The sequence below is a fragment of the Spirillospora sp. CA-142024 genome, assembly GCF_050942325.1.
Lineage (GTDB): Bacteria > Actinomycetota > Actinomycetes > Streptosporangiales > Streptosporangiaceae > Spirillospora.
In genome coordinates this window covers 56,956-496,964 of the sequence record NZ_CP192077.1, presented here as the reverse complement: position 1 = coordinate 496,964, position 440,009 = coordinate 56,956, and the positions used below count along the sequence as shown (strand labels likewise).

The window sequence follows — 440,009 nt, the reverse complement described above, 5'->3', positions numbered from 1 at the left end:
TCAACGACTCCTCCACGGGCTCTTCGGTGAAGTAGGACCCGCCCAGGCGCAGCCACCCCGTCATCGGATGCTCGGTGGACAGGACGACGGCTCCGCGAGGGGTCAGGATGCGGCGGAATTCCTTCAGCAGGGCCACCCGGTCGTCGATGTAATGAATGGCCAGGGCGAGGACGACCATGTCGACCGAGTCGTCCGCCAGCCACGTCAGCGGTCGCGACAGGTCATGGAGGCGCAGGTCGGCGCGGCCCTCGGTGCGTGCGCGGGCCATTTCGACGAAGGTGGGGCTCACATCGCAGCCGGCGACACGGGCGCCGCGGTCCAGTAGTTCCCGGGCGTAGAGGCCGGGGCCGCAGGCGGCGTCGAAGACGTCGAGGCCGGCCACGTCGCCGGCGAGGCCGAGCACGGCGGGCCGGTCGTAGAGAGCGTTGTAGGCGCTGTCTTCGGCATGGTTCGCATACTCGTGGGCGAAACGCTCGTACATGTCCACGATGGTGCCAGAAAGATCAACTGGTCGTGTCAGGAGGACGGCCGGTCTGGGTCAGATCCTCGGGAACGTCCGGGAGAACGGACGCGAAGTAGTCGCGCGCCGCCGCCGACGTACCGACGTCACGGCCCGACTTCTCGGACAGGAACCAGCGGTGTTCGAGGACCTCGTGGAACAGTTCGACGTCGTCCAGGCGGTCGCGCAGGCCGGGCGGAACCGCGTTGATGACCGGCTCGTACACCTCGGCGAGCCATTTGTTCGACGCGACCACCTCTGGAACGGGCTCGCCCCGGACACGTTCCAGATGGCCGCGGTATCCGGCGATGTCGTTGAGGAGGCGGCGGGCCTGGTTCTCCTGGGCGTCCAGCCCGGTACGGGCCATGAGGATGCGGCGGTGGTGGCCGGGCTCCGCCACACGTGTGCGGACGCGCATGCGCGCCCCGGACGGCCCCGCGTCCACCAGCTCCACCTCGTCCACGTCGAAGCCGAGGGAGTTGATGCGGCGGAGCCGCTCGGCGATGCGGTAGCGCTGGTCGGTGGGGTGCAGGACCTCCTCGCGGGTCAGTTCGTCCCACAACGCCCGGTACCGCCGGACGGTGTCGTCGGCCACCTCGATCGGGTCGGCCCCGGCCGGCAGAGTGCCCGCGGCCGAAAGGTCGAAGAGCTCACCGGCGATCCGCTCGCGGGCCAGGGACACGTCGTAGCCGCGCTGCCCCTCGGTGAGGGACGGGTGCATTTCGGCGGTCTCCGCGTCCACCAGATAGGCGGCGAACGCCCCCGCGTCCATACGGAACAGGACGTTCGACAGCGAACAGTCACCCCACATGAAACCCGCGAGATGAAGCCGGACGAGCAGTTCCACGAGTGCGTCCAGCAACCGGTCCGTGGGGTGACCGTAGCGGGCGTTGGCGAACAGCGAACGATAGGACGAGGAGTGGTCCAGGAAACGCGTGACGAGAATGGCGTCCAGGCCGGGACGGTCCACGACCACACCGATGACCTCGACGGCAGGCAGGCCGAGGGAGCGGAGCTTCCGCAGCAGCCGGTATTCGCGGCGCGCGAGCCGGGCGTCCAGCTCCTTCAACGCGTAGACGGCGCCGCCTTCGGCCACGAATCTGACCGTGTGCCGGGAAAGGCCGCGCTGCCGGATCTCCACGAGCCGCTCGTCGTCCCATTCTTCGAGCGGCCGGGTCCACGACAGGTCGAGCAGCCCGGCCGCCGACTCCCCCGGCGGGGTGAAGACGAAATGCATCGGCTCACGGTTCCGCCACGGACGCCCCGTCGGCGCCCTCGGCCGCCGGCTCGCGCTGCGCCTCCCGCTGGGCGGCGCGCGCCTCCTCGGCGATGGCGCTGAGCTTCTCGACGCGCTCTTCGTCGCGGGTGAGGTTCTCGCCGCTGGACGGGTCGAAGATGTGCACCCTCGTGGTGTCGATCCACAGCTCCGCTTCGCGTCCGGGCGAGATGAGGCTGGCCGCGTCCAGCGCCACGACGGCCTGGGTGCGCAGCTGGTCGCTGTCGAGCTCCCGCGAAAGGTCGCGCAACTGGGCGGTGAGGTCCTCCGGGGCCTCGTAGGGAACGTAGGCGTACAGCTCGTTGCCCAGCCATTCGGTCACGTCCACCCGGGCCCGGACGATGCTGCCCCGCGCCTTCTTCTCCTCGCCGACCAGCGACGCGTCCTCGAAGTGCTCCGGACGGATCCCGACGAGCACGACGGAACGGTCACCGATGGCAGCGGCCTTCCGCTCGTCGCGCAACTCGAACCGTCCCAGAGGCGTGTCGAGGAACGAGCCCTCCACGGACGCGGGCAGGAAGTTCATCGACGGCGACCCGATGAACCCCGCCACGAACAGGTTCACGGGCTCCTCGTACAGCTCGCGCGGGCTGCCGACCTGCTGCAGGACGCCCTTGCGCAGCACCGCGACCCGGTCGCCGAGCGTCATCGCCTCCGTCTGGTCGTGCGTGACGTACACGGTGGTGACGCCGAGACGCCGCTGCAGGCGCGAGATCTCCGTGCGCATCTGCCCGCGCAGCTTCGCGTCCAGGTTCGACAGCGGCTCGTCGAACAGGAACGCGTCCGCCTGCCGGACGATCGCCCGGCCCATCGCGACCCGCTGCCGCTGGCCGCCGGACAGGTTCGCCGGCTTGCGCTCCAGGTGCTCGGTCAGCTCCAGCAGGTCTGCGGTCTCCTTGACGCGCCGCCGCACCTCGTCGTCCGACACCTTCGCCAGGCGGAGCGGGAACGCGATGTTCTCGAACACCGTGAGGTGCGGGTAGAGCGCGTAGTTCTGGAACACCATCGACAGGTTCCGCTGCCGCGGCGCCACCCGGTTGACGACCTTGTCGCCGATGAGCATCTCGCCGGCGGTGATGTCCTCCAGCCCGACGATCATCCGGAGCAGCGTCGACTTCCCGCAGCCGGACGGGCCGACGAGGATCATGAACTCGCCGTCCTTGACGTCCAGCGACACGTCGTTCACGGCCGGGAAACCGTCGCCGTACTGCTTGACGATGTTCTTCATCGTGATGGCGGCCATGGTCTACCCCTCAGCCTTTGACGGCGCCGGACGTGAGCCCGGCCACGATGCGGCGCTGGAACGCCAGGACGATGACGACGACGGGAATGGTCACCACGACCGCCGCCGCGGAGATGGCGGTGGTGGGCTGCTCGAACTGCGACGCGCCGGTGAAGAACGCCAGCGCGGCCGGGACGGGACGGGCGTTGTCGGACGAGGTCAGCGAGATCCCGAACACGAAGTCGTTCCAGCAGAAGAAGAACGTCAGGATCGCCGCGGTGAACACCCCGGGCGCCGCCAGCGGGACGATCACCTTCCGGAACGCCTGCCAGGTCGTCGCGCCGTCCACCTGCGCGGCCTGCTCCATCTCCCACGGGATCTCGCGGAAGAACGCCGACAGCGTCCAGATCGCGAGCGGCAGGGCGAACGAGATGTACGGGATGATCAGCCCGGGCCAGGTGTCGTACAGGCCGATGTCGCGCCACAGGTCGAACAGCGGGCCGACGAGCGACACGACCGGGAACATCGCGATGGCCAGCGCGAACGACAGGATCAGCCTCTTGCCGGGGAACTCCAGCCGGGCGATCGCGTACGCGACCAGCGTCGCGAACACCACCCCGACGAACGTCGCGATGATCGAGATGCCGATAGAGTTGATCAGCGCGGAGGTGAACAGGTCGGTCTTGAAGACCGTCTTGTAGTTCACCCACGTCCAGTCGGCGGGGAGGAAGCTCCTCTTGTTGCCGATCTCGCCGGGCTGCTTGAACGACAGCATCACGATCCACAGGATCGGGAAGACCGTCCAGACGAGGATGAGCAGGGACGCGACGGCCCACAGCCATTTCGAGCGGGTGCTCTCCATCACTTGTCACCTCTCACCTGGGACAGGTCCACCCGGAACCCCTTGATGAACACCACCGCGATCAGCAACACGGACAGGAACAGCAGCACCCCGACGGCGTCCCCGAGCCCGATCGCGGTCCGGGTGATCGTCTGCCGGTAGGTGAGGAACGACAGCGTCTCGGTCCTGTTCTGGCCGGCCGTCATGATGAACACGTTGTCGAAGATCCGCCAGGCGTCCAGCGTGCGGAACAGCACGGCGACGAGGATCGCGGCCTTCATGTTCGGGATCGTCACCCGGCGCAGCCGCTGCCACGCCGTCGCGCCGTCCACCGTCGCCGCCTCGCCGAGGTCGCGCGGCACCTGCGCCAGCCCGGCGAGCAGCAGCAGCGACACGAACGGCGTCGTCTTCCAGATCTCCGACAGGATGATCACGAACAGCGACGACCAGCGGCCGGAGAACCAGGCGTAGTCGCCGAGCCCGAACCAGGAGTTGACGAACCCCGACTGCAGGTCGAACGCGTACTTCCAGGCGAACGCCGAGATGACGGTGACGATGCCGTAGGGCAGCAGGATCGCGGTGCGGACGGTCCGCCGCGCGAACAGAGCCCGGTGCATCACCATCGCCAACGCGAACCCGATGACGAGTTCCACGGCGACCGTGACGAACGTGATGAAGAACGTCGTGAGGACGTTCTGCCAGAACAGCGGGTCGGACAGCGCCGTCCCGTAGTTGGCGAGCCCGACGAACTTGCGGTCCTCCGGCGCGGTGAGCCGGTACCGGAACAGCGACAGGTACAGCGCGTTGATCAGCGGGTACGCGGTCACCACCAGCATGACGAGCACAGCCGGGGCGGACAGGATCAGCCCGAGGCGGCGTTCCGCGCGGCTCCGGTCGGAGATCTCCGCGCGCCCGGCCCGGTGCCGTCCGGTGGCCGGGGCGGTCTCCACAGCGGTCATCGTCCGTCCCTTCAGAGCAGCGCCTGGTCGTGCAGGACCTGGCGGATGAACGTCGCGGACCGGCCGGGCGTCGTGTTCGGGTTCACCGACGCGGGCGGGTGCCACCGGCTCTGCACGGCGCCCGACACGTCGGTGTAGTACGGCGTGATCGGACGGGGCGCGGCGGCGTTGATGGAGTCCCGGATCAGCCCGGCCATCGGGAACTCCTTCTTGATCTGCGGGTCGTCGTAGACCGATGCGCGGGCCGCCGGGTTACCCGAGTCGATCATGTACTGCTTCATGTGCTCGGTGGAGGTGATGCACTTGACGGCCTCCACGGCGAGGGTGTTCTTGTGCTTGCCGTACGCGCCGATGCCGAGCTCGATGCCGCCGAACGGGGGCTTGCTGTCCTGCCCGGGGCTCACCCTCGGGTACTTCGCCCAGCCGAGGTCGGCCGGGATGTTCTTCGGGATCACGCCCGCTTCGGCGTCGCCGTTCTCGGCCCGCCAGATGTACCCCCAGTTGACCATGAAGCCGCCCCGGGAGCCGTTGAGCAGGAACCGGGCCCGCTCCTCGTCGTCGGTCGACATGCTCGGGCTCGCCGCCTTGGAGTGCGCGAGCCTGGAGATGATCGTCGCGGCCTGTTTCCCGGCGGGCGAGCCGATGTCGATGGTGGCGTCGTCGCCCCGCTGCGCGTTGCTGATGATCTGTCCGCCGGCGGACTCGACGAGGGCGTTGATCCACACCATGTAGCCCTCGTACTTGTTGGCCTGGACCCCGACGGTCGTCCCGGTCCGGACGGCCGCGTCGATCATCTTGTCCCAGGTGAAGTCGGGCGCGCTGGGATCGACGCCGGCCTTCTGCGCGACCGACTTGCGGTACCAGAGCAGCTGCGTGTTCGCCCAGAAGGGCGCCGCGTAGAGCTTGCCCTCCCACGTCGAGTTCTCCACGGCCGCGGGGAACACGCCCTCGGTGAACTGGCCGGCCTGGTCCGCGGGGAAGGGCCGCAGGAACCCGGCGTTGGCGGCCTCGGCCACGAACACCGGGTCCAGGCTCATCAGGTCGATCCCGGAGTCCTTCGCGGCCAGCCGCCGGACGAGCTGCTCACGCTGCTGCGTCGCGTCCTGCGGCAGCACGGACGTAGTGATCTTGTACTTGCCGCCGGACGCCTTCGAGCACGCCGCGGCGAGCTTGGCCTGCCCGCCGTCGTCGGGGTTGATGTACCAGTTGAGGGTGGGGGTCCCGCCGCCGCCTCCGCAGGCCGTGAGCCCCCCGGCCAGCATCGTCAGCGCCACCGCGGCCCGCAACCGCCCCCGGGGACCGTGCCGTCCGGTCGCCCGCCCCCGCGGCCGGGCGTGTCCCGGTTCGTTCGACTCCGCTCGTCCGACTCGCTCGACCATGGGGCCTCCCGAAGCCTCCCACCAGGCTGCGGGCACTTCGCCGGGCCGCACCCTCGGCGGAACGGATCTCCATTCGATCACCGAACCGGGTGACTGTCGAGATCCAGAGAGCAATCGGACGGCAAAGCCGGACCCATGGAGAACACAAGCAACACAGGCCACTCATAACCAGCCGGGCTCATAGAGGTATCCGGCATACCGAATTCCCTTGATGACTGTTCTGACCTGGGAAAAATGCGCGGGCGGCAACGCGCAGAGCCCGCTGTCCACGACGTCGCGGAAGATCTGGTCAGAAACGATCAGCGCGACGTTCCGCTCCGGATGGACGTCCAGATACCGGCGGACGGGGCGGGCGTCCACGAGGCGGCTCACCACGACCGGCGCGTGCCCGGCCGGGCCGAGCACCGCCGGCCATCCGATGATCATCGCCCCGTGGTGCAGCGCGAGGCGCACCCGCACGCGGCGTTCCGGGGCGGCGGTCTCCGCCAGCGCGGCGAGCGCGTCTTCGAGGGCCGGGGCGAAGCGTCCGACGACGAGGACGATGTCGGCGTCGTCCGGCAGCACGGCCAGGACACCGTCCCCGGTGACCTGCTGGGACCACGAGTCCCGGTCGAGCCCGGCGGCCTCCGCGGCCCGCTCCATGGCGTCCAGCAGATCGAGCTGCGCCGCCACCTGCAGGCCGGGCGTCCGGCGGCTGTAGCCCTGGACGTCGACCGCGAGCAGCAGCCGGAACGTCAGCCGGAGGCCGGGGCGTGTGCCCTGCGGTTCGGGGAGCGATGCTGGAACGACCGTCATGATGCCCTCGCCTCACGAATGGCCCGCTGCCGCGGTTCCCCGGCACCGCCGGGTTGCATTCAGAATGGCATCGTGGGGAGGCTTGTAAAAGCTGCGCTAATAGCGCTTCAAAGCAGAAGACCAGATGGCGGTTAGCAATACGGCGGATTGCGATGAGGCAAACTGAAATACGTCTCGCCGAGCGGCGGAGAACCGCCTGCCAATGAATTTCCCTGCACCTGCGACCCGACGTTCTGCAAGGTGGCAGAACGGCATCTCAGGGGAACCTGTCGACACCGCCACACTTTTGTCGTGGGTGAGGTGAAGAAGGCGCGGAGGGATCGCGGACCCCGACCGACCCGCGAGCCCTCCGCGCCTTCGCCTGTGGGGCGGGTGTGGCGCGGTGGACGGTCTAGTAACCGCCCGACCCGTATCCGCCGCCCCCGCCGCCGCCCCCGTCACCGGTGCCCGAACCGGTGCCGGCGGCCTTCTCGCCGGTCGGGGTGGTCGCCCACCAGACCCCGCCGACGCCCTGGCCCTTCGTGTCGCCGGGCTGCTTGTCCTGCTCGTAGTAGTACATGGGCCAGCCGTTGATGGTGAGCTGGCATTTGCCGTCGTCCTTGCGCTCGATGAAGTCGACGACCTTCTTGTTGACGCCTTCGAGCTTGAGGTGCTTCCAGCCGTTGAAGACGGCCGGCGGCCACGCCTTCTTGCACGAGCCGAAGCAGTTGGTCGTCGGCGGCTTGTTGGTGTCCTTGTCGTAGCGGTAGAGGGTCATGCCCTTGCCGTCGGTCAGGATCAGGCCGAGCTTCGGGTCCTTCTTGGCCTTGACGACCGTCCAGCCCTTCCAGCGGTTGTTCGTCTGCGTGGCCGGGGCGGCCTTCTTGCCGGTCGGCGCGGCGGCGTACCAGGTGCCGCCGACGCCCTGCCCCTTCACGTCGCCGGGGCTCTGGTCCTTGGCGAACCGGTACAGCGGCCATCCGGCGAGGGTGACCTGCCAGTTGCCGTCCGGCCGCTTCACCTTACCGACGAGTGACTGCTGGACGCCCTTGACCTCGGTCTCCCCCTGACCGGTCAGCACCGGCGGCCACGCCTTGGCGCACGCGCCCGCGCAGGTGGACGCGGGCGGGCGGGCGGTGTCGTTGTCGAAGCGGTAGAGCGTCTTGCCGGTGCCGTCGGTGATGACCTTGCCGAGTTTGGTGACGCTGGCGACCTCCAGGGTGGTCGGCTCGGGGGCCGGCGACGCCGGCGCGGACGGCTGCGCCTGTGCCTGGGAGCCTGCGGCGGCGTTCTGCTGCTTCCCTCCTGCCTTCTCCTGTCCGCACGCGGTCAGCACCAGTCCCGACGCCGTGAGGGCGGCCGCAGCGGGGATCGCCCAACGTGGGAATTTCATGTGGTTGTCCTCCATGTCGTCCTGGACCCGGCTCCGGACCAGGCCCCGCACGTCGATCGAGAAGGAGCTGCCGCACCGCTCTCCCTGATCGACGAGCAGTACGGTGAACCCCGCGGACCGGGTTCAACCCCCGGGAACCGGACGCCCGCGGACGGAGTCGGATCACCGGGACGAACGACTAAGGAAGGCAACGGTGACCACCGGAAACGACGCAGGCGGACCCGTCGACCTGACCAAGCGGCGCCCTGCACCGCGCCCCGGCCCCGCACCGCGCCCCGGCCCGGCGTGGATCGTCGTCCCCGCACGGGTGATCGCACTGATCGTCGTCGTACCGCTACGGCTCCTGCACGACCTGCTGGTGCTCGTAGGCCGGGGGATCCGGGCCGTCTGGAACGGTTTGACGCGGGTCCTGGCGGCCATCGGACGCGCGATCGGCGCCGTGCTCGATCTCCTCGTCGTCCGGCCGCTGCGATGGCTCGCCGTGGTGGTGATCCTCGGCTTCCTGCGCTGGTTCGGGCGCGGCACGGGACGGCTGGCCCGCTGGTTCCACCGCGTGCTGATCGTCCCGCTGGGACGCTTCCTCGCCCTGATCGGGCGCGGTCTCGGGCGCATCCTCGACTTCCTGCTGCTGCGTCCGCTCCGGATCCTCGGACTCGGGCTGGCGTGGGTCCTCCGCCTCCTCGGCCGCGGGTTCGCGCTGCTCTTCCAGGGGATCGGGCTGCTCCTCGGCGTGCTCCTGGTCATGCCCGCCGTCCTGCTGTGGCGATACGTCCTGCGCCCGCCGCTGCTGGGCCTGGTCTGGCTGGCGCGCGGCATCTGGAGCGGTCTCGCCTGGCTCGGACGCGGCGGCCTGCTCGTCCTCGCGTCGCTGTGGGCCGCGCTGGTGGCGGCCGCGGTCCTGACCGGGCGGTGCCTGGCCTGGCTGGGGCGCGTGCTGATCGTCGCGCCCGCCCGCGCCGTGTGGCGTTACCTGCTGGCGCCGATCGTCGCGGCTCTCGTGGGGACGTGGCGGCTGGCCGGCCGCATCCTGCGCTGGCTCTGGCGGACGCTCGTCGTCATCCCGGTGCGGATCCTGGTCGTCGTGCCCGCCCGCTGGGTGCGGGCGAACGTCCTGCGCCCGGTGGGGCACGGCATCCGCGGAGCGTGGCGGGTCACGGTGCGCGACCCGGTCCGCGCCGCGCGCCGGACGATGCGGGAGGCGGCCCGCGACGTCCGCCTCCAGCTCCGCCGCACGTTCCGCGGCTACTGAGTGCGACGCCGCGGAGGCCGGCTGAGATACTGACGGGCGATGTATCGACTTCTGTTCGCACGTGTCATCAGCCGTGTTCCGGCGGAGAGCGTCCACCACGCGACCCTTCGCGCGCTGCGCGCGATCCAGGCGACGCCCGGGGCCGCCCCGCTGCTGCGGCGGCTGCTCGCGCCGCGCGACCCGGCGCTGGCCGTGCGCGCACTCGGGCTGGAGTTCCCGGGGCCGCTGGGGCTCGCCGCCGGGTTCGACAAGGACGCCGTCGCCTACGAGGCGCTCGGCGCGTTCGGGTTCGGCCATGTCGAGATCGGCACGGTCACCGGACGTCCGCAGCCCGGCAACCCGAGCCCGCGGCTGTTCCGGCTCGTCCCCGACCGGGCGGTCGTCAACCGGATGGGCTTCAACAATGAGGGGTCCGAGGCCGCCGCGCGACGCCTGCGCGGCCGGGCGACGGGAACGATCGTCGGCGTCAACATCGGCAAGACGAAGGCCGTGCCCGAGGCCTCGGCGGCGGCGGACTACGTGGCGAGCACCGAGCGACTGGCCCCGCACGCCGACTACCTCGTCGTCAACGTCAGCTCCCCCAACACACCCGGCCTGCGGAACCTGCAGGCCGTCGAGCATCTGCGCCCGCTGCTGACGGCGGTGCGCGAGGCCGCCGACCGGTCGTCGCGGCGCCGCGTCCCGCTGCTGGTCAAGATCGCGCCCGACCTCGCGGACGACGACATCGACGCGGTCGCCGACCTCGCCCTCGAACTCGGCCTCGACGGGATCATCGCGACCAACACCACCATCGGCCGGGACGCACTGCTCAGCCCGCCCGCGCTGGTCAAGGAGACCGGCGGGCTGTCCGGGGCCCCGCTGAAGGAGCGCTCGCTGGACGTCCTGCGCCGGTTGCGGGCCCGCACCGGCGGGCGCCTCACGCTGGTCTCGGTCGGCGGGGTCGAGACGGCCGACGACGTGTGGGAACGGATCCGCGCGGGCGCGACTCTCGTCCAGGGCTACACCGGCATGATCTACGGCGGCCCCCTCTGGGCGCACCGCGTCAACCGCGCCCTGTCCCGCCGCCTCCGCGCCAGCGCCTTCCGCACCCTGGACGAAGCCCGCCGCTGACCCTGCCGCGCAGGGCTTTGCGCGCCGCTTGCCTTGAGGGCGGGCACGGGGGGCAGAGTGCCGGTATGGCCGGCGAGCTGATCCCGCGCGAGACGCTGCTCGTCCGGGTGACGCTGACGCTGGTGATCGCGCTTCCCGCGGTCGTGACGCGGATGGCCGGGCTGGATCCGCCCGCGGTCGCCGCCATGGTGATCTTCGGAGCCGGGGTGCTGGCCGCGGCGATCCTGCTGATGTGGGCGGCGGAGACCGCGCGGGCCGACATGTCGGGCGCGCTCGCGCTGGCGGTGCTCGCCCTCATCGCGGTGCTGCCCGAGTACGCGGTCGACGTCTACTACGCCTACGCCGCCGGGACGAAACCGGCCTACACCGCCTACGCGGCCGCCAACATGACGGGCGCGAACCGGCTGCTCGTCGGTGTGGGGTGGGCTCTGGTGGTGCTGGCCTTCGCCCTGGGCGTCCGGCGGCTCTCCCGGCGCGGCGGGAGGCATGCGACGCGCGGCCCCGGCCGGCGGGACGTCCGGCTGACCTCGCTGCACCGGACCGAGCTGGGGTTCCTCACGCTCGCCGCGGTGCTCGGCTTCATCCCCGCGCTGACCGGCGAGATCGGCTGGTACATGTCGATCTCGCTCATCGTCGTGTACCTCCTGTACCTCACGCAGATCGCGCGGCGCCGGGAGGCGGACGTCGAGGAACTCGCCGGCGTCCCCGCCTGGCTGGTCACCCTGCCGAAGCGGGTACGGCGGACCGCGACCTGGGGCGGGTTCGCGCTCGGCGGCATCATCGTGTTCGTGTCGGCGGAGCCGTTCGCGAACGCGCTGGTGGACGCGGGCGCGTCGCTCGGCATCGACGAGTTCCTGCTGGTGCAGTGGCTGGCGCCGCTCGCCTCGGAGGCGCCCGAACTGCTCGTCGCGGTCATGTTCGCGTGGCGGCTGCGGGACGCCGACGCGATCGGGACGCTACTGTCCAGCAAGGTCAACCAATGGACGCTGCTGATCGGCACCCTCCCGCTCGCCTACCGGGCCGGCGGGGGCGCCTGGTCGCTGCCGTTGGACTCCCGGCAGACCGAGGAGGTGCTGCTGACCGCCGCGCAGACCGTCCTCGGGCTGAGCCTGCTCATCGACCTCGTGTTCAGGCGGTGGGAGGCGGCGGTGCTGTTCCTGCTCTTCGCGGTGCAGTTCGTCCTGCCGGGTGAGGACGTCAGGCTGTACCTGTCCGGCGTCTACCTGGCGATCGGCTTCTCCGTGCTGATCGCGCGGCATCGCGACCTCGGGCGGGCGATGGCGACGGTCGTGCGGCCTAGATGAAGAAGCCGTCGGCGATCAGCTCGGGGAGGACGGCGTCGGCGTGCGCGCGGACCTGGTCCGGGTCCATGCCGGTGAGCTCGGCGATGGCGTCGAGCAGCGGGGCGAGGGGCAGGGTGCCGTCGCACACCCCGGCGAGGGCGGCCTCGACCGTCCCGACTCCGGCGGCGCGGCGAAGGCGGCCGGGCTGCCGCAGGACGATCCGCTCCGGGTCCTCGGCGCCGGGCGGGCCGATCTGTTCCTGGACGAGACCGGGCGCCGCCGCGAGCGTGCGTCCACAGCCTGTGGAAAACTCGTCGGCCTTGGCGAGGCCGTCGAGCACGTCCCGGACGTAGGCCCCGACGGGCTCCTCGACGGCGTGCCGCAGCTCCTCGATCCGGACGGCCGGCCGCTCGCTGCGCCGCAACGTGATCCACCCGAACCCGATTCCGGTGACGTTCCGCCGCTCGAAATGATCGAGCCACTCCGCGTACCGGGCCTGGTATTCGGGCGTGCCCGCCTCGCAGGAATCCCGCAGCCACAACTCCGCGTACTCGGCCGGATCCTGGACGTCACGCTGCACGATCCAGGCGTCGCAGCCGTCCACCCAGCCGCCGACCCGCTCCTCCCATGGAACCCCGTCGACGTGCAGCCAGTTGGCCAGGAGCTGGCAGTATCCCCCCTCGTTCAGGTAGTGCGCGGCGTTCTCGACGAGGCCCCGGCAGAAGTCGTCGCCCGGCATCCCCGACTCCCGGTACACGAACCGCCGGCCACCGGACGGCGCGACGACGAACGGCGGATTGGACACGATCAGGTCGAACCGGCGCCCCTGGACGGGCTCGAGCAGTGACCCTTGGAGCAGTTCCGCGCCGTCCACTTCGGAGAGCGCGAAGCTCATCGCGGCGAGTTCCAGTGCCCGCGGATTGACGTCCGTCGCGGTGATGTGCGCGGCGGGCGACCGACCGGCGAGATGCACGGCCTGGACACCGCAGCCGGTGCCGAGATCGAGCACGTTGTCCACAGCCCTGTGGACAACCAGCCGGGCCAGATTCCCGGACGCGCCGCCCGCGCCCACCACATGATCGTCCGCCGGGACGACGCCCGACCCGGGGCGCACCTTTGGGTCGGACACGACATATCCGGCATGCCCGTCCCCGTCCACGGCCTCCAGCGGCTCGACGCGCAGCAGCGCCCGCAGTTCCCCGCCGGACATCTCGGCGAGCCCGGCCGCGACCAGATCGTCCGCCGCGATCGCGCGCGCGTCCACCGCCACCTGCAGCCAGAACAGCCGGATCAGGACCTCGACCGGCGACCCGCCCCGCGTCGCCCGCAGCGCCGGCACGATCTCGTCGCGTGCCAGTGCCGCACCCGCGACGGCCCCGAGCGCCTCCCGCACGCCGGCGACGGTGTAACCGGCCCCGAGCAGCATTTCCCGCACACGACGAAGATCAGGCATCCGCCCATCCTGCCCGCTCCGCGCCCCGGCCGGGGCCGGGCGCCACCGGGGTCAGCCGAGGTAGGTCTGGAAGCCCTCGGCGAGGGACTCGGCGATGCGCTGCCGGAAGGACGCGCTGGACAGCTTCGCCGCGTCGCCCTCGTTCTGCATGTTGCCGCACTCGATGAAGACCTTCGGGACCGTCGACATGTTCAGGCCGCCGAGGTCGTCACGCCGGTCGATGGCGTTCTTGCCGAGGTAGTTGGAGTACGGGATGCCGGTGCCCTCGTGGTAGGCGGCCCGCAGCGCGGACCCGAGCTTGGCGGAGCCGGACACCATGCCGGAGTTCGGGCCGATGGAGACCGGCTCGATGATGTGGAAGCCGTGGCCGGACGCAGACGCGCCGTCGGCGTGGATCGACAGTGCGGCATCGGCCTTGAGCCGGTTGCCGAGCGCGGCGCGCTCGGTGACGCACGGGCCGACGCTCTTGTCGTCCTTGCGGGTCAGCGCGACCTTGGCGCCCCTGGACCGCAGGATCTTGGCGAGCCGGTTCGAGACGTCCCAGGTGAACGCGTGCTCGCCGTAGCCGGCCTTGGTCTCCGTGCCGGTCGTGTCGCAGGCCTTGCTGCCGTTGCCGATCTTGACCTGCTTGTTGATCTCGGACGGGTGGTCGGCGTTCCCGCCGTTGTGCCCGGGATCGATGACGATCACCTTGCCCTCCAGCGACGCCGCCTTGCCAGTGGCGGACGCGGGCGACTGGCCGCCTTCCAGCGACCCCGGGGACGACGCGCCGGCGGTCGGCGGGGCCGCGGCCCCGCCTCCGCCGCCGGACGTCCCGGAGGAACCGTTGCACGCGGTGAGCGCGCCCAGGCACAGCGCGATACCGGCGACCGCGGGGCCGCCTCGATGGATTCGCACAGGCCGATTCCTCCGTGATGACTTCGTTACCGACCCTGACAGTCTGCACACCGGCGGAGGTTCGTCAAACGAAGTCCGGGAAATCAGCGCAGGGGGTCCTCCTTGCCCAGCAGCGCGGCGAGGGCGCGGGCCTCGTCCGCGTCCAGGCCGAGGACCACGCGGGGGCGGCCCCACGGGTGGTCGATCGAGTGGGCCACATAGCTGGCGACGGACTCCGACACCTGCTCGGCCAGGCCGCGGGCGTGCCGCCACTCCGACCACGCGCGTTCCAATTCGCTCGCCGCGCGTTGCGCGCACGACACCAGTTCCGGATCACGCACGAGCTGAACCCCCCTGGGTAACACGACCCTTTGTCAGCCCGTCCGGCGGGTCCCCGGCCCGGGCGGCCTCCCCCGAGGCCGCCCGGGTCTGCCCGTCGGACGGTGAGACACATTAACCACCTGGCCGTGGGCCGCGGGCCGGCGAATGCGACAGGTTTGGCCGGCCCCTTACCCGGCGGGGACCCGTTCGAGGAATGATCGACCGTCCGCGTACCCCTGCCATAACCGGCCACGGACGCGGCGTCACGGATCAGGGGCGTGCGACGGCATCTGCGGGAGCGAGACGAGGGGAGGTCCTGCGGCCCGAACAGGGGCGCGCCCGCGAGGTCACAGGGAGGGAGCCGGCCCCGTCGTAGAGCGGACCACCAGGTGCGGGACGACCAGGTTCTGCCGCGCGACGCGGGACGGGTCGCCGATGCGCGCGGTGAGCAGTTCCGCGGCCACCCGGCCCATGTCGCGGCGCGGCTGATCCACGCTGGTCAGTGAGATGTGCCGGATCGCCGCGAGGTGGGTGTTGTCGTACCCGACGATCGACAGGTCGCCCGGCACCCGCATGCCGAGCTCGTCGGCGGCCGACAGCGCGCCGGTCGCGACCAGGTCGTTCGGCGCGAAGATCGCGGTCGGCCGGCCGTCGCGGCGCAGCAGCGAACGCGCGGCCCGGTGGCCGCCGTCCTCGGTGAAGTCGCCGGGCTCGACGATGATCTCGGCGGTCAGCCCGTGCCGGCGCATCGCCTTCTCGTAGCCGGCGCGGCGGTAGCGCGCGGTCGTGGAGCGCGCCCCCTCGATGTGCGCGATCCGGCGGTGGCCGAGCTCGACGAGATGGTCGACGGCCAGGCTCGCGCCGAGCTCGTCGTCGTCCACGACGATGTCGACGCCGACGACGTCGCGCTCACCGACGACCACCACGGGGACGCTGGCCGCGGCCTCCTTGAGCGACTCGGGAACGACGCTGAGCAGCACCAGCCCGTCCACGCGCATCTCCAGGAACGCCTCGACCGCCTCCGCCTCGAACAGCGGGTCCCAGCGGCCGCTGCCGACCAGCATCCGCAGGCCCGCGCCGTGCAGGCTCTCCTGCAGCCCGTCGAGGAACTCGGCGAAGAACGGGTTGTGCAGGTCGGCGACGATGGCGCCGATCAGCCGGGTGCGTCCCTCGACCAGGCTCCGCGCCACGGCGTTCGGCCGGTAGCCGAGTTCCCGGGCGGCCTGCAGGACGGCCTGCCGTCGCCGTTCGCTCACGTGCGGTGACCCCCGCATCACCAGTGACACGAGCGATTTGGACACTCCGGCACGCTCGGCGACGTTGCGGATCGTCGGTTTCGGCGCGGGCACCGCCCTCCCCTCGCCGCCCAGGGCCGGAGAGGGCTCGCTGCGCGGCCGGGGCACCGCGCCCTCTCCCAGCCTGTCGTGCGGGGGATTTGCTTCATCAGCTGACATGGCACTCCGTCCAGGGGGACCTGCAGGACCTGCCGCGAAGGCGCGCCGATCGGGGGATCCGGCGCGCCGCCCTCCGCTCGGGAGGAGATGCCATGATGCCGCGCCTTCCCCCCAAACCGCCGCAACAGTGAGTAACGGGCATCCGACAATGGTGGTTCGGGTCTGTGGTGTTCCGGATCACAGCCGCGCCGGGGGAGGATCACGACCCGGTGAAGAGCCCGCTCCGGCCCCGCTCCACGGGGCCTGCCGCGGCCCCGGCTCGGATACGCTGCCCAGGTGGGAGATCGTGCGGTGGCCGGTGACAAGGCGCGGAGCCGGCCGAGCGGCGGACGGGGCCGTCGCCGGCTCAGCGTGGACGAGCGCCGGGACGAACTGATCGAGGCGGCGCTGCAGCTGTTCAGCACGCGCTCGCCCGAGGACATCTCGATCGACGACGTCGCGGCCAAGGCGGGCGCCTCACGCGCGCTGGTCTACCACTACTTCGGCGGCAAGTACGAGCTGTACATCGCGGCCCTCGGCAGCGCCGCGAAGAAGCTGTCGGTGCTGCTGGAACCCCCCACCGAGGGCAAGCCGCTGGACCGGCTGCGCATCTCGCTGAAGCGGTACTTCGACTTCGTGGAAAGCCACGCGGCCGGTTACACGGCGCTGCTGCGCGGCGGGCCGGCGGACCGGTCGGGCGAGGCCGGCGAGATCGTCGACGGCATCCGGCAGCTGCTGCTGGACCGGATCCTGCACTCGCTGGACGTCGACGTTCCGCCGCCCATCCTGCGCATCACGCTGCGCTGCTGGATGGCGACGGTGGAGACCGCCTGCCTCGACTGGCTGGAGAACCGCGACGTGCCCCGCCCCGACCTGGAGCGGCTGCTGGTCGACCAGCTCGTGGTCATCATGCAGGTCGCGGGCCGCCATGACCCCGGCACGGGCGCGCTGTTCGACCGCCTGGCCCAGGAGGAGATGAGCTCCTGAAGCCGCGGGGGTCTCGTTCCATCTCGGCTCGCTGTCCGATTGTGGACGCACAAGCCTTAGATGTCCCAAATTCCCCTCAGGTCAACGCAGCGCTCAGCCGACGTGCGATGCCGGCGGTCGCCGCGTTGTTCTGGGTGTCGGGCGCCCCCCGGCGCCCGACACCCAGAACAGCGCGATGAATACCTCCGCTACTCCGAGCGCTGCTGCGGGATCCCCGCGAGCAGCGCCCGCACCTCCGCCTCGCGGTAGCGACGGTGCCCCCCGAGCGTGCGGATGGACGTGAGCTTCCCCGCCTTCGCCCAGCGCGTGACGGTCTTGGGGTCGACGCGGAACATCGTCGCCACCTCCGCCGGCGTCAGCAGGGGCTCGGCCTCTGGCGTACGTGCTGACATGTTTGCGGCCTCTCCTCCGTGGACCGATGACAGCGATCCTGCGATTGATCCTCGCGTGGTCACTGATGTCCCCTATGGCCCGAAAGAGCCACTATGACATCACAACGTGTAACCTTGCCACCACTCAGCGCAACAAGCAAGTTCCTGGCGGTAGTTGCGTGCAAACATCCCCGCGAGTGCGGGGAGCGGTGCGTGTCCGGTGGCCGCTGGGTCACGCTGCGTGATTCTAGCGACACGTATAGTCGTATCGCGCGCGGATTCGGGAAATTTGTTTTAGTTCGCCGACTCAAGTGCCCGGATGGGCCGCCAGCGGGCGAGGAGCCGCTTGTACATCGCGACGGTCAGCTCGGCCTCTCCGCGCTCCATCCCGGTGATGGCCACGGTCATCTCGGCGACGGACTCGTCCGTCCGGAGGGACTCGTCGTCCAGCAGGTGGACGAGCCCGCCGTAGTCGAGCTCCACGAGCCCGCGCGGATGGAACTCGCCGAGCCACCGGCCGAGCGTCTCCAGCCGGCCGGCCGACAGGAGGTAGACCTCCTCCGTCCCGTCGCCGAGGTTCTCCCGCACCACCGGGAGGGCGGCCGCCACCCGGCGGCGCGCCTCGCCCATGGAGGTGACGTAGCTGAGGGTACGCGTGGGCGCGGCCGTCGCCGGGCCATGACCCGCGTGTTCCTCGGACGCGTCGTCCGTCCGGCCGTAGCCGGTGCCCGGCGTGCCGAGCGTCAGGCACCGCTCGCCGCGCGCGAACGGCACGAACCAGTCCAGCGGGACGTGCCAGGTGCTCGTCAGGATGTGCGGGCGCAGGGTGCGGCCGGACCGCTTCCACTGCTCGAAGTCGCCCATCACCCGCTCCGACAGCGGCGGCGGGACGAACGCCGCCGCGACCCCGGCCGCGTGCTCGTTCCGGAACCGCTCGAAGGCCAGCCATGACCGCAGCCGGGTCTCCCACGGGCAGACGTAGATCATGTCCTCCAGGCGCCGTACGTAGGCGTCCCTGCTCTCCCGTTCGGGAACGACCTCGGGCGGTGAGCCCGTCAGCCTGAGCGCGGCCTCCCGGTGCTCCACCCCGAGCGCGTGGGTCCGCCTGGGACGCCGCCTGGAGTCGGCGTAGACCGTCCACAGGGTCCGCGCGGGCTCCGGGAAGGCGGTCACCGGTTCATAAACCCGTAGGTACGCGGCGTACGGAAGCACGACCGCATCGTTACACGAGATTCGGTCGGGCGTGGCGCCATCACGCGTCCTAGGCTGATCTTAGAGACAGAGAGGAGGGCACTACCGTGCCTAATGTCTTCGGGGCGCCCCACAAGGGCACTGAACCCCGACACGAGCAGGTCGTCTTCTGCCAGGACGAGGCCAGCGGTCTGCGCGCCATCATCGCCATCTACTCCACCGCGCTGGGCCCGTCCCTGGGGGGTACGCGCTTCTACCCGTACGCCTCCGAGGAGGACGCGCTCGCCGACGTACTGAACCTGTCCCGGGGCATGGCGTACAAGAACGCCCTGGCCGGGCTCGACCTCGGCGGCGGCAAGGCCGTCATCATCGGCGACCCCGCGGTGGACAAGTCCGAGGCGATGCTGAGGGCCTACGGACGGTTCGTCCAGTCGCTGAACGGCCGGTACTACACGGCGTGCGACGTCGGCACCTTCAGCGAGGATATGGACATCGTGGCGCGCGAGTGCCGCTTCGTCACCGGACGGACGGTCGCGCACGGCGGCGCCGGCGACTCGTCCATCCTCACCGCCTTCGGCGTCTTCCAGGGCATGCGGGCGGCCGCGGAGACCGTGTGGGGCACTCCCACGCTGCGCGGCAAGCGGGTGGGTGTGGAGGGCGTCGGGAAGGTCGGTCACCGGCTGGTGGAGCACCTGCGCGAGGACGGCGCCGACGTCGTCGTCTGCGACGTGAACGAGGCCGCCGTGGACCGCGTCCGGTCGCTGCACCCGGAAGTGGAGGTCGTCGCGGATGCCGACGCGATGATCCGCACGGAGCTCGACGTCTACGCGCCGTGCGCGCTCGGCGGATCCCTCAACGACGACACGGTGTCGGTGCTGAGCGCCAGGGTCGTCTGCGGGGCCGCGAACAACCAGCTCGCCCACACCGGCGTGGAGAAGCGCCTAGCCGATCGCGACGTTCTGTACGCGCCCGACTACGTGGTGAACTCCGGTGGCGTGATCCAGGTCGCGGACGAGATCGAGGGCTTCAACTTCGAACGTGCCAAGGCCCGCGCCGCCGGGATCTACGACACCACCCGGAAGATCTTCGCGCTGGCCTCCGACGAGGGCGTCCCGCCCGCGGTGGCCGCCGACCGGCTCGCGGAACGCCGGATGTCCGAGATCGGCAGGCTCCGGGGCATCCTCCTCTGAGTCACGGGCCCACGGGTCTGAAGGGTGAGCGGCCTAGGCCGCTTTAGACCGTTGCAAAACCGTTGTGAGGGCCACCGTGGGACGCGTACGACCGTCCCACGGTGGCCTTGGCACGTACTCGTGACCACCGGATACACTGCTGTTATCAGCAACAGGGGCGCCGCCACGTACCGTCGATGTACCGAGCCAGGCGCAAAACGGGTACGGTTGTACCCGTGACTGACGCATGGCTCATCAGGCACCGGTTCGTGTGGTACACGCGCGCGTTGATGGGCCCACGAAAGCCCTGACCATCGAGGGGGTCGAGCCAATGGGTCGCGGCCGAGCCAAGGCCAAGCAGGTGAAGGTTGCCCGGCAGCTCAAGTACAACTCCGGCAACACAGACCTCGACCGCCTGAAGGACGAACTGGGAGTCAGCGACTCCGACGATGACTCGTATGACGAGCTCGCCGAGAAGTACGCGGACTACGCCGATGAGTACGGCACGGAGACCCGCAAAGACGGCACCTCCGGTTGACCGGCAGACAGTACGCCACCGCCCGCATCGCCGGGCGGTGGCGTTTGTCATGATCTTGCCGAGCGAGCCCCTGGGGCGCGTTCGGCGTCCGGCGGTTCACCCTGTGACGTGAGTGGCCTGTGAGGCGCTCAGCGGGCCGCTCAGGCCCGTCGGCGGGCCACGGCCGGCCGACGGTCAGAGCAGGGTCGCCGTACCGGTGCCCTCGGTGATCTCGCCGAGCCGCCAGGACGGCACGCCCCGCGACGCCAGCAGGCGGAGCGCCGCGTCGGCGCTGTCCGGGCCGACGATCGCGGCCATGCCGACACCCAGGTTGAAGGTCTTGTCCATCTCGGCCTGCGGCACGTCCCCATGGGCTTGCAGGACGCGGAACAGGGGCGGGACCTCCCAGGAGGAGCGGTCCAGCACGGCGTCCACGGTCGGTGGCAGAGAGCGCGCCAGATTCGCCGCGAGGCCGCCGCCCGTGATGTGCGCGAACGCCCGCACTCCGCCTGCCTGGGTCAGGGCCAGGCAGTCCTTGGCGTAGATGCGCGTCGGGGTGAGAAGTTCCTCACCGAGCGGACGGGTCAGGTCGGCCGACCGGGTCTCCAGGGTGAGGTCCGTCGTCGCCAGGATGTGGCGAACGAGCGAGTACCCGTTCGAGTGGATGCCGGACGACGCCATGGCGAGCACGACGTCGCCCACCCGGACACGCTCCGGCCCCAGGATCTCGTCGGCCTCGACGACGCCTGTCCCGGCGCCCGCGAGGTCGAACTCGTCCGCCTGCAGCAGCCCGGGATGCTCGGCGGTCTCGCCGCCCACCAGGGCGCATCCGGCCAGGGCGCAGGCGTCCGCGATGCCGCCGACGATGTCGGCGATCCGTTCCGGGACGACCTTGCCGCAGGCGATGTAGTCGGTCATGAACAGCGGCTCCGCGCCGCACACGGCGAGGTCGTCGACGACCATGCCGACCAGGTCGTGCCCGATCGTGTCGTAGACGCCGAGACGCCGCGCCAGGTCGACCTTGGTGCCGACACCGTCCGTGGACGTCGCGAGCAAGGGCCGCTTGTAACGCAGGAACGCCGACGCGTCGAACAGGCCCGCGAACCCGCTGACGTCGTCGACGACCTCCGGGCGCCGCGACCGCGCCACCCGGGACTTCATCAGCTCGACGGCGCGTTCGCCGGCCTCGATGTCGACGCCGGCGGCCTCGTAGGAGGTCGCCGGGCGGTCCGTCATCGGCCGACCTCCAGCAGGTGCTTGCCGCGGGCGCCCTGCTCCACCGGGATGGGGTAGACGCCGTCGAAGCACGCCCGGCACAGGTTGTCCTTGGCGATCTGCGTGGCGGAGATCAGCTCGTCCAGGGAGATGTAGCCGAGCGAGTCGGCCCCGATGGAGTCGCGGATCTCCTCGACCGACAGGTTCCCGGCGATCAACTCGGCCCGGGTCGCGAAGTCGATGCCGTAGAAGCACGGCCAGGAGACGGGCGGGCTGGAGATGCGGACGTGCACCTCGGCGGCGCCCGCGTCCCGCAGCATCGACACGATCGCGCGCTGGGTGTTGCCGCGCACGATCGAGTCGTCCACCACGACCAGCCGCTTGCCCTCGATCGTCTCGCGCAGCGGGTTCAGCTTGAGCCGGATGCCGAGCTGCCGGATCGTCTGGGACGGCTGGATGAACGTCCGGCCGACGTAGGAGTTCTTCACGAGGCCCTGGCCGTAGGGGATGCCGGACGCCTCGGCGTAGCCGATCGCGGCCGGGGTGCCCGACTCGGGCGTCGGGATGACCATGTCGGCCTCGACGGGATGCTCGCGGGCCAGCCGCCGCCCGACCTCCACGCGGGTGGCCTGGACGCTGCGCCCGGCGATCGTCGTGTCGGGCCGCGCCAGGTAGACGTACTCGAACAGGCAGCCCTTGGGGCGCGCCTCGGCGAACCGCTCGGACCGCACGCCGTCGCCGTCGATCGCGACCAGCTCGCCCGGCTCGATCTCCCGGACGAAGCGGGCGCCGACGATGTCGAGACCCGCCGTCTCGGACGCCACCACCCAGCCGCGGTCCTCCAGGGCACCGAGGACGAGCGGCCGGATGCCCTCGGGGTCGCGGGCGGCGTAGAGCGTCCCCTCGTCCATGAAGACCAGGGAGTACGCGCCGCGCGTCGCGGGAAGGATCTCCCGCGCCGCCGCCATCGGGCCGCCCTTGTCATTCGAGGGGGGGCGACCCCCCGCACCCCCCGGAGCCCCTCCGGCTCCGACCATGCCATGGGTCGCCAGCAGGGCCGTCAGGACCTCGGTGTCGCTCGTCGCGGTCAGCACGCCGGGCTCCAGCCGGGCGGCCAGTTCCGGGGTGTTGATCAGGTTGCCGTTGTGCACGAGCGCCAGGCCGCCGTCGTCCGTGGACCGGAACGTGGGCTGGGCGTTCTCCCACGTGGGCGACCCGGTCGTGGAGTAGCGGCAGTGGCCGACGGCGATGTGGCCGCGCAGGGTGTTCAGCACCGACTCGTCGAAGACCTGGGCGACGAGGCCCATGTCCTTGAAGACGACGATCCGGGAGCCGTCGCTCACGGCGATCCCCGCCGACTCCTGACCGCGGTGCTGGAGCGCGTACAGGCCGTAGTAGGTGAGCTTGCTCACTTCGGCCCGGGCGGCCTGCTCGGCCGGCACCCAGACGCCGAAGACGCCGCAGGCGTCCTGCGGAGCACGGTCGGAGGGGTCGATGTCGTGGCTCAGTCGTCCGTCACGGAGAGGCACGCTTGCCAGTCTAGATGCCCGGTTCACCTGCTCCGATCGGTGGCATCTCCTTAACGGACCTTTACTCGCCGGAACCACGGGCATCACTTGGTGACGGGGACTCTGGGGACGACCACATGGAGGAGACCCATGACGCTGCCCGGGTACCGGACTTACCCGCCCCCTGCCCCGCCCAGGCGGAGCACTCTGGCCCGGACCTCGCAGTTGCTCGGAATCATCGGTCTGGTCGGGCTCGCGGCGTGCTTCGCCGGGGTGATCCCGGCGCTCGTCGGCCTCGTCCTGGGAGCGGTCTCGCTCGTGCGGCGTGACCCCGACCGGCGCCCGGCCCTCGTGGGTGTCGCCTGCTCGGCCGTCGCCGTCGTCATAGGCGCGGGGACACTTTTCTGGCTGCTGGGCAAAGCGGCCCAATGCGGGGACGAGGCACGCTACCCGGACGATCTGTCCCGGCGAGGCTGCGTCGAGCGCGAGTTCCCCTTCGCCGAGGCGAACACCTGACCCAACGCACCCACCCGCTCTACTCCGCCAGTGCGCGGACGGCTTCCTCGCCGAGCGGGGAGGCGTACACACGTAGATCGGCGATGAGCCCGCCGAAGCCGGGCTTGGTGGGTTCACGGCCCAGGTAGATGGGGCCGGCCGGTGTGACGACAGCGTGTTCCAGGGACACGCCTGTGTCCTGCTTGCCGTTGACGTAGAGGAACATCCCCTGGGTGTCCACGACGAATGCGACATGCGCCCATTCGCCTACGGTCAACCTGGTGCGGCTGTCGACGTAGTCGGGGCCTTTGACGGTGAAGAGCTGGACGCGCAACCTCATCGCGTCCGGGTACAGCCACAGCCCGAGGCCCCGTGCGTCGTTCTCGGCGACGGGCTTGTAGACGAGGCTGCGCCACTCCCCGGTCGGTTCCTCGGTGACCTGGACGAAGAAGGCGACGCTGAACCCGAAGATCTGGCTGAGGACGAGTTGCGGCGCGGCGGGGACCACGGCGCGGTCGTGCCCGCCGAGCGACAGCGCCCGCCCGTTCCGTGCGGGGACGATCCCGGTGTTGTCTCCCAGCTCGACGGCGGGTGAGGCCCCCGCCGTGTCCAAGACCCGGCGGCCGTCCACGGTGTCGGCGTCGAACGTCCAATGCGCGATCAGCACGGGATCACCTCCGGTAAGGCGGAGGCTAGGCGCACCGTGCCGCTCAGTCGAGGGGAATGGGGAGATATGCCGACAGGTCCGCGCGCGCGCCACTCGCACGGACTCGTCCATCCGCTGTCGCATCTGCCCAGGCCAACCGGCCGGTGGCCAGAGCGATCCACGTGGCGGCGTCCATCTCCACCACATTCGGGGGTGTACCCCGGGTATGGTGCGGGCCGTCGATGCACTGAACGGCGGCGTGCGGAGGGACGCGGACCTCCACGGAACGGCCTGGTGCCAGCTCGGCGAGCCGGTCGAGCAGGAACCGCACCGCTCCCTTGACGACCGGCCGGGACGGTTCGGCGCCTCCCGTCCCCATACCGGCGAGGACCGTGTCCAGGGCCGCGCGTCGCAGCTCGGCGGGCTCGTCCGCGCCGGTGTACGGCGGCAGGCCGAGCGCGGCGCGCTGCTCGTTCAGGGCGGCGGGTGAAAGCGGTGTACGCGGCATCGCGGACGACGCTACCGGGTCCGCCGCGGTGCCGAGCAGGCGGTAGAAAGGACGCCGTTGCCAGGCTGGGTGGAACAGAACGGGGAGGCCGGGGACGCCGTCCCCGGAGGACACGGAGGTTCGTCAGATGCCCGAGGCGCTGCCCCTGCAGCCGGGTGACCCGCGAAGACTCGGCTCGTTCGAGATCACGGGACGGCTCGGCGTCGGCGAGCAGGGCGCCGTCTTCCTCGGCAGGGACACGGCCGGCGGCCCCGTCGCCGTGAAGGTTTTGCATGTGCGGCTGAGCGGCGAGCCCGTCTCGCGGTCGCGGTTCACCGACGCGTTCTCCTCCGCCCGGAAGGTCTCGGGTTTCTGCACGGCCGCGATCCTGCACGCCGACGTCGAGGGCGACCGTCCCTACGTGGTGAGCGAGTGGGTGGACGGGCCGTCCCTCCAGCAGCTCGTGGACGAGGAGGGCCTGCGCGGCGGCACCGTCGTCGAGCGCGTGGCCGCCGGGATGGCGGTCGCCCTGGCGGCGATCCACCGGGCCGGCGCGCTGCACCACAACCTGAAGCCCGGGAACGTTCTCCTGGGCCGGAACGGGCCGAGGATGAGCGACTTCGGCATCGCCCGCGCCTTGGAGGCCGTCAACGTCGGCTTCGGCGGGCACATGACCGAGGACCCCGCCTACAAGTCCCCCGAGCAGTTGAGCGGACTGGGCATCGGCCCGGCCGCGGACGTGTTCGCCTGGGCGTCGACCCTTCTCTTCGCCGCCACGGGCAGGCCGCCGTTCGGGGAGGGTTCGCCGTCCGAGGTGATGCAGCGGATCGTCTACGACGAGGCCGACCTGTCGGACGTCCCCGATTCCCTGCGCGACGTCATGGCGAGCGCCCTGGCCAAGTCTCCGGCGGAGCGTCCCACGGCCAGGGAGGTCCTCGAACGGCTGCTGAGCGAGGACGACACGCTCGCCGGACGCCTGCCCTCCTCGGTGGTGGAGGAGGGTCGCGCGCTGGCCGCGGGCACCGTCCCCCAGCGCCCGGTGCCGCCACCGTCACCACCACCGCCGCCACCACCAGCAGCGGCGCCACCGCCGCCCCCCAGGGTCGACCCGCCGCGTCCGCCGGCGGACGATCTCGACCCGTCGGCCTTCGAGGCGACCGCGGCCTTCGACGCGGTCGGCTCACACCGGCCGGAACCGGGCGGCCACGCGGGCGGCCGCGACCACGAGGAGCAGACGGCGAGGTTCGACGCCGTCCGTCCCGAGCGGACGGCCACCTTCGACGCGGTCGACCTGGAGCACCACGCGAACGCCGGCGAGCCCATGCCGCACTTCGTCCCCGGGCTCCGGCACGGGCGCGACAGCGGCGGGCACCGCGCCTCGCCGCTGGCCTCCCTCGCCAAGATGCGGCGCCCCGGCAACCACGTGCTCGGAGTGGCCCTCTCCATGTTCATCGGCGTCAGCGTCGGCATCGCCATCATCGCGCTGGTGCTGTGGCCTCAGCTCAAGGCGGACGACGACGGACCCCCGTCCGACAGCACCAACTCCTCCAACAACCGCCCGGTGACGACGATCCCGGCCTCGTTCGCCGGGACGTGGAAGGGGACGGTGGTCAACACCGGCCGCAACGCCTCCTTCCCCGTGGAGATCACGTTCGAGGCGGGCGGCACGACCGGGCAGGCCCTGTACCCGAGGGAGAACTGCACCGGCAGCCTGACGCTCACCCGGGGCACCGAGAGCGCACTGAAGATGAACCTCGACATCGGTAAGCCGTGCACGTCCGGGACCGTCCAGGTCACCCGGCAGCCGGACGGGACGCTCCAGTACACGTGGACCAAGGCGGGGACGAGCCTCGGCTACGGGGGCAGGCTCACCCGGAGCTGACCCCGAAGTGAAGTTTCGGGGCCACATTCCGTAATTAGTCCAGTTTGTCGTCTCATAACTGGAAAGTTCCGCTAAGGTTTCCCCTCGATCGAGACCATCGATCATGTGACAGGGTCCGCCGCGCGGTCCCCCGGCGGAAGGAGAAGCCTTGCGGGCTGTCCACCGAAGGCTGCTGCTGGTCGGCACGGTCGCGACCTGCGTCGGCGCCGCAGCGGCGTTCCCGGTGCTCGCCGACGACTCCGCCTCCCTCGTCAAGGTGACGGCGGCCGAGGGCACCCCGGTGCCCGGCAGCTACATCGTCACGCTCAAGTCCGGAGCGTCCCCCGATGCAGCCGCGAAGAACGTCAAGGCCACCGGCGTCAAGCGCTTCGACGGCGTCCTGAACGGCTTCGCCGCACGGCTGAACACCGACCAGCTCGGCAAGCTGCGCCGCGACCACCGCGTCGCCGCGATCGAGCAGGACCAGGTCGTCAAGGCCGACACGACCCAGCGCGCACCGCTGCCCTGGGGCCTCGACCGCATCGACCAGCGGTCCGCGAAGCTCTCCAAGACCTACTACTACAAATCCTCCGGTCTGGGCGTCAACGCCTACGTCATCGACACCGGCCTGGACGTCAGGCACACGGAGTTCGGCGGCCGCGCCTCGATCGCCTGGACGGCGTCCAGGTTCAACGGCGACGGACGTGACTGCGCCGGCCACGGCACCCACGTCGCGGGCATCATCGGCTCCAAGACCTACGGCGCCGCCAAGTCCGTCAGGCTGCGGGCCCTGCGCGTCCTCGACTGCCAGGGCGAGGGCTCGATGTCCGACGTCGTCGCCGCCGTCAACTGGGTGCGCACCCACGCCGCCAAGCCGGCCGTGGCGAACCTGTCGCTCGGCGGACCCAAGTCCACGGCGCTGAACACGGCCGTCATGAACCTGTCCAAGTCCGGTGTGTTCACCTCCGTGGCCGCCGGCAACGAGAACGCCGACGCGTGCAAGACCTCGCCGGCCGGCGCGGGCTGGGTGATGGCGGTCGGGGCGACCACCAAGTACGACAACCGCGCCTCGTTCTCCAACTGGGGCAAGTGCGTCGACATCAACGCGCCCGGCTACGGCGTCTACTCCACCTGGCCCGGCGGCGGCCACAAGTCGCTGAGCGGCACCTCGATGGCCACCCCCTACGTCAGCGGCGTCGCCGCCCTCTACCTGTCCACCCACAGGACGGCCACCTTCCCGACCGTTCAGAAGTGGCTGAACGACAACTCCACGCACAGCCTCAAGAATCTGCGCTCGCAGCCCAACCGGCTTCTCTACAAGGGCAAACTGTGAGTCCTGTCACGTAGGATGGCCCGGCTCCCAGCAAGGGGGCCGGGCATCTCGCGCTTCGCCCCGTCTCACCCACCCCAGGGGTTTACTCTTGGCGGGGCATAGACGGTTCTTTAACGTTCATTGACCTTCGGCCGTGACGAGAGGAGAACACGTGGAGACCCCCGCCTCCACCCGCCGGCCCGCTCGGCGCCGGGGCGGCCGACGCGCCGCCGCGGCTCTCGTGGCCGTCGCCGCCGTGCTGCCGCTGATCGGCGCGGCGACGCCGTCCGCCGTCGCCGCGCCGCCCGCGTCCCTTCCCCTGGACCCGGGCGACAGCGGCAAGTTCGCGAAGCTGAACCGTCAGATCGAGCAGCTCGACAAGGAGTTCGGCGGCGACCTCGCCAAGCTGAAGGACGCCAAGTACGCCGCCGAGAAGGCGCTTGACAAGTCCAACGACCTGCAGCGCGACCTTCAGGAGGCGCGCAGCCTCGTCGCACAGCTCGCCGCGAACCAGTACATGATGAACGGTGAGGACCCCACCGTCACCTTCCTGTCCGACGCGGATCCTTCGGAGCTGCTCAGCAACGCCACCCTGGTCAACCATCTCGCGCAGAACAAGGCCGCGAAGGTCGCGCAGATCCAGAAGCTCGTCCAGGACCAGCTGCAGGCCCGCAAGCAGGCCCAGCAGAAGATGGCGGAGCTGAACAAGGAGATCAAGGATCTGAAACGCCGCAAGGCGCAGATCCAGACTCTGGTCAAGAAGTACAAGCCGGAGTCACCGAGCGTCGGCATGGGCGGCGTGACGCCCCGCATGCTCAAGGTCAAGAACACCATCGACCTGGAGATGGGCCCGTTCCCCACGATCGGCTGCGTCCGGCAGACCGGCGACCCTCAGGACCACGGGACCGGCCACGCCTGCGACTTCATGGTGACGACCGGCGGCGTCATGGCCACCGGCAGCGCCCAGGCCCTCGGCGACCGCACCGCCGCCTACGCCATCGCCCACGCGAGCGCCCTGGGCATCAAGTACATCATCTGGCGCCAGCGCATCTACGACCTGCGCAGCCCGGGCTGGCGCGCCATGGAGAACCGCGGCGGCGTAACCGCCAACCACTTCGACCACGTCCACATCTCGGTCTTCTAGTGACCCGGTGGTCGAGCGGCGCGTGCGCCGCCCGACCACCGGGCTAGTGCGTCAGGCCAGGAACCTTACTTGCCGTTCCAGACCCTCATGAACGCCTCGCCGATCTTGCTCGCGTCCGACGAGCCCGACGAGCCCGACGAGGAGCCCGACGAGGAGCCGGACGGGCGCGAGGAGCTCGGAGTGGAGCTCGTCCGCCCGTGCGGGGTGGAGTCGATCCCCGCGCTGGTCGGAGTGGAGTCCGTCCGCCCGTGCGGGGTGGAGTCGATCCCCCCGCTTGTCGGAGTGGAGTCCGTCTTATTGTGCGGAGTCACGCTGAACCTGCGCGAATGCGGCATGGTTCTTCTCCGTTTCCTGTTGATTGGCCATGTCCGACTAACGACCAGTCGGACCTTTCGGCCACTGACCGTCCGGCGCCAGGCAAGATCGGCAACTCGACCGTGTCGGTCAATTTGAGTAGAGCCAGACCAAGGCCGCTGCCGCGGCGATGAGCGTCGCCACGATGAGGAAGCGTCCGATGGGGTTTCGCCAGTTGAAGACGTAGTGGTTGGTGCCCCATCGGGAGCGGACGAAGATCGGCTCGTCTGGGTCTCCACGCATCCAGAGAGCATAGGCACGAAAACGGCGCCCTTCGAGGGGCGCCGTTTTCGCGTGCTGGGGTCCCGTCAGTCGGCGTAGCTGGGGAGCATGCGCTCGTGGGCCTCGCGGAGCTCGGAGAGGCCGATGCTGAACAGCTCCTGCTGGTCGCCTTCGGGGCCGCGTCCCGTCACCTGCAGCGAGTCCCCGCCCGCCACGCCGATCTGCGTGACCGGGACGCCCGCCGACTCGCACAGGGCCGCCAGGCGCGCCTCGGCGCCCGGACGGACCGCCACCATGGCGCGGGCCACCGACTCGCTGAACAGCGAGACGAACGGGTCGCCGTGCAGGGTGATGCGGGCGCCGAGCCCGCCGCGCAGGCACGACTCCACCAGCGTCTGCGACAGGCCCCCGTCCGACAGGTCGTGGACGGCGGTGACGAGCCCGTCCCGGACGGCGGCGACCATCACCGACGCCAGCGCCGCCTCGGCCTTCAGGTCCACCAGCGGCGGGAGGCCGCCCAGGTGGCCGTAGACGACGTGCGCCCATTCCGAGCCGCCGAACTCCTCGCGGGTCTCGCCGAGCAGGGCCAGCGTGGCGCCGTCCGAGGTCAGCGACATGTTCACGCGGCGGCGCACATCGTCGTGGACGCCGAGGACGCCGATGACCGGTGTCGGGTTGATCGGGGTCTCGCCCGTCTGGTTGTAGAAGCTGACGTTGCCGCCGGTGACCGGGATGCCGAGGTACTGGCAGCCGTCCGCCAGGCCCTCGACCGCGCGCGCGAACTGCCACATGACGCCCGGGTCCTCCGGGGAGCCGAAGTTGAGGCAGTTGGTGACGGCCAGGGGCCGCGCGCCCGTCGAGGCGACGTTGCGGTACGCCTCGGACAGCGCGAGCTGCGCGCCCGAGTACGGGTCGAGGCGGGCGTAGCGGCCGTTCCCGTCGAGGGAGAGGGCGATGCCCAGCCCGGACTCGTCGTCGATCCGCACCACGCCGGCGTTCTCGGGCATGGCCATGACGGTGTTGCCGAGGACGTACCGGTCGTACTGCGACGTCACCCACGTCTTGCCGGCGAGGTTCGGCGACCCGGCCAGCCACAGGACGGTCCGGCGCAGCTCGTCGCCGTTGGACGGGCGGGTGAGCCGCCCGGGCGTGTCGGACTGCAGCGCGCCGAGGTCCTGCGGCGGCTCCAGCGGACGGTTGTAGACCGGGCCCTCGTCGGCGGCCGTGACCGGCGGGATGTCGACGATGGTCTCGCCGCGCCACGTCATGACCAGCCGGCGCGTGTCGGTGACCGTCCCGATCACGGTGGCCGGGATCTCCCAGCGCGCGCAGATCTCCATGAAGCGGTCCACCTTGGCGGGCTCCACCACCGCCATCATCCGCTCCTGCGACTCGCTCATGAGGATCTCCTCAGGGCGGAGCGTCTGGTCGCGGAGCGGGACGAGGTCGAGGTCGACGTGCATGCCGCCGGTTCCGGCCGCGGCCAGCTCCGTCGTCGCGCAGGACACGCCGGCCGCGCCGAGGTCCTGGATGCCGACGACGAGGTCCTCGCCGAACAGCTCCAGGCAGCACTCGATGAGCAGCTTCTCCATGAACGGGTCGCCCACCTGGACGGACGGCCGCTTCTGGTGCGACTCCTCGTCGAACGTGGCCGATGCCAGGACGGACGCGCCGCCGATGCCGTCCGGGCCGGTGAGGGCACCGAAAAGGATCACCTGGTTGCCGGGGCCGGGGGCCACGGCGCGCTTGATGTCCTCGTGCTTCATCACGCCCACGCACAGCGCGTTGACGAGCGGGTTCTGCTCGTAGCAGGCGTCGAAGACCGTCTCGCCGCCGATGTTGGGCAGGCCGAGGGAGTTCCCGTAGCCGCCTACGCCGGCCACGACGCCGGGTAGGACGCGCTGGGTGTCGGGAGCGTCCGCAGGGCCGAACCGGAGCGAGTCCATGACGGCGATGGGGCGTGCGCCCATCGACATGATGTCGCGGACGATCCCGCCTACGCCGGTGGCGGCTCCCTGGTACGGCTCAACGTAGGACGGGTGGTTGTGCGACTCGACCTTGAAGGTGACCGCCCAGCCCTGGCCGATGTCCACGACACCGGCGTTCTCCCCCATGCCCACTAGGAGCTTGTCCGTCTTCGGGGCCTTGTCGCCGAACTGGCGGAGGTGGACCTTGGAGCTCTTGTAGGAGCAGTGCTCGCTCCACATGACCGAGTAGATGGCCAGCTCGGCCGACGTGGGGCGGCGTCCCAGGATGCTGCGGACGCGCTGGTACTCCTCCTCGTTCATCCCCAGCTCGACGAACGGCTGTGAACGCTCGGGGGACGCGGCGGCGATGGCGACCGTGTCCGTGCCGTGGTCGACCGGCGCGGACGCCCCGATCGCCGCCTGCGGACCGGTGCCGACCGCGGGCAGCGGGCCGGTCCCCGGGCCGACCGCCGGCAGCGGACCGGTACCCGTCCCGACAGCGGGCTGCGGGCCCGTGCCGGGGCCGACCGGAGGCTGCGGGCCGGTCCCGGGGCCCTCGGCGCGGACGGGCGCCAGCGAAGCGGCGTTCAGCTCGATGAGGGGCTGCGGGCCGGTCCCCGGACCGCCGAGCCCCAGCGCGGGCTGTGGCCCCGTCCCAGAGCCGATCACCGGCTGCGGGCTGGTCCCCGGCCCGACCGCGGGCAGCGGCCCCATGTCGGGCCGCACAGCGGGCTGCGGGCCCGTCCCGGCGCCGACCGCGGGCAGCGGCCCGGTGTCAGGCCGCACGGCGGGCTGCGGACCGGTGCCGGTGCCGACCGCGGGCAGCGGGCCGGTCCCCGGGCCGACCGCCGGCAGCGGACCGGTACCCGTCCCGACAGCGGGCTGCGGGCCGGTGCCGGGTCCGGCGAAGGGCTGAGGGCCGGTGCCGGGTCCGGCGAAGGGGTGAGGGCTGGTGCCAGGGCCGGGGAAGGGCTGAGGGCTGGTGCCAGGGCCGACCGGAGGCTGCGGGCCCGTGCCGGTTCCCACGGCGGGCTCGGACGACGCAGGCGGGGCGATGTACTCGCTCAGGTCGGGCATCGTCAGCGAAGGATCGACCACGGTGGACGTGGGATCGCTGGACGAGCGCTCCTCCTCCAGTGCCCGGGCGAACTCCTGCTCGGGGCCCTCCAGAGGCTTTCCGAGGACGGGCTGCTCGTCGTTCAGCACCGGGATGGGCCCGGTGAAGGGCCCCGGAGCCGGCTCGGCCACGGGCTCCTGCACGACCGGCGGGGGCGTGGCCAGATCCTCGTCGACGATGGCCTTGAAACCCTGCGTCACCGCGGGGTTGACGGGCTGGAGCTCGGGATCGTCGGCATCGGATTTGAGCTCGCCGAGCCACTCCATCGAGGGCTCGTCGGAGTCGCGGGTGGCTCGCCCGGAGGCGTGGGGCCGTTGCTCGCTCATGCGTTGACCAGTCTCTTGACGATCGAGGTGAAGAAGCCCAGGCCGTCGGTGGACGGCCCGGTCAGTGACTCCACGGCGTGCTCGGGGTGGGGCATGAGCCCGACCACGTTGCCGGCCTCGTTGCAGATCCCGGCGATGTCGTCCAGGGAGCCGTTGGGGTTCAGGTCGAGGTACCGGGCGACGATCCGGCCGGTGTCGGCCAGTTCGATCAGGGTCTCCCGGTCGGCGGTGTAGCGGCCGTCCCGGTTCTTGACCGGGATCACCAGCTCCTGGCCCTCGCTGTACTCGCTGGTCCAGGCGGTGCTCGCGTTCTCGACCCGGAGCCGCTGGTCGCGGCACACGAAGTGCAGACCCGCGTTCGGGAGCAGGGCGCCCGGCAGCAGGTGCGACTCGCACAGCACCTGGAAGCCGTTGCAGATGCCGAGCACGGGCAGGCCGTCCCCCGCGGCGGCCACCAGTTCCTTCATCAGCGGCGCGAACCGGGCGATCGCCCCGGCCCGCAGATAGTCCCCGTAGGAGAACCCCCCGGGCAGGACGACCGCGTCGACCCCTTGCAGGTCGTGGTCGCCGTGCCAGAGTGCCACCGGCTCCGCGCCGGCCAGCCGGACTCCGCGTGCGGCGTCCTTGTCGTCCAGAGAACCAGGGAAGGTGATGATCCCAACCCGGGCAGCGTCCATCTCTTCTGTTCCTCCGAAATGAGGTGCTCCGGGACGGTCGGGATCTCCTCCGCCGATCACCCCGCTGCGCGCCGCAATCCCCCCGCGCGCGTACCAATCTACCCGGCGTTGTGCATGAGGCTGCGGTCGAGTCGCCGGACCAGGGCCCCGTCGCTCCAGGTCAGGCGCTTCCGCAGGTGAACGACCGTGCCCCTGTCGGGCGAGGAGTCGATGTCCAGATCGTCCACCAGCGCACGCATGATCCTAATCCCGCGTCCGGACTCACTCAAAACCCCCCGGTCCTCGGGGGCCGGCCGGGGCCCGCCGCCCCAGTCCATGATCTTGAGCATGCACGCGCCGTCGTCCACATGCCCCGTCACCTCGTACTCCCCGGTCGCGCGGGCGTGCTGGACGACGTTCGTGCACGCCTCGGAAATGGCGACGAGGAGGTCGTCGACGCAGTCCTCGGAAACGCCCAGCCCCCGCAGCGCGTCCCCTGTCACCCGCCGGACCACCGGGATGCTCAGCGCGTCGCGCGGCAGCGCGAGCGAGAACCTCATATCCACCCGGACACCTCGTGTCATGCCCCGGGCGTCCCGACCGTTTCCCCCGGCCCCGGAGCGTTCTCGACGACTCGACGCAGCTAACACTTCCCCGGCGGAAACTTCCGTAATCGCCATACTCGCGGGCGCGCGATTTGGAACGCACCAAGCATCGCCCGGATACCGAACGGCATTCCACGCCATTTCCGGCAAGGCCGACCGGCATCTTCCGGCGCCGCCTCGACATCGGCCGGAGCTAGAGAACGCGAACCTCGTAGTTCTCGATGACCGGGTTCGCCAGCAGCGTCTCGGCGATCTTGCCGACCTGCTCCAGGGCCGCTTCGTCGGCGTCCCCCTCCAGCTCCACCTCGAACCTCTTGCCCTGCCGGACGGCGACGACCCCGTCGAACCCCATCTGCGGCAGTTTGCGGGCGATCGCCTGCCCCTGCGGGTCGAGAATCTCCGGCTTGAGCATGACGTCCACGACGACACGCGCCACGGTCGCCCCCTCACTGATCTGCGCTTTTGCTTACGATCCTGAAGCGTACGGCACCATTGCCCATCACGAGCCATCAGCACCCCCGGAGCCATCCGATGAACATCGAGGACCTGAGCCCTTCGGAGCGCCGCCTGTGGGAGGCGTTCCCCAAGGGCGAATCCGTCGACCTGTCGTCCGGCGACCCCGCATTCGACGACATCGGGCAGTCGGACCGCTGGGGGCGCGACCGGGTGGTGAGAGCGGAGGTCCTGGTGGCGCTGCTCGTCGGCGCCGTGGAACCCGAACCCGGGCAGGTCGCCGCCGTCCGGCTCGGCGGGGCCCGCATCACCGGCTCGCTGAACCTCGGGCACGCGGAGGTGAGCGTCCCGCTGGCGCTCACCGGCTGCGCGTTCGACGAGGCGCCGCACCTGTACTGGGCGAGCATGAACAGCGTTCATCTGATGCGCTGCCGCCTGCCCGGCCTGATCGCCTCGGGGACCCGGGTGGACGGGCACCTCTGGCTGGAAGGCAGCCGCATCAGCGGGGGCCTGTGGCTGGACGGCGCGAACATCACCGGCATCCTCAACATGTCGGGCGTCCAGCTCACCAACCCGGGCGGGGACGCGCTGCTCGCGGACCGCCTCACCGTCGAGGCGAACGTCTACTGCGACCAGGGCTTCGCGGCGAGCGGCGAGGTCCGGCTGCCCGGCGCCCGCGTCGGCGGCCAGCTGATCTTCCGCGGCGCGCGGCTGCACAACCCGTCCGGGGCCGCCCTGTACGCCAGCCGGCTGGACGTGGCCGCGAACGTGTTCTGCGACGGCGGGTTCTCGGCCGAGGGCGAGGTGCGGCTCCGCGGCGCCCGCGTCGGCGGCTACCTGTCGTTCGTCGGCGCCCGCCTGTCCGCCCCGCAGCGGACCGCGCTCAACGCCGACGACCTGGCCGTCGAGACCGACGTCTACTGCTCGGACGGCTTCACCGTCCTCGGCGCCGTCAGCTTCTCCGGGGCCCGCGTCACCGGCCAGCTCAGCCTGCGCGACGCCCGGGTCCGGCACGACCAGGGGACGGCCCTCAGCCTGCAGCGCGTCCAGGCCGAGGAGCTCCTGCTGCGCACCGCCGAGCCGATCAAGGGGACCGCGGACCTCTCCTACGCGCGCATCAACCTGCTCCGCGACGACGCCGCGTCCTGGCCGGAGCGGCTCCAGCTCGACGGCCTGCAGTACGAGACCCTCGAACCGCCCCTCACCGCCCGCGAACGTCTCGGCTGGCTGCGCCGCGACACCGACGGCTACGCCCCGCAGCCCTACGAGCGGCTCGCGCAGACCTACCGTTCCCTCGGGCTGGACGCCGACGGGCGCTCCGTCCTGCTCGCGAAGGCCCGGGACCGGCGCAGGACCCAGGGTGTCCCCCGCAAGATCGTCGGCTATCTGCAGGACGTCCTGATCGGCTACGGCTACCGCCCGTTCCGCGCGGCGAGCTGGCTGATCGGCCTCCTCGCCTTCGGGACGATCGTCTTCTCCCTCCACAAGCCGGACGTTCTGGATACCGGCCACAAGCCGCACTTCAACGCGTTCTTCTACACGCTCGACCTCATCCTGCCGATCGGCAACCTCGGCCAGGAGATGGAGTTCGCCCCCACGGGGGTCTACCAGTGGATCGCCAACCTCATCGTCGCCGCCGGCCTGGTCCTCGGCCTGACCGTCGCCGCAGGCGCCACCCGGGCCCTCTCCCGCGAATGACCCCGGTGGACCCGGGTGGCATGCGTCACGTTTGCGTCAGGGCGCGGGGGCGCGGGTAGGGACGTCGATGGCGGGACTTGCATCGCAGGGTGTGATGTCTGCCACGATGGCATTGCGGCTTTTGTCCCTTACCGGGGGCTCTAGGCCGTTGACATCGGCCGGCAGCGCGGCGATCCCGTGTTCCGGCCCCGAACGAGGAGTGTCATCGATGACGATCGACTCCGTGCGTGGCGCGCCAGACACCCCCGGGCTCGGCGAGCCCGAGCTCATCCAGCTGCTCACCCCCGAGGGCGAGCGCGTCGAGCATCCCGACTACCCCCTGGACCTCAGCGCCGAGGAAGTACGCGATCTTTACCGCGACCTGGTGATCGTGCGGCGGATCGACCTGGAGTCCGTGGCCCTCACCCGGCAGGGCGAGCTCGGCATCTGGGCGTCGCTGCTGGGCCAGGAGGCCGCGCAGATCGGGTCGGGCCGGGCGCTGTCCGAGCACGACATGGTGTTCCCGACGTACCGGGAGCATGGCGTCGCCTGGTGCCGGAACGTGGAGCCGCTGAAGCTGCTGGGGCTGTTCCGGGGCGTCAACCATGGCGGGTGGGATCCGGCGGAACACGGCTTCCACCTGTACACCATCGTGATCGGCAGCCAGACGCTGCACGCGACGGGGTACGCGATGGGCATCCAGCGGGACGGTGTGCTGGGCACGCCGTCGGCGGGCGCGACGATCGCCTACTTCGGGGACGGGGCGACCTCGCAGGGGGACGTGAACGAGTCGTTCGTGTTCGCGTCGGTGTTCAACGCGCCGATCGTGTTCTTCTGCCAGAACAACCAGTGGGCGATCTCCGAGCCGCTGGAGCGGCAGTCGAGGATCCCGCTGTTCAAGCGGGCGCAGGGTTACGGGTTCCCGGGTCTGCGGGTGGACGGGAACGACGTGTTCGCGTGCCTGGCGGTGACCCGCAAGGCGCTGGAGAACGCCCGGACGGGTCAGGGCCCGACGCTGATCGAGGCGTTCACGTATCGGATGGGCGCCCACACCACGACCGACGACCCCACGCGGTATCGGCTGAAGGCCGAGGAAGAGGCGTGGAAGCTCAAGGACCCGATCGAGCGCGTCAAGGCGTACCTGGTCCGGGGTGAGCTGGCCGACGCGGGGTTCCTGACCAAGGTCGAGGACGAGGCCAAGCAGATGGCCAAGGAGCTGCGGGAGGCGTGCCTGGCGTTGCCGGACCCTGAGCCGCTGTCGATGTTCGAGCACGTGTACGCGGGCGAGCACCCGCTGATGACGGAGGAGCAGGAGCGCTTCGCCGCCTACCTGGACTCGTTCGAAGGGGAGGCGAAGTGAGCACCCTGACGCTCGGCAAGGCCATGAACGAGGGCCTGCGCAAGGCCATGGAGAGCGACCCGAAGGTCCTGGTCATGGGAGAGGACGTCGGGAAGCTCGGCGGCGTGTTCCGGATCACCGACGGGCTGCAGAAGGACTTCGGCGAGGAGCGGGTCATCGACACCCCGCTGGCGGAGTCGGGCATCGTCGGGACGGCGATCGGGCTGGCGCTGCGCGGCTACCGGCCGGTGGTGGAGATCCAGTTCGACGGGTTCGTGTTCCCGGCCGCCGACCAGATCATCACGCAGCTGGCGAAGATGCGGATGCGCTCGCTGGGCGCGGTGTCGCTGCCGGTCGTGGTGCGGATCCCGTGCGGCGGCGGCATCGGCGCGGTGGAGCACCACTCCGAATCGCCGGAGGCGTACTTCACCCACACCGCCGGGCTGCGGGTGGTGGCGTGCTCCAACCCGGTGGACGCCTACGCGATGATCCAGCAGTCGATCGCCTCCCCCGACCCGGTGATCTTCTTCGAGCCCAAGCGCCGCTACTGGGAGAAGGCCGAGGTCGATCTTGATGCGGGGGTCGACTCCACCGACTGGGCGCCGCTGCACCAGGCCAAGGTCGTGCGGCCGGGCGAGCACGTCACGGTGCTGGCCTACGGGCCGTCGGTGAAGACCTGCCTGGAGGCCGCGGGCGCCGCGGCCGAGGAGGGACGCGTCCTGGAGGTCATCGACCTGCGGTCGCTGAACCCCCTCGACATCGCCACCGTGACCGAGTCGGTGAACCGGACGGGACGCTGCGTCGTGGTGCACGAGGCCCCGGTGTTCAGCGGCTACGGCGCCGAGCTGGCCGCGCGGATCACCGAGCGGTGCTTCTACCGGCTGGAGGCGCCGGTGCTGCGGGTCGGGGGGTTCTCCACCCCGTATCCGCCGTCCCGGATCGAGGACCATTACCTGCCCGACCTGGACCGCATCCTGGACGCGGTCGACCGGACCTTCGCGTGGTGAGCCCGGTGAACCCGACGAGCCCGGTGAGCGGGCCGAAACTGTTCAAGCTGCCGGACGTGGGCGAGGGCCTGACCGAGGCCGAGATCGTGAAGTGGCACGTGCAGCCCGGCGACACCGTCGAGGTGAACCAGACCATCGTCGAGATCGAGACGGCCAAGGCGATCGTGGAGCTGCCCTGCCCGTTCGAGGGTGTGGTGGCCGAGCTGCTGGTCACCGAGGGCCAGACCGTCGACGTCGGCGTCCCCATCATCTCGGTGGACACCTCGGTGGACACTGGAGGCCAGGGCGGCGTGGCGACGCCGGTGTCCGAGCCCCCGGCGCAGGCCGCCGCGATGCGCGAGGAGGGCGTTCCGACCCTTAGCGAGCCGGGCATGGTGTCGCCCGAGCAGCCCGCCGAGCAGCCGGCCGAGCAGCCGCCCAAGCGCCAGCCCGTCCTGGTCGGCTACGGGGTCAAAGAGGGGACGACCAAACGCCGCCCCCGCAAGACTCCGAACGGCACGGCCACGGGCGGCACGGCGCCACCGGCACCGCCTCGGACGCAACTCCCGGCTCCTCGTCCACAGCCTGTGGAAAACGGGCTGCCGCTGGCCAAACCGCCCGTCCGCAAGATGGCCAGGGACCTCGGAGTGGACCTGACGTCCATCACGGGGTCGGGTCCGCAGGGCTCGATCACCCGCGAGGACGTCCTCGCCGCGCAGGCGGGACCGCCAGCGCCCGCCGTGCCGGTCCAGGCGGGCCCGCGCGAGGAGCGCGTGCCGGTCAAGGGGGTCCGCAAGGCGACCGCCGCGGCGATGTCCGGTTCGGCGTTCACCGCGCCCCACGTCACCGAGTTCCTCCAGATCGACGTGACCCCGGCGATGGAGACCGTCAAGCGGCTCCGCGACCTGCCCGAGTTCGCCGACGTGAAGGTGTCGCCGCTGCTGCTGGTGGCGCGCGCGGTGCTCACCGCCGTGGCGCGCAACCCGATGGTGAACTCCACCTGGGTGGACGGCCCGGACGGCGCGGAGATCGTCGTCAAGCGCTATGTGAACCTGGGGATCGCGGCGGCCACCGACCGCGGACTGCTCGTCCCCAAGGTCAAGGACGCCCACGACCTCGACCTGCCCGGCCTCGCGCGCGCGTTGAACGAGCTGACCGACAAGGCGCGCGCGGGCAGGGCGTCCCCGGCCGACCTGTCCGGCGGGACGATCACGATCACGAACGTGGGCGTGTTCGGCGTGGACACCGGGACCCCGATCCTCACCCCGGGTGAGGCCGCGATCCTGGCGTTCGGGCAGGTCCGGGACATGCCCTGGGTGCACGAGGGCGAGCTGGCGATCCGGAAGGTCACCACCCTGTCCCTGTCGTTCGACCACCGCATCGTGGACGGCGAGCTGGGCTCGCGGTTCCTCCGCGACGTCGGCGACATGCTCGAGGACCCCATCCGCATGCTCGCCTGGAGCCGATAGCCGACGACCGTTCCGAGGGGCCGGTGGCGACACCGGCCCCTCGGGGCGTTCTCAGGGCCGGGGCGGGTTGTCCCCGTCGTACATGCGCTCGTCGCGCCGGTTCTGGAAGCGCGGGCCGCGCTGCTGCATGCGCGACATCATCAGCAGCTGGAGTGCGAAGCTCACCCCGCCCACGATGATCAGGATGACGCCGATGATGTGGATGTCCACCGGGTCGGTCATCGCGTCCGGCTTGATCGCGAACTTGAGGATCAGCCCGAGCGTGATCGTGAAAACACTGACGCCGACACCCATGCGCTGACCTCCGCCGGACGATCCGATGCCGTGTTCTTTAACTATCCGTTCGGATCGCCCGTCACACGTCGGAGGCGCGGCCTACGAAACGGGAACCTTGTCGACCTTGCCGAAAGGACCGGCGTTGAACGCGACGGACGTGGCCCCGCCGGGCGGTGCGGGCAGGTAGACGAAGCCCCGTACGGGCTGGCCGACCGTGGTGCGGAAGACGGCCCGTCCAGGATCGAGGTAGTTGCTGGGACTGCCCGGCGTCGCGGGGCCGACGCGGACGGCGCGGTAGACGTCCTTCTTGTCCGGCACCTGGATGGAGAACGAGCCGAACACGCCTCCCGGGTAGCCGGTGTCCGGGTAGGACGCGTCCGGCGGCGTGGTTCCGGGCCCTTCGTTCACGATGTCGAACACGGCGACGACGTAGGCGCCGTCCCGGTAGAAGGGCTTGACCTCCAGGCGCCGCTTGTCCTTGCCGAAGGTCGCGGTGCGGGTCGCCACCGTCTTCCCGTCCTGCGCGCGGAAGGCGGCCGCCGAGGTGGCACTTTGCTCGGCGCTCTTGAGCCGGTAGGTGAGGTCGACGCCGTTGCCGCCCTGCTTGCCGGTCGCCGAATAGGTGAAGGCGTCGCCGAGCCGCGACTTCATCTCCTTCTGGACGGCCTCGGCGCGCTCACCGGACAGCTTCTGGTCACCGGCGTGCCCGTCGATCGTCAGCGTGCCCGTGGCGGTCGTCTTGATCCGCTGAGCCGCGCCGTCCAGGACGGCCTTCGCCCCGCTCGACAGCTTCGCCGTGTTGGTCTCGAACAACGCGTCGCCGCCCAACGCGACCGTCGTGCCCGCATCGCTGGACTCGACCTTCCCGATCTCCGCCTCGACGATGCCGTACAGGTCCACGGGATTCCCACCCGGCGTCGTGGACGGTGTCGTGGAGGACGTCGTGGGCGGTGTCGTCGACGGCGAGGTCGGGGCGAGCGGCCTTGCGGCCATGAACGGCTCCGCCCCGAACCCGGGAGACGACGACGGCGGGCTCGACGGTGCGGACAACGTCGGAGTGGAGGAGGACGTCGCGTTCGTCACGGGAATGCCGGTGAATTCACCGGCCGTGCCCGGGGTGATCGCGGTGACCTTCTGGACGTCCGAGGGGATCGGCGGGTACTCGGCGGCCATCTCCCGCGTCGCGCCGGGCGTGAAGGCCGCGCCGCTCGTCGTCCCGGTCGGCTTGTAGAGCCGGCGTCCCACCGGATCGACCAGCGCGATCTCGAACGGGACCGACTTCGCCGACGAGTCCATGGATGTCACGCTGTAGCGCAGCACCGACTTGGAGCCCTGCCGCTCGACGCTTCTGATGTCCAGACGCGCGTGCAGGCCGTCCGCGCTCCCGAACCAGCCCTCCTTCGAGTACGCGCTCCGGACCTGGTCGGCGGGACCGGGGCCGCCGCCCGCCGTGACCGTCGGCGGGGCGACGCTCTCCGCCTTGCCGGCATCGGCGCACCCGGCGGCCAGCAGCACTCCGGCGAGGGCGACGGCAAGAGGCAAAGGGCGCATCGGCCATCCGGTCGAATGGAACGGGCGAGGGACGCGGCTGATAGTAGTCAAAACGCGACACCCCCCGCCATAACCCGCACCCATGCACCGAACGCGCGGGGCTCTGGAAGGGACGGCCGTGGTTTCGGAACGGGCATCCGGCCTCCTGACCAACGAAGCGTGCAATTCTCCAGCAATCACGCTTATGTGGACGGGCGATATGACCGGGCGTCAGGCCGCGCGTCAGCGGGAACATCCCTGCAGAACACAAGAAGAACGCAATGGCCGCAGTGCGGTCGTCTTACGGACTCAACCGATCGGGTCCGGCATTCTCTGGGGGCGTGGATGTGTGGCCGTGCCGCACGGGAGGCGGTGATCAGCCGCCGGTGCGCGCCGCCGGGCGGACGGCGTACACGGTCGGCCGTTGAGCGGCTCGCACAGGTATCGCCGGGCCGTTCGGAGTGAGAGAAGGCTGAACCGTTCGCGCCCGAACCAAACGCCCCGAGAGGCGACGCACCGGTCGTGACACCGGCGTCCGTCGACTGCGCCGCAAGCGGCCGTGGTTGATCGGCGAGTTGGTGATCGCCTACGTGCTACTCGAGGTCTACCGCGATGTCCGAAAGCTGGCCGACACCCGGTACGGGGCGGCGCTCGCCCATGGCCGGGACGTCTTGGGCGTGGAAGACCGCCTCGGCCTGGACGTGGAACTCGGCGTCAACCGATGGCTGACCAGGCATCATGATCTGTCGCAGGTGTCCGTCTGGATCTACCAGCACATGCACACCAACCTCACCATGATCATCTTGCTGCTCTGCTACCTCACCGGCCCGGACGTCTACAGGCCCGCACGCAACGCCCTCGTCCTGACGAACCTGGCCGGGCTGGTGGTGTTCTTCGTCCTGCCGGTGATGCCGCCGCGCCTGCTCCCGGGTGAGGGGTTCGTCGACTCCGTGGCCGGTGCCGGGTTCGGTACCACCCACAGCCCACCGCTGCCCGCCAATCAGTATGCGGCCATGCCGTCCCTGCACATGGCATGGGCCTTATGGGTGGCGCTGGTCATCATGGCGCTGCTGCGGCGCTATCGCGTGCGATGGGTCGCCGTACTGCATCCGGTCACCACCGCTGTCGTCGTGGTCGTGACCGCCAACCACTATGTCCTGGACGTAGTGGCCGGGGCTGCGGTGGCCATGGCGGCACTGTCGGCGACCGGCCTGGTCTGGGCCGGCAGCGGCACACCGTACGCCGGCGGCCAGTTGATCGCCCGCAAGAGACCCGCCCCGGTGCCGGACGCCGACACCGCGGGGGGCGGGGGGCCGTATGCACCGGCCGGCAACGACCCCGTCAAGCCCGGACCGGCGAGAAGCCGCGGAGAAAGCCCCTCCTGAAGCCCGCCCCGTAACAGCGGACGATCACCGCCTCGTCCAAGAACTACCGGTACTCGGTGAACCTTCGCGCGTCCGTGGCGGACCAGGCGAGTAGCGCGAGCAGCGGGAGCGCGCCGCCGACGACGCTGACCGCGCCCCAGCCGCCGGAGTGGTAGGCGAACGCGCCGAGCTGCGAGCCGATCGCGCCGCCCAGGAAGATCGTGGCGAGGTAGGCGCTGTTGATGCGGGCCCGTGCCTCCGGGGCGAGCGCGTAGACGGTGTGCTGGCCGAGGATGAACGAGCTCTGCACCGCCATGTCGACGAGCACGGCCGCGACGGCGAGGAGCAGGACGTGGTCACGACCGAGCCCGCCCACGACGAACGCCAGCACGCCCGCGCCGTAGGCGACCGCCGTCATCGGCAGCGTGAGGCCGCGGTCGGCCCAGCGTCCGGCCGCCGGGGCGATCACCGCGCCGCCCGCGCCGACCAGCGCGAAGACGCCGACGCCCAGCTCCGAGTAGTGGAACGGCGCGCCGGTCAGCACGTAGGACACGGTGGTCCAGTACGCGGAGAACGCGCCGAACATCGCGGCCTGGAACAGTGCGCGGCGCCGTAGCGGCGCGTGGACCCGGAGGAGCCGGGCCGTGGAACGCAGCAGCCGCCCGTACGGCTCGTTCGTCGTCGGGGCGCGCGACGGAAGGGCCGACCGCAGCGTCACCGCGAGAACGGCCATGAACACGGCGGAGGCGAGATAGACGACGCGCCATCCGGCCACCTCGGCGATCAGGCTGCCCACGGTGCGCGACAGCAGGATCCCGGCGAGCAGCCCGCTCATCACCTGGCCGACGACGCGGCCGCGTCGGTGGTCGGGTGCGAGGTTGGCGGCGAAAGGCACCAGGATCTGCGCCACCACCGACATCGCGCCGATGACCAGCGCGGCGGCGAGCAGCACCGGGAAGTACGCCGCCGTCCCGGCCACGACCAGCGCGGCCGTCACGACGCCCAGCATCACCGAGACCAGGCGGCGGGTCTCGAACCGGTCGCCGAGCGGGACCAGCAGCACCATTCCGGCCGCGTAGCCGATCTGGGTGACGGTGACCAGGCTCCCTGCTGCGACGTCGCCGACGTGGAACGCGTCGCGCAGGGCGGCCAGCAGGGGCTGGGCGTAGTAGAGGTTCGCGACGGTCAGCCCGCAGGCGACCGCCAGGAGCAGGACGATCCGGCCCGGCGGAGCCTGCCGGGCCTCGGTCGCCGTCTCGGATTGCGCGTCGACGGGCACGAACACCTCTCGGAATCAGGAACCGGTTTAACTGGTGCTCGGAAGGTACCAGTTAAACCGGTTCCTTGGTTAGGGTGGGGGTATGGCCACACGCTTCCGCCAGGGGGCCGGGCGCCTCAGCCTGGACTTCGTCAGGACGTTCCGCTTCCGGGGTACGGACCACCCCGTCGAGGAGCTGCCCGATCTGGCGGCGGTGGCCGCCTGGATCGACCAGTGCGTCCCGCACGCTGAAGGCCCCGCGGGCGCGACCGGCGCCGCCGAGGCCCGCGCCGCGCGCGAGGCGATCCACGAGCTGATCATCGCGGCGTGGCGCGGCGATGCGATCTCCGCCGCCGCCCGGGACCTGGTCAACGGCGCCGCCGCCCGGCCCGTGCCCGTACCGCGGATGGACGCCGACGGCGTGCGGTGGCACGCCGGCGACCTCGTCTCGGCCGCCCTCGCGCTCCTAGCCCGCGACGCGCTGGAGCTGGTCGCCTCGCCGCACCTCGCGCGCCTCCGCGAATGCGCCGGAACCGGCTGCTCGGCTCTGTTCCTCGATCTGTCTCGGCCGGGCACGCGGCGTTGGTGCTCCATGGACCAGTGCGGCAACCGCGCCAAGAAGGAGACCCTGCGCCGCCGTGACGGACGGCCCTGAGCCGCGCCGCCGGCGCAGCCCGTACGTCCGCGTCGCCGTGGCCGTCCGCCGGACAGCGCTGTAGCCCTGCCCAGACTGGGCAGGGCTACAGCGCTGCTTGCTTTGGTGTCCGGAGGGCTTAGAACGCCTCTTCGGGGAGTTCCATGACGTCCAGGTTGGTGGCCTCGGTGATGGCGCGGTCGGACGCGAGGCGCGGCAGGACGGTCTGGCAGAAGAACTGCGCGGCCGCGACCTTGCCGGTGTAGAACGCCTTGTCGGAGTCGGACACGCCACCGCCGCCGAGCGCGTTCAGGGCGACCTCGGCCTGGCGGCACAGCAGCCAGGCGACGATGAGGTCGCCGAGGCCCAGCAGCAGGCGGGACGAGTTGAGCCCGATCTTGTAGAGCTCCTTCGGGTTCTCCATCGAGCCGAGCGCCCACCCGACCATCGGGTCGAGGATGCCCTGCACGTCGTCGAGGGCCCGGCCGAGCATGGCCCGCTCGTTCTTCAGCCGGCCGTTGCCGGCCTCGGACTCGGCGAACGCCCTGATCTCCCCGGCCAGCACCTTCAGCGCCTCGCCGTTGTCGCGAAGGATCTTGCGGAAGAACAGGTCCTGGCCCTGGATCGCGGTGGTGCCCTCGTACAGGGTGTCGATCTTGGAGTCGCGGATGTACTGCTCGATCGGGTAGTCCTGCAGGAACCCGGACCCGCCGAGGGTCTGCAGGGACTCCGCGCCGAGAAGGGCGTACGCCCGCTCGGAGCCGAAGCCCTTCACGATCGGCAGCAGCAGGTCGTTGACCTTCTCGGCCTGCTCGTCCTTGCGGCCCTCGTGCTCGGCGATCTGCACGGCGTCCTGGTAGGACGCGGCGAGCAGCACGAGCGCGCGCATGCCCTCGGCGTACGCCTTCTGCGTCATGAGGCTGCGCCGGACGTCCGGGTGGTGGGTGATCGTGACGCGCGGAGCGGACTTGTCCGTCATCTGCGTCATGTCGGCACCCTGCACGCGCTCCTTCGCGTACTCCAGCGCGTTCAGGTAGCCCGTGGACAGGGTGGCGATGGCCTTGGTGCCGACCATCATCCGGGCGTACTCGATGACGAGGAACATCTGCCGGATGCCCTGGTGCACGTCGCCGACCAGGTAGCCGACGGCCGGCTGCTTCTCGCCGAAGGTCAGCTCGCAGGTCGTGGAGACCTTGAGGCCCATCTTCTTCTCGACGTTGGTCACGTAGGCGCCGTTGCGCTCGCCCAGCTCGCCGGTCTCCAGGTCCACCAGGTACTTGGGGACGAGGAACATCGACAGGCCCTTGGTGCCGGGGCCTGCGCCCTCGGGGCGGGCAAGCACCAGGTGGAAGATGTTCTCGGCCATGTCGTGCTCGGCCGAGGTGATGAAGCGCTTGACGCCCTCGATGTGCCAGGTGCCGTCCGGCTGCTCGACGGCCTTGGCGCGTCCGGCGCCGACGTCGGAGCCCGCGTCCGGCTCGGTCAGCACCATCGTGGCGCCCCACTGCCGCTCCAGGGCCAGCTCGGCGAACCTCTTCTGCTCGGGCGTGCCGATGTGCCAAAGGATCTGGGCGAAGCCGGGACCGGAGGCGAACATGTAGACGGCCGGGTTGGCCCCCAGTACCTGCTCGGCGACGGCCCAGGTGAGGGAGCGCGGGGCGCCGCTGCCGCCGAACTCGGGAGCGAGGTCGAGGCGGTACCACTCGGCGTCCATCCACGCCTTGAACGACTTCTTGAAGCTCTCCGGCATCTCGACCGTTCCGGCGGCCGGGTCGAACGCCGGCGGGTGCCGGTCGGCGTCCTCGAAGGAGTCGGCGAGCGGGCCCTCGGCCAGCCGGTTCACCTCGTCGAGGACGCTGCGCACGGTGTCCTCGTCCAGCTCGGCGTACGGGCCGCTGCCGAGGAGGTCCTGGCGCCTGAACACCTCGAAGAGGTTGAACTCCAGGTCCCGGAGGTTGCTCTTGTAGTGCCCCATTCGAGACTCCGTCTGATCCGGCGGCGCCGGCGGCCCCGCTTAATACTGGTCGGTAACTCACCATCATGCTACCCGCTGGTAACCCGTGACAACCACCCGAATCAGCCGGATCCAGGCGATGCAGGCCACACCGATACCACGCCCGGGCGCCCTGGGTGAGCCAGGTCACCGACCACGAACGGGCGCAGCCTGGGCCACACGCCGCCGACCGGCGCCTTTGTCCCACGCGGCACACCCGCCTACACGCACCCCACCCGTGGTGGCAAGATCGAGCAGGCGCGAAAACACCGGTGTACGAAGGAGGTGCGCATGAAGCAGGTGGACGCGGAGGCCCCGAGGCTCACCGTCATCGGGACCGGCTACCTCGGCGCCACGCACGCGATCTGCATGGCCGTGCTCGGTTACGAGGTCGTCGGTGTGGACGTCGACCGGCGCAAGATCGACCGGCTGGCGTCCGGCGAGGTCCCGATCTTCGAGCCCGGGCTGCCGGAGCTGCTCACGAAGGCGCTCGACTCCGGCCGGCTCCGGTTCACCACCTCGTTCGCGGAGGCCGGCGAGTTCGGCGACGTCCATTTCCTGTGCGTGGGGACGCCCCAGCAGGCCGGGTCGGACGCCGCCGACCTCAGCTACATCGACGCCGCCGTCCGCTCCCTCGCGCCGCATCTGCGCCGCCGCTCCCTCGTCGTCGGCAAGTCCACGGTGCCGGTCGGGACGGCCGCGCGCCTCACCGGTCTCGTCCAGGAGCTGGCGCCCGCGGGAACCGACGTCGAGCTCGCGTGGAACCCGGAGTTCCTCCGCGAGGGCTTCGCCGTGGACGACACCATGCGTCCCGACCGGCTGGTGTTCGGCGTCTCGTCCGACTGGGCGGACGAGCGGCTCCGCGCGGCGTTCAAGCCCGTCCTCGACCTCGGCACCCCGGTGGTCCGGACGGACCTCGCCACCGCCGAGCTCGTCAAGGTCGCCGCCAACTCGTTCCTCGCCACCAAGATCTCCTACATCAACGCCATGGCCGAGGTCTGCGAGGCAGTCGGCGCCGACGTCAAGGACCTCGCCGACTCCCTGGCGCTGGACGACCGGATCGGCGGCAAGTTCCTGCGCCCGGGCCTCGGCTTCGGCGGCGGCTGCCTGCCCAAGGACATCCGGGCGTTCGCGCACCGCGCCGAGGAGATCGGCGTCGGCCAGGCCGTGTCGTTCCTGCGCCACGTGGACGACATCAACCGGCGCCGCCGCGCCCGCACCGTCGACCTCGTCCGGGAACTGCTCGGCGGCGACTTCGCCGGGAAGCGCATCGCCGCGTGGGGCGCGGCGTTCAAGCCCAACTCCGACGACATCCGGGACGCGCCCGCGCTGGACGTCGCGCGCACCATGCACGGGCTGGGCGGGGACGTCCGCGTCTACGACCCGGCCGCACTGGACAACGCCCGCCGGGCGTTCCCCGAGCTGCGTTACGGCGACAGCGCGTTCGACGTGGCGAGGGACGCCGACGTCGTCGTCCTGCTGACCGAGTGGTCCGACTTCCGCGAGGTCGACCCGGAGGCGCTGGCCCGCGTCGTCGGGCACAAACGCGTCGTGGACGGACGCCACGCCCTCGACGCCGCGCAATGGCGCCGAGCGGGCTGGGAGTACCGCGCCCTCGGCCGCTCCTGACGGGGGAACATCCCGCGGTGCGGGGCCGTTGTCGCGGGTGAGGGCCACTGGTCCTCCCGGACGAGGTGCGTCGTACCCGGCAGGCGAAGACGACGCGTGACAGTCGTCGTCTCGTGTACCGGGAGCGGAACCATGGCCTGGATCCTCGTCATCGTCGCCGGCCTGTTCGAGGTCGCGATGGCCTTGTGCCTCAAGGGCAGCAAGGGATTCACCGAGCCGCTGCCGTCGGTGGGCTTTCTCGTCTTCGCCGTGACCGGTTTCGGCCTGCTCAGCCTCGCGCTCAAGAACCTCGACGTCGGCACCGCCTACGCCGTCTGGGTCGGCATCGGGGCTGTGGGAACGGCCGCGCTCGGCATGCTCGTCATGGGTGACCAGGTCTCCGCCCTCAAGATCACCGCACTGGCGTTCATCGTCGCCGGGGTCGTCGGCCTGAACCTGGCCGGGGGCGGCCACTGACGTCGGCGTTCGCAGGTCACCGAGGTCTCGCGGAACGTAGTCTCCCGTGACAGCGTCTATGGGAGAGAGCGCGGGGAGTCGCTCGGACACGGGAGGACGGACCTTGGTCTTCAAGAAGTTGCGTCAGGCGATGGGCATCGGCGGGCCCTCGATCGAGACGATCCTGCACGACCCGAACACCACGCCGGGCGGCGTCGTCACCGGCGAGATCACCATCATCGGCGGCCAGTTCAACTCCGACATCAAGTCGGTGAACCTCGCTCTGCGCACCAGGGTCGAGGTCGAGTCGGGCGACAACGAGTACAACTCCAACCTGGAGTACGCCAAGATGCCCGTCGCCGGCGGATTCAGCCTCCAGGAGGGTGCGCGGCACAGCGTCCCGTTCCAGCTGCCGATCCCGTGGGAGGCGCCGCTCACCCACATGTACGGGCGCCCGCTGCACGGCACGACGGTCGGGGTCGCGACGGAACTGGAGGTCGCGGGCGCGCTCGACCCGGGCGACCTCGACCCGATCGCCGTCCACCCGCTGCCCGCGCAGGAGCGCATCCTCGCGGCGTTCTCCAACCTCGGCTTCCAGTTCCGCAACGCCGACTGCGAGAAGGGCCGGATATGGGGCGTCCACCAGGAGCTGCCCTTCTACCAGGAGATCGAGTTCTACCCTCCCGGACAGTACGCGCGCGGCATCAAGCAGCTTGAGGTGACGTTCGTGTCCTACCCGCAGTCGATGGAGGTCGTGCTGGAGCTCGACAAGCGCGGCGGGGTCTTCACCGAGGGGCACGATGCGTTCAGCCGCTTCACCGTCGACTACGCGAGCGTCGAGCACACCGACTGGGAGCGGCAGCTCGACGGCTTCCTGCAGGACGCCGGCCGCCGCCGGGGCTTCTTCTAAGCCCCGAGCCCGGAATCCCCTCCGCGATGTTGATCGCGGAGGGGATTTCCGCGTAGAAAGAGGTTCCGTGCCCCAGCCCCCCGGCCTGAACGACGCGGAACGACGCCTCTGGAACGCGTTTCCCACCGGCGCGACCGTCGTCCTGGGCGAGGACCGTCCCGCCGGCCCGCTCCCCGAACGCATCGTCCGCGCCGAGATCATCACGCGGCTGCTGCTCGGGGCGGGCGAGTCCCGTACCGGCGCGGTCGCGGCCGTCCGGCTGCGCGGCGCCTACGTCACGGGAAAGCTGGACGTCTCGGGCGGCGTGGTCGAGCACGAGCTGCTCCTGTCGGACTGCCGACTCGTGGACGAACCCGACTTCTCCAACGCCGAGACACGGCAGCTGCGGCTCGCCGCATGCCGGATGCCCGGCTTCGACGGCGGCGGGCTGCGCGCCGACGGCTACCTCAGCCTGTCGGACTCGGAGATCGAGGGCGAGATCCGGCTGCCGAGGGCGCAGCTCAGCGGCGGCCTGCGGATGAACCGGACGCGCGTCACCGCGTCCGCGCCGGACAAGTGGGCGGTGTTCGGCGGCGGCCTCGTCGTGGACGTCGGCGCGTTCATCCGGGACGCGGAGATCACCGGCGGGGTGCGGTTCGTCGGGGCCCGCATGAACGGCGGGCTGTTCATGGAGCGCACCACGCTGTCCAATCCGGGCCGCATCGCGCTGGACGCGCAGAACATGGTCGTCGAGGACGCCGCCGAGTTCAGCAACGGCTTCAAGGCGTTCGGCACCGTCCGGCTGCGCAGTGCCCGCTTCAACGGCATCCTGTCGTTCTCCCGTGGGCATCTCGACGCCACCGAACCGGCGCGGATGGCGCTGCACGCCAGCCACATCCAGGCGGACGAACTGATCCTTTGGCCGGAGGAGAAGATTCGGGGCCGGGTGATGCTGTCGTACTCCCGGATCGACATGGTCATGGACCATCCGTCCATCTGGCCGGACGAGCTGCTCCTCAATGGCCTGACCTACCAGACGCTGCGCGGCGGCGAGTTCAAGGACCGGCTCAGCTGGGTGGCGCGGGACAAGGAGTTCCATCTCCAGCCGTACGAGCAGCTCGCGGCCTGGTACCACAGCATCGGCCACGACGACCTGGCCCGGAAGGTGCAGCTGGCCAAGCTGCGCGCGCGCCGCCGCCGGCTCAACCCGGTCGGGCGGGCCTGGAACCACCTGCTCGACTGGACGGTCGGGTTCGGCTACCGGCCCTGGCTGGCGTTCGCGTGGTTCGCCGCCCTGCTGGCCGTCGGGACGACGGTGTTCTCGATCGAGCAGCCCCGCCCGGTCAAGCCCGGCAACGAACTGCCCTCGTTCCACGCGCTGATCTACACGCTCGACCTGCTGATCCCGCTCGACACGTTCGGGCAGCAGCTCTCGTACGACGCGGTGAACTGGTCGCGCTGGGTGGCGTACGGTCTCGTCACGACGGGCTGGGTGCTGGCCACCGCACTGATCGCGGGCGTCACGCGCGTCCTGCGTCCGAACTAAGGCGCCGCCCCGGGCGTCCATCCGGGGTAGGGGATCGACGAGAATGGGGCCTCATGGGCACGTATCTGATCACGGGGGCGACGGGCGGCATCGGCACGGCGGTGGCCGAGCTGCTGCGCGAGCGGGGCCATGACCTCGTCCTCACCGGCCGCTCCCCCGAACGCCTCGACAAGCTCGCCGCGACGCTGCGCGGCGGCGCGAACGCCGCCACCCAGGTCATCAACCCGGGCGCGGTCGCCTCGCCGCCGCGGGCGGCGTCCATCTCCACGATCCCGCTGGATCTGACGAAGCCGCGCCGCATCGAGGCGGCCCTCGCGATGGCGGGGATCCCCGCGCGGCTGGACGGCATCGTCCACGCGGCGGGCATGGTCCATCTGGGGCCGGTCGCCGGCACGGAGGCCGACGAGTGGATGGAGCACCTGTCGGTCAACCTGGTGTCGGCGGCGGAGATGACCCGTCTGCTACTGCCCGCGCTGCGCGCCGCCGGAGGCCACGTCGTCTTCGTCAACTCCACCGCCGGCCTGCGCGCCAACCCCGAATGGTCGGCGTACGCGGCGAGCAAGTTCGGCCTGCGCGCCCTGGCCGACTCGCTGCGCGCGGAGGAGCCGTCCCTGCGCGTCACGACCGTCTACCCAGGACGGACGGCGACGGAGATGCAGCGCAGTGTCCGCGCCCAGGAAGGCCACCCCTACGCCGAGGACGACTTCGCCGCCCCAGGAACCGTCGCGCGTGTCCTGGTCGCCGCGCTGGAGACGCCTCGGGACGCCGTGATCTCGGACGTCACCGTCCGGCCGAGCTGACGGCGTCTCCCGCTTCCTCCTTTCCGCAGGCCCCGTGGCCCGCGCTCTCGGCGTGATGGTGGCGAGGCGCCGCCTCGCCGACGTGCCCGGCAGGACGACCGCCCGGCTGCTCGCCGCCGGAACAGGGGTCCTGTGGGTCGCTGTGACGGTGGCCGGGGATCCTCTCGGTTCCGTCCGTATCGGGGATTACTGGCTCAACGTCGCCATCGGCGTCGCCTGCTGCTTCGGCGGCTTCCTCGCCGCCCGCCGCCGGTGACGTCCACCACCCCGCAAGGGTCCGCCGGCCGACCGCCGGCGGACCCTTCTACTGGTTCAGGCCCCGGGCTGTTGTGGCGCGCCGGCCGCCCGTCGTCCGGGCGAGGCGGTGTCCCGACGCAGGAACCATGAGGCGAGGAGGCCGCCGAGCAGGCCGAACAGGTGGCCCTGCCAGGAGATCCGGGGGTCGCTCGGGATGACGCCGAGCAGCATCGTCCCGTAGACGGCGACGACGGCGACCGCGATCGCGATGTCGACCAGCCGCCGCTCGAAGATGCCGCGTCCCACCAGGTAGCCGAAGAACCCGAAGATCAGGATGCTGGAGCCGAGCGTGTTGGCGGAGCTGAGGAACCACACCCCGAGGCCGCCGACCACGATGATGATCAGGCTGGCGGCCAGGAACTTCGCGATCCCCCGCGCCGCCGCGACGAACCCGAGGACGAGGAACGGGATCGTGTTGGCCATCAGGTGCCCGAAGCCGGCGTGCAGGAACGGCGCCGTGAAGATGTCCGGAAGATCGCTCACGTCCCTGGGCTGGATCCCGAACCGGTCGAGCCACCCGTCGGTCGTGTAGTCGAACGCCTCCAGCACCCACATGACGGCGGTCACGGAGAGGATCAGCACGGCCGACGACAGCGCGCGGGCGCCGTGCTTGGCGAGTCCTTCGGAACGCTGCCGGTCGGGGGTATAGCTCATGTCAGCCACCGTATGTCTGGACGTCCCTGCGTGGTCAACGAGCGGGACGACCGGAAGGTGCCACGGGGCCTTTCCGGCATAGTGGGCGGATGCGCGCTGCGATCTGCGAAGAGCTCGGTTCGGTCGTCGTCAGGGAGGCCGAGCCTCCCGTCCCCGGGCCTGGCCAGGTCCTCGTCACCGTGCGGGCGGCGGGGGTCAATTTCGTGGACGCCCTGTTCGTCCAGGGGCGGTACCAGATCAAGCCGCCGCTTCCGTTCGTTCCGGGGAGCGAGGTCGCGGGGACGCTGCCGGCCGGCGAACGCGTCCTCGTGATGTGCGGGCTGGGCGGCTTCGCCTCCCAGGTGGCGGTGCCCGCGGCGTCGGCCGTCCCGATCCCGGACGAGCTGGACTTCCCGCGGGCCGCGACCTTCACGCAGAGCTACAGCACGGCTCTGTTCGCCCTGCGCGACCGCGCGGGGGTCCGGCCGGGCGAGACGGTGCTCGTGCTCGGCGCCGGCGGCGGCGTGGGCCTGGCGGCGATCCAGGTGGCGAGGACTCTGGGCGCCCGGGTCCTGGCGGTCGCGTCGACAGACGCCAAGCAGGAGGCCGCTCGGGCGGCGGGCGCCGAAGCGACGCTGAACAGCGGCGAGGACGTCAAAACGGCCGCCCGCACGTGGTCGGACGGCGGCGTGGACGTGGTCTACGACCCGGTCGGAGGCGCACTCGCCGGCCCCGCCCTGCGCGCGCTGCGCGAACGGGGCCGCTACGTCGTGATCGGTTTCGCATCGGGGGACATCCCGTCCCTGCCGCTCAACCAGGTGCTGCTGCGCAACCGGACGATCGTGGGCGTCGACTGGGGAGCCTGGTCGATGACGAACCCGCGGGACCAGCGCGTCCTCCTGGACGAGCTTCTCGGCATGGTCGCCAAGGGAGACCTGACACCGGTGGCGCCCCGGACGGAACCCCTGTCATCCGCGGCCCGGGTCATGGACGACCTGCTGAGCCGCCGGGTGGTGGGCAAGGTGGCCCTGCTCCCTTGAGCGGAGCGTTCCCTAGGCGGCCGACGCGTGCTCCGACTCGGAGGCGTCGCCGCGCACCACGATGACGGGCAGCGGCCGGCGCGCGGGGGCGTCGGCGGTCCGGCGAAGGTAGCGGCGCTCCTCCGGGGTCGTCCCGCCCCAGATGCCCTCCGGCTCGCCCACCCTGAGCGCCCACGCGAGGCAGTCGGCCTTCACCGGGCAGTTGGAGCAGATCTCCTTGGCCGCGTCCTGCTGCGCCCGGAGCACGGGCGCGGAGTAGCCGATCGGGAAGAACAGGTCGGGATCGGCACCGCGGCAGATGGCGTGGTCGGTCCAGTGTTCCTCGTTCTCGTTGTTGTGCATTGGTTCTCCCTGCGCGGCGACGAGACCACCGTGCGGTGGGGGTGGTCTCCACTCAGCGTAGTACTACAACCCGTAGTACTACAAGGCATACGAATTTCGCAAGGTAGCGCCCCGATAACCTGGGAGTGTGCAGAGTGATCAAGAAGTGACCTTCCGCGAGGCGACGGTGGACGATCTGCCCCAGATCGTCCGACTTCTCGCCGACGATCCCCTGGGAGCGACCCGCGAAACACCCGCCGGGGACGAGATCCCGGAGGCCTACTTCACCGCTTTCGCCGCGATCGCCAAGGACCCCAACAACACCCTGGTCGTCGCGGAGGTCGCCGGCCGGGTCGCCGGCACCCTCCAGCTGACCTTCATCCCCGGTCTCACCTACACCGGCGGAGAGCGCGCCCAGATCGAGGGGGTCCGCATCGCCGCCGAGCAGCGCGGCGCGGGTCTCGGCCAGCAGATGATCACCTGGGCCATCGAGCGGGCCCGCGAGCGGGGCTGCCGCGTCGTCCAGCTCACCACCGACCGCCAGCGCCCGGACGCGATCCGCTTCTACCAGAAGATCGGCTTCCGCCCGTCCCACATGGGCATGAAGTACCACCTCACCTGAGCGCCCTCCCCGGCGGCCCGTACCGTGCGGGCAGCGGTGTCCGCGACGTGTGCACGGTAAGCGTCACGAAGGTTTCTGTTGCCGTTCATCTTGGCGTGAAATGCTTGTCACCTGGGTGTGCATGCCGTATGCCGACCGTCACTGGGGAGTGAAGCGTGGCCGAGAGGCATCTTGAGATAGAGCAGAAGTACGACGCCGCGGCCGACTTCGTCCTGCCGGAGCTCGACGGGCTGCCGGGCGTGGCGTCGGTCGGGGAGCCCGAGGTCCACGAGCTGCACGCCACCTACTTCGACACCGCCGACCTGCGGCTGGCCGCCAGCAAGATCACGCTGCGCCGCCGCCGGGGCGGCGCGGACGCGGGCTGGCACCTGAAGATGCCGGCCGGCGCGGACCGCAAGCAGGAGCTGCGGGCGCCGCTCGGGCGGCCGCTGATCGTCCCGGCGAAGCTCGCGGGGCTGGTCGCGGCGTACACGCGGGGGGCGGAGCTGCGGCCCGTCGCGACGCTGGAGACGCGGCGGACCGTCGTGCGGCTGCTCGGGGCGGACGGCGACGAGCTGGCGGAGGTGGCCGACGACCTGGTGACGGGCCGCGGCCAGGACGCGGAGCCCGCGCGGTGGCGGGAGATCGAGGTCGAACTCGGCAGCGGGACGCCGGACCTGCTGAAGTCGGCCGGCAAGCGGCTGCGAAAGGGCGGCGCGAAGAGGGCCAAGTCGTCGTCCAAGCTGGGGCGGCTGCTCGGGGGCGCGGTGCCGGCCCCCGAAGCGGCGGCGGCGCGGGCCGCGGCCAGGTCGCGGATCACCGCCGCCACCTGCAACGGGAAGGCGCCGGCGATCACGACGGGCGAGGTCGTGCTGGCCTATCTCGCCGAACAGGTGGACGCGATCATCCGGTTCGACCCCAAGGCGCGGCTGGGCGAGGAGGACGCCGTCCACCGGATGCGGGTGGCCGTGCGCAGGACCAGGAGCGCCCTGCGCAGCTACCGGCCCGTGCTCGACGCGGAACGGATCGCGCCGCTCGGGCCGGAACTGCGGTGGCTGGCGCAGGTGCTGGGCGAAGTGCGCGACCTTGAGGTGCTGCGCATGCGGTTCCAGGGCGCGCCGGCCTTTCTGCTGAGCGACCTCGAAAAGCGGGAGCGGGCGGCATACCGGCGCCTCAACGCGAGCCTCAAGGAACAGAGGTACTTCACGCTGCTCGACGATCTCGACAGGCTCGCCGCCGATCCGCCGCTCGGGGCCGGGGCGGAGAAGAAGGCCCGTAAGGAACTGCCCGGGCTCGTCACACGGGCCTGGGACCGGATGGCGAAGGACTACGCGTCGATCAGGACGTCCGGCGATCCCGATCTCGCGCGCCACGACACCCGGAAGGCGGCCAAGCGCGCCCGGTACGCGGCCGAGCTCTCGGTCCCGGTGCTGGGCGTGGCGGCGAAGCGGGTGGTCAAGGACACCAAACGCATCCAGGAGGTGCTCGGCGCCCACCAGGACGGCGTGATCGCCATGGAGCACCTCGACGCGGCCCGGAAGCGCGCGCGGACGACCGAGGAGGCGTTCATGCTCGGCGTCCTCTACGGGACGGAGCGGTGCGAAGCCGAGGACGCGAGGGACCGCCTGGCGATCACCTGGTCGCAGACGCTCGGGCCGTCGTTCTAGGGCTGTGGCGTTCCAGGGCGGCCATCGAGCCGTCGGCCAGGTGCGCCGTCCAGAACTCGCCCTTGCGCAGGCTCGGGTCGTCGGGCACCTTCTCGCCCAGTTCCCTGCACAGACCGGTGATGAGTTCTGAAACGACCTCGCCGTGCGTGCACACGACGGTCGGCGCGCCGGCCATCGAGAGCAGCTTCTCCAGGGCCAGTTCAGGCTCGGTGTCGCCGACCGTGAACACGGCCTCCGTGCAGGCGGAGGCGCGCACCAGCCGCGCGTAGGGCAGGACGGTCTCCAGGCAGCGCGCCGTCGCCGAGCTCACCACCCGCATGGGCCCGTAGGAGTGCAGGAGCACCGCCAGTTCGGCCGCCTCGGCACGGCCGGCGTCGTCCAGGGGCCGCAGTTCGTCGGCGTGCCGCCACGCGTGCTTCTCCCCCGCGGTCGCGTGCCGGAGGATCACGAGCGGGGACGTGGCGGCGGGCCCGCCGAGGAACTCGTGGAGCAGTTCGATGTCGTGCCCGTAGCTGAGCCGGGCCTCGGCCTCCCCGGCCGGCAGCCAGACCAGCTCGTCCACCTCGTCGTTGGGCCTGAACGCGCTCTCGGCGGCGGGCCGGGCGGCCCAGTAGTCGACGTGCTTCGTCCCCTCCCTGACCGGGTACGTGACGGTCGGCAGCCGGCGCCCGAGCCGCGGGACGATCCCCGTCTCCTCCTCGATCTCGCGGACGGCGGCCCGCAGCACATGCTCGCCCCGGTCGACCTTCCCCTTGGGGAACGACCAGTCGTCGTAGCGGGGGCGGTGGATCAGTGCGAACTCGGGGCCGTCCCGCCGCAGCAGCGCACCGGCGGCCCGGATGGTGGGCTCAGCCATCGACCGTCCTCCACCGGCGGCTCTTGACCAGGTGGGTCTGGATGTCCTGCAGGGTCTCGCCTGGACGCGGGGTGCTCCGCGTCCAGGTGCCGTCGCCGGCGAGCGTCCACGCGTGGGTGCCGTCGTCCATGGCCCGGTCGAGCAGGGCGAGCAGGTCGTCGCGCTGGGCCCGGTCGGTGACGGTGACGAGCGCCTCGACGCGCCGGTCCAGGTTGCGGTGCATAAGGTCGGCGCTGCCGATCCACACCTCGGGCTCGCCGCCGTTCTCGAACGCGAACACCCGGGAATGCTCCAGGAAGCGGCCGAGGACGCTCCGCACCCGGATCACGTCCGACAGGCCGGGCACGCCGGGACGCAGCGCGCAGATGCCGCGGACCCAGACGTCCACCGGCACCCCGGCCTTCGACGCCCGGTACAGCGCGTCGATGATCACCTCGTCCACCAGGGAGTTGCACTTGATCCGGACGCGGGCGGAGTGCCCGGCCCGCCGGTTGTCGATCTCGTGCTCGATCCGCTGGACGAGCCCGGACCGCAGGTTGTTCGGCGCCACGAGCAGCCGGTGGTAGGAGCTCTGCCGCGAGTAGCCCGTGAGGTGGTTGAACAGGGCGCTGACGTCCTCGCCGACCTCGGGGTCGGCGGTGAGCAGCCCGAAGTCCTCGTAGAGGCGGGCGGTCTTCGGGTGGTAGTTGCCGGTGCCGATGTGGCAGTAGCGGCGCAGCTGGCCCTCGGCGTCCTGCCGGACGATCAGCGCGAGCTTGCAGTGCGTCTTCAGCCCGACGAACCCGTAGACGACGTGGCAGCCGGCCGTCTCCAGCTTGCGCGCCCACGCGATGTTGGCGCGCTCGTCGAACCGGGCCTTCAGCTCGACGACGACCACGACCTGCTTGCCCGCCTCGGCCGCGCTCATCAGCGCGTCCACGATCGGGGAGTCGCCGCTCGTCCGGTACAGCGTCTGCTTGATCGCGAGGACGCGCGGGTCGGTCGCGGCGTCCTCGATCAGCCGCTGGACGGTCGTGGTGAACGAGTCGTACGGGTGGTGGACGAGGACGTCCCGCTCACGGATCGCGCTGAAGATGCTCGCGTCCTCGGGCAGCGCCTCCTTCGACGGGACGAAAGGGGGGTACTTCAGTTCCGGCCGGTCGAGGTCGGCGATGGCCGCGAGCCCGCCGAGGTCGAGCGGCCCGACCACGCGGTAGATCTGGCCCTCGTCCACCGCCAGCTCGGAGGTGAGCAGCTCCAGCACGCCGTCGGAGATCGACTCCTCGACCTCCAGCCGGACGACCGGGCCGAACCGGCGGCGCAGCAGCTCGCGCTCCAGTGCCTGCAGCAGTCCCTCGCTGATGTCGTCGTCGATCTCCAGGTCCTGGTTGCGGGTGACCCGGAACGCGTGGTGCTCGACGACCTCCATCCCGACGAACAGCTGCCCGAGGTGCGCGGCGATGACGTCCTCCAGCGGCGTGAACCGGTCGGGGGACGCCTCGATGAAGCGCGGCAGCAGCGGCGGCACCTTGACCCGGGCGAACATCGTCGCGTCGGTCTCCGGGTCGCGGACGATCACCGCGAGGTTGAGCGACAGGCCGGAGATGTAGGGGAACGGGTGCGCCGAGTCGACGACGAGCGGGGTCAGCACCGGGTAGATCCGGTCGCGGAACAGCCGCCGCAGCCGCTCCTGCTCGGTCTCGGCCAACTCGTCCCAGCGCAGGATGTCGATGCCCTCGTCGCCGAGCGCGGGCCGGACCTCGTGCCGGAAGCAGGACGCGTGCCGCAGCATCAGCTCGTGCGCGACCTCGCCGGTGCGTTCCAGCACCTCGCGGGGCTGCCGGCCGCTGGCGGACTGGACGGCGAGGCCGGTCGCCATCCGGCGGGCGAGGCCGGCGACGCGGACCATGAAGAACTCGTCGAGGTTGCTGGAGAAGATCGACAGGAAGCGGACGCGTTCGAGCAGCGGCAGGTCCGGATCCTCGGCCAGCTCCAGGACGCGCTGGTTGAATCTCAGCCAGCTCTCCTCCCGGTCGAGGAAGCGGTCGTCGGGCAGCGCTTCGGACGCCTGGGGGAGTTGTCCTGGGTTGACGGTCATGCCTTAATTGTCCCTGACGAACATGAACAAATGTAGAACTCGCGTGTCGTATCGAAGTGTTGAACACCTCGATCCTGCCCGGGGTTCCCGCAGATCACTCCGGCATGGCCGGCCGAGCCAAGCCTGACCCGCGGGTTGTAACGACCTGACTACCGGGAGACCTTCACGGCGGGGGCCCGCGTGGGTAGAACGAAGACCGTGACCCATCACGAGCCCCGCCATCGCCCGGCCGCGCCGCCCACGGTGTTCTGGCCACGCTGCACGGCCGTCCACGGCTGCACCGGACGCGCCTCAGGAGAACTCGGGAGCTGCGCGGCCCATCTGCGTCCCCGCGAGTTCGAACGGTTCGTGGCCGCGCTGCGCCCCGGCGCCGACGTCGACCTGCGCGGCGTCACCGTCCCGGCATGGCTGCTCGACGCCGTGCTCGACGCCGTCACCGGTCCCGACGGCCGCCCGCACCTCGGCCGGACCCGCTTCGACGGGGCGGTGCTGCCGTCGGACGCGGCCCTGCGCGGCTTCTGCGTCGAGGGGGACAGTTCCTTCGACGGCGCCTGCTTCCTCGGCGGCGTCTCGTTCTACGACGCGCGGTTCTTCGGCAACGTCTCGTTCCGTGGCGCACGGTTCGGACGCAACGTCTCCTTCCACGAGGCCCGCTTCCACCGGCACGCGTCGTTCGAGGAGGCCGTCTTCACCGGGGACGCCGTGTTCGGCGAGACGAGATGGCACGCCGACGCGTCGTTCCGGAACGCCGTGTTCATGGGCGCGGCCTGCTTCGACCGCGCGCGGTTCGGCCGGGACGCGGCGATGCAGGCCGCGTGCTTCGGTGGATCCGTGTCGTTCAAGCGCGTCCGGGTCGCCCGGCACGCCCGGTTCGAGCGGACCCGGTTCCGGCACGGCGTGTGGCTCGGCCCGCTGGTGGCGGGCGGCCGGATCGGGCTGACGGACGCGACCGTGCACGGCGGCCTGCGGGTGCACGCGGCGGCGCCGCTGGTCACGGCCCGCGGGGCGACCGTCCACGGGGAGGCGGACTTCCGGCTGCGGCACGCCGAACTCGACCTGGAGGACACGCTGTTCGAGGGCCCGGCGGCCGTCCGGTCGCTCGCCCACCAGATCCAGGGGCTCGCCGAGCCGGCGTGGGCGGGCCCGCCGGCCGTCCGGCTCACCTCGCTGCGCAGGGCCGACGCGACCGGGCTGCTCCTCGCCGACGTCGACCTGAGCCGCTGCGGATTCCTCGGCCTGCGGACGGACGCGCTGCGGATCACGGGCGACTGCCTGTTCGCGACCGTCCCCGGCCGGCGCCGGCTGCGGCCGGGGCACCGAGGCGGCCGGGCCGTGCTCGCCGAGGACCTCGCACGCGGCGGCGACGCGCCCTACGACGACCGCCTGCGGGTCCTGTACCTGGCACTGGCCCGAGCGACGGCCGACGCGGACCGCGGCCGCGTGGCCAGGGACTTCCGCTACAGCGCGCTGGAGATGCGGCGGCACGGCGAACGCGACCCCTGGCGGCGCGCGGGCCTGCACCTCCTCTGGATCACCTGCGGGTACGGGCTGCGCGCCGGACGCGCCGTCGCCTGGCTCGCCGTCATCGTCGCGCTGGTGTGCTACGGCGCGTCATTCCTCCGGCACGATGCCCAGGCCGACAGCGTCCACGCCGCGCACGTTGGAGGCCGGAACACATAACCGTTCGGCGGGCGCCCAAAAGCGCCGGGGTTGTTTTGTCAGACCCTTGCGTAATGATTCTTGTTATGAGCAGAGACACCCATCCGGGGGTGCAGTGCCCGCACTGCCAATCGCATCTCGCGCTCGTCCCCGTGACTGGAAACCCCGTGACTGGAAACCCCGTCTCCGGAAACTCCGCCGCCGCACCCGTGCCCGTCCTGCCGATCGTGCTGAAGGAGGAATGGCAGCCTCCGCCCGTCGCCGAGGTCCTCGCCGTTTACGCCGGGCGTGCCAAGGACACCGTGACCGCTACGCGCGGCGCCGCCAAGGTACGGGAAAGCCTGAACCGTGCCAGGGCCGCCTCCGCACAACGCAGGGCCGCGCAGAAAACCGCGCGCCGAACACCCAAAAGCGCCTGATCACATCTCGGCCACTAACGCCGGGAAGGGACGGCGCCGCCCTGTGGCACCGTCCCTTCGTCAATGCCGTCAGCGTGGCTTCGAATCCGTCCATTCGGTGCCGACCGTGACGGTGGAGTCCATCGTCCGCCCGGCAGGGATCGGCGACCCGGCCGCCGGTGCCGCCATCACGTTCATGCTGGCCAGCGCGGTACCGGACGACATATCAATGATCATTTCGTGCCGGATGACACCGACCGGCGTCTTCTCCTCCATCGCGATCGCGTTTCCGGCCCGCCCCTCGGGGTCGGTGACCTTCCCGAGCGATCTCACGGTCGGCAGCCCGGCCAGCATCCGGAACCCGGCCGCCCGCACCTCGGGCTTCACCGGCATGTCCATCACCAGGCCGCGCGCCACGGTGTAGAGCCACTCGTCCGCCGCCATCGGCCGGTTCGACTCGGTGTCGTGCCCCTTGTACCAGCGCATCAGCTCCGCCTTGAGCCGCTTCGGGTCGGACGGCAGCGACCGCAGGTCCTTCATCGTCACGTTCCGCCCGAGCCAGAACACCTTGTCCCCGTCGACCAGCGGCGAGCCGTTGAAGTGGCGGCGACCGGGCGCGGTCGTAACCGTGAACGGCTTGAGGCGGCCCTTGGCGCCCGGCGCGACCGGAACTTTGATCTTGAACGTGGTGGGCGCCCCCGCACGCCGCCACGCCTCCTCGTCCGCCTTCGTCGCGGGCCGCGCCCCGAGGTCCTGCTGGCCGGCCCACTGCTTGCCGCCCGGCCTGCTCGGCGTCCAGCCCTCCGACCTGCTCCGGAGCGTGATGTCGTAGCGGTCGCCGCCCGTCCCCACCGTGTAGGTGCTGGACGAGATCGTCACCTGGTGCCAGTACGCCCGCATCGTCTCGCTCTGACCGTCCGCCTTCTCCGCGGCCGCGAGCAGGACGGTCCTCGCGTCCAGCGTCACGGTGGGTGCGCCGCTCCGGCCGGGCCCGGTCCCGTTCCCGCCGGTGGCGCCGCCGCCGGTCGTGATGACGGCGGCCGCGGCGACCGCGCCGGCCGTGACCGCCCCGGCCAGCCCGAGACCCCACACCGGCCGCATCCGCCGCCGCGCCGGCACCGCCGCCGAGGACGGCACCGAGGGCGCGGCCGCCATGGCCCGCGCCAGCTCCGCCTGCCGGACTCCCTCGTCGACCGGCACATCCGGGTCCAGCTCGGCGGGCCGCGCCTCCCGCAGGGTCCGCAACACGTCGCTCATGACATCTCCTCACTGATGATCCCCACCTGCGGACGCGCCGCCTGCCCCGCCCCGCCGCCCGCCGGCTCCGCTTCGGCGGCGCGGAGGAGACGGCGGCGGGCACGATGGAGGCGGACGCGCAGCGCGGCGGGCGAGCAGCCGACGACCTTGGCGGCCTGGCGCGGCGTCAGCCCCTGCCAGGCGATGAGGATGAGGATCTCCCGATCCCCCTCGGGCAACGCCGCCATCGCGCGCACGACCGCGAGCCGCTCCGCCACATCGTCGGCGATGTCGCCCGCCGGTCGCGGCGCCCACCGCCTGAGCTCGGCCGCGAACGACTCGCGCCGCACCTCCGCGCGGTGGCCGTCGCGCAGGACGTTCCGCGCGACACCGAGCAGCCATGGCAGCGCGGGGTCGGGGACGTCGGCAAGCCGCCGCCACGCCACGGCGAAGGTCTCGCTCACCACCTCGTCCGCGATCTGCCCGCCGGCGCGGGCGGCGGCGTAGGCCCACACGCGCTGGCGGCATTCGTCGTAGATCGCGGTGAAGCGCTGTTCATCGGGGGCTTCGTCTGCCACCGCGGGCTCCTCCGTCCGTCCAGGTGTTCCTGTCACGAGGTAGTGGTCCGGGAGGCGGCATCGTTACGCGCGACACGCGTAGGTTGAGTGGCCGAAGACTCCGTTGCGGGTGTTCGCCGTGCAGCCCGGCGAGCGGGTGCCCTTAACATTTGCTGGACGACAAGGGACTCCCCGCCGTCGTCCCCGGTTGCGCCCGACCGAAGGAGCTGAGACATGGCCGCGATGAACAGTCGCGGTGCGGAGCGGCTCCTCGGTGTCGCCGGTTCCCCGCACCTCCTTCTCGTCGAGGACGATCCGGGCGACGCGTTCCTGTTCGAGGAGCTGCTGGCCGAGGCCCAGCCCGGCGTCCGGATCACCGTGGCGACCACGCTGGCCGAGGCCGTCGCCGCGCTGCGGCCGGACATCCAGTGCGTCATCGTCGACCTCTCCCTTCCGGACGCCCGGGGCCTGGACGCCCTCCACGAGGTCCGGGCGCACGCGCCCGCCACGGCCGTCCTCGTGCTGACCGGCCTCGCCGACGCGCACGTCGGCGTGGCGGCGGTCGCCGCCGGCGCCCAGGACTACCTCGTCAAGCAGGACGTGGACAGCGCGCTGCTCACCCGGGCGATCAGCTACGCGATCGAGCGCAAGCGCGCCGACGAGTCCGAGCGGCAGCTCGTCGAGGCCCGGGCGCTGAGCCGGGAGAACGCCCGGCTGGAACGCGGCCTGCTCCCGGTCCCGATCCTGCACGACCGGTCGCTGCGGCACCATGCCCGCTACCGGCCGGGACGCGACCGGGCCCTGCTCGGCGGCGACTTCCACGACACGGTGGAGACCGCCGACGGCGCCGTCCACGTCGTGATCGGCGACGTCAGCGGGCACGGCGCGGACGAGGCGTCGCTCGGGGTCCGGCTCCGCATGGCGTGGCGCACGCTCGTCCTCGCCGGGCACACCGGCCCGCGGCTCCTGGACACGCTCGACGCCGTCCTGGAGCACGAGCGGTGGGGCGAGGAGATCTTCACGACCGTCTGCATGCTGACGATCGCGCCCGACCGGCGCACCGCCCGGCTGCACCGGGCCGGGCATCCGCGGCCGCTGTTCTTCGGGCCCGCCGGCGTCGAGGCGATCCCGGACGAGCCGCACGGCCCGGCCCTCGGGCTGATCCCCGGCGCCGGCTGGCCCGCCGTCGATCTGGAGCTCGGCGACTCGTGGGGGCTGCTGCTGTACACCGACGGGCTGATCGAGGGCTACACAGGCGACGACGGCGAGCACCTCGACCTGTCCGGCCTGATGCGGCTGGCCAAGACCGCGCATGGGACCGGGCAGCGTGGGGACGTGCTCGTCGACGGGCTCATCGCGGAGGCGGAACGGCTGAACGGGGACGTGCTGTCCGATGATCTGGCCGTGCTGCTGCTGAGCCGCGGAGACGGCTGATGACCCCGCGATCGGGGGACACCGAACTCGCGCGCGAACGCGGCATCACCGGGCCGGGCGTCGTGCTGCCGGAGACGGAGATCCCCGAGGGGCACGGGATGGGCCGGGTGCGGCTCGTCCAGATCTACCGGATCGGCTCCCTCGTTCTCGGCGCGCTGCTGCTGGCGGCGTTCGTCCAGGCCGGATTCGCGCTGTACGGGAACGACCAGGCCCGGGACGTCCTCCTCAACAGGGTCGATCCGGCGACGCTGGAGCAGTTCCGCCTGACCACGGCCATCACCAACCAGGACGCCGCCATCCGCGACTACGCGCAGGACGGCGGGGCCGGGCACGTCGCGCAGTACCGGGCGGCCGTCCGGCAGGAGGCGGTGTCCGCCGCGCGGATGCGGCGGCTCCTCACCGGGGTGCCGGGCCGGGCGGACGTCGACCGCCTGCTCGCCAAGGCCACCGCCGACTCCCGGGCGTGGCGGACCGAGTTCGCCGACGAGGTCGCGGCCGGACCGGGCGGTCAGGGCCTGGAACCCGACCAGAGCCGGCGGGCTCGGCGGCTGCTCAACGAGGCACGCGGCGATATGACGCCCCTCCAGGCCGGCCTGACCAGGCTGCACGACCGGGCCGCCGCGAAGCTCACGTCCCGGGCGAAGACCGCCCAGTGGTCGACGGTCGCCGCGCTCGTGGTGGTCGTCGTGGCCGCGCTGCTGCTCGCCCTGCTGTTCCGCCGGACCGTGCTGACCCCGGTGTCGTCGCTGACCGGACGCGTCCGCGCCGTGTCCCACGGCGACTTCGGGCACCGCCTCGACGTCCCCGGCCCGGCCGAGATCAACGAGCTGGCGGCGATCATCGACGCGATGCGCACCCGGATCATCGAGGAGTGGCGGGCCAGCGAGGCGAAGACGCGCCGGCTCGACGAGCAGACGCGGGCGCTCAACGAGCAGACCGAGGAGCTGCGCCGCTCCAACGCCGAACTGGAGCAGTTCGCCTACGTCGCGAGCCACGACCTGCAGGAGCCGCTGCGCAAGGTCGCCAGCTTCTGCCAGATGATCGAGCGCCGGTACGGCGACCAGCTGGACGAGCGGGGAAGGCAGTACATCGCGTTCGCCGTCGACGGCGCCAAGCGCATGCAGGCCCTGATCAACGACCTGCTGAGCTTCTCGCGGGTCGGCCGGCTGTCGCGTCCCGAGGAGTCCGTCGACCTGAACGACGTCGCCCGGCGGGCCCTCGACAACCTGGCGACGCTGCGCGAGGAGACCGGCGCCGAGGTGGACGTGGCGGACCTGCCGGAGGTCTCCGGCGACCGCACGCAGTTCACGCAGCTCTTCCAGAACCTCATCGGCAACGCGATCAAGTTCCGCCGCGAGGGCGTGCCGCCCCGCGTCACCATCGACGTCCGCGGTGCCGGCGACGAGTGGGAGTTCCGCTGCGCCGACAACGGCATCGGCATCGAGCCCCGCTACGCCGACCGGATCTTCCTGATCTTCCAGCGGCTGCACCCGCGCGACGAGTACACCGGGACGGGCATCGGCCTGGCCCTGTGCAAGAAGATCGTCGAGTACCACGGCGGCCGGATCTGGCTGGACACCGGCGACTCCGGCGGCGCCCCCGGCACCACCTTCCACTGGACGCTGCCGGTGCGGCCGTCCACCGGCGACGGAGAGGACGGATGATGAACGAAGGCCCCCGCCCCATCGAGGTCCTGCTCGTCGAGGACGACCCCGGCGACATCCTGCTGACGGTCGAGGCGTTCGAGCACAACAAGGTCAACAACACGCTGCACGTCGTCAACGACGGCGAGCAGGCCATGGCGTTCCTGCGCCGGCAGGGCGAGTACGCGGACGTCCCGCGTCCCGACCTGGTGCTGCTCGATCTGAACCTGCCGCGCAAGGACGGCCGCGAGGTGCTCGAAGAGATCAAGAACGACGACGACCTGCGCCGCATCCCCGTCGTCGTCCTCACCACGTCCGAGGCGGACGAGGACATCCTGTGCAGCTACGACCTGCACGCCAACGCCTACGTCACCAAGCCGGTCGACTTCGACCGGTTCATCTCCGTCGTCCGCCGTATCGACGACTTCTTCGTCACTGTGGTCAAGCTTCCCCGCTGACGTCCGCGGCGTCCGGCCGCGCCCCGAGCCAGTCGATGCACACGATGACCGCGTCGTCGACCGGCTCGGTGCCCTCGTGGTAGGCGACGAAATGCCGGATCATCGTGCGGACGGCCTCTGCCGGGTATTGCAGCCGGGTCGCGCGCAGGGCCTGGAGCAGCGCGGACTCCCCGTACGGGATCCCGGCCGGAGACAGGGCCGCGTGCACCCCGTCGCTGACGATGACCAGCCGGTCTCCTTGGTCGACGGTGAACTCCTCGGTCGTGTAGCGGGTGTCGCCGAACATCCCGAGCGGCATCTGCGCCTCGAACCCGACCTCCTCGGCGGCGCCGTTCCGCATCCGGTAGATCCTCGGCGACCCCGCGTCGATCACCCGGACCCGCCCGGTCGCCGGCTCGAACTCCAGCAGCAGCGTGGCCACGTGCCGCTCGCCCCGGTACCGCGCGAACAGCGCCTCGTCGGCGAGCGCCGCCTGCTCGGCGATGTCGCCCCCGGACCGGCGAGAGTTGCGCAGGGCGCTGATCGCCAGGTGGGTGAGCGCGGCCGCCTCCGTCCCCGACCCCATCCCGTTGCTGACGGTCAGCGTGAGCCGCTCACCGGACGCGGACCAGTCGAAGTTGTCGCCCCACACCGCGTACGCGGGTTCCAGCTGGCCCGCGAACCGGAACTCGGCGGAGTCGAAGGCGAGCGCGGGCAGCAGGTCCCACTGCATCTCGGCGGCGAGCGTCAGCCGCGTCCGGCGCCGGACGCGCCGGTACAGGTCGGTGCCCTGGTCGGCGATCTTGAGGGCGCGGGCGAGGGTGGCGGCGAAGCCGTCCAGCCAGGCCGGGCCGCCGTCCGGGAGCCGCACCGACAGCACCCCGAGCCGCTCCCCCCGAACGGTCAGCGGCAGGTGGACGAGCCGGCCGCCGTCCTCCCGGACGGTCCGCTGCGACGCGAAGGCCCGCCCCGGCCCGGTGTTGTCCACCGGCACGTCGTCGCCACCGGAGATCGTCCGGACGAGGTACGCCTGCCGGTAGTCGATGAGCAGCACCTCGGCGCCGGCCCCGTCCGCGTACCGTCTGAGCAGGTCGTCCGCCGCCGTGAGCAGTTCGTGCGGCCGCGCCGTCCAGATCGCCTCCTCGACCTTCTCGAACGGGCCGTCGTGCCCGGGTTCGCCATGCATCGTCGCTCCTCGCCGGTAGCCGCGCAGCCACCCCGCGGCACCCGGGATCCACGGATCCCGGTATGCCGTGGGCGACGTCGTGTGTAACAGTGGAGGGCATGGTGGCCACGTCGGGTGATGGCGCCGCGGAGTCCGCGGCCGCGCTCGACGACGCGGCCTCCACCCTGATGAACGTCTGGTCGCGCGCCAACAATGCCCCGGACGTCCCCGTCCCGTCCACGCAGCTCCGCGCCCTCTTCGTGCTGGAGCGCGGGCCGGTCAACATCAGCAACCTGGCGGGCGAGCTGGGCGCGCTGGTGTCCTCGGCGAGCCGGCTGTGCGACCGGCTGGAGGCCGCCGGGCTGCTCAGCCGCGACATCGGACGCGACCGCCGGGAGGTCACCGTCCGGCTGAGCGCGGACGGGCGGGCCCTCCTCGACCGGCTCCGGCTGCGGCGGCGCGAGGATCTCACCCGCGTCCTCGCCGAGATGCCGGCGCCCGCGCGGGCCGCCCTGCTGTGGGGGCTCGCCGAGTTCCACGACGCGGCCTCCAGGCCGGACGACGAGGACGGCTCGCTCTCCATGCTCGCCTGAACCGTCCCGTGAAATCCGTTTTTCCCGGATAAGCAGCGACATTCCACAGAGAGCCCACCAAATCGACGATTATCGACATTTAGAGTCGGGGTTCTGCTGCATTTTTCGCCATTCCCGATGCGAACGTCTTCACCACTACTAACATCCCGCCCCATGGCGACAAAAAATGCCCCATGGCATTCCCTCCGCGCCGTCACCGCCGGCGGGCTCACCACGGCCCTGCTGCTGTCGCTCGCCGCGTGCGGCGGCTCGTCCCGGCACGGCACCGCGTCCGCCGAGGGCACCGGCGGGAGCGCCGGCTCCGCGAAGGTCCCGGAGGCGACCACGTACGGCACCGTCTCCGGCGCCCCCAAGGACGCGACGCCCTCGGGCGCCACCGACGGCCTGGTCGCGCACCCGACCAGCCCGGCGCCGGTGCTCGACCGGCCGGGCGGACGGCGCGTCGCCACCCTCCCCACCACGGAACTGGGCGGCCCCACCTGGGTGCCCGTGGTGGAGACGTCGGGCGGCTGGCGGCGCGTCCTGCTGCCGAGCCGTCCGAACAAGGCGAGCGGCTGGGTCTCCGGTGCCGGGCTGAAGACCGCGCACACGCCCTACACCGTCCGGGTCGACCTCGCCCGCCGGCGGCTCACGCTGGAGAAGTCGGCACGCCGGGTGGGCCGATGGAACGTCGCGGTCGGCGGGGCCAAGACCCCGACGCCGCCCGGCCGGACGTTCGTCATGGCCAACCTCGCCCCGGCGAAGAAGACGCCGAGCCCGATCGTCCTGCCGCTCGGCACCCACTCGGCGACCCTGGACACCTTCGGCGGCGGCCCCGGCACCGTCGCCCTGCACGGCTGGCCCGACACCTCGGTGTTCGGCAAGGCCGTCACGCACGGCTGCGTCCGGGTGCCCGCGGACGCGCTGAAGGCGCTGTCCCGCGTCCCGCTCGGGTCGCTGGTGTTCATCACCGCCTGACCGGCCGCCGGAACCGCCCCCAGATCTCACGAGAATCGGAGTACGTCCATGCGTCACACCCATGTCATCAGGCGGCTCGCCACGGCGGGCCTGCTGGCCGGCGGCCTCGCCGCGGCCGCCACCCCCGCACTCGCCGCCACGCCCGGGAGCGAAGGCTCCGCGTACGGGCTGACGGTCACCGGCCCGATCGCCGTCCCGCCCGTGCCCGCCGTCTCGTCCAGCACGGGCACGGTCAGCAAGAGCCTGCTGCGCGAGGACCACACCAAGCTGGTCAAGGCGTCCGCGCTGGACGTCAGCGCCTCCGCCGCGCACGCCCGCTCGTCCGTCGCGCACCTGTCCGTCCCCGCCGCGCGGCTGCTGGCGAGCGCCGTCACCGCCAAGTGCGTCGGCGGGCAGGGCTCCGCGCACCTCGCCCGCGCCGTCCTCGCCGGGAAGCGGCTCGACTCCTCGCCGCCGCCCAACACCACCGTCCCGGTCGACGTGGACGGCCTCGGCCGGACGGCCGTCGTCCTCAACAAGCAGCAGCGCACGGCGGACGGCCGGCTCGCCGTCACCGCCATCGAGCTGACCCTGCCCGGCGGCAAGGGCGCGATCCGGATCGCGTCCGCGACCTGCGGCCGCGCCGCCGCGCCGTCCGGGGGCCCGTCCGAGGCGCCCGCGCCGAAGCCGGTCGAGCACGACCTCCCCGTCACGGGCTGACCCGTCCCCGATACGCGGCCCGGCGGGCGATCGCCCGCCGGGCCGTCAGCTCGCCAGCGATTTCTCGAAGTGCACGATCGAGCCGTTCCGGTGCACCCGGCCCGCGATGTGCAGTTCCTCCGTGAACGCCCGCATCAACTGCAGCCCGCGCCCGCTCTCGGCCAGCGGCGGCGCAGGCGCGCCCTCCCACCCGTTGGCCCCGTCCACCGCGTCCTCCGTGCCCCCGTCGATGACGTCCACGACGCATCTCGCGCCATCCATCCGCGCCCGTACCTCGTACTCCATTCCGGCCGCGGCATGCTGGATGACGTTCGCGCACGCCTCGCCCAGCGCGAGCGCGATATCGGCACGGATCTCGGATCCCACCCCGAGCCCGCGGAGGGAGGCGTCGAGAGTGTGCCGCACCAGCGGAGCACTCTCGGCGTTCCTCGGCAGGGTCATTTCGAGAACGACCTCCATGCCAATCGCCTCCGTTCCCTCTAGCAGCCAGATTTCCCCTTGCTCCCCAAGGGAAACTCAAGCCAGGGGTGTTAACTGCATTCTCTCCTCCTCGGGCCCGGGACCTGCGGGCCTATTCGTCGGCGCGGCCGGCGAGTCTGCGTAGGCTTTCCACCTGTTCCTCGTCCAGGCCCTGGTAGTCGCTTTGGCGGTGTTGTTCGGCCTGGTCGTCGATCCACTTGCCGTGCGCCTCCCACGCGGCCTGCTTGCTCACCCCGATCGCGGCGCCGATCTGTGCCCACGACGCCCCGGCCCGCCGCGCCGACCGCACGGCCAACTGGCGTCCGTACACCGCCTTACGCGCGATCACCTCCCCGAGCGCGAGCATCTCCAGCACCTCCTCGCGTCCGAGAGGTGATTCCCCGACCGCGTCCCGGACCCACAGGTCGTCGTAACGCGCGGCCGCGCTCGTCAGCGTGATGTCCCGTTCGATCCCATCTGGAGTGACCATGCTCCGAGCATGGGCGTCAGGTTCTCCTGACGTCAAGTGCTCTTGACGTCTTTCGCGTTCGGCGGAGAGCGCTTTACGTGGCGTGGGTCATTTGACCCGGTGAGGGGGACGGGCAGACTGGGGTGGTGGTCAAGTCGTTGCGTCCTCAGAACTACAACGAGGTCCTGTACGTCGGGCACTTCTTCCGCAAGGGCGTGCCCGTGCTCATGGACCTGACGGATCTACCCGACGGAGACGCCAAACGCCTCGTCGACTTCGCCACCGGCCTGGTCTTCGGCCGCGGCGGCGCTCTCGACCGCGTCGACCGGAAACTGTTCCTCCTCCAGCCCTGAGATGCCGAAGGACGAGCACTGGCCCGGAATGTGCGCCCGCTGCGGTCGCCGTCAGGAGTATTCGGAACCCTTCGACGCGGCGTTGTGCCCGTACTGCGATGAGTGGCGCGAGGACGCCTGCGGTGATCCCGGCTGCGAGTTCTGCGCACGCCGTCCGGCCCGGCCGAGCCTGGGACGCGAGGTGTATCCCAAGGACGCCGCCCTGCGCCGCGCCGCACGTCTTGCCGCGCGACGCCCCCGCACCACCGATCATCCGAGGTGATCAGCGCGACGTGCTCATGCCATCGCCTTCAGGATCCGTCGCGCGGTGCTCTGGATGTGGACCTCGTCCGGGCCGTCGTAGATGCGGCCCTCGCGGGCGTGGCGGTACATGCGGGAAAGCGGGAGGTCATCGGTGAGACCGGCGGCGCCGTGGACCTGGATGGCCCGGTCGATGACGTTGTGCAGCATGCGGGCGCCGACGACCTTGATCGCGCCGATCTCGATGCGCGCATTCGCCCCAAGGCTTTGGTCGCCCGCGTCGATCTGCTCGGCGGCCTGGAGGGTGAGCAGGCGGGCCGCCTGGATCTCGGTGTAGGAGTCGAAGACGTGCTGCTGCATCAGCTGCTTCGCCGAGAGCGGCTCCCCGAACGCGACGCGGGTTCCGAGCCGGGCGCACATCAGCTCGAAGGCGCGCTGAGCCTGGCCGAGCCAGCGCATGCAGTGGAAGATGCGGCCGGGGCCGAGCCGTTCCTGGGCGATGACGAAGCCGTGCCCGCGCGGGCCGAGCAGGTTGTCGGCCGGGACGCGGACGTCGTCGTAGGCGACCTCGTAGTGGCCGCCGTTCAGGCCGAGGACGGGCGTCTCCCGGACGATCCGGTACCCGGGCGTGTCCGTCGGCACGACGATCATGCTGAAGGAGCGGTGCGGAGCGGTCCCCTCGGGCTCGGTGCGGCACATGACGGTGGTGTAGGCGGCGTCGGCGGCGCCCGTGGTGAACCACTTGCGGCCGCTGATGACCCAGTGGTCGCCGTCCAGGACGGCCTTGGTCTGCAACTGGGTCGGGTCGGAGCCGGCGTAGGCGGGCTCGGTCATCGCGAAACTCGGCGAGACCTCCCCTGCGACCATGGGGGCCAGATAGCGCTCACGCCAGCGGGGGCTCGCGTACTTGTGCAGCATGAGCGAGTCCTGGAGCGTGAACGTGCCGAGGGCGAGCTGGCCCCATTCGCTGCGCCCCTGCACCTCGTTGACGTAGACGTAGTCGAGGAAGGGCATGCCGCCGCCGCCCAGTTCGGCGGGGTGGCCGAGCGCCCAGAGCCCCTCGTCCTCGGCCTCCCGGCGGAGTTGCCGGAGTTTCCCGCGGTCTCCGGCGTTGAGCTCGGGCTCGGCCGGTTCGACGCGTTCGGTCATGAACGCGTGGACGGCGTCCCGGACGTCCCGGACGCGGTCGGGCACGGGGAAGAGCATCAGCCCTCCCCGGTCAGGTCGGCGGCGATGTCGCGGGTGCCGTAGCCCTCGGGTGCCGCGACCTCGACGACAGGCTCGGGACGGTCGTCGAACTCCAGCCGCAGCGCGCGGGACATCGTCGCGTGCATGTCGTACATGCAGGTGATGTAGGTGAGCTGAAGGATCTCCTTGTCGGAGAGGTGCTTCTTCAGCACCTCGAAGACGGCGTCGGGGACGCGGCCGCCGTCCAGGACGAGGCAGTCGGTGTAGGCGAGGACGGCCCGTTCCAGCGGCGAGTAGCAGTCGGCCGTCTGCCAGTGCGGAATCGCCTCGATCTTCTCCTCGGCCATGCCGAGCGCCCGCATCTGCTTGCAGTGCTGCGAGAAGACGAACTGGCTGCCGCGCGCCCAGCCCGCACGGCACTGGCCGAGTTCGCGCAGGACGGGGTCGAGCTCGGCGTTCCGGTACAGCGCGAAACCGCGGACGGCGTGCCGGAACACGTCCGGGGACTGGGCGAACACCGTCCACCAGTCGCCGGGCGACCCGGTCGCGGTGCCGTGGTCGGCCGCCGGGTCGCGGTCGGGGGCGAAGAGGTGGTCATAGAAGAAGAGGATGCGCTCGTCGGTGACTTCGGCGCGGGGAACCTCACGCAGTCGCGGCATGCTTTTCCTTCCGGACGGCCCGGTCGGCGGCGTCAAGAGTTGACTTGACAGTCATATCAACTTGCCCGATGCTCGGATACTGTTCCTGCGCACATCCGGTTGTCAACCGCCGGCGAAAGGGACCACGGCGATGCGGAGCGGCGACGATCCCGGCGGGCAGCCGCTCACCGAGCGCGGCGCGCGGACCAGGGAGCGCCTCGTCGCCGCCGCCCGCGAGGTGTTCGAGGAGCGCGGCTTCCCGGAGACCCGCGTCGCCCACATCACCCGGCACGCGGGCGTCGCCTACGGGTCCTTCTACACCTACTTCCCGTCCAAGGAAGCGGTGTTCCTGGAGGTCGCCGACCGGCTGTTCCAGGAGATGACGCACCACGACCTCGTCCCGTCCGCCGGCCCGTCCCCCGCGGACCGCGTCCGGCGCGCCAACCGCGCCTACTACGAGGCGTACCGGCGCAACGCGAAGATGATGGCGATCATCGAGCAGGTCGCGACCTTCAACGAGGAGTTCCAGGGGTTGCGGCGCAAGCACCGGGCCGCGGCGGTGGGACGTTCCGCGCGGGCGATCACGCGCTGGCAGCGCGAGGGGCTCGTCCCGTCCGACCTCGACCCTGAGATGACCGCCCGCGTCCTCGGCGCGATGGTCGACCACTCGCTGTACCTGTGGCTCGTCCAGGGCGACGATCCCCCGGGCACCGAGCGCCTCCTGGAGACTCTGGACACGCTCAGCGTGCGCGCCCTCGGCCTGCAGTCCTGACGAAGGAGACCCGTGGAACCGAACACCCTGGAGCGAGCGCTCGCCGACCGGGTGGGCGCGGCCGTCACCGGGCTCCGCCGCCTGTCGGGCGGCGCGAGCCGGGAGACCTGGTCGTTCGACGCCGGCGGCCGCGCCCTGATCCTGCGCCGCGACCCGCCCGCGTCCCCCGACCCGGCCGCGATGGCCCGCGAGGCCGGGCTGCTCGCCTCCGCCGCGGACGCCGGCGTCCCCGTCCCGCGCCTCGTCGACCACGGCGACGACCTGGCCGGCTCGCCGTACATGATCATGGAGCGGCTGTCCGGGGAGACGATCCCCCGCCGCATCCTGCGGACGGAACGTCCCGGCCTGGCCCGCGAACTGGGCGGCATCCTGGCCCGCCTGCACACGATGCCGCCGGTCCCCGGTCTCCCCGGCGACGACCCGCTGACCGCGCTCACCGCGCACTATTCGGCGTTCGAGGCCCGTCCCGCGGTCGAGCTCGCGCTGCGCCAGCTGGCCGACCACCGCCCGCCCTCGTCGGGTCGCCGCACGGTCGTCCACGGCGACTTCCGCAACGGGAACCTGATGATCGCGCCCAGCGGTGTGACCGGCGTCCTCGACTGGGAACTCGCCCACCTCGGCGACCCCGCCGAAGACCTCGGCTGGCTGTGCGTCAAAGCATGGCGCTTCGGCTCTCCCCATCCCGTCGGCGGCTTCGGCCCACGCGAAGAACTCCTCGCCGGCTATGCCGCCGCAGGCGGTACCCCGCCCACGCCGGAAGAGCTCCACTGGTGGGAGGTCTACGGCACGCTTCGCTGGACGATCCTGTGCCGCCACCAGGCCGAGCGCTACCTGAGCGGAGCCGACCTCTCGATCGAGTACGCGGTCCTAGGCCGCAGAGTCTGCGAACAGGAACACGACCTTCTCCTGGCCATGGGCCTGACCGAACCCACGCTCGTCCAAGACCCACTGGAGAACGCGGAGACCCCGGATACGTCCCCTCACGACAGACCGGACGCACACACTCTCATAGACGCCGTGGGCACTTTTCTCGCAGAAGCCGAACAGCCTGACGACCGTCTACGCTTCCATGCCCGCGTGGCCGCCTCCGCCCTTCGCATAGCGCGCCGGGAACTCCTTCTAGGCGAGACCCACAAGATCGCCCACCAGAACCGCTTGACGAGCCTCGGCTGCGAAACCGACACCGACCTGGCGAAAGCCATCCGCGACGGCGTCCTGGACGACCGCATGGACGAGGTCGTGACCGCCGTGCGCGCCTCGGTGACCGACAAGCTCACCGTCGCCAACCCCCGTCACCTCTCGCTGCCCGCCTGACGCCGGCGCGCGTTTCATGGGGAACCGAAGGGCGGGCCGATGCATCAAATCCCCCAAAATCGCTCAATCAGGGGGTAATGGTGAAGCGTTCGGTTCCGGTTCTCTCGGTGCTCGCGCTCGGCGGGGTGTTGCTGGTCACCGGCTGCCAGAGCAACTCGCACAGCTGCGTCAACGGGAAATGCCATGTGACGGTGAGCGGTGCCGGTCAGACCGTGGAGGTCAACGACGTCGACGTCACGGTCTCGCAGATCAACGCTCAGGGCATGACCGTCTCGGCCGGCGGGTCGGCGCCCACCACGATCGGCAACGGGGAGAGCTCCCAGGTCGGGCCCGTCATGATCAAGGTCACCTCGATCGACGGGCAGAAGGTCAAGTTCGATCTGAACTGACGCTTGACCCTCACATCGATGTGAGGGCGTAGCGTCGTCCCCGAGCGAAGGAGGCCGGGGATGGCAGGCGCGTTGATCATCGGGGTCGGTCCGGGGATCGGGCGGGCGGTGGCCCGCCGGTTCGCCCGGGAGGGGCTGCCGGTCGGGCTCATCGCGCGGACCGAGGGGACGGTTCGCGCGGCGGCCGAAGCGGTCGAGGGGGTGCCCGTGGTCGCGGGGACGGCCGACGCCACCGACGAGGTCGCGCTGCGCTCCGCGCTGGACGAGGTCACCGGCAAGTTCGGCACGCCGGACGTCGTCGTCTACAACGCGGCGCTCATCAGGCCCGACGCGCCGGGAGAACTGTCGGTCCAGGGCCATATGGACGCCTGGGCCGTCAACGTGGTCGGTGCGATCACGGCGGCCGCCCACGTCGCGCCCGCGATGGCGGAACGGGGCCGTGGAACGTTCCTCATCACCGGCGGGATGCCGGAGCCGAAGCGCCGGTACGTCAGCCTGTCGCTGGGCAAGGCGGGTGTCCGAACGCTGGTCGAGTTGCTCGACCAGGAGTACGGGCCGTCCGGGGTGCATGTCGCGAGCGTCACCGTCGCGGGCGCGGTCGAGCCGGGGACGGACTTCGACCCGGACGACATCGCCGAGCACTACTGGCGGCTGCACACGCAGGAACGTCACGAATGGGAGCGCGAAGCGTTCCACGGGCCCTAGAACGCGCCCGCACGCCCCAGAAGTGCGGGGGCCGGCCTGCCCAGGAGGCCGGCCAGCCACGTCCCCGTTTTCGCCATCCGCTCCAAGTCGACGCCCGTTTCCACCCCGGTGCGGTGGAGGGCGTAGAGAAGGTCTTCGGTGGCGATGTTGCCGGTGGCGGCGGGAGCGAAGGGGCAGCCGCCGAAACCGCCGGCGCTCGCGTCCAGGGTTGCGGCTCCCTCGTCCAGCGCGGTGAGAGCGTTGGCGTAGCCGGTGTTCCGCGTGTTGTGGAAGTGGAAGCGCAGCGGTGTGCCGGGGGCCGCCTCGCGGGTGCGGCGGGACAAGTCGCGGACCTCCGCCGGGACGCCGACGCCGATCGTGTCGGCCAGCCCCACCTCGAAGGCCCCGGCATCGGCGGCGCGGCGGGCGATCTCGGCGACGCGGGCGGGCGGGGTGTCGCCCTCGAAGGGGCAGCCGAAGGCGGTCGCGATCGTCATTCCGATGGGGACGGCGGCGTCGGTGGCGGCCGCGGCGATGCCGTCCCAGGCGTCGAGCATGTCGGACGTGGTGCAGCCCTGGTTGCGGACGCAGAACGTGTCGGAGGCCGGAACGGCGACATTGATCTCGTCCACGCCCGCTTCCATCGCGCGGTCCAGGCCGCGGCGGTTGAGGACGAGCCCGCTGTAGGAGACGCCTTCGAGGCGGGGCACTCCGGCCATGACCTCCTCGGCACCCGCCATCTGCGGGACGCGTCTCGGGTCGACGAAGGAGACGGCCTCGACGCGGCGGGCACCCGCGTCCACGCACCGCGTGATGAAGGCGATCTTGTCCTCGGGTGAGAGCACGCGATCCTCGTTCTGCAGGCCGTCACGCGGCCCGACCTCCAGGACCGTTGTATGCAAAACGTCCTCCATTTGGCCTTGACTCACCTCTCTAGGACTATATTGCATGCAATCATCGCCAAGGAGGGACGATGGGGCGTGCCACCGACACGGCGTACGATGCCGTCCGGCAGATGATCCTTTCGGGCGCGGCGGAGGCGGGCAGCCGGCTCGGGGAGGCCGAGCTCGCGGAGACGCTCGGGCTGTCGCGCACGCCGGTGCGCGAGGCGCTGCAGCGGCTCGGGTCGGACGGCCTGGTGGAGGTTCTGCCGCACCGCGGTGCCCGGGTCGTCCAGTGGACGCGCGAGGACATCGAGGAGATCTTCGAGCTCCGGGCGCTGCTGGAGCCCTACGCCGCCGCACGGGCGGCGAGCCGGGCGCCCGGCCCGGACGTCCTCGGCGACCTGCACGAACGGTGCGACGCGATGGAGCAGGCCGCCTCGGCGGGCGATCTCGGGCGGGTCGCGCGGCTCAACTCCGCGTTCCACGCGGCGGTCATCGAGGCGTCCGGAAACCGGCGGCTGCCCGCGATGCTGACGTCCGTCATGCACGCTCCGCTGATCGTCGGGACGTTCCGCCGCTACGACGCGGACGAGATGTCACGAAGCATGCACCACCATCGCGAACTCGTCGCCGCGCTCGCCGCCGGCGACCCCGCCTGGGCCGAGTCGGTGATGCGCGCCCACATCCGCGCCGCAGCTGTGAGCCTGCGAGGAGAACGATGAGCATCCGGCAAGGGAACGATGACGCCGCCGCGCTCGGCGACTTGCGGGTCGTCGAGATGGGGCAGCTGCTGGCCGGGCCCTTCTGCGGCCAGCTCCTAGGCGACTTCGGCGCCGAGGTCGTCAAGATCGAGCCGCCGGGCACCGGGGACCCGATGCGCGAGTGGGGCCGGGAGAAGCCGCACGGCATGTCGCTGTGGTGGCCGATCCTCGCGCGCAACAAGAAGTCGGTGACGCTGAACCTGCGCACGCGGGACGGTCAGGCGCTCGCCCGGCGCGTCATCGCCCAGGCCGACGTCCTGGTGGAGAACTTCCGTCCCGGGACGCTGGAACGCTGGGGTCTCGCGCCGGGCGACCTGCGGGCCGAGAACCCGAGGCTGATCATCACGCGCGTCACCGGATACGGGCAGGACGGCCCGTACGCGCCGCGCGCCGGGTTCGGCTCGATCGGCGAGGCCATGGGCGGCATCCGGTACGTCACCGGAGATCCGGACAGGCCGCCGTCCCGCGCGGGCATCTCCCTCGGGGACGAGCTGGCCGGCACGTTCGCCGCCCTCGGCACCCTCGTCGCGTTGCACGCCCGCCACCGGACGGGACGCGGGCAGATCGTCGACTCGGCACTGTACGAGGCGGTCCTGGCGATGATGGAGTCACTCGTCCCGGAGTGGGAGATCGCCGGTTACCAGCGGGAACGCACCGGGTCGGTGCTGCCGAACGTCGCGCCCAGCAACGTCTACCCGACGAAGGACGGGCCCGTCCTCATCGCCGCGAACCGGGACACGATCTGGCGCCGCCTGGCCGCGCTCATGGGACGTCCCGAACTGGGAGACGACGAGCGTTACGCCACGCACGGCGCACGCGGCGCCAATGCGGACGAACTGGACGACCTCATCGCGGCCTGGACCGCCGGCCAGGACTCGGCGCCGCTGCTCGGCCTGCTCCACGAGAACGGGATCCCCGCCGGGCTCACGTACCGCGCCAAGGACATGCTCGCCGACCCGCACTACAAGGCGCGCGAGGCGATCATCCGGCTGGCCCATCCCGACTTCGGCGACTTCCCGATGCACAACGTCTTCCCGAAGCTGTCGGACACACCGGGCGGGGTCCGCACGCTCGGCCCGGCCCTCGGCGAGCACAACACCGAGATCTACGAACGACTCGGCCTGGCTCCCGAGGACATCGCCGGCCTGGAAGCCTCGGGCACGATCTGACGAGACCATCGCCGACAGGCGTGTGAGAAAGACGAACGCGCTCGCCGGGGGTGGATCTGTCCGCGCGCCCGAGCACCGTGCCCGATATCGGGCCGGGGGTGGCCCGCCGGAGGGGTCTGGACGGCGTCGGCCAAACGACGTAGGGGCCCGGCATGGCCGGGCCCCTCAGTGCGCCGTTCCGGTGGCCTACGCCTGGTGGCGGGTCACCGTTCCGGCGTCAGTGCGCAGTCGAGCGTTGCCCTCCGGCACACCGTGCGTGGTGATGTCGCCGCCCTTGAGGCGGACGTTGATCCTGAGGTCGAGGGGAATCCTGAGGGTGACCGTCAGGTGGCCTTCGACCTTGGCCGGAGCCGGGGTAGCGCCTCCGATGTCGACTCGGCCACCATCGAGCGTCACCGGTCCGTTGACGACGGCGGCGGCGATGCTGCCCTGGTCGGCTGAGAGATTGAAGTCGCCGTGCACGTTCATGCCCGCCGGGAGCCCACCGGAGCGGGTCACCACCGGGAAGAGCCCCAGTTCGAGTTCGTTCATGAACGGCATCAGCTCTGCACGGTCGGCCTCGGTCTCGAACTCGCTGCCGATGGCCTCGATGTGGGCTTCGAGCCCTTCGCGGCCCTCTTCGGCGTAGACGACGACGTTGATGGCCTGGCCAAGCACCATGAGCTGGTCGATGTCGTCGAGTTCTGCGGTGAGGCGGCGTTCCATGGCGCGCTCCTTAGGAATCTAGTTTTCGCGTCTGTTCATGCCGACGTGCGACACATAGGAGACCGTCCAGGCGACTCCCCTGTCCGCAAAGCCGCAGACAGCGACCTGCCACGCACTCTGTCCACGTCCCTGCCCAACCCTGATCCGCTCGGCCTTCTCCGCCCCGGCCACCTTGATCAGGGAGTGCCGCCGGACGCCGTGAAGTAGGCGGCGCTCTCGGCGTCGGCCGGGTAGTACGACTCGATCGCCACCTCGTCCAGGGTGATGTCCATGGGGGTTCCGAACGTGGTGATGGTCGAGAACAGCCGCAGTTCCCGTCCGCCGACGCGAATGATCATCGGGATCGCGACGTCGGACTCGATCGAGCGGTCCGCCGCGTCCTCCGATCCGGGCGCCAGCAGTTCCTCGTAGAGCGCCGTGAGCTCGGGGTCGGGCGCGGTGGCGAGCTGGCGCGTGATCCGGGAGCGGAACATCGCACGCACGTCCGCCAGGTTGACGACCAGGGAGGCGAGCCCGCGCGGGTCCAGCCCCAGGCGCACAAGGTTCGGCCGCGGCCGCAGCAGGTCCGGGTCGACGTCCGCGAAGAACGGGTCGACGGCGCGATTGGTCATCAGGATGTTCCATCGGCGGTCGAAGACCAGCGCGGGGTACGGCTCGTGCGCCTGGAGCACCCGCTCGACCGCGCCGCGGGCTGCCGACAGCGCGTCGCCGTCGAGCGGGCGCTCGGGATACCGGGGCGCGAAGCCGGCGGCGAGCAGCAGCCGGTTGCGATCACGCAGCGGCACGTCGAGCTGGTCTGCCAGCCGGAGGACCATGTCGGCGCTCGGGTTGGACCTGCCGGTCTCGACCAGGCTGACGTGACGGGCCGACACGTCGGCGGCGATCGCCAGATCGAGCTGGCTGAGTCGGCGGCGGTGCCGCCACTCCCTCAGCATCTCCCCGACCGTGTTCACGATCATCGAGGGTACTCATCGTGGCGCCGGACGCCATGACATGCCATTTCATCGACAACCATCGCGACCGCGGAAACACTGCGACCCATGACCGAAGACAACAAGGACATCGTCCAACGGGCACTGGCGGAGCTGATCGGGGCGGGCGGCGTCGACGCGATCGAGCCGTACCTGAGCGACGACTTCGTCCATCACAGGCCCGACTCGACCTCGTCGACCAAGGAGGAATGGCTCGCCGCCGTGCGCGCGGCGCTCGGCCCGCTCGCCGGAATGCGGGTGGACGTCCGGCATGTGCTCGGCGACGCTGATCACGTGGTGGTGCACTCGCAGCGCCGGCTGCCGAGCGGCGGACCGGAGATCGCGGTCGTCGACATCGTGCGGGTGGCCGAGGACGGGCTGATCGCGGAGGCGTGGGAGATCATCGAGCCGGTGGACCAGGCGGCCGCCAACCTGCGCTGGTGGGAACCCGCCGGCCGCTGACCGGCCGGTGGACCTGCCCGGCCCGCGCGGCCGGGCAGGTCGTCGCCGGTCAGCAGTACTTCGAGGAACCCGTCCGACCCCACGAGCACTTGTCAGCCACCCGGCCGCTCGCGTAGAGCAGGTAAGCGGTGTCGCCGGTGTTGTTCCAGACGTACCACTTCTTGCCCCAATAACGGTGCGTCGCGGTGCTGGAGCCCCCGCCGGTGTGAACGTAGACCGACTTACGGCCCTTCAAGGTGAAGGAGCCGAAAGTGAATGTGTATCCGGTCTTGTCGCGGAGCTTGACGCCCTTCAAGTTCTTCGACGATCTCGACGTGTTGAAAAGCTGCACCCATTCGGCGTTCAGCGATTTGTTCGAGCCCGTGTCGCTGCCGGGCGAGTTGTAGTACACCCGGTAGATCTGGACCGGGCTCGCGGCCTCGGCGGGCGTCGCCACCAGCACTCCGGCTCCCGCCGCCGCGATCGCGGCGGCCCCCGTGACGAGAAGCTTCTTCACCCCTGTGGATCCCTCCTGGTCGAGCGGATCCCTAGATGTACCGGTATTCACTGATCAATAGAGGTTTCTGGCCATGTTTGGGCTCGACGCCAACCGGGGGCCGGGACCACGCGTCCAACTATCCGCGTTTGCCCAGGTCATCCGGGAAAACACGGGGTCGTCAGAGCTCCTCGGGGTCGCGGCCGACCGCGTGGCGCCCACCGTCCACCGGGACCACGACCCCGTTGACGAAACTCGCCTCGTCCGAGAGCAGATAGGCGACGGCGGCGGCCACCTCGTCCGGACGCCCGACGCGGCCCAGCGGGTGAAGCAATCGCATTTCCTTCTCTATTCGCGCCGCCTCTTCCCGGGGCTGGTTTTCGAGAAAGGTCTCGTACCGGTCGGTGGTGATCGAGCCGAGCGCGACGACATTCGTCCGTATGCCGTGCGGGCCGTAATCGACGGCCAGTGCGCGGCTCAGCCCCTCGACCGCGGCCTTCGCCGTCGCATAGGGCAGCGAGCCGCGCACCGGACGCTGCGCCTGATGGGACGAGACATTGACGATGGCGCCACCCGTTCCGGCGTCCAGGAAACGGCGGACCGCGGTCACACAACCGACCACGGCCGGATCGAAGTTCAGCGCGACCAGATCCAGAAGCTCACGGGCGGACGGGTTCACGACGTCCCGGAAAACGGCCGCGTTGTTGACCCAGCCGACGAGATCTCCCGCCTCCTGCGCCGCATCGGCCGCACGCTCGGCGACGCTCTCATCGGCGGCGCTTCCGGCGACCGCGGTTATGTCCGGGTGGTCATGCGTCCATTCGAGAACGGCCGGGTCGAGTTCGATCACGACGACGCGTCCGCCGTCCGCCGCCAGGCGCTCGACCACCGACCGCCCGATCCCCCGTCCGCCTCCGGTCACGACATACGACTTCCTCACCCGCACATCATGAATCATCTGCCGCACAGGGCCATGGGGAGGGCATCGTCCATGGCGTCGTCCAGGGTCGGCCCGCCGCCCGGGTTGAGGTTGACCATGACGGTGGCCTGCCTTCCGTCCATGGTCGCTCCCGTGCGGGCGCTGAAACCGATCATGTCGCCGTCGTGCCCCCAGAATCCGTCGCCGCAGGCGGGCAGATCCTTGGCGGGGAGCCTCTCCAGCCCCAAGCCGTACTTGGATCCCGACGCGCGTCCCGTCGGACGGGCCCGCAGCATTTCCCGCAGTTGCGCCGGCCTCAGCAGGCGTCCGCGCAGCAGCGCCCCCAGAAAGCGATTGAGGTCCGAGGCGCTGGAGATCATTCCGCCCGCGGCGCCGCCGACGGTCGGGTTGAGACGGGTGACGTCCACCAGATCGGACTCCGGCCGCACGTATCCCCGCGGGTGCGGCCCGGGAATGCCGGGCGCGTCGCTCGGCACGAAGGTGTCGTGCAGCCCGAGGGGAACGAGCACCCGCCGCCGGATCTCCTGCCCGTAGGGACGCCCGGTCACCCGCTCGATGATCATTCCGGCCACCAGGTAGTTGGTGTTGGAATAGCCCCAGCCTTCGCCCGGGGTGAACTCCCGGGGATGCGGAAGGGCGATGTCCACCAGGTCACGCGCCTCCCAGTGCCGGAGCGGGTCCTTGAGGACGTCCATCGGAGTCAGGTAGTCCAGAACGTCCGGCAGCCCGCTGGTGTGCTGGAGCAACTGGCGGACGGTGATCTCCCGCCCGTCGTTGTCGGCCCCGCGCACCACCCCCGGCAGGTACCGCTCCACCGGGGCGTCCAGCCGGATCCGCCCCTCGCCGACGAGTTGGAGCACCACGGTGGCGGTGAACGGCTTGGTCAGGCTGCCGATCCGGAACCGGCTGCGCGGATCGACCGGCGCCCCCGTCCGAATGTCGGCGACGCCACCGGTCGCCACCCGCCGGCCGTACCGATCGTCGACCTCCGCGAGCGCCCCTGGCGCCCCGTCCGGCCCGGTGAGCCGCTCCACCACCGCCCGCAGCCCACCATGCCCGGCCGCCTCCGCCGGGCCGGCCGCACCCGTCCCCGCCAAGGCCAGAACCGTGGCCACCGCACACCAGAGCGCCGCACTTCTCATGATCATGGACCGAACGATAGGAACCGGCGCACCGACCGCACATCCACCGTGCTAGCCATACGCCCCCTCACCCCCAAAGGTGAGCCACCCGGTACAAGAAGGTGGGGCCCGGCATGCGCCGGGCCCCTGTGTCGGCGCGCCTGGATACGGCACGCATCCCATGGCCTCACGACCGAATGGGTGGGTTGTTCAGGAACCAGCACCGGCCGGTTCACCGGCCGGCTCGCATCGCTGGTCTAGATCTTGCTGGAGACGATCTTGAAGCTGATGACCGTCTTGATCTTGTCGGGCACACCCGAGGTGAAGCCCTGGTAGAGCATCTCTCGGGTCGCTCCGCCGGGGGCGTCCATCCTCGAAGCCCGCCCCGGGATCGTCTCTTTGCGGGACGAGCCCGAGTTGGTGGACCGGTCGTTGTAGAACCTGATCCCCTTGTCCTCGGGCACGTCCTTGTCCAGGTCCTCGGTCACGTAGACGGCGAACACGTAGGCCTCGAACGCTTCGCCCGCCCTGCTGAGCCGGTTGGGTTCCACGGAGGAGTACACGACAGCCTTCATCCCGGAGCATTCCGGGATGGCCGAGACCACTGCGCGGCACCGCTCCGTGGCCTTCAGCTTCGTGTCGAGGTGCACCGTCTCCGCGAAGGTCTTCGGCCCATCCTCGGTCACGTAGTTGACGATCGCGAAGTACTCGGTCGTGTGGGTGGCCACCGCGGCTGCGACCACGGCTTCCACCACGCCTGCCGCCTCGGCTTCCACCGAGCGCCGGCAGGGAGTTTCGTTTGACATGATCCGTCCTTTGACTTTGCTTCGTCCGCGCATGCGACGCGGGAGCCCTGTGGAGAGGGCTCGCAAAGGACAGTCCTCCCTCACCGAGACCCGGCAAGCTCACGGCCCGGCCGTCCGGATGTGGACGAAGGAAACGGCCGTCTCGTCAGCGGCTGAGCGCGGCGTCGCGTGGCCCGCCCCCCCGACGGGCCACGCGACGCCGGCGGGAGTCAGCCGGCTCCTGGGTCGTCCATCGACTCGCACAGCTGGACGAGTTGCTCGCACGCCTCGGTGATGTCGCTGATCGGGAGGCGGCCGGCCTCCGCGGAGCGGACGCGCCAGCGGAACGTCGCCGCCTCGCACCAGACGGTCACGTCGCCGCGACCGGACAGGACGGTCATGCCGAGCTCGTCCTTGGGCGTGAGGTGGATGACGCCTCGCTGGACGAGCAGCGCGTGCAGGTCCTTGGTGGCGTGGGGGCCGTCCACGCGCCAGACGTGGCGGCGCCGCACGGTGTGCGGGAGCGGCAGGGCGAACCAGGTCGCCTTGCCCGGGACGGCGGGCGCCGCCAGCCGGGACCGGGACGCGTGGTGCCCCCACCGTCCCTTGGTCAGCAGTTCGATGATCTCCAGCCCGCGGCCGTGTTCGAGCATCGGGCCGGCCTTGTCCGGGCGGTGCCGCCAGGTGCGGAGGGTGTCGAACGCCTTGACGACCAGCTCGTCCCGCCCGTGGCCGTCCGTGCGCTGGTAGACCCAGAGTTCGGCGCTGGGGCCGCCTTCGCAGGGCGTGGCGTGCTGCAGGACGTTGGTGGCCAGCTCGCTGACCATGAGCGTGATGTCGTCGGAGTCCTGAATGGAGAGCCCGAGCGCGGGGAGCAGTCCTTTGACGTGGGCGCGCGCGACCTTCGCGATGGAGTCGTCGGCGGGCAGGGGCAGGGCCGCGCAGCCGCCGTTCTCCAGCCTCCAGGGAATCCCGCACATCGTCGCGGCCTTCGTCATGGCGCCCACCCTCGGGGGTTGCGGAGACATTCGCGATTCAGACATTCGCGACATGAAACTCGATGGTTCGCGACTCGCTATGTGTGAATCACAGATCAAAGCTTCGCACATTTCTGGCCTCTCGGCGCACGACATCGCAAGGATCATGCGTTCACAGCTGAGACGTTCACCGAGGCACCCGAATGCGTACAAACTTCATCCACCCGGGGTACCGAAAACGTGTACCGGCGGACACGGGACCGCCCCGAGGGCGGCGCTGTAGCGTGGACGGCGCCTGAGAGAGGGCCGCACACATGAAGATCCCCCAGGGGTGCAGCCCTGGGGGATCCTGTGTGCGGCCCGGTCAGCGGTCGTACCGGCCCGCCCGCACATCGTCGAGGAACGAGGCGAAGACGGACCGGGCGACGACGTGCGCCCCGGCCTCCGGTGTCCTGCTGTCGCGCAGCCCGGTCGCGGTGCCGAGGTCGGCGACCTCGACACAGCCCCCGTTGCTGCTCGCACTGGCGGTGGCCTTGAACCACCGTGCCTGAGAGAGGTCCATACGTCCTACTCCAGTGTCGCGATGAGTTTCTCCAGGTGGTCCGCGGTGTCGGCGGGGCTCAGCGCCGCCTGGCGGATCTGTTCGAAGATCGCGTCATACGCCTCCACTTTTCCGGGGGTGTCGATTTCCTGGATGTCCGCGTCGTTCTCCAGGAAGACCATGGACGGCTCGCCGGCGGGGAACCGGAAGATGTTGACCAGCGTCGACATGCCCGGATGCAGGCCGTCCGACAGGCGCAGCAGCCGCAGCTCGACGTTCGGGCGCGCGGCCATGGTCAGCATGTGCCGGTACTGGGCGCGGCGGTCCCCGGGGTCGCCCCACTCGTACATCAGGGACGCCTCGGTGATCAGCGCGGTGAGCTCCGGCGCCGTCCCGTCGTCACGGTCCAGGATCTGCTGGCGCCGCAGCCGGGCCCGCAGCGCCTGTTCCCGCCACTCGGGCGACTTCGTCCCGGACGACAGCAGCGCCTGCATGTACGGCAGGGTCTGCAGCAGGCCGGGCAGTACCAGCGGCATGACCACCCGGATGCTCGACGCGTCCCCCTCGTAACCGGGGAACTCGTTGTGGAAGACATCCGGGTAGTCGCGCCACCAGGCCCGCTTCCGGGCGCGCGTCGCCAGCTCCTCCAGTTCCCCGAGGTCGCTGCCCTCGTAGATGCGCGCCAGATCGCGGATGTCACTGAGCTCGGGACGGACCCAGTTGTTGGCCTCGAACCGGCCGACCTTGCCCCGTCCCCAGTTCAGCCGGTCGCAGACCTGGTTGGCCGTGTATCCCGCCTCGACGCGCAGGTCCCGCAGCCGGCGCGCCAGCCCCCGCTTGGCAATGGTGGCCCCGTACGCCTCGCTCATCGGAGCCACCTCCCTTGACATACGGCCGGCATCAGCATACGCCTTCCGAATTTGTGAATCACAGATCTGGCCGGATCAGGATGCCGCCTGGTCGAACTCGCCCTTCTTCACGCCGTCCAGGAAGCAGGCCCACTCGTGCTCGTCGAACACCGAGATCAGATCTCCGGACGTGCGCAGCAGTGTCCACTCGCCGACGAACGCGACCTCGATGCCGCCCTCGTCCGTCTGAGAGCGCTTCCAGTCGATGGCGTCGGGGTCGACGCCCAGTTCTTCGATGGTCGGTTTCCTCATGCCTTCTTCCTCCCAACAGCGCAGTAACCCCAGCGCGATCCATCACTATCGGCGGCGTCAGGATCGTCGGCGCCCCACTGCCCAACGTAGGAGAGTTCCGCCGGTGCCCCCTCATACGCCGGGACGATCTCCAGCCCGGTGAAGAAACGGTCGATCGCCGCGCGGGTCCGGACACGGACGGCACCGGTGGACGACTTGGAGTACACGGCCTGCACCGTGTCCACCGCCTTGTCGGGCTGGCGCTCGCTCGTGATGGAGGACAGCGCCAGATAACTGCCCGGCGCCAGCCGGCTCATGTAGCGCCCGACGACCCCCCACGGGTCGTCCTCGTCCGGCACGAAGTGGGTCACCGCCACCAGCAGCAGCCCCGCCGGCTTCGAGAAGTCGATCAGCGCCATGGCCTCCTCCTGCCCGAGCAGCCCCTCGGGATCGCGGAAGTCCGCCGTGATGAACGCCGTTCCGGACGACCCCGCCAGCAGGGTCTTCGCGTGCGCCGCCACCATCGGATCGTTGTCGGCGTACAGGACCCGCGCGTCGGGCGCGACCGCCTGCGCCGCTTCATGCGTGTTGTTCCGCGTCGGGAGGCCCGCGCCGATGTCGATGAACTGCCGGATGCCCTGCTCGGCCAGCCAGCGCACCGAGCGCTGCAGGAAGCCGCGGTTCGCCCAGGCGGCGTCCTCCAGGTCGGGCATGCTCGCCCTGACCGTCTCCGCGGCCTTGCGGTCGATCTCGTAGTTCTCCGTGCCGCCGAGGATGTAGTCGTACATCCGGGCCGGACTGGGGCGGGTGATGTCCACCCCCGGCGGAGCCTGCTCGATGTCGCTCACCGTTTCGCCTCCATTGCCGCAACTTGTGATGCACGAATTATGAAGCAACGCCCGCCGCCCACGCGATGCCCCCGGCCTGCACATTCATGGTTCGGCGGGCGCTGGCGGGGCATTGCCGGAACGAAGGGGGCAGACCATGAAAACCGCACCAGAACTCGCGCTACGCCAGGTCACGCTGCAATTCATCGGGAATGCAACGACGTTGCTGCGCTGCGGGCCTTTCACTCTGCTGACCGACCCCAACTTCCTGCACCGCGGGCAGCGCGCCTATCTCGGGCACGGGCTGACGTCCCGGCGGCTGACCGAGCCCGCCCTTCAGGTCGGCGACCTTCCGCGGCTGGACGCCGTCGTCCTGTCCCACCTGCACGGCGACCATTGGGACCGGGTCGCCCGCGCGAAACTCGACCGGGGCCTGCCGATCATCACCACACCGCACGCGGCCCGCCGCCTCCAGGGCTGGCACCGCTTCCGGCATGCGATCGGCCTGCGCACCTGGGAGTCGCACACCATGGTCAAGGACGGGGCGGTCCTGCGCATCAGGTCCATGCCGGGGCGGCACGCGCCCGGCCCCGCACGGCTGCTGCTGCCTCCGGTCATGGGCAGCCTTCTGGAGTTCGGCCCCGCCACCGGGGACGTGCAGTTCCGCCTCTACATCACGGGCGACACCCTGATGTTCGACGGCATCCAGCAGATCGCCCGCCGCTACCGCGACATTGACCTCGCCGTCCTCCATCTGGGCGGCACCAAGCTGCCCGGCGGGCTCCTCGTCACGATGGACGCCGGCCAAGGAGCCGACCTCATCGAGACGATCCGTCCGGCGAACACGGTCCCGGTCCACTACGACGACTACACCGTCTTCACTTCGCCCTTGGAAGACTTCCGCCGCGAACTGGAACGCCGTGGCCTGTCCGACCAGGCCACGTATGTCGCCCCGGGCCAGACCCACACCTTCACACCGACGTAGGCCGTGCATATGCGGCGTGAGCTGGGTAAATGCAATGGTGAACCTACGGCGGTTGGACAGGACATGTTCGAAATCGAGGACATCCGGGACTGGCGGGGCCGGAACGTGATCGACGAGTCCGGGAGCAAGATCGGCGAGCTTGAGGCCATCTACGTCGACACCTACACCGACCTCCCGTCCTTCGCCACGATCAAGGTCGGCCTGCCGACCCGGCAGCGGCTGGTCTTCGCGCCTCTGGCCGGCTCGACGATCGGCCCGGAGTACCTCCGTGTCGCGCACACGAAGAGACAGGTCAAGGACGCGCCCGCGATCGACACCGACGGCGAGCTGTTCGCCGAGGCCGAATCCGAGGTGTTCGCCCACTACGACCTCCCCTACGAGGCCGGCCCGAACGAGCGCCGCCTGGCCCGCCGCTGACCTCCCGGTCAGGCCGCGGACGCCGGTCTCTCGGCCAGACCGTGATCGGCCTTGGAAGTTGCCCAAGATCGCGAACCGCGAACGGTCCATTCGTGTGTGCGACCGTCCCGGTCGCCCCAACCGAAAGGAACACCGACATGGTTCTGCGCTACGGCAAGGAGCCGGAGCCCGGTCCGGCGCCCCAGCCCGAAGGCCCCATCCTGGACCAGCCCCCCCGGGGCCCGGGCCGGGTGAGCCTGGCGGTGCTGTTCTAGCCGCCGGCCGCACCGAACTCAACCCTGATTCGGGGATCCGCCTGGCGGGTTCCTGATCGACCGGTCCCGGCGGGGTGTGGTTCTGAACCACATCCCGTCGGGACGCCTTTGTTTGGAGCCGGGGCATCGTGGATCACACTGTGATCATGACGGTGGTGGAGACCGAGCGGCTGATCCTGCGCCCGCTCACCGGTGACGACTTCGACGACTACGCGGCGATGATGGCCGATCCGCAGGTCGCGGGCGGGCTGGCCGAGCCCGTCGGACGATCGCCGGCCGACGCCTGGCGGAGCCTGGCGCTGTTCATCGGGCACCGGGAGATCCGCGGCTACTCGCACTGGGCGGTGGTCGAACGGGCGACGGGACGGTTCGCCGGACGGGCGGGTCCCTGGCGGCCGCACGGGTTCCCGGGCCTCGGGGTCGGCTGGTGCCTGGCCCGCGAGCACTGGGGCAAGGGCTACGCCACCGAGGCCGCTCGCGCCGCCGTCGCCTACTGCTTCACCGAACTCGACGCCGAAGAGATCATTTCCGTCATCCGTCCTGGCAATGAGCGCTCGGTGTCGGTCGCCGAGCGCATCGGCCACCGACTGCTCCGCGAGATCGACTACAAGGGCGGACCAGCACTCCTCTACGGACAACAACGCCCCTGCCCCTGACACCCGACGTGGGCCCCGCGACCGCGTGACGGAAGATGGAAGGGGAGCACGATACGAGAGGAGGCCGTGATGGGGATCGTCTCGCCCGGGTTCCACGGCCGGCGGCGTGAGTCCGCCGTCGAGCTGCCACCCGGCCAGTACCTGACCGAGGACTTCCCGGTCCTGTCGGCCGGCCCGACTCCGCGGGTACCGACGGACGACTGGGAGTTCACCGTCACCACCGAGACCGGGCGCGAGCACCGGTGGTCCTGGCGCGAGCTGCTGGAACTGCCGTCCGACACACCGCACGTGGACATCCACTGCGTTACCAAGTGGTCCAAGCTCGGCACGGACTGGCAGGGGGCCTCGCTGGACGTCCTCCTGGCCGACGTGGAGACCGCGGCCGATTTCGCACTCGTGTCCTCCTACGGCGGATACACCACCAACCTGCCGCTTGAGGATCTGCTGGACGGGCAGGCCTGGATCGTCTACCGCTACGACGGCGACGATCTCGCGCCGGAGCACGGGGGCCCGGCGCGGCTGCTGGTGCCGCACCTCTACCTCTGGAAGTCGGCGAAGTGGGTGCGCGGCATCGACCTGCTCACCCAGGACGAGCCCGGCTTCTGGGAGACCGCCGGCTACCACGACTACGGGGACCCATGGCGAGAACAGCGCTACCAGGGCGACTGACATGGCGGGTCGCACGGCTCACCGAAGCTCGCCGGGAGACCGGGACCGCCCGCACGCTCGTCTTCGACGTGCCGGACTGGCCGGGGCATCTGGCCGGTCAGCACGTCGACGTGCGGCTGACCGCCGGCGACGGCTACAGCGCGCAGCGCAGCTACTCCCTCTCCGCACCCGGCCGGGTCGAGCTGACCGTGCAGCGGGCTCCGGACGGTGAGGTCTCCCCCTATCTCACCGACGTGCTCGGCCCCGGCGACCCGGTCGAGATCCGCGGCCCGGTCGGCGGCTGGTTCGTCTGGCGTCCCGATGCGGGACGGGCGGTCCTGCTGATCGCGGGCGGTTCCGGCATCGCGCCGCTGATGGCGATGATCCGCGCCCGCCGCCTTTCCGGGAGCGACGTCCCGTTCCGCCTGGTGTACTCCACGCGCACACCCGCCGACGTGTTCTACGCCGACGAGCTACAGCACCCCGACCCGGGCGTGGACGTCACCCACATCTACACCCGCAAGGTCCCCGACGGCTGTCCGCGCCCACCCGGCCGGCTGACCCCCGCCGACCTGGAGGGCGTCTCCACGGACGTCGACTGCTTCATCTGCGGTCCGACGGGATTCGTGGAGGCGGCCGCCGACCTGCTGCTCGCCCGCGACCACGACCCGCGCCGCATCAAGACCGAACGGTTCGGCTGACCGGAGGCTGACATGACCGTGCGCTCTGGAGACCACGACCACCTCGACGGCAACGCCCTCGCGGGCCCGCTGAGCGAGGTCTTCGCCGTGGACGTCACGGCGGCCACCGGCCGCTGCGTCAACTGCGGCCGGACCGGCCCGGTCGCCGCCCTGCGGGTCTACGACCGCGCCCCCGGCCTGGTCGCCCGCTGCCCCGGCTGCGACCACGTCGTGCTGCGCCTCGTCCGCACCCCGGACGCCGCCTATCTCGACCTGACCGGCACGGTCTCCCTGCACATCCGGCTCCCGCCCGCCGCAGGCGAGCCGGGAACGTAGCGCGACTGCGTCCGAAGACGCAGATCCGGACGATCACCCTCGCTAGGCTCTCGCCAAACAGACACCATTGTTTGACAGACCTGAGGCAGGTGGGATGTCCGGCGCAGGACTCAGAGCGCTCAGGGCCGGTGACCCGGCACGGGTCGGGCCGTACCGGCTGCTGGCACGGCTGGGGGCCGGCGGGATGGGGCAGGTCTACCTGGGCCGCTCCCAGGGCCGCCGGCTGGTCGCGGTCAAGGTCGTCCACCCGCATTTCGCGGACAACGCGGTGTTCCGCCGCCGGTTCACGAAGGAGGTCGCGGCCGCCCGGCGCATCGGGGGCTTCTACACGGCGCGCGTGATAGACGCCGACACCGACGCGGACCCGCCGTGGCTGGCGACGGAGTACATCGCCGGCCCCTCGTTGCAGGACGCCGTCGACGAGAACGGCGCGCTGCCCGAAGTGTCGGTGGCGGCGCTCGGTGCGGGGCTCGCCGAAGGGCTGCGGGCGGTCCACGACCAGAACGTGATCCACCGTGACCTCAAGCCGGGGAACGTCCTGCTGGCCCAGGACGGCCCGCGGATCATCGACTTCGGCATCGCCCGCGCGATGGACGCCCCGTCCCAGAGCATGTCCCTCGTGGGCACGCCCGGGTACATGTCGCCCGAACAGTACGTGGGCGGCTCCATCGAACCGGCCAGTGACATGTTCTGCCTGGCCGCCGTGCTGGCCTTCGCGGCGACCGGCCGCCACCCCTTCGGGGAAGGGCCGCCCGATGCCCTCGGCTACCGCGTCCGCCACGAGGACCCGGACCTGACCGGCGTCCCGGCGTCATTGCTGCCCCTGATCGCGGCCGGCCTGGAGAAGGACCCGGACGACCGTCCGCCGGCCGGGGAGTTCCTGGACCGCTGCTCCGCGCTGACCGTGGACGAGGGCATGTCCCTGCCGAAGAAGGTCAGCCGGATGATCGCGACCCGGGTGGCCGAGACCGAGGTCTTCGCGAAGGAGGCCGACACGGGCGGGCGGCAGGCGCCCCCGCCGCAGAACCCGCCCCCGCCGCAAGACCCGCCACGGCCGCGACCGGCGCCCGCACAGGCGCGGCCTCCGCAACCGCGTCCCCAGCCCAAGCCGGGCGTCGCGGTCGCGGTCGGGGTCGTGGGCATCGTGCTGATCGCCCTGCTCATCGCCCTCACCGACAAGAGCGGCTCCAAGGGGGTGAACGCCGCCAATGCCACGTCGACCCCGACCGAGACGCCGTCAACGAGCGAGACGACCGGCCTCACGAGCGACGACCCGAGCACTCCGAGCCCGACCCCGACCCCGGACCCGACGTATGAGGCGTTCGACGCGATCTCGCCCGGTGACTGCCTGGACGCGTACGAGGACCCCTACGACTCCTCCGAATGGAGCGAGGACGAACCCAACGCGGTCTCCTGCGGCGGCGGCAACGCCTACGTGAAGGTGACCGCGGTTGAGGAGGACGCCAGTTCGTGCGACTCCGAGGCGCTCGACGGAGAGTCGTGGTGGCGGTCCCCCACGTACGACGGGGACACGATCTATCTCTGCCTGCGCCGGGAGTTCAAGGAGGGCGAGTGCTTCCTGGGCAAGAAGGGCAGCGAGGAGGGCAAGGTGGCCATCACCGGGCACGGCCTCATGACCTCGTGGGGATGCAACAAGAACACGGTCCCGAGGGAGTTCGACTACATCCTCCAGTTCACCGGCTACTACGAGAGCCAATGCCCCAGCGACTCGAAGAGGTGGGACGACTTCCGCCTGGGCGTCCTGTGCGCCCGGGTCGTCTAGCGGATCCCCGCGCGCTAGTGGAATGAAGCGTTCCGTTCTGTTAGAGTGAGAGCAGAACGTTCCGTTCCGCATAGTTAGGGGTTCGATCATGACCTTCCTCGTCGCAGGTGCCACCGGTACCGTCGGCCGTTTCGTCGTCGCGGAGCTCCGCGCGGCAGGGCGGCCGGTTCGCGCCCTGACCAGGAATCCCGCCAAGGCCGCATTCCCCGAGGGTGTCGAGGTCGTCGCGGGCGACCTCGCCGACCTCGACTCACTGGCCGGTGTCTTCGACGGCATCGAGGCCGCACACCTGATCAACTTCGCGGGCGACGACTACACGCCCCTGCCCAACGGTGCCGGTCTGGTGAAGCTGGCCGCCGAGGCGGGCGTACGGCGGGTCACGGTGCTCGGCGGGCGCGCGGACGGTGAGCTGGAGGAGGCTCTGGCCGCCACCGACATCGAGTGGACGCTGCTCGAGCCGGTCGAGTTCATGTCCAACACGCTGCGCTGGTGGGCACAGACGATCAAGGCCGAGGGCGTCATCAAGGAGCCGTTCGGCGACCGGCTGAGCGCGCTGGTGCACGAGCGCGACATCGCCGCCGTGGCCGCCACGGTGCTGGTCGAGGGCGGGCATGGCGGCGAGACCCTCACCATCACCGGCCCTGAGGCGATCATGCTCAAGGACAAGGTCGCGATCCTGAGCGCGGCCATCGGCGCGGACATAGGGTTCGTGGAGCTGACCGTGGACCAGGCGCGCGCCAAGTGGCGCAGCGATGGCATGGGCGAGGAGACCATCGAGTTCCTCGTCAACGCGCTGGGGAACACGCCAGAGGCCGGCTACACCGTGGTCCCGACCGTCAAGGAGATCACCGGCCGCGACGCGCGCAGCTTCGCCCAGTGGTCCGCGGAGAACGCCGACGCCTTCCGCTCCTGATCGGTAACCACGGGGGAAGGCGGCGGGACGGGCGCGCGGCGTCCGTCCCGCCGCCTTTCGCCTCCCCACCCCCTTGATCAACCCCCAGTCCGTCACGAGAAGTATTCCTTGACACGAATATTCTTGGTAGTGAATACTTCTCTGCATGGACGCACTCCTCAGCGCACTGGCCGATCCGGCCCGGTGGCGGCTCGTGAGCCTGTTGGCCGAGCGGCCCCGCTCGGTCGGCGTCCTCGCCCGGCTCGCCGGGGCACGGCAGCCGCAGACGACCAAGCACCTGCAGACCCTTGAGCGCGCCGGCGTCGTCACGTCCCAGCGCACCGGCCAGCGCCGCATCTACGCGCTCCAGCCCGGTCCCCTGCGGGACCTGGCCGCCGCACTCGGCCGGCTCGCCGACACCGCGGACCAGCTCGGCGGCTCGCGCGAGACCTACGACCGCTACGGGCTCAGCCTCCAGGCGGAACGGCTCGCGGCGGAGGAGCCGGGGTGGGCCGACGGCCGCTCGTTCGGGTTCCGCCGGTCGCTGGACGGACGCCCCGAGGCGGTGTGGCGCCACCTGACCGAGGCGTCCCTGCTCGCCCGATGGTGGACGCCCGACGACCTCCGCGTCTCCGAGCTCGTCTTCGAGGCGCGACCGGGCGGGCGGGTCGTCCTGGAGTACCGCGATGCCGAGGACTCCGACGGCTCCGACCTGGTCGCCGGACGCGCCGAGGGAGTCGTCGATGACGTGCGCCCCGGCGAGCGCCTCGCCTACCGGAGCTCACCGCTGCTTCCCGATGGCGGCCGCGCTTTCACCGCCCACGTGGACCTCGTCCTCCGGCCCACCGACACCGGAACCGACCTCGACGCCCGCTACCGGATCACCGGCAGCACCGTCGACTCCGCGGACTTCATCGCGGGCATCGAGATCGGCTTCGGCCAGAGCCTCGACAAGCTCGCGGCGAACCTCGCCGCGTTCTCCGACAGCACCGAGCACGACATCGACACAGGGAGCACGAAATGACCGAGCAGACCGGCGGCCGCAGGGTCGTCACCAACATGAGCCTTTCCCTCGACGGCCACTACGCCGGGCCGGACGACCCTCAGGACATGAGCTGGGTGATGCCGTACGCCATCACCGACGTCGCCCGCGACCACCTGGCCGGCCTCTGGGAGACGGCGACGACCGCCCTGCTCGGACGGGTCAACGCCGAGGGCTTCCTCGGTTTCTGGCCCACCGTGATCGGCATGGAGGGTGCCGACCCGCGCGACGAGGGCTTCGCGAAATGGCTCGTCGACAGCGACAAGGTGGTCCTTTCCTCCACCCTCGGCGAGGCGCCGTGGGAGCGGACGACGATCGTCGACAAGCCGACCACCGAGGCGGTCGCCGACCTCAAGGCGACCGCCGGCGGCGACATCCTCGTGCTCTCCAGCGCGAGTGTCATCAAGGCGCTGCTGGCGGCCGACCAGGTCGACCGGCTTGCGCTCAACATCTTCCCGGTCTTCCTCGGCGGCGGCCCGCGCCTCTTCGACGACGGCCTGCCCGCCGGGAAGTGGACGCTCGTCAGCCAGGCCGCGGGCGAGCACGGAACGCTGGCCCTCGTCTACGACCGAGTCCGCTGAACAGTCCGATCAGCGCCACAAGGTTTCGGGACGAGAACGGCCGCGGCCGCCGGGGCGTAGGGACGGTGTCCGTCCGGCCACCCCGGCGACCGCGGCCGCGATGTTGTGAAGAGCCGCGGCTCCTGCGGATCAGTAGCGCTTCCGCATACCGAAGTACGTACCGCGCTCTTGATGTACGACATTGAAGCTTCCCGGGTTCTCGGGATCTTCAGTCCGGATCTCCAGCCGTCCGTCAGGGGTGACCGTCAGGTTGCTGTCGTCGTGCGACTCGACCTGCCAGTCACCATCAGAGTCCTGGCGACTGATCACCCACGGTTCATCATGAGCCATGAGTCGTTCCTCTCACTTGGTTGCGTCCGGCCGTGATCGACCGGGCGGCCTTCGCCATGAACTGTCCGGCGCTGAAAGTGTTGTCAAGAACGTTCACAAGGGGTGACACGGCCCGCAGTCGGCGTCTCAGCCGGAACCACGGCCGCGGATGATCCGTTCGAGTTCTGGGCGTCTCATCGGGCCGGAAGGAGAGATTCGCAGTTGGTTACCACTCTGTCGTATCACGCACCCACAACCGGGCGCCGGAAGAAGGGCTCTGGGCATGAGAGCGCGCCCGACTTGCGGGAGGTACGCATCGGTGACCAGAACAGCATGCGTGCTCTCGCATACGTCGAGGCGGACCCCGCGCTCGGAAGCTCCGCCGACGGCGCGAGCAAGCAGCCGAAGAACGCGCGGAGCCTGGCCCTCTGGGAGGATCCGCACCGGTCGCGGCGGCTCGCCGTCGTCACCACGAAGGCGGCCACCAGCCGCCGGTGCACCGAATATGAGGTGTGGGGGCCGTCCGGCGAGGCGCTCGGAACGATACGTCTGGACAAGGCGTCGCTGTTCCCGCCCCGACGTACCCGCTGGAACCTCCGGCCGGCCGTGGGCCCGTCCGTCGAAGGGGCCAAAGGCCGCCTGTTCTGGTGGTGGGTCTGGTGGTCGCTGTCCCCGCTTTGGCTGCTCATCATCCTGGGCAGCTTGATCTCCGCCAGCGGCGACATCGCACGCATGCCCCGCAGCGTCGAATGGCGGTTGAACGGTGAGAAGGTGCTGAGCTTCGACGCTTCGACCGAGGGCTATCGGCTCTTCGTTCCGTGGCTTGACCTGCGCCTCGTGGCGGCGATGATCGCGCTGCACAAAAGCCACCCAGGCATCCTGGCGTAGAGCCGCCGACGACCAGTGGCCCTCGGAGTCTCACCTGGCGTCCTCGAAAACCCGCAGGCCGTGGAAGCCTGTGGAACGCGCTGCGGAAGCCGGATCACGGCCTGTGGGGGTGCGTGAAAGTCGCGGGCGTCGAGGATGACCAGGTCGCGGTAATGGTGGTCACGCTTACTCCTTTGGTTCGCGGCGGGCCGTGATGTCGGCGATGACGGCCGGGGCGAGAGCCTGAACGGCCAACACGAGCTGTCCATGGAGGCGGTGGATGTCGGCCTCCTCCGGCTCCAGTTGCAGCGCGAAGAAGCCCGTCGGAGGCGGCCACCGCGAAACGTGACAACTCGGCTGCGGCCGCGCTCGCGATCTGCGGGTCGTGGTCGAGCGCCAGCAGCCTCTCGACCGCCTCCTGGAAGTAGGTGAAGGCACGGGCCCGGACCGTCCGCACCGCTCGCCCACCTGCGCGTCGCCCCCGTTGTCGAGGGCCCGCAGGTAGAACAGCCGCAGAAAGCCCGGATGACCCGCCACAGCCTGGGCGCCCGCTGTCACCAGTGCCTCGACCCGATCGGCCGGATCGCCTTCCAGGTCCTCCCAGGGCGGCAGGGCGGCGAACCATCTCCGAGCGCCCCGGTCCATGACCGCCGCCAGCAGCCCCTCCTTGCTGTTGAAATGCCAATAGATCTTCAGCGCCGGCGCGCGAAGTGGCCGCCTTAGTCGTGGACGCTGCATTCGAAAGGCATCCTTGAACGCATTTCTGCCGCCATTGATAGCCGTCTGCACCTCGCTACGAACCGACCCCTCGAACACCCGAGATCAGCCGTTGCGTTGACACTCCTGGAGCGAAGGGTTAATAGCTGGTAACGGTGACGTTAACCCTTAATGAAAGGTGGTGCGGCCGTAGTGGAAATGATCGGCCACAGTTTGACGGGCGTCCCATCGTCCGGACTGTAGCGGGTGGCCTTACCAACCGGGTGAGGTCGGCCACGGAATATGGCCGGAACCCAGATCCGAGAGGAGCGGAGATGTGGCGCATCCTGCGGGGCCTCATCTTCTCTAAGAAGTTCTGCCTCAACAGCCCGACGGGCAGGCACGACCTGAGGCGTGCGGCCAAAAATGTCGCTCGGTACGAGTGCCAGTACTGCGACTACTACCAGAAGCGCGACTAATCGCCAGAGTCCCACTCAACGCCATAGTGGGCCTCCGGAATATTCCGGCGCTTCCGGTCGGCTGGTCCGACCGGAAGCGCTGCGAACCAGGTCTGGACGCCTGTGACGGCGCCGTGGGGCAGGCACGCTTGCCCCGCGGCGCGAAGAACGCCATGATCGTGGCGTCATGTCCGATTACGCTCGGGAGCGTTCATGGTGGGGTTCAGGCCCCTTGTTCTCGGTCTGTTGGTAGTGCCCGTGCTCGGCCTGGCGGCCTGCTCGGGCGGGGGTGAGGACGGCACCTCCAGCGGAGGAAAGGGCGAAGGGTCACAGCGTCCGTCGCCCGCGTTGCCCTCCTTCAAAGGAAAGACACTCGACGCCGTCAGCGACGAGCTCGGTGGCTCTTGGCCCGCCTACACCAAGGCGTTCAGGGCGCTGACCGACGGTCATCTGTTCGACGGTGAGTCCTACTCCGGTACCTGGATCGTCTGCACGCAGGTCGAGGACTCTCAGGCGAAGAAGGTGGAACTCGGCTTCCTGCCCCCGCAGGTGCCCTGCCCGCCCGACGGCCGCGTCACCAACTGGCCCGTGGTGCCGAACTTCGTCGGCAAGACCGGCAATGAGGCGAAACAGGCCGCCTTGCAGCTCGGCTTCCCGTACGTGAGCAGTGAGCCCCTCGTGACCGAGGGATACGACGACAACTCGCACCTCGAACGCACCGTCTGCACCCAGGACCCGCCCGCCGGGCAGAGCATGAGCAAGTACTACGGCTCGGCGCTGAACCTGCGAGTCGCCGACAGCAAGGGGTCGTGCAGCCGGTAGTCGCCCTCTTCCGGTCATGTATCAGCGCGAAGCCCCTGGATGGCTACGGAGATCCCTTTCTTGTCGTAGGCGCTGGTGGGCATGGTGGCGCCGTGAGCGTGGCGGATGATGCCCTGGGAATCAATGAGCACGCTGCCTGACTGCTGCAGGGAGCCGAAGACCTTTCTGCTCAGGCCGAGCATTTCGTGCGGGGTGCCTCGGCGGCCCACGAGGACGGGGAACGGGACACGGCGCTTGTTCTTCCACGCGTGCGCTTCCTGACGGTCCGCGGGAACCGCGACAAGCACCTGAACATCGTCCTCTGCGAACTCCTCGCGGCGCCGGACGAGGTCCTGGACGTGCCTGTTGCAGACCGGGCACGACGTCGACCGCATGAAATAGATCAGCACGGCATGGTCGCCCTTGTGGTCGGACAGGCGGACGGCCTGGCCGTCGGTGTCCTCCAGCATTACGTCAGGCGCAGGCGATCCGTTTTCGAGCATGGCTGAACTCCCCTTCGAACTCGGGTGATGGAAATGCGGTCTACACAGGTCGGATGCCGATGGGCCCGGGGTCTTACGGGCTTTCGGCGGGGCCGGTCATGTCGGCGAGGCTGAGCCGGAGCCTGCCGCGGGCCCGGTGCAGCTGGGACTTCATCGCGGCGTTGCTCAAGCCGAGCGCCTCGGCGACTCTCCGCCCCGGGTGCCCCAGTACGTCCCGCATGATCAGTACTCTGCGCTGAACATCCGGCAACTCCTGGATCGCCCGCGCGACGAGCTCGGCTTCCAGGTGCCGGATGGCCTCGTCCTCGGCCGACGTCGCCAGCCGGGTCTCGGCCTCTTCACGAGGCTCCAGCAGCAGTCGGGCGCGGCGCAGGCACTCGTTCCGGACGATCCGGAACATCCACGATGCCAGCGCCCCGGTGGCCCGCAGTGAGCCGATCTTCCGGTAGAGGATGATCAGCGCTTCCTGCGCGGCGTCTTCGGCGTCCTGCGGCGACGCGCAGAGATGCTCCGCGAAGCGCCGTACGTGGGAATGGGCGCCGGAGACCACCGCGGTGATCGACTCGCGGTCACCGGCCTGTGCCGCCTCGATGAGCTGCGCGCTCACCCAGGAGCGGTCAGCCACGCCCGCACCCTTGCCGCCGGAACGAGGTCCCGAAGAGCGCCTGCGGCACCGCCGGCATCACGAAGTCGCCCATCACATCTCCTCCCCAGTGTTCGCCGTCACCCATAAGAGGCCCGCGGACCGCGAAAGGATTCAGCGGTATCAGAGCGTCAGGGCTTCTCCCGGTCAGGGCTTTCTGCCCAGGCCGCAGAACTGGTAGACCGGCGTCGGCGGCCGGTCGACGTCTCTGACGTCCGCACGCCATTGAGAGCACGAGACCACGCCGGGCTCCAGCAGCTCCAGGCCGTCGAAGAAGCGCTCCAGCTCCGCACGGCTGCGCAGGCACATGGGCGCCACGCCGGCGTCGTTGCTCATGTCGACCGCCTGCTGCGCGGCCTCACCGTTGACCTCTCCGGTGGGATGGGCGATCGCCAGATGGCTGCCGGACGGGACGGCTTCGAGAAGCCGGCCGACGACCTGGTGCGCCTGGGTGTCGTCGGTGACGAAGTTCAGGATTCCCAGCATCATGATCGCGACAGGCTCGCCGAGATCCAGCGTCGCCGCGGCCTGCTCCAGGATGAGGCCGGGGTCGCGCACGTCCGCCTCGATGTAGTCGGTGGCGCCTTCGGGCGTGGACGTCAGCAGCGCTTGGGCGTGCCGGAGCACCAGGGGGTCGTTGTCGACATAGACGATGCGGGCGTCCGGCGCGATGGCCTGGGCGACCTCGTGGGTGTTGCCGGCGGTGGGCAGCCCGGTCCCGAGGTCCAGGAACTGCCGGATTCCGGCCTCGCCGGCGAGATGGCGGACCGCACGTCCCAGAAACCCGCGATCGGCACGGGCCGAGGCGACGATGTCGGGGATGACCTCCTGGATCTGGTCGCCCAGTTTCCGGTCGACGATGTAGTTGTCCTTGCCGCCCAGCCAGTAGTTCCATACCCGGGCCGTGTGCGGCACGGAGGAATCCACATGCTGCGGCCGGGTCGGGTCTTGAGGGGTGGAGTCGCCTGTCACGTCGGGCCCTTCCATATGCGCTGTACACGCCAGATACAGGTGCCGAGCGGGTGAAAGCGAGCCTAGCCATTTCCCCAGGCCACCGGCGGCTGGAAACGGTCAAATGTCATTCCATTCCCGCCTCGCCGTACTCTGCGGAGATGTCGATCAACGCTCGGCCGGAGCCGGGCCCCTCCCGAAGAATCCTCCGCCCCTGGCGATGGCGGCGACGATGGCGGTGGCTCGTCTCCTTGATGCTGGCTCCCGTTCTCGCGGCATCGGCGGCGGTCGTGGTCGCCTATGGGATGGGCGGCTGGTACGCGGTCAACGTGATGCTGCGCCGCGGCGCCAACATCTGGGTCGACGTCGACCCGGACGATCGCCGGCTGTCTCCGGGGATCCGGCTGTCGCTGGCCGGGCGGCGCACACCCGACCCGGCGGAACCGGTTCGCTGGCGACAGGTCGCCGCCGGGCTGGACGTCGCCGAGTTGCCCGTCCGGGTCGGCGGGCGGCCGGTGGACGCTCTGCTGCTCAGCCGGACGGACCCGGCCCGCTACCGGTTCCGGGTGCTCAACCGTCCGGCCGGGGACCGGGACGTCGGCGACTGGATGACGGCCACCGGAGCGTCGCTGGTCGTCAACGGCAGCTACTACTCCCGCGACGCCGTCCCGGACACCCCCGTGGTCAGCGACGGCCGCCGGCTCGGTCCCGCCGCGTACCAGGCCACGCACGGGGCGTTCGTGGCCGGCGGGACCGCCGGACCGGACGGTGCGCGGCTGGTGGATCTCGCCGGTCACGACTGGCGGCAGGTCACCGGCGGCGCGCGGCAGGCGATGGTGTCGTATCCGATGCTGCTGGGAGCCGACGGGCACGGCCGCACCCCCGGCGCGGACGAGCGATGGCTGGCCAACCGCAGCTTCCTCGGCCAGGACGGCGCGGGGCGGATCATCGTCGGCACCACCCGCGACGCCTATTTCTCGTTGCCCTCGCTCGCGGCGTTCCTTCCCCGGGCCGGGCTCGACCTGCGACTGGCCCTGAACCTGGACGGCGGGCCGGTCGCCTGCCAGAAGGTGTCGGCGGGCGGATACCGGCGGGACTTCTGCGGACGGTACGAACTCGCCGTGCACGGCGACCGGCTTCAGATGCTGCGGCCGCTGGTGGATTTCCGGCGCTCGTCCCTGCCGATGGCGCTGGTCGCCGTCCCGCGCTGAACGCATGGGCCAGGCAGAACGTCATCCGCTAGGACGCCGGCTCTCGCCGGGAGTGCGGCCTGGCCCGGACGTGCACGCGTTCCCCCTGGCGGCCGAACAGGTTGAGGACCTCCACGGGTGAGTCGCCCGCGGAGCCGAACCAGTGCGGCAGGCGGGTGTCGAACTCGGCGGCCTCGCCCGGTCCCATGATCAGGTCGTGGTCGGCCAGGACCAGCCGCAGGCGCCCGGACAGGACGTACAGCCACTCATAGCCCTCGTGCGTGATCGGCTCGGGCCGGTTCTGTTCGGCCGGGATGATCGATTTCCAAGCCTGCAGGGGTCCCGGGTGGGGTGTCAGGGGGATCACCGTGCGGCCGTTGTGGACGCGGGGTTTGGCGCGAATGCGCGGGTCGCCGACCTCCGGCGCCCCGACCAGCTCGTCCAGCGGCACCTGGTGGGCCTGTGCGATGGGCAGCAGAAGTTCCAGGCTGGGGCGGCGCCGGCCCGTCTCCAGCCTGGAGAGCGTGCTCTTGGAAATGCCGGTCGCCTCGGCCAGCGCCGCCAGGCTCACACCCCGCCGGGTGCGGATGCCCTTGAGGCGGGGACCGACCTGGGCCAGTGCGGCGGCGATCGGGGTTCGCTCGTCCATCCGCTCATCTCACCTCCTGCGTCCCAGAATCGGCAACAGAAGTTGTCGGTTCATCGCCGCGGTCCGCACCATCGGCCGCGGAGGTGATCGCCATGATCAAGGCGACGAACGACCTGGCCGGCGGGCCCGTGTTCAAGGCCCGCCGGATCCTGGTCGCGACCGGGCTGCGGGACGAACTGCCCGACATCCCCGGCCTGCGCGAACGGTGGGGCAAGGACCTGCTGCACTGCCCCTACTGCCATATCTACGAAGTCCGTGACCAGCCACTCGCCGTCCTCCGCACCGGCCCGGGCGCCGTGCACCAGGCCCTGCTCCCGCGCATCGTCGAGGGCCGGATCGGACATGTGGTGACCGAAGGCGACCGGCTACAGGGCGTCGCTCTCACCGACGGCCGGAGCGTCCCCCGCGCCGCCGTCTTCCTCTTCCCCCGCATGGTCCCGCAGGACGATCTGCTGACCCGGTTGGGCTGCGCCAAGGACGGCAGGGTCACCACCGACCGCACAGGCCGCACCAGCGTTGACGGCGTCTGGGCCGCCGGCAACGTCATCGACCCTCGTGCGCAGGTCGTCACCGCCGCAGGCATGGGGTCGGCCGCCGCTTTCGCCATCAACACCGACCTGCTGGAGGAGGACGTCGACCACGCCGTCCAGCGGCGTCGTGCCGAGGCGCGGGGCGACGGCCGATGAGCGTGGAAACCGTACGGCGGCAGGCGCCGGTCTCTCGCGGGAGGCTGCCGCTCGGCGTCTACCTGCTCGCGTTCAGCCTGTTCGCGATGGGCAGCGCGGAGTTCCTGCTGGCCGGAGTGCTGCCGGAGATCGCCGCCGACCTCCGGATCAGCCTGTCCTCCGCGGGCGCGCTGATCTCCGCGTTCGCCGTCGGCGTCGTGATCGGCGGGCCTCCCTTCGCCATCATGACGCTGCGCTGGCCGCGGCGCGCCACACTGGTCGGCGCGCAGGCCGTCTTCGCCGTCTCGGTGGCGGTCGGCCTCCTGACCGGCGACTACACGGTTCTGCTGGCGACCCGCTTCATCTGCGGCCTCGCCTACGCGGGGTACTGGGCGGTCGCGGCGGTCACCGCGATCGGCCTCGTCACCCCCGACCGCACCGCACGCGCCTCCGGCGTCGTCGTCAGCGGGCTCAGCATGGCGATGATCGCCGGGGGTCCGGCAGGCGCGCTGCTCAGCTACTTCACCGGATGGCGGGGCGGATTCTGGGGCGTGGTCGCCCTCACCACCGCCGGCGCGATCCTGTGCATGCTCATGGTGCCGGCGACTCTGGCGGACGCAGAGCCCAGCGTGCGGCGGGAGCTGGTGACGATGCGGCGGCCGCAGCTGTGGGTCGTCTACGCCGCCACCATCCTGAGCACCGCCGCCTACATGATCTCGTTCAACTACCTCGCGGCGCTTCTGACCGACGTCGCCGGCGTCCCCGGCGTGTGGGTCCCCGCGATCCTCGCGCTGTTCGGCGTCGGCGCCTTCATCGGCCTGTCAATCGGTGGCAGGATCGCCGACAGGGAGCCCACCCGGGCACTTCTGACAGGGGCGCTCGGGATAGCGGTCAGCTCCGTCCTGCTAGCGGCCCTCGCCCGTCATGCGTTGGCCGTCGTCCCCCTCGTGCTGCTTCTCGGGGTCGCCGGCTTCGTGCTGAACCCTGCCATCTACGGGCGGGTGTTCACCATCGCCGCACAAGCACCGACGCTCTCCGGCGCCACCACCGTGTCCGCGTTCCAGCTCGGTATCAGCCTCGTCCCGGCCCTCGCCGGGACCGCCCTGAACGCCGGCTTGGGCCTCACGTCCGTCACCTGGATCGGCGCCGGCATGGCCACGGCCACCGCCCCGGCCGTCCTGCTCGACCGGACGCTGTCGCGCCGCCGTCCAAGGTGACCTCGCCGAACCGCCGTCGGGTACGGCGCACGCTGTACCCGACGGGACACCATTTCCTTCAGTTACTGCTTGAGGCGCGGTCGAGGCCGGCCTTCTGGGCCAGCGCGTCGGCCTCCGCAGTGCCCCGCGCGGCCTTGCCCTTCGCCCGGCGCTGCCGGTAGAGCAGCACCGGGAGTCCACCGCCCACCGGGGAGGTGACCCCGCCGAAGCGCCGGTCGCCCGCGAACCACACCAGCTCCGGGTGCGCCCGCCGAGACCGGGCCTTCGGAGAGCGGTTCAGCAGGCCGCCGCCGAACGGGGCCGTGTGCCCCCGCGCGAACTCGATCGTCACTCGCTGCCCGACGCCGCCGGAGATCATGTCGAAGGACGCGGGGAAGGCCTCCCAGCCGTACGTCCGGAGAACCCGCTCGGTGCGACGCAGCGCGACCATCGCCGACGCCTCCAGTGGCAGCGCCAGCAGCACGAGCAGCAGCTCGGCCACGAAGATGAGCGCCGGTACGCCGAGCAGCACACAGATCGGGACGACCGCCACGGCCGCCGCGCCGGTGGCGATGAGCCACAGCCGAAGCCGGCGCGCCCGCCCGCGCACGTTCTCCCTCGTCGGGGCGTGCTCCCAGGCGGGTCCAGGCGGCGGGGGGACCTCGATCATCAAGGCGTGATGCTAGCAGGGCGCCATCGGTCGCCCGTGTGCCCGGCTGCCAGGGCCGGATGCTCCCGGAACCGCTTGCACGACGACCGGGGCGCTGGAAGCTTGATCGTCATGACCGCGCCCCCGCCTTGGGTGGACGACCTGTTCCCGTTCCCCACGCCGCCCGCGCTCTCCAAGCTGATCGACATCGCCTGGGAGCACGCCTTCACCGAGGAGGGCCTGTACGACGACGGCCTCCTGACGACCCACTACGACTTCATGTTCGACTTGGAGGCGGCTCCCGGCGCACCCGACGGCTGGGAACCCGTCCATCCGGAAATGCGACAGAACCACGTGCCGCATGTTCCGTTGTTCGCGATACCCGAGTTGTGGCAGTTCGGCCACCTTGGCACCGGCACCTGCGTCGGATGGGTGGTGCCCGCCCCGGAACTGCACGGAAGCGATCACCCCGTCGCCCTTTTCGGTCAGGAACCCGGCGCGCGCAGCATCGGCGGGGACACCCGGGCCGGTCTGGAATGGATGCTCTCCCTCGGCCTCCGCAAAGGGAACCTCCGGGACGACGACCGCACCCTGATCGCCCGCCTCGCCGCGGAACTCGGCCTCCACCCCGCCCCCGAGCACGGCATCACTCCGGACGGTTTCGACGCGGTGGTTCCCCTTGAGCTGACCGTCCCGGCAGGGTGGAGACACGAGCCCGACGTCAACGGGGCCGGAGTGGGCGTGCTGGCCCCTGCCGACGCGTTCACAGACCGCAGCTACGTGTACGCAGGCGGATGGGTGGATGAGATCCTCGCCCATGCCGATCGGCTGTTGGACGCGGGATTCCCGGCGACCGCCCTGCTGGAGCTCACCGACGCCTTCCACGACGACCACGACCGGTTCGCCCACCTGCACCCTCTATGGGCGCGCGCCTACCACGACCTCGGCCGTCCACAACTCGCGGCCCGACTCGAAACGATGCTCCCGATGTATCAACGCCTCCAACGCTGAGGACCATGACGCCATCCTTCGGGGCACCCCTGCGATGTGTGGCGCAGGGTCATAGGACGGCGGAGCTGCGGCGTTCGAGTAGGACGACGTCGCGCCACTGGCCGTGGAGTCGTCCGAGGCGCCGGCGGGTCCCGACAGTGCGGAATCCGGCTTTGGCGTGCAGGCGGAGGCTGGGGGTGTTCTCGGGGAAGACACCGGTCTGGATGGTCCAGATGCCACCGGCCTCGGTGGCGGCGATGAACGCGGTCAGCAGCGCGGCGCCGATGCCTCGGCCACGGGCGTTGGGGCAGACGTAGATGCTGTGCTCAACTACCCCGGCGTAGCAGCATCGGTCAGAGACGGGGCTGGCAGCGATCCAGCCGAGCACGTTGTGACGCGGGTCTGCGGTGGGGCCGGTCGCGACGTACCGGTACTGGTCGAGTTTGGCGGCGTCGAACGCCTGCCAGGTGGGGGCGGTCGTCTCGAAGCTGGCGTGTCCGGTGTCCAGGCCGTGCTGGTAGATCGTCAGCACCTGGTCGGCGTCCGGGTGCCGCATGGCGCGGATGGTGATGCCGGGGTCCTGGTGCTGGTGAGCCGACATGGTGCCTGGCGGCGAACAGTTCGCGGCGGTACTGGAGTCGGGCATCAGGTGTTTCCCTCGGGCGGACAACTCGGCGTGATGGGGGCCGGGAGTCCCATGACGAGATCGGCGGCGGTGGGGAAGCACCGCACGCACGCCTGGTTGATCCGGTAGTAGCGGGCGGTGCCGTGCTGGTCGACCAGGACGAACCGCACGTCCGAGAGCACTTTGAGGTGCGCTGAGACGGTCGACTGGCCGACATGGACGGCGTCAACGATCTCGCCGACGTTCATCGGCCGTCCCCGGCGGGCGAGGAGGGACACGATCTGGATGCGGGTCGGGTCGGCCAGCGCCTTGAACCAGGACGCGTACTCGGTGGCGGTCGGCCGATCGAGCGGCCCTTTCCCTTCATTCATCGTCCATCGACGTTAGACGATAAAGCTTGCCTATGGAAGGGCGGCGGTAGGTGCCGGGAATCGTCAGGCGTCGGTGGGCAGGAGTTCGGCGAGCAGGGCGCGAACGCGGGCGTCGATCTCGTCGCGGATGGGGCGGATCTGGTCGGCGGGCCGGCCGGCCGGGTCGGGAAGCCGCCAGTCCAGGTACCGCTTGCCAGGGAGGACGGGGCAGGTATCGCCGCAGCCCATGGTGATGACCACGTCGGCGGCCTGGACGGCCTCGCCGGTCAGCGGCTTGGGGAACTCCTTCGACAGGTCAAGCCCCACCTCGGCCATCACCTCGGCTACGGCGGGGTTGATGGAGTCGGCAGGCGCGGATCCGGCCGAACGGACTCGGACGCGCCCGGCGGCATGGTGGTCCAGCAGCGCGGCGGCCATCTGAGAGCGCCCGGCGTTGTGGACGCACACGAACAGCACCTCGGGCACGGCGGATGCAGCGCCGGTCATGACGCCGCGGGAACGGGCACACGCGAACCCAGAATCGCCGACAACCGCTCCAGCACCCCCCGGTCGAGCCAGTAGTAGACCCAGGTTCCGCGCCGTTCGGAGTCGATCAGACCCGCCTGCCTGAGCACCTTGAGATGATGACTGACCGTCGGCGCGGTCAACTCGAACGCGTCGGTCAGGTCGCACACGCACGCCTCGCCGCCCTCGTGGCAGGCGATCAGCGACAGCAGCCGCAGCCGCACCGGATCGGCGAGCGCTTTGAACAGCGGCGCCAGCTCACCTGCCGCGGCTTCGCTCAACGGTTCACTCGCCAGCGGTGTGCAGCATGCCCCCTCGCCGTCAGCGGCGGCCCGGCCAGGATTCAAGATCGGCAGCTGTTTAGACATGCCTCTAATTTGACATCCTTCTATCCATGGATGCAAGCTGAGGTCGATGGCTGATTAGACGTCCATCTAAGCAGCATTCGACAGGTGGAGGCTCCGCATGTCTCGCGTTCAGCTCGCTCTGCGCGTGTCCGATCTGGAGGGCTCGATCGCCTTCTACTCCAAGCTGTTCGGCACCGAGCCGGCCAAGCTCCGGCCCGGCTACGCCAACTTCGCCGTCGCCGAACCGCCCCTCAAGCTCGTCCTGATCGAGGGCGAGGACGGCGAGCCGACCCGCATGGATCACCTTGGCGTCGAGGTGGAGGACTCCGGCCTCGTCCACGACGCGACCAAGCGGCTCGCCGACGCCGGCCTGGCCACACTGGAGGAGAACGACACCTCCTGCTGCTACGCCCTTCAGGACAAGGTCTGGGTCCACGGCCCCGGCGGCGAACCCTGGGAGGTCTACACGGTCAAGGACGACACCGACACCCTCGGCAAGAGCACCGCCGCCACCAGGGAAGGCGACGCCTGCTGCGGTACCTCGGCATGCTGCACACCCGACGAACAAGCCCTCGACCCCGCCCAGACCCCGGCTGAGGCCAAGACCGCAGCCGGATGCGCCTGCACGGCTTGATCATCACCAGCAGCCACCCACGGAGCCGCCTTCCAGGGGCTGGCATCAGCCTCCTGGCACGCTCACGCCCATAATGTTCGCCCTCGACACACGGAGGGTTCTAGCGTTCTGGCAGCGTCGCGTGTGGAGATGTGGGCGCGATGTCGATCATGGTGTTCGTGATCGCCCATCGTTCGTGGTCTCCCCAGGCTCCATCGATGTAGAGCAGTTCGGGCGAGCAGCCCTCATATCGGAAGCCGACTCGTTGGACCAGTCTGAGGGAGGCGTGGTTCTCGGGCTGTATCTGGGCTTCGAGCCTATGAAGCTGCAACTGCTCGAAGGCGTAGCGCACGACCAGCGCGAGTCCTTCTGTCATGTAGCCCTGTCCGGCGGTGGGCGCGAAGGCGGCGTAGGCGATGGACCCGGATTGAAACCGTCCCCGGATGATGCTGTTGACGTTGACCACACCAGCGATGGCTCCACTGTCGCGCGCGCAGATCAGCACCGATTCCTCGTCGGGCTGCTCGTATCGGGTGAGGTAGGCCTGGAACTGCTCTGATGTGGACGGCAGGGTCATCCACGGGCGGTGGAGTTCCGTACTGGCACTCACCAGCTCAAGGAACTCCTTCTCGTCATTCCCGGCGAGGTGGCGCAGGGTCACCCGGCAGGACGCGTCCGCTTGGTTGCCCAGAAAGGCTTCGATCGCCGCATCGTTCACGGACGGACGGTACCCGGCGCTTGGAGAGATAGACGACCATTGCCCCTGCCTCGAACAAACCGAGCAAGCGACACACCGGAGTCGACCTCGGGACCCACACCAGCCGCAAAGAAGCCGGGACGGCGGCCTGCGTGCTGAAAAATGGCATCGACGACCGTCCACAAGACTGACGGCCTAGCGATGAGAACGCCTGCGGCTCGGTACCGGGACCATATCGCCGGCCTGAGGCGTGCAACTGCGGGCCACCACCGGGCGGCGGGCCCCGCGGCGGCGCCCCCGGCCCTGCGGTTGCGGCGGCCACGCGGGCGGCCCTCGTCCACTCCCGTACGGACCCTGCCCAGCGCCCATCCGAGGGTCGCGGTGAGAAGCTGGGCGCGCTCCGATCGTGAGGGAGCGCCGATGGCCCGGATGACCAAGATGGAGTTGTCCGCCGCGATCCGGTGGGACGCGCGGCTCGAAGGCACGGGCGTCCGCGCCCTGGCCCGTAAGTACGGGGTGCACCGGCGAACGGCGCGTGAGGCGCTGACCTCGACATGGCCCCAGCCGCGCAAGCGGAAGCCGCCGCGGTGGTCCCGACTGGACCCGTTCAAACCCGTCATCGATCGGATGCTGCGGGCGGACCTAGACGCACCGCGCAAGCAGCGTCACACGGTCAGAAGAATCGTCGACCGGCTCACCTTCAACGCCACCATCATCGAAACCGGCACCCAGTCCTACCGGCTCAGCCGCATCCAGGCCCGGCAAGCCGCAGCCCAACCCTGATCTCATAGGTCAGGCCGAGTCGAGGAATCGGCTTCACCCTCGCCGCCGGCAGGGAGCCGTTCGCAGACCGGCACATGGCGGTCCACACCGGTCCTGGCCAGCAGTTCGGGCACCTGCCGCCCGGGCCGCAACAGGACCGTCTGCCCGCCGGCGGCATCGACACCCTCGCGTTGCGCCGGAGAGATGGGCGGGGCCCGGCATCGCCGGGCCCCATCTTGGTGAACGGCGAACCGTCAGGTATCCGCGGCTCCGCGGTCGGCGGAGCCGGTGTGGCGCTGCCGGTCATGGCTCACGCCGTGCCGCCGAGCCGGTCGGGCTCGGCGTAGAAGAACGAGATGTTGCCCTTCCGCCAGCGCTTCGAGAGTCGGGTCATCGCCAACTCCAAAAGGTCGTCGCGGCTCGTGTCGGGCGTTGCCCATGCGGTGAACTTGCAGGTCACCACCCGGAAGCCGAACAGCGTTGGACGCTGGAGGGTGAGGATCACCAGGTAGGCAGTCTCCTCCTCCGGGCTGGGCGCGGTGGTGCCGTTCTCGGCGGTCTGGGTTGTCACGGTGTCTCCTTGGCCTTGTTTGACCGCACGTGGTGCGGGCCTTCCTGGGGAGGCTGGCCTCAACAGACGGCATGCCCCGGCGCCCGGTCGGGTGCCATGAAGACCTAGAACTCCTGAGGGCCAGGCGAGGGGCAAGGTTGATGGTCAGTCCTGTTCGGTGACCAATACTCGCGAGTAGGGCCCGGCCTCCTATCTGGCTGCTGGAAACACGTTCGGGGGCGGAGGGCCGGGTCGGCAACGACCGTCACGACCGCGAAGGGAAGATCACAAGCCCAGGGTGGAACCAAAACTCACTCGTGATCAAAGCCACCAAGATCGGTAAGCTGCCAGAACTCGTCCGAAAGCGGGGCCACATTTCGTTCTTGGAATGAAGCTTGTGCGGTCAGCGAGGAAAGCACTTTGCGCACTTACCGCGAGTCCCCGTTAATTCTCCTGGTTCACCGTCGCCACGGGCACGTGCGGGGTTACGACTGGGGCGCGCCAAAGTAGCCGTGAGAAGCCCCGTTTTCCTCTCTCTCACGCAATGCTGCGGTCCTTGACCGCGACGCGACCCGAAGGCCGTGCTCCTGGTGGGGCCAGCAGGAACTGGCGTGGACGATTCGTCGCATCGGTGTCGGCGGGTGGCCGACGGCATGCATGCGTGTTCCTCCCGGCTCGGGACGGTAGAGCCCGAATCGAGTCGCGCGTACTCGCGCGTGCCACAAACCGGGAGTCATCCAATGACGAAGTTCATGTTCATCCGCAGTGCCGCCCTCAACCGCAGTGTTGTCATCGGCGCTGTCCTTGCCATCGCGGGCGCCATCATCGCCGGCGTCTGCGCCGCCATCATGAGCAACGGCGACCCAAAGAGCATCTTCAGCTTCTCGGGCGCCGTCGCCCTTGTCATCTGCGCCGTCGTGGGCGCCGTCATCGTCGTCGTTGTCAGCGGCATCGTCAACGTGGTCGACGGCGTCGGCTTCCTCTGGCCCCGCGCGCTCACCCCCATGGACGTCGCCGTCACAGTGGGCCTCAACCTCGTCGTCGAGATCGTCGTCGGGGGTGTCTGTGGTCTTGCGTTCTTCGACCGCACCCTCCCTGGCGATCTCTTCTTCAACATCTACACCGGCGGTGTGTTCGGCTTCGGTTGTGCCATCACCATGACCATCGGCTGCATCGCGGCCTGGTCCTCGATCGACCGTTAGACCACCCGCAAGGGCCCGGCGGCACGCCGCCGGGCCCTTGCTCCTGTCTTACGCACCCCCGGCGCATGCGTCGTGACGTGTTCCTGCTTGGCGGCCCTTCACGTTGAACAGGACTCGCATGGTCTCGGCTGACGTGACGCAACGAAAGCCGGTGTCGTCGTCGAGCATGTGGCTTGGCCGCCGATGGTTGTGCCCGCTGGCAGGAGGGTTGCTAGGGCCGTCGGCATCAACGGTCTCCGTGGGCGCCTCTGCTCCTGGCGGAGGCTCCTCGTCCACCTGATGGCCGCGCCGCTCTCGCGCGAACGAGTGTCCCGGCCCGAGGCCAGGGCGCGGCCTCAGCCCTGGTTCAACCACGCGCAACCACCCGGGCCCTCATCTGGGACTGAGCATCCCACTTGCCGTTAGCGGCGACACCACGACGGTCTTCTCCGAAGCATGCCTGACGGCATCACCACAAAGGAGAAACCCGAAATGCTATACACCGCGTACCTGGTTGCCCTGTCGGCGTTCTCGGCAGGGTGGCTGACGAAAATCAACAAGGCGGCCTGCGTGATGGCCGTCGCCGCGATCCTGTTCCAGCTGTCACTGGTCGGGAACCCGTGGGGCGTGATCATCGCCACCCCGCTGGCCTTCGTGGCAGGGTGGCTTGCGAAGAAGCACAAGGCGATTTGCATCGCGGTCGTCGTACTGATCCTGGTCGTGCTGCACCTGGCCAGGATCCCCCTGATCCTGCTCATCGTCGCTGCGCTGATGTTCCCGGCAGGGTGGCTGGCGCTGAAGGGCTCAACGCGGCTGGCGCTCAAGTTCCCGAAGAGCCGGCTGGCAAAGAACGACACGGTGGCTTACATCGTGACCGGCCTCTTGGCCGCGGCCGTGCTGCTGCCGCGGCTCTGAGCCATAGCGAAACCCGGGGTGTTCCGGCGGGCTCTCCCGCCGGAACACCCCATTTCGCTGTTTCCGAGGCAAGGCAAGATCACCAGCCCAGAGACGCGAGACGGGGCCGGACGAAACAGGCCGCACGCCCGGCGCTCCGGGGCAGGCGGCCTCCGGCGACCACGAAGCGGGCGCCCTTGATGCGCTGGTCCAGCCCGAGCAGGGCAAGGCCGACGGCGGCGCGGCCCCGGATTGTCAGCCCAGGTCGTGACGTGTGTGACCGTGAACCGTGGCGCCGGAGCCGGTCGGGGTAATGCTTGACCAGGTCAGGAGCTACGCCTACTCCCGGTGCCAGCGACTGTGCGTCGCTTGCCGGGTCTTACTTGTCGGCTGGCACGTACACCAGTTCGAGGACTCCGGACGGGAAGGCCGTGCTCTTCACCAAGCGCAGGTTCACGGCCTGATCCAGCTCGGGGAACAGCGGCGCGCCCTTGCCGGTGACGGCGGGCAGCACCCAGAGCCGGTACTCGTCGACCACGCCGAGCTTGATCAGGGAGTGCATGAACTCGGTGCCGCCGGCGGCGACGAGGTCCTTGCCGGGCTCGGCCTTGAGCTTGGCGATCTCTTCCCTCGTGTCACCGGCGGCGATCCGGGTCTCGGGCCAGTCGTCGGCCGACTTGAGGGTGCGGGAGAAGACGACCTTGGGGATCTCGTTCATGGCCTTTGCGGACGGGTGGTCGGAGTTTGGCCAGTATCCGGCCATGGCCTCGTAGGTGTTGCGGCCCATGAGGAAGGCCCCGGCCTCCCACAGCCGGCTGACAAAGTACTTCTCCTGCTCGGGGTCGTCGATGCTCATCATGACGTCCCGGATTCCGTTGTCCCCGTCAGCGCTCTTACCGTCGAGTGAGACGTAAAAGCCCAGAATCAACTTCCGCATCCGGTGCCTCCATGTGTGTCTTCCCCCGCCGGGACGGTCCCAGCGTCCACCGCTCGATCAACTCGTGCACAGTGGCTGATCACTCGCACAGTCAGACCGCCGGTCCATCCAAAACTCATCGCGCTTCGGGCCATCGACATGATCCGAAGGAGGCAACGCGATGGCCGTGAACACCAGCGTGGACCCTGACGCGACGAGGGCGCGCGTGGATCACCCTGGCGAATGCCCGCCGATTGCCCGCCAGATCTCCGCTGAGCTGGTCCCCTGGCATTCCCGTCACCCGTCCCTTGGCCGCGACGCTTGGCCGGCGGAGTCTTACAGGCATACGTGGTCTGGCACCCGCACCGCGACCGTCCGCCTTTGAAAACTCGACCTCGAACGGGTCGGCGTCGTACTCGATGAGGCGGCTGAGCGCCTTTCAGTCCTGCTCGACGGTGGACGACGCCGGACCTCCGCACGCCATGCTCGGCTGCTGACCTCTGCCGAATCCATCCATTGACCGTACCGGGCCGAGATCAGCAGGGTGTCTCCAAGCGGCGGGCGCAGCATGCGGGCGGTCACCGAACTCTCCACCCCGGACTTCACGATTCCCCAGGTCAACTGTCTACGGAATCCCCAACACACCCCGATACTCGTCGCCCCATGGCCACGATGGCGGTCCTGCTCGTACGGTCACGGGCATGAGGCGGATCGCTGCGTGGACTGTTGTGATCACCATCGTGGTGGGTGTCGTGCTCGGCGGGTGTGTCGCGTTTGCTCCTGGCTGGATCGTCCGGCATGACCTTGGTGCGCACGGTCTGGCCGCCCTGTCGGCCGCCGATCGGTTGAAGGCCATGAACGACGTACGGGCGACCGTACTGCAAGGCTTGGCGGCTCTGGTCGCCCTGGGCGGGGTCGGGTTGGGGGCCGCCGTGACGTTGCGTCAGATACGTGTCAGCCGCGAAGGCCAGTTCATCGACCTGTTCACCAAAGCCCTTGAGCAGTTGTCGAGCGAGGAAGTGGTCACGCGACAAGGCGGTGTGTACGCCATGGAGCAGATCGCCGGTGCCGCCCCGCACTATCGAGGCCACGTCGCGGCGCTGCTGGCCGGCTTCGTCCGGCAGCAGGCCCCGTGGCCGCCGTCCCGGCCGTTGGAGGAGCTAGAGGCTGAACGGCAGAACTATACCGGTGGACTGCGCGATGACATCGGAGGAGCCATGGCGGCTCTCAGCCGCCGGACGATGATCCTGCCGGGAACCGGCATCGAACTGGAAAAGGTCGATCTCCGGGGTGCTGACCTGGCCGGCCAGAACCTGAGCAGGTTCTGCTTCGTGGGCTCCAACCTTGAAGGTGCCACGCTCGCCAGATGCGATCTGTCCCACACAACCCTCGCCGACACCGTCCTGAAGGATGCCGACCTTTCCGGCGCAACGCTGACCGGAGCGGATCTGACCGGAGCCGACCTGACCGGGGCCATAGGTGTCGACCAGACTCGATCGTGAGATCCCTGTACGCACTGCTGAACTGAGGTCACCTGTGATCACCAGAGGCGGTCGAGTTGACCCACGCCGGGCAACAGTCCGGACCGTGAAAGCCCCTTGATCACACTGGCCAATGTCCCACCAATGGCCCGCCACCATAGCCGCTGAACTGCTCATCCTCGGCCTGATCGGAACGGACAGCACCCTGGATCACCCGAGGGCAAGTGGACCCGGAGCACAAGGCCGGCCAGCGCCAGAACACCGGAAGCCGCATGGCAGCCATCGCCCCCAACCGCGCAACCACCCGTGCCGACCAACCCGCGCCTCGACGGCCCGAACCTCATTTCGATCTCGCTCAGCAACCGCCACCGTGCGTGATCTTTAGGGCTTCCCATTGGTTGCCGCGCAGGCCGATGGCCGGGCCGTCCTCGGGTAGAGGGCGCTGGGGCCGCACGGCTGAGCGTGCCTAGACCTGCGATGTCCTCGCCCGCGCGACGTCGCACACTCGGCACCGGTCCGAGGTAGGGGGGCGGCAGCCCCTGGTATTGCCCGTCCACCGCCGGTGCCAACGGGCCGTTAAGGGCGCGTACTCGGCGTTCTCCCCGTGAGTGACCGTACACGAGCGTGATCGTCCGTTCTGACCGGCACGCAACGGGCACGGGGTGAAGGAGACTCCGAGGATGAGCGATCAAAGGTATGTCTTCCTTGATCCGGACGGAACGCAAGGTCGCGACTGGTTCTACGTCATCGTTCAGGCCCCAACGGGGATCTTCTACGAGCAGCAGTACGGCGGGACAGCGACCCGTCTCAGCCATGTCGAGGGGTACTTGGTGCCTGTGCAGGGTGATCAGGCGCTGGTCGAACTGCGAGCCATCTTCGAACGGGATCTTCGAGGAAGCGGCGCGGAGGGCTACTCCTGGTCGGCTGATCTCCTGAAACGGCTTCACAGCGCAGTCGCGACGGTCGTCTTCTGGGGATCGGCCGCCACGTCGGAGGGCCTGAACTTCAGCAGTCCACAGAAATTGCACGTGGATGAGGAACGTCTTCGCGAACTGGACGAGGCGTGGATTCCCGTTGTCACTGCCGACGGTCCAGGCATGCTCGTCTGGCAGAACTCCGATTAGCGCGGCGCGCACAGCCCCAGCCTGGTCAGAAGAGCCAGACCGTCAGCCCGTCCGGCCGTAACCGGCACCCCCCATGGCAGTCCTCCGGACACTCAGGGCACACTCACCCCATGGCGATGACCGGCCCCGAACACTACCGAGAAGCCGAGAAGCTCCTCGACAACATCCGATACGAGAGGAACGAAACCGAACGTTCAATGATGCTCCAAGAAGCCCAAGTCCACGCAACCCTCGCACTCGTCACGGCCACCCTCCAAGGAGGACAGGTCGACGAAAAGCAGCTCCAGGACTGGCGAGCCCTCGGCAAGATCAGGCTCTAGCCGGAGCCGAGGCGTCCCCAGATGTTGTCCATCTGGTCGTCGTAGGAGACCTTTACTCGTTGCTCCCAATGCCCATGGCCTCGCGGTCCGCCCTGACCGTGGATCAAGGAATCGATCACGAACTGCATCGGCCCATTCATCCGGGGCGCCGGTCGGAAGCGCGAACTCTTCCAGGGATACGCCTGTTCTTTCTCGTCTGCCTGCCGGTCGCCTCGATGTCACTCAGCCGTGCCGCCTCATCCGCAGAGCGGCGCGCGCTCACCGCCGGGAGCCGCTAACTCGATCCAGTCCGACGACTCCATGCCCGTCCTTCTCCCCCAGCCGCGGACACGGCCGACGCCTTGCCTGCGCGTAGACACCTCTGTGAACGTCATCTCAGTGCTCGCGGCCGTCTAACCGAAGATGCCGCTCTAGCCGCTCGTACTGCTCCCGCCGGACCACGCTTCCATCATCGGTGAAGAAGCTCGGCTGTCAGCCGGCCGGGGCAGGAAACTGGGCGATGTACCGCAGAGCCCGCTCCCACGGATCGAATGCAAAGAACTGCCGGGGGCGGTGGTGGTGGCGCACGCAGAACGTGTCGAGATCCGTGTGGATCGGACGCGGCCGGAGGTCGCTCAGCGGTTCGGCGGCGCGTGTGACCCTCAGGAGTTCGGACTGCAGGGTCCACCCGTCGTGATCGAAAGCCCAGGTGCCATCCGTGACGTAGACATGGCCGGCGTCCCTCGCCTCGCGCGCCCAGAGCCCAACGGGTCGGAACCCGGCATCCGGGTAGGTCTCCATGAACGCGTACGCGAGAATGTGGCAAGCTCCAGCGGCGAAAAACGCCACGTCATCCCGGTTCCACGAGAGCAGTTGATCCTGCCGCTCGGCCTCGGTACGTCTGAAGCACGCGCTCGGACGGTACATGCCTTGGAAGGTTACGGGGCTAGAAAAACGGCAGCGCCTCAACTCGCGTCCACGTCAAGCCTCTTGACGGTCAAAGTGGGGGCAAGGCGGGACCGAAACAGCCGCCAATCCTGAAGCTGACACGTAGGTCGGCACTTCAAGCTCCCGTGCTACACTTCCCACCTTTCGGCGCAATCCTGGAAGTGCCGAGCCGAGTACGGGTAAACGTGCAGAGCGTGTGAGCTGTCAAGCTGAGCATGTTGCGATCCTCGTATCTTGGAGGTTTCGATGCGTGCAGGCGTCGTGGTCACCGCACAGCCCGGTCTGGAGGACCTCGCCGTACAGGCCGAGGAGTTGGGCCTGCACAGTTTCTGGGTCAACGACACCCCAATGGTCCACGGCGATGCCTTCGTCGCCTTGAGCCTGTGCGCGAAAGCCACCAGCCGCATCAGGCTCGGCATCGGCGTCACCTCACCGGCGCTGCGCTCGGCCCCGGCCGCCGCGAGTGGATTCGCCAGTCTCAACGCGCTGGCACCGGGCCGCATCATCTGCGGGATCGGGACTGGAAACACCGCCCGGCGCACGCTGGGCATGCGGCCGACCACGGCGGCCGCGTTGGAGACCTTCACCGCCGCATTGCAGGACCTATGCGCCGGACGCACCATCGAATACCGCGAAGGTGACCGGGTTCGCGACGTCCGTTTCCTGCACGCCGAAGGGCAGGTGAACACGGCCGACCCGATCGAGTTCGTCGTGGCCGCGCTGGGACCGAAGGCCGCCGCCGTCGCCGGCCGCTGCGGCACCGGCCTGATCTCCTTCGGCCTGCTGGACCCCACCGCCTGGCACGCGCTGCACGACGCCCGCCGTAACGCCGCCCGCGCGACACCCCGCGCCCCCGGCTCCCTCACGGAACCTCGGGCGGACTCCTATGTGGTCACCGCGCTGCACATACTCGACCAGGACGAGGCCCCCCACAGCGACGCGGCCCGGGACGCGACCGGCCACCTCGTCCTGTCGCTGCTGGCCTTCGCCGCCGACACCGCCGCCGACACACCCGCCTTCGCCGACCAGCTGGGCCCCGCCGAACGCCAGACGGTGCAGCGACTGCTGGACCGGCGCGGCACCACCGCCGACGCACCCGACCGGCACACCAAGCTCTACCCCAACTACCTCGGACGCATCGCACCACAGGACCGCGACCTGATCCTGCCCTCGCTGATGAACACCCTGGCCTTGGTCGGCACCCGCGACGACCTCCGCGCCCGCATCACCACCCTGCAACAAGCCGGCATCGACGAACTGCTCATCCAGCCGGTGATCGACCCACCCACCGAGATGGCCCAGCTAGCCAAACTCCTAACCTGAGCGGACCCGAACCCGTTCCGCTGAATAAGACAGATCGGTTAGCGGGGTCTCGCTGATCAACTCTGCACGTCTACTCGCACATGGCTCTGCAAGCCCACGCGCCGCGATCCGCAGTGCTTGCCGCAGGGTGGAAGGGCCAGATCGACGAGCAGCGCAATGACCTCAGTGCCGTACCGGTGCGCCATGGCCGCGCTGGCTCCGAAGCCCGCGGCCAGTACTGCGAAGCTCTAGTAACGGCGCAAGTGCACCATCACCGGTAGCGCTCGGCGGCCCGGCAGCAGCTGTACCCGTGACCTGCCAAACCCTTCGGAGGCACTCGTAGGGCGAACTTGCTCGTTGGCCCGGCGATACTGGCAGACTTCAGGTGTGGCAAAGGACGTCTACATCAATCTGACTGGATACGGCCTTCGCGTCACCCCGGAATGGCCGTTCGCGTTCATACACCCGGCGGACCTGGGCGAAGCCACGGACAACTCGGTGGACTTTGGTGTGATCCGGTGCGGCGAAGGTGGCCAACCGCGCGTGACGGCCGGCCCGGACCGTCCGGGCTGGCGAGTTGAGACACAGCTGTACTCGGTCACGTGGCCCAGCGGATTCACCCTGGAGTGTGCCGGGGAAAGCGATCCATTCGCCCCGTTCCTGCTGTGGGGCCCAGAGAGGTCGCTGATCTGGGTCCAGGGACCGATCCTCCGGACGCGAATCACCAGGCCCTCGGACCTCGTGGGACCAGGGCAACGCGTCGTCGAACAGCATGCGAACTCCGTCGAACTCGCCTACAACGAACAAGGCGCTCCATGGCGGCAGAGCCACCACATGGTCGGTCTTGACCCAGACCAGCTAGCCATCGTGACGTCCCAGAGCCCAGTCGCCCACGCTGAGGCGACGCTGCGGGCAGGCGAAGAGTTGGCTCGTTCCCTGGAGCCGCTGCCACAGCCCCGCGGCCCTGCGACCAATCCACGATGACCCTTGTCAGCGGCGTGAAATCGTGGCCTCCGCCGGCCAGGCGACACGGCGGGGCGTCGCCGATGCGTGACCGGGCGCGCGCCGCCGCCCCTTGATCCATAACAGCCGATTTCGGCAGACGACTTCGCGCGGGCGTGCCCGACGAGATGAATTTAAGTCGCAAGGCCGAAGTTCAGCCTCGCCTAACCATGCGCTTGTACGCCATCCTGGAGTGCGCGGCTGCCAGTAGTACTTTTATAGGATCGCCGGTCCATAGGGCGTGTCACCCGAACGGTTGCGGCGCCATTAGGTGGAGCGCCCTTCTGGACGAACGAAGTGCGCCCCCCTGGCCCGGGTCTGGCAGATCTCCGATCGGGACGGTGACAGACGGGAGACTCAGGCATCCCCGAACACCAACGACCGTCACGGGCGCTGCCTGGAGCCATTCCACATGCGTCCGTTCGATCGTCCTTGTCTCGCCAGCACTACGAAACCTTGAGAATAAAAGCGCGGCCCCTCCGTTTGGAAAGGCCGCTATTGCAGAAGTCCGCCGCAGTGGGGCGGCAGACCTTGGGTATGGGGTCCGCTTCGCTGGGGGCCGGCTTGGCGTTGCAGTCTTCGGCCAGCTTGCCGTCGAACGCCACAGGCTCCATCTCCTTGTGGCGATCGATCGCCCAAAAGGTCTAGCGGTAGTCCCAGCAGCGCTGCACGCGGTTCCAGTGAGAATCCCAGTGGGAACCCACGCGGTAGTCCCAGCTTCGAGCCGCTTTGAGAGCGCTTCGCTCGGCGCACTTACTCCCACAGGTCGAGATGGTCAGAGAGAGTGCGGTACCGGTACCGTTCTTGAGCAGGTACGCGATCAGATCGTTCAGATTGTTCATCAGAACTCCAATGACTAGACGGGACAGCGCAGCAACTGGGCAGCACCATCCACCCGGTTTGTATGGTTCTTGAGCTGGACCGTCCACCTGAAAAGCGTTGCCGCAACCCGCCTGGCTGCCCCGCGCTCGTGTCAGCTTCCGACGCCGAATCTGCTTCCTTTCCTGGCTTCCTCCCAACCACGCGGCACGGCCTGGTGCTCGTCGACGAATGCGCATTGACGCTACGGCGGCCGTTGGTCCAGGCGGCGGCGCGACCCCGGGCGGACCGGGCGGCCGGCAAGCGCGCCGGACTGCACGCCGATGCGCGGCTGGGCGCGCACGGCCGGGGACCGGAGCCCACGCCGCACGCCCCGGAGAACTCTCGGTGAGAGCACATGCGAGACGAACGGTGAACGTCTCTGAGTTGCGCTCGGACGGTGGCGCAGTGACCGTGATCCCTTGATCAGGCTCGGCGGTGGCCGGCCCTCCGCCTTGAGATCAGGTGGCCGACACCCCACAGCAGAGAGGCTTGGAAGTACCCGGCCACAACGTCCATGGCGAGCATGAGGTTCTGATCGCCCTCCGGCGGCTCCACGGCGTCATGGAGAGGCGAGGCGATCAGGGTGGTGGGCGAGGTGAGCAGGACGAGATAGATCGAACTCATCCCCGACGCATCATTCCGCAAAGCAATCTTCGTCGCGACGGCCACCCCGGTCACCAGAACGGCATAGCCGATCGCCATGCCCTTGAAGGCCCGATCAACGGTCATATCTCCACCCTGACCCCCGCCGACGATCCCCGCCTGAGGACTCCAACTCAAAGACCCCTGAGCACACAGACCCAAGGCCCCACGTCGTCGAGACCGCCAGGGCCCACCGCAGGCTGGTCGGCGTCGTTCGCTGCTGTTGCCGTCAGCGTTGCCATCACTCGCTCCGACGCTACCTAGGAGTCTCTGCAGCGGGTTGGGGGAGGATCTGAGGGGGGTCTGCGGCGAACTCGGCGACCAACTCGAAGCGACCGCCTGCTTGTGATCCGGCCTTGAGTCGGCCCCCGGTGCGTTCGGCCAAGCCGGTCAGTCCCGATCCGCCGGGGCCTGGTTTCGGAGTTGCGGTCGGGGGTTCGGCGGCGCCGTCGTTGACGACGCGCAGTCGGACCGTCGGGCCCGCCGGGGTGATCGTGATGAGACAGGTTCGGGCGGTGCTGTGTCGTACGACATTGGTGACCGCCTCACGCAACACCGCGGCCATCGCAGTGTCCACCTCGGGTGGCAGGGGGCCGGTCTGGACGGTGATGGCGGCTTGTATGCCGGCGGCGTCCAGGACGGCGTACGCCGCGGCCAGTTCCTGGCCAAGGGAGAGCCCCACGGTGGCGTGGGCTACCGAGTCCAGTTCGGCCAGGGCACGTTCGACCAGTTCGGGCAGCGCGGCCAGTTCGGCGCGGGCGCGAGCGGGGTCGGTCTCCAGCAGCCGCTCGCACAGCTCGCCCTTGAGCGCCACTGCCGAAAGGCTGAAGGACAGCAGGTCGTGCAGGTCACGGGAGACACGGGTGCGCTCGCGGGTGAGCGCTTCGCGGGCCAGGTCCCGCTGGGTCTGGTGCAGCAGGACCACGAGATTCGACAGCCGGATCAGACCGTAGGAAACCCATGTGAGGATGGCGATCGATACCAGATACGCCGCCATCCCCGCGAGGTTGGGCAACGGCGGCGGGTAGAAGAAGAAGGTGACGTACAGCGCCACCGCGGCGCCAGTGATCAACAGGGAGCGCGGTGGCCGCATGCGGGTGAGTACCAGGCCGAAGAAGAAGGGCCACATGTTGCTGATGCCGCTGAGTTCCCAGACCAGCCAGCCGAACGGCATGGCGGGGACTCCCAGCAGCAGCCCCAGGAGGACCATCTGCTTCCGTGACGGCTTCATCAGCAGCAGGACCGCTCCGGCCGCACATGTCAACGGCACCGTCAAGAGCAGCGTCCATGGCCGGTGGTAGACCATGACCGACCCGGTCAGCTGGAGTGAGGCATCACAGGCGAACACCGCGGCGAGCGTGAGGCGCGCCACCTTCGGCGATTCGATCGGCGCCGGCAGAGGGGGCGAGATGCGGTAGTCGGCGGCCGTCGCGCGGATGTCGGCCAGCGCCTGCCGGACGGTGTCCACGGCCACGCCGAGCCGGTCCCGCACGACCTCCCGCTCGGCGTCGACGGTTTGTGCGAGCTGCTCCAGGAGCGCCCGCAAGTGCGCGCCGACGACCGTGCGCAGTTCTCCGCCGAGCCTCAGCCGTTCCCGTACCAGCTCCAACCGCGCAAGATCCCCACGTGCCGCGTCCAGCCTGGCCACCATCACCGACAGGGCGTACAGCCCGAAGATGATCAGGCCGTCGTTGGCGGTCTTCTGCGTCCTGGTGATCGCCAACAGCACGTCGTCACCGGCCCACATCCCGGCCACGCCCGTGGCGACCAGGACGAGCCCGAACAGCGGCCAGGCCACCCGCCCTCGGAAGGAGCACAGCGCCGCGACCGCCAGCGGCCACGGCAGCCAGTCCCAGTGCATCCCCGCGACGGCGAACGGCACCGTGTACAGCAGCACGAGAACCACCAGCAGGCCGTCTCGGACTCGGCGGCGACGCGGCCCGGCCAGCAAGGCCACCAGCGGCGGATAGGGAGCCATCGTGACGAGCGCGACCGACCACGCCAGCCCCTGCTCCCGCGCTGCCAGCAGTCGGTTGGCCATGATCAGGCCGAGTGCGGTCCACATCATCAGCCGCACCAGGCGCATCTGCGAATCCCCGGTGTCGTTCAACCCGTCGTCTACCGGATCGTCCTCCACCGCCGCAGCAGCCGAGATCCCCAGCACCGTGTCTCCCATGCCGCTGACATCCCAAAATGGGGGAAGGCCGACATTACTGGCGGCGGCATCCCGTCGCCACATGCGGTTCGCCGCTACTCCGCCCCGGTCTCGAACGCCCTGGAAGGCCGGACGACGAGATACTGTTCGGCGTGATCAGGATTCTGCTCGCCGAGGACGTCGCGCTGCTGCGTTCGGCGCTGGTGGAACTCCTCTCATTGGAAGATGACCTCCAGGTGGTCGCGGAGCTCGCCACAGGCGCGCTCATCGTGCCGACCGCAGTGGAAGTCCAGCCTGACGTGGCCGTGCTCGACATCGACCTGCCTGAGGTGGACGGCTTGGCGGCCGCTGAAGAGCTCCGCGAGCGGCTGCCCGGGTGCCGCGTGCTGATCCTGACGGGTCTGAACCGGCCGGGCCAGCTCCGCCGGGCGCTCGCCGCTCAGGTAGCGGGATTCCTGCCCAAGGATGTACGGCCCGCCGAGCTGGCCGGTGCGATAAGGATCGTCGCCTCAGGCGGCCGGGTGATGGACCCGGCGCTCACGGCCGCGGCGCTGGAGGCGCCGGCAAGCCCCCTGTCGCAGCGGGAAACGATGGTGCTCCGCATGTCGGCCACGGGCGCCTCCCCAATCGAGATCGCCGAACACCTCTTCCTCACACCGGGGACCGTCCGCAATTACCTCACGTCGACGGTGATGAAACTGGACGCCCGGAACCGCGTCGACGCCATCAGGATCGCAAGCGAGGCGGGCTGGATCTGAGTCCGGAAGGGGCACCTCCAACAGGTGGTCGCTGCTGAGCGTGCCCTCGCGCATCAGGCGATCCCCATGAGAAATTCACATCCCAACAGATGATGCACGCGCTATCGAGCGGCATGTCGGTCTTGAAAATCTTCTCCGCAGCGGCAACAGCCGCGGCGGCAAGCCTCGCGGCGTTCTGAGCATGGTGCGGTCGAACGCGTCGATTACGAGGGGCAACGCCGGCTTGGCACGAGCGCAAGGGGATTTCGCGATGCCGATTGAGAAGGTCGAGTTCAGTGCCGACGGGTACCGGCTGACCGGTGACCTCCACCTGCCCGAGCCCGGAGCCGAGCGCGGCGCGGTGGTGCTGACCGGCCCGTTCGCCGGAGTGAAGGAACAGGTCACCGGCTACTACGCGGAGCGGTTCGCGCAGCGCGGATATGTCGCCTTGGCCTTCGACCACCGCAACTGGGGCGACAGCGAGGGCGAACCGCGCCAGCATGAGGACGCGTCCGCGAAGGTGTCCGACCTGCGCAACGCGGTCGGCTTCCTGGCCGCACGGCCAGAGGTCGACGCGGAGAAGATCGCACTGTGCGGGGTGTGCCTCGGCGGGATCTACTCGGTGCAACTCGCCGCGTTCGACCCCCGGGTCAAAGCCGTGGCCCTGATCGCGGCTGCCTACAACAACCCCGGGCTGATCCGTGATCGGTTCGGTGCGGCGAACTTCGCGGCGCTGATGACCCAGTTCGCGCAGATAGCGCAGCGGCAGTCCGCCACCGGCGAGATCGAGTACTGGCCCGCGGTCAATCCCGAGGGCATGCCCGCGGGGAACCCGGGCCCGGAACCGTTCGAGTACTACGGGACGGAGCGAGGGGCCCGCCCCGGTTGGCAGAACCGCTGCACCGCGCTGTCGGTGCTTCAGGAGCTGACGCTGGACGTCGACTCCTACCTGCCGCTCGTCACCGCTCCCCTGTTGATCGTGCACGGGAGCGGCGACCAGGCCATTCCCGTGACCGACGCCGAGGCCGCCTTCGCGGCAGCGCCCGAACCCAAGGAACTCCTGCTGCTGGACACCGGCAACCACATCGAGTTGTACGACGACGAGGGCTACGTACTGCCGGCCATCGACCGAGCCGTCTCCTTTTTCGACAGGAGCATGTGATGCGATACCGGCTGCTCGGTCGCACCGGACTACGGGTGTCCGAAGCGTTCCTGGGCACGATGACCTTCGGGGAGGACTGGGGGTGGGGCGCCTCCGTCGAGGAGTGCCGCAAGATGTTCACCGCCTACGCGGAGGCGGGCGGGAACGTGATCGACACCGCCAACCGGTACACCGAGGGCAGCAGTGAGCGGATCGTCGGGGACCTGCTCGGTGCCGACCGCGACCGCTTCGTGCTCTCCACGAAGTACACGCTGACCATGGACGGCACCGACCCCAACGCGAGCGGCAACCACCGTAAGAACCTGGCCCGTTCGGTGGAGGCCAGCCTGCAAAGGTTGGACACCGACTACATCGACCTGCTTTGGGTGCACATCTGGGATCCCAGCACTCCCATCGAGGAGACCATGCGGGCCCTCGACGATCTCGTGCGGGCGGGCAAGGTGCTGTACGTCGGGATCTCCGACGCGCCCGCCTGGCTGGTCGCCCGCGCCAACACCATCGCAGAGTTCCGCGGGTGGACGCCGTTCGCCGGTCTCCAACTGCCCTACAGCCTCATCCAGCGCGACATCGAACGGGAACTGCTGCCCATGGCCGCGGCTCTGGAGCTGTCGGTGGCCGCGTGGTCGCCGCTCGGCGCCGGCGTCCTGTCGGGCAAGTTCACCCGGTCCAGCGCCGACGGCCCCTCCCGGGTCGGCCGCTCCACCGTCTCCGAACACGACCTGACCATCGCGCGCACAGTGGACGCCGTGGCCGACGAACTCGGTGCGTCCTCCTCGCAGGTCGCCATCGCCTGGACGCGAGCACGCCGGCCCTCGATCCACCCGATCCTCGGCGCCCGCAATCTGGACCAGTTGACTGACAATCTCACCGCGATCGATTTGGAACTACCCGAAGAGGCGGTGACTCGGTTGGACGAGGCCAGCGCAATCGAATTGGGCTTCCCGATGGAATTCATCACGGACACCACGACCGACTTCGTCTATGGGCCCAGCGGAAAGCAGGTCGACGGCCGCCAGGCCGGATGAGTCTGACCGGCCAATCCGGCCGGCCCGCCGACTGAGGCAATGAAGAGGAATTTCCACATGAGGTCCATTCGTCATGCCTTCCTGACGAGAGTCCGCCGGCTGTCGGCGGCCACCGCGGTCGGTGCCGTCCTGACCACCGTGCCTGCCGCCGGCGCGCACGCCGACGACTGCGACCAGGCCTGCCAGATCGACCGGGCCTGGACCGCGCAGCGGCAGAACTCCCTACCCCGCACCCCCTTCTACGACGCACCCAGCCCGCTGCCATGGGCTCCGCTCGGAGCCCTGATCCGCGCGGAGGCCACCTCCGACTACGTCGTGGCGAACAAGCCGGTCAAGGCCATCCGCGTGCTCTACCACTCCCGTACCTCTCGGGGCCGGGACGTGGCGGTCTCCGGCATCGTCCTGGTGCCGCAGGACCGCTCGCGCCCGGCGGGCGGTTGGCACGTGGTCGTAGACGCACATGGCGCGAGCGGTATCGGGGTCGACTGCGCGCCATCGCTGATGCGCAACCTGTACCACGGCGATCAGATGGTCCGGTTCCTGGAGCAGGGGTACGTGGTCGTCGCCCCGGACTACGCAGGCCTGGGCACAACCGGCCGACCGGAACTGGTGAACAAGACCGCCGAGGCCGAGGACATCGCCGGGGCGGTGCGCTCTGCGCGCCAGGCGGTGCCCGGTCTGTCAGGCGACTGGGTGCTTTGGGGACACTCTCAGGGCGGCGGTGCCGCACTCGGCTTTGCCGAACGCCGGCTGAAGCGCCCGGAGCCCGGCTACCGGGGCGCCGTCGTCACCTCGCCCGCAGCCGACCTGCCTACGCTGGCCGCCCACGTCGCCACGACCCTCCCGTACGGCGGGTTCGCCCCGCTGCTCGCCCAGGGCGCCGCCGACAGCAACCCGAAGATCGACGTCGGGCACCTGCTGACCCCGGTGGCCCTGGCCCGCCTGGACGCCGTCCGGGACGGCTGCCTGGGCGTGGTCACCGCGGTGTACGGAGATCTGACCAAGTCGACGCTGGTCCAGCCGGGCTACTACAGCGACCCGCAGTTCACCCGATACCTGCGCGACAACAGCCTCGGCCGGCAGCGCGTCGCAGGCCCGGTGCTGTTCCTGCAGGGCGGCGCGGACACCGTCACCCCCGCATCGGTCAACGCCGAGGTCGCCGCCGGACTCCGCCGTGCGGGCTCCAAGGTCACTTACCGCGTCTACGACGGCCTCGAGCACGACACCTACGGCGCTGCGACCGGCATCGACGACGGCGCAATGCCTGACATCCTCGCTTGGGTAGGTGCCCGCTTCGCCACCCGCTGAAGTACGCCGCTTGGTGGGGCGCACGACGCCCCACCGGCCTCTGCGGCGGAGCGGGTTCAACGAGGTCACGCGCTGCCGTCATGTGGTGGAGGCTCTCGGGTTGCAGCGGCGCAAGGCGAAGGGGCCGGGCACGTAGCGGGCACGGTGGCCGAGGAACGAAAGAGGCCCAGCGTCAGTGATGAGTCACTGGCCTGGGCCTTCGCCTTGGGAGCACCCGAAGACCCCGGTGGCAAGCGGCACCGGAGCGCAGGGCTGGTCACGGCCCGAGCCGCGCAGCAACGATCGCTCCAACCGCGCAAGCCACCTCAGCCGCGCTCTGGATCCCGAACGGTGGAAGCCGGCAGTGAGCATCTGATCACAAGAAGCGGGCGCGACGAGTCGGACGTTGCAGCCCAGGTAGAACCACGTGCGGGTGGTGGTCGAACCGCAAGGACGGACCGCTGATCGTAGACAACGCTGATTTGGGAAGACGGGGCGGTGCTCGGGCGGAGTGCACCAGCAGTACCCCTAGAAGGTCAGGAACTTGGAGCGGCACACCCGGCGGCGGGCGAACAGGGGGCGGCCATGGCCAGGGCAGCCGAACGAGAAGGGCGGCCTGTTCACGGCCGGAAGGTCATGAGCCGGCTGCCGAAGGTGTTCGAACCCAACCCCGCGGGCGTCAACTGGCGGCGGGCAGTGGTGCTCCTGGACGTCGGGCTGGTGCCGCTGTTCGTCATCTGGGCGATCGGGCACGAGCAGTATCTTCTCAGCGCGTTGGTCGGCCTGCTGTTCGCGGCGGTATGCGACCCGGGCGGCGGCTACAGGGATCGCGTGTCGCGCATCTCCGTCTTTGCGCTGATCGGCGCAGCGGTGACCGCGCTGGGGTTTGGAATCGGGGCAGAAGCCTGGGGCTGGTCGGCGCTTGCGGCCTTCGGGGTCACGCTGGTGGCCGGACTGGCCGTCGCATTCGGAGTGCGCAGATTCGTCAACGCCCTGCTTCTCAACATCTGGTTCATCGTCACCCTCGGACTCGGGTTCAACCTCCATCAACACGCCCACATCACCAGCTACGTCTGGGCGCAGGTGCTGGCCTGGACCGGCGGGGCAGCACTGTGGATCGCGGTGACGGTCGTCTGGTGGCTGACCCGCGCGACCATGATCGCGATGAAGCCGAGCCTGGAGCAGGCACGCTCATAGCCGCGCAGTGCCTTACCGTCGCCTTGATCGGCACCGCCGCGGCCGCACTGCTGCTGCTGGTGCCCACAGGCGAAGATGGACTGAGGCTGTTCGCGGTGGAGCGTGGACTCGAAGTGGTGGCGCTCGTGTTGTTCATGCACGGGGCAGGGATTCGGTTCTGGAATTACACGCTCTACAGTGCGGCCATCGCCGCGGGAGTGCTCATCCTGGTGGATCTTCCGCAGCCCTCCGACTGTTCGGCCGAGGGCTACCGGGTGCTGTGGACGTTGTGCGGTGTGGGAATCGGACTGCTCGTCATGTCGCTGGCAGGCCTGCTCGCCAAACGGGCCACCAAAGCGCCGCCACAGCCGACCTGAACATGTCCCGCCATCGGCCCGCAGCCGATCACGAGGAGTTCCTCGTCGGCGAGAAGTGGCGGGCCACGGAAGACGGCTACGTATTCGCTACCGGGTGGGGTGACCCGATCCATCCGGACTCAGTCGGCGCGCTGATGACCAAGACCATCCGGGCGCACAAAAACTCAAGGAGGGACCGCGTCCGGCTGAGCCGCTCCCCCATACTCGGGTCCGCGTCCCGCACCACATCCACGGGACGGCTCTTCTCCTAACTCAGCGGGCGTGTCCGGGCGGCGGCCGGGCGGCGTGTACACACCGTGACCTGTACAGAACCCCCCGCCTTGGCCCAAGGGACGTGTTCGGGAGAAGACCGCCGATCTATTTTGGTCTGTCCTCTGGCTTGCCGTGCGCTGGGTTGCGCCGACAGTCTTTGCCGTGGCGTTCAAAGGCGCCACGGCAAGACCACACAAACGAAAGGAGGAAAAATAATGTCCAATATTTCGGGCGCGGATGGAGCTGACTCCGCAAGCGGGGGCCCGCCAGGCGGCGATCCCGAAGCGGCTCCGCATCTGTTCCGCTCGCTGCGGAACCATCGCAACTACCAGCTGCTCATGCCAGGTCAGATCATCTCCGGTACCGGCAGCTGGATGCAGGTGACTGCCCAGCTCTGGCTGGTGCTGGACCTGACGCATGGCAGCGGTACTGCAGTCGGCATCACGGCCGGCCTGCAACTACTGCCGGTGGTGCTGTTCGGCCTGTACGCCAGCGTCCTGGTCGACCGGTTCCCCAAGCGGCGCATCCTCATGATCAGCCAGGCGGCGATGGGCACGCTCGCGCTGGTGCTCGGCCTGCTCACCGTCACCGGTTCGATCAGGGTGTTGGAGGTGTACGCTCTGGCGTTCGGTCTCGGCCTGGTCCTAGCGCTGAACCGGCCGGCCTGGAGCGCGTTCACCTACGAGGTGGTGGGGCCCGGTGACGTGTCCAACGCCGCCGGCCTGAACAGCGCGACAGTCAGCATGACGAAGATTGTCGGCCCAGCCGTCGCCGGCGTACTGATCGCCGCCGTCGGCACTGGTCCGATTTTCCTCATCAATGCCGCGTCGTTCGGCGTCATGGAACTCATGCTCTACCTCATGCGTGAGGACGAGTTGTATGACAGGGATCCGGTGCCACGGGCAAAGGGCCAGCTGCGCGAGGGCCTGCGCTACGTCCGGAAGGACCGCGACCTGGTCATGCTGATGACCATCTTGCTGTTGGTCTCCGCGTTCGGCATGAACTTCGCGGTGACCGATGCCCTGATGAGCCGAGAGGTCTTCCATACCGAAGCCTCGTCATTCGGCGTTGTCACGGCGATGATGGCCGTCGGCGGGCTGATCGGCTCGCTGCTCTCCGCCCGCCAGAGGCAGCCGAGTATGCGGGTCATGCTGGTCACAGCGGCAGCCTTCTCGGTACTCGTTTTCGCGACCGGACTGATGCCGAACTATTGGGCGTTCGCGGTCATGCAGCTACCGACGGGCATGGCGATGACGGCGTACACCACAACGGCCTACTCGATCACGCAGCTGCGCGCTCCAGACGAGATGCGCGGCAGAGTGATGGGCCTGTACTTGCTGGTGTTCACCGGGAGCGGCCCGATCGGCTTTCCCCTGATCGGCTGGCTGGCCGAGACCTTCGGGCCACGTTCGACCCTGATCACCGGCGGATTCGCGTCCCTGGTCTCGGTGGTGGGCACCGTCGCTTTCATGGCGCCGGTGGCCACACGCAAAGCAGAGGCGCGGACCTGAACAACACCGCCGGCACATTGTGCCAGCAACTCACACTCAACGAGTGCTCTCGATTAAGGGCCCGGCGTCAGCCGGGCCCTGCCCATTTGGGTGCAATGTCAGCAGCCTTGATCTCGACAGGGCCGACGCCGGTGAGCACGCTCTTGGCCGTGTCCCGTTGCGGCTGTTGCCGCCGCCCCGCCCGGACGCATCGTGCTTGTCGTAGCCGACGTGGCCGATGAAATCGCCAACCAGAGCGGCCTGAGATGAGCGACCCTACGTTAGGACGTGCGATGGGAACGGGTGCGCACAACGATGGCCCGGCGCTGCGTCGGCTCGGGCACGTAGCGGGCACGGTGACCGAGGAACAAAAGAGGCCCAGCGTCAGTGATGATTCACTGGCCTGGACCTTCGCGTGGGAGCGGGTGACGGGAATCGAACCCGCGCTGTCACGATCGCCGAGTCCGAGAAGTCCCCCGCCGTCGCCAAGCTGCACGACCTCGCCGAGTCGGCGCTGACCCGCATCGCGGCCGACACCGACGAGCGGCAGGCCACCACCCGGCGGAACCTGGCCGGGTTCCGCACCACCGACAACGTTTCCATGATTGGCGGCCGGACCTGATCCCGTCCGCGTCCGCACAGGAGGGCGCCCCTCATGCACTTTCTGAACGTCCCGCACTCGGTTGAGTCGGTGGGCGGCTGGTCCGGGCATCGTGGGGGTGCCCATCCCAGCCTGCCCACCCTCAACACGCCATACCGCGAGGTCCCCACACATATGCGGCCGCTCGCGCCCTCTCGGGCCGGGGTCTCGATCACGTACGAGGATGGCCACTGGGGCACGTACCTCCAGGAAAAACAGGTCTTCGAAAGCATCTTCGTCGAGCTTCAGGAGACGGCTCAGGACACATGGACTTCGCGGTAACGCTGGTCCACGAATGCCCCATCTCAATCTGTTCGTGCTGGATGCGGTCTACGGGCTGTACGAGCTACCCACAGCGCTCTCATGGATGCCTTCGCGGAGTCTCTCGCGGACTGCTGCAACGGCCTGGAGGCCAAGCGCCACCTCTTCACCCCGTACGAACCGGTCCTGCTGGATGAGCTGGCGGAGTTCGCGCGAACGCTCGACTACGGCCCAGTAGAGAAAGCGTTCACCCGTACGGACATCGGGGCCTAGTCCTCGATCACGATGCCCATCGCTGACGCCAGGGCGAACAGCAAACCCTGAGCGTCGGCGGTGGGCACGATTGCTCCCTGGAAGCTCTGAATGCCATTGACCCCGTTGAGGTCGCATTCAGAAAGCCGGGTGCCTTTCATGTTGGCGTTACTGAACTGTGCCCCGGTTAGCTTGCAGCGCTCAAAACGAACGCCGCCAAGCTCCGCACCCTGGAAATTCGCATCTGTGAGATTGCAGTCGCGGAACACAACGTTCTTGAACCTGCCGAAACGAAAAGACGACAGATCCGCCCGGCAACTGCTGAACAGCACGTCTCGTAGCCCGCACTCAGTCAAAGACGTACCGGTCATGCGGCTGCCGTCAATCGCCGCGTTAAAGATCCGCGAGTCGGAAAGCCTCAGATTCGCCAGGTCACACGATGTGAACTCGACATCCTCAAGGCTGGCGCGCCGCAGGGTCGTCCCCGAAAAGCGCGTCTCCTGGAAGCGGCAGCGCTCGAACTCGACGTCTTCGACGTCCTGTGCTGACATATCGAGGGCTCCGTACCGCGTGGACAGGTACACGCCATCATCGGCTAGTTCGGCCTCGGAAGGCATCGCTTCGGCCAACAACTTGGGGAGTTTTGGAGCTACCGGTTCTTTGAGTCGCCTTGTGCGTGCCTGAACGTTGTTGACTGCCACAACTCCAACCCTACTCTTCCGAGGTGCGGACCGCTGGCAACTGGCCGTGATCGCAATCCCTCAATGACGATAGAAGAAGCACCCATTGCGCACGCGCACTGACGGCGCCGCAAGTGCACGGTAACGGGTCGGCGTGCGCCCGGTCGGCAACTTCCGGGCGCTATGGAAGCTGACCGAGGACGGGCACGCCGACGCGATCCGGGACGAACGGCTACGCGCGTTCATCCACCTCGCTACCTTCATAAGTCTGCGGTGGGGCGAGGTCACGGCACTGCGGCGCAGCGACATCGACACCGTGAGTCGCACCGTCCGGGTACGTGGTGCCTACGTCGAGCGGGCCAACGGGGAAATGATCCTCGGTGCCACCAAGTCGCGAGCGGGCATGCGCACTATCTCCGTCCCGTCCGCGATCGTTCCCAACCTGGTCGCCCACATGGACAAGAACGTCAGGCGGGCGCTGATGCCCTCGTCTTCACCGGCATCAAGGGCGGGCCGCTGCGGCGCAGCGGCTTCAACAAGCTCACCCGGTGGAGCCACGTCGTCAAGCGGAACCCGATGGCGCGCATGGGCACGACGACGAGCGGGCCGCGCTGCGGTACCAGCACCGATCGGCCGAGGGCGACCGTGCCATCGCGGACGGGCTGGACGCGCTCGTCCAGGCCGACCAGAAGCGGAACGGAGACGACGGGGCGGCGGGATCACTGGTCCCGGTGGCCTAATTGCACGTTAATTGCACGGCGGCGTTCTGAGCCAGAAACGATCAAGGCCCAGGTTCGGGGATCATGTCCCTGGCCTGGGCCTTCGTGTGGGAGCGGGTGACGGAATCGAACCCGCGCTGTCAGCTTGGGAACCAAACCGATCCCGGCCGTCACAGCGGCTGACCTGGCCTCCGCCCGAGGAAGGTCCGCCTGACACAGCGGTCTCCCGCACAGGCGCACGACGTTCCAGGGTTCTCGTCGCGCGTGCGGTGCCCACCCCGTGACAGGCCGTTTCGCGCGAACGAGTGCTCCGGGTCCAGGAGGGGACTGGGGAACCACGGGTTCCCCAGTCACGCACGCTCGTCACAGTCGGAATTAGAGTACCGGGATGACGTCCCCCTACGAGGGCCTCCTGGGCCACGCCGAAAGCTACCTCGGTCCAGTTACCCATGCCGAGCCGCCGGACGTCCTTGGGTACAACCGCGGCTTCGCGATCGGCTTCCACCGCCACCCCGAGCACGACATGGTGTCCGCGGCCAGCACCGGCCTCCGGTTCCAGGACCTGGAGTTCCAGATCCCCGAAGAGATCGTGTGCTCCGCCCGTCCGGGCCAAGAGCAGGAGGCGAGTTACCTCGTCCACTTCGCCGCCACGAGTGCTCTGAAGAACGGAAAGGGGCACAGGTACGGGGGTGGATACCGGAATGCGGAGCCACTGATCCCTGAGACCCAGATCTCCAGTCTCGCCTACTCCACGCACCCCTACCTACCGCATGAGTTCGACCACTTCCACAACGCCGACGGCGAGGCCGTGCTCAGGTTCATCACGGTCCTGCCGATGACCGACCTCGAGTTCCGCTTCGTCCTGGACGAGAAGGACGGCTTCCACGGCCTGATGGAGGTCTGGCGACTCAACCGCACCGACATCCTCGACCTTCACCGGAAGTCGGCCGTCTGAGCTCGCGCGACAGGGCGGCAAAATCACGGCGGCGAGCGCCGTCATCAAACGCACGGTTTGAGGCATTGCCAAACCCGCCTCAACCGGCGATAGCGAGATCACGAACTCGGACTGCCGTACTAATGCCCATCGCCGAGACGAGCAGATGTCGGGTCTCGCCAACGCGGCAAGAGGGCCTTCGCCGGCCGTGCTGGCCTGCTCTCGGCTCGGCTGTCAGCTTGGGAATCAGTCCAGTCCACCCCGATAGGGCCGCTGACCTGGCCTCCAACCGTCCCGCGAGTGACCGTGATCGACCCCTGATCACTGCCCTTAATTGCACGCTAATCGCACAGTGCCATGCCGTTGATCTCGGCGAACCTCGCGGCGGCGCGGGCGAAGTTCTCCGTGGGTGCCTGGACGGGTTCTCTCGTGAGTGCCTGGACGGCCGATCGGTCTCTGACGACCTGCGCATCAGCCAAGCCGTGCCGTCGGCATGCCAGCCCAGATCAGCAGCAGTGCGGAAGAGACCGGAGCCCTGACCAGCAGGAATAGAACCGCGTGCTGGGGGCAGCAGGGTCAGAGGGCTGTCCACGAGCTCCGGGAGACTTTGATGACCAGCACACCCCGATCCGGAAGCGCACTGCTCGTCCGGGCTGGCGAGGCGAAGATCCTCGGCCTGCCCTCTGGCGGGGGGTTCGGGCTCCTGATTGACAGCGAGGATACCGGCGCGGCGTTGAGCGCCAGCCGTCTCACTCTCGTTGACGGCGCCGACGGTGCGCTGCCGCATCGTCACCTGCGCTCGTCAGAGTTCTTCTACATCCTCGACGGCGCGGCCGAGTTCCTCCTCGGCGAAGGGATCCAGTCCCTCCACAAAGGAGACTTCCTGGTGATCCCGCCGGGCCTGCCGCATGCCTTCGGAGCGGCGCGAGGTGCCGACACCGACCTACTGATAGGGATCACACCAGGCGTCCAGCGCTTCGACTACTTTCGAATGCTGCAGCGCGTCGCCGAAGGACAGGACTCCCCGGACAGCCTGCGTCCGGTACAGGAACAATACGACGTCCACCTGCTGGACAGCGAGCCCTGGCAGACCGCCCGCAAGAGCCGCCCGCCCGCGGACTAGAAGTTCCCGCGCAAACGGTGAGCATCCCGAGTGCCGGCATCCCTAGATCCAGCTCGAACTGCACCCGCCACCAGCACCCAAAGAGCCTTCCTACCAGGCGAAACGCGCCAAAGAAGCCGGGAGAGAAGTCCGAGGAAGCTCCCGAGCGTCCTGTCCTGGCTGAGGACGGGCATGCGGACGTGATCAGGGACGAACGGCTACGCGCGTTCATCCTCCTCGCTGCCCTCGCAAGCCTGCGGTGGGGCAAGATCACTGCGCTTCGCCGCTGCGATCTCGACCTGACCGCGCGAACCGTCAGGGTTCGGGCGGCCTACGTCGAACAAGCCAACGGGCGAATGCTGCTCGGGCCTCCCAAGTCCAAGGCGGGCGTGCGAACAGTCTCGATCCCGGCCACGATCGCCCCCGACCTGGTCACCCACCTGGGCAAGTACACGAACGAGGAGGCTCACGCCCTGGTCTTCACAGGCATCAAGGGCGGGCCGCTCCGCCGTAGCGGATTTCAACAAGGTCACCAACTGGAAGCACGTGGTCAAGGCGCTCGGTGTTCCGAACCTGCACTACCATGACCACCGGCACACGGGCAACCAGCTCGCGGCCGACATGGGCGTCTCGACCAAGAACCTGATGGCCCGCATGCGCCACGACAACGAGCGCGCCGCGCTGCGGTACCAACACAAGTCGGCCAAGGCGACCGCGCCATTGCCGATGGTCTCGATGCGCTGGTCCAGGCCGAGCAGGGCCAAGACGACGAAGGCGACGACGGCGCGGCCGAGGCGCTGGTGCCGGTGGCCTCATGGCACGCTACACGCGGGCCAGCGAGCCCTGAAAACGATCAAGGCCCAGGCTGGGATTCGTTCCCTGATCTGGGCCTTCGTGGTGGGAGCGGGTCACGGGAATCGAACCCGCGCTGTCAGCTTGGGAACCATTGCGAACTCGGCTGTCACCAACTCTGACCTGGCGTTCGTCCGCTCCGCAAGTGACCGTGAGTACCCCTTAATGACCGCCCCTAATGGCACGCTAATGGCACGGCGCCGTAGCCGCTGACCTGCGCCCCTCGGCCTGATCAGAACGGCGACGGCACCCGAATCATCCGAGGGCAAGCGGACCCGGAGCGCAGGGCCGGCCACGGCCCGAGCACCGGAAGCCGCGCGGCAGCGATCGCCCCCAACCACGCAACCCACCTCAGCCCCCTGAACGCGCGCCTGTGTCGGTCGCTGCGCGCCTCGCCCGTGGGACCACACCCTGTCATACAGACACCAGTGTCTGTTAGAGTCGCGCTGGAAGTACCTACAAACAAACCCCTACAAACTAGATGGAGACAGAAAAATGTGTGAGCTCGAAATTCACGACGTCACTGGAAACTCTCTGGGAGACATCCACGCCAAGGCGTTGGAAGCTGCCGAGCGACTGTTTGATGACGGTCGCGTGCGTAAGCTCCAGGCAAAGGTCGTCGGCCTCATTACCAGCCCTCCGCCAGTGCGTCTGAACAGCGACAAGGAGTTCCACGCTTCGTTCGTCCGAGTGACGGAGGAGACGTTTTACTAGAAGGTCATTTCACGGTGGCCCTTACCCGCAGCCCTCCTTTCGGGAGGGCTGACTCTATTGCTACTGATCAGGTTCCCGGCTCGGCCGCCTAGAGTCCTGGACCGGCCGGGGCCTGGAGTTCCCGATGTCGGCGCCTCACCGCCAGCCGCATGTTCTTGGACATGGGTCGGGTGACCGTGCCATCGCGGATGGGCTTGACGCGCTCGTCCAGGCCGAACGGAAGCAAGATGACGACGGTTCGGACGGTGTCCTGGTGCCGGTGGCCTAATGGCACGAGGGCCCGTGTAGGGCTCCGGAAACGATCAAGGCCCAGGTTGGGGATTCATACCCTGACCTGGGCCTTCGCGGTGGGAGCGGGTGACGGGAATCGAACCCGCGCTGTCAGCTTGGGAAGCTGAAGTTCTACCATTGAACTACACCCGCGTGGGGCGCTGAGGGCGCCGTGCTTTGGACACTGTACCGGATCGGCGGTGGGGCGTGGGTGGGATAGCTTTCTGGGGTGCTGCTCTCCGATCGCGACATCAGGGCCGAGCTCGAGTCTGGGCGGGTGAAGATCGACCCGTATGAGCCGGGGATGGTTCAGCCGTCCAGTGTGGACGTGCGGCTGGACCGGTACTTCCGGGTGTTCGAGAACCACAGGTATCCGCACATCGATCCGGCGGTGGAGCAGCCGGATCTGACGCGGCTGGTGGAGGTCGAGGCCGAGGAGGCGTTCGTCCTGCATCCCGGGGAGTTCGTGCTCGCGTCCACCTATGAGGTGTTCGGGTTGCCGGACGATCTGGCCGCGCGGCTGGAGGGGAAGTCGAGCCTCGGCAGGCTGGGGCTGCTGACGCACTCGACGGCGGGGTGGATCGATCCGGGTTTCGGCGGGCACGTGACGCTGGAGCTGTCGAACGTGGCGACGCTGCCGATCAAGTTGTGGCCGGGGATGAAGATCGGGCAGATGTGCCTGTTCCGGACGAGCTCACCGGCGGAGTACCCCTACGGGTCGGCGAAGTACGGGTCGCGGTACCAGGACCAGCGGGGGCCGACGCCGTCCCGGTCGTACCAGAACTTTCACCGCACGAAGGTGTAGTCGGTTCGTAACCCGAACGTGACGGAACTCACCAAAAGATGAAACATGTTCTCCGGACGGGTAGTTTCGGGCGACGCATGGCTTTGGCGTCTGGTTGACACGCTCTTTGCATGAGTTTGTCACCGTCCGGCGCCTGGACCGGATCGAGGCGACCCGTTTCCGCGCATCGACGTGGGAACCCGGAAGGAGATCGTGTCAGTACTCCGCGCGGAAAGCGTCACCAAGCTCTTCGGCCGTAGGACGGCTGAGGCACAGCGGAAACTCAAGGCGGGCGCCGACCTGACGGCGGTCCGCGACCTCGGCGTCACACCGGCGGTGGTGGACGCCACGTTCGAGGTCCGGCAGGGCGAGATCTTCGTGGTCATGGGCCTGTCGGGGTCGGGGAAGTCGACCCTGATCCGGATGCTGAACGGGCTGCTCGGGGTAACCTCCGGAAGCGTCGAGATCGACGGCCAGGACATCGCGAAGCTGTCGCCGAAGGCGCTGCGGGCGCTGCGGCAGAACAAGATCAGCATGGTCTTCCAGCACTTCGCGCTGTTCCCCCATCGGACGGTTCTGGCGAACGCCGCGTACGGCCTGGAGGTCCGCGGCGTCCCGAAGGAGGAACGCGAGAAGACGGCCCGCGAGTTCCTGGCCCTGGTGGGGCTCGAAGGCTGGGAGAACAAGATTCCCGGCGAGTTGTCGGGCGGCATGAAGCAGCGCGTCGGGCTTGCCCGGGCGCTCGCGGCCGGCACCGACATCATCCTGATGGACGAGGCGTTCAGCGCGCTGGACCCGCTGATCCGCCGGGAGGTCCAGGACCTGCTCCTTGACCTGCAGGGGCGGTTCGGCAAGACGATCGTCTTCATCACCCACGACCTGAACGAGGCCATGCGCATCGGCGACCGCATCGCGGTGATGCGCGAGGGGCGGATCGTGCAGATCGGGACGGCCGAGGAGATCCTCACGGATCCGGCCAACGACTACGTCGCCCAGTTCGTCGCGGATGTGGACCGTACCAGAGTGCTGACGGCTTCCTCGGTGATGGAGAAGCCGCTGGTCACGGTGCCGGCGTCGACCGGGCCGCGGACGGCGCTCCGGACGATGCGCGAGCACCAGACGTCGGCGGCGTTCGTGGTCGGCCGCGACCGCAAGCTGGTCGGGTGGGTGCGCGCGACGGTGATCGCCGACGCGGTGCAGGAGAACGTCCAGAAGCTCGACGGCCTGATCGATCCGGAGGATCCGGAGCCCGTGGCGCCGGACACCCCGGTCGCGGACCTGTTCACGCGGTGCGCGGAGAGCCACCTGCCGGTGCCCGTCGCGGACGAGAACGGGATCCTGCTCGGCGTCATCCCCCGGGTGACGCTGCTGGCGGCCCTCGGCGCGATCAACTCGCATACGGACGAGGTCCTTGACGAGGACGACGCGGAGCCGGAGCTCGCGCTGACGAAGGAGGGTGGCAGTGTTGACGGCGAGTAACACGATGGCGGTCGATCTGCCCCGGGTTCCGGTCGGCGAGTGGTTCGACAGCCTGGTGACCTGGTGCACGGACAACCTGTCCTGGCTGTTCGACGGGATCGGTTCGGCGATCGAGACGTCGGTCGACGGGCTGACGGACGTCCTGAACGTCCTGCCGCCGCTGGCGCTGACGCTGGTGCTGGCCCTGATCGCGCTGTCCATCAGCGGCTGGAAGCTGGGCCTGTTCACGATCCTCGGTTTCGCGCTGATCGACAGCATGGAGCTGTGGGAGGCCGCGATGGACTCGCTGGCCCTGGTGCTCGTGTCGGCGGTGGTGGCGACGGTGCTGTCGATACCGATCGGCATCGCGGCCGCGCGCAGCGATGTGGTGAGCCGGATCGTCCGGCCGATCCTCGACTTCATGCAGACGATGCCGGCGTTCGTCTACCTGATCCCGGCGATCTTCTTCTTCAGCATCGGCTCGGTGCCGGGCGTGGTGGCGACGGTGATCTTCGCGATGCCGCCCGGGGTGCGGCTGACCGAGCTCGGCATCCGCGGCGTCGACCCGGAGATGGTCGAGGCGGGCGAGGCGTTCGGCACGCCGCCGAACCGGATCCTGACCCGGATCCAGATCCCGCTCGCGATGCCGTCGATCATGGCGGGCGTCAACCAGTTGATCATGCTGTCGCTGTCGATGGTCGTCATCGCGGGCATGGTCGGCGCCGGCGGGCTCGGCGGCGAGGTGCTGGAGGGCATCAACCGGGTGGACGTCGCCAAGGGCTTCGAGGGCGGCATCGCCGTCGTCGTCCTGGCCATCTACCTGGACCGGCTCACCGGCGCCCTCGGCGAGGGCCCGAGCATGCTGCGCGCCCTGTTCGCCCGCGGCAAGAGCAGCCACGGCGCGGCCACCCCTTCGGTCGACGTCGCCGCCTGACGAGTTCGCCCCCCGCATCACCATGCAAGCCAACGAGAGGATGGGCATGCGCTTCAAGTTCAAGGGCCTGACGGTCGCGGCGTTGACGCTGACGATGGGCCTGAGCGCCGCCGCGTGCGGCGACTCCGGTTCCGGAGGCAAGAACGACAAGGAAATCACCATCGGCATGGTCTCGGGCTGGGCCGAAGGTGAGGCCGCCACGGCCCTCTGGAAGCGGCTCCTGACCGACAAGGGCTACAAGGTGGAGGTCAAGACCCTCGACACCGGACCGCTGTACGCGGGCATGTCGAAGGGCGATGTCGACCTGTTCGTGGACTCCTGGCTCCCGGGGACCCACGAGGACTACTGGAAGCAGTACGGCAAGAAGCTGGAGAAGGTCGGCGCCTGGTACGACGCGGCGCCGCTGACGATCGCCGTGCCGAACTACTCGCCGCTGCAGTCCCTGGAGGACCTGAAGGGCAAGGGCGGCCAGTACGACGGCAAGATCGTCGGTATCGAGAAGAGCTCGGGCCTGTACCGCGTCTCGCAGGAGGAGATGCTCCCCGCGTACGGCCTGAAGGACGAGTACAAGGTGACGACGTCCTCGACGGCGGCGATGCTGACCGAGCTGAAGAAGGCCATCGACGCCAAGAAGGACATCGTCGTCACGCTGTGGCGTCCCCACTGGGCGTACACGAAGTACCCCATCCGCGACCTGAAGGACCCGAAGGGCGCGATGGGCAAGCCGGACGGCATCTACACCGTCGCCCGCGAGGACTTCGGCAAGGACCAGCCGGATGTCACGAGCTGGCTGAAGAAGTTCAAGATGGACGACAAGCAGCTCGGCTCGCTTGAGGACCTGATGGAGAACAAGTACAAGGGCAAGCCCGACCAGGCCGTCGACGAGTGGCTGAAGTCGAACCAGAGCTACGCCACGTCGCTGACGAGCTGACCGGCCCGTACCGAAATCGGCGTCAGAGGGCCGTCCGGGGGACCGGACGGCCCTCTGCCGTTCCCGGGGCGGCCCGCTCCCCGGACGGTCAGCCCGCCAGGCCGACGCTGAACAGGACGGCCAGCAGACCCAGCCCCGTGGCGCAGAGCGTCATGATCCGCGGGTGGACGCTGTGCGCTTCGGGCAGGATCTCGGCCGCCGCCAGATACAGCAGGACGCCGGCGAAAAGCCCCAGGTAGGGCCCGAGGACCGCCTCCGGGACGGTGGCCAGCGTGCCGATCGCGGCCCCGGCGATCGGGGCGGCGGCGTCGGCGAGCAGCAGCAGGACGGCGGGGCGCCGGTCGCCGCGGTTCAGCGAGGCCGCGGTGAAGGTGTTGAACCCGTCGGCGAAGTCGTGGGTGACCACGGCGAGGGTCACGAAGATCCCGACGTCCGTCCCGGACTGGAAGCCGAGGCCGATGCTGAGGCCGTCCACCAGGCTGTGCGCGACGAGGGCGGACGCGGCGAGCAGCCCCGCGGAGCCGCTTCCGCGCGCGTGGGCGTGCGGCGCGTACTCGGCTTCGTGGGCGCGGTGGATGGCCACCGACTGCTCCACGACGTGCAGCAGCACGAATCCCGCCGCGAAGCCGATCATGGGGGCGGGGACGCCGAGCGGGCGGTGCCGGGTCATCTCCAGCGACTCGGGGATCAGGTCGAACGCGACGACGCCGAGCATCAGCCCGCCGGCGAGCCCGAGGACGAGGTGCCGGTGGTCGCGGACCCGCATCGCCGTGAGGCCGCCGGCGAGCGTCATCAGGAACGCGAGAACGGACACGAGCACGGCCATTCCGGTGTTCTACCAGGTGTACGTGCCCGCAACCTCATCGCCGTGAGGCGCCGTCCGCCCGGTGCGCACCCGTGCCACCGGGCGGGGCGCCGATCACTTGAACGCGTCGCCGTCGACCACGGTGCCGGCGGGCGGCCGCCGGACGTCCACCGGTTCCTCGTACGCGAGGTACTCGACGCCGTTGCCCGGGCCCCCGGTCAGCGCCAGCACGTACGGCTCCCCCTGCGTCGCCACCCGGATCGTCTCGCCGGGCGCCCGGGTCAGGCTCACGGCGGGTGTTCCGCCGGCCGTTCCGGTCTCGCCCTTCTTCCAGGTGCCCGGGGCCTTCAGGGCCTCGTTGAGGAGACCCGTCCGCTCGGTGAAGACGCCGATGTCCTTGAAGTCGGGAGTCTTGGTGGTCGTCTTGAGGTACTTGCCCGAGAGGAGCTGCACCGCGGCCTTCCCACCGATCGACTTCCAGAACGGGTCGTTGCCCTTCAGGTAGATGTCCCCGCCGATGCGGGTGATCTCGACACGCTGCCTCCCCGTCTGGAACCATCCGGTCGCCTTCGTCTTCCCCGCGTAGCGGAAGTCGATGGCGATCTTGTCCTTGCCGTCCTCGATCCGCCCGCGCATCCGCAGGTACCGCGCCGCGGTGGTCGCCTCGCGGGCGCGGCGCAGGATCTGGCCGGCCCGGAGCCGGGCCACCCCGTTGGCCGTCGCGGTGGCGGACACGCTCGGGGACGGCGCGGGCGCGGTCTTCGAAGCCGTCCCGGCCTCCTCGGCCGGCCCGCAGGCCGTGGCGAACACGAGTACAAGGACGAGTGCGGCCGGCGCGTGGGGCCGCGATAGGTGCTGAGCCATCCAGGTTCCCTCTCTTCCTGATTTCGGAAATCGGCCTCGATGTCCGAAAGGAGACTGCTCCCTGCCGTTGCCGAACCGCTGTCGTTATGCTGCGGTCACTGCGCCCGGGCTGCGGAACGACTGCGGTGGCGCCCGGGGGACGGTGAGCGGAGGTGGTCGCGCTGCCGGGCGAGGGACCCGCACTGCGCTTCGGGATCCTGGGCCGGCCCGCCGCCTGGCGGGACGGACGGGAGCTCGACCTGGGCCCGGGCAAGCAGCGGGCGGTCCTCACCGTCCTGCTGCTGACGCCGGGCCGGGCGGTGCCGACGGCGTCGATCGTCGAGGCGGTGTGGGGGGACGAGCCTCCCGACAACGGCGTGAACGTCGTCCAGAAGTACGTGGCCGGGCTGCGCCGCGTGCTGGAGCCCGATCGCTCGCCGCGCACCCCGGGGCGGCTGCTGACGTTGACCGGCGCGGGATACGCGCTGAACGTCCCGCCGGAGGGCCTGGACACCGAGGTCTTCCAGGAGCGGGTGGGGACGGCCGAGGCCGTGCGCGCGGGGGGCGATGCGGCACGGGCCGAGGTGTTGCTGCGCGAGGCGCTGGCCATGTGGCGCGGCCCTGCGCTCGCGGGGCTGAACGGCTCGTTCTTCGACGCGGCACGAGGGCGTCTGGAGGAGACCCGGGCGGCGGCACTGGAGGCGTGCGCCGAGGTCGGACTGGAGCTGGGGGAACACGCGCGGCTCGTGCCCGAACTGCTCCGGCTGGTCGGCGAGTTCCCGCTCCGGGAGGGGTTCCGCTGCCTGCTGATGCTGGCGCTCTACCGGTGCGGCCGGCAGGCGGAGGCCCTGGCGGCGTACCGGGACGCGCGCGACATCCTCTCCGCGGAGTTCGGCGTCGAGCCCGGTGAACGGCTCCGGGACCTGCACGTCGGCATTCTGCGCTCCGATCCGTCGCTGGCGGCGCCGGTCGCGCGGGAGCCGGCCGACGATCCGCCCGAGCCCGTGTTCGCGCCCCCCGACGACCTGCTCGCGCCCGCCGCGGGCATGATCCCCGCCGTCCCGCCCGCCCGGCCGATGCTCGCCGACGGCGCTCCCGCCGTCGATGTCGCGCCGGGCCATCACGTCACCGGCGCGGTCTGGACGCCGCCGGTCTGCCCATGCCAGGAGAGTGGAGAGTCGTCCCTCCACGGGAGACCGGCCGGGCGGCGGGTTCCGTGGCCGGTGCGGGCCGTCCTCATCTCCATCCCGGTGCTCAGCTTCGGGCTGGTGACGTGGGCGCTGGCCGCCTACTACGCGGCAAGGCGCCGGAGCTGGAGGCTCGCGCTGACGGCGGCGGGCTATCTGGCGCTGTCGGCCGTCTTCATCGGCGGCGCCACGAGCGGCGACCCCGACCAGAGCACGCCGTGGGACGGCCCCATCTTCGCCGCGCTGCTGGCCACGATGTTCGGTGGCGCCGTCCACCTCGCCCTGCTCACCTCCGACCCGCACCCGCTCCCGGAGCAGAGCGGCATGCCCGTCCTGGACGTCCGGCTGATCGAGCGGAGGGTCCGCAGGGAGCAGGCGCGGTCGCTGGCCGCGCACCACCCGTCGATCGCCCGCCGGCTCGGCGTCGGGCGCCCCGACCTGCCCCGCACGTTCGACGACGGCGGCCTGATCGACGTCAACTCGGCGCCCGAGCGGCTGCTCGCCTCGCTGCCGGGCCTGGACCCGTACCACGCGAAGCTGATCGTGCTGGCCCGGACGGCGCACGGCCCGCTCGCCGCCGTCGACGATCTCGCGACCCGGGAGATCCTGCCGTACCAGGCCCTGTACGCCCTGCGCGACGTGCTCATCGCCGTCCCGCCCGACCTGGGCACGGAATCGGACGCGGAGCAGGACACGCCACCCCTGGAACCGGGCGCCTGACCCCCTGGAAGCCGAAGGACCCCGGGTCACGGCCCGGGGTCCTTCGCCGTCCTGACGCGCCCTATTCGGCGGTGACGGGTTCCTTTTCGGGGGCGGTGCCTTCGCCCTTGATGGAGCGGATCAGGAGTTGGGAGACGTCCACGACCTCCAGCGATTCCTTGGCCGCGCCCTGGTTCTTCTTCTCGTTGATCGCATCGCCGAGCATCACCAGGCAGAACGGGCAGGCGGTGGAGACGGTGTCGGGGTCGGTCTGCAGGGCCTCGTCCACGCGCTCGGTGTTGATGCGCTTGCCGATGCGTTCTTCCATCCACATCCGGGCGCCGCCGGCGCCGCAGCAGAAACCGCGGTCCTTGTGCCGGTGCATCTCCTTCGTCTTCACCCCGGGGACGGTCGCCATGATGTCGCGCGGCTGCTTGTAGACCTTGTTGTGGCGGCCCAGGAAGCAGGGGTCGTGGTAGGTGATGTTCTCCTCGATCGGGGCGAGGGGGGTGAGCCTGCCCTCCTCGACCAGCTGCGCGAGCAGCTGGGTGTGGTGGACGACCTGATAGTTCCCGCCGATCTGCGGGTACTCGTTGGCCAGGGTGTTGAAGCAGTGCGGGCAGGTCGCGACGATCTTCGTCACGCCCGCGTCGTTCAACGTCTCGACGTTTTGCTGGCCGAGCATCTGGAAGACGAACTCCATGCCCAGGCGGCGGGCCGGGTCACCGGTGCACGCCTCCATCGGGCCCAGCACGGCGAACTTGACGCCCGCGATGTGCAGCAGCTCGGCGACGGCCTTGGTGGTCTTCTTGGCCCGGTCCTCCAGCGCGCCGGCGCAGCCGACCCAGAACAGGTACTCGGTGTCCTGCGAGACCTCGTCGTCGACGACCTCGACCTCAAAGTCCAGCTCCTGGACCCATTCCAGGCGCTTGGTCTCCGACATGCCCCACGGGTTGCCCTTGTTCTCCAGGTTCTTCAGCATCACGCCGGCCTCGGACGGGAACGAGGACTCGATCATGACCTGGAAGCGGCGCATGTCCAGGATGTGGTCGATGTGCTCGATGTCGACCGGGCACTGCTCGACGCAGGCGCCGCAGTTGGTGCACGACCACAGCACGTCGGGGTGGATGACGCCGCCCTCACCGACCAGCTCGGTGTCCACCTGCATGGCCAGCTTCTGGGCGTCGGTGAACTTCTCCCGCTGCTCTTGCGAGGCGGTGAAGTACGGCGCCTTGGCCAGCGCGTGGTCGCGCAGCTCCAGCACCAGCATCTTGGGCGACAGCGGCTTGCCGGTGTTCCAGGCCGGGCACTGGGACTGGCAGCGACCGCACTCGGTGCAGGTCGCCATGTCCAGCAGACCCTTCCAGGTGAAGTCCTCGATCTTGCCGCGGCCGAACACGTCGGTGTCGGGGTCGGCCTCCTCGAAGTCCAGCGGCTTGCCGCCCGACATCATCGGCTGCGCCGGGCCCAGACCGTCCGGCTGCCGCTTGAACATCACGTTCAGCGGGGCCAGGAAGATGTGCAGGTGCTTGGAGTGCACGACGAAGACCAGGAAGATCAACGCGACCGCGATGTGGGCCAGCAGCCCGACCGACTCCAAGACCTCCAGCGTGTCGTGGCTCAGCCCGTCGAACAGGTGCCCGACCAGGTAGGAGAAGTAGGCGCCCTGGCCGTAGGGGAGGTTGCCGCTGGCCCACTCCACCCCCCGGAACAAGAACATCGTCCAGATCACGTTGAAGATCATGAACAGCGTGATCCACGCGCCGGACAGGTGCGAACCGGAGAACCGCGACCCGCGGTCCAGCCGCTTGGGCGAGTTCTTGATCCGGATCGCGGTGAACGCGATCAGCCCGGCGGTGCACGCCAGCGCGATGGTGTCCTGAACGAAACCGATCGGCCCCCAGGTCTGCAAGCCGGGGATCTTGGCGTCCAGCCCGAACAGCAGCGCGACCGCCGCCTCCAGATACACGGTGATCAACAGGATGAACGCCCACATCACCGCCGCGTGCGAAACACCCGCCAGCGTCCATTTCAGCAGCTTGCGCTGCCCCAGCACCTCCACCGCCTGGCCCTCGACGGCCTTCCTGGGCGCGCGCCTGACCTGCAACGTCCGCTCGGGGTCGGGCTGGCCGCTGGTGGCGATCCCGTACAGGAACAGCACCCGCCGGCCGGCGAACGCCACAGCGACCGCCGTTCCGGCGAGCCCGATGACCAACGTGATCCAGAACACGGTTCCGTCCTCCTGGGTACGGCGATGGCAGTCAGAGTAGGGCTCGCGACAGACTGCTCTTCATCCGGGGCCCGAATACTACTCGGTAGTAGCTTATGTGGTCACATTCGCTGGTGAGAGTATCGATGAGTATCGGGCGGTCCACGAGTCCATACCATCAGGCGGGCCGCGTCCACCGGCGTCCCGCACACCGGCAAGGCGAAACGGAGGACTCCCATGACCCCGATGCCCGATCTCGCGCCCGCCACGCGCCGGATGGCCGCCCTGCTCGCGGGCGTCGGCGATTCCCAGCTCGACCAGCCGACGCCCTGTGCCGGAACCTCGCTCGGCGCGCTCATCGACCATGTGAACGGGCTGTCCCTCGCCTTCACCTGGGCCGCGTCGAAGAACTTCCCGGAAGGCCCGTCACAGCCGCCGTCCGCCGACGCGTCCAGCCTGCCCCCGGACTGGCGCACCCGCGTCCCCGAGCAACTCGACGCGCTGGCCGCCGCCTGGCGCGCCCCGGACGCGTGGCAGGGCATGACAGCTGCGGGCGGCGTCGACCTGCCGGGCGAGCAGGCCGGGCACGTCGCGATGAACGAACTGGTGGTGCACGGCTGGGACATCTCCCGCGCCAGCGGCCAGCCCTATGACATCGGCGAGGACGAGATCGAGGCGTGCCTCGCCTTCGTCGCCCCGGCCGTCGAGCAGAGCGGCGGCAAGGGCGTGCCGGGCCTGTTCGACGCCGCCGTCGACGTCCCGGAGGACGCGCCCCCGCTCGACCGCCTCATCGCCATGACCGGCCGCGACCCGTCCTGGACGGCGAAGCGGGGCTGACCCGGCGATCGCGATCCGGGCACGGGAGGTTTTACCTGCGCCATCTGGCCCTTGATGAGGCGTTTTGTGACGATTGTCGGAGAGGTTTATCGTGACCGGCGGCCCGGCACCCCCAGACGCGGCGGGAGCGCGATCTGAGGGGGAGGGTATGACCGAGACCACCGCGACACCTCAATGGCACGTCACCGGCGACTGGTTCGACGTCTGCAAATGCACCATCCCGTGCCCGTGCAGCTATGCGCAGGCCCCTACGTTCGGTGACTGTGACGGCGTGCTGGCGTGGCGAATCCGTGAAGGGCGGTACGGGGACGTCGCTCTGGACGGCCTCAACGTCCTGATGGTCAGCTCGTTCGTGGGGAACGTGTGGGGCGAGCACTCCGACGCGTACGCGGCCGTCTTCCTGGACGAGCGCGCCGACGACTCCCAGCGCGAGGCCCTCGGGAAGATCTTCGGCGGCGAGGCCGGAGGATGGCCCGCCCAACTGGTGGGGATGCTCGCTCCCGAAGTGCGGGGGATCGAGTTCTCGCCCATCACGATCTCCGTCGAGGACGACCTCGCCACCTGGAACGCGGAGGTCCCCGGCCGGGTCGTGGCGAGGGCCGAGGCGCTGACCGGCCCCACGACACCCGAGGGGGCACGGGTGCAGACCCTGAACCCCCCAGGTTGCGAGACCGGCCCCGGGCAGGTCGCCACCTGGGGCCGGGCGGTCGCCGACCAGGTCGACGCCTACGGCTTCACCTGGGACTGGGAGGGCCGCTCCAGCAAGCACATCCCGTTCGACTGGAGCGGACCGGAGTGAGGGCTCCGCCGGTCCCGGTGCCCCGGCGGCGGACCGGCGCCCGGCCCGCGCCCCACGAGCTCGTGTTCGTCGGGGTCCTCGTCGTCCTCTCCGCGATCGCGTGGCTGGCGGTCCATCACCTGGCCACACCGGACATGCGCGCCGGGATCCTGACCGGCGCCGCCCGTCCCGGAGACTCCATGGACGGGATGGACGCCATGCCGATGGACGAGTCCATGGGTGCGGGGCTGTTCCTCGGCACCTGGCTCGTGATGATGGCGGCGATGATGCTCCCGGCGGTCACACCGGTGATCGTGCGGATCGACCGGCTCGTGCGCCGCAGGGACGGGACGAGCATGACGGCGTACACGCTGGCGGCCGGCTACCTGCTCGTGTGGGCGGCCGCCGGGGCGGCGGCCTACGGCCTCTTCCTGGCCTTCCAGTCGGCCGTGACGGCCGGCGACTCCGCGGCCGCCGTGCGCACCGGCGCCGCCGTGCTGGTGCTCGCGGGCGTCTACCAGCTCACTCCGCTGAAGCGGGCGTGCCTGCGGCTGTGCCGCTCGCCGCTCGCCGTCGTCGTCCGGCACGGAGAGCGGATCACGGCCGGCCCGTCGGGCGCGCTGCTCGTCGGGGTCCACCACGGGGCATTCTGCCTGGGGTGCTGCTGGGCATTGATGGCCGTCCTGCTCGCCGCGGGGATGATGAGCCTGGTCTGGATGGGGGTCATTGCGGCGGTGATCCTGGTGGAGAAGGTCTGGCGGCACGGGGAACGGGTCAGCAGGCCGCTGGGCGCTGTGATGATCGCCCTCGGACTCGTCCTGCTCGCCGCCCCCAGCCTCGCGCCCACCTTGACCTAGTGGCCCTAGACCCTCTCGAAGACGGCCGCCAGGCCCTGGCCGCCGCCGATGCACATGGTCTCCAGGCCGTAGCGGACCTCGCGGCGGTGCATCTCGCGGGCGAGCGTCGCGAGGATGCGGGCCCCGGTCGCACCGACGGGGTGACCGAGGGAGATCCCGGATCCGTGCACGTTGACCCGGTCCCAGTCGTCGTCCTTGAGGCCCCATTCGCGGGTGACGGCGAGGACCTGCGCGGCGAACGCCTCGTTGAGCTCGATGAGGTCCATGTCGGCGAGCGTCAGCCCGGCGGCGTCCAGGGCCTTGGCGGTGGCCGGGACGGGCCCGATCCCCATCGTCTTGGGCGGCACGCCCGCGCGCCCCCACGAGACCAGCCGGACGAGCGGGCGCAGCCCCAGCTCGGCGGCGCGTTCCGGGGTCGTGACGACGCAGACGGCGGCGGCGTCGTTCTGCCCGCTGGCGTTGCCGGCGGTCACGGTGGCCTGGTCGTCGGTCTTCCCGAGGACGGGACGGAGCTTCGCCAGGCTCTCCACCGTGGTGCCGGGACGCGGGTGCTCGTCGGTGTCGACGACCGTGTCCCCCTTACGCGACCGGACGGTCACCGGGACGATCTCCTCGGCGAACACACCCGAACGCTGGGCGGCGACGGCGCGCTCGTGCGACCGGACGGTCAGTTCGTCCTGCTCCAGGCGCCCGATGCCGTACTCGCGGCGCAGGTTCTCCGCGGTCTCCAGCATCCCGCCGGGCACGGGGTATCTGTCACCGCCGGCGGTGACACGGCCCCGCGCGAGCGCGTCGTGCAGTTCGAGGGACGGCCCTCGGACGCCCCAGCGCGCCCGGGTGGTGTAGAAGGGGGCGCCGCTCATGCTCTCCGCGCCGCCCGCGATGATCACGTCGCTGACCCCGGTCTGGACCTGCATGGCCGCGTTCAGGACGGCCTGGAGCCCGGACCCGCACCGCCGGTCCAGCTGGGTGCCGCCGACGGTGACGGGCAGCCCGGCGTCCAGAGCGGCGACGCGTCCGATCGCGGGGGCGTCGGACGTGGGGTAGCAGTGCCCGAGGACCACCTCGTCGATCGCGTCGCCGGGCAGGCCGGTGCGCTCGACCAGGGCGCGGATGGCGGTGGCGGCGAGCTCGACGGGCGGGACGTCCTTGAGCGTCCCGCCGAACCGGCCGATGGGGGTACGCAGCGGCTCGCAGATCACCGCGTCGCGCATGGTGGGCTCCTCAGGCTGGGGTGCGGGCACCTCGCAGGTTACGACTCCGGTCCGGGAGGGCCGCGTCCGGGCTTCCGTCCAGCGGACGGTTGAATGCGTAGAGGCGGACCGAGCGAGGAGGCGACCGTGGACCAGTGGGCGCGGCGGGCGACGACGATCCGGGTGATCGGCACCGGGGCGATGGGGCGCGGGATCGCGCAGCTCGCAGCGGCGGGCGGGCTGACCGTGGAGCTGGCCGACATCCGGATGGAGGCCGTGGTGCAGGCGGCCGAGTACATCGGCGCCATGTTCGACAAGCTCGTCGCCAAAGGACGGATGACCGTCGAGGACGCGGAGGCGGCGAAGGGGCGGCTGCGGCCGGTCGGCGAGCCGCTCACCCCGTTCCAGGACTGCGATCTCGTCGTGGAGGCCGCCCGGGAGGACATGCAGACCAAGCGGGAGCTGTTCGCCTCCCTGGAGAAGGTCTGCCCTGAGCACACGATTCTGGTGACCAACACCAGTTCGCTGCCGATTACGGCGATCGCCGCCGCGCTGGAGGACCCGTCCAGGGTGGCGGGTCTTCATTTCTTCAACCCTGTGCCGTTGATGCGGCTGGTCGAGGTGATTCCGGGGGCGCGTACGGCGGAGTGGATCCCGGGTGCGCTGGCCGACCTCGTGAGGCGTCTCGGTCACGAACCCGTTCTCGCGCCGGACGCGCCTGGTTTCCTCGTCAACCACGCTGGGCGCGGCCTGGTGACAGAGGCCCTGCAGATCCTCTCCGAAGGGGCGGCGGAGCCCGTGGACATCGACCGCATCGCGCGGGACGTCCTGGGCCTGAAGATGGGCCCCTGCGAACTGCTCGACCTCACGGGCATGGATGTGTCGCACCCGGTGATGGAGTCCATCTGGACGGGCTTCTACACGGAGCCGCGGTTCCGTCCGTCCAGGATCGGACGGGCCCGTGTCGAGGCCGGGCTCCTCGGCCGCAAGACCGGCGAGGGCTTCTACAAGTACGTGGACGGGGTGAAGCAGGAGCCCGCCGAGGCCACCGCCCCGGACACCGATCTCCGGCCGGTCTGGTTCCAGGAGCCGCAGCATCGGGAGACGCTGGGTCTCCTGCTGTCCGAGGCGGGGGTGGAGGTCGAGGCGGGCGACGAGCCGTCCGGGCACGCCGTCCTGCTGGTCGACGCCACGGCGGACATGAGCGTCGCGGACCAGGTCGCCAACGGCCTTCCGGGTGAGAGGACCCTCGGGATCGACGGGTTCTTCGGGTTCTTCGGCCGGCTCACCCTCACCGTGCAGCCCGCGCTCGATCCGGACGCGGGCCGCGCGGCGCTCGCCGCCCTGCTCGCCACGGGACGGCCGGTGAGCGTCGTCCGGGACGCGCCCGTGGCCGTCGCGCCGCGGCTGCTGGCGTCGATCGTCAACGTGGGCTGCGGCATCGCCGAGCAGCGGCTGGCCGGTCCCGCGGACATCGACACCGCCGTCCGGCTCGGGCTCGGGTACCCGCGGGGCCCGCTGGAGTGGGGCGACCACGTCGGCGCCGAGCGGGTGCTCGACGTCCTGGAACAGATGTACGACGCGACCCGCGACCCGCGCTACCGGCCGAGCGGCTGGCTGACCGAACGGGTGGCGCTCGGTCTCCCCCTCACCGAGACCGGCACCGCCCCGTCCGACCTGCTCGCCTAGCGCCTCAGCCCGTCGGCTCGATGGGGTAGGCGGGAACCTTGTCGGTCCAGCCGTAGGACACGAGCGCGCTGTAGGAGAAGACCGTGCCGGGCTTGATGCCGCCCGAGGCCTTACCCGGCTTCACCATCACGGACTCCTGGGCGAGCAGCCGTCCCGTCGCCGGATCGATCACGAGCCGTTCGTCCACGACGGTGTCGCCCGTGCGGACCTGGCGGGCGACACCGTCGCCGCGCCGGCCGAGCGGATCGGTGACGGGGCCGAGGGAGCGGATACCGGGCGAGTCTGCGAGCAGCCGGTACATCGCGGCGCGCACCTCCGGCTTCACCGGTGCCGCACCGAGCTTCTGGGCGTTGCTCATCAGCCATTCGGCGGGGTCGACGCCGGGTACCTGCTTCAGCGCCCGGTCCAGGAAGCGCCGCAGGCTCTGCGGGTCGGCGGGCAGCCTCCGCACGTCCGGTGCCGTGGCGCCCTCCCAGTCGGCTAGCCGGAACGCCTCCCCGCCCTTGACCTTCCCCTTCGTCCAGGGTGTCGCGCCGCTCGTCGGTGATGGCGAGGGCGTCCCGCCCGGCTCGCTCGTCGGGGCGGGACCGATCACCGTGGGGCCGCCGGAGGGCGCGGGGCCGAGGTCGCGGCTGCTGACCTTGCGCTCGGCGACCCAGGCCTCCTTCCCCGGTCCGGCGTCCCAGAGGCCGATCTCGCGCACGGTGTAGGACTCGCGGCCGTTCGCGATCAGGTGGCCGCCCTCCCGGGTGACGGACGACCAGTACCGTCCGTGACCGACCGGGGCGCCCTCCGCCTTGGTGGCCGCCGCCAGCAGCACGGTGCGGGCCGAGACCGGGGACGCGGCGGGCCGGTCGGGCGCCCGGGGCGCGGTGCCGGACGACAGTACGACGACGCCCGCGGCCGCTGCGACCGCCGCGGCGAGCCCGAACCCGCCGAGGGCCAGCTTGGGCATCCGGACCATGCGCCGGGACGCGCGCCGGGGCGACTGGATCTCGCGCTCCAGGCGGGCCCGGCCGCGCGCCGCCGCGCCCTCGCCCGGCGGCTCGTCCAGCATCGTGGCGATCATCTGGAGTTCGTCCATAGTCAGGTTCCTTCCATGTCGAGCACGGCGCGCAGTTTTCTGCGCGCCCGGTTCAGGCGGGAGCCGACGGTCCCGTACGGGACGCCGAGCGCCTCGGCGACCTCGGCGTGGGTGAGGCCGCTGAGCGCGACGAGCAGCACCACGTCGCGGTCCTTGCGGGACAGCCCGCCGAGGGCGCGGGCGAGCCGCGGCTGCATTCCCTCGGCGGTCACCCGCGCGGCCACGCGGTCGTCGTGGCCGCCGGGGTCGCGGTCCGCGCCGATCTTGGCGAGCGCCTGGTAGCGGCGGGTCTCGGCGCGCCGGTGCTGGGCGATCAGGTTGGTCGCGATGCCGAACAGCCAGGGCCGGACGGTGCCGCGCGCCGGATCGAAGGCGCCGCGGCGGCGGAACGCGGCGAGGAACGTCTCGGCGACCACGTCGTCGGCGGTCTGCGGGCCGAGCCGTCCGGCGACGTAGCGGTGGACGTCGGCGAAGTGGCGGTCGTAGACGGCGGTGAAGCGGTCGCCGTCGCGGACGGACGACGCGAGCAGCGCCTCGTCGTCCGCCCGTCCGGTCTCGGTCGGGGCGGTCACTCGGCCGCCCCTTGTGCGGGGTCCGGCATTGGGCACCTCCGGGGGTTGGTCGTCATCCTTACTCCGCCGGTCCCCGGATCTGCTTTCACGCCGATTCGAGAACCTTCTCCGGCTCGGCGCCCCCGGCGGGGGTCGAGGGACCGCGCAGCACGAGGGCGGCGAAGAGGGCGGTGGCCAGCATGACGCCGGACGCCGCCAGGGAACTCACGGAGAGCGCGTCGACGAAGGCGTCCTTCGCGGCGTCCGCGAGGCCGGGGTCACCAGCCGCGAGGGCCTCGCCGAGGGAGTGGCGGGCGGCGGCGGGGGCGGAGTCCGGCAGGGCGCGGGCGTAGGCGGCGGAGACGACGCTGCCGAGGACGGCCACGCCGAGGGCGCTGCCGAGTTCCTGCCCGGCGTCGTTCACGGCGGAGCTCACCCCGGCCTCCTCGGGCGGGACGGCGGACATCAGCGTGGCGTAGGCGGCCGGGCTGCCGAGCCCGGCACCGAAGCCGACGACGACCAGGGCGATCGCCAGCACGGCGTAACCGTCGCGCGGGTCGGTCAGCCCGAGCACCGCGAGTCCGGCGCCGAGGGCGCCGAACCCGCCGACCAGGGCGGGACGGGCGCCGAACCGTGCCTCCAGCGAGGCGCCGAGGCCGTTGCCGGCGCCCGCCGCGACGGCGACGGGAAGCAGCGCGAGCCCGGCCTTGAGCGGGCCGTAGCCGAGGACGAGCTGGAGCAGCTGGGTCAGCGTGAACATCACCCCGGCCAGCGCGAAGCCGAACATCGCGATCATGGTGGCGGCGCCGGAGAACGCGCGGCGGCGCAGGAGGCCGAGGTCGAGCATCGGCTCAGGATTGCGGTGCTGCCAGAGGACGAACAGGCCGAGCGCGACGCAGCCGGCCGCGACCGCGGCCACGGTGCGGGCGTCCGTCCAGCCGTGCTGGGGGCCGGAGATGATCGCCCACACCAGCGCCGCCATCCCGGCCGTGGACAGCACGGCGCCCGGGACGTCCGGGCGGCGGCGCGGCCCCCGCGACTCCGGGACGAGGATCAGCAGGCCGGCGACGGCGACGGCCGTGACGGGCACGTTCACCAGGAAGACCGAGCCCCACCAGAAGTGCTCCAGCAGGAGTCCGCCGAGCGTCGGCCCGGCGGCGAGCCCGACCATGGACGTCGCGCCCCAGATGGCGAACGCCTTGGCCCGCTCGTCCGGCCCGAACACCTGCGCCATGATCGACAGCGTGCCGGGCATGAGGAGGGCGCCGCCCACGCCCATCAGCGCCCGCGTCGCGACGAGCTGGGCGGGGTTCGCGGCGAAGGCGGCGAGCAGCGACCCGGCGCCGAACAGGACGAAGCCGATCAGCATGGCGCGGCGGCGGCCGTGCCGGTCGCCGAGGCTGCCGGCGGTGATCAGCAGCCCGGCGAAGACCAGCGAGTAGGCGTCGATCACCCACTGGACGTCGGACGTGGTGGCGTCCAGATCCTTGAGCAGCGACGGGATCGCCACGTTGAGGATCGTGTTGTCGACCATCACGACGAAGAGGCTGAGGCACAGCACGCCGAGGATCTGCCAGCGCCGCGGATGCGGGTCCCGGTTCATCGGAGCGACCTTTCTCGTACAGTGTTCGAGTTGACTCGCACACTGTACGACTCTAATCGTACGGTGTTCAAGTCCCTGTACTCTGTACGAGAACGAGGAAGGGGCAGCGCGATGACCGAAGAGAAGAGGGCGGCGTCCGTCTGGGTGCGGCCCCCGCGAACGCGGCGCGCCCAGCCCGCCCTGACCCGGGCGCAGATCGTGGACGCCGCGCTCGAACTGCTCGACGCCGAGGGGCTGGACGGCCTCAGCATGCGCCGCCTGGGCACCCGGCTGAACTCCGGCGCCACCTCGGTGTACTGGCACGTCGCGAACAAGGACGAGCTGCTGGAGCTGGCCATCGACCGGGTGATGGCCGAGGTGGTGATCCCCCAAGGGGGCGACTGGCGGGACGCCGCGACCGGGTACGCGCGCAGCCTCCGCGCGATGATCCACCGGCACCCGTGGACGGTCACGCTGTTCGGCAGCCGTCCGATGATCGGCCCGAACGCCACCCGCGTCCTGGACGAGATCCTCGCCGCGTTCGGCACCGCCGGATTCACCGGCTTCGACCTCGAATACGCCTGGTCGGCCGTGGTCGACTACGTCATCGGCGCGGCCGGCAGCGAGGCGAGCTGGCACCGCCACCAGACCGGGACGACCGCCGCCGACCTGATCGACGGTCTCGCCCCGTACCTGGCCCGCCAGGACGAGGAGCGGCCCGGGCTAGCGGCCCACATCCGCGACATCTGGATGAAGGGGACCGGCGACGTCCTGGAGGGGCGCTTCGCGTTCGGCCTCGCCTGCGTCCTGGACGGCATCGAAGCCCGCAGGCCCTGAACGCGCGACGCCCCCGCCCGGACGGTGGGCGGGGGCATCGGCGGGGAGGCGGCGTTCACCACGGGATAACGGCAGCGCTCACCCCCGGCTCGGGAGGTCAGAAGGGCAGTTTCGCGGGCGGCTTCGGCTTGCTGTCCGTCCAGCCCGAGTCGCGCACCAGCCAGTAGTTGATGACGAAACCGGGTGACTGCGACTTGTAGGCGCCGCCCGGGCGGGTCAGCACCCTGCGGCTGCCGAGCATCTGACCGGTCTTCGGGTCGAAAAGGATCTCCTCCCGGGAGTCGTAGTCGCCCTGCTCGGCCGCGGGCGCGCCGAACTCCCCGTCGATCCGGGTGGGGGTATCGTCGGCGGCCAGCGCGACCCCATTGCGGCCCAGCGAGTCCGTCACCGATCCGATGGCCTTCACCCCCGGCTGCGCGGCGAGGGCCCGCATCAGCCCGGCCCGCACCGCGGGCGAGAGCGGCGCGCCCATCATCAGATCCTCGACGCGCATGACCTTCGCGCGGGCGAGTTCCGCCGGGGCGACGTTCGGAGGGTTCTCCTTCATCCGCCGCTGCATCTCCTGGACCTGTGCCCGCAGCACCTTGATGTTCTCCGCGCGCTTGGCCGCCGCGCGGGGGTCCTTCGGCGCAGGTTGTTTCTCCGCTTCCACCAGCTTTTCCTGGACGCCCTTCAGGGCAGGCCCATCCGTAGTCCCCTTCCTCATCGGAAGGTCTTTGAAGAACATCGCGGCGAGACTCGCGGGGTCGGTGGGGAGGTTCCGCAGCTTCTCGACCGTCATGTCCCCGAGGAAGGTGCCGCCGCCCTTCGGGTCCGGGTCGTCGATCTCCCACGAGGACGAGTGCTGGTCGTAGGTGTAGTAGTGGTCGTTGGACCACACGCGGAACTTCGACGGCGCGCCCGCCTTGCGCCACAGCTCCTCGTCCTTCGGCGTCAGCGGCCGCGACGGGATGTCCCGCCCGTAGAACGCCTCGCCCATGCCGCTCTTGGCGCCCGACCACTCGAACGTCTCGGAGTGCGCGCCGACGATCGCGTACGTACCGGTCTTCGGGCGCATGATGTACGACTGGCCCTGGATCTGGTCGGAGTACCAGTACTTGCCGGTCGGGATCAGCGCGGCCTTCTCCGCCGCCGCCAGCACCGCCTGCTTGTTCAGGTCGACGCTGGGCGGGGACTCCGGCGACCCTTGGCCGGTGGCCGCGATGGCGACGGCCGCGGCGGCTCCGGCCGCGCCCACGCCGAGGACCAGGGCCGTCCAGCGGGCCGGGCGGGCGATGCTGCGAACCGTGCGCTCCTGCACGGCCGCGAAGGCCCGGTCAAGGTCGCGTTCCCGGCGCGCCGGGTCGTCGGCCGGGTCCAGCTGCGGGGGTCGGGCCTCCGCCAGGCGGGTCAGCGCATCGCGGCTCATCGGGCGGCCTCTCTTCCTTTGGTGAGCACGGCTACGGGCACCGCGCGGTCGCCGGGGGCGCTCGGCCCCGCGGCCAGGGCCTGTTCCAGACGTCGCCGCGCGCGGTGCAGCCGCACGAAGAACGCGGCCTTCGAGCACCCGACGACCCTGGCCGCCTGGCCGGACGACAGCCCATGCCAGGCGATCAGCGTCAGCAGTTCGCGGTCGTCGCCGGACAGCGACGCCAGCGCCCGAAGCACCTCCGCCCGCTCGACGACGGACTCGCCGACGTCACCGGCGGCGGGTTCGCCCGACGCCCACGTCCGCAACTCCTTCTCCAGCGCCGCACGCCTGTCCCTGGCCCGGTAGGAGTCGCGGAGCACGTTGCGCGCGATTCCGAACAGCCAGGGGAGCGGCTCGTCCGGCAGGTCGCGCATCCGCCGCCAGGCGATGAGGAAGGTCTCACCGGCCACCTCTTCCGCGACCTGTTGCCCCGCCCGGCTCACGGCGTAGGCGTGGACGCGCCCGTAGTGCGCGTCGTACAGCGCCGTGAACCGGGCTTTGTCATCGGGATCCGACACGATCCGAGCCCTTCGTCCGGGTATGCCATCACCCATGGAGGTGGTCGCGGCCCTTCGTTTCTTACCGGCGCCGACGAACTTCGATCAGAAGGGCTGTTTCGCGGGCGGCTCCGGCTTGCTGTCCGTCCAGCCCGACGACCGTGTCAGCTCGTAGTCGATGACGAACCCCGGCTTCATCTTCTTGTACGCGCCGCCGGGCTCGGTCAGCTGGTTCTCCACGGCCAGCAGCGCGCCGGTCCGCTCGTCGAAGACGATCATGTGGCGGGAGCGGTAGGTCCCCTGCTCGCTCTTCGGTGTGCCGAACTCCCCGTTGTCCGTGGTGGGGAGGGAATAGCCGGCCAGCGCGACGCCCGGGCGGCCCAGCGGGTCGGTGACGCGCCCGATCGCCTGGACGCCCTTCTGGGCGGTCAGCGCCCGGATCAGACCGGCCCGGACCTTCGGCGGCGTCGGGCCGCCGAGAAGCGCGGCCACCGTCCGGATCTTGAGGTTGGGCAGCACCTGCGGCTTGAGGCGTCCGGCCAGCTTCCGCATGTCGGCCTTCTCCTCTGACGCCTTGGTCTCGTCCAGGAACATTTCGGAGAGCTTGGCCGGGTCGGCAGGGAGGTTCTGCAGCTCCTGGGCCGACTTGCCCAAGGCGAACCTTCCGCCGCCGTCGGGGTCCAGGCCCACATTCGCGCCGTCCGACCGCCACTTCGTCGTCCTGGTGGTGAAGCTGAGGTGCTTGTCGCCCGACCAGACGCGGAAGCTCGACGGCGCCCCGTCCCCGCGCCACAGCGCCGCATCTCGCGGGGTCAGCGGGTGGGCCGGGAGATCACGGTCGTAGTACATCTCCCCCATGCCGGGCTTCACGCCGTGCCAGCCGAACAGCTCGCTGTGCGCGCCGACGATCGCGTACGCGGCGCCGGACTTCGCCCGCACGACGTACGACTGGCCGCTGATGACGTCGGAGTACCAGTACTTGCCGGTCGGCTGCGCTTCGGCCTTCTGCGCCGCGGCCAGCACCGCCTGCCTGCCGAGGTCGACTCCGGACGGCGCGTGCGGCGACCCCGGCGACCCCTGCCCGGTGACCACGATGACGGCGGCGGCCGCCGCACCGGCGGCGACGAGGCCGACGCCGATCCGGAACGTCCATCCGGACCACGGCCGCGTCCGGGACGCCGGGCGCGGGAGGCGTCCGCGGTCCGACGCCATCGCGTCCTCCAGCCTGCTCAGCGCCTTCGCGGACACCTCGGCGGAGGGAGGCGCCGGCTCGCGCAGCAGTTCCCTGACCCGGTTCATCTCGTTCATGTCCATGGTGTTCACGCGGTCGACTCCTCGACGATCAGGGCCGGATTCGTTCCACCGAGCGCCTCCCGCAGGCGGCGCCGGGCGCGGTTCAGACGGGACGCGACCGTGCCCGTCTTGAGGCCGAGCGCCTGCCCGACCTCCTCGTAGGACAGGTCGGCGAGCGCGACCAGGAGCAGGACGTCCCGGTCCCCCCGCGGCAGCCGGTCCAGCGCGGCCGCCAGTTCGGCGCCGGCGCCGCCGGCGGTGACCCGCGCCGCGACCCGGTCGTCGTGGCCGTCCTGGTCGCGCTCGGCGGGCGTCCGCGCGAGCGCCCGGTAGTGGCGGCCCTCGGAGCGCCGGTGCTGCGAGACCAGCCGGGTCGCGATGCCGTAGAGCCACGGCCGGACGGTGCCGCGCGCCGGATCGAACCGGCCGCGCTTGCGGAACGCGGCCAGGAACGTCTCGGCGGCGATGTCGTCGGCCGCGTCGGAGCCGAGCCGGCGGGCGGCGTACCGGTGGATCTCGGCGAAGTGCCGGTGGAAGATCACCGCGAACGCGTCGGGCTCGCGCCGGGAACGGACGATCAGCGCCGCGTCGGACGCCTCCTCGGGCGAGTCCGGCGCGGCCGCGGCACGCCTCGGCGGGGCTCCGGGATCCGGCGGACGATCAAAGGCCATGGGCTGATCCTCGCTGTGGGGGGACGGACTTTCCTCCCGTTCTCAGCCGATCCCCCGTTCCGCCTTCACGCACGACGCCCCCCGCCCGGACGGGGGCGGGGGGCGTCGGCAGGGGGAGGCGGCTCTCGCCAAGGGATAACGCAGCGCTCACCCCCTGGCCCGGGCGGTTCAGAAGGGCAGCTCCGCGGGCGGCTTCGGCTTGGTGTTCGTCCAGCCCGAGGACCGGTCCAGCTTGTAGTTGATGACGAAGCCCGGCTTCATCTCGGCGTACTCGCCGCCCGGCTTGGTCAGCTCGTGCTGGACGGACAGCAGCGCGCCGGTGCGCTGATCGAAGATGATCACGTCGCGGGCGCGGTAGCTCGTCTCGGCACGGTCGTCGGTCGCCAGGGCGACGCCCGTACGGCCCATCGGGTCGGTGGCACGGCCGATCGCGCGAAGGCCCGGCTGGGCGGCCAGCGCCCGCATCAGACCCGCCCGGACCTTGGGCGGGATCGGGCCTCCCAGCACCGACGCCGTCCGCCAGATCTGCGCGTAGGAGTTCGCCGGTCCGGCCCCCCTTCGCCCCGACGGATCGGCGCCGGACAGACCGGCACCCGAGGGATCGGCGCCCGACGGATTGCGACCCGAGGGATCGGCGCCCGACGGATTGCGGCCCGAGGGATCGGCGCCCGACGGGTTGCCGCCCGACGGATCCCCTTGCCCCGGGCTCAGGAACAGCTTGGCGAGCTTGGCCGGGTCGGTCGGCAGCTTCTGCAGGTCCTCAAGGGTGGCCGGCCCGGGGCCCGGGCCGACGAACTGCCCGCCGCCGTCCGGGTTCGTGCCGACCTCCGGGCCGCTCGACCGCCACTTCGGCGCCCGGGTCGTGTAGGTGATGTAGCGGCCGTCGCCCCGGACGCGGAAGGTCGACGGCGACCCGGCCTTGCGCCACAGCGCCTCGTCCCGCGCGGTCGCCGGCCGGGCGGGGAGGTCCCGGTTGTAGTACGCCTCCCCCATTCCGGACTTCGCGCCGGTCCAGTTGAAGGACTCGGAGCTCGCGGCGGTGATCGCGTAGGTTCCGGTCTTCGCGCGGATGACGTAGGACTGGCCGTCGAACGAGTCGGAGTACCAGTACTTGCCGGTCGGCTGCCCTTCGGCCTTCTCCGCCGCCGCGAGCACCGCCTTCTTGTCCAGGTCCACCTCCGCGGGGGACCCGGGTGGGGCGGGCGACCCCGACCCCACGGCCGCGATCGCCACCGCGGTGGCCGCGCCGACGGCGACCACGCCGACCCCGGCCTTGAGCCGCCAGCCGAACCGGACGCGCGTGCGCGGCGGCTTCCCGAACATCGCGGCGCGTGCGTCGGTCATCTCCCGCAGCGTCGGCGGCGTGGGCTCCCCGTACGCCTCGCGGACCATCTGCAGTTCATCCATGGTCGTTCTCCTGTTCACGCATCGGATTGGTGCCGCCGAGCGCGGCGCGCAGCTTCCGCCGGGCCCGGCTGAGCCGCGACCCGACCGTCCCGTACGGGATGTCCAGCGCCGCGGCGATCTCTTCGTGGGCGAGGTCGGCGAGCGCGACGAGCAGCAGCACGTCCCGTTCGCCGTCCGACAGCCCGGCGAGGGCGCCGGCCAGGCGGCCCCGCAGCCCCTGGGCGCTGACCCTGGCGTCCACCCGGTCGGCGTGACCGCCCTCGTCCCGGCCGGGGCCGAGCCGGGCGCGTGCCCGCAGCCCGCGCACCTCGCTGCGCCGGTGCTTGCCGATGACATTGGTCGCGATGCCGTAGAGCCAGGTCCGGACGGCGGCGCGGGACGCGTCGTAGCGGGCCCGGCCGTGGAACGCCTCCAGGAACGTCTGCGCCGCGACGTCGGACGCGGCGTCCGGGCCGAGGCGCTTGGCGGCGTACCCGTGGATCTCGGCGAAGTAGGCGTCGAAGATGTCGCCGAACCGCTCGGGGTCCCGCAGCGACAGGCGCAGGACGGCCGAGTGGTCGACCCGCCCCGGGCCCCCGTCCCGGGGCGGGTCTGCGGTGAGGGGTTCCCCTGTCATGTGATGCCTTTCCGTGGGGGGATGGCGGTCACAGACGTATCACCCGAAACCCCTCACCGCTTTCACACGAATTTCATTGCTCTCCGGGTTTTGTCGGCGGCGGTCGGTAGCTTCCTGAACATGTCTCGTTACCGTCTGCAGCCGTCGCCCACGCAAGAGCGGGCCTTGCTGGAGCATTGCGGGCACGCCCGGTTCGTCTGGAACCTGGCGGTCGAGCAGCACGCTTGGTGGCGGCCGGGGCGCGGGTCGGCGCCGGGGCTCGCCGAGCAGTACCGCCAGCTCACCCAGGCGCGGGCGGAGTTCGCCTGGTTGCGGGCGGGGTCGGTGACGGTGCATTAGCAGGCGCTCAAGGACTTCCACCAAGCCATGAGCAACTTCTTCTCCGGTACCCACCGGCGTCCGACCTGGCGCAAGGCCGGACGCCGTGAGGGGTTCCGGGTCGTGGCGGTCAAACCCGATGATCTGCGACGCGTTTCCCGCCGGGTGGGTCAGGTGAAGGTCCCCAAGGTGGTGTGGGTGCGGTTCCGCTGGTCCCGGCCAGTCCCCGACGGCGCCAAGTCCTATCGCGTCACCCGCGACCAGGCCGGGCGCTGGCATGTCGCGTTCGCCGCGCTCCCCGACCCGATCTCGGCGCCGGGTACGGGAGAGGTGGTGGGGGTTGATCGGGGGGTGGCCGTCAGTGCGGCGTTGTCGACTGGTGATCTGCTGCATGTCCTAGGGCTGCGGGAGGGGGAGCGGGCCCGGCTGGCGCGGTTGCTGCGCAGCCTCGCCCGCGCCAAGCGTGGCTCGAGGCGGCGGGCCCGGGTCAAGGCCGCGATCGCCCGGTTGCGGGCCCGGGCCACCGACCGGCGCAAGGACTGGATCGAGAAGACCTCCACCGATCTAGCCCGCCGGTTCGACGTGATCGCCGTCGAGGACCTCAACATCGCAAGCATGACCCGCTCAGCGCGCGGCACAGAGCGGGCGCCGGGCCGCAGCGTGGGGCAGAAGGCCGGGCTGAACCGGGGCATCCTGGCCGCCGGCTGGGGTGCTCTGGTGACCCGGTTCGAGCACAAGGCGCCCGGACGGGTTGTGAAGATCGATCCGCGGTACACGTCGCAGACCTGTAACGCCTGCGGGCATGTCGCCGGGGAGAGCCGTGAGAGCCAAGCGGTCTTCTCGTGCGTCGCCTGCGGGCATCGGGTCAACGCCGACGTGAACGCGGCCTGCAACATTCGTGATACGGCCGCAGGGCATGCGGTTGCTGCACGGGGAGGCCCGCCGTTGGGTGAGCCCGCGAACCGTGAACCTCAACACGACCACTGCCCCATACGAGGCAGTGGTCGTGTTGGAATCCCCCGTTCACGAGGGGGGGGATGTCAAACGAATCTCAGCGGACCCGGTAGGCGCGGAGGATGCGCTGGTCGATGCCGCTGCCGCCCGCGTCCTGCGCGCTGACGCGCAGCGACATGGCCTGCCCCTTGACGGGCGCCGGGAGCGGGGCGCTGAACCGCCCGCCGCCGAGGGCCTTCGCCTGGACGGCCTGCCACGTCTTCCCGTCGTCCACGGACGTCCAGAACCGCAGCCCGGTGACCTTCGCCGTCCCGGAGCCCGCGACCCGCGCGACCGTGAAGACGGCCGGTTCGCCTGCGGGCTGGTTCCGCAGATCCAGGCCGAGGTCGTAGTCGACGAGGAGCAACGGCAGGAGCCTGCTGGAGGTCCCGCGCGGGGAGGCCGAACGGAACGTCCAGGAGGTGGAGGTCCGGACCGACACCGGCAGCAGCGCGGACGCGTCGTTGTCGTAGGTCAGCCGGTAGTCGGCAGGACCGGACGGGACGTCGAAGTCACCGCGCGGGGCGTCCGCGCCGCCGATCTTCTTGTCGCCGGAGTACAGCGCCAGTCGGCCGGTGACGCCTTCCACGCCGCAGTCGAACCCGTCCGTCCTGGTCTGCAGGTCGACGAGTTCGACATGGACGTGGTCGCCGGAACGGATGGACGGGTTCGGTGTGCAGGCGCTCAGGGCGACGCCGGATCCGGAGACCGGGCCGGGACGCACCGGCTGGCGGCCCCACGTGTGCGAGATCCGTTGCCCCGGCCGCAGTTCGCGGAAGGGCAACTGGTCGACCCACTCGCCGTTCGCGATCGCGCGCGGGAACGCCTCGTCGGCCCAGAGCATCCCCTTGCCCGTCGAGACGTAGTCCGTGCGGGTCGTCCCGGAGGGCACCTCGCTGGACGCGTCCAGCCCGGCCAAGAGCAGGCCCTCCGGCGAGGTGCCGTAGCGCTTCTCCATGACGGCCTTGCCGGTGTCGCCGTCGAACGCCGCGAACCGCTGGTCGACGCGTGCCATGCGCGCCTTCTCTTCGGCTCCGACGACGTGCGACGGGTCGGCCGGGATCCGGTCGCCGAACGGGTGGATGAGGTCGTAGACGGTTCCGGGCGCGGTCAGCCGGTGGCTGCTGTAGGCACGGAACAGGCCGGTCTTCACCCCGTCCATCGGCTGGGCGTAGACAGGGGCCGCCGACGGGTCGTCGGAGTACACGCCGACCGTCCACAGCCCTTGGCTCGTGCCGCGGACCACGGACGCGCTCGCCATCGACATCTCGGTGGACACGCCTTCGACGCTCGCTTTGACCGGCTTGCTCGCCGGGCCGTCCAGCGTGACCGTCATGTCGCGGTCGACGACCACCTCGGGCGTACCGGCGACGGCCGAACGCCAGGCGCCGCCCTTCGTGTCGTCCACGGTGCCGAGCACAGCGTAGCGGCCTTCGGGGACACGGACCTTCGTGCCCTCCGGAGTCGGGTCGACGGTCTCGGCGTACAGGGTCGCGTCGTCCAGGTTGACCACTCCGGAGTAGAAGGAGGAGTCGGCAGGGTCGGTGCCCGGCAGGGGGACGCCCTTCACGGTGAGCGTGTGCGAGGGCGGCTCGACGTAGAACGTCACCGGCGTGTGGACGACCGTGCCGCCGCTCTTCGCCGTCACCTCCGCGGCGTAGAGCCCGGCGGCCAGTTTGGACGTGTCGATCCGCAGCGACGCCGACGCGGTGCCTCCCGCCGGGACGTCGATCGCGGCGGCGGACAGGCTCGCCGCGCCGGGCGCGCTCCGGCCGTGCCGGTCGGTCACGTCCACGCTCAGCGCGAGGCGGGCGGCGCCGGCCTGGGACGTCCAGCCGAGCTTCGTCGACAGCGCCTCATGCGCCGGGTACGCGGACGTCCCGAGGTTCACGATGCTCTGCGCGGGCAGGACGGGGCTCGTCGCGGCGGCGTTCACGTCCACGCGTCCTTCGCCGCGCTCGTAGACGTCGCCGCCCGTCGCCGGGTCGGCCGTCCCCACGAGGGCGGCCTTGATCTGCTCGGGAGTCCAGCCCGGGTGCTTCGCGGCCAGCAGCGCGGCCGACCCCGCGACGTGCGGGGTGGCCATCGAGGTGCCGGACGCCTTCGTGTACAGCGGCCCGAGCGGCGTGCCCATCGTGGTGCCCTCCGCACGGGCCGCCGGGATGTCGACGCCGGGAGCGACGATCTCCGGCTTGGCGGCGTACCGGCCGGCCCGTGGGCCGCGGCTGGAGAACTCCGCGAGCCGGTCGCGGCCGTCGACCGCGCCGACGGTGAGCGCCGCGTCCGCCGTCCCGGGCGCGTTGACCGAGCCGCTCACGCCGTCGTTGCCGGCCGCGACGACGAACAGGGTGCCGTGCTCGCCGCTGAGCTCGTTCAGCGCCTGCGAGACCGGGTCCGTCCCGTCGGACACATCTCCGCCGAGGCTCATGTTGACGACCTTCGCCTGCGGCGCCGCCCACTGCATGCCCGCGATCAGGCCGGAGTCGGTGCCGTACCCGTCGTCGTCCAGGACCTTGCCGATCAGCAGGCTCGCGTCCGGCGCGACGCCCCTGCGCGCGCCGCCGGCCGCGGCACCGGTGCCGGCGATCGTCGCGGCGACGTGCGTGCCGTGGCCGAACCGGTCGACGGTGTCGGGCGACTCGGAGAAGTTCTTGGACGCGGCGATGCGGCCCTTCAGGTCGGGGTGCGTGGCGTCGACGCCGGTGTCGAGCACGGCGACCTTGGCACCCGCGCCCGTGAACCCCGCCTTCCACGCCTGCGGCGCGCCGATCTGCCGCAGGTTCCGGTCGAGCTTCGCGCCCGGAGCCGCCTTCACCGCCGTGGCCAGGGCGGTGGCCTTCACCTTGCCGTCCAGCCAGACGTGCCGGATGCCGCCCGTCGCCTTCAGCGACGGGCCCTTCATCGCGGCGAGCGCCGAGCCGAGCCGCCGGGCGTCCTTCTTCGGCTGCCGCGCGGCGACGGCACCGATGCTCGGCAGCGCCACGCCCTCCCGCAGCGTCCCGCCACCGAGCGCCGACAGCGAGCGAGCGCCGGCGGAGCGCTGCACGATCAGCGGCAGATCCCGGCTGCGGGCGTCGTCGTAGCCCTGCCTGATCAGGTTCGTGACGTCGAACAGCCCGGGGTCGAGCACCTTCCCGACCAGGCCGGCGACGTCCAGCGGGGTCACCAGGACATGCCCGTCCGGCCGGGTGACCGTGCGGAACAGGTGGGCGTCGCGGCCGGGCGCTGGGGTGACCGCCACCATGGGCGCGCGGCCCTTGACCGTCCGCACCCTGACCACGTCCCCGGTCAGCAGGGTGACCTTCCAGGAGCGGCCGGGCGCGAGCCCGCCGGCCGGGGGATTGGGCCCTCCCGGCGCGGCGTGCGCGGCGGTCGGCACCACCGCGAGCACCCCGGCCGCGAGCAGCGTGCCCAGCAGGGCGCCGGGCAGGGCCCGGCTCCGGCGTCTGTGCGTCATCGAGTCTCCTCCACCATGGCCGTCCCGCGTTGGACGGTCGTTATTGATCACCCGGAGGGGCTGATCAACTTCACAGGGGAAGTCGCGATGGATCCCGGCTTCTTACAGGCGTCCGGCAGAGCGCATCGGGTAAAGCAGCCTTCACTCTCTGCCTGCCAGGCCTTTTCGCGCCTGAAGTTACGAGCTCACGCTTCGTGGGGAGGGAGTTAGCCGCCCGGCATGACGGGTTGCGGTCGAGGGACGGGGGTCGACATGGCGTCAATTTCTGTGCGGGAGAACCGGGAGATCGAGGCGGCCAATGCCTCTCACGACACCCCGGTCGTTTTCATCCACGGCCTGTGGCTGCTGCCGAGCAGCTGGGCCAACTGGGTGGACTTCTTCAAGGCGGCGGGCTACGCACCGCTGACGCCGGACTGGCCAGACGATCCGGAAACGGTCGAAGCGGCCCGGGCGAACCCGGATGCCCTCGCCAAGAAGACCCTGAAGCAGATCTCCGATCACACCATCGAGATCGTCAACGCCTTGGACAAGAAGCCGGTGCTGATAGGGCACTCGACCGGGGGCCTGCTGGCGGAGATGCTCGCAGGCCAGGGCCTCTCGGCGGCCACGGTGGCCATCGACCCCGGGATCTTCCGCGGCGTTCTGCCGCTGCCGCCCTCCGTGCTCAAGGTCGCGGGCCCGTTCCTGGTCAACCCGCTCACGCGCGGCCGCGCGATCACGCTCACGTTCGACCAGTTCGCCTACGGCTGGGCGAACGCACTGGACGAGAAGGAGGCGAAGGAGCTCTACAACACTTTCCACGTCGCCGGCTCCGGGATCGCTCTCATGCAGATGGGCAACGCGAACCTCAACCCGTGGACGGAGGCGAAGGTGGACACGAAGAACCCCGCCCGCGGCGCCCTGCTGATCATCGACGGCGAGAAGGACCACACGGTGCCCTGGGCGATCGCGAACGCCGCCTACAAGCGGCAGAAGCGCAACCCCGCCGTAACGGAGATCGTGAAGATCCCGAACCGAGGCCACTCCCTCACCATCGACCACGCGTGGCGCGAGGTCGCCCAAACCGCGCTCGACTTCGTCGAGCGCTCCGTCAACTGACGCGCCGATGGCGCCCGAACGTGCCGGTCACGTTCGGGCGCCATCGGCGTAGGGGCCGCCTTTCTCACGGCGACGGCCGGGTCAGCACATGATGCTGACGTCCTGCGCGCGTGCCGCGCGAGAGGCGGGGCTCCCGGGAGCGGCCTTCTGGCCGGTGGCCGTGGAGTTGCATGCGGTCACGCAGGCGCTGAGCGCCGATGTGGCGAGGCTCTTCTTGGTCGACGGGTTGAACGCGCCCCTGTGCCCCCTCTTGGGGATGAGGTGCACCCCCGACCGGGTTCCGATGCCGGCGACCCGGTTCGTCCTGTTCTGGTAGGACCACGCGTGCTTCTTCACCGAGGCCGGCAGCGTGCGGCAGCCCAGCTTCGACGTGTAGGTGACCTTCACGCCTCTGTAGTGCGTTTTGCTGTAGACGCAGAAATGGTTGGGCGCGCAGGTGTCGGCCGTCGCGGTCCCCGCGTCGGCCGCTACGGGACCGGCGGTGGCCAGGGCCGCGGCGGCGCCGGCGGTCGTGGCGAGCAAGCGAAGCACTTGCTTTCTGGCGGGCATATGAGCACCTCTTTCACTCCTCCCGGATGGCGGCAGAGAACGCCGCCGAATCCTCGGAGGCTGATCGACTTCATGGGGGAAGTGGCGGTGGATCCCGGTTTCTTACAAGCGACCGGCGCCAGGCGACCAGGAAGGATTTCAGGGGAAATGATCTCTTCCTGCCGGACATCTCTCCGGGCGAGGCCCGCGCACCCGCGTGGGCGCCCATGGAGAGGGAGATCCTTGGCAGTCAGGAAGAGCAGCGCCATGATCACGCTCGTCGCGGCGGCCGCCACGACGACGACGTTCGCAATACCGCATCAGGCGGCGGCGGCGCCGTCCCCGGCCCCGTCCGCCCAGTCCGCCCGCAATCGGTATCCGCATGGGCTACGGCAGGAGGCCGTCACCGAACCCGGGCACCGGACGGCGAAGACGCGGCGTCTGGCGTCCAAGGCCGCGGACGGGGTGAAGGTGGTCATCAACGTCCTCGACCGGAACGGCAAGCCCCCGGCCACCGACGACGCGAATGGCGTGACCTTCTATCCCCTCGATGGAAGTGACCCGTTTTACGGCGAACTCGACACGGGGAACCTCGAAGGGCGACTCCCGGCGGGTGAGTACGCGGTGATGGCGTACGTGAAGACGCCCGAGGGGGACGGCGATGCCTCCACCACCCTGATCTACCGCCCCCGTGTGCGGGTGCAGGACGCGACCAAGCTCGTTCTGGACGCTCGGGAGGCCCGGCCGGTCTCGGTTTCCGTCTACAACGTGGTGGCCGAACAGCGGGAGCGGATCCCGGCGAATCCCGAGTTCCGGGTGAAGACCGCGGACATGGCCAAGGTGAGGGTCCGGTACGGGACGGAGGGACGTCCCGTCTGCACGGGCGGGCACGCCGCCCCGGCCTGGGCCGAGGGTGGCGGGATCGGCTTCTTCTCCGGCGTCGGCGCCGCACCGGCCACGCGTACCGAGTACTTCACGCCGGGCGTCGCCTGGGACATCGACTGGATGAACACGACGCCGGACTGCGGTTTCGAATTCGATAAGACCGAGATCTGGAACCGAACCGTCCGCTTCACGAAGCCGGGCTCGCACCGGTGGAAGCTGACCCCGGCTCCGTTCGGCCCGGCCCGTCCGGTGGTCATCTGGGGCAGCGGAGAGGAACCGGCCCTGGCGGTCCCCATGCACTCGACCTGGGACGGCCGAAGCGACCTCGCGCCCTACAACGGAGCGAGCGGCTCCTCCGTCCTGCGGGACTCCACGGGACGGGTCGTCTACGAGAGCGACCAGCCTGGCACCGCCCACGGCTGGCCCGTTACCCGCCCGGGAACTACACGCTGACCGTCGTTGAGAAGCGCAACGCCTCCTATTCGCCGCTCGCGACCCGCCAGCACGCGGTGTGGAACTTCGCGGTACGCGACGACGGCGTCGTCCCCCTTCCGTCCATCCGGTACCGCACGCCGCTCGACGCCGGCGCGACCGCCGACGCCGGGGCCGGGGCCGGGGCCGGGCAGGAACTGACCTTGACGGTGGATCGCGCACCGGACTCCCGGCCGTCCCTCCAGATCTCCTACGACGACGGCAAGACCTGGACCCCGGTGACCGTCCGGCGCAAAGGCACGGAGTGGGCCGCGACACTGAAGAACCCCGCGTCGGGGTTCGTCTCGCTGCACGCCAAGGCCGCGGGCGTCGACCAGACCGTGATCCGCGCGTACGCGGTCAAGAGCCGGCGTTCCTGAGCCTGCCGAGCCGGGAGGCGACGCGGCGAAACGTCGCCTCCCGGCAGGATCACTCTGCCAACAGTGCGAACGCGGCTGGTATCACGATGCCGTCATGGCCGGTCCGAGCAGGAAGCGGTCGGCCTCGTCGAGCGTTCGCGGCTGTTCGGGTGTCACCGTCAGGACGTCGCGCCGGTGGTTGCGGATCTCCAGCACGCTGCCAGGGTCCGCCTCCACCGTGAGGCGCAGCCCCCGTTCCACCATTGCCCGTGGGTAGACCTTGAACGTCTTCTCCCGCACCGACGTGCGGCCGCCGATTTCCTCGAAGCCGTCCGCCCTCCGCAGGTCGAACTTCAGGTCGATGACGGGGAACGGCTCGCGGTCCCAGGTGGTGCACGGCATCGAGTTCCGCCCCTGGATCCGTGCCTCGACGAACGTCTCGGTGTCCTCGTCGCCGATCTCGCAGTCGCGGATCGGGAAGACCCTGCCGAGCCTGGCCCCATAGTTCACGGCCGTCAGCGAGGGCCCACACAACAGCACGTGGTCGAATGGGCCGATCGGCGCGGGTAGCGGCACCTTGTGATGAGAGCGGCCGTCGAAAGCCAGCCCGACGCGCGGTCGGACGAAGTCCAGGAAGGCCGACACCATCGCCTCGTCGTGGCCGGGCTTCTTCACCACCAGGGACAGGCCCCGGCCCTCGTCCTCGCCGACGATGTAGTACTCGTAGAACGGTCCGGGCCCGGCCTTGAAGTCGTGGAATCTCACGACCACGCCTGGGTGATCGGCGACCGGCTCGTACTTGTCGCCGTTCCCGACCATGTCGAGCAGCCGGACGTCCGCTTCGGGCTCCGCCTTCGCCCGCGGCGCCGCTGTCCCGGGCCCGGGCGCGACCTCGACGTATCCGCCCCGCTCCTTCTCGCTGATCTTCTTGGTGAAGTGGCGGAGTGCGTGCGCCCCATCGTCGAGCGTCATGCTCGACCCGCGCATGACGCCGCCGGCCACGCCCCAGCCCATGTGGCAGCGGATGCCGTCAAGGGTGATCTGCCAGCATCGGACGACGCCTTTGTCGTTCTTCTCGAAATACCGTGTCTCCGCCATGCCCCCCGCCTGCGTCAATGGAGAGTGTGGACGTCGCCGTTCTTGATCCGGGAAGTCAGCGCGCGCCACGCAGACGGCGCGACCACGAGCACCGGCCCGTCCCTATCCAGCGAGTCACGAACACCGACCACACCGGGGACGTTGAGCGCCACCTCTACGCACGAACTGTTGCCTCCCCCTGAGTGGCTGCTGATCCGCCACTGGGCCTCGGCTGGAAACCTAAGCACGGACATGAGCTTGGAACTCCTCCCGGATAGTGGTCATGAGCGCCACCGACTCGTCTTGGGACAACGCCACGTCGGCGATGCGGTCCAACCTCGAACTACAGCGCCGAACCTGCGTGATGTCTTCGATGTACATACTTCCGCCCATAGTCTCCACATGCGCAGTATCGAGTTCCAGGGGCGCTGAGAACTCGAAAATCTCCACCGAGCCCTCGCCGAGACTGGGCCGGTATCCGAGCGTCATCGGCACGACGCGAACAGCTACCGATGCTTGTTCCACCGCCTCCAGGAGCGCGGTGAGCTGGCCGATCATCACAGCCGGTCCCCCGACTGGGCGGCGGAAGATCTCCTCTGCCAGGAGGATGTCGAGTTCAGGGGCGTCGGTACGCGTGAAGCGTGCACGCCTTGCCATCCGAGCCTGCAGTCTTCGATCGATCTCGTCTCGATCGTCCGGAAACGTCCCCGCGATCAGAGCGCGAGCGTAATCAGGGGTCTGGAGCACCCCTGGGACAACTTCCGTTTGCCAGATACGGATGCGGTCGGCCGCGTCCTCCAACTCGGCATAGCCACCCGCCAGGACGTCACCGAACGCCGCCCACCAGCCCCGGGCGCGAATGTCGCGGGCGAGTTGGAGCAGCGCTGCCCGCGTCGCGTAGTCGGTGCCGTAGACGTCGAGAATGCGCTCGACATCGCCGACCGAGGGCATGCTCTTGGCCGTTTCGATCCGTACGAGCTTGGTTCGGCTCCAGCCGAGGATGCCGGCGGTCACCTCCGGCGTCAGGTCTGCCGCCTCGCGAAGGCGTCGCAGCTCGGCAGCGAGCCGACGGTGCCGTGCGGTCGGTCCGTGCTCAACAGGCATGGGATGCAGCCTTCCATCGGAGCGATCACCGTGTGTGGCCATTTCGTAACAGATCTTTCACGCCAACACTGGCGCTGCGCACAAGTGCGAGTCATGATAGGCGAGTGCGTTTCGCCACCCTGCGGGGTCGAAGGAACGCGCTGCGTGGTCGTCGCCGCATGCCCCCAGATGCGGATGGTGATCACGTAGGCCGTCGGTGCGGCGCCTGCGGGCTCGTGCCGGTCGGGACGTCGCGCGGCGGGGCCCACCCCCGGGGATCCCGCCGCGTGGCGCACAAGACGAGTCGCGCGCCTGCGCGCTCGTAGATACAGGGCGGCCCCGGGACAGGTGCTGGCACACCATTACGCCCGGGGCCTCGATCGGATGGAGGTCCGATCTATGGGCAACCTAACCGATTGCTCCGCGACGGGATGGGTCTACCTCGACCCCGACGAGATCCGGCGGGAGCTGGAGGCCGCGTTCCCCGGCGTCCGGGCATGGCTCGGCGACTACACCGGGCACTGGTGGGCCCTGGCGAACGATCGCCTGGTGGAGGCGGACACGCCTCGTCAGCTCGCCGACAGGATTCACGGCGTTCTCGGCATCCGGCGGGCGATCCCGCCGCGGCGCCCGGTCTTCGGAAGGACGCAGCGGCCCGGCGGGGCCGTTGGCTCCCGGTCACGGGAGGCGTCCCGTCCGGCTCATGCGCGGCCGAAGCGGCGGCGGCGCGCCCTGTTCGGGGGTGGCCGATGAGGGCGCGGGCGGCGCACGAGCCGCCGCAGATGTACGCCTGGGACGTCGAGAACGGTCAGTCCGGGGTGACCGATGACATGGGCGCCGCGATCACCTACGTCGATCTTGCTCTTCGTGAGGCGACCACCGGTGTGTGCGGTGCGATCCGGCTCGTCACCGTGTCCACGTACGGCAAGAGCGAGTACATCGACCTCGGAGTCGTCGGCGAGGCGCGGCGTGACGGCGGCGGGGTCTTGTGGACGAGTTGCTCCTCCTGGTGGGGGATGGTCGCGGGGGCGTTCTCCTCCGTCCAGGTGATCCCTGAGCCGACGGGGCCGTTCCGGGAACCGGAATAGGGCGCTCAATCGTCCTGTTGTAGAGGACGGCAGCAAAGTTGAGTCCGGTCGACTCAAGTCATTTGACAACGGACGGTCGGCCGGGCAATCTTGCGGCCTAGAGACTCAACCGGCGCGCCCTGGGGGCGACCGGGGCTGCGATAACTCCCGGCAACGGGGTTGACACCGGAAACGACGGAGGACGAGAACATGGCACGTGCGGTCGGCATCGACCTCGGGACGACCAACTCGGTCGTCGCGATTCTGGAGGGCGGCGAGCCCACCGTCATCGCGAACGCGGAGGGGTCGCGGACCACGCCGTCCGTCGTCGCCTTCGCCAAGAACGGCGAGGTTCTGGTCGGCGAGGTCGCCAAGCGCCAGGCGGTCACCAACGTGGACCGGACCATCCGGTCGGTCAAGCGCGAGATGGGCACCGACTGGAAGACCAAGATCGACGACAAGCCCTTCACCCCGCAGCAGATCAGCGCGTTTGTGCTGCAGAAGCTGAAGCGGGACGCCGAGTCCTACCTGGGCGAGACCGTCACCGACGCGGTCATCACGGTTCCCGCCTACTTCTCCGACCACCAGCGGCAGGCCACCAAGGAGGCCGGCCAGATCGCGGGGCTGAACGTCCTGCGCATCATCAACGAGCCGACCTCGGCGGCGCTCGCCTACCACCTGGAGAAGGAGAACGAGGCCACCATCCTGGTCTTCGACCTCGGCGGCGGCACGTTCGACGTCTCCCTGCTGGAGGTCGGCGACGGGGTGGTCGAGGTCAAGGCCACCAGCGGCGACAACCACCTGGGCGGCGACGACTGGGACAGCAAGGTCGTCGACTGGCTGGTCGAGAAGTTCAAGAACGCCAACGGCGTCGACCTGTCCAAGGACAAGATGGCGCTGCAGCGGCTCCGCGAGGCCGCGGAGAAGGCGAAGATCGAGCTGTCCGGCTCGTCCGAGACGCAGATCAACCTGCCCTACATCACCGCGTCGGCGGAGGGCCCGCTCCACCTGGACGAGAAGCTCACCCGGGCCGAGTTCCAGCGGATGACCTCCGACCTGCTCGACCGGACCAAGGCGCCGTTCCACTCGGTGCTCAAGGACGCCGGCATCACGGTCGACGGCATCGACCAGGTCGTCCTGGTCGGCGGCTCGACCCGCATGCCCGCGGTGTCCGAACTGGTCAAGGAGCTGACCGGCGGCAAGGAGCCGAACAAGGGCGTCAACCCCGACGAGGTCGTCGCGATCGGCGCCAGCCTCCAGGCCGGCGTGCTCAAGGGCGAGGTCAAGGACGTCCTGCTGCTGGACGTGACCCCGCTGAGCCTCGGCATCGAGACCAAGGGCGGCATCTTCACCAAGATCATCGAGCGGAACACCACGATCCCGACCAAGCGGTCGGAGACGTTCACCACCGCCGACGACAACCAGCCGTCCGTGGAGATCCAGGTCTACCAGGGCGAGCGCGAGATCGCCGCGTACAACAAGAAGCTCGGCACCTTCCAGCTGACCGGTCTGCCGCCGGCGCCGCGCGGCGTCCCGCAGATCGAGGTCACCTTCGACATCGACGCGAACGGCATCGTGAACGTCAGTGCGAAGGACCAGGGCACCGGTCGCGAGCAGTCGATGGTCATCACGGGCGGCAGCGCGCTGCCCAAGGACGACATCGAGAAGATGATGCGCGACGCCGAGGAGTACGCCGAGGAGGACCGCAGGCGCAAGGAGGAGGCCGAGGTCCGCAACCAGGCCGACACCCTCGCGTACTCGACCGAGAAGTTCCTGCGGGAGAACGACGAGAAGGTCCCCGCGGAGATGAAGACCGAGGTCAACGACGCGGTCGCCGAGGTGAAGAAGGCCCTGGAGGGCACCGACGTCGACGCCATCAAGGGCAGCGCCGAGAAGCTGGCGCAGGTCAGCCAGAAGATGGGCGCGGCCATGTACGCGCAGAACCCCGAGGGCGCCCAGGCCGGCCCCGAGGACCACGGGCCGACGGCGGACGCCCAGGGCGGCGAGCCGCAGGACGACGAGGTCGTCGACGCCGAGATCGTGGACGAGGACAAGCCGAAGGGTGATGCGTCGTGACGTCCTCCCCCGGCGAGGGCGAGGAGAAGGAGGGCCCGGTGATCCGCGACAAGCGGCGCATCGATCCCGAAACGGGGGAAGTCCGGGCGCAGGCGGCCTCGCCTGCTCCGGAGACCCCTGCGAACGGGGGCGCCACGGTCACCGATGAGGAGACCTCCTCGCTCAAGACCCAGCTCACGGAGCGTCTCGCCGACCTCCAGCGGCTGAAGGCCGAGTACGACAACTACCGCAAGCGCGTCGAGCGCGACCGGGTCGCGGTCCGCGAGCAGGCCCTCGGGCAGGTGCTGTCCGAGCTGCTCCCGGTGCTGGACGACATCGGCCGCGCCCGTGACCACGACGAGCTCACCGGCGGCTTCAAGTCCGTCGCGGAGAGCCTGGAGGCGGTCACCGGCAAGCTCGGCCTGGAGCGGTTCGGGGAGAAGGGCGAGCCCTTCGACCCGGTCGTGCACGAGGCCCTGATGCACTCGCTCTCGGCGGACGTGACCGAGACGAGCGTCATCGACGTCCTCCAGCCGGGCTACCGGATCGGCGAGCGGATACTGCGGCCCGCGCGGGTCGCGGTGGCCGATCCCGATCCGGACGCCGGGCCGAGCGCGTCCGGCGGCGAGCCCGGCGACGCGGACGACGAACCAGGCGAATGATCCTTACGGGGCCCGTCCCACCGGGGCGGGCCCCGCAGGGCCCTGAAGACATGTGGCAAGTGGCGATAGCAGAAGGCGGGGCGCCGTGAGCACCAAGGACTACCTGGAGAAGGACTACTACAAGGTCCTCGGTGTCGCGAAGACGGCCTCGCAGGAGGAGATCAAGAAGTCCTACCGGAAGCTGGCCCGCAAGTACCACCCGGACGCCAACAAGGGCGACGCCGAGGCCGAGGACCGCTTCAAGGAGGTCTCGGAAGCCTACGACGTCCTGTCCGACGAGAAGCGCCGCAAGGAGTACGACGCGGTCCGGTCGATGCCGGGCGGGTTCCGCGGCCAGCAGGGCGGCGGTTTCCCGTTCGACCTCGGCGACCTGTTCGGCCAGCAGGGCGGCGGGACGCAGGCGGGCGGCGCGGGCGAGCGCATCGGCGATCTGTTCGGCGGCCTGTTCGGCCGCGGCGGCGGGGGCACCCGCCCGACGGGGACGCGCCGCGGACGGCGCGGCGCGGACGTCGAGACCGAGGTGACGCTGTCGTTCGGCCGCGCGATGAACGGCGTGACCGTCCCGATCAAGCTGACCAGCGAGGCGGCCTGCAACAGCTGCCGGGGGACCGGCGCGAAGGCAGGCACCGTGCCGCGGGTGTGCCCGAACTGCGAGGGCACCGGGCACGAGACCCGCAACCTCGGCAACTTCGGCTTCCAGGAGCCGTGCAAGGAGTGCCGCGGCCGGGGCCTCGTCGTCGACGACCCGTGCCCGACCTGCCACGGCAGCGGACGGGCGACCGGCACCCGCACGATCCAGGCCCGCATCCCGGCGGGCGTCGCCGACGGCCAGAAGATCCGGCTGAAGGGCAAGGGCGCGCCCGGCGAGAACGGCGGCCCCGCCGGCGACCTGTACGTGAACATCAAGGTGAACCCGCACAAGGTGTTCGGCCGCAGCGGCGACAACCTGACGCTGACCGTCCCGGTGACGTTCCCGGAGGCGGCGCTCGGCGGCGAGATCAGGGTCCCGACGTTCCAGGGGCAGCCCGTCACGCTGAAGCTGCCGGAGGGCACCCCGAACGGCCGCAAGTTCCGCGTGAAGGGCCGCGGCGCCAACCGGCGCGACGGGACGAAGGGCGACCTGCTCGTCACCGTCGACGTGCACGTCCCGCAGAAGCTCGACGAGCAGTCACGCGAGGCCCTGGTCCGGCTGCGCACCGCCGGCGCCGGCGACGACCTGCGCGCCGACCTCCTCCAGCAGGCCAGACAGGAGTGATGGTCATGGATCCCTTCGGCGATGACACTCCGGTCTACGTGATCTCCGTGGCGGCGCAGCTGTCCGGGCTGCACCCGCAGACGCTGCGGACGTACGACCGGATGGGCCTGGTGTCCCCCGGCCGCACGGCCGGACGGGGCCGCCGCTACTCGATGCGCGACATCGTGATGCTCCGCGAGATCCAGAGGCTCTCGCAGGAGGAGGGCATCAACCTGTCCGGCATCAAGCACATCCTGGAGCTGCAGCGCGACAACGTGCGGCTCCGCGACGAGCTCGGCAAGGCGCACGCGGCGCTCGAGGATCTCGCGAACGAACTCGAATCGACCCGTGCGGTCGCGGCGCGGCTGGCGCAGCAGCGGCGGCACGGGGAACCGGGCGGCACTCCCGGCGCCGACCTCGTGCCCATCAGGCATACGAGCGTCGTGGTCTGGCACGAGCGCAACTCGGACTGATCTTCTCTCACGGGGACGGGTATGGACTACAAGCTGACGCAGAAGAGCCAGGAGGCGGTGTCGGTCGCGGTCCGCAGGGCGGCGGCCGAGGGACATCCCGAGGTCGAGCCGCAGCACCTGCTGGTGACCCTGATCGGGCTGCCCGAGGGGACGGCGGTGCCGCTGCTGGAGGCGATCGGCGCCGACTGGCAGGTGGTCAGGCGGCGGGCCGAGGAGCAGCTCGCCGCGATGCCGAAGGCGCAGGGCTCCACGGTGGCGACGCCGCGGATCTCCGGGCAGCTGCAGCGGTCGATCAACACGGCCGCGAACCGGGCGCAGCAGCTGGAGGACGAGTACGTCTCGACCGAGCATCTGCTGGTCGGGCTGGCCGCGGACGGCGGCCCGGCGGCGGGCCTGCTGAAGGAGTTCGGCGCGACGCCGCAGGCGCTGCTGGACGCGTTCGAGAAGGTGCGCGGCCACGCCCGCGTCACCAGCGAGAACCCCGAGGGCACCTACCAGGCGCTGGAGAAGTACGGCGTCGACCTGACGGCGCTGGCCCGGTCGAACCGGCTCGACCCCGTCATCGGCCGCGACTCGGAGATCCGGCGCGTCGTGCAGGTGCTGTCGCGCCGCACGAAGAACAACCCGGTCCTCATCGGCGAGCCGGGTGTGGGCAAGACGGCGATCGTGGAGGGGCTGGCCCGGCGGATCGTCGCGGGGGACGTGCCCGAGTCGCTGAAGAACAAGCGCGTGATCTCGCTGGACCTCGGCTCCATGGTGGCGGGCGCCAAGTACCGGGGCGAGTTCGAGGAGCGGCTCAAGTCCGTCCTGAACGAGATCAAGGAGAGCGACGGCCAGATCGTCACGTTCATCGACGAGCTGCACACGGTGGTCGGCGCGGGCGCGGCCGAGGGCGCGATGGACGCGGGCAACATGCTCAAGCCGATGCTGGCGCGCGGCGAGCTCCGCATGATCGGTGCGACCACGCTGGACGAGTACCGGGAGCGGATCGAGAAGGACCCGGCGCTGGAGCGCCGGTTCCAGCAGGTCTTCGTCGGCGAGCCGTCGGTCGAGGACACCATCGGCATCCTGCGCGGTCTGAAGGGCCGGTACGAGGCGCACCACGGGGTGCAGATCACCGACGCGGCGCTGGTCGCGGCCGCGACGCTGTCCGACCGCTACATCACCGGCCGGTTCATGCCGGACAAGGCGATCGACCTGGTGGACGAGGCGGCGGCCCGGCTCAACATGGAGATCGACTCCCAGCCCGTCGAGATCGACGAGCTGCAGCGCCGGGTGGAGCGGCTCAAGCTGGACGCGCGCGGCATCGCCGGCGACAGGACCCAGCAGGAGCGGTACGCCGAGCTGGAGCGGACGATCGCCGACCGCGAGGAGCGGCTCCGCGAGCTGCAGGGCCGGTGGGCGCGCGAGAAGGACAGCCTCAAGGCGATCGGGCGCCTGAAGAAGGAGCTCGACGAGGCCCGCGGGCGGGCCGAGCAGGCCGAGCGCGACCGGCACATGGACGAGGCGGCCGGCCTCCGCGTCCAGGAGATCCCGCGGCTGGAGCGGGCGCTGGAGGACGAGCAGCTCAAACTGCAGTCGCTGGCCATCCAGGAGCTGCGGGGGGTGGTGGAGCACCTGCGCGGCGAGGAAAGCGAGCTCGCCGCCTCCGGAGCCGACCCGGACCGGCTCGCGGCGCTGACCGCCGAGATCGAGGCCAAGGCCGCCGAGCTCGCCGCGCTGGAGGAACGGCAGCAGCGGGCCCAGCAGCGCCGGGAGCGGATCCGCGAGCTGACGCAGAAGATCGACTCCGCGAACGCGCGGGCCGAGGAGCTGCAGATCGACGCGGCCATGCCCGGGATCACCGGGCCGGAACGCGACCAGAAGTACGAGCAGCTGGCCACGGTGCGGACCCAGATCCTGCAGTGGCAGAAGGAACTGGCCCCGCTGCGGGACGAGGCCGACGCCGACGCGGGCCACGAGCAGACCATGGTCAAGCCCGAGGTCAGCGCGGACGACATCGCCGAGGTCGTGTCGAGCTGGACGGGCGTCCCGGTGGGACGCCTGCTGGAGAGCGAGACGGGCAAGCTGCTCCGGATGGAGGACGAGCTCGGGCACCGGCTGATCGGCCAGGCCGCGGCCGTCAAGACCGTGTCGGACGCGGTGCGCCGCGCCCGCGCGGGCATCTCGGACCCGGACCGTCCGACCGGCTCGTTCCTGTTCCTCGGCCCGACCGGCGTCGGCAAGACCGAGCTGGCGAAGGCGCTCGCGGAGTTCCTGTTCGACGACGAGCGGGCGATGACCCGCATCGACATGAGCGAGTACTCCGAGAAGCACTCGGTCGCCCGCCTGGTCGGCGCGCCGCCCGGATACGTCGGCTACGAGGAGGGCGGGCAGCTCACCGAGGCCGTCCGGCGCCGCCCGTACTCGGCGGTGCTGCTGGACGAGGTGGAGAAGGCGCACCCGGAGGTCTTCGACATCCTCCTGCAGGTCCTGGACGACGGCCGGCTGACCGATGGCCAGGGGCGCACGGTCGACTTCCGCAACACGATCCTGATCCTCACGTCCAACATCGGGTCGCAGTTCCTCGTCGACCCGACGCTGGAGAACGGGATGAAGCGGGAGGCGGTCTGGAACGCCGTCCGGAACTCGTTCAAGCCGGAGTTCCTCAACCGCCTCGACGACGTGATCCTGTTCGACGCGCTGTCGACCGACGAGCTGACCCGCATCGTCGACCTGCAGGTCGACCGGCTGGCCGAGCGCCTCGCCGACCGGCAGCTCACGCTCCAGGTCACCCCGGCCGCCCGCGAGTGGCTGGCGCTGACCGGCTACGACCCGCTGTACGGGGCGCGGCCGCTGCGCCGCCTGGTGCAGACGGCGATCGGCGACCAGCTGGCCCGCGAGCTGCTGTCCGGCGACGTCCGCGACGGCGACGCGGTGATCGTCGACCTGGACGAGGCCGCCGACCGGCTCACCGTGGAGCCGTCCCGGGGCCTGACACTCACCAAGTGAGGGACGCGGACCCGGCCCGCCGGGTCCGCGCCGTCCCTTGTGTACCAAGATCTGTGGTTCGGGCCGCTTCGGGGGGTGCTTGCGCTATGGTGCGCGGGTAACCACTTGATCATCTGGAGTAGGCACCCCCATGCCGGAAGTCGAGCAGCTGCGTCCCGAGGATCCGACCGAGGTGGGGACCTACCGGCTGGTCGGAAGGCTCGGCATGGGCGGCCAGGGGGTCGTCTACCTCGGCGCCTCCAAGGACGGCGGGCCGCACGTCGCGGTGAAGTTGCTGCGCGAGGAGTTCGCCGCCGACCCGCGGGTCAGGGACCGGTTCGTCAAGGAGATCGCCGCCGCGCGGCGGGTCGACCCGTTCTGCATCGCCCAGGTCCTGGACGCCTCCGTCGAGGGGTCCCGCCCGTACGTGGTGACCGAGTACGTCGAGGGCCCCTCCCTGCAGCAGGCGGGGCCGCGGGACGGCTGGGCGGCCCTCCAGCGGCTCGCCGTCGCCACCGCCACGGCCCTCGCCGCCATCCATGACGCGGGCATCGTCCACCGCGACTTCAAGCCGTCCAACGTCCTGCTCGGCCCGGACGGGCCGCGGGTCATCGACTTCGGGATCGCCCGGGACACGGCGGGCCCGCTCACCCTCACCAGCAGCATCATCGGCACCCCGGCGTACATGGCCCCCGAGCAGTTCGAGGGGCAGGTCGTCGGCGCGCCGGGCGACGTGTTCGCCTGGGGTTCGGTCATGGCGTTCGCGGCGACGGGACGTCCGCCGTTCGGCGCGGACACCTTCCCCGCGATCATGAACCGGGTCATCCGCGGCGAGCCCGACCTCGGCGACCTGCCCGAGCCGCTGCGTTCGATCGTGGTGTCCTGCCTGGCCAAGGACCCCGCCCAGCGGCCCCTCATGCGGGACGTCATGCTGCGCCTGGTCAGCGGACGCTCTTCGGCGACCGACGCGCAGTCGCCCGTCGCCGTCCCGCCGGTGCCCTCCGGCCCGCTCCCGGCCGCGACCTCGCCACAGCCTCCCATGGGCCCGCCTCATCCGGCCGCGGCCCCGCTCCAGACGACCGCGGACTCCCCGCAACCACCGACGGGCCCGATTCCGCCGGGTGCGGGACCGGTTCTGCCGACCGAAGGCGCCCAGGGGGCGCGGCGGCCGGATCCCAAGCGCCGCCGGCTCCTGCTGCTGGCCGGCGCGGGTGCGGGCGCGGCGGTGACGGCGATCATCGTCGCGGCGGCGCTCCTCTGGCCGGGCGCCGCGGACGCCGGCGACTCCGCCAAGGGCTCCGGCTCCGGGTCGAACGGGCCCGGGCTCGGTTCCCCTCAGGAGTCGGTCGACCCGAACACGGCGGGGAAACGTGCGCTCGGCGGCAACGGGCGGTCACCGGCCCCCTCCTCGTCACCGGATCCGGCCAAGTCAGGCCCCGGTTCGCGGCCATCGTCCAAGACGAGTCCCGGGTCTTCCGGCGGCGACGCGCCGCGGCAGAACCCGACCTCGCCAGGCGGAGGCAACGGCGGCGACGGAGGCGACAACGGCGACGGTGGCGGCGCCTCCGACAAGCCGGCGGTGGTGATCACCATAGTCGGCACCAAGAACGGGAGCTGCTACACCAAGGGCGGCTACCAGTGGCAGATCAACTCCGTCGTCACCAAGCATTGGGTCTACGTCGACGGCAGCGAGGTCGACGCGGGCACCGACCGCTCGGGCGGCACGGGTCCGCAGACCTTCTGGGGAAGCGGACCGCACACGGTGAAGATCTACCTGGAGCAGCCCAACATCGTGCGGTCCGCCTCGTGGACCATGTGCTGACGGCGAGCGCGTGAACGGCGCCGCCCGATCCGGGCGGCGGTTTTTCTCCGGCCGTTGATCTGTTTCAGGCACGGCTGCGTATCTCATTCCCGGGCGGGGGTCTGCCGACCTGGCGTCACCGTCAGGTCTCGGGAAGGAGAGTGGCCGCATGCGGCATGTTCAACGTTGGAGACCGAGTCCGAAGGTGTGGGCCGCGGCGGGGGCGGTCACCGCCGGGCTCGCCGTCACCGGGGCGCTTCTGAGCCACGGGGCTCAGGAGGCGGGGCAGGGCCGCTCGGTCACCCTGTCGGCGGGCAACGGGGCCGCTGCGAAGGCGAGCAATGCCCGGATCGTCTGCCCGGACGTGGCGAGCCGATTGCCGGCCGTGCCCGCGTCGGCCAAGGCCGAAGTCGACCGCAACCTCGCCCTACTCCAGACCCAGATCAACGAAGCCAACCGCCGCCTGGCCACCAGCGCAGGACAAGGCGGACCCAACTTCGTCCAGAACGCCATCCTCGGCCCACTCACCGGCAAACGCACCGCCGCCATCGACCGCATCAGCATCTCCATCGGACGCACCGCCGCCCGACCCACCGGACTCGAATCACTCGCCACCTGCCAACTCGGCAACGCGGCGGGCGGAGGCGGGGCAGGGGGTGGCGGCGCAGCGGGCGGAGGCGGCGCGACAGGGGGTGGCGCATCGGGAGGGGCTTCCGCGTCGCCCGCCCCGCAGGCGAGCACACCGCAGGGAGGCGGCGCGGGCGGCACAGGTCAGATCGTCTGCCCGGACGTGGCGAGCCGGCTGCCGGCCGTGCCCGCGTCGGCCAAGGCCGAAGTCGACCGCAACCTCGCCCTACTCCAGACCCAGATCAACGAAGCCAACCGCCGCCTGGCCACCAGCGCAGGACAAGGCGGACCCAACTTCGTCCAGAACGCCATCCTCGGCCCACTCACCGGCAAACGCACCGCCGCCATCGACCGCATCAGCATCTCCATCGGACGCACCGCCGCCCGACCCACCGGACTCGAATCACTCGCCACCTGCCAACTCAGGAAATGACCCGGCCGGGGAGTGACTCCCCCTGAAACGTACGGCGCCGCGGAACGCCCCAACCGTCCGCGGCGCCGTACCTCGTTCAGAGCGCAGTACCGGCCCGGGGGCCACCCCCGGGCGGACACGCCTCAGACTTCGAGGTTCTCCTCGATTTCGCGGAGGCGGTGGCGGGCCAGGGCGAGGTTGGCGCGGCTTCGGTCGAGTGCCGCGTAGATGAACAGGCCCTTGCCCTTGCGCCCCGTCAGCGGGCGGATGATGTGGTACTGCGTGGAGATGCTGATGAGGATGTCCTCGATTTCCTCCTTGATGCCGAGTTGCTCCATCGTGCGGAACTTGGCGCGCACCACCTCGGTGTTGCCGGCGGAGGCGACCTGCAGGTCGAGGGCCTTGGAGCCGCCGATGTGGCCGAGGGCCATGCCGCTGTCGTAGTCGACGACGGCGGCGCCGACGGCCCCGTCGATCGACATCATGTCCTTCAGGGCGAGGTCGAGGTTGGACATGCGTGTGTTCCCCTTTCCTTGGTCATTTACGTACGGCGCGCGCCTGTGAGGTGCGCGGCGATGGCACGGGCCGCGGGGCGCGACTCCAGGTGGAGCCGCCCCACATTGACCGACGGGCCCGCGAGGACGGTCAGGGACGCGGTCGGCCCGGCCGCGTAGATGACGACGTAGCCGTCCACGCCGCGGATCACCACCTCGTGGAAGGCGCCGCCGTGCGCGGTCTGCGCGATCCGGTGCGCGAGGGACAAGCCGGTCGCCGTCACGGCCGCCATCCCGGACGGTTCGACGGACTCGGGCAGGTCCTGCGCGATGAGCAGCCCGTCCGCCGACGCGACCAGGCTGCCGGTGAGCTGCGGGACGCGCGCCCGCAGCCCGCGCAGTTCCGCCGCCACCTGGGTCTCGGGGCGCCGTGCCGCCGTCCCCGTCCCCGCTCGTTTCGCCACCTTCGTCAGCCTTTCGATCACTCGTCTCACCGGTCGGCCGGCCCCTTCGGCCCGTCGGTCCTTCGCACGGTCAGCCGAGCTCCACCAGCGCCGCCCGGAGCCGTCCGAGCAGGTCGTGGTCGGCCGGCGCCCAGTCGGCCGGGATCTCGGTACGGGGCGGTGGCGGGGGGCCGGGGACGGCGGGCGGCTCCGTCCGGATCAGGGAGGCGGCGGCGAGGCCCCGAACCGCGAGCACGCAGCCGAACGCCGTGCGGCCGAGTTCGCGGGCCAGCCGGGCCGGTGTGCGCCGGCCGTCGGCGTTGAGCAGGATCTCCGCCTGGACGCCGGTCAGGATGACGCGCTGCCGGCGGACGCGCCGGACCGGCATGACGGGAGCGGCGTCCACGGCGCCGTCCGGCCACGCGGCGTCGAGCAGGGCGCGGCGCCGGCGCCGCTCGTGCACGAGCGTCGCCACGGTGATCCGCCGGGGCCGGCCGCTCGGCGGCCCCTCGGTGAACACCGGCTCGGCCGTGGAGCCGAGGAGGAAGTAGGCGGCGTCGAACATCGCGAGCAGCGCCGTCAGTTCGGGGTCGGGCCCTTCCGGTAGGCGGCCGGGGCCCGGCGCGTGCCGGCTCTCGGCGTCGATGACGGCGCCGCGGTCGAAGCGGACCGAGCCGTCGGTCCCGACGCGCAGCAGCCCGGTGCGCCTTTCCCGCTCCAGCGAGCCGAGGACGGCCGGAATGCGCTCGATGTTCCCTTCGACCACGTCAGCCGCCCGTCATTTCGCCGACGAGGGCGCGCATCTGGATCCGGGCAAGGGCGAGGTTGCCGTTCTCCCTGTCCAGCAGCAAATGGACGAACAGGTGGCCATCGAGATTCGCATCCGTGAGGGCCAATAAGTGATATCCGTGAGTGCCGCAAACAATGATCTCCTCTACGTCGTCCCCCGCCGCGGTCGCGCTGAGCGCCGGTGTCGTCAGCACCGCGCGCACCACGTCGGTCGCCCCCGCCGCGTCCTCGTGCTGGTCGAGGAGGTCCTCCCGGCCGGCCGCGGCGACGGCCAGCCCGCTGGCGCCGTCGACCAGGGTGACCCGCTGCGCCCCCGGAATCGTCATCATCCGCGCCATGCAGTCGTCAATGCGCAAGCCCATTCCCCCACCGAATGAGAGTTGCAGAAACTCGACCATAGCCAGAAGTTCGCCGCCTGCAACATAAAACAGCTGAACCATAACGAAATTGACTGACCGGGATATAAGTACCACTCAGTATGCGAACCGGTCAGGACGGATATGACCTCATCGTCCGTGAAATCGGCCCGCTGCCGCTGCTTGTTCCGGCGCGCCCCCAAACCGCGGCCGGCGTACCTCGTTCAGAGCTCGTGCAGGCGGCGGGTGAGGAAGCGGCGGTCGGGCTCGGTCCGGGCCTGGCCGAGCGCCTCCCGGTAGGCCGCCGCGGCCTCCTCGTTCCGGCCGAGACGGCGCAGCAGGTCGGCGCGCGTCGCCGGGAACAGGTGGTAGCCGTCCAGACCCTCGATGGTGTCGAGGAGCGCCAGGCCCACCCGCGGCCCGTCCGCCATCGCCACCGCCACGGCCCGGTTGAGCCGGACGACCGGGCCCGGGTTCATCGCTTCGAGCCGCCCGTACAGCGCGGCGATCTGCGGCCAGTCGGTCTCCGCGGCCGTCCGCGCGTTCGCGTGGCAGGCCGCGATGGCGGCCTGCACCTGGTAGGGGCCGGGTGTGCCGCGGCGGAGCGCGCCGTCCAGCAACTCGACGCCTTCGGCGATCGCCCGGCGGTCCCAGCGTTCGCGGTCCTGCTCGTCCAGCGGGACCAGGTCGCCCGCCGCGTCCTGCCGGGCGGCCCGCCGGGAGTCCTGGAGCAGGAGCAGTGCGAGCAGGCCGGCGGTCTCGGGGTCTCCGGGCATCAGGCCGTGCAGGACGCGCGCGAGCCGGATCGCTTCGGCGCACAGGTCGACCCGCACGGGATCGGCGCCCTCGGACGCCGCGTATCCCTCGTTGAACAGCAGGTACACGACGCCGAGGACGGACGCCGTCCGCTCCGGCAGCAGGTGCGCGGCCGGCACCCGGTACGGGATGCCCGCCTGCCGGATCTTGCGCTTGGCCCGGACGAGCCGCTGCGCCATCGCCGGTTCGGCCACCAGGAACGCCCGTGCGATCTCGCCGGTCGTCAGGCCGAGCAGGGTGCGCAGCGTGAGCGCCACCCGCGCCTCGATCGGCAGCGCCGGATGGCAGCAGGTGAAGATCAGCCTGAGGCGGTCGTCGGGGACGCCGCCCGGGCCGGGCGGCTCCTGCGGGCCGGTCATCGTCGCGAGTTCCCTGAGCTTCTCGGTCTCGGTCGCGCCCCGCCGGATCCGGTTCAGCGCGTGGTTGCGGGCGGTCGTGGTCAGCCAGGCGCCGGGACGCCGCGGCACCCCGGCGTCCGGCCACCGTTCGAGGGCCCGCGCGAACGCCTCCTGGGCGCACTCCTCGGCGAAATCCCAGTCGCCGGTCATCCGGATGAGGGTCGCGACGACCCGCCCCCACTCCTCGCGGAAGGCCGCCGCGACCGCCTGCTCGACGCCGTCCGTCAGTCCTCCCCGAGCGGCCACAGCGGCCGCACCTCGATCGTTCCGGACCGGGCCGACGGGTGCTTGGACGCGATCTCCAGCACCTCCTCGAGATCGGCGCAGTCGATCAGGTCGAAGCCGAGGATCTGCTCCTTGGTCTCGGCGAACGGGCCGTCCGACAGCAGCGTCTCGCCGTCCCGGACCCGGACCGTCGTCGCGGCGTCGGTGTGCCGCAGCCGGTCCCCGAACCTGCGGACGCCCCGGCCGTCCATCTCCTTGACCCACGCTTCGGTGTCGGCCATCATCGCCGCCTGCTCGTCCGGGGGCAGCTCCCCTCCTTCGACACCGCAGATCAGCATCATGTACTGCATGGCTCCTCCTCCTATCGGACTCTGACCTTCCCCGGCTCCGGAACTCGTCGCCGGGCCCCTCACTTGCGGGGGGACGACCCCCCACTCCCCCCGGAAAAGCCGGCCAGCCCGGCTCCCTCCGGTCCGCTGGAGCTCCGCTCGGGGAACCGGGCCGGCTCGGCGAGCAGCACGCCCGCCACGAGAGCGCCGGCGAAGGCGATGCCCGCCGACGCGTCGAACGCCGCGCGGAACCCGGCGGCGGGGCCGGTCCCGTCCGTCCAGGACAGGACGGCGGTGGACGCGACCGCCACACCGAACGCACCGCCGAGCTGGAACGCGGCCGTGTTGATCCCGGACGCCAGCCCCGCGTCGCCGCCGGTGGCCCCGGCGAGCGCGGCGACCGATCCGGCCACCCCGCAGGTGCCGAGCCCGAACCCGAGCAGGACCAGCCCGGGCAGCAGGCCCGTCGCGTAGCCGCCGGAGGCCGTCAGGCGGCCCAGCGCCAGGCAGCCCGCCGCCATGAACGCCAGCCCCGCGACCGCGACCGGCCGGACGGCGAACCGCCGCAGCGCCGCCTGCGCCGCATACGACCCGGCGACCGCCATGACCGGCAGTACCGCGGTCGCGAACCCGAACGTCAGGGGCGAGTACTCCAGCACTCCCTGCGCGTACTGCGTCACGCCGAACGACGTGCCGAACACTGCCATCGCAGCCGCCAGCGTCACCGCGTTCCCGCCGGTCAGCCGCCTGGAACGGAACGTCCGCAGCGGGACGAGCGGAGCCGCCGACCGCGACTCCGTCCACGCGAACAGCACCCCCGCGACGACCGCCACCGCGAACGCGGCCGCCGTCCACGCGCTCGCCCAGCCCACCTCGGGAACGCGGACGACCCCGTAAACCGCCGCCGACACCGCCAGCGTCACGGTCAGCGCGCCCACCGGATCGTAGGCACGTGCCCCGGCGCGGCTCTCGCCGAGCAGCACCGGCCCGAGCACCAGCAGGACCACCGCGACCGGCACGTTGAGGAAGAAGATCGCCCGCCAGCCCAGCACGTCCGTCAGCGGCCCGCCGACCAGCAGCGCCGCCGTCGCACCGAACCCGCCGACGCTCCCCCATACGGCGATCGCCCGGTTCCGCTCCGGCCCGGCGGCGAACGTCGCGGTCACGATCGACAGCGCGCTCGGCGCCATCAGCGCCGCCGAGACGCCCTGCACCACCCGCGCGCCGATCAGCGCCCCGCCCGTCCAGGCGAGGCCGCACAACAGCGACGACACGAGGAACAGGACCGTGCCGGCGAGGAACGTCCGGCGCCTGCCCGCGAGGTCGGCCACCCGCCCACCGAGCAGCAGCAGCCCCCCGAACCCGAGCAGGTAGGCGCTCAGGACCCACTGCGCCCCGCCCCCGGCGAACCCCAGGTCCCGCTCGACCGACGGCAGCGCGAGCAGCACGATCTGCGAATCCAGGATCACCATGAAGTTGGCCGCACAGAGCAGCGCGAGCCCCTGCCACCGTCGCACACCCATGACATCCCTCCCGCGTTCGACCTCTCCCTGTCGACACGCGGGCCCGCCCGATTTCGACACCCGCCGCGAAAAAGATTCCGCGGGACTCCCGTCAGCCGTTCAGCCAGTCGGCGGGGACGTCGGCGCGGAAGCGGTCGAGGGTCTCCTCGTCCCGGGCGCGGACCGAGAGCCATCCGCCCCCGCCGTCGCAGAGGAGGAGGCCGGAGCCGGTGTAGAAGGCCGGCCCCTGCTCGCCCTCGGGGTAGGAGGGGAAGGGCAGGCGGGTGAAGCGGCGGGCCAGTTCGTCGCCGTCGTCGTAGTCGCCGTGGTCGCAGACGGGCTCCTCCGCCTGCAGCGACTCGGACAGGACGATCTCGATGCAGGAGACCGCGAAGCCGCTCAGCCAGCCCTCCCAGCGCTCGGCCTCCTTGTCGGCGAGGTCGCTGCGCATGCGGACGGGCGGGTCGGGCCGGCCGAGATCGGTGAGCAGGACGCCCCAGGAGGCGGCGCCCTGGTTCTCCTCCCGGAAGACCAGGGCCTCCTTGCGGTCGTCGATGTAGAACTCGCCCGGGCTCAGCAGATGCTGCATGTTGCTGTGCAGATCGAAGCGCCTGCCGAACAACGCGTAGGCCTCGCGGACGCCTGCGGGCAGGCGTATCCCCAGTGCCTCCTCGGCCGCCGTCAGCTCCGCCTCGGGCGTGCCGTCCTCGGCCGTAAGCCGAGTGCGCCAGGTCGCGGCGAAGCCTCGGATGTACGTCCAGGCGGCCTCCCGGTCGGTGAGGGCGGCCGGGAGGTCTCGGACGAGGTCGAAAGAGGTCACGGACGCGAACCTACTCCGACCGCCGGACACCGTCAGGCGGTCTTGATGGCCCCTCCGTCGATGACGTGGTCGGCGCCCACGGTGCTGCCCGCCAAGGGCGAGGCCAGGTAGGCGATGAGCGCGCCGACCTCGGTGGGTTCCACGAGGCGTCCGGTGAGCATTCCCACGGCGTCCGGAAGGCCCGCCACGAGCTGGTCGTGTGGAATGCCCATCGATGCCGCGAGCTCGGCGCCGTAGCCGTTGGGGTCCTCCCACATCGCGGTGCGAACGGGACCCGGCGACACGGTGTTGACCCGGACGCCCTGCGGCCCGAACTCCTCGGCGAGGGCCTTGCCGAACGCCGTCAGCGCGGCCTTGGCCGCCGTGTACGGGACGGGCCCGGCATGCGGAACACGCGCCCCGTTGGACGACACGTTGACGATGGTCCCCGACCGCTCGATCAGGCTGGGCAGCGCCGCGCGGACGGCGCGGACGGCGGCGAACAGGTTCAGTTCGAAGACCGCCTGCCAGATGTCGTCCTCGAAGGAGAGGAATCCGCCCACGGCGCCGCCGTCGCCACCGCCGACGTTGTTGACCAGGATGTCCAGGCCGCCGAGCTCGCGCAACGCGGTCTCGATCAGGCGCCGCGGTCCTTCCGCGTCCGACAGGTCGACCTGGACGGGGATCGCGCCGGTCGCCTTCAGCGCGGGCGTCACCGTGCGGGACGCGGCCACGACCCGCACGCCTTCGGCGGTGAGGGCCTCGACCACGGCAAGGCCGATTCCCTTGCCGGCACCGGTCACCACGGCGGTCTTGTCATTCAGGCGCAGGTCCATCGAACTCCCCTTCCTGCAGCATGTTTGATGCCATCACGCTAGTAGCTGCAACAAGGATGATGCAAGTTATCGCCTAGCGGCGACTTGGTTGTACCTGGACGATGAGTTCCGTTCCGCTGTGAGCGTGCAGGCGTTCCGTACAGAACGTACAGAAGGCAAAGTTCTCCCCATGAAGCTCTTGATGCTCGGCGGAACGGAATTCGTGGGACGCGCCGTCACCGAGGACGCGCTCACACGCGGCTGGGACGTGACCGTCTTCCACCGGGGACGGCATGAGCCACCGCAGGGCGTGAGGTCGCTGCACGGCGACCGCACCGCCGAGGACGGTCTCAAGGCCCTCGCGGACGGGGGATGGGACGCCGTCGTCGACACCTGGTCGGGCGCACCGTCCGCCGTGCGCGACACCGCTCGCCTGCTGGAGGGGCGCGTTGAACGGTACGTCTACATTTCCAGCCGTTCGGTCTACCGGTTCCCCACCCCGCTCGGGCTGGGCGAAAAGGCCGATGTCGTGGACGGCTCCTCCGACGCCGGCGACGTCGACTACGCGGAGGCCAAGCGCGGCGGCGAACTGGCCGCGCAAGAGGTGTTCGACGAGAACTCGCTGCTGGTGCGGGCCGGGCTCATCCTCGGCCCGTACGAGAACATCGGACGGCTGCCCTGGTGGCTGACCCGGATCGCACGAGGCGGAAGGGTTCTGGCACCCGGACCACGTGATGCCGGCCTGCAGTACATCGACGTCAGGGACCTCGCCACATGGACCCTGGACGCGACCGAGCAAGGTCTCGACGGGCCGTACAACGTGGTCAGCCCGCCCGGCCACACAACGATGGGTGAACTGCTCGACGCCTGCATTCAGGTGACCGGGTCGGACGCAGATCTGGCGTGGACGGCCCCGGAGGCCATCCTCGAAGCGGATATCCAACCGTGGACGGACCTGCCCGTCTGGCTCCCGCCCGGGGACGCCTACGACACCATGCATCAGGCCAACGTGACCAAGGCTCTTTCCACAGGGCTGCATTGCAGGCCCGTCCAGGAGACAGTGGCGGACACGTGGGACTGGCTTCAGTCGATAGGCGGACGAGCGCCGCAACGTCCCGACCGTCCGGTGGTGGGATTGGACCCGGAAACCGAAGAGAGGGTGCTGCGCCGCTAGGGCGAGTGGACGTGACGGGCCTCGGTCCGCTAGAGAGACGTGGTATGACCGCTTTGGTACTCGGGCCCCACCTCAGGCACGTGAGTCATAACACCGCGACGATCTGGGTGGAGACCGATCGGCCGTGCGAGGTCAGGGTCGTCAACCAGGAGCACGGCCTGGACGCGGCCGGGCGCACGTTCACCGCGCATGGCCACCACTACGCGATCGTCGAGGTCGAAGGGCTCGCGCCTGGGGCGCGCATCCCCTACGAGGTCCTCGCCGACGGCGAGAGCGTCTGGCCGGAGGGCGACACCGGGTTCCCGCCGTCCCAGATCAGGACGCTCGACCCCGACGGCAGGCTGCGGATCTCGTTCGGGTCGTGCCGCCGCTCGCCGGGCACGGTGCAGCAGTTCGGGTACGACGCCCTCGCCTCCTTCGCCGACCGGCTGCGGACGGGCGGGGACGCGGTCACCTGGCCCGACATGCTTCTGATGGTCGGCGACCAGGTGTACGCCGACGAGCTGAGCGCGGAGATGAGCGCGTTCATCGAGGGCCGCCGCGAACCCGGCGAACTACCGGACGGTGAGGTCGCCGACTTCGAGGACTACACGCACCTGTACAAGCTGGCCTGGCACGACGACCCGGCGGTCCGGTGGCTGCTGTCCACCGTCCCCACGTTCACGATCTTCGACGACCACGACATCAGGGACGACTGGAACACCTCGTACACCTGGCGCCAGGAGATGTGGTCGCAATCGTGGTGGAAACCCCGCATCACCGGCGGTATCGGGTCGTACTGGATCTACCAGCATCTGGGGAACATGTCGCCGCAGGACCGGGCGGCCGACCCCGTCCTCAAGGCGGTGCGAACGGCGTCGGACACCACGGGCGACGCCGGCGCCGTCCTGGACGAGTTCGCCGAGAAGGCCGACAAGCAACCCGCCAGCACCCGCTGGAGCTACGCCCACGACTGGGGCGGCACCCGCCTGATCGTCGTCGACAGCCGGTGCTCCAGGCTGCTCACCGAAGACCGCCGCGGAATGCTCGACGACGACGAGTTCGAGTGGCTGGACGCCCAATGCCAGGGCGGCATGGACCATCTGCTCATCGCGAGCTCTCTGCCCTACCTGCTCCCCATGGCGATCCACCACGCGGAGTCGTGGAACGAGGCCGTCGCCGGGGGCGCCTGGGGAAAGCGCGGCGCCGGGCTCGGCGAGAAGATCCGCCAGGCGGCCGACCTGGAGCACTGGGCGGCCTTCGAGCGGTCGTTCCGGGATGTGGCGTCCGACATCGTCGCCGTTGGACGCGGGGAACGCGGAGCGGCGCCGGCGAGCATCTCGTTCCTGTCCGGCGACATCCACTACTCGTACCTGGCGCGGGTCACCGAACCCGCCACGCAGTCGAAGGTCTCCCAGATCGTCTGCTCGCCGTTGCGGAACCCTCTGATGGGGAAGTTCCGGTGGGCGAACCGCCTCGCGTACTCACGGACGGCGGGCGGGCCGTTCCGGGCGCTGGCGAAGCTGGCGAAGGTGCCCGTCCCGCCGATCCGGTGGCGGATGACGAACGGCCCATGGTTCGACAACGCCATCGCCACCGTCGAACTCTCCGGACGCGACTGCAGGGTGCGCTGGGAGACGCCGAAGGACGGCGGGAAGCTGACCGAGATGGGCCACGCCGAGATCACGTGATTCAAGGGGTGCGTTCGTTCCACCCCCTCGACGGAACGAACGCACCCCGCGCGAACGGCCCGCCCTGGTACCGCCCACGCTCCTCCAACGGCGCTGCGCCCCGCCTATGACGCGATTCGCTCAGGCCATCTGCGACCAAATTACGCGACAACAGGTGGTCAATCAGTCACAATGAGCAAGCATGGAGCGAGGAGACGACGTGACCGGGCCCGGCCTGGCCGGGCGTGACGCCGCCGAGGACGCCGTCCAGGACGCCTTCGCCAAGGTCCTCGCCGTACTGAAGAGCGGCGGCGGGCCTGATTCCGGATTCCGCCCCTACCTGCTCACGGCGGTGCGCCGTACGGTCTACGACCGGCAACGCGCGGACCGCCGCGTCCACCACACCGACGAGATCGAGGCGTTCGACCCCGGGACGCCCTTCGCGGATCCTACGATCGAGGCACTCGAACGCTCGATGATCGCGCGCGCGTTCGGGTCGCTGCCCGGACGGTGGCGGACGGTGCTCTGGCACACCGAGGTCGAGGGCGCCAGGCCGGCGGACGTCGCCCCGCTCCTCGGCCTCACCCCGAACGCCGCCGCCGCGCTCGCCTACCGGGCCCGGGCAGGGTTGCGCCAGGCGTACCTGCAGATGCATCTCGACGGTGTCGATGCGGGCGACGAATGCCGTCCCGTCCTGGAGAAGCTCGGCTCGTACGTGCGGGGCGCCCTCGCCAAGCGTGACTCCCGCCAGGTGAAGCGGCATCTGGACGGCTGCGCACGCTGCAAGGCCCTCTACGCCGAACTGGCGGAGGTGAACACGACGCTACGGGACGTCCTCGGCCCGCTCGTGCTGGGAGCGGCGTCCACCGGCTACCTGGCGTCCAAAGGCGGCGGTGTGTTCCTGTGGTTCCGTCACCTGCCCAAGCGGCAGGCGCTCGGGGGCGGCGCGGTGGCCGTCGCGGGGGCGGTGGCGCTGGCTCTCGTCCGGTGGCGGAGCCACGCCCGAAGAACGACACGCCGCGGCCCAGGCAAAAACCCCGCAAGCCGCCGCCTGCCCCACCCGAGATCCCCATCGAACACCCTGGAGGACCGCTGGTCGACATCCAACTGCACGTGACGCCGCCCGGCCTGAGGCTGTACGTCCAGCTCAGGGTCGACACGCCGCGCGGCGGACCACGCGACATACGACACCGGGCCACGCCCGGCCACGGCCGCCATGGGCTGTTGAAGCGAGGGTCGCGGGCACACCGGGACTGAACCCGCGACCTGATTCTTCCCGTAAAGATCATGCGGAAGCACAGGGCGGGACCGAAACGGCTGGTAGCGTCCGCCGCGGCTCCCATTTCGTTGTTACCCGGGAGTCGCCAACCGGCGGGTTGCCATGAAAGAGTGGCGAATCGCCGTATTGGCCTACCGGGCAGACGGGCTTCACTACGCTATAAGCGGTCCGGGGTCGCTACACCGAAGTGGGCACGCTGTGAGCTCCCGTGTTGAGGAAGGACGGTGTCGCATGGATCGCTGCGCGCTGTTCGTAGACGCCGGCTACCTGCTGGCGGACGGCGCCATGGCGGTGCACGGCACCCGCCATCGCGACACCGTCTCGTGGGACTTCGGCGGTCTCCTGCAGCTCCTCGGCAACCTCGCCAGAGAACGCACCGGGATGCCGCTGCTGCGCTGCTACTGGTACGAGGCCACCGTGGAGGGGCGCCGCTCACCCGAACACGACGCGCTCGCCGACCTGCCCGGCCTCAAACTGCGGCTCGGCCGGATCCGCCCCGGCCGCCGCGAGGGCGTCGACACCGAGATCCACCGCGACCTGATGACGCTGGCCCGCAACGCCGCGCTCACCGACGCCGTCCTGGTGAGCGGCGACGAGGACCTCGCCCAGGTCGTCGCGGACGCCCAGGACTTCGGCGTCCGCATCACGGTCGTGCACGTCGCCGTCGACGGCAACTGGACGATCTCGCGGGTGCTGCGGCAGGAGTGCGACGACCTCATCGAGATCGGCTCCGGCCACCTGCGCCCGTACGTCAACCTGCTCACCGGCATGGACGGGGTCTCCTCCCTCGGCACGAGCCCGCTGTCCAACGGGCACGGCAGCACCAACGGGCACGCCGGCTCGCTCGGCCCGCTCCAGACGACCTCGCAGAACGGGCCGCCGCCCGCGTCCCCGCTGACCGGGCCGCCGGCCACCTCCAGCCCGCCCGTCCGCGACCTCGGCCCGGCCATGACCGGCGGGCTGGGCGGCACTCCCGGGCCCCCCGGCCTCGGCACCGGCCCCATGCCGCTGCCCGGCGGCAACGGCGGCCTCGGCAGCGGCGCGATGCCACTGCCCGGCGGCAACGGCGGCGGCCTCGCCGGATCGGCCTACGGCACCGGTGGGCAGCAACTGCCGCTGCAGCCCGCCCCGGCGGCCGGGCCGTCCTCGACGCAGGCCCCGTCTCCGGCGCCGTCCGCGCCCGCGCCGCCGCCGCCGAGCCCGGGGTACACCACGTCGCCCGTCCCGTCGCCGTCCCCGCCGCCGCCACCCCAGACGCTGCAGTCGCAGACGATGCAGTCGGGCGCCCAGCCGCACGGCCCCTACACCGGCCCGCAGCAGATGCCCGTCCCGGTGCAGCAGACCCCGACGCTGTCGGACGCCGTCAAGGCCGCCCACCAGGAGGGCCAGGACTTCGGCGAGTCCGTCGCCCGGGACGCGCCCGCACTGTGGCTGGAGGCCGTTCTCGCCCGCAAGCCGCGCATGCCGTCCGACCTGGAGGCCCGGCTGCTGCAGGGCTCCTCGCTGCCGATCGACTTCCTCCTGCACGACGAGGTGCGGCACGCGCTGCGCCGCGGCTTCTGGGACGCGCTAGAACGTTCCCGCAGGTGACCTGACACCTACGCACCGGTATTCCACGATCATCGTCGATTCGCCCGCTTCGGCCGCGCGGCGGCGGGTAGCGTTGAACCGTGACGCATGTGACGGAAGACGATCTCGACGACCTGGAGTTCGACACCCTGCGCACCGGCGATCACATCTCGGCGGCGCGCCGGCTGTCGGAGCTGGCCGAGTCGGTGTCCGGCGGGGTGTCACGCGCCAACGTCCTGCTGCGCGCGGGCGAGCAGTGGCAGCACGCGGGCGACCACGCCAAGGCCGCCGAGTTGTACCGCAGTGCCCTGGAGGACGGCGGCGAGACCTACGGCGACCCGCGCGCCTACCTCGCCGACGCGCTGTTCGAGCTGGGCGAGGCCGACGAGGCCCGCAAGCTCGTCGAGCAGATCCGCGCCGACAAGCCGCGTGACCCCGAGGTGTACCGGGCCGTGGCCGAGGTCCTCTACGCCCAAGGTGACGCGACCGGCGCCCACGAGTGGGCCACCAGCGGCGCCGACGTCGTGCTCGCCCTCCGCGACCGCGCGGTCGGCACCGGCATGGGCGGCGGCCCCGACGAGGCCCCGTCCCCCGACGCCGACTCCCTCACCCCGGGCCCCGACGACGTCGCCCTGGCCGAAGACAGCCTGGAGGCCCTCCTCCGCCTCCGCTACCGCGCCCGCATAGACCTCGGCCGCAGCGAAGACGACTACGACGCCCTCCTGGACGACCTCCTGAAAAACGCGTAGTCAGCCCAGGGGGCGACCCCCTGGAATCCCCGTCACGAGCCGGTCGATCCTCACGCCACGGCGTGCGGGTTCGTGGCGTGTCGCTGCGGTCGCCCGGCTCGACGGGCATGCGCGCTCCGCTCGCTGCACTCGCTCCACGCGCCTGCCCGTACCTCGGCTGAGGTTCTCAGGGCTCTCGGTGGACAGGGCGCTACAGAACGGCGATCAGTTCGCTCAGGGATTGGGCTACTGCTGTGGGTGGGTCGTGTTCGGTGGTGGGCCAGGCGCGTAGGCGGGCTTCTCTAAGGGCCTGGGCGTGCTCGGGGGAGGCGAGGCGGTCCGCATGGGTCCAGAGGTAGCCGCAGGGCGCCTCGGGCCAATCTGGGGGCATGGGGACGTCGTTCTGCGGCTCGTCGTGGTCGTGCCGGAGCGGGCGCGGCAGGTCGGCGTCGACGAACACGTAGCCGCCGACGGGACGGTGGGCGGCGCGCTGGGCGAGGGCGACGCCCGGCACCAGGGGGCCGGCCGCACCATGGGCCACGAGGACGAGCGGGGCCGCCGGGTCCGTCGCGGTGATGGTCAGCGAGACGCGGGCGATGTAGCGGGTGCCGGTGTCGTCCGGGACGTCCGGCGCCACCACGTCCAGACCGTACGAGCGGAGCATCTCGGGCATGTCGCCCCAGGAGGCGGCGGTGGCGTTCGGGGCGTGCAGCAGGACGACGGTTCCGGGTGTCACCCCGCGAAAGTACACGGGGGTGCCGGGTGAATAGGGTCTGAGCGTGAGCGATCGCGAAGAGCTGCTGCAGAAGATCAAGGACAAGGCCGTGGTGCACGGGGACTTCGTGCTGTCCTCGGGCAAGCGGGCGTCCTGGTACGTGGACCTGCGCCGGGTCACGCTGGACGGGGCGGTGGCGCCGCTGGTGGGGCGGGTCATGCTGGACGAGACCGCCGACCTCGGCTACGAGGCCGTCGGCGGGCTCACCCTCGGCGCCGACCCGGTGGCGACCGCGATGCTGCACGCGGCGGCGGCGCGCGGCCAGGCGCTGGACGCGTTCGTCGTCCGGAAGGCGGACAAGGCCCACGGGCTGCAGCGCCGCATCGAGGGGCCGGACGTGGCGGGCCGCCGCGTTCTCGCCGTGGAGGACACGTCGACGACGGGCGGGTCCGTCCTGACGGCCGTGGAGGCGCTGCGGGAGGCGGGGGCGGAGGTCGTGGCGGTCGCGACGATCCTGGAGCGGGGAGCGGCCGAACGGATCGCCGCGGAGGGGCTCACCTACCGGCACCCGTACGACGTCGCCGACCTGGGCCTGGGGTGAATCGCTAGCCGCGGGCCCGCACGAACCACTGGGCGCGCTGCCCGTTGGGCTCGCGCGGCTGCACCTTGCCGTAGATGACGACCTGCAGCGAGCCGCCGTTGGTGGCGACGACCTGGAGGGGCGCGTCCTCGTACTGGAGCGTGTCCCCGGTGTTGAGCGTGCCGTTGGTGAGCACCTTGCCGCCGGTGTCGGCGACGCGGACGACCACGGTGGTGGGCTGGCCGGTCACGCGGATCACCAGGGGAAGAGCGGCTCTCGGCGAGGTCGTGGTGCCGTTGCTGCTCGGGGTCGTTTTGCCGGCGGACGGCGAGGCCGCCGTCGACGGGCCCGTCTTGTCGGGTTCGCTGATGATCGCGTTGACCAGGGCCATGCCGCCGACGACGAGCAGGGCCAAGGCGGCCACCACGGCCAATGCCGCGATCAGTATGCGCGCAAGACCCCTAGGGTCCGACCGATGACGTCCCACATGGGGAGGTTAGCGATAACTGTCACCGCTGAGCGACGGACGTGACTCTTCGGGGCCATTCTTATTCGGACCGCGGTCCGATTTACGCCCCTTCAGGACCTCCCGAATGATCGGGATGACCGACAGGACCAGGATGACCGCCACGCCCGGCAGGATGTACTTCTCCACGTCCGGGACCTCGGACCCGAGGAAATGACCGAGCAGGAACAGCGCGTCCGTCCAGACGATGCCGCCGATGGCGTTCCAGACGAAGAATTTCTTGCCGTCCATGCCGAGCATCCCGGCGAGCGGGTTGAGGAACGTCCGCACGATCGGGATGAACCGGGCGAGGACGACCGCCCGCGCCGGGCCGAACCGGTTGAAGTAGTACTCGGCCTTCTCCACCCACTCCTGCTTGAAGATGCGCGAGTCGGGCCGCTCGAAGAGCCTTCGCCCGTACCGGGCGCCCAGGAAGTGTCCGAGCTGGGCGCCGGCGATCGCCGCGACCGGGCCGCCGATCAGCAGCCAGGGCAGCGACAGCGGCTGGAACTCCTGCCCGTTGACGGTCGAGACCGCCGTGAGGATCCCCGCCGTGAAGAGCAGCGAGTCGCCCGGCAGGATGCAGCCGAACAGCAGTCCGGTCTCCGCGAAGATGATGGCGAGCACGCCGATCGTCGCGAACGTGCCGAAGAGCTGCAGCCACGCGGTCGGGTGCAGCCACTCGGTGATGTCAAGGGGAAGGGTCGTGAGATCCACACGGCGAGCGTACCTTTCCCCACGCTCCGATTAGGCGGGATACTGAGCGCGGACGGCATGCACGACCCGGAATCCGTGTGACCTGGACGCTCCCGTGGGTACTCGGACGACCGGGGCTACCGCCCGGCCGGATGCCCGGCGGCACCCTGCGTATGAAAGGACTCTGACAAATGCCCATCGCAACGCCCGAGGTCTACGCGGAGATGCTCGACCGTGCGAAGCAGGACGGCTTCGCCTTCCCCGCGATCAACGTGACGTCCAGCCAGACGCTGAACGCCGCGCTGCGCGGGTTCGCGGAAGCCGAGAGCGACGGGATCGTGCAGGTGTCCACCGGCGGGGCCGACTACCTGTCCGGCTCCACGGTGAAGGACATGGTCGTCGGCGCGAGCGCGCTCGCCGAGTACGCCCGTGTCGTGGCCGACAAGTACCCGGTGAACATCGCCCTGCACACCGACCACTGCCCGAAGGACAAGCTGGACGGCTTCATGCGTCCGCTGATCAAGATTTCGCAGGAACGGGTGGCGCGCGGCGAGGAGCCGCTGTTCCAGTCGCACATGTGGGACGGGTCGGCGGTCGAGCTGCACGAGAACCTCGACATCGCGGCCGGCCTCCTTGAGGAGTGCGCCAAGGCCCGCATCATCATGGAAATGGAGATCGGCGTCGTCGGCGGCGAGGAGGACGGGGTCGCCAACGAGATCAACGAGAAGCTGTACACGACGCCCGGCGACGCGATCGCGACCGCCGAGGCCGTCGGCGTGGGCGAGCGGGGCCGCTACATCCTCGCCGCGACGTTCGGGAACGTGCACGGCGTCTACAAGCCGGGCTCGGTCAAGCTGCGTCCCGAGGTGCTCAAGGACATCCAGGACGCGGTCGGCGCCAAGTACGGCAAGGACAGGCCGTTCGACCTGGTGTTCCACGGCGGTTCCGGCTCGACGCTGGAGGAGATCCGGGAGGCGGTGTCGTACGGCGTCGTGAAGATGAACATCGACACCGACACCCAGTACGCGTTCACCCGCCCGGTCGCCGACCACATGTTCCGCAACTACGACGGCGTGCTGAAGATCGACGGCGAGGTCGGCAACAAGAAGCAGTACGACCCGCGCTCGTGGGGCAAGGCCGCGGAGGCCGCGATGGCCGCCCGCATCGTCGAGGCCGCCGAGAACCTCCAGTCCGCCGGCCAGAAGCTGAAGTAGCGGGCGAGGCCGGGGGCCCCACGCGACCCCCGGCCATACCCGTTGTTTGACGAAACTCAGGTAGGGTCGGGTTTGTGGCACTACCCCGCACGTACGAGTCACAGAACTGCTCGATCGCCCGCTCGCTGGAGGTCGTCGGCGACCGCTGGACGCTGCTGGTGATCCGCAGCGCCTTCGAGGGCGTCCGGCGCTTCGACGACTTCCAGGACGTTCTGGGCGTCGCCCGCAACGTCCTCACCGACCGGCTCGGCCGGCTCTGCGACGAGGGCATCATGCGCCGGGTCCCGTACCAGGAGCGGCCGGAGCGGCACGAGTACCGGCTCACGCGCAAGGGCGTGGAACTGTGGCCGGCGATGATGACCCTGCTGATGTGGGGCGACCGCCACTACGCCCCCGGCGGCGCGCCCGTGATCATCGGCCACCGCGGCTGTGAGGGCACCCTGAACCGGCACTTCGCCTGCACCGCGTGCGGCGTCCACCTGGAGCCGACCGACGTGGAGCCCCGCCCCGGACCCGGCGCCTGACCGGCCGTTCACGCGATATGCACGCGGTCTTTGCGACCAATGAGTTGCTTCAGGCAACTATCCGCGGTCCAATGGGTTTCATGAAGCAACTCGATGTGCGCAGCGTCGCCCACATTGGCACCGACCCGAGCGGCGTCCGGATCCGCCCGTACGGCATCACCGACCACGACCGGGTGCGGCGGATGTCGGACCGGCTGTCCGCAGCGAGCCTCTACACGCGCTTCTTCTCGGGCACGCCCCGCCTCCCCGAGCACTACCTCGGGCTCCTGGAGAACCTCGACCACTGGGACCGCGAGGCCCTGGTCGCGCTGGACGGCGACGAGATCCTCGGCATCGCCGAGTACGTCCGCGGCAAGGACCGGCCCTGGCGCGCCGACCTCGCCGTCCTCGTAGCCGACCCCTGGCAGCGCCGCGGCATCGGCAGCGTCCTGATCGGCTGCCTGTCCGAACTCGCCGCACGGCGCGGCATCACCGAGTTCGACGCGGACGTCGTCCTCACCAACCGGCCGGCGCTCCTCTTCGTCCGGCACGGCTGGCCGTCCGCCCGCTCCACGCTGGACGGCGGCGCGGCCCACTTCACGCTCCCCCTGCCGATCCCCGTCCCCGCCGGGGCGTGAGCGGCACGGCCAGGCTCAGGCGTCGTCGCGCACCTGGAAACCGACCCGGTGTTGCGCACCACCACGGTTGGCCGCCCAAGGCACCGAGCGGTCCGCGGTAGTCCGCTTGGCGCGATCACCGCCTGCCCCGGGTTGAAATGGGGCGGGCGAGCCCACTTACGATGAGCCGCATGACCCAGAACCTGCTCGGCGGCCCCGCTCCGACCGAACTGCCGGACAACATCGAGGCCCGGACGGCCCTGGAGAACGACGTCGACCCGTTCGAGGTCGCCGCGCGCCACCCGGACTACCCGGGCGCCTGGGCCGAGCTGGCCGACCGCGCCTTCGCCAAGGGCAGCGTCATCGACTCCTACGCGTTCTCCCGCACCGGCTACCACCGCGGGCTGGACCAGCTCCGCCGGGCCGGGTGGAAGGGCCAAGGCCCCATCCCGTGGGAGCACGAGCCGAACCGCGGGTTCCTGCGCGCGCTGCACGCGCTCGGCCGGGCCGCAGCAGCCATCGGGGAGGACGCCGAGGCCGAGCGCTGCAAGACCTTCCTGCGCGACAGCAGCCCCACCGCCGCCGACACCCTCAACGCCTCCTGACCCGACGACCTCAGCCGACGCCCCAACCACGCAACAAACCAAAACGTTGCGATCGCGTCCGAAGGCAGATTCGAGCGAAGCGAGAATCTGATCGCGCAGCGAGCCGCTAGGCGAGCCGGAGCGATGCAGCGATCGCCGCAGTGTCCGACGATGGAGGGCCGCCAGGCCCGAAGGAGGAGGACACTGCAATAAACAGAGTCAGGTACGCTTTGACGGCAAGAGGCCCCTTCGCGCTTGCGGCGACCGGGGCCTTCGTCGTGGGAAGGAAGAACGGCATGCCTGCCATCGTTCTTGTCGGTGCCCAGTGGGGAGATGAGGGCAAGGGCAAGGCAACAGACCTGCTCGGTGGGGACGTCGACTACGTCGTCCGCTACCAGGGCGGCAACAACGCCGGCCACACGGTCGTCATCGGCGACAAGAGCTACGCGCTCCACCTGCTGCCGTCCGGGGTGCTGTCGCCCGACGTCGTCCCGGTGATCGGCAACGGCGTGGTGATCGACCCGGCCGTGCTGCTGCAGGAGATCGACGGGCTGCGGGACCGGGGCATCGGCTGCGAACGCCTGCTGATCTCGGCGAACGCGCACCTGATCATGCCCCACCACCGCGCCCTCGACAAGGTCACCGAGCGGTACCTCGGCAAGGCCCGGATCGGCACCACCGGGCGCGGCATCGGCCCGACCTACGCCGACAAGATCAACCGGATGGGCATCCGGGTCCAGGACCTGTTCGACCCGAACATCCTCACCCAGAAGCTGGATCTGGCGCTGCGCGAGAAGAACCAGGTCCTGACGAAGGTCTACAACCGGCGCCGCATCGAGACCGGGCCGATCGTCCAGGAGTACGTCGCCTACGGTGAGCGCCTCAAGCCGTTCGTCGCCGACACCACGCTCGTGCTGAACAAGGCCCTGGACGACGGCAAGGTCGTCCTCCTGGAGGGCGCCCAGGGCACGCTGCTCGACATCGACCACGGCACGTACCCGTTCGTGACGTCGTCCAGCCCGACGGCGGGCGGCGCGTGCGCGGGCTCCGGCGTGGGCCCCACGAAGATCACCCGGGTGATCGGCATCCTCAAGGCGTACACGACCCGCGTCGGGTCTGGACCGTTCCCCACCGAACTACTCGACGAGCAGGGCGAATACCTGCGCACGACCGGCGGCGAGTACGGCGTGACGACGGGACGCGACCGCCGCTGCGGCTGGTTCGACGCCGTCATCGCCCGCTACGCCACCCGGGTCAACGGCATCACCGACTACTTCCTGACGAAGCTGGACGTCCTGTCCGGGCTGGAGCGGGTCCCGGTGTGCGTCGCCTACGAGGTCGACGGCGTCCGGGTGGACGAGATCCCCACGACGCAGACCGAGTTCCACCACGCTAAGCCCGTCCTTGAGTACCTGGACGGCTGGCAGGAGGACATCACGGGCGCGAAGACCTTCGAGGACCTGCCGGCGAACGCGCAGGCGTACGTCCGGTCCCTGGAGGAGATGTCCGGCGCGCAGATCTCCGCGATCGGCGTCGGTCCGGGCCGCGACCAGACGCTGTCACTCCGGTCCCTCGTCTGACCTTCCGTTTCCCCTGATCTCACCCGTTCTCTACCGCCCGTTCGGTCACGGACTGTAACGTGCGTTCGGTGATCTCTGCGGTCGAGGTGCACGGACACCGGGGCGCACGCGGCCTCCGCCCGGAGAACACCCTGCCCGGCTTCGCCCACGCCCTGGACCTGGGCGTCGACGTGATCGAACTGGACGTGGGCCTGTCGGCGGACGGCGTGGTCGTCCTCGGCCATGACCAGGTCCTCTCCCCGGCGACCCTCGCCGACACGGTCCCCGCCTGGCCGGACGACCCCGCCTACCCCTACCTGGGCACGCCGGTTCGTGAACTGTCCCTCGCCCAGTTGCGGACCCTCGACGCTGGCGTCCGCTGCGAGGCCGCCCCGATGCCCGGAATCCGGATCCCGACGCTCGCCGAGGCGTGCGCCCTGCTGGCATCTTCGGACGTCAAGCTCTCCGTAGAGCTCAAGACCGACCCGGCCTGGACCGATGAGGAAGTAGAACTCTTCACCGCGGCCGTGGCGGCCGTTCTGCGGACCTTCGGCTGCACCGAACAGTCCCAGCTCCTGGCCTTCGACTGGCGCGTGCTGGCCGAGGCCCACCGCCACTACCCGGACCTGGGCCGTGTCGCCCTGATGGAACGCAAGACCCTCGCCCCGGACACCGGCTGGCTGGCGGGCCTGTCCCCCGCCGACCCGGTCGCCGCGGCCCTGGGGATAGGCGCAACGGCCATCTCCCCAGAGCACGTGATGACAATGCCCGCCCTGGTGGAGGACGCCCACACCGCCGCCCTCCCGGTCATCGTCTGGACGGTGAACACCACCGAAGACATGAACCGCTTCATCAACTACGGCGTGGACGCGATCGTCACCGACTACCCGGACCGCCTCCAGGAGGTCCTGGCCGCGGTCTAGGGCCTCCTACAGCCAGCCGTTGCGGCGGAAGCCCCGGTAGAGGGACAGACAGGCCAGGGTGATGACGCCGAGGATCATCGGGTAGCCGTAGTGCCACTGGGTTTCGGGCATGTGCTTGAAGTTCATGCCGTAGACCCCGGCTATGGCCGTGGGGACCATGAAGATGGCGCCCCAGGCGGAGATCTTCCGCATGTCCTTGTTGTCGGCGACGGTGACCTGGGTCATGTGCGCCTGGAGGATGGGGTTGAGGAGCTCGTCGTAGGACTCGACCTGCTCGCGGACGCGGGTGAGGTGGTCCTCGACGTCGCGGAGGTACTCCTTGATCTCGGCCGGGACGAAGCGGCGCCCGGAGAGGTTGCGCAGCGGGCCGGCGAGCGGGCCCACGGCGCGCTTGAGCTGGATGACCTCGCGCTTGAGCCGGTAGATGCGGCGGGACTCGTCGGTGCGCTCGGGGGAGAACACGGCCTCCTCGACCTCGTCGATGTCCTCCATGACGGCGTCGGCGACGCCGACGTAGCCGTCCACGACGCGGTCGGCGACGGCGTGCAGGACGGCGGCTGGGCCGAGCGCGAGGCGGGCCGGGTCCTTCTCCATGTCGGTGCGGACGGGGCCGAGCGCGCCGTGGGTGCCGTGCCGGACGGTGACGACGAAGTCGGGCCCGCAGAAGATCATGATCTCGCCGGTCTCGACGACCTCGGCGCCGCCGGGGCCGCTGGAGACGTAGCCGACGGTCTTCATGACGACGAAGTGGACGTCGTCGTAGCGCTCCAGCTTGGGACGCTGGTGGGCGTGGATGGCGTCCTCGACGGCGAGCGGGTGCAGGCCGAAGACCTCGGCGAGGTCGGTGAGCTCGGTGGCGGACGGCTCGTGCAGGCCGACCCAGACGAAGCCGGCGCTGTCCCCTTCGGAGGTGAGCCGGCCGTCGCGGATGAGGCGTACGGCGTCGGCGACGGTGTCGGTGCAGACGCGGTGCCCGTCGATGTAGGCGGCCCAGTCGATGACGGCGGAATCGCGGCCCGGGGCCTGGACGCCGGAAGGGCGGCGCGTCTTGAACAGAGCGCGGCCCGGGCGGACTCGTGTCATGGCCATGAGGTGCTCCTAACCCGCCGGCCACGCACGTCAGTGCGCGCTCAACCCAGGCCGGTCAGCGAAGGGAGCGCGCGGGAGCGTTGGCCGGACGCCAGAGGGAGGCGGACGGTCGGACAGTCGCGCACGGACTGTGAGGGTTCTCCGGCGAACTGCAAGTATCACCAGGACTCATCCCGACCACCTCCTTTCACGCACCTCGACACCGGGCGGTCAAGCCCGTCGCAGCTTACCAGCCGACATTTAGGACGCCGCCCGCATCGGGAAGGTTCACGCGTCCCGGTGTGACACCGGCCTCACCCCCGTCCAACGCTCGTCCCTGCGGGGGTTATGCCCGTCCGGGCGGCAGCCAGACCAGTAAGCTCGCGTGACGTGCGAGTACTCGTCCTTGGATCGGGTGGCCGCGAGCATGCGCTCGCCCGCGCCCTGCACCGCGACCCTGCCGTCACCGCCCTCCACTGCGCCCCGGGCAACCCGGGCACGGCAGAGATCGCGGACAACCACCAGCTCGACCCGGCGGATCCGACCGCTGTGACGGAGCTGGCCGGACGGCTGCGCGCCGACCTCGTCGTCGTGGGGCCTGAGGCTCCCCTGGTGGCGGGGGTGGGCGACGCCCTGCGCAAGGCCGGGATCCCGTGCTTCGGGCCGGACCGGGCCGCCGCCAGGATCGAGGCGTCCAAGGCGTTCGCGAAGGAGGTCATGGCGGAGGCCGGGGTGCCGACCGCCGAAGCGCGGGTCTGCGACACGACCGCGCAGGTGGAGGCGGCGCTCGACGCGTTCGGTCCGCCGTACGTGGTGAAGGACGACGGTCTGGCGGCCGGCAAGGGCGTCGTCGTGACCGTGGACCGCGCCGTCGCGTCCGCGCACGCCGCGGCTTGCGAGCGCGTCGTGATAGAGGAGTTCCTTGACGGTCCCGAGGTCTCCCTGTTCGCGCTGTGCGACGGCGAGCACGCCGTCCCCCTGCTGCCCGCACAGGACTTCAAGCGCGCCTACGACGACGATGAGGGGCCGAACACGGGCGGGATGGGCGCCTACACGCCGCTCCCGTGGGCACCGCCGGACCTGGTGGACGAGGTCATGGCCACGGTCGTCCAGCCCGCAATGGACGAGTTGCGCCGCCGCGAGACGCCGTACGTCGGCGTCCTGTACGCGGGACTGGCCCTGACCTCCAAGGGTGTGCGGGTGGTCGAGTTCAACGCGCGGTTCGGCGACCCCGAGACCCAGGTCGTCCTGGACCGGCTGGCCACCCCGATCGCCACGCTCCTCCAGGCATGCGCGATCGGCGGGCTCGACCCGGACCTCCGTCCCGAATGGCACCCGGGCGCGGCCGTGACTGTGGTCGTGGCCGCCGAGGGCTACCCGTCCGCTCCGGCCAAGGGCGACGAGATCACCGGCCTGGAGGAGGCGGCCGAAGTCGAGGGCGCGTACGTCCTGCACGCGGGCACCAAGCTCGGCGGAGAGGGGCGGCTGGTCGCGAACGGCGGACGAGTCCTCAACGTGGTCGGCACGGGGCCCGACCTGGCCGCCGCCCGCGAAACCGCCTATGACGCCGTCGCGAAGATCGGCCTGAGGGGCTCGCACCACCGGGCGGACATCGCGCTGAAGGCCGCTCCCATGCCATGATTACTTGATTACACCTATATAAGTGAGGTCGGCATGGCTTCCTCCCCCGTGGCCGCAGGCGAGGAGGTCTACCGCGTCACGACGCTGGAGCTCTTCTTCGATCTGGTGTTCGTTTTCGCGGTGACGCAGCTCAGCCACGTCCTGGTCAAGGAGCTGAATCCGCTCGGGCTCCTCCAGGTCGTGCTGATGTTCGGCGTCCTGTGGTGGATGTACGCCGGCTACGCCTGGCTGACGAACACCCTCGCGCCCACGACGGCGGCACGGCGACTGCTGATCCTCGTCGGAATGGGCGGATTCTTCATGGTCGCGCTGGCGACCCCGACGGCGTTCAAGGGCGGCGGCGTCCTGTGGGGCATCGGGTACCTGGTCCTGGTGCTCGCCCACGTGACCCTGTACATGCAGGGCAACCCGAACATCCTGCGCGTCCTGCCCGCGAACCTGCTCGCGGCGGTGCTCATCATCAGCGCCGGCGTCCTCGACCACGGGGCGCCGGTGTACGTGCTGTGGACGCTCGCCCTCATCGTTCCGATCGTGCAGCCCTACATCGTTCCGGCGGGCGGGCTCTTCACCATCCAGCCAGCGCACATCGTCGAACGGCACGGGCTGCTCGTCATGATCACGATCGGCGAGTCGGTGATCGCGGTCGGCGCGGGCGCCGAGCACGCGCATCTGGACGCGGGCCTGGTCGTCGCCGTGCTGCTCGGCCTCGCGCTCGCAGCGGCTGTCTGGTGGAGCTACTTCGCCAGGGACGACGCGCGCGCCGAGGAGTCGCTGACCGCCGCCGACGACGTGCGCCGCACCCAGATGACCATGTTCGGGTACTTCTACGCCCACATTCCGCTGATCGTCGGGATCATCGTCGCGGCGGCCGGCATGGGGCAGGCCGTCGGGCATGCCTGGGACCATCTGCATCTCGGTCCGGCGCTGGCCCTGGCCGGCGGGATCGCGCTCTATCTGGCGGGCGACGTCGCGTTCCGCCGGACCATGCGCATAGGCGCGTCCCGCATCCGGCTGGCCGCCGCCGTGGTCGCCCTGGCCCTCACCCCGCTGGGCCTCTGGTCCGCCGTCGCGGAGATCGCCGCCCTCGTCCTCCTGCTCACCGCCGCCCTCGCCCTCGAACACGTGACGACCCGGCCGGACGCTCCCGCCCCCGGCCTGGGACAATCGTCGGGTGATTGATCGGTACACCCTTCCGGAGATGGGGCGCGTCTGGAGTGACGCGCACAAGTACGAGCTGTGGTGCCAGGTGGAGGTCCTCGTCGTCGAGGCCCACGCCGAGGCCGGCACGATCCCGCCGGAGGTGGTGGAGCCGGTGCGCAAGGCGCCGCCGCCGACGCCGGAGGCGGTGCACGCGATCGAGGCGGTCACGCAGCACGACGTGATCGCGTTCCTGTCCGCGTGGGCGGACAACACCGAGCCCCGCGAGGCGGCCCGGTACGTCCACTTCGGCATGACGTCGTCCGACCTGCTCGACACGGCCCTCGCGCTGCAGCTCGTGGAGGCCACCGACATCCTGCTGGCCAAGGCCGACACGCTCGTCGCGACGCTGCGCGACCACGCGCTGGCCCACAAGGGCACGCTGCGGGTCGGGCGGACGCACGGCATCCACGGCGAGCCGGACGTGTGGGGGCACCGCGTCGCCGACTTCGCGTTCGCGATGGCGCGCTCCCGCGACCGGCTGCGGCGCGCCCGCGAGGCGGTGGGCGTGATGGCGATCTCCGGCGCGGTCGGGACGTACTCCAACATCGACCCGGCGATCGAGCTGCACGTCGCCCGGCGGCTCGGGCTGACGCCGGCCGACGTGTCCACCCAGGTCGTCATCCGGGACGGGATCAGCGAGTGGGTGTCGTCCCTCGCGATCATGGCGACGGTGTGCGAGGCGATCGCGCTGGAGGTTCGGCACGGGCAGCGCACCGAGGTCCGGGAGCTGTGGGAGCCGTTCGGCAAGGGCCAGAAGGGCTCGTCGGCGATGCCGCACAAGAAGAACCCGATCATCTCCGAGCGGCTGGCCGGGATGGCGCGGATCGTGCGGGCCCAGATCGTCCCGGTGCTGGAGGGCATTCCGCTGTGGCACGAGCGCGACATCTCGCACTCGTCCACCGAGCGGATCGCACTGCCGGACGCGTCCATCGCGCTCGACTACATGCTGAACCTGACGAATCGCCTTATGTCCGGACTTGTTGTGGACGAGGCGCGGATGAAGGCCAATCTGGAGTCGACCGGCGGCCTCATCTACACCTCGACCGTGCTGCTGGAACTGGTCGAGGCGGGTATGTCACGCGACGACGAGGCATATCCGCTCGTCCAGAAGGCCGCCATGGAGACGTGGGAGACCGGCGTGCCGTTCCGCGAGACGCTGCGCGAGCACGCCGCGGAAGCCGGGCTCGCACTCGACGAGAAGCGCCTCGACGAGGTGTGCCGTCCCGAGCGTTTCGTCGTGCGCCTTGGGCCCGTGTTCGACCGACTGGCCGATCTCAGATAGGAGGGGCCTTGGACGGGACCCTTACCGAACTGAACGCCTATCCACTCAAAAGCGGCGGCGGAACCGCCCTGCGCAGTGCCGAGCTGACCGCGCGCGGTCTGCCGTTCGACCGCGAGTTCATGCTCGTCACCCCCGAGGGCCGCTTCCTGTCGCAGCGGGACTTCGCGCGGATGGCGCTGATGCGCCCGTCCTATGACGGCGAGATCCTCACGGTGGACGCTCCCGGTGCCTTGTCGCTCGTCCACAAGGCCGTGGACGACGGCGAGGTAAGGGACGTGACCGTCCAGCGCAAGGAATGCCAGGGCGTCGACCAGGGCGACGAGGCCGCCGCGTGGTTCTCCGACCTGCTCGGCCATGACTGCCGCCTGGTGCGCTTCACCGGTCACCGGCCCACGTCCCGGGGCGGCGGCGAGGTCATGTTCGCCGACGGCTACCCGCTGCTGGTCATCTCCGCCGAGTCCCTGACCGACCTCAACGGCCGGCTGGACGAGCCGCTGCCGATGAACCGATTTCGTCCCAGCCTCGTCATCGAGGGCCTCGGCCCCTACGGCGAGGACGGCGTGCGCCTGCTCCGCATCGGCGAGGCCGTCATCGAGATGGTCAAGCCGTGCAGCCGCTGCGTCGTCACCACCACCGACCAGCGGACCGGCGAGCGCGGCCGTGAGCCGCTGCGGACGCTCGCCTCCTACCGCACCTGGGACCGGGGCATCCAGTTCGGCCAGAACTGCGTTCCGCGCGCCCTCGGCACGCTCACGGTCGGCGACCCGGTGGAGATCGTGGCGCCCCGCCCAAGTGGATGATCTTCGAAACACCGGCGGCGGAGTCGCGCCGCCCCTAGGCTCACCATGGGAATTTTCAGGGAACGCGAACCTATGGCGTGTCACGGAAGTCTCAACGAGCAGACCGGCGCCCACGGGGCGCGGGCCGGACACCACAGCTCCGGCCCGATGGTTTACTGGGGTCGCGTCGGCAGACGGGGGGACACCGTTCGGCACGCTCGGCCCTCGTGCTCCCACTGGATGGCAGGCACTTCACCCGCACCCGAGAGGAAGTAAGGCGGCATGAGCATGGGCCACGAGGTTCGCTACCGCGTGCGCGGCGGCCGGCAGCTGCACGGCACCGTTTTCATCCAGGGCGCGAAGAACGCCGTCCTGCCGATGATCGGCGCCTCGCTGATGGCCGCCAAGGGACGGACCGTGCTGCGCAACGTCCCGATCATCGAGGACGTGCGGCGCGCCGTGGAGCTCGCCCGGGCGGTGGGCGCGAAGGCCGAGCTGCACGAGACCGAGCGCACCCTGGTGATCGACGCGTCGTCGCTGAACAGCCCCGTGCTGCCCGCGGCCATCGCGTCCCAGTTCCGCGGCTCGTTCCTGTTCGTCCCGGCGCTGCTGCACCGGCTCGGCGAGGCGGTCATCGAGGGCGTCGGCGGCTGCAACCTCGGCAGCCGCAACCTGGACTTCCACTACAACGGCTTCAAGCGGATGGGCGCCACGGTCACCGAGCACGTGGCCGACAACGGCGACGGCATCATCCACATCAAGGCCGGCGACCTGCGCGGCGGGACGCTCTACTGCGACACCCCGTCGCACACCGGCACCGAGAACCTGATCATGGCGGCGGCGCTGGCGCACGGCACCACGCTGATCAAGAACGCGGCGCTGGAGCCCGAGGTGCTCGACAACATCGCGATCCTGCAGGCGATGGGCGCCAAGATCACCGGCGGCGGCACCGGATTCATCACGGTCGAGGGCGTGGACGAGCTGACCGCCGTCGAGCACACCGTGATGCCCGACCGGATCGACACCGGCGTGTTCGTGATGGCCGCCGCGATCACCGGCGGCGACCTGAGCCTCGTCGGCGCCACGCTGGAGCACCTCGGCGTCGCCGCCGACAAGCTGGAGCAGATGGGCGTCGAGTTCCACCAGCAGGGCGCCGTCCTGCAGGTGCGCCGCGACCGGACGCTCCGCCCGATCAACGTCATCACCGACGAGTACCCCGGCTTCGCCACCGACCTGCAGTCGCCGATGATGGCGCTGTCCTGCCTCGCCGAGGGCCCGTCCTACATCTACGAGCGGATCTTCGACGGCCGGTTCAAGCTGGCCGGCGAGCTCGCCAAGATGGGCGCCGACATCGAGGTGGACGGCAACCGGGCGAAGGTGAACGGCCCGCGCGCCCTGCGCGGCGCCGAGGTCGAGGCGCACGACCTGCGCTGCGGCAGCGCCCTCGTGCTCGCGGGCCTCGCCGCCGAGGGCGAGACGACGATCACCTCGGCCTACTACCTCGACCGCGGGCACGCGCACACGGCCGAGCGGCTGTCCCAGCTCGGCGCCGAGATCGTCCGCGAGGTCGGCTAGGCCTCCCCGGCGCGGCCGCCCCCGGCGGCCGCGTCCGGCCGAATGTGGCCTCGGATCTGACCAACTCGGGGATGATCCCTGACGGAACAAGTCACGCCCGGCCGCAAAATCGTTCGGTCCGTGCGTCACCATCCGGTCACGCAGCGTTTTGACCGGACGTCCTGACTGCCCCAGCGCGGCCTCACTGACCTGCGAAGTAATCAGTGGAACGCTCCCGTTCGGCCGGACCGTAACGCGGTAAAAAATCACCGTCGCCGAGCCCGGGCCCCGGCCCGGACGTATCGCTCGTCTTTCCGACCCGGCTGACAGCGGGTCGAACGGATTTCGGCCGACGCGTAAACCAAACGGACTCCACAGGGGTCCCTCCAGTACGTGACAGCGTCAGGAGGGGCCCTTCGGCATGTTTTCGGGTCTTGTTTTTCAACTTCGGACGTCCGAAGATGCAGGATCAAGGCTGGCCGAATGGTGACAAATTACTGACCGAGGGGTCGCGTAGGTTACTTTTTCGCAGCACTCTTGATTCGATTTCGCGTCTGGGTGTCACATCTCGTCGCCCTGACCCGATCTGCGGGAAGAAGGCCCTCATCGCCTCAGGGTGGTGGGTGGGCTACGGGAAGGCGAATCGCACGAGAACTGCGGTGCTGGGGTCAGAAGGCAGGGGCGACGAAGCCATGAGTCAACCGTTGGGCGGAACGTGCGCGTGCAGGTGGCCGGGGCGGCGCCCCCGCCGAGAGGACGGACCGGAAGCGAGCGATCATCGATGACGGCGGCGCGAACGGGGTCGGTCACCCCCGACCTCACGATCGGGGTCGTGGGCCCGCACGACCTGGTGGAGCGGGTCATGCTGATGGGCCATGGCCCCACACCCGTACCGAGCCGGCTGGTGGCCGCCGCATACCGGGACGAGCAGGAGGCGGCCGACAAGGTCGTCCGGCTGGGGTCGGGCGTCGACGTGTGCCTGTTCGCCAGCCCCGTCCCCTACGACTTCGCGCGCAAGGCGGGCGTGCTCACCATGCCCGCCACGTACGTGCCGCTGAACGGCGCCGCGCTCCAGGGCGCGCTGCTGCGGGCGTCCCTCGACGAGCGCTTCGACCCGTCCCGGGTCAGCATCGACGTGCTCGGCCGCGCCGAGGTCGAGGAGGCGTACTCCGAGATCAGCCTCGGCACCGAGCAGGTGCACCTGCGCGAGGAGGCCGCCGGCCCCGGTACGCTCGCCGCGTTCCACGAGCGGCTCTGGCGGCGCGGCGCCACGACCGTCGCGATGACCTGCGTGCACGCCACGGCGGAACGCATGGAGATGGCCGGCGTGCCGACCATCCGGGTGCGTCCGACCGGTGCGGCGATCCGCAGCTCCCTGCAGACGGCGGCCCTGCTCGGCGCCCACCACCGGCTTGAGGAGTCGCAGCTCGTCGTCGTCCTGGTGGACGTCCCCACCCTCCGCGAGACGCCGCGCCGCGTCACCCCGCGCTACTGGCGGGACGAGCTGAAGCTCGCGCTGCACCGCGTCCTGCTCCAGGAGGCGCACCGGATGAACGCGTCCGTGTGGCCTCTGGACGACCACAGCTACCTCGTCATCGCGACGCGCGGCTCCGTCACCGCGTCCACCGAAGGCTTCCGGACGCCGCCGTTCGTGGAGCGCGTCCGCGAGGAACTGGGCCTCGCCATCGAGGTCGGCATCGGCATGGGGCGCACCGCGCACGAGGCGGAGAACCATGCCCGCGCCGCCCTGGCGCGCTCCCAGAGTTCCCAGCGCGCACAGGGCTTCGCCCTGGACCGCGACGGCCGCGCCCTCGTCCCGGCGCCACGCACACCGCCACGGGCACAGCCGCAGGCCAAGCCCAAGGGCCTGGAGATCCTCGCCCGCCTCGCCGACAAGCTCGGCGACCGGGAGCAGCCGCTGATCGTGGACGCGGAGAACGCCGGCAAGATGCTCGGCGTCACGCCGCGCACCGCCCGCCGCCTCCTGCGCACCCTGGTGGAGGAGGGCCTGGCCTGGCCACTGCCCCCGAACCGCACTCCCCAACCCGGCCGCCCCCGGCAGCTCTACCGCCTGATCGTCGAGAAACTCGGCCCGGCCGCGAAGACCAGCTGACGCCGGGATCGGCCGTTCCGACGGAACGGCCGATCCCAGCGGCGCCGCCTCAGCCATTCAGCCGGTAGAGCGTGCCCGAGCCGGACGTCCCGCCGTACGCCGACGTGCTGACGGCGGTGCCGTGCGCCTTGATCCACGCGGTGACGGCGCTGTTCGCGGTCCCCCGGCCGTCGCTTCCAAGGAGGACGTACTTCAGCTTGCCCTCTTGGACGTACTGCTGGAGCTTGGCGACCGTCATGGCGGGATCGTCGCCGGTGAAGCCGCCCATTGCGATCACCGGCCGGCCCGTCTCCAGGATGATCGACGAGGCGCTCTGGGCGCTGGAGACGGCGACCAGCCAGGTGGCGTCGCCCTGGTTCTTCAGCAGGTAGGAGACGAGCTGGGTGCTCACCTGCCCCCCGGGCCCCCGGGACGCGTTCTGACCGGACGAGGGGCGCCCGGACGGAGCCTGCCCACCGGACGGGGGCGATCCACCGGGCCCGTTCGCCATACGCTGCCCTCCGGGGCCACCGCCCATGCCGGACGAGACGGCCGGACCGGCGGTCGGGTTGGTCCCGTTACCCGCCCCGCCGACCGCGGTCGACGCCGCGTACGCAGCGGGTCCGGTCAGGGCCGCGACCAGTCCGATCGCCGCCGCGGCGACGGCCAGCCGGCGTGAGCGGGCGAGCAGCCCGATCACCGCGACCGCGGTGAGCGCCGCGACCGTCCAGGCAAGCCACGGATGCCAGGACGGGGTCCGGCGCAGCAGGACGAACGCCCACGCTCCGGTGACCGCGAACGCGGCCGGCAGGGTCCAGGAGATGCGGCGCGGCGCGTTGCGCATCGCCACGATCCCGGCCCCGGTCAGTGCCGCGATCGCGGGAGCCATCGCGGTCGCGTAGTAGGGGTGGAAGGTGCCCTCGCTCAGGCTGAACACCAGGAAGTGGACGGCCAGCCAGCCACCCCACAGCAGCAGCGCCGCCCGCGGCAGGTCGTTGCGGGGACGGCGTCCGCGCAGCACCAGGCCGACGGCCAGGGCGATCGCCGCGAACGGCAGCAGCCACGAGATCTGGCCGCCCATCGTGTCGTTGAACAGGCGCCCGAGACCGGCGGCGCCGCCGAAGTTCGCGCCCTGCCCGGCGCCGTCCGCGCCGAAGATCCGTCCGAGGCCGTTGTAGCCGATGACCAGATCCCACACCGTGTTGTCGGTGCTGCCCCCGATGTAGGGACGGCTCGAAGCGGGGACGGCCGCGACGATGAGCATCCACCACGCGGACGCGGCCGCCAGCACGCCGCCGGCCACCGTCAGATGCCCGAGACGCCGTGCCCGGCCGACCGGTGCGCAGACCAGGTACACCAGCGCGAACGCGGGCAGCACGAGGAACGCCTGAAGCATCTTGGTGTTGAACGCGAGACCGATGAAGAGCCCGCAAGCCGCCAGCCAGCGGAGCCTTCCCGACTCCACGGCCCGTTGCAGGGCCCAGGCGCCGAGCACGAGCAGCAGCACCAGCAGTGTGTCGGGATTGTCGTCGCGGTTGATGGCCACGGTGATCGGCGTCAGCGCCAGGACCAGTGCGGCGATGAGCGCGGCGGTCCGGCCGAACGCGCGCCGCACCGTCGCGTACAGGACGGCGACGGCGGCCACGCCCATCACGACCGACGGGCCGACCAGGCTCCACCCGTTCACTCCGACGACCCGTCCCACCAGCTCCTGCACCCACAGGGCCAGCGGAGGCTTGTCGACGGTGATGTAGTTGCCGGCGTCCAGCGAGCCGAAGAAGAACGCCTTCCAGCTCTTGGTCCCCGACAGGACGGCCGCGGCGTAGTACGAGTTGCCCGACTGCGTCTGAACGCCCAGGCCGTACAGGACGGCGGCCAGCGCAAGGATCGCGCCGAGCGCCGCCCGTGCCGGCCACGCTCTCGCGACGCCGGGGGGCCGGGCGGCGGCCGGCGTGGTTCTCGCCTCAGGGGCGACGTTGATGGTGGCGGTTGTCATGATGTCCTCCGTTACGCGGCCAGGCCGACGGACGCGCGAGGCGAGGGAACGACGGCGCTGAACCGGCCCTGCCGGATCCGCCGCCGGACGCGGGCCATGCCCCGGAGGTCGTCCAGCGCGGTCCGGACGATGTCGACGCGGCTGTCGGGGTCGTCGGTCCAGTCGACGGGGACCTCGTGCACCCGCAGGCCGACCCGCTCGGCGAGCAGGAGCAGTTCGGTGTCGAAGAACCATTCCTCGTCCTCGACGGCGGGCAGCAGCGCTTGGACGATCTCCGTCCGCGCCGCCTTGAAGCCGCACTGGGCGTCGGAGAACCGGGCGCGCATGACGGTGCGCAGCAGCAGGTTGTAGCACCGCGAGATGATCTCCCGCTTGGGTCCGCGGACGGTGCGCGCGCCGCGCGCCAGCCGCGACCCGATGGCCAGGTCGCTGTGCCCCGACAGCAGCGGCATCACCAGCGGCAGGAACCCCCTGAGGTCGGTGGACAGGTCCACGTCCATGTACGCGACCACGTCCGCGGCACTGGCCGACCAGACGCGCCGCAGTGCCCGGCCTCGCCCCTTCTCGTCGAGGTGGACGGCCCGCACTCCCGGCAGGGCGAGCCGCGTCGCGACGTCCCAGGTCCGGTCGGTGCTGGCGTTGTCGGCGATCGTGATGACGAAGTCGTAGGGAAGCTCGGCCTGGAGATAGGCGTGGAGCCTGCGGATGCTGCGCTCCAGCACGCGCTCCTCGTTGTAGACCGGCACCACGACTTCGACGAGGCGCCGGCGGGGAACTCGCGGGAAACGCCGCTCTCGCGGGAACAGGATCGGTTCGCTCATGCCCCCAACGCTCGACGTCCCGCATTCGCGAGCCGTGAAGCGCCGCTGAGACGAGCCTCAAATCATCGGCCGCCGCCCCCACCAGCCCTTAACCCGGCTCTCACCCGACTCTCATGGGCCCCGCTCCGCGACCATGCCTCGACACCGGCGCGAGACCGGCCCCGGTCACACGGATTCCGTCCGCGTAAGTATGAGCGCTGTTATATTAGCGCTGTGACATCCTCGGACCCGACCGCGTCGCCCGGCCGATGGCGCGCGCTGCACGCCCTGCTGGCGGGCATGGACGGCCAGATCGAATCGCTCTACACCGAGCGGGGCATCGAGGGGGTCCGCCCCCGGTTCGCCTATCCCTTGATCCGCCTCGCGCACACCGGCCCGCTGACGATCCGCGAACTCGCGGAATCGCTCGATCGCTCCCACTCGGCGATGAGCCAGACGATCGCGGCGATGCGCCGTGAGGGCCTGGTCGATTCCGAGCCCGGCGCCGACGCCCGCACCCGCCGCATCACCCTGACCGACCGGAGCCGCGCCCTCATCCCCTTCCTCGAAGCCGAGTGGCGCGCGACCGAGGCCGCCGTCGCCGAACTCGACGACGAGGTCCCCCACCCGCTCAGCGCCGTCGTGACCGAGCTGGAGCGGGCGCTGGCCCGGCGGCCCATGAGAGATCGGATCCTCTCCCACCTGAACGAGATCCACCCCGCCCCGGCACCTTCAACGCCGCCGAAGCCGCAGCCGTGACCTGGAGCGACAGGCTGATGGACGTCCGTCCGCTCCGCGGCAGCCGGCCGTTCCGCGACCTGTGGCTCGGGTCCTCGCTCGCCGCGATCGGCCGGCAGATCGCCGTCGTCGCCGTCCTGCGGCAGGTCTGGGAGATGACCCGCAGCCCGGTGTGGACCGGGGCCATCGGCCTCGCGACGGGCGTACCGCTGCTCGTCCTCGGCCTGGCCGGCGGATCACTGGCCGACGCCGTCGACCGCAGGCGCCTCGTCCGCACCGCCACCGCCGGCCAGGTCCTCGCGGCGTTCGGCCTCGTGGCGCAGGCCGGTGCGGGAAACCGGTCGGTCACGTTGCTGCTGGCCCTGGTCGCCGCCCAGTCCGGCTGCGCCGCGCTCGGGGCGCCCGCCCGGCGCACCTTCCCCGTCCGGCTGCTTCCCGCCGACCAGGTCGCCGCCGGGCTCGCCCTGCAGAACACCGCCTTCCAGGCGGCCATGCTCGTCGGGCCCGCCCTCGCCGGCATCGTGCTCGCGCAGTGGCGGTACCCCGCCGCGTACGCGGTCCAGGCCCTGACCACCGCCGCGTCACTGATCGCCGTGGCCAGGCTGCCTCCGATGCCCGTCCCGCACACCGACGGCAACCGTCAGGCCGGACACGGCACGCGTCCGCCCCGGGGAGGCTGGAGGATCATCCTCCAGCGCCCTGCGCTGTGGGGGTCCCTCACGATCGACCTCGCGGCCACCGTCCTGGCCATGCCCATCGCGCTCTTCCCCCTGGTCAACGAGATCCGCTTCGGCGGCGACCCCCGGACGCTGGGATTGTTCCTGTCCGCCATCGCGGTCGGCGGGCTCGGCGCGGGCCTGTTCTCCGGGACGGTCACCCGGCTCCGCCACAGCGCCCTCGTCCAGCTCCTCGCCGCCACGGTCTGGGGGCTGGCCCTCGCCGGCTTCGGCCTGGCCGAGCCTCTCTGGCTCGCCCTGCTCTGCCTGGCGGCGGCCGGCGCGTCCGACACCGTCGCCGTGGTCACCCGAGGCGCGCTGGTCCAGCTTGAGACGCCCGACCGCTACCGGGGCCGGGTCTCCTCGGTGGAGCACGTCATCGGCGTCGCCGGCCCCGAGATCGGCAACTTCCGCGGAGGACTACTCGCCTCCCTCACCTCCGCGCCCGTGGCCCTCGTAGCAGGCGGCCTCACGGCCACGGCGGCCATCGTCTCTCTCGGCCTCGTCAACCGCCCCCTGCGCGACCACCGGATCCCGACCGGGACCTAGTTGCGGTGGGGGAAGGACTTCGCGACCGCCAGGAAGGCGTCGTTCTCCTCGGGGGATCCGATGGAGACCCGGGCGCCCTCGCCGGGGAAGGGGCGGACGCTCACGCCCTGGGCGTCGCAGGCGGCGGAGAACTCCATGGTGCGGTCGCCCAGGCGGAGCCAGACGAAGTTGGCCTCGGTCGGCGGGACCGTCCAGCCGTCGGCGAGGAGGGTGTCGCGGACGCGGTCGCGTTCCTTCACCGTGCCCTCGACGCGCTCCAGCAGTTCCTCGGTCGCCTCCAGGGACGCGATGGCCGCGGCCTGGGCGACGGAGTTCACGCTGAACGGGAGGAACGTCTTGCGGATCGCGCCGGCGACCAGGGGGTGCGCCACCAGGAAGCCGATGCGGAGGCCGGCGAGGCCGTACGCCTTGGAGAACGTGCGGAGGACGGCGAGGTTCGGGCGGTCGCCGTACAGGGTCAGGCCGTCCGGGACCTCGTCGTCGCGGACGTACTCGCGGTACGCCTCGTCCAGGACGACCAGGCAGTCCGCGGGGACGCGGTCCAGGAACGCCTCGATCTCCGCGCGCCGGACGATCGTGCCCGTCGGGTTGTTCGGGTTGCAGAGGAAGACCAGCCGCGTGCGGTCGGTGATCGCGTCCGCCATCGCGGGCAGGTCGTGGGTCTCGTCCCGCAGCGCGACCTGGACGCCCGTGGCGCCCGACAGCGACACGAGCAGCGGGTACGCCTCGAACGACCGCCACGCGTAGACGACCTCGGCGCCCGGCTCGGCGACGGCCTCCAGCAGCATCTGGGTCATCCCGACCGAACCGCAGCCGACCGCGACATGGTCGGCGGGGACGCCGCAGAACGACGCGATCGCCTCGGTCAGCGCGGTCGCGTTGTTGTCCGGGTAGCGGTTGACGTTCCGCGCCGCCTCGCCGATCGCGTCCACGACCGACGGGAGCGGGCCGTGCGGCGACTCGTTGGACGACAGCTTGAAAGAGCGGCCCTCGGGAGACACCACGACCTTGCCGGGCTTGTAGGCCACGAACCGGTCGAGGACGGAGCGGAAGCGCGGAGTGGTTGCCTCGGACACCGTTGTCCTCCAGATCGCACAGGGGTGGTGATTCCCCAGCCTACGCAGCGTTCCTCATCATCCAGCAAACAGCCACGATCCGGACGAACTCCCAGTCGCGGGTGTCGTCCGGCCACCAGCCCCGGTTGAACGCGTCCTCGGCGAAACCGTGCAGATAGCCCATGAGGTCGTCCGCGCCGGGCGGCTCACCGGGAGCGCCGAGTTCGTCGCGGAGGCTGGCCACATGCTGGTCCACGGCCGCCGCCAGGCCCGGGGAGCCGGCCATCTCCGCGACGCCGGCCTCCCCGATGTCCCGGACGAGCAGACCGAGCACTTCGGGCGAGTCACCGTTCATAGGGGGTGAAACTAGCAACCGTCAGGCACCGTTCGCGACATCACCCCAGGTAAAAGCTCAAACGCGGGGCCGGAGCATGGGCGGCCGGAGCTGCTCGGCGTCGCCCCTGCGGTACAGCCTGGCGGGACGTCCGCCGTCCCGTGTCGTGGTCCGATCCGTCGGGATGAGGAAGCGGTCGGCGCCGGTCACCTTCCGGTGGAAGTTGCGGGGGTCGAGGCTGGTTCCCCACACGATCTCGTAGACTCTGCGCAGCTCCGCGACCGTGAACTCGGGCGGGCAGAACGCGGCGGCCAGCGACGTGTACTCCAGCTTCGCCCGCGCCCGCTCCATCCCGTCGCACAGGATCCGCCGGTGGTCGAACGCGGCCCGGTCCTGGTGGACGAGATCGTCCACGGCCGTCCACAGCACCTGGGCCCGGCTGGACGCGGGCAGGTCCGGCGCCAGCCCCAGGTACGCGACGCTCACCACCCGCTGCCGGGGATCGCGGTCCGGATACCCGTAGGTCTGGAGCTGCTCCAGGTGGATCCGGACGTCCGCGAGACCGGCCCGCTCCGCCATCAGCCGGGACGCGGCGACCGGCAGGTCCTCGTCCAGCTGGATGAACCCGCCCGGCAGCGACCACGCCCCCTCGTACGGGTCCCGGTCACGCCGCCACCGCAGCGCGCACAGGCGCTGCTCCCGCACGGTGAGCACGACCAGGTCGACGGAAACGGCAAGCCGCGGCACGGACATGCAACGAACTTAGCCGGAGCGACCGCCCGGTAACGCCAAGAAGGCCCAGCCGGGCCGGTTCCCGGAGCGGAGGGAGCCGGACCGGCCTGCTCTTCCCGGGGGGTGTGGGGGGCGTCCCCCCACACCCGTACCGGCCGGGCCTTCTTGGCGGTCGGTCAGTCCTCCTTGGGGACCTCCACGGGGACCGTGGCGGCCGGGACGCCGTTGTGACCGTTGGCGCCGTTCTGGGCGTTCAGCCCCGCGAGGAGCTGGCGCGCGACGCCGAGGCCGGTGCCGCCGAGCGTGAGGGCCTTGGCGAGCATGTCCTCGACGCCCTGGGCGCCGTTGAGCACGACCATGTTGTCGACGTTGCCGAACACGCCGGCGCCCGCCTCGACGATCTGCGGCCACTGCTCGGCGAGCTGCTGGGCGATCACGGCGTCGGTGTTCTCGGCCAGCGCCTCCGCGCGGGCCTTGATCGCCTCGGCCTCGGCGAGCCCCTTCTGGCGGATGGCGCCGGCGTGGGCCTCACCGAGGATCCGGGTCGCCTCGGCCTCGCGCTGCGCCTTGAGCTGGACCTCGGTCGCGGCGGCCTGGGCGTAGGAGATGCGCTCCTCGCGCTCGGCCTCGGCCAGCTTGACCTGCTCGTACGCGCGGGCGTCCGCGGGCTTGCGGACCTCGCTCTCCAGCCGCTTCTCGGTGCGCTCGGCCTCCAGCTCGGCGTTGCGGGTCTCCTTGAGGATGACCTCCTGCCGGGCCTGCTGCGCGGCCTGCTGCACCTGGCCCTCGTACTCGGCCTTCTTGATCTCGGTGTCCCGGATGACCGCGGCGTTCTCCCGCATGGCCTCCTGCTCGCGCTGGGTGGCCTCCTGGTCCCGCTCGGCCTCGGCGATACGGGCGGCGGAGGCGACCTTGGCGGCGTGCGGACGGCCCAGGTTGGTGATGTAGCCGGCGTCGTCGTGGATCTCCTGTATCTGGAGGGAGTCCACGATCAGGCCGAGCTTGCTCATCTCGTCGGCGGCGGAGCCGCGGGTCTCGGACGTGAGGCGCTCGCGGTTGAGGATCAGGTCCTCGACGGTGAGGTTGCCGATGATGGAGCGCAGGTGGCCGGTGAACAGCTCGTGGATCGCCCCGTCCATCGACTTCTGCTGCTCCAGGAAGCGGCGGGCGGCGTTGGCGATCGACACGAAGTCGTCCCCGACCTTGTAGATGACCACGCCGCGGACCTTGACCGGGATTCCCTGCTGCGTCACGCAGCTCACTTCGAGGTTGGCCGCCCGGCTGTCCAGCCGCAGCCGTCGGGACGTCTGGAACCCGGGCAGGACGGACGTGCCCTTACCCGTCACGATCTTGAATCCGAGGCTGTCCACGCCGTCGATCGGCTTCGACCTGGCGCCCAGCCCGGAGATGATCAGAGCCTCGTTCGGCTCGGCGACCCGCCAGACCATCTTGAACAGAACGATCAACACGATGAGGGCGACGACGGCGCCGATCGCCACCACGATCACGGGCATGCGGCCTCCTCTTCAGATGTCAGCGGCGCGACCCAGGGGGTTCGGGCCCGTCCGCGTTTCCCAGTAGACGCGGAGGCGGTGCGTTCGGTTCTGTCGCGGGACCGTGTATTCACGTCCTCATCAGGACAACTTCACTGGGGCAGGGCGACCGCCACGTAGACCGTCCGGGGCGGGTGGTACTCGACGACCACGATGATCGTGCCGACGCCGATCTCGTCGCGCGGGTCGACGGGGTGGGCGTAGAACGCCTCGACCCCGCCGCGGATCGGGATCATGACCTCCCCGACCAGCCCGGGACCGATCCGGCCGGTCACCCGCCCCTCCCTACCGACCACGACCACCCCCGCGAACGACGCGCCCCGGACCGCGCCCTGCGGCCCGTGTAAGCCGAACCGTATCCGCTGCACCCCCCATCCCGCACCGCCTCTCGGGTCGGGCCCCGGGCGGGGAATCAGGGCAGGACGCGGTGGGCTTGGGTGAGGGCGTCGCGGGCGAGGCGTTCGGCGTCGGCGCGGGTGGCGTTGGGGCCGAAGACCGTGACGGTGGCGAGGTAGTGGCGGCCCTTGAACACGACGTACCAGGTACGGGTGCGGGCGCTGCCGCTCATCGTGGTGACGCCGACGGTGCGGGAGCCCTCGCCGATGTCGCCCTTGGGCGCCTCGCTCACCTGGTGCTCGGCCCACCTGGTGCCGACCTTGGTGCGGAACTTCAGGCAGCCGGTCGGCACGCGGGCGTTGACCTGCTTCTCGGCGTCCGCGGCGGACATGCCCATCAGCGTCTCGGTCGCGGTCTGGCCGGTGCCGTTCACGAACGAGACGAGGGCCGCGGGGACGTCGCCGGCCACGTCGCCGCCCGGGCGGCCGCTCCCGCAGCGGGGCTTGTCCAGGGTCGTCCCCCGCTGGAGCCGGGCCGCGTTCTGGATGGCCTTCAGCGAGCCGTACTCGCCCGAGTCGGGCTCTCCGGCGCGCCGGTAGCCGGGCGGTTCCTGCAGCAGCGCCTGGGCCAGCTGGTCGGAGGTGTAGCCGATGCCCGCCACCTCGGCGCGGGCGGTGCCGCGCACCTGGCCGGCGCGTTCGGCGTCGCCGCCGCACGCGGTGGCGGCGACGGCCGTGGACAGCAGGACGAGCGGGAGGATCCTGTGGGCCATGGCGGCGACACTACGGCGCGCGGAGGGCGGGCCGCCCGCGGCGACACGCCCGGTCAGCCTTTCTCGGCCCGCTCGTTGTACTCCGCCGCGTACTCCTGGCCGGACATCTTCTGGATCGTCTCGACGATCTCGTCGGTGATGGCGCGCCGGGCCTTGGCGGGCGGCAGGTCACGGTAGTGGGAGAAGTCCATCGGCGGGCCGATCCGCACGGTGGGACGCGGGCCGAACACGCGCGGGAAGCCGGCCCCGATCGGCTGGATCTTCTCGGTGCCCTCCAGCGCGACCGGCAGGACGCGGGCCCCGGACTCCAGGACGAGCCAGCCCACGCCCGTCCGGCCGCGGTAGAGGCGTCCGTCCGGGGAGCGGGTGCCCTCGGGGTAGACCGCGAACGCTCCGGCGTTCTGGAGGACATCGGCGGCCTGCTCCAGCGCGCCCATCGCGGCGCGCTGGGCGCCGCGCCGCACCGGGACGTGGCCGAGGTTGGTGAGGAACCAGCGGACGAAGCGGTTCTTGATGCCGCCGCCCTCGAAGTAGGCGGCCTTGGCGATATAGGTGACCGGGCGCGGGACCGCCAGCGGGATGATGAAGCTGTCGATGAACGACAGGTGGTTGCTCGCCACGATCAGCGGCCCGTAGCTCGGCACGTTCTCGCCGCCCACCACCCGGGGGCGGAAGAGCAGCCAGAGGATCGGACGCACCACGCGCGTCATGAACGTGTAGAACACCCAAGCCTCCTGAATTTCGCCAACGCCACTGTAACCTCTGCGCCGGTCCGGGCCTCGGTCAGTGCCCTCCTTTCCGGGCCGAGGGCCGGTCAGGAATGGTTCAAGCGCAGGTCAAAGCTCGGCCGGGCGGTATTGGCCGCCATTCTTACCCTCAAGTAAGTTTCTGTTCGGTAAGTTATTGCGACGTTTCCCGGAGGTCCCAGGAGCCTTCCGGACGCCCCGGACGCATCGTCAGGTAGAGTCATGCCGAGGACCAGACGGGCGTCCGAGCCGGCGTTACGGTCCGAGCCACGGGCGGCCGACCTGGTCCTTTTCCCGGGAAGCGCTTGGATTGCGGGCACGGGTGCGCAATCCTGAGGAGTCACCTGAGATGGCCGTGTGCCACCGGAGTGGGGCGTGAGGTGACGATGGACTTCGACATCAGTCTGATGCGCGACGACCGCTGCACACTCGTCCGCGTGAAGGGCGACATCGACGTGGTGTCCCGCACGCGCTTCGAGCAGACGCTCTTCGAGGTCGTGGACTCGGGCGAGCCGATGGTCGTGGACATGCGCGAGGTCACGTTCTGCGACTCGACGGGCCTGAACGCGATCGTCGCGGCCAACCGCCGCGCGGGCGAGCGCGGCACCCACATCGCGCTGGTGGCGCTGCCGCCGCGCGTCCAGCGGGTCTTCCGCATCACCGGAATCGACAAGTTCATCCCGATCCACGACACGCTGCGGGAGGCGATCGTCGCCTTCCCGTCCACGACCCCGTAGGTCAGGTACAGCCCTCGAACTGGGGCACGCTGGTGGTCAGCTTCAGCCCCGACTTGCCGAACCACTTGGTCAGCAGCTTCTGGGCGGTGCCGTCCTGGTACATGTCGGTGATGGCGCGGTTGACCTTCTCGCAGCCCTTCAGGTCGCCCTTCTTCAGGCCGACGCCGTACTTCTCGTCGGTGAACGGCGCGTTGATCATCCGCCCGGGACGGCCGGTGGCGAACCCGGCGAGGATCAGGTCGTCGGTCGACACGGCGTCGAGCCGCCCGGCCGCCAGGGCGTCCATGCAGGCGCCGTAGGTGTTCACGGTGACCGGCTTCGCGGCGACCTTGCGCTCCTCGATGACGCGCCGCCAGGAGTTGGAGCCGGTCACCTCGCAGATCCGCTTGCCCTTCAGGTCCCGGACGTCCCTGATCGCGGTGGCGTCGGCGCGGACGAACGTGTCCTGGTGGGCGACGTAGTAGGGCCCGCCGAAGGTGACCTTCATCTTCCGCTTCGCGGTGATCGAGTACGTCGCGAGGATCATGTCGACGTCCCCCTTGGCCAGGGCCTCCTCACGCACCGACGAGTTCGTGGTCCTGAACGTGAGGCGGCTCTTCGGGACGCCCAGCTTCCCGGCGATGTAGGTGGCGACGTCGACGTCGAAGCCCTCGTAGGTCCCGTCCGGGCGCTTCACGCCGAGCGCGGGCTGGTCCTCCTTCACGCCGATGACCAGGGACTTCTTGTCGGCGACGGACTGCTTCTCGGGGGCGCCGAAGCCACAGGCCGACAGCAGCGCCGCCGCGGTCAGCACGGCCCCCGAGGCGGCGATGGCACGGATCGCGCGCATGGCTTGATCTCCTCCGGTCAGCGGAACTCGGCCAGCCGGGGACGGACCCCCGCGATGATCAGAAAGGCGATGACGGCGGCGCCGACCGGCGGGACGGCGTTCCAGCCGCGCAGCCCGCCGTCCGCGTCCCTGATCGCCTTGTCGAAGGCGTCCTGATGGACGGCGGTCAGCGAGCTGAGCGCCGCGTCGTAGTCGTCGAAGTCGCGGATCGCGTTCGACGTGCGTCCCATCCGCAGGTCGACCGCCGCCGTCCGGTTGCCCGCCTCCGCGAGCTGCCGCATCCGCGCGTCGTTCTGCTGGACTTTCCGGTACCCCGCGAGCGTCTTCGCCAGCGCGTCCGCCTCCCGGCCCTTGCCGACCGTGCGCGCCTCGTCCCCGAAGAAGCCGAGGAACGGAACCGCGCCCTCACCGGGCTTGTACGGGCCGGCCTTCTGCTCCAGGCCCGCGTAGTAGTTCTCCAGGTTCACCGGTTTGTCGCCGAGATCCGGGTAGATCACCGACAGCGACTTGTCGAGGTAGGTCTGCTCGTAGGTGTCGGCGCGGCCCGGGTCGAGGAGGTAGCGGCTCTCGTCCCCGAACGCGCTGTGGCTGATCGCGCGGGCCCGCGACAGCTGCAGGATCGAGTCGAACCCGTCCTGCTTGGCCGTCTTGATATGCCCGGCATGGGCCGTCAGCAGGCCCGCCCCGACGGCCGTGAGGACGAGCGTGGCCAGCGTCGCCAGCACCAGTGCCGGGTTGAGGACGCGGCGGAACGTCCGCACCAGGTACAGCTGGGTGGCGATCAGGAGCAGCAGGGCCAGCAGGCCGGTGAGCAGGACCCAGGCGCGTCCCGTCAGCACCGCGGACCGCTTCGTCTCGTACGACTGCCGGACGTTCGCGCCCGTGTCGAGCGTGATGTTGTACGCCTTCGGCAGGAGCTGCAGCTTCATCAGGTCGGTGGCCTGCCGGTAGGCGTCCACGACCTGCGGCGGCGTCTGGCCGGGCGCGTGGTCGGACTGCTTGTCGAGCTGCATGGCCTGGCCGACGAGCCGCTCGTACCTGCCGAGCCCGTCCAGCACCTCCTGGACGGTCCGCCGCAGCGCCGGGTCGCGTCCCGCGAGCTGCGCGGCCTGCACCGCCGCGGCGTCCGCCTCCGCGCGCCGCTTCTCGTACACCCGCAGGGTCTCGTCGTAGCCGATGCCGAGGTCGTGCTCGCGCCCGATCAGCAGGATGTTGGACACCTGCGCGTCCATGTCGCTGAGCGCGAAGTACAGCGTGCCGGTCGCGACGACCTGCGGGCCCGCGTCGTGCCCGATCGTCTCGACGGAGTCGCGCGCGTTCCCGATCGCGACGGTGAGGACGATCAGCAGGGCCACGAGCGCGGCCAGGCACAGCACGACGTGCGCGCGGATGCGGCCCGGGATCGTCTTGAGCCAGTGTCCGCGCACGAACGTCTTCAGCCGTCCGGTGCGCTCGGTGTCCACCGGCGGGTTCTGCTCCGGGGGCGCCTGCGGCGGCTGGGGCCGCGGCTGGGTCGCGGGAGCCGCCGGCGGTGCGGGACTCATCGTCATGGCGTGCCCTCCTGCAGGGACAGCGTGATGGTCGTCCAGGCGCCCACATGGATGCGGTCGCCGTCACCGACCGGCACCGGCACGTTCACCGGGATCGGCTCCGTCCCGCCGTTCACGGTGGTGCCGTTGGTCGAACCGGGGTCGATCAGGTTCCAGGTGCCGTCCGGCTGTGCGAGCAGGACGGCGTGCAGATGCGAGACACCGGGGTCCTCGGGCGGCGCGCTCAGGTCGATCTCCGGCAGGAGCGCCCGCGTGGTGCTGCGCCGCCCGATCCGGATCTGGTCGCCGAGCAGCGGGACGCGGCGTTCCGGGCAGTACGGCGGGAACGCGAGGGCCCCGGCGTCCTGCCCCATCTCCGCGATCACCGAGTCGAAGTACGCACGGTCGGCCTTGACCAGCGCGCACGGCCCCGCCGGGGCGGGCGGCGGAGCGACGACCGGCGTGCTGCTCGGCCGCTGCTGCGGCACCACCGGCACCGCCTGCGCGGTGCCGGCCGCGGTCAGCTGGACGGTGTACACGGTGCCGGTCTCGAAGTCGTACCCGTCGACCTCGCAGAACCGGCCGGAGCGGGGCGTGCCGCAGTGCGGGCAGTCCGCCGCCTCCGCCGGTTCGGGCTTCGCGGGCTGGGACGCGGGGGCCGGCGCGGGCTCGGGTTCGGCGAACTCGGCGCGCTGCGCACCCTCCATCAGGTCACCGCACACGTCGCAGTAGTCGGTGGCCTGGGAGGCGTGCCCGCTCGGGCAGACCGGCATGGGCCTCAGCCCCCTGCCTCGTCGCCGTGCCGGGTCCGCACGGTCCGGACGGAACGGGTGTCGAGCGACATCTCATCCGCCTTCGCCACGTCCCGCTTCAGCCGCACCGTGCCCCGCGCCGGGTCGACCACGTCGACGACCTTGTCGAGCAGGCCGGAGATCTGCTCGTTGCCGACCTTGCGGGCCAGCACCACGGCGCGCCCGAGCCGGGCGGTCGCGGTGTCCTCGTCGCCCTCGCGCCGCGCCTCCAGGCCCTGCTGGATGGCCTCGGCGAGCTCCGACTGGCCGGTGTGGTGCGCGACCCGGCCGTTGATGCGCGTCGACCTGGCCTCGTCGTCGGTCCACTCGGCGAGGACGTTCCCGGACGCGAGGACCCGGTCGCCCGCGACGAGCTTCACCCACGCGGCCCGCATCTGCCGTCCGACGTCGCCGGGCTCCACCTCGACGCACACGTGGTACTCGCGGTTCTCGCTGCCCCACGCGCCGAGCGGGTAGTCGCCCGTCTGCGTCCCGGACTCGACCCGGCGGCCGGTCAGGTCCTCCACGGCCGGGATCATCTGCTTGACGAACCGGAGCCGCGCCTGCTGCGGCGTCCACACGCGCAGCGCGACGTCCGCGACCTCCTTGCTCATCGCGGCGTGCGTCATCGCCAGGAAGTCGGCCTCCAGGTCGGCCGGGTCGGGGACGTCCAGGAACCCGCCCAGCAGCGCCGAGGTGATCTTGCGGAGCTCGGCGACGTCCCAGTCGGTGCCGACGCCCCGGGCGTCGCAGAGGAAGTGCCCGGTGCACGCTCGCAGCGCCGCGTCCAGCTCCTCGTCCGACTCGTGCTGGTTCTTGCCGTCCGTCAGCAGGATGGCGTGCTTGACAGCGTTGTCGGCGACGGTGGCGTCGTGCGCGGTGAACAGCCGGTCGGCGAGCCGCAGCCACGACCCGATCGCCGTTCCGCCGGCCGCCTCCAGCCGCCCCACCGCGTTCACCGCGCTGCGCCGGGACGTCTCGTCCGCCACGACGAGCCGCTCCCCCTGCGGGTAGATCATCCGCGGCCGGTTCGCGCCGGCGACCACCGCGAAGTGCACGCCGTCGCGCAGCACGTTCACCGCGGCCCGCGCCGCCCGCTTCGCCGCGGCCATCTTGCCCCGGTACGACATCGACCCGGAGGTGTCGATGATGATGATCTCCGCGGCGGGGGCCCGTCCGCCGCCCCCCGCCGGACCCGCACCGCCGGACGAGCGCGCCTCCACGGACACGATCGCGTGCATCTCCCGTCCGCCGGCCGGGAGGTACGGGTTCTGGTCCACCCGGACGGTGAACTCCGGAAAATCGCTCATCTGCCCCGCTCCCTGCTCGGTTCTGGCGGCGGACAGGGGATCACCGCCACCGTGACGTTGTCGTGCCCGCCCGCGTCCAGCGCCGCCCGCAGCAGCCGCCGCGCCGCGCCGAGCGGGCCGTCCGCGCCGTCCAGCGCCACCGCGGCGAGGGCGGCCGGCTCCGGCAGGTCGTTCCACAGCCCGTCGCTGCAGAGCACCACCAGCCCCGGCGCCGTCGGACGGAACGCCGCCACATGCGGATCGACCGGCCCCGCGTCCGCGCCCAGCCACGCGGTCAGCACGTGCGCCCGCTTGTCGGCCCACGCGTCCTCGGCGGTCATCGCGCCCTGCCGGATCATGCTCGCGGCCCACGAGTCGTCCGTCGTGAGCCGGTACGAGCCCGCCTCCGACAACCAGTATGCGCGGCTGTCGCCGACCCATCCGACGGTGACGCCCGCCGCGTCCACGACGGCCGACACGAACGTGCACGCGGGCGACGACTCCGGGTCGTCGGACAGCCCCGCCACGACCTCGGCCGCCCGCGCCGCCGCCGCGCGCATCGCGCCGCGCGGGTCCATGCCGGCGGCCACGCGCCCGGTGAGGACGGCCACGGCCGAGTCGGCGGCCAGCCTCGACGCCTCCTCGGATCCGGGCGCCGTCGCGACCCCGTCGCAGACTACGGCGCACGCCCCCGCGGGCAGCGCGGCCAGCGCGAACGCGTCCTCGTTCCGGCTGCGCCGCAGCCCGACGTCGCTCACCGCCGCGCCGAACAGGCCGGCCTCCTCCTCGACGTGCTCCCGCCCGCTGGGCTGCCGGAACCCGCACTGCCCGCAGTACCCGTCCGCTCCGATGGCCGCCGCCCCGCAATCGCCGCACCGCGTCTCCGCACCGGCGGCATCACCCGTACCAGGCGCGGTTTCGGCGGTCGGGGCGGGGGCGCGGCGCCGGTCCGGGCGGGTTCTCGTCGCCAGGTCGGACGACGAATCGGCGTTCGGGGTGGGGTGGGGGATCGAGGCGAGGGGCGTGTCGTGGGAGGTCGCCCTGCGGCGGGACGGAGGCTTGCCGGGCAGCGCGGTGCCCAGGGGCGGGGTCCGGGGGGTGGTGGGATCCGGCCGTCCGCATTCCTCGCAGAAGCGGTCGCGCTCGGTGACGGGCTCGCCGCAGGTGCGGCAGAGCTCGACGGGCGTGTGCTGGTCCGCGTTCATGGTCAGAAGAGCGTCCTCGGGCGGACGGCGTTGGCGCGTTTGACCATGGCGTGGCGATGCCCGGAGCTGTCGGCGAGCTTGGCGAGCACGCGGTAGGTGTCCTCCAGCCGCTTGCGGAGGGGCTGCTCGTCCAGCTCGGTCTCCAGGACCTGCTGCCGGACGCCGGACGGGGCGGGCCCGCGGTCGGCGCGGACCCAGGTGAGCGCCGCCTCCAGGACCTCGGCGGCGAACGCGGCGGCCCGCTCGGTGTCGAGGCGCAGGGACGCCAGGCGGCGGCCCGCCTCGATGAGCACGGGCGCGTTCAGCTCGCCCGGGCGCCGCCCCCGCACGGTGACGGCGACGGCGGCGAGCTGCGCGGCGAGGTAGTGGCTGGAGATCCGGGGGACCGAGTCGAGGACGCGTTCGGCGGACCCGCGGTCGTCGGCCGCGAGGCGGGTGCGCGCCAGCCCGAACGCGGCGCTGACGTGCGTGGGGTCGGTGCGCCAGACCGTCTCGTAGAAGTAGCCGGCGCTCGTCATGTCGCCCAGGGTCTCGTGGCAGAAGGCGAGCGCCAGCTTGGGCGCCTGCTCGCCGGGCGCGAGGTCGTACAGGTCGTTGAAGACGGCGACGGCCTCGGTGCCGCGCCCGCCGGCGAGCGCGCGGACGCCGCGGTACCAGTCGACGCGCCAGTCGTCCGGGGCCTCGGCGGCGATGTCCTCCAGGAGCCGGGCGGCGCCGTCGAGGTCGCCCAGCTCGATGCGGACGCGCACCAGCGCGAGCCGCACCTCGCGGGACGCCACCGGAGCGGAGCCGAGCGCGGCGGCCAGGTCGGCCGGGTCGCGGGCGGTGAGCCCGGCGAGGAACGCGGCGGCCGGGTCGGAGGCGTACACGAGCGGGACGGGCAGCGCGGCGGCGGCCGCGGCCGGCTCCAGCCGCGCCAGGATCGGCGGGGACGAGCCGTTCGCCCGCCCGGTGTCGAGGCCGCCGACGACCTCGGTGCCGGCCGTCTGCTGCTCGGGACCGAACAGGGGGGACGGCGCGGGCCGCGGGCGCCCGTCCTCGGCGGACAGGACCTCGCGCAGGACGCCGGTGAGCTGCTCGGCCATCTCGGCGGCGCTCTGGAACCGGCGGGCGGGGTCGGGGTGGGTGGCGCGCCGCAGCAGCCGGTGGTACGACTCGTGCCGCTGGAAGAGCGGCACCTCCTCGCGGGGCGGCAGGCTGCGCAGATGCCGTCCGGTGTAGCCGCGGAACGGGAAGCTCAGCACGGCGAGGGTGCGTCCGACGGTGTAGAGGTCGGACGTGATCGACGGGCCCTGCGAGCCGATCTCCGGGGCCTGGTAGCCGGGCGTGCCGAAGATCGGGCTGTCCGCGTCGAAGGCGCGCCGGACGCCGCCGAGGTCGATCAGCTTCAGCTGCTCCTCGGACTGGATGGCGTTGTCCGGCTTGAAGTCGCAGTACAGCAGCCCGACGCCGTGCAGATAGCCGAGGGCGCTCAGCACCTCCAGCCCGTACGCGATGACCTGGCCGAGGGGCAGCGCCGCCTGGTCGCCCTGCTCCTGGCGGGTGCTGAGCAGGATGTCCTTCAGCGAGCGGCCGCCGACGTACTCCATGACGATGTAGCCGGACTCGCCGTGCCGCACGAAGTTGTAGATCTTGACGATGTTGGGGTGCTCGACCTCGGCGAGGAACGCGCGCTCGGCGGTCGCGGCCGCCAGCGAGTCGGCGTCCCCGGTGTCCAGCAGGCCCTTGAGGACGACCCACCGCTCGCTCACGTTGTGGTCGCGGGCCAGGTACACCCAGCCGAGCCCGCCGTGCGCGAGGCAGCCGAGCACCTCGTACTGGCCGCCGATCATCTCGCCGGGGTGCAGCTTCGGGGTGAACGAGAACGGGTGCCCGCAGTTGCGGCAGAAGCCCTCGGTCCGTCCGGGACGCCCGTTGCGGCTGCGCCCGACCTTCTCGTCGCACTTGCTGCAGAAGCGCCGGTTCTCCGGCACCTCCGCCTTCTCCATGATCGCCGAAGCCGGGTCGCGGGCCGGGACGGGCGGCACCTCGACCAGGCCGGCCCCGAGCATCCCGCGCCGGGCGGAGCCGGTGGAGCCCGTCCCGCGGGTGCCGCCGCGCGACGCCGTCCGCCCGGACCCCATGCTGCCGGACCCGCTGGTCGGCGAGCTGCCGGACGAACCCGGCACGCTGCGCCCGCTCGGGCCGGACGTTCCGGACGTCCCGCCGGCCGGAGGCGCCGGGGTCGCCGGGGTCGTCACGGGGGTCTGGCCTGGTGGACCGACCGGGGCGGGGCCGGGAGGCGGCCCGTACGTGCCCGGATAGCCGGGCGCCACGGGTGCCACGGGCCGCACCGGCGCGGCGGTCCGCGCCGGGGCCGGGTTCCCAGGGCCCGAACTCGCGGACGCCGGGTATGGCGGCGGCGGGCCCGCGGTCGCCGGATTCGGGGGTGCGGCCGGCTGGGCGGCAGCCTGGTCGGCGGCCGGGGCCATGCCGCAGACGTTGCAGAAGCCGTCCGCCTCCACCTCGCCCGTGCAGCCGGGCTGGGTGCATCGGTTCATCGCCGGTTCCCCGTCTCGCTCTCGCACGCCCTGATCGCTCGCTGGTACTCCGCCAGTACCGTGGTCGCCCGGCGCAGGTCGCAGGGCGCCGTCCACAGCACCTCGCGGGCCTCCCCGTACAACGCCGTGAGCTGCTCGTCCTCGACCAGACCGAGCCGCCCCGCCTTGGCCCGGTACGCCTCCAGCCTGCCCCGGAGCTCGCCCCGCCGGTCGAGCAGCCCGGCACTGAGACGCAGATCACCGCTCGCCCGTTCCAGCGCGTCGTCGGCGGCGCGTTCGAGCTCGGCGAAGCGTCCCGCCATCTCCACCCACCGGCCGGCCTCGCGCAGCCGTTCCAGGGCGGCGAGCCGGTCCCGCAGCGCGGTGCCGAGGCCCCGCGACGGTTCCGGAAGGTTGGGCGACTGGATCTTGGCGAGCGCGGTCGCGTGGGCGTCGTGGGCCCGCCGCTCCGTCTCCTCGACCTCCTCGATGGAGGCCGTGACCCGCACGACGAGTTCCTCGTAGTCCTCGCGCATCCGGGCGACGCCGGCGAGTTCGTCGCCGAGCGAGGTAAGTATGGCGCAGACACGGTCAAGGCGGACGGTGTCCGGGCGGCCGTCCTTCACCAGCGACAGCGGATCGGTCCGGACGATCCGGCCGAGCGCGGTCAGCTCGCGTCCGACCCGGTCGAGCTCCGGATGCCGGGTGCCGTCGAGCGAGTGCGCCAGCCGCGCCGTCTCCCGCCAGCCCTCCTCGGCCCGCTCCAGCGGCTGCAGCAGCGCCGTCCAGGCGGCGTCGGCGGCGGCGATCTCGCCTGCGACGAACTCGTAGGCGTCCGACATCATCGCGACGGCCTCGTCCAGCGTGATGCGGCGCTCCTGCGGGCCGAGCAGCGTGCGGTGCTCCAGCGGGATCTCGCCGTCGGGCAGCTCGACCGAGAACCCCGACAGCATCCCCGACAGCTCCGTCAGCGTGGCCGCGTCCGGGCGCGACGACCGGTCGCGCAGCTCTCCGGCGGCGTCCAGAACGCGCTGGTAGGCGTCGAACAGCCGCCACAGAGTCGCCAGCCGGGCCTGCGCGCCGTCCCAGCGGCGCCACGTCTCGCCGGTCAGCCGGGCGCCCTCCAGAAGGCGGCTGCCCTGGTGGCGGTCCAGTTCCAGGAGGGACGCGGCGATGCGGTCGCGCTCGTCCCGGAGCTTCTTCAGGGCATGGTCGACGCCTTCACGGCTCATGGGCGCGGCGGCCCCTGCCCCGCTCTGGTCCAACGTCTGCCCCACGGTCGCGTTCTCGGTTCCCCCTGAGCATGCCCTCAATGCCGGTCTGGGAGCACGGACCGGTCCACTATCGGACGTACGCTCTCATACAAGTGTGATCCGTGACACTAACCGAGACAAGGTTGTTTCCGTCCCGGAAGCCCGGCGTCACGCGACGGCCGCTCTCCGACGATCGTTACCGACCCGTACCCTGTGCACGGGGAACCTCGTTGTCCCTGGTGACGTTACGACAAACAGGACGTTTACGAGAGGAGTGGTGAGTCCGCGGTGTCGGACCCCAGCCATAGACCCGGTGCCGCATGGTGACGGCGGCACTGGGTGTGCTCGCGGTGATCCTTCTCACCGCCGCCACCGGATACTTCGTCGCCCAGGAGTTCGCCTACGTCGCCGCCGACCGCGCGACCCTGGAACAGGCCGCCGAGCGCGGCGACACCTCCGCCCGGCGAGCCCTCAAGGTCATCGGCCGGTTGTCGTTCATGCTGTCGGGCGCACAGCTCGGCATCACGATGACCACCCTGGTCGTCGGATTCATCGCCAAACCCGCCCTCGCCGAGCTGATCCAGCCGCTGCTGGGCCTGGTCGGCATTCCGGAGGGCGCGACGGGCGCGATCGCCCTCGCCACCGGCTTCGTCCTGGCGACGCTCATACAGATGCTTCTGGGCGAGCTGTTCCCGAAGAACCTCGCTCTGGCGCGGGCCGAGTCGCTCGCGCGCGCTTTGGCCTCGTCCACCCTCGTGTACCTGACGGTCGCGGGGCCGCTGATCCGGCTGTTCGACCGCGCGGCGGAGCGTCTGCTGCGCGCCGTGGGCGTCGAGCCCGTCGAGGAACTGCACAGCGGCGCGACGCTGGAGGAGCTCGCCGACATCATCGGCAAGTCGCACAGCGCCGGGCATCTGCCCGCCGACCTGTCCGGCCTCCTGGACCGCGCCCTGTCGTTCGGCGACCTCACCGCGGACGAGGTCATGGTGCCCCGCCCCCAGGTGCGGACGCTGCCGGCGACCGCGCCCGTCGCCGACCTGGTCGCGCTGATCCGCGAGACGGGGCACAGCGTGTACCCGGTCTACGGGCAGGAGGTCGACGACGTGGTCGGCGTCGCGGGCGTCCGCGAGGTCGCCGACGACACGCTCGACCCGTCCACCCCGGTCGGCTCGGTCGCCAGGCCCGCGCTGCTGGTGCCCGGCAGCCAGCCGCTGTACGGGGTGATCGAGCACATGCGCGACTCCGGCGAGGAGTTCGCCTGCGTCGTGGACGAGTACGGCGGCCTCGCCGGCATCCTCACCTTCGAGGACGTCGCCGAGGAGCTCGTCGGTGAGATCGCCGACGAGACCGACGGCCCGGAGGACGCCCCGACGTCCGGCCCGGACGGCTCATGGCTCGTCGACGCCGGCATGCGCATCGACGAGGTCGGCCGGCTCACCGGGCTCGACCTGCCCGAGGGCGACGCCTACGACACCCTCGGCGGTCTCGTCATGGCGGAGCTGCGCCGGCTGCCCTGCCCGGGCGACCGGCTCACCGTCGAGCTGGACGGCGGCGCCGTCGACCTGGAGGTCGTGAGCGTGGCCCGCCGGGTCGCCGAGAAGATCCTGATCCGCGCGGCCACGGCGGAGGCCGTCCGGGCGGAGGCCCCGGAGCTCTCCGACCCGCCGTGCGAGGTGCCCGCGTCCGCGGAGGCGTCATGGACCCGCTGACCTCGCTGCTCATCACCGTCCTGCTGCTGCTCGGGAACGGGTTCTTCGTCGCGGCCGAGTTCGCGCTGGTCGCGGCCAACCGCCCGCAGCTGGAACGCGCCGCCGCGAAGGGCGGCCGCCCGGCCGCGGCCGCGGTCGCGGGCGTCCGCGAGCTGTCGCTGATGCTCGCCGGCGCGCAGTTCGGCATCACGATGTGCTCGCTGGGCCTCGCGATCGTCACCGAGCCCGCGTTCGAGCACTTCCTGGAGCCGCCGCTGCACGCGATCGGCATGCCGGAGGCGGCGTCGAAGGCGGTCGCGCTCGGCTGCGCGCTCGCCGTGATCACGTTCCTGCACATGGTCGTCGGCGAGATGGCCCCGAAGTCGTGGGCGATCGCGCACCCCGAGCGGTCGGCGCTGATCCTGGCCCTGCCGTTCCGCGCGTTCGCGAAGGTGTCCCGCCCGATCCTGTCGGCGCTGAACGCGACGACGAACGCGCTGCTGCGGCTCATCCGGGTCACGCCGAAGGACGAGCTGGACAGCCACGCCGACCCGGCGCGGCTCAGCCACCTCGTCGGCGAGTCCCGCCGCCTCGGCCTCATCGGGCGGCACGACCACGAGCTGCTGCGCCGGGCGATCTCGGCGCGGGAGGCCACGGTCGGGCCCCTCGTCGTGCCCGCCACGTCCGTCACCACGATCGACGCGGACGCGACCGCCGCGCAGATCCGCCGGACCGCGACCGCCAGCGGCCACAGCCGGCTGCTGGTCCGCGGCGAGGACGGCGCGATGACGGGGATCGTCCACGTCCGGGCGGCCATCACCGAACCGGACGGCGAACGCCGCGCGGACGAACTGGCGCACCCGGCGCCCGTCCTGACCGCGGAGACGACCGTCCTGGACGCGGTCAGCCGCATGCGCCGGGGCCGCGCCCAGCTCGCCGTGGTGAACGACGCCCGGAACGAGTTCGCCGGCATCGTCACCCTGGACGACCTCCTCGCAGAGCTACTGGCGACCAACCCGCACTAGCCGTGTACCTGCGACAACAGTGCAGTTGTCGAGGTGCTGCAATGGGATTTCTGGTCCATCGTGAGGGGATGGGACACGGTCACGGGCATGGACACAGGCGTGGACGGCTCACCCGAGCCGTCCACGCCCTGCGGCCGCATTCACACGAGACGGCCGACAAGGTGGACTCGGCGATGGAGGCGAGCGCCCAGGGCATGCGCGCCCTGTGGATCTCCTTGGCGGGGCTCGGCGCGACGACGCTGGCACAGGCCGTCGTGGTCTCGTTCACCGGCTCGGTGGCGCTGCTGGGCGACACGCTCCACAACGCCGCCGACGCCCTGACGGCCGTCCCGCTGGGCATAGCGTTCGTCCTCGGCCGGCGCCCGCCCTCCCGCCGCTACACCTACGGGTACGGACGCGCCGAAGACCTCGCGGGCGTCTTCATCGTCCTGGCCATCGCGGCGTCGTGCGTCGCCGCCGGGTACGCCGCCGTCCAGCGCCTGACCCATCCACAGCCTGTGGACCACGTGGCGGCCGTGGCGGGCGCCGCCCTGGCCGGTTTCCTGGGCAACGAACTGGTGGCCCGCTACCGCATCCGCGTGGGCCGCCGCATCGGCTCCGCGGCCCTGGTCGCCGACGGCCTCCACGCCCGCACGGACGGTTTCGCATCCCTGGCCGTCCTCTTGGGCGCCGCGGGCATCGCCCTGGGCGCTCCCTGGGCCGACCCGGTCGTCGGCCTGCTCATCACCTTGGCGATCCTGGTCGTCCTGTGGCAGACGGCCCGCGAGGTCTGGCGCCGCCTCATGGACGCCGTGGACCCCGCCCTGGTCGACCGCGCCGAAGCCGCCCTGTCATCGACTCCCGGCGTCCTGGCCGTGGGCGACGTCCGCCTCCGCTGGATCGGGCACAACCTGCGCGCCGAATGCGACGTGGTCGTCGATCCGGCCTCGACCGTCGTCCGAGCCCACGAGATCGCCGTGGACGCCGAGCACAGCCTGCTGCACGCGCTGCCCCGCCTCACCGGCGCCCTCGTCCACCCCGACCCGGAGCCCCGCCACGGTGAAGATCATCACGCGGCCCTCGCCGGGCACCGCTGACCCGCCGCGTATGAGACGTTAGTCCCGGGCACAAGGGGAACATATATGCCTCTGGGACGGGACGAAACGGTGAAGCAGCCTCCGGAAACCAACGGTCCTGACGAAGACGACGCCAGGCCCCACTACGTCCCTGACTCCGAACTCCCGACGGTGGCCGTCCCCCTCCCCCAAACCGTCCCGTCCACCGACGCGGAACTCCCCGACCAGCCACCGGACGACGACGCCCCAGAGCCCACCCAGCCGCACGAGACGGCAAGCAGCGAACCTGCGGTCGCCCCTGAGACACCCGCCGACAAGCCACCGGACGACGAGGACGAAGAACCCACGGCCGCCCACGCCACGCCCACTGACGGTCCACCGGCCGAGGCCCCAGAAGACACGTCACCGCAAGAGGCGATAAGCGGCGAGGAAGCCACGGCTGCCCTCGAAACACCCGCTGACGATCCACCGGCCAGCGACATCCCCGAGGACACCCCGCCGCGCGAGACGGCAGGCAGCGCAGATCCTGCGTCTGATCCCGAGACGCCCTCCGACGAGGACCCGGCGGGCACGTCGCCGGAAGAGGCGAGCGACGGAGAACCCGCGGCTGGCCCCGGCGGGACTGCGGAGGACGCGTCGGCAGTCTCTGGGGAGGGCGTCCCCGGGCTGGGCGACGCCGGTGCAAGCCGTGTGGTCACCGGTGGTGAGGAGGACGAAGAGCCTGCGGGCGAGGAGATCGATGCCCGGGCCGGGCTCGAGACCGTGCCGATCGAGGCGAGCGACCCCACGCCGCCGTTGGGGACGGACTCGGGCGAAGAAGGCCGTCGTGAGCTGGTCGAAAGCGTTTACGGGCCGCTGAGCGAGTTCTACGAGCGGATCGACGCGCGGCTTCGGGAGGTGCCCGAGGACGTCCCGCCGGTCGGGTGGGCGCCGCACATCGCGGCCCTGCGGGCGCTGCGGGACGGCCGGGTCGTCGGGGACTGGGACGTGCTGGCCCGGTTCCTGGTCGCGCCCGGGGCGCTGGACGACACCGACCCGCTGCGGCTGGTCGAGGTTCCGGAGGGGGACGAGGCCGGCGTCGTCCGGGAGGCGGTCAGGGAGCTGACGGCGGCGGACGGCCGGGCCCTGCTGGTCGCGCCCACCCGGGAGAAGGCCGCCGAGCTGCTGCGGACCATGGAGGGCGATCCCGAGATCTTCTCCCTGCTGATCGAGACGCTCCCGGAGACGGCGGAGTCGGGGTCGGTGGCGACGCGGGCGATGCCGCCCGTCGAAAAGGAGCCGGCGCCGCCGGTGCGGGAGCCGGGGTCGAACGGGACGATCGAGTTCAAGCCCCTGGTCGACGTCCCCGCGGCGGACGCGAGCCCGTCCGGCGCGACGAGGGCGGAGCCGCTGCCCACGCCGCCCGCGATGGAGCCGGCGGTTCCGGAGGAGGGACCGTCGGCGCCGGAGACGCGGGTGCGGTCGGCGGCGCTCCGGCCGGTCGGGGAGGCGTGGCGGCTGTCGTGGCAGACGGAGGTGCGGCTGCTGCGGCGCGGGCTGATGTGGCTGGAGCAGTGGCCCCGGGACGCGGCGGCGCTCCAGGCCGTCCAGTCGGAGAACCTGCGGCGGGCCGAGCGGCTGGAGGTCGAGAAGGCCGGCCTGTCCGCCGCGATCGGGGAGGCGCGGGACGCGGCGGGCGCCGCGGAGGAGGCGGCGGCCGCCGCCGAGGCCGAGGCGGAGCGGCTCACCGGCGTCCAGGAGGAGGCCGAGGCGGAGCTGGTAGAGCCGCGGGCGGAGGCGCAGCGGCTGAAACAGGCGGCGGACGAGGCGGGCGCCGAGGCGAACACGCTGACGCGGACCGCCGACGCCGCCTACGCGCGGTGCGTCCAGATGGACGAGCGGGCCAAGACGGCGCAGGCGGAGTTGCAGGGCGCGCGGCAGGCGGAGGCGTCCCTCACCGACGAGCTGACGCGGGCGCGGGAGGCGCTGCCCGGCGCGGCGGAGGAGGCGCACCGGCTGACAGCGGCGGACGCCGACGCCGCCGCGGAGGGGCATGCCGCCTACTACCGGCTGGTCTCGGCGGAGTCCGCGCTGGCGGCGCAGCGCCGGAAGATGTCGCTCGGGCAGCGGCTGCACGTGGCGTCGCCGCCGTCCGAGCTGCGCAGCCTGCGCGCCGAGGTCAAGACGCGGACGCGGGAGGCGGACGAGGCGGCGTCGCGGGCGCGGGAGGCCAGGGAGGCGGCGGAGCAGGCGGAGCGGCTGCGGCGCGGGCTGGCGTCGTTCGTGTCGGAGGGCGGGGCGCGGCTGAAGGCGGCGCAGGAGGCGCAGGAGCGCCTCGGCACGGAGCTGGCCTGGCTGGCGGCGGAGCGGGAGAAGGCGGGCGCCGAGCACCGGGAGCAGGCGCGGCTGGCGTCGGAGTCGGTGGAGCGGGCCACCGAGGCCGGCCTGCGCGCGCGGGCGGCGCACCAGGCCGCGCAGGCGATCGAGGAGCGGGTGAACACCGCGCGGACGTCCCGTGAGGAGGCGCTCTCGGCGGCGGCGCGGGCCCGGGCGGACGCGGAGGCCGCCGCTGCGAACGCGGCGGAGTCGGCGGCCGCGCTGGCGCGTCTCACCGAGGAGGGCGCGCAGGAGATGACCTCCTGGGAGGCCGAGCTGGAGACGCTCACGCAGACCGAGGCCCGTTCGCGGGAGAACGTCCGGGAGATCTGCGGGGCGGATCCGGCCGACGACCCGGAGGCCGTTCCCACCCATCAGCGGCGGGCGATGGCCCGGATCGAGGAGCTCACCGGTTACATGGAGGGCGGGCGGGCCGTGGGCAGCGAGGTCCTGCTGCGCACCGCCGACCTGGTCGTCGGGACCCCGGCGGGCGCCGGACTGACCGTCGGCGACGAGGAGTTCGACGCGTTGATCGTCGCGGACGCCGGGGCGGTGACGGACGGCGAGTTCCTCATCGGGGCCGTCCGGGCGCGCCGCTGGATCCTCGTGGGGACGGCCGGCGCGCGTCCGCCGGGCTACCGGGAGTACGCCGGCGAACCGTCCGGCCGCCTGGAGGAGAGCCCGTTCGAACGCGCGCTGACCGCCGCCCCGGGCCGCTAGTCCCGGTCCTTGTCCTTGTCGTCCTCGGGGATGAAGAGGTGGAGCAGCCAGCCGACGACGCCGACCACGATCGCGCCCCAGAAGGCCGGCCAGAAACCGGACACGTGGAACGGCAGGTCCAGCCGCTGCGCCAGCTCGCTCGTCAGCCAGAGCAGCAGCGCGTTCACCACGAGCCCGATCAGCCCGAGCGTGACGACGTAGAAGGCGCAGCCGAGGGTCTTGATGATCGGCTTGATGACGGCGTTGACCAGGCCGAAGATGACCGCGACGGCGACCAGCGTGAGGACCCGCCGGCCGGTCGTCTGGTCGCCGAGCGCGATGCCGTCGATCAGGACCGTGGCGACCCACAGGGCCACCGCGGTGATGCCGACCTTGAAAAGTATTCGCACGGCACGATCATGCTGGTCCGGGACCGTCCGCGTCATCCCTCTGCGCGGCTATTGGGCGGACGGTCCCGTCAGCACCGCGTACTACTCCCCGCGGTCGAAGAAGGGGGAGGTGGCCGCGACCTGCGAACGGTTCCCGGCCCGCGGCCGCCCCGTGCCGGGACCGCCCTGCACGGCGGGCTCGCGCGGCGCGGCCTGCGGCCGGCCGCCCTGCCGCGGGGAGTTCTGCCGGGCGTGGGCGAGCTCGCGCTGCAGGCGCCGCTTCTCCATCTCCAGCGTGGTCAGCGACTCCTCGCGCTCCTCGCGGAGGTCGCGCAGGTCACGGCGTGCGCGGACGCGTCGGGCGGCGCCCGAGTAGATGAGCAGCATGCCGCTCACGAGGACGATGGCGACGCCCGCCCCGGCGAGGAACACCTGCCATTCGTTCTCCAGTACTGGAACGGCTTGGCCGAAAACGACGAGGTTCGCCGGGTCGGTGTTGTCCAGGACGACGCCGGCTCCGACCGCGAGGGCGGCGGCGACCAGGAGAAAACCGAGGAACACCATGGGCAGATCTCCTCTGCAGTGACTCCGGAGGGGGTTCGGAGGCTCTCCACCATGCCAGACTCGAACCGGATCATGTCCAATTCGCCGGATAAATACGGTTCGTCCGAACTCGCTGCGCAAGGTTGCGGTCCGACCGCACCGGGTAGTGACGCGACGTCGCGCAGAGAATCATGGAGGGCTTCATGTCCGTGCAGGCTGTCGTTTTCGACCTGGACGGCGTCCTGATCGACTCCGAGCCGGTGTGGGAGGAGGTGCGGCGCGCCTACGTCGCGGACCGCGGCGGACGCTGGCTCCCCGACACCCAGGACCGGCTCATGGGGATGAGCACCGAGGAGTGGGCGAGCTACATCGCCACCGATCTCGTCGAGGGCGTCACGGCGGAGGAGGTCGCCTACGAAGTGGTCGACCAGATGTCGCAGCGCTACGTGGACGGGTTGCCGCTGCTGCCGGGGGCCGAGGACGCCGTCCGCCGGATGGCCGGGTACCGTCCGCTGGGCCTCGCCAGCTCGTCCCCGCGGGCGCTGATCGACCTGGTGCTCGGCCTGCTCGGGGTGGACGGCCTGTTCCACGCGACCGTGTCGACCGAAGAGGTCGACAGGGGCAAGCCGGCTCCGGACGGGTATCTCGCCGTCGCCGCCCGGCTGGAGGTCGCGGGCCGTGACTGCGTCGCGATCGAGGACTCCAGCAACGGGCTGCGGTCCGCGCACGCGGCGGAGATGACGGTGGTCGCGATCCCCCGCCCGGCGCACCCGCCGGCATCCGACGCGCTGGCGCTGGCCGCGCACGTCGCGCACGGCCTGGATGAGCTGACACCCGAACTGGTGGAGGTTGTCCACAGGTGAACGTTCGCGGGACGGGTGTCCGCGGCGGTTCATAGTATGAGCCGATGACTTCCACCGAGGCGCTCGACACCCTGCGGCGCGTGTTCGGCTACGACACGTTCCGGGACGGCCAGCGGGAGATCATCGAGCATGTCGCCGGAGGCGGGGACGCCCTCGTCCTGATGCCGACCGGCGGCGGGAAGTCGCTGTGCTACCAGATCCCGGCGCTGGTCCGGAAGGGCACCGGCATCGTCATCTCCCCGCTCATCGCCCTCATGCAGGACCAGGTGGACGCGCTGCGCGCCCTCGGCGTCCAGGCCGGCTTCCTCAACTCCACGCAGGACATCGACGAGCGGCGGGTCGTGGAGGCGCAGTTCGTCGCGGGCGAACTCGACCTCCTGTATCTGGCGCCGGAGCGCCTGCGGCTCGGCACCACCGTCGAGCTGCTCGACCGCGGGAACGTCTCCCTCTTCGCGATCGACGAGGCGCACTGCGTGTCGCAGTGGGGGCACGACTTCCGCCCCGACTACCTGATGCTGTCCGGACTGCACGAACGCTGGCCGGACGTCCCGCGCATCGCCCTCACCGCGACCGCCACCGAGGCGACTCGCGCGGAGATCGCCTCCCGGCTCCGCCTGGAGGACGCCAGGCACTTCGTCGCGAGCTTCGACCGTCCCAACATCCAGTACCGGATCGAGCCGAAGACCGACGCCAAACGCCAGCTGCTGCGCCTGCTCCAGGACGAGCACAAGGGCGACGCGGGCATCGTGTACTGCCTGTCGCGCAACTCGGTCGAGAAGCACGCCGCGTTCCTGACGGAGAACGGCATCGAAGCCCTCCCGTACCACGCGGGCCTGGACGCGGATACACGCGCGGCGAACCAGGCGCGCTTCCTCCGGGAGGACGGCCTCGTCATCGTCGCGACCATCGCGTTCGGCATGGGCATCGACAAACCCGACGTCCGCTTCGTCGCCCACCTCGACCTGCCGAAGTCCGTCGAGGGCTACTACCAGGAGACGGGACGCGCCGGGCGTGACGGCCTCCCGTCCACCGCCTGGCTCGCCTACGGCCTGCAGGACGTCGTCAACCTGCGCAAGATGATCGACGGCGGCGAGGGCGACGCCGCCCACCGGCGCCGCCAGAGCACGCACCTCGACTCCATGCTCGCCCTCTGCGAGACGGTCGAATGCCGCCGCGTCCAGCTGCTGAACTACTTCGGCCAGCCGGGCGAACCGTGCGGCAACTGCGACACGTGCCTGACGCCGCCCGAGACGTGGGACGCGACCGTTCCCGCGCAGAAGGTGCTGTCGGTGATCGTCCGACTCCAGCGGGAACGCCGCCAGAAGTTCGGCGCCGGCCACATCATCGACATCCTGCTCGGCAAGAAGAACGCCAAGGTCATCCAGTTCGACCACGACGCGCTGAAGTCCTTCGGCGTCGGCACCGAACTACGCGAGGCCGAATGGCGCGGCGTCGTCCGCCAGCTCCTCGCGCAGGGCCTGATCGCCGTCGAGAGCAATCACGGGACCCTCCTGCAGACCGACACGAGCGGCGATGTCCTGCGCGGCGAGCGCAAGGTGATGATGCGCCGCGAACCGGAACGTCCCGCCGCGAAGGCGGCGAAGACCGCCAAGGCGTCCAAGGCCCCGGTCGACCTCCCCGCCGAGGCGATGCCGATCTTCGAGCGCCTGCGCACCTGGCGCGCCGCGACCGCCAAGGAGCAGGGCGTCCCCGCCTACGTCATCTTCCACGACGCGACCCTCCGCGAGATAGCCACGGCCCTCCCCGCCACCCTCGCCGAACTGGGCCGCGTCAACGGCGTGGGCGAGAACAAGCTCGCCAAATACGGCGACCAGGTCCTGGAAACCCTCACGCCCGAGCCCTGATCCACGGCCTTCGGGGAACTCTCAGGGTTCTCCCAGGATTCCGCGTGGACTTCTGCCAGACGCGACCGGTTACCTGATCGGCATGCGAACCAACCGCAAGACGATCGCGGCCGGCGTCGGCGCCGCCGGGCTCCTCGGGCTCGGCCTCTACCTCGCCGTCCCCGCCTCGGCCGCCAACCCCACGCCGTCCCCGTCCCGCACGGCGCACGCGGGCAAAGGGGATCCGGGCAAGGGGCATCCGTTCCGCCGGGCCCGCGCGCTCCGCGGCGTCCACGGCGAGGCCACCGTCAGGCGCAAGGACGGCTTCCACCTCGCCACCTGGCAGCGCGGCAAGATCACGGCCGTCTCGTCGACCGGGCTGACCGTCCGCAGCGACGACGGCGTCTCCTGGACGTGGACGGCGGGCGACAAGACCCGCGTCCGCAAGAACGGCGAGAAGTCCGCCATCAAGGCCCTGGCGAACGGCGACCAGGTCCTCGTCGCGGGCGAACGCTCCGGGACCACTCGAACCGCCCGCCTGGTCCGCGTCCCCAAGCCCCGCTGACCACCCGACCCGACCGGCCCGTCTTGGCGGTACCTTCGGCGGGAGGGCTTGAGGGAGTGGACTGCGGGAGCCGATGAGTGAGAGCCGGCGGGTACTCGTCGTGGACGACGAGGCCAACATCCGTGACCTCATCGATGTCGCGTTGCGGTTCCACGGCTTCGTGACCGTCACCGCGGGCACCGGCGAGGACGCGTTGCGAGCGGCGCGGGAGGCACGGCCCGACCTCGTGCTGCTGGACGTCATGCTGCCCGACGTGGACGGCTTCGAGGTGTGCCGGCGGCTGCGAGCGGACGGCGACCAGGTGCCGGTGATCTTCCTGACCGCGCGGGACACGCCGTCCGACACCGTCACGGGGCTCACGCTCGGCGGGGACGACTACGTCACCAAGCCGTTCTCGATCGAGGCGCTGATCGCCCGGGTGCGGGCCGTCCTGCGCCGGGCGGCCCCGGCGGCGGCCCCCGAGGACGCCGTCCTGCGGGTCGCCGACCTCGAACTGGACGAGGCGCACTGGACGGTGCGGCGCGGCGGCGTGGGCGTCGACCTGTCGCCGACCGAGTTCCGGCTGCTCGCCTACCTGATGCGGAACGAGGGCATGGTCCTCTCCCGCGCCCAGATCCTCGACGGCGTGTGGGGCTGGGACCACGGCAACCCCCAGGTCGTCGAGACCTACATCAGCTATCTGCGCCGCAAGCTGGACCCGCTCGGCACCCCGCTCATCCACACCCAGCGCGGGGTGGGTTACGCGCTGCGGCCATGACGCTCAACGCCCGGCTGCTCACCGGCCTCCTCGCCGTCACCACCGCCGGACTCGCGATCATGGGGCTGGTCAGCGCGCTCGTCCTCAACGGGTACCTGATGCACCGGGTGGACGGGCAGCTCCAGGCCACCCGCGACCGCGCGGTGTCGCGGCTGCTGAAACCCGGCCTGCCCGAGCAGGGAGTGGCGCCGGCCCAGTTCGTGGTGCTGGCCGTGGGACCGGCGGGACGGGTCCGGGTGCTCAGCGGCGACCAGCCGTCCCCCGGCCAGGCCGTCGCCGAGGTGGGCCGGCTCGGGCCGGGCGAGCTGGCCGCCCGCGCGCAGAGCCTGGAACCGTTCTCCCTTCCCGGGCTGCGCGCGGTGGCGCGTCCCTGGCGGAACGGTGTCGTGGTCGTGGCGTCGCCCCTCAGCGAGATCCATGCCGCCGTGCGCAACCTCGTCCTGACCGAGATCGCCACGGCCGCGCTCCTGCTCGCCGTGCTGATCGTGCTCGGGCGGTGGCTCATCCGCCGCGGCCTGCTGCCGCTGAGCCGGATGGCCGGCACCGCGCACGCGATCACCGCCGGCGGGGACCTGCGCGCCCGCATGCCCGGCCCCGGGCGGCGCACCGAGACGGCCCGGCTCGCCGCCGCCATCAACGTGATGCTGGAGCGGATCGAGCAGGCGTTCTGGGCGCGGAGCCGCTCCGAGGCCCGGGTCCGCGAGTTCGCCGCGGACGCCTCGCACGAGTTGCGGACTCCGCTGACGGCCATCCAGGGCTACGCGGAGCTGTACCGGCACGGCGCGCTCGGGCCCGACGAACTGCCGGACGCGATGCGCCGCATCGAGGACGAGGCGCGCCGGATGAACAGCCTGGTCACCGACCTCCTCGAACTCGCCCGCCTCGACCGCGAGGCGTCCCTGCACCCGGCCACCGCGGACCTGGTCGTCCTCGCCCGGGACGCCGTCGCCGACGCGACCGCCGCCGCGCCCGACCGTCCCATCGTGCTGGACGCCCCCGACACTCTGGTCTCGACCGTCGACGAGGCCCGCATCCGCCAGGTCTTCGCGAACCTGCTGGCCAATGTGCGTGCCCACACACCCCCCGGAACGCCCACGACCATCCGTCTGGCCCCAGGTCTGATCGAGGTCGAGGACGAGGGGCCGGGCATGTCCCCGGAGGACGCGGCCCGTGCCTTCGAGCGTTTCCACAGGGGCGACCAAGGCGGCACCGGTCTCGGCCTCCCGATCGTCGCCGCCATAGCGGCCGCCCATGGCGGACGTGCCGAACTGCTCTCCGAACCCGCCAAGGGGACGGTCGTCCGCATCACCTTGGGTTCCCACTGAGCGGGACACCTCGGTGTCGGCGCGGACGATGTCCTGCACAGTCCGATGGGTCGGCTTCCCGACCCGGAGGATCCGCAGCATGGCCGGCTGGACTCATCGGTACGCGCGCATCAACGGCCTGGACGTCCACTACGTGGAGCAGGGGGACGGGCCGCTCGTCGTCCTCCTCCACGGTTTCCCGCACCTCTGGTTCAGCTGGCGTCACCAGATCGGGCCGATCGCCGACGCCGGGTTCCGGGTCGTGGCGCCCGACATGCGCGGCATGGGGCAGACCAGCGGGCCTGCGGACCCCCGCGAGTACGACGTCGACCGGATCGTGGGCGACGTCGTCGGCCTCCTCGACCACCTCGGAGCGGAGAAGGCCGTCTTCAGCGGCCTCGATTTCGGGCTGTTCGCCGCCTACGATCTCGCCCACCACCACCCGGACCGCGTCGCCGCGATCATCGGGCTGGAGAACCCCTTCTTCACCCCGAGCGAGGAGTCACCCCTGACGCTCGCCGCCCGGCAGGCCGAGCGGCATTTCAACCACATCCATTACTTCACCGCTCCCGGTGTCGCCGACCGCGATCTCGCCGCGGCGCCCCGCGAATTCCTCCGCAGGCTGTTCTACGCGCTCTCCAGCGACTACCACTATCTCGATGTCTGGCGGCGGCCGCCGGGGACGTCCTATATCGACGCCCTCCCGGAGCCGCCGCCGCTGCCGTGGGCATGGCTGACCGAGCCGGAACTGGAGTTCTACGTCGACGCCTACAGCCGCAGCGGCTTCACCGGCGGGCTGAACTGGTATCGCGCCATGGACCTCTCCTGGGAGTACCGCAAGTCGTACGGCGGCGGAAAGAATCCCGTCCCGTTCTACTTCATAGGAAGCGAACAGGACGCCGACCTTGAGGGCTGGCACGGCCCCGACCCGCTGAACAGGCTGGCGGAACACCACGCCGACCTCCGCGGCGTCCGGATGATCGAGAAGGCCGGCCACATGATGCAGATGGAGAAGCCCGGCGAGACCACGGCGGCGATGCTCGAATTTCTATCCGGGGAGTGACAGGTGAGCCTCACCGAAGACCGGGTCGTGGTGGTCACGGGCGCCAGCCGCGGCGCCGGAAAGGGGATCGCGCTGGCGCTCGGCGGCACCGGCGCGACGGTGTACGTGACCGGGCGCACCCGTTCGGAGGGCGACGCGGACCTTCCGGGGACGGTGTTCGCCACCGCCGCGGAGATCGACGCCCGCGGCGGCACCGGCGTCCCGGTGATCTGCGACCATTCCGACGACGCGCAGGTGGAAGCCCTGTTCAAACGGGTGGAGCGGGAGCACGGCGCGCTGGACATTCTCGTCAACAACGCGTTCACGATCCCGGACGGCCTCACTCGGGGAGGGCCTTTCTGGGAGAAGCCGCTGGCGCTGCAGAGCATGTTCGACGTGGGAATGCGTTCGGCCTACGTGGCGAGTTACTACGCCGCCCCACTCCTTATCAGGAACAATGGGGGTCTCATCGTCAACACGTCGTCGTTCGGCGGACGCTGTTACATGCACGGCCCGGCGTACGGCGCGGGAAAGGCCGCCGTCGACAAGATGGCGCACGACATGGCGGTGGACTTCCAGCCGTACAACGTGGCCGTCATCTCACTCTGGATGGGCCTGCTGAAAACCGAGCGCAACAAGGCGCTCTTCGAGGGCGCCCCTGGCCGGTACAAGGCGTTCGCCGCGGGCGCGGAGTCCGCCGAGTTCAGCGGCCGGGTCATCGACGCCCTCGCCCGGGACCCGGAGCCGATGAGGTGGACCGGGCAGGTCCATATCGGGGCTGAACTGGGTGAACGTCTCGGGGTCGTCGACATCGACGGGAACGCTCCCGTCTCCCACCGCGCCCGGCTCGGGGATCCGCCGATGTTCGGCACCGCCGTGGTGAAATAGCCGCAACACCTTTCCCAAAGGTTGTCAGCGATTCTCACCCGCGAATTCAATGCGGGCGCGCATACCCAAAGGCGCAGTACATGCGATGCAAAGCACGCGGCATATCGAGGTGCCCGGACATGGTCGAGGCCGTCCCCTACCGGACACTTCGATCTTGACGGTTCCGATTAGCAGTTATACGCCGGAAATATCCCACTAACAAGGCCATGACCTGACGCGCAAGCGAAGTTATGATCCGAAACGGGGACGGTCCCCATGGCGCAGGGGACGCCCGGGCGTCCGCTGTCCGCATTTCTTCGTCCATCCCTGTCCGGCCCGCCGAGACCGAGCGAGACACGGCGATGGGACTCCAACGAGGAGGCACCATGACCCACGTCGAGCAAGAGTCCACCCCTCAGGCCCCGTCCGCGGTAGCAGACCCGGCCCCACTGGGACTGGCGGCCTTCGCCCTGACCATGTTCCTCTTCTCCGCCAAGAACGCCGCCTGGACCGACGGCACCGTCGCCTGGCTGGGCTACGCCCTCGCCTACGGCGGCGTGGTCCTGCTGCTGGCCGGCATGTGGGAGTTCCGCAACCGGAACGTGTTCGGTGCGACGGCCTTCTCGTCCTACGGCGGCTTCTGGATCGGCCTCGGCCTGTACGTCGTGCTGGTCGCAGGGAAGACCACCCCCGTGCAGCAGGCCAACGACCTGGGCTGGATCCTGCTCGCCTTCGCGATCTTCAACACCTACATGATGCTGTGGGCGACGCAGGTCAACCAGGCCATCCTCGCGGTGTTCGTGACCCTGGAGGCGACGGAGATCATCCTGTTCATCGGGAACTTCTCCACCAGCGAGAACACCATCAAGATCGGCGGCTACATCGGGGTCCTGACCGCCATCTGCGCGTGGTACGCCTCCGCCGCCGGCGTCATCAACGGCATGATGGGCCGCCCGTTCCTCGCCGTCGGCAAGCCCCTCTCCACGCCGCTCACCGCCGGCCCCGAGCCCCACTGACCCGTCCCACCGCGCCCCCGCCACCCCACCTGGCGGGGGCGCCGTCATCCGCCTGCGCCCCTCGGCCCTGACGCAGACTGGGGTCATGATCGAGATCCGCGCCCGGAGACCTGGCGACGGCACTGGCATAGCAGTGGCGTGGTGCGACTTCGCCGAGTTCTACCGAGAGATCGCCCCGGAGTCGTTCCAGTCCCCCCGCCGTGACGGCCTCGACGTCTGGCTTGAGGACAAGTTGCTGACCAAAGGAGAGGACGGCTTCGTCCGGGTGGCCGAACACGACGGAGAGGCGATCGGGTTCGTCGATGCGGCCTTCCTGCCACCGCACACCGACGCCGATCGCCAGTTGGTCCGCGAGGTCGCGCTCCCTCGGGTCTTCGTCAACGCGCTCGCCGTCCAGCGGGATCATTGGCGCTCAGGAGCGGGAGCGGCCCTGATGACCTCAGTAGAGCACTGGGCCAGTGAGCGCGGCGCCCACATGGTCATGCTCGACACCTACGCCGACAGCCCCGTATCTGTCCCGTTCTACGAGCGCCGCATGAGATACCACCGCCAGGCCATCGTCTTCGCCAAACACCTCGATCAGCCGTGACGCCCACCGGCGTGCGCTCGCCGCGATTCAAGATCATTCGCTCCGGCGGCCGCCGACGCGGCTTCCGGTTCCATGGTCCATAGGGCGCCTGACAAGCGTCTCTCCGTCCCCCGCGAGGTTGCGGGCCACCCCGTCCTTCGCACTGTCCTCTGTGACCGGACCGCAAGGCAGGAGTCCGGCCGACCGGTTCGAGCTCGTCGAACCGTGCTCGAGCCAAACACCTCACGGAGGACATGACAATGCAGATCGAAATAGACATCGTACGTATCGGCGACGAGCCCCTCAGGGACGCCGCCACGCGAACGGTCAAGGAGAAAGTCAGCGAGGGCGCCTCCGCGACCATCGCCGTCTGGCCTGGCGCTGGGGTGGAGACGGAGGAGGGAAACATGCTCTTCTCCAACGTCCGCCTGAACGTCGAGGGGGCCCCGGAGGGCTTCGACTCGATCCCCGAGGACGACGAGCGCTAGGTCCACGTCCGCCCCAAGGACGACGCCGCCACGCGAGCGGTCAAGGAGGAGTTCAGCGAAACCGCCTCCGCGACCGTCGTCGAGTGGCCCTTCGGTTTTGGAGGTCGTCGAGGGGGCTCCGTTCGCCTCGGCGCCAAGTTGGCCGTCGTTGACGTCCCTGAGGACGTCACCGACGGCTGGTACCAGTCCTGCTCCTGACAGGAGTCTGGTACCGCTCAGCCTGTGGCCCCGTGCTCCTTCCTGGAACCACGGGGCCTCATCTGTTCGGCGGGCGTGGCAGGATGCGCGGCCCACGCGGCCGTCCTCGACCACTGGCACCCGCACGAGCTGCGGCACTCGGGGATGGGCCGCTGCCCTCTTGGGCCCTGATCTGAACTAGTGGCTCCCATGGCGCACGCAAAAGCCCCCGTCCGTGATCGGAAGGGGGCTTTGCCGTGTGCGCACCCGAAGGGATTCGAACCCCTAACCTTCTGATCCGTAGTCAGATGCTCTATCCGTTGAGCTACGGGTGCCTGCCGCAGCTACTGTACCGGCTCTACGGGGTGTCGGCGAATCGGTTCTCGGGACGGGCGCGGAGACGCCAGAGGTGTGACTTGAGTCACGGAACCCTTTGTGGCGGTGTTGCGCCAAAGGGGTGATTGAGGCGGGAGTGACCTGCGAGTCTTGAGCCCGTCCATGCCCAACCCCCTGAAGGAGAATCCTCATGCGCATGTCCGCCACCAAGCTGGTCGGCGTCCTCGCCGTCGGTGGCCTGATGCTCGGTTCCACGGGCTGCGGCGCAGTCGACGCTATCGCGGGCGGGAAGAAGAAGACCGCCTGCAAGAACATCGAGACGGAGCTGCGGAGCTTCTCCACCAGCGGCATGTCGATGACGACGCCGAGCGGCGCCTCGGCGACCGCGCAGAAGTTCGCGGACACAGCGTCCAAGGTCCGGTCCGAGGGGCAGAACGCCGGCGGCGACGTCGAGACCGCGGCGACCGCGTTCGCGGGCGACCTCGACGAGACGGCGTCGATGCTGCGGCAGGTGCAGTCCGGCAGCACGTCCCCGCGCCAGCCCGACCTGGCGGGTATGCGGCAGCACGGGAACGACCTGGCCAAGGCCTGCGGGTTCACCGGGTTCTCGCTGGGCGGCTGACGATCCTGATCCGCTCCCGCGGCCCCGGGAGCGGGACGCCCGACGGCGTTTCCGACTATGCTGTCCAGGCCGCAGGTCAGACTTTGCCGGGTGACTCACCGAACCGGTAACCTGTCCTGAGCCTGATGGCTACTGGAGGATTCGCCTAGTCCGGTCTATGGCGCCGCACTGCTAATGCGGTTTGGGTGCAAGCCCATCCGGGGTTCAAATCCCCGATCCTCCGCCACTAACCAGCGGTTTCCTTGATCTCGTGTGGGTCGAGGGGGCCGCTGGTTTCGCGTTGGGGGCCGGCGCGGCGGGGGACCATGGCCGCAGCCGCCTCGGCGGCTTCCGCGAAGACCGGTGGGACCACGGACGCGTAGACATCGTCCCGTCCTCCGAGCTGGAACAACCCGCCTCGGTGGGACCAGGCTTGGCCGGTACCCCTGTACTCCTCAACGGGGATCGGGTGCCCTCACGCATCCGGTCGATATAGAGCCGTCCATACAGGTGGTCGATCTCGTGGCCAGCCAGATGGGCAAGGGCTGCGTTCAGGACAATTGCCACCTGCCGCCCGTCCAGACGCGTGCGTGCGACTTCCAGCCTTGAGCGGCACAGGCCGTTCAGCGTCCGGGCCGGGTGGGGCGATGAAGGCGGTGGTGCCGTCGAGCCCGATCTGCGTCGCGCGGAAGGTCTTGACGGGGCCTAAACCTTGATCGATGATCAAGGTCACTTCGCGGCGGTGGCTTCTACAACCGGTCCCGCCCATAAGCGGTTCGGGGGCGAAGGAGGCACGACATGCGCGCACACAAAATGGCGGCCGCACTCATGACGGCGGTCCTGGCCACGACCGGCACAGTGGCCCTCAGCCCCGGGACGGCCTCGGCGGCGGACTGCGACGATTTCGAGACGCCGATCTGGCTCAAGACCTACAACAAGGCCCCGATCAGAAAAGGTCCCGCCAAGCACTGGGAGGTCGTCGCCTGGGTCCGCGCCGGCACACGGCTGGCCTCCGATGGCGCCTGCATCAACAGCTCCGGCAACAAGTGGTTCCGCATCTACTACCCGCACACCGGCTGGATCTACTCCGGAAGCGTGTATCAGATCTGAACTCTCCCCCTCGCCACATTCGCCCCGCGTCACGTACTCGGCCCGCTCGCGCACCAGACAGCGTGTGGTGCTCGGGAGACAGGGAAGGTGTCGGCCAGATCCGAAGTGGCCAAGGGTGTGTTCATACCTCAGGCCCCTCCGTGGGGGGAGGGGCCTGAGGTATCAGGCACTCAGCGAACTGCTGTGGCAGGGCGGCGTCTGCTGCGCAGCACCAGGTGGACATTGAATGCGATGATCACAGCGAGTGTCGCCAGCCCCAGCCAGAACCCGAGGCTGACCTCTACCCTGATTCCGAGGTTGTCGAAGAATTTCGCAACTTCGGCTGGCGGCATGGTCGACGGCATTGGCAGAAACTCATGCCCTATTACGTCCAGCGACTCCGAGGCCCACAGCCCGGTCGCCACCAGGAGTCCACCGGAGACTGTCGCTGTAACGGCGGCGACGAAGCTCTGCTTCTGCGGACTGCGTGCCAGGGCGGTACCCGCACCTACCACAAGCACGACGAGCAGGGCGACTGGGAGAACGCGGACCGACGCGGGAAACGTGTTCGCTTCAGTGGCGATGTTCCAACCGGTGAAGCCTTCATCGACTATCCGTTTCAATTTTGGATGTCCGGATCCCGCACTAGTGGCAATGCAAGGCACGAAGAGGAAGACCAGCAGAACAAGCACGAAACCAATCGGATTGACCAGCCTTGTCACCACCCGCTCAAGGGGAGCCGGTGCATGTTCCTGTATGTCGTTCATCTGCTGGACTATAGCCAGGCCACCTGGGACCGGTCCCTGAATCGCCAGTACCGGCGCACCACGTGACGGGATTCCTGCAGGGACCCGGGAGAGCCGGGCACGCAAGATGGATGATCATTCCGGAACCGGCAGCCCTAGTGATCACGACACACCGTCACGCACCGGACTTCGAGGCACGTCCTAGTCCTATGCCTTTGCCGAATACGTGGTGTCCACGGACCTGCCGCATCGCGGCGAACAACCGGTCGGCTCCCAAAACCGCCACCTCCACACACTTATTGGAATCCCAGTAGTGAGAACTCTGACGCCATTCCTGGCGGCCCTTACCTGGCGCTCGGTGCCCTGCTGGTACTGGCACTGGTCACCCGCACTCCACTCATCCTGTCGCCCTGGGCATACCTGGCCATGCCACCGGCTTACGCCCACACCACCAGGTCGGTGACGAGTTGCCACAACCGCGCCCGGAGGCCCGGCTGGCTTGGATCATGCGGTGACGGCCCGGCGTCGGTCGGGTCGATGCGTCCTCTACCGGGGGCGTAGGCCGTCGAGGATTAGCTGGGCTATGTGTGCTGCGCGGTCGCGGCTGGTCTCTGCGCCCGCGTGGCGGATCGCGGCGAAGGCGCCGGCTACCAGAGCCATCACCTCGTCGGCCGTGACGTCGGCGCGCACGGCGCTGGCCGCGTGGGCGCGTTCGAGCAGGTCGGCGACGTGGCGGGTGAGATCCGCCGCGACATCCGGGGCGGCGGTGCGCAAGTCGAACTCGGCGGCCACCAGCGCGCTTTTCACCGCCACGTTCTCCGCGCCGTTGGCCATCATCCGTGACAGCAGCGAGTAGAGGGCCTCCGGGTCTTCGGCGGCGGTGAGCGTTTCCGCCTCCGCCACCAGTTGCCTGATCTGATCGATCGCGACGGCGAGATACAGCGCTTCCTTGGCCGGGAAGTGACGGTGGACGGTGCCGGGGCCGACGCCCGCGCGCCGGGCGATCTCATCGAGCGAGACGCCGAGACCGTCGGTCGCGAACAGCTGCTGCGCGGTCCGAAGGACGCGCTCGCGGTTGCGGCGGGCGTCTGCGCGCAGCTCGCGGTCGCCGCGCGTCGCAGGTGCGGGGTCAGGTGGCTGGCTGGTCATGTCGGACTCAGCATAACCGGGGCGCAGCACCGTATAGTGTGGACTATAAGCGGGGCGGCGCACCGGTTACGAGGGCGACACACGAACCCGCCCACCGGCCATGAGGAGCACGTCGATGACCACACGCGAGGACTCCGGCGCCCTGGTGCGGCGGATGCAGGAATGCTTCAACAGCCGGCAGTTCGACCAGGCCGCCGACCTGCACACTCCCGGCTTCTTCAGCCATCCGCTCGGCACCGCCGGATTCGAGGCCGGCAAGGACGCCTGGCGCACCCTCACCACCCGGTTCCCCGGCATCCGCGTCGTCGCCCAGGACATCCTGGTCGACGGCGACAGGGCGGCCGTCCGCTCGACCGTCGAAGGGCTCGACACTCCGGATGGAGACGCGCGGCCAATGCTGTTCGAGATCTTCCGCATCGAGGACGGCCGGTTCGCGGAGATGTGGGGAGCCAGCACGGGATTCCCGTCCTCAGCCAGCCCCGAAGAGTTGCTCGACTAGTCATGCCGGTGCGCGGCGCGGCGTTGTACCGGCGGGCATGACCGGACTCCCTTCTCGGCGGGCATCCTCTGGGGACGCCTATGTCGTGGTGGCTCTTCGCGCCTTATGGTCGGGGCATGGAGCTGCTGGCCGTCCTGGCCTCGATCGCCGGTGTGCTCGGGCTGGTCGTCGGGGTGGGGCAACTGAGGGTCGCGGTGCTGGCCCGCCGTGACGTCAGACACACCCAGCGGAGCGAGGAATCTGACGGAGCGAGGAGCGGAGCGCTTCCGGTCGCCTTGCCTATGGGGCGTCTGCCGGCGGAGGTCCTGGGCCGGGACGATCTGCTGGCAGCGCTGATCGATTGCCTGGGCGAGCGCGCACGCAAGCAGTCGGGCGGCGTGTGGGTGCTGGCCGGGATGGGCGGTGTCGGCAAGTCGACCGTCGCCCTCTGCGTCGCCGCCGAGGCGCGCAAGCGCAGCCGGCCGGTGTGGTGGTTGAACGCCTCGGACGCGGAGTCCCTGCGCGGCGGGATTCTGGAGATCCTGCACCAGATCGACGCGCCGGAGGCAGTGGCCCGGGCGGTCCGCGAGGGGACGGCCACCGCACCGGATCGGGTCTGGGAGGTGCTGTCAGGGCGACGAGGGCTGCTGGTGCTGGACAACGCTGACGATCCCGGCGTGCTGGCCGCCGGCGACGCTTCGGCACCGGCCGACGGCACGGGGTGGATCCGGCCCGGCGGCGGGCTCATGGTCCTGGTGACGACACGTCACACCGATGCGAGCACCTGGGGAGCATGGGTCCGGATGCGGACCTCGGGAACCCTTGACGACGCCAGCGCGGCGGCAGTTCTCCGCCGGGCCGCGCCTCAGGTGGACGATCCCGGCGGCGAGGCACTGGCGCTGGCGAGGCGGCTCGGCGGCCTGCCCTTGGCGCTGCACCTGGCGGGCGCTTACCTGGCGGCCCCCTTCGCCCGGTGGCGCGGCTTCGCCGAGTATCAGCAAGCCCTGGACGGTGCTCTGGCACATGACGCGGTCACCGATCTGGACGGCGGGCGCAGCGATCCGCGCGGCACCGTGCTGCAGACCTGGGAGTTGTCGCTGGACGCCCTGGCCCGGCAGGGGGTCGGCCAAGCGCGCGAACTGCTGTGCCTGCTGTCGTGCTTCGCGCCCGACGTACCGCTCCCGGAGTCGGTGCTGCTGGCATCGGCGACCCGGGAACGTCTGGAAGGCCTGCGTGCGCTGGCTACGGTCGCGCTCATCGACATCACCGCCGATCAGCACATCAGGATTCATCCCGTGGTCGCCGACACCGGCCGCACCCGGTTGCTCACCACCTTCAGCAACCGGCTCCCCGCCATAGGAACGGACGCGGTCGAACTTCTCCAAGTCGCGGTGGAGAACCTCGACAGCGAGCGTCCATCGGACTGGCCCGCTTGGCAGAGCATCCTCCCGCACATTCGCGCCATGCTGCACTGGCTCGCGCCGCACCTGGCGGACGAGGCCCTGACCACTTTGCTCGGCATCAGCAGAAAGGCGCTGGGGGCGCTATGGCTCGACGAGAACAAGGAAAGCGCCGGTGGGGAGGAGTCGGCCCGTGCCGGCCTGTCGGCGGCCGCTCGTCTCGGCGACGAGCACCCCGACACGCTGGCGACCGGCATCGATTTCGCTTGGTCGCTCGGCATGCAAGGTCACCACGAGGAAGCCGCGCGCATGTGCCGGCGCATCCTCGGCATCGACCGCCGTGTCCTGGGCGCCGAGCACCCCCGCACGCTGGACGCCTGGTCGGACCTGGCCCGCTGGACCGGCGAGATGGGCCGTCACCACGAGGCCGAACAGATGTGCCGGGAGGCCCTCGAAGTCCACCGCCGTGTCCTCGGCGCCGAACATCCTCTGACATTGCGCACCGGTGCCACCATGGCGCGCGCGATCGCCGCGAAAGGTCGCCACAGCGAGGCCACGGCGATGTTCGATGACCTCTTGGACGTCATGCAGCGCGTCCTCGGCGACTCCCACAGCCTCACCACGGAGACACGCGAAGGACTCGCCACACTGAGAAGGCGAGCGTGACGGGTGGCGCTGGACCTGGTGCCCACATCAGAGTGGGAGAGTGCGACCTGGAGAACGCTGGAGCACCGGATCCCGACTTCGTGGTGCTCGCCGACCCGGACGGCAACGCGTTCTGCGTCGTTGACCTGAGCCGAGCACCGTCCGGCACTGCCTGACGCCCGGCGGGGCGCTCCGCGGAACGGCACCCGAGTGTCAGGAGGCTGCTCTACTGTGAGGGCGCATGGTTGATCATGCCCCCGCGCTCTGCGACGAGAACGTTCTGGTCATCCCCGACCCGTGGCTGGAGGATCTGATCCCCCGGCGCGGGGGCCTGGTCCCGGTGCCCGAGACCGAGCCGCGTGCGGAGGCGCACGCCACGGTGCGCGAAAGCCTGGAGGCCGCCCGGACGGTCGTCCGCGACGTGCTGGAACACCGGGGCACCGTCGCCGAGCTGGCCGAGGCGGGCCTCGCCTACCTGAAGGGCGAGGCGACCCCGCTGGGGGCCGCGGTTGTCGCGCGGGTGGAGACGATGGCGCGGCTGAAATCGCGCTACGCCGACGACGCCGACTGGACCGACTTTCTGGTGGCCGAGCACGGGCTCCCCTTCGCCGCCTGCACGTTCGCCGAGATCGAGGGGATCTGGATCTGGGGCGACGGCGGGATGACGGTGAACGATGAGGAGCCGGGCTACGTCCTGCGCGGGACGGACGATCTGGTCCACGCCCACTGGGTGCCGCGCGGCGCGGGCCTGCGGATGCGGGCGCTGCTGGCCGCGGCGGACGACGATGCCCGCGCCGCGGCCGTCGAGGCGCTGGCCGGGCTCCGCACGGATCCGGTGAAGCGGCTGATCACGTCGTTCCTGGTGCCGGACCGCACGGAGTGGGTGGACGAGTGCTGCGAGGAACCGCCGAAGCGGCAGTCCTACACGACTTCGGCCGGAGCCAAGCTGCTGTGGTGGTCGCTGGGTACGGCCGAGCAGGTCGAACGGCTCGGTGACTGGGCCGTCCTCGGAAGCGGCGAGTGGTCTCCCGACGTGCTGTACACCGTGGTCGACGGGTTGGGGGAGGCCGCGGCGCCGGTGCTGGCGCGGTCGCTCGACGGGGACGCGGAGCCGAAGGACCGGCGGCGCATCGTGGACGCGCTGGGGCGAATCCCGGGCGACAAGGCGTTCCAGATCACGGGCGGCTGCCTTGACAAGGTGAACGTCCTCCCCGCGATGGAGGCGATGATCGAGCGGTTCCCCGTCCGGGCGCTGCGGATCCTGCCGGAGTTGAGCACCGGTACCTCCAAGCGGTCGGCGCTGGCGGCCGGGCTGCTGAACGCGCATCTTGAGGCGCACCCCGGCCTGGTCGAGACGGTGGAACTCAGCGCGCGGACCCGGGCCGCGCTCGACGCCGTCCAGGCGAAGCGCGTGGCCGAGGCGCCCGAAGACCAGGTGCCGAAGGCCCTGCGGAAGGGCGGAAAGAAGGGTGCACCCGGGTGGGCGCCTCCGGCGGCGATGCCGCAGATCCTGCTGCGGGGCCGGGAACACGCGCTGCCCGCGGCCGCGACCGGCCACCTGGTCGAGGAGCTGGGCAAGGCGAGCCCGCGACGCGCGCCGGCGCAACGCCTGAGTGATGCGCTGGACGCGCTCGACCCCGGGTCGCTGGCCGAGTTCGGCTGGAGCCTGTTCGAACGTTGGCGCGTGTCCGGTGAGGCGACGCGGATCGGCTGGGCGCTGGCGCAGCTGAGCTGGACCGGCGACGACGAGATCGCGCGGCGGCTGGGCGGGATGGCCCGTTCCTGGCCCGGCCAGGACGGGATCCAGCTGCCGCTGAAGGCATTGGACGTCCTCTCCGGGATCGGCACCGACGTGGCGGTCATGCAGCTGCACCTGGTCGCGGAGAAGGCCCGGCCCAAGCGGCTCAAGAAGAAGGCGGCGCAGCTGCTGACCCAGGTGGCCGACGACCGCGGCCTCACGATGGACCAGCTCGGCGACCGGATCGTCCCCGACTTCGGCCTGGACGCGGACGGCGGCATGACGCTCGACTACGGGCCCCGATCGTTCACGGTGGGCTTCGACGAGCAACTGAAGCCGGTCGTGTTCGACGGCAAGGGCACGCTCCGCAAGACGCTGCCCAAGCCGGGCGCGAAGGACGACCCGGAGGCGGCGCCCGCCGCGCACCGGGCGTTCACCGGCTTGAAGAAGGACGTCCGGACGGTCGCCGCCGACCAGATCCTCCGGATGGAGCGGGCCATGGCCGAGCAGCGGCGATGGACGACCGAGGACTTCCGGCGGCTGTTCGTCGGGCACCCGCTGCTGTGGCATCTCGTCAAGCGCATGGTCTGGCTGCACGACGGCGACGGGACCACGGCGTTCCGGATCGCCGAGGACCGCACGTTCGCCGACGTGAACGACAAGGCACTGACGCTGCCCGAGTCCGGCGAGGTCCGGATCGCCCACCCGGTGCATCTGGGGGAGAGCGTGGCGGCCTGGTCCGAGGCCTTCGCCGACTACGAGATCCTGCAGCCGTTCCCCCAGCTCGGCCGTCCCGTCCACGCGTTCACGGACGAAGAGCGCGCCGGCAACCGGCTCGACCGGGTCGTGGACGTCGTGCTCGGCGTCGGGAAGGTGCTGGGCCTGGAACGCCATGGCTGGACGCGCGGCACACCCGAGGACGCGGGCGTCCAGCACTGCCTGATCCGGTACGTGGCGGGCCGCTCGGTCGTGCTGGACGTGAGCCCGGGCTTCCCGGTCATGTCCCCTGCCGAATGGCCCGAGCAGACCCTCGGCCTCGTCCGGATCGCCGAGTCCGAGGCGTCGGATTTCCGCACCTCGGAGGCCACGTTCGGTGAACTGGACGGCGTCGACGCCTCCGAACTGCTCCTGACGCTGCAGACGCTCGCCGACTCGGCTGACACCAGATGAGCGGGTGACGCACCCCTCACGGCGTCTTCTGGCGCTCCTCGTCCAGCCGCCGCGCGATGTCCGCCCGCAGCGCCTTCTTGTCGATCTTTCCGAGCTTGGTGGCGGGCAGCGCGTCCACCGTGACCACGCGGTCGGGGAACTTGAAGCGCGCGACCTCCGCCCGCTCCATGGCGTCGTGCACATCGTCCAGCGCGATGTCGCGGTCCGGCTCGGGAACGACGTACAGGCAGACGCGTTCGCCAAGGTCGGCATCCGGCATCGCGACGGCGGCGGCCTGCGTCACGCCGGGCACCCGGTAGGCGAGGTTCTCGATCTCCTCGGCGGAGATGTTCTCCCCCGCCCGGTTGATCATGTCCTTGTCGCGGCCCTCGACGACGAGGTTGCCGTCGGGACGCAGCCGGACGATGTCGCCGGTGCGGTACCAGCCGTCCGGGGTGAAGGCGCGGGCGTTGTGCTCCTCGGCCCGGTAGTAGCCGCGCGGGGTGTAGGGGCCGCGGGTGAGCAGCAGGCCCGGTGTGTCGCCGGGCACGGGACGGCCTGAGTCGTCGACCACCAGGATCTCGTCGGCGGGGCACATCGGACGTCCCTGCGTGGTGCAGATGACGTCGTCGGGATCGTCGAGCCGGGTGTAGTTGAGCAGCCCTTCCGCCATGCCGAAGACCTGCTGGAGGGTGCAGCCGAGCGTCGGCCGGACGCGGAAGGCGACCTCGTCGGCGAGACGCGCGCCTCCGACCTGCAACACGCGCAGCGAGCCGAGGTCGCGGTCCGGGTCGGCGTGCCGGTGGTCGAGCCAGCGCTGGGCGATGGCCGGGACCGCGGCCGTGGCGGTCACCCCCTCGCGCTCGATCGCGGCGAACGCGTCCGCGGGGCGGGGTGATCCCATCACGACCCGGCCACCGCACAGAAGCGTGCCGAGCAGGCCCGGGCAGGCCAGCGCGAAATTGTGGGCGAGCGGCAGTGCCGCGTAGTAGACCGTGTCCGGCCCGAAACCCGACACCTCGGCACTGCGCCTGGCGTTGTAGACGTAGTCGTCGTGGGTGCGGGCGATGAGTTTGGGCAGTCCGGTGGTGCCGCCCGATAGCAGGAACAGCGCCACCGACCGGCTGCCGGGACGATAGGCGTCAACGGTCGTCCGCGGCGCGGAGCCTTCCGGCGGAGAGCACAGCGCGTGCAGGTCCACCGCGCCGGGGGCCGTCGGCTTGCCCAGCACCAGCAGGTGTCTTAGAACCGGATTGTCCCGCTGGATCTCGGCAGCCATCGCCTGGTGGTCGAAGTCCCGGAGGACGTCCGGAACCGCGATCGCGACCGCCTCGGCGTGCTCGGCGAGATAGGCGATCTCATGCCTTCGGTGGCCGGGCAGTGCCATCACGGGGATCACCCCGAGGCGCAGGCAGGCGAAGGTCAGGACGGTGAACTCGATGCTGTTGGGCAGTTGCAGGACGATCCGGTCGTCCGGCCGCAGCCCGAGTTCGGCCAGTCGCACGGCGGCAGCGTCGGCGCGTTCGGCGAGTTCCCGGTACGTCAGCCTGCGCCCGTCCTCGACCAGGGCCACCGCGTCGGGACGGGCGTCGGCGACCGCCAGCAGTTCGTCGCCGATGGTCCGGCCCCGCCAGTAGCCCTCCTCGACGTAACGCCGGGCGGCGTCCTCCGGCCATGGGACGGCATGCTCACGCGTCGGCCTCGGCCGTGCTGATTCAGGCCGCGCTGGTTCAGGCATTGTCGTTCTCCTCTCGGCGGACGACGACGGCGTCGAGGGCGACGAGACCGTCGGAGGTGAGCCGCAGCGGATTGATCTCGATCTCGGCGACGCCGGGGCTCGCGACCAGCGCGCCGGACAGGGCCGCCACCAGCGATCCGAACTCCCGCCGGTCCAGGACGGGGCCGCCGCGCCAGCCGTCCAGCAGCGGGCCGGCCGCCAGGTCGTCCGGCATCGCGGCCGCGTGCGCGGGGGACACCGGCGCGAGCCTGATCGCGACGTCCGCGAGCGCCTCGGCCGCGGTGCCGCCGAGCCCGGCGAGCACGACGGGGCCGAACACCGGGTCCCGGCGGACGCCCACCACCAGATCGACGCCCGCGGGCGCCATGGCCTCGACGAGGACGCGGTCGGCGCCGATGGCGTCGAGGGCGGTGTCGAGGGCGGCCGGGGTCCGGACGTCCAGGTGGACTCCGCCCGCTTCCGTCTTGTGCAGGATCTCGGCGTCGAGCACCTTCACCGCCACCGGTGCACCGAGATCGGCCAGCGCCTGGTGGGCCTCCTGCCGCGAACCGCAGGCGCGGCGTCGCGGAGTGCGGATGCCGAGGGTCTCCAGGAAGGTCTTGGCGGCGTGCTCGTCGAGCGGGCCGGTCGGCAGCGGGCGTCCGGGCACCGGCTCCGTGTCGTGCCGGGCGCGCAGCCGGGCGTCGGCCACCAGCGCCCGGACGGCGTTGGCCGCGGCCGTGGGGGTCGTGACGGCGGGAACGCCGAGCTTGTGCAGCCGGGCCCGTTCCTCGCGCACCTCCTCGTCCGGCCCGCCGACGGCGATCACCGCGGGGATCGCGGACGGCAGATCCGCCGCCTGCGCCGCCGCGACCAGGTCCACGCTGCCCGGCTCCATCAGCGCGTACACCGCGAGCAGGTCGATCTCCGGATCGGCGGCGACCGTCTTCAGCAGCGCGGGGAACGTCTCGCCGGGACGGCCGGTGTCCACCGGGTTGCGCTGGAACGTCAGCGGCGGCAGCAGCCCGCCCAGCTCGGTCCGCGTGCCGGGGGAAAGCTCGGGGACGCGGACACCGGCGGCGCCGACCCGGTCGGCCAGAATCAGTCCGGGCCCGGCCTGGGCGGTGATGATGCCGAGGCCGGGGTCGGCGGCCGGGCGCAGCCGCACCCTCGACAGCACCGTGACCGCGTCGACGAGTTCCCGTTCGTCGTCGACCACGACGGCTCCGGCGTCCCGGACGGCGGCGCGGGTGGTCCGCCACGAGGTGGCGAGGGCGCCGGTGTGGGAGCGGGCGAAGTCCCCGACGTCCGTCCGGCCGACCACCAGGGCCGCGACCGGCTTCACCGCCGTCAGCCGCCGCAGCGCGGCGACCAGGCGCGGCCCGTCCGGAACGGACTCCAGGTGAAGCGCGACCGCCGTGGTCTCCGGGTCGTCCGCGAGATGGTCGAGGACGTCGGCGGCGGTGACGTCCAGGCCCGCGCCGATCCCGACCCCGAGGCTGATCCCGCTGCCGGCGCCGGCGAACTCGAACGACAGGGCATGGTTGACCCCGCCGCTGGCCGCGACGACGGCGACGCCACCGGGCGGCACCAGGGCGGCGCCGGGCACGAAACTCGCCGTCAGGCCCCGGCCGGGTGCGAGGAAACCGGAGGTGTTGGGCCCGAGGAGCCGGACGCCGGTCTCCTCGGCGACCCGCCGCAGCGCACGCTCGGCCTCCTCCCCGGCCGGGCCGATCTCGCCGAAGCCGCCCGCGCAGACCAGGGCGGCGCGGCAGCCGGCCTCGGCGGCCTCGGCGAGCGCGTCCGCGCAGGCCGCCGCCGGAACGCAGAGCACGGCCAGGTCCAGGTCGGCGCCGGTGTGCGCGCGGGCCTGCGCGACGGACGCGAAGACGCCCGCCGCCAGGTCGGGGTTACGGGAGTTGACGAGCGCGCGGGTGCCGGGGAAGGCCGCCAGCGAGCGCGCCATCGCCGCGCCGAGTTTGGCTCCCCGGCGGGAGGCGCCGATCACGGCGATCCCGGACGGGGCGAACAGGGGGGTCAGGTCACCGTTCACGCGGCCCGCCCCCCGGCCGGCGAGCCGACGAGGTCGGCCCGGCCGGACAGCAGCAGCGTCTCGGCACGGTCGTCGTCCAGGGAATCCTCCATGATCAGGGCGGGGACGCCGTGTCCCAGCCGGGCCTGCTCGGCGACCAGCACGCGGGTGAGGGGCGTCCCGCCGTGCACGGCCGCCAACGGGGGCGGCCCGACGTCCACGGCGGCGGCCAGGCGCGCGAACGTGCCGGGCAGATCGGACTCGGTGTCCGGCGCGGCGAGCCACAGCCCGTGGCCGGCCGCCGCCGTGCCGTCCCGCAGGGGCACCCGTGCACCGCCTGGCAGGGTCGCGACGGCGCCGTCCGATGTGGCGTCGATCGTCACCCGGCGTCCGGTGGACGTGTGCGCGCCGACCGTCAGCGGCGAGTCGAGCGGCGTCACGCCGTGCCGCTTCCGCCAGTCGGCCTCGACCTCGGCGACGAAGCCGGGGTCGCGCTGGGCGAGCTTGGACTTCCCGATGCTGCGGGAGAGGAAGTGGAAGGCGAACTGCAGCGGATCGAAGGCGTCGTGATACCGGCCGAAGTGCTCCCACCAGGCCAGGCTCGGGCGCGCCGAGTTCTGGATCTTCTCCACCGGCGGCTTGCGGGCCGCCTCGTAGGCCGCCAGCGCGGATTCGAGGTCGTCGGGGTGCTCAGTGAGGCCGGCGGCCAGCGCGATCGCGTCCTCCATCGCCATCTTCGTGCCCGAGCCCACCGAGAAGTGAGCGGTGTGCACGGCGTCGCCGAGCAGGACGACGTTGCCGGAATGCCAGCGGTGCGCCCGCCGGGTACGGAAGTTGGCCCAGCGCGAGTTGTTCACCAGCAGCCGGCGCCCGCCGACCTGCTCGGCGAACAGGTCCTCCAGGTAGCGCCTGGTCTTCTCGTCGCTCGGGCCGGGCGGGCTCGCGACGTCGAACTCGTCCAGCCCGGCCGCCCGCCAGGTCTCCTCGTCGGTCTCCACGATGAACGTGCTGACGTCCTCGCTGATCGGGTACCCGTGGACGGCGAACACCCCGTGGGGACCGCGCTCGTGGACGAAGGTCAGCCCGTCGAACATGTAGTCGGTGCCGAACCAGATGAACTTCGCGGACGCGACATCGACACGGGGGCGCAGTTCGGCGGCCAGGCTCTCGCGGAAGCGCGAGTTGGCGCCGTCCGCCGCCACGATCAGGTCGTGGCCGGGCAGGTCCTCCGGGCCGGATATCTCCGTGCCGTAGCGCAGGTCGACGCCGACCTCGGTGGCCCGGGCGCGCATGAGGGCGAGCAGCGTCCGGCGGTGGATCGCCGCCATGCCGTTGCCGCCACAGGTGATCCGCTCACCCTTCAGGCGCACCTCGATGGGATCCCAGTGCCGCCCGTGGCCGGCCAGGGCCTCCCGCAGCACCGGGTCGGCCCGGTGGATGTTGGCGAGGGTCGCGTCCGAGAACACCACGCCGAACCCGAAGACGTCGTCCGGCCGGTTGCGCTCGAAGACCGTCACCTCCGCCGACGGGTGGGCCTGCTTGATCAACGTGGCGAAGAAGAGCCCGCCGGGGCCGCCTCCCACGCACGCGATCCTGGAGTCCATGGGGTACCTGCCTCCTGTTGACGATCCCCGTACTGTCATGCCGGCAACCGGCTGCTTCGCCGGACTTTGCCGGGCCTTGGGACGGCCGCCCGGTGCCGGGCGGCCGTCCGCGCGTCAGGCGGGCTGCCGGGCGCCCGCCCGGGACGGCACCGTGCCCGCCGCCTTCTCCTTCGCGGGCAGGAACAGCACCAGGGCGACCCCCAGCGTGGCCGGGATCGCGAAAGCGTAGAAGTTCCATGAGACGTCGACGTCCGCCGCCAGCAGGTAGCCGCCGAAGGTCGGCCCCAGGATGGCGCCGAGGCGCCCGATCCCCAGGGTCCAGCCGAGCGCGGTCGCCCTGATCTCCGCCGGGAAGTGCATGGCCACATAGGCGTTGACCATGATCTGCGTGCCGACCGTGCCGAAGCCCGCGACCGCGACGAGCACGTACATCAGCGGTTCGGCCGTCGCGAAACTGAGCAGCGTGATGGAGACGGCGGCGGTGAGGAACGCGGACGCGGTCACGGGCTTCATGCCCAGCCGGTCCCCGAGAGGCGCGACGAGGACGGTGCCGACCACGGCGCCCCCGTTCATCACGACGAGGAACAGCAGCGAGCTGGACAGCGGGAAGCCCGCGGACTTCATGATCTGGGGCAGCCAGGTGTTGAGGCCGTAGACCAGCAGCAGGCCGAGGAAGCTGGTGAGCGCGAACAGCAGAGTGGGCATCAGGTGACGGCGTTCGAACAGCGCGGTCACGCCGAGCCGCCGGGACGGGACGGCAGCGCCATGGGACGGAGAGCCGGGCCGTTTCGGCTTCTCATGCCGGCCCCGCGCGGCCAGGAAGCTCTCCGACTCCGGCAGCAGCCGCCACAGCACGGGCACGAGCAGCAGCGGGGCGGCGGCCGTCCAGTACATGACGCGGAAGCCGTACTCGGGCATGAGGTTCATGGTCAGCACGGCGGCCAGCACGCCGCCCACCGAGTAACCGGAGAACATGATCGCGTTGTTGAGGCTCCGCCGGTCGGCCCGCGAGTGCTCGGCGGTGAGCGCGACGGCGGTCGGCATGACGCCGCCGAGCCCGAGCCCGGCGATCATCCGGAACAGGCCGAACCAGGTGGGGCTCGGGGCCAGCGCGCAGCCGATCATGGCGAGGGAGAACCAGGCGACGCCGATCATCATGACCTTGCGCCGTCCGATGAGGTCGGTGACGGTGCCCGCGACCAGCGCGCCGACGAGCATTCCGATCAGCGCGTAGCTGCCGATCGCGCCCGCCTCCGTCTTGGTCAGGCCCCAGTCGCGGTACTCCAGCAGGCCGGGGAGGGTGGCGCCGTAGATGATCAGGTCGTAGCCGTCGAAGACGATCACCGCGAAGCACAGTGCCGTGACGGTCAGCTCGGTGCGCCGGGTCGTTCGCGCAGGTGGTGGGCTCATGCCGGCTCAGTCCTCCGGGGCCGGGGATGGGATGCCACGGAGTATGTGTCACTATCTAGACGTCCGTCAAGAGAATGAAATTATGCAAATGAGAAGCGGCTTCGGCCCCTGTCCGTCATCGATCACTTCGGTGACGGCCGCCGAGGGTGGAATAGTCGTGGAGCACGCGCGTCTACAGGAGGAGCCAGCCCGGTGAAGCCCCGGTCCATCGTCTTCGACCTCTTCGGCGACTATGTGCGGTACCGCGGCGGTGCCGCCCGGCTGCGCACGCTCAGCACGCTGATGGGGTGCTTCGACATCGGAGAGAGCACCGTCCGGGTGGTGCTGTCCCGGTTGCGCAAGGAGGGCTGGTTCGACGCGCGGCGCGAGGGCCGGGAGAGCGTCTACGCGCTGAACCCGCGCAGCCTGCGCCTCCTGGACGAGGGCCGCTCGCGGATCTTCGACCGGGTGCGCGACGACTGGGACGGCGACTGGCACATGGTCATCTACTCGGTGCCGGAGACCGACCGCGGCATCCGCGAACGGATCCGCAAGGAGCTGGCCTGGCTCGGGTTCGGCCCGCTGGCCCCGTCGACGTACATCTGCCCGCACGACCGCGTCCAGCAGGTCAGGGAGAAGTTCGCCGACGAGCCGGTCGTGCGGCTCGACACCCTGCGCTGCCGGTCCCGCGGCCTGCCGGTCGACCGGGACATGGCCGCGCGCTGCTGGGACCTGGACGCGCTCAACGAGGACTACCGCGAGCTGATGCGGACGTACCACGGCCGGCTGCCGTCGTACCGCGCCGGCTACCTGAGCCCGAAGGAGGCGCTGATCGAGCGGATGCGGCTGACGTACGACTACCGCAAGTTCCCCTTCCGGGACCCCGACCTGCCGGTCGAGCTGCTACCCGCGGGCTGGGCCGGACGGGACGCGCACGAGATGTTCCTGGAGGCGCACTCCCTGCTCGGCCCTCCGGCGGAGCGCTTCTTCGACGAGGTCGCGGGGTCGTCCGCTCCGGCCGCCTGACCGCCCGCCGGGCCCCCATATGTGCAAGACTCTTGACGGCCGTCCTAGAATTGACACAACTTAGGGTCGAGCGCCAAGGGGGCTGACACCCATGACATCCACCCATCCGAACCCGGTCACGCTCGTCGCGGCCGACGGCGCGGACCAGCCCGTGCGGACGCCGGAGCTGGAGGCGCTGTACCGCGGGTTCGAGTCCGAGCTGCTGATCCCGCTGTGGACGGAGATCGGCGACCTGATGCCGCCGCACCCGCGCTCGAAGGCGCTGCCGCACCTGTGGCGGTGGGACCGGCTGCTCCCGATGGCCGAACGCGCCGGCGAGCTGGTCCCGGTCGGGCGCGGCGGCGAGCGCCGGGCGATCGCGCTCGCCAACCCCGGGCTCGGCGGGCAGCCGTTCGCCACCCCGACGCTGTGGGCCGCGATCCAGTACCTCAACCCCGGTGAGGACGCGCCGGTGCACCGGCACACCCAGAACGCCTTCCGGTTCGTGGTGGAGGGCGAGAGCGTGTGGACGGTCGTGGACGGCGACCCCGTCGCCATGCGGCGCGGCGACTTCCTGCCGCAGGCCGGCTGGCACTGGCACGGCCACCACAACGTCACCGACCGGCCGATGGCCTGGATCGACGGCCTGGACATCCCGTTCCAGTACTTCGCCGGCTCCACGTTCTTCGAGTTCGGCCCGGACGAGGTCGAGACGCGGGACGCGCCCGAACGCTCCCGGTCCGAGCGGCTCTGGGGCCACCCCGGACTGCGCCCGCTCACCCATCTGGAGCCGGCGCCGGCCACGCCGCTGCTCGCCTACCGGTGGGAGCACACCGACCGGGCGCTGTCTGAGCAACTGGCCCTGGAGGCCGAGGGGCACCGGGTCACGGTCGAGCCCGGTCACGCCGCCGTCCGCTACACGAACCCGACGACCGGCGGCGACGTGATGCCGACCGTGCGGGCGGAGTTCCACCGGCTCGCGCCCGGCACGCGGACCGGCCCGGCCCGCGAGGTCGGCTCCTCGGTGTACCAGGTGTTCGAGGGCACCGGCGAGGTGAGCGTGGGCGAGCGCACCTGGACCGCCACGCGCGGCGATCTGTTCGTCGTGCCGTCCTGGCAGCCGCTGACGCTCACCACCGAGCACGGCCTCGACCTGTTCCGCTTCAGCGACACCCCCATCTTCGAGCGGCTGCACCAGCGCCGTGTCCAGACCAGCGCCACCATCCCGGAGAGCACCTCGTGAAGATCGCCACCGTCCGCACCCCCGAGGGAACCCGCGCCGCCCGGCTCGATGAAGACGGGTACGTCCTTCTGGACGCCCCCGACGCGGGCACGCTGCTCGAACGCGAGGACTGGGCCGACGCGGCGGCGTCCGCGAAGGGCGCGCCGCTGAGCCTGGACGCCACCGCGCTCGCACCGGTCGTGCCGCGACCGGGCAAGATCTTTTGCGTCGGGCTCAACTACCGCAAGCACATCCTGGAGATGGGGCGCGACCTGCCCGAGCACCCCACCCTGTTCGCCAAGTTCGCCGACGCCCTGATCGGCCCCGCGGACGACATCCGGCTCGCGCCCGAATCGTCGGCCGTCGACTGGGAGGCCGAGCTCACCGTGGTGATCGGGCGGACCGTCCGGCGCGCGTCCGAGCCGGACGCCGAGGCCGCGATCGCCGGCTTCACCGTGATGAACGACGTCACCATGCGCGACTGGCAGTTCCGCACCAAGGAATGGCTGCAGGGGAAGACCTTCGAGGGCACGACGCCGCTAGGTCCGGTCCTGGTCACCCCGGACGAACTGCCGGGCGGTGTCCGTCCGGCGCTCGACCTCACCTGCCGGGTCAACGGCGAGGTGATGCAGCAGGCGGACACTTCGGAGCTGGTCTTCGACCCGGTTCAGCTCATCCGCTACGCGTCCACGGTCATCACCCTGCGGCCCGGGGACGTCATCGCCACCGGCACCCCGGGCGGGGTCGGCCACGCCCGCAAGCCGCCGCGCTACCTCGCCGACCGCGACGTCGTGATCACCGAGATCGAGGGCATCGGCCGCCTGGAGAACACCGCGAGGACGGCATGACCGCCCGCGCCTGGATGGACCGAGGCACCGAGCTCTTCCTCGGCGCGCTGGACCGGATGACCGACGACGAGCTCGCTGCGCCGACCCCGCTGCCCGGGTGGACGCGCCGACATGTCGTCGCGCACGTGCACGGCAACGCCGAGGCTCTGCGACGCCTGCTGAGCTGGGCGGCCACCGGTGTCGAGAACCGGATGTACGCCGGGCCGGACGAGCGGGCGGAGGAGATCGAGAGGCTGTCGGCGCTGCCCGCGGGCGAACTGCGCGCCCTCGTCCACCGCTCGGCCGGCCTGCTCGCCGCGGACATGGACGCACTGCCGGAAGACGCCTGGAACAACCCGGTGGTGACCGCGCAGGGGCGCACCGTCCCGGCGGCGGAGATTCAGTGGATGCGGTCGAGGGAGGTCTGCATCCACACCGTCGACCTCGACGCCGGCGTGACCTTCGCCGACCTGCCCGACGACTTCAACGCCGCCCTCGTCACCGAGGCCGCCGCCAAGCACGCGAGCACGGGCAACGCCGCCCGGCTCGCCGGATGGCTGACAGGACGCACCGCCACCGCCCCCGAGCTCAAGCCCTGGCTCTGACCAGCTCAGGAAGCGCCTGTGCGGGCGAGGATGCGGCGGCGCGCCCGATGGGTGCGCTTCTCGGCCTCTCCCTCCGGGACGCCCTTCGGGGCGGCACGCACCTCGATGCGTCCGTCCTGGATCCGCGTCTCGTAGCAGGGCTGCGGCGCGCTGGCCGGGCCGCGCACGATGCCGCCATCGGTGAACCGGAACGTGCTGCCGTGCCACGGGCACACGACGCAGCCGTCTTCGAACGTGCCCTCGCCCAGCGGGCCGCCCATGTGACTGCAGGTCGCGTCCAGGGCGTACACCTTGCCGGACATCCGGTGGAGCAGGATCTGGACGCCGCCCGCTTCCACCGTGCGGTGGTCGCCGTCGGCCAGGTCGCCTTCCGCCAGTGTCGGCGTCCACTCCTCCGGCCCGTGTTCCCAGGCGGTGCGGTTGACGTTGACACCCCTGGCGAACGACAGGTGACCGCCGAGGTAGGCGCTCAGCGACAGCACACCGAAGCCGACGAACCCCAGCACCTTGCCCCTCCGGCGGTTGCCCCGGATGCGTTCGACGAGCGACGCCGTGTACAGGCCCAGCGCCGTGACGTTGCCCGCGGCGTGGACCAGCCCGACCCGGCTCTCCGCCCCCATCGTGTCGGACCAGTCGTTCAGCCCTGTGACGGCGGTGGGCACGGCGGCCGCCACGCCGGCCGTCACCAGCAGATCGGCCGCCTGTTCGGACTCGGATCCCCCCACGGAGTCCAGCAGCGCGGCCATGGTCCACGCGCCGATCGGCACGTCGGTGAGCGCCGGGTGCAGCGGATGCCCCTGAAAGGTCCCGCTCAGCAGATTGCGGACGAGACGCGGCCGTACCGCCCGCTGGACCACCTTGCTCACCGGCTCGGCGGCCCCGTCGAGCGCCTCCGCCCCCTCCAGCCGACGAACCATCTTCTGCCGCATGCTCATCCCGGCCTCCCCAAGGCACGACTTCACTAGTCCGCTCCCTATCCCCCGCGCATCCCCCAAAACACCCGCCCCTTCGACACGGGCTCGGGAGCGCACTTTCCGGGGTCCGCGCGGGGGACCGATTAGTGCTCGGCTCTGCCCAGGTCAGTACAGGCGACACCTCGACCCGACACAGAGGACGACATGGCACTCGACCTTTTCGCCGGCATCCCCGTCACCGACTACTCAGCGGCGTTGCCGTGGTACGAGCGATTCTTCGGCGGGCGGCCGTCGTTCCTGCCGAACGACATCGAGGCGGTGTGGGAGGTCGCCGAACACCGGTACGTCTACATCGTGCAGGACCCGGAACGGGCGGGAAACGCGCTGGTGCTCTCGTTCGTCGACGATCTCGGCGACCGGGTCGCCGAGATCGCCCGCCGGGGCATCGAGCCCGCGAAGCGCGAAACGTACGACAACGGCGTGGCCAAGGTGACCTATCGCGACGCGGAGGGCAACGAGATCAGCTTCGGCGGGAGCTCATGACCTCCATGATCCGCATGAACCCGGACGTGCCGTGCCCCCGCTCGACGACGCGACGCGCCATGTCCTCGACCGCGCGCATCACGCGCGCGTCGATGCCATGGGCTTCCGAGGTGTCGATGATGTGATCGATGGTCGACAGGGCGGAGGTGATCGGGTTGGCCTCGCCGGAGAACCCGCCGCCGTCCACGTCCGCCGCGAACTGCTCGAAGATCGGCGGAAGGATGGCGCCGATGCCCTTGGCGAACGGCGCCAGCTCGGCCGCGCTGACCCCCTCGGCACCGGCCACGGCCAGCGCGTGCGCATAACCCGCCATCGCGGTCCAGAAGATGTCGAGCAACGCGATGTCGTAGGCGGCCGCCCGGCCGACGTCCTCGCCAAGGTGGGTGTGGGCACCCCCCAGGGCTTCCAGCACCGGCCGATGCTCCCGGTACAGCTCCTCCGGACCGCTGTAGAGGAACACCGCGTCCGGCGTTCCGATGGTGGTGGTCGGTGTCATGATCGCGCCGTCCAGGTACCCGACACCGTGCTCGTCCGCCCAGGCCGCGGTGGTCCGGGCCCGTGCGGGGACGTCGGCGCTCAGATTCACGACCGTGCGCCCCTTGAGCGCGTCGGTGACCGCGCCGCGCCGCACGACGGCGTCCACCGCATCGGAGTTCACCACGCAGACCACGGTCAACGCGCTCGCGGCGACCGCCTCTTCCGGCGATCGGGCCTCGGCCGCGCCCCGCGCGACCAGGTCGCCGCCCCTGCCCGGCGTCCGGTTCCAGACGGTGGTCCGCACTCCGGCGTCCAGGAAGGCGCCGGCCAGGGCCCGGCCCATCGGTCCCAGGCCGAGCACGGTGACGGCAGACTGTTCGGTGTGTGAGGACATGACTCAACTCCTGCATGAATGTCGGCACATGTAGTGAATGGGGATGGAAGATGACGCGCAGCCGCGCTCAGGATCCGAATGTCTGCGGAGTGACCGCCGCCGTCGCCGTGATCGACGGCAAGTGGAAGACGATCCTGCTGTGGCTGCTGGAGTCGCGTCCGCACCGTCCCGGTGAACTGCGGCGGCGGCTGCCCGGCCTCACCGAGAAGGTGCTGACTCAGACCCTCAGGGAGATGGAGGGCGACGGGCTCGTCCATCGCGAGGTGCACGATGAACGTCCGCTGAAGACCGTGTACTCGCTGACCGCGTTCGGTCGCGACCTGTCCGAGGCATTGGCGCCGCTCTCCGAATGGGGCCACCGCCGCCTGGAGAGACTGGCCGAATCCGAACCGGCCTCCTGAAACACCGTCACGCCTCCGTCTCGCCTGCCTCCGGGGGTCGTCCGACCGCCCATGACCAAGCTTCAGGCCACCGTTTCCCGCCCACAAGTACCCACAAAAAGGTGGCTATCGCTCACGGGAGTGTCGGTCGGCGGCGTTAGGTTGCGGTGCCATGGTCGAGACGGTGAACGTTCCGGGCGAGTGGCGTGAGCACATCCATCCGAGGCACGGCGGCACGGCCGGGCCGAAGGTCGTCCTGGACGAAGACGCGGCGCGGAAGGCCCGCGAATGGGAGCGTGCGGCCTGGCCGGTCGCCGAGGAGATGCTGAAGCACGAGCGCACCGTCCCCGAGATCGGCCGGGCCGTGCGGGCATGGGCGGACGGTGAGCCCGACCCGGTGGGCGCGGCGGCCGTCGCCGCGGTCGCGCTGGAGCACCTTGAGGGCATCGACGGTGCGGCCTTCCTGGACGCCTGGGTGCTGGACCGCGGGCTCGCCTTCGCCGCCTGCGCGGTCACCGAGGCGTCCTCGATCGCGCTCGGGCCGGCGCCGCGGCCGGTGACGGCGAGCGCCGACGGCGTCATCCGGCTCGTCGCCTACTCCGATCCGTCCGGCGGATGGCGCGGCGAGATCCGGCGCTCCACCTCCGAAGACCACTTCGGCGTGAACCGGTGGATCGCCGTGGACGCGGTGGTCAAGCGGCTCCGCACGCTGCTGGCGGCGGCCCCCGAGGCCGAGTACCGCGACGCCGTCGCGCGCCTGTCCGCACACCGGGGTGACGCCCTCAGGCGCCGCACGGCGTCCTACCTCGTCCCCACCGAGACGGCCTGGATGGACGAGTCGGTGGGCGACTCCTTCGATACGAGAGTCCTCGACCTTGAACACGTGCTCTGCTCACTGTCCAGCGCCGCGCACGTCGCCAGGGTCGGCTGGACGCCGGACGTGACCCCGGCCATGATCGGAACGCTGCTCGACGGGCTGGGAGCGGACGCTCTCCCGCTGCTCAACCGGGCGCTCAGGTTCGCCTCCGACGATGCCGCCGAGGCGCGCACGATCGTGAAGGCCCTCCTGGAGATCGCCGACGAGGGAGTCTTCCTCTTCCTGCTCGACCACATGGGTGAACCGGGGATGCCCGCCGCCCTGCAGGAGGCGGCCGAACGGCACCCGGCGCATGCGCTCCGAGTGTTGGTGCCGTTGGCGGGCGACGACACGACCCGGGGTCTGCAGGCGGCCGGAGTTCTGCGCGGGCTGCTGTACAGGGACCCCGGCCTGGCCGAGGCGCTGCCGCCGGGGGCCGTCGAGGCGCTGCTGCCGCGACCGGCCGTCCCGGACGGCGACGACCTGCCCGATGTTCTCGCGGGCAAGCCCTCCCGCAGCGCGAAGGCGAACTGGGCCGACCCGGCGCTGCTTCCGCAGATCCGCACGCGTGGCCGCGACAGGGCCCTGCCCGCAAACGCGACGAAGCGCCTGCTGACCCTGCTCGCCACAAAGGCGCCCGAGGTCGCGGACGTCCGCGAGTTCTGCGACCGGCACTCGCTGGCCGAGTTCTCCTGGGCGCTGTTCCAGCGCTGGCACGCGCTCGGCGCGCCCAGCCGGCACAACTGGGCGCTGGCGCAGCTCGGCCTGATCGGCGACGACACCACCGTGCGGCGGCTCAGCCCGCTGATCAGGCTGTGGCCGGGCGAGGGCCGCACCGGCCGCGCCGCCGCCGCGCTCGACGTCCTCGCCCGGATCGGCTCCGACGTCGCCCTCACCCACCTGTTCGAGCTGACCCGGCGGGGCAGGTACAAGGGGCTCAAGGCGAGGGCGGCCCGCAAGATCGACGAGATCGCCGCCGCGCGTGGCATCACCCCAGACGCCCTCGCCGACCGCGCCGTCCCGGACTTCGGCCTGGACGAAGAGGGCACCCTCGTCCTCGACTACGGCCCGCGCAGGTTCACCGTGACCTTCGACGAGCAGCTCGTTCCGCTGGTCGTGGAGCCGAAGGGCAAGATCCGCAAGAGCGCGCCCAAGCCCGGCCCCAAGGACGATCCCGCCCTCGCCCCGGCCGCGCACGCCCTGTTCACCGGCCTCAAGAAGGACCTGCGGACGATCGCCGACCAGGAGATCAAGCGCCTCGAACTGGCCATGACCACCCGGCGCGGCTGGACGCCCGACGACTTCCGCACCCTGTTCGTCACCCATCCGCTGCTGGGGCACATAGCCCGCAGGCTGGTGTGGATCACCGATACCGGTACGGCCTTCCGCGTCGCAGAGGACCGCACCTATGCCGACATCAACGACGACGCATTCGTTCCGGCGCCCGGCGCTCGCATCAGCATCGCCCACCCGATCCTGCTGGACGACGCCCTCGACGCCTGGGCGGAGCTGTTCGCCGACTACGAGATCCTGCAGCCGTTCGAGCAGCTCGGGCGGCCCGTCTACCGGCTCACCGGCGACGAGCGCGCCGCGCACCGGCTCGCCCGGGTCGAAGGACTCGTGCTGTCCTACGGCAAGGCCAAGGGCCATTCGCAGGGACGCTGGGAGTCCCTGGACGCCAACGGCGATTTCGCCGGCGGGTGGCTGGCCCGGCGCGACCCCGCCGGCCTGTACGTCGTCGCCGACCTGAGCCCCGGCCTCTACTACTACATGTACGGCGAGGGCGAGGACCAGAAGATCAACACCCTGTGGGCGGGCCCGGCCCCGGCCAACGCGCCGCAGGACACGGTGCCGCTCGGCCAGGTAGATCCGGTCACGATGAGCGAAGCCGTTCACGACCTCGTCCGGAGCGCCTCCTAACTGCTGAAACAGGCGTAGACGCCGGTCGTTCGGTAAGGAAGGGAGATGGACCCGACCGGAGTTCCACAGTTCCAGGGAGAAGACATGTCCTCTCGAATGAACCCGTATCTCACGTTCAACGGCGACGCTCGCCAGGCGATGGAGTTCTACGCGGACGTGTTCGGCGGCACCCCGGCCTTCAACACCTTCGCCGAGTTCGGCGGCTCGGACTCGGCGGACGCCGATCGGATCATGCACGGGATGCTGGAGACCGACGCGGGCTACACCATCATGGCCGGAGACGTCACCGCTGACATGCAGTTCGAGCCCATGGCGGGCTCGTCGATCAGCCTCAGCGGCGACGACGCCGACGTCCTGCGGGGCTACTGGGAGAAGCTGTCCGCGGAGGGGACCGTCAACATGCCCCTGGAGAAGCAGGTCTGGGGCGACGAGTTCGGCATGTGCGTCGACAGGTTCGGCGTACCGTGGATGGTCAACATCAGCAGCAGACAGGCCTAGGACGGGCAGGTGGACGGGTGACGGCGGCCGGCTCGTGGCGCGACCGGGTGCTCGCTCACTCCTACGAACTGGTGGTTGCACGGCTGACCAAGGCCCAGCGGAAAGAACTCGCCGCAGAGCGATGAATCCGCGGGGCGCGGACGGTACACATCCCGACCGGTGAGGGTCGGCCCCCACAGGAGCCGACCCGGTTCGAGGAGGGATGTTCACGATGAACAGCAATGAGACGGCCGTCCGCGAGGTGCTCGGACGGCTCTACAAGGCGTGGGCCGACGGCGACGCCGACGCGTTCGCCGACCTCTACGTCGAGGACGCGACCGTGGTGATGCCCGGCGTGTTCCACCAGGGGCGCACGGCGGTGCGCGACTTCATGGCCGCGGCGTTCACCGGCCCGCTGAAGGGCTCCAGGGGCGTGGACGAGCCGCAGAGCATCCGCGTGAACGGCGACACCGCCGTCATCGTCAGCAAAGCGGGCATCATCATGGCCGGGGAGCAGGATCTTCCTGCCGAACGCGAGCGAGTCGCCACCTGGGTGCTGTCGCGGCGGGACGGCCGGTGGCTCGTCTCCGCCTACGCCAACGCACCCGCCGCCTGACCGGAGGTTCCCCGAGATGGACGAGGACTTCGATTCCCACCGCCGCGAGCTTCTGGTGCACTGCTACCGGATGGTCGGCTCGGTGCACGAGGCGGAGGACCTCGTCCAGGAGACGATGCTGCGCGCCTGGCGGGCCCGGGACCGCTACGACGAGCGTCTGGCGTCCGTCCGCACCTGGCTCTACAGGATCGCGACGAACGTGTGCCTGACGGCGCTGCGGGGGCGGGCCAGGCGTCCGCTCCCGTCCGGGCTCGGCGCGCCGAGCGACGACCCGGACGCGCCGCTCGCCCCGGCGTTCGACGTGCCGTGGCTGCAGCCGTTCCCGGACGCGCTGCTGGACGACCCGGCGTCGCGGGTCGTCCGGCGCGGCAGCATGCGCCTCGCGCTGGTCGCGGCGATGCAGGCGCTGCCGCCCCGGCAGCGGGCCGTGCTCATCCTGCGGGACGTCCTGGAGTTCAGCGCCGCCGAGGTCGCGGGACTGCTGGAGACGTCGCCGGCCGCGGTGAACAGCGCCCTTCAGCGCGCGCGGGCGGGGCTGTCCGGCGTCGCCCCGGAGGAGGAGATCGCCGAGCCGGACGACGCCGCCGTCGCCGCCGTCCTGGACCGCTACATCGCCTCCTTCGAAGCCGGCGACGTCGACGGCCTGGTGGACCTCCTGACCGACGACGCCGTCCTGGAGATGCCGCCCGTCCCGCTCTGGTACCTCGGCCGGCGCGACTACGGGCGGTTCATGGCGCGCATCTTCGCGGCGCGCGGCACCGGCTGGCGGGCGGTCCCGACGTCCGCCAACCGGCAGCCGGCCCTCGCCGCGTACCACCTGTCAGACGGCGCGTACCGCCTCCACACCTTGCAGATCCTGACCGTGACCCCGAAGGGCGTCGCGCGCAATGTCGTCTTCCAGGACGCACGGGTGTTCGCCGCGTTCGATCTGCCGGAGACTCTCGGCTGAAGCCGGAGACGGGTTTCGGTTGTGGGCAATTGAATCGGAGGCGAACGTAGACTGGACGGCATGACGGGGACGGCCGACGACCTTTTGAAGCTGGACGCGCAGGTCTGCTTCGCGCTGCACGCGACCTCGCGGGCGTTCGACGCGCTCTACCGCACGGAGCTGCGCGCCCTCGGGCTGACCTATCCGCAGTATCTGGCCATGCTCGTGCTCTGGGAGACGGACGGCCTCACGGTCAAGCGTCTCGGCGAACGTCTCCGCCTCGACTCTGGAACCCTGTCCCCGCTGCTCAAGCGCATGGAGGCCGGTGGCCTGGTGGAGCGCCGCCGGAGCCGGGAGGACGAGCGGTCCGTCTCGGTCCACCTGACCGAGCAGGGCGCCGCGCTCCGGACGCGGGCGCTGGACGTCCCCCGGCACATGCTCGCCTCGACCGGCCTCAGCCCCCACGAGCTGGCCGACCTGCGCCGAACCCTGCAGCGCGTGACCGAACACCTGGACGCGGCGACCGGTTCCGCGGCCTAGCGTCCGCGCGGTCAGCCCTGGTCAGTGGTGGCCCAGTGGCGAAGGATGTGCGGAGCGAGGTCGGCTGCACGCTCGTGCGGGAAGAAGAGCTTGCCGCCCGCGATCTCGACCGGGTCTCCTGCGCCAGGGATGGTGTCGTGCAGCCAGTGCGCCCACTTCAGGTCGAAGAAGTCGTCGTCGGTCGCCCAGGCGATCAGCGTGGGGACGAGCAGGGCGCGCAGAGCGGGCTCGGCGGCGAGCAGGTCGTCCGGTCCGAGTCCGGCGATCAGCTGCTGGAATCGCGTGGCGGCGGCCGGGGTGCCCATGACCGGCTGGAGGAACGCGTCTACCAGCTCCGCGCTCAAGAACTGGGGGTCCTGGTACCCCGTGGCGAAGATCGCCCGGGCGGCGGCGGGGTCGGAGAGAACCGCCGGAGCGGCCGGCGCCAGCTGACCGGTGCGCGCCGCCTCGACGGTCGCGGCCATCGCGGCCGGCGGGATGTTGTCGCGTGTCTCGCAGTTGGTCAGGGTCAGCGTGCGGAGCAGTTCGGGGTGGCGGGCGGCGAACACCTGGGCGATCGCACCTCCGGTGTCGTGAGCGACCAGGTCGACCTGGTCGAGATGAAGGCTCTCGCACACCTCGGCGAGGGTGTCGGCGAACGCACCCACCGTGAGCCGGTGTCCGGACGCGGCCGGGCTCTGCCCGTGGAGCGGCAGGTCGATGGCGACACAGCGCCGCGTGTCGGCGAGCAACGGAATCAGGTTGTGCCACAGGTAGGCGCTGGTGGCGACCCCGTGCACGAACAGGGCCGCCGGCCCGGTGCCGATCTCGACGTAGCTCACCTCGCCGGCCTGGGTGCGGACGGTGTGGCGGTGTTCGTCGAACCCGGTCAGGAACATGGCTGCCTCCGTGATCGTAGAGTGAACGCGGGGAACATCAAGAAACCGACTGTCGGTCTAGAAGTTAGAGACCGACTGTCGGTTTGTCAATGGAGGTGCGTGTGGATCGACGCGTTGGACGAGGGCAGGCGACCCGGCGTCACTTGGTCGAGGTGGCCACGGAACTGTTCGCCGACCGCGGCTACGAGGGCACCTCGATCGAAGCCGTCCTGGAGCGGGCCGGGGTGAGTCGCGGATCCCTCTACCACCACTTCCCGGGCAAGGATCGCCTGTTCGAGGCGGTGGTGGAGGCGGTACATGCGCAGGTCGGTGAAGCCACGCTCGCGGCCGCCGGCGCAAGCGGGGCGACCGAGGCCCACGATCTTCTCAAGGCGGCCGAGCTGGCCTGGATCCGGCTCGCCGGCGACGCGGTCGTACGCCGGATCCTGCTGATCGACGCGCCGACCGTGCTGGGCTGGCGTCGCTGGCGCGACATCGAAGAGCAGTACAGCCTGGGCATGCTCAAGGCCGTCCTCCAGGAGGCCGCCACCGCCGGTCGCGTGCCGGCGCGACTCGTCGAACCGTTCGCGCACATCCTGCTGGCCGCCGGCAACGAGATGGCGCTGGTCATCGCCTTGGCCGACGACGTACCGGCCGCCCAGGCGGCTGCCGAGGCCGCCGTCGAGGAGTTCCTCACCCGCCTGTTGCGACCGGCCGATTCAGAGAACACCGGCCCGGTCGCCGAACCCGACGGCGGTGACCCGCAGCGCTGAGAAGGCCGACCTCCTGGACGCGGCGACCGGCTCCGCCGCCTACCGTCCGCGCGCGGCGCGTTCCGCGGCCGCGTGCCACCAGCCCGGAGGGGACGGGCCGACGACCTTCGAGGTGGGCTGGTCCGGATGCAGCCCGAGGCGGCGAAGGGCCTCGTCCCGGACGTTGATGCTGTACCAGCCGTGCCAACGCCCGTCGGGGCCCGGCCCGCAGGCCAGTCCTATGGTGACGTCGTCGTTTTCGAACGGCATCCAGTCGATGCCGCGATCACGCAGTCAACCACGCAGGGCGGCCGAGGGCCGCAGGCTGCCCGGAACGTTCTCGTACGCCACGACGGTCGTCCACCGATCCATACGACCATGATGCCGCAGACGCGGGCACGTGGGCGAGGGCGGGGAGTGAGGTGGGACCGTGCCACAACACCCACGTGGGTCTCTGCCGAGTCGGTGTCTCGCGATTCGGCGGTCATGGGAGTGGAGTCGCGGGGGTCAGATGAAGGCAAGTGGTCAGGAGCCATCGGAGGACGCGCCGGGGCTGCCTGCCGCGGTCACTGCGGCGCGGGGTGGCGGGCTTCGCGGTCGTCCAGCTGCCGTCTGTACGGCGGGTGGACGGTTGGCGTGTGCACGGCTCGGGTTCGGTGCGGGGTTGCGCGTGGGGCAGGGCGGCGCGGAGGCGGCGGGCCAGGTCGTCGGCCGTTCTGGCCTCGACCAGGCGGTCCGGGAGGAGCGCCCACAGCGATCCGCTGAATTCGCCGTGCCAGATGCAGATGCCGGGGAAGGTGCGGCGTAAGTCGTCAAGAGCCCGGTCGATGTCGAGGTCCAGCTCTAGACGGCCTGCCGAACGCGCGGCGGGTGGTAGCGCCGACGCTAAGTGGGCATGCGCCGGTCGGTGGTGCCACGACTCGGGAGTGCGGGTCATCGGGATGTGCAGGTGGCCCATACGATCTTCCCCTTCTCGTTGAGCGGCCGGACGCCCCAGTCGTGGACGAGTTGCTCCATCAGCAGCAGTCCGCGCCCGCTCTCGGCGTCGTCGTCCTCGCCCCGGACGGTGAGGTCGCCCGCACCCTCGTCCCAGACCTCGATCACGGCCAGGTCGTCGCACTTGTCTGGGAGGACGCGGACGACGATGTGCCCGAATCCCACGTGCTTGTACGCGTTGGTCACCAGTTCGCTGACCACGACCCGGCCGACGAAGTCGTCGGTGATCCCGAGGTCGCGGAACCGCTCGGTGAGGTAACGGCGCGCCAGCGAGGGCGCCTGGTCGGACGGCTCCAGCACCAGGGCCGGTGCTTCGGGCGCGAGAAGTGCTGCGGGCATCGGTGAACCCCTCCAGCCTGGACGGCGGCTGATCTCGAACGGGGCCAACCCGCCAAACCGGAAGATCCCGCCGCTATCACCCTGAGTAATCGAACGAGCACCATCAGGCCACAGATGGACGTACGCTCTCAGGAGACTTCGAGAACACTCTCAATCGGGTTGCAACCACTAGCACCCAGGTTGCGTCCCTCGAAAGGAAGATCGCTATGGCCTCCACCATCGAGAACCGCAGGCGCACACCGGAGTTGAAGTCATTCGGCGCAGTGGTCAGGAGGTTGCGCGAGGCGGCAGGGCTCAAGCAGGTTGAACTGGCCGCCCTGGCGAACGTGTCCCGCGCATACATCGGACATGTCGAACTCGGCAAGACTCGATGCCGCCTCGACTTCGCCAGGCGCCTCGACAAGGCACTACGGGCTGACGGCGAGATCCTCAAAGCATGGAACCAGTTGTTGGAATCGATCAAGTCCGTCAAGTACGCCGCCTATTTCGTCAATTTCCCGAAGGCCGAGTCAACGGCCAAGCTGATCCGCGCCTACGAGACGCACATCGTCAATGGCCTGTTCCAGACACAGGCATACGCAAAGGTAATAATCAAAGACCCAGATATTTTCAATACGAGAATGAACAGACAGAAGCAGGTCATGAGCGATCCTGCTCCGAAGATATTCGTAGTCCTTGAGGAGAGCGTTCTCCACCGGCAGGTCGGCACGCGGGAGACCATGCGCGAGCAGCTCGAATACTTGCTGGAACTGTCTGAGCAACCCGGCATCCGGCTTCAAATACTCCCGACTGCCTACGTGGAGGACGCGCGAGCCGCCTTCACTATCGCCACCCAAGCGGACCGCAGTGACGCTGCATACCTCGTAACCGGAATGGGAGGGGTGACCAGCGCAGACCCGGACGATCTTGCCAACTTGCACGAAAGGTTCGCTAGTCTTCCGGCAGAGGCTCTCAATGTGAGAGGCTCCCGAGCGCTCATCAGAAGGGTGGTCGAAGAGAGATGGACCTGAGCACGGTGGTATGGCGCAAGGCATCACGCAGCACGGCAGAGGGTGACAACTGTGTCGAGGTTGCCGGGGTGTCGAAAATCGTGGCGCTCCGCGATAGCAAGGACCCCAACGGCCCTAAAATCACCATGAGCCGCAATGATTTCCTGCACTTCACCAAGGCACTCAAGAACCTCTGAACCCATGTGATATCGAGGGCACTGGTCAGGAAGTTGATAGATCAGAGATGGATCTGAGCAAGGTGGTATGGCGCAAGGCATCACGCAGCACGGTTCAGAATGACAACTGTGTCGAGGTTGCCGGGGTGCGAGACGTTGTGGCATTCCGTGACAGCAGGGATCCTGAAGGCCCGCAACTTGTGGTGAGCCGCGGAGAGTTCCAGCGCTTCGCGCAGGCGCTCAAGAACCTCTGACGGACGTAGCGCGGCGGACGATCCGAAGCCCGCTTGTGCCCCAGGGGCCAGGGCCCGGCCACAGGCTGGGCCTCACAACCGCCCGTTGAGGATGGCGCGAACGCGGGCGACACACCGCGGATGGCCTGCCGGGCCGGGTCCGCCGGATCGGGCGGCACCGTCACGAACGCTGACCCGTAGGCCGGCGCCGCCCGGTGGCCGGCTGCCCGGCATTCATGTCCGCCTGCCAGGCCTTCCACTCCGCCGACTCACCCCGAAGTGTCGCCATCGGCATCGCTGCGGCGGTACCCCTCCACAGCCGGCACCTACGCCGGCTTCCAGCAGCGGCAGCCAGTTGGACACCGACCGCCGGGCCGGGAGCGGCCAGCCAGATCCCTTGCCATATCTATCGAATATCAATAGATTATTATTGTAAATCGATCGAAGGGGAATCATGGGAGAGCTGACAGTGCGTGCGCTGCGCGTCGTGCTCACAGGGGTGCTCGCCAGCACCGTGTTCGTACAGGCAGTGCTGCTGTGGGCATTGGTCAGCGGGAACGACCCGGAGGACGGGTCGCTCCCGCTGACCCCGCTCCGCGTGATCGTGCTCCTGGGTGTCGTGACGGCCCAGGTCGTCGTGGTCTGCGTATGGCGGCTGGTGACGATGGTGCGACGCGGAACCGTGTTCTCCCACGCCGCCTTCCGGTACGTGGACGTCGTGATCGGCGCGATCGCGGCAGCCGCCCTCTTGTGGTTCGCGCTCACGGCCCTCCTGGCACCAGAGCATCAGGACAACCCGGGTATAACCGTCATCATGGGCGGGATCGGCATGACAGTCCTGGGGGGCGCGCTCATCGTGCTCGTACTGCGGATGCTGCTCGCCCAGGCCGTCGCACGCGACGTCGAAGCGACGCAGATGCAGGCCGCGTTGGACGAAGTGATCTGATGCCGATCACCGTCGACATCGACGTGATGCTGGCCAAGCGGAAGCTGTCGGTGGGCGAACTCGCGGACCGCATCGGGATCACCCCCGCCAACCTGGCGGTACTCAAGAACGGCCGCGCCAAGGCGGTGCGCTTCACCACACTCGCCGCGCTCTGCGAGGCGCTCGACTGCCAGCCGGGAGACCTGCTGCGCTATGAGGCCAAGGACACCGCGGACGGGAGACATCAGCCGTCGGCAACGGTGGCCAAGGCCGAAGTGGAAGACCGACCCTAGACGCTTGAAATCATAGGATGTGCGACATCCACGGGTCGGGATCAAGCCCACCCCGCTGTGGGAGGACGAAGTGTGGGTGGTGGTGGACTCGACCCCGGTGGAGTGCGGCCGGTCTCGGCAGACCGCGCGCCGCAGCGCGCTGGCCGGGTGGGCCGAGTACGGTTACTGCGCGTCGCATTCGCGGTTCTTCTGGGGGCTGCGGCCGGGCGTTCGAGCAGGCCCTCACCGACGGTGACCTCAGCCTCCTCCGCCAAGCCCGCAAGGGCGAACCCAGCCCACCCGCCCGTTCCCTGACCGCCTACGATCACTGAGCGCAACAACACCCTGGACGATCCTGACTCCGCGCGACACCGCTGGTCCGATGCTCTGACCGGACCACGTGCGCCGATCTGCGGGCCGCTGGACGCCGGCGACCACAGGGCGCTGATCCCGACCGGCCAGGTACCCGGCCCCCTCGTGCAGGCCGCGATCGATCGCGTCGTGTGCGATACCTGGCCGGTCGAGGACGCCGGCATTCGGGGCACGGCGGCAACGCGTACTCGCAGTGATCGATCGATCCTGGACGAAGATGTCCCGGTGGAGGCGGCGGGCAAGGCCGCCTCCACCGGGACACTAGTCAGCCCTCCGGGCCTTTGTCAGCCGCCCTGCTCGACGGCCTTCTGGGCCTTCTCGACCGCGGCATCGGCCGCGGCAAGGGCGTTGCTCGCGGACTGCACCGCGGTCGGTGAGACCGCGCTGGGGTTCGACGCGTCGCTGCGCGCGGCGTCCAGCCTTTCCTTCTGCTCCGCCTGGCCGGCCTTGGCCGCCGCGAGCTGCTCTTGCGGCGTGAGCTCGTAGCTCATGCTTCCTCCTGGGCTCTTGATTGGGTTTGAGTGTGCATGTGCATTGATGACTCTGGCCGTGATTAGGCGTTTGTCAAGCCATTCACCGGCTGACGTCAATGAGTCAAGCTGCCTGTCTTCTGTTCCTGTTCGCGCTGGCGGTCCGGGGCCGTCGGTGAGGTGTCCGACCGCCCTGTAATTCTCGTGGTTGAGCTTTCGACGGGTCAGGGGCGGTCGCCTGGTTCGTTGACGATGCCTACGGCCACGCGGACCTCGATGAACTGGAGGGTTCCGCGCTTCACTACGGTCTTCTTGCCGTCGTCTCCCTCATGGGCGTGGTCCTGGACGGTGATGGAGCGCTCGCCGAGGTAGCGGTACGTCTTCAGGTCGAGGAGCACCTCGTCCCGCAGCCAGCCCTCCCTGCCGATCAGGCCGAGGGTGATCGCCGGGCGTCCGGCCGCGTCGACGGTTCCGCCGGTCGCCGTCACGCCGGGGATCAGCTTGATCGCCTGGAAGATCGCCGCCTCCGTCTTCGGCGGGTGGACGCTGCCGGCGAGGACCGTCACCAACGTGTGGAACGCCGGCTCGTAGCCGGACTCGGGGGTGCCGCCGACCTTGCGCAGGAGTGCGTGCGGGTCGGTGGGCAGGGGGTCGAATCTGGCCACGCGGGGGGCCGTCTCGGTCCCGGGTGACTTGGTCAGCTTGCCGTCCTCGTAGGCGGCGTACTCGTTCTTGCCGTCCAGGCGCCGCCACAGCTCCCAGCTGCGCGTCTTGTAAGGGCCTCCGGTGGCGATCCCGGACGGCACGGCCGGGGCCGTCATCCTGACCTTGGTGTAGACCCACTGTTGGGGGCCGGGCGCGGTGTAGGGGCGGGACTTCGCCGCGGCGGCGGCCCGGTCGAGCACCAGGGCCGCCTGGGCGACCGAACCCAAATGGGGGATCACCTGGCGGGGACGTCCGTCGTCGTCGTGGCCCACGAGCGTCACCCCGGCGACGGACGCGATCGCGGCCGCCGTGCCGACCGCCGCGATTCGGAAGGCCAGGCGAGGCGGCCTGAGCCGGGGACGCGCGGCCTCCTGGGGCGGTGCCGCCGTGATCTCGTCCATCAGCCGCCGTGCCGCGGGCCTGCCTGCCTGTCCGGCGAGTGCGTCGTCATGGACGCGGGCCAGGGAACGGACCAGGTTGTCGGTCGGGTGCGTCTGCATCTCAGCTGCCTCCGTTCACGGTCAGCGGCGCGGTGGTGAATCCGATCGCGTGGAGCCTGCGGGACAGGCGTTTGCGGGCCCTGTGGAGCCGGACGCGGGCGGCGCCGGTCGAGCAGCCGAGCACGACGGCGATCGCGGCGTGGTCCGGCGGCGCGCGGTCTCGCGCGTCCAGTGCTTGGCCAGCAGCCGGCGGGCGACGCCGTACAGCCAGAGCCGTGCGCCGTCGTCCGCCGGGACATCGTCCAGCCGCCTCCAGGCGACGGTGAACACCTCCGCGACGACGTCGGCGGCGTCCTCCGGGGAGGAGCAGCGACGCAGCACGTAGCCGAGGATCGGCTCGTACGTCGCCATGTAGAGGGCCTCGAATCTGGCCGTTCGGTCACCCATCGATGGCATGGTCTTCCAGTTGCCGCATGGAGCTCTCCTTCCGAGGGATCACCCCATACGCGCCGGAAAGGCCGTGGACGTTACACCGAAGCGCGCCCGCTTGGAAGTGGATGCTCCAGACGCGGGATGCGGGCGAGGACCGGGAGTGGGGTCAGCCCGTAGGCGTAGTAGTCGACGGCGTCTGCGCCGTTCTTGCGGGCCGCGGTGACCTTGGCCGCGAGGTGGTCGGCCGAAGTGGTGTCGGGGTGGCCTGGGCGCAGGACGGCTCGGAGGGCCGGTCCGGGGCCGAGAGCCTTCCGGTAGGCGGCGACGTCTTCGGCCACGCGCATCGTGTCGTGGGCGTAGCAGAGGATCGCGTAGGACGGGACGACCGAGGCCAGCGCGGTCGGGTCGACACCGGTCCGCCAGGCGGAGGCGGCGGCCGGGGCGCCCGCGGGACGCCCGTCCGCGTAGCCAAGAACGGCGCCCGTCAGGTCCACGAACGTCAACCGGGAGCCCTCGGCCGACACGGCTTCGGCGACCTCGGCGGCCAGGGAGGTGACGATCGGCGCACGGGCCTGGGCGTAGGCGGTGAGAACGTCCGGGAGGTCCGAGCGGGGCGGGCCTCCGTCCAAGACGGTGGTCGTCAGGCGCACCGCTTCCGCGCGGGCCTCGGCGGCGTGGGGGATGCGGGCGACGCAGTGCGGGCAGAAGCACAGGCCCAAAGCGAATTCGGCGGCCGGGCCTAGCTCCACGAAGGAGCGCTCGTGGTGGTAGCCGTGACCGAACGTCCCGAAGTGCAGGGATTCCGCGACGACCGACTCGACTCCTTGGCGGGCTATGGCACGGCCCAGGGCAACCGCATAGGCACGGACGTCCGGGTTAGACGGGCACAGGTCGGCGGGCGCGGCACGGTCGCCGAAGCAGTTCTCCTGGGTGACGTCCGGGAGAGCCAGGCCAAGGGTGGTGTTGTGTAGGAAGACCCCCCAGCCGTGCAACGCAACGCCAAGGTCGCGAGTCTCCTCCCGGAGGCTGCGTATGGGTTCCCGGTCGACGCCCCTCTGCACGGGTGGTCTCAGCCGCAGCCCGTCGAAGAGGTCGCCAGGAGGGAGGTGGATCCCGTCGCGGCGGAAGGTGACGCGGGTACGGCCGTGCGGGGTCACGTCTCTTGCGCGGTGGTAGGCGGCGCCGATGGTGATGGACGAGACGCCATGGGAGAGGATCTGCGCGGCGTCCGCGCTGCGCAGATCCTCCACCAGGACATAGAGGGACGAGTCCATCAGCTCGTCTTGTGGGCGACGAAGTCGATCTCGACGAGGATGTTCATCAGGTCGGACCCCACGGTGGTGCGCACCGGGTAGGGCTCGTTGAAGTGCGCCCGGTACACCTCGTCGTAGGCGGCGAAATCGCGGTGCAGCTCTTGCAGGTGGACGGTCGACTTCACCACGTCGTCCAAGGTCAGGCCGTGCTCGCCGAGGATCGCGGTCAGGTTGGCGAGGACCTGCCGGGTCTGCGTGGCGACGTCCCTGCCGACGGTCTCGCCGGTCTTCGGATCGATCGGTCCCATTCCGGACGTGTACACGAAATCGCCGACCACGAGCCCCTGCGAGTAGGTGCCGAGGGGCGCGGGTGCGTCCGGACTGCGGAGTTCACGCTTGCTCATATCTGTCTCCTTCAGCGGGTGACGTTGTCTTCGGCGGCTTTCAGAAGGTCCAGGTCGGCGCGGCTCGGCAGGCCCTCCCAGTCACCGCGGACGGTGACGCCGTACGCGCCGGCGGCCGTGGCGGTGGCCAGCCGGGCGGCGACGGGAAGGCCGCGGACGAACTCGGCCAGGTATCCGGCGGCGAACGCGTCCCCCGCACCGACCGGGTCGACGACCGGGACGCGGTGGGCGGGCTGGACGTGCAGGCGCCCGTCACAGAACGCCACGGCCCCGGCGGCTCCCCGTTTGACCAGGACCTCGCGCGGGCCGAGCGCGGCCAGACCGGTCGCGAGCCCGGTGGGGTCTTCGCCGGGAACGACCAGCCGCGCCTCCTGCTCGGTCGCGAACACCAGGTCGGCGCGCTTGACCAGGGTGTGCAGGCATTCTCCGGCCTCCGCGGGCGTCCACAGCGCAGCGCGGTAGTTGAGGTCGAGCGAAACCGGCACGCCCGCGTCCCGTGCCGTCTCGATGGCGTCGTCCAGGGCCTGGCGGGCCGTGTCGCCGATCGCGGCGGTGATGCCGGTGACGTGCAGGACGCGGGCGGAGCGGATCAGGTCGTGCGGGACGTCGGCGGGGCTCAGCCGGGAGCCGGCGCTGCCCGTCCGGTAGTACTGGACGCGGGTCAGCGTCCCCGACCGGTGCTCCTTGAACAGCAGCGCGGTCGGCGCGGTCTCGTCCACCACCGTGTGGCCGAGGCGGACGCCCTCCCCGGCGAGCGCGGTGGTGATCAGCCTGCCGAACTCGTCGTCGCCGACGCGGCCGAACCAGGCGGCGGTCCCGCCGAGGCGGCAGAGGCCGATCGCCGTGTTCGACTCGGCGCCGGCGATGCCGAGGTCGAGTGAGCGGGCATGCCGCAACGGCCCGGTGACCGGGTTCTCCAGCCGCGCCATGGTCTCGCCGAACGTGACGAGGTCGACCGTCATCGGGCGGCCTCCACGGCGGCGAGAAGGAGGCCTGCCCGTTCGGCCAGGGCGTCGAGCGAGCCGCCCTCGAGGGCGTCGCCGATCAGGGAGCCGCCCGCGCCGACGGCCCACGCGCCCGACGCGATGTAGTCGGCGGCGTCACCGGGCCCGATGCCGCCCGTCGGCAGCAGCGGGACGTCCCGGAACGGATCCCCGAGGGCACGCAGGTAGCCCGGGCCGAACACGCTCGCCGGGAAGATCTTGACGGCGGTCGCGCCGAGATCCCAGGCGCGGGCGACCTCGCTCGGCGTGAGGGCGCCCGGATAGTAGGCGACGCCCTGGTCGCGGGCCACGGCGGCGACCTCCTCGCTCGCGTCGGGGGCGACGAGGAAGGACGCGCCCGCGGCGAGGGCGGCCTTTGCGTCAGCCGGGGTCCGGACCGTCCCGGCGCCGAGTTCGACGTCCGCGGAAAGCCGGTCCAGGGCCGCGCCGAGGGCGTCCAGGGCGCCCGGGGTGTTCAGGGTGATCTCCAGGCAGCGGACGCCGGCGGCGACCAGGGTGTCCAGGACGTCGGCGACGCGGTCGGCGCGGGTGCCGCGCACGACCGCGACCACTCCGGTCGCCGTCAGCGCGGCGCCCGGAGCCATGCGGGGGGTCATCGGGCGTCCTCTCAGAAGTAGGTGCGGATCAGGTCGGTGACCGTGTGGTCGTCGTCCACGACGGGGATGACCTGCCATTTGTCGAAGGCCGTGCACGGGTGGGAGATGCCGAAGCAGATCAGGTCGCCGGGACGCGGCGACGGGTCGCCGAAGGCCACGTAGGCGTGGTGGTCGTTGGTGTCGGTGACGCGCATGCCGTCCGCGGGGAGGATCGTGCCGTCCGTCCTCCGCAGCCGGAGCGGGACGGGCAGGCCCGCGTCGTAGGGCGCCTCCCGCTTGCCCATCCCGACGATCGCGAGGCCGGGCTCCGGGACGGAGGTGACCTGCGCCCAGATCTCCAGCGCCGCGTCCAGCGATCCGGGCACGCGGTTGAACGGCGTCTTCCTCGTGTAGAGACCGTCGTCGTGGGACACGTAGGCGCCGCTGCGCAGGATGACGGTGAGGTCGTGGCCGGGCAGCCAGTCGCCCGCGAGCCGCTCGGCGACCTGGTCGAAGTAGGCGCTGCCGCCCGCCGTGACGACGACGGCGCGGGGGAGCAGCGGGGACAGTTCGGTCGTCGCGTCGCGGAGCGCCTGGAGGTAGGCGGCGGCGGACGCGACGTCCGGCAGCCCGCCCTCGTATCCGGCGACCCCGGCGAGCTCGGTGCCGGGCGCGGCGGCGACGGCGCGGGCGACCCCCGCCAGCTCCTCGACGGTGCGGCAGCCGGTGCGCCCGTCGCGGTGGCCGAGCTCGACCAGCACCCGGAACGGACGTTCGCCGGCCGCGGCGGAGATCGCGGCGACGCCCTCCGGCGAGTCCGCGTACAGCAGGAACTCCATGCCGCGGTCGATCTCGCCGCCGAGCCAGCGGAGTGCGGTCGGGTCGAGCAACTCGTTGGCCAGCAGGATCCGGGGGACGCCGAACGTCCGGTAGGCGAGGACCTGGTTCGCGGTCGCGGCGGTGATGCCCCACGCGCCCGCGTCCAGCTGGGCCTGGAAGAGCGAGGGGGCCATGGACGTCTTGCCGTGCGGCGCGAACGCCAGCCCGTGCTCGCCGCAGAAGGCCGCGAGCGCGGCGACGTTGTGCTCCAGCGCCGACCGCCGCGCCACCATGACCGGCCAGGTGAACGGGCCGCCGAACAGCGGGTGCCGGGCGGCGGCGAACTCGTCCAGCGGGACGGGCCGCGGCTGCCACAGGCCCTTCGTCCGCCAGTCGACGTGCTCGCTGGGAATGGTGAGGCTCACGGCTGGTTCCCTTCTTCGCTTCGGCGGCGGCGCGGCCGGGACGAGCCGAGCACCCGGGACACCTCCAGCGCCGCCCGCTCGACCATCGGCCCCACCTCCCGGACCCGCGCCGGCGTCATCCGGGACGTCAGCCCGGACACGCTCAGCGCCCCCGCGGCCCGATCGGTGTGGTCGAAGATCGGCGCGGCGACGCAGCGCACCTCCGGCTCGTTCTCCCGGTCGTCGACGGCGTACCCGGACAGGCGTACCCGTTCCAGCTCGGCGGCCAGCCGCGCCGGGTCGGTGATCGTGCGCTCGGTGCGCCGCGGCATGCCGGCCGCGACGACGGTCTGGAAGTCGTCCTCGCCGAGCCAGGCGAGGATGGCCTTGCCGACGGCCGTCCGGTAGGCGGGAATCCGCATCCCGACACGCGACGCCATCCGGACGTTGTGCTCGTTCTCCACCTTGTCGATGTAGACGACGTCGGGGGCGTCGTAGACGACGAGGTGGCAGGTCTCCCCCACGACATGCTGGAGGCGGCGCAGCGGGTCGGCGGCGACCGACCGCATGTCCAGCGACGACAGGTACGCCTGCCCCAGCCGCAGCGCGCCGTGCCCGAGCCGGAACCAGCCGGTCTCGCGGTCCCGGGTGAGCAGGTCGCCGTCGATGAGCGGCTGCGCGAGCCGCAGCACGGTGCTCTTGCTGATGCCGAGGTCGTCGGCGACGCGGGTCAGCGAGACGCCCCGGGAGTCGGCGTTGTCGCGGACGTGGTCGAGCACCGCGAGCGCGCGGCGCAGCGACGACGACTGGTTGCGGGGCTTGGCGTCTTCGGTGGTCATGTCGTGCTCCCCGGAAGCAGGCCGCGGCTCAGGACGTCCCGCGCGGCTCTCAGATGACGTCCCGCACGGGCGAGTGAGATCTCATGATGGCCCGGCAGCAGCATGCCGATCTCCAGCGCGGCGAGCCGCTCCAGGCTCGCCGCGTATTCGGGGACGCGCGAATCGTGGAGGTTCTGCAGCGAGATGCGCCCGCCGGTGAACACGCAGTCGCCGGAGAACAGCGCCGTCCCTTCGGGCGCCTCCAGCAGGTAGCAGGTGTGCCCGTCCGCGTGCCCGGGCGTGGCGACCGCATGCAGAACGACGCCTCCGCCGAGGTCGATCCGCTCCCCGTCCGCGATGGGACGAACGGTCGGGCACGCCGCGAACTCGTACGCCCCGGGGTAGACCCCGGCCGCCTTGCCGCGATCGACGCTGAGCATCTCCTCGGCCCCGGACGCGATCCATTCATCCGCCGGTGCCCCCGCCCGGACGGCGAGCCCCTCGACGTGCCGCGCGATCTCGGCGGCTCCGCCCGCGTGGTCGGCGTGCCCGTGGGTGAGCAGCAGATGCCGCTCTCCGGCGGGCCCGGCCGCCGCGAGCAACCGCCGCGCGAACGACGCGGCGGAGACTCCGGCCCCCGCGTCGATCAGCGCCGCACCCCGCGACCCGCGCACGAGATACACGTGGCAGTCCAGCGGATCGGTCAGATCGAACCCCGCCGAGCCACTGCCGACGAGCTCGACATGCTGCGTCAGCCTCATGCCGTCCCCCCGTCGAGGGAGCGGACGGTGTCGGCGACCAGGCGGGCGGCGAGGTCCACGTCGGCGAGCGCGACCGACTCGCCGGCGGAGTGGGCGTCCGCGATCGAGCCGGGGCCGAAGACGACCGAGGGGATGCCGGCGCGGGCGAGTTTGCTGGCGTCGGTGCCGAACGGCATGCCGTGGACGGTCGCCGGTCGTCCCGCCGCCGACAGTGCCGCGCACAGGGCGGCGGGCACCGGGCTGGTGGCGGGGGTGTCGAGGGCGTGGTCGACGGTGAACGGCTCGTCCACCTCGATACGGCCGAGCGCGCCGAGTTCGGCGCGGTCGCGGCGCCACACGTCCAAGGGGTCCTCGCCGGGGAGGGTGCGGCGGTCGACGTCGATCTCGCAGCGGCCGGGGACGGTGTTCGGGCCTTCGCCGCCCCGCACCCGGGTGACGCAGCGGGTCGCGGGCCCCAGCAGCGGATGTGGCGGGACGTCCGGCGAAGTGCGGTCGATGTGGTCGATCACGCGGGCCATGAGGGTGACGGCGTTGACGGCCTCGTCCGGGCGGGAGCTGTGCCCGGCCCTTCCCAGCGTCCGGACGGTGTAGCGGACGCAGCCCTTGTGCGCCGTGGCCGGAGCCAGCCCGGTCGGCTCGCCCACGACGGCGCCCGCGACCGGGACGCCGGCGAGATCGGAGATCAGGCCGAGGACGCCCTGGTAGGCGTGCTCCTCGTCCACCACGCCGGCGAGGACGACCCCGGCGTCCGGCGGGTCGGCCGCGAGCTCGGCCGCCGCCAGCATGAACGCCGCGAGAGGGCCCTTGGCGTCGCATGCGCCGCGCCCGTACAGGCGGCCGTCCCGGATCGTCCCGGCGAACGGGTCGACCGTCATGCCGGTGGTCTCGACCGTGTCCAGGTGCGATTCGAGGAGCACCATGCGCGGGCCGCGGCCCGGCACGGTCGCGATGACGTTGGGACGTCCCGGCAGCACCTCCCGCAGCTCGGCCCGCACACCGTGGTCGGCGAGCCAGCCCCGGACGTGTTCGGCGACCGCCGCCTCGCCGAACCCCGGGCCGGAACCGGCGCGCGGGTTGACGCTGGCGATGCCGACCATCGCCCGCAGCAGTTCCCCCGACGCCGCCATCAGGACCGCCGTTCCCGCGCGTAGGCGAGCAGCAGCGCGATGATGAGCAGCCCGAGCATGATCTGCCGGACGCCCTCGGACATGTTCCACGCGGCCAGCAGCGCGGTCAGCAGGGTCAGCAGCAGCGCGCCGGCGACGGTCCCGAGCACGTGCCCGCGCCCGCCGAGGATGGACGTCCCGCCCAGCACCACCGACGCGATCGACAGCAGCTGGTACGGATTGCCCATCGTGAGCGAACTGGTGGACGTGAACCCGAGCAGCACCAGCCCGGACACCCCGGCGAGCAGCGCGCACGTCCCGTAGGCGACGAACGTGGTGCGCGCGAGAGGCACCCCGGACGCACGCGAAGCCCGCTCACCGTTGCCGAGCGCGAACACGTACCGTCCGACCCGGGAGGCGTGCAGCAGCCAGGCGGCGACCGCGGTGATGGCGATCCACAGGACGAACGCGAGCGGCACGCCCACGGCGCGGTCGTTCGCCAGCGACGCCAGCAGCGGTACCTTCGCCGACTTCGGCGACCCGTTGGTGTAGACGAGCAGCGCGCCGGCGACGATCGTGCCGGTGGCCAGCGTCATCACCATCGGCGGCACCCGCAGCCAGGTCACCCCGGCGGCGTTGGCGACCCCGACGAGGACGCTCGCCGCGAGCGCGGCGGCGACCCCCGCGGGCCCGCCCGAGCCGGACGCCACCTGCGCGCACACCACCGCCGACAGCGCGACGACCCCGGACACCGACAGGTCGATCCCGCTCATCATGATCACGAGGGTCTGGCCGACGGCGACGATGCCGAGGAAGGCGGCGGTCTGCACGAGGTAGCGGACGCTGGAGACGCTGTCGAACCCCTTGGCGAACAGGATCGCGGCGATCCAGGTCACGATCAGCACACCGAACGCCCAGGCGGCGCGGTCGCCGCGCAGCGTCCCTGCCAGCCGGTGGCGCAGGGCGCCCGCGGCATGCGGTAGCCCGGTCATCAGTCCGTCCTCTCCCGGGTCGCGAAGGTCTTGACGGCGATCGCCACGATCAGCACCGCGCCCTGCATGATCAGCTGGTAGAACGGCGACAGGCCGGTGAACAGCAGCAGGTTGGTCAGCAGGCCGATCAGCAGCGCGGCCAGGACGGTCGCGCGCATCTGCCCGACGCCGCCGAAGAAGCTGACCCCGGCGAGCACCGACGCGGCGATCGAGTTCAGCGTGTACGGGGCGCCGATCGTGGCGTCCCCCGACCCGGTCTGGACGGCGAGGCCGATGCCCGCGAGACCGACGAAGACACCGGCGAGCGCGTAGGCGGAGATCTTCACCTTGCGGGTGGCGATGCCGCTGGCGTAGGCGCCGTGCTCGTTGCCGCCGACCGCGTACAGGGACAGCCCGAACCGGGTCGTCCGCACGATCTTCCAGAGCACCAGGACCAGGACGACCGCCACGAACGGCAGCGCGACGCCGTTCCAGCCGTTGTTGTAGGCCTTGACCAGGCCGGACGGGACGCTGCCGCCCGGCTTCGGCAGCACCACGAGCGTGACGCCTCCCCACAGGAAGGATGCCGCCAGCGTCACGATGATCGGCGGCAGCCCCGCATGGGCGACGAGCACGCCGTTCGCGGCCCCGGTCGCGGCGGCGGCCGCGAGCGCGAGGACGGCGGCGAGCACGACGCCGTGCTCGGCGCGGACGGCGAACACCGCCATCGCGAGCGCCAGCACCGAGCCGAGCGACAGGTCGATGCCGCCGGCCAGCATGACCGTGCTCTGTGCCATCGCGGCGAGGATCAGCGGCAGGAACTGCGCCGACAGGATCGTGATGGACGCGGGGGTGAACAGCCCGGAGTCGTAGTGGCTGTATGCGGCGAGCAGGACGATCAGCAGCGCGCCGAGGCCGGCCACGTCCAGATTGCCGCGCAGGACGCCGGCGAGGCGGTCAGGCATGCGCCACCGTCCCGGTCACGGAGGCGCGGACCAGCCGCTCCTCGGTGAGGTCGCCGCCCGACAGCCGGTCCACGACCGCGCCCTCGTACATGACGGCGACCTCGTCGCACAGGCCGACCAGTTCCATGGTGTCCCCCGAGGTGACCAGCACCGCCACGCCGCCGTCGGCCAGCCGGCGGAGCAGGTGGTAGATCTCGCGCTTTGTGCCGACGTCGATGCCGCGGGTGGGCTCGGCCAGCAGCAGGATCCGCGGCTCGGACGGCAGCCAGCGGGCCAGCGCGACCTTCTGCTGGTTGCCTCCGGACAGCCGGCGCGCCTCCTGCTCCGGCCCGGCCGCCTTGATCCGCATCCGCTCGACCAGGTCGGCGACAAGCGTCGCCTCGGCGCGGCGGTCGACGGTGGTGAGCCGCCGGGCGGGCGCCACGATGCCGAGGTTGGTGAGGGACAGGTTGGCCCGGACGGTCTGCGCCACGTGCAGTCCCTCGACCTTGCGGTCCTCCGGGACGTAGGCGATGCGGGCGCGGATCGCCTCGCGCGGGGACGCCAGCCGCGCGGGACGTCCGGTCAGCTCGATCCGCCCGGTGTGCCGGACGAGCCCGAACAGCGCGCGCAGCACCGCCCGCTGCCCCTGGCCTTGGAGCCCGCCGAGCCCGAGGATCCGCCCGGGTCGCAGGTCGAGGTCGACGCCGGCGCACGCAGCGGGAACGGTCAGCCCCCGCACACTGAGCACCGGCTTGCCCGCCGTCCCGGCCTTCGGCGGGAACAGATCGGACAGCTCCCGTCCGATCATCAGACGCACGATGTCGTCGTGATCGGTCTCCGCCCGCTCCCGGGTCGCCATGACCTCGCCGTCCTTGAGGACGGTCAGCCGGTCGGCGACGGCGAACAGCTCGCTCATCCGGTGGCTGACGATGACGACGGACGACCCCGCCTCGCGCAGCTCGTCCACGACCTTGAAGACGCCGTCGACCTGGTCGTCGTCCAGGGCGGACGTGGCCTCGTCCAGGATCAGCAGCCGCGGGCCGGAGGCGAGCGCCTTGGCCAGCTCGACGAGCTGCTGCTGCCCGAGCGGGAGGCGTCCCGCCCGGGTCAGCGGGTCGACGCGCAGGCCGACGCGTTCCAGCAGCGGCCGGGCGCGCCGGGCGAGGTCGCGGCGCAGGACCAGGCCGCGCCGCGACGGCCACTGGCCGAGGAACACGTTCTCGGCGACGGTCTGGTGCGGGTTGAGGCTGAGCTCCTGGTGCACCGAGCCGATCCCGGCGGCCCGAGCGCGGTGCGGAGACCAGGCCGCGACCGCGTCCCCCGCGGAGGGACGGCCCCCCGCACCTCTCGGGAACCGCACGGGGCGGCCGCCGTAGACCACCCGCCCGGCGTCGGGCGCCAGCAGTCCCGTGATGAGCGACAGGACGGTGCTCTTGCCCGCGCCGTTCTCGCCCACGAGGGCGAGCACCTCACCGGCGCGGACGTCGAAGCTCACCTCGTGCAGCACCCGGTTGCCCGCGAAGGACTTCGAGACCCGCTCGACGGCCAGGAGCGTCATCGCTACTTGCCGATCAGCTTGTCGATCTCGGACTGCGGAAGCGCCGGGATCGGATAGGAGTCGTCGGGCTGGTCCGGCTTGACGTACTGGTCCAGGTTCTCGTCGGTGATCTTGGGCAGCGGGACGGTGATCTGGTTCGGCACCGACGCGCCGCCGGCCTTCGCGACCGCCGCGCGGAGCGCGATCACGCCGAGGTAGTTCGGCTGGGCGGTCGACAGCGAGGAGAACCCGCCGGACTCGTGCTCCTTCCACAGCTTGAGGAACCCGTTGTAGTTCTCACCGGTGATCGGGACGAGCTTCTTCTTCTGCTTGACGAGCGTCTGCAGCGCGGCCGCCGACAGCGCCCCGCCCTGGGAGAAGACGCCGTCGATGCCGGGGTTCGCGGAGTACGCCGAGGCGAACGCCTGCGCGGCCGGCGCCAGGTTGTACTCGCTGTGCACGTTGGCGACGATCTTGATGCCCGGGTACTTCTTCAGCGCCTCCTCGGCGCCCTGCCAGCGCTCCTCGCTGACCGCGACCCCGGCCGGGCCGTTGAACGCGATGATCTTGCCCTTGCCGGCCAGCCTGTCACCGAGCCACTGGCCCATCATCCGGCCCCACTCCTTCTGGTCGGTGCCGACCCGCACGACCTTTCCGGAGGTGACCAGGCTGTCGAAGTTCACGACCGTGATGCCCGCGTCGACGGCCTGCTCCAGCGCGGGGTTCAGCGCCGTGGACGACCCCGCGTCCACGATGATCACGTCGTACTTCTGCTGGATCATCGCCCGGATCTGCGCGATCTGCTGGGAGGTGTCGCCGTTGGCGTTGAAGACCTGGTAGTCGGCGATCTCGCCTTCCTGCTTCAGCTTCGCGACGTCGTCCTTCATCATCTTGTCGGTCTGCTGCATCCACGACGGGGTCAGGTAGATCGTGGACCAGCCCACCTTGAGGGCCTTGGACTTACCGGCGCCGCCGGGCGAGGCTTCGGTGCCGGAGTCGACACCGCACGCGGCGGTGGCGGCCAGCGTGCCGAGCGCCGTGACGGCCACGACGGCGCGCGTGAACCTACCGATCATGGGGGGACTCCTTGTGCTGGTCCGGAGCCCGGGGCGGGCTCCGGCGAACGGGGCGGGGGGTGATCAGGCGGGTCTCAGGACCCGTCCCGGCGGCTCTCCGGGCGTCGCGAGGACGCCGCCGGCGAGGACGGGAACGCCGTTGACGACGACGTGCTCGACGCCCTCGGCGGGCACCCGGGGTTGCTCGTAGGTGGCTCGGTCGGTGACGGTGGCGGGGTCCACCACGACGAGGTCGGCGGCGTACCCGGCCTCGACGCGGCCCCGGCCGGTGAGCCGGAACCGGTCCGCGGCGCGTCCGGCGAGGTGGGTGGCGGCCTGCTCCCACGTCCAGTCGCCGAGGTCGCGGACGTGCCGGCCCAGCAGCCGCGCGAACGCGCCCCAGCCCCGCGGGTGCGGGTGCCCGCCCTGGTAGATGGCGTCGGAGCCGGACATCTGGGCGGGGTGCCGCAGCAGTGCCCGCACCGACTCCTCGCTGTTGGTCGGCGGCTGCCCGAACACGCAGCCCGCCTCCAGGCGGGTGGCCACGAGCAGGTCGCAGCAGAACTCGCCGGGGGCCCTCCCGGCCTGCTCCGCCGCGTCCGGCAGGCTCATCCCCTCGGCCCACCGGAACTCGGCGGCGGGGACGTGCGACAGCGTGATGCGCGGCCACACCTCGGCGCGGTGCGCGAACCAGTCGCGCTCCAGCCTTTCCCGGACGGACGGGTCCGCGAGTTCTTCAAGCGTGGCGTCAAGGTCGGCGACCGGCAGCCAGCCGGGCAGCGTGACGAGGGTCAGCGTGCTGGATCCCCGCAGGTAGGGGTAGTTGTCGAAGGTCAGGTCGATGCCTTCGGCGTGCGCGTTGTCCACGAGCGGCAGCAGGTCGTCCTTGGGCCCGTGGTAGTGCGAGACATGCGGGGCGACGCGTCCGGCCCGGGCGATCTCCAGCACCTCGGCCATCGCCGTGACGGCCGCCGACTCGTACCCGCGCATGTGCGTGACGTAGGGCAGCCCGGCCGCCCCGACCGGCGCGCACAGTGCCGCGATCTCGGTGGCGTCGGCGTAGGCGCCCGGCACGTACTCAAGGCCGGTGGACAGCCCGGCCGCGCCCTCCGACAGCCCCCGCTCGACCTGCGCGCGCATCGCCGCCAGCTCACCGGGCTCGGGCGCGCGCCGCGCCGTCCCCATGACGCCGTGCCGGATCGTTCCGTGGGGAAGGAGGTAGACGGTGTTGAGCGGCGTCTTCCGGTCATATCCGGCGAGCAGTTCGGCGACCGAGACGGGCCCGTCGCCGAGGGCCGGATGGGTGCCGTTGACCGGTGCGAAGTACCGGCTGACGTACCGGAGCGTCTCCGCGCTCGCCGGCGCGTAGGACAGGCCGTCCTGCCCGAGGACGAACGTGGTGACGCCCTGCCGCAGAGCGGCGAGCTGCACGTCCGCGTCGAACACGGCAGCGTCGCCGTGCACGTGGGTGTCGATGAAGCCCGGCATGACGTACCGGCCGACGGCGTCGATCTCCGTGGCCGCCTGCACGCCGTCCATGGGGTCCACCGCCGAGATCCGGCCCGCGGTGACGGCCACGTCCGCGCGGCGCCCGGGGGCACCGGTGCCGTCCAGCACCGTCCCTCCGCGAACCAGCAGATCGTACATCGGACCTCATTCGCCTCAACGAGCACGTAACCGGACTTCTGCGCCGGTAGTCGTGGAGGCTATGGCGAGAACCGAGCGCGGCACCAGATTTGCAACACATGATTTTGCATTGCAGAACGTGCCCATGACCTGCGTCGTTACCGAAGAGCCGACGGGAGGGTGCCCCGGTCAGACGGCTGCCCGCGGACTCCTCCGGGGGCGCCGCAGCACGTACGGCCTTACGCGGCCCAGACCTTGGAGGGGGCGCGGACGCAGAGCGGAGACGTCGTAAATGTCCTTGGGGAGGACGGTGGCCAGGTCGGGGCCGGCGAGAACCGTTCCGGGATAGGCGGTGGCGGTCAGGCGGGCGGCCATGTTGACCGGGGTGCCGAAGACGTCGCCCAGGCGCTGGATGACGTCGCCGTAAGCGAGGCCGACGCGGACCTCGGGGGCATCGGGGTCCTCGTTGAAGTGGTCCGCGATGCGCAGGCCGATCTCGGCGGCGGCGTCCGGGGTGGATGCGACGAAGAGCACCTCGTCCCCGAGGGTCTTGACGACGCGGCCGCCGCACTCGGCGACGATCTCCGTGGCGGCCGACTCGAAGCGTTCGACGAACGCGGCGAGGGCGTCACCGTCGAGGCCGCGGCTCAGCCGGGTGAAGGACACGACGTCGGCGAAGCCGACCGCGAGGACGGCGACGCCGGCGACGGGGTCGGCCTGCGCGGCGGCGGTCGACGCGGTGGCCCGCATGCCCGCGGCGGCGAGCTGGCGTCGCCAGCCGTGCAGGAGGAGCCGCTCGAACGCCGGCCGCAGCTCCTCGGTGGCGGCGAGGGCGGCGGTGACGAGGTCGGTGCTGGTGGGCTCGTCGCGCGGAAGATCGCCGAGGCGGCGCAGCCAGACGTCGCCGAGCCAGCTGGCGAGCCGCCCCATCGTCTGGCCGACGGCGCGGACGAGCTGGAGGACGGTCTCCTCGTCCACCAGGTCGTGGGAGAGGACCTCGCGGATCTGCCTGAGGGCGGCCACGTCACCGTCGGTGAAGGCGACCTCGTCGTCCGGCGGGACGGGGAAGCCGAGCGCCCGCCAGATGCGGCGCGCGTAGTCGTCCGAGACGCCCGAGAGGGCCTCGACCTCACCGCGTGTGTAGCGCAGAGGGCCGCCGAGGAGGGTCTCTTCGATGTCGTCCGCCACGCGCCAACCCTATGCTCGCCGGGCCGTCAGAGGATCGACGCGCCCCAGACCACGGTCACCTGGTGCGCGGCGCCCTCGGAGTCGGTGAAGGTGAGCGTCCCCTGCCCCGGCAGGCCGATGAGCGCCGTGCGCAGGGTGAGCGTCACCCGGGCCGTGCCGTCCTCCGCGATGCCGCCCTGCGTCTCCGAGAGGATCAGCTGGTTGGACGACGTCATCGCCGTCCACGCCACGGGGCCGCTCTTGGCCGCGAGGCTGACCTGGGCGGTCTTCGTCCCGTAGAGCTCGACCTTCGCGGGGCTCACCACGAGGTCGCCGGGCTGCTCGGGCGCCTCGGTCGGGGGCGGCGGCGACTGCGCCGGGTTCTTCGGCTGCTTCGGATCCTTGTCCTGCGTCTGCGGGTTGGGGGCCGGCTGGACGGGACCGCCCTGCGGGGCGCCGCCGGAACCCTCCGGTGCCTTCTTGCCGTGGCCGTGACTCTCCGGCTTCTCATGCGTGATCGCGGGCTGCGGATGCGTCCGGAACGGCGGCCAGGAGAGCGTGTTGGCGCCGAGGCCCGGGCCCATCATGAACACGGCGACGAGCGCGGCGACCAGCGCGCCCGCCATGCCGCCCCCGGTGAAGAGCCACCGGCGGGTGAACGGCGACGGCACGTCCGGCTGGCTCGGCAGGCCGGACGGGGTCAGCGCCCCGCCGCGGGCCGCGATGTCGGCGCGGTATCCCGCCAGCTCCGGATCCGTCGCGGTGTGCATGACGCGGTGCCGCAGCGCCGCCGGCAGCACCGGCGCGGGCGCCCGCCTGAGCAGCGCGTCCGCCGTCACCCGGCTCCGGCACCGGCAGTCGGGACACTCGGCGGCGTGCATTTCGGCCGCCGGGTCGGTCTCCTGCTGAGGGACGGCCCTCCACACCCCCCGGAAGAGCAGGCCGCGCGCCCTGGCCGGAGCGGCGGTCTCCTCTTCCCTGCGCTTCGGGGCCCGGGCGGCGAGGACGGGGACCGCGGTGGACGGGGACTCCTCCTCCGGCTCCCCGGCGGCCGCGCAGGCCCGCCCGGCACGGTCGATCTCCTTGCGGAGCGCGGCCTCCAGCTCGGCGTGTCCCTTCCGTACCCGCATCGCCGCCCGCCGCGGCGACAGGCCGAGCGTCGCGCCGAGGCGAGCGGGGCGCAGCCCGTGCCGGTACGCCAGGAGCAGCACCTCCTGGTCGACGGGCTCCAGCCGGGCGAGGCCGGCGCGGAGCAGGTCGTGCAGCTCGTCCGTGGGCGGCCGGCCGGGCAGCGGGTCGTCCGGTTCGGCACGGTCCAGGAACGGGGTGTCGGAGAACTCGGCGTCCCGGTCCCAGAACAGCACCTTCGCCCGGCCGCGGCGGACGCAGCGGCGCCGGGCCGCCCCGTACAGCCAGGCGCTCAGGTGCAGGTGGTCGCGCATCCGGGGGGCGCGGCGGCAGGCGTCGATGAACGTGTCGTGCACGATGTCGGCGGCGACTTTCCCGTCGCCCGACATTGACAGCGCGTAGTCATAAAGGCGCTCACCGTACTCGTCATAGAGTGCGGCGATCGCCGCCTCGTCGCCTTCATTCAGCCCGTTGACCAGTTTTCGGTCGGCCGAGTGTGCGGAGGTGGACAACCTGGGCATTCACGCTCCCGGCACCGGCGGTGGGTGCGCCCCCACGGGGGCCATCCGGACATTCAGCCCACCTTGCATACACCCACCGACCCCATTCGCACCACATCATCCACCGAATTCGCCGGTAACGTGACGCCCCGGTGAGATATCGCGTCTCTCTGTGATCACCCGGCCACTGACCGGGCGTCAGAATCGAGTCAGCCGGACCGGCTCAGTCGGCGCGCCTGACCTCCAGGTCACCGTCCGCGTAACGGCGCCGCAGCACCTTTTTGTCGAACTTCCCCACGCTCGTCTTCGGTACTTCGGCGATGAAGGCCCAGCGCTCCGGAACCTGCCACTTCGCGATCCGCCCGGCGAGGAACTCCTTCAGCTGCGCAGCAGTGACGTCGGCCCCGTCCCGCAGGACGACGGACGCGAGCGGCCGCTCCTGCCAGCGGTCGTCGGGGACGCCGACCACGGCCGCCTCGACGACGTCCGGGTGCGCCATCAGATGGTTCTCCAGCTCCACCGACGAGATCCACTCGCCGCCCGACTTGATGACGTCCTTCGCCCGGTCGGTGAGGACGAGGAAGCCGTCCGGCGACATCGTCCCCACGTCGCCGGTGCGCAGCCACCCGTCGTGGAACTTCCCGGGGTCCTCGTCGAGATGGTAGGCGCCGGTGATCCACGGCCCGCGGATCTCGACCTCCCCGACGGCCTCGCCGTCGTTCGCGAGCACGACGTCGCCGTCGCCCACGATGCGCATCTCCAGCCCGGCGAGCACGCGGCCCTGGCTGACCCGCGCCCGCCAGACCTCTTCACCCGTCGCCTTGACAGGCGGGTGCGCGACGGAGGCGACCGGTGACGTCTCCGTCATCCCCCACGCCTGGACGATCCGGACTCCGAGCTCGTCGAACCCGCGCATCAGCGACTCGGGCACCGCGGACCCGCCGCACGGCACGAGCCGCAGCGAGCTCAGATCGGATCCGTGCTCCCTGGTGTACCGCAGGACGTCCGACCAGATCGTCGGCACCGCGCCCGCGACCGTCGGACGCTCGGCCTCGATGAGCCGGACGAGCGGCTCCGCCTGCAGGAACCGGTCCGGCATGATCAGCGGCGCGCCCGCCATCAGCGCCGCGTAGGGCAGCCCCCACGCGTTGGCGTGGAACATCGGCACCACCGGCAGGACGGTGTCGGACGCGCTCAGCCCGATCGCGTTGCCCGTGCACGTCGCCATCGAGTGCAGGTACGCGGACCGGTGCGAGTACACGACGCCCTTCGGGTTCCCGGTCGTCCCGCTCGTGTAGCACATCGCCGCCGCCGACCGCTCGTCGATCTCCGGCCAGTCGAAGTCCGCGGGCGCCGCCGCGAGCAGGTCCTCGTAGTGGTGCAGCTCCTTGCCGGCGCCCTCCAGCGGCGCGGTGTCGCCCGCCCCGACCACGATCACGTGCCGGACGGTCTTGAGCTCCGGCAGCACCGGCGCCAGCAGCGGGATCAGCGACCCGTCCGCGATGACGACACGGTCCTCGGCGTGGTTCGCGATGTAGACGAGCTGGTCCGGGAAGAGCCGCAGGTTCAGCGTGTGCAGGACGGCCCCCATCGACGGGACCGCCAGGTACGCCTCCAGATGCTCGGTGTTGTTCCACATGAACGTGGCGACGCGCTGGTCGCCGTCCACCCCGAGCGCACGCAGCGCACCCGCCAGCCGGGCGGCGCGCTCCCCGACCTCCGCGTAGCTCCGCCGCCGGGCCCCGTCCCCCGTCCACGTCGAGACCTCGGCGTCCCCGAACACCCCGGCCCCGAACCGCATGATGGTCGTAATCGTCAACGGAAAGTCCTGCATGGTGCTCCACACAGCGCACCTCCAGCTCGCAGCGGTTCCAGACAGTTTCCCCCAGGGACACGACCCCCGGAAGCCCCGTCACGAGCCACGTCGAACAAAGCGCGCTTTGGGCTAATACAGTTCGCGGAGTCGGGTCATGGCTCGGGAGACGGTGGATTTCACGGTTCCCACGCTCACGCCCAGGACTTCGGCGATCTCGCGCTCGGACATGTCCTCGTAATAGCGGAGCATGACCGCGAGGCGCTGGCGTTCGGGGAGGCGGCGGAGGGCGCGGCCGAGGGCGTCGCGCATCTCGCTGCGGTCGGTGTGGTCGTCCACCGGGCGGTCGGGCAGCTGGTCGGTGGGGTAGACGTCCAGTTTGCGGCGGCGCCACCAGGAGATCTGGGTGTTGACCATGGCCCGGCGGACGTAGCCGTCGACGGCGGAGCGGTCCTCGATGCGGTCCCAGGCGAGGTAGGTCTTGGCGAGAGCGGCCTGGAGGAGGTCCTCGGCCTCGGTACGGTCACTGGTCAGCTGGGTGGCGGCGCGCAGCAGCACCGCGCCGCGTTCCGCCACGTACTCGCGGAACTCCTCGTGCCGTGTTCCGCTCACTCCATCACCGGACCAGGGGTTGTGGAGCCGCCGCCGACTCCCGGTACGGTCGACGATCGCATGGCGACCGTAATTTCGGGTCTACAGAAACTACATATCCGGGTCAACCAGTGCATAATCTTCAACCGAGGTAGATCAGACGTCCTCCACTGGCTGACTTATCGCGACAAATCCGTCGACAGCGGAGTCACCGGCCGTGACTCTTGACTCACTGTCTTAACAGCAGTCGCCCAGCGTGACGATGATGCCGGAGAGCCGCGATGCCGCCTTCCCACCGCCGTGAAGTGCGCCGACGCCACCGCGAGGCGGTGCTCGGGGCCGCTCAGCGTCCGGCCGCCGGCGGCCGGAGCGCGGTCGGCGGGATCGTCCTCGACGCGAGCCCGCACCTGCTGGTCCTCGCCGCGGGCGGCACGGAGGTGCGCCTCGCGATGAGCGAGGACACCGTGGTCTGGCACGGCGGGCGCGGGGGCCTCGCCGCGCTCCGCCCGGGCCGCCCCGTGGTCGTCCGGCACAGAACCCCCGGCATCGGCTTCGCCGAGCGGATCTGGGTCGGCATCGGGCGGGTCAGCGGCACCATCGTGGCGTGCGGGCGGGACACCGTGGAGGTGGACATGGGACCCCACCGCGGGCGTGCCCATGTGGTGATCCCCCCGCACGCCCTCGGACGGGTGCTGGTCCGTCATCCGCGCCTGGAACCCGGATACCTGATCGACGTGATCTGCGTCCGGTCCCCGGGCGGGCCGCAGGCGGTGCGCCCCGGCACGTCGCAGCCCGGGTACCGGGTGGCCGACCTCGCCGCGCCGGAGTCCGCCGCGCCCGTGCCGGAGGTCCTGCACGGGACGGCGACCTGGTTCGGGGGCGTCGAGGGGGAGGAGCGGGACGGGGCGTCCTACCCGGCGGTCGATTCCGAGGGGGACGCCGGGGGATGCGCGGACGCCCCGTCCGGCTGCGTGCCCTTCCCCTGCCTGTCGCTCGGCAGCGAGGTCACCGTGCGCAACGAGTGCGCGGGACGCTCCGCGCCGCTGCCGGTGATCGAGTGCGGCTGCACCGCGGCCCGGTTCTGCGACCGGTGCGTGGAGTGCGGCGCGTCCCCGCGCGGGCGGATCGTGGAGCTGACACCGACCGCGTTCGCGGGGCTCGGCGGCGAACTGGAGGCCGGCTGCTTCAACGCGGCCGTGACGGGGCCATGGTGACGGCGATCCAGAACACGCAGGTGCTGCTGCTGGCGGCGGTGCTGCTCACGGCGTGCGTGGCGAAACTGGCCCTGCGCGAACGGCCGGCGGACGCGCCCGACCACGTGCACGGCGTGCCGGTGCCGGCCGGGCTCGCGCGGCTGACGGCGCTGCGCGGCAGCCGGGGGATGGCGGTCGGGCTCGGCATCGGCGAGGGCGGCCTGGGCCTGGCGCTGCTGATGACGTCCCATCTGTCGGTGCGGCTCGCGACGACGGTGGCGTTCGCCGCCGCGACCTGGGTGGTCGGCGAGCTGCGGGTGCGGAGGCCGGACGCCGGATGCGGCTGCTTCGGCGCGCTGAGCGGCAAGAGGGTGGACCGCCGGAGCGTGCTGCGGGCGGTGCTGTTCACCTGCGCGGCGGTCGCCTCGCTCGGCGCGCCGCACGCGGGCGTGGACGTGCTCCGGAACGTCCAGGCGCAGGTCGGGCTGGTGTTCGCGGTCGAGCTCGCGCTGTTCGCGGGGCTGTCCCCGGAGCTGGCGGAGCTGGCAGGGCGACGCCGGGCGACGCGCGACGCCGTCCCGTGCGAGCGGCGGCGCAGCCCGATGTCCGAGACGTACGCGACGCTCCACGACAGCCGCGCGTGGGTCGCGCACGAGAACGTGATCGCGAGCGCCGTGCCGCTGGACGTGTGGCGTGAGGGCTGCTGGCGTTTCGTGGTCTTTCCGGCCCGGCTCCCGGGCGGCCGGGACGTGGAGATCGTGTTCGCGGTGTCGACCGCCGGCCGCGATCGGACCGTCCGGTCGGCGGTCGTGGCGCCGGAGGCCCCCGCCATCGAGCGCCTTCTCGGACACGTCCAGTAGCCGGCCGGCGCTTCCCGGCGGGCCGACTCGGCTCAGAAGAACGGCTGCGTGCCGTCCCCCCGCGCCTGCCGGGCGAGGAGCCGCCGCGTCCGGGCGCGCAGTATTCCCCGCAACCGGATCATGTGCCGGTTCTCCGAGCCGAGGACCGTCGGGCGGCCGCCCTGATCCTGCCGCATCGCGGACTCGTCGTAGCCGACCACCAGGGCGCGGATCTCGTTCTCGCCGAGAAGTCCGTCGTCCGCCTCGTGGCCGCCGAGCCGGCCTCGCACTGCCATGTGTCCCCCGACATCGCCCGATGCCCGCCGCGGGTCGCCAGTGGTCTCGTACCCGGATGACCGTGCACGGCAACGCACGGGGCGTCGTCAATTCACCAGCCGCTTCCCGGGTCGTCCTCTTCCATGTCGGACGAGTAGTCGCCGTCGTCCGGCATGAACGCGCCCTCCGGCTGCTGTGCCCGGCCGCCCTGTTCCTGCTGCATCGACGACTCGTCGTGCATGGAGAACGACGGTTCGTCGTGCATGGAGGAGGACATCTGGTCGCGGCTGCCGTACTCGTCCTCGCTGGAGAATTCGTTGTCAGGGTCCTGGCCACGGAATCGGTCTGTCATGTTTCCCTCGGCTTCCACGTTCGCGCCCGCCTATGGGCGCACCGCGGGGGTCCTACCCACTTGACCTCGGGACACCCAGGCCGCTGAGCCTCGCTCTGCGAGAATCTAAGGCTTTATACGATAAATTCTAGAAAGCCTTAGAGAAGCCCAGAGGGCAGGCGAGCAGAATCTACGGCTTTCTACGGCCATCACTAGAGAGCCGAATATTCACCGGACGACAGGAATCGCTGCGGCTTTCTACCGTTCTCTAGCGTTTTCGCTAGAGAACCCGACAGCGCGGTAGGTCAGGCAGGCTGGGAGCGGAGGAACTTGCCGAAGTGCGGGACGGTGAAAGCGACCATGCCGCGCTCGGCGCTGTAGATGAGGCCCTTCTTGATGAGCCCGTCGCGGGCGGGCGACAGGCTGGACGGTTTGCGGCCCAGTTCGTCGGCGACGGACGCGGTGGGCACCGGGTCGTCGCCGAGCAGGGCCATGGCGCGCATGTAGTCGCGCTCGGCCGGCGTCGCGCGTTCGTAGCGGCTGCCGAAGAAGCCGACGGCGAGTTCGCTCTCCGCCTCCGGCGCGGCGACCTTGATGTCGTCCGCGGTGATCGGGGTGTCGGGTGCGACGTCCCAGACGACCTTGGCGTACGCCTGGACGAAGTAGGGGTAGCCGTCGGCCGCGCCGTACAGCGCGTCGAGGGCGTCCTCGGTGAAGGTGACCTCCTCGCGCTCGGCCGGGGCGAGCAGCGCGAAGTCGGCCGACTCGCGGTCGAGCCGGTCGATCCGCGCGTACCGGAAGAGCCGCTCGGAGTACGACTTGCTCGCCGACAGGACGGCGGGCAGGTGCGGCAACCCGGCCCCGACCACGATCAGCGGGCCGCCGACCTGGGACAGCTCGTGGCACGCGGCGCACAGCGCGGACACGTCGTCGGCCGGGATGTCCTGCATCTCGTCCACGAACAGCGCGATGCCGACGCCCACGTCCGTCGCGACGGACGCGGCGTCCACGAACAGTTCGGTGAGGTCGATCTCCAGGTCGCCGGAGTCGGCGCGGCCCCGCGCGGCGGGCACGTCGATGCCGGGCTGCCAGCGGTGCACCCGCGCCTTGCCCTTGCCGGACGGCTCGGGCTCCGCCTGTGCGAACGCCTTGAGCACGCCGAGGAAATCCTCGATGCGGTCGGGTGCGCGGTGCCGGGGCGCCAGCTCCCGGACGGCCCGGTGCAGCGCGGACGCGACCGGCCGCCGGATCGACTGGTCCGGACGGGCCTCGATCTTCCCCGTGCCCCACAGCCGCTGGATCGCCATCGACCGGAAGGCGTTGAGCAGCACGGTCTTGCCCACCCCGCGCAGCCCGGTGACGATCATGCTGCGCTCGGGACGGCCGCGGGCCACGCGTTCGAGCACCACCTCGAACTGCTTGAGCTCGCGGTCGCGGCCGGCCAGCTCCGGAGGGCGCTGCCCGGCGCCCGGGGCATAGGGGTTGCGCACGGGGTCCACGCTCTCGGACTCTATGAGGCGATATAGCTGCGGCCGTAGATTTGCGTAGAAAACACTGCGGCGTGTCGCGCGCGCCCGCCGCCGCCCGCAGTGCGCGGGGGCTTCGGCCCCTCTCATGGCCGTGGCCACCATGTCGCCTCCCCGGGCGAGCGCGTTCGAACAAAGCCGTCGAACCTCTGTTCGACTATTCGAACACACTAGCGCATGCGGTCTCCCTCGTCACGCGAACCCGGATGACGATGAGAGGGCGGAACCGGGCCGAATCTCGCTCGCCATGATCGTTGAAGGGCCTGTATACCTTCCGGGTGCCGAACGACGCAGCCTCGTCCTTCTCCGTGCCCCCGTTCGCCGTCCCCGTCACCGCCGTCGCCGTCTCGCCGGACGGGCGGTACGGCGCGAGCGGCGACCGATCCGGCGAGGTCGGCATCTGGGACCTGCGCCACGGGAACCTGGTCGCCTCGGTTCGAGGACCTCACCATGGCCGCGTCACCGGTGCGGCGTTCACCACCGACACGGTGCGCCCGGGACTGCTCACCCAGGGACCCGATCCGATCCTGTGGACGATCGCCGCGGAGGCCATGGAATGGCGCCATCTGCCCTACGACGGCGGCCGCCTCTTCGACCGCGACGAGCGGGTCTCGCTCCTGACGCAACTGGGCGCCAACGACTGGATCGGCCTGTTCGGCCCGCTCGGCGGAATGATCCGGACCCGCAAGGTCGAGGCGACGGTGCTCACCGCGTCCGGACTGATCATCACCGGTGACACCGACGGCGAGGTCGGCTGCTGGCGGCAGGCGTCCGCCACCCGGCACGCCGACGCCGAGCTGCTCTGGGCCTACAGGGCCCCGGAAGGGCCGGTCCGGCAGGGGCTGATGCGAGGTTGCGACGGGGGGCGGCTCGTGGTGTGCCCGCGGCGCGGTGACATGGTGGTCCGGGACGCGGCGACCGGTGCGCGGACCGCCGTGCTCGTCCCGCCCGCGCGGCCGACGGCGATCGCGGCGGACCCCGGCCGGCCGCTGGTCGTCCTCGGCGGCCGGGACGGCGCGCTGTCCTGGTGGGACGCGAGCACCGGGCACTGCCTGGGCCTCGTCCGGGACGGCCACGCCGCCCGCGTGTCCGCCCTGGCGCTCGCCCCGGACGCCGGCCTGGCGATGTCCCTCTCGCACGACGGGACGGCCGCGCTCTGGCGGATGCACGACCGTCGCCCCGTCGCCCGCTTCACCCCGGCGGACGCCTCCGAACTGTCCGTCGCGGCCAGCTCCCGGGACGGGACCCGGTGGCTGGTCGGCGGGCGGGCCGGCCAGGTGCACCTCCTCCAGTGGTCGGAGCACAAAGGGCTGACGCGGCACTGGGGCGGCCGGCCTGCCGGAGCCGCGAACCCCCTCGACATCGACACGCTCGTTGACGATCTCCGCCACCACTGGGACCACGTTCCGGCGGTGGACGCGGCGCTACGTGTGCTCGCCGGGGTCGAGATCCCAGACCAGGACCGCACCGGCCTGGTGGACGCACTGGCCGACCTGGTCATTTCAGGCACCGTCCAGGAGATGCGAGAACGGGCGGTGATCGAGCTGGAGCGGCTCGAACGGGACAGGGCCACCACCGCCGTCTACCAGATGTTCGACCGCCACCCCGGCGAACCGGGATCGGGCGCACGCCTGCTCGCGCACTTCACCGGCGAGACCTCCCCGACGATCGACGACCTGATCGCGAGCCTTCCCGGTATCGGCAACTTCCTGGGCGCGCTGACGCAGCGCGCCTTGGCGGAACACGGCGCCGCCGCCGTCCCCGCCCTGCACGACGCACTCCGCGCCTTTCCCGTCCCGGCCGAGGAAACGGACTGGTGGGCGAACGAGTCGGTCAAAGGACGGCTGATGACGGCGCTGGCCGGGATCGGACCGGACGCTGCGCCCGCGACACCGACGCTTCTGGAACATCTGGAGGACGGCGAGGCGTACCGCGACACCCGCCATGCCGCGGAGGTCGCTCTCACGGCGATCGGGCTGCCCGAGACGGCGGACGTGATGGCGCGGGAGATCCGCCGGCGTCTCCAGACCGCCCCGCCCGCCGACCAAGACGAGGACGAGGACGACGAGGGCCTCGGGATCAGCCGGATGCTCGACGCGCTCGCGGGCCTGCCGGGTCCGGCGCTGGCGGCGTCCGCCGAGGTCGCACCAATGGTCGCGGCGATCCGGGCGCGGCTGGAGGCGCCCGCGCCGGACGAGTTCGCCCCGTACGAGCTGCGGCTGGTCGAGCTGATCGAGGAGAAGATCGAGGAGTCGGGCGCGGGGGACGTCCCCTAGCCGCCGTGGGCCGGAGCCGTTCCGGACCCGGGCCCTTCACGGCCCGGGTCCGGGAGCGGGGTCAGGCGAGCGGTTCGTCGGCCTCGGTCTGGTGCGGGACCTTCTCGGCGGGGATGGTGCCCATGCGTCCGGCCTGGTAGTCCTCGAACGCCTGGACGATCTCCTCGCGCGTGTTCATGACGAACGGGCCGTACCGCGCGATCGGCTCGCGGATCGGGAGGCCGCCGAGGATGAGGATCTCCCATCCGCCGGCACTGGCCACCGGCTGGCTGTCCGCGGCCCGGACGACCAGCCCGTCACCGTCGCCCTTGTGGTGGGAGCCGGCGAAGACGGCGAGCTGCCCTTCGTCCAGCGCGGCCTCTTCGGGGCCGGCCGTCCCGCGGCCGGAGAGGACGTACACCAGCGCGTTGAAGTCGCGCGGCCAGGGCAGCGTGAGCCTGGCTCCGGGCGCGACGGTCGCGTGCAGGTAGTTGATCGGCGTGTAGGTGACGCCCGGACCGTCGTATCCGGCGACGGAGCCCGCGATGACGCGGACGAGGGACGACCCGTCGGCGGCGGCCAGCAGCTTGACGTCGCGGGCCTCGATGTCCTGGTAGCGCGGCGGGACCCACTTCTGGGCGCGCGGCAGGTTGACCCACAGCTGGATGCCGTGGAACAGGCCGCCCTTGGTGACGAGTTCGGGCGGCGGCTGCTCGATGTGCTGGATCCCGGACGCGGCCGTCATCCACTGGGTGGCGCCGTCGGAGATGAGGCCACCGCCGCCGGTCGTGTCCTGGTGCTGGAACGCCCCGTCGATGATGTAGGTGACGGTCTCGAACCCCCGGTGCGGATGCCACGGGGTTCCCTTCGCCTCGCCGGGCGCGTACTCGACGGCGCCCATGTGGTCGAGGAGGAGGAACGGGTCGGCCAGCGACAGGTCGATGCCCGGGAACGGACGCCTGACCTGGAAGCCCTCGCCCTCCAGGTGGCGCTTCGCGGTCACGGTCCTGGCGACGCGGCGCCAGTCGGTGCCGTCCTCCGGCAGCAGCGGCAGGCGGGGCAGGGTCAGCGGGTCGGCCATCACGGCAGGCATTGGGTTCTCCCCTCGTCCGGGTGCCCGTCCGGGCCGGGCGGTGCACTGCCACCGGTAACGTAGTTGATGATTCAACTATTTCCACGGACGGATTCCGCACCGTCCTGCTACCGTGAAGATAGCGTGCATTAGTTGAAACTTCAACATGTGTCTATACTTCCGGTATGAGCGAACCTCGCTGGCTCGATGCCACCCAGCAGCGTGATTGGCGGGCATACGTGGACGGCAGCGTCCGGCTCACCGAGATCATGGACCGGGACCTCAAGACCAAGCACGGCCTCTCGGTGTCGGAGTACGAGATCCTCGTCCGGCTGTCCGAGGCCCCCGGCCGGCGGCTGCGCATGGCGGAACTCGCCGAGAACGCCAGCCAGTCCCGCAGCCGGCTGTCGCACACCTGCTCCCGCCTGGAGACCAAGGGCCTGGTCAAGCGGGACAGCTGCGCCAACGACAAGCGCGGCGTCTTCGCGCAGCTGACCGACGACGGCTTCGCCGCGCTGGAACGCGCCGCCCGCGACCACGTCGAGACCGTCCGGACGTACTTCATCGACGTGATCGAACCGCAGGACCTTGAGGCGATCGGACGCGCCTTCAGCATCGTCCTCAAACGCCTCGGCCCCACGTAGCCGGCCTCCCGTCCTAGAGAGGGACGGTCACGCCGGTCAGGAAGCCGACGGACACCAGGGTCAGGAAACCCCAGGCGAGCATCATGCCGATGCCGAACGTCCGCCACCGTCCGCCGACCTTCCAGACGAGCAGGCCGCCGAGCCCGAACGCCAGCACCAGCAGCGTGATGAACTGCGGCAGCAGGCTGGGGCGGCGGCTCATCATCAGCGGCGCGTACATCATCACGGCGTCGACGAACACGAACATCGCGAAGCCCGCCGAGAGCGCCTTGATGTCTTTGCCGAGAAATACCCGCGCGCGCTCTGCGAGAACCTCCGCCCTGTCCGTCTGCAGCTTCGGCTGGGCGTGCGCCGCCTGCTCGACCTCCACGCTGTGCGCCACCCCGAAGATCTCGTCTTCGAGGCTTGGGAGGTCCCTCTCCTGAGGTTCCGCCATCCCGGCTCCCTGGGGGCCGGAGGCCGCCGGGCGACCTGCCCGGCGGATGGATGAGGATCACGGCCCGTCCGTCCCGGCCCCTATCCGGCGGGCGCGCCTTCAAACGGCACGGTAGCGAATCACCGGCCCGGCACGAGCAGCCCGCGTCCTGCGTATGCTGCAAAGATGCCAGGTAGAGGGGCTCATCGAACCGCGACCTTCCTCGCCATGCTGGTGGCCGTGCCCATCGTGGCGGCCGGATGTGGCCGCGGCTCCGACGACACCGGCGAGTCGCCGCCGCCGGCGACACCGCCGACCGCGCCGAGCGCGTCGCCCACTCCCAGCAAGCCCTCGGCGACACCGACGAAGCAGGGGTTCGAGGCCGACATCAAGAAGGTGACCGCCGGGGACCTGAAGCACTCCTGGCGGAGAGGCTGCCCCGTCGCGCCGTCCGGGCTCCGGATGATCGAGATGACCTACTGGGGGATGGACGACAAGCCGCACACCGACGGACAGCTCGTCGTCAACGCGAAGGCGGCAGGCGACCTCGTCAAGGTGTTCAGGAAGCTGTACGCGATGCGCTACCCGATCGAGCGCATGGAACCGGTCGACAAGTACAAGGGCAGCGACTTCGCCTCCATCGAGGCGAACAACACCTCGGCGTTCAACTGCCGCAACGCCACCGGGTCGAGCTCGTTCTCCCAGCACGCGTTCGGCCTCGCGGTCGACATCAACACGTGCCAGAACCCGTACGTCTACGCGGACGGGCACGTGGCCCACAAGCGCTGCGTGAAGTACCGGAACCGCAAGAACGACGACCCGGGCGTGATCCACGCCGGCGACAAGGTCGTCAAGGCGTTCGCCTCGATCGGCTGGGGCTGGGGCGGCACGTGGAGCGGTGCCCGTGACTACCAGCACTTCTCCGCGTCGGGCCGCTGAGCGTCACATCATCATCGCGAGCGCGATCACCAGGATCGCGACGACGGCCACCACGGCGACGATGCCGACGATCATGCCGACGTTCGGCCCGGACTTCTCCGGCCGCGCCTGGTTGGCGAAGTTCTGGAACTGGTGCGTCGTGCCTGCCGGGTCCTGCGGTGTCTGCGGTGTCTGCGACATGCCGAAGAGGGTAACGGATGCCTTCTGCCCGGGTCGGACGCTTAACGGGGGTTCCAGGGGACTCCTTGGCGGAGAGTGTGGGATTCGAACCCACGAGGACTGTCCCCAGCCCTGGGCGCTTTCAAGGCGCCTGCACTAGTCCACTATGCGAACTCTCCAGGTGACCTGCCGAAGGGGCGGCCATCGCCAACGATAGCGGTCGCGCCCCACTGTCCTCGACCGCATATCGCGTCTTCACCCCAGCGCGACGTCGGCGTGCGAGTGATCGCACGCGCAGGGCCCCTTGTCGTCGGTGAACTTCATGGTGCCCGACCCTCGCAGCACGTCCCGTCCGCCCTTCTTGGATGCGGTGATCCGCACGGGCTGTTCCGCCAGCGAACGAGCGTCCTTCTCGTTGAGCGTGATCTGCAGCGTGCCGGAGCCGTTCAGGGAGCATGACAATGTCCCGCAAGAAGGCGGCGCAGTCGTGGCATCGCCCGGCGGGACACGCACGTCGGTGCACGGCCGGTCGCCGACGCAGACCAGCATGTGCCAGCCGTCCCCGGTCAGCCGGTCGACGCCCGTGACCGAGACGGTCGCCGGAGACGGGCACGGTGCGCAGATGATCTGCCCGCTGGAGGACGATGAACAGCCGGCGCACAGCGCAAGCAACACCGCGGCCGGTGCCATGCGAGATCTTCCGATCATGGCAGCTGGGACGCGGCCGACCCGCGGGTGGTTCCTAAGGGACGCGGTAGCCGGGGATGGACGGCCAGCGGACGGTCATGACGACCGACTCCTCCTCGGCCTCCCATGAGTGGTCGACCCCGCGTCCCCACACGACGTAGTCGCCCTGCTCGCTGAGGACGACGTCCCGGCCGGGGAACTCCATGCGGAAACGGCCGCTGATGAGCACCAGGAGGGCGGTGCGCTTCTCCCCGCTCGTCCACTCGGCGCGGCGCTCGCCCTTCGGGTGCACGCCCCACTTGATCTCGACCTCGTCGCTCTGTCGCAGGTCGCCGTCGGGTTTGAAATGGCCGAGCAGCCACCCGCGGTCGCCGGCGGCATCGGGCCCGGCCTTCCCCACGTACACACCGTCGTCGTCGGTCACAGGTCGCAACGCTAGCGGCAGATCAGGACTGGGGACGCTGGAAGGCGAAGCCGTCGCCGACCACGGCGGCGAGATTCAGGTACGCCTCGCGGGTCCCGGGGGCGAGTTGCTCCAGCTCGACTTCGGCGCCCTCTTCCAGGTGGTCGTCGTAGGGGATGCGGACGACGGCGCGGCAGCGGCTCTCGAAGTGGGACTGGAGTTTGTCCAGGTCGACCTGGCTGCGGGTGCGGTTGCGGACCATCGACAGGACCACGACGCCGTTGCGGACGAGGTGGCCGTGGTCGTGCGCCTCCAGCCAGTCGAGGGTCGCGCTCGCGGAGCGCGCACCGTCCACCGACGGGGAGCTGACCAGGACGAGCTGGTCGGCGAGGCTGAGCACGCCCGCCATCGCCGAGTGCAGCAGGCCCGTGCCGCAGTCGGTGATGCAGACCGAGTAGTACTGCTCCAACACGACGGCGACGGCCGCGTAGTCGTCGGCGCTGAACGCTTCGCTGACCGCCGGGTCGCGGTCGGACGCGAGGATCTCCAGGCGCGCCTCGTTCTGCGAGGTGAACGCGCGGACGTCGGCGTACCGATGGATCTGCTCGCGGTTGTTGAGCAGGTCCCGGACGGTCGCGGCGGTCTCCAGCCGGACCTTGTCCGACAGCGTCCCCCGGTCGGGGTTCGCGTCCACCGCGATGACCCGGTCGCCGCGCAGCGAACCCAGCATCGAGCCGAGGCCGGTGGTCGTGGTCGTCTTGCCGACGCCGCCCTTCAGCGACATCACGGCCACGCGGTGATGCCCGCCCGACACGATGGTCCGCGCCCGCGCGATCAGGTCCTTGCGGCGAACGTCGGTCTGCGACTCACCCGGATGGATGTTCCCCGCGGTCGCCTTGTAGACCGCCCGCCGCCAGCCGGAGGACGGCGCGATGCGGCGCTCGCCGAGGAGGTTCTCGGAGCTGAGGTTGTCGGTGCTCTGCGGCTGCTGAGGCTGATGCGGGTGTTGCTGCGGCTGGCCCGGATGGTCGGGCCGCATCATCTGGTTGAGCGCCTGCGGGTACTGCCCCGGATCCTGCGGCGGACCGGCCGGGTACCCGTACCCCGGCTGCTGGTAGGGCTGCCCGGTGTTCGGGTCGACGGGCGGATGGGGCTGCCCGCCCGCGTTCGGGTCGGCCGCGTACGGCTGGCCGGTGTTCGGGTCGAACGGCTGGTACGGCTGACCGCCCATGTTCGGATCCTGCGCGAACGGCTGACCCGTACCTGGATCCACTGGCGGGAACTGCTGGCCGCCGATGTTCGGGTCGGCCGCGTACGGCTGGCCGGTGTTCGGATCCATCGGCGGGAACTGCTGACCGCCCGCACTCGGGTCCGGCGCGAACGGCGGCTGACCGGTGTTCGGGTCAACGGGCGCGTACGGCTGGCCGGTGTTCGGGTCATGCCCGAACGGCTGACCGGTGGACGGGCCCATCGGCGGGTACTGCTGGCCACCCGCATTCGGGTCGTGCCCGAACGGCTGGCCCGTGTTCGGATCGAAGGACGGGTACGGCTGGCCGGTGTTCGGATCGAACGGCTGGTACGGCTGGCCACCGATGTTCGGATCCTGCGCGTACGGCTGGCCGGTGTTCGGATCCACCGGCGGAAACTGCTGACCGCCCGCACTCGGATCCGGCGCGAACGGCGGCTGACCGGTGTTCGGGTCAACGGGCGCGTACGGCTGACCGGTGTTCGGGTCATGCCCGAACGGCTGACCGGTGTTGGGGTCGAGCGGCGGGAACTGCTGACCGCCCATGTTCGGGTCCGGCGCGAACGGCTGGCCGGTGTTCGGATCCACCGGCGGGAACTGCTGACCGCCGCTCGGGTCCGGGGGGAGGGGGCGGCCCGTGTTCGGGTCGACCGGGACGTAGGGCTGGCCGGAGGCGTCGGTGTCCTGCGGGTAGGGCAGGCCCGTGGCGGGGTCGATCGGCTGGTACGACTGGCCGAGCGCGTTCTCCTGGCTGAACTGGTCGCCAGGGTAGGGCGGGAGCTGGTCGAGAGGAGGGGTCGCGTTGCCGTTGGCGTCGTACGGCGACGACTGCGGCGGCTGCGGCTGTTCGAAACCCTGGTAGCCGCCCGGGCCCGCGTACGGCGGCGGGAGCATGCCGCCGTCGAACGGCTGCGGCATGGGGCCGCCGTCGTAGGGCGAGGGCGAGGGCTGCGGCGGCTGCGGCGGGGTGACGGCCTCCGGGGTGCCCTGGAAGGCGGTGGGTGCGGCGAACCAGGAGTCGTCGTCCAGGTCGTCCTGGGCGTCCGGTGTGTTCTGCCCCGCCGGCGGCTCGGCCGCGGGCGGCGCGTTCTCCTGCTCGGCGGGCTCCTGCTCCGGGGCCTGTTCCCCTTCGGGGGCGGGGGACGGCCCTGACGTGTCGCCGCTCATCGCGTCCAGAGAGGCCAGCCGCTCCTCCAGGGAGCGCCCGTCGTGCTCGTTCCTCGCCACCGTACATCCCCCTCGGGCACGCCTCTGATGATCACCACGGTGCAGGTGGGCAAAATGGCCCCCAGGCAGGATACCGGTGTGCCAATACCACGCATCCCAAGCGTAGATCGCCCTTGCCCGACCCCGAGGCGCGTTGCCCGGGGCCGGTAGCGTGATCGGTATGCATGCGATCGTGATCCGTGAGCCGGGAGGCGCCGACGTCCTGGAGTGGGCGCGGGTCCCGGATCCGGCGCCGAAGCCCGGTGAGGTGCTGATAGAGGTCGCGGCGAGCGCCGTGAACCGCGCCGACGTCATGCAGCGGATGGGCTTCTACGATCCGCCGCCGGGCGCTCCCCCGTACCCGGGCCTGGAGGTGTCCGGGCGGATCGCGGAGGTCGGCGCGGACGTGACCGGCCTGAACGCCGGGGACGAGGTGTGCGCGCTGCTCAGCGGCGGAGGCTACGCCGAACGCGTCGCGGTCCCCGCGGGGCAGGTGCTCCCGGTGCCGCGCGGGGTGGACGTCGTGGAGGCGGCCGGGCTCCCGGAGGTCGCGTGCACGGTGTGGTCGAACGTCTTCGCGCTCGGCGGCCTGCGCGAGGGCGAGACGCTGCTCGCGCACGGCGGCGGCAGCGGCATCGGGACGTTCGCCATCCAGCTGGCCAAGGCGCGCGGCGCTCGGGTGGTGACGACGGTGGGCAGCGCGGAGAAGGCCGACAGGTGCCGGGAGCTCGGCGCGGACGTCGCCGTGAACTACCGCGAGGACGACTTCGCCGAGAGCGGCCCCTACGACGTGATCCTCGACCTGATCGGCGCCAAGTACCTGAAGAGGAACGTGGACGCGCTCGCCGTCGGCGGCCGGCTGATGGTGATCGGGCTCCAGGGCGGCGCGAAGGCGGAGCTGGACATCGGCGCGCTGCTGCGCAAGCGGGCGCTGGTGCACGCGACGACGCTGCGGGCCCGTCCGCCGGAGGAGAAGGCGGAGATCGTGGCCGGCGTCCGGGAGCACGTGTGGCCGCTGCTGGAGTCGGGAAAGGTCCGGCCGGTCATCGACCGGCGGATCCCCATGGCGGAGGCGGCACACGCGCACGAGGTGCTCGAAGAAAGCGGTCACGTCGGCAAGATCCTGCTGACCGTGTGAGTATGGGGGAATTATGAGCGAGCCTTCGAAGAACCAGTCTGAACAGGAACCTCAGGTGCTCGTGCTCGGCCCGAACGGCATCGCCGTCGAGGGCGGCGGTGAGGGCGAGTCCGAGGGCAAGTCGGTGACCGACATGGTCGAGCAGCCGGCGAAGGTCATGCGGATCGGCGGGATGATCCGGCAGCTGCTGGAGGAGGTCAAGGCCGCCCCGCTGGACGAGGCGAGCCGGGCCCGGCTGCGGGAGATCCACAAGTCGTCCATCAAGGAGCTCGAGGACGGCCTCGCGCCCGAGCTCGTCGAGGAGCTGGAACGGCTGTCGCTGCCGTTCACCGAGGGCGTCGTGCCGAGCGAGTCGGAGCTGCGGATCGCGCAGGCGCAGCTCGTCGGCTGGCTGGAGGGCCTGTTCCACGGCATCCAGACGACGCTGTTCGCCCAGCAGATGGCGGCCCGCGCGCAGCTTGAGCAGATGCGCCGCGCCCTGCCCGCCGGGATGATGCCGGAGGAAGAGCAGCCTGGGCACCGCTCGTCCGGCCCCTACCTGTAAAGACGCGACCACGGCCGCATCCCGCAGCAGGGGGGTGCGGCCGTCGCTATGGGTAGAGGCGTTCCAGTACTTCGGCCACGCCGTCGTCGTCGTTGCGGGACGTCTTGTGCGTCACGGCGGCCAGCACGAGCGGGTGGGCGTTCGCGACCCCGTACGAGGTGCCGGCCCAGGTCAGCATCGGCAGGTCGTTGGGCATGTCACCGAAGGCGGTGACGTCGTCGGACGCGATGCCCTTCCCGGTGCACAGGTCGGCGAGGGCGCTGGCCTTCGTGACGCCGAGCGCGCTCATCTCCAGCAGGCCCCGCCCGGACGAGTGGGTCACGGTCACGAGGTCGCCGACGGCCTGGATCGCCTTCTCCGACAGCGTGTCGGGATCGGCGTCCGGGTGGAAGGCGAGCAGCTTGGCGCCGCCGCGGGCGACCAGCTCCGCCTCGTCGACGGGACGGCCGCCGAGCGCCGTCGCGTCCCAGCGGCCGAGGTGGTAGCTGGCCTCGAACACGAACTCGGTCGGGTACTCCACCGCGAACCGCAGCTCCGGTGCGATGCCGCGCAGCCGCCCGATCGTCTCCGCGAGCACGTCCGGCGGGATCTCGTTGACCTGCAGGACGGTCTCGGTGTGCAGGTCGTAGAGCACGGCGCCGTTGGCGCAGATCGCGACGCCGCGGTGGTCGGCGGCGGCGGCGATGTCCGTCATCCAGCGCGGCGGCCGCCCGGTGACCATGACGAGCATCGCCCCGGCCCGCTCGACCCGGGCGAGGGCGGCGACGGTCCGGGCGGAGATCGTCCCGTCGGAGCGTACGATCGTCCCGTCGAGGTCAGTGGCGATCACGCGCGGCGAAGACTTGGACATGTCACCTTCCTGGGCAGATGGGACACACCCTAGGACAGGCGTGTGACACGTCGTCCGCCGACCAGGCCCCTCGGCCCCTGGAAGCGAAAGGGCCCGTCCTGGGCAGGACGGGCCCCGTGCAGCGAATCCTCAGCGTTTGACCGGCTCCAGGACTTCCTGCCCCAGGAACTTCTGCAGCGCCTCCGGGACTCGCACCGAACCGTCGGCCTGCTGGTGGTTCTCCAGGATCGCGACCATCCAGCGGGTCGTCGCCAGCGTCCCGTTCAGCGTCGCGACCGGCTGGTTCCTGCCGTCCGCGTCGCGGTGCCGCACCGCCAGGCGGCGCGCCTGGAACTCGGTGCAGTTCGACGTCGAGGTGACCTCTCGGTAGGTGTTCTGCGTCGGCACCCACGCCTCGCAGTCGTACTTGCGGGCCGCGCTGGAGCCGAGGTCGCCCGCCGCCACGTCGATCACCCGGTACGGGATCTCGACCTTGGCGAGCATCTCCTTCTCCCACTCCAGCAGCCGCAGGTGCTCGGCGTGCGAGTCGGCCGGGTCGCAGTACGAGAACATCTCCACCTTGTCGAACTGGTGGACGCGGATGATGCCGCGGGTGTCCTTGCCGTAGGAGCCGGCCTCGCGGCGGAAGCACGACGACCACGCCACGTACCGCCGCGGCAGCTCGTCGATGATCTCGTTCATGTGGTACGCCGCGAGCGGCACCTCCGACGTGCCCACCAGGTACAGCTCGTCCTGCGGAAGCTGGTACACCTCGGCGGCGTGCGCGCCGAGGAACCCGGTGCCCTCCATCGCCTCCGGCTTCACCAGCACGGGCGGGTACATCGGGACGAACCCGCTCGCGACGGCCTGCTCCATGGCGAGGTTCAGCAGCGCGTACTGGAGCCGCGCGCCGACGCCCGTCAGGTAGTAGAACCGGGCGCCCGACACCTTCGCGCCGCGCTCCATGTCGATGGCGCCGAGGCTCTCGCCCAGTTCCAGGTGGTCCTTCGGCTGGAAGTCGAACGCGGTCGGCTCGCCGACGTGCTCCAGGACGACGAAGTCCTGCTCCCCGCCGGGCGGGGCGCCCTCCTCGATCAGGTTCGGGACGCCCTTCAGCACCGCGTCGAGTTCCTCGCCGAGCCGGTCCGCCTCGGCCTCGCGCTCCTTCACCTGCTGCGCCAGCTCCTTGGCGCGGGCGAGCAGCGCGTCGCGCTCCTCACCCTTCGCCCTGGACACCGACTTGCCGAAACTCTTCTGCTCCGCCCTCAGCTGCTCGAACGAGGTCAGCGCCGAGCGGCGCCTCCCGTCCAGGTCCAGCAGCCTGTCGACGACGGCGTCATCCTCACCGCGGGCGCGCTGCGAGGCGCGCAGCCGCTCGGGATCCTCTCGAAGAGCTCGCAGGTCAATCACAGACCCGAGGCTACCGGCCCGCACCCGCCTGCGCGCGCGGATATCACCGGTGTCAGCGGACGCCGCTCGCCAGCAGCGCGTGCGCGGGAAGCGCGACCCTGCCGTCCTGCACCGCGTACCCGGAGATGATCCGGTCGTACTCGGTCTTGATGCGGGCGACGGTCGGAGCGTCCTGCCGTCCGACGATGACGCCGTTCGTGCCGACCCTGGACAGCGCGCCCGTCTCCCACCACTCCTCGGGGTCGACGACGTGCTCCCAGGTCACCTCCTCGACCGCCACCTCGGCGAACCCGGCCTCCACGACCAGCCGCCGGAACTCCGCCCGCTCGCCGTACTCCATGAACGGCGTCGCGGGAATGTCGTCCGGCCAGGGCACCCCGGCCGCCTCGATCGCCTCCCGGACGATCGCCAGCGCCCCGCGGCCCGGCATCACCCAGCAGGTCAGCGCCAGCCGCCCGCCGGGCCGCAGCACCCGCCGCAGGGCGCCGAGCGCCACGTCCGGCTCGCCCACGTGGTTGATGACGAAGTTGCCGGCGACCGCGTCGAACGTCCCGTCCTCGAACGGCAGGCCGGGCAGGACGGCGACCCGCACGTCCAGCCCGGGGACGTTACGGCGCGCCGTCTCCGCCATGCCCGGTTCGGCGTCGACGGCCGACACCCGCGCGCCCCGCCGGACCGCCTCCAGCGAGACGACCCCGGGCCCCGTCCCGACGTCGAGGAACCGCGTCCCGTCCGCCACCCCGGCCGCGTCCAGCAGCGGCTCGACCATGTACCGGGTGACATGGGCGAACCCCCGCTCGTACGCGGACGCCCGCCCCGTCCACAACTCCCGCTCGTAAAGATCGAAGTCCATCACCACGACCGCAGCCTACGTCAGTGGGCGTAGGCCACCGCCCGTCCACGTAGCCGGTGAGCCGATCGGACGGCGGGCGGCTCGCACCGCCCTGGCCGAGGTCGCGGTTGCAACGCAGCCACTGGGCTGGACCGTCACGAGCGTGGTGGCACTCGGGCCATCACAGGACAAACCGAGGGAGCTGAAATGACGAGGCCGAAGTACCACATCAACCCGGCCAAGAAGGACGACCCCAAGTGGGAGGGTGACCGGGCGCGTCACATCGCCGACCGCGAGCTCAAGACGACCGACGTCATCAAGGGCGGTAACGGCGGCGAGAAGGTGGGCGAAGTCAAGCCCGGCGCCGACCGTGACGCCACTGCCGAGCAGATGAAGGGCTACATAGAGGACTAGTAACGCCTTCATCTACACCAGCAACTGACGCTCCGGTGCGTTCTGCTGAACGGCAGGTGGTTCGCACAACCTCGCCGTCGGCGCCCGTCCCGTACGGATCGCGCTCGTGACGAGTTCACTTGCTCCAGGCACGGCACAAAGCCGTCCATGTCCCCGCCGTGCGGGATGTGCCCCGCGTCAGTCGGCGGTGTTCGGCGGCGGGACCGCGCAGCCATCGTCGGTGCAGGTGTCGGCGGCGTCGCCGATCATGGTCGGTGCCGGGTTCGCATCCGCCCAGGCCTGGTCGAGGACCTGCGTGAACGTCTCGGAGGGCTGGGCGCCCGAGACGCCGTAGCGGCGGTCGATGACGAAGAAGGGCACGCCCGTCGCCCCGATGTCCCGCGCCGCGCGCTGCTCGGCGTCCACCTCGGCGGCGAACTTCCCGGACGTGAGCGCGTCGCGCGCCTCCGCCGCGTCCAGTCCCGCCTCCACCACGACGTCCACGAGCGAGTCGCGGTCGAACACCGAGCGCTGGTCGGTGAAGTGGGCCTTAAAAAGGGCTTCCACGACCGCGTCCTGCACTCCGCGCTCGCCGGCGAGGTAGATCAGCCGATGCGCGTCGGCGGTGTTGCCCGCACGGCCGCCTTCCAGGTGGTACTCCAGGCCGACCGCAGCGGCGCGCTGCTCCATCTCCCGGTTCATCTCGACGGCGCGGTCACGCGACATCCCGTACTTCTCCGCGAGCATGTCGGCCACGTCCACGGTCTCGCCGTGAGGGAACGACGGGTCGAGCTGGAAGGCCCGGTGGACCACCTCTACCTCGTCGCGGTGTTCGAACCCGTCCAGCGCCTGCTCGAACTGCCGCTTCCCGAGGTAGCACCAGGGGCACACGACATCGGTCCAGATCTCAACGCGCACGGGGACACCTCTCTCGGGACGGTCCATCGTGCAACAAGCCGTAGTGCCGTTTGATTTCCGGCGGCGGGCTCAGGCGTGGCCGGTGCGGATGGCGTTGACCCAGGCAGCGGCTTCGGTGAAGTCGTTGTCGTGGGTGCCGCGGCGGATCTCGGGGCGGACCTGGTCGGCACGGCTGTAGGAGCCGACGAAGCGGACGTCGGAGCAGACCCTGCGCAGGCCCATCAGGGCCTCGCCGACACGGGCGTCGGCGACGTGGCCCTCGAAGTCCATCCAGAAAAGGTAGGACCCGAGACCGGCGCCGGTGGGGCGCGACTGGATCAGCGTGAGGTTGATGCCGCGGACGGAGAACTCGGTGAGGATCTCCAGCAGGGCGCCCGGGTGGTCCTCGCCGATGAACGCGACGACGGTCGTCTTGTCCATGCCCGTGGGCGGCGGCGGGGTGCAGGGGCGGTGCAGGACGACGAAGCGGGTGACGGCGTCGGCGACGTCGTGGATGTCCTCGGCGAGGATCGACAGGCCGTAGCGGGCCGCCGCGAACGAGCCGGCGAGGGCGGCGTCGTAGTGGCCGTCGGCGACGTGCTGGGCGGCCTCGGCGTTGGACGTCGCGGCGCGCCATTCGGCGTCCGGGACGTTCTCCAGGAGCCAGCGGCGGCACTGCGGCTGCGCGATCGGGTGGGACGCGACGGTCTTGATGTCGTCCAGCGTCGTGCCGGGACGGACGAGGAGGGCGAACGAGACCGGCAGGTGGATCTCGCCGACGATCTGGAGGGGTTCGCCGGTGGCCAGTTCGTCCAGCGTGGTCGGGACGGAGCCCTCGACGGAGTTCTCCAGGGCGACGACGGCGGTGTCGGCCTCTCCGCCGCGGAGCGCTTCGAGGACGGCCGGGACGGTCGCGCACGGGAGGTGCTCGGCGCTCGCGGCGCCGGGGAGGGTGAGCAGCGCGGCCTCGGTGAACGTGCCCCGCGGACCCAGGTAGGCGTAGCGCGCTGGCCTGTCGTCTGCGGTCACGGGGTCTCCCGGGTGCGTCTGTTTCGGGTGTGCGGAAAACGCCTAGAGGCAAGGCGAGAAACCCGAGTTTACTTCCCGGCGGGTAAAGCCGGGGCTTCAGGACACCGGCGGCGCCCGGTCAGGCGCGGGCGGTGTGGGTGCGTTCGCCGTTGCCGAAGTCGGGGAGCGGGTCGTCCATCGAGATGACGGGGCCCTTGCCGAGCCGCGCCGCGCGCAGGACCTGGTTCTCCTCGGGGGAGAGCGACTCGACGGCGTGCCCGCCGTGCACCGCCTTGGCGTAGGTGCGCGTCTCGGTCCGTCCGTTGATGGAGCTGACGACGACGCCGTCCCCCACCGCGTTGATCAGGGCGAGCGAGAAGGACCGGTGTCCCGACATCTCCTTGAGCGCGTCGTAGTGGACGATGGCGAGGTCGCGCAGCGCGCGCTCGTCCACCGAGCCGCTCGCGACCTGGAGCTGGCGCCTGAGCATTTCCCCGCACTCGTCGACGACCTGGTTCACCCGGTTGTGCGCGACAACTGCGATGGACAGCCCCGCGACCCCGGCGACCAAACCCGCGACGGCCACCGCGACAAGCATCACGGGGCGAGCGTACCCACCCCGACCTGCGGTTGCGAAGGATCTGCGACGCGGTTGTCCGGATCGAGCCGTTTCACGAGCCAGGTTCCGAGGACCACGATCGACAGGAGGGCGGCGATCCCGAACGAATCGCGGAGGACCTGGCCCGTGAAAACCGTGACCAGGGAGTGGTTCGGGCCGATCAGGGACCGCGCCCACCAGGGGATCGGGAACAGGAACAACAGCCAGAGCCCGACCGCGAAAAGACATCTTCGCGTGTCCCGTCCATCACCGGCCAAAGCACCGACTACCGCGATCATCCACACAAGGTGGTGAATCCATCCCACAGGGGACAGGACGACGGACAGCAGCCCGACGATCGCGACCCCGGCGAGGAGGAGGCTGTAGGCGTCGGCGCCGGCGCCGGCCGCGGCGTCCGCGGCGAGGGTCGCGCGGCGCGCCCATGCGAACCCGGCGCATGCGACGACCACGGCCAGGGCGAGCCACACCAGTGTCCGGGCGGGTCCGTCGTCCAGCACGCGGGCGACGATCCCGTGGATCGCCTGGTTGGTGGTGCCGTCGACCGCGCCCGTACGGTCGCCGCCCTGCAGCAGCGCTCCGAACCAGTAGCCGGACGAGTCGGACGGCAGCAGCGCGAACCCGCCGAGCGTGGCCACGACGGCGGTGAGCAGCGCGTTGACCAGCGCGTCCCGCCGCCCGGTGATCAGGAAGTAGATGAGGAAGACGCCCGGCACCAGCTTGATCGCGAGGGCCAGGCCGACGAGCATGCCGCGCGGCCAGCGGGCCGTGCGGGCGCAGCAGTCGGCCAGGCACATGGCGAGCAGGAACAGCCCGACCTGCCCGAACCGGACCTGGTCGCGGACGGGGTCGAGCCAGGCCGTCGCCGCGACGAGGACGCCGGTGGTGAGCGGCGCCCAGCGTCCCGTCCGGCGGATGAGGTCGCGGAAGGCGTAGCAGACCACGATCACCAGCGAGACGTAGATCAGCCCCGTCCACGCCCATTGGGCGGCGCGCCATGGCAGCAGCGTGAACGGGACGGCGAGGACGGCGGCGATCGGCGGGTAGGTGAACGGCAGCAGCTGCGGCGGCTGGGTGAGGAAGTCGTACAGCGGGGCGCCGCGCAGGACCGCCAGCCCGCCTTCTCGGTAGACCTCGAGGTCGACGAGCCGCTGGTCGGGCTGATTTCCGAGCCACTGCCGGACGATCGGTGTGACGGCGGCCACGGCCACGGCCGCCCCGGCGAGCAGGATCAGCAGGTCAAGGAAGCTCCGCCGCGAGGCGGCGGGTGCGGCCCCGGCACGGGCTTCACCGACATCTTGCGCCATGAGACCGTCCACAGCCGCAGGATATGGCCCCTACCCGATGGTGGGGCTCTTGTAACCTGAACGCCATGACTCCCCGGGGAACGAAGATCACCATGTTCCTCGCGACCCTCGTCACGGTGCTGACCGCCGTCCTCGGGCCGTCCGCCGCCCATGCCGGGACCCCGGCCCGGTCCGCGCCCACCGGGCGCGTGGTGATCATCGGTGTTCCGGGGCTCATGTGGAGCGACATCACCCGGAAAGACACCCCCGCCCTGTGGGGGCTGACCTCGCAGGGCTCCGCCGCCGGCCTCAGCGTCCGCACGACGCGGGTCAACACGTGCCCGACCGACGGCTGGCTGACGCTGTCGGCGGGGCAGCGGTCCCGGCTGCCGCACGGCGACTGCGCGCTGCCGTCCGCGCCGATCCTGCCGGGGCACGACTCCCCCACCGGCCCGCCGCCCGCGGGCGGCGCCGTCGCCGCCGGCTGGCCGGCGATCAAGAGCGACAACGCGGGCACCAACTACCACGCGCAGATCGGGTTGCTGGGCGACGCCGTGCACGAGGCGGGCGGCTGCACGATGGCGGTCGGGCCCGGCGCGGTGTTCGGCGTCGGCAACGGCGGCGGACGGGTCGACCGCTATGTCGAGTCCCCCGACAAGGTCACCGCGGCCGACTGGGCGCGCTGCAGCCTCGCCGCGGTCGACGTGGACGACCTGTTCCGCGCCTACATCGACGCGGGCGTCGACCCGCACGGCGACCAGGTCCCGCTGACGGAGGAGAAGCGCACCGCCGCGGCGGCCGCCGCGGACCGCCGGGTCGGCCAGGTCGTCACCGGCCTCCCCGAGGGGACGACCGTCCTGGTCGCGGGGCTGTCCGACACCGGCGTGAACCCCCACCTGCGCGTCGCGGTCGCGAAGGGCGGCCCGTACGAGCCCGGCTACATGACGTCGAGCGCCACCCGGCAGGACGGCCTGGTCACGCTGACCGACCTCACGGCGACGACGCTGAAGCTGCTCGGGCTGAAGCAGCCGAAGCAGGCCGTCGGATCGGTGTGGCGCGCGCAGCCGTCGACGGCCTCCGCCCACGACCGGGTCGACGCGCTCATGGACGAGGACGTCGCGGCCCAGGCGATCCGGAACGTCCAGACGTCGTTCTACTGGGTGCTGTTCGCGACGCAGCTCGTCCTGTACGGGGTCGCGGTGCTCGCGCTGCGGCGCCTCGGCGGCGACCGCCGCTCGCGGGCCCGGATACTGGGCGGCACCCGCGTGATCGCGCTGCTGGGCGGGGCGGCTCCGGGCGCGTCGTTCCTCGCCGGGCTGCTGCCGTGGTGGCGGGCCGAGCATCCGACGGCCGTCCTGATCTGCACCGTGCTCGGCTTCGGCGGGCTGCTGACGGGCGTGGCGCTCGCCGGGCCGTGGCGCCGCTCCACGGTCGTCCCCGGGCTCGTGATCACCGGGGTGACCGCGCTCGTCCTCGCGGTGGACGTGATGACGGGCTCGTCCCTCCAGCTCAACACGCTGATGGGCTACACCGCCCTCGTCGCCGGGCGGTTCTACGGCTTCGGCAACCAGGCGTTCTCGCTGTTCGCCGTCGCCGCGATCCTGACGGCGGCGTGGCTGACGGAGTACCCGCTGCGCCGGGAGCGCAAGGCCGTCGCGGTCGGGATCGTCGCGGCGATCGGGGCGTTCACGGTCGCCGTGGACGGGCTCCCGGCCTTCGGCAGCGACTTCGGCGGGGTGCTGGCGATCGTCCCGGCGTTCGCGATGCTCGGTCTGATGGTCGCCGGTAAGCGCGTGTCGGCGCCGAAGCTCGGCGTGTTCTTCCTCGCGGGCGTCGTGCTCGTGCTGTTCATCTCGTACCTGAACGCGCGGTCCGCCAACCCGACGCACCTCGGCCGGTTCTGGCAGGACCTCATGGACGGGGACGCCTGGGGCGTCGTCACCCGCAAGTTCGACGCGATGCTGAACAGCCTGGGGTACTGGCCGTACACCCTCGCGCTGGCGGCCGCCGTCGTGTTCCTGTTCTTCGTCCTGGCGCGGCCGACGCGGTGGCGGGTGTCGCTGCTGCAGGGCGCCTACGAGCACAGCCTGACGATGCGCCCGGCGCTGATCTGCGCGCTCGCCGTCGGGGTCATCGGCACGCTGGTGAACGACTCGGGCGTGGTGATCCTGTCGGTGGCGTTCAGCCTGGCGACCCCGCTGATGCTCGCCGCGGGGCTCCGGTCGCTGGAGATCGATCTGAGGAACGCAGACACGCCGCCACCAGAGCCGTCAGAATCGCCAGGAGCGTCCACGGGATCACCGTCGGCCGAACGACGGTGAACAGCCACTCCAGGTCGTCCGGCAGCCGGATCCGGGCGGGCGCGCGGGCCGGCAGGTAGGCGAGGCTGAGCGCGGTGGTGTGGGCGAGCAGGATCCAGTCGATCCGCGTCCACGGGAGCAGCGCCAGCAGCGCCCAGCCGAACCCGTCGTACCAGGGCAGGGAGTAGGGGGCGGCGAGGAGCCACGCGAGGACGATGGCGACCGCGACCCGGCGGGTCTCCGCGTCCTGCGCGTCCTGCCCGCCCGCCGGGTCCTCCTTCGGCAGGGCGCGCATCAGCAGCAGGAACAGCACCAGCCCGAGGAGCATCGAGCCCGTCTTGATGATGTTCCGCTGCGAGCCCCGGCCGAGCGACTCGTCGAGCAGGTGCCAGGGGGTCGCGAACGACACCATGTTGCTCGCCTCGCGGACCTGGTCGAGCGCGTGCGGCCCGGCGAGCCGGTACGACAGTGCCGTGACGGCCAGGCCGCCGCCGAGCAGCGCGAGCAGGGCGCCGATGGGCCGCAGGCTGCGCACGGTCCACGTCCGGCGGAGCAGCGCCCAGACGGGTCCCCCGGCGACGAGCGCGGCGGGCAGCTTGATCGCGGTCCCGAGCCCGGCGAGCGCCCCGGCGGCGAGGCCGCGCAGCCAGCCCGTCCGGCCGCCGAGAACCGTGCCGCCGAGAACCGTGAGCGCCGCCACCATCGGCGCGATCGCGAGGACGTCGTTGTGCGCGCCCGCGATCAGGTGGAACAGCACGAGCGGGTTGCACGTCCACAGCAGCGCCGTGCGGAGCCGCCGTTCCTCGCTCTTGGCAGTCCGGTAGAGGATCAGCGAGGTCACCGCGAACGCGAGCGTGTTCAGCACCGACAGGACGAACACGGTCAGCCGGACCGAGCCGCTCCCGATCCACGCGGCGAACGCCTGCCCGCCGGTGGCGACCGGCCCGTACACCGACGGTGTCGTCCGCCACTCCTCGGGCGCCCCGGCGACCGGATCCTTCGGCAGGTCGTCGGCGCTCGTCCGGTACGGGTCGTGGCCCGTCGCCGCCATCCGCCCGTAGGACGCGTAGTTCAGGTGGTCGGTGGACCCGACCGGCGGCATGAACATGAACGCGACCGCGGCCAGCAGGCCCGCCGCCACCAGCGGCAGGGCCCGCATCCGCCAGCCCTTCCGGACGGCCGCGAGGCAAAGGCCGAGCCCCAGCGCGCTCGCGACGACGCCGGCGACGACCAGGCCGATCACCAGGTACGGCGACGGGTGGGCGTTCAGCGCGTACGGCGGCTCACCGCGCGGGCCCTCCAGCCCGGGTTCGAACACCGACGGGCCGAGCAGGGCGGTGGCGGCGAAGCACGCCAGGCCGGCCCCGATCCCGCACAGCCCGCCCGTCCCGAGACGGGTCACGGGCGGCTGCCGCGCAGGCGGTCCAGCCCCCTGGCCACCGCCGGCTCGCGCGCGGCGAGCGCTCTGGCCACGTCCCGGAACTGGCGGGCGCGGTGCAGCTGGGCGCGCCAGTCGGTGCCGGTGGCGCGGTGCGCGAGCGGCACCTCCACCTCCGTGACCCGGAAACCCGCGCGCAGCAGGTCGATGGTGAGCGCGGTCTCGACCCCGAACCCGGCGGCGAGCGGCAGCGCGGCGTCGAACGCGGCCCGGGTCAGGCAGCGCTGCCCGTTCAGCGGCGCGGTGGCCTCCCAGCCGGTGGCGCGGCGGATCCCGTCGCGGGACAGCCGCACGACGAACCCGTGCCCGCCGAGCTTCACCGTCGTGGTGAACACCGCGATCGTCATGTCGGCGTCGCCGGCCCGGACGGGTTCGACCAGGGGGGCCGCCTCGCTCGCGGTGTCGGCGAGGTCGGCGTCCAGGAACAGCAGGTGGCGGGGCTGGTCGTGGTCCTCGTCCAGGAGCCGGACGGCCTCGGCGCCGCTCTCCATCGCGGCGCCCTTGCCCCGGTTGCGGCTGTGCCGCACGACCCGCGCGCCGGCGTCGCGGGCCACCCGCCCGGTGCCGTCGGACGAGCCGTCGTCGACCACCACGACGAGTCCGGCGCCGGGCAGCTGCTGCGCGGCCTTGACGGTGGCCGCGATGCGATCGGCTTCGTCCTTGGCCGGGATGATCACCGCTACGTCCTGCATATCCGCGATCGTAGTCGGCGAAGGGCGGGCGATGCCGCATGGCGCCGGGAACGGCTCAACCCGTTACCGGCGAGACCGCGCGGCGACCCCGGGAGTTCACCCGCGGGGCCGCGGCCCGGTCGGATCGTTCGTCGCAGGGGTCAGCCGGCGTCCAGGACCGGTGCGGCGTCGGTCACGGTGAACACGGTGTCGAGCCCGGTGACCTGCAGGATCCGCTTCACGGCCGGGCGCGGGGCGGCGAGTTCCAGCGCGCCGCCCTGCTCCTTGAGCCGCTTCATGGCCGCAAGCAGCACGTTCATGCCCGTCGAGTCGCAGAACTCGACGCCGCTCAGGTCGACCACGATGCGGTCGACCTGGTCGCGCAGCAGTCCCGCGAGGGCCGCCTGCAGCCTGGGCGCGGTGTACAGGTCGAGCTCACCGGTCGCCGTGACGACGGCGTGACCTCCCTGCGACGTGGTCGAGACGTTTAGCTCCACGAGCGGCACACTATCTCGGGAACGGCCCGCGGGCCAGGCGGTTCGCCAACTCCCCTGCGCCTTGGGTGTTTCCGGGGCGTGTCGCCGCCTTGCCAGTCCCGCACGCTTTGAGTACTACCCACCGTAATGTCGCGATTCCAGGTCTGCGACCGCCCGCCGTTCTGGCGAGTTCGCACCGCACGGGCGCCCCGAGTAGGAGAGGCTGAGCAGGTGCAACAGCGGCATGGTCGACTGCGCGAGCGGCTGGAGACGATCCGGACGCGCTCGGCGAAGTCCAGCTCGTGGCGGACGTCCACCCAGGTGCTGTCCCGCCTGGTGAACAAGAACGGTTTCGTCCCCATCAGAACGCGCCTGTCCCGCGAGGACCTCGCCTTCCTCGCCGGTGCCCGGGAAGAGGTCATCGCGTTCGCCGACCTCGGCCTCCGCCTCATCGACCTGCACCGCCCGCAGGAGTCCGGCGGCATCACCAGCGACCCCGACCGCCCCATCCGCCGGTGCCGCGCCTGCATGTCCCGCTGGCCCTGCCCCACCTACCGCGCCATCTCCGACGCCCTCGACCGCTGACCGGCCCGCCCGTCAGACGGTGAGGGGAAGGCGGACCTCGAAGCGGCAGCCGGGGCCGTCGTTGGCGACGCCGATCCTGCCGGCGTGGGCCTCCACGATGCCCCGCGCGATCGCGAGGCCGAGGCCGGCGCCGCCGCCCGGGGTGCGCGCCGCCTCACCGCGGAACGCGACGTCGAACACGCGCGGCAGGTCGTCCTCCGGGATGCCGCCGCACGCGTCCGCCACCGTCACCCGGGCCTCGCCGCCGCGGATCTCGCCGATGACCTCCACCGCGCCGTCGCTCGGCGTGTGCCGGATCGCGTTGACGACGAGGTTGCGGAGCGCGCGGCCCAGCTCGCCCGCGTCCACCTGGACGGGCATGCCCGCGCGGACGTCCCCGCGCAGCCGGACGCCCTTCGCGCGGGCCAGCGCCTCGGCGCCCGCGACCGCCTCCGCGACCAGGTCGGCGAGGCCGACGCGCTCCCGGGACAGGCGCAGCGCTCCCGCATGGATGCGGGACAGCTCGAACAGGTCGTCCACCATCTCGGTCAGCCGTTCCACCTCGACCCGGATGCGGCCGTGGTAGCGGTTGATCGTCTTCTCGTCCGCGACGACCTCGTCCTCCAGGGCCTCGGCCATCGCGCGGAGGCCGGCCAGCGGGGTGCGCAGGTCGTGGCTCACCCAGGCGACCAGCTCGCGGCGGCTCGCTTCGAGTGTCTGCTCGCGTTCGTGCGCGGCGGCCAGCCGGTCGTAGGCGGCCTCCAGCTCGCGGGAGAGCTCGGCCAGCTCGGCCGGGAGGTGCGCGGACGGGGGACGGAACCGGTCCGCGCGGACCGCCTCGACCAGGGTCCGGTTCGCGGCCACCAGCCGGCGGCCGAGCAGGTACGACACCGCCATCGCCACCAGGCCGGCCGACGTCACGACGGCGAGCACGACCGACCGGTCATGGTCGTTCAGCAGCATCATGAACGAGATGACGAGGATGCCGGAGATCGTCGCCAGCACCGTCGCCGCGCCGACGACGGTGAGCTGCGTGGCGACCGAGCGTCCGCGCAGCACGTGCAGGACGCCGAGGGTCACGGCCGCGACGGCGAACGCGGCGAGGGCCGCGTAGAAGACGACCCAGAGCAGGTCCTCGAAGGGGATCATCGCTGGTCCCCGGCGGGCTCGTAGCGGTAGCCGACGCCCCAGACGGTGACGATGCGGCGCGGCGCGGCCGGGTCGTCCTCGATCTTCTCGCGGAGCCGCCGGACGTGGACGGTCACCGTGGACGAGTCGCCGAACGTCCAGTCCCAGACGCGTTCCAGCAGCTCGTCGCGGGTGAACGCCTGCCGGGGATGGCGCAGCAGGAACGCCAGCAGGTCGAACTCGCGGGACGTGAGCGCCAGCCGCTCCCCGGCCCCGCCGGGGCGGCGGCGATGCGCCTCGTGCGCGCCGACGTCCACGATCAGGTCGCCGTCGCGGAGTGGCCCGGACGGACCGGCCGGGACGAGCGCGCCCCGCGCCCGCCGCAGCACCGACCGGACCCGCAGCGCCAGCTCGCGCGGGCTGAACGGCTTCGTCACGTAGTCGTCGGCTCCGGTCTCCAGCCCGATGAGCCGGTCCGTCTCCGCGCCGAGCGCCGTCAGCATGACGATCGGGACGGTCGAGGTCTCGCGGAGCCGCCGGCACACCTCCAGGCCGTCCATCCCGGGCAGCATCAGGTCGAGGACGACCAGGTCGGGCGGCTGGTCGACCGCCTTGCGGAGGGCGGCCCGGCCGTCCGCGACACAGACGACCTCGTGCCCGTCACGGGCGAGGTAGCGGGCGACGACCTCGGCCACCGTCGGGTCGTCGTCGACCACCAGGATGCGGCCGGCGTGGGTCACGGAGTTCACCCCTCTCACGCTAAGCCGCCGAGGGCCCGCCGCTCACGTCCCGTCATCACCCTGTAAGAACTGACACGGCGTTGTAAGACGTGACACGTCGTTCCGAGGGCCGGGCGACCTGCGTTATCGGACGAACGTCGCTTTAATAGCCCAATGGCGCAAACACGCACCGCGACCTCCAACGGCGGGGTCATCGCACTCATCCTCATCGGCGGCGCGCTCGCCACCGGTGTCGCCGCCGTCTTCATCACCGCGCGGGCGTGGGTGTCGCCCACCATGGTCGGCTTCCGGACGTCCACCGCCTTCTTCCTGATCACGTGCCTGTTCACCGGCCTCGTGCTCGGGGCCGCGGTGCTGCTCACCCGGCCCCGCGGGCCGCTCGCCCCGATCCTGGCGGCGGTCTCCGCGTTCGTCGCCATGGAGGTCGGGGTGCGGATCGGCGTGGTCATCGGCGTCACGCTCTCCCTGCACGAGGTGCCGGACGGCCTCATCACGGACGTGCTGAAGCCCGCCTTCACGCGGTTCCAGGCGTACCAACTGCTCGCGTGCGCGGTGGCGGGCGGGCTCGCGACACTGCGCGTCCTGACGGCCAAGACCGGCGGCGCCGCCTCCCAGCCGTGGAGCCCGCCGGGCGGGTCGTTCGGCGCCCCGGCCGGGCCGCCGTTCCCCGGGCAGCCGCCCGCTCCCGGCCAGCCCCCGGCTCCCGGGCAGCCGCCGTTCCCCGGGCAGCAGCCCGCGCCGTACCAGCCGCCCGGCCCCGCCCCCGGCCCGGGTCAGGGTCAGGCCCCTGGCGGGCCTCAGGGTGCGCCTCCGCCGAACGGCGGGGCCTAGGTCGTTCCCGAGAGTGATGACCTCGGCGGGGCGAACGCCTACCGTGGAGACATGGCTAAGACGATCCTGACCATCCTCGGTGTGATCCTCGCGATCTGGCTGGGGGTCACCGTGATCGGCGCGATCTTCTCGATGCTGAAGATGTTCTTCTTCATCGGACTCATCGCCGTCGTGGTGGTACTCGCCGTGACCGCGGTCTCCAAGATGTCGAAAAGCCGCTAGGCGAGCGCCCGGTTCCCCTTGCCGCCGCGTCGCGGGTGACCGCATGATGCCGGGACAACCAGGCGGTCATCGGCGAAGGGGCCCATCGTGCCAGGTCTTGACGGAGTGCTGCGCGAACGCGCGTTTGCGAATCCCGATCGCGTCGCGTACATCGCGGGCGACCAGGAGATCACCTACCGCGACTTCGACCGGCGCGTGGACCGCGTCGCCGCGGCCCTGTCCGCCGCCGGCGTAGGGCCCGGCGACCGGGTCGCGATCCTCGACAAGAACTCCCTCGAATACGCCGAACTGCTCTTCGGCTCCGCCCGGATCGGCGCCGCCCAGGTCCCCGTGAACTACCGGCTGGCGCCCGACGAGGTCGCCTACATCGTCAACAACGCGCAGGCCAAGGTCTTCGTCGTCGGCCCCGAGTTCGTCCCCGTCCTGGACGCGATCGCCGGAAAGCTGGAGCACACCGCGCACACGGCGGTCATCGACGCCCCCGGCCCCGCCTACCAGGACTACGCCGCCTGGATCGACGCCGCGCCCGCCTCCACGCCCGAGTACGAACCCGACACAGGGGACGTGTTCGTCCAGTTGTACTCGTCCGGCACGACGGGCCTGCCCAAGGGCGTCATGCTGACGCACGACAACTTCCTCGCGTCGCTCTCGGCGACCAACGACAAGTGGGGCATCGAGGAGTCGTCCATCCTCATGGTCGCGATGCCGATGTACCACGTCGCCGGCAACGTGCTCACGATCTCTGTCATCTACAACGGCCTCACCGGCGTCCTCACGCGCGAACCCGACCCGACGGCGATCGCGCGGGGGATCGAGCGGCACCGGGTCACGCACATCTTCCTCGTCCCGGTGCTGCTGCAGTTCATGCCGCTGATCCCCGAGGTCACCGCCTGCGACCTGTCGAGCCTCAGGCTCATGCTGTACGGCGCGTCCCCGATCAGCGAGGACGTCCTGCGCGGCGCCATGGCGATGCTGCCGGACACCGGCTTCATGCAGGTGTACGGGCTGACGGAGGTCACCGGCGCGATCACGATGCTGCCCGCCGAGGACCACGACCCGGACGGTCCGGACGCGCACCGGCTGCGCAGCGCCGGGCTGCCCAACCCCACCACCACCCTCAAGATCGTCGACCCGGGCACCCAGGAGGAGGTCCCCGCCGGCCGGGTCGGCGAGATCCTCTGCCGGACGCCGCAGAACATGAAGGGCTACTGGGGAATGCCGGAGGCGACCGCGACCGCCCTCTCCGCGGACAACTGGTTCCGGACGGGCGACGCCGGCTACCTCGACGAGGACGGCTACCTCTACATCCACGACCGCGTCAAGGACATGATCATCTCCGGCGGCGAGAACATCTACCCCGCCGAGGTCGAGAACGTCCTGATGGGCCACCCGGACGTCAGCGACTGCGCCGTCATCGGCGTCCCGGACGAGAAGTGGGGTGAGACCCCGAAGGCGATCGTCGTCGCGTCCGGCGACGCCACCGACCAGGAGATCATCGACTACTGCCGGGAACACCTCGCCCACTTCAAGTGCCCCACTTCAATCGAGCGGCGCGCCGAGATCCCGCGCAACCCGACCGGCAAGATCCTCAAACGCGAACTCCGCGCCCCCTACTGGCAAGGGAAAGACCGCGAAGTGCACTAGGCGGCCGTGGGCGGTTACTGGTAGCGGACCACCGCTGAGAGGGGGCGGTGGTCGGAGGTCTTGGTGCGGGCGGCGGGGACACTGCAGGAGACGGCGGCCGACCTGGTGATGAAGAGGTAGTCGGTCTTCTCGACCGCGGTGCCCTGCCAGTTCTGCCGGGTCATCGCGCCCGTCCGGGACGAGCCGGACTGGTCGCATTCCGCGTACGCCCCGTAGAGGGGGTCGAGCGACGGGCTCTCCGGGCGGTCGGCGAGGTCTCCGCCGACGAGGACGCGGCCGGAGCCGGCGAGCGTCGTCAGGGCGCCGGCCTCCTTGCGGCGCCACTGGGCGTCCTCGGACGTGCCGAGCTGGGTGACGCAGACGCGGGTCGCCCAGGACGCGACCTCGCCGCACAGGGCGATGCGCGCCTGGCCGGCGGGGGCGGGAAGCTTGGTCTGCCGGTGCTCGGTGAGCGGCGCGTCGGTGCCGATGGCCACGCCGAGGCCGCCCTGCCCCTGCGCGCAGGCCGGATTGCCGGGGGACGGAGCGAACGCCCAGGTCCACTTGTCCAGCGTCTTCTTGAACGTGCGGACCTGCCCCTCGCAGACCTCCTGGAGGAGGACGGCGTTCGTGCTGACCTTGCGCCCCCCGACCTCGGTCACCCGCATCCGCTGGACGATCTCCTTCGCGAGCCGGTCGGGCGCCGCCCCGGACGGGCAGCCGGGGCCGGCGCAGACGTTCCAGCTCATCGCGTTGATCGTCACGGCGGCGGGGCGCGGGGCGGCACCGTCGGCGTGGGCGGGGCCTCCGCCGCCCGGCAGGCCCTCGATACTGGCGCCGGTGGCGGCCGCGGTCACGACCGCGGCGGCCGCACAGACCGAGAGCAGGGGAATCAGGGCGCGGGGGGATCGCACACGTTCTCCAGATTGGGGGGAATCTGCGGGGGTGACGTCGGAATCTCACCACATCAAGATCTTGTCCGCCAGCCGTTCGCGACCGCTCGATCACCTGGGCCGGAAGAAATTCACCCGAGCAAGGCTAAGGGGCCCCGGCGAGTGCCGGGGCCCCTCCCCTAGTCGAGCAGCGCGGTGACGGTGCCGGCGCCGACCGTCCGGCCGCCCTCGCGGATCGCGAAGCCGAGCCCCTCGGTCATCGCGACCGGCTTGCCCAGCTCCACCGCCATCTCGACGGAGTCGCCGGGCAGCGCCATGCCGCCCTCACCGAGGTCAATGCCGCCGACCACGTCCGTGGTGCGGAAGTGGAACTGCGGCCGGTAGCCGTGGAAGAACGGCCTGGACCGCCCGCCCTCGCCGGCGGTCAGCACCCGGACCCGGGCCCGGAACCGCAGATGCGGCCGGATCGCGCCCGGCGCGCTGATCACCTGCCCGCGCCTGACCTGGTCCCGCTTGACGCCGCGCAGCAGCATCGCGGTGTTGTCGCCGGCCTCGGCGTGGTCCATCGTCTGCCCGAACGTCTCCAGCCCCGTGGCGACGGAGCCGAACGTGTCGCCGAGCCCGACGACCTCGACGGCGTCCCCGAGCCGGACCGCGCCCTGCGCCACGACCCCGGTCACGACGGTGCCGCGCCCGGTGATCGTGAGGACGCTCTCGACCGGCATGAGGAACGGCTTGCCGAGCGACCTCGCCGGGACCGGCACATAGGCGTCGATCGCGTCGAGCAGGTCGACGATCCGCGCCGTCCAGTAGGGGTCGCCCTCCAGCGCCCGGAGCCCGGACACCCGCACGATCGGGATCTCCTCGCCCGGGAACCCGTACTCCGAGAGCAGCTCCCTGACCTCCAGCTCGACGAGGTCGAGAAGCTCGGTGTCCTCGACCATGTCGGCCTTGTTCAGCGCCACCACGATGTGGCCGACGCCGACCTGCCTGGCCAGGACGATGTGCTCGCGTGTCTGCGGCATCGCCCCGTCCTGCGCGGACACGACGAGCACGGCCCCGTCCACCTGCGCGGCACCGGAGATCATGTTCTTCACGTAGTCGGCGTGGCCCGGCATGTCGACGTGGGCGTAGTGCCTGGTCGCGGTCGCGTACTGGACGTGCGCGACGTTGATCGTGATACCGCGGTCGCGCTCCTCGGGGGCGCGGTCGATCCGCTCGAACGGCACCGCCGACGCCAGCCCCCGCTCGGCGAGCACCTTGGTGATCGCCGCGGTCAGCGTCGTCTTGCCGTGGTCGACGTGCCCCATCGTCCCGATGTTCAGGTGGGGCTTGTCGCGCTCGTAAAGCTGCTTGGCCATCGGCCTTGTCCTCACTGGTGGATCCGGTGAGAACCCCTGCGCGTGCACACGCGCAGTCCTTGACCACCCCCCTCCGCTGGTTCTCCGGAGGTAGGACGGAGAGGGGTCAGCTTCGCAGGCCGTCGACGACGGCTGCGTCCGCTGCCACTGCCGAGAAGGCAGCCGACACCGCGCTCAGCAGGCCGATGCCTGCGAGCGTCCTGGTGCCGGCTGCGAGGAACATGTCCCGGACATTACGGCCGCCCCCGATGGAAGTCGACCGATTTTCCACGCGGACACGATGACCGGCCATGCCTTGGCGCGCGGCCGGTCACCGTCTCTCCGGGATCAGCAGCCGGAGGGCGTCGCGCCAGGGCCGGGGGTTGGGGCCTCGTCGACGATCCCGGTGTTCAGGAGGGCGCTGGACCCCGTTGTCGTGCCCGGCGGGCCGAACGGGTGGCCCTTTCCGGCGATGACGGTGCGGCCGCCCAGGTAGCGGTGGGTCGCCCGGTCGAAGATGATCTCGTCGCGGACGCCGTCCTGGACGCGGGTGACCGCGACACCGTGGCGTCCTGCGGCGTCGACGGCGTCGTCCCGCAGCCGGACGCCGGGGATCTCGGCGATCGCCCGGTAGAGCGCCGCGCGCACCCGGGGCGTGGCGGGCGTGCCGATCAGGTCGGACGCCGCCTCCCACTGCCGGTCGCCCCGGTCGCCCTCGCCCTGGTCCGCCAGGAGATCGAGCAAGGCTCCGGTGTCGGTGGGCAGGGCGTCGAGGTAGGGGCGGTGGATCGGGGCCTCCGCCGGGCAGGGGCCGAGCACGGTCTCGCCGTCGGGCGGCAGCATCTCGCCCGGACGCGGCCGGATCGAGTTCTTCGCGATGATGAGACCGCCCTTCATACCGCCCACGGGCAGCCAGCTCTGGCTGCGGATCTCGTACCAGCGGCCCACGCCGCCGACCCGCTGCCGCGACACGCCCTCCTGGTAGACGACCTGGTCGGGCCGTGGCACCACGTCGTCCGCCGCCCGGTCGGCGGCCTGGTCCAGGACGGTGGCCACGTTGGCCATTCGCCCGCCGTCGTGCTGGTTCACCAGGAACGTGGCCACCACGCCGGCGCAGGCCGCGGCGGCGACGCCGGACAGCAGCAGCGGACGCCGCCGCCGGACGGGGGCGGCGTGGGCCCGCCGCCGCCAGCGGTTCTCGGCCCCGGTCACATCGATGTCCAGGGGGACCTCGGAGCGCAGCCGCTCCACCAGCTTCAGCTCATCCATCGTGGTCCTCCTTGGCGAGGGCGTCGCGCAGCTTGCGGCGGATTCTGTTCATGCGGGACCGGACCGTCCCGGCGGGGACGGCGAGAGCCTCGGCGACCTCGTCATAGGTCAGCCCGGCCCATGTCACCAGCAGCAGCACCTCCCGCTGTGCGGCCGGCAGCCCGGCGATCGCTCCTGCCAGCACCCGGGACCGGGCGCCCGCGTGGACGCGGTCCTCGACCGTGTCGGTGAACGGCTCGGTGACCGGGTCGACACCGCTGCGGGCGAGCGCGCGCAGGGCGCGCACCTCGGCGCGGCGGTGCCGCCGGATCAGGTTGGTCGCGATCCCGTAGAGCCACGGCCGCGCGTCCGGGCGCGACACGTCGTAGCGGGGGCGCCGGTCGAACGCGACCAGGAAGGTCTCGGCGACGATGTCCTCCGCGGCGTCGCGGCCGAGGCGCCGCGTCACGTAACGCATGATCTCCTGGGCGTGCCGGCGGAACAGGACGGCGAACCTCTCGGGGTCGGTCCGGGACGCGGCGATCAGAGACGCGTCGGTGGGGTCCTCATCCGTGGCGGGCATGGGCGGGGTCGGCGAGGAGCGGCTCGTTGTCGGCATGCGCGGGCCTCTCGGTCGTGGACGTGTCACCTCCTCTTGCCCGATCGGGCGGCCGCGGGTCCATCGGCTTCACGAGCCGTCCCCGGCCGGGCCTCCGGACGCCGGGATCCGCAGCAGGAGGAGGCCGGCGAACGCGCCGGCGAACTGGAACGCCGCGATCGCCAGCACCAGCCCGACGGGCCCGAGCGGGCCGGCGAACGCGGCGGTCAGTGCGGCGCCGAGCGCGGACGCGCCGATCTTGAGGCTGCCGCCCGTGGTGTTGACCTGGCCGAGCCGGTCCGGCGGCGCCTCGCGCTGCCGGAGCATCAGCGTGGCCGCGAACACCGGCCCCTCCGCGATTCCCGCCGCGACGGACGCCGCCGTCGCCCACGGCAGGGACGGCGTCACCGCGAGGGCGGCGAGCGACGCCCCGAACGCGACGAGCCCGGCGATCATGACCGGTTCGGCATGCTTCGGCGTCAGCCACCGGCTGGACGCGAGGGACCCGATCAGCGAGCCGACCGCCATCGCCACGAGCAGCCGCCCGCCCGCGCTCGGCCCGGCGCCGATGTGCTCGGCGAGCAGCACCGCCGTGACCGCGACCCCGCCGAACCCGGTCCACGCGAGCGTCGTCGCCACGGTCAGCGCCCGCAGCACCCGTCCCTCGGCCAGCACGACCAGCCCGCCCGTGATCACCGAGAGCGTCCCGGACAGCCCGGGCCGCGCCCGCGGCCCGGGCTCCGCGCTCGCGGACGGGGACGGGAAGGGGAGAAGCGGGAGGGTCAGGAGCCCGACGACGCCCACGGCGACCACCGCGATGCCGGCGTACTCGCCGCCGGCGAGGGAGGCCAGGCCGGCGGCGAGGCCGGGGCCCGCGATTCCGGCAAGGTTGTAGCTCGACGCTTCCAGGCCGTACGCCCGCGAAAGCCGCCCCTCCGGGACGAACCGCGGCAGCAGGCTGGTCAGCGCGACCACGATCGGCTCGGTGCAGCCGATCACCGCCGCGACGCACAGCGCCAGAGCGAGCGGCGACCGTCCCGCCATCGTCAGCAGCAGCGCGGTCGCGACGGCGTAGCAGGCGGCGAGCGCCACGGCGACCCGGCGGGGTCGTCCGACCCGGTCCAGCGCGTTCCCGATCACCGGGCCGCTCAGCACGTACGGCAATGTCATCGCGGTCTGCAGGAATCCGGCCGTCGCGGCATGACCCGTCCGCGCCTGGACGGTCAGGACCAGCGCGGTGGCGACGCCCTCGGCGGACACGCGCAGCATCGTCGCCGACGTGAGGTGGAGCGGCAGCGCCGCCGTCCTGCCGATCACGTTGGCATGGTGGCACAGCCGCGGGCCGGAAGATCCGGCCGCCTAGACTCGGAGGGTGACGGCAGCGAAGACAACGCACGAGCACCGGGTAACCAGCGAGGTCGGACGGCTGCGGACCGTCCTCCTGCACCGTCCGGGTGCGGAGCTGAAGCGGCTCACCCCGCGCAACAGCGACAAGCTGTTGTTCGACGCGATCCCGTGGGCGGGCCGCGCGCAGGAGGAGCACGACGCGTTCGCCGAGGCGCTGCGGTCGCGCGGCGTCGAGGTCCTGTACGTGACGGAGCTGCTGCAGGACGCCCTGGAGTACGAGGCCGCACGCGAACAGGCGATCGCGGACGCCATCGTCGACCTCCGCCTGGGCGACCAGCTCCGCCGCGTCGTCGAGGGCTATCTGCGCGACCAGGATCCCGAAAACCTCGCGCACACGCTCATCGCCGGACTGGCGCACGAGGAGCTGAAGTCAGGGCACGGTTTGGTCTACCGGCTGATGGACAGGCTCGACTTCATCGTCGACCCGCTGCCAGGCCTTCTGTTCACCCGCGACAACAGCACGTGGATCGGTGACCGCGTGGCGGTGACGAGCCTCGCGATGGAGGCGCGCCGCCGCGAGTCGGCCCTCACCGGGCTGGTCTACGCCCACCATCCGCGGTTCGCCGGCGTGCAGCCGGTGTACACGCCGTCCCTGGAACACCTTGAGGGCGGGGACGTCCTGCTCCTCTGCCCGGGCGTGATCGCCGTCGGTACCGGCGAGCGGACGACCCCGGCGGGCGTCGAGCGGCTGGCCCGCCAGGTGATCGGCGCCGGCCTCGCCCACACCGTCCTGGCCGTCCCGATCGCGCAGGAACGGGCGACCATGCACCTGGACACGGTCTGCACGATGGTCGACGTCGACACCGTCGTCATGTACCCGCCGGTGGCGCACTCCCTGACCGCCTACACGGTCACGCTGGACGACGGCGACCTCAGCGTCACCGACCGCCGCCCCTTCCTGGAAGCCGCCGCCGACGCGATGGGCCTGGAGCGACTCAAGGTCATCGACACCGGCCTGGACCCGGTCACCGCCGAACGCGAGCAGTGGGACGACGGCAACAACACCCTCGCGGTGGCGCCCCGCCTCTGCGTCGCCTACGAACGCAACATCGAGACGAACGCCCAGCTGGAGGCGTCCGGCATCGAGGTCATCCGGATCAGCGGCAGCGAACTGGGCACGGGGCGCGGCGGCCCCCGCTGCATGTCCTGCCCCATCCTCCGCGACGAGCCCGCCTGACCACGGGTACGCGAAGGGCCGTGGCGCCTTGCGGCGGCCACGGCCCTGGACGTTAGCGCTCGGGCGGTGTCGACGGGGGCACGACAGCGCCCGAGCTTGGTGAGGACCATACAAGGTCGGGCGGGGTTCCTTCCAGGCAGGGTCCCTCTAAGCCGGGTATGCCCGACTTGGAGCCACTTCACTCCTGGTTCCGCCACACAGGTCTTCGTCGGGTTCGTCCAGCAGGTCGGGAAAGCTGGAGAGATCGGGGACGACCGCATGCGCACCGGTGGGGGCGACCATCTCGCTTCCGCCCGGCGCCCGGGGGGCCCGGACGATGGCCCAGACCGTGGTGGCGCCCTCCTCGTGACGCACCCCCCATCCTTCGGACAGGGCCTCGACGATGCCGAGCCCGCGTCCGCCGAGCGAGGACAGCGTCCCGGGGCCGCGCCGCGGCTCGGTCATCGCGCCGCCGTCGCTGACCTCGAGTTCGAGGAGGTCGCCGCGGCGCCGCCAGCAGACCCTGACCTGACCGGAGGGCAGCGGCCGCGCGTGCCGGAGGGCGTTGCTGATGAGCTCGCTGACGATGACGCTCGCGTCGTCCACGACGGACTCGTAGACGCCGGAGCCGGCCAGTTCCGAGCCGAGGCGCCTGCGGGCGACCGCGACGCTGGACGGTGCGTGTGGCAGCAGTACGACGCTCGACGCCCTCACCTCCCCCTGGTTCCGCTCACTCGGACGAACCCCGTCATCGCTCTTCCGGTACGACCGGAATGCCCTGATGGCCGCGGCCGGAAACCCGAACGATTCAGTTCACCACCTGCACAACGAGTCACCGTACGACCGGTCACGGTGATCACCCCCGGATCGGAATCTCGTCACCAACGGCAACCATCAAAGGATCTATCCAGCCAACGGCGGATTTACTCCTCACGCGCGCGTTTCGTCCGTCACACCCTTGGGACACCGTACTTTCCCGCACGTAACCAGCGTGCCACCCGTCGAGATCACCGAAAGCCCTGGTCACGCAGCTCTCACCGGGCCGCCCGGGACGGAGTGTCCTCACGGTAAGTAACCGTCCGGATCAGGGCGAGGCCCGCAACACGAGGCGCATGCACGTGCCTTCGCCCGGACCGGCGCCACCTGCGGGTCCGTGACGCTCCGTAACCGAAAGCGGTCGAGTGGTTCGTTCCATATCACCCAGATCAACACTGGGCGTCCCTTTAGGTGGGCTTTGGGGGGGTTCAATGTGAGATATCGCACGCTGCGCGGGATGCGCGGAGATGGTGCCGCCCTGCGCCTCGGTCAGCCGTTTGACGATGTACAGGCCGAGCCCGATGCCGCCGAACCGCCGGCGGTCCCCGGCGTCCCCCTGCACGAACCGCTCGAAGATCCGTTCATGGTCGCCGAGCGGGATGCCGATCCCCTCGTCGGAGACGGTGACGACGATGCCGGACGCCTCCCGGCGTGCCCGGACGCCGACCGTCCCGCCGTCCGGCGAGTACTTGAACGCGTTCTCCAGCAGCTGCCCGAGGACGATGTCGGTCGCCATCGCGTCCCCCCGGCAGGACGGCAGGCCCGGCTCGATGTCCAGCTCGACGCGGTGCAGCGGCGACAGTGACCGGAATCCGGCGACGACGCCCTCCAGCACCCGGGTCAGGTCGAACGACTCGATCGTCACGGCCAGCTCGTCCGCGCCCGCGCGGGAGCCGAGCAGCAGGTGCTCGACGAGGCGCCCGAGCGACTGGGCGCGCTCGGCGATGGTGGCGACGGCGGCGCGGCGGTCGGTGTCGGCCATCTCGTCCCACCGGTTGACCAGCGTGGACGCGAACCCCTGCACGACCGTGATCGGGGTGCGCAGCTCGTGGCTGGTCGTGGCGAGGAACAGGTCCTTCGCCTCCTCCAGCGCCTTGGCCTCCGACACGTCGCGGAAGTCGACGACGAGCTCGCCGGTCTCCTCGATCTCGGCGGCCAGCACGTTCAGCCAGGTGCCCGACGCCAGCCGGAACGTCAGCTCCTCGCCGAGCGCCGGCATGTCGAACGGCAGCGGACGGCCGATCGCGTCCTCCGGTGGGATGCCGGTGAGAGTGTGCGCGGAGTGGTTCCAGTGCCGGACGACGAGGTCGTGGTCGAGCACCGCGATGCCGTCGGCGCTGGAGTCGATCACGGCGCGCTCGTGCGCGCGCTGCCGGACGACCTCCGCGTACGCGACCGCGTTGCCGACCGCGACCCCGGCGTGCCCGGCGAGCAGTTCCAGCAGCTCCAGCTCGGTATGCCCGACCTTGCGCCCGGAGAACAGGGCGTACAGCGCGCCGTACGGCCGGTTCTGCAGGTACGACAGGCCGAGCGCGATCGTGTGCAGACCGGACAGTTCAGACCAGATCAGGTCGCCGAGGCGCCGCTCGCCGGTGGTGAGCTTGACGGTCTTGCCCGACCGCAGCAGCTCCCCGACGAGGCTCGGCCGCAGCTCGGCGGACGTGCCGCGCATCCGCTCCGGCAGCCCGGACATGCTGACCAGCCGCAGCCGCTCGCCCTCGATCCGCACGAACCCGCCCGCGTCGGCGCCGGTCAGCTCGATCAGCGCGGCGGTGATCCGGTCGAGCACGACGGCGAGGTCGAGCTCGGCGCCCAGGTCGGCGACGATGTCGTTCAGCCGCCGGACGAGCCGGGCCCGCTCGGTCATGTGGTGCTGGACGATCTCGTCGTCGTCGACCGGGTGGTACACCCCGACCCAGCCGAGCAGCGTGCCGTCCGGGTCCTTCAGCAGGCTCGTGTCGATGCGCACGTCGATGAGCCGGCCGTCGCGGTGGAAGCGGCGGGTCGCGATCGAGATCTGCCCGCCCTCGCCCTCGCCGGCGCGGCGGGTGAGGAGCCGTTCGTGGACGGCGTTCTGCTCGGCCTTCAGCTCGTCCGGGACGATCGGGGGGACGCGTCCGATCATCTCCCGGGCCGGCCAGCCGAACATGCGCTCGGCCGCCGGGTTCCACACGGTCACCCGGTGCTTCTGGTCGACGGCCACGATCGCGTCGGCGGCGCTCTCGATGACGGCCCGCGCGATCGGATCGTGGACGTGTTCGTACACGTCTGTCATCGTGCCACCGGACTCCGGCCCACGGCCGGGCAACTTGCGCCGAAACTTGCTCGGCGACCCTTCTGCGAACCCAAACCTTACCGTTTGGTAAGCCTGCCGATGAGGGCGGCGGCCACCCCGGCGACCAGGAACGACAGCAGCGAGGCGCTCATCCAGGTCTGCGGCGTGAAGTGCAGCGCGTCCTGGACGTCGTGCCAGAGGCTCGCCCAGCGGCCGACCGTGCCGGGGTTGACGAGCTGGTAGACGACGAACCCGATCGCCCAGGCCGCGATCATCCCCCAGCGGGACGGGGCCATGCGCGAGACGTCCCAGCCGTCCCGCGTCCGGCGGCCGAGGAAGAAGTCGGCGGCGAGGACGCCGAGCATCGGCACGAACACCGACCCGATCAGCGACAGGAAGCCCGCGTAGTCGCCGATGTCCAGGACCAGCGCGAGGACGGTGATTCCGGCGCCGAGCACGACGCTCAGCACCCGGCGGTCGGCGCGCGGGAAGAGGTTCTGGATCGACACGGCGGTGGAGTAGGTGTCGGCGAACGACTGGTCCGCCTCCCGCAGCACTAACACGGCGAAGAACACCACGCCGAGCGCGGGGCCGAGGAACGGGTCGAAGATCTTGGTCGAGTCGCCCGCGACCAGCGCCAGCGCCAGCAGGCCGAGGACATAGGCGACGATCTGCGTGACGGAGTAGCCGGCGGCCGCGGCACCGAACGCCCCGCGCTCGGTCCGCGCGTGCCGGGTGTAGTCGGCGGCGACCGGTACCCAGGAGATCGACACGGCGAGGGCGGCGTCCGCCCCGACCCAGAAGCCGTCCCACGAGCCCTGCGTGAGGTCGGGCAGCGGCTGCCGGACGAGCTCCACGTAGAAGTACACGAGCGCGATCGCCACCGCTACCGTCACGTAGCGGCGCAGCACGCGCACCGAGCCGAGCGGCCAGATCGTCAGCACGGTCGTGACCGCCCCGGCGGCGATCACGTAGCCCCAGCGCGGGACGCCGTCCCACAGCTCGCGGGCCGCGTCCGCGATGACGATCAGCTCGAACGTCCCCCAGCCGACGAGCTGCGCGATGTTCAGGATCGTGGGCGCGTACGACAGCCGCGCGCCGAACAGTCCGCGCAGCAGCACCATCGCGGGCTGGCCGGTGCGGGCACCGGGCACGGCGGCGAGGCCGAGCATCAGCCCGCCGAGGGCCGTTCCGACGGCCATCGCGACGATTCCGGCCATGATCGAGATGGTCGGCCTGCCGTCGGCGTCCGGCGCGAGGACGGTGTAGGCGCCGGAGAAGGCCAGGAGGCTCACCCCGAGGTTGGCCCAGAAGGCGCTCTGGTCCCAGAAACCGAGGACCTTGGGGGCGGGTTCGTCGAGGGTGAAGGGGACCTCGTTGCGGGGCCGCTCGTCCTGAGGGCGCTTCTCGACGTCGGACGTCACGGGACACACTCCCTACGCCGGCATTACCCGGACAGGTTCATGCGGTCGGCGACGCCTTGAAGGCCGCCCTCTCAGCCCGGCTGTGGCCCGAGCTCCCGCGGGTATCGGTCAGGCCCGATCGTACAACCGCCCGACACGCCCTAAAAGGGGCGATCGCCTCATAGGTTGCAGATCACGCGACGTACGGCGGGCCGTCGCCGGCGCCCTCCATCGGACGCCCCGCCTCCGCCCAGCCCTTCATGCCGCCGTCGACGTTCCGCGCCAGCCAGCCCGCCTGGTTCAGCGCCACGGTCACCTGCGCGGACCGGGCCCCGGACCGGCAGATCACGTAAACCTCCTGGTCACGCGGGACCTCCCCGGCGCGGTCGCCGAGCTGGCCCATGGGGATGTGGACGGCCGCGGGCGCGTGGCCCGCGTCCCACTCGTCCTGCTCCCGGACGTCCAGCAGGTAGCCGTCCTGCGGAACGTCGGCGGCGACCACGGCGGGCACGTCTTCCCCGAAATTCATCACACCCCCATGGAACCGCGCGAAGCCCCCCTGCGTCGAATCACGCATGCGGTATCGGACGCTCCTTTTCGCGGCGCCCGGGCTGGCCATGCTCCTGTCTCTGGCCGCCTGCGGCGACGAACAGGCCAACGGAAACCCCGCCGACAAGCCCTCGGGCACGACGTCCGTGCAGCCGTCCGGCACGCCGGCGGACTCACTCACCGTTCAGGTCAAGGCTTCGAAGGAGGCACCCGCCAAGACCTGGAAGCTCACCTGCGCACCGCCGGGCGGCACACATCCCAAGGCCTCCGACGCGTGCGCGGCCCTGACCAAGGTCAAGGAACCCTTCAAACCCGTCCCCAAGGACCAGATGTGCACCAAGATCTACGGCGGTCCTGAGGTCGCCACGGTCACGGGCACCTGGCAGGGCAAGCGGATCGACACGAAGTTCACCCGGGCCGACGGCTGCCAGCTGCACCGCTGGAGCGAGATCGGCCCGCTGTTCGGCAACGTCCCCAAGGTCCGCTGAACCCCTGAACGAGCCATCCCCGTTCCGGCTCGGTGCAGGGACGAACAGGCCCCGGCCGCCCGGCCGGGGCCTGTTCGCGTCAGAGCCAGCCGCCGATGCTGCGGTTCTGGGAGACGGCGGTGTCGAAGGCCAGCGGGCAGGCCAGCACGAGCGTGCGCATCGGCTCCTGCAACTGGACGTGCATGCGCAGCACGTACCGGTCGGCACCGGTGAACACCTGCGACAGGAACTCGCCCATCCCTTCGAAACCGCGCTGGATCCGGGCGAGCTCCTGCTGCTGCCAGTCGGTGACCCGGCCGCTCAGCAGCTCGTAGTAGCCGATCTGCTGTTCCTGCGGTGTGAGGATCTCCCAGCCGCGCATCGCCCGCTTGCGCAGGTACCCGATCAGGCCGCCCTGGGGAGCGAGCACCTGCATGGTGGGCGTCCCCATGAACCCGTACGGCTTGTAGAAGTGGAAGTACGGCATGCCGTCCGGGCGGAAGATCGACAGTTTGCGTTCGGCCTTCGTCTGGCTGCCCTGGTTCATCACGCGCAGCGCCTTCTTGGCGCCGCTCACGCCTTCCTCGCGGACGTACGCGGCGGGCTGCCCCTGCGGACTCCAGATCGTGTAGTTCGCCTCGGTCGAGAAGAACTGCGCGGGCTGGTCGTAGACGAGGATCGGCGAGCCGTACAGATCCGCGGGCTGCTGCGGGGGCTGCGGCTGCGGCGGTGCGGGATGGCCCGGCTGCGGGACGACCGGCGGGGCATGACCGCCGTGCTGCGGTGGATACCCCTGCGGGGCATAGCCCGGCGGCGGCCCGGCCGGGGCGTAGGGCAGTGCGGGGACGCCGCCCGGCGCGGGCGGCCCGTAGCCCTGGCCCGGCGGCCCGTAGCCGGGTGCGTGCGGGCCGGGCCGTGGGGGGTAAGGGGGGTAGCCCATGGCGGCTCCAAGCGAGGCGATCATCCCGATTTCCTCGCGACACGATACGCCGCCTCTGCCCCGGTTCCGGCGCGAATTACTTGAGCAGCCGGGACATGCGGCGGTCGGCGAGCGGCTTGCCGCCGGTCTGGCAGGTGGGGCAGTACTGGAGCGCCGAGTCGGCGAACGACACCTCGCGGATCGTGTCGCCGCACACCGGGCATTTCTGGCCCGCTTTCCCGTGCACCCGCAGCCCCGTCTTCTTCTCGCCCTTGAGGTCCTGGGCTTCGAGGCCGCGTGAACGCTCGACCGCGTCCCGGAGCGTGCCGACGATCGCCTCGTGGAGGACGGCGACATCGTCCTCGGTGAGCGACGCGGCGAGCTTGAACGGGGACATCTTCGCCACGTGCAGCACCTCGTCCGAGTAGGCGTTGCCGATGCCCGCGATCACCTGCTGGTCGCGCAGCAGGCCCTTGATCCGGCTGCGCTTCCCGTCGACGATCCCCGCCAGCGCCTCGACGGTGAACGCGTCGTCCAGCGGGTCGGGACCGAGCGACGCCACGCCGGGAACGTCGTCCGGGTCGCGGACGACGTAGACGGCGAGGCCCTTCTTGGTTCCGGCCTCGGTGAGGTCGAAGCCCGAGCCGTCGTCCAGGTGGACGCGCAGGGCGAGCGGGTTCTTGCCCCCGGGCCGGACGGGCCGGGTCGGAATCTCGTCCCGCCAGCGCAGCCAGCCGGCGCGGGCGAGGTGGATCACCAGGTGCAGCCCGTCGACGTCCAGGTCGAGGAACTTGCCGTGCCGGGCCGCGCCGGTGACGGTCAGCCCGCCGAGCGCGGTCACCGGCGGGTCGTACGTCTTCAGCGCGGAGATGGCGAGAACATCGACGCGGGCGACGACATGGCCGACCACGCGCTCCCGCAGGAACCCCGCCAGCGCCTCCACCTCAGGTAGCTCAGGCATGGCTTCAGTATCGGCGAAGAGCCGCGCTGCCGGAACGTCGTCCACAGCCCTGTGGAAGCCTGTGGAAAACCTTGGGCGCTGTGACCGGGATCTCGGAATCGGCAGATACCCCCCAGGGGTTGTCAGAGGCATCCGGTTATGGCAGCATGAGCCTCACCAGATACCCCCCAGGGGTAAAAAGCGAAGGAGACGCCGATGAGCACCGCCACCTACACCGTCACCGGAATGACCTGCGGCCACTGCGTGAGCTCGGTGACCGAGGAGGTCGAGCAGATCGCCGGCGTGACCGGCGTCGACGTCGACCTCCAGACCGGCGAGGTCACCGTCACCAGCGAGGCCCCGCTCGACGACGCCCGGGTCAGGGACGCCGTCGAAGAGGCCGGATACCAGCTGACGACCTGAGCGGCGCGCGCCCCGCCGGCGGGCGGGGTGCGTCCCTCGAACATCGAGTGGAGTGGATCGGCATGAACAGCGCGACCAAGCTGGGGGCCTACGCGGTGGGCCTGGCGGTCGTCTTCGGCGGCGCCGCGGGGATCGGCAAGGTCGTCGGCCCCGTCGGCGGCACCGCGGAGATGGCGTCCCACGAGACCGGCGAGGGCCACGGCGGCGGGCACGGCGGCGGCCATGACGGCTCGGCGTCGCACGCACCGGGCGGCCTGCAGGTGTCCGAGGACGGCTACACGCTGACCCCGGAACGGACGACCGTCGCCCCCGGCAAGAAGACGGACTTCCGGTTCACCATCAACGGACCGGACGGCAAGCCCGTCACGGCGTTCCGGCCCCTGCACGGCAAGCGGCTGCACCTGATCCTCGCGCGGCGCGACCTGTCCGGCTTCCAGCACCTGCACCCGACGCTGCTGGGCGGCGGCGTCTGGACGGTGCCGATCACGCTGGCGAAGCCCGGCGTGTACCGGTTCTTCACCGACATCCAGCCGGACGGCGCGAAGCGGCAGCTCACGCTGGGAACCGACGTGTTCGCCCCCGGCGACCTGCGGCCCACACCGCTGCCGAAGCCGGAGCAGGTCGCGAAGGTGGACGGCTACGAGGTCACGCTGGCCGGCGGCCTCACCCCCGGCAAGTCCACCGAACTCACCCTCACGGTGAGCAAGGACGGCAAACCGATCACCGACCTGCAGCCGTACCTGGAGGCGTACGGGCATCTGGTCGCGCTGCGGCAGGGCGACCTGGCCTACCTCCACGTCCACCCGGACGGGGAGCCCGGTGACGGCAAGACGAAGCCGGGACCCGGCATCACGTTCTTCGCCGAGGCGCCCAGCTCCGGCGCATACCGTCTCTACCTGGACTTCAAGCACGACGGCAAGGTCCGCACGGCCGAGTTCACGGTGCACGCCGGGAACGCTCGGGTACCCGTCCAGGAACCCGGGCCGGGCCACGACGACCAGCCGCACGCCCACTGACCGTCCCACACGATCGAAGCAGAGGAGGAGCGATGAGCACGGACGCGATGTCCGAGCGTATCGAGCTGGCGATCGGCGGGATGACGTGCGCGTCGTGCGCCAACCGCATCGAGCGGAAGCTCAACAAGATGGACGGCGTGACCGCGACGGTCAACTACGCCACCGAGAAGGCCCGCGTCGAGTTCTCCCAGGGGGTGTCCCCGGACGAGCTGATCGCCACGGTCGAGAAGGCCGGCTACAGCGCCGAGCTGCCCGCCCCGCCCAAGACCGATGAGGCGGCCCCGGAGCCGGACGACGATCTGCGTCCGCTGCGGCAGCGGCTGATCAGCGCGGTCGTGCTGTCGGTCCCGGTCATCGCGATGGCGATGATCCCGGCGATCCAGTTCGAGGCGTGGCAGTGGCTGTCGCTGACGCTGGCCGCTCCGGTCGTCGTGTACGCGGGCTGGCCCTTCCACCGCGCCGCGGCGGTCAACCTGCGGCACGGCGCGGCGACCATGGACACGCTCATCTCGCTGGGCACCCTCGCCGCGTTCGCCTGGTCGCTGTGGGCGCTGTTCTTCGGCACCGCCGGCGAGCTGGGCGTCAAGCACGGGTTCGAGTTCTCGATGACCCGCTCGGACGGGTCGATGAACATCTACCTCGAAGCCGCCTCCGGCGTGATCATGTTCATCCTGGCCGGCCGGTACTTCGAGACGCGGTCCAAGCGCCGCGCCGGCGCCGCGCTGCGGGCCCTGCTGGAGCTCGGTGCCAAGGACGTCTCGGTGGTCCGGAACGGCCCTGCCGGTACAGCCGTGGAGGAGCGCATCCCCGTCGACCGGCTCTCGGCCGGGGACCTGTTCGTCGTCCGTCCCGGCGAGAAGATCGCCACGGACGGGACGGTCGAGGAGGGCTCGTCCGCCGTGGACGCGTCGATGCTGACCGGCGAGTCGGTGCCGGTCGAGGTCGGGCCCGGCGACGCCGTGGTCGGCGCGACCGTGAACGCGGGCGGGCGGCTGCTGGTGCGCGCCACCAGGGTCGGCTCCGACACCCAGCTCGCGCAGATGGCGCGCCTGGTGGAGGACGCGCAGACCGGCAAGGCCCAGGTGCAGCGGCTCGCCGACCGTATCTCGGGGATCTTCGTCCCGGTCGTGATCGCGCTCGCGCTCGGCACGCTCGGCTTCTGGATCGGCACCGGCGAGCCCCTCGCCGGCGCGTTCACCGCCGCGGTCGCCGTCCTGATCATCGCCTGCCCGTGCGCCCTCGGCCTGGCCACCCCGACCGCCCTCATGGTCGGCACGGGACGCGGCGCGCAGCTCGGCATCCTGATCAAGGGTCCGGAGGTGCTGGAGTCCACCCGCCGGGTCGACACGGTCGTCCTGGACAAGACGGGCACCGTCACCACCGGGCGGATGGCCCTGGTGGACGTCATCACCGCCGACGGCGTCTCCGAGGGCGAGGTTCTCCGCCTGGCGGGCGCGCTGGAGAACGCCTCCGAACACCCCATCGCCCAAGCGATCGCCAAGGGGGCGTTGGAACGGGTCGGCGATCTGGGCACGGTGGAGGACTTCGCCAACATCGAGGGCCTCGGTGTCCAGGGGATGGTGGACGGCCACGGCGTCCTGGCAGGACGTCCGCAGCTGCTCGCCGAGTGGTCACAGCACCTCACGACCGACCTCGAACGCGCCATGGAGAAGGCCCAGGCGCTCGGCCACACCGCCGTCGCGGTCGGCTGGGACGGCGAGGCCCGCGCGGTGATCACGGTCGCCGACCAGGTCAAGCCCACCTCCCGTGAGGCGATCGCGCAGCTCACGGCCCTCGGGCTGCGTCCCGTCCTCCTGACCGGCGACAACGAGACGGTGGCCCGCACGGTCGCGGACGCGGTCGGCATCGAGGAGGTCATCGCCGAGGTCCTGCCGCAGGACAAGGTGGACGTCGTCAAGCGCCTCCAGTCCGAGGGACGGACCGTGGCGATGGTCGGCGACGGCGTCAACGACGCCGCCGCGCTCGCCCAGGCCGACCTGGGCCTGGCGATGGGCACCGGGACGGACGTGGCGATCGAGGCGTCCGACCTGACCCTCGTCCGCGGCGACCTGCGCGCCGCATCAGACGCGATCCGGCTGTCCCGCCGCACGCTCGGCACGATCAAGGGCAACCTGTTCTGGGCCTTCGCCTACAACGTGGCGGCGATCCCCCTGGCGGCGTCCGGCCTGCTCACCCCGATGATCGCCGGCGGCGCGATGGCGTTCTCCTCGGTCTTCGTGGTCAGCAACAGCCTCCGCCTGCGGGGCTTCAAGCCGCTGACGTCCGCAGAGCCGGGCACCCGCTGACACGTCCGCACGACTGCGCGGCCCCGCCCCGGGGCCGCGCAGTCCTCCTTTCTCAGGACACCGTCTCCGCCACCAGGACGGCGGCCCGCCGCCGCGCCCGGACGGCCAGCGCGTAGTACAGCCCGCCCGCGACGAGTCCGCCCGACAGCCAGGAGAAGCCGGTGCCACCAGGCCCAGCGCCAAGCTGACCAGCGCCGCGCCGTTCACACCACCGCGAGGACCGCGGAGGCCACCGCCCCGGCGACCAGCGTGACCTTCCAGCGGGCGACCCGGATGCCGACCGAGAGCGCTGCCAGCGAACACGAGTACAGGTTCAGGATGTTGGTCGCCACCGGTCCGTGCATGACGAGCAGCAGGACCGGTATCGCCATCACCCCGAACGCGCCGGTCACCAGGCTCGACGGGTCGCTGCCGCCGCCCGCGCTGGCCAGGCAGGCGCCCAGCGCGGCGAGCCAGACCGTCGGAACGTACATGCCGAGGGCGGTGGACCAGAACACTGCCCGGTCCGAGGCCTCCGTGCGCACGAAGCGGCTGTAGTCGGCCGAGTACGGCAACCAGGTGATGCCCCAGCCGATGCCGATGGCGGTGAGCAGCTGGGTGACGGCGGTGACCTCGTCGCCGGTCGTCGCGGCGGCGGCGCCCGTCCAGTCCGGCTCGGCCTGGCTCAGCGCCAGCCCCAGCTGGACGGCCATGATGAGCCCGGCCACCAGGTACCTCGTCCCGGAGCCGCCGTGCACGCCCAGTTCCGCGAGGATCTCGATCACCAGGTCGAGCACCACCCAGGTGTTGACGCCGGACCAGATCCAGAACTGCTGCCATGGCGTGGAGTCTCGGGAGGAGGCGGGGATGGGCTCGTGGAGAAACCTCTACTGATCGTTCATCCGGCTGTATAGATTCACAGCATGTTCACTCTGCGGTCCCTGCTCGGGGACGAAGCTCTGGAGCTGCGGATTCTTGTCTCCGGCCCGCGGGGAGCGCTGGACGAACCGGTCTCCTGGGTCCACAACACCGAGCTGCCCGACCCTTCGCCCTACGTGCGCCGGTCCGAGCTGGTGCTGACCAACGGCCTGTGGGCCGACCGGATCGGCGCCGCCGAGTTCGTCGCGAACGTCAGGCGCGCGCAGGCGGCGGGCATCGTGTTCGGCCTGCGCCAGGAGCGTCCCACCACACCGGACGAGCTGGTCGCCGCGTGCCGGGACGCCGGTGTGCCGCTCCTGGAGATCGCGGTGACGGTGCCGTTCACCGCGATCTCCGAGGCGGTCGCCACCCGTTACGCCGAGGAGCGGCAGAGCGCGCTCGTCGGCATGGTCCGCCGCGGGGAGGCGCTGGCCACGGCGATCTCCCGGGGCGCGGGCGCGTCCGGCGTCCTGCGGGTGCTGCGCCGCGACCACGAGCTTCCGCTGGCGGTGGTCGACCGGATGGGCCGGCCGCTCGCCTCGGCGGGCGCCCGGCTGGACGCCGGGCAGTTGCAGACGGTGGCCACCGGCCTGGCGCGCCACCCGCCGCCCCTCGAACTGGAGCTCGGCACCGCCGGAAGGGCGACGCTGTACCTGGTGGGCGCGGTCGGCGACGCCGACGCGGCACTGGTCTGCCTTCGCCCGGTGAGCGACCTCACGAGGATCGAGCAGGACGCGCTCGACCAGGCGGCCCGCTTCCTCAGCCTGGAGGTCGCGAAGCAGCAGGCGATGCAGGCGATCGAGCTGCGGTTCGCCGGCGAACTGCTGGAGATGGTGCTGTCGGGCGGCAGCCGCGCCGCCGAGGTCCCCGGGCGGCTGCGCGCGTTCGGCGTGGACGCCGACGGCCCGCTCGCGGTGTGGACGCTGGCGTTCGCCGGCGCCGAGGCCACCGTGCCCGGGCTGGCCGAGGCGGCCGGCGAGTTCTTCGCCTCCGCCGGAGTCCCCGTGGTGGTGGCGGGCGGGTCGCAGGACGTGGTCGCCGTGCTGTCGTGGCGGCATGGCGAGGACGAGGCGGCGCCCCTCGCGGAGCGGCTGGCCTCCGCCGTGGCGGAACGCTTCCCCGGCCGCCGGCCCGTCGTGGGCCTCGGCGGGGTCGTCGGCGAGCCGGCCGGGCTGCGCGAAGCCCTCGTCCGGTCGCGGGAGGTGTGCAGGACGCTGCGGCGGGGCCATCCCGGAAGCGCCGTCCGGTCGTTCGCCGAGCTGGGCACCCACCGGCTGCTGCTCAGCATGCAGGACGCCGACGCCCTGCGCCCCCTGGTCGACGGCGTGCTCGCGCCGGTGCGCCGGCACGACGCCGGCCGCGGGGGTGAGCTGGAGGCCACGCTGCGCGCCTTCCTGGACCACGACGGGCACTGGTCGTCCACCGCCGCGGCCCTGCACGTCCACGTCAACACGCTGCGCAACCGGCTCGGCAAGATCACCGAACTGACCGGCCGCGACGTGGCCCGCACCGCCGACCGCGTCGACCTCTTCCTGGCGCTGCAGGCCGCCGACATGACGTGACCACCCGCCGGGCGGGCTCAGTCCGGATGGACGTCCGGGTCCACCCGGGGCGGCTCGTGCGGGCGCAGGCGCGTTTCCGGGTCGGCCGAGGCCGCCTCGGCCACGTCCCTGCAGCGGGCGAACGACACGTCCCCGCACTCTCGGGCGTACTCGATGAACGACCGCAGGGCGAGGACGCGGCCGGGGCGTCCGGACAGGAAGGGATGCGCGCACAGGTTGAAAAGGCACCCGTACTCGCGCATGCCGTCCAGTTCCGCGCGCCAGAGCTCCAGGACCTTGCGCGGTGACTCGATGACCGACCCGATGTCCGGTGCGGGCAGGTAGGCGTACTGCTCCCAGTCGTCCAGCGACCAGTGCACCGGAAGCTCGACGATCTCGCCGGACCCGGTGCCGACCCGGTACGGCCGGTCGTCGCCCATCAGGGACGAGTCGTACCGCAGCCCGTACTCGGCCACCAGCTCCGTCGTGAGCCAGGACGCCTCCCAGAGCGCGGCACGGAACCCGGTGATCTCGATGCCCTGCCCGGCGAACACCTCCAGGGCACGCAGGAAGTCCGCGCGCTCCTCCTCCGGCCCCATGGACGTCGGCGGCCGGTGCGCATAGGAATGGTGCGCCACCTCATGGCCCCGTTCGACGATCGAGGCGGCCAGGCCGGGGCGCCGTTCGGCGACCCAGCCCGGCACGAAGAACGTCGCCGGAACCTCCGTCGCGTCCAGGAGATCCAGGATGCGGGGCAGCCCCACGTCCGGCCCGTAGGACTGGTGCGACATCGTGCTCGCGTGCCGGGCGTAGCGCCCGCCCTGCGCGAGTATCGGCGTCTCGGCGTCCACATCGAAGGTCAGTGTCACCACGGCGGCCGCCCCGCCGTGCCAGCTCCCGCTCATGCCCCCATCCTCCGCCCGCGGCCGCTCCGCTTCCGCGGGTCCCCGGTCAGGCCGGCGCATCGGCCGGTCGATGGCGGCGGACGTTGTCCAGGGTGACCATCGGCTCCAGGATCGAGTGGTCGAAGCGCTCCTGTGCCCGCCCCTCGGCCAGGCGGCGCGGGAGGTCGGGGTTGACGAGGGCGCCCCTGGCCACGGACACGAGGTCGGTGTGACCGTCCCCGAGGACCTGGGCCGACAGGTCCGCATCGTGCATCCCGCCGTTGGCGATCACCGGGAGGCCGCTCACCCGGCGGGCCAGGCCGGTGATGGTGAGCCCGCCGTCCAGCCGCGCGGTCTCGATCCAGTTCCGGCCCTCGCTGGCGATGTGCAGATAGGACGCGCCCGCCTCCGCCAGCGCGGTGAAGATCACCTCGGCGTCGTGCGGACCGCCGGGCCAGCGATACCGGAAGTCGTTCACCTTGGTCTGCGAGAGCCGCACCCCGACGCACCAGTCCGGACCGACCTCGGCGCGGATCGCCGTCACGACCTCGGCCGTCAGGCGCACACGGTTCGCGATCGGCCCTCCGTAGGAGTCCTCGCGCAGGTTGGTGTAGTCGGTGATGAACTGGTCCAGGAGGTAGCCGTTGGCCGCATGGACCTCCACGCCGTCGAACCCGGCGTCCCTGGCGTTCACCGCCGAGGCGACGAATCCGGCGATGGCCGATTCGATGTCCGCCGGGCTCATCTCCCTGGGCGTCGGCCACGGACCGTTCCCGCCGTACTCGGGCATCTTCACGCCCTGCGGCCGTACCGCCGATGGTCCGGCAGTGTCATCGCGGTACGGGTTTCCCTGTGACAGCGCACCCGCGTGCATCAGCTGCGCCACGATCGGTGCCCCTGCACCGTGCACGCCTTCCGTGACGTCGCGCCACGCCGCCACGTGCCGCCCCGACACCAGACCAGGCTGGTTGAGGTAGCCCTGGCTGTAGGCGATGTCGGTGTAGATGCCCTCGGTGATGACCAGTCCGAACCCGCCTCGGGCGAACTCGGCGTAGTAGTCGGCCATCTCCGGTGTCGCCGTGCCATCCGACTCGGCCGACACCCGCGTCATCGGCGCCACGACCAGCCGGTTGGCCGTCCGCAGATCGCCGACACGCCCCGGCTCCAGGGCCGGATGGTTCCTGGAAACGCTCATCTGTACTTCTCCCTACTGATGCTTGCTCTCGGCCGGCGTGTCAGAGCACGTCGATCGCCAGCGACGTCGGTTCACCGCCGTTGATGCCGACCTGGTCCTGCGGGCACGCCGACACCGCGACCACGCAGTCCATGACCGCCTCGAACGTGATCGAGTCCCCTGGCCGGCTCTCGGCCGGCAGCCACCGCAGCCGCCCCTGCTCCTCCACCGGAATCCGCATGAACAGGTTGACCGGCTGCGGTGTGGCGGTGACGTCCAGCCCCAGCTCGGCCAACGCCTCGTCCAGGTTCCGGGCGCACGAGCGGTGTTCCGGCACCCCCAGCGCCGCATAGCGGGCCGGGTCGCAGGCGGCGATCAGCATGTCGTGCGATCCCGGCGAGCCGTCACCGGCCAGGGCCAGGATCGGCCGCCGGCGGTCGGTGACGAACGCCTCGCCCACTGCCGGGAACAGCCGGCTCGTCACGCTGCGGGTGTGCATGGCGCTCAGCCGTTCGCGCGGATCGTCCGCGGCGAAGGCGAACAGGTCACCGACCTGCCCGCCCTCCAAGTCCACGACCCGCACTCGTCGTCCGGCGGGCACCCGGACCGCCCGTCCTTCCCTCGCGGGCACCACGGTGCGCCCTGCTGTCAGCTCCATGCCGGGAAGCACACCATCACCGAAGGCACCCAGGCCATAGATGTTTCTCTACCTTCGTGCGAATCAATTGGACGTTCACACAATCGGCCTGGCGAGAGTTCACGGACGGCTCTCAGGTCGGGACGTCCCAGAAGGCCAGTTCGTGGCGCATGCCCTCCAGGAAGAGCCGTTCGGCGGTCGCCGGGGCGGCGTCCGACTCGTCGATCATCTGGGCTATGCGGGTGGTCAGATCGGCGAAGGCCGGGTCGGCGTAGGTGTCGATCCAGCGGCGGTAGCGCGGGTCGGACGGGGGGTCCTCGGCGAGGAGGCGGCCGAGGGTGGAGTAGCCCCACATGCAGGGGTAGAGGGCGGCGAGACCGTCGGCGTACACGGCGGCGCTGTCCAGCAGGAACGACGTGTAGGCGGCGCAGGCCGGGCCCTTCTTCGCACCGTCCAGGTCGGCGGCGAAGCTCGAAGAGAGCGAGCGGTGGAGTTCGAGCTCGTCGTGGAAGGTGGCGTAGGCCAGGTCGACGAGGTCTCCGAGATGGGCGTCGGGGGCCTGCCAGGCGAGGCGCGAGAAGACGCGCACGTAGTCGTGGAGGAAGAGATAGTCCTGTTCCAGCCATGAGCGGAACACGGCTTCGTCCAGGTCGCCTTGAGCGATGCCCTGCACGGTGGGGTGTTCGAGCTGCTCGTCGACCAGCGGACGGCCGAGTTGCTCCAGATGCGCGGCGAGACTCATGTCCGCCAGTCTGCCGGTGAAACGACCAGACCCCGCCGGGTCGTGCGACCCGGCGGGGTCCTGGTCTTGCACCGGTGTGCGGGTCGCCTCTCGGCGAAAGGCACAACACGGCTCCAGCCGGACGGTATTCCGTGAAGGCGAAAGGTGAGGCCCGGGGACACCAGGCACACCGGCTGTCATGTGTAACCGACGGGCCCCCGGGATTGTTCCCGGCCCTCGAAACCCGTGAAGGTCCCGGTCCGCCGGACGGTGTGCCACCCCAGTCGCGCCCCCATCAGCGCGGTGACGATGGACTGGACGACCACCAGGTACATGAGCTGCCGGTAGACGAACTGCTGGAGCGGCAGTGTCCACAGCGGACGGACGGTCTCACCGTCCAGCCACAGGGCGTAGGCGCCTGCGGCGGCTTGGGCGGCGACGAACAGCAGCCAGGTGACGATGGGCACCAGCGGGTTGAGGAAGACCAGTCCGAACAGCGCGAACAGGTCGATGGCCGGTGCGAACAGCGGAAGCAGCACCTGGAACACCGTCAGGTAGGGCAGGCAGCGGCGTCCGAACCGTCCCGAGCCGCCGCGGTCGATGACGGAGCGGCGGTGTTTCCACATCGCCTGCAACGTCCCGTAGCACCAGCGGTAGCGCTGCCTCCACAGCTGCCTGAGCGATGCGGGCGCCTCCGTCCAGGCCAGGGCCTTCTCCTCGTAGACGACGCGCAGCCCTGTGCGGCATATCGCCATCGTTAGGTCCGTGTCCTCGGCGAGCGTGTCTCCGGGGACTCCGCCCACCTTGTCCAGAGCCGCCCTCCGGAACGCGCCGATCGCGCCGGGGACAGTCGGCATGCATTGGAGGACGTCGAACATCCGCCGGTCGAGGTTGAACCCGATGACGTACTCGATGTGCTGCCAGCGTCCGAGGATGCCGCCGCGGTTGGCGACCTTGGTGTTGCCGCTGACCGCTCCCACGTCCGGGTCCGCGAACGGCGCGACGACATGCCGGATGGTGTCGCGCTGGAAGACGGTGTCGCCGTCCACGAGGACGAGGATGTCGGACTGGGCCACGGCCAGGCCGGCGTTGAGCGCGCTGGGTTTGCCGCCGTTCGGCTTGCGGATCAGATGGACGCCCGGCAGGGCGAGCGAATCGACGATCGCGGCCGTACGGTCGCTGGAGCCGTCGTCCACCACGATCACTTCGACGGTGCCCGGATAGTCGGTGTCCACGAGCGAAGCCACCGTCGCCCCGATACCGACCTCCTCGTTGTAGGCGGGGACGATCACGGACACGGGTGGAAACGGGTCCGGCGGCAGTCCGCCCGGGGGCGGCGCCGGTCTTATGGCGTGCCGAGGTTGGCGCGCCGGCCTCCGGACCCGGCGCATGTGGACGTGCGCGAAGACCAGGAGCGACACGAGCCTCAGCACGTAGAGGATCCCGGCGACCGCGAACAGCACGCCCATGGTTCTGGTCAGCGCCGACGCGGCGCGCTGGGCGGTGACCAGCGTCCAGCCGACGACCCTCTCGTGCGCGGGCACGGCGACTTCCGCCGACGGCATGCCCAGCGCCTGCGTGAGCGTGGTGAAGCGGTAGCCCTGCGGCTGGAGCCGGTCCAGGATCTGCTCGACGGCCGCGACCGTTTCCGACCTGTCGCCGCCCGAGTCGTGCAGCATCACGACCGCGCCCTCACCGCGCCTGCCCGCCGCTAGCGCCCGCTGGACGATCTTCGCCGTGCCCGGACGCGCCCAGTCCTCGGTGTCGCGATCAGTGAGGACCACGACGTATCCGTCCTCGCCCGCCCGCCTGGCCGCCTGCCACTCCGGTGCCGTCAGGCCGTCCGGACGGGACGAGTACGGCATCCGCATCAGCCTCGTGTGGACGCCCGCCGCGCCCGCCAGCGCCCGCTGCGTGAGGTCGAGTTCGAGTCGTCCCCGCCACGCCGGGGCTGTGGCGAGGTCGACGTGGGTGTAGGTGTGCGAGCCGATCTCGTTGCCCTCGTCCAGGATGCGGCGGGTCAGCGCAGGGTTCTCGGCCACGTGCGCGCCGATGGTGAAGAACGTCGCGCGGGCGTTGTGGCGGCGCAGGACGTCCAGCAGGCGCGGCGTCCACTCGGGGTCGGGACCGTCGTCGAACGTCAGCGCGATCGTCTTCGGGGGCATGCGGCGGCTCTGCGGGGTGCCGCCGGCGAGGTTGACGACGGGGCCGCCGGAGGCGACCTGGGACGGGGCCGGCGCGGGGCGCCCAGGCTCGTCGCGGGGCGCCTCACCGACGGCACCGTTCGCGAATCCGTCGAGCAGAAGGAGGACGGTCAGCACCAGTCCGCCCAGCAGAAGAAGGAGCCAGTGCCCCCGTGGCTCACTGCGTCGCACGGTCAAGGGTTCTTCTTCTTGTGTCCCCAGGCGCGAGGAGACGCTTCCGACCTGCCCGGGCGACTCGTGGTGACGGCCGTCGACGGCGCCGTCGAACTGGACGGCCTGGGCGCCGCCGAGGGAGGCAGGGTACCGGTCGGACCGGTGGGTCGGGGCTTCGCGACCTGGGGTGGCTGACCGGTCTTGCTAGCCGGAACACTGGGACGGCTGATTTTCACACGCGGACCGGAGGAGGGCCCGCTCCATGGCGTCAACGGCACATCCGCACCTGTCGTCATACCGAGGCCCAGTGCCCCCAGGAACACGATGAGCAGTGCGCCCGCGAGCAGGCCCAGCCGGCGTCCCATCCGCGCACGCCACCCGGTCGCGTCGACGAAGACCGGCGCCGCCTCCAACTCGGCGGTCGGCTCCGAGACGGGCTCCGTGGACGGCACGGCCACTGGCCCGCCAACCGGCGGGATGCCGGTGACGAGTAGTTCGTCCCGATCGTGGGGGGCATTGCCGATCATCTTCGTCCGTCATCTCGTGCGAGGGGTAACGCCCGGCGGCCCGGGCGCTCACTCGTTCAGCGCGAACCCCCGCGTACGTGTCACATCACTGGGAAAATGCCTGCACAATGGCGCGGTGGACGAGGACGAGCTCGACCGGGCCCTGCGCGCGGCGCAGGACGGCGACGAGGAGTCCTTTCGCATGCTCTACCGGGACGTCCAGCCTCGCCTGATCCGCTTCGCCGGGGCCCTCGTCGGGGGGGACGCGGAGGACGTGACGTCGGAGGCGTGGCTGCAGATCGCCCGGGACCTCCCCTCGTTCCGCGGCGACCTCGACGGCTTCCGCGGCTGGACCGCGACGATCACCCGGCACCGCGCGCTCGACCACCTGCGCCGCAGATCCAGGCGGCCGGGCTCCGACATGCCCGCCGAAGAACTCGTCACGATGGCCGCCGACGCCGACACGGAGCTGGACGCGCTGGACGGCATCGCCACAGAGCAGGCGCTGAGGCTGATCGCCGAGCTGCCCCGCGACCAGGCCGAGGCGGTACTGCTGCGTGTGGTCGTAGGCCTGGACGCCAAATCCGCGGGCAAGGTTCTCGGTAAACGCTCCGGCGCCGTCCGGACCGCCGCCTACCGCGGCCTGCGACGCCTCGCCGAGCGTCTGTCGGCCTCCCGCACGGCCCCCGGCGAAGCCCCGGGCGAGTCCGCCGCGGACACCCGCCGCCTCGTGCAGGGTGACAAAAGCGGCGGTTCCGGCGCTGAAGGGGTGACATGAGCGACGACACCGAGGCCGGACGGCTCGATCCCCGCACCGCCGAGCGCCTGCTCCGCGGCGCGGACGGCCATGCCGAGCTGCACGCGCTGCTCTCGGCCGCCGCCGCACCCGGCCGCCCGGCGGAGCTCGCGGGCGAGGACGCCGCCGTCGCCGCCTTCCTGGCCGCCCCCCGCTCCGCCCGCCGGCCCTGGGCCGCGACGCTGCGCAATTTCCTGACGGCCAAGGTCATCGCGGTGGTGGGCGGCGGCTCGATCCTGCTGTCCGGAGGCGTGGCCTACGCGACCGGGCACTTCCCGGGCCAGGAGCCGGCCCCCGCACCTTCCCGGTCGCCGCACGGCCGGCCGGGCACCGGCGACGACGGCGCCCCCGTCACGCGGTCTTCGCCGGAATGCTGCGGCCGCACGCCGACCGCCACACCGACGAAGCCGAAGGGGCAAGGCAAGTCGAACGCCCCGGGCCAGCAGAAGAGGACCGCGAAACCGCAGAACACCAAGTCACCGCCCGGCACGTCCGGCAACAACGGCTCACCGCCGGGCGGCAACTCGGGCAACGGGAACGGCAAGGCCCGGAAGAACGCCAAGTCTGGTTAGCACCGCCATTCCCCGCGCGCTGACGTCTCAGATGCCCTCGTGAGTCCTGTGGGCCCATCTCGCCGGGTCGGCTTCCAGGGCGGGACGGTCCCAGTGCGCAAGGTCGGCGGCCGCCTCGTACGTGGCCTGCAGGAATTCGAGCAGGACCCGGTCGGGGTCGGGAGCCTTCCGCACCGCCTCGTAGGGCAGCAGGAACTGGCCGTTCTCCGGGCTGTAGTACGCGCCGGGCGGGCCCGCGGGCCTTTCGGCGAACCCCTCCGGCTCGGGATAGGCGTAGGCGTAGAAGGCGCCCTCCTCGCCTCCGCCCGGCCAGAATCCGCAGCTGCTGAGTTCGCGCGAATAGCCCTCGACCATCACCCAGTCGCCGCAGTTCGGGGCGCCTCCGGGATGCTCGGGCGCGTCCCGTCCGGAGAACCGCGTGCAGGCGAGGTCCATGGCGCCCCAGAAGAGATGCACCGGACTGACCTTGCCGACGAACCGGGACCGGAACTCGCCCATCACGCGCGCCGCCTGAAGAAGCTGCCGCCAGAACAGATGCGCCGACTCGGCGTCATACGAGGCGTGCTGATCGTCCTCCGCGAAGGGGAGCGCCGGATCGACCTCGTTCGGATGGCCCTGGATACGCGTCTCGATCCCGAGTTCATCCAAGGCACGCAAAGTGCGGGCGTAGAACTCGGACACGGGCATGGGCTCCAGCTCGAATTCCCGCGCGCCGCCGTCGCTGGCGCGCATGGTCAGCCGGTGCTCGGCGAAGTCGAACTCGATGTCGAACGCTCCCGCGCCATAGGGGATGGCGGACGTCGTCAGCCCGCGCGGGGTGACGTAGAGCGTCACCTGCCACCAGTGATTCACCAGCGGCGCGTGCGCGAGGCGGATCTTGCCGATGATCTGCGTCCACATGTGCAGCGTGTCGCGGGTGTCCTGCCAGTCGGCGACCCGCAACTGCGGCCACGCGTGTCGATCCACCGCCGCCCCCGTCCTGTCGGCCCTCCGGAACACCCACCGTCATGCCCCTGGATCCACACCGCCGAACATAGCGGAACGAGACATTCCGTTCTGCTCGGGCGCACTCAGAGGCAGCCTTCGAACTGCGGGACCTCCAGGTCCGACAGGTCGAGGCCGGACGTGCCGAACCATTTGCGCATGAGCGTTGCCATCGTCCCGTCCTGGTACATCTGGGTGATGGCCTTGTTGAGGGCCTCGCAGCCGTCGGGGTCGCCCTTCCGGATCGCGATGCCCGTCCGGCGCTCACCGAACCTGGAGTTCAGCAGGCGGAACCCGGCGCCCTGCCGCGCCTTCAACCCGGCCAGGATCGTGTCGTTCGTCGTGATCGCGTCGATCCTGCCGTCGCCCAGCATCGTCATGCACTCGTCATAGGAGCGCGCCCCGACCGGCACGGCCGGGACCTGCCGCTCCACGGTCACCGCCTCGGCCGCGCCCGATCCGGTGACGGCGCAGATCCTCCGCCCTTTCAGATCACGTACTCCGCGCACGTGGCGTTCGTCGTCCCGGATGAGAATGTCCTGGTAGGAGAGGAGGTACGGGCCGGCGAACGCGAGCCGCTGCGTCCACTCGGGCTCCAGCCAGAACGTCAGCACCATGTCGACGTCGCCGTCGCGGAGGAGCCGCTCCCGGTCCCGCGCCAGCGCGGGAGCGAACCGGACCTTCTTCCCCATCCGCGCGGCCAGGTAGCGGGACACGTCCACGTCCAGGCCCTCGAACGTCCCGTCCGGGCGCCTGAACCCGATGCCCGGCAGGTCCGGCCGGACGCCCGCGACCAGCGTCTCCTCACCGAGGAGGGACGTCCCGCCGCCGCTCGCGCACCCGCTCGCGGCGAGACCGGCCGCCAGCGCCGCCGCGATCAGTCGCCGCATCCTCCGGCACCCCCGGCTTCCTCGGCGCGGCCCTGGTCCGTCGAGCAGGGGCGCCCACACCAAGATCGCAGCCCACCGGACCGCCCCTCCACCCCCATGGCCGCATCCGGACCGGTCTCCCGCGTGGAACCGGATCGTCAGCCGTGATGGCCGGTGACGAGGGCGGCGAGGGCGGCGGCGAACCGGTCGGGGGCGACGTCGGCCGGCGGACGGCCGAAGAAGTCCCGGGACAGCTGGTATCCGGTCAGGGCGGACACCACGACCGCGAGCAGCGCGTGCGGATCGTCGTGCCCCGGCCCGGACGGCAGGTCGCGGGTCAGGTGCCCCGCCTCCTCGGCGATGCCCTGATCCACGAGCACGCTGCGGATCCGGCGGGTCAGGTCGGGGAATCTCCCGTGCTCGCGGGCCAGCAGGTTGATCAGCGGCCTGACCCGGGTCAGGTAGTCCAGCTGCTGGACGAGCCGGCGGGTCAACGCCTCCCGGGGGTCGGCGGCGGGCCCGCGCTCGAAGTCCTCGCGATACCGCTGGGCACGGGCCAGCTCACGCTCCAGGACCTCCCTGAAGACCTCCTCCTTGGAGCGGAAATGCCGGTAGAAGCTGCCGCTGCCAGGGGAGAGCCCCGCCAGTTCCTCGATGTCGGTGACGGTGGTTCCGCCGAAACCGTGCTGCTGTATCAGCTCCAGGGCGGCGTCCAGAATGCGCTCGCGCGTGGTGGAAGGCACGGATGCAAGATAGTTCTTGCGGATGCAAGAAGGTTCTTGCACACTGCTGGGCGAAGGCCCCCGCCCCGAAAGGCCGCGCCATGTCAGCGACGCGCGTATCGTCCATCCGGTTTCTGAGAGTCGCCCTTGTCGCATCGGTGGTCGCGGCGGGCACGGCGGTCATCGCCGCGCCCCCGGCCCAGGCGACCCTGGTGGTGTCCCCGAAACAGCGGAACTGGGTGCTCCGGGACGACGCGGGACGAGAGGTCACGCTGCGCGGCTTCAACGTCTCTGGAAGCACGAAGCTTTACGAGAACAATCTCCTGCCGTTCCGCAGCACGGCGGACGCCGCCCGATCCGCGCAGGCGATGCGCGATCTGACCGGTGCCAACGCCATCCGATTCCTGATCAGCTGGGAAGGGGTCCAGCCGGCACCGGACCGGATCGACCACGCCTATCTCGACCGCGCCATCGCGCAGATCAGGGCGTTCACGGATCGCGGAATCCGCGTCCTGCTGGACTACCACCAGGACCTTTACTCCTCGCACCTGTTCAACACCGGCAGCTGGTACACCGGGGACGGCGCTCCCAAGTGGGTGATCGAGGCGGGGGATTATCCGAAGGAATCCTGCGGCATCTGCTTCATGTGGGGCCAGAACATGCAGAACAACGCCGCCGTGCGCAAGGCGGCCTACGACTTCTGGCGCAACCGCGCCCTCACCACGACGGCGGGGACGGTCGGTGTCCAGGACGCATATCTGGCCCAGGCCAAGGAGACCATGGCCTACCTCAAGCAGAAACTCCCCCAGCCGGCCTTCGAGAACATCGTCGGTCTCGACCCGTTCAACGAGCCCTTCGACGGCGGCCTGGACGGCAAGACCGGCCTGGACTGGGAGAAGACCTACCTGATGCCCTTCTACCAGCGTGTCCGTACCGCGATGGACGAGGCGGGCTGGAATTCGAAACCCGCTTTCGCCGAGCCGCTGGTCTTCTGGAACACCGGCTTCTTCGAAGAGGGCGGCATGACGTCGGTCGGGCAACTGGGCACCCGGATGGTGTTCAACAGCCACTACTACGACGGCGCCCGCATGACCGTCGATCCGTCACCCGCCGCCGACGGAACCTACGACGCCGCGATGAACGAGATCCGGCAGCGCGCCACCGCGCTCGGAACCTCGCCGTTCGTCTCCGAGTTCGGCAACAAGATGACCGAGGACCGTACCCCGTGGATGATCCGCGCCATGTACCAGGCGATGGACTACGGGGTTCCCGGAAAGAACTGGTGGAACACACCGGCGGACGGCGGCCAGGTCCTCTCCGCCATTCAATGGCAGTGGGACATCTACAGCGGTCGTCACCACGAACTGATGAACGGCAACCCCGACAAGGTGCAGACCAGCGGTGACGGCTGGAACGACGAGGACCATTCGGCCGTGGCCACCGACGACGCGGGCAAGGTCGCCCTCCGGCTGGACCGGCGCGTCCTCGACCGGCTCTATCCGTCGGCGGTGAACGGCGACACGCTCGCCTTCGCCTTCGAGGACCTGGCCCGCTCCGGATACGGCGGCGACGGCCGCCAGCAGGCGTGGCTCACCGTCCCCTCCGGCATGCCCGGGCTCTCGGCTCTGCTCCAGGACAGGCAGTACGGCGTCCTGGTGTGGCGGGAATCGGCCGCGGGCGCCCCCACCGAACTGCACCTGCCGCAGTCCTTCGCGCCCTCGACCACCGCCGTCGTCAGCGACATCGCCACCCTCAACGGGGTCCCTGCATCAGGTCCCGTCTCGGCGACCTCCGAGACCGGTTCGTCCACCGCGAAGCGGCTGCTGATCGGCGCACGATCGGCCGGCGCCGTCCACGTCGCCCTCGTCGTCAACACCGCGACCGGAACACCGGTCACCGACGCTCAGCTCGCCGCTGCCCGCACCGAGCTCTCCACCTGGACGACCCGGCACTTCCCGAACGGCTGAGGCAGGACGGCTAGGACGCGTCGCCGCCGGGCGGTTCGGCGATCGGGAAGATGATGGGGCTGACCAGGTACTGCGTTCGGTTCCGGCCGCCTTGCCGTGCCAGGGATCCTGATCCTCCCCCGAGGCGGCGGCCTGCCCGGCGTCGTGCTGCTCAGCGGCGGCGGGCCGTTCGACCGCGACGCGACCAGCGGCCCGAACAAGCCGCTCAAGGACATCGCGTGGGGGCTGGCCGCTCGCGGGGTGGCGGTGGCGCGGTTCGACAAGGTGACGTACGCGCACGGCGTCCAGGTGGACTCGGTGGCGGACGAGTACGTGCCGCCGGCGGTCGACGCCGTCCGGCTGCTCCAGCGGGAGCCGGCCGTGGGGAGGGTCTTCGTCCTCGGGCACAGCATGGGCGGCAGGGCCGCTCCGCGCGCCGCGGCGGCCGAGCCGTCCGTCGCCGACGACCACCTCTTCTTCCCGGGCGAGGGCCCGTCCACGCCGGGGCAGTGCGAGCAGCCGCGGCACGTTGATCCGGCCGTCATCGCGGACGTGGCGGCCTGGCTGCACCGATAGGGCCTTGAGGGGGCACTCCTGCGGGCCGTAAACATGCCGTAAACGGGTTCCGCCAAGCTTCGGGTACAGCAAGTCGATGCGGGCTACCGCAGACCCGAGGAGAAGAGATCATGCGTAGGTTCAAGCTCCAGGTGCAGGTCAGCGTGGACGGATACATGGCCGGCCCGAACGGCGAGATGGACTGGCTGACGTTCCCGTGGACGGACGACATCGCCGCCTACATCGATGCGCTCACCAAGCCGGTCGACTGCATCGTGCTCGGCCGCAAGCTCGCCGAGGGCTTCATCCCGGCGTGGGCGGCCGGCCCCGAGGGGGAGACCCAGGAGTCCATCGACCAGATGAACGACACGCCCAAGGTCGTGATCACCGACAGCCTCGCCGAGTCGCCCTGGCCGAACGCCGAGGTCGCCGGCGGCGACCTCGCCGAGACCATCGAACGCCTCAAGGCGCGGCCGGGCGGAGACATGATCGCCTATGGCGGCGGCACGCTCGTCCGCGACCTGATCGGCCGCGGACTGCTCGACGAGCTGCACCTGTTCGTCAACCCGACCGCGCTCGGCGCCGGAATGCCGGTGTTCCCGGAGGGCGCCTACCAGCGGCTGAACCTCGTCGGCTCGCGCTCGTTCGAGTGCGGCATCACCGCCCTGCACTTCGAGCCGAAGCGCTCCTGACCGAGCGTCACTGCAGGATGTGGCGGAGCGTCTCGCCGTCGGCGACCGAGCGGTAGTAGCAGGTGGGGCGCGCCTCTCCGGAGGGGAGGTTCGTGTGGCAGGCGCCGCCGGTCGTCCGGTTGACGAGGTAGAGGAGGGAGTTCTGCTCGCAGTTGACGCGGACGTCGACCAGTTCGAGGACGTCACCCGAGGTCGCGCCCTTGCGCCACAGCTCGTTGCGGGACGTGGACCACAGGACGGCGATCCGCTCGTCCAGCGTCGCCTTGAGGGCCTGGTCGTTCGCGTATCCGATGAACAGGACGTCGCCGCTGCCCGCGTCCTGCAGGACGACCGGGACGACCCGCGCCCCGGTCGCCGCGACGCCCGCCAGCTTGTCGAAGTCCAGAGTGAGCCGGGTGCCTTCTTCGAGTTCGTTCACCCCGCCATCCTGCCTGGTGAACCGGCCCGGCGTCGTGTTCGGCCCCCCGTGGCGGTCAACTCCGTCCGCGGAGGATCGCCGCCGTGGTCTCGTCCGCGGGCAGGAACGCTTCGAGACGCAGCTCGGAGAGGGTCACGTCGACGGCGGTGGCGAACGACGTCAGCGTGGTGATGAGGCGCAGCTCGCCCTCCGGGGCCCGCAAACGCAGCGGCACGGCGAAGCCGAGGTGATCCTCCGGCGACTCCACATCGGGGAGGTAGCCGTCCAGCTCGTCGACGAGCTCGGCCAGGCGCGGGTCGGGGCCGCGCCGTCCCTGGTCGCGCAAGCTGCCGGTGATGTGGCGGCCCCATTCGGCCAGGTTCTCGACCCTGCGGGCCATGCCGTCCGGATGCAGGGCCAGGCGTAGCACGTTGACCGGCGGTTCCAGCAGAGCGGGCGCGGCGCCTTCGGCGAGGACACCGAACGCCGGGTTGGCGGCGACCAGTTCCCCATAGGGCCGGACGACCACCGCGGGGTAGGGCATGTGCCCTTCGAGGATGCGGTCCAGCGCCTCGCGCACCGGGCCGAGTTCGGGCGCGTCGAGGCTCGACTCGGCGTAGACCGGCGCGTAGCCGGCGGCGAGCAGGAGCTCGTTGCGCTCCCGCAACGGCAGCTCCAGGGACTCGGCGAGCCGCACCACAATCGCGCGTCCGGGACGCGACCGCCCCTGTTCGAGGAAGCTCAGATGGCGCTGGGTCGTGTCGGCCCTGATGGCCAGGTCGAGCTGGCTGAAGCGGCGGCGCGTGCGCCAGTCCCGCAGGTCACGGGCGAACCGGCCCGGTCGCGCCACCACTGTCATGCCCTCATTCATACCGAACGCGCGCGGCGGCGCGATTCCCTGCGGGGAATCGCGGTCCAGCAGGGCCGGATCGCAGACTGCTGCGCATGAGCAACCCACTCGATGTGAAGCGACTGGCCGACCGTTATCTCGCCCAGTGGAACGAGCCCGATCCGGAGACGCGCAGCGCGCTCGTCCGCGAACTGTGGACGTCCGACGCGGTGCACGTGCTGGTCGACCCTCCGCAGGAGATCCGGGACGCCGCCGCGGCGCTCGCCGTCCCCGCGCCGCCGCTGGAAGTCCACGGCCACGACGCCCTGGACGCCCGCGTGACCAGGGCGTACGAGATGTTCGTCGCTGCGGGCGAGCACGTCTTCGAGATCGCCGGGGAGCCGTCCGTCCTGCTCGCCGGCGTGATCGGCATCCGCTGGTCGATGGTGACGACCGGCGGGCGCGAGACGGTCGGCGGCGGCTTCGACGTCCTCTCCGTGGACGACGACGGCCGGGTCCGCACCGACCACCAGTTCATCGGGGCGACCTGATGAACTTCACCAGGATCGCCCGCACGGCCGGCGGCGGGTCGGCGTTCGAGGACGGCGAGATCCCGCTCGAACACCGGAAGGTCGCCGACGGGGTGCCGGCGATGGCGGTCGGCGGGATGCCGTCGCGGGGCGGCGTCCAGTACCTGCGCAGCGCCGCGTTCGACAGTCTCCCGCACCCGGCGCCGCGCGAGCAGTGGGTGGTGATGCTGCGCGGCGTGATCGAGGTGACGGTCAGCGACGGCGGCCGGCGTCGCTTCGGCCCCGGCGACCTGGTGCTCGCCGCCGACACCACCGGCACCGGCCACGTGACGGCCGGTGTGGGCGACCCGCCGTTCGAGGCGCTGTTCATCCCGGTCTGACCTGGTGGTCTTGGGCGGACGTCCGTCAGGACGACGGCGCGTCCGCCTTCAGGGCCAGGGCGCCGACGGCCGCGTAGCCACCGGTGATCGCCGCCAGGCCCGCCGCCGCTCCGCGCGGCACGTCCCCGCGGATCACGTGCGCGACCCCGGCGGCGGTGTCGAAGACGTCCACCATCAGGCAGAGCCTCCGCCAGCGCCGCCGTGCCGCCGGGTCGCTGAGCAGGTAGCCGAGGCCGAGCGCGACGGCCCTGCTCCCGAAGATCCGGATCATGTACCTGAGCTCCGGGGTGTCACGGTCGCCGATGCCCGCGAGCTTCACGTTGAGCCCGGGCGCGGCCAGCGCCAGCGCTCCCCAGACGACGCGGCCGCCCGCCAAAGTCTCCAGTGCGCGTTCCATGCCGCCGACACTTCCACCGCGCACCGGCGCGGCTCGATTACCTCGCAGGTAAAGCGCCGCCGGTCCGGGAGCGCGCGTCAGGCGGCCAGGATCGCCTGCACCGTCGCCGTCACGACGCGTCCGGTCTCCTCGATCTCCATGCGCTCGGCGCGGTTCTCCTCCGCGGCGCCGTGCAGGACGTACTGGATGACGTTGACCAGCCACGTGATCGGCAGGTCGGTGCGGAAGACTCCTTCGTCCTGACCCCGGCGGATGAGGTTCTCCAGGCGGTCCGCGTGACTGCCGTGCAGTTCGCGGACGCGTCCGGCGGGAAGGGCGCCCTGGGCCGCCGTCAGCAGCGCGGCGGACTCGGCCACGAGGGACCAGCTGGATTCGAGCAGCCGTGTCAGCGCGTCCTGCGCGTCGCCTGTGAGGTCGACGCCCGACAGCACCTCCTCACCGTCGCGCAGCGCTTCGGCCATGGCGGCCTCGACCAGCTCCGCCCGGTTGCGGAAGTGGCCGTAGAGGGTCATCCGCCCCACGCCGGCGGCCTTGGCGATGTCGTCGATGCTCGCGTTCGGATCTCGGCTGAGGCTTTCGCGGGCCGCGGAGACGATGCGGGCGATGCTGCGCTCGGCGTCTGCGCGCCGGCGCCGGCCGGGAGAGGCGGAAGGCATGACCCCACATCTTAACTCGTACGCCAATGTACGTGTTACTCTCCAATAAGTCGTACGTCGTAGTACGAGTTAAGGAGGAGAGTCGTCATGACGGGCAAGCTCCACGAACCGTCCGGACGGACCCCGGCACATCCGCTGAGATGGCGCATCCTGGGGTTCCTCGGCGTGGCCCAGCTGATGCTGATCGTCGACGTCACCGTCGTCGCCATCGCGCTGCCGCACATCGAGGCCGATCTGGACCTGAGCCGGCAGGCCATGACCTGGACGGTCAGCGCCTACACCCTGACGTTCGGCGGGCTCATGCTGATCGGCGGGCGGACCGCCGACCTGATCGGCGCCAAGCGCGTGGTCCTCGCCGGCCTGCTGATCTTCACGACCGCCTCGCTGGCGACCGGGCTGGCCGGATCGGGCGGCATGCTGCTGGGCGGGCGCGTCGCGCAGGGGCTCGGCGCCGCGCTGCTGTCCCCGTCCGCCCTGTCCCTGGTGGTCGGCCTGTTCGAAGGGGACGAGCGGAACCGGGCGCTCGGCGTCTGGTCCGCGCTCGGCGGCGGCGGCGCGGCCCTCGGCGTCCTGCTGGGAGGCGCCCTGACGGCCGGGCCCGGCTGGCCGTGGGTGTTCTACGTCAACGTCCCGATCGGGCTGGTGATCGTCGTGGCGCTGGCCCGGATGCTGCCGCGCCAGGACGTGCCCGGCCCGCGTCCCCGGCTCGACCTGCTCGGCGCGCTGCTGGTCACCGCCTCGTCAGGCGCGCTGATCTACGCGTTCATCCGGGCCGGGGACGACGGCTGGCTGACGCCCGCGACCGGCTGGCTGGTGCTGCTCGCGGCGGCCGGCTACCTGGCGTTCGTGACCAGGCAGAAGACCGCGAGATCACCCATGATGGACGTCTCGCTGCTGGTGCGGCGCCCGGTGGCCACCGGCACGTTCCTGATCCTGATGGCTACGGCGCTGATGATCGCGGTGTTCTTCCTCGGCACCTTCTACTTCCAGCACGCGGAGGGGTACGGCGCGCTGCGCACCGGCCTGCTGTTCCTCCCGGTCGCCGTCGCGACGATGGCAGGGGCCGGCCTCACCGGCCGGGCGATCGGCACGGCGGGACCGCGCAGGCTCGCCGTCGCCGGGCTCGCCACCGCCGCGATCGGGATGGCCGTGCCGACCCTGTCGATGCAACCGGTGACGGTCGTGGTGGGCACCGCGATCGCGGGCGCGGGCACCGGTGCGATGTTCGTCGTCGCGTCGGCGACGGCGCTCGGCCAGGTGGCGCCGCACGAATCCGGCATCGCCTCCGGCATCGTCAGCACGTTCCACGAGTTCGGCGCGTCCATCGGCGCCGCCGTCATCTCCAGCGTCGCCGCGGCCAGCCTCACCGGCGACACGCTCGACGGCTTCTCGGACGGCTTCGTCCTGGCCGCGGTCGCCGCCGCGGCGGGCGCGCTCGCGTCGGCCGCCCTGACCCCCGGCCGCCCGGCCACGGCCTGACCTTGAACCGGCTTACGCCGAAGAAACCGGCCGCGCCCTTGGATCGGCTCATGATTCGATCATGTTCGGCGCAGCCGCCTATCATCCTGCGGTGACTTCGGAAACCGGACGGCCGGTAGCGAATTCCCTGAAATGGGCGCTCATCGTGCCGGTGGTGCTCACGTTCGCCGGCTGGGTGGCCCAGTACCCGTACGGCCTCATCGTCCTCGGCGTCATCATCGGCGTGGGGACGGTGTTCCTCACCATCGCCGTCGTCGGCTCGTCATGGGGACGGGCCGGCGCGGCGGTCATGGTCGCCATCACCGGATTCGCGCTGCCGATCTTCGCCGGACCGGCCCTGTACCTCGTCTACATGGAGAACCTGGGACAACCGGGCCCAGCCGTCGTCGCCAAGGTCGAGAAGCGGGACGCAAAGCGGGGCGCCGGCTGGTTCTGCACGGTGGTGGAGACCACGGGGAAGCACACCGTCCACCGCATCTCGCAGCAGGAGAACTGCTTCGGCCAGATCAAGGCGCTCCAGCGGGTCACGCTGCGCAAGGATCCGCTGGACCTGCTCGACCCGCGCCTCCCCGACCGCCCCGGCGATGACGACACCCTCGTATCCGTCCTGTTGTCCGCGGCCCTGTTCCTGGCGAACGCTTCCTCACTCCTCTACGGAGGTCTACGCCGGCGCACCACCACCCGGTCCGCCAAGAAGCAGCAGGAGAAGGCTGGGGCTTGACCTTGACCCATGGGTCAAGGGTTAGCGTCGCGACGCTCTCCCGGGTCCCCTTCCCGGGCTCGACGCCTAAGGAGTGTCCAGATGCCGCCCTCGCCCTCCACCTCCCGTGCGATTCGGCTCGCCGCCCTGCCGGACGGGCTGCCGAGGCCCGAGCACTTCGCCGTCGTTGAGGAGCCCATCCCGGTACCGGACGAAGGCGAAGTGCTGGTCAGGAACCGCTTCTTCCACGTCTTCCCGGCCTTGCGCACCTTGATCGGCGGCGGCGTGAAGGGCACACCGTTCCCGCCGCTCCGTCCGGGCGACACGCTGTTCGGGCCGGCGATCGGCGAGGTCGTCTCGGCGCCGCCGGACGCCGGGCTGCGGCCGGGTGACCTGGTCCGGCACTGGATGGGCTGGCGCGAGTACGCCGTCACGCCCGCCGAGCAGTGCACGCCGCTGGACGACACGCTGCCCGACCCGGTCGCCCATCTCAGCCAGGCGGCCCTCGCGTTCACGGCACTGACACGTGACGCGCGGGTCCGCCCCGGCGACACCGTGTTCGTCTCCGGCGGCGCCGGCGGGGTCGGTTCCCTGGCCGGTCAGATCGCCGGACGGCTCGGCGCGGAACGGGTCGTCGGCAGCACCGGGTCCGCGGACAAGGCGGCGCGTCTGGTGTCCGAGCTGGGTTACGACGCGGCCCTCGTCCGGGACGCGGGTCCCATCGCCGAACAGCTGGCGGAAGCGGCGCCCGACGGCATCGACGTCTTCGTGGACAACGTCGGCGGCGAGCAGCTCCGGGCCGCGATCGCCGCGGCCCGTACCGGCGCGCGGTTCGTCCTCGTCGGGACGCTGGCCGGGCAGTTGTCGCCGCACCTCACCGGCACCACCGCCCCGGTCGAGATCGACACCTTCCAGCTGGTCGCCAAGCGCATCGAGATGCGCGGGTTCGGCGGCCTGGACGGCACCGGGGAGTGGGCCGAGCGCTTCGGCGGCTGGCTGCGTTCCGGCGAGGTGACCTTCCCGCACGTGCGCGTCCCGGGCATCGACCGCGCCCCGCAGGCGTTGCACGAACTGATCAGCGGACGGCACCTCGGAGCGGTCGTCGTCGAGCTGTAGACGTCCGGAAGGAGAACGGATGCGGATCGGCGACGCCGCGGCGGCGGCCGGGACGACCCCGCGGGCCCTGCGCTTCTACGAGCAGCGGGGGCTGCTGCCCCCACCGTCCCGAACCCGGAGCGGGCAGCGCCGGTACGGCCCGAAGGAGGTGGCCCGCGTGCTGACCATCCGCCGGCTGCTGTCCCTGGGCCTGACCATCGAGGACCTCCGCGGCTGCGCCGACCGGCTCCACCTCCTGGACGGCGACGCCCTGCCGCCCTACGACGGGCCGGCGTGCCCGCGGACCGGCATCGCCCACCGCCGCCTCGCCGTCCTGGACGCCGAGATCGCCCGGCTGACCACCCTGCGCGACCGGCTCGCCGCCCAGCTCGGCACCCCCGCCGACCGATGACCGTCCTCGGACTGCGCCCGGCCACGCCCGCCGACGACGAGTTCTGCTTCGAGCTGCACAAGGCCGCCATGGGCGCCTACGTAACCGCGATCTGGGGCTGGGACGAGCAGGTCCAGCGCGGCTACCACTCGCGCGCGTTCGACCCCGGCCACTGGCAGATCGTCACCGCGGACGGCGCCGACGTCGGGATGCTCGCCGTCGACCACCATCCCACCGAGATCTACGTCGGCCGGATCGAACTCCTCCCCGCCCACCAGGGCCGCGGGATCGGCACCGAGCTCATCACCACCCTGCTCGACCAGGCCGGCCGGCAGGGCAAGGCCCTGGTTCTGGACGTCCTGACCGTCAACCACCGCGCCCGCGCCCTTTACCAGCGTCTCGGCCTGCGGGAGGTGGCCCGGCACGGCGACGGCCAGATCAAGATCAGGATGTGCTCGACCCCGCCACCACCGGCCGCCGGCCAGTGACCCGGCTCCTAGCCAGGACGTGATCCCAGGTCGAGCATCATGTCGAGCGACCTGAGTCCGTCCGGGCCGGTGAACGAGCCGATGTGCCGGAAGCCGTTCTTCTCGTAGAAGCGGATGGCTCGGGCGTTGTCGGCGAGGACGCCGCCCCACAGGATGATCCTCGTCCGACCGAGCTTCCGGACGACGTCCGTGATGAGCGGGAAGGCCAGCGTCCCCGCCTGGCGCCCCTGGAACGCGTCGGCAAGGGTGGGGCCGAATCGGCAGTCGTTCGCTTCGGTGAGGTGGACGCCTGCCGCACGGTAACGCGCCACATCCTCTGCCACGATCGCGAGGCTGAGTTCGAAGAGGCCGACGATCATGGCGGAGTCCGTGGCTTCGAGCACCAGGCGCAGGCGCCCCTTGCAGGAACGCGGCGAGCCCTTCCGCGTCGGCGCGGACGAGCGGCCGGAGCACGGCCTCCGGACCGTCACGCAGGTTCAGCCGGTATGTCAGAACCTGCGGAGCCTCAGCGATCTCCCCAAGCGTGAGCACTCCGACACCTTCTCAGCTGATGCGGCTGCCTGGGAGGTCAGTCCCGCACGTCTGGCTGGATCGGGTGGAGCCGGCCGGGGCGCCTCTCGCTGCATCGCGCGTGACCGTCCTCGACCAGGGCGGCGCCCGGGATGGGGCTCGCACCCCACGTTGAACGGCTCCGCCGTGTGGGCGGAATTTCATGCGGTAAGCGGCTTGCGCGCCATTTAGTCTTGGCCGATGCCGCTTCTCGTGCTTTCGCCGCGCTACACGTCCGACTCGAAGGTCCTGCGGGCCGCGGCCGGACGGCTCGGGTGGAAGACCGAGCGGCTGGGCGGCTGGCGGGCACCGGCGCGTATGCGGGGACAGGACGTGGCCCTTTACGGGGAGCCCACGTTCGTGGAGGTCATCGCCTCGCAGGTCGGTGTCGCACTTCTCGACGTGCCGTCCGGTTGGTTGCCGGGGCTTCCTGAACGGCATCGGCGCAGGAGTATCGACGTGTCGACGCTCGGCGAGGTGCGGCAGAGCCTTTCTGAGCCCGCGTTCGTGAAGCCCGCAGATGGGCGCAAGGCGTTCGAAGGCAAGGTGCACCACTCGCCAGACGAACTTCCTGGCGAGGACGTCCTGCCCGACGAGACCCCAGTGTTCGTCAGTGAACCCGTCCTGTGGGACGTCGAATTCCGCTGCCACGTCCTGGAAGGCCAGGTCGTGACCATGTCCCCCTACCTGCTGGACGGCGAACTCGCCCTTACCGCAGACGGCCACTGGCACGTCCCAGAGCAAGACGTCCACGAGGCACGGGAGTACGCCGCGCACGTCCTCAAGGAGGTGCCCGTCCCACCGGGAACCGTTCTCGATGTAGGACGCATCCACGATCGGGGCTGGGCGGTTGTGGAAGCCAACGCCGCCTGGGGGGCGGGCCTCTACGGATGCGACCCCGAACAGGTCCTCCGCGTGCTTGCCCGAGCGTGCCTCGACCGCAGGCACATTGCGCCAGACGACCGTGACTGGGTCGTCGAGGAAGTCGCTCTCGACATGGACAGGTAGGGCACCCCAGTCATCTGACAGATGAGCGGCGCTCCTCGCCCTTCGTAGCTTCGACCACGTCAACGAGCTGCGATCTAACGAGGAGAGACCGATGACCGAGGCACCGCTCCGCATGGCGATCATCATCGGGAGCACGCGGGAGGGACGGTTCGGGCCGACCGTGGCGACCTGGTTCGCCGAGCAGGCCCGGCAGCGGGACGACCTGGTCGTGGACGTGGTCGACGTGGCGGAGGAGCCGCCGCCGGCGGCGCTGGGCGCGAAGACGTCCGAGAGCTTCGCGACCGTCAGCGAGAAGCTGGCCCAGGCGGACGCCTACACCGTGGTGACCTGCGAGTACAACCACAGCTTCCCCGGCACGCTGAAGAACCTGATCGACACCCACTTCTACGAGTGGCGCGCGAAGCCGGTCGCGTTCGTGTCCTACGGCGGGCTCGCGGGCGGGCTGCGGTCGGTCGAGCATCTGCGGGGCGTCTTCGCCGAGCTGCACGCGGTCACGATGCGCGACACCGTGAGCTTCCACCACCCGTGGAACTGGTTCGGCAAGGACGGCCGGCCGAGCGATCCCGAGGGCGCCGCGGCGGCGGCCAAGGGGATGCTCGACCAGCTCGCCTGGTGGGGGCACGCGCTGCGCGACGCGCGGACCGTCCGTCCGTACGGGGCCTGAGATGACCACGATGGCGGAGGCCCCGCCGCAGGTGAGGACGAGGCCGATGGCGATCGTGCTCGTGCTCGTCCTCGGGTCGATCATGATCACGCTGGACACGACCGTCGTCACCGTCGCCGTCAACCGGCTGTCGCAGGACTTCCACGCGCCGCTCGGCACGATCCAGTGGGTGGTGACGGGGTACTCGCTGGCGCTCGGCGCGGTGATCCCGTCCAGCGCGTGGGCGATCGGACGGTTCGGCGCCCGCCGGCTGTACCTCGGCGCGATCGCGGCGTTCGCCGCCGGGTCCGTGCTCGCCGGGCTGGCGTGGAACATCGAGTCGCTGATCGTCTTCCGGGTCGTGCAGGGGTTCAGCGGCGGGCTGGTGATGCCCGTCGGCATGACGATCCTGCTGCGCGCCGCCGAACCCGAGCGGCTCGGACGGCTGATGAGCACGCTCGGCCTGGCGATCCTCGTCGGGCCGCTGGCCGGGCCCGTCCTCGGCGGCTGGCTGATCGACGAGGTGTCGTGGCGGTGGATGTTCTTCGTGAATCTGCCCGTCGCGGTGGCGGTGGTGGCGCTCGCCTCCCGGCTGTTCCCCCGGGACGTCCCCACCGAACCGAAGCCACTGGACGTTCCTGGGCTGCTGACGCTCTCGCCGGGCATCGCCGCCCTGCTCTACGGCGTGACGACGGGCGGCGACCGCGGCGGCTTCGGCTCGGCGGGCGTGCTGGTGCCGCTGGTCGCGGGCGCCGGGCTGCTCGTCGCGTTCGCGGTCCGGGCGCTGACGGCCCGGCACCCGCTGATCGACCTGCGCCCGTTCCGCGACCGGACGTTCGCCGCCGCCACCGGCACGCTGACCCTGTTCGCGTCCGGCTATTTCGGGACGATGCTGCTCCTCCCGCTGTATCTGCAGGTCGTCCGGGGCGAGAGCGCGACGATGGCCGGGCTGATCGGCATTCCGTTCGCGCTCGGCTCGGGGACGGCGATGCAGGTCGCGGGCCGGATCATCGACCGGGTGCCGGCCGGGCGGCTCGTCCCGGTGTCGATCGCGACCGCCCTCACCGGGTTCGTGTCGTTCACCGTCCAACTCAGCGCGGACGCCTCCTACTGGGGGCTGTGCGCGACGATGATGCTGATGGGCGCGGGCGGCGGCGCGACGATGATGCCGGCGATGACGGCGGCGACCCGGGGCCTGCCGCACGACCGGGCCCCGGCGGCGAGCGCGACCGTCAACCTGATCAACACGATGTCCGGTGCGATCGGGATGGCGTTGACGTCGGTCGTGCTGTCCACGCTGATGAGCGACCTGGTGCCGGACGGTGAGGGCGGCGCGCTCCAGACCGTCCACAGGCTGGGGACGAAGGAGATCGCCGGGCCCCTGGCGGACGCGTTCCAGGACACCTACATATTCGCGATCGGACTGCTGGCCCTGGCGCTGATTCCGGCATCGCTGCTGCCGCGCCGTCCCACGACATGACGCAGGCGTCCCCCGGCCCGGAGGCCGGGGGCGCGTGCGGGAGAGCCCGGGGGCGCCGGCCGGCCCGCGGGGTCTCACGTCCTCAGCCGGAGGGCGGAATGTTGTGGTTCAGCCGGAACATGTTGGACGGGTCGTAGACGGCCTTCAGCCCGGCGAGCCGCTCGTAGATCTCCGGCTCGTACGATGCCCGCACCTGCTCGGGCGTCGCGTTCGCCCCGAACAGGAAGTTCAGCAGCCTGCCGGACGCCTTCCTCTCCAGCGCATCGCCGACCCGCGTGTGCAGGGCCTCGACGTCGGCGCCGGGCCCCAGCTTCGACAGCACACCGACCAGGTACTCGGCACCGCGGTTGCCGACCGCGTTCGGGACGGACGGCTCCTTGGCCATCGCTCCGCCCAGATGCCGGATCTCCAGGATCGCCCGATCGGGTGAACCCGGCCCCACCAGGGCGAGCAGGTCACCGACGGTCTCCTCGTCCAGCCGGTCGAGGGCGACGTTCGTCGCGTGGTACGCCATCGGGACGGGCGGTTCGTTGTGGATCGTCCCGGACGCGGTGTACGGCATCTCGTCCACCGTGTCGATCAGCCGGGGCCCTACCGCGCGGAGCGGGGCGACGAGCCGCTCCCCGTCGTCTCCCACGTAGGCGATACGGACATGCGCGACATGCTTCCCCCGCAGCGGCTCCGGGAAGACGGGAATGTCCGGTACGGGCATCAGCGCGATCGACGACGTCATCGCGTCCGGCGCGGTGGCCGACCAGGTACGCCACGCCTCCAGGATGTCCGGGATGTACGCGGTGTCGAAGTACAGCCCGCCCCCGTACAGGTGCGGGACCGGCACCAGCCCGATCTCCAGGCCCGTCACGACGCCGAAGTTCGCCCGTCCGCCGAGCAGCGCCCAGAACAGCTCGTCGCCGGGTCCGACGCGCCGCGCCCGCCCGTCTGCGGTGACGACGTCGATCGCGGGCACATGGTCGGCCGCGAACCCATACAACCGGGACATCAGGCCGACGCCGCCGCCGAGCGTGTACGACACGGCGCCGACCCCGGGGGACGATCCGGACAGCGGCGCCAGGCCGTGCTTCGCGGCCTCCTCCACGACCTGCGCCCAGCGGACACCGGCCTTGATCCACACCGACCGCGCCTCCGGATCGACGCGCAGCCCGGTCATCCTCCGGGTGCTGATCAGAAGTCCGCCGTCGGCCGTGAGCGGCAGCCCGTGGCCGGTGTTCTGCACGGCCACGGGCAGCCCGTGCTCGGCCGCATGCCGGACGGCGGCCCGCACGTCGTCCGCGTCCACCGCACCGACGATCACGCTGGGACGGTGCGGGCCGGCCGTCTGGAACCCCGTCCGCTCGTCGTCGTAACCCTCATCGCCGGGCCGGTAGACCGGCCCCTGGACCGTGTCCAGCATGGCGACCCCCTCTTGGACGTTCTGGCTGTTCACTCCCCATCCTGGTCAGCGAACAGCCAGAAGTCCAAGAGATGGATCTTCTATAACCCAGCAGCGATGCTTATGGCTCAGACCTCCTTGAGGAAGCCGGAGTCGACCACGAAGTCGGCGCCCGTCGTGCTCGCGGACCGCGGTGACGCGAGCAGCACGACCACGTCCGCGACCTCCTGCGGCTCGGAAAGGCGGCCGGTGCTGAGGCTCATCATCTCCGCCGCGCCACCGTCCAGCACCGCGTCGCGGTCGGATCCGGTGGCGCCGGCGATGATGTCGGCGGCACCGCCCTCGTCCGTCCACCACGGGGTCCGGACCGGGCCGGGCGAGACCGTGTTGACCCGGACGCCCTGCGGCGCGTACTCCTCCGACAGGCCCTTCGTCAGGTTGGTCAGCGCCGCCTTCGCCGCGTTGTAGTCGAAGTTCATCGGGCCGGGGCGGCGGGCATTGACCGACGAGACGTTCACGACCGACGCCGCGTCGCTCTTCAGCAGATGCGGGATCGCCGCCCGCACCGCCCGGACGACGGCGACCACGTTGAACTCGAACACGTCGCGCCAGTCGTCGTCCGCAAGCGTCATGAAGCCGAACCGCGGCATGACGGCGCCCGGCGGCGGCCCGCCCGCGTTGTTGACCAGGACGTCGAGCCGGCCGAAGGCCTCCACCGCCTGCTCGACGGCCCGCGCGGGGGCGTCCGGGTCCATCAGGTCGGCCGGCACGTGCACCAGGTTCGGCCCGGCGAGCGCGTCCAGTTCCGCGCCCGGCTTGCGCGACACCGCGACCACGCGCGCGCCCTCGTCCAGCAGCGTCCGCACGACCGCGAGCCCGATGCCCTTCGACGCCCCGGTGACGACCGCGACGCGTCCGGTCAGCCCCATGTCCATGGGTTCCCCTCTCGTAAGGCGGGCGCGCCCACACCGGACGCGCCGCACCTCATGAACCCCGCCCCGCCCCCGCCGGTTGCGCTTCAGGACGGCTCGGGATCGTCCAGCCGGCTGAGGACGGTGTTGTGCACGTGCTGGAAGATCACCGACGTCCGGAACCCGGCGATCTCCTTGCGCTTGCTCAGCCCGTCGAGCAGGAACGCGTGCAGGCGATCGAGGTCCTGGACGCCCACGTGCAGGACGAGGTCGTCGCCGCCCGCCACCACGAACACGCCGATGACCTCGGCCATCCCCGACACGTAGTCCTTGAACGTGTTGATCACCGTCCGGTTGAGCGGGCGGACCTGCAGCGACACCAGCGCCTGCACGCCCCGGTTCAGCGCCGCCGGGCTGATCTCCGCGTGGTACCCGCGGATCACGCCGCGCCGCGTCAGCGCCCGCACCCGTTCGAGGCAGGTCGACGGCGCGATCCCGAGCGTCCGCGCGAGCTCGCGGTTGGACTGCCGGGCATCCGCCTGGAGAAGACGCACGATCTCCGAATCAAGTTCGTCCATCACCTGATTATGGTCGCCGATTCCGAACGAACGTTCACCTGGAAGCCTTAGGAGTCGCCCGAATGGCTAATTTCAGGCCGTACAGCCACGCAACTGGGGGAACCATGGCGAACACGACCGGTCATCGTCTCGGGCTGGGCCAGGGCACGGCGCTCTTCGTCGGGGCCGTCCTCGGACCCGGCGTCCTGGCCCTGCCCCACCTCGCCGCCGCGGCGGCGGGGCCGTCCTCCACCGTGGCGTGGGCGGCGCTGCTGGCGCTGAGCGTGCCGGTCGCGCTGACGTTCGCCGCGCTCGGCGCCCGGCACCCCGACGCGGGCGGCGTGGCGACGTTCGCGGCCCGCGCGTTCGGGCCCCGGCCCGCGGTGATCGCCGGGTACTGCTTCTACGCCGTCGTGCCGGTCGGCGTCCTCGCGGGCGCCATGATCGGCGGGGACTACGTGGCCTCCGCCGCGGGTCTCGGACGCGCCGGCACCGGCGCCGTGACCTGCGCGCTGCTGCTGGCCGCGTTCGCCGCGAACCATGGCGGGCTGCGCGTCTCCGGACGCATCCAGCTCGTCCTCGTGGCCCTCCTCGCGGCCCTGCTGATCATCGGGATCGTGGCGGCCGCCCCGCACCTGGACACCGCGAACTTCACCCCGTTCGCCCCGCACGGTCCCCTCGGCGTCGCGCACGCCGCCGGCGTCCTGTTCTTCGCCTTCGCGGGCTGGGAGGCCGCCAGTCACCTCTCCGCGGACTTCGCCGACCCCCGCCGGCTGCTGCCCCGCGCGACCGTCCTCACCCTGCTCGTCGTCGGGGCGCTCTACCTCGGCCTCGCGGTCGCGGTCACGGGCGTCCTCGGGGAGCGCGCCGCGTCCTCGCCCGTTCCGCTCGCCCTGCTCCTCGACGACGGGATCGGCGCGGGCGCGGCGCGTCCGGTGACCGCGGGGGCCGCGCTCGTCCTCAGCTTCGTCGCCATGAACACCTACATCGCCGGCGGCGCCCGCCTCGGAACGGCTCTGGCGCGTGACGGCTCCCTCCCCGCGGGCCTGGCCCGCGGGCGCCGGAGCCTGGCGCTGCTGGCCTGCGCGACCGGCGTCCTGACCGCCGCCGTCCTGGCCACCGGCCTGGGTCTGGATCCGCTCATGCGCACGACCGCCGCATGCCTGGCGGCCGTCACCCTCATCGGCACAGCGTCCGCGACGCGCCTTCTCACCGGCCGCTCACGAACCCTCGCGCGCGTCGGGACGCTCTTCACCGCCGTGGTCCTGCTGTCATGCGGGTTCTATCTCGCCGTGCCGGCCGTGCTCGCCCTAGCCGTCCTGGGTCTTCGCCTCGGCCGCCCGGCGCGCGCGCAGAGCCCGCACCCGGCCCCGGCTGGCGCAGGCGGGTGACGGGCACCAGCGACGACGGCCGACGGGATCGACGAACACACCACGGCAGTCGTCCTCGGGACAGACCTTCAGGTCGTTCCGCTGCGGTCCCGTGAGGTGATCGACGGCCTGCCGCGCGATGCGCGCGAGGGCGACCCTCGCGTCCGGTGGCGCGGACCGGACGAGCCGTCCGTCCACCGAGAGATCGACCGCGTCGTCCTCGCCGAGGAAGCCGGCGAGACCTCGCACATCCTCGCCATCCGGCGGCCGGCCGTCCACGGCCGCCAGGGCGATGGGGCGCAGGGTCTCGCGCAGGAGGCGGGCCCTGTCCAGATCGTCCTGGTCCGGAGGCCGGACGGGCGCCAGTTCGCAGAGCTCCAGCCATTCGGCGAACCGCCCGGGGCCGGGCAGCCGCTCGGCCGGCCGCGCGCCGAAGGCGCGGCCGCGAGTGGCCAGCAGGTTCAGCCATGTCACACCGCAGTCGAGCCGGAAAGCCGGGGGATCGTCCTTCGCCATGCGCCCACTGTAACGCTCGACCCGTTACCAATGCTACGGTCGTCGTAACGACTCAGCCGTTACAGAGGAGCATCATGTCATCGGCGGAACACTTCACCCAGACCCCTCTCGACCGCGACGAGGGCTACCGCCTGCTGGACGTCCTGCAGGACGAGGCCACGCAGAGCGCCGCGCTGCCCGGCCTCGAAGACCTCGCGCCGGGCTTCGCCGACTGGATCGTCACGAGCCTGTTCGGCGGGACCTACCAGCGCGAGGGCCTCTCTCTGCGCGACCGGCAGCTGCTCAACCTGGCTGCCCTCACCGCGATGGGCGGCGTGGAACCGCAGCTCACCGGGCATGTGAAGACCTGCCTCCGGCTCGGCATGACCCGCGAGGAGATCGTCGAGGCGTTCGTCCACCTCGCCCCGTACACCGGCGTCCCCAAGGCCCTCGCCGGCCTGCGCGTCGCGGCGGCGGCGCTGTGAAGATCAGGACGGTCCTGGGCGACATCGATCCCGGCGAGCTCGGAGTCTGCGACGCGCACGACCATCTCTTCCTGCGCTCGCCTCGGCTGCCCGGCGAGGAACTGGACGACCCTGCGGCGGCCGCCGCGCAGCTCCGCACGTTCGCCCGCCTGGGCGGACGCGCGCTCGCCCAGTGGACGCCGCACGGGATGGGCCGCCGCCTGAACGATCTCGCGGACATCTCACGCGCGACGGGCGTCCACGTCATCGCCGCCACCGGCCTGCACCAGTCCGTCCACTACGACCCCGCCCTGCTGGACGGCATCCGGCCGGACGAACTGTTCATGGACGAGCTGACCCGCTCCCGCGCAGGCATGATCAAGGTCGCGACCGCGTTCCACGGCCTGGACGACCACGCCCGGCGCGTCATGACCGCGGCGGCCGAGGCGTCCAACGCGACGGGCGCCCCCATCGGCGTCCATCTGGAACAGGGCACGTCGGCCCTCGACGTCCTCGATCTCCTCTGCGGCGCCCTCGGCGTCCCGCCGTCCCGGGTGATCCTCGGCCACCTCAACCGCTCACCCGACCCGTGGATCCACCGCCGTGCCGCCGGATCCGGCGCGTACCTGGCGTTCGACGGCCCGTCCCGGGCCCACCACGCCACGGACTGGCATCTGTTCGAGTCCCTCACCGAACTCATGGACGCCGGCTACACCGACCGCCTCCTGCTCGGCGGTGACACCACCACGGCCGGCGCACGCGCAGAACTGGGCGTCCCCCATGTACTTCGCGCCCTGCGCCCTCGCGTCGAACGGCAACTCGGCCCAGAAGCGGCGACGGCCATCTTCATCACCAACCCGGCCAGCGCGTTCGCCGCGCCCTGGTCCTAGCGCAGGGCGTTGTACACGCCGGCGGCCACCGCGCCATAGGCCAGGTGAGGAACGACATCGGCGGCCCACTCCGAGGCCGTCCACTCGCGGGGATCGGTCAGGCCCAGCACGGTCATCGGAGCACTGGAGCCGAGCATCGCGAGCCCCATCAGCACGACGGCCCCGACCGGTCGCGGAACCCGCCGGCGCCCGGCCAGCAGGCCGTAGAGGAGGCCCGCGCCGAGACCCGTGCCGAAGCCGAGCACAGGCCCGAGCCCGGCCTTCCGGTTCTCGGCCCGCTCACCTTCCCCCAGGTCGACGCCGACGACGCCGGCCAGCCGCTCCACGCTCCGTTCCGGCGTGCTGCTGGGTGGACGGCCGCGAACCGCCATGTCCATGTAGGTCACCAAGTTGAGTGCGGTGGTGCCGGCGGCCCCGGCGGCCAGTCCGCGCGTCAGTCTGTCCATGGCCTCCCGCTACCCGAACCCGCGGCCCCTCAACGTCGGCCGGACGGCAGACCCGAAAGCCCTGCTGAAGGCGCGAACCTCCCCTTGTTCAGGGGCGTCTACAGAAACACGTGTTCTGTTGGTGTCCGTCCGTTTCACTCCTTGCCCCCGGGAGCTCCCGTGTCCAAGACGATCGCGATCCGCCTCGCTCTCGGCGGCCTACTCCTCGTCGGCGCCGCCGCGTGCAACGGCGACGACAAGAAGACGGCAGACCAGCCGGCGTCCACGCCGCCGACGGTGAGCACGCCCTCCGCGGCCACCACCGCGCCGACGCCGCCCACCACATCGCCCACCACGAGCGCTTCCGCGACCCCCGAGGGCAGCCCCACCGATTCCGACCTCCCCCGGAGCAAGCAGATCGTGATGATCGATCCGGATGGCGAGCGCTACACGTTCACGAAGATGGCGCAGGCGGCCGCGAGCATGCGGGCCATCATGGGAAAGAGAATGCCGTCGGACTACTGTGAGAAGTCCTACCGGAAGGGCCTGGAAGAAGGCGGGTCGTTCCCGGCGGGCCGCGACGCCTTCCTGGCCGCCTGCCGCTGGGGCGTGCGCTTGGCCGACACCCACCCGAGGTAGAGAGCACTAGGTCACCGACGCGCCGACCGGGTTCACAGGCGGTCGGGGTTCGGGGTGCCCGCACCGCGGAGCAGGGTGTCCACGACGAGCGTCGCCAGGGCGTCAGGGTCCTTCTCGTCGCTGTTCTGCGCGGCCTCGTGGATGAGGGCGTAGTAGACGCGGCGAGTCCACGGAATGTCGACGTCGGCGCGCAGGACGCCTGATGCCTGGGCCCGGCGGAACAACCGTTCGCACTTGTCCCGCACATCGCCGTGGACGCGCGCGACCTCCGGGTTGGCCGAGGTCGCCCGGCTCATCGCGAATCCCCAGCTGGTCTTGACGCTGAGGACGTTCGCGGTCGTCTGATAGAGGGCGACCAGCGGCGGGGCCGTCTCCGGGTGGCCGGCGTCCACCGCGGCGGCGAACCGCTGGGTGGCCCACATCGCCAGAGCGTCGATGAGGGCTTCGCGGGTGGCGAAGCGCCGGTGCACGGTGGTCCGGGCGACACCCGCGGCTTCGGCGATCTGCTCCATCGTGGCCGCCGGATCACGGCTGAGGGTGCGTTCGGCCGCCTCCAGGATCGCCGTCATCGTCCGCTCGGCGTCCGCGCGCAGCGGGCGGCCGCCGGCGGATGTCGGCCGCCGCTGTGTCTCCATGGGGAAAGCATACGACAGCGTCACGGTTCCTCGCAGACTTGCATCATCAGTGTTGCAAGTTATAACTTCATCGCGTCCCACCTGATGCGACTAATGACCCCGGAAAGGTCGGATCCCCATGGAGTACACCCGTCTCGGCCGCAGCGGCCTGTCGGTGTCCCGGCTCGTCCTCGGCACCATGAACTTCGGGTCGCGCACGTCCGAAGCCGACAGTCACGCGATCATGGACCGGGCGCACGAGCACGGCGTCAACTTCTTCGACACGGCCAATGTGTACGGCGAGAAGCAAGGCGAGGGCGTCACCGAGCAGATCCTCGGCCGCTGGTTCGCCCAGGGCGGCGGCCGGCGCGACAGGACCGTCCTGGCCACCAAGGCCTACCTTCCGATGGGCGACTGGCCGAACGAGAGCGGACTGTCCGCGCTGAACATCCGGCGCGCGTGCGACGCGTCGCTGAAGCGCCTGCAGACCGACCACATCGACGTGTTCCAGATGCACCACATCGACCGCGACACGCCATGGGAGGAGATCTGGGAGGCGTTCAACGTCCTTCGCCAGCAGGGGAAGGTGCTGTACTTCGGCTCGTCCAACTTCGCCGGCTGGCACATCGCGCAGGCCCAGGAGGCGGCACGGTCCCGGCACTTCCTCGGGCTGGTCAGCGAGCAGTCGATCTACAACCTGATGTCGCGCTGGGCCGAGCTCGAGGTGCTGCCCGCCGCGCGGCACTACGGGCTGGGCGTGATCCCGTGGTCGCCGCTGCACGGCGGAGTGCTCAGCGGCGTCCTGCGCAAGCAACGAGAGGGCGCGGCCTCCCGCAGTGGCTCGGGGCTCTGGGCCACCGCGCTCACCGAACACCGGGAATCGGTCGAGGCGTACGAGAAGCTGTGCGCCGACCTCGGCGAGGACCCGGCGCACGTGGGGCTGGCGTGGCTGCTCGCGCAGGACGGGGTGACCGGCCCGATCATCGGGCCGCGGACTGTCGAGCAGCTCGACGGCTCACTCCGCGCACTGCAGATCAAGCTCGACGACAGCACGCTGGCCAGGCTGGACGAGCTGTTCCCCCCGCCCGCGCCGAACGGAGCCAAGCCCGCCCCCGAGGCGTACGCCTGGTGACCGGCACCGGGCCCTGACCGTCTTCTCAACCCTGCCGTTACCGACCGCTGCGCACAATGCAGGCGGGAGGTGCCCCGGTGCGAATGGTGGACCGCGAGCACTACGCCCGCCTTCTGCGGCTGGCGTACCTGGTGCTGGACGACGGCGACGCCCCTCTCACGCGCGCCCGCCGCGTCACCGCACGGGCAGGACGAGGCGGGTACCCGGCCAGGCGGACGCGGCTCATCGCGATCCTGCTCACCGACCCGCCGACCGGACGGCCTCGCCTTCACCGCCTCTTCTACGAGCCCGCGCGGACCTCGCCGGGGCCGGTCCGGGCCGCGCTGCTGGAACTGTCGCCCCACCAGCGGCTGGCCTACCTGCTACGCCGCGACGGCCTCACCACACCCGAGATCACCGCCGAGCTGGGCGTCCACCTCCCGACCGATTTCCAGGACGTCGACGAGGCCACCGCCGCCGTGGACGACCGGACGGGGCTGGACGAGGCCGCGCAGCGGGCCGAGATCGAGGCGTTCGAGCCCGACCTCGTCCGGCTCCGCCCGCCGCCCGCCGCCCCGCGCGCCTGGCGCGCCGCCGTCGCGGCCGGCCTCGCGGCGGCGCTGCTGGCGGTGGCCGGTTTCGTCATCGCCCGGCCGGACGAGGGGTCCGGCGCGCCCGGCACGATCGACCCGCGCGCGTGGCAGGCGACCGGCACGCCGACCATCAACGAATGGCCCGCCCAGGGCGGGCTGCGGCACGACACCGCGCTGCTCCGCCGGGCGGCGGACGCCTGGCGGGCCGACAGCGAGGACCCCCCGCACGGCCGCGTCATCGTCCTGTACGCCGGGACGGTGGACGGCGCCTCCCTCGTCGTGTTGCGCGACTCCCCCGGCCTGCGGGACGCGCCCAGCGTGGCGCAGTACTTCGAGCGGCACATGTCCCGCGGCGTGGAGTCGGTCCGCAGGCTCGAAACGAGCGGGGGGCAGCTCATCATGCTGGGGATGACGTGGCGCTACCTCGTCCCGCCATGGCTGCTCGACGTGCGGGCGGCGGTGCCGTCCGGAGGCTCCCCGGAATGGGTGCCGGTGGCGGTGCGGGACGGGCTGAGCGATCCGCTGCCGTGGAACTGGTTCAAACCGCGCTGCCAGAACTACGTGGTGTTCCAGACGACGTTCCGGGCCGCCGGCGGGTGGCCGCGGACGGTCACGCAGCTCGTCTCGAACGACCCGCGGTCTTCGGCGCCGCGGGTGTGGTTCCGCGACCCGCCGGACCGGCAGGAGCGGTTCCGCTGGGCGGCGCTGCACGCCGTCGCCTGCGAGGCGGCGACGACGCTGAGCGAGTCGGGCGACCTGCGGCTGGGCCATCTGTGGAGCGGCGACCTGCCCGACGGCGGCGACCGGGTGACGCTGCTGACGGTGGACGCGTCCTCGCCGTGGGGTGCCCCGGGCAGCTCGATCCTGATCTCCGACGGCGGGCGGGCGCTGTCCGAGCGGGGCGGGACGAACAGCGACTTCACCTCGTCCGCCGGAACGACGGCCGCCGCCGTCTGGTGGCGGTCGCGCAAGCGCTGGCATCTGGTGGCGGCGGCGGGCCCGGGCGTCACGCGGCTGAAGACGGTCGGCGAACTGGGCTCCCACGAGACGAAGACCGAACACCCGGGCGACACCCCACTGCTGGTGGTGCCGGGCCCACGCACCGACGGCGCCCGCCTGCCCGTCGTCCAGGTGGTGGCCTACGAACAGGACGGAGACCGCTCGGTGCTCAGCCCTGCCTGACCCCACCGATCGTGAGCAGACCCAGGCCGCGCGGAGGAGCGGCATCCACCGCCGACCGGAACACCCAGTCCTCCCACATCAGCTCGTGGTCGGCCAGGACGAGCGTGGACCAGCCGCCGCCCATGCAGGACGGACCGCTGCAAAGTCGCTCGACGAGTTCCCGCCACCTGTCGTAGTCCTCGTGTTTGAGCAGGTCACATGCATCGGCGACCACCACGTAGGACCGCGCGGAGGCAGGCCGTTCACCGAGGTGTTCGAGGAAGTCCCCCCATCCTCGGGCCGCGTCATAGGGCAGTTGCAGGGCCGTGACGAACTGCTCGACAGCCTTCGTGGCGGTCGTGCATGCAGAGCCCAGAACCAACCGCGCGTCCGCACACCCACGGGCGTCGCCCAGAACAAGGTCGAGAACGATGTCGAGGCGATTCACCAGCTCCCAGGACTCGTCCCCGGAAAGGTCCACCGCCGCCAGGCGCCCCCGCAAGGAGCGGGAAGCCACCCGCTCCGCAAGCGCGTCGACCGAGGTCACGGGCGGTCCCTTTCCTCATCGGGGCGACGCAGGTACTCCTCGAAGGTGGGGTGCCGGTCTCGCCGACGCAACCACAGGAGAGCAAAAGGGATCATGGCGAACCCGAGCGCCCGACGGCCCAGCCGACGGAGCACCGCGGGCAACTCATTGAGCAGTTCCTTGACCGCCCGCCAAGGATGCATCAGGACCGCGAGGATCAACACGAAGGCCGCCTCACTACGGCTGATCCCCCCGAAATCATCGTCGGGGTGGCGTTCCTTCTTCTCCTTGGTCACAATGCTGCGAGCGTACGTCAGCGACGACTGACAAATCACCGCATTTACTCGCCGTGACAACCACGGACTGGCCACAGCGCCCGCAACCAGGGAGAGTGGAACCATGCCCCCGGCGAGGTGTTCACCCACAAGCGGGACGCATCACGCAAAGCAGTCTCGCCAGACCACTGTGACCTCAGCAAGCCCGAGGACGTCAGCACGAAACCACGCACCGACGCCCAGGTGGTCAGCGACCGAAACCGGGAGGGGGCGTGGGGACGGAGCCCCCACATCAGGGGTCTGGGGGTCGCCCCCCAGGCAAACACAACGAAGGAGTGACGGCCCACGCTCTCCGCGGGCACATCACTCCCAACTCGTTCGTGGGCTACCGACGAAACTCGCTGACCAGCGGCAACGCGAGGTCCCCGCTCCACCGGATTCCACGTTAAGCAAGATCATCTTCCACCCTCCATCATGGGAGCGATAGAGGGGGCCGGCATAGGGCCCGACCTGCACAGTAGACGGATTGCCTCTCCGGTGGGCACCGGCGGCGGAGTCAACGTCCTGCAGGCGGCGGCCGCAGTGATTCGCGCCGTGCGACGTGCTCGACCATGAGGTCGACGGCAGCGACCATGGTGAGTGAAACGTCAGGAATGCGGTCGTGACCCAGGACGGCACAGCGGCGGAGGTTCAGCCGGGCGGCGACCAGGCTCTCGATGTCGTCCAGGAGTGGGTGAGGGCGGTCAGGCTGCTGAGCGTGACCATGTCGGTGGCCTGCTGCAGCGCCTGACAGGCGGTTCTCAGCGGCTGCTGTCCCCAGTTTTCGAAAGTTCACCGGTGCGGCTGGAATGTCGACGGTGACGTCAGGGTAGGGCATCACCGTCTTGCGAGGATTCGGTCGCCCCCGGGGGCGATTCTCTGGGGGTAGGTGCTGGAGAGCCCCAATCCCTCTCGATGCTCCTCAGCATTGTTGTAGATGGCGAGCTCATATACATCCGCCTCCGCCGGATCCTGAACACACACAACCAGGATGAAGAACCGGGGGAATCGATCATGGCGTCCGTTCATCACCGCTACGCAAAAGTGCAGGGCCACCGTCTGTTCTACCGCGAGGCGGGGTCGGCCGAGGCCCCTGTCGTCGTGCTCCTGCACGGCTTTCCGGCCAGCTCGTTCATGTTCCGCGACCTCATCCCGCCACTGGAGCGGCAATATCACGTGATCGCCCCGGACCTGCTCGGGTTCGGGCTCTCCGACGCCCCGCCCCCCGACGAGTTCGACTACACCTTCGACGCCCTCTTCCGGCTGACCGCCGACCTGCTCGACCAACTGGGGATCACCCGCTACGCCGTCTACGTGCATGACTACGGCGCCCCGATCGGCTGGCGGCTCGCGCTGGCCGCCCCACAGGTCATTACGGCGATCATCACGCAGAGCGGCAACGGCTACGAGGCGGGATTCGTCGAGAGCTTCTGGAAGACCGTCTGGGACTACCAGGACGCCCAGACGCCCCAGACCGAGGGCGCCATCCGGGCCGCGCTGAGCCTGGAGGTGACCCGGTGGCAGTACGTCACTGGAGTCCCGGACGAGACCCTGGTCAGCCCTGATGCCTGGCACCACGACTTCGCGCTGCTGTCGCGGCCCGGCAACGATGCGATCCAACTCGCGCTCTTCCGCGATTACGTCACCAATGCGCGGCTGTACCCGGCTCTGCACGAGTACCTAAGAGAGCACCGTCCTCCGGTGCTGGCGGTATGGGGCAAGGGCGACGAGATCTTCGGTCCGGACGGCGCGCGGGCCTTCGCGACCGATGTGCCAGACGCTGAGATCCACCTGCTGGACGGCGGCCACTTTCTGCTGGAGAGCGCCCATGACGAGGTCGCCGAGCTGATCCTGGACTTCCTCGACCGGTCGCTGCCCTCCGGCTGACCACATCATGGCGAGCGGCCGCATTCCAGCCGTCCACCCGAGAGTTGAGACACCGGGGACGGCGGGGATGTCAGCGCCGACAGCACGGCGGGCCGGCATCCCGCTGCGGGATTCTTCTTGGTGGCGGGCGGCCAGGTTTGCGCGGATTCCACGGCCGGTGCCGACTTACTGGTCGCTGCGAGGCCGATCCTGGTGAGGCGACTGTCCGGCGCTGTCCGGTTCCGACCTTGGGGTCGGCTTTGGCGTGGTGCTGCCGAGTTCACCCGAGATCGGCAGCCAGTAAAAGACGATGAACGCGGCGATCACGGCGACTCCGAGGACGGGGAGCAGTGCGCCCAGCAGTGTTCCGGTGCCGATCCAGGCGAGCGCGAGCAGGAAGCGCCGGCCGATCGCCCGCACGCCGGCGGCGTCCAGAGTGTGGGCGAGCAGCCGGTGATGACGCTTCGCGTGCCACCAGATGACGTTGAAGAGGGCAGCCGCCACCTCGAAGGTGATGCCGTGCAGGACGACGGCGGTGCGCTCTCCCTGTCCGTCGCGGAACGCATCGGCCAGGACCCCGGCGGCGAACGGTAGGAAGGCGATGTCCATCAGCAGCAGGGTGTTGAGGAACAGGACCAGCCGGTCGGCGTGGCGGATGTGGTCGAACATGACGTGATGGTTCGCCCAGATCTGCCCGATCAGCATGAACGTGATGACGTAGGACACATATGACGGCCACAGCTCGCCGAGGCCGTGAAGAAGGTGTCGAGTGTCCTCCGGTGGGTGAATCTCCAGGACGAGGAGGGTGATGGCGATGGCGATGACGGCATCGCTGAACGCGACGACCCGTGCGGGATCACGTTCGATCGCGTTGCGCTCGCTGCCAGATCTTGCAGTCACGGCGGCCTTTCGGCTGGGAGGCGTCTGCGTTCCCATTGGACACGGTTGGCGGCTGGACGGGAGAGTCCGCTGGCTGGACAATCCACGCTAGCGAGCTCGAAGAGGCGGACCGCTGGCGATGGCGGTTCCCAGCTGATGGGAAACGATCTCTTGGCCATTGGATCGAGGCATCGGCGTTTCGGCCGATTCCGTTTTCTGCCGATTCCGTTTTCTGCCTTCCCTCGTGGTCTCTGGGGTCGAACGGCGCGCTCGGGTTCGGCGGCATCACATGTCCAAGACGATGTCGGTGCCGGGCCGGGAACAGCAGATGAGCACCTGCCCCTCGGCCGGGGGCTCCAGTGGTTCCGGAGAGTAGCTGACCTCGCCGGACAGCAGGGGCGTGATACAGGTCTGGCAGACGCCGGTGCGGCAGCTCCATCGGGAGGGGACGTCGCAGTCATCGGCGAGTTCGAGCAGGCTTCGGCCGCTGGTGGTGAAGCGGGCGGTGATACCGCTGCGGGCGAAGGTCACCTGCGGCCCGGTCCCGGGCGGGCCGGGCGGCTGGTGGGGTGCCCGGCCGCTCTGCCCGGCAAGGCCTGGGTTGATGGCGGGCAGGGCCCCGAAGAGTTCGGTGCGGATGCGGGACGGGTCGATCCCGGCCGTGGTGAGGGCGTCGGTCATGTCGGCCATGAACGAGGCCGGCCCGCAGACGTACGCCGTCGCGGTGGCCGGGATGGACAGCGCAACGAGCTTGTCCTTGGTGAGCCGTCCGGCGCCGCCGCCCGCGGCGCGCCGCTCCCCATCGGTGGCCGCGCTGTAGAAGATGTGCTCGTGACCGTGCGGCAGGGATGCGAGCAGCGTGTGAGCCTCGACGGCCAGCGGATGCTCCTGCGGCCGACGGGCACCGTGAATCCACCAGACCTCCCGATCCCTGCTGTGAGCCGCGAGCTCGTGCAGCATGGAAAGCACCGGTGTGAGGCCGATGCCGGCCGAGACGAGCAGAACCGGGCCGGCGCCGGCGTCCAGGACGAACTGGCCGCGGGGAGCCGCGACATCGAGGACGGTGCCCGGCCTCACCATGGAGGTCAGGTAGCTGCTTGCCACCCCGTGCGGTTCATGCTTGACGCTGATCCGGTAGGTGCCGGCATCGGGCGCGCAGGACAGTGAGTAGCTGCGAACCGGGGCGGGTGCGCCGGCGCCGGCGATCCGCAACGTCAGGTACTGGCCCGCTCGGGCGGCCGGAAGCGGTCTCCCGTCTGCGGCGCCGAGGTAGAGCGACGAGACGGTCGCGTTCTCAGGGACGACCTTGGTCACCTGCATCGCGCGGAATCCGGTCCAGGCGGGCTCGGGCGGGGCCGCGGCGTCAGTCGCTACGAGTAGGTCACGGAATGACCGCTGCCAGCCGGGACTGAGGGCGCGGATCCGGGTGGCGAGGCGGAGCTTGGCGGGGTCGCGGCCGGGGAGGTAGAGCAGAGCATCGGTGTCGGTCACGGTCAGCGCGCCTGGCCCGGTCCGTGTCTTGACGATCTGATCGCCGGCCCGGACGCGGCCTTCGCGAAGGACGCGCATGTAGAAGCCGGGACGACGGTGGCCGACGAGGAGGGCGGGCAGTTCGGGTTCACCGAGGCGAAGACCAACCCGGTAGCAGGTGACCCGGGGCTGGGTGACCTCGAACTCGGCCTCGCCGATCCGGTACCGGTCACCGATGCAAACCTCGTCGTCAGGCAGGCCGTCAACGGTGAGGTTCTCTCCGAACTGACCGTAGTTGAAGTCGTCTCGTCCGAAGTACTGTTGCCAGTGCCGGTAGGACTGAATCTGGTAGACCAGCACGGCCCGCTGTTCGCCGCCGTGGCCCTGCAGGTCGCCTTGGCCGTCGCCGTCGATGTTGAGCCGGCGGACCATCGCCGGGCCTGGCACGGGGTGCTTCCACACGCCGGTGTGAACGGTCTTGCCCTGCCAGGACACGTCCTGGGGCATGCCGACGTTGACCGACAACAGCACCGGTGTCCGGCGGTCGTCGCCCGCCCCGGTGCCGGTGCTTGGAGGCGCGCCCCGCGCGTTCATGACCGCCTGCCCGGATCCGCCTCGTCAGGGGTGAGGTCCCGGTCGGGACCGTGCGGGACCACGGCTTGGCCGGGCTCCAACCGCAGCCGATTGCCGCCGAGGCGTACCTCGACCTTGTCCGGCTCGAACGAGATCAGACCGGAGACGCGCCTGACTTCCGTATAGGCGTCCTCGTACGACCATGCGGCGCGGCGCGCGTCCCCGACGTTGTAGTAACTGCACAGCCCCTTGTACGGGCAGAACGTCTGCCCCTTGGCCGGGACGAGAGCGGCTTCGTCGACGTCAATGCGAGGGACGTACCAGCGCGGCGCGAACCCTGACTCGTACAGGGCCAGCGGCCGGGTGGTGTCGGCGACGACCCGATCCTGATGGCGCACGACGAGATGGCGGCTGCTCTGGCGAATATCGATGCGATGATAACCGTCGGCCGCATGGCCGACGATCCGTTCGTCTTCCTCATAGAAGGCGTCCATGGCCCGCCACGCGAACGCGACCCTTCCCCTCAACTCACCCGCATACCTGGGAAGGTCGGTGTGCTGCCATGCCGCGCGTGGTCTGCTGTGTTCCCTGGCACGCACGGTGTACCAGGACGTCGCCCCCAGGTCACGGTGCTGGGTGGCGTGCTCGCCAGGTTCCAGGGCGCTTGTCGTGATGTCGTTGAGCGGAAAGTATGCCACGGGGTAGAGGCCGGGCTCGTGCAGCAGCACCACATCTTCGCTGTCGGCGATCCAGTCGCCGGCGAACCGCACTCGCATGCGCCGCCGCAGTGGCTCCGTGAACAGCATCCGCTCGGGCAACGGGTCCCGTACCAGGAAACGGCCGATGGCTCCGGGGGCCAGCGGTCCTTGCTGCCAGGAAAGGCCCATGCTTCTGCTCCGTCCCGGTAGTCAACGAGGTCGGTGCGGTGTCGAAGCGGCTTTCGAGGAAGAGACAGGACCGTCGGGTGACGAGACCAGGCGCCGATGCATCGTCTGCGGAGGCTCGCACCGATGCCGATGCGGTCTTTCAGTGGTGGACGGCGGCCCCTGCGCTCCCTCAAGAGACTTGTGCACACATCCGACCTTATGAGGCCAACTATTACCTAAGGGCAACAGCACACCATAAAAGGTTGCAAACCTATCAAGACGGTCGAAATGATCAGAAGATCAGGGGTGTGCCGGTGGACGGTGCATCCTGCGTCAAGAGGTTGGCTCAGGAAACCCTGATCCGAATGCTGGGATGCAGGTTCGGGTCGTTGTGGACCTCGGCCGGTGCCCGTCGAGGACGTGGGTGCGGACGGATGTGGTTGAAGATCTACCGGTAGGCCTCGGCTTGGGCGGGCAAGTTCGGCAGGTCATCGATCTCCAGGCGGTCCAGGTGTTCATACTTCAGCAACCCGAACGCGTGTTCGTGGACTACAAGGCCGCCACACCACGCCAAAGCACACCCCAGGGCCGAGCCAACCTGCCGAACGGCTGCCTCTCTGGTCTCAGCAGTCACAGAAGACTGGTCTCCGTAACGACAAAGGCCCCGAAGCTTGCCAGCTTCGGGGTCGTTTCGTCACTGTAGGAATACGACTTTCGTCTGTACCCCGTTCGTGGGCTACCGACGAAACCCCCTTGACCTGCGGGATTCCATCAGTCCCCGACGCTGGATTCCACGCTAATCAAGATCATCTTCCACCGCGCCTCCGCCCGGGCCGGGCGGACGCGGGTTCGGCCGGCGTCGGTGCCGGGACTGCGATTCCGGTAGCTCGTACTGCGATTTCAGTACAGCGCAATGCCAGCAGCCACACGACGACAGGGCAGGTCTCCGCTTCATAGCGTGAGCGCATCGGTTCATCAGGATGCGAATGAGGAGACCTGTGGCGTGGCTACTTTTCTGTATCGGCTAGGCCGGGGCGCCTTCCGCTGGCGCGGCTATGTCGCCCTGCTGTGGGTGGCGATCCTGGCCGCGGTCACCTTCGGCGGGCTGCAAGCGCCGGGGGCTTCGGGGGATGACTCCTCGATGCCGGGGATCGAGTCCCAGCAGGCGTACGAGCTCATGCAAGAGCGGTTCCCCGGTCTCGGCGCCGCGGACGGCGCCGACGCCACGGTCGTGTTCGTCGCCCCGGATGGGCAGAATGTGACCGCGACGGCGAACAAGCAGGCCATCGAGCAGACGGTCCGGTCGTTGTCGGCCGGCTCGCAGGTGGCGAGTGTCGCGGATCCGTTCACCTCGGACGCGGTCAGCAAGGACGGCTCGACGGCGTACGCGACGGTCACCTACAAGGTCGCCTCCGACGATGTCACCGACGCCAGCCGCACGGCGGTGGGCACGGCCGCCGAACAGGCGCGCGATGCGGGTCTGACGGTCGAGACGGGCGGGTCGGCGATGGAGGCCGACGAAGGGCTCAGCGGGGTCGCGGAGATCGTCGGGATCTCGGTGGCGGCGCTGGTGCTGCTGATCACGTTCGGGTCGTTGGCGGCGGCGGGGTTGCCGCTGCTGAACGCGATCGTCGGTGTCGCGGTCAGCCTGTTCTCGCTCATGATCCTCGCCAAGCCGCTCGGGCTGTCGTCGGACTCCAGCACGCTGGGGATGATGCTGGGCCTGGCGGTCGGGATCGACTACGCGCTGTTCGTGGTGTCCCGCTACCGCGAGGAACGCGGCCGGGGCTTCACGGCGCGGGAGGCGGCGGGCCGGGCGGTCGGCACGGCCGGTTCGTCGGTCGTGTTCGCGGGCCTCACTGTGATCATCGCGCTCGCCGGTCTTGCGGTGGTCGGGATTCCGATGCTGACGAAGATGGGCCTGGCCGCCGCCGGCGCCGTCGCGATCGCGGTGGCAGCCTCGCTGACCCTGGTCCCGGCGATCCTCGGGTTCTGGCCGAACGCGGTGCTGTCGCGCCGTACCCGCAAGCACCGGCCGACCGGGGACGATGCTTCCGCAGTCGCAGGGGGCGGCGGGGATCCGAAGGCCGGCCGGGAGAGCATGGGGACCCGCTGGGCCCGGTTCGTCCTGCGCCGCCCGCTGCCCGTCCTGATCCTCGGCGTCATCGGGCTGGGGGCGCTGGCCATGCCGGCGGCGAGCCTGCAGTTGGGCATGCCGGGCGATGAGGCCCTGTCGACGTCCACTACCCAGCGCCGTGCCTACGACGCGCTCGCCGACGGCTTCGGCCCCGGCTTCAACGGTCCGCTGACCATCGTCGTCGACGCCCACGGAGCGGCCAGCCCGAAGACGGCCGTGAAGGCGATCAGCGACGAGATCGCCCACACCGACGGGGTCGTGTCGGTGTCGCCCGCGAGCTTCAACCAGGCCGGTGACACCGCGGTCTTCCAGGCGACCCCGTCCACCGGCCCGACCGACGCGAAGACCAAGACGCTGGTCAAGACCATCCGCAGCGAACGCGCCGCGCTTGAGTCCGCCACGTCTGCGACGTTCAAGGTGACCAGCACCACCGCGGTGAACATCGACGTCGCCGCCAAGGTCCAGGCGGCTCTGGTGCCCTATCTGCTCGTGGTGGTCGGCCTGGCGGTCCTGCTGCTGATGGTGATCTTCCGGTCGGTGCTGGTGCCGTTGAAGGCGGCGCTGGGCTTCCTGCTGTCGGTCCTGGCCTCGATCGGCGTGGTGGTGCTGGTCTTCCAGCAGGGCCACCTGGCGAGTCTGTTCGGCATCGAGCAGACCGGTCCGATCATGAGCCTGATGCCGATCTTCCTGGTGGGCATCGTGTTCGGGCTCGCGATGGACTACGAGGTGTTCCTGGTCTCGCGGATGCGGGAGGCGTTCGTCCGCGGTGAGAGCGGCCGGCAGGCCGTGGTATCGGGGTTCAAGCACAGTGCTCGCGTGGTGGTGGCGGCCGCCCTGATCATGATCGCGGTGTTCTCCGGGTTCATCACCGAGAACGGTTCGATGATCAAGATGATCGGGTTCGGACTCGCGTCCGCGGTCCTGTTCGACGCCTTCGTCGTCCGGATGGCGATCGTGCCCGCCGTCCTCGCTTTGCTCGGCGACAAGGCGTGGTGGCTGCCCAAGTGGCTGGACCGGATCCTGCCGCGCGTCGACGTGGAAGGAGAGGCCCTCGACCACCAGCCGGCGGCCGAAGATCGGGACCGCGCCCCCGGCGAGCCCGGCAGGGTACCCGTCTGAGCAGGCCTAACCTGGCCTTCTGGGCCGCCCGAGACTTGCTCTCGGGCGGCTCTACGGCCCTCCCGCCGAAGCGACATCAGCGGGGCGGGCCTCAGCACCAGCATTTGGAGAGATCACGATGACGAGCCATCTGGAACGCATCGCAGAGCGTCACCCGCGCGCAGCGGACGTCGTGCTGGTCGTGGCACTGTGTGCCTGCGTGATCTTCGGCGCCCAGATCAGCACGACCGACTCTCCCGCTCCGACCAATCTGTGGCCCGCCTGGATCCTCGCCGTCGGCAGCGCGGCCGCCGTCCTGGTCGCCCGCAGCCGCCCGCGCGTCGCGCTGGTGGTCACCGCCGCGGCCGCCGCCGTTCTGACCTCCCTGGGCAGCCTGCCCACCCCGCTGCTGCTGGCGCCCGTCATGGCCGCACTGTACTGGCTCGCCGACCTCACCGACTCCAAGACCATCGGCCTCTACGGCTACCCGACCATGGCCGTCCTGGTCGCCACCTCCCTGTCGGCCGCGCCGCTTGGTGACGACTTCGTGCTCCGGTCCATGGGCACGATCCTTTGGCTGCTACTTCCGCTGGCCCTGGGCAGGCTGAGCCGGTTCCGCCGCGCCTATCTGGAATCGGTGCAGGCGCGCGCCACCCACGCTGAACACACGCGCGAGGAGGAAGCCCGCCGCCGTGTCGCGGAAGAGCGGATGCGGATCGCCCGCGAGCTGCACGACGTGCTCGCCCATCACATGGCCGTCGCCCACGCCCAGGCCGGCACCGCCGCCCACTTCGTCCGCACCCAGCCAGAACAGGCCCACAAGATCCTCACCGACCTGGTCGTCACCACCACCTCCGCGCTCCAGGAACTCAGCGCCACCGTGGGCGTGCTACGCGAGACCGGCACCCCCGACAGCCTGGAACCCGCCCCCGGGCTGAACCGCCTTCCTCAGCTCGTGGACAGCTGCGGCTCGGCCGGGCTCACCGTCACGATCACCTCCGAAGGGCAGCCCTGGCCTCTGTCCCCGGCGGTGGACCTTACGGCCTACCGGATCATCCAAGAGGCCCTCACCAACGCCACCAAACATGCCTCCGACCACACCGCCCAGGTCCGGCTGACCTTCACGCGGGCCCACCTGCGGATCACCGTCACCAACGAGGGCACGCCGGTCACATCGGCCGTGCCCGGCGGCGGATACGGGCTGATGGGCATGCGTGAACGCGCCGCGTCCGTCGGCGGCGACCTGCAGGCCGGTCCCCGCCCCGAAGGCGGCTTCGAAGTCGCCGCCACGCTCCCGCTCCAACCCCGCACGCCGGCCGATCGAGAAGAAGTAACCCGTTGACCATCCGCGTCCTGCTCGCCGACGACCAAGCCCTGCTGCGGGGCACTTTCCGGCTCCTGATCGACTCGGTCGACGACATGGAGGTCGTCGGCGAGGCCGCCAACGGCCGCGAAGCGGTCGAGAAGGCCCGCGCCCTCCAGCCCGACATCGTCCTCATGGACGTCCGGATGCCCGACGGCGACGGCCTGGCCGCCACCCAGGCCATCTGCGACGACCCCGACCTCGCCGGCACCCGCGTGCTCATCCTCACCATGTTCGAAACCGAGGAATACGTCGCCCACGCACTCCGCGTCGGCGCCAGCGGCTTCCTCGGCAAAGCCGTCAGCACCCACGACCTGCTCGACGGCATCCGCACCATCGCCGCCGGGGAGGCCCTCCTGTCACCCGGAGCCACCCAAGCCCTGATCACACGGTTCCTCGCCACCCCCGCGACGGAAACACCGTTGACCCCAGTGGAGTCCCTCGGTGATCTCACCCCCCGCGAGCAGGAGATCACCGTCCTGGCGGCTCACGGCAAGTCCAACGATGAGATCGCCGAAGAACTCAGCCTGAGCGTCCTGACCGTCCGCACCCACATCCAGCGGGCCCTGACCAAACTCGGTGCCCGCGACCGCGCACAGCTCGTCGTCATCGCCTACCAGACCGGCCTCGTTCAACCCGCCCCACCACCGAAAGGGCGACCGTGACCAGCCAGACCCTCCCCACCAGCCCCACCGCCGCCCGCCGGCGGCCGCGCCTGGTCCTCTACCCCGAAACGCCCCTGCGCCGAGTCCGTCAGCTCATCGCCGATCTCCTCCTGCTGGCCTGGATCAGCGCCTGGGCCTGGCTGGCCGTCCACCTCCACCAGTGGGTCACCCGGCTGGGCACCCTCGGCGAAACCGTCCACAACGCCGGTCAGGACCTCGCCGACAACATCACCACCCTCCAGAACACCCTCTCCGGCCTTCCCCTCGTCGGCGACCATACCGACGAACCCCTCGCCAAAGCCGGAGCGACCGCGCAGACCATCGCCTCAGCAGGCACCGCCGAACAACGCATCATCGACGACCTGTCCATCGTGCTCGTCGTCCTGCTCCTCGTCGGCCCCGTCGCCCTGGTCATCCTGCGCTGGATACCCCGCCGCATCCGAAAGATCACCCGGGCGACCGCCACCGCCCGCCTGCGCGACCAGCCGGCAGGCATCGACCTGCTCGCTCTGCGCGCCCTCGCCAACCAACCACTGGCCAGACTCGCCAAACTCGGCCCCGACCCCGCTGCCGCCTGGCGCCAGAAGCAACCCGCCATCATCCGCAAACTCGCCGACCTCGAACTCCGCCGCCACGGACTCCGCGCAACCACCCCCGCGACCGGGAACCCATAGACATCGAAGGCCGGGCGGGTAGACAGCCGAACGAGAACAGGGTGTTGAGAATCGTTCTTGGGTCACAAGACCCACCGGAAGTCCTCATCACCAACCGCCCGAAGGCCGCAGGGTTGCCGTCACCCTCGACGACGCGGACGTCGCGTTTCGAGCCGCTTTGATGTGCCCTTCGTGCGGACTACGGAGCGTCGACGGCCCCCCGGGCACAGGGTGAACGCAACCGTGAGGCGACCGCCTGCCGCATCGGCGCCCGCAACGCCCGCTACGAACCGCGGGTCGACATCGTGGTGGTGGCGCTGGTTGCGGGGCGGTGTTCAGGGGAGCGGGTGGGGTGCCTGTGGGGTGGTGGTCCAGAAGTCGGGGTCGTGGCCGTACATGATGCGGGTTCCGGTGTCGCGCAGGGCTCGGAAGCGGTGCAAGACGTCGAGGGCTGCGTCTTCGTCGGCGATGACGCCGGGCAGGTGGAGGTGGTCGAGGGAGTGCTGGAGGTAGCAGGCGTCTCCGGCGAGGAGGTATTCGCTGGTGGTGGTGCGGACCCGGAGTGATTGGTGGCCGGGGGTGTGCCCGTAGGTGGGGATGCAGACGACGGTTCCGTCGCCGAAGACGTCGTGCTCGCCGTCGAGTTGGAGGATGGTCTGGCCGGTATCGAAGTCGGCGGCGAGGTAGCCCCGGTATTCGGCGTCGTTGGTGTGGGCTTGGGTCCATTCGCGGCGTTGGACGGCGATGTCGGCGTTGGGGAGCTGGGCGTTCCCTCCAGCGTGGTCGAAGTGCAGGTGGGAGTTGATGACCAGGTTGATGGAGGCGGGGTCGACGTCGATCGCGGTCAGCCGGGCGGTTATCTGTTCGCCCGGGGAGAAGTCGAAGTCGTGGAAGGCGTGCAGGAATTCGCCGGCGTAGGCGAGCGGGTCGGTCTGGGAGGCAGTGTTGAGGCCGCTGTCGAACACGGCGGTCCCCTTGGGGTGGACGATGAGGTAGGCGGGGATGGGCACCTTGATGGTGCCTTCGGTTCCTTCGAGCATGAAGGAGCGGGGGATGGTGAGGTGCCCGCAGGTGAGGGCGTACAGCTGGACGGTCATGGGGCGGGTTTCCTTCAGTCGCGGATGACGGCGCCGCCGTCGACGTGCAGGCACTGGCCGGTGATCTGGACGGCGTCGGAGGAGGCGAGGAAGGCGACGGCAGCGGCGACGTCGCGCGTGCTCTGGGGGCGGCCGAGCGGGGTGATGGCGCGGTAGGGCTCGAAGAAGGCCCGCGCATCTCCATCGCCGGGCGCGGGGGTGATGTAGGTGGGGTCGTGGGCACTGACCACGCGGTGGGCTTCGGCGATGATGCGGGCTTGGATGCCGGTCCACACGGCGCCTGGGCAGACTGAGTTGACGCGGATTCCCGCGGGGGCGACCTGCGGGGCCAGGCCTTTGGTGTAGCGCAGGGCGGCGGCCTTGCTGGCGGGGTAGGCGCCCAGGGTGGTGCGGGCGGCGTGCGCGGAGATCGATCCCAGGGTGACGATGGAACCCCCGCCTTGGGCGCGCATCTGGTCCGGGACTGCTTCGCAGGCGTGGTCGGTGCCGCGGACGTTGACGGCGAAGCAGCGGTCCCAATCGCGCGGGGTGTCGGCGGCGGCCTCGCGTTCCTCGGCGACCACGATGCCGGCACTGGCGACCAGGACGTCGATGCGTCCGTGCCGGTCGGCGGCGTGGCGGGCGGCGGCGTGGACGGCGTCGGCGTCGGTCACGTCCAGAACGGTGGTGCGGATTCGGGTCTCGTGTTCGGCCGCCAGTTCGGCCAGGCCTTGGGGGTCGATGTCGGTGGCCTCGACGAGGGCGCCCTGCTCGGCCAGGAGCCGCGCGACGGCACGGCCGATGCCGGATGCGGCTCCGGTGACGAGGGCAACCGAGCCGGTGTGGTCGGCGATCATGAGCGCAGTCCTTTCGGGTGGCCGTGCGTGATGGCCCGGTGGGTGAAGGTGGGGCGGGCGCCGGGGCTGGTGAGGTTCGCGGTGAGCTCGCTGGAGGGGAAGAACTGGGGGAAGCGCGCGTCGCTCTGGGATGGGTCGACGATGCTCTTCTCCAGGACCAGGGAGGCGTACTGGTCGGCGGTGGATTCCAGGGTGTTGGCGTTGAGGATCACTTCCTGGTCCCATCGGCGGGACCAGCCGGACAGGCCGGGGATGCGGGATTGCCGCGGGACCAGGCATTCGGCGGCGATGGCGTTCTCGCTGGACGCCCAGATCCCGGTGCCGGTGTTGAGGACGAGGGTCTGGTTGCCTAGCACGTGCCCCGGGGTGGACAGGAGGGCGACGCCGGGGCCTAGCAGGACGTCGCCGTCGATGGCCAGGACGTGGTCGGTGCGCAGGTCGCGGTAGGCGTCCGGCTGGTACCAGGGCTTCTGCAAGGGGTGCAGGTCGGCCATGGCCTCCAGTTCGGTGCGCTGGGCGATGAGCTTGGCGTTGGGGAACAGCGGCTCGACCGGCAGGTCCGGGCTGAGATCGGCCTGGGGACGGGTGATGCCGATCCACCGGCGGACGTCCTGGGTGTGCAGGTGGTCGAACACGAGGTAGTCGACCTCGGCTGGATCGATGCCGGCGGCGGCCAGGTGGCCGGGGACGGTGCCGTACTCGACCGCGACGAATCTGCGCAGGAAGCCGGGGGCCTTGGCGGCGAGGGCCGCGAAGTAGGGGGTGTTCCGCCCAAGGGCGATGTCACTGGGCTCGAACAGCAGGGTGCGGCGCCGCCCGCCGGGCTCGTGCCAGCGAATGATCAGCATCCGGTTGGTGATCACCAGGAAGGGAGCCGGGGTGCGCGGCGCCCGCCACAGCCCGAATCGGGTCGGGTAGGGCAGTGTGGTGAGGGGGTGGGTGGACACCAGGTCGGGGGTGCCGGTCGCGGCGAACTCGGCCCGGAACGCCCTGGCCCGCTCCCGGATCCACCTCAGCCGCGCTCCCGGTCCGCCGGGGACCGTGGAGCGGTCGGCGAAGACGTCGATCGGGGTGCCGGGCGAGGTTGCCTGCAGGGACGCGACCGCGAAGTCGGGGGCGGTCATGAGCTCACGCCCGGCAGGAGGCCGAGCTGGGAGGCGATGGAGGCGGAGTCGAAGTAGATCCGCTCGCAGGTGATCTTCCGGCCGTCGGGGCCGTCGAAGAAGAACAGCGCGACCATCGGGGTACGGAAGGTCTTGCCGGTGGCGGGGAACCCGAACAGCTCGCCCTCGTGGGTGCCCAGCAGGTCGAACTCGGCGACCACGACGTCGTCGGTGAAGTGCAGGCGCACGTTGTCGTGCCGCTGGTCGGGGAATGCGGTACGCGAACGCCGGTGGTAGGCGACCACTTCTTCGGGGCCTTGGAACACCTCGCCGGTGCCGACGAGCTCGTAGCGCGGGTGGTCCATCGTGGCCAGTGTCGCTTCGAAGTCCTTGCGGACCTCGGAGTCGAAGTGCTCGCGGATGAGCGCTTCGCGGGCCTGGCGCTGGGCCGGGGTGAGAGCCATGACATGTCCTCCTGGCGCAGGGGTGGCGATAGGCTCGATACAGAACCGAATTCAATACAGAACTGTATCCGATACGAGTATGTATTCAGATGGGGGTTGTGCATGTCAACGCCTGCTTCGCCGCCGGGCCGGGTCCGGCGCAGGCCGCGCGCCGAGATCAGGGCGGCGGTGATGGACGCCGCGATCACGTTGTTCGCCCAGCACGGGTACGGCGGGACGTCACTGGAGCAGGTCGCGGCGGCGGCGGGCTTGACGCGAGGGGCGGTGTACTCCAACTTCACGGGCAAGGAGGAGCTGCTGTTGGCTCTGCTGGGCGAGACCGTCGCCCAGCGCATCGAGCGCATCGCCCGCGCTGTGGCCCCGACGCAGACGCTGAGGGAGCAGACCCGGCAGATCGGGGAGGTGATGATCGGTGAGCTGCGCGACGGCCCCGAGCGTCATCTGCTGTTCGTGCAGTTCTGGTTGAAGGCCGTTCACGACCCGGACGCGCGCGCGTTCCTCAACGCCCACCGCGAGGAGTGCTGCGTGGTCGTCGCCACCGCGTTGGAGGAACACGCGGCCAGGTGGGGGTTCGAGCTCTCCCTGCCCGCCGCCGATCTGGCGCTGGGCCTGGTCAGCCTGTTCAACGGGTTCGGCCTGGAGCACCTGGTCGACCCGGAAACCGCCACGCCCGAACTGTTCGATCGGCTGGTCACCGCGCTGGTCCTGCCTCGCTCAGGCCTCTGAGATTCCGCGTGCCGGCGTGAGCTAGCCGCCCATGCGTCGCGGGTCGGCCGGTCGTGTGGGCGGGCCCTATGACGTCCCGTCTGCAAGCGCGGCTACAGGGCCTGGTATGCAGCGGTCAGGTACCGTCCGGCCCGGTCGAACCCGGTCAAACCACCGCTGCCCATCTTGTTCATCGTGTAAGCGAAGGTGACGCGCCGGTCCAGGTCCACCACGACGAGGGATCCGCCCCAGCCTCCCCACCAGGCGACCCGCCCGGCGGGCAGGAAGGGAGCCTGATCCACGGGCGTCAGGCCGAACCCCATGCCCCAACGCATCGGGGCACCGTTGACCAGGTCCGGGCCGTCGGCCTGCACCTCGAAGACGCGGTCGACCATCGCCTCCGACAGGAGGCGGACCCCGTCGGCGGCGCCGCCGAGAGTAAGGGCGCGCAGCAGGGTGACCAGCCCTCGCGCGTTGCTGTGCCCGTTGGCGGCGCCGATCTCGGCGCGCCGGCATTGCGGGGTGTTCACCGCTTCGGCGTCAGGGGCGGGGCCCGTCATGGTCCGGAAGGACACGGTGGTGGGGTCCAGCGTCGACAGGTCGAACGGCAACGGCCCCGGTGGTACGACGGGAGCGACCCTGCCCCAGTCCTGTTCTCGGGCGCCGAGCTGCACATCGGCGCCCAAGGGTGCGGCGAGGTCCTCGGCGACGAAGTCGGTGAGTGAGCGTCCGTCGACGCGGCGGACCAGTTCTCCCAGGAGGTGCCCCTGGCTGAGGGCGTGGTATCCGCCCGCCGTCCCGGGGGTCCACCAGGGCTGTTGGGCGGCCAACCGGGCGGTGGAGGCCCGCACGTCGTAGAGATCGGTCATGGTTATGGGCTGATCCCAGCCGGACACTCCGGAGGTGTGGCCCATCACATGCCGGACCAGGACGCTCTCCTTGCCGCTCTGGGCGAACTCGGGCCAGTACGTCGCCACGGGCGCGTCCAGGTCGATCAGACCACGGTCGGCGAGCACGAGGATGGCCAGCGCCGTCACCGTCTTGGTCGTCGAGAAGACGTTGACGATCGTCTCGCGCGTCCAAGGCGAGGTCCGCTCAGCATCGCGGTGACCGCCCCACAGATCGACCACGGTCTCGCCGTCCAGGTCCAAAGCGACGGAGGCTCCGAGCTCGTCACTTCGCAGCCCCTTCTCGAACTCGTCTCGGACTGCGTCGAACGCGTCCTTGGTGGATCCCTGTGCCGTCATCGTTCTTCCTTGTCGTTTCGGTTTCGCGGTGGGCGTCGTCTTAGGGAGGCTCGTTCCGGGGGGCGTCGGCCATCGCCGCGGCGGTGGCCGACGCGGCCGTCGTCAAAGGTCGAGCAGCTCCTCCGAGATCTTCCACAGGCGCGCGGCCGCCTCAGCGTCTGCGGCGTGCGGGGCCAGGCCATTGGGGTTGGTCTCAGAGCGCTCGATGACGTTGGAGTCGGCGAAGTAGCCACCGGAGACGGCTTCCACCAACGGTGAGGCGGCCAGCAGCACCTGGGTGGCCGCGCCCTGCTGGACGCTTTTCCACGGGGTGGCGTCGACGATCTGCTGGAGCTCCGGTGTGATCTCGACATGGCGCAGAAGGCCGGTGTCGTAGATCGCGCCGGGTTCGATGGCGTTGACGGCGATGCCGTCTGCGGCCCACCGCTTGGCGGCCTCGATCGCGAACAGAATGTTGGCGGTCTTGGACTGACCGTAGGCCTGCCACGGGTCGTAGGGGCGGTTCCGGTAGTGGATGTCCTCGAACACCACAGAGGAGGCGTGGTGGGTGGCCGAGCTGACCACGACGACGCGAGCACCGTCTGCCGCGGCGAGCGCGCCATGCAGGCCCCGGGTCAGGGCGAAGTGGCCCAGGTGGTTGGTGGCGAACTGCTGCTCCCAGCCCTGCGGGGTGCGTGTCAGCTCGGGCAGCGCCATGATGCCGGCGTTGTTGACCAGGATGTGCAGCGGGCCCCGCCACCCGCCGGTGAACGCGTCGATGGAGGTGCGGTCATCCAGGTCCAGGTGAACTACGTGCACGCCTGCGTTGCCGGTGGAGGCGGTGATGTCCTGGGCGACCTTGTTGCCGGTCTCGGTGTTGCGCACCGCCAGGGTGACCTCGGCGCCGGCCGAGGCCAGGGCGCGTGCGGTCTCGGCTCCCAGGCCGGAGGAAGCGCCGGTGACGATGGCGCGCCTGTCGGTGAGGTCGACTCCGGCGATCACCTCCTCGGCGGTGGTGTCCTTGTCGAAGGGGAGGTCGAGCTGATCGGCCATGGTGTGCTCTTTCTGTCGTGGGTGGCCGCCTGGTGTAGGCGGCGCACTCTGGGGCGAGCCGGTGGTCTGTGCGGATACCGGGTGGTCAGGGGCGGATGAAGCTGCCGCCCTCGACGTCGAACGTCGAGCCGGTCATGTACTTGCCTTCGGGCTTGGCCAAGAAGACGCACAGCCCGCCCACGTTCAGTTCGGCGTCGCCGATGCGGCCCAGCGGCAGGCTCTTGAGCAGTTCCGCGATCACCTCGGGGTGCTCGCGTTCGTAGCGCTCGGACTCGGCCGAGGCGACATAGGGGTTGATCACGTTGACGGTGATCTGGTGGCGGCCCCACTCCCGGGCGGCGATGCGAGACAGGCCACGGATCGCCTCCTTGTTGGAGCCGTAGGCACCGTGCAGCGGGATGGACTGGGTTCCGGCCCCCGAACCCATGTTGATGACGGTCCCCTGGGTCTGCTTCAGGTGCGGGAACGCTGCGACCATGTACCGCCAGGTCGCGAAGACTCCGGACTCGTAGCTGGAGATCATGTCGTCCCAGCTGATGTCCTCGATCGCGATACCGGTGCGGAACTCCTGGGCGTTGTTGATGAGGATGTCCAGGCGGCCGAACTCCGCGACGACCTGGGTGATGACGTGCCCGGCGGCGTCGTGGTCCTTGTTGTCGGCGACGATCGCGAGAACACGGGCGCCGGCGACCAGGGCCTGGAGTTCGGCCTGGGCCGATTTCAGCGCCTCGGTGTCGCGGCCGGTGATCGCGACTGCCACGCCTTCGCGGACGTAGGCGCGGGCGATCCCAAGGCCGGTGCCTTTACTGCCGCCGGTGATGAGGGCGGCCTTGCCGTTCAGAGCTGACATCTGTTGTGCCTTTCGTGGTCGGTGTGCCCGTGGGCAGCCGGGCGCGCATGAGTGACCTGGTCCTCCTCGTGCGGAGGAGTCAGGATGGGCATGGGTGAGTGCGGGTGGTCAGAGGTGCGCGGGAACGCTCACTCCGGTCAAGCGCTCGGCCTCGGCCCACAGCCGGGCCGCCACGTCCTGGTCCAGGCCCTTCTTGGTCGGCCGGGCCGGCCTGGCGGGGCCCACCAGGTTCCAGCGGGGTCCGTAGTAGCCGCCTTGGGTCGCCTGCGGGCTGGTCGCGGCGTACAGCATCGGCTCGGCACCGGCCTCGGCGCTGTGCTGCGGGGTGACCTTCCACGCGATGCGGAACAGCAGGCTCGGCTCCCCGCCCAGCCGGGGACCGGAGGCGGCGATGTTGGTGGCGGCGTTGCCCGGGTGGGCGCCGGTCGACAGCAGCGGCCAGCCGTGCTCGGTCGCGATGCGCGCGAGGTGCCGGCTCATCAGCAGGTCCGCGAGCTTGGAACGGGCGTAGGCGCGGATCGGGTCGTACTGCTCGCGCCAGTTGAGGTCGCCGAAGTCGATCTCGCCGCGGGCGGCCATACCGCTGGTCATCGTCACCACCCGCGGTGCGGGCGCGGCCAGGAGCAGCGGCAGCAACCGCACGGTGAGGGCGAACGGGCCCAGGAAGTTGCTGCCCATCTGCAACTCAAAGCCATCGACCGTCTCGTGGCGCACGGGCGGGAACATCACCCCGGCGTTGTTCAGCAGCAGGTCGAGCGGGCGGCCGTCGGCGATCAATCCGTCGGCGAACTCCTTCACCGAGGCCAGATCGGCCAGATCGATCCGGCGTACCTGAACGTCGGCGGACGGGTGCGCGGCGACGATCTCGGCGCGGGCCTGCTCGCCCTTGGCCGGCGTGCGAACCGCCAGGACGACGCTCGCGCCGGCCGCGGCCAGCCGCGTCGCCGCCGCCTTGCCGGTCCCGCTGTTGGCGCCGGTCACCACCGCGAGCCTTCCCCGCTGATCAGGAACCTGGTACATCACGAACCCCCCGTTAAAAGACTGTCGGTCTGTAATAACTCGGACCGTATCAGACCGCTGGGCTCTTAACAAGAGACCGCTGGTATGTACGATGGGGCGGTGAACTTCCAGCGCGCCCGCACCCAAGAACAGCGGACCGAGCGGCGGCGGCAGATCCTCACCACCGCGGCGGCGATGCTGACCGAGATGCCGGTCGCCAAGCTCAGCCTGAATGAGCTCAGCCGCCGCATCGGACTGGCCAAGTCCAACGTCCTGCGCTACTTCGAGTCGCGGGAGGCGGTCCTACTCGAACTGCTCGATGCCCAGGTCCAGGACTGGATCACCGACCTGGAACGCTCATACGGGCCCGCCGACGGAACCCCCCGCGAGCGCGGTGACCGGCTGGCCGACGTCCTGGCCACCTCGATGGTGGAGCGGCCCGTCCTGTGCGACCTGCTCAGCACCCAGACCGCGGTGCTGGAGCACAACATCTCCACCCAGGTCGCCATCGACCACAAACACGCCGCCAAACGCGCCATGGCCGACCTGGTCCAGTTGGTGACGCGACACGTACCCGAATTTGGCCCCCAAGGCGCGGCACAACTGGTGGAGGTGACCCTGCTGATGGCCGGCGCCGCCTGGCCCTGCGACCAGCCCACCGAGGCCCTGCAGGCCGCCTACGCCTCCGACCCCGAACTGGCCGCTATGCGCCTGAACTTCACCGACGTGGTACGCCGGACCGCGGAGGTGACCATCTCCGGCCTCCTCGCCCGCCAGCAGGAACCCCCAAGCGCGGCCCCCACACCCTGAAGCACCAGCCTCCAGCCGAGGCGATCGATCCCATCGTGACCACTCCTGCGCCCCCTCAGGACGCTGCGCGCTGCACTTGTTGCGCCCGGCCATGCCGGCGCGCCTTGTCTCCATCTGCCTGGAGTGGCGCTGGTCTCGCTGATCGAGTCGCGTGGGTCCCAAGAGGGACTACACCTCCACCGACCCCGACGCCGCCTTCTACGTCCGTGAGGGCGACCACCGCGACCCCGACCTGACGCCTTCGGCGCCGCGACCGCGCGGCCGCCGCAGAACCACGAGCAAGTTGCTGTGGGGTTACGACGCCACACTTGCTGTCGCCCGCAACCCCCACCATTACCCCGGCCCATGCCAGGCGGCTGCGGTGACCCCGACGCCCTTCCCGCACTCACCGTGGGCTTCATCCTCGACAAACCCGGGCATAGCCCCGGCGCCAACGGCATCGCCGTCCTCAACGACATCCGGCGCCGCGGGCACCCTGCAGGGGACCTCGCCGCCGACGCTGCCTACAACAACTCCACGCCCGGCGACTGGCAGATCCCCCTGCGCAAGCTCGGTTACCGGCCCACCTACGACTACCGCATCGACCAACTCGGAAAGATCGACAGCATCCACGGCGCCAACCTGGTCGAAGGAACCTGGTACTGCCCCTCGATGCCCGCCGACCTCGTCAACGCCACCATCGACCACCGTCGCAACCCCGACGACCCCAAGGCGATCGACCAGGAAACCTGGCGTGCTCGTATCGGCGCACGGACTCGATTCGCCCTGGCCCCCAAGGGCAAGCCCAACGACAACGGCCGCCAGCGGTACATGTGCCCCGCGACAGCGGGCGTGTCCAGTGCCCGCTCAAGCCCGACGGCCGCGGCACCGACCCGAGCCTGCGCGAGGTCGACCCCATACCCAGCCCCCGTAGCTCTGCGAGCAGACCAGCGTCAACATCGAAGACGGCGCCAAGCACTGGCAGCCACGGGTCGTGAGAAGCCCGGGCTGGTCACAGCGCCCGCAACCAGGGAGAGTGGAACCATGCCCTCGGCGAGGTGTTCACCCACAAGCGGGACGCATGACGCAAAGCAGTCTCGCCAGACGACTGCGACACCAGCAAGCCCGAGGACGTCAGCCAAGAAGGGGGCAAGGGGCGAAGCCCCAAGGAAGCGAAACCACGCACCCACAGCCAGGTGGTCAGCGACCGAAACCGGGAGGGGGCGTGGGGGCGGAGCCCCCACATCGGGGGTCTGGGGGTCGCCCCCCAGGCAAACACAAAGAAGGAGTGCTGGCCCACGCTTTCCGTGGGCACACCACTCCCGACTCGTTCGTGGGCGAGGAGGGATTTGAACCCTCACATCCGTTAGGACACACGGACCTGAACCGTGCGCGTCTGCCGTTCCGCCACCCGCCCATGGGTGCCGACCCGTTTCCAGGTGCCTGAAAAGGCTAGCACGGTCGCGGCAGTGGTTAGGTATCCAGGTACGCCGAGCGAACCTTCGCACCGATACGATCGTCTACCAGTGGGGAAGGGAGGTGCCCGTGGGCGTCATTCAGCGCTTCGAGCGACGGCTCGAGGGCATGGTCGAAGGAGCCTTCGCCCGTGCTTTCAAGTCCGAGCTGCAGCCGGTCGAGGTGGCCAGTGCTGTGCAGCGCGAGATGGACGATCGGGCGGCGATCGTGGCACAGGGCCGCACGCTCGTTCCGAACGACTTCGTCGTGGAGATCTCTCAGCAGGACGGGCAGCGGCTCCAGGTGTACGCCGACAGCCTGAGCCAGGAGCTGGCGAATCTCGCGCGCGAGTACGCGAAGGAGCAGGGGTACTCCTTCGTGGGACCGGTGCGCGTGCGGTTCGAGAACGCGGGGGATCTCGCCACGGGCATGTTCCGGATCAGGTCCGGGGTGATCAGGGGCTCGACGGTGGAGGGCGGGGAGATCCGCCGGCCGGTGAGCGATGTGCCGCAGGCCGGCCGGGGCGGGGCCCTCGGCGGGCATCCGCGGCTGCTGGTGACCACGGCCGTGGAGGGATCCGACACGACTCAGCGCACCTATGAGATCAATACCCCGGTCACTCTGCTTGGTCGCGGCACCGACTGCGACCTGCGTCTCGTCGACCCGGGCGTGTCCCGGCACCATGCCGAGATCCGCGTAGAAGGTCCCGAAATCGCTCTCGTGGATCTAGGGTCGACCAACGGCTCGTTCGTGAACGGGCAGCCGATCCGGCGGGTCACGCTGGTCGACGGCTCCCGGGTCACGATGGGCCGTACAACTCTTGTGTTCCGCCGCGATAGGGAGTAACCCCGACTCCGATGTCCCCATTCACCCTCACGCTGATCAAGCTGGCGTTCCTCGCGGTGCTGTGGCTCTTCGTCATCGCGGCCGTCGGTGTGATCAGGGCCGACCTCTTCGGCTCGAAGGCCGCGTCGAAGGCGGCCACGCGCGCGTCCCAGCCACGTCCCCCGAAGGCGGCCAGGCAGCCGAAACCGCCGCGCCCGCAGCGCAGCGCCCAGAGCGCCGCCCCGACGAAGCTGGTGGTCGTCCAGGGCGAGCGCGCCGGCACCGTCATCGACCTCACGGGGGTGCCCATCACCATCGGTCGGGCGAATGACTCCACGCTGGTCGTGACCGACGACTACGCTTCGAGCCGGCATGCCCGACTTTTCGCGCAGGACGGTCAGTGGATCGTGGAAGATCTCGGCTCGACCAATGGCACGTATCTCGGACGCACGAAGGTGAGCCGGCCGATGCCGGTCCCGCCGGGCGTACCGGTCCGTATCGGCAAGACCGTGATCGAGCTGCGCAAATGACTCTGGGAATCCGCTACGCCGCGCGCTCCGACGTGGGCATGCTGCGCGAGGGCAACGAGGACTCGGCGTACGCGGGCGCGCATCTGCTCGCGGTGGCCGACGGGATGGGCGGGCACGTCGGCGGCGAGATCGCGAGCGCCGCGGCGATCGAGGCGCTGCGCGCGCTCGACAAGGACCTGCCGGCGACGGAACTGCTGGCCGCGCTTGAGCACACGGTCAAGGCGGCGAACGACAACCTGCACCGCATCGTGGAGTCGGATCCGGCCCTGCAGGGCATGGGGACGACGCTGACGGCGATGCTGTGGGCGGGCAACCAGGTCGCGCTGGTGCACATCGGGGACTCCCGCGCGTACCTGCTGCGGGACGGCAGCCTGTTCCAGATCACGCACGATCACACGCTCGTGCAGTCGCTGGTGGACGAGGGCCGGATCAGCCCGGACGAGGCGGCGTCGCACCCGCAGCGTTCGCTGCTGCTGCGGGCGCTGGACGGCCGCGGCGAGGTCGATCCGGACCTGTCGCTGCGCGAGGCGAAGGTCGGCGACCGGTACCTGCTGTGCTCGGACGGCCTGTCGGGCGTCGTCACGGCGGAGACGATCTTCCAGGTGCTGACGGACGTGGACGACCCGGAGCAGGCCGTCCGGCAGCTGATCGACCTGGCTAACCGGGGCGGCGGCCCCGACAACATCACCTGTGTCGTCGCGGACGTCGTGGATCTGGAGCGGCAGCCCCCGACGGGCGGCCCCGGCCACGCGGTGGGCGCGGCGGCGAACGCTGCGCCGCCGGAGCCGCCGGGCGGCGGGACGGGCCCGAACACGACCGTGGCGGACACACCGGCGGGACGCGCCGCGCAGCTGCGCGAGACCCGCCCGCAGCCGCCGGTCGCGGTGGACGAGATGCCGCCGCCGCAGGCCGCGATGCCGATGGGCGACCCGATGGGCGCCCCGCCGGCGCCGGGCGCGATGCCGCAGGCGCCTCCGGCGCGGGCGAGGCGGGGCGGAAGCCGCCGCTGGACGTGGCTGGTCGTCGTGGCGGGCGTGGTCGTCGTCGGCGTCGTGGCGGGCGGGTTCGTGCTGCTGCAGAACGTCCGGAACGGCTACTACGTCGGCACGGAGAAGGGCCAGGTCGTCCTGTACCGCGGGACGACGCAGAAGGTGCCGGGCATCAGCCTGTCCCGCAGGGCGGCCGCGAAGGACCAGCCGAAGCAGCCGATCATGGTGGCCGACCTCCCGCAGGATCTGCAGCAGCAGGTCAAGGACACCTACACGGTGGACGGCCCGGCCGCGCTGAAGCGGCTCGAGGACGCGGTCTGCAAGTACTCGCTCGTCAACGAGGGCGGCAAGGTCACCATCGTGCGGGGCCGGGGGCAGCAGAACTGCAAGCAGGCCAAGATCAGGGCCAGCGACATCCCGGTCGACGAACTCCCCGCGCAGGACGTCACGGCGGTCGAGAAGGGCTCCCTGGTGTTCATCGGGCAGCAGGGCGCGCTGGCGAAGCTCGACGAGCTCACCGCCCACCGGACCCAGTGCAAGCAGCGCGACACGTCGATCAAGAACTGTCCCACCAGCGCAGGGGGCACGTAGATGCACTCGATCGGCGAGCAGATCAGGGCGCACCTGCCGTACCAGCGCCGCAACGCGGCCTCGCTGGCACTGCTGATCTTCGCGATGGTCCTGACGCTGTCGGCGTTCGCGGAGGTCGGGCTGGCCCGGGACGGGAACATCCCGGGCGGCCTGTTCGTGTACGGCGGCGGCCTCGTGGTGATGGCGTTCGCCGCCTACTTCGTCCAGGCGAAGTTCACCCCGTACGCCGATCCGCTGCTACTGCCGCTGGCGGTCGGGCTGAACGGCATCGGACTGGCGATGATCTACCGGCTCGACCTGGACACCAGCCACGACCGCAAGGCCGCCGCGCTGGCCGGCAAGAAGCTCGTGGCGGACGCCGCGGACGCGCCCGGCCAGCTGATGTGGACGTTCGTCGGCATCGGCCTGTTCGTCGCCGCCGTGCTGATCATGCGGGACACCAGCAAGCCGGACGCCCCGCTGTCGTTCACGCCGAAGACCGCGCAGCGCTACACGTACCTGATCGGCCTCACCGCGGTCATCCTCCTGCTGCTGCCGATCGTCCCCGGCATCGGCCAGTCGATCAACGGCGCCCGGGTGTGGATCTCCGTGGGCCCCTTCTCGGTGCAGCCGGGCGAGTTCGCGAAGCTGCTGCTGGTCGTGTTCTTCGCCGGCTATCTGGTCAACAAGCGGCAGGCGATGTCGCTGATCGGCAAGAAGCTCGGCCCGATCAGCCTGCCGCGGGCCCGCGACCTCGGCCCGATCATGGTGATCTGGTTCTTCTGCCTGGGCGTCCTGTTCATGCAGAAGGACCTCGGCACCGCGCTGCTGTTCTTCGGCCTGTTCGTGTCGATGCTCTACATCGCGACCCAGCGCGTCTCCTGGGTGGTGATCGGTATCGGGCTGCTGGCGGTGGGCGTGTTCATCGCGACCCTGCTGCCGTTCATGGGCCACGTGAACCAGCGCATCGACATCTGGCAGAACCCGAAGCCGTACTTCGACGGCGGCTGCCTGCTGGAGAACGGCAAGGTCGTCCCGGTCAACCCCGACACCGACATCTTCAAGAAGTACAAGGCGCAGGGCGACCTCTCGCCGGGCTTCTCCGCCTGCGCCGAACTCGGCGGCGAGTACTCCGACAGCGCGCAGCTGATGAAGGGCCTGTTCGCACTGGGGCAGGGCGGGGTGCTCGGCACCGGCCTCGGCCAGGGCGAGCCGTGGCGCACGCCGCTGTCGTTCAGCGACTTCATCTTCGACTCGCTGGGCGAGGAGCTCGGGCTGACCGGGCTGATGGTGTTGCTGCTGATATACGCGTTGATCGTGCAACGCGGGATGAAGACCGCCGTGGCGGCCCGGGACCCGTTCCTGAAGCTGTTCGCGGGCGGTGTGTCGTTCGTGCTGGCCCTCCAGGTCTTCGTGATCGTCGGAGGCGTCACACGGCTCATCCCGCTCACCGGCCTGACGACCCCGTTCCTGTCCCAGGGCGGGTCGTCGCTGATGGCCAACTGGATCCTGATCGCGATTCTGGTGCGGATGAGCCACGACGCGCGCAAGCCGGCCCCGCAGGCGATCCAGGACGAGGGCATGACCCAGATCGTGAGCACGAGGTGAGTTCCTCCCCATGAATATGGACAAGCCGGTCCGGCGGGTGGCGATCTTCGCGCTGCTGCTGTTCTTCGGGCTGATGGCGCAGATCAACTACGTCCAGGGCAGCGAGGCGGAAGATCTGCGGACCGACTCCAACAACAGCCGGCAGTACGCCGACGTCTTCAACTCGCCGCGCGGCCAGATCTCCGCGGGCGGCGAGGTGCTGGTGACGTCGAAGGAGACCGGCAAGGACAACCCGAAGTACGGCCGCACCTACAAGGACGGGGCGATCTTCGCGCCGGTCACGGGGTACTTCAACGGGAACGCCACGCAGGTCGAGCGGGCCTACAACTCGCTGCTCGGCGGCAAGGACAAGCGGATCACGCAGCAGCGCTGGTTCGACACCTTCATCGGCAAGAAGGCCGAGGGAGCGAACGTCGAGCTGACGATCGACCCGCAGGCGCAGCGGACCGCGTACGAGCAGCTGAAGGCGCGGACGGCGCCGGGCCGCCGCGGCGGCGCCGTGGTGATCGACGTGGAGACGGGCGCGGTGAAGGTGGCGGCGTCGTGGCCGTCGTTCGACCCGAACGAGGTCGCGCCGCAGACCGGTGAGAAGGGCGGGAAGCGGCTGGAGGAGCTGGACAAGGGCGACGGCGTCGTCAAGCCGCTGGTCGACAACGCCATGAGCCAGACGTTCCCGCCCGGTTCGTCGTTCAAGGCCGTGGTGTCGGCGATCGGTATGCAGAAGCTCGGCCTCAACAGCTCGTCGACGGTGAACACCGGGCAGCTGATCCTGCCGGAGTCGGGCCGTCCGCTGCCGAACTCGCACGACAGCGGCAGCTGCGCCGGTTCGGCGCCGCTGCGGGGCGCGTTCGCCGAGTCCTGCAACACCTCGTTCGCGAAGATGGCGCTGGACCTGGGCATCGAGGAGCTGCACCAGGGCGCCGAGCCGTTCGGGTTCGGCAAGCACGTCCAGCTGGAGCCCGACATGTACGCGGCGGAGAGCGACATCCCGGTGTCGGTCAAGGACGCCAAGGGCAACACCATCCCGACCGGCAAGGACGGGACGGCCCGGTCCGGCATCGGCCAGGAGAACGTGCGGGCCACCCCGCTGCAGATGGCGATGGTCGCGTGCTCGATCGCCAACGGCGGCAAGATCATGAACCCGTACGTGGTGCAGAAGGTCCGTGCCAAGGACCAGAGTGAGCTGTACAACGCCTCCCCGAAGGAGTTCGGCGAGGCGATGACCGGCGACCAGGCCGACCAGCTGGAGGACATGATGCGCGCGGTGGTCTCCGAGGGCACCGCGAAGAACCTCCAGGGCATGCGGATCGCCGGCAAGACCGGTACCGCCGAGCAGGGGCCGGGCAACCCGAACGCCAACTGGTTCGTCGGGTTCAGCCCGACGCAGAACCCGAAGTACGCGTTCGCGGTGATGACCGAGGCCCCGGGCTCCGGCGCCGCCAACGCCGGCCCCATCGCGGGGGCGATCATGGCTAAGGTCCTGCAGAAGTGAGCACGGGCCTCGTCCTGAACGACCGGTACCGGCTGCTGGAGCGGCTGGCGATCGGCGGGATGGGCGAGGTCTGGCGCGCGGACGACGAGGCCGCCGGCCGGCCGGTGGCGGTGAAGCTGCTCCGGCTGGAGCTCGGGTCGGACATGCGGGCGCGGGGCCGGTTCGAATCGGAGGCGCGGTTCGCGGCGGAGCTGCGGCATCCGGGGATCGCGCGGGCGTTCGACTACGGCGAGCAGGCCGGCCGGACGTTCCTGGTGATGGAGCTGGTGCCGGGCGAGCCGCTGGACGAGATCCTGGCGCGCGACGGCGGGCTGCCGCTGGAGGCCGTCCTCGACCTGGTCGTGCAGGCGGGGCGGGCGCTGACGGTCGCGCACGAGGCCGGGATCGTGCACCGGGACGTCAAGCCGGCGAACCTGATGGTTTCCCCGGACGGCACCCTGAAGATCACCGACTTCGGGATCGCCCGGCGGCTGGCGGCGGCGTCGCAGACCCAGACCGGAATGGTCATGGGGACGGCGCACTACATCTCGCCGGAGCAGGCGCAGGGCCATGAGCTGTCCCCGGCGGCGGACCTCTACTCGCTGGGCGTGGTGGCCTACGAGTGCCTGACGGGGGCACCGCCGTTCGACGGGCCCACGCCGGTGGAGGTGGCGCTCAAGCACGTCCGGGACGCGCCCGCCGAGCTGCCGCGCCGGGTTCCGGCCGCCGCCCGTGAGCTGATCATGGAGATGCTGGCGAAGGAGCCGCGGAACCGTCCGGCCGACGCGGAGACGGTCGCCGCCCGGGCGCTGGGGATCCGGGCGTCCCTGGCCACAGGCCACGCGAGGCCCTCCTCGACCGACGGGGATCGCACCGCTCCGCGGCCGTCCGAGATGTCGGAATTTGACGACGGCCGGGTGCCGGATAACCTCACCAACGGGTCAGCGCCCGGGCAACGGCGCCCGGCACTGGCGTTCGCGTCGGTGGCCGCCGTACTGCTGGTCTGCGTCATCGTCGTCGGCTCCCTGTGGAAAGGGCTCGCCTTCGCCGGCTCCGGCAAGGACGAGCGGGATCCGCCCGCCGCTCCTGCCACCCGGCCGGCCGGAGGCGAGATCGTCGAAGACCCGGCGGCGAGTCCCGGCACCGTCCCGCCAAGGCGGAAGGCACGAAGCAGGGAGAGGCCGGCTGTCCCTCCACGGCATCGGACACATAGGATCCGTCCGTCAACGCGTGGGGCGTACGAGGCGTCCCCTTCACGTAAGCCATCCACGAATCCGCCCCGGGCGACTCCCACCGCCCCTGAGCCGACACCCATCCCGACGGAGAGCACCACGACTCCGTCAACTCCGAGCCCGGATCCCCCTCCCGCAGAGGACGGGGGGCTAGGTTCAGGAGACAAGGTGTAGACGTACGAGGGAAAGTGCACATATGAGTCAACCTCGGCTGCTCGGCGGCCGCTACGAGCTCGATACGGTGATCGGGCGGGGCGGCATGGCCGAGGTCTACCGTGCCCGAGATCTGCGCCTCGATCGCATCGTCGCAATCAAGACGCTGCGGTCCGACCTGGCCCGTGATCCCACGTTCCAGGCCCGGTTCCGGCGCGAGGCCCAGTCGGCCGCGTCGCTGAACCACCCCTCGGTCATCGCGGTGTACGACACCGGCGAGGACATGATCGGCGACACCCCGATCCCGTACATCGTCATGGAGTACGTGGACGGGAGCACGCTGCGCGACCTGCTGAGGGAGAACCGCGCGCTGCTTCCGGACAAGGCCCTGGAGATCACGGACGGGATCCTGCGGGCGCTGGACTACAGCCACCGCGGCGGGATCGTGCACCGCGACATCAAGCCGGCCAACGTGATGCTCACCCGGCAGCACGAGGTCAAGGTCATGGACTTCGGCATCGCCCGGGCCATGGCCGACTCGGCGGCCACCATGACGCAGACCGCCCAGGTGATCGGCACCGCCCAGTACCTGTCGCCCGAGCAGGCCCGCGGCGAACGGGTGGACGCCCGCAGCGACATCTACTCGACGGGCTGCGTCCTGTACGAGCTGCTCACCGGCAAGCCGCCGTTCACCGGCGACTCCCCGGTCGCGATCGCCTACCAGCACGTCCGGGAGGAGCCGGTACCGCCGTCGCAGGTGGACCCGCAGATCCCGCAGTGGGCCGACGCGATGGTGCTGAAGGCGATGGCGAAGGAGGCCGACCACCGCTACCAGAACGCGACGGAGTTCCGGCAGGAGATCCAGCGCGTCCTGCAGGGGCAGCCCGTGGCGTCGACGGCGGCGTCCACGATGCTGATGGGCGGGCAGCCGCAGGGCACGCAGGTGATGGGCGGGTACGGCGGCCCGGCGCACACGCAGGTGCGGCGTCCGGCCGACGACGGGTACGGCCTGCCGCCGGTCCGGTACGACGACGATGACCAGGGACGCGGAGGCGGCGGCAAGAAGGCGGCACTGTGGGTGGGCCTCGCCGTGCTGTTCATCGGCGGCGCGGCGCTCATCGGCCTCATGATGAGCGGCAAGGACAAGGACTCTCAGGTCGCGGTTCCGAAGAGCATCGTCAACGTCTCGCAGACGGACGCGACGGCGCAGCTCACCAAGCTGGGCTTCAAGGTCGGCGAGGCGAAGACGGACTACAACGACGACGTCCGCCGCGGGTACGTCATCAGCTCGGACCCGCAGCCCGGCACGAACGCGGCCAAGGGCGCCACGGTGACGCTGCTGGTCTCCAAGGGCAAGAAGCCGCCCACGGAGGTCGAGGTCCCGGACGTGACCAACCAGCCGTACGCGGCGGCCAAGAAGATCCTTGAGGAACGCGGGTTCGAGGTCGAGAAGCGGGTCGAGTCGAGCGACACCGTCCCGCGGCTCAGCGTGATCAGCACCAACCCTCCCGGCGGCTCGAAGGCGCCGAAGAACTCGACCGTCACGGTGAAGGTGTCGAACGGCCCGACGAACCTGAAGGTGCCGAACCTGTTCAACAACAGCCAGCGGGCCGCGTGCGGGAAGCTGCAGGGCCTCGGCCTGAAGTGCAACGTGCAGAAGGGCGCGCCGCCGCCGGACAAGCAGGTCGCGCCCGGCCTGGTCTATGACCAGCAGCCCGGCCCGGACGCGACGGTCGCGCCGGGTGACACGGTGACGATCTTCGTGGCGGAGCAGCCGCAGACCCAGTCGCCGCCCCCCAGCCCCGGCACCACGCCCACACCCGGCTTCCCGGGCTTCCCAGGCAACGACCAGGGCTGATCGTCCGCGCACATGGCCCCGCCTTCCGGCCGGAAGGCGGGGCCATGTGCTTTCGTCGCGATGGTGCCGACACGCCGTGTGGGTCGGGTGTGGGCAAGCGAAGAGGGCTTCCGCCACTCGGGGGCAATGGCGGAAGCCCTCGTTATGGTCTTCGTCACGTCGTCATGAGACGTTACGGATTTCAACCGAAATTTTTCCGGACGGGCTTCCTGGACCGCCGGAGCGGTCAGGTGGCCTGTGCCGGCGTGTGCGGGTCGTGGGCGGCGCCGGTGAGCCAGTTCTGGAGGAGGCGGTGCCCGGCTTCCGAGAGGACCGACTCCGGATGGAACTGGACGCCTTCGATGGGGCGGGTGCGGTGGCGCAGCCCCATGATGACGCCGTCGGGGGTGCGTGCGGTCACGTCGAGGACGTCCGGGACGGTCGCTGGGTCGACGGCGAGCGAGTGGTAGCGGGTCGCGGCGAACGGTGCCGGCAGGCCCCGGAAGACGCCCGCGCCGTCATGGTGGATCTCGCTCGTGGAGCCGTGGACGATCTCGGGCGCCCGGCCGACCGTCGCGCCGTGCACGTGGGCGATCACCTGGTGGCCGAGGCAGACGCCGAGCAGCGGGACGGCGCGGCGTTCGGCGTCCCCGACGAGGTCGAGGCACACCCCGGCGTCGGCGGGATGCCCGGGCCCGGGGCTCAGCAGGACGCCGTCGGCACCGGCGGCGTCCCGGACGGCGACGTCCGAGCGGTCCCTGACCACGCAGTCGGCGCCGAGTTCCAGCAGGTACTGGACGATGTTGAAGACGAAGCTGTCGTGGTTGTCGACGACGAGGACGCGCATGGCGGATCAGCCCGGGGTGGCCGAGCCGGACGGCGCCGGGTTCTGCACGACGCCGTGGTCGAACTGGACCTTGGGCTCGACCCACGGGAACACCACGTACCAGAGGACGGCGGCGATCACGAGGATCACGCCGAGCGCGGTGCCGGTCTTGGTCTGCCAGGTGCCGGGCAGCCGGCGCCAGATCCAGGCGTACACGGAACACCTCCTACTTTCCGGCGGCCTGCTGGGCGGACTCCGCGCGGGGCCGCGCCTCGGCCAGCTCACCGAAGACGATCATTCGTTTCGCGGCGGAGTACTTCGGGTGGCAGGTGGTGAGGGTGATGAGCCGCTCGGTCGGCCGCCGCTTCGGGTGGAACGGGACCGGATCGGTCACCTCCGTCGCCGACGGCTTCACGATCCTGCGGTCGGTGACCGTATAGACGTACTGCTCGTCGCGGGTGTCGATGAGGACCTTGTCGCCGCGGTCGAGTTCGCCGAGCCGGTTGAACGGCGCGGAGTAGGTCGTCCGGTGCCCGGAGACCACGAAGTTGCCGATCTGGCCGGGCAGCGCGGTGCCCGGGTAGTGGCCGGGGCCCTTGCGCAGGTCGGCGCGGTCGACGCCCTCGATCACGACGAAGTGGTAGTCCTTCCCGAACCGGGGGATGCGGATCATGGCGAGTCCCTTGCCGAGCTTCACCCGCTCGGTGGTGACCTTGGCGGCCCGCCAGTTCTTCAGCATCTCGTCGCCGAGGCGGTCCTGCGCGCCCTTCGTGTACTGGCCGGTGCCCCACAGCTCGTACGTCACGAACAGCATGAGGATCAGCCCGGCGGTGATGCACAGTTCACCCATGCCACGGATCACCGTCCGCACCGCGCGTCCTCCTCTGCCGACGGGGGTCTAGCCGCCCTCGGGCGGCTCCGCCGGCACCGTAGCGTGCTTCATGGTCACGTTGCCGGTGTAGGGCGGCAACGTGGCGCGTTCCACGGTCCGCACGGCGTATCCGAGCCCGTACTCGCGGACGTACTCGCGGTAGACCGCGATCTCGCGGGACGCGCCGAGCGCCGTGCGCAGCCGGTCCGGGTCGCCGGCGGCGGTGATCCGGAACGGCGGGGAGTACACGACGCCCTGCAGGATCAGCGTATTGCCCACGCACCGCACGGCGCTGGTGGAGATCACCCGCTGGTCCATGATCTGCATGGCGCGGGCGCCGCCCGCCCACAACGCGTTGACGACGGCCTGGACGTCCCCCTGGTGGACGACGAGGTCGTCCGGGCGGACGCCGCGGGGAAGGTGGTCGCCCGGCCCGGGCTGGGGCGCGTCGTCCAGCGTGACGCGCACGGCCCGTCCGGTGAAAGGGGTGAAGCCGGCCGCGGCCGCCAGCCGGTCCGCCTCCTCCTGCGCCTTTTTCACCCGGGCGTCGTGACGTCCGGCCTCCCGGGAGATACCGTCGACCTGGTGACGGAGCCGCCGGTACTCGGCGCGTTCCTGACGGCCCCGGCGCTGTTCCGCGGTGATGAGCTCGGTGATCCTGGTACGGCCCTGCTCGCGCAGGCTCGTGCCGCGGGCCGTGCTCGCGCTCGCCGCGAACAGGGTTCCCGCGAGGAGCGTGAGAACTGGGATGATGCTTCCCCACGCTGGACGCCGTACGCTGCTCATCGAGAATCTGCTCATCGGACAGTGCTCACCAGCGACTACGCTAACCGACAAACCACCCATGCGCGGACCGGCGCTCCGGCCGCCGGACGCCCGAGGAGATCGATCCCACCGTGGCCAAGTCCAAAGTGCGCAAGAAGGCCGTTTACACGCCGCCGCAGAGGTCCAAGGCACCCGAGGTCAGCCCGCGCTGGCTCGTGCCCACGATGGTCGGGCTGTGGCTCATCGGCCTGATCTGGATCGCTGTCTTCTACGTGACGGCCAGCACCGGCACGGACGTGCCGTACATGACCGACCTGCACAACTGGAACCTGGGGATCGGCTTCACCGCCATCATCCTCGGTGTGATCCTGTCGACCCGCTGGCGCTGACCGCGAGTTTTCCACAGGTTGAGGATCCTCCACCCCGCGTTTCCCCAGGTTTTCCACAGCCGGTTTCCACAGCCGCCGGGGTGCGGACGCCGCCGCACGCGGGCGGCGTCCGCGACCGCGGCTACATCGACGGGCTGAGCTCCGCCGTCCTGACCATCACCAGCGCCGCGAGCAGCGCCAGCGTGACCAGCGGTGCGCCGATGTGGAACAGGCTCCGCCGCGCGGCAGGGGCGTACGCGTAGGCCGCGGCCAGTGCCGCGCCCACCACGAGCCCGCCGACGTGCCCCTGCCAGGAGATGCCCGGCACGGAGAACGTGATCACCAGGTTGAGCACCAGCAGCACCACGATGGGGCCGACCGGCCCGCCGAGCCTGCGGCCGATCACGAAGTACGCCCCGAACAGCCCGAAGATGGCGCCGGACGCGCCGACCGCCGAGTCGCCCGGGGAGCCGACGAGGTACAGCAGCACCGAGCCGCCCAGCCCGGACAGCAGGTAGAGGGCGAGATAGCGCCAGCGTCCGAGCACCTGCTCCAGCGCGGGACCGACGGCCCACAGCGCCCACATGTTGAACAGGATGTGGGTGATGCCGAACGTCCCGCCGCGCTGGTGCAGGAACATCGTGGTGAACAGCCGGTACCACTCGCCCTCGGCGACCCCGCCGAGCTCGCCGCCGGGCAGCACGCCTCGGCCGAGCATCATGAAGTCCCAGACGACCCGCCAGGACGCCAGCTCGGCGAGATACGCCGCCACGCACGCGCCGATGAGCGTGTACGTGACGACCGGCGTCGCCGACGTGGAGCCGCGCGCGCCGAGGGCCGTCCGGGGGACCGCCCCGCGGACCCCGCGGTTGCCCTCGGCGACGCACTCCGGGCACTGGTGCCCCACCGCCGCGTCCCGCATGCACTCCGGGCAGATGGAGCGGTCGCACCGGGTGCAGCGCACATACGTCTCCCGCCCCGGATGCCGATAGCAGGTCGGCACCGAGGTCTCGGGGGCGGGACTGTGGTCTGAGCTCATCTGGCGCTCCGTGGGCCGATGCGTGGTCTCACCCGTCGCGGGGTCTCACTGTGGAAACGTCTAACGGCGTTCGATCGTCACCGACTGGAGGACGACGTCCTCCTGCGGGCGGTCCGCCCGGCCGGTCGGGACCTTGCCGATCCGGTCGACGACGTCGGTGCCCTCGATGACCTTGCCGAAGATGGTGTGCCGGCCGGTCAGGTGCTGGGTGTGGGCGACACTCAGCGTGATGAAGAACTGGGACCCGTTGGTCCCGGGCCCCGCGTTCGCCATCGCCAGCAGGTACGGGCGGTTGAACTTCAGGTCGGGGTGGAACTCGTCCTTGAACTGGTAGCCCGGGCCGCCGGTGCCGGTGCCCAGCGGGTCGCCGCCCTGGATCATGAACTGGTCGATGATGCGGTGGAAGATCGTGCCGTCGTAGAGCGGCGTGTCCGACTTCTGGCCGGTACGCGGGTCCGTCCAGGTGCGGTTGCCCTCCGCCAGCTCGACGAAGTTCGCCACCGTCTCCGGCGCCTGCTCCGGGTAGAGCTGGAACACGATCTTGCCGAGCGACGTGTTGAACGTCGCGAAGATCTCGTTGGCCACGCTGGCCGCCTCCTCATGAGATGGGTTCTGTGACGCCTGTACCGCGCGGTCCCGGCCATGCCCGAATACGCCACTCTGAGTGAACATACGACCACGCTCACGGGGTTTACCTCCCGTTCGGTGGGAAGGCTGCCTGACAGGACCTCGCAAACAGGGAGGTTAGCGTGTCCCTAATGATCAGTATCCGCCGGAAGCCGCAGGACCTGGTTCGCACGCGGTTCGGCCGCGTCCAGGAGGCGGCCCGCCAGGGCGCCGACGTGTGCCGGCAGGGCGCCTCGAACGCGGCGGGGCGGGTCGCGCCCATCGCGGGCGAGCGCATGATGATCGCCCGCGGCTGGAGCGCACCGAGGCTCCGGCGGGCGGCCCGGTACGTGGAGACCGGGATCGCCCCGCGGGTGAGCACGTTCCTGAGCGATGTCGCCGGACGGGTGGAGCCGCCGAAGTCGGCGAAGCCCGGGCGCGGCGCCCTCATGGCGATGATGGGGGCCGTCGCGGCCGTCGGCGTGGCCGGCGTGGTGGCGACCCGGCGCGGCGTCATCCGCGATCTGACCAAGGGTTCCGGTGAGCACGTGGAGGACGCCACCTCGGCCGACTCCATGACGGTCACGGGCGCCGATGTGGACGGTCAGGTCCGCTCGCCGCACTGAGCACGAACAGGGGAAGGCCCGGCGTCCGCGCCGGGCCTTCGCCGTGCCACGGCGCGGGCGGCGGACCGCGCGACGGGGGTTGCTACCACCCGGTACGGTGAACGCCATGTCGCCGAAACGCTCCATCGGGCAGGTGCTGGCGGCCCGCGCGCGGCGGCGGGCGCGTCAGGGCGTGCACACGGCCGTGCACCGCGCCTGGGCGTGGATCCAGCGGCACGGGGAGATCACTCCGCACACGCCGGGCCGCCGCAGGTTCGCCTACCTGGGCGAGGGCGCGTGCATCGGCTTCCCGGTCGGCGCGATCTACGGCGAGCCGTGGATCTCGATCGGCGACCACACCCTCGTCGGCACGCACGTCACGATCTCCGCCGGGTTCGTTCCCGGCCTGGACCTCGGGCCCGACGTCATCGTCCGGATCGGCGCGAGCTGCTCGCTCGGCCGCGGCACCCACATCGTCGGCCACCAGTCCATCGACATCGGCGACGACGTCTTCACCGGACCGAACGTCTACATCACCGACCAGAACCACACCTACGGCGACCTGCACACCCCGATCGGGCGGCAGTGGCCGGAGAACAACCCGGTCGTGATCGGCGACGGCTGCTGGATCGGCACCGGCGCGATCATCCTGCCCGGCACGCGGCTCGGCCGGAACGTGGCGGTCGCGGGCGGCGCGGTCGTCCGCGGTGAGTTCCCCGACCACTCGGTCATCGGCGGCGTCCCCGCGAAGATCCTGCGGAGCCACGACAAGGAGAACGGCTGGCAGCCGCCCCTCCGCACCAACCCCCTCATGTCCCTGGACGAACTGGCCGCCCTCTCGGTGGACGGACTGGAGGGCCTGCAGATCCTCCAGGACAAACTCCGCGCCGGCACCACCGGCGACGACGACGTCCTCAGCGAAGAGGCCGGCTAACGCGTCGACTCGCGGCGTATGGCCCTCATACGCAACCGCATGAGGAGCGACACGCCGCGAGCCGGCGAGGTGTGGATCAGTTGTAGCGGGCCGCCCGGCGGTCGTTGCCGTTGAACTGGCCACCCCTCCGGTTGCCGTGGGAGCCGCCGCCGGTGCGGGGGCCTCCGCCACGGCGGTCGCCGGACGAGTAGGAGCGGTGCTCCCCCCGGCCGCCGTCGCCCTCGCGGCGCCGGCCGCCGCCGTCCCCGCGGTCGAAGGAACGGGGGCCGCGGCCGCGCCGGCCGCCGCCCGGACGGCCGCGTCCGCCGCCCTCGCGGCGCGGGCGCTCGGGGATGATCGGACCCTCGATCGGGATGCCGGACGGCGTGCGGGCGCCGGTCAGCTTGACCAGTTCGGCGTCGCCGCTGCTCACCCGGATGCGCGGCGCGTTGATCCCGGCGCGGCGCGTCATCGCGGACGTCGAGCGGACCTGGTGCGGCAGGACGAGCGTGACGACCGTGCCGCGCTCACCGGCGCGGGCGGTGCGGCCCGCGCGGTGCATGTAGTCCTTGTGGTCGGCGGGCGGGTCGACGTGCATGACGAGGGACACGTCGTCCACGTGGATGCCGCGGGCGGCGACGTCGGTGGCGACGAGGACGCTGATGGAGCCCTCGCGGAACTCGGCGAGGGTGCGGGTGCGCAGGCCCTGGCTCTTGCCGCCGTGCAGGCCCGCCGCACGGACACCGGCCTGGACGAGCTGCTTGGCGAGCCGGTCGACGCCGTGCTTGGTGCGGGCGAACAGGATCGTCCGGCCCTCGCGGTTGGCGATCTCGGCGGTGATCGCGCTCTTCTCCTTGGGCGCGACCAGGAGGAGGTGGTGCTCCATCGTGTCGACGGACTCGTCCACCGGGCCGATCGCGTGCGTGACCGGGTCGTTCAGGTACCGCTTGACCAGGACGTCCACGTCCTTGTCGAGGGTGGCGGAGAAGAGGAGGCGCTGCCCGCCGGGCTTGGCGGCGTCCAGGATGTCGGTGACGTCGGGCAGGAAGCCCATGTCGGCCATGTGGTCGGCCTCGTCCAGCACGGCGATCTCGATGTCGGACAGGTCGCAGGCGCCCTGCCGCATCAGGTCCTTGAGCCGGCCCGGGGTGGCGACGAGGACCTCGACGCCGCGGCGCAGCGCGTCGATCTGCTTGAACATCGAGGTCTGGCCGATGACGGTCTTGAAGCGGAGCCCGAGCCCGCGGCCGAGCGGCTCCAGGTTGTTCTGGACCTGCTGGGCGAGTTCGCGGGTCGGGACGAGGATCAGCGCCAGCGGACGCTTGGGGGCGGCCTTGCGGCCGGAGAGGCGGGCGAGCAGCGGCAGGCCGAACGCGAGGGTCTTGCCGGAGCCGGTCTTTCCGCGCCCGAGAACGTCGCGCCCGGCCATGACGTCGGGGATGGCGGCGGCCTGGATCGGGAACGGGGCCTCGATGCCCTGGCGGCCCAGGGCGCTCACCAGCGCGGCCGGGAGGCCGAGCTCGGCGAAGGTGGGAACCCGCTCCTCGTCCGCGGTGGCGGGCATGGACGGGTTCTGTGCAGCGGCAGCTGTGGTCACGCATTACCTTCCGAGAGGGGGGCACGTCTCGGGAGGCACCACGGTTTGCGTGGGCTGCAAGGACGAGCCTGACGCCAAGGGCGGCGCCGAAGAGTGATTCCTAGAGTCTAACGTCGCCAAGGGACGTCCTTATGCCCCGTCTCAGAGGGAACATTCGTCATCTCGTCCTCAGCAGGCACACGAGATGCCCGTGACGGGGGCTGTGAGCGGGTCGGGCGAACGGCGCGTGACGACACCGTCACCGTTTTCCACAGGGAATCCTTCGCGCGCCCAGTACTCGAACCCGCCGATCATCTCCTTCACCGGACGGCCGAGCTTCGCGAACTCCAGTGCCGCCTTCTGCGCGCCGTTGCACCCCGGACCCCAGCAGTAGACGACGACGGTCACGTTCTGGGGGATCAACGCCTCGGCGCGCTCGGCGATTCCGGCGGTCGGCAGGTGGACCGCGCCCTGGACATGGCCCTGCGCCCAGCTCTCGGCGCTCCGGGTGTCGACGACCACAATGCCGGAGCCCCCTGCGGCCAGGTCCGCGGCGACGTCCGACACGTCGGTCTCGAAGGCCAGGCGGGCGGCGAAGTGCCGACGCGCTGCAGCGGCGTCGGCCGCGGGAACGGCGAGGACGGCCGGCAGAGCGTCCGCAGCGCCGACGGTGGTGACGGCCTTCGCGACAGAGTCGGCGGGGGCGGCGGGAACGGTGGTCATCGCGGGCTCCTCGTTGATGAGAGATCGGATCGATCCTTGTATGAGGGATCGTCGGCCGGGAGTGGCGTGAATGCCCGATACCGCTAAGATCTCGCCATGTTCGCCGCTCCCCCGTCCCGCCGGCACACGGTGTCGGTGCTCGCGTTCGACGGCATGGCGCCGTTCGAACTGGGCACGGTCGTCGAGGTGTTCGGCCTGCCGCGGCCCGAGCTGGACGTCCCCTGGTACGACCTGCGCGTGTGCTCGCCGGAACGCGGCCCGATGCGCGCCGTCGGCGGCTTCACGATGACCGCGGAGCACGGGCTGGACGCGTTCGCGTCAGCGGACACCGTGCTGGTCGTCGCCGTTCCCGACGTCCGGAGCGAGCCGCCGCCCGAGGTCGTCGCGGCGCTGCGGGAGGCGCACGGGCGCGGCGCGCGGGTCGTGTCCATCTGCTCGGGCGCGTTCGCCCTCGCCGCCGCCGGCCTGCTGGACGGACGCGCGGCCACCACGCACTGGCGGTACGCGGGCCTGCTGCGGCGCCGCTATCCGAAGGTCCGCGTGACGCCGGACGTCCTCTATGTGGACGGTGACGACGTGCTCACCGGTGCGGGCAGCGCCGCCGGGCTCGACATGTGCCTGCATCTCGTCCGCAAGGACCACGGCGCGCGGGTCGCCAACGCGGTGGCGCGCCGTCTCGTCGTCCCCCCGCACCGGGACGGCGGCCAGGCGCAGTTCGTGGAGGCCGCCGTGAGCCCGCCGGGGGAGGACGACCCGGTCGCACGCGCCATGGCCTGGGCGCTCGCCCATCTCGCCGAGCCGATCACGGTCGCGCGGATGTCCCGCGAGGCGCGCCTGGCGCCCCGCACCTTCATCCGGCGCTTCAACCGGCAGACCGGGACGAGCCCGGTCCGCTGGGTGATCCGGCAGCGGGTCCTGGCGTCCCTGCCGCTGCTGGAGGACGGCGCGGCACCGATCGAGGAGATCGGGGCGGCCGTCGGATTCGAGAGCCCCGTGACGTTCCGGCACCATTTCGCCCGGGCGATGAGGACATCGCCGTCCGCCTACAGGCGCACCTTCCGCGTCACCATCTGATCGCCCGGCCCGCGAGCGGATCAGGGGCAGATGAGGCAGTAGAGCATCTGGTCGGCGGCGCGCGCCCGGCGTGCGATCCCCACGAGCGCGTCGATGACGGGACGCAACTCGTCAGCCTCGTTCCAGGTGTCGCGCCAGCCGATGAACTCCTCGATGTTCGCCCAGACGAAGGCGACGTCGTCCAGGGTGGCCTCGGTCGCGCCCGCGAGGGTGTCCCGGACGGACACGTCCAGCTCCACGAGGAACACGTCGCCGTCTTCCGGGGTCAGCAGTTCGGGGCCGGGGATGTGGTCGACGGGGATGTCCCCCGACACCATCATCTCTTCGTAAGGGCGGCCCGACAGCAGCGTCACGAGCTTCCCCAGGATGACGACCGGGTCGATGCCCTTCAGGTCGACCGCCTCGGCGTCGGGATGCGCCTCGGCCGCCGTGAACAGGTCGTCGACGAACGCCAGGGCCGTGGACCGGTCGGGTGCCCGGAAGTAGTCGCACAGCACGCCCACGAGATCACCCCCCATGCTCCGGAGTGGACGCTGAGGACGTTAGCGGGCCGAAGGACGAGGTCGGCGGCCGGATACGGTCAGCCGTCCGAGAAGTCCCCCGAACCTTGTCCTGACCGATGCATCTACTCCCTGTCAAGCGAGTGTGGCGCCCTCGACGCCGTGGGTGCGAGCACGGCCCGGGGACATCGGAGGCGAGGTCAGCACGGACGGGCTGCGGGCGGGGCTGGGACGGGACGGCCGACCGGGCGAGATGTCTCCATGATCGTTTCGGTCCGGACCGGAACTACGCGAGAGGGCCCGGAGCCAGGCCGGTGCCGGACAAGGTTCCCGCTCCATCGTTGATCACCCAGAAGCCCTTTGTTAATCTGCCCGGCGGCCGGGTAAACGGCGCCTTTCACTGCATGTGAGAGGTCAAGTTCGCTCCGCAACGATTGTCCTGACACACAACAAATAAAGCCGTTCTTGTGATCCAGGCCGACACAATCGGCCACGCACACCTTCAGCTACACCCGACCCCAGAAGTAGTAAGGTGAACGGTACAAGTCAATGACAGTCCAACCACAGGCATCTCCTGCCGACAAAGAAGTCGGCGGCACCCTGGGAAAGCGGATTCTGGCGTTCGCCGGCAGCCCGCTGTTCCGTGGTGACGCCCAGGTACTCCACGGACCCAACCCCTACCGCCGGATGCTCGTCCCCGGCTCGCTGGCCGAGCCGGACTTCGACCGGCCGCCGGGGCCCGGCGACTGGTCCACTCACCGCTCCCTCGCCGCACACCGGTTACTCGGCACCTTCTACGAGTCCGAGACGGTGCTGCTTCCCGAACAGGGCCTCGACGGGTTGTACGAAGACTTCGACCTCTTCTACGGGCGAGAGCTGAAAGAAATCCGGGAAGGTTCCCTCTCAGAACTGGAACGTTTCGCGTTCGGCTGCCTGGACGACGCGGTCGACGTCAGCGGCGCCGCCACCCCCGACGTGCTGGACGCCTACTTCCAGCATGTGGTGGACGAGGCCGCGGCCGGGCCGTCGCCCGCGCTGGCCGCCATCGCGAACGCCCGCGACAGGGAGCGCGCCGCCGACCTGTACCTGGTGCAGCTGGCACTGGACGGGCTGACCGAGGCGTCCGCCATGTCGCGCAACCTCGCCGGCGCCTACGGCCCCGAACAGTCGGCCCTGTTCAAGATATTCATCGACGAGTTCGGCTACGGGGTCTACGAGTCCAAGCACACCACGATCTTCGCCAAAATGCTGCGCAGCCGCGCGATGGCGACCCATGTCCACGCGTACTGGAACTTGTATCTGGCCGGTCCGCTGGCGACGAACAACTACTATTACTACCTGTCCCGCGACCATGTGAAATTCTTCCGCTACGCGGGCGCCGTCACCTATGCGGAGGCGGTGTTCGCGCCCGCCTTCGTGGAAATGGTGAAGGTCTTCCGGGACATATTCGGCGATACCGTCGATCTGCATTACTGCGACGAGCACGCGCATATCGACGAGCACCACGGGCGCATCACCCGCGAGCAGGTGCTGCTGGCCCTGGCCGGGCGGCACGGGCCGCGGGTCGTCCCCGAGCTGCTGCGCGGCGTCGCCGAGGCGCGGCTGATCGGCGGCTGGTTCGAGGGGGACACGGCGGCCCAGATCCGCTGGTCGGACGGGCTCGCCCGGGCCCGGGAACTCGCCGGCGGCACGCGGACCGAGGGCGCGCCGCGGCGGATCGTCCTGACACCCGAAACCCCGTTCGGCACCCGCAACCATGACGACGCCGTGGTCCTGGAGATCGAGCGCGGCGAGGCCGACCTCGTCACCACTCCGACCGGGCCGCCCGAGCGGATGGCCCGCGGCGACGTCGTGCTGATCCCCGCCGGGCGGCTCTACGGGGTGCGGCCGGCGGCGTCCGAG

General features: G+C 70.8%; 443 protein-coding genes, 5 tRNA genes, 4 pseudogenes and 2 riboswitches (2 of these 454 only partly in view). Of the genes and pseudogenes, 223 read left to right on the top strand and 229 right to left on the bottom strand.

Annotated features, from left to right (window positions below; translation table 11 throughout):
* The 8 genes from ACQPZP_RS02535 to ACQPZP_RS02500 form a co-directional block, all read right to left on the bottom strand.
* On the bottom strand, positions 1–481 hold the 5' portion of the coding sequence (locus tag ACQPZP_RS02535; protein ID WP_433475995.1) for a class I SAM-dependent methyltransferase. 206 nt of this gene lie to the left of the window's left edge; the window shows 481 of its 687 coding nt (coding positions 1–481); it begins with the start codon at positions 479–481; its stop codon lies off the left edge, out of view.
* Between the two features lie 22 nt (positions 482–503).
* Positions 504–1,736, bottom strand: a complete 1,233-nt coding sequence (locus tag ACQPZP_RS02530; protein ID WP_433475994.1) for a DUF4032 domain-containing protein — start codon at positions 1,734–1,736, stop codon at positions 504–506.
* A gap of 4 nt (positions 1,737–1,740) precedes the next feature.
* Positions 1,741–3,018 carry a sn-glycerol-3-phosphate ABC transporter ATP-binding protein UgpC gene (gene ugpC / locus ACQPZP_RS02525; protein WP_433475993.1) on the bottom strand — a complete coding sequence of 426 codons (1,278 nt, stop codon included), beginning with the start codon at positions 3,016–3,018 and terminating at the stop codon, positions 1,741–1,743.
* Between the two features lie 10 nt (positions 3,019–3,028).
* The gene (locus tag ACQPZP_RS02520) at positions 3,029–3,859 is read right to left on the bottom strand and encodes a carbohydrate ABC transporter permease (RefSeq protein WP_433475992.1); all 831 of its coding nucleotides are present in this window, start codon (positions 3,857–3,859) and stop codon (positions 3,029–3,031) included.
* A complete protein-coding gene (locus ACQPZP_RS02515) occupies positions 3,859–4,797 on the bottom strand; it encodes a carbohydrate ABC transporter permease (RefSeq protein ID WP_433475991.1) in 939 nt (312 codons plus the stop codon). The genes ACQPZP_RS02520 and ACQPZP_RS02515 overlap by 1 nt, the downstream gene beginning before the upstream one ends.
* 11 nt (positions 4,798–4,808) lie before the next feature.
* Complete coding sequence (locus ACQPZP_RS02510; RefSeq protein WP_433475990.1) at positions 4,809–6,176, bottom strand: extracellular solute-binding protein; 1,368 nt, start codon at positions 6,174–6,176, stop codon at positions 4,809–4,811.
* Positions 6,177–6,338: 162 nt separating this feature from the next.
* The gene (locus ACQPZP_RS02505) at positions 6,339–6,971 is read right to left on the bottom strand and encodes a hypothetical protein (RefSeq protein ID WP_433475989.1); all 633 of its coding nucleotides are present in this window, start codon (positions 6,969–6,971) and stop codon (positions 6,339–6,341) included.
* A gap of 391 nt (positions 6,972–7,362) precedes the next feature.
* Positions 7,363–8,343 carry a hypothetical protein gene (locus ACQPZP_RS02500; RefSeq protein ID WP_433475988.1) on the bottom strand — a complete coding sequence of 327 codons (981 nt, stop codon included), beginning with the start codon at positions 8,341–8,343 and terminating at the stop codon, positions 7,363–7,365.
* A gap of 193 nt (positions 8,344–8,536) precedes the next feature.
* On the opposite strand from ACQPZP_RS02500, the gene ACQPZP_RS02495 reads away from it, so the two are divergent.
* The 3 genes from ACQPZP_RS02495 to ACQPZP_RS02485 all read left to right on the top strand — a co-directional run bounded on the left by ACQPZP_RS02495 (position 8,537) and on the right by ACQPZP_RS02485 (position 12,006).
* Positions 8,537–9,592, top strand: coding sequence for a hypothetical protein (locus ACQPZP_RS02495; RefSeq protein WP_433475987.1), 1,056 nt, complete (start codon positions 8,537–8,539; stop codon positions 9,590–9,592).
* A gap of 39 nt (positions 9,593–9,631) precedes the next feature.
* Positions 9,632–10,702, top strand: coding sequence for a quinone-dependent dihydroorotate dehydrogenase (locus tag ACQPZP_RS02490; protein WP_433475986.1), 1,071 nt, complete (start codon positions 9,632–9,634; stop codon positions 10,700–10,702).
* A gap of 65 nt (positions 10,703–10,767) precedes the next feature.
* Positions 10,768–12,006, top strand: a complete 1,239-nt coding sequence (locus tag ACQPZP_RS02485) for a sodium:proton exchanger (RefSeq protein WP_433475985.1) — start codon at positions 10,768–10,770, stop codon at positions 12,004–12,006.
* On the opposite strand, the gene ACQPZP_RS02480 is transcribed toward ACQPZP_RS02485, so the two are convergent.
* The 4 genes from ACQPZP_RS02480 to ACQPZP_RS02465 form a co-directional block, all read right to left on the bottom strand.
* A complete protein-coding gene (locus ACQPZP_RS02480) occupies positions 11,999–13,438 on the bottom strand; it encodes a DUF7059 domain-containing protein (RefSeq protein WP_433475984.1) in 1,440 nt (479 codons plus the stop codon). The two genes, ACQPZP_RS02485 and ACQPZP_RS02480, sit on opposite strands and share 8 nt — an antisense overlap.
* A gap of 51 nt (positions 13,439–13,489) precedes the next feature.
* Complete coding sequence (locus tag ACQPZP_RS02475; RefSeq protein ID WP_433475983.1) at positions 13,490–14,335, bottom strand: N-acetylmuramoyl-L-alanine amidase; 846 nt, start codon at positions 14,333–14,335, stop codon at positions 13,490–13,492.
* Positions 14,336–14,418: 83 nt separating this feature from the next.
* On the bottom strand, positions 14,419–14,655 hold the full coding sequence (locus tag ACQPZP_RS02470) for a hypothetical protein (protein ID WP_024934223.1): 237 nt from the start codon (positions 14,653–14,655) through the stop codon (positions 14,419–14,421).
* Positions 14,656–14,982: 327 nt separating this feature from the next.
* Positions 14,983–16,089, bottom strand: a complete 1,107-nt coding sequence (locus ACQPZP_RS02465) for a LacI family DNA-binding transcriptional regulator (protein ID WP_433475982.1) — start codon at positions 16,087–16,089, stop codon at positions 14,983–14,985.
* A gap of 276 nt (positions 16,090–16,365) precedes the next feature.
* Here ACQPZP_RS02465 and ACQPZP_RS02460 point away from each other — a divergent pair, with 276 nt between their 5' ends.
* Positions 16,366–17,055 carry a TetR/AcrR family transcriptional regulator gene (locus tag ACQPZP_RS02460; RefSeq protein WP_433466050.1) on the top strand — a complete coding sequence of 230 codons (690 nt, stop codon included), beginning with the start codon at positions 16,366–16,368 and terminating at the stop codon, positions 17,053–17,055.
* Positions 17,056–17,243: 188 nt separating this feature from the next.
* Here the strand turns inward: ACQPZP_RS02460 and bldC are convergent, their stop codons facing one another.
* Together bldC and ACQPZP_RS02450 are read right to left on the bottom strand one after the other, a co-directional pair.
* Entirely contained in the window at positions 17,244–17,447 is a 204-nt protein-coding gene (gene bldC / locus ACQPZP_RS02455; protein ID WP_012850682.1) for a developmental transcriptional regulator BldC, read from the bottom strand.
* A gap of 273 nt (positions 17,448–17,720) precedes the next feature.
* On the bottom strand, positions 17,721–18,599 hold the full coding sequence (locus ACQPZP_RS02450) for a hypothetical protein (protein ID WP_433475981.1): 879 nt from the start codon (positions 18,597–18,599) through the stop codon (positions 17,721–17,723).
* A 125-nt stretch (positions 18,600–18,724) separates the two neighbouring features.
* Here ACQPZP_RS02450 and ACQPZP_RS02445 point away from each other — a divergent pair, with 125 nt between their 5' ends.
* Positions 18,725–19,807 carry a Leu/Phe/Val dehydrogenase gene (locus ACQPZP_RS02445; RefSeq protein WP_433475980.1) on the top strand — a complete coding sequence of 361 codons (1,083 nt, stop codon included), beginning with the start codon at positions 18,725–18,727 and terminating at the stop codon, positions 19,805–19,807.
* Between the two features lie 310 nt (positions 19,808–20,117).
* Positions 20,118–20,324, top strand: a complete 207-nt coding sequence (locus ACQPZP_RS02440) for a DUF3073 domain-containing protein (protein WP_433466047.1) — start codon at positions 20,118–20,120, stop codon at positions 20,322–20,324.
* 174 nt (positions 20,325–20,498) lie between these two features.
* On the opposite strand, the gene purM is transcribed toward ACQPZP_RS02440, so the two are convergent.
* A complete protein-coding gene (gene purM / locus ACQPZP_RS02435) occupies positions 20,499–21,539 on the bottom strand; it encodes a phosphoribosylformylglycinamidine cyclo-ligase (protein ID WP_433475979.1) in 1,041 nt (346 codons plus the stop codon).
* Entirely contained in the window at positions 21,536–23,047 is a 1,512-nt protein-coding gene (gene purF, locus ACQPZP_RS02430; protein WP_433475978.1) for an amidophosphoribosyltransferase, read from the bottom strand. The genes purM and purF overlap by 4 nt, the downstream gene beginning before the upstream one ends.
* A 129-nt stretch (positions 23,048–23,176) precedes the next feature.
* Between purF and ACQPZP_RS02425 the strand changes: the two genes are divergently transcribed.
* Positions 23,177–23,542, top strand: coding sequence for a hypothetical protein (locus ACQPZP_RS02425; RefSeq protein WP_433475977.1), 366 nt, complete (start codon positions 23,177–23,179; stop codon positions 23,540–23,542).
* 19 nt (positions 23,543–23,561) lie between these two features.
* Here ACQPZP_RS02425 and ACQPZP_RS02420 read toward each other — a convergent pair whose 3' ends face one another.
* Together ACQPZP_RS02420 and ACQPZP_RS02415 are read right to left on the bottom strand one after the other, a co-directional pair.
* Entirely contained in the window at positions 23,562–24,188 is a 627-nt protein-coding gene (locus tag ACQPZP_RS02420) for a LamG domain-containing protein (protein ID WP_433475976.1), read from the bottom strand.
* A 43-nt stretch (positions 24,189–24,231) separates the two neighbouring features.
* Positions 24,232–24,675, bottom strand: a complete 444-nt coding sequence (locus tag ACQPZP_RS02415; RefSeq protein WP_433475975.1) for a sterol carrier family protein — start codon at positions 24,673–24,675, stop codon at positions 24,232–24,234.
* A 127-nt stretch (positions 24,676–24,802) separates the two neighbouring features.
* On the opposite strand from ACQPZP_RS02415, the gene ACQPZP_RS02410 reads away from it, so the two are divergent.
* The 3 genes from ACQPZP_RS02410 (at position 24,803) to ACQPZP_RS02400 (ending at position 28,971) form a co-directional block, all read left to right on the top strand.
* The gene (locus ACQPZP_RS02410) at positions 24,803–26,536 is read left to right on the top strand and encodes a serine/threonine protein kinase (protein WP_433475974.1); all 1,734 of its coding nucleotides are present in this window, start codon (positions 24,803–24,805) and stop codon (positions 26,534–26,536) included.
* 148 nt (positions 26,537–26,684) lie between these two features.
* Positions 26,685–27,848, top strand: coding sequence for a S8 family peptidase (locus ACQPZP_RS02405; RefSeq protein WP_433475973.1), 1,164 nt, complete (start codon positions 26,685–26,687; stop codon positions 27,846–27,848).
* Positions 27,849–27,999: 151 nt separating this feature from the next.
* On the top strand, positions 28,000–28,971 hold the full coding sequence (locus ACQPZP_RS02400) for a coiled-coil domain-containing protein (RefSeq protein ID WP_433475972.1): 972 nt from the start codon (positions 28,000–28,002) through the stop codon (positions 28,969–28,971).
* Positions 28,972–29,415: 444 nt separating this feature from the next.
* Here the strand turns inward: ACQPZP_RS02400 and ACQPZP_RS02395 are convergent, their stop codons facing one another.
* The 5 genes from ACQPZP_RS02395 to purS form a co-directional block, all read right to left on the bottom strand.
* Entirely contained in the window at positions 29,416–29,568 is a 153-nt protein-coding gene (locus ACQPZP_RS02395) for a hypothetical protein (protein WP_433475971.1), read from the bottom strand.
* Positions 29,569–29,633: 65 nt separating this feature from the next.
* Positions 29,634–31,835, bottom strand: a complete 2,202-nt coding sequence (gene purL, locus ACQPZP_RS02390; RefSeq protein ID WP_433479537.1) for a phosphoribosylformylglycinamidine synthase subunit PurL — start codon at positions 31,833–31,835, stop codon at positions 29,634–29,636.
* A gap of 1,118 nt (positions 31,836–32,953) precedes the next feature.
* Complete coding sequence (gene purQ / locus ACQPZP_RS02385) at positions 32,954–33,634, bottom strand: phosphoribosylformylglycinamidine synthase subunit PurQ (RefSeq protein WP_433475970.1); 681 nt, start codon at positions 33,632–33,634, stop codon at positions 32,954–32,956.
* Positions 33,635–33,732: 98 nt separating this feature from the next.
* A complete protein-coding gene (locus tag ACQPZP_RS02380; protein ID WP_433475969.1) occupies positions 33,733–34,173 on the bottom strand; it encodes an ATP-binding protein in 441 nt (146 codons plus the stop codon).
* Between the two features lie 238 nt (positions 34,174–34,411).
* Positions 34,412–34,654 (bottom strand): phosphoribosylformylglycinamidine synthase subunit PurS, encoded by a 243-nt coding sequence (purS, locus tag ACQPZP_RS02375; RefSeq protein ID WP_433466032.1) that lies wholly within the window; start codon positions 34,652–34,654, stop codon positions 34,412–34,414.
* Positions 34,655–34,749: 95 nt separating this feature from the next.
* On the opposite strand from purS, the gene ACQPZP_RS02370 reads away from it, so the two are divergent.
* From ACQPZP_RS02370 to ACQPZP_RS02355, 4 genes are all read left to right on the top strand, one after another.
* The gene (locus ACQPZP_RS02370; protein WP_433475968.1) at positions 34,750–36,369 is read left to right on the top strand and encodes a hypothetical protein; all 1,620 of its coding nucleotides are present in this window, start codon (positions 34,750–34,752) and stop codon (positions 36,367–36,369) included.
* Positions 36,370–36,577: 208 nt separating this feature from the next.
* Positions 36,578–37,708 (top strand): pyruvate dehydrogenase (acetyl-transferring) E1 component subunit alpha, encoded by a 1,131-nt coding sequence (gene pdhA, locus ACQPZP_RS02365; RefSeq protein ID WP_433475967.1) that lies wholly within the window; start codon positions 36,578–36,580, stop codon positions 37,706–37,708.
* A complete protein-coding gene (locus ACQPZP_RS02360; protein WP_433475966.1) occupies positions 37,705–38,694 on the top strand; it encodes an alpha-ketoacid dehydrogenase subunit beta in 990 nt (329 codons plus the stop codon). The genes pdhA and ACQPZP_RS02360 overlap by 4 nt, the downstream gene beginning before the upstream one ends.
* Positions 38,695–38,699: 5 nt before the next feature.
* Positions 38,700–40,142, top strand: a complete 1,443-nt coding sequence (locus tag ACQPZP_RS02355; RefSeq protein WP_433475965.1) for a dihydrolipoamide acetyltransferase family protein — start codon at positions 38,700–38,702, stop codon at positions 40,140–40,142.
* Between the two features lie 51 nt (positions 40,143–40,193).
* Here the strand turns inward: ACQPZP_RS02355 and ACQPZP_RS02350 are convergent, their stop codons facing one another.
* Both ACQPZP_RS02350 and ACQPZP_RS02345 read right to left on the bottom strand, forming a co-directional pair.
* On the bottom strand, positions 40,194–40,436 hold the full coding sequence (locus ACQPZP_RS02350) for a DUF6458 family protein (protein ID WP_433475964.1): 243 nt from the start codon (positions 40,434–40,436) through the stop codon (positions 40,194–40,196).
* A gap of 81 nt (positions 40,437–40,517) precedes the next feature.
* Positions 40,518–41,969, bottom strand: coding sequence for a hypothetical protein (locus tag ACQPZP_RS02345; RefSeq protein ID WP_433475963.1), 1,452 nt, complete (start codon positions 41,967–41,969; stop codon positions 40,518–40,520).
* A 542-nt stretch (positions 41,970–42,511) separates the two neighbouring features.
* Between ACQPZP_RS02345 and ACQPZP_RS02340 the strand changes: the two genes are divergently transcribed.
* Positions 42,512–43,333 carry a phosphatase PAP2 family protein gene (locus tag ACQPZP_RS02340; protein WP_433475962.1) on the top strand — a complete coding sequence of 274 codons (822 nt, stop codon included), beginning with the start codon at positions 42,512–42,514 and terminating at the stop codon, positions 43,331–43,333.
* A 43-nt stretch (positions 43,334–43,376) separates the two neighbouring features.
* On the opposite strand, the gene ACQPZP_RS02335 is transcribed toward ACQPZP_RS02340, so the two are convergent.
* Positions 43,377–44,591, bottom strand: coding sequence for an MFS transporter (locus ACQPZP_RS02335; RefSeq protein ID WP_433475961.1), 1,215 nt, complete (start codon positions 44,589–44,591; stop codon positions 43,377–43,379).
* Between the two features lie 82 nt (positions 44,592–44,673).
* On the opposite strand from ACQPZP_RS02335, the gene ACQPZP_RS02330 reads away from it, so the two are divergent.
* On the top strand, positions 44,674–45,225 hold the full coding sequence (locus tag ACQPZP_RS02330) for a CGNR zinc finger domain-containing protein (RefSeq protein WP_433475960.1): 552 nt from the start codon (positions 44,674–44,676) through the stop codon (positions 45,223–45,225).
* 118 nt (positions 45,226–45,343) lie between these two features.
* On the opposite strand, the gene ACQPZP_RS02325 is transcribed toward ACQPZP_RS02330, so the two are convergent.
* The gene (locus ACQPZP_RS02325) at positions 45,344–47,179 is read right to left on the bottom strand and encodes an acyl-CoA dehydrogenase (RefSeq protein ID WP_433475959.1); all 1,836 of its coding nucleotides are present in this window, start codon (positions 47,177–47,179) and stop codon (positions 45,344–45,346) included.
* A 309-nt stretch (positions 47,180–47,488) separates the two neighbouring features.
* On the opposite strand from ACQPZP_RS02325, the gene ACQPZP_RS02320 reads away from it, so the two are divergent.
* The 6 genes from ACQPZP_RS02320 to ACQPZP_RS02295 all read left to right on the top strand — a co-directional run bounded on the left by ACQPZP_RS02320 (position 47,489) and on the right by ACQPZP_RS02295 (position 52,752).
* Positions 47,489–48,826: a UDP-glucose dehydrogenase family protein gene (locus tag ACQPZP_RS02320; RefSeq protein WP_433475958.1), complete on the top strand. Its 1,338-nt coding sequence runs from the start codon at positions 47,489–47,491 to the stop codon at positions 48,824–48,826.
* 36 nt (positions 48,827–48,862) lie between these two features.
* A riboswitch (guanidine-III (ykkC-III) riboswitch) is annotated at positions 48,863–48,925 on the top strand.
* A 33-nt stretch (positions 48,926–48,958) separates the two neighbouring features.
* Complete coding sequence (locus tag ACQPZP_RS02315; RefSeq protein ID WP_433466020.1) at positions 48,959–49,282, top strand: DMT family transporter; 324 nt, start codon at positions 48,959–48,961, stop codon at positions 49,280–49,282.
* Positions 49,283–49,385: 103 nt separating this feature from the next.
* Positions 49,386–50,171 carry a sporulation protein gene (locus tag ACQPZP_RS02310; protein ID WP_433466019.1) on the top strand — a complete coding sequence of 262 codons (786 nt, stop codon included), beginning with the start codon at positions 49,386–49,388 and terminating at the stop codon, positions 50,169–50,171.
* A 67-nt stretch (positions 50,172–50,238) separates the two neighbouring features.
* The gene (locus ACQPZP_RS02305; protein ID WP_433475957.1) at positions 50,239–51,696 is read left to right on the top strand and encodes a hypothetical protein; all 1,458 of its coding nucleotides are present in this window, start codon (positions 50,239–50,241) and stop codon (positions 51,694–51,696) included.
* 53 nt (positions 51,697–51,749) lie between these two features.
* Positions 51,750–52,496 (top strand): SDR family oxidoreductase, encoded by a 747-nt coding sequence (locus ACQPZP_RS02300; protein ID WP_433475956.1) that lies wholly within the window; start codon positions 51,750–51,752, stop codon positions 52,494–52,496.
* A gap of 34 nt (positions 52,497–52,530) precedes the next feature.
* Positions 52,531–52,752, top strand: a complete 222-nt coding sequence (locus ACQPZP_RS02295; RefSeq protein WP_433475955.1) for a hypothetical protein — start codon at positions 52,531–52,533, stop codon at positions 52,750–52,752.
* Between the two features lie 56 nt (positions 52,753–52,808).
* Here ACQPZP_RS02295 and ACQPZP_RS02290 read toward each other — a convergent pair whose 3' ends face one another.
* Positions 52,809–53,447 (bottom strand): rhomboid family intramembrane serine protease, encoded by a 639-nt coding sequence (locus ACQPZP_RS02290; protein ID WP_433475954.1) that lies wholly within the window; start codon positions 53,445–53,447, stop codon positions 52,809–52,811.
* A gap of 89 nt (positions 53,448–53,536) precedes the next feature.
* Here ACQPZP_RS02290 and ACQPZP_RS02285 point away from each other — a divergent pair, with 89 nt between their 5' ends.
* On the top strand, positions 53,537–54,466 hold the full coding sequence (locus ACQPZP_RS02285) for an NADPH:quinone oxidoreductase family protein (protein WP_433475953.1): 930 nt from the start codon (positions 53,537–53,539) through the stop codon (positions 54,464–54,466).
* Positions 54,467–54,478: 12 nt separating this feature from the next.
* Here the strand turns inward: ACQPZP_RS02285 and ACQPZP_RS02280 are convergent, their stop codons facing one another.
* Entirely contained in the window at positions 54,479–54,808 is a 330-nt protein-coding gene (locus tag ACQPZP_RS02280) for a WhiB family transcriptional regulator (RefSeq protein WP_433466013.1), read from the bottom strand.
* A gap of 145 nt (positions 54,809–54,953) precedes the next feature.
* Between ACQPZP_RS02280 and ACQPZP_RS02275 the strand changes: the two genes are divergently transcribed.
* The gene (locus ACQPZP_RS02275) at positions 54,954–55,409 is read left to right on the top strand and encodes an N-acetyltransferase family protein (RefSeq protein ID WP_433469886.1); all 456 of its coding nucleotides are present in this window, start codon (positions 54,954–54,956) and stop codon (positions 55,407–55,409) included.
* Between the two features lie 155 nt (positions 55,410–55,564).
* A complete protein-coding gene (locus ACQPZP_RS02270; protein ID WP_433475952.1) occupies positions 55,565–57,055 on the top strand; it encodes a CHAD domain-containing protein in 1,491 nt (496 codons plus the stop codon).
* On the opposite strand, the gene ACQPZP_RS02265 is transcribed toward ACQPZP_RS02270, so the two are convergent.
* Complete coding sequence (locus tag ACQPZP_RS02265; RefSeq protein WP_433475951.1) at positions 57,021–57,911, bottom strand: NUDIX hydrolase; 891 nt, start codon at positions 57,909–57,911, stop codon at positions 57,021–57,023. The two genes, ACQPZP_RS02270 and ACQPZP_RS02265, sit on opposite strands and share 35 nt — an antisense overlap.
* On the bottom strand, positions 57,904–59,988 hold the full coding sequence (locus ACQPZP_RS02260) for an RNA degradosome polyphosphate kinase (protein WP_433475950.1): 2,085 nt from the start codon (positions 59,986–59,988) through the stop codon (positions 57,904–57,906). The genes ACQPZP_RS02265 and ACQPZP_RS02260 overlap by 8 nt, the downstream gene beginning before the upstream one ends.
* A 198-nt stretch (positions 59,989–60,186) precedes the next feature.
* Between ACQPZP_RS02260 and ACQPZP_RS02255 the strand changes: the two genes are divergently transcribed.
* Positions 60,187–61,668 (top strand): pentapeptide repeat-containing protein, encoded by a 1,482-nt coding sequence (locus ACQPZP_RS02255; protein WP_433475949.1) that lies wholly within the window; start codon positions 60,187–60,189, stop codon positions 61,666–61,668.
* Positions 61,669–61,874: 206 nt separating this feature from the next.
* A complete protein-coding gene (locus ACQPZP_RS02250; protein WP_433475948.1) occupies positions 61,875–62,066 on the top strand; it encodes a hypothetical protein in 192 nt (63 codons plus the stop codon).
* Between the two features lie 69 nt (positions 62,067–62,135).
* Here ACQPZP_RS02250 and ACQPZP_RS02245 read toward each other — a convergent pair whose 3' ends face one another.
* Together ACQPZP_RS02245 and ACQPZP_RS02240 are read right to left on the bottom strand one after the other, a co-directional pair.
* On the bottom strand, positions 62,136–63,302 hold the full coding sequence (locus tag ACQPZP_RS02245; protein ID WP_433475947.1) for a CU044_5270 family protein: 1,167 nt from the start codon (positions 63,300–63,302) through the stop codon (positions 62,136–62,138).
* Entirely contained in the window at positions 63,299–63,859 is a 561-nt protein-coding gene (locus ACQPZP_RS02240; RefSeq protein WP_433466006.1) for an RNA polymerase sigma factor, read from the bottom strand. The genes ACQPZP_RS02245 and ACQPZP_RS02240 overlap by 4 nt, the downstream gene beginning before the upstream one ends.
* Positions 63,860–64,072: 213 nt before the next feature.
* Here ACQPZP_RS02240 and ACQPZP_RS02235 point away from each other — a divergent pair, with 213 nt between their 5' ends.
* Genes ACQPZP_RS02235 through ACQPZP_RS02225 form a run of 3 tightly spaced genes read left to right on the top strand, consistent with a single transcriptional unit; the run spans position 64,073 to position 67,373 of the window.
* Positions 64,073–65,272, top strand: a complete 1,200-nt coding sequence (locus ACQPZP_RS02235; protein ID WP_433475946.1) for a PP2C family protein-serine/threonine phosphatase — start codon at positions 64,073–64,075, stop codon at positions 65,270–65,272.
* The gene (locus tag ACQPZP_RS02230) at positions 65,272–66,936 is read left to right on the top strand and encodes a sensor histidine kinase (RefSeq protein ID WP_433475945.1); all 1,665 of its coding nucleotides are present in this window, start codon (positions 65,272–65,274) and stop codon (positions 66,934–66,936) included. Before ACQPZP_RS02235 ends, ACQPZP_RS02230 begins: the two co-directional genes overlap by 1 nt.
* A complete protein-coding gene (locus ACQPZP_RS02225) occupies positions 66,933–67,373 on the top strand; it encodes a response regulator (RefSeq protein WP_433475944.1) in 441 nt (146 codons plus the stop codon). The genes ACQPZP_RS02230 and ACQPZP_RS02225 overlap by 4 nt, the downstream gene beginning before the upstream one ends.
* On the opposite strand, the gene ACQPZP_RS02220 is transcribed toward ACQPZP_RS02225, so the two are convergent.
* Positions 67,357–68,538 (bottom strand): PP2C family protein-serine/threonine phosphatase, encoded by a 1,182-nt coding sequence (locus ACQPZP_RS02220; protein ID WP_433475943.1) that lies wholly within the window; start codon positions 68,536–68,538, stop codon positions 67,357–67,359. The two genes, ACQPZP_RS02225 and ACQPZP_RS02220, sit on opposite strands and share 17 nt — an antisense overlap.
* A 98-nt stretch (positions 68,539–68,636) precedes the next feature.
* Here ACQPZP_RS02220 and ACQPZP_RS02215 point away from each other — a divergent pair, with 98 nt between their 5' ends.
* The 3 genes from ACQPZP_RS02215 to ACQPZP_RS02205 all read left to right on the top strand — a co-directional run bounded on the left by ACQPZP_RS02215 (position 68,637) and on the right by ACQPZP_RS02205 (position 70,766).
* Complete coding sequence (locus ACQPZP_RS02215) at positions 68,637–69,110, top strand: MarR family winged helix-turn-helix transcriptional regulator (RefSeq protein WP_433466001.1); 474 nt, start codon at positions 68,637–68,639, stop codon at positions 69,108–69,110.
* A 153-nt stretch (positions 69,111–69,263) separates the two neighbouring features.
* Positions 69,264–70,067: a L,D-transpeptidase gene (locus tag ACQPZP_RS02210; RefSeq protein ID WP_433475942.1), complete on the top strand. Its 804-nt coding sequence runs from the start codon at positions 69,264–69,266 to the stop codon at positions 70,065–70,067.
* Between the two features lie 48 nt (positions 70,068–70,115).
* Positions 70,116–70,766: a choice-of-anchor P family protein gene (locus tag ACQPZP_RS02205; RefSeq protein WP_433475941.1), complete on the top strand. Its 651-nt coding sequence runs from the start codon at positions 70,116–70,118 to the stop codon at positions 70,764–70,766.
* Positions 70,767–70,811: 45 nt separating this feature from the next.
* Here ACQPZP_RS02205 and ACQPZP_RS02200 read toward each other — a convergent pair whose 3' ends face one another.
* Both ACQPZP_RS02200 and ACQPZP_RS02195 read right to left on the bottom strand, forming a co-directional pair.
* Positions 70,812–71,225, bottom strand: coding sequence for an ATP-binding protein (locus ACQPZP_RS02200; RefSeq protein ID WP_433475940.1), 414 nt, complete (start codon positions 71,223–71,225; stop codon positions 70,812–70,814).
* Between the two features lie 112 nt (positions 71,226–71,337).
* Positions 71,338–71,715: a hypothetical protein gene (locus ACQPZP_RS02195; protein WP_433475939.1), complete on the bottom strand. Its 378-nt coding sequence runs from the start codon at positions 71,713–71,715 to the stop codon at positions 71,338–71,340.
* Between the two features lie 125 nt (positions 71,716–71,840).
* Between ACQPZP_RS02195 and sepF the strand changes: the two genes are divergently transcribed.
* Positions 71,841–72,047, top strand: a complete 207-nt coding sequence (gene sepF / locus ACQPZP_RS02190; RefSeq protein WP_179831795.1) for a cell division protein SepF — start codon at positions 71,841–71,843, stop codon at positions 72,045–72,047.
* A 276-nt stretch (positions 72,048–72,323) separates the two neighbouring features.
* Here the strand turns inward: sepF and ACQPZP_RS02185 are convergent, their stop codons facing one another.
* Both ACQPZP_RS02185 and ACQPZP_RS02180 read right to left on the bottom strand, forming a co-directional pair.
* Positions 72,324–73,493 (bottom strand): acyl-CoA dehydrogenase family protein, encoded by a 1,170-nt coding sequence (locus ACQPZP_RS02185; protein ID WP_433475938.1) that lies wholly within the window; start codon positions 73,491–73,493, stop codon positions 72,324–72,326.
* Entirely contained in the window at positions 73,493–74,134 is a 642-nt protein-coding gene (locus ACQPZP_RS02180) for a carboxymuconolactone decarboxylase family protein (RefSeq protein WP_433475937.1), read from the bottom strand. The genes ACQPZP_RS02185 and ACQPZP_RS02180 overlap by 1 nt, the downstream gene beginning before the upstream one ends.
* A 130-nt stretch (positions 74,135–74,264) precedes the next feature.
* Here ACQPZP_RS02180 and ACQPZP_RS02175 point away from each other — a divergent pair, with 130 nt between their 5' ends.
* From ACQPZP_RS02175 to ACQPZP_RS02160, 4 genes are all read left to right on the top strand, one after another.
* Complete coding sequence (locus tag ACQPZP_RS02175) at positions 74,265–74,885, top strand: TetR/AcrR family transcriptional regulator (protein WP_433475936.1); 621 nt, start codon at positions 74,265–74,267, stop codon at positions 74,883–74,885.
* A gap of 12 nt (positions 74,886–74,897) precedes the next feature.
* On the top strand, positions 74,898–76,199 hold the full coding sequence (locus ACQPZP_RS02170) for a phosphotransferase family protein (RefSeq protein ID WP_433475935.1): 1,302 nt from the start codon (positions 74,898–74,900) through the stop codon (positions 76,197–76,199).
* 77 nt (positions 76,200–76,276) lie between these two features.
* Positions 76,277–76,588, top strand: coding sequence for a hypothetical protein (locus ACQPZP_RS02165; protein ID WP_433475934.1), 312 nt, complete (start codon positions 76,277–76,279; stop codon positions 76,586–76,588).
* A 60-nt stretch (positions 76,589–76,648) separates the two neighbouring features.
* Positions 76,649–77,293, top strand: coding sequence for an SDR family NAD(P)-dependent oxidoreductase (locus ACQPZP_RS02160; RefSeq protein WP_433475933.1), 645 nt, complete (start codon positions 76,649–76,651; stop codon positions 77,291–77,293).
* Here ACQPZP_RS02160 and ACQPZP_RS02155 read toward each other — a convergent pair.
* A complete protein-coding gene (locus ACQPZP_RS02155; protein ID WP_433475932.1) occupies positions 77,290–78,186 on the bottom strand; it encodes a hydroxymethylglutaryl-CoA lyase in 897 nt (298 codons plus the stop codon). The two genes, ACQPZP_RS02160 and ACQPZP_RS02155, sit on opposite strands and share 4 nt — an antisense overlap.
* A 59-nt stretch (positions 78,187–78,245) precedes the next feature.
* Here ACQPZP_RS02155 and ACQPZP_RS02150 point away from each other — a divergent pair, with 59 nt between their 5' ends.
* Positions 78,246–78,878 carry a GntR family transcriptional regulator gene (locus ACQPZP_RS02150; protein WP_433475931.1) on the top strand — a complete coding sequence of 211 codons (633 nt, stop codon included), beginning with the start codon at positions 78,246–78,248 and terminating at the stop codon, positions 78,876–78,878.
* Positions 78,875–80,086: a CaiB/BaiF CoA transferase family protein gene (locus ACQPZP_RS02145; protein ID WP_433475930.1), complete on the top strand. Its 1,212-nt coding sequence runs from the start codon at positions 78,875–78,877 to the stop codon at positions 80,084–80,086. The genes ACQPZP_RS02150 and ACQPZP_RS02145 overlap by 4 nt, the downstream gene beginning before the upstream one ends.
* 186 nt (positions 80,087–80,272) lie before the next feature.
* On the opposite strand, the gene ACQPZP_RS02140 is transcribed toward ACQPZP_RS02145, so the two are convergent.
* Together ACQPZP_RS02140 and ACQPZP_RS02135 are read right to left on the bottom strand one after the other, a co-directional pair.
* Positions 80,273–80,791, bottom strand: a complete 519-nt coding sequence (locus ACQPZP_RS02140) for a hypothetical protein (protein WP_433475929.1) — start codon at positions 80,789–80,791, stop codon at positions 80,273–80,275.
* Between the two features lie 176 nt (positions 80,792–80,967).
* Positions 80,968–81,744, bottom strand: coding sequence for a helix-turn-helix domain-containing protein (locus tag ACQPZP_RS02135; protein WP_433475928.1), 777 nt, complete (start codon positions 81,742–81,744; stop codon positions 80,968–80,970).
* Between the two features lie 87 nt (positions 81,745–81,831).
* Between ACQPZP_RS02135 and ACQPZP_RS02130 the strand changes: the two genes are divergently transcribed.
* Entirely contained in the window at positions 81,832–82,224 is a 393-nt protein-coding gene (locus ACQPZP_RS02130; RefSeq protein ID WP_433475927.1) for a nuclear transport factor 2 family protein, read from the top strand.
* 49 nt (positions 82,225–82,273) lie between these two features.
* On the opposite strand, the gene ACQPZP_RS02125 is transcribed toward ACQPZP_RS02130, so the two are convergent.
* The 9 genes from ACQPZP_RS02125 to ACQPZP_RS02085 form a co-directional block, all read right to left on the bottom strand.
* The gene (locus tag ACQPZP_RS02125; protein WP_433475926.1) at positions 82,274–82,720 is read right to left on the bottom strand and encodes a lamin tail domain-containing protein; all 447 of its coding nucleotides are present in this window, start codon (positions 82,718–82,720) and stop codon (positions 82,274–82,276) included.
* A gap of 160 nt (positions 82,721–82,880) precedes the next feature.
* On the bottom strand, positions 82,881–83,657 hold the full coding sequence (locus ACQPZP_RS02120; protein WP_433475925.1) for an SDR family NAD(P)-dependent oxidoreductase: 777 nt from the start codon (positions 83,655–83,657) through the stop codon (positions 82,881–82,883).
* Complete coding sequence (locus tag ACQPZP_RS02115) at positions 83,654–84,787, bottom strand: serine hydrolase domain-containing protein (RefSeq protein WP_433475924.1); 1,134 nt, start codon at positions 84,785–84,787, stop codon at positions 83,654–83,656. The genes ACQPZP_RS02120 and ACQPZP_RS02115 overlap by 4 nt, the downstream gene beginning before the upstream one ends.
* Positions 84,788–85,017: 230 nt before the next feature.
* Positions 85,018–85,566: a hypothetical protein gene (locus ACQPZP_RS02110; protein ID WP_433475923.1), complete on the bottom strand. Its 549-nt coding sequence runs from the start codon at positions 85,564–85,566 to the stop codon at positions 85,018–85,020.
* A gap of 209 nt (positions 85,567–85,775) precedes the next feature.
* Positions 85,776–86,543 carry an ATP-binding protein gene (locus tag ACQPZP_RS02105; protein ID WP_433475922.1) on the bottom strand — a complete coding sequence of 256 codons (768 nt, stop codon included), beginning with the start codon at positions 86,541–86,543 and terminating at the stop codon, positions 85,776–85,778.
* Positions 86,544–86,886: 343 nt separating this feature from the next.
* Positions 86,887–87,084 (bottom strand): DUF397 domain-containing protein, encoded by a 198-nt coding sequence (locus ACQPZP_RS02100; RefSeq protein ID WP_433475921.1) that lies wholly within the window; start codon positions 87,082–87,084, stop codon positions 86,887–86,889.
* Between the two features lie 5 nt (positions 87,085–87,089).
* Positions 87,090–87,932 carry a helix-turn-helix domain-containing protein gene (locus ACQPZP_RS02095; RefSeq protein WP_433475920.1) on the bottom strand — a complete coding sequence of 281 codons (843 nt, stop codon included), beginning with the start codon at positions 87,930–87,932 and terminating at the stop codon, positions 87,090–87,092.
* A gap of 75 nt (positions 87,933–88,007) precedes the next feature.
* A complete protein-coding gene (locus tag ACQPZP_RS02090; protein WP_433475919.1) occupies positions 88,008–88,223 on the bottom strand; it encodes a DUF397 domain-containing protein in 216 nt (71 codons plus the stop codon).
* Positions 88,220–89,050, bottom strand: coding sequence for an SAM-dependent methyltransferase (locus ACQPZP_RS02085; RefSeq protein WP_433475918.1), 831 nt, complete (start codon positions 89,048–89,050; stop codon positions 88,220–88,222). Before ACQPZP_RS02085 ends, ACQPZP_RS02090 begins: the two co-directional genes overlap by 4 nt.
* 136 nt (positions 89,051–89,186) lie before the next feature.
* Here ACQPZP_RS02085 and ACQPZP_RS02080 point away from each other — a divergent pair, with 136 nt between their 5' ends.
* The 10 genes from ACQPZP_RS02080 to ACQPZP_RS02035 all read left to right on the top strand — a co-directional run bounded on the left by ACQPZP_RS02080 (position 89,187) and on the right by ACQPZP_RS02035 (position 97,303).
* The gene (locus ACQPZP_RS02080; protein ID WP_433475917.1) at positions 89,187–90,014 is read left to right on the top strand and encodes an MBL fold metallo-hydrolase; all 828 of its coding nucleotides are present in this window, start codon (positions 89,187–89,189) and stop codon (positions 90,012–90,014) included.
* Between the two features lie 63 nt (positions 90,015–90,077).
* Positions 90,078–90,431, top strand: a complete 354-nt coding sequence (locus ACQPZP_RS02075; RefSeq protein ID WP_433475916.1) for a PRC-barrel domain-containing protein — start codon at positions 90,078–90,080, stop codon at positions 90,429–90,431.
* A gap of 400 nt (positions 90,432–90,831) precedes the next feature.
* Positions 90,832–91,341, top strand: coding sequence for a GNAT family N-acetyltransferase (locus ACQPZP_RS02070; protein WP_433475915.1), 510 nt, complete (start codon positions 90,832–90,834; stop codon positions 91,339–91,341).
* Positions 91,342–91,410: 69 nt separating this feature from the next.
* Positions 91,411–92,010, top strand: coding sequence for a sulfite oxidase-like oxidoreductase (locus ACQPZP_RS02065; protein ID WP_433475914.1), 600 nt, complete (start codon positions 91,411–91,413; stop codon positions 92,008–92,010).
* Entirely contained in the window at positions 91,980–92,690 is a 711-nt protein-coding gene (locus ACQPZP_RS02060; protein ID WP_433475913.1) for a ferredoxin reductase, read from the top strand. The genes ACQPZP_RS02065 and ACQPZP_RS02060 overlap by 31 nt, the downstream gene beginning before the upstream one ends.
* Before the next feature lie 12 nt (positions 92,691–92,702).
* Complete coding sequence (locus ACQPZP_RS02055; protein ID WP_433475912.1) at positions 92,703–93,005, top strand: DUF6510 family protein; 303 nt, start codon at positions 92,703–92,705, stop codon at positions 93,003–93,005.
* Positions 93,006–93,099: 94 nt separating this feature from the next.
* The gene (locus ACQPZP_RS02050; RefSeq protein WP_433475911.1) at positions 93,100–94,788 is read left to right on the top strand and encodes a serine/threonine-protein kinase; all 1,689 of its coding nucleotides are present in this window, start codon (positions 93,100–93,102) and stop codon (positions 94,786–94,788) included.
* Positions 94,789–94,876: 88 nt separating this feature from the next.
* Positions 94,877–95,701 carry an NAD(P)H-binding protein gene (locus ACQPZP_RS02045; protein WP_433475910.1) on the top strand — a complete coding sequence of 275 codons (825 nt, stop codon included), beginning with the start codon at positions 94,877–94,879 and terminating at the stop codon, positions 95,699–95,701.
* A 145-nt stretch (positions 95,702–95,846) separates the two neighbouring features.
* Positions 95,847–96,704 (top strand): metalloregulator ArsR/SmtB family transcription factor, encoded by an 858-nt coding sequence (locus ACQPZP_RS02040; protein ID WP_433475909.1) that lies wholly within the window; start codon positions 95,847–95,849, stop codon positions 96,702–96,704.
* Positions 96,701–97,303 (top strand): dihydrofolate reductase family protein, encoded by a 603-nt coding sequence (locus ACQPZP_RS02035; protein ID WP_433475908.1) that lies wholly within the window; start codon positions 96,701–96,703, stop codon positions 97,301–97,303. Before ACQPZP_RS02040 ends, ACQPZP_RS02035 begins: the two co-directional genes overlap by 4 nt.
* Before the next feature lie 129 nt (positions 97,304–97,432).
* On the opposite strand, the gene ACQPZP_RS02030 is transcribed toward ACQPZP_RS02035, so the two are convergent.
* Complete coding sequence (locus ACQPZP_RS02030) at positions 97,433–97,633, bottom strand: hypothetical protein (protein ID WP_433475907.1); 201 nt, start codon at positions 97,631–97,633, stop codon at positions 97,433–97,435.
* A gap of 279 nt (positions 97,634–97,912) precedes the next feature.
* On the opposite strand from ACQPZP_RS02030, the gene ACQPZP_RS02025 reads away from it, so the two are divergent.
* On the top strand, positions 97,913–98,500 hold the full coding sequence (locus ACQPZP_RS02025; protein ID WP_433475906.1) for a hypothetical protein: 588 nt from the start codon (positions 97,913–97,915) through the stop codon (positions 98,498–98,500).
* A gap of 165 nt (positions 98,501–98,665) precedes the next feature.
* On the opposite strand, the gene ACQPZP_RS02020 is transcribed toward ACQPZP_RS02025, so the two are convergent.
* Positions 98,666–99,268, bottom strand: coding sequence for a TetR/AcrR family transcriptional regulator (locus tag ACQPZP_RS02020; protein WP_433475905.1), 603 nt, complete (start codon positions 99,266–99,268; stop codon positions 98,666–98,668).
* A 617-nt stretch (positions 99,269–99,885) separates the two neighbouring features.
* Between ACQPZP_RS02020 and ACQPZP_RS02015 the strand changes: the two genes are divergently transcribed.
* The gene (locus ACQPZP_RS02015; protein WP_433479536.1) at positions 99,886–100,455 is read left to right on the top strand and encodes a PASTA domain-containing protein; all 570 of its coding nucleotides are present in this window, start codon (positions 99,886–99,888) and stop codon (positions 100,453–100,455) included.
* Positions 100,456–100,469: 14 nt separating this feature from the next.
* Here ACQPZP_RS02015 and ACQPZP_RS02010 read toward each other — a convergent pair whose 3' ends face one another.
* From ACQPZP_RS02010 to ACQPZP_RS02000, 3 genes are all read right to left on the bottom strand, one after another.
* A complete protein-coding gene (locus tag ACQPZP_RS02010; RefSeq protein WP_433475904.1) occupies positions 100,470–100,937 on the bottom strand; it encodes a peroxiredoxin family protein in 468 nt (155 codons plus the stop codon).
* 73 nt (positions 100,938–101,010) lie between these two features.
* Positions 101,011–101,562, bottom strand: a complete 552-nt coding sequence (locus ACQPZP_RS02005; protein WP_433475903.1) for an RNA polymerase sigma factor — start codon at positions 101,560–101,562, stop codon at positions 101,011–101,013.
* A gap of 165 nt (positions 101,563–101,727) precedes the next feature.
* Complete coding sequence (locus tag ACQPZP_RS02000; RefSeq protein ID WP_433475902.1) at positions 101,728–102,567, bottom strand: SAM-dependent methyltransferase; 840 nt, start codon at positions 102,565–102,567, stop codon at positions 101,728–101,730.
* A 218-nt stretch (positions 102,568–102,785) separates the two neighbouring features.
* Here ACQPZP_RS02000 and ACQPZP_RS01995 point away from each other — a divergent pair, with 218 nt between their 5' ends.
* Positions 102,786–103,742, top strand: coding sequence for a phosphodiester glycosidase family protein (locus ACQPZP_RS01995; protein WP_433475901.1), 957 nt, complete (start codon positions 102,786–102,788; stop codon positions 103,740–103,742).
* 28 nt (positions 103,743–103,770) lie between these two features.
* On the opposite strand, the gene ACQPZP_RS01990 is transcribed toward ACQPZP_RS01995, so the two are convergent.
* Positions 103,771–104,370 (bottom strand): helix-turn-helix domain-containing protein, encoded by a 600-nt coding sequence (locus ACQPZP_RS01990; protein WP_433475900.1) that lies wholly within the window; start codon positions 104,368–104,370, stop codon positions 103,771–103,773.
* 92 nt (positions 104,371–104,462) lie between these two features.
* Between ACQPZP_RS01990 and ACQPZP_RS01985 the strand changes: the two genes are divergently transcribed.
* Both ACQPZP_RS01985 and ACQPZP_RS01980 read left to right on the top strand, forming a co-directional pair.
* On the top strand, positions 104,463–105,056 hold the full coding sequence (locus ACQPZP_RS01985) for an NAD(P)/FAD-dependent oxidoreductase (protein WP_433475899.1): 594 nt from the start codon (positions 104,463–104,465) through the stop codon (positions 105,054–105,056).
* Positions 105,053–106,252 (top strand): Cmx/CmrA family chloramphenicol efflux MFS transporter, encoded by a 1,200-nt coding sequence (locus ACQPZP_RS01980; protein ID WP_433475898.1) that lies wholly within the window; start codon positions 105,053–105,055, stop codon positions 106,250–106,252. The genes ACQPZP_RS01985 and ACQPZP_RS01980 overlap by 4 nt, the downstream gene beginning before the upstream one ends.
* 58 nt (positions 106,253–106,310) lie before the next feature.
* Here ACQPZP_RS01980 and ACQPZP_RS01975 read toward each other — a convergent pair whose 3' ends face one another.
* Positions 106,311–106,901 carry a hypothetical protein gene (locus ACQPZP_RS01975; RefSeq protein WP_433475897.1) on the bottom strand — a complete coding sequence of 197 codons (591 nt, stop codon included), beginning with the start codon at positions 106,899–106,901 and terminating at the stop codon, positions 106,311–106,313.
* Between the two features lie 111 nt (positions 106,902–107,012).
* Between ACQPZP_RS01975 and ACQPZP_RS01970 the strand changes: the two genes are divergently transcribed.
* Entirely contained in the window at positions 107,013–107,891 is an 879-nt protein-coding gene (locus ACQPZP_RS01970; protein WP_433475896.1) for a hypothetical protein, read from the top strand.
* A 49-nt stretch (positions 107,892–107,940) separates the two neighbouring features.
* On the opposite strand, the gene ACQPZP_RS01965 is transcribed toward ACQPZP_RS01970, so the two are convergent.
* The 4 genes from ACQPZP_RS01965 to ACQPZP_RS01950 form a co-directional block, all read right to left on the bottom strand.
* Complete coding sequence (locus tag ACQPZP_RS01965; RefSeq protein ID WP_433475895.1) at positions 107,941–108,516, bottom strand: N-acetyltransferase family protein; 576 nt, start codon at positions 108,514–108,516, stop codon at positions 107,941–107,943.
* Positions 108,516–108,866, bottom strand: coding sequence for an ArsR/SmtB family transcription factor (locus ACQPZP_RS01960; RefSeq protein ID WP_433475894.1), 351 nt, complete (start codon positions 108,864–108,866; stop codon positions 108,516–108,518). The genes ACQPZP_RS01965 and ACQPZP_RS01960 overlap by 1 nt, the downstream gene beginning before the upstream one ends.
* A gap of 63 nt (positions 108,867–108,929) precedes the next feature.
* Entirely contained in the window at positions 108,930–109,352 is a 423-nt protein-coding gene (locus ACQPZP_RS01955) for an arsenate reductase ArsC (protein ID WP_433475893.1), read from the bottom strand.
* Complete coding sequence (locus ACQPZP_RS01950) at positions 109,349–109,738, bottom strand: metalloregulator ArsR/SmtB family transcription factor (protein WP_433475892.1); 390 nt, start codon at positions 109,736–109,738, stop codon at positions 109,349–109,351. The genes ACQPZP_RS01955 and ACQPZP_RS01950 overlap by 4 nt, the downstream gene beginning before the upstream one ends.
* Positions 109,739–109,835: 97 nt before the next feature.
* Between ACQPZP_RS01950 and ACQPZP_RS01945 the strand changes: the two genes are divergently transcribed.
* On the top strand, positions 109,836–110,351 hold the full coding sequence (locus tag ACQPZP_RS01945; RefSeq protein ID WP_433475891.1) for an ArsI/CadI family heavy metal resistance metalloenzyme: 516 nt from the start codon (positions 109,836–109,838) through the stop codon (positions 110,349–110,351).
* A 100-nt stretch (positions 110,352–110,451) separates the two neighbouring features.
* Here ACQPZP_RS01945 and ACQPZP_RS01940 read toward each other — a convergent pair whose 3' ends face one another.
* Complete coding sequence (locus ACQPZP_RS01940) at positions 110,452–111,048, bottom strand: GNAT family N-acetyltransferase (RefSeq protein WP_433475890.1); 597 nt, start codon at positions 111,046–111,048, stop codon at positions 110,452–110,454.
* Between the two features lie 399 nt (positions 111,049–111,447).
* Here ACQPZP_RS01940 and ACQPZP_RS01935 point away from each other — a divergent pair, with 399 nt between their 5' ends.
* A complete protein-coding gene (locus ACQPZP_RS01935) occupies positions 111,448–111,810 on the top strand; it encodes a hypothetical protein (protein WP_433475889.1) in 363 nt (120 codons plus the stop codon).
* A gap of 289 nt (positions 111,811–112,099) precedes the next feature.
* Here the strand turns inward: ACQPZP_RS01935 and ACQPZP_RS01930 are convergent, their stop codons facing one another.
* Positions 112,100–112,360, bottom strand: a complete 261-nt coding sequence (locus tag ACQPZP_RS01930) for a hypothetical protein (protein ID WP_433475888.1) — start codon at positions 112,358–112,360, stop codon at positions 112,100–112,102.
* 719 nt (positions 112,361–113,079) lie between these two features.
* Here ACQPZP_RS01930 and ACQPZP_RS01925 point away from each other — a divergent pair.
* Together ACQPZP_RS01925 and ACQPZP_RS01920 are read left to right on the top strand one after the other, a co-directional pair.
* A complete protein-coding gene (locus ACQPZP_RS01925) occupies positions 113,080–113,541 on the top strand; it encodes a hypothetical protein (RefSeq protein WP_433475887.1) in 462 nt (153 codons plus the stop codon).
* 435 nt (positions 113,542–113,976) lie between these two features.
* On the top strand, positions 113,977–114,435 hold the full coding sequence (locus ACQPZP_RS01920) for a hypothetical protein (protein WP_433475886.1): 459 nt from the start codon (positions 113,977–113,979) through the stop codon (positions 114,433–114,435).
* A gap of 358 nt (positions 114,436–114,793) precedes the next feature.
* Here ACQPZP_RS01920 and ACQPZP_RS01915 read toward each other — a convergent pair whose 3' ends face one another.
* Positions 114,794–115,351, bottom strand: a complete 558-nt coding sequence (locus tag ACQPZP_RS01915; RefSeq protein WP_433475885.1) for a dihydrofolate reductase family protein — start codon at positions 115,349–115,351, stop codon at positions 114,794–114,796.
* Between the two features lie 680 nt (positions 115,352–116,031).
* Here ACQPZP_RS01915 and ACQPZP_RS01910 point away from each other — a divergent pair.
* The 3 genes from ACQPZP_RS01910 (at position 116,032) to ACQPZP_RS01900 (ending at position 118,255) form a co-directional block, all read left to right on the top strand.
* Complete coding sequence (locus ACQPZP_RS01910; RefSeq protein WP_433475884.1) at positions 116,032–116,832, top strand: pentapeptide repeat-containing protein; 801 nt, start codon at positions 116,032–116,034, stop codon at positions 116,830–116,832.
* Positions 116,833–117,491: 659 nt separating this feature from the next.
* Entirely contained in the window at positions 117,492–117,935 is a 444-nt protein-coding gene (locus ACQPZP_RS01905) for a DUF6210 family protein (RefSeq protein ID WP_433475883.1), read from the top strand.
* Positions 117,936–118,045: 110 nt separating this feature from the next.
* The gene (locus tag ACQPZP_RS01900; RefSeq protein WP_433475882.1) at positions 118,046–118,255 is read left to right on the top strand and encodes a hypothetical protein; all 210 of its coding nucleotides are present in this window, start codon (positions 118,046–118,048) and stop codon (positions 118,253–118,255) included.
* Positions 118,256–118,726: 471 nt separating this feature from the next.
* Here the strand turns inward: ACQPZP_RS01900 and ACQPZP_RS01895 are convergent, their stop codons facing one another.
* Positions 118,727–119,161, bottom strand: coding sequence for a hypothetical protein (locus tag ACQPZP_RS01895; RefSeq protein ID WP_433475881.1), 435 nt, complete (start codon positions 119,159–119,161; stop codon positions 118,727–118,729).
* 267 nt (positions 119,162–119,428) lie between these two features.
* On the opposite strand from ACQPZP_RS01895, the gene ACQPZP_RS01890 reads away from it, so the two are divergent.
* Entirely contained in the window at positions 119,429–120,505 is a 1,077-nt protein-coding gene (locus ACQPZP_RS01890) for an LLM class flavin-dependent oxidoreductase (protein ID WP_433475880.1), read from the top strand.
* A 1,427-nt stretch (positions 120,506–121,932) separates the two neighbouring features.
* Here ACQPZP_RS01890 and ACQPZP_RS01885 read toward each other — a convergent pair.
* The 4 genes from ACQPZP_RS01885 to ACQPZP_RS01870 form a co-directional block, all read right to left on the bottom strand.
* The gene (locus ACQPZP_RS01885; RefSeq protein WP_433475879.1) at positions 121,933–122,091 is read right to left on the bottom strand and encodes a hypothetical protein; all 159 of its coding nucleotides are present in this window, start codon (positions 122,089–122,091) and stop codon (positions 121,933–121,935) included.
* Between the two features lie 39 nt (positions 122,092–122,130).
* Entirely contained in the window at positions 122,131–122,328 is a 198-nt protein-coding gene (locus ACQPZP_RS01880) for a hypothetical protein (RefSeq protein WP_433475878.1), read from the bottom strand.
* Between the two features lie 442 nt (positions 122,329–122,770).
* On the bottom strand, positions 122,771–123,076 hold the full coding sequence (locus tag ACQPZP_RS01875; protein ID WP_433475877.1) for an SCO4225 family membrane protein: 306 nt from the start codon (positions 123,074–123,076) through the stop codon (positions 122,771–122,773).
* 169 nt (positions 123,077–123,245) lie between these two features.
* Complete coding sequence (locus ACQPZP_RS01870; protein WP_433475876.1) at positions 123,246–125,228, bottom strand: sensor histidine kinase; 1,983 nt, start codon at positions 125,226–125,228, stop codon at positions 123,246–123,248.
* Positions 125,229–125,296: 68 nt separating this feature from the next.
* Here ACQPZP_RS01870 and ACQPZP_RS01865 point away from each other — a divergent pair, with 68 nt between their 5' ends.
* From ACQPZP_RS01865 to ACQPZP_RS01825, 9 genes are all read left to right on the top strand, one after another.
* On the top strand, positions 125,297–125,902 hold the full coding sequence (locus ACQPZP_RS01865; protein WP_433475875.1) for a response regulator transcription factor: 606 nt from the start codon (positions 125,297–125,299) through the stop codon (positions 125,900–125,902).
* 250 nt (positions 125,903–126,152) lie between these two features.
* Positions 126,153–127,043, top strand: coding sequence for an alpha/beta hydrolase (locus tag ACQPZP_RS01860; RefSeq protein WP_433475874.1), 891 nt, complete (start codon positions 126,153–126,155; stop codon positions 127,041–127,043).
* Positions 127,043–128,068 carry an aldo/keto reductase gene (locus ACQPZP_RS01855; RefSeq protein ID WP_433475873.1) on the top strand — a complete coding sequence of 342 codons (1,026 nt, stop codon included), beginning with the start codon at positions 127,043–127,045 and terminating at the stop codon, positions 128,066–128,068. Before ACQPZP_RS01860 ends, ACQPZP_RS01855 begins: the two co-directional genes overlap by 1 nt.
* Before the next feature lie 57 nt (positions 128,069–128,125).
* Positions 128,126–129,376 carry an alpha/beta fold hydrolase gene (locus ACQPZP_RS01850; RefSeq protein ID WP_433475872.1) on the top strand — a complete coding sequence of 417 codons (1,251 nt, stop codon included), beginning with the start codon at positions 128,126–128,128 and terminating at the stop codon, positions 129,374–129,376.
* Between the two features lie 564 nt (positions 129,377–129,940).
* Positions 129,941–130,552 (top strand): hypothetical protein, encoded by a 612-nt coding sequence (locus tag ACQPZP_RS01845; RefSeq protein ID WP_433475871.1) that lies wholly within the window; start codon positions 129,941–129,943, stop codon positions 130,550–130,552.
* The gene (locus ACQPZP_RS01840) at positions 130,492–130,908 is read left to right on the top strand and encodes a hypothetical protein (RefSeq protein WP_433475870.1); all 417 of its coding nucleotides are present in this window, start codon (positions 130,492–130,494) and stop codon (positions 130,906–130,908) included. The genes ACQPZP_RS01845 and ACQPZP_RS01840 overlap by 61 nt, the downstream gene beginning before the upstream one ends.
* A gap of 467 nt (positions 130,909–131,375) precedes the next feature.
* Positions 131,376–132,671 carry an MFS transporter gene (locus ACQPZP_RS01835; RefSeq protein ID WP_433475869.1) on the top strand — a complete coding sequence of 432 codons (1,296 nt, stop codon included), beginning with the start codon at positions 131,376–131,378 and terminating at the stop codon, positions 132,669–132,671.
* A gap of 394 nt (positions 132,672–133,065) precedes the next feature.
* Positions 133,066–133,272, top strand: a complete 207-nt coding sequence (locus ACQPZP_RS01830; RefSeq protein WP_433475868.1) for a hypothetical protein — start codon at positions 133,066–133,068, stop codon at positions 133,270–133,272.
* Between the two features lie 381 nt (positions 133,273–133,653).
* Positions 133,654–133,824 (top strand): hypothetical protein, encoded by a 171-nt coding sequence (locus tag ACQPZP_RS01825; RefSeq protein WP_433475867.1) that lies wholly within the window; start codon positions 133,654–133,656, stop codon positions 133,822–133,824.
* Here ACQPZP_RS01825 and ACQPZP_RS01820 read toward each other — a convergent pair.
* Complete coding sequence (locus tag ACQPZP_RS01820; protein WP_433475866.1) at positions 133,821–134,504, bottom strand: pentapeptide repeat-containing protein; 684 nt, start codon at positions 134,502–134,504, stop codon at positions 133,821–133,823. The genes ACQPZP_RS01825 and ACQPZP_RS01820 overlap by 4 nt on opposite strands.
* A 527-nt stretch (positions 134,505–135,031) precedes the next feature.
* Here ACQPZP_RS01820 and ACQPZP_RS01815 point away from each other — a divergent pair.
* The 6 genes from ACQPZP_RS01815 (at position 135,032) to ACQPZP_RS01790 (ending at position 138,804) form a co-directional block, all read left to right on the top strand.
* The gene (locus tag ACQPZP_RS01815; RefSeq protein WP_433475865.1) at positions 135,032–135,223 is read left to right on the top strand and encodes a hypothetical protein; all 192 of its coding nucleotides are present in this window, start codon (positions 135,032–135,034) and stop codon (positions 135,221–135,223) included.
* 367 nt (positions 135,224–135,590) lie between these two features.
* Positions 135,591–136,157 carry a suppressor of fused domain protein gene (locus ACQPZP_RS01810; RefSeq protein ID WP_433475864.1) on the top strand — a complete coding sequence of 189 codons (567 nt, stop codon included), beginning with the start codon at positions 135,591–135,593 and terminating at the stop codon, positions 136,155–136,157.
* Positions 136,158–136,746: 589 nt separating this feature from the next.
* Entirely contained in the window at positions 136,747–137,259 is a 513-nt protein-coding gene (locus ACQPZP_RS01805; RefSeq protein WP_433475863.1) for a cupin domain-containing protein, read from the top strand.
* Between the two features lie 179 nt (positions 137,260–137,438).
* Entirely contained in the window at positions 137,439–137,825 is a 387-nt protein-coding gene (locus ACQPZP_RS01800) for a hypothetical protein (protein WP_433475862.1), read from the top strand.
* Complete coding sequence (locus ACQPZP_RS01795; RefSeq protein ID WP_433475861.1) at positions 137,785–138,303, top strand: hypothetical protein; 519 nt, start codon at positions 137,785–137,787, stop codon at positions 138,301–138,303. The genes ACQPZP_RS01800 and ACQPZP_RS01795 overlap by 41 nt, the downstream gene beginning before the upstream one ends.
* A 282-nt stretch (positions 138,304–138,585) precedes the next feature.
* The gene (locus tag ACQPZP_RS01790; protein WP_433475860.1) at positions 138,586–138,804 is read left to right on the top strand and encodes a hypothetical protein; all 219 of its coding nucleotides are present in this window, start codon (positions 138,586–138,588) and stop codon (positions 138,802–138,804) included.
* 352 nt (positions 138,805–139,156) lie between these two features.
* On the opposite strand, the gene ACQPZP_RS01785 is transcribed toward ACQPZP_RS01790, so the two are convergent.
* Positions 139,157–139,227, bottom strand: a tRNA-Gly gene (locus ACQPZP_RS01785).
* Between the two features lie 76 nt (positions 139,228–139,303).
* Here ACQPZP_RS01785 and dcd point away from each other — a divergent pair.
* The 4 genes and pseudogenes from dcd (at position 139,304) to ACQPZP_RS01765 (ending at position 143,181) form a co-directional block, all read left to right on the top strand.
* The gene (gene dcd / locus ACQPZP_RS01780; RefSeq protein WP_433475859.1) at positions 139,304–139,879 is read left to right on the top strand and encodes a dCTP deaminase; all 576 of its coding nucleotides are present in this window, start codon (positions 139,304–139,306) and stop codon (positions 139,877–139,879) included.
* A gap of 192 nt (positions 139,880–140,071) precedes the next feature.
* Positions 140,072–141,337: a quaternary amine ABC transporter ATP-binding protein gene (locus ACQPZP_RS01775; RefSeq protein ID WP_433475858.1), complete on the top strand. Its 1,266-nt coding sequence runs from the start codon at positions 140,072–140,074 to the stop codon at positions 141,335–141,337.
* Between the two features lie 160 nt (positions 141,338–141,497).
* Positions 141,498–142,250, top strand: a pseudogene (locus ACQPZP_RS01770) (ABC transporter permease); the annotation flags it as partial.
* A gap of 46 nt (positions 142,251–142,296) precedes the next feature.
* Positions 142,297–143,181 carry a glycine betaine ABC transporter substrate-binding protein gene (locus ACQPZP_RS01765; protein ID WP_433475857.1) on the top strand — a complete coding sequence of 295 codons (885 nt, stop codon included), beginning with the start codon at positions 142,297–142,299 and terminating at the stop codon, positions 143,179–143,181.
* An 88-nt stretch (positions 143,182–143,269) separates the two neighbouring features.
* Here the strand turns inward: ACQPZP_RS01765 and ACQPZP_RS01760 are convergent, their stop codons facing one another.
* Positions 143,270–144,007 (bottom strand): ZIP family metal transporter, encoded by a 738-nt coding sequence (locus ACQPZP_RS01760; RefSeq protein ID WP_433465919.1) that lies wholly within the window; start codon positions 144,005–144,007, stop codon positions 143,270–143,272.
* Between the two features lie 93 nt (positions 144,008–144,100).
* Positions 144,101–144,850 carry a hypothetical protein gene (locus ACQPZP_RS01755; RefSeq protein WP_433475856.1) on the bottom strand — a complete coding sequence of 250 codons (750 nt, stop codon included), beginning with the start codon at positions 144,848–144,850 and terminating at the stop codon, positions 144,101–144,103.
* A 152-nt stretch (positions 144,851–145,002) separates the two neighbouring features.
* Between ACQPZP_RS01755 and ACQPZP_RS01750 the strand changes: the two genes are divergently transcribed.
* On the top strand, positions 145,003–146,736 hold the full coding sequence (locus ACQPZP_RS01750) for a BTAD domain-containing putative transcriptional regulator (RefSeq protein WP_433475855.1): 1,734 nt from the start codon (positions 145,003–145,005) through the stop codon (positions 146,734–146,736).
* 61 nt (positions 146,737–146,797) lie between these two features.
* Here ACQPZP_RS01750 and ACQPZP_RS01745 read toward each other — a convergent pair whose 3' ends face one another.
* Positions 146,798–148,945: a (Fe-S)-binding protein gene (locus ACQPZP_RS01745; RefSeq protein WP_433475854.1), complete on the bottom strand. Its 2,148-nt coding sequence runs from the start codon at positions 148,943–148,945 to the stop codon at positions 146,798–146,800.
* A gap of 216 nt (positions 148,946–149,161) precedes the next feature.
* Between ACQPZP_RS01745 and ACQPZP_RS01740 the strand changes: the two genes are divergently transcribed.
* From ACQPZP_RS01740 to ACQPZP_RS01730, 3 genes are all read left to right on the top strand, one after another.
* A complete protein-coding gene (locus ACQPZP_RS01740) occupies positions 149,162–149,761 on the top strand; it encodes a TIGR03086 family metal-binding protein (RefSeq protein ID WP_433475853.1) in 600 nt (199 codons plus the stop codon).
* A 148-nt stretch (positions 149,762–149,909) separates the two neighbouring features.
* Positions 149,910–150,560, top strand: a complete 651-nt coding sequence (locus ACQPZP_RS01735; protein WP_433475852.1) for a DUF1326 domain-containing protein — start codon at positions 149,910–149,912, stop codon at positions 150,558–150,560.
* The gene (locus ACQPZP_RS01730; protein WP_433475851.1) at positions 150,557–151,396 is read left to right on the top strand and encodes a DUF2182 domain-containing protein; all 840 of its coding nucleotides are present in this window, start codon (positions 150,557–150,559) and stop codon (positions 151,394–151,396) included. Before ACQPZP_RS01735 ends, ACQPZP_RS01730 begins: the two co-directional genes overlap by 4 nt.
* Before the next feature lie 5 nt (positions 151,397–151,401).
* Here ACQPZP_RS01730 and ACQPZP_RS01725 read toward each other — a convergent pair whose 3' ends face one another.
* Entirely contained in the window at positions 151,402–152,610 is a 1,209-nt protein-coding gene (locus ACQPZP_RS01725; protein WP_433475850.1) for an acetyl-CoA C-acetyltransferase, read from the bottom strand.
* Positions 152,611–152,736: 126 nt separating this feature from the next.
* On the opposite strand from ACQPZP_RS01725, the gene ACQPZP_RS01720 reads away from it, so the two are divergent.
* Positions 152,737–154,278: a 3-hydroxyacyl-CoA dehydrogenase gene (locus ACQPZP_RS01720; RefSeq protein WP_433475849.1), complete on the top strand. Its 1,542-nt coding sequence runs from the start codon at positions 152,737–152,739 to the stop codon at positions 154,276–154,278.
* A 4-nt stretch (positions 154,279–154,282) separates the two neighbouring features.
* Here ACQPZP_RS01720 and ACQPZP_RS01715 read toward each other — a convergent pair whose 3' ends face one another.
* From ACQPZP_RS01715 to ACQPZP_RS01705, 3 genes are all read right to left on the bottom strand, one after another.
* Positions 154,283–155,362 carry a CU044_5270 family protein gene (locus tag ACQPZP_RS01715; RefSeq protein ID WP_433475848.1) on the bottom strand — a complete coding sequence of 360 codons (1,080 nt, stop codon included), beginning with the start codon at positions 155,360–155,362 and terminating at the stop codon, positions 154,283–154,285.
* A gap of 2 nt (positions 155,363–155,364) precedes the next feature.
* Entirely contained in the window at positions 155,365–155,934 is a 570-nt protein-coding gene (locus tag ACQPZP_RS01710; RefSeq protein WP_433475847.1) for an RNA polymerase sigma factor, read from the bottom strand.
* Between the two features lie 85 nt (positions 155,935–156,019).
* Positions 156,020–157,516, bottom strand: a complete 1,497-nt coding sequence (locus ACQPZP_RS01705; RefSeq protein WP_433475846.1) for an MFS transporter — start codon at positions 157,514–157,516, stop codon at positions 156,020–156,022.
* A 111-nt stretch (positions 157,517–157,627) separates the two neighbouring features.
* Between ACQPZP_RS01705 and ACQPZP_RS01700 the strand changes: the two genes are divergently transcribed.
* Positions 157,628–158,332 (top strand): TetR/AcrR family transcriptional regulator C-terminal domain-containing protein, encoded by a 705-nt coding sequence (locus ACQPZP_RS01700; RefSeq protein ID WP_433475845.1) that lies wholly within the window; start codon positions 157,628–157,630, stop codon positions 158,330–158,332.
* 97 nt (positions 158,333–158,429) lie between these two features.
* Here ACQPZP_RS01700 and ACQPZP_RS01695 read toward each other — a convergent pair whose 3' ends face one another.
* The 6 genes from ACQPZP_RS01695 to ACQPZP_RS01670 form a co-directional block, all read right to left on the bottom strand.
* Complete coding sequence (locus ACQPZP_RS01695; RefSeq protein WP_433475844.1) at positions 158,430–159,740, bottom strand: hypothetical protein; 1,311 nt, start codon at positions 159,738–159,740, stop codon at positions 158,430–158,432.
* Positions 159,737–160,300, bottom strand: a complete 564-nt coding sequence (locus ACQPZP_RS01690) for an RNA polymerase sigma factor (protein WP_433475843.1) — start codon at positions 160,298–160,300, stop codon at positions 159,737–159,739. The genes ACQPZP_RS01695 and ACQPZP_RS01690 overlap by 4 nt, the downstream gene beginning before the upstream one ends.
* A gap of 84 nt (positions 160,301–160,384) precedes the next feature.
* Positions 160,385–161,602, bottom strand: a complete 1,218-nt coding sequence (locus ACQPZP_RS01685) for a hypothetical protein (RefSeq protein WP_433475842.1) — start codon at positions 161,600–161,602, stop codon at positions 160,385–160,387.
* Positions 161,599–162,243 (bottom strand): RNA polymerase sigma factor, encoded by a 645-nt coding sequence (locus tag ACQPZP_RS01680; RefSeq protein ID WP_433475841.1) that lies wholly within the window; start codon positions 162,241–162,243, stop codon positions 161,599–161,601. The genes ACQPZP_RS01685 and ACQPZP_RS01680 overlap by 4 nt, the downstream gene beginning before the upstream one ends.
* Before the next feature lie 168 nt (positions 162,244–162,411).
* The gene (locus ACQPZP_RS01675) at positions 162,412–163,650 is read right to left on the bottom strand and encodes a hypothetical protein (protein WP_433475840.1); all 1,239 of its coding nucleotides are present in this window, start codon (positions 163,648–163,650) and stop codon (positions 162,412–162,414) included.
* Positions 163,643–164,266, bottom strand: coding sequence for an RNA polymerase sigma factor (locus ACQPZP_RS01670; protein ID WP_433475839.1), 624 nt, complete (start codon positions 164,264–164,266; stop codon positions 163,643–163,645). The genes ACQPZP_RS01675 and ACQPZP_RS01670 overlap by 8 nt, the downstream gene beginning before the upstream one ends.
* A gap of 120 nt (positions 164,267–164,386) precedes the next feature.
* Here ACQPZP_RS01670 and ACQPZP_RS01665 point away from each other — a divergent pair, with 120 nt between their 5' ends.
* A complete protein-coding gene (locus tag ACQPZP_RS01665; RefSeq protein ID WP_433475838.1) occupies positions 164,387–164,605 on the top strand; it encodes a helix-turn-helix domain-containing protein in 219 nt (72 codons plus the stop codon).
* 12 nt (positions 164,606–164,617) lie between these two features.
* Positions 164,618–165,703 (top strand): annotated as a pseudogene (locus ACQPZP_RS01660) (RNA-guided endonuclease InsQ/TnpB family protein); the annotation flags it as partial.
* On the opposite strand, the gene ACQPZP_RS01655 reads toward ACQPZP_RS01660, so the two are convergent.
* Complete coding sequence (locus ACQPZP_RS01655; RefSeq protein WP_433475837.1) at positions 165,636–169,034, bottom strand: S8 family serine peptidase; 3,399 nt, start codon at positions 169,032–169,034, stop codon at positions 165,636–165,638. The pseudogene ACQPZP_RS01660 and the gene ACQPZP_RS01655 overlap by 68 nt on opposite strands.
* A 252-nt stretch (positions 169,035–169,286) precedes the next feature.
* Here ACQPZP_RS01655 and ACQPZP_RS01650 point away from each other — a divergent pair, with 252 nt between their 5' ends.
* Entirely contained in the window at positions 169,287–170,132 is an 846-nt protein-coding gene (locus ACQPZP_RS01650) for an alpha/beta hydrolase (protein ID WP_433475836.1), read from the top strand.
* A gap of 81 nt (positions 170,133–170,213) precedes the next feature.
* Here ACQPZP_RS01650 and ACQPZP_RS01645 read toward each other — a convergent pair whose 3' ends face one another.
* Positions 170,214–170,681, bottom strand: coding sequence for a peptidase inhibitor family I36 protein (locus tag ACQPZP_RS01645; RefSeq protein ID WP_433475835.1), 468 nt, complete (start codon positions 170,679–170,681; stop codon positions 170,214–170,216).
* A 222-nt stretch (positions 170,682–170,903) separates the two neighbouring features.
* Here ACQPZP_RS01645 and ACQPZP_RS01640 point away from each other — a divergent pair, with 222 nt between their 5' ends.
* Positions 170,904–171,998, top strand: coding sequence for a hypothetical protein (locus tag ACQPZP_RS01640; RefSeq protein ID WP_433475834.1), 1,095 nt, complete (start codon positions 170,904–170,906; stop codon positions 171,996–171,998).
* Positions 171,999–172,054: 56 nt separating this feature from the next.
* Complete coding sequence (locus tag ACQPZP_RS01635; protein ID WP_433475833.1) at positions 172,055–172,396, top strand: hypothetical protein; 342 nt, start codon at positions 172,055–172,057, stop codon at positions 172,394–172,396.
* An 81-nt stretch (positions 172,397–172,477) separates the two neighbouring features.
* Here ACQPZP_RS01635 and ACQPZP_RS01630 read toward each other — a convergent pair whose 3' ends face one another.
* The 3 genes from ACQPZP_RS01630 to ACQPZP_RS01620 are packed head-to-tail and all read right to left on the bottom strand — an operon-like array spanning position 172,478 to position 174,556.
* Positions 172,478–173,473, bottom strand: coding sequence for a hypothetical protein (locus tag ACQPZP_RS01630; RefSeq protein ID WP_433475832.1), 996 nt, complete (start codon positions 173,471–173,473; stop codon positions 172,478–172,480).
* Positions 173,474–173,487: 14 nt separating this feature from the next.
* Positions 173,488–173,706 (bottom strand): DUF397 domain-containing protein, encoded by a 219-nt coding sequence (locus ACQPZP_RS01625; protein WP_433475831.1) that lies wholly within the window; start codon positions 173,704–173,706, stop codon positions 173,488–173,490.
* On the bottom strand, positions 173,693–174,556 hold the full coding sequence (locus ACQPZP_RS01620) for a helix-turn-helix domain-containing protein (protein WP_433475830.1): 864 nt from the start codon (positions 174,554–174,556) through the stop codon (positions 173,693–173,695). Before ACQPZP_RS01620 ends, ACQPZP_RS01625 begins: the two co-directional genes overlap by 14 nt.
* Positions 174,557–174,934: 378 nt before the next feature.
* On the opposite strand from ACQPZP_RS01620, the gene ACQPZP_RS01615 reads away from it, so the two are divergent.
* The 9 genes from ACQPZP_RS01615 (at position 174,935) to ACQPZP_RS01575 (ending at position 185,857) form a co-directional block, all read left to right on the top strand.
* The gene (locus ACQPZP_RS01615) at positions 174,935–175,288 is read left to right on the top strand and encodes a hypothetical protein (RefSeq protein ID WP_433475829.1); all 354 of its coding nucleotides are present in this window, start codon (positions 174,935–174,937) and stop codon (positions 175,286–175,288) included.
* On the top strand, positions 175,285–175,623 hold the full coding sequence (locus tag ACQPZP_RS01610; RefSeq protein ID WP_433475828.1) for a hypothetical protein: 339 nt from the start codon (positions 175,285–175,287) through the stop codon (positions 175,621–175,623). The genes ACQPZP_RS01615 and ACQPZP_RS01610 overlap by 4 nt, the downstream gene beginning before the upstream one ends.
* A gap of 189 nt (positions 175,624–175,812) precedes the next feature.
* Complete coding sequence (gene dnaK, locus ACQPZP_RS01605; RefSeq protein ID WP_433475827.1) at positions 175,813–177,678, top strand: molecular chaperone DnaK; 1,866 nt, start codon at positions 175,813–175,815, stop codon at positions 177,676–177,678.
* On the top strand, positions 177,675–178,319 hold the full coding sequence (grpE, locus tag ACQPZP_RS01600; protein WP_433475826.1) for a nucleotide exchange factor GrpE: 645 nt from the start codon (positions 177,675–177,677) through the stop codon (positions 178,317–178,319). The genes dnaK and grpE overlap by 4 nt, the downstream gene beginning before the upstream one ends.
* A gap of 85 nt (positions 178,320–178,404) precedes the next feature.
* The gene (dnaJ, locus tag ACQPZP_RS01595) at positions 178,405–179,574 is read left to right on the top strand and encodes a molecular chaperone DnaJ (protein ID WP_433475825.1); all 1,170 of its coding nucleotides are present in this window, start codon (positions 178,405–178,407) and stop codon (positions 179,572–179,574) included.
* Positions 179,574–180,026: a heat shock protein transcriptional repressor HspR gene (locus ACQPZP_RS01590; protein WP_433475824.1), complete on the top strand. Its 453-nt coding sequence runs from the start codon at positions 179,574–179,576 to the stop codon at positions 180,024–180,026. The genes dnaJ and ACQPZP_RS01590 overlap by 1 nt, the downstream gene beginning before the upstream one ends.
* Positions 180,027–180,047: 21 nt before the next feature.
* Positions 180,048–183,017, top strand: coding sequence for an AAA family ATPase (locus ACQPZP_RS01585; protein WP_433475823.1), 2,970 nt, complete (start codon positions 180,048–180,050; stop codon positions 183,015–183,017).
* Positions 183,018–183,147: 130 nt separating this feature from the next.
* Positions 183,148–184,818 (top strand): serine/threonine protein kinase, encoded by a 1,671-nt coding sequence (locus ACQPZP_RS01580; protein WP_433475822.1) that lies wholly within the window; start codon positions 183,148–183,150, stop codon positions 184,816–184,818.
* A 148-nt stretch (positions 184,819–184,966) separates the two neighbouring features.
* The gene (locus ACQPZP_RS01575; protein WP_433475821.1) at positions 184,967–185,857 is read left to right on the top strand and encodes a hypothetical protein; all 891 of its coding nucleotides are present in this window, start codon (positions 184,967–184,969) and stop codon (positions 185,855–185,857) included.
* A gap of 122 nt (positions 185,858–185,979) precedes the next feature.
* On the opposite strand, the gene ACQPZP_RS01570 is transcribed toward ACQPZP_RS01575, so the two are convergent.
* From ACQPZP_RS01570 to ACQPZP_RS01530, 9 genes are all read right to left on the bottom strand, one after another.
* Positions 185,980–186,351, bottom strand: coding sequence for a hypothetical protein (locus tag ACQPZP_RS01570; RefSeq protein WP_433475820.1), 372 nt, complete (start codon positions 186,349–186,351; stop codon positions 185,980–185,982).
* A 26-nt stretch (positions 186,352–186,377) separates the two neighbouring features.
* A complete protein-coding gene (locus ACQPZP_RS01565; protein WP_433475819.1) occupies positions 186,378–186,824 on the bottom strand; it encodes a roadblock/LC7 domain-containing protein in 447 nt (148 codons plus the stop codon).
* A 40-nt stretch (positions 186,825–186,864) separates the two neighbouring features.
* Positions 186,865–187,539, bottom strand: a complete 675-nt coding sequence (locus tag ACQPZP_RS01560; RefSeq protein ID WP_433475818.1) for a hypothetical protein — start codon at positions 187,537–187,539, stop codon at positions 186,865–186,867.
* A 1-nt stretch (position 187,540) separates the two neighbouring features.
* Positions 187,541–187,960 (bottom strand): hypothetical protein, encoded by a 420-nt coding sequence (locus ACQPZP_RS01555; protein ID WP_433475817.1) that lies wholly within the window; start codon positions 187,958–187,960, stop codon positions 187,541–187,543.
* Between the two features lie 182 nt (positions 187,961–188,142).
* Positions 188,143–189,378 carry an RNA polymerase sigma factor gene (locus ACQPZP_RS01550; RefSeq protein ID WP_433475816.1) on the bottom strand — a complete coding sequence of 412 codons (1,236 nt, stop codon included), beginning with the start codon at positions 189,376–189,378 and terminating at the stop codon, positions 188,143–188,145.
* A complete protein-coding gene (locus ACQPZP_RS01545) occupies positions 189,357–189,707 on the bottom strand; it encodes a YciI family protein (protein ID WP_433475815.1) in 351 nt (116 codons plus the stop codon). Before ACQPZP_RS01545 ends, ACQPZP_RS01550 begins: the two co-directional genes overlap by 22 nt.
* A gap of 59 nt (positions 189,708–189,766) precedes the next feature.
* A complete protein-coding gene (locus tag ACQPZP_RS01540) occupies positions 189,767–191,209 on the bottom strand; it encodes an MFS transporter (RefSeq protein ID WP_433475814.1) in 1,443 nt (480 codons plus the stop codon).
* Positions 191,210–191,300: 91 nt separating this feature from the next.
* Entirely contained in the window at positions 191,301–192,008 is a 708-nt protein-coding gene (locus ACQPZP_RS01535) for a hypothetical protein (RefSeq protein WP_433475813.1), read from the bottom strand.
* A 32-nt stretch (positions 192,009–192,040) separates the two neighbouring features.
* A complete protein-coding gene (locus ACQPZP_RS01530) occupies positions 192,041–192,823 on the bottom strand; it encodes an SDR family NAD(P)-dependent oxidoreductase (protein WP_433475812.1) in 783 nt (260 codons plus the stop codon).
* 169 nt (positions 192,824–192,992) lie between these two features.
* Between ACQPZP_RS01530 and ACQPZP_RS01525 the strand changes: the two genes are divergently transcribed.
* The 5 genes from ACQPZP_RS01525 to ACQPZP_RS01505 all read left to right on the top strand — a co-directional run bounded on the left by ACQPZP_RS01525 (position 192,993) and on the right by ACQPZP_RS01505 (position 199,222).
* Positions 192,993–193,976 (top strand): NAD-dependent epimerase/dehydratase family protein, encoded by a 984-nt coding sequence (locus tag ACQPZP_RS01525; RefSeq protein ID WP_433475811.1) that lies wholly within the window; start codon positions 192,993–192,995, stop codon positions 193,974–193,976.
* Between the two features lie 80 nt (positions 193,977–194,056).
* Positions 194,057–195,646 carry an alkaline phosphatase D family protein gene (locus ACQPZP_RS01520; RefSeq protein ID WP_433475810.1) on the top strand — a complete coding sequence of 530 codons (1,590 nt, stop codon included), beginning with the start codon at positions 194,057–194,059 and terminating at the stop codon, positions 195,644–195,646.
* Between the two features lie 181 nt (positions 195,647–195,827).
* The gene (locus ACQPZP_RS01515) at positions 195,828–196,742 is read left to right on the top strand and encodes a zf-HC2 domain-containing protein (protein ID WP_433475809.1); all 915 of its coding nucleotides are present in this window, start codon (positions 195,828–195,830) and stop codon (positions 196,740–196,742) included.
* Between the two features lie 393 nt (positions 196,743–197,135).
* On the top strand, positions 197,136–198,494 hold the full coding sequence (locus ACQPZP_RS01510; protein ID WP_433475808.1) for an NYN domain-containing protein: 1,359 nt from the start codon (positions 197,136–197,138) through the stop codon (positions 198,492–198,494).
* A gap of 80 nt (positions 198,495–198,574) precedes the next feature.
* On the top strand, positions 198,575–199,222 hold the full coding sequence (locus ACQPZP_RS01505) for a tetratricopeptide repeat protein (protein ID WP_433475807.1): 648 nt from the start codon (positions 198,575–198,577) through the stop codon (positions 199,220–199,222).
* A gap of 190 nt (positions 199,223–199,412) precedes the next feature.
* On the opposite strand, the gene ACQPZP_RS01500 is transcribed toward ACQPZP_RS01505, so the two are convergent.
* Entirely contained in the window at positions 199,413–199,937 is a 525-nt protein-coding gene (locus ACQPZP_RS01500; protein ID WP_433475806.1) for an esterase/lipase family protein, read from the bottom strand.
* 43 nt (positions 199,938–199,980) lie between these two features.
* Between ACQPZP_RS01500 and pyrE the strand changes: the two genes are divergently transcribed.
* Positions 199,981–200,517 carry an orotate phosphoribosyltransferase gene (gene pyrE / locus ACQPZP_RS01495; RefSeq protein ID WP_433475805.1) on the top strand — a complete coding sequence of 179 codons (537 nt, stop codon included), beginning with the start codon at positions 199,981–199,983 and terminating at the stop codon, positions 200,515–200,517.
* Between the two features lie 4 nt (positions 200,518–200,521).
* On the opposite strand, the gene ACQPZP_RS01490 is transcribed toward pyrE, so the two are convergent.
* Positions 200,522–200,923, bottom strand: a complete 402-nt coding sequence (locus ACQPZP_RS01490; RefSeq protein WP_433479535.1) for a RodZ domain-containing protein — start codon at positions 200,921–200,923, stop codon at positions 200,522–200,524.
* 69 nt (positions 200,924–200,992) lie between these two features.
* Complete coding sequence (locus ACQPZP_RS01485) at positions 200,993–201,718, bottom strand: DedA family protein (protein ID WP_433475804.1); 726 nt, start codon at positions 201,716–201,718, stop codon at positions 200,993–200,995.
* Between the two features lie 170 nt (positions 201,719–201,888).
* On the opposite strand from ACQPZP_RS01485, the gene fbaA reads away from it, so the two are divergent.
* The 6 genes from fbaA to ACQPZP_RS01455 all read left to right on the top strand — a co-directional run bounded on the left by fbaA (position 201,889) and on the right by ACQPZP_RS01455 (position 207,097).
* Positions 201,889–202,911, top strand: coding sequence for a class II fructose-bisphosphate aldolase (gene fbaA, locus ACQPZP_RS01480; RefSeq protein ID WP_433475803.1), 1,023 nt, complete (start codon positions 201,889–201,891; stop codon positions 202,909–202,911).
* 74 nt (positions 202,912–202,985) lie between these two features.
* On the top strand, positions 202,986–203,435 hold the full coding sequence (locus tag ACQPZP_RS01475) for a winged helix-turn-helix transcriptional regulator (RefSeq protein WP_433475802.1): 450 nt from the start codon (positions 202,986–202,988) through the stop codon (positions 203,433–203,435).
* 80 nt (positions 203,436–203,515) lie between these two features.
* Positions 203,516–204,052, top strand: coding sequence for an N-acetyltransferase family protein (locus tag ACQPZP_RS01470; protein ID WP_433475801.1), 537 nt, complete (start codon positions 203,516–203,518; stop codon positions 204,050–204,052).
* A 161-nt stretch (positions 204,053–204,213) separates the two neighbouring features.
* Positions 204,214–204,636, top strand: coding sequence for a DUF3151 domain-containing protein (locus ACQPZP_RS01465; RefSeq protein WP_433475800.1), 423 nt, complete (start codon positions 204,214–204,216; stop codon positions 204,634–204,636).
* A 275-nt stretch (positions 204,637–204,911) separates the two neighbouring features.
* Complete coding sequence (locus ACQPZP_RS01460) at positions 204,912–206,195, top strand: adenylosuccinate synthase (protein ID WP_433475799.1); 1,284 nt, start codon at positions 204,912–204,914, stop codon at positions 206,193–206,195.
* 68 nt (positions 206,196–206,263) lie between these two features.
* Positions 206,264–207,097 (top strand): glycerophosphodiester phosphodiesterase family protein, encoded by an 834-nt coding sequence (locus ACQPZP_RS01455; protein WP_433475798.1) that lies wholly within the window; start codon positions 206,264–206,266, stop codon positions 207,095–207,097.
* A 6-nt stretch (positions 207,098–207,103) separates the two neighbouring features.
* Here ACQPZP_RS01455 and ACQPZP_RS01450 read toward each other — a convergent pair whose 3' ends face one another.
* Positions 207,104–208,186, bottom strand: coding sequence for a magnesium and cobalt transport protein CorA (locus ACQPZP_RS01450; RefSeq protein ID WP_433475797.1), 1,083 nt, complete (start codon positions 208,184–208,186; stop codon positions 207,104–207,106).
* 369 nt (positions 208,187–208,555) lie between these two features.
* Here ACQPZP_RS01450 and purD point away from each other — a divergent pair, with 369 nt between their 5' ends.
* The 6 genes from purD to ACQPZP_RS01420 all read left to right on the top strand — a co-directional run bounded on the left by purD (position 208,556) and on the right by ACQPZP_RS01420 (position 216,734).
* The gene (purD, locus tag ACQPZP_RS01445) at positions 208,556–209,806 is read left to right on the top strand and encodes a phosphoribosylamine--glycine ligase (protein WP_433475796.1); all 1,251 of its coding nucleotides are present in this window, start codon (positions 208,556–208,558) and stop codon (positions 209,804–209,806) included.
* 33 nt (positions 209,807–209,839) lie between these two features.
* Positions 209,840–210,985, top strand: a complete 1,146-nt coding sequence (locus tag ACQPZP_RS01440) for a low temperature requirement protein A (protein ID WP_433475795.1) — start codon at positions 209,840–209,842, stop codon at positions 210,983–210,985.
* Complete coding sequence (gene purB, locus ACQPZP_RS01435; protein ID WP_433475794.1) at positions 210,978–212,288, top strand: adenylosuccinate lyase; 1,311 nt, start codon at positions 210,978–210,980, stop codon at positions 212,286–212,288. Before ACQPZP_RS01440 ends, purB begins: the two co-directional genes overlap by 8 nt.
* 8 nt (positions 212,289–212,296) lie before the next feature.
* Complete coding sequence (locus tag ACQPZP_RS01430) at positions 212,297–213,088, top strand: MOSC domain-containing protein (protein ID WP_433475793.1); 792 nt, start codon at positions 212,297–212,299, stop codon at positions 213,086–213,088.
* 267 nt (positions 213,089–213,355) lie between these two features.
* A complete protein-coding gene (murA, locus tag ACQPZP_RS01425; RefSeq protein ID WP_433475792.1) occupies positions 213,356–214,642 on the top strand; it encodes a UDP-N-acetylglucosamine 1-carboxyvinyltransferase in 1,287 nt (428 codons plus the stop codon).
* Between the two features lie 760 nt (positions 214,643–215,402).
* Positions 215,403–216,734, top strand: coding sequence for a transcriptional regulator (locus ACQPZP_RS01420; RefSeq protein WP_433475791.1), 1,332 nt, complete (start codon positions 215,403–215,405; stop codon positions 216,732–216,734).
* Between the two features lie 49 nt (positions 216,735–216,783).
* Here ACQPZP_RS01420 and ACQPZP_RS01415 read toward each other — a convergent pair whose 3' ends face one another.
* Entirely contained in the window at positions 216,784–218,709 is a 1,926-nt protein-coding gene (locus tag ACQPZP_RS01415) for a glycosyltransferase family 39 protein (protein WP_433475790.1), read from the bottom strand.
* A gap of 11 nt (positions 218,710–218,720) precedes the next feature.
* On the bottom strand, positions 218,721–219,530 hold the full coding sequence (locus ACQPZP_RS01410; protein ID WP_433475789.1) for a dolichyl-phosphate beta-glucosyltransferase: 810 nt from the start codon (positions 219,528–219,530) through the stop codon (positions 218,721–218,723).
* A 213-nt stretch (positions 219,531–219,743) separates the two neighbouring features.
* Between ACQPZP_RS01410 and ACQPZP_RS01405 the strand changes: the two genes are divergently transcribed.
* Positions 219,744–220,268, top strand: coding sequence for a MarR family winged helix-turn-helix transcriptional regulator (locus ACQPZP_RS01405; protein ID WP_433475788.1), 525 nt, complete (start codon positions 219,744–219,746; stop codon positions 220,266–220,268).
* Complete coding sequence (locus tag ACQPZP_RS01400) at positions 220,265–221,512, top strand: MFS transporter (RefSeq protein ID WP_433475787.1); 1,248 nt, start codon at positions 220,265–220,267, stop codon at positions 221,510–221,512. Before ACQPZP_RS01405 ends, ACQPZP_RS01400 begins: the two co-directional genes overlap by 4 nt.
* Here the strand turns inward: ACQPZP_RS01400 and hisC are convergent.
* The 7 genes from hisC to ACQPZP_RS01365 all read right to left on the bottom strand — a co-directional run bounded on the left by hisC (position 221,509) and on the right by ACQPZP_RS01365 (position 227,019).
* Positions 221,509–222,588: a histidinol-phosphate transaminase gene (hisC, locus tag ACQPZP_RS01395; protein ID WP_433475786.1), complete on the bottom strand. Its 1,080-nt coding sequence runs from the start codon at positions 222,586–222,588 to the stop codon at positions 221,509–221,511. The genes ACQPZP_RS01400 and hisC overlap by 4 nt on opposite strands.
* A gap of 40 nt (positions 222,589–222,628) precedes the next feature.
* Positions 222,629–222,922: a DUF6401 family natural product biosynthesis protein gene (locus ACQPZP_RS01390; RefSeq protein WP_433465852.1), complete on the bottom strand. Its 294-nt coding sequence runs from the start codon at positions 222,920–222,922 to the stop codon at positions 222,629–222,631.
* A gap of 57 nt (positions 222,923–222,979) precedes the next feature.
* Positions 222,980–223,654: an NUDIX hydrolase gene (locus tag ACQPZP_RS01385; RefSeq protein ID WP_433465851.1), complete on the bottom strand. Its 675-nt coding sequence runs from the start codon at positions 223,652–223,654 to the stop codon at positions 222,980–222,982.
* Between the two features lie 155 nt (positions 223,655–223,809).
* The gene (locus ACQPZP_RS01380) at positions 223,810–225,147 is read right to left on the bottom strand and encodes a flotillin family protein (protein ID WP_433475785.1); all 1,338 of its coding nucleotides are present in this window, start codon (positions 225,145–225,147) and stop codon (positions 223,810–223,812) included.
* Positions 225,148–225,278: 131 nt separating this feature from the next.
* Positions 225,279–225,461 carry a hypothetical protein gene (locus tag ACQPZP_RS01375; RefSeq protein ID WP_433465849.1) on the bottom strand — a complete coding sequence of 61 codons (183 nt, stop codon included), beginning with the start codon at positions 225,459–225,461 and terminating at the stop codon, positions 225,279–225,281.
* A 137-nt stretch (positions 225,462–225,598) separates the two neighbouring features.
* Positions 225,599–226,294, bottom strand: coding sequence for a hypothetical protein (locus tag ACQPZP_RS01370; RefSeq protein WP_433475784.1), 696 nt, complete (start codon positions 226,292–226,294; stop codon positions 225,599–225,601).
* Between the two features lie 53 nt (positions 226,295–226,347).
* Positions 226,348–227,019: a lysophospholipid acyltransferase family protein gene (locus ACQPZP_RS01365; protein WP_433475783.1), complete on the bottom strand. Its 672-nt coding sequence runs from the start codon at positions 227,017–227,019 to the stop codon at positions 226,348–226,350.
* Between the two features lie 407 nt (positions 227,020–227,426).
* Between ACQPZP_RS01365 and ACQPZP_RS01360 the strand changes: the two genes are divergently transcribed.
* A complete protein-coding gene (locus ACQPZP_RS01360; protein ID WP_433465846.1) occupies positions 227,427–227,777 on the top strand; it encodes an STAS domain-containing protein in 351 nt (116 codons plus the stop codon).
* A 1-nt stretch (position 227,778) separates the two neighbouring features.
* Here ACQPZP_RS01360 and ACQPZP_RS01355 read toward each other — a convergent pair whose 3' ends face one another.
* Genes ACQPZP_RS01355 through ACQPZP_RS01325 form a run of 7 tightly spaced genes read right to left on the bottom strand, consistent with a single transcriptional unit; the run spans position 227,779 to position 237,171 of the window.
* Positions 227,779–228,606: a glutamate ABC transporter substrate-binding protein gene (locus ACQPZP_RS01355; RefSeq protein WP_433475782.1), complete on the bottom strand. Its 828-nt coding sequence runs from the start codon at positions 228,604–228,606 to the stop codon at positions 227,779–227,781.
* Between the two features lie 17 nt (positions 228,607–228,623).
* Positions 228,624–230,156, bottom strand: coding sequence for a hypothetical protein (locus ACQPZP_RS01350; protein WP_433475781.1), 1,533 nt, complete (start codon positions 230,154–230,156; stop codon positions 228,624–228,626).
* Positions 230,153–230,908: an FHA domain-containing protein gene (locus tag ACQPZP_RS01345; protein WP_433475780.1), complete on the bottom strand. Its 756-nt coding sequence runs from the start codon at positions 230,906–230,908 to the stop codon at positions 230,153–230,155. Before ACQPZP_RS01345 ends, ACQPZP_RS01350 begins: the two co-directional genes overlap by 4 nt.
* 5 nt (positions 230,909–230,913) lie before the next feature.
* Positions 230,914–232,236 (bottom strand): VWA domain-containing protein, encoded by a 1,323-nt coding sequence (locus ACQPZP_RS01340; protein ID WP_433475779.1) that lies wholly within the window; start codon positions 232,234–232,236, stop codon positions 230,914–230,916.
* On the bottom strand, positions 232,233–233,420 hold the full coding sequence (locus ACQPZP_RS01335; RefSeq protein WP_433475778.1) for a PP2C family protein-serine/threonine phosphatase: 1,188 nt from the start codon (positions 233,418–233,420) through the stop codon (positions 232,233–232,235). The genes ACQPZP_RS01340 and ACQPZP_RS01335 overlap by 4 nt, the downstream gene beginning before the upstream one ends.
* Positions 233,421–233,422: 2 nt before the next feature.
* Positions 233,423–235,960: a tetratricopeptide repeat protein gene (locus ACQPZP_RS01330; protein WP_433475777.1), complete on the bottom strand. Its 2,538-nt coding sequence runs from the start codon at positions 235,958–235,960 to the stop codon at positions 233,423–233,425.
* Positions 235,957–237,171: a hypothetical protein gene (locus ACQPZP_RS01325; RefSeq protein WP_433475776.1), complete on the bottom strand. Its 1,215-nt coding sequence runs from the start codon at positions 237,169–237,171 to the stop codon at positions 235,957–235,959. The genes ACQPZP_RS01330 and ACQPZP_RS01325 overlap by 4 nt, the downstream gene beginning before the upstream one ends.
* A gap of 341 nt (positions 237,172–237,512) precedes the next feature.
* On the opposite strand from ACQPZP_RS01325, the gene ACQPZP_RS01320 reads away from it, so the two are divergent.
* From ACQPZP_RS01320 to ACQPZP_RS01305, 4 genes are all read left to right on the top strand, one after another.
* Positions 237,513–238,901 carry a hemolysin family protein gene (locus tag ACQPZP_RS01320; RefSeq protein ID WP_433475775.1) on the top strand — a complete coding sequence of 463 codons (1,389 nt, stop codon included), beginning with the start codon at positions 237,513–237,515 and terminating at the stop codon, positions 238,899–238,901.
* The gene (locus ACQPZP_RS01315) at positions 238,889–239,905 is read left to right on the top strand and encodes a hemolysin family protein (protein WP_433475774.1); all 1,017 of its coding nucleotides are present in this window, start codon (positions 238,889–238,891) and stop codon (positions 239,903–239,905) included. The genes ACQPZP_RS01320 and ACQPZP_RS01315 overlap by 13 nt, the downstream gene beginning before the upstream one ends.
* 68 nt (positions 239,906–239,973) lie before the next feature.
* Positions 239,974–240,981: a cation diffusion facilitator family transporter gene (locus ACQPZP_RS01310; protein WP_433475773.1), complete on the top strand. Its 1,008-nt coding sequence runs from the start codon at positions 239,974–239,976 to the stop codon at positions 240,979–240,981.
* Between the two features lie 669 nt (positions 240,982–241,650).
* Positions 241,651–244,035 (top strand): hypothetical protein, encoded by a 2,385-nt coding sequence (locus ACQPZP_RS01305; RefSeq protein ID WP_433475772.1) that lies wholly within the window; start codon positions 241,651–241,653, stop codon positions 244,033–244,035.
* Here ACQPZP_RS01305 and ACQPZP_RS01300 read toward each other — a convergent pair.
* Complete coding sequence (locus ACQPZP_RS01300) at positions 244,032–244,424, bottom strand: phage holin family protein (protein WP_433475771.1); 393 nt, start codon at positions 244,422–244,424, stop codon at positions 244,032–244,034. The genes ACQPZP_RS01305 and ACQPZP_RS01300 overlap by 4 nt on opposite strands.
* Positions 244,425–244,505: 81 nt before the next feature.
* Entirely contained in the window at positions 244,506–244,967 is a 462-nt protein-coding gene (locus ACQPZP_RS01295) for a hypothetical protein (RefSeq protein WP_433475770.1), read from the bottom strand.
* Between the two features lie 182 nt (positions 244,968–245,149).
* Between ACQPZP_RS01295 and ACQPZP_RS01290 the strand changes: the two genes are divergently transcribed.
* From ACQPZP_RS01290 to ACQPZP_RS01245, 10 genes are all read left to right on the top strand, one after another.
* A complete protein-coding gene (locus ACQPZP_RS01290) occupies positions 245,150–245,809 on the top strand; it encodes an HAD family hydrolase (RefSeq protein WP_433475769.1) in 660 nt (219 codons plus the stop codon).
* A 44-nt stretch (positions 245,810–245,853) separates the two neighbouring features.
* Positions 245,854–247,674, top strand: coding sequence for a DNA helicase RecQ (recQ, locus tag ACQPZP_RS01285; protein WP_433475768.1), 1,821 nt, complete (start codon positions 245,854–245,856; stop codon positions 247,672–247,674).
* 82 nt (positions 247,675–247,756) lie between these two features.
* Positions 247,757–248,218, top strand: a complete 462-nt coding sequence (locus tag ACQPZP_RS01280) for a hypothetical protein (protein ID WP_433475767.1) — start codon at positions 247,757–247,759, stop codon at positions 248,216–248,218.
* A gap of 73 nt (positions 248,219–248,291) precedes the next feature.
* Entirely contained in the window at positions 248,292–248,975 is a 684-nt protein-coding gene (locus tag ACQPZP_RS01275) for a response regulator transcription factor (RefSeq protein WP_433465829.1), read from the top strand.
* Positions 248,972–250,300 (top strand): ATP-binding protein, encoded by a 1,329-nt coding sequence (locus tag ACQPZP_RS01270; protein ID WP_433475766.1) that lies wholly within the window; start codon positions 248,972–248,974, stop codon positions 250,298–250,300. The genes ACQPZP_RS01275 and ACQPZP_RS01270 overlap by 4 nt, the downstream gene beginning before the upstream one ends.
* 79 nt (positions 250,301–250,379) lie before the next feature.
* Entirely contained in the window at positions 250,380–251,342 is a 963-nt protein-coding gene (locus tag ACQPZP_RS01265) for an alpha/beta fold hydrolase (protein WP_433475765.1), read from the top strand.
* Positions 251,343–251,345: 3 nt separating this feature from the next.
* Positions 251,346–252,209, top strand: coding sequence for an SDR family NAD(P)-dependent oxidoreductase (locus tag ACQPZP_RS01260; RefSeq protein WP_433475764.1), 864 nt, complete (start codon positions 251,346–251,348; stop codon positions 252,207–252,209).
* Positions 252,210–252,574: 365 nt separating this feature from the next.
* Positions 252,575–253,204 (top strand): acetate uptake transporter, encoded by a 630-nt coding sequence (locus ACQPZP_RS01255; RefSeq protein ID WP_433475763.1) that lies wholly within the window; start codon positions 252,575–252,577, stop codon positions 253,202–253,204.
* 85 nt (positions 253,205–253,289) lie between these two features.
* Positions 253,290–253,793 (top strand): GNAT family N-acetyltransferase, encoded by a 504-nt coding sequence (locus ACQPZP_RS01250; RefSeq protein WP_433475762.1) that lies wholly within the window; start codon positions 253,290–253,292, stop codon positions 253,791–253,793.
* 233 nt (positions 253,794–254,026) lie between these two features.
* Positions 254,027–254,260: a hypothetical protein gene (locus ACQPZP_RS01245; RefSeq protein ID WP_433475761.1), complete on the top strand. Its 234-nt coding sequence runs from the start codon at positions 254,027–254,029 to the stop codon at positions 254,258–254,260.
* A gap of 439 nt (positions 254,261–254,699) precedes the next feature.
* Here ACQPZP_RS01245 and ACQPZP_RS01240 read toward each other — a convergent pair.
* Positions 254,700–254,772 (bottom strand) — tRNA-Arg (locus tag ACQPZP_RS01240).
* 191 nt (positions 254,773–254,963) lie between these two features.
* Between ACQPZP_RS01240 and ACQPZP_RS01235 the strand changes: the two genes are divergently transcribed.
* Positions 254,964–255,395 carry a hypothetical protein gene (locus ACQPZP_RS01235; RefSeq protein WP_433475760.1) on the top strand — a complete coding sequence of 144 codons (432 nt, stop codon included), beginning with the start codon at positions 254,964–254,966 and terminating at the stop codon, positions 255,393–255,395.
* Between the two features lie 134 nt (positions 255,396–255,529).
* Positions 255,530–255,621: transfer RNA gene (locus ACQPZP_RS01230), tRNA-Ser, on the top strand.
* Here the strand turns inward: ACQPZP_RS01230 and ACQPZP_RS01225 are convergent.
* The gene (locus ACQPZP_RS01225; RefSeq protein WP_433479534.1) at positions 255,600–255,977 is read right to left on the bottom strand and encodes a peptide deformylase; all 378 of its coding nucleotides are present in this window, start codon (positions 255,975–255,977) and stop codon (positions 255,600–255,602) included. The two genes, ACQPZP_RS01230 and ACQPZP_RS01225, sit on opposite strands and share 22 nt — an antisense overlap.
* Positions 255,978–256,172: 195 nt before the next feature.
* On the opposite strand from ACQPZP_RS01225, the gene ACQPZP_RS01220 reads away from it, so the two are divergent.
* Positions 256,173–256,484, top strand: coding sequence for a hypothetical protein (locus tag ACQPZP_RS01220; RefSeq protein WP_433475759.1), 312 nt, complete (start codon positions 256,173–256,175; stop codon positions 256,482–256,484).
* Between the two features lie 170 nt (positions 256,485–256,654).
* Here ACQPZP_RS01220 and ACQPZP_RS01215 read toward each other — a convergent pair whose 3' ends face one another.
* Together ACQPZP_RS01215 and ACQPZP_RS01210 are read right to left on the bottom strand one after the other, a co-directional pair.
* On the bottom strand, positions 256,655–257,230 hold the full coding sequence (locus ACQPZP_RS01215; protein WP_433475758.1) for a hypothetical protein: 576 nt from the start codon (positions 257,228–257,230) through the stop codon (positions 256,655–256,657).
* A 525-nt stretch (positions 257,231–257,755) separates the two neighbouring features.
* Positions 257,756–258,358 (bottom strand): TetR family transcriptional regulator, encoded by a 603-nt coding sequence (locus ACQPZP_RS01210; RefSeq protein WP_433475757.1) that lies wholly within the window; start codon positions 258,356–258,358, stop codon positions 257,756–257,758.
* 115 nt (positions 258,359–258,473) lie between these two features.
* Between ACQPZP_RS01210 and ACQPZP_RS01205 the strand changes: the two genes are divergently transcribed.
* The 3 genes from ACQPZP_RS01205 to ACQPZP_RS01195 all read left to right on the top strand — a co-directional run bounded on the left by ACQPZP_RS01205 (position 258,474) and on the right by ACQPZP_RS01195 (position 263,789).
* A complete protein-coding gene (locus ACQPZP_RS01205; protein ID WP_433475756.1) occupies positions 258,474–258,857 on the top strand; it encodes an ester cyclase in 384 nt (127 codons plus the stop codon).
* A gap of 116 nt (positions 258,858–258,973) precedes the next feature.
* Entirely contained in the window at positions 258,974–260,902 is a 1,929-nt protein-coding gene (locus tag ACQPZP_RS01200; RefSeq protein WP_433475755.1) for a tetratricopeptide repeat protein, read from the top strand.
* Between the two features lie 220 nt (positions 260,903–261,122).
* The gene (locus ACQPZP_RS01195; RefSeq protein ID WP_433475754.1) at positions 261,123–263,789 is read left to right on the top strand and encodes a DUF4132 domain-containing protein; all 2,667 of its coding nucleotides are present in this window, start codon (positions 261,123–261,125) and stop codon (positions 263,787–263,789) included.
* 16 nt (positions 263,790–263,805) lie between these two features.
* Here the strand turns inward: ACQPZP_RS01195 and ACQPZP_RS01190 are convergent, their stop codons facing one another.
* From ACQPZP_RS01190 to ACQPZP_RS01175, 4 genes are all read right to left on the bottom strand, one after another.
* The gene (locus ACQPZP_RS01190; protein ID WP_433475753.1) at positions 263,806–265,506 is read right to left on the bottom strand and encodes a (2,3-dihydroxybenzoyl)adenylate synthase; all 1,701 of its coding nucleotides are present in this window, start codon (positions 265,504–265,506) and stop codon (positions 263,806–263,808) included.
* Positions 265,499–267,538: an acetate--CoA ligase family protein gene (locus tag ACQPZP_RS01185; RefSeq protein ID WP_433475752.1), complete on the bottom strand. Its 2,040-nt coding sequence runs from the start codon at positions 267,536–267,538 to the stop codon at positions 265,499–265,501. The genes ACQPZP_RS01190 and ACQPZP_RS01185 overlap by 8 nt, the downstream gene beginning before the upstream one ends.
* On the bottom strand, positions 267,535–269,121 hold the full coding sequence (locus ACQPZP_RS01180; protein ID WP_433475751.1) for an FAD-dependent monooxygenase: 1,587 nt from the start codon (positions 269,119–269,121) through the stop codon (positions 267,535–267,537). The genes ACQPZP_RS01185 and ACQPZP_RS01180 overlap by 4 nt, the downstream gene beginning before the upstream one ends.
* Before the next feature lie 114 nt (positions 269,122–269,235).
* Positions 269,236–270,531 (bottom strand): MFS transporter, encoded by a 1,296-nt coding sequence (locus tag ACQPZP_RS01175; protein ID WP_433475750.1) that lies wholly within the window; start codon positions 270,529–270,531, stop codon positions 269,236–269,238.
* Between the two features lie 192 nt (positions 270,532–270,723).
* On the opposite strand from ACQPZP_RS01175, the gene ACQPZP_RS01170 reads away from it, so the two are divergent.
* From ACQPZP_RS01170 to ACQPZP_RS01155, 4 genes are all read left to right on the top strand, one after another.
* On the top strand, positions 270,724–271,536 hold the full coding sequence (locus ACQPZP_RS01170) for a PaaX family transcriptional regulator (RefSeq protein WP_433465782.1): 813 nt from the start codon (positions 270,724–270,726) through the stop codon (positions 271,534–271,536).
* Between the two features lie 91 nt (positions 271,537–271,627).
* Entirely contained in the window at positions 271,628–272,758 is a 1,131-nt protein-coding gene (locus tag ACQPZP_RS01165) for a cupin domain-containing protein (RefSeq protein WP_433475749.1), read from the top strand.
* Positions 272,755–273,585 (top strand): fumarylacetoacetate hydrolase family protein, encoded by an 831-nt coding sequence (locus tag ACQPZP_RS01160; protein ID WP_433475748.1) that lies wholly within the window; start codon positions 272,755–272,757, stop codon positions 273,583–273,585. The genes ACQPZP_RS01165 and ACQPZP_RS01160 overlap by 4 nt, the downstream gene beginning before the upstream one ends.
* A complete protein-coding gene (locus ACQPZP_RS01155; RefSeq protein ID WP_433475747.1) occupies positions 273,582–274,169 on the top strand; it encodes a maleylpyruvate isomerase family mycothiol-dependent enzyme in 588 nt (195 codons plus the stop codon). The genes ACQPZP_RS01160 and ACQPZP_RS01155 overlap by 4 nt, the downstream gene beginning before the upstream one ends.
* Before the next feature lie 5 nt (positions 274,170–274,174).
* On the opposite strand, the gene ACQPZP_RS01150 is transcribed toward ACQPZP_RS01155, so the two are convergent.
* The gene (locus tag ACQPZP_RS01150) at positions 274,175–275,104 is read right to left on the bottom strand and encodes a Rieske 2Fe-2S domain-containing protein (RefSeq protein ID WP_433475746.1); all 930 of its coding nucleotides are present in this window, start codon (positions 275,102–275,104) and stop codon (positions 274,175–274,177) included.
* Positions 275,105–275,287: 183 nt separating this feature from the next.
* Here ACQPZP_RS01150 and ACQPZP_RS01145 point away from each other — a divergent pair, with 183 nt between their 5' ends.
* The gene (locus ACQPZP_RS01145; protein ID WP_433475745.1) at positions 275,288–275,626 is read left to right on the top strand and encodes a VOC family protein; all 339 of its coding nucleotides are present in this window, start codon (positions 275,288–275,290) and stop codon (positions 275,624–275,626) included.
* On the opposite strand, the gene ACQPZP_RS01140 is transcribed toward ACQPZP_RS01145, so the two are convergent.
* Complete coding sequence (locus tag ACQPZP_RS01140; RefSeq protein ID WP_433475744.1) at positions 275,604–276,497, bottom strand: NAD(P)-dependent oxidoreductase; 894 nt, start codon at positions 276,495–276,497, stop codon at positions 275,604–275,606. The genes ACQPZP_RS01145 and ACQPZP_RS01140 overlap by 23 nt on opposite strands.
* A gap of 50 nt (positions 276,498–276,547) precedes the next feature.
* Here ACQPZP_RS01140 and ACQPZP_RS01135 point away from each other — a divergent pair, with 50 nt between their 5' ends.
* The 6 genes from ACQPZP_RS01135 (at position 276,548) to ACQPZP_RS01110 (ending at position 282,214) form a co-directional block, all read left to right on the top strand.
* Complete coding sequence (locus ACQPZP_RS01135; RefSeq protein WP_433475743.1) at positions 276,548–276,898, top strand: winged helix-turn-helix transcriptional regulator; 351 nt, start codon at positions 276,548–276,550, stop codon at positions 276,896–276,898.
* A gap of 151 nt (positions 276,899–277,049) precedes the next feature.
* On the top strand, positions 277,050–279,653 hold the full coding sequence (locus ACQPZP_RS01130) for a DUF4132 domain-containing protein (protein WP_433475742.1): 2,604 nt from the start codon (positions 277,050–277,052) through the stop codon (positions 279,651–279,653).
* Positions 279,654–279,737: 84 nt separating this feature from the next.
* Positions 279,738–280,151: a VOC family protein gene (locus ACQPZP_RS01125; RefSeq protein WP_433475741.1), complete on the top strand. Its 414-nt coding sequence runs from the start codon at positions 279,738–279,740 to the stop codon at positions 280,149–280,151.
* Positions 280,152–280,362: 211 nt separating this feature from the next.
* Positions 280,363–280,746 carry an SgcJ/EcaC family oxidoreductase gene (locus ACQPZP_RS01120; RefSeq protein WP_433475740.1) on the top strand — a complete coding sequence of 128 codons (384 nt, stop codon included), beginning with the start codon at positions 280,363–280,365 and terminating at the stop codon, positions 280,744–280,746.
* Positions 280,655–281,695 carry a sigma-70 family RNA polymerase sigma factor gene (locus ACQPZP_RS01115; protein ID WP_433479533.1) on the top strand — a complete coding sequence of 347 codons (1,041 nt, stop codon included), beginning with the start codon at positions 280,655–280,657 and terminating at the stop codon, positions 281,693–281,695. The genes ACQPZP_RS01120 and ACQPZP_RS01115 overlap by 92 nt, the downstream gene beginning before the upstream one ends.
* 60 nt (positions 281,696–281,755) lie before the next feature.
* A complete protein-coding gene (locus ACQPZP_RS01110) occupies positions 281,756–282,214 on the top strand; it encodes a MarR family winged helix-turn-helix transcriptional regulator (RefSeq protein ID WP_433475739.1) in 459 nt (152 codons plus the stop codon).
* An 11-nt stretch (positions 282,215–282,225) separates the two neighbouring features.
* Here ACQPZP_RS01110 and ACQPZP_RS01105 read toward each other — a convergent pair whose 3' ends face one another.
* Positions 282,226–283,092 carry an alpha/beta fold hydrolase gene (locus tag ACQPZP_RS01105; RefSeq protein ID WP_433475738.1) on the bottom strand — a complete coding sequence of 289 codons (867 nt, stop codon included), beginning with the start codon at positions 283,090–283,092 and terminating at the stop codon, positions 282,226–282,228.
* A gap of 152 nt (positions 283,093–283,244) precedes the next feature.
* Between ACQPZP_RS01105 and ACQPZP_RS01100 the strand changes: the two genes are divergently transcribed.
* The gene (locus ACQPZP_RS01100; RefSeq protein ID WP_433475737.1) at positions 283,245–283,844 is read left to right on the top strand and encodes a TetR family transcriptional regulator; all 600 of its coding nucleotides are present in this window, start codon (positions 283,245–283,247) and stop codon (positions 283,842–283,844) included.
* A gap of 39 nt (positions 283,845–283,883) precedes the next feature.
* Here ACQPZP_RS01100 and ACQPZP_RS01095 read toward each other — a convergent pair whose 3' ends face one another.
* Together ACQPZP_RS01095 and ACQPZP_RS01090 are read right to left on the bottom strand one after the other, a co-directional pair.
* On the bottom strand, positions 283,884–284,093 hold the full coding sequence (locus tag ACQPZP_RS01095; RefSeq protein ID WP_433475736.1) for a hypothetical protein: 210 nt from the start codon (positions 284,091–284,093) through the stop codon (positions 283,884–283,886).
* A gap of 663 nt (positions 284,094–284,756) precedes the next feature.
* Positions 284,757–285,158, bottom strand: a complete 402-nt coding sequence (locus ACQPZP_RS01090) for an ATP-binding protein (RefSeq protein WP_433475735.1) — start codon at positions 285,156–285,158, stop codon at positions 284,757–284,759.
* 206 nt (positions 285,159–285,364) lie between these two features.
* On the opposite strand from ACQPZP_RS01090, the gene ACQPZP_RS01085 reads away from it, so the two are divergent.
* The 6 genes and pseudogenes from ACQPZP_RS01085 to ACQPZP_RS01060 form a co-directional block, all read left to right on the top strand.
* Positions 285,365–286,168: a helix-turn-helix domain-containing protein gene (locus ACQPZP_RS01085; protein ID WP_433475734.1), complete on the top strand. Its 804-nt coding sequence runs from the start codon at positions 285,365–285,367 to the stop codon at positions 286,166–286,168.
* Entirely contained in the window at positions 286,159–286,344 is a 186-nt protein-coding gene (locus ACQPZP_RS01080; RefSeq protein ID WP_433475733.1) for a DUF397 domain-containing protein, read from the top strand. The genes ACQPZP_RS01085 and ACQPZP_RS01080 overlap by 10 nt, the downstream gene beginning before the upstream one ends.
* Before the next feature lie 47 nt (positions 286,345–286,391).
* A complete protein-coding gene (locus tag ACQPZP_RS01075) occupies positions 286,392–286,577 on the top strand; it encodes a DUF397 domain-containing protein (RefSeq protein WP_433475732.1) in 186 nt (61 codons plus the stop codon).
* Between the two features lie 433 nt (positions 286,578–287,010).
* Complete coding sequence (locus tag ACQPZP_RS01070; protein ID WP_433475731.1) at positions 287,011–287,502, top strand: DUF2975 domain-containing protein; 492 nt, start codon at positions 287,011–287,013, stop codon at positions 287,500–287,502.
* Entirely contained in the window at positions 287,502–287,774 is a 273-nt protein-coding gene (locus tag ACQPZP_RS01065; RefSeq protein WP_433475730.1) for a helix-turn-helix domain-containing protein, read from the top strand. Before ACQPZP_RS01070 ends, ACQPZP_RS01065 begins: the two co-directional genes overlap by 1 nt.
* A 49-nt stretch (positions 287,775–287,823) precedes the next feature.
* Positions 287,824–287,976: pseudogene (locus ACQPZP_RS01060) on the top strand (IS982 family transposase); the annotation flags it as partial.
* Positions 287,977–288,409: 433 nt separating this feature from the next.
* Here the strand turns inward: ACQPZP_RS01060 and ACQPZP_RS01055 are convergent.
* The 21 genes and pseudogenes from ACQPZP_RS01055 to ACQPZP_RS00955 form a co-directional block, all read right to left on the bottom strand.
* Complete coding sequence (locus tag ACQPZP_RS01055) at positions 288,410–288,616, bottom strand: hypothetical protein (protein WP_433475729.1); 207 nt, start codon at positions 288,614–288,616, stop codon at positions 288,410–288,412.
* A 203-nt stretch (positions 288,617–288,819) separates the two neighbouring features.
* Positions 288,820–289,800 (bottom strand): CU044_5270 family protein, encoded by a 981-nt coding sequence (locus ACQPZP_RS01050; protein ID WP_433475728.1) that lies wholly within the window; start codon positions 289,798–289,800, stop codon positions 288,820–288,822.
* A 1-nt stretch (position 289,801) separates the two neighbouring features.
* Positions 289,802–289,924: a hypothetical protein gene (locus ACQPZP_RS01045; RefSeq protein WP_433475727.1), complete on the bottom strand. Its 123-nt coding sequence runs from the start codon at positions 289,922–289,924 to the stop codon at positions 289,802–289,804.
* Between the two features lie 92 nt (positions 289,925–290,016).
* Positions 290,017–290,151: pseudogene (locus ACQPZP_RS01040) on the bottom strand (RNA polymerase subunit sigma-24); the annotation flags it as partial.
* Positions 290,152–290,267: 116 nt separating this feature from the next.
* Positions 290,268–291,446: a hypothetical protein gene (locus ACQPZP_RS01035; protein ID WP_433475726.1), complete on the bottom strand. Its 1,179-nt coding sequence runs from the start codon at positions 291,444–291,446 to the stop codon at positions 290,268–290,270.
* On the bottom strand, positions 291,446–291,829 hold the full coding sequence (locus tag ACQPZP_RS01030; protein ID WP_433475725.1) for a RidA family protein: 384 nt from the start codon (positions 291,827–291,829) through the stop codon (positions 291,446–291,448). The genes ACQPZP_RS01035 and ACQPZP_RS01030 overlap by 1 nt, the downstream gene beginning before the upstream one ends.
* Before the next feature lie 11 nt (positions 291,830–291,840).
* Positions 291,841–292,791, bottom strand: coding sequence for a sugar kinase (locus ACQPZP_RS01025; RefSeq protein ID WP_433475724.1), 951 nt, complete (start codon positions 292,789–292,791; stop codon positions 291,841–291,843).
* Positions 292,788–293,429 (bottom strand): bifunctional 4-hydroxy-2-oxoglutarate aldolase/2-dehydro-3-deoxy-phosphogluconate aldolase, encoded by a 642-nt coding sequence (locus tag ACQPZP_RS01020; protein ID WP_433475723.1) that lies wholly within the window; start codon positions 293,427–293,429, stop codon positions 292,788–292,790. Before ACQPZP_RS01020 ends, ACQPZP_RS01025 begins: the two co-directional genes overlap by 4 nt.
* Positions 293,430–293,440: 11 nt before the next feature.
* The gene (locus ACQPZP_RS01015; RefSeq protein WP_433475722.1) at positions 293,441–294,652 is read right to left on the bottom strand and encodes an alanine racemase; all 1,212 of its coding nucleotides are present in this window, start codon (positions 294,650–294,652) and stop codon (positions 293,441–293,443) included.
* Positions 294,649–295,470: an IclR family transcriptional regulator gene (locus ACQPZP_RS01010; protein WP_433475721.1), complete on the bottom strand. Its 822-nt coding sequence runs from the start codon at positions 295,468–295,470 to the stop codon at positions 294,649–294,651. The genes ACQPZP_RS01015 and ACQPZP_RS01010 overlap by 4 nt, the downstream gene beginning before the upstream one ends.
* The gene (locus ACQPZP_RS01005; protein WP_433475720.1) at positions 295,467–296,210 is read right to left on the bottom strand and encodes an MBL fold metallo-hydrolase; all 744 of its coding nucleotides are present in this window, start codon (positions 296,208–296,210) and stop codon (positions 295,467–295,469) included. The genes ACQPZP_RS01010 and ACQPZP_RS01005 overlap by 4 nt, the downstream gene beginning before the upstream one ends.
* The gene (locus tag ACQPZP_RS01000) at positions 296,207–297,337 is read right to left on the bottom strand and encodes a M20 family metallopeptidase (RefSeq protein WP_433475719.1); all 1,131 of its coding nucleotides are present in this window, start codon (positions 297,335–297,337) and stop codon (positions 296,207–296,209) included. Before ACQPZP_RS01000 ends, ACQPZP_RS01005 begins: the two co-directional genes overlap by 4 nt.
* Positions 297,337–298,308 carry an ABC transporter permease gene (locus ACQPZP_RS00995; protein WP_433475718.1) on the bottom strand — a complete coding sequence of 324 codons (972 nt, stop codon included), beginning with the start codon at positions 298,306–298,308 and terminating at the stop codon, positions 297,337–297,339. Before ACQPZP_RS00995 ends, ACQPZP_RS01000 begins: the two co-directional genes overlap by 1 nt.
* On the bottom strand, positions 298,308–299,252 hold the full coding sequence (locus ACQPZP_RS00990) for an ABC transporter permease (RefSeq protein ID WP_433475717.1): 945 nt from the start codon (positions 299,250–299,252) through the stop codon (positions 298,308–298,310). The genes ACQPZP_RS00995 and ACQPZP_RS00990 overlap by 1 nt, the downstream gene beginning before the upstream one ends.
* Positions 299,245–300,792: a sugar ABC transporter ATP-binding protein gene (locus ACQPZP_RS00985; protein WP_433475716.1), complete on the bottom strand. Its 1,548-nt coding sequence runs from the start codon at positions 300,790–300,792 to the stop codon at positions 299,245–299,247. Before ACQPZP_RS00985 ends, ACQPZP_RS00990 begins: the two co-directional genes overlap by 8 nt.
* 2 nt (positions 300,793–300,794) lie before the next feature.
* On the bottom strand, positions 300,795–301,847 hold the full coding sequence (locus ACQPZP_RS00980) for an ABC transporter substrate-binding protein (protein ID WP_433475715.1): 1,053 nt from the start codon (positions 301,845–301,847) through the stop codon (positions 300,795–300,797).
* A gap of 63 nt (positions 301,848–301,910) precedes the next feature.
* Positions 301,911–303,473, bottom strand: coding sequence for an N-acyl-D-amino-acid deacylase family protein (locus ACQPZP_RS00975; RefSeq protein ID WP_433475714.1), 1,563 nt, complete (start codon positions 303,471–303,473; stop codon positions 301,911–301,913).
* 168 nt (positions 303,474–303,641) lie between these two features.
* Positions 303,642–304,640 (bottom strand): adenylate/guanylate cyclase domain-containing protein, encoded by a 999-nt coding sequence (locus ACQPZP_RS00970; protein WP_433475713.1) that lies wholly within the window; start codon positions 304,638–304,640, stop codon positions 303,642–303,644.
* A gap of 26 nt (positions 304,641–304,666) precedes the next feature.
* Positions 304,667–306,268 (bottom strand): sigma-70 family RNA polymerase sigma factor, encoded by a 1,602-nt coding sequence (locus tag ACQPZP_RS00965; protein WP_433475712.1) that lies wholly within the window; start codon positions 306,266–306,268, stop codon positions 304,667–304,669.
* 202 nt (positions 306,269–306,470) lie between these two features.
* On the bottom strand, positions 306,471–308,081 hold the full coding sequence (locus ACQPZP_RS00960; RefSeq protein WP_433475711.1) for a long-chain fatty acid--CoA ligase: 1,611 nt from the start codon (positions 308,079–308,081) through the stop codon (positions 306,471–306,473).
* 111 nt (positions 308,082–308,192) lie between these two features.
* The gene (locus ACQPZP_RS00955) at positions 308,193–308,672 is read right to left on the bottom strand and encodes a SigE family RNA polymerase sigma factor (protein WP_433475710.1); all 480 of its coding nucleotides are present in this window, start codon (positions 308,670–308,672) and stop codon (positions 308,193–308,195) included.
* A gap of 260 nt (positions 308,673–308,932) precedes the next feature.
* On the opposite strand from ACQPZP_RS00955, the gene ACQPZP_RS00950 reads away from it, so the two are divergent.
* Entirely contained in the window at positions 308,933–309,865 is a 933-nt protein-coding gene (locus ACQPZP_RS00950; protein WP_433475709.1) for a hypothetical protein, read from the top strand.
* Positions 309,859–310,704 (top strand): MauE/DoxX family redox-associated membrane protein, encoded by an 846-nt coding sequence (locus ACQPZP_RS00945; RefSeq protein ID WP_433475708.1) that lies wholly within the window; start codon positions 309,859–309,861, stop codon positions 310,702–310,704. The genes ACQPZP_RS00950 and ACQPZP_RS00945 overlap by 7 nt, the downstream gene beginning before the upstream one ends.
* A 32-nt stretch (positions 310,705–310,736) precedes the next feature.
* Here the strand turns inward: ACQPZP_RS00945 and ACQPZP_RS00940 are convergent, their stop codons facing one another.
* The 3 genes from ACQPZP_RS00940 to ACQPZP_RS00930 form a co-directional block, all read right to left on the bottom strand.
* Complete coding sequence (locus ACQPZP_RS00940; RefSeq protein ID WP_433475707.1) at positions 310,737–310,979, bottom strand: hypothetical protein; 243 nt, start codon at positions 310,977–310,979, stop codon at positions 310,737–310,739.
* A gap of 92 nt (positions 310,980–311,071) precedes the next feature.
* The gene (locus ACQPZP_RS00935) at positions 311,072–311,311 is read right to left on the bottom strand and encodes a hypothetical protein (RefSeq protein ID WP_433475706.1); all 240 of its coding nucleotides are present in this window, start codon (positions 311,309–311,311) and stop codon (positions 311,072–311,074) included.
* Between the two features lie 284 nt (positions 311,312–311,595).
* A complete protein-coding gene (locus ACQPZP_RS00930; RefSeq protein WP_433479532.1) occupies positions 311,596–312,780 on the bottom strand; it encodes an ATP-binding protein in 1,185 nt (394 codons plus the stop codon).
* Positions 312,781–313,094: 314 nt separating this feature from the next.
* Between ACQPZP_RS00930 and ACQPZP_RS00925 the strand changes: the two genes are divergently transcribed.
* A complete protein-coding gene (locus ACQPZP_RS00925; protein ID WP_433475705.1) occupies positions 313,095–315,092 on the top strand; it encodes a hypothetical protein in 1,998 nt (665 codons plus the stop codon).
* A gap of 61 nt (positions 315,093–315,153) precedes the next feature.
* Here ACQPZP_RS00925 and ACQPZP_RS00920 read toward each other — a convergent pair whose 3' ends face one another.
* Positions 315,154–316,164, bottom strand: coding sequence for a pirin family protein (locus ACQPZP_RS00920; RefSeq protein ID WP_433475704.1), 1,011 nt, complete (start codon positions 316,162–316,164; stop codon positions 315,154–315,156).
* 164 nt (positions 316,165–316,328) lie between these two features.
* On the opposite strand from ACQPZP_RS00920, the gene ACQPZP_RS00915 reads away from it, so the two are divergent.
* Positions 316,329–316,787 (top strand): MarR family winged helix-turn-helix transcriptional regulator, encoded by a 459-nt coding sequence (locus ACQPZP_RS00915; RefSeq protein ID WP_433475703.1) that lies wholly within the window; start codon positions 316,329–316,331, stop codon positions 316,785–316,787.
* 13 nt (positions 316,788–316,800) lie between these two features.
* Here ACQPZP_RS00915 and ACQPZP_RS00910 read toward each other — a convergent pair whose 3' ends face one another.
* Positions 316,801–317,223 carry a hypothetical protein gene (locus ACQPZP_RS00910; protein ID WP_433475702.1) on the bottom strand — a complete coding sequence of 141 codons (423 nt, stop codon included), beginning with the start codon at positions 317,221–317,223 and terminating at the stop codon, positions 316,801–316,803.
* 165 nt (positions 317,224–317,388) lie between these two features.
* On the opposite strand from ACQPZP_RS00910, the gene ACQPZP_RS00905 reads away from it, so the two are divergent.
* Positions 317,389–318,141 (top strand): M15 family metallopeptidase, encoded by a 753-nt coding sequence (locus tag ACQPZP_RS00905; protein WP_433475701.1) that lies wholly within the window; start codon positions 317,389–317,391, stop codon positions 318,139–318,141.
* Between the two features lie 3 nt (positions 318,142–318,144).
* On the opposite strand, the gene ACQPZP_RS00900 is transcribed toward ACQPZP_RS00905, so the two are convergent.
* The 5 genes from ACQPZP_RS00900 to ACQPZP_RS00880 all read right to left on the bottom strand — a co-directional run bounded on the left by ACQPZP_RS00900 (position 318,145) and on the right by ACQPZP_RS00880 (position 321,863).
* Positions 318,145–318,321: a hypothetical protein gene (locus ACQPZP_RS00900; RefSeq protein WP_433475700.1), complete on the bottom strand. Its 177-nt coding sequence runs from the start codon at positions 318,319–318,321 to the stop codon at positions 318,145–318,147.
* Positions 318,322–318,387: 66 nt separating this feature from the next.
* Positions 318,388–318,479 (bottom strand) — tRNA-Ser (locus tag ACQPZP_RS00895).
* Positions 318,480–318,555: 76 nt separating this feature from the next.
* A complete protein-coding gene (locus ACQPZP_RS00890) occupies positions 318,556–318,990 on the bottom strand; it encodes a hypothetical protein (RefSeq protein ID WP_433475699.1) in 435 nt (144 codons plus the stop codon).
* A 52-nt stretch (positions 318,991–319,042) separates the two neighbouring features.
* Positions 319,043–319,411 carry a signal peptidase I gene (locus tag ACQPZP_RS00885; protein ID WP_433465668.1) on the bottom strand — a complete coding sequence of 123 codons (369 nt, stop codon included), beginning with the start codon at positions 319,409–319,411 and terminating at the stop codon, positions 319,043–319,045.
* Positions 319,412–319,433: 22 nt separating this feature from the next.
* Positions 319,434–321,863, bottom strand: coding sequence for an AAA family ATPase (locus ACQPZP_RS00880; RefSeq protein ID WP_433475698.1), 2,430 nt, complete (start codon positions 321,861–321,863; stop codon positions 319,434–319,436).
* A gap of 160 nt (positions 321,864–322,023) precedes the next feature.
* Between ACQPZP_RS00880 and ACQPZP_RS00875 the strand changes: the two genes are divergently transcribed.
* The gene (locus ACQPZP_RS00875; protein WP_433475697.1) at positions 322,024–322,980 is read left to right on the top strand and encodes an NAD(P)H-quinone oxidoreductase; all 957 of its coding nucleotides are present in this window, start codon (positions 322,024–322,026) and stop codon (positions 322,978–322,980) included.
* Positions 322,981–322,993: 13 nt separating this feature from the next.
* Positions 322,994–323,524, top strand: a complete 531-nt coding sequence (locus ACQPZP_RS00870) for a bacterial proteasome activator family protein (protein WP_433465665.1) — start codon at positions 322,994–322,996, stop codon at positions 323,522–323,524.
* Between the two features lie 46 nt (positions 323,525–323,570).
* Here ACQPZP_RS00870 and ACQPZP_RS00865 read toward each other — a convergent pair whose 3' ends face one another.
* The 3 genes from ACQPZP_RS00865 to ACQPZP_RS00855 form a co-directional block, all read right to left on the bottom strand.
* On the bottom strand, positions 323,571–324,374 hold the full coding sequence (locus tag ACQPZP_RS00865; protein ID WP_433475696.1) for a Cof-type HAD-IIB family hydrolase: 804 nt from the start codon (positions 324,372–324,374) through the stop codon (positions 323,571–323,573).
* Between the two features lie 129 nt (positions 324,375–324,503).
* The gene (serS, locus tag ACQPZP_RS00860; RefSeq protein WP_433475695.1) at positions 324,504–325,763 is read right to left on the bottom strand and encodes a serine--tRNA ligase; all 1,260 of its coding nucleotides are present in this window, start codon (positions 325,761–325,763) and stop codon (positions 324,504–324,506) included.
* A 52-nt stretch (positions 325,764–325,815) separates the two neighbouring features.
* Positions 325,816–326,616 (bottom strand): class I SAM-dependent methyltransferase, encoded by an 801-nt coding sequence (locus ACQPZP_RS00855; RefSeq protein WP_433475694.1) that lies wholly within the window; start codon positions 326,614–326,616, stop codon positions 325,816–325,818.
* 186 nt (positions 326,617–326,802) lie between these two features.
* Between ACQPZP_RS00855 and ACQPZP_RS00850 the strand changes: the two genes are divergently transcribed.
* Positions 326,803–327,009 carry a hypothetical protein gene (locus ACQPZP_RS00850; protein ID WP_433475693.1) on the top strand — a complete coding sequence of 69 codons (207 nt, stop codon included), beginning with the start codon at positions 326,803–326,805 and terminating at the stop codon, positions 327,007–327,009.
* A 177-nt stretch (positions 327,010–327,186) separates the two neighbouring features.
* Here ACQPZP_RS00850 and ACQPZP_RS00845 read toward each other — a convergent pair whose 3' ends face one another.
* From ACQPZP_RS00845 to ACQPZP_RS00830, 4 genes are all read right to left on the bottom strand, one after another.
* Positions 327,187–327,906, bottom strand: coding sequence for a DsbA family oxidoreductase (locus tag ACQPZP_RS00845; protein WP_433475692.1), 720 nt, complete (start codon positions 327,904–327,906; stop codon positions 327,187–327,189).
* 69 nt (positions 327,907–327,975) lie between these two features.
* Entirely contained in the window at positions 327,976–328,914 is a 939-nt protein-coding gene (gene pheA, locus ACQPZP_RS00840) for a prephenate dehydratase (RefSeq protein WP_433475691.1), read from the bottom strand.
* A gap of 118 nt (positions 328,915–329,032) precedes the next feature.
* On the bottom strand, positions 329,033–329,491 hold the full coding sequence (locus ACQPZP_RS00835) for a DUF4446 family protein (RefSeq protein ID WP_433479531.1): 459 nt from the start codon (positions 329,489–329,491) through the stop codon (positions 329,033–329,035).
* Positions 329,491–330,816: a glycosyltransferase 87 family protein gene (locus tag ACQPZP_RS00830; RefSeq protein ID WP_433475690.1), complete on the bottom strand. Its 1,326-nt coding sequence runs from the start codon at positions 330,814–330,816 to the stop codon at positions 329,491–329,493. Before ACQPZP_RS00830 ends, ACQPZP_RS00835 begins: the two co-directional genes overlap by 1 nt.
* 65 nt (positions 330,817–330,881) lie before the next feature.
* On the opposite strand from ACQPZP_RS00830, the gene ACQPZP_RS00825 reads away from it, so the two are divergent.
* Complete coding sequence (locus tag ACQPZP_RS00825; protein ID WP_433475689.1) at positions 330,882–333,116, top strand: hypothetical protein; 2,235 nt, start codon at positions 330,882–330,884, stop codon at positions 333,114–333,116.
* A 1,377-nt stretch (positions 333,117–334,493) separates the two neighbouring features.
* On the opposite strand, the gene ACQPZP_RS00820 is transcribed toward ACQPZP_RS00825, so the two are convergent.
* Positions 334,494–335,225, bottom strand: coding sequence for a glycosyltransferase family 2 protein (locus ACQPZP_RS00820; RefSeq protein WP_433475688.1), 732 nt, complete (start codon positions 335,223–335,225; stop codon positions 334,494–334,496).
* A gap of 140 nt (positions 335,226–335,365) precedes the next feature.
* Entirely contained in the window at positions 335,366–335,701 is a 336-nt protein-coding gene (locus ACQPZP_RS00815) for an STAS domain-containing protein (RefSeq protein ID WP_433465655.1), read from the bottom strand.
* A 210-nt stretch (positions 335,702–335,911) separates the two neighbouring features.
* Here ACQPZP_RS00815 and ACQPZP_RS00810 point away from each other — a divergent pair, with 210 nt between their 5' ends.
* Positions 335,912–336,265, top strand: coding sequence for a hypothetical protein (locus ACQPZP_RS00810; RefSeq protein ID WP_433465654.1), 354 nt, complete (start codon positions 335,912–335,914; stop codon positions 336,263–336,265).
* Positions 336,266–336,277: 12 nt separating this feature from the next.
* Here the strand turns inward: ACQPZP_RS00810 and ACQPZP_RS00805 are convergent, their stop codons facing one another.
* Entirely contained in the window at positions 336,278–337,393 is a 1,116-nt protein-coding gene (locus ACQPZP_RS00805; RefSeq protein WP_433475687.1) for a sensor histidine kinase, read from the bottom strand.
* A complete protein-coding gene (locus tag ACQPZP_RS00800) occupies positions 337,390–338,121 on the bottom strand; it encodes a response regulator (RefSeq protein WP_433475686.1) in 732 nt (243 codons plus the stop codon). Before ACQPZP_RS00800 ends, ACQPZP_RS00805 begins: the two co-directional genes overlap by 4 nt.
* Positions 338,122–338,265: 144 nt before the next feature.
* Between ACQPZP_RS00800 and ACQPZP_RS00795 the strand changes: the two genes are divergently transcribed.
* The 3 genes from ACQPZP_RS00795 (at position 338,266) to ACQPZP_RS00785 (ending at position 340,809) form a co-directional block, all read left to right on the top strand.
* The gene (locus tag ACQPZP_RS00795) at positions 338,266–338,943 is read left to right on the top strand and encodes a hypothetical protein (RefSeq protein WP_433475685.1); all 678 of its coding nucleotides are present in this window, start codon (positions 338,266–338,268) and stop codon (positions 338,941–338,943) included.
* 51 nt (positions 338,944–338,994) lie between these two features.
* Entirely contained in the window at positions 338,995–339,165 is a 171-nt protein-coding gene (locus ACQPZP_RS00790; protein ID WP_433465650.1) for a hypothetical protein, read from the top strand.
* A gap of 87 nt (positions 339,166–339,252) precedes the next feature.
* The gene (locus ACQPZP_RS00785; protein WP_433475684.1) at positions 339,253–340,809 is read left to right on the top strand and encodes a long-chain-fatty-acid--CoA ligase; all 1,557 of its coding nucleotides are present in this window, start codon (positions 339,253–339,255) and stop codon (positions 340,807–340,809) included.
* Positions 340,810–340,823: 14 nt separating this feature from the next.
* On the opposite strand, the gene ACQPZP_RS00780 is transcribed toward ACQPZP_RS00785, so the two are convergent.
* The 5 genes from ACQPZP_RS00780 to ACQPZP_RS00760 form a co-directional block, all read right to left on the bottom strand.
* Positions 340,824–341,702 (bottom strand): endonuclease/exonuclease/phosphatase family protein, encoded by an 879-nt coding sequence (locus ACQPZP_RS00780; RefSeq protein ID WP_433475683.1) that lies wholly within the window; start codon positions 341,700–341,702, stop codon positions 340,824–340,826.
* A gap of 158 nt (positions 341,703–341,860) precedes the next feature.
* Positions 341,861–343,042, bottom strand: coding sequence for an elongation factor Tu (gene tuf / locus ACQPZP_RS00775; RefSeq protein WP_433475682.1), 1,182 nt, complete (start codon positions 343,040–343,042; stop codon positions 341,861–341,863).
* Positions 343,043–343,369: 327 nt separating this feature from the next.
* A complete protein-coding gene (locus ACQPZP_RS00770) occupies positions 343,370–344,290 on the bottom strand; it encodes a CU044_5270 family protein (protein WP_433475681.1) in 921 nt (306 codons plus the stop codon).
* On the bottom strand, positions 344,283–344,888 hold the full coding sequence (locus tag ACQPZP_RS00765; RefSeq protein WP_433475680.1) for an RNA polymerase sigma factor: 606 nt from the start codon (positions 344,886–344,888) through the stop codon (positions 344,283–344,285). The genes ACQPZP_RS00770 and ACQPZP_RS00765 overlap by 8 nt, the downstream gene beginning before the upstream one ends.
* A 69-nt stretch (positions 344,889–344,957) precedes the next feature.
* Entirely contained in the window at positions 344,958–346,184 is a 1,227-nt protein-coding gene (locus tag ACQPZP_RS00760; RefSeq protein WP_433475679.1) for an MFS transporter, read from the bottom strand.
* 55 nt (positions 346,185–346,239) lie between these two features.
* Here ACQPZP_RS00760 and ACQPZP_RS00755 point away from each other — a divergent pair, with 55 nt between their 5' ends.
* Positions 346,240–347,451: an arginine deiminase gene (locus tag ACQPZP_RS00755; protein WP_433475678.1), complete on the top strand. Its 1,212-nt coding sequence runs from the start codon at positions 346,240–346,242 to the stop codon at positions 347,449–347,451.
* 147 nt (positions 347,452–347,598) lie between these two features.
* Here the strand turns inward: ACQPZP_RS00755 and ACQPZP_RS00750 are convergent, their stop codons facing one another.
* From ACQPZP_RS00750 to ACQPZP_RS00735, 4 genes are all read right to left on the bottom strand, one after another.
* Complete coding sequence (locus ACQPZP_RS00750) at positions 347,599–348,144, bottom strand: ATP-binding protein (RefSeq protein WP_433475677.1); 546 nt, start codon at positions 348,142–348,144, stop codon at positions 347,599–347,601.
* Between the two features lie 370 nt (positions 348,145–348,514).
* Positions 348,515–350,521 carry a PAS domain-containing protein gene (locus tag ACQPZP_RS00745; protein ID WP_433475676.1) on the bottom strand — a complete coding sequence of 669 codons (2,007 nt, stop codon included), beginning with the start codon at positions 350,519–350,521 and terminating at the stop codon, positions 348,515–348,517.
* Positions 350,522–350,598: 77 nt separating this feature from the next.
* Positions 350,599–351,945 carry a purine-cytosine permease family protein gene (locus ACQPZP_RS00740; RefSeq protein ID WP_433475675.1) on the bottom strand — a complete coding sequence of 449 codons (1,347 nt, stop codon included), beginning with the start codon at positions 351,943–351,945 and terminating at the stop codon, positions 350,599–350,601.
* Positions 351,938–352,054, bottom strand: a riboswitch (TPP riboswitch). It overlaps the preceding gene by 8 nt.
* Positions 352,055–352,117: 63 nt before the next feature.
* On the bottom strand, positions 352,118–352,453 hold the full coding sequence (locus ACQPZP_RS00735; protein WP_433475674.1) for a rhodanese-like domain-containing protein: 336 nt from the start codon (positions 352,451–352,453) through the stop codon (positions 352,118–352,120).
* A gap of 46 nt (positions 352,454–352,499) precedes the next feature.
* Here ACQPZP_RS00735 and ACQPZP_RS00730 point away from each other — a divergent pair, with 46 nt between their 5' ends.
* Complete coding sequence (locus tag ACQPZP_RS00730; protein ID WP_433475673.1) at positions 352,500–352,961, top strand: SSI family serine proteinase inhibitor; 462 nt, start codon at positions 352,500–352,502, stop codon at positions 352,959–352,961.
* Between the two features lie 79 nt (positions 352,962–353,040).
* On the opposite strand, the gene ACQPZP_RS00725 is transcribed toward ACQPZP_RS00730, so the two are convergent.
* Positions 353,041–353,904 carry a hypothetical protein gene (locus ACQPZP_RS00725; protein ID WP_433475672.1) on the bottom strand — a complete coding sequence of 288 codons (864 nt, stop codon included), beginning with the start codon at positions 353,902–353,904 and terminating at the stop codon, positions 353,041–353,043.
* A gap of 52 nt (positions 353,905–353,956) precedes the next feature.
* Positions 353,957–354,820, bottom strand: coding sequence for an Fpg/Nei family DNA glycosylase (locus tag ACQPZP_RS00720; RefSeq protein WP_433475671.1), 864 nt, complete (start codon positions 354,818–354,820; stop codon positions 353,957–353,959).
* Between the two features lie 195 nt (positions 354,821–355,015).
* On the opposite strand from ACQPZP_RS00720, the gene ACQPZP_RS00715 reads away from it, so the two are divergent.
* The 3 genes from ACQPZP_RS00715 (at position 355,016) to ACQPZP_RS00705 (ending at position 358,544) form a co-directional block, all read left to right on the top strand.
* Positions 355,016–355,222, top strand: a complete 207-nt coding sequence (locus ACQPZP_RS00715) for a heavy-metal-associated domain-containing protein (protein ID WP_433475670.1) — start codon at positions 355,016–355,018, stop codon at positions 355,220–355,222.
* A 62-nt stretch (positions 355,223–355,284) separates the two neighbouring features.
* Positions 355,285–356,238 carry a hypothetical protein gene (locus ACQPZP_RS00710; protein WP_433475669.1) on the top strand — a complete coding sequence of 318 codons (954 nt, stop codon included), beginning with the start codon at positions 355,285–355,287 and terminating at the stop codon, positions 356,236–356,238.
* A 32-nt stretch (positions 356,239–356,270) separates the two neighbouring features.
* Positions 356,271–358,544, top strand: a complete 2,274-nt coding sequence (locus tag ACQPZP_RS00705; protein WP_433475668.1) for a heavy metal translocating P-type ATPase — start codon at positions 356,271–356,273, stop codon at positions 358,542–358,544.
* Positions 358,545–358,747: 203 nt separating this feature from the next.
* Here the strand turns inward: ACQPZP_RS00705 and ACQPZP_RS00700 are convergent, their stop codons facing one another.
* Positions 358,748–359,320, bottom strand: coding sequence for a cytosine permease (locus ACQPZP_RS00700; RefSeq protein WP_433475667.1), 573 nt, complete (start codon positions 359,318–359,320; stop codon positions 358,748–358,750).
* A 126-nt stretch (positions 359,321–359,446) separates the two neighbouring features.
* Between ACQPZP_RS00700 and ACQPZP_RS00695 the strand changes: the two genes are divergently transcribed.
* A complete protein-coding gene (locus tag ACQPZP_RS00695; RefSeq protein ID WP_433475666.1) occupies positions 359,447–361,003 on the top strand; it encodes a PucR family transcriptional regulator in 1,557 nt (518 codons plus the stop codon).
* 17 nt (positions 361,004–361,020) lie between these two features.
* Here the strand turns inward: ACQPZP_RS00695 and ACQPZP_RS00690 are convergent, their stop codons facing one another.
* The 5 genes from ACQPZP_RS00690 to ACQPZP_RS00670 form a co-directional block, all read right to left on the bottom strand.
* Positions 361,021–361,887, bottom strand: coding sequence for a polysaccharide deacetylase family protein (locus ACQPZP_RS00690; protein ID WP_433475665.1), 867 nt, complete (start codon positions 361,885–361,887; stop codon positions 361,021–361,023).
* Between the two features lie 46 nt (positions 361,888–361,933).
* A complete protein-coding gene (locus tag ACQPZP_RS00685; RefSeq protein ID WP_433475664.1) occupies positions 361,934–363,061 on the bottom strand; it encodes an alkene reductase in 1,128 nt (375 codons plus the stop codon).
* A 40-nt stretch (positions 363,062–363,101) separates the two neighbouring features.
* Positions 363,102–363,698 (bottom strand): DUF1989 domain-containing protein, encoded by a 597-nt coding sequence (locus ACQPZP_RS00680; RefSeq protein ID WP_433475663.1) that lies wholly within the window; start codon positions 363,696–363,698, stop codon positions 363,102–363,104.
* Positions 363,699–363,810: 112 nt separating this feature from the next.
* Positions 363,811–364,419 carry a TenA family protein gene (locus ACQPZP_RS00675; RefSeq protein ID WP_433475662.1) on the bottom strand — a complete coding sequence of 203 codons (609 nt, stop codon included), beginning with the start codon at positions 364,417–364,419 and terminating at the stop codon, positions 363,811–363,813.
* Positions 364,420–364,595: 176 nt separating this feature from the next.
* The gene (locus ACQPZP_RS00670; RefSeq protein ID WP_433479777.1) at positions 364,596–366,773 is read right to left on the bottom strand and encodes a bifunctional polysaccharide deacetylase/glycosyltransferase family 2 protein; all 2,178 of its coding nucleotides are present in this window, start codon (positions 366,771–366,773) and stop codon (positions 364,596–364,598) included.
* A 624-nt stretch (positions 366,774–367,397) separates the two neighbouring features.
* On the opposite strand from ACQPZP_RS00670, the gene ACQPZP_RS00665 reads away from it, so the two are divergent.
* Both ACQPZP_RS00665 and ACQPZP_RS00660 read left to right on the top strand, forming a co-directional pair.
* Positions 367,398–368,039: an RNA polymerase sigma factor gene (locus ACQPZP_RS00665; RefSeq protein WP_433475661.1), complete on the top strand. Its 642-nt coding sequence runs from the start codon at positions 367,398–367,400 to the stop codon at positions 368,037–368,039.
* Complete coding sequence (locus ACQPZP_RS00660; RefSeq protein ID WP_433475660.1) at positions 368,036–368,629, top strand: hypothetical protein; 594 nt, start codon at positions 368,036–368,038, stop codon at positions 368,627–368,629. The genes ACQPZP_RS00665 and ACQPZP_RS00660 overlap by 4 nt, the downstream gene beginning before the upstream one ends.
* A 27-nt stretch (positions 368,630–368,656) precedes the next feature.
* On the opposite strand, the gene ACQPZP_RS00655 is transcribed toward ACQPZP_RS00660, so the two are convergent.
* The 3 genes from ACQPZP_RS00655 to ACQPZP_RS00645 form a co-directional block, all read right to left on the bottom strand.
* Complete coding sequence (locus ACQPZP_RS00655) at positions 368,657–369,595, bottom strand: DUF5996 family protein (protein WP_433475659.1); 939 nt, start codon at positions 369,593–369,595, stop codon at positions 368,657–368,659.
* A 104-nt stretch (positions 369,596–369,699) separates the two neighbouring features.
* Positions 369,700–370,503, bottom strand: a complete 804-nt coding sequence (locus tag ACQPZP_RS00650; protein WP_433475658.1) for a transporter substrate-binding domain-containing protein — start codon at positions 370,501–370,503, stop codon at positions 369,700–369,702.
* A 137-nt stretch (positions 370,504–370,640) separates the two neighbouring features.
* Positions 370,641–371,225 (bottom strand): TetR/AcrR family transcriptional regulator, encoded by a 585-nt coding sequence (locus tag ACQPZP_RS00645; RefSeq protein ID WP_433475657.1) that lies wholly within the window; start codon positions 371,223–371,225, stop codon positions 370,641–370,643.
* Positions 371,226–371,362: 137 nt separating this feature from the next.
* On the opposite strand from ACQPZP_RS00645, the gene ACQPZP_RS00640 reads away from it, so the two are divergent.
* The 3 genes from ACQPZP_RS00640 (at position 371,363) to ACQPZP_RS00630 (ending at position 374,397) form a co-directional block, all read left to right on the top strand.
* Positions 371,363–373,171 carry a cellulase family glycosylhydrolase gene (locus tag ACQPZP_RS00640; RefSeq protein ID WP_433475656.1) on the top strand — a complete coding sequence of 603 codons (1,809 nt, stop codon included), beginning with the start codon at positions 371,363–371,365 and terminating at the stop codon, positions 373,169–373,171.
* Between the two features lie 96 nt (positions 373,172–373,267).
* Positions 373,268–373,726, top strand: a complete 459-nt coding sequence (locus ACQPZP_RS00635; protein WP_433475655.1) for an alpha/beta hydrolase family protein — start codon at positions 373,268–373,270, stop codon at positions 373,724–373,726.
* Between the two features lie 110 nt (positions 373,727–373,836).
* Entirely contained in the window at positions 373,837–374,397 is a 561-nt protein-coding gene (locus ACQPZP_RS00630) for a dihydrofolate reductase family protein (RefSeq protein ID WP_433475654.1), read from the top strand.
* A gap of 7 nt (positions 374,398–374,404) precedes the next feature.
* On the opposite strand, the gene ACQPZP_RS00625 is transcribed toward ACQPZP_RS00630, so the two are convergent.
* Both ACQPZP_RS00625 and ACQPZP_RS00620 read right to left on the bottom strand, forming a co-directional pair.
* A complete protein-coding gene (locus ACQPZP_RS00625) occupies positions 374,405–374,815 on the bottom strand; it encodes a phosphoribosyl-AMP cyclohydrolase (protein ID WP_433475653.1) in 411 nt (136 codons plus the stop codon).
* A 55-nt stretch (positions 374,816–374,870) separates the two neighbouring features.
* Positions 374,871–375,653 carry a helix-turn-helix domain-containing protein gene (locus ACQPZP_RS00620; RefSeq protein WP_433475652.1) on the bottom strand — a complete coding sequence of 261 codons (783 nt, stop codon included), beginning with the start codon at positions 375,651–375,653 and terminating at the stop codon, positions 374,871–374,873.
* Positions 375,654–375,739: 86 nt separating this feature from the next.
* Here ACQPZP_RS00620 and ACQPZP_RS00615 point away from each other — a divergent pair, with 86 nt between their 5' ends.
* Both ACQPZP_RS00615 and ACQPZP_RS00610 read left to right on the top strand, forming a co-directional pair.
* A complete protein-coding gene (locus ACQPZP_RS00615) occupies positions 375,740–376,174 on the top strand; it encodes a hypothetical protein (RefSeq protein ID WP_433475651.1) in 435 nt (144 codons plus the stop codon).
* Positions 376,174–376,533 carry a hypothetical protein gene (locus ACQPZP_RS00610; protein ID WP_433475650.1) on the top strand — a complete coding sequence of 120 codons (360 nt, stop codon included), beginning with the start codon at positions 376,174–376,176 and terminating at the stop codon, positions 376,531–376,533. Before ACQPZP_RS00615 ends, ACQPZP_RS00610 begins: the two co-directional genes overlap by 1 nt.
* A 25-nt stretch (positions 376,534–376,558) precedes the next feature.
* On the opposite strand, the gene ACQPZP_RS00605 is transcribed toward ACQPZP_RS00610, so the two are convergent.
* Together ACQPZP_RS00605 and ACQPZP_RS00600 are read right to left on the bottom strand one after the other, a co-directional pair.
* Positions 376,559–376,930, bottom strand: coding sequence for a hypothetical protein (locus tag ACQPZP_RS00605; protein WP_433475649.1), 372 nt, complete (start codon positions 376,928–376,930; stop codon positions 376,559–376,561).
* A gap of 77 nt (positions 376,931–377,007) precedes the next feature.
* A complete protein-coding gene (locus tag ACQPZP_RS00600; RefSeq protein WP_433475648.1) occupies positions 377,008–377,586 on the bottom strand; it encodes a TetR/AcrR family transcriptional regulator in 579 nt (192 codons plus the stop codon).
* Positions 377,587–377,673: 87 nt separating this feature from the next.
* Here ACQPZP_RS00600 and ACQPZP_RS00595 point away from each other — a divergent pair, with 87 nt between their 5' ends.
* The 5 genes from ACQPZP_RS00595 to ACQPZP_RS00575 all read left to right on the top strand — a co-directional run bounded on the left by ACQPZP_RS00595 (position 377,674) and on the right by ACQPZP_RS00575 (position 381,739).
* Positions 377,674–379,065 (top strand): MFS transporter, encoded by a 1,392-nt coding sequence (locus ACQPZP_RS00595; RefSeq protein WP_433475647.1) that lies wholly within the window; start codon positions 377,674–377,676, stop codon positions 379,063–379,065.
* Positions 379,066–379,156: 91 nt separating this feature from the next.
* Positions 379,157–379,786 carry a hypothetical protein gene (locus ACQPZP_RS00590; protein WP_433475646.1) on the top strand — a complete coding sequence of 210 codons (630 nt, stop codon included), beginning with the start codon at positions 379,157–379,159 and terminating at the stop codon, positions 379,784–379,786.
* 81 nt (positions 379,787–379,867) lie between these two features.
* Positions 379,868–380,881: an MDR family NADP-dependent oxidoreductase gene (locus tag ACQPZP_RS00585; protein WP_433475645.1), complete on the top strand. Its 1,014-nt coding sequence runs from the start codon at positions 379,868–379,870 to the stop codon at positions 380,879–380,881.
* Positions 380,882–380,900: 19 nt separating this feature from the next.
* Positions 380,901–381,272 carry a MerR family transcriptional regulator gene (locus ACQPZP_RS00580; protein ID WP_433475644.1) on the top strand — a complete coding sequence of 124 codons (372 nt, stop codon included), beginning with the start codon at positions 380,901–380,903 and terminating at the stop codon, positions 381,270–381,272.
* Positions 381,269–381,739, top strand: a complete 471-nt coding sequence (locus tag ACQPZP_RS00575; protein WP_433475643.1) for an N-acetyltransferase family protein — start codon at positions 381,269–381,271, stop codon at positions 381,737–381,739. Before ACQPZP_RS00580 ends, ACQPZP_RS00575 begins: the two co-directional genes overlap by 4 nt.
* Positions 381,740–381,747: 8 nt before the next feature.
* Here ACQPZP_RS00575 and ACQPZP_RS00570 read toward each other — a convergent pair whose 3' ends face one another.
* A complete protein-coding gene (locus ACQPZP_RS00570; protein ID WP_433475642.1) occupies positions 381,748–382,122 on the bottom strand; it encodes an N-acetyltransferase family protein in 375 nt (124 codons plus the stop codon).
* Positions 382,123–382,489: 367 nt separating this feature from the next.
* On the opposite strand from ACQPZP_RS00570, the gene ACQPZP_RS00565 reads away from it, so the two are divergent.
* The 3 genes from ACQPZP_RS00565 to ACQPZP_RS00555 all read left to right on the top strand — a co-directional run bounded on the left by ACQPZP_RS00565 (position 382,490) and on the right by ACQPZP_RS00555 (position 385,419).
* Complete coding sequence (locus ACQPZP_RS00565; protein ID WP_433475641.1) at positions 382,490–383,296, top strand: ATP-grasp domain-containing protein; 807 nt, start codon at positions 382,490–382,492, stop codon at positions 383,294–383,296.
* A gap of 91 nt (positions 383,297–383,387) precedes the next feature.
* Positions 383,388–383,960, top strand: coding sequence for an NADPH-dependent FMN reductase (locus tag ACQPZP_RS00560; protein WP_433475640.1), 573 nt, complete (start codon positions 383,388–383,390; stop codon positions 383,958–383,960).
* 46 nt (positions 383,961–384,006) lie between these two features.
* Positions 384,007–385,419, top strand: coding sequence for a DHA2 family efflux MFS transporter permease subunit (locus tag ACQPZP_RS00555; protein ID WP_433475639.1), 1,413 nt, complete (start codon positions 384,007–384,009; stop codon positions 385,417–385,419).
* 82 nt (positions 385,420–385,501) lie between these two features.
* On the opposite strand, the gene ACQPZP_RS00550 is transcribed toward ACQPZP_RS00555, so the two are convergent.
* From ACQPZP_RS00550 to ACQPZP_RS00540, 3 genes are all read right to left on the bottom strand, one after another.
* Positions 385,502–386,863: an FAD-binding oxidoreductase gene (locus tag ACQPZP_RS00550; RefSeq protein ID WP_433475638.1), complete on the bottom strand. Its 1,362-nt coding sequence runs from the start codon at positions 386,861–386,863 to the stop codon at positions 385,502–385,504.
* A gap of 74 nt (positions 386,864–386,937) precedes the next feature.
* Positions 386,938–387,744 (bottom strand): SDR family NAD(P)-dependent oxidoreductase, encoded by an 807-nt coding sequence (locus ACQPZP_RS00545; protein ID WP_433475637.1) that lies wholly within the window; start codon positions 387,742–387,744, stop codon positions 386,938–386,940.
* An 83-nt stretch (positions 387,745–387,827) separates the two neighbouring features.
* Positions 387,828–388,298, bottom strand: coding sequence for an Lrp/AsnC family transcriptional regulator (locus tag ACQPZP_RS00540; RefSeq protein WP_433475636.1), 471 nt, complete (start codon positions 388,296–388,298; stop codon positions 387,828–387,830).
* Between the two features lie 104 nt (positions 388,299–388,402).
* On the opposite strand from ACQPZP_RS00540, the gene ACQPZP_RS00535 reads away from it, so the two are divergent.
* A complete protein-coding gene (locus ACQPZP_RS00535) occupies positions 388,403–389,668 on the top strand; it encodes an APC family permease (protein WP_433475635.1) in 1,266 nt (421 codons plus the stop codon).
* Here the strand turns inward: ACQPZP_RS00535 and ACQPZP_RS00530 are convergent.
* Entirely contained in the window at positions 389,588–390,163 is a 576-nt protein-coding gene (locus tag ACQPZP_RS00530) for a CGNR zinc finger domain-containing protein (RefSeq protein WP_433475634.1), read from the bottom strand. The genes ACQPZP_RS00535 and ACQPZP_RS00530 overlap by 81 nt on opposite strands.
* Before the next feature lie 74 nt (positions 390,164–390,237).
* Here ACQPZP_RS00530 and ACQPZP_RS00525 point away from each other — a divergent pair, with 74 nt between their 5' ends.
* Together ACQPZP_RS00525 and ACQPZP_RS00520 are read left to right on the top strand one after the other, a co-directional pair.
* Positions 390,238–390,627: a carboxymuconolactone decarboxylase family protein gene (locus tag ACQPZP_RS00525; protein WP_433475633.1), complete on the top strand. Its 390-nt coding sequence runs from the start codon at positions 390,238–390,240 to the stop codon at positions 390,625–390,627.
* Positions 390,624–391,496, top strand: coding sequence for a phosphotriesterase family protein (locus ACQPZP_RS00520; protein WP_433475632.1), 873 nt, complete (start codon positions 390,624–390,626; stop codon positions 391,494–391,496). The genes ACQPZP_RS00525 and ACQPZP_RS00520 overlap by 4 nt, the downstream gene beginning before the upstream one ends.
* Here the strand turns inward: ACQPZP_RS00520 and ACQPZP_RS00515 are convergent.
* Positions 391,493–391,942 (bottom strand): hypothetical protein, encoded by a 450-nt coding sequence (locus tag ACQPZP_RS00515; RefSeq protein WP_433475631.1) that lies wholly within the window; start codon positions 391,940–391,942, stop codon positions 391,493–391,495. The genes ACQPZP_RS00520 and ACQPZP_RS00515 overlap by 4 nt on opposite strands.
* 159 nt (positions 391,943–392,101) lie before the next feature.
* Between ACQPZP_RS00515 and ACQPZP_RS00510 the strand changes: the two genes are divergently transcribed.
* Positions 392,102–392,560, top strand: coding sequence for a hypothetical protein (locus ACQPZP_RS00510; protein ID WP_433475630.1), 459 nt, complete (start codon positions 392,102–392,104; stop codon positions 392,558–392,560).
* Positions 392,561–392,592: 32 nt separating this feature from the next.
* On the opposite strand, the gene ACQPZP_RS00505 is transcribed toward ACQPZP_RS00510, so the two are convergent.
* Complete coding sequence (locus tag ACQPZP_RS00505; protein ID WP_433475629.1) at positions 392,593–393,195, bottom strand: TetR/AcrR family transcriptional regulator; 603 nt, start codon at positions 393,193–393,195, stop codon at positions 392,593–392,595.
* Positions 393,196–393,313: 118 nt separating this feature from the next.
* On the opposite strand from ACQPZP_RS00505, the gene ACQPZP_RS00500 reads away from it, so the two are divergent.
* Together ACQPZP_RS00500 and ACQPZP_RS00495 are read left to right on the top strand one after the other, a co-directional pair.
* Positions 393,314–394,306 carry an aldo/keto reductase gene (locus ACQPZP_RS00500; RefSeq protein WP_433475628.1) on the top strand — a complete coding sequence of 331 codons (993 nt, stop codon included), beginning with the start codon at positions 393,314–393,316 and terminating at the stop codon, positions 394,304–394,306.
* A 77-nt stretch (positions 394,307–394,383) separates the two neighbouring features.
* The gene (locus ACQPZP_RS00495) at positions 394,384–396,060 is read left to right on the top strand and encodes a hypothetical protein (RefSeq protein ID WP_433475627.1); all 1,677 of its coding nucleotides are present in this window, start codon (positions 394,384–394,386) and stop codon (positions 396,058–396,060) included.
* On the opposite strand, the gene ACQPZP_RS00490 is transcribed toward ACQPZP_RS00495, so the two are convergent.
* Both ACQPZP_RS00490 and ACQPZP_RS00485 read right to left on the bottom strand, forming a co-directional pair.
* On the bottom strand, positions 396,047–396,586 hold the full coding sequence (locus ACQPZP_RS00490; RefSeq protein WP_433475626.1) for a hypothetical protein: 540 nt from the start codon (positions 396,584–396,586) through the stop codon (positions 396,047–396,049). The two genes, ACQPZP_RS00495 and ACQPZP_RS00490, sit on opposite strands and share 14 nt — an antisense overlap.
* On the bottom strand, positions 396,583–396,861 hold the full coding sequence (locus ACQPZP_RS00485) for a hypothetical protein (RefSeq protein ID WP_433475625.1): 279 nt from the start codon (positions 396,859–396,861) through the stop codon (positions 396,583–396,585). Before ACQPZP_RS00485 ends, ACQPZP_RS00490 begins: the two co-directional genes overlap by 4 nt.
* A gap of 640 nt (positions 396,862–397,501) precedes the next feature.
* Here ACQPZP_RS00485 and ACQPZP_RS00480 point away from each other — a divergent pair.
* A complete protein-coding gene (locus ACQPZP_RS00480) occupies positions 397,502–397,630 on the top strand; it encodes a hypothetical protein (RefSeq protein ID WP_433475624.1) in 129 nt (42 codons plus the stop codon).
* A gap of 263 nt (positions 397,631–397,893) precedes the next feature.
* Complete coding sequence (locus ACQPZP_RS00475; protein WP_433475623.1) at positions 397,894–398,766, top strand: alpha/beta fold hydrolase; 873 nt, start codon at positions 397,894–397,896, stop codon at positions 398,764–398,766.
* A 165-nt stretch (positions 398,767–398,931) separates the two neighbouring features.
* Here ACQPZP_RS00475 and ACQPZP_RS00470 read toward each other — a convergent pair whose 3' ends face one another.
* The 3 genes from ACQPZP_RS00470 to ACQPZP_RS00460 form a co-directional block, all read right to left on the bottom strand.
* Positions 398,932–399,681, bottom strand: coding sequence for a TMEM175 family protein (locus tag ACQPZP_RS00470; protein WP_433475622.1), 750 nt, complete (start codon positions 399,679–399,681; stop codon positions 398,932–398,934).
* A 228-nt stretch (positions 399,682–399,909) separates the two neighbouring features.
* Complete coding sequence (locus ACQPZP_RS00465; RefSeq protein ID WP_433475621.1) at positions 399,910–401,688, bottom strand: MOSC domain-containing protein; 1,779 nt, start codon at positions 401,686–401,688, stop codon at positions 399,910–399,912.
* On the bottom strand, positions 401,685–402,554 hold the full coding sequence (locus tag ACQPZP_RS00460) for a DUF427 domain-containing protein (RefSeq protein WP_433475620.1): 870 nt from the start codon (positions 402,552–402,554) through the stop codon (positions 401,685–401,687). Before ACQPZP_RS00460 ends, ACQPZP_RS00465 begins: the two co-directional genes overlap by 4 nt.
* Positions 402,555–403,536: 982 nt before the next feature.
* Here ACQPZP_RS00460 and ACQPZP_RS00455 point away from each other — a divergent pair.
* From ACQPZP_RS00455 to ACQPZP_RS00440, 4 genes are all read left to right on the top strand, one after another.
* Entirely contained in the window at positions 403,537–405,789 is a 2,253-nt protein-coding gene (locus tag ACQPZP_RS00455) for an MMPL family transporter (RefSeq protein WP_433475619.1), read from the top strand.
* Positions 405,790–405,907: 118 nt separating this feature from the next.
* Complete coding sequence (locus tag ACQPZP_RS00450) at positions 405,908–407,110, top strand: sensor histidine kinase (RefSeq protein WP_433475618.1); 1,203 nt, start codon at positions 405,908–405,910, stop codon at positions 407,108–407,110.
* Complete coding sequence (locus ACQPZP_RS00445) at positions 407,107–407,796, top strand: response regulator (RefSeq protein WP_433475617.1); 690 nt, start codon at positions 407,107–407,109, stop codon at positions 407,794–407,796. Before ACQPZP_RS00450 ends, ACQPZP_RS00445 begins: the two co-directional genes overlap by 4 nt.
* The gene (locus ACQPZP_RS00440; protein ID WP_433475616.1) at positions 407,793–408,470 is read left to right on the top strand and encodes a hypothetical protein; all 678 of its coding nucleotides are present in this window, start codon (positions 407,793–407,795) and stop codon (positions 408,468–408,470) included. The genes ACQPZP_RS00445 and ACQPZP_RS00440 overlap by 4 nt, the downstream gene beginning before the upstream one ends.
* Positions 408,471–408,784: 314 nt before the next feature.
* Here ACQPZP_RS00440 and ACQPZP_RS00435 read toward each other — a convergent pair whose 3' ends face one another.
* The 4 genes from ACQPZP_RS00435 to ACQPZP_RS00420 are packed head-to-tail and all read right to left on the bottom strand — an operon-like array spanning position 408,785 to position 411,949.
* On the bottom strand, positions 408,785–409,546 hold the full coding sequence (locus ACQPZP_RS00435) for an N-acyl homoserine lactonase family protein (protein ID WP_433475615.1): 762 nt from the start codon (positions 409,544–409,546) through the stop codon (positions 408,785–408,787).
* Positions 409,547–409,560: 14 nt separating this feature from the next.
* Positions 409,561–410,382, bottom strand: a complete 822-nt coding sequence (locus ACQPZP_RS00430; protein WP_433475614.1) for an SDR family NAD(P)-dependent oxidoreductase — start codon at positions 410,380–410,382, stop codon at positions 409,561–409,563.
* Positions 410,379–411,506, bottom strand: coding sequence for a hypothetical protein (locus ACQPZP_RS00425; RefSeq protein ID WP_433475613.1), 1,128 nt, complete (start codon positions 411,504–411,506; stop codon positions 410,379–410,381). Before ACQPZP_RS00425 ends, ACQPZP_RS00430 begins: the two co-directional genes overlap by 4 nt.
* A complete protein-coding gene (locus ACQPZP_RS00420; protein WP_433475612.1) occupies positions 411,503–411,949 on the bottom strand; it encodes an ester cyclase in 447 nt (148 codons plus the stop codon). The genes ACQPZP_RS00425 and ACQPZP_RS00420 overlap by 4 nt, the downstream gene beginning before the upstream one ends.
* A 102-nt stretch (positions 411,950–412,051) precedes the next feature.
* On the opposite strand from ACQPZP_RS00420, the gene ACQPZP_RS00415 reads away from it, so the two are divergent.
* Positions 412,052–412,675, top strand: coding sequence for a TetR/AcrR family transcriptional regulator (locus tag ACQPZP_RS00415; RefSeq protein ID WP_433475611.1), 624 nt, complete (start codon positions 412,052–412,054; stop codon positions 412,673–412,675).
* 92 nt (positions 412,676–412,767) lie between these two features.
* On the opposite strand, the gene ACQPZP_RS00410 is transcribed toward ACQPZP_RS00415, so the two are convergent.
* From ACQPZP_RS00410 to ACQPZP_RS00395, 4 genes are all read right to left on the bottom strand, one after another.
* Positions 412,768–413,901 carry a serine hydrolase domain-containing protein gene (locus ACQPZP_RS00410; RefSeq protein ID WP_433475610.1) on the bottom strand — a complete coding sequence of 378 codons (1,134 nt, stop codon included), beginning with the start codon at positions 413,899–413,901 and terminating at the stop codon, positions 412,768–412,770.
* Positions 413,902–414,003: 102 nt separating this feature from the next.
* Positions 414,004–414,933 carry an SDR family NAD(P)-dependent oxidoreductase gene (locus tag ACQPZP_RS00405; protein ID WP_433475609.1) on the bottom strand — a complete coding sequence of 310 codons (930 nt, stop codon included), beginning with the start codon at positions 414,931–414,933 and terminating at the stop codon, positions 414,004–414,006.
* A gap of 85 nt (positions 414,934–415,018) precedes the next feature.
* Positions 415,019–415,783 carry an SDR family NAD(P)-dependent oxidoreductase gene (locus tag ACQPZP_RS00400; RefSeq protein WP_433475608.1) on the bottom strand — a complete coding sequence of 255 codons (765 nt, stop codon included), beginning with the start codon at positions 415,781–415,783 and terminating at the stop codon, positions 415,019–415,021.
* A gap of 108 nt (positions 415,784–415,891) precedes the next feature.
* A complete protein-coding gene (locus ACQPZP_RS00395; protein WP_433475607.1) occupies positions 415,892–416,803 on the bottom strand; it encodes an SDR family oxidoreductase in 912 nt (303 codons plus the stop codon).
* Between the two features lie 99 nt (positions 416,804–416,902).
* On the opposite strand from ACQPZP_RS00395, the gene ACQPZP_RS00390 reads away from it, so the two are divergent.
* The gene (locus ACQPZP_RS00390; RefSeq protein WP_433475606.1) at positions 416,903–417,592 is read left to right on the top strand and encodes a TetR/AcrR family transcriptional regulator; all 690 of its coding nucleotides are present in this window, start codon (positions 416,903–416,905) and stop codon (positions 417,590–417,592) included.
* A 1,313-nt stretch (positions 417,593–418,905) separates the two neighbouring features.
* Here the strand turns inward: ACQPZP_RS00390 and ACQPZP_RS00385 are convergent.
* Positions 418,906–418,988, bottom strand: a tRNA-Leu gene (locus ACQPZP_RS00385).
* 128 nt (positions 418,989–419,116) lie between these two features.
* Here ACQPZP_RS00385 and ACQPZP_RS00380 point away from each other — a divergent pair.
* From ACQPZP_RS00380 to pknB, 7 genes are read left to right on the top strand one after another with little or no spacing between them, the layout of a single operon-like run.
* On the top strand, positions 419,117–419,872 hold the full coding sequence (locus ACQPZP_RS00380; protein ID WP_433465565.1) for an FhaA domain-containing protein: 756 nt from the start codon (positions 419,117–419,119) through the stop codon (positions 419,870–419,872).
* Positions 419,873–419,883: 11 nt separating this feature from the next.
* Complete coding sequence (locus ACQPZP_RS00375) at positions 419,884–420,381, top strand: FHA domain-containing protein FhaB/FipA (protein ID WP_433475605.1); 498 nt, start codon at positions 419,884–419,886, stop codon at positions 420,379–420,381.
* Complete coding sequence (locus ACQPZP_RS00370; RefSeq protein WP_433475604.1) at positions 420,378–421,961, top strand: Stp1/IreP family PP2C-type Ser/Thr phosphatase; 1,584 nt, start codon at positions 420,378–420,380, stop codon at positions 421,959–421,961. The genes ACQPZP_RS00375 and ACQPZP_RS00370 overlap by 4 nt, the downstream gene beginning before the upstream one ends.
* The gene (locus ACQPZP_RS00365) at positions 421,962–423,548 is read left to right on the top strand and encodes an FtsW/RodA/SpoVE family cell cycle protein (RefSeq protein WP_433475603.1); all 1,587 of its coding nucleotides are present in this window, start codon (positions 421,962–421,964) and stop codon (positions 423,546–423,548) included. It abuts the gene before it with no gap.
* 10 nt (positions 423,549–423,558) lie between these two features.
* Positions 423,559–425,040: a peptidoglycan D,D-transpeptidase FtsI family protein gene (locus ACQPZP_RS00360; RefSeq protein ID WP_433475602.1), complete on the top strand. Its 1,482-nt coding sequence runs from the start codon at positions 423,559–423,561 to the stop codon at positions 425,038–425,040.
* Positions 425,037–426,425 (top strand): serine/threonine-protein kinase, encoded by a 1,389-nt coding sequence (locus ACQPZP_RS00355; protein WP_433475601.1) that lies wholly within the window; start codon positions 425,037–425,039, stop codon positions 426,423–426,425. Before ACQPZP_RS00360 ends, ACQPZP_RS00355 begins: the two co-directional genes overlap by 4 nt.
* 22 nt (positions 426,426–426,447) lie before the next feature.
* Positions 426,448–428,262 carry a Stk1 family PASTA domain-containing Ser/Thr kinase gene (gene pknB, locus ACQPZP_RS00350; RefSeq protein ID WP_433475600.1) on the top strand — a complete coding sequence of 605 codons (1,815 nt, stop codon included), beginning with the start codon at positions 426,448–426,450 and terminating at the stop codon, positions 428,260–428,262.
* A 226-nt stretch (positions 428,263–428,488) separates the two neighbouring features.
* On the opposite strand, the gene ACQPZP_RS00345 is transcribed toward pknB, so the two are convergent.
* From ACQPZP_RS00345 to ACQPZP_RS00330, 4 genes are read right to left on the bottom strand one after another with little or no spacing between them, the layout of a single operon-like run.
* Entirely contained in the window at positions 428,489–429,088 is a 600-nt protein-coding gene (locus ACQPZP_RS00345) for an anthranilate synthase component II (RefSeq protein WP_433475599.1), read from the bottom strand.
* Positions 429,089–429,094: 6 nt separating this feature from the next.
* Positions 429,095–429,283, bottom strand: coding sequence for a hypothetical protein (locus tag ACQPZP_RS00340; protein WP_433475598.1), 189 nt, complete (start codon positions 429,281–429,283; stop codon positions 429,095–429,097).
* Positions 429,284–429,293: 10 nt separating this feature from the next.
* On the bottom strand, positions 429,294–429,938 hold the full coding sequence (locus ACQPZP_RS00335) for a class E sortase (RefSeq protein ID WP_433475597.1): 645 nt from the start codon (positions 429,936–429,938) through the stop codon (positions 429,294–429,296).
* A 27-nt stretch (positions 429,939–429,965) separates the two neighbouring features.
* Complete coding sequence (locus tag ACQPZP_RS00330; RefSeq protein WP_433475596.1) at positions 429,966–430,724, bottom strand: DUF881 domain-containing protein; 759 nt, start codon at positions 430,722–430,724, stop codon at positions 429,966–429,968.
* 110 nt (positions 430,725–430,834) lie between these two features.
* On the opposite strand from ACQPZP_RS00330, the gene ACQPZP_RS00325 reads away from it, so the two are divergent.
* Positions 430,835–431,092, top strand: a complete 258-nt coding sequence (locus ACQPZP_RS00325) for a cell division protein CrgA (protein WP_433475595.1) — start codon at positions 430,835–430,837, stop codon at positions 431,090–431,092.
* 121 nt (positions 431,093–431,213) lie between these two features.
* Here the strand turns inward: ACQPZP_RS00325 and ACQPZP_RS00320 are convergent, their stop codons facing one another.
* On the bottom strand, positions 431,214–432,110 hold the full coding sequence (locus tag ACQPZP_RS00320) for a rhomboid family intramembrane serine protease (protein WP_433475594.1): 897 nt from the start codon (positions 432,108–432,110) through the stop codon (positions 431,214–431,216).
* Positions 432,111–432,170: 60 nt separating this feature from the next.
* Positions 432,171–432,695 (bottom strand): peptidylprolyl isomerase, encoded by a 525-nt coding sequence (locus tag ACQPZP_RS00315; RefSeq protein ID WP_433475593.1) that lies wholly within the window; start codon positions 432,693–432,695, stop codon positions 432,171–432,173.
* 173 nt (positions 432,696–432,868) lie between these two features.
* Here ACQPZP_RS00315 and ACQPZP_RS00310 point away from each other — a divergent pair, with 173 nt between their 5' ends.
* Together ACQPZP_RS00310 and ACQPZP_RS00305 are read left to right on the top strand one after the other, a co-directional pair.
* Positions 432,869–433,342, top strand: a complete 474-nt coding sequence (locus ACQPZP_RS00310; protein WP_433475592.1) for a hypothetical protein — start codon at positions 432,869–432,871, stop codon at positions 433,340–433,342.
* 106 nt (positions 433,343–433,448) lie between these two features.
* On the top strand, positions 433,449–434,255 hold the full coding sequence (locus ACQPZP_RS00305) for an acyltransferase (RefSeq protein ID WP_433475591.1): 807 nt from the start codon (positions 433,449–433,451) through the stop codon (positions 434,253–434,255).
* A gap of 76 nt (positions 434,256–434,331) precedes the next feature.
* On the opposite strand, the gene ACQPZP_RS00300 is transcribed toward ACQPZP_RS00305, so the two are convergent.
* Positions 434,332–435,831 carry a DEAD/DEAH box helicase gene (locus tag ACQPZP_RS00300; RefSeq protein WP_433475590.1) on the bottom strand — a complete coding sequence of 500 codons (1,500 nt, stop codon included), beginning with the start codon at positions 435,829–435,831 and terminating at the stop codon, positions 434,332–434,334.
* 168 nt (positions 435,832–435,999) lie between these two features.
* Positions 436,000–436,533 (bottom strand): rhodanese-like domain-containing protein, encoded by a 534-nt coding sequence (locus ACQPZP_RS00295; protein ID WP_433475589.1) that lies wholly within the window; start codon positions 436,531–436,533, stop codon positions 436,000–436,002.
* Positions 436,534–436,629: 96 nt separating this feature from the next.
* On the opposite strand from ACQPZP_RS00295, the gene ACQPZP_RS00290 reads away from it, so the two are divergent.
* Complete coding sequence (locus tag ACQPZP_RS00290) at positions 436,630–437,607, top strand: helix-turn-helix domain-containing protein (RefSeq protein ID WP_433475588.1); 978 nt, start codon at positions 436,630–436,632, stop codon at positions 437,605–437,607.
* A gap of 20 nt (positions 437,608–437,627) precedes the next feature.
* On the opposite strand, the gene ACQPZP_RS00285 is transcribed toward ACQPZP_RS00290, so the two are convergent.
* A complete protein-coding gene (locus ACQPZP_RS00285) occupies positions 437,628–438,125 on the bottom strand; it encodes a hypothetical protein (protein ID WP_433475587.1) in 498 nt (165 codons plus the stop codon).
* A 531-nt stretch (positions 438,126–438,656) separates the two neighbouring features.
* Between ACQPZP_RS00285 and ACQPZP_RS00280 the strand changes: the two genes are divergently transcribed.
* On the top strand, positions 438,657–440,009 hold the 5' portion of the coding sequence (locus ACQPZP_RS00280; protein ID WP_433475586.1) for an iron-containing redox enzyme family protein. It continues 36 nt past the right edge of the window; only the first 1,353 of its 1,389 coding nucleotides appear in the window; its start codon is at positions 438,657–438,659; the stop codon falls past the right edge of the window.

What these genes read in the sequence shown, in the direction of transcription:
- ACQPZP_RS02530 (WP_433475994.1), bottom strand. Translation starts at nt 1,736, where the DNA reads ATGCATTTCGTCTTCACCCCGCCGGGGGAGTCGGCGGCCGGGCTGCTC.
- ugpC (WP_433475993.1), bottom strand. Translation starts at nt 3,018, where the DNA reads ATGGCCGCCATCACGATGAAGAACATCGTCAAGCAGTACGGCGACGGT.
- ACQPZP_RS02520 (WP_433475992.1), bottom strand. Translation starts at nt 3,859, where the DNA reads ATGGAGAGCACCCGCTCGAAATGGCTGTGGGCCGTCGCGTCCCTGCTC.
- ACQPZP_RS02515 (WP_433475991.1), bottom strand. Translation starts at nt 4,797, where the DNA reads ATGACCGCTGTGGAGACCGCCCCGGCCACCGGACGGCACCGGGCCGGG.
- ACQPZP_RS02510 (WP_433475990.1), bottom strand. Translation starts at nt 6,176, where the DNA reads ATGGTCGAGCGAGTCGGACGAGCGGAGTCGAACGAACCGGGACACGCC.
- ACQPZP_RS02505 (WP_433475989.1), bottom strand. Translation starts at nt 6,971, where the DNA reads ATGACGGTCGTTCCAGCATCGCTCCCCGAACCGCAGGGCACACGCCCC.
- ACQPZP_RS02500 (WP_433475988.1), bottom strand. Translation starts at nt 8,343, where the DNA reads ATGAAATTCCCACGTTGGGCGATCCCCGCTGCGGCCGCCCTCACGGCG.
- ACQPZP_RS02490 (WP_433475986.1), top strand. Translation starts at nt 9,632, where the DNA reads ATGTATCGACTTCTGTTCGCACGTGTCATCAGCCGTGTTCCGGCGGAG.
- ACQPZP_RS02485 (WP_433475985.1), top strand. Translation starts at nt 10,768, where the DNA reads ATGGCCGGCGAGCTGATCCCGCGCGAGACGCTGCTCGTCCGGGTGACG.
- ACQPZP_RS02480 (WP_433475984.1), bottom strand. Translation starts at nt 13,438, where the DNA reads ATGCCTGATCTTCGTCGTGTGCGGGAAATGCTGCTCGGGGCCGGTTAC.
- ACQPZP_RS02465 (WP_433475982.1), bottom strand. Translation starts at nt 16,089, where the DNA reads ATGTCAGCTGATGAAGCAAATCCCCCGCACGACAGGCTGGGAGAGGGC.
- bldC (WP_012850682.1), bottom strand. Translation starts at nt 17,447, where the DNA reads ATGTCAGCACGTACGCCAGAGGCCGAGCCCCTGCTGACGCCGGCGGAG.
- ACQPZP_RS02440 (WP_433466047.1), top strand. Translation starts at nt 20,118, where the DNA reads ATGGGTCGCGGCCGAGCCAAGGCCAAGCAGGTGAAGGTTGCCCGGCAG.
- purM (WP_433475979.1), bottom strand. Translation starts at nt 21,539, where the DNA reads ATGACGGACCGCCCGGCGACCTCCTACGAGGCCGCCGGCGTCGACATC.
- ACQPZP_RS02425 (WP_433475977.1), top strand. Translation starts at nt 23,177, where the DNA reads ATGACGCTGCCCGGGTACCGGACTTACCCGCCCCCTGCCCCGCCCAGG.
- ACQPZP_RS02415 (WP_433475975.1), bottom strand. Translation starts at nt 24,675, where the DNA reads ATGCCGCGTACACCGCTTTCACCCGCCGCCCTGAACGAGCAGCGCGCC.
- ACQPZP_RS02410 (WP_433475974.1), top strand. Translation starts at nt 24,803, where the DNA reads ATGCCCGAGGCGCTGCCCCTGCAGCCGGGTGACCCGCGAAGACTCGGC.
- ACQPZP_RS02395 (WP_433475971.1), bottom strand. Translation starts at nt 29,568, where the DNA reads ATGCGTGGAGACCCAGACGAGCCGATCTTCGTCCGCTCCCGATGGGGC.
- purL (WP_433479537.1), bottom strand. Translation starts at nt 31,835, where the DNA reads ATGAACGAGGAGGAGTACCAGCGCGTCCGCAGCATCCTGGGACGCCGC.
- purQ (WP_433475970.1), bottom strand. Translation starts at nt 33,634, where the DNA reads ATGGACGCTGCCCGGGTTGGGATCATCACCTTCCCTGGTTCTCTGGAC.
- ACQPZP_RS02380 (WP_433475969.1), bottom strand. Translation starts at nt 34,173, where the DNA reads ATGAGGTTCTCGCTCGCGCTGCCGCGCGACGCGCTGAGCATCCCGGTG.
- ACQPZP_RS02370 (WP_433475968.1), top strand. Translation starts at nt 34,750, where the DNA reads ATGAACATCGAGGACCTGAGCCCTTCGGAGCGCCGCCTGTGGGAGGCG.
- pdhA (WP_433475967.1), top strand. Translation starts at nt 36,578, where the DNA reads ATGACGATCGACTCCGTGCGTGGCGCGCCAGACACCCCCGGGCTCGGC.
- ACQPZP_RS02350 (WP_433475964.1), bottom strand. Translation starts at nt 40,436, where the DNA reads ATGGGTGTCGGCGTCAGTGTTTTCACGATCACGCTCGGGCTGATCCTC.
- ACQPZP_RS02345 (WP_433475963.1), bottom strand. Translation starts at nt 41,969, where the DNA reads ATGCGCCCTTTGCCTCTTGCCGTCGCCCTCGCCGGAGTGCTGCTGGCC.
- ACQPZP_RS02330 (WP_433475960.1), top strand. Translation starts at nt 44,674, where the DNA reads ATGGCCACACGCTTCCGCCAGGGGGCCGGGCGCCTCAGCCTGGACTTC.
- ACQPZP_RS02325 (WP_433475959.1), bottom strand. Translation starts at nt 47,179, where the DNA reads ATGGGGCACTACAAGAGCAACCTCCGGGACCTGGAGTTCAACCTCTTC.
- ACQPZP_RS02320 (WP_433475958.1), top strand. Translation starts at nt 47,489, where the DNA reads ATGAAGCAGGTGGACGCGGAGGCCCCGAGGCTCACCGTCATCGGGACC.
- ACQPZP_RS02315 (WP_433466020.1), top strand. Translation starts at nt 48,959, where the DNA reads ATGGCCTGGATCCTCGTCATCGTCGCCGGCCTGTTCGAGGTCGCGATG.
- ACQPZP_RS02300 (WP_433475956.1), top strand. Translation starts at nt 51,750, where the DNA reads ATGGGCACGTATCTGATCACGGGGGCGACGGGCGGCATCGGCACGGCG.
- ACQPZP_RS02290 (WP_433475954.1), bottom strand. Translation starts at nt 53,447, where the DNA reads ATGAGCTATACCCCCGACCGGCAGCGTTCCGAAGGACTCGCCAAGCAC.
- ACQPZP_RS02285 (WP_433475953.1), top strand. Translation starts at nt 53,537, where the DNA reads ATGCGCGCTGCGATCTGCGAAGAGCTCGGTTCGGTCGTCGTCAGGGAG.
- ACQPZP_RS02280 (WP_433466013.1), bottom strand. Translation starts at nt 54,808, where the DNA reads ATGCACAACAACGAGAACGAGGAACACTGGACCGACCACGCCATCTGC.
- ACQPZP_RS02265 (WP_433475951.1), bottom strand. Translation starts at nt 57,911, where the DNA reads ATGGCTGAGCCCACCATCCGGGCCGCCGGTGCGCTGCTGCGGCGGGAC.
- ACQPZP_RS02260 (WP_433475950.1), bottom strand. Translation starts at nt 59,988, where the DNA reads ATGACCGTCAACCCAGGACAACTCCCCCAGGCGTCCGAAGCGCTGCCC.
- ACQPZP_RS02245 (WP_433475947.1), bottom strand. Translation starts at nt 63,302, where the DNA reads ATGAGCGACGTGTTGCGGACCCTGCGGGAGGCGCGGCCCGCCGAGCTG.
- ACQPZP_RS02235 (WP_433475946.1), top strand. Translation starts at nt 64,073, where the DNA reads ATGGCCGCGATGAACAGTCGCGGTGCGGAGCGGCTCCTCGGTGTCGCC.
- ACQPZP_RS02230 (WP_433475945.1), top strand. Translation starts at nt 65,272, where the DNA reads ATGACCCCGCGATCGGGGGACACCGAACTCGCGCGCGAACGCGGCATC.
- ACQPZP_RS02225 (WP_433475944.1), top strand. Translation starts at nt 66,933, where the DNA reads ATGATGAACGAAGGCCCCCGCCCCATCGAGGTCCTGCTCGTCGAGGAC.
- ACQPZP_RS02220 (WP_433475943.1), bottom strand. Translation starts at nt 68,538, where the DNA reads ATGCATGGCGAACCCGGGCACGACGGCCCGTTCGAGAAGGTCGAGGAG.
- ACQPZP_RS02215 (WP_433466001.1), top strand. Translation starts at nt 68,637, where the DNA reads ATGGTGGCCACGTCGGGTGATGGCGCCGCGGAGTCCGCGGCCGCGCTC.
- ACQPZP_RS02210 (WP_433475942.1), top strand. Translation starts at nt 69,264, where the DNA reads ATGGCGACAAAAAATGCCCCATGGCATTCCCTCCGCGCCGTCACCGCC.
- ACQPZP_RS02205 (WP_433475941.1), top strand. Translation starts at nt 70,116, where the DNA reads ATGCGTCACACCCATGTCATCAGGCGGCTCGCCACGGCGGGCCTGCTG.
- ACQPZP_RS02200 (WP_433475940.1), bottom strand. Translation starts at nt 71,225, where the DNA reads ATGGAGGTCGTTCTCGAAATGACCCTGCCGAGGAACGCCGAGAGTGCT.
- ACQPZP_RS02195 (WP_433475939.1), bottom strand. Translation starts at nt 71,715, where the DNA reads ATGGTCACTCCAGATGGGATCGAACGGGACATCACGCTGACGAGCGCG.
- ACQPZP_RS02185 (WP_433475938.1), bottom strand. Translation starts at nt 73,493, where the DNA reads ATGCTCTTCCCCGTGCCCGACCGCGTCCGGGACGTCCGGGACGCCGTC.
- ACQPZP_RS02180 (WP_433475937.1), bottom strand. Translation starts at nt 74,134, where the DNA reads ATGCCGCGACTGCGTGAGGTTCCCCGCGCCGAAGTCACCGACGAGCGC.
- ACQPZP_RS02175 (WP_433475936.1), top strand. Translation starts at nt 74,265, where the DNA reads ATGCGGAGCGGCGACGATCCCGGCGGGCAGCCGCTCACCGAGCGCGGC.
- ACQPZP_RS02165 (WP_433475934.1), top strand. Translation starts at nt 76,277, where the DNA reads ATGGTGAAGCGTTCGGTTCCGGTTCTCTCGGTGCTCGCGCTCGGCGGG.
- ACQPZP_RS02160 (WP_433475933.1), top strand. Translation starts at nt 76,649, where the DNA reads ATGGCAGGCGCGTTGATCATCGGGGTCGGTCCGGGGATCGGGCGGGCG.
- ACQPZP_RS02155 (WP_433475932.1), bottom strand. Translation starts at nt 78,186, where the DNA reads ATGGAGGACGTTTTGCATACAACGGTCCTGGAGGTCGGGCCGCGTGAC.
- ACQPZP_RS02150 (WP_433475931.1), top strand. Translation starts at nt 78,246, where the DNA reads ATGGGGCGTGCCACCGACACGGCGTACGATGCCGTCCGGCAGATGATC.
- ACQPZP_RS02145 (WP_433475930.1), top strand. Translation starts at nt 78,875, where the DNA reads ATGAGCATCCGGCAAGGGAACGATGACGCCGCCGCGCTCGGCGACTTG.
- ACQPZP_RS02140 (WP_433475929.1), bottom strand. Translation starts at nt 80,791, where the DNA reads ATGGAACGCCGCCTCACCGCAGAACTCGACGACATCGACCAGCTCATG.
- ACQPZP_RS02130 (WP_433475927.1), top strand. Translation starts at nt 81,832, where the DNA reads ATGACCGAAGACAACAAGGACATCGTCCAACGGGCACTGGCGGAGCTG.
- ACQPZP_RS02120 (WP_433475925.1), bottom strand. Translation starts at nt 83,657, where the DNA reads ATGATTCATGATGTGCGGGTGAGGAAGTCGTATGTCGTGACCGGAGGC.
- ACQPZP_RS02115 (WP_433475924.1), bottom strand. Translation starts at nt 84,787, where the DNA reads ATGATCATGAGAAGTGCGGCGCTCTGGTGTGCGGTGGCCACGGTTCTG.
- ACQPZP_RS02110 (WP_433475923.1), bottom strand. Translation starts at nt 85,566, where the DNA reads ATGTCAAACGAAACTCCCTGCCGGCGCTCGGTGGAAGCCGAGGCGGCA.
- ACQPZP_RS02105 (WP_433475922.1), bottom strand. Translation starts at nt 86,543, where the DNA reads ATGACGAAGGCCGCGACGATGTGCGGGATTCCCTGGAGGCTGGAGAAC.
- ACQPZP_RS02100 (WP_433475921.1), bottom strand. Translation starts at nt 87,084, where the DNA reads ATGGACCTCTCTCAGGCACGGTGGTTCAAGGCCACCGCCAGTGCGAGC.
- ACQPZP_RS02095 (WP_433475920.1), bottom strand. Translation starts at nt 87,932, where the DNA reads ATGAGCGAGGCGTACGGGGCCACCATTGCCAAGCGGGGGCTGGCGCGC.
- ACQPZP_RS02090 (WP_433475919.1), bottom strand. Translation starts at nt 88,223, where the DNA reads ATGAGGAAACCGACCATCGAAGAACTGGGCGTCGACCCCGACGCCATC.
- ACQPZP_RS02080 (WP_433475917.1), top strand. Translation starts at nt 89,187, where the DNA reads ATGAAAACCGCACCAGAACTCGCGCTACGCCAGGTCACGCTGCAATTC.
- ACQPZP_RS02075 (WP_433475916.1), top strand. Translation starts at nt 90,078, where the DNA reads ATGTTCGAAATCGAGGACATCCGGGACTGGCGGGGCCGGAACGTGATC.
- ACQPZP_RS02070 (WP_433475915.1), top strand. Translation starts at nt 90,832, where the DNA reads ATGACGGTGGTGGAGACCGAGCGGCTGATCCTGCGCCCGCTCACCGGT.
- ACQPZP_RS02065 (WP_433475914.1), top strand. Translation starts at nt 91,411, where the DNA reads ATGGGGATCGTCTCGCCCGGGTTCCACGGCCGGCGGCGTGAGTCCGCC.
- ACQPZP_RS02060 (WP_433475913.1), top strand. Translation starts at nt 91,980, where the DNA reads ATGGCGAGAACAGCGCTACCAGGGCGACTGACATGGCGGGTCGCACGG.
- ACQPZP_RS02055 (WP_433475912.1), top strand. Translation starts at nt 92,703, where the DNA reads ATGACCGTGCGCTCTGGAGACCACGACCACCTCGACGGCAACGCCCTC.
- ACQPZP_RS02050 (WP_433475911.1), top strand. Translation starts at nt 93,100, where the DNA reads ATGTCCGGCGCAGGACTCAGAGCGCTCAGGGCCGGTGACCCGGCACGG.
- ACQPZP_RS02045 (WP_433475910.1), top strand. Translation starts at nt 94,877, where the DNA reads ATGACCTTCCTCGTCGCAGGTGCCACCGGTACCGTCGGCCGTTTCGTC.
- ACQPZP_RS02040 (WP_433475909.1), top strand. Translation starts at nt 95,847, where the DNA reads ATGGACGCACTCCTCAGCGCACTGGCCGATCCGGCCCGGTGGCGGCTC.
- ACQPZP_RS02035 (WP_433475908.1), top strand. Translation starts at nt 96,701, where the DNA reads ATGACCGAGCAGACCGGCGGCCGCAGGGTCGTCACCAACATGAGCCTT.
- ACQPZP_RS02030 (WP_433475907.1), bottom strand. Translation starts at nt 97,633, where the DNA reads ATGGCTCATGATGAACCGTGGGTGATCAGTCGCCAGGACTCTGATGGT.
- ACQPZP_RS02010 (WP_433475904.1), bottom strand. Translation starts at nt 100,937, where the DNA reads ATGCTCGAAAACGGATCGCCTGCGCCTGACGTAATGCTGGAGGACACC.
- ACQPZP_RS02000 (WP_433475902.1), bottom strand. Translation starts at nt 102,567, where the DNA reads ATGGAAGGGCCCGACGTGACAGGCGACTCCACCCCTCAAGACCCGACC.
- ACQPZP_RS01995 (WP_433475901.1), top strand. Translation starts at nt 102,786, where the DNA reads ATGCTGGCTCCCGTTCTCGCGGCATCGGCGGCGGTCGTGGTCGCCTAT.
- ACQPZP_RS01990 (WP_433475900.1), bottom strand. Translation starts at nt 104,370, where the DNA reads ATGGACGAGCGAACCCCGATCGCCGCCGCACTGGCCCAGGTCGGTCCC.
- ACQPZP_RS01985 (WP_433475899.1), top strand. Translation starts at nt 104,463, where the DNA reads ATGATCAAGGCGACGAACGACCTGGCCGGCGGGCCCGTGTTCAAGGCC.
- ACQPZP_RS01980 (WP_433475898.1), top strand. Translation starts at nt 105,053, where the DNA reads ATGAGCGTGGAAACCGTACGGCGGCAGGCGCCGGTCTCTCGCGGGAGG.
- ACQPZP_RS01975 (WP_433475897.1), bottom strand. Translation starts at nt 106,901, where the DNA reads ATGATCGAGGTCCCCCCGCCGCCTGGACCCGCCTGGGAGCACGCCCCG.
- ACQPZP_RS01970 (WP_433475896.1), top strand. Translation starts at nt 107,013, where the DNA reads ATGACCGCGCCCCCGCCTTGGGTGGACGACCTGTTCCCGTTCCCCACG.
- ACQPZP_RS01965 (WP_433475895.1), bottom strand. Translation starts at nt 108,516, where the DNA reads ATGCCCGACTCCAGTACCGCCGCGAACTGTTCGCCGCCAGGCACCATG.
- ACQPZP_RS01960 (WP_433475894.1), bottom strand. Translation starts at nt 108,866, where the DNA reads ATGAATGAAGGGAAAGGGCCGCTCGATCGGCCGACCGCCACCGAGTAC.
- ACQPZP_RS01955 (WP_433475893.1), bottom strand. Translation starts at nt 109,352, where the DNA reads ATGACCGGCGCTGCATCCGCCGTGCCCGAGGTGCTGTTCGTGTGCGTC.
- ACQPZP_RS01950 (WP_433475892.1), bottom strand. Translation starts at nt 109,738, where the DNA reads ATGTCTAAACAGCTGCCGATCTTGAATCCTGGCCGGGCCGCCGCTGAC.
- ACQPZP_RS01945 (WP_433475891.1), top strand. Translation starts at nt 109,836, where the DNA reads ATGTCTCGCGTTCAGCTCGCTCTGCGCGTGTCCGATCTGGAGGGCTCG.
- ACQPZP_RS01935 (WP_433475889.1), top strand. Translation starts at nt 111,448, where the DNA reads ATGGCCCGGATGACCAAGATGGAGTTGTCCGCCGCGATCCGGTGGGAC.
- ACQPZP_RS01925 (WP_433475887.1), top strand. Translation starts at nt 113,080, where the DNA reads ATGACGAAGTTCATGTTCATCCGCAGTGCCGCCCTCAACCGCAGTGTT.
- ACQPZP_RS01920 (WP_433475886.1), top strand. Translation starts at nt 113,977, where the DNA reads ATGCCTGACGGCATCACCACAAAGGAGAAACCCGAAATGCTATACACC.
- ACQPZP_RS01915 (WP_433475885.1), bottom strand. Translation starts at nt 115,351, where the DNA reads ATGCGGAAGTTGATTCTGGGCTTTTACGTCTCACTCGACGGTAAGAGC.
- ACQPZP_RS01910 (WP_433475884.1), top strand. Translation starts at nt 116,032, where the DNA reads ATGAGGCGGATCGCTGCGTGGACTGTTGTGATCACCATCGTGGTGGGT.
- ACQPZP_RS01905 (WP_433475883.1), top strand. Translation starts at nt 117,492, where the DNA reads ATGAGCGATCAAAGGTATGTCTTCCTTGATCCGGACGGAACGCAAGGT.
- ACQPZP_RS01900 (WP_433475882.1), top strand. Translation starts at nt 118,046, where the DNA reads ATGGCGATGACCGGCCCCGAACACTACCGAGAAGCCGAGAAGCTCCTC.
- ACQPZP_RS01895 (WP_433475881.1), bottom strand. Translation starts at nt 119,161, where the DNA reads ATGTACCGTCCGAGCGCGTGCTTCAGACGTACCGAGGCCGAGCGGCAG.
- ACQPZP_RS01890 (WP_433475880.1), top strand. Translation starts at nt 119,429, where the DNA reads ATGCGTGCAGGCGTCGTGGTCACCGCACAGCCCGGTCTGGAGGACCTC.
- ACQPZP_RS01880 (WP_433475878.1), bottom strand. Translation starts at nt 122,328, where the DNA reads ATGAACAATCTGAACGATCTGATCGCGTACCTGCTCAAGAACGGTACC.
- ACQPZP_RS01875 (WP_433475877.1), bottom strand. Translation starts at nt 123,076, where the DNA reads ATGACCGTTGATCGGGCCTTCAAGGGCATGGCGATCGGCTATGCCGTT.
- ACQPZP_RS01870 (WP_433475876.1), bottom strand. Translation starts at nt 125,228, where the DNA reads ATGTGGCGACGGGATGCCGCCGCCAGTAATGTCGGCCTTCCCCCATTT.
- ACQPZP_RS01860 (WP_433475874.1), top strand. Translation starts at nt 126,153, where the DNA reads ATGCCGATTGAGAAGGTCGAGTTCAGTGCCGACGGGTACCGGCTGACC.
- ACQPZP_RS01855 (WP_433475873.1), top strand. Translation starts at nt 127,043, where the DNA reads ATGCGATACCGGCTGCTCGGTCGCACCGGACTACGGGTGTCCGAAGCG.
- ACQPZP_RS01850 (WP_433475872.1), top strand. Translation starts at nt 128,126, where the DNA reads ATGAGGTCCATTCGTCATGCCTTCCTGACGAGAGTCCGCCGGCTGTCG.
- ACQPZP_RS01845 (WP_433475871.1), top strand. Translation starts at nt 129,941, where the DNA reads ATGGCCAGGGCAGCCGAACGAGAAGGGCGGCCTGTTCACGGCCGGAAG.
- ACQPZP_RS01835 (WP_433475869.1), top strand. Translation starts at nt 131,376, where the DNA reads ATGTCCAATATTTCGGGCGCGGATGGAGCTGACTCCGCAAGCGGGGGC.
- ACQPZP_RS01825 (WP_433475867.1), top strand. Translation starts at nt 133,654, where the DNA reads ATGGATGCCTTCGCGGAGTCTCTCGCGGACTGCTGCAACGGCCTGGAG.
- ACQPZP_RS01810 (WP_433475864.1), top strand. Translation starts at nt 135,591, where the DNA reads ATGACGTCCCCCTACGAGGGCCTCCTGGGCCACGCCGAAAGCTACCTC.
- ACQPZP_RS01805 (WP_433475863.1), top strand. Translation starts at nt 136,747, where the DNA reads ATGACCAGCACACCCCGATCCGGAAGCGCACTGCTCGTCCGGGCTGGC.
- ACQPZP_RS01790 (WP_433475860.1), top strand. Translation starts at nt 138,586, where the DNA reads ATGTGTGAGCTCGAAATTCACGACGTCACTGGAAACTCTCTGGGAGAC.
- ACQPZP_RS01765 (WP_433475857.1), top strand. Translation starts at nt 142,297, where the DNA reads ATGCGCTTCAAGTTCAAGGGCCTGACGGTCGCGGCGTTGACGCTGACG.
- ACQPZP_RS01760 (WP_433465919.1), bottom strand. Translation starts at nt 144,007, where the DNA reads ATGGCCGTGCTCGTGTCCGTTCTCGCGTTCCTGATGACGCTCGCCGGC.
- ACQPZP_RS01755 (WP_433475856.1), bottom strand. Translation starts at nt 144,850, where the DNA reads ATGGCTCAGCACCTATCGCGGCCCCACGCGCCGGCCGCACTCGTCCTT.
- ACQPZP_RS01740 (WP_433475853.1), top strand. Translation starts at nt 149,162, where the DNA reads ATGACCCCGATGCCCGATCTCGCGCCCGCCACGCGCCGGATGGCCGCC.
- ACQPZP_RS01735 (WP_433475852.1), top strand. Translation starts at nt 149,910, where the DNA reads ATGACCGAGACCACCGCGACACCTCAATGGCACGTCACCGGCGACTGG.
- ACQPZP_RS01725 (WP_433475850.1), bottom strand. Translation starts at nt 152,610, where the DNA reads ATGCGCGACGCGGTGATCTGCGAGCCGCTGCGTACCCCCATCGGCCGG.
- ACQPZP_RS01715 (WP_433475848.1), bottom strand. Translation starts at nt 155,362, where the DNA reads ATGGACGAACTCCAGATGATCGCCACGATGCTGGACGAGCCGCCGGGC.
- ACQPZP_RS01705 (WP_433475846.1), bottom strand. Translation starts at nt 157,516, where the DNA reads ATGAACCGGGACCCGCATCCGCGGCGCTGGCAGATCCTCGGCGTGCTG.
- ACQPZP_RS01700 (WP_433475845.1), top strand. Translation starts at nt 157,628, where the DNA reads ATGACCGAAGAGAAGAGGGCGGCGTCCGTCTGGGTGCGGCCCCCGCGA.
- ACQPZP_RS01695 (WP_433475844.1), bottom strand. Translation starts at nt 159,740, where the DNA reads ATGAGCCGCGATGCGCTGACCCGCCTGGCGGAGGCCCGACCCCCGCAG.
- ACQPZP_RS01680 (WP_433475841.1), bottom strand. Translation starts at nt 162,243, where the DNA reads ATGGCCTTTGATCGTCCGCCGGATCCCGGAGCCCCGCCGAGGCGTGCC.
- ACQPZP_RS01675 (WP_433475840.1), bottom strand. Translation starts at nt 163,650, where the DNA reads ATGGATGAACTGCAGATGGTCCGCGAGGCGTACGGGGAGCCCACGCCG.
- ACQPZP_RS01670 (WP_433475839.1), bottom strand. Translation starts at nt 164,266, where the DNA reads ATGACAGGGGAACCCCTCACCGCAGACCCGCCCCGGGACGGGGGCCCG.
- ACQPZP_RS01665 (WP_433475838.1), top strand. Translation starts at nt 164,387, where the DNA reads ATGTCTCGTTACCGTCTGCAGCCGTCGCCCACGCAAGAGCGGGCCTTG.
- ACQPZP_RS01655 (WP_433475837.1), bottom strand. Translation starts at nt 169,034, where the DNA reads ATGACGCACAGACGCCGGAGCCGGGCCCTGCCCGGCGCCCTGCTGGGC.
- ACQPZP_RS01650 (WP_433475836.1), top strand. Translation starts at nt 169,287, where the DNA reads ATGGCGTCAATTTCTGTGCGGGAGAACCGGGAGATCGAGGCGGCCAAT.
- ACQPZP_RS01645 (WP_433475835.1), bottom strand. Translation starts at nt 170,681, where the DNA reads ATGCCCGCCAGAAAGCAAGTGCTTCGCTTGCTCGCCACGACCGCCGGC.
- ACQPZP_RS01630 (WP_433475832.1), bottom strand. Translation starts at nt 173,473, where the DNA reads ATGGCGGAGACACGGTATTTCGAGAAGAACGACAAAGGCGTCGTCCGA.
- ACQPZP_RS01625 (WP_433475831.1), bottom strand. Translation starts at nt 173,706, where the DNA reads ATGTCCGTGCTTAGGTTTCCAGCCGAGGCCCAGTGGCGGATCAGCAGC.
- ACQPZP_RS01620 (WP_433475830.1), bottom strand. Translation starts at nt 174,556, where the DNA reads ATGCCTGTTGAGCACGGACCGACCGCACGGCACCGTCGGCTCGCTGCC.
- ACQPZP_RS01615 (WP_433475829.1), top strand. Translation starts at nt 174,935, where the DNA reads ATGGGCAACCTAACCGATTGCTCCGCGACGGGATGGGTCTACCTCGAC.
- ACQPZP_RS01610 (WP_433475828.1), top strand. Translation starts at nt 175,285, where the DNA reads ATGAGGGCGCGGGCGGCGCACGAGCCGCCGCAGATGTACGCCTGGGAC.
- dnaK (WP_433475827.1), top strand. Translation starts at nt 175,813, where the DNA reads ATGGCACGTGCGGTCGGCATCGACCTCGGGACGACCAACTCGGTCGTC.
- ACQPZP_RS01590 (WP_433475824.1), top strand. Translation starts at nt 179,574, where the DNA reads ATGGTCATGGATCCCTTCGGCGATGACACTCCGGTCTACGTGATCTCC.
- ACQPZP_RS01585 (WP_433475823.1), top strand. Translation starts at nt 180,048, where the DNA reads ATGGACTACAAGCTGACGCAGAAGAGCCAGGAGGCGGTGTCGGTCGCG.
- ACQPZP_RS01580 (WP_433475822.1), top strand. Translation starts at nt 183,148, where the DNA reads ATGCCGGAAGTCGAGCAGCTGCGTCCCGAGGATCCGACCGAGGTGGGG.
- ACQPZP_RS01575 (WP_433475821.1), top strand. Translation starts at nt 184,967, where the DNA reads ATGCGGCATGTTCAACGTTGGAGACCGAGTCCGAAGGTGTGGGCCGCG.
- ACQPZP_RS01570 (WP_433475820.1), bottom strand. Translation starts at nt 186,351, where the DNA reads ATGTCCAACCTCGACCTCGCCCTGAAGGACATGATGTCGATCGACGGG.
- ACQPZP_RS01555 (WP_433475817.1), bottom strand. Translation starts at nt 187,960, where the DNA reads ATGGTCGAGTTTCTGCAACTCTCATTCGGTGGGGGAATGGGCTTGCGC.
- ACQPZP_RS01545 (WP_433475815.1), bottom strand. Translation starts at nt 189,707, where the DNA reads ATGCAGTACATGATGCTGATCTGCGGTGTCGAAGGAGGGGAGCTGCCC.
- ACQPZP_RS01540 (WP_433475814.1), bottom strand. Translation starts at nt 191,209, where the DNA reads ATGGGTGTGCGACGGTGGCAGGGGCTCGCGCTGCTCTGTGCGGCCAAC.
- ACQPZP_RS01530 (WP_433475812.1), bottom strand. Translation starts at nt 192,823, where the DNA reads ATGGACCTGCGCCTGAATGACAAGACCGCCGTGGTGACCGGTGCCGGC.
- ACQPZP_RS01525 (WP_433475811.1), top strand. Translation starts at nt 192,993, where the DNA reads ATGAAGCTCTTGATGCTCGGCGGAACGGAATTCGTGGGACGCGCCGTC.
- ACQPZP_RS01515 (WP_433475809.1), top strand. Translation starts at nt 195,828, where the DNA reads ATGGAGCGAGGAGACGACGTGACCGGGCCCGGCCTGGCCGGGCGTGAC.
- ACQPZP_RS01510 (WP_433475808.1), top strand. Translation starts at nt 197,136, where the DNA reads ATGGATCGCTGCGCGCTGTTCGTAGACGCCGGCTACCTGCTGGCGGAC.
- fbaA (WP_433475803.1), top strand. Translation starts at nt 201,889, where the DNA reads ATGCCCATCGCAACGCCCGAGGTCTACGCGGAGATGCTCGACCGTGCG.
- ACQPZP_RS01470 (WP_433475801.1), top strand. Translation starts at nt 203,516, where the DNA reads ATGAAGCAACTCGATGTGCGCAGCGTCGCCCACATTGGCACCGACCCG.
- ACQPZP_RS01465 (WP_433475800.1), top strand. Translation starts at nt 204,214, where the DNA reads ATGAGCCGCATGACCCAGAACCTGCTCGGCGGCCCCGCTCCGACCGAA.
- ACQPZP_RS01460 (WP_433475799.1), top strand. Translation starts at nt 204,912, where the DNA reads ATGCCTGCCATCGTTCTTGTCGGTGCCCAGTGGGGAGATGAGGGCAAG.
- ACQPZP_RS01450 (WP_433475797.1), bottom strand. Translation starts at nt 208,186, where the DNA reads ATGGCCATGACACGAGTCCGCCCGGGCCGCGCTCTGTTCAAGACGCGC.
- ACQPZP_RS01440 (WP_433475795.1), top strand. Translation starts at nt 209,840, where the DNA reads ATGGCTTCCTCCCCCGTGGCCGCAGGCGAGGAGGTCTACCGCGTCACG.
- murA (WP_433475792.1), top strand. Translation starts at nt 213,356, where the DNA reads ATGGGCCACGAGGTTCGCTACCGCGTGCGCGGCGGCCGGCAGCTGCAC.
- ACQPZP_RS01420 (WP_433475791.1), top strand. Translation starts at nt 215,403, where the DNA reads ATGACGGCGGCGCGAACGGGGTCGGTCACCCCCGACCTCACGATCGGG.
- ACQPZP_RS01415 (WP_433475790.1), bottom strand. Translation starts at nt 218,709, where the DNA reads ATGACAACCGCCACCATCAACGTCGCCCCTGAGGCGAGAACCACGCCG.
- ACQPZP_RS01410 (WP_433475789.1), bottom strand. Translation starts at nt 219,530, where the DNA reads ATGAGCGAACCGATCCTGTTCCCGCGAGAGCGGCGTTTCCCGCGAGTT.
- ACQPZP_RS01390 (WP_433465852.1), bottom strand. Translation starts at nt 222,922, where the DNA reads ATGAACGGTGACTCGCCCGAAGTGCTCGGTCTGCTCGTCCGGGACATC.
- ACQPZP_RS01385 (WP_433465851.1), bottom strand. Translation starts at nt 223,654, where the DNA reads ATGTCCGTGCCGCGGCTTGCCGTTTCCGTCGACCTGGTCGTGCTCACC.
- ACQPZP_RS01380 (WP_433475785.1), bottom strand. Translation starts at nt 225,147, where the DNA reads ATGCCCGTGATCGTGGTGGCGATCGGCGCCGTCGTCGCCCTCATCGTG.
- ACQPZP_RS01370 (WP_433475784.1), bottom strand. Translation starts at nt 226,294, where the DNA reads ATGGCCCACAGGATCCTCCCGCTCGTCCTGCTGTCCACGGCCGTCGCC.
- ACQPZP_RS01360 (WP_433465846.1), top strand. Translation starts at nt 227,427, where the DNA reads ATGGACTTCGACATCAGTCTGATGCGCGACGACCGCTGCACACTCGTC.
- ACQPZP_RS01355 (WP_433475782.1), bottom strand. Translation starts at nt 228,606, where the DNA reads ATGCGCGCGATCCGTGCCATCGCCGCCTCGGGGGCCGTGCTGACCGCG.
- ACQPZP_RS01350 (WP_433475781.1), bottom strand. Translation starts at nt 230,156, where the DNA reads ATGACGATGAGTCCCGCACCGCCGGCGGCTCCCGCGACCCAGCCGCGG.
- ACQPZP_RS01345 (WP_433475780.1), bottom strand. Translation starts at nt 230,908, where the DNA reads ATGCCGGTCTGCCCGAGCGGGCACGCCTCCCAGGCCACCGACTACTGC.
- ACQPZP_RS01340 (WP_433475779.1), bottom strand. Translation starts at nt 232,236, where the DNA reads ATGAGCGATTTTCCGGAGTTCACCGTCCGGGTGGACCAGAACCCGTAC.
- ACQPZP_RS01335 (WP_433475778.1), bottom strand. Translation starts at nt 233,420, where the DNA reads ATGAACGCGGACCAGCACACGCCCGTCGAGCTCTGCCGCACCTGCGGC.
- ACQPZP_RS01330 (WP_433475777.1), bottom strand. Translation starts at nt 235,960, where the DNA reads ATGAACCGATGCACCCAGCCCGGCTGCACGGGCGAGGTGGAGGCGGAC.
- ACQPZP_RS01325 (WP_433475776.1), bottom strand. Translation starts at nt 237,171, where the DNA reads ATGAGCCGTGAAGGCGTCGACCATGCCCTGAAGAAGCTCCGGGACGAG.
- ACQPZP_RS01320 (WP_433475775.1), top strand. Translation starts at nt 237,513, where the DNA reads ATGGTGACGGCGGCACTGGGTGTGCTCGCGGTGATCCTTCTCACCGCC.
- ACQPZP_RS01315 (WP_433475774.1), top strand. Translation starts at nt 238,889, where the DNA reads ATGGACCCGCTGACCTCGCTGCTCATCACCGTCCTGCTGCTGCTCGGG.
- ACQPZP_RS01310 (WP_433475773.1), top strand. Translation starts at nt 239,974, where the DNA reads ATGGGACACGGTCACGGGCATGGACACAGGCGTGGACGGCTCACCCGA.
- ACQPZP_RS01295 (WP_433475770.1), bottom strand. Translation starts at nt 244,967, where the DNA reads ATGGTGTTCCTCGGTTTTCTCCTGGTCGCCGCCGCCCTCGCGGTCGGA.
- ACQPZP_RS01290 (WP_433475769.1), top strand. Translation starts at nt 245,150, where the DNA reads ATGTCCGTGCAGGCTGTCGTTTTCGACCTGGACGGCGTCCTGATCGAC.
- recQ (WP_433475768.1), top strand. Translation starts at nt 245,854, where the DNA reads ATGACTTCCACCGAGGCGCTCGACACCCTGCGGCGCGTGTTCGGCTAC.
- ACQPZP_RS01280 (WP_433475767.1), top strand. Translation starts at nt 247,757, where the DNA reads ATGCGAACCAACCGCAAGACGATCGCGGCCGGCGTCGGCGCCGCCGGG.
- ACQPZP_RS01275 (WP_433465829.1), top strand. Translation starts at nt 248,292, where the DNA reads ATGAGTGAGAGCCGGCGGGTACTCGTCGTGGACGACGAGGCCAACATC.
- ACQPZP_RS01270 (WP_433475766.1), top strand. Translation starts at nt 248,972, where the DNA reads ATGACGCTCAACGCCCGGCTGCTCACCGGCCTCCTCGCCGTCACCACC.
- ACQPZP_RS01265 (WP_433475765.1), top strand. Translation starts at nt 250,380, where the DNA reads ATGGCCGGCTGGACTCATCGGTACGCGCGCATCAACGGCCTGGACGTC.
- ACQPZP_RS01255 (WP_433475763.1), top strand. Translation starts at nt 252,575, where the DNA reads ATGACCCACGTCGAGCAAGAGTCCACCCCTCAGGCCCCGTCCGCGGTA.
- ACQPZP_RS01250 (WP_433475762.1), top strand. Translation starts at nt 253,290, where the DNA reads ATGATCGAGATCCGCGCCCGGAGACCTGGCGACGGCACTGGCATAGCA.
- ACQPZP_RS01245 (WP_433475761.1), top strand. Translation starts at nt 254,027, where the DNA reads ATGACAATGCAGATCGAAATAGACATCGTACGTATCGGCGACGAGCCC.
- ACQPZP_RS01235 (WP_433475760.1), top strand. Translation starts at nt 254,964, where the DNA reads ATGCGCATGTCCGCCACCAAGCTGGTCGGCGTCCTCGCCGTCGGTGGC.
- ACQPZP_RS01220 (WP_433475759.1), top strand. Translation starts at nt 256,173, where the DNA reads ATGCGCGCACACAAAATGGCGGCCGCACTCATGACGGCGGTCCTGGCC.
- ACQPZP_RS01215 (WP_433475758.1), bottom strand. Translation starts at nt 257,230, where the DNA reads ATGAACGACATACAGGAACATGCACCGGCTCCCCTTGAGCGGGTGGTG.
- ACQPZP_RS01210 (WP_433475757.1), bottom strand. Translation starts at nt 258,358, where the DNA reads ATGACCAGCCAGCCACCTGACCCCGCACCTGCGACGCGCGGCGACCGC.
- ACQPZP_RS01205 (WP_433475756.1), top strand. Translation starts at nt 258,474, where the DNA reads ATGACCACACGCGAGGACTCCGGCGCCCTGGTGCGGCGGATGCAGGAA.
- ACQPZP_RS01200 (WP_433475755.1), top strand. Translation starts at nt 258,974, where the DNA reads ATGGAGCTGCTGGCCGTCCTGGCCTCGATCGCCGGTGTGCTCGGGCTG.
- ACQPZP_RS01195 (WP_433475754.1), top strand. Translation starts at nt 261,123, where the DNA reads ATGGTTGATCATGCCCCCGCGCTCTGCGACGAGAACGTTCTGGTCATC.
- ACQPZP_RS01190 (WP_433475753.1), bottom strand. Translation starts at nt 265,506, where the DNA reads ATGCCTGAACCAGCGCGGCCTGAATCAGCACGGCCGAGGCCGACGCGT.
- ACQPZP_RS01180 (WP_433475751.1), bottom strand. Translation starts at nt 269,121, where the DNA reads ATGGACTCCAGGATCGCGTGCGTGGGAGGCGGCCCCGGCGGGCTCTTC.
- ACQPZP_RS01175 (WP_433475750.1), bottom strand. Translation starts at nt 270,531, where the DNA reads ATGAGCCCACCACCTGCGCGAACGACCCGGCGCACCGAGCTGACCGTC.
- ACQPZP_RS01165 (WP_433475749.1), top strand. Translation starts at nt 271,628, where the DNA reads ATGACATCCACCCATCCGAACCCGGTCACGCTCGTCGCGGCCGACGGC.
- ACQPZP_RS01155 (WP_433475747.1), top strand. Translation starts at nt 273,582, where the DNA reads ATGACCGCCCGCGCCTGGATGGACCGAGGCACCGAGCTCTTCCTCGGC.
- ACQPZP_RS01150 (WP_433475746.1), bottom strand. Translation starts at nt 275,104, where the DNA reads ATGAGCATGCGGCAGAAGATGGTTCGTCGGCTGGAGGGGGCGGAGGCG.
- ACQPZP_RS01145 (WP_433475745.1), top strand. Translation starts at nt 275,288, where the DNA reads ATGGCACTCGACCTTTTCGCCGGCATCCCCGTCACCGACTACTCAGCG.
- ACQPZP_RS01140 (WP_433475744.1), bottom strand. Translation starts at nt 276,497, where the DNA reads ATGTCCTCACACACCGAACAGTCTGCCGTCACCGTGCTCGGCCTGGGA.
- ACQPZP_RS01135 (WP_433475743.1), top strand. Translation starts at nt 276,548, where the DNA reads ATGACGCGCAGCCGCGCTCAGGATCCGAATGTCTGCGGAGTGACCGCC.
- ACQPZP_RS01130 (WP_433475742.1), top strand. Translation starts at nt 277,050, where the DNA reads ATGGTCGAGACGGTGAACGTTCCGGGCGAGTGGCGTGAGCACATCCAT.
- ACQPZP_RS01125 (WP_433475741.1), top strand. Translation starts at nt 279,738, where the DNA reads ATGTCCTCTCGAATGAACCCGTATCTCACGTTCAACGGCGACGCTCGC.
- ACQPZP_RS01120 (WP_433475740.1), top strand. Translation starts at nt 280,363, where the DNA reads ATGAACAGCAATGAGACGGCCGTCCGCGAGGTGCTCGGACGGCTCTAC.
- ACQPZP_RS01110 (WP_433475739.1), top strand. Translation starts at nt 281,756, where the DNA reads ATGACGGGGACGGCCGACGACCTTTTGAAGCTGGACGCGCAGGTCTGC.
- ACQPZP_RS01105 (WP_433475738.1), bottom strand. Translation starts at nt 283,092, where the DNA reads ATGTTCCTGACCGGGTTCGACGAACACCGCCACACCGTCCGCACCCAG.
- ACQPZP_RS01095 (WP_433475736.1), bottom strand. Translation starts at nt 284,093, where the DNA reads ATGCCGTTCGAAAACGACGACGTCACCATAGGACTGGCCTGCGGGCCG.
- ACQPZP_RS01090 (WP_433475735.1), bottom strand. Translation starts at nt 285,158, where the DNA reads ATGCCCGCAGCACTTCTCGCGCCCGAAGCACCGGCCCTGGTGCTGGAG.
- ACQPZP_RS01085 (WP_433475734.1), top strand. Translation starts at nt 285,365, where the DNA reads ATGGCCTCCACCATCGAGAACCGCAGGCGCACACCGGAGTTGAAGTCA.
- ACQPZP_RS01080 (WP_433475733.1), top strand. Translation starts at nt 286,159, where the DNA reads ATGGACCTGAGCACGGTGGTATGGCGCAAGGCATCACGCAGCACGGCA.
- ACQPZP_RS01075 (WP_433475732.1), top strand. Translation starts at nt 286,392, where the DNA reads ATGGATCTGAGCAAGGTGGTATGGCGCAAGGCATCACGCAGCACGGTT.
- ACQPZP_RS01070 (WP_433475731.1), top strand. Translation starts at nt 287,011, where the DNA reads ATGGGAGAGCTGACAGTGCGTGCGCTGCGCGTCGTGCTCACAGGGGTG.
- ACQPZP_RS01065 (WP_433475730.1), top strand. Translation starts at nt 287,502, where the DNA reads ATGCCGATCACCGTCGACATCGACGTGATGCTGGCCAAGCGGAAGCTG.
- ACQPZP_RS01055 (WP_433475729.1), bottom strand. Translation starts at nt 288,616, where the DNA reads ATGAGCTACGAGCTCACGCCGCAAGAGCAGCTCGCGGCGGCCAAGGCC.
- ACQPZP_RS01050 (WP_433475728.1), bottom strand. Translation starts at nt 289,800, where the DNA reads ATGCAGACGCACCCGACCGACAACCTGGTCCGTTCCCTGGCCCGCGTC.
- ACQPZP_RS01035 (WP_433475726.1), bottom strand. Translation starts at nt 291,446, where the DNA reads ATGGACTCGTCCCTCTATGTCCTGGTGGAGGATCTGCGCAGCGCGGAC.
- ACQPZP_RS01030 (WP_433475725.1), bottom strand. Translation starts at nt 291,829, where the DNA reads ATGAGCAAGCGTGAACTCCGCAGTCCGGACGCACCCGCGCCCCTCGGC.
- ACQPZP_RS01025 (WP_433475724.1), bottom strand. Translation starts at nt 292,791, where the DNA reads ATGACGGTCGACCTCGTCACGTTCGGCGAGACCATGGCGCGGCTGGAG.
- ACQPZP_RS01020 (WP_433475723.1), bottom strand. Translation starts at nt 293,429, where the DNA reads ATGACCCCCCGCATGGCTCCGGGCGCCGCGCTGACGGCGACCGGAGTG.
- ACQPZP_RS01010 (WP_433475721.1), bottom strand. Translation starts at nt 295,470, where the DNA reads ATGACCACCGAAGACGCCAAGCCCCGCAACCAGTCGTCGTCGCTGCGC.
- ACQPZP_RS01005 (WP_433475720.1), bottom strand. Translation starts at nt 296,210, where the DNA reads ATGAGGCTGACGCAGCATGTCGAGCTCGTCGGCAGTGGCTCGGCGGGG.
- ACQPZP_RS01000 (WP_433475719.1), bottom strand. Translation starts at nt 297,337, where the DNA reads ATGGCGGCGTCGGGGGAACTGCTGCGGGCGATGGTCGGCATCGCCAGC.
- ACQPZP_RS00995 (WP_433475718.1), bottom strand. Translation starts at nt 298,308, where the DNA reads ATGACCGGGCTACCGCATGCCGCGGGCGCCCTGCGCCACCGGCTGGCA.
- ACQPZP_RS00990 (WP_433475717.1), bottom strand. Translation starts at nt 299,252, where the DNA reads ATGCCTGACCGCCTCGCCGGCGTCCTGCGCGGCAATCTGGACGTGGCC.
- ACQPZP_RS00985 (WP_433475716.1), bottom strand. Translation starts at nt 300,792, where the DNA reads ATGACGCTCCTGGCCGTCGAGCGGGTCTCGAAGTCCTTCGCGGGCAAC.
- ACQPZP_RS00980 (WP_433475715.1), bottom strand. Translation starts at nt 301,847, where the DNA reads ATGATCGGTAGGTTCACGCGCGCCGTCGTGGCCGTCACGGCGCTCGGC.
- ACQPZP_RS00975 (WP_433475714.1), bottom strand. Translation starts at nt 303,473, where the DNA reads ATGTACGATCTGCTGGTTCGCGGAGGGACGGTGCTGGACGGCACCGGT.
- ACQPZP_RS00965 (WP_433475712.1), bottom strand. Translation starts at nt 306,268, where the DNA reads ATGCCCAGGTTGTCCACCTCCGCACACTCGGCCGACCGAAAACTGGTC.
- ACQPZP_RS00960 (WP_433475711.1), bottom strand. Translation starts at nt 308,081, where the DNA reads ATGCAGGACTTTCCGTTGACGATTACGACCATCATGCGGTTCGGGGCC.
- ACQPZP_RS00950 (WP_433475709.1), top strand. Translation starts at nt 308,933, where the DNA reads ATGCCGCCTTCCCACCGCCGTGAAGTGCGCCGACGCCACCGCGAGGCG.
- ACQPZP_RS00945 (WP_433475708.1), top strand. Translation starts at nt 309,859, where the DNA reads ATGGTGACGGCGATCCAGAACACGCAGGTGCTGCTGCTGGCGGCGGTG.
- ACQPZP_RS00940 (WP_433475707.1), bottom strand. Translation starts at nt 310,979, where the DNA reads ATGGCAGTGCGAGGCCGGCTCGGCGGCCACGAGGCGGACGACGGACTT.
- ACQPZP_RS00935 (WP_433475706.1), bottom strand. Translation starts at nt 311,311, where the DNA reads ATGACAGACCGATTCCGTGGCCAGGACCCTGACAACGAATTCTCCAGC.
- ACQPZP_RS00920 (WP_433475704.1), bottom strand. Translation starts at nt 316,164, where the DNA reads ATGCCTGCCGTGATGGCCGACCCGCTGACCCTGCCCCGCCTGCCGCTG.
- ACQPZP_RS00915 (WP_433475703.1), top strand. Translation starts at nt 316,329, where the DNA reads ATGAGCGAACCTCGCTGGCTCGATGCCACCCAGCAGCGTGATTGGCGG.
- ACQPZP_RS00910 (WP_433475702.1), bottom strand. Translation starts at nt 317,223, where the DNA reads ATGGCGGAACCTCAGGAGAGGGACCTCCCAAGCCTCGAAGACGAGATC.
- ACQPZP_RS00905 (WP_433475701.1), top strand. Translation starts at nt 317,389, where the DNA reads ATGCCAGGTAGAGGGGCTCATCGAACCGCGACCTTCCTCGCCATGCTG.
- ACQPZP_RS00900 (WP_433475700.1), bottom strand. Translation starts at nt 318,321, where the DNA reads ATGTCGCAGACACCGCAGACACCGCAGGACCCGGCAGGCACGACGCAC.
- ACQPZP_RS00890 (WP_433475699.1), bottom strand. Translation starts at nt 318,990, where the DNA reads ATGGCACCGGCCGCGGTGTTGCTTGCGCTGTGCGCCGGCTGTTCATCG.
- ACQPZP_RS00875 (WP_433475697.1), top strand. Translation starts at nt 322,024, where the DNA reads ATGCATGCGATCGTGATCCGTGAGCCGGGAGGCGCCGACGTCCTGGAG.
- ACQPZP_RS00870 (WP_433465665.1), top strand. Translation starts at nt 322,994, where the DNA reads ATGAGCGAGCCTTCGAAGAACCAGTCTGAACAGGAACCTCAGGTGCTC.
- ACQPZP_RS00865 (WP_433475696.1), bottom strand. Translation starts at nt 324,374, where the DNA reads ATGTCCAAGTCTTCGCCGCGCGTGATCGCCACTGACCTCGACGGGACG.
- ACQPZP_RS00855 (WP_433475694.1), bottom strand. Translation starts at nt 326,616, where the DNA reads ATGGACTTCGATCTTTACGAGCGGGAGTTGTGGACGGGGCGGGCGTCC.
- ACQPZP_RS00850 (WP_433475693.1), top strand. Translation starts at nt 326,803, where the DNA reads ATGACGAGGCCGAAGTACCACATCAACCCGGCCAAGAAGGACGACCCC.
- ACQPZP_RS00835 (WP_433479531.1), bottom strand. Translation starts at nt 329,491, where the DNA reads ATGCTTGTCGCGGTGGCCGTCGCGGGTTTGGTCGCCGGGGTCGCGGGG.
- ACQPZP_RS00830 (WP_433475690.1), bottom strand. Translation starts at nt 330,816, where the DNA reads ATGGCGCAAGATGTCGGTGAAGCCCGTGCCGGGGCCGCACCCGCCGCC.
- ACQPZP_RS00825 (WP_433475689.1), top strand. Translation starts at nt 330,882, where the DNA reads ATGACTCCCCGGGGAACGAAGATCACCATGTTCCTCGCGACCCTCGTC.
- ACQPZP_RS00820 (WP_433475688.1), bottom strand. Translation starts at nt 335,225, where the DNA reads ATGCAGGACGTAGCGGTGATCATCCCGGCCAAGGACGAAGCCGATCGC.
- ACQPZP_RS00805 (WP_433475687.1), bottom strand. Translation starts at nt 337,393, where the DNA reads ATGATCCCCTTCGAGGACCTGCTCTGGGTCGTCTTCTACGCGGCCCTC.
- ACQPZP_RS00795 (WP_433475685.1), top strand. Translation starts at nt 338,266, where the DNA reads ATGGCGCAAACACGCACCGCGACCTCCAACGGCGGGGTCATCGCACTC.
- ACQPZP_RS00790 (WP_433465650.1), top strand. Translation starts at nt 338,995, where the DNA reads ATGGCTAAGACGATCCTGACCATCCTCGGTGTGATCCTCGCGATCTGG.
- tuf (WP_433475682.1), bottom strand. Translation starts at nt 343,042, where the DNA reads ATGGCCAAGCAGCTTTACGAGCGCGACAAGCCCCACCTGAACATCGGG.
- ACQPZP_RS00770 (WP_433475681.1), bottom strand. Translation starts at nt 344,290, where the DNA reads ATGGATGAGCTGAAGCTGGTGGAGCGGCTGCGCTCCGAGGTCCCCCTG.
- ACQPZP_RS00765 (WP_433475680.1), bottom strand. Translation starts at nt 344,888, where the DNA reads ATGCCGACAACGAGCCGCTCCTCGCCGACCCCGCCCATGCCCGCCACG.
- ACQPZP_RS00745 (WP_433475676.1), bottom strand. Translation starts at nt 350,521, where the DNA reads ATGACAGACGTGTACGAACACGTCCACGATCCGATCGCGCGGGCCGTC.
- ACQPZP_RS00735 (WP_433475674.1), bottom strand. Translation starts at nt 352,453, where the DNA reads ATGAATTTCGGGGAAGACGTGCCCGCCGTGGTCGCCGCCGACGTTCCG.
- ACQPZP_RS00730 (WP_433475673.1), top strand. Translation starts at nt 352,500, where the DNA reads ATGCGGTATCGGACGCTCCTTTTCGCGGCGCCCGGGCTGGCCATGCTC.
- ACQPZP_RS00725 (WP_433475672.1), bottom strand. Translation starts at nt 353,904, where the DNA reads ATGATCGCCTCGCTTGGAGCCGCCATGGGCTACCCCCCTTACCCCCCA.
- ACQPZP_RS00720 (WP_433475671.1), bottom strand. Translation starts at nt 354,820, where the DNA reads ATGCCTGAGCTACCTGAGGTGGAGGCGCTGGCGGGGTTCCTGCGGGAG.
- ACQPZP_RS00715 (WP_433475670.1), top strand. Translation starts at nt 355,016, where the DNA reads ATGAGCACCGCCACCTACACCGTCACCGGAATGACCTGCGGCCACTGC.
- ACQPZP_RS00710 (WP_433475669.1), top strand. Translation starts at nt 355,285, where the DNA reads ATGAACAGCGCGACCAAGCTGGGGGCCTACGCGGTGGGCCTGGCGGTC.
- ACQPZP_RS00705 (WP_433475668.1), top strand. Translation starts at nt 356,271, where the DNA reads ATGAGCACGGACGCGATGTCCGAGCGTATCGAGCTGGCGATCGGCGGG.
- ACQPZP_RS00695 (WP_433475666.1), top strand. Translation starts at nt 359,447, where the DNA reads ATGTTCACTCTGCGGTCCCTGCTCGGGGACGAAGCTCTGGAGCTGCGG.
- ACQPZP_RS00690 (WP_433475665.1), bottom strand. Translation starts at nt 361,887, where the DNA reads ATGAGCGGGAGCTGGCACGGCGGGGCGGCCGCCGTGGTGACACTGACC.
- ACQPZP_RS00685 (WP_433475664.1), bottom strand. Translation starts at nt 363,061, where the DNA reads ATGAGCGTTTCCAGGAACCATCCGGCCCTGGAGCCGGGGCGTGTCGGC.
- ACQPZP_RS00680 (WP_433475663.1), bottom strand. Translation starts at nt 363,698, where the DNA reads ATGGAGCTGACAGCAGGGCGCACCGTGGTGCCCGCGAGGGAAGGACGG.
- ACQPZP_RS00675 (WP_433475662.1), bottom strand. Translation starts at nt 364,419, where the DNA reads ATGAGTCTCGCCGCGCATCTGGAGCAACTCGGCCGTCCGCTGGTCGAC.
- ACQPZP_RS00660 (WP_433475660.1), top strand. Translation starts at nt 368,036, where the DNA reads ATGAGCGACGACACCGAGGCCGGACGGCTCGATCCCCGCACCGCCGAG.
- ACQPZP_RS00650 (WP_433475658.1), bottom strand. Translation starts at nt 370,503, where the DNA reads ATGCGGCGACTGATCGCGGCGGCGCTGGCGGCCGGTCTCGCCGCGAGC.
- ACQPZP_RS00630 (WP_433475654.1), top strand. Translation starts at nt 373,837, where the DNA reads ATGCGTAGGTTCAAGCTCCAGGTGCAGGTCAGCGTGGACGGATACATG.
- ACQPZP_RS00620 (WP_433475652.1), bottom strand. Translation starts at nt 375,653, where the DNA reads ATGACAGTGGTGGCGCGACCGGGCCGGTTCGCCCGTGACCTGCGGGAC.
- ACQPZP_RS00615 (WP_433475651.1), top strand. Translation starts at nt 375,740, where the DNA reads ATGAGCAACCCACTCGATGTGAAGCGACTGGCCGACCGTTATCTCGCC.
- ACQPZP_RS00610 (WP_433475650.1), top strand. Translation starts at nt 376,174, where the DNA reads ATGAACTTCACCAGGATCGCCCGCACGGCCGGCGGCGGGTCGGCGTTC.
- ACQPZP_RS00605 (WP_433475649.1), bottom strand. Translation starts at nt 376,930, where the DNA reads ATGGAACGCGCACTGGAGACTTTGGCGGGCGGCCGCGTCGTCTGGGGA.
- ACQPZP_RS00600 (WP_433475648.1), bottom strand. Translation starts at nt 377,586, where the DNA reads ATGCCTTCCGCCTCTCCCGGCCGGCGCCGGCGCGCAGACGCCGAGCGC.
- ACQPZP_RS00595 (WP_433475647.1), top strand. Translation starts at nt 377,674, where the DNA reads ATGACGGGCAAGCTCCACGAACCGTCCGGACGGACCCCGGCACATCCG.
- ACQPZP_RS00585 (WP_433475645.1), top strand. Translation starts at nt 379,868, where the DNA reads ATGCCGCCCTCGCCCTCCACCTCCCGTGCGATTCGGCTCGCCGCCCTG.
- ACQPZP_RS00580 (WP_433475644.1), top strand. Translation starts at nt 380,901, where the DNA reads ATGCGGATCGGCGACGCCGCGGCGGCGGCCGGGACGACCCCGCGGGCC.
- ACQPZP_RS00575 (WP_433475643.1), top strand. Translation starts at nt 381,269, where the DNA reads ATGACCGTCCTCGGACTGCGCCCGGCCACGCCCGCCGACGACGAGTTC.
- ACQPZP_RS00565 (WP_433475641.1), top strand. Translation starts at nt 382,490, where the DNA reads ATGCCGCTTCTCGTGCTTTCGCCGCGCTACACGTCCGACTCGAAGGTC.
- ACQPZP_RS00560 (WP_433475640.1), top strand. Translation starts at nt 383,388, where the DNA reads ATGACCGAGGCACCGCTCCGCATGGCGATCATCATCGGGAGCACGCGG.
- ACQPZP_RS00555 (WP_433475639.1), top strand. Translation starts at nt 384,007, where the DNA reads ATGGCGATCGTGCTCGTGCTCGTCCTCGGGTCGATCATGATCACGCTG.
- ACQPZP_RS00545 (WP_433475637.1), bottom strand. Translation starts at nt 387,744, where the DNA reads ATGGACATGGGGCTGACCGGACGCGTCGCGGTCGTCACCGGGGCGTCG.
- ACQPZP_RS00540 (WP_433475636.1), bottom strand. Translation starts at nt 388,298, where the DNA reads ATGGACGAACTTGATTCGGAGATCGTGCGTCTTCTCCAGGCGGATGCC.
- ACQPZP_RS00535 (WP_433475635.1), top strand. Translation starts at nt 388,403, where the DNA reads ATGGCGAACACGACCGGTCATCGTCTCGGGCTGGGCCAGGGCACGGCG.
- ACQPZP_RS00530 (WP_433475634.1), bottom strand. Translation starts at nt 390,163, where the DNA reads ATGGCGAAGGACGATCCCCCGGCTTTCCGGCTCGACTGCGGTGTGACA.
- ACQPZP_RS00525 (WP_433475633.1), top strand. Translation starts at nt 390,238, where the DNA reads ATGTCATCGGCGGAACACTTCACCCAGACCCCTCTCGACCGCGACGAG.
- ACQPZP_RS00515 (WP_433475631.1), bottom strand. Translation starts at nt 391,942, where the DNA reads ATGGACAGACTGACGCGCGGACTGGCCGCCGGGGCCGCCGGCACCACC.
- ACQPZP_RS00505 (WP_433475629.1), bottom strand. Translation starts at nt 393,195, where the DNA reads ATGGAGACACAGCGGCGGCCGACATCCGCCGGCGGCCGCCCGCTGCGC.
- ACQPZP_RS00500 (WP_433475628.1), top strand. Translation starts at nt 393,314, where the DNA reads ATGGAGTACACCCGTCTCGGCCGCAGCGGCCTGTCGGTGTCCCGGCTC.
- ACQPZP_RS00475 (WP_433475623.1), top strand. Translation starts at nt 397,894, where the DNA reads ATGGCGTCCGTTCATCACCGCTACGCAAAAGTGCAGGGCCACCGTCTG.
- ACQPZP_RS00470 (WP_433475622.1), bottom strand. Translation starts at nt 399,681, where the DNA reads ATGGGAACGCAGACGCCTCCCAGCCGAAAGGCCGCCGTGACTGCAAGA.
- ACQPZP_RS00465 (WP_433475621.1), bottom strand. Translation starts at nt 401,688, where the DNA reads ATGAACGCGCGGGGCGCGCCTCCAAGCACCGGCACCGGGGCGGGCGAC.
- ACQPZP_RS00460 (WP_433475620.1), bottom strand. Translation starts at nt 402,554, where the DNA reads ATGGGCCTTTCCTGGCAGCAAGGACCGCTGGCCCCCGGAGCCATCGGC.
- ACQPZP_RS00450 (WP_433475618.1), top strand. Translation starts at nt 405,908, where the DNA reads ATGACGAGCCATCTGGAACGCATCGCAGAGCGTCACCCGCGCGCAGCG.
- ACQPZP_RS00435 (WP_433475615.1), bottom strand. Translation starts at nt 409,546, where the DNA reads ATGACCGTCCAGCTGTACGCCCTCACCTGCGGGCACCTCACCATCCCC.
- ACQPZP_RS00430 (WP_433475614.1), bottom strand. Translation starts at nt 410,382, where the DNA reads ATGATCGCCGACCACACCGGCTCGGTTGCCCTCGTCACCGGAGCCGCA.
- ACQPZP_RS00425 (WP_433475613.1), bottom strand. Translation starts at nt 411,506, where the DNA reads ATGACCGCCCCCGACTTCGCGGTCGCGTCCCTGCAGGCAACCTCGCCC.
- ACQPZP_RS00420 (WP_433475612.1), bottom strand. Translation starts at nt 411,949, where the DNA reads ATGGCTCTCACCCCGGCCCAGCGCCAGGCCCGCGAAGCGCTCATCCGC.
- ACQPZP_RS00415 (WP_433475611.1), top strand. Translation starts at nt 412,052, where the DNA reads ATGTCAACGCCTGCTTCGCCGCCGGGCCGGGTCCGGCGCAGGCCGCGC.
- ACQPZP_RS00410 (WP_433475610.1), bottom strand. Translation starts at nt 413,901, where the DNA reads ATGACGGCACAGGGATCCACCAAGGACGCGTTCGACGCAGTCCGAGAC.
- ACQPZP_RS00405 (WP_433475609.1), bottom strand. Translation starts at nt 414,933, where the DNA reads ATGGCCGATCAGCTCGACCTCCCCTTCGACAAGGACACCACCGCCGAG.
- ACQPZP_RS00400 (WP_433475608.1), bottom strand. Translation starts at nt 415,783, where the DNA reads ATGTCAGCTCTGAACGGCAAGGCCGCCCTCATCACCGGCGGCAGTAAA.
- ACQPZP_RS00395 (WP_433475607.1), bottom strand. Translation starts at nt 416,803, where the DNA reads ATGTACCAGGTTCCTGATCAGCGGGGAAGGCTCGCGGTGGTGACCGGC.
- ACQPZP_RS00375 (WP_433475605.1), top strand. Translation starts at nt 419,884, where the DNA reads ATGTCCCCATTCACCCTCACGCTGATCAAGCTGGCGTTCCTCGCGGTG.
- ACQPZP_RS00370 (WP_433475604.1), top strand. Translation starts at nt 420,378, where the DNA reads ATGACTCTGGGAATCCGCTACGCCGCGCGCTCCGACGTGGGCATGCTG.
- ACQPZP_RS00365 (WP_433475603.1), top strand. Translation starts at nt 421,962, where the DNA reads ATGCACTCGATCGGCGAGCAGATCAGGGCGCACCTGCCGTACCAGCGC.
- ACQPZP_RS00360 (WP_433475602.1), top strand. Translation starts at nt 423,559, where the DNA reads ATGAATATGGACAAGCCGGTCCGGCGGGTGGCGATCTTCGCGCTGCTG.
- pknB (WP_433475600.1), top strand. Translation starts at nt 426,448, where the DNA reads ATGAGTCAACCTCGGCTGCTCGGCGGCCGCTACGAGCTCGATACGGTG.
- ACQPZP_RS00345 (WP_433475599.1), bottom strand. Translation starts at nt 429,088, where the DNA reads ATGCGCGTCCTCGTCGTCGACAACCACGACAGCTTCGTCTTCAACATC.
- ACQPZP_RS00330 (WP_433475596.1), bottom strand. Translation starts at nt 430,724, where the DNA reads ATGAGCAGCGTACGGCGTCCAGCGTGGGGAAGCATCATCCCAGTTCTC.
- ACQPZP_RS00320 (WP_433475594.1), bottom strand. Translation starts at nt 432,110, where the DNA reads ATGAGCTCAGACCACAGTCCCGCCCCCGAGACCTCGGTGCCGACCTGC.
- ACQPZP_RS00310 (WP_433475592.1), top strand. Translation starts at nt 432,869, where the DNA reads ATGATCAGTATCCGCCGGAAGCCGCAGGACCTGGTTCGCACGCGGTTC.
- ACQPZP_RS00305 (WP_433475591.1), top strand. Translation starts at nt 433,449, where the DNA reads ATGTCGCCGAAACGCTCCATCGGGCAGGTGCTGGCGGCCCGCGCGCGG.
- ACQPZP_RS00295 (WP_433475589.1), bottom strand. Translation starts at nt 436,533, where the DNA reads ATGACCACCGTTCCCGCCGCCCCCGCCGACTCTGTCGCGAAGGCCGTC.
- ACQPZP_RS00290 (WP_433475588.1), top strand. Translation starts at nt 436,630, where the DNA reads ATGTTCGCCGCTCCCCCGTCCCGCCGGCACACGGTGTCGGTGCTCGCG.
- ACQPZP_RS00285 (WP_433475587.1), bottom strand. Translation starts at nt 438,125, where the DNA reads ATGGGGGGTGATCTCGTGGGCGTGCTGTGCGACTACTTCCGGGCACCC.